This window comes from Butyricimonas synergistica DSM 23225 (assembly GCF_000379665.1).
GTDB lineage: Bacteria > Bacteroidota > Bacteroidia > Bacteroidales > Marinifilaceae > Butyricimonas > Butyricimonas synergistica.
Window position 1 is genome coordinate 1265011 of the sequence record NZ_KB903359.1, and the last position, 461373, is coordinate 1726383.

373 protein-coding genes, 7 tRNA genes, 1 other RNA gene and 4 pseudogenes (2 of these 385 cut by a window edge) are annotated in these 461373 nt (G+C 44.9%); 145 read left to right on the forward strand and 240 right to left on the reverse strand.

All coding sequences use genetic code 11. The features are described 5' to 3' along the window. The 15 genes from A3CY_RS0105580 to A3CY_RS0105655 all read right to left on the reverse strand — a co-directional run. A protein-coding gene (locus A3CY_RS0105580; protein WP_018336920.1) for an alpha/beta hydrolase family protein crosses the window boundary here: on the reverse strand, positions 1-893 show its 5' portion. 814 nt of this gene lie to the left of the window's left edge; only the first 893 of its 1707 coding nucleotides appear in the window; the start codon lies at positions 891-893; its stop codon lies beyond the left edge, outside the window. Positions 894-982: 89 nt separating this feature from the next. Further along, positions 983-1612 (reverse strand): hypothetical protein, encoded by a 630-nt coding sequence (locus A3CY_RS0105585; protein ID WP_155828190.1) that lies wholly within the window; start codon positions 1610-1612, stop codon positions 983-985. A gap of 10 nt (positions 1613-1622) precedes the next feature. Then, entirely contained in the window at positions 1623-2420 is a 798-nt protein-coding gene (locus A3CY_RS0105590) for a metallophosphoesterase family protein (protein ID WP_026207342.1), read from the reverse strand. A 284-nt stretch (positions 2421-2704) separates the two neighbouring features. Further along, a complete protein-coding gene (gene ybaK, locus A3CY_RS0105595; RefSeq protein ID WP_018336923.1) occupies positions 2705-3196 on the reverse strand; it encodes a Cys-tRNA(Pro) deacylase in 492 nt (163 codons plus the stop codon). A 234-nt stretch (positions 3197-3430) separates the two neighbouring features. After that, the gene (locus A3CY_RS0105600; RefSeq protein WP_026207343.1) at positions 3431-5080 is read right to left on the reverse strand and encodes a metallopeptidase TldD-related protein; all 1650 of its coding nucleotides are present in this window, start codon (positions 5078-5080) and stop codon (positions 3431-3433) included. Between the two features lie 191 nt (positions 5081-5271). Beyond that, a complete protein-coding gene (locus A3CY_RS0105605) occupies positions 5272-6972 on the reverse strand; it encodes a TldD/PmbA family protein (protein ID WP_018336925.1) in 1701 nt (566 codons plus the stop codon). A 591-nt stretch (positions 6973-7563) separates the two neighbouring features. Continuing rightward, complete coding sequence (locus A3CY_RS21895; protein ID WP_071595959.1) at positions 7564-8658, reverse strand: thioredoxin family protein; 1095 nt, start codon at positions 8656-8658, stop codon at positions 7564-7566. Continuing rightward, positions 8616-8753, reverse strand: coding sequence for a hypothetical protein (locus tag A3CY_RS22865; RefSeq protein WP_018336928.1), 138 nt, complete (start codon positions 8751-8753; stop codon positions 8616-8618). The genes A3CY_RS21895 and A3CY_RS22865 overlap by 43 nt, the downstream gene beginning before the upstream one ends. Continuing rightward, complete coding sequence (locus tag A3CY_RS0105625; protein ID WP_169503565.1) at positions 8750-10789, reverse strand: S9 family peptidase; 2040 nt, start codon at positions 10787-10789, stop codon at positions 8750-8752. The genes A3CY_RS22865 and A3CY_RS0105625 overlap by 4 nt, the downstream gene beginning before the upstream one ends. A 13-nt stretch (positions 10790-10802) precedes the next feature. After that, positions 10803-12353 carry a PKD-like family lipoprotein gene (locus A3CY_RS0105630; protein WP_040371270.1) on the reverse strand — a complete coding sequence of 517 codons (1551 nt, stop codon included), beginning with the start codon at positions 12351-12353 and terminating at the stop codon, positions 10803-10805. Positions 12354-12369: 16 nt separating this feature from the next. Then, a complete protein-coding gene (locus A3CY_RS0105635; RefSeq protein WP_026207346.1) occupies positions 12370-13140 on the reverse strand; it encodes a DUF4843 domain-containing protein in 771 nt (256 codons plus the stop codon). Between the two features lie 19 nt (positions 13141-13159). After that, positions 13160-14629 (reverse strand): RagB/SusD family nutrient uptake outer membrane protein, encoded by a 1470-nt coding sequence (locus tag A3CY_RS0105640; protein ID WP_026207347.1) that lies wholly within the window; start codon positions 14627-14629, stop codon positions 13160-13162. Positions 14630-14648: 19 nt separating this feature from the next. Further along, on the reverse strand, positions 14649-18008 hold the full coding sequence (locus A3CY_RS0105645; protein ID WP_018336933.1) for a SusC/RagA family TonB-linked outer membrane protein: 3360 nt from the start codon (positions 18006-18008) through the stop codon (positions 14649-14651). An 88-nt stretch (positions 18009-18096) separates the two neighbouring features. After that, the gene (locus tag A3CY_RS0105650; RefSeq protein WP_081619427.1) at positions 18097-19263 is read right to left on the reverse strand and encodes a FecR family protein; all 1167 of its coding nucleotides are present in this window, start codon (positions 19261-19263) and stop codon (positions 18097-18099) included. A 40-nt stretch (positions 19264-19303) separates the two neighbouring features. Beyond that, entirely contained in the window at positions 19304-19840 is a 537-nt protein-coding gene (locus A3CY_RS0105655) for a sigma-70 family RNA polymerase sigma factor (protein ID WP_018336935.1), read from the reverse strand. Positions 19841-20052: 212 nt separating this feature from the next. Between A3CY_RS0105655 and A3CY_RS0105660 the strand changes: the two genes are divergently transcribed. Further along, on the forward strand, positions 20053-20448 hold the full coding sequence (locus A3CY_RS0105660; protein ID WP_018336936.1) for a YybH family protein: 396 nt from the start codon (positions 20053-20055) through the stop codon (positions 20446-20448). Between the two features lie 15 nt (positions 20449-20463). Here A3CY_RS0105660 and A3CY_RS0105665 read toward each other — a convergent pair whose 3' ends face one another. The 13 genes from A3CY_RS0105665 to A3CY_RS0105730 form a co-directional block, all read right to left on the reverse strand. Continuing rightward, positions 20464-22197, reverse strand: coding sequence for a golvesin C-terminal-like domain-containing protein (locus A3CY_RS0105665; RefSeq protein WP_018336937.1), 1734 nt, complete (start codon positions 22195-22197; stop codon positions 20464-20466). Positions 22198-22218: 21 nt separating this feature from the next. After that, positions 22219-23223: a M1 aminopeptidase family protein gene (locus A3CY_RS0105670; RefSeq protein ID WP_169503567.1), complete on the reverse strand. Its 1005-nt coding sequence runs from the start codon at positions 23221-23223 to the stop codon at positions 22219-22221. A gap of 641 nt (positions 23224-23864) precedes the next feature. Next, the gene (locus A3CY_RS0105675) at positions 23865-24329 is read right to left on the reverse strand and encodes a hypothetical protein (protein ID WP_018336939.1); all 465 of its coding nucleotides are present in this window, start codon (positions 24327-24329) and stop codon (positions 23865-23867) included. A 521-nt stretch (positions 24330-24850) separates the two neighbouring features. Then, positions 24851-25528, reverse strand: coding sequence for a polysaccharide deacetylase family protein (locus tag A3CY_RS0105685; protein WP_026207349.1), 678 nt, complete (start codon positions 25526-25528; stop codon positions 24851-24853). Between the two features lies 1 nt (position 25529). Further along, complete coding sequence (locus tag A3CY_RS0105690) at positions 25530-26828, reverse strand: thioredoxin family protein (RefSeq protein ID WP_026207350.1); 1299 nt, start codon at positions 26826-26828, stop codon at positions 25530-25532. A gap of 16 nt (positions 26829-26844) precedes the next feature. Continuing rightward, positions 26845-27264 carry a hypothetical protein gene (locus tag A3CY_RS0105695; protein ID WP_018336942.1) on the reverse strand — a complete coding sequence of 140 codons (420 nt, stop codon included), beginning with the start codon at positions 27262-27264 and terminating at the stop codon, positions 26845-26847. 29 nt (positions 27265-27293) lie between these two features. Continuing rightward, a complete protein-coding gene (locus A3CY_RS0105700) occupies positions 27294-27920 on the reverse strand; it encodes a fasciclin domain-containing protein (protein WP_026207352.1) in 627 nt (208 codons plus the stop codon). Positions 27921-27946: 26 nt separating this feature from the next. Continuing rightward, positions 27947-29482, reverse strand: a complete 1536-nt coding sequence (locus A3CY_RS0105705) for a RagB/SusD family nutrient uptake outer membrane protein (RefSeq protein WP_018336944.1) — start codon at positions 29480-29482, stop codon at positions 27947-27949. 2 nt (positions 29483-29484) lie between these two features. Beyond that, positions 29485-32988: a SusC/RagA family TonB-linked outer membrane protein gene (locus A3CY_RS0105710; RefSeq protein WP_018336945.1), complete on the reverse strand. Its 3504-nt coding sequence runs from the start codon at positions 32986-32988 to the stop codon at positions 29485-29487. A 273-nt stretch (positions 32989-33261) separates the two neighbouring features. Beyond that, positions 33262-34389, reverse strand: a complete 1128-nt coding sequence (locus A3CY_RS0105715; RefSeq protein WP_018336946.1) for a FecR family protein — start codon at positions 34387-34389, stop codon at positions 33262-33264. A 445-nt stretch (positions 34390-34834) separates the two neighbouring features. Then, on the reverse strand, positions 34835-35413 hold the full coding sequence (locus A3CY_RS21900; RefSeq protein ID WP_018336947.1) for an RNA polymerase sigma-70 factor: 579 nt from the start codon (positions 35411-35413) through the stop codon (positions 34835-34837). 56 nt (positions 35414-35469) lie between these two features. Next, entirely contained in the window at positions 35470-37812 is a 2343-nt protein-coding gene (locus A3CY_RS0105725; protein WP_026207353.1) for a Gldg family protein, read from the reverse strand. A 23-nt stretch (positions 37813-37835) separates the two neighbouring features. Continuing rightward, a complete protein-coding gene (locus tag A3CY_RS0105730; RefSeq protein ID WP_018336949.1) occupies positions 37836-38756 on the reverse strand; it encodes an ABC transporter ATP-binding protein in 921 nt (306 codons plus the stop codon). 218 nt (positions 38757-38974) lie between these two features. Between A3CY_RS0105730 and A3CY_RS0105735 the strand changes: the two genes are divergently transcribed. Next, positions 38975-40144, forward strand: a complete 1170-nt coding sequence (locus A3CY_RS0105735) for a metallophosphoesterase (protein WP_018336950.1) — start codon at positions 38975-38977, stop codon at positions 40142-40144. A gap of 25 nt (positions 40145-40169) precedes the next feature. Here A3CY_RS0105735 and A3CY_RS0105740 read toward each other — a convergent pair whose 3' ends face one another. Next, positions 40170-41072, reverse strand: coding sequence for a helix-turn-helix domain-containing protein (locus A3CY_RS0105740; RefSeq protein WP_018336951.1), 903 nt, complete (start codon positions 41070-41072; stop codon positions 40170-40172). A 144-nt stretch (positions 41073-41216) separates the two neighbouring features. On the opposite strand from A3CY_RS0105740, the gene A3CY_RS0105745 reads away from it, so the two are divergent. From A3CY_RS0105745 to A3CY_RS0105760, 4 genes are read left to right on the forward strand one after another with little or no spacing between them, the layout of a single operon-like run. Then, positions 41217-41747, forward strand: a complete 531-nt coding sequence (locus A3CY_RS0105745) for a hypothetical protein (RefSeq protein ID WP_018336952.1) — start codon at positions 41217-41219, stop codon at positions 41745-41747. A 28-nt stretch (positions 41748-41775) separates the two neighbouring features. Then, positions 41776-42858: an alpha/beta hydrolase gene (locus A3CY_RS0105750; protein ID WP_018336953.1), complete on the forward strand. Its 1083-nt coding sequence runs from the start codon at positions 41776-41778 to the stop codon at positions 42856-42858. A gap of 10 nt (positions 42859-42868) precedes the next feature. After that, a complete protein-coding gene (locus A3CY_RS20335; protein ID WP_040371272.1) occupies positions 42869-43933 on the forward strand; it encodes a carboxymuconolactone decarboxylase family protein in 1065 nt (354 codons plus the stop codon). A gap of 12 nt (positions 43934-43945) precedes the next feature. Beyond that, positions 43946-44647 carry a flavodoxin gene (locus A3CY_RS0105760; protein ID WP_018336955.1) on the forward strand — a complete coding sequence of 234 codons (702 nt, stop codon included), beginning with the start codon at positions 43946-43948 and terminating at the stop codon, positions 44645-44647. Between the two features lie 157 nt (positions 44648-44804). On the opposite strand, the gene A3CY_RS0105765 is transcribed toward A3CY_RS0105760, so the two are convergent. Both A3CY_RS0105765 and A3CY_RS0105770 read right to left on the reverse strand, forming a co-directional pair. After that, a complete protein-coding gene (locus A3CY_RS0105765) occupies positions 44805-46988 on the reverse strand; it encodes a RelA/SpoT family protein (RefSeq protein ID WP_018336956.1) in 2184 nt (727 codons plus the stop codon). 151 nt (positions 46989-47139) lie between these two features. Beyond that, a complete protein-coding gene (locus A3CY_RS0105770; protein ID WP_018336957.1) occupies positions 47140-48906 on the reverse strand; it encodes an amino acid ABC transporter substrate-binding protein in 1767 nt (588 codons plus the stop codon). Between the two features lie 104 nt (positions 48907-49010). On the opposite strand from A3CY_RS0105770, the gene A3CY_RS0105775 reads away from it, so the two are divergent. Then, complete coding sequence (locus tag A3CY_RS0105775; RefSeq protein ID WP_018336958.1) at positions 49011-49835, forward strand: PASTA domain-containing protein; 825 nt, start codon at positions 49011-49013, stop codon at positions 49833-49835. Continuing rightward, positions 49832-50905, forward strand: coding sequence for an RluA family pseudouridine synthase (locus A3CY_RS0105780; protein WP_018336959.1), 1074 nt, complete (start codon positions 49832-49834; stop codon positions 50903-50905). Before A3CY_RS0105775 ends, A3CY_RS0105780 begins: the two co-directional genes overlap by 4 nt. Positions 50906-51120: 215 nt before the next feature. Here A3CY_RS0105780 and A3CY_RS0105785 read toward each other — a convergent pair whose 3' ends face one another. From A3CY_RS0105785 to A3CY_RS0105800, 4 genes are all read right to left on the reverse strand, one after another. Continuing rightward, positions 51121-51750 (reverse strand): CatB-related O-acetyltransferase, encoded by a 630-nt coding sequence (locus A3CY_RS0105785; RefSeq protein WP_018336960.1) that lies wholly within the window; start codon positions 51748-51750, stop codon positions 51121-51123. Positions 51751-52098: 348 nt separating this feature from the next. Continuing rightward, complete coding sequence (ychF, locus tag A3CY_RS0105790; RefSeq protein WP_018336961.1) at positions 52099-53199, reverse strand: redox-regulated ATPase YchF; 1101 nt, start codon at positions 53197-53199, stop codon at positions 52099-52101. A gap of 126 nt (positions 53200-53325) precedes the next feature. Continuing rightward, a complete protein-coding gene (locus tag A3CY_RS0105795; RefSeq protein ID WP_018336962.1) occupies positions 53326-53958 on the reverse strand; it encodes a DUF5715 family protein in 633 nt (210 codons plus the stop codon). Between the two features lie 9 nt (positions 53959-53967). After that, positions 53968-54864: a cation diffusion facilitator family transporter gene (locus A3CY_RS0105800; protein ID WP_051082707.1), complete on the reverse strand. Its 897-nt coding sequence runs from the start codon at positions 54862-54864 to the stop codon at positions 53968-53970. A gap of 152 nt (positions 54865-55016) precedes the next feature. Between A3CY_RS0105800 and mscL the strand changes: the two genes are divergently transcribed. Further along, entirely contained in the window at positions 55017-55439 is a 423-nt protein-coding gene (gene mscL / locus A3CY_RS0105805; RefSeq protein WP_018336964.1) for a large-conductance mechanosensitive channel protein MscL, read from the forward strand. 35 nt (positions 55440-55474) lie between these two features. On the opposite strand, the gene pyk is transcribed toward mscL, so the two are convergent. After that, positions 55475-56875: a pyruvate kinase gene (pyk, locus tag A3CY_RS0105810; protein ID WP_018336965.1), complete on the reverse strand. Its 1401-nt coding sequence runs from the start codon at positions 56873-56875 to the stop codon at positions 55475-55477. A 10-nt stretch (positions 56876-56885) separates the two neighbouring features. Then, on the reverse strand, positions 56886-57305 hold the full coding sequence (gene aroQ / locus A3CY_RS0105815) for a type II 3-dehydroquinate dehydratase (protein ID WP_018336966.1): 420 nt from the start codon (positions 57303-57305) through the stop codon (positions 56886-56888). 250 nt (positions 57306-57555) lie between these two features. Between aroQ and xerD the strand changes: the two genes are divergently transcribed. Both xerD and A3CY_RS0105825 read left to right on the forward strand, forming a co-directional pair. After that, positions 57556-58470, forward strand: coding sequence for a site-specific tyrosine recombinase XerD (gene xerD, locus A3CY_RS0105820; RefSeq protein ID WP_018336967.1), 915 nt, complete (start codon positions 57556-57558; stop codon positions 58468-58470). A 59-nt stretch (positions 58471-58529) separates the two neighbouring features. Next, positions 58530-59105: a hypothetical protein gene (locus A3CY_RS0105825; RefSeq protein ID WP_155828192.1), complete on the forward strand. Its 576-nt coding sequence runs from the start codon at positions 58530-58532 to the stop codon at positions 59103-59105. A 73-nt stretch (positions 59106-59178) separates the two neighbouring features. Here A3CY_RS0105825 and A3CY_RS0105830 read toward each other — a convergent pair whose 3' ends face one another. The 4 genes from A3CY_RS0105830 to miaA form a co-directional block, all read right to left on the reverse strand. After that, positions 59179-59871 (reverse strand): hypothetical protein, encoded by a 693-nt coding sequence (locus A3CY_RS0105830; RefSeq protein WP_155828193.1) that lies wholly within the window; start codon positions 59869-59871, stop codon positions 59179-59181. An 11-nt stretch (positions 59872-59882) separates the two neighbouring features. Continuing rightward, positions 59883-60356 (reverse strand): hypothetical protein, encoded by a 474-nt coding sequence (locus tag A3CY_RS0105835; protein ID WP_155828194.1) that lies wholly within the window; start codon positions 60354-60356, stop codon positions 59883-59885. A gap of 21 nt (positions 60357-60377) precedes the next feature. Further along, entirely contained in the window at positions 60378-60527 is a 150-nt protein-coding gene (locus tag A3CY_RS22870) for a hypothetical protein (RefSeq protein ID WP_155828195.1), read from the reverse strand. Between the two features lie 89 nt (positions 60528-60616). Continuing rightward, positions 60617-61534, reverse strand: a complete 918-nt coding sequence (gene miaA / locus A3CY_RS0105845) for a tRNA (adenosine(37)-N6)-dimethylallyltransferase MiaA (RefSeq protein WP_018336972.1) — start codon at positions 61532-61534, stop codon at positions 60617-60619. A gap of 151 nt (positions 61535-61685) precedes the next feature. On the opposite strand from miaA, the gene A3CY_RS0105850 reads away from it, so the two are divergent. The 3 genes from A3CY_RS0105850 (at position 61686) to A3CY_RS0105865 (ending at position 65083) form a co-directional block, all read left to right on the forward strand. Continuing rightward, positions 61686-62207, forward strand: coding sequence for a GNAT family N-acetyltransferase (locus tag A3CY_RS0105850; protein WP_026207358.1), 522 nt, complete (start codon positions 61686-61688; stop codon positions 62205-62207). 62 nt (positions 62208-62269) lie between these two features. Further along, positions 62270-64261 carry a gluzincin family metallopeptidase gene (locus A3CY_RS0105855; RefSeq protein ID WP_040371276.1) on the forward strand — a complete coding sequence of 664 codons (1992 nt, stop codon included), beginning with the start codon at positions 62270-62272 and terminating at the stop codon, positions 64259-64261. A 291-nt stretch (positions 64262-64552) separates the two neighbouring features. After that, entirely contained in the window at positions 64553-65083 is a 531-nt protein-coding gene (locus A3CY_RS0105865; protein WP_040371484.1) for a sigma-70 family RNA polymerase sigma factor, read from the forward strand. A gap of 106 nt (positions 65084-65189) precedes the next feature. On the opposite strand, the gene A3CY_RS0105870 is transcribed toward A3CY_RS0105865, so the two are convergent. From A3CY_RS0105870 to ligA, 10 genes and pseudogenes are all read right to left on the reverse strand, one after another. Beyond that, the gene (locus A3CY_RS0105870) at positions 65190-66470 is read right to left on the reverse strand and encodes a thioredoxin domain-containing protein (protein WP_018336977.1); all 1281 of its coding nucleotides are present in this window, start codon (positions 66468-66470) and stop codon (positions 65190-65192) included. A 58-nt stretch (positions 66471-66528) separates the two neighbouring features. After that, positions 66529-66954 carry a hypothetical protein gene (locus A3CY_RS0105875; RefSeq protein ID WP_040371278.1) on the reverse strand — a complete coding sequence of 142 codons (426 nt, stop codon included), beginning with the start codon at positions 66952-66954 and terminating at the stop codon, positions 66529-66531. A gap of 11 nt (positions 66955-66965) precedes the next feature. Beyond that, positions 66966-67583, reverse strand: coding sequence for a hypothetical protein (locus A3CY_RS0105880; protein WP_018336979.1), 618 nt, complete (start codon positions 67581-67583; stop codon positions 66966-66968). Beyond that, positions 67571-69169 (reverse strand): RagB/SusD family nutrient uptake outer membrane protein, encoded by a 1599-nt coding sequence (locus A3CY_RS0105885; protein ID WP_018336980.1) that lies wholly within the window; start codon positions 69167-69169, stop codon positions 67571-67573. Before A3CY_RS0105885 ends, A3CY_RS0105880 begins: the two co-directional genes overlap by 13 nt. Positions 69170-69180: 11 nt before the next feature. Next, entirely contained in the window at positions 69181-72663 is a 3483-nt protein-coding gene (locus tag A3CY_RS0105890; RefSeq protein ID WP_155828196.1) for a SusC/RagA family TonB-linked outer membrane protein, read from the reverse strand. Between the two features lie 160 nt (positions 72664-72823). Further along, positions 72824-73987, reverse strand: coding sequence for a FecR family protein (locus A3CY_RS20345; RefSeq protein ID WP_018336982.1), 1164 nt, complete (start codon positions 73985-73987; stop codon positions 72824-72826). Positions 73988-74042: 55 nt separating this feature from the next. After that, positions 74043-74600 carry an RNA polymerase sigma-70 factor gene (locus A3CY_RS0105900; protein WP_026207359.1) on the reverse strand — a complete coding sequence of 186 codons (558 nt, stop codon included), beginning with the start codon at positions 74598-74600 and terminating at the stop codon, positions 74043-74045. A 164-nt stretch (positions 74601-74764) separates the two neighbouring features. After that, entirely contained in the window at positions 74765-77263 is a 2499-nt protein-coding gene (locus A3CY_RS0105905) for an ATP-dependent Clp protease ATP-binding subunit (protein WP_026207360.1), read from the reverse strand. Between the two features lie 94 nt (positions 77264-77357). Then, positions 77358-78131 carry a helix-hairpin-helix domain-containing protein gene (locus tag A3CY_RS23525; RefSeq protein WP_231932455.1) on the reverse strand — a complete coding sequence of 258 codons (774 nt, stop codon included), beginning with the start codon at positions 78129-78131 and terminating at the stop codon, positions 77358-77360. Positions 78132-78140: 9 nt separating this feature from the next. After that, positions 78141-79871, reverse strand: a pseudogene (gene ligA / locus A3CY_RS23480) (NAD-dependent DNA ligase LigA); the annotation flags it as partial. A gap of 167 nt (positions 79872-80038) precedes the next feature. Between ligA and A3CY_RS0105915 the strand changes: the two are divergent. From A3CY_RS0105915 to nuoE, 12 genes are all read left to right on the forward strand, one after another. Further along, a complete protein-coding gene (locus A3CY_RS0105915; protein ID WP_018336986.1) occupies positions 80039-83038 on the forward strand; it encodes a hypothetical protein in 3000 nt (999 codons plus the stop codon). Positions 83039-83135: 97 nt separating this feature from the next. Then, complete coding sequence (locus A3CY_RS0105920; protein WP_018336987.1) at positions 83136-83480, forward strand: DRTGG domain-containing protein; 345 nt, start codon at positions 83136-83138, stop codon at positions 83478-83480. Between the two features lie 10 nt (positions 83481-83490). Beyond that, a complete protein-coding gene (locus A3CY_RS0105925) occupies positions 83491-83904 on the forward strand; it encodes an ATP-binding protein (RefSeq protein WP_018336988.1) in 414 nt (137 codons plus the stop codon). 103 nt (positions 83905-84007) lie between these two features. Next, positions 84008-85351, forward strand: coding sequence for a [Fe-Fe] hydrogenase large subunit C-terminal domain-containing protein (locus A3CY_RS20350; protein WP_040371279.1), 1344 nt, complete (start codon positions 84008-84010; stop codon positions 85349-85351). Positions 85352-85388: 37 nt separating this feature from the next. Then, on the forward strand, positions 85389-85724 hold the full coding sequence (locus tag A3CY_RS0105935; RefSeq protein WP_018336990.1) for a DRTGG domain-containing protein: 336 nt from the start codon (positions 85389-85391) through the stop codon (positions 85722-85724). Positions 85725-85735: 11 nt separating this feature from the next. Beyond that, positions 85736-86455: a PHP domain-containing protein gene (locus A3CY_RS0105940; protein WP_018336991.1), complete on the forward strand. Its 720-nt coding sequence runs from the start codon at positions 85736-85738 to the stop codon at positions 86453-86455. Positions 86456-86467: 12 nt separating this feature from the next. Then, positions 86468-87265, forward strand: coding sequence for a hypothetical protein (locus A3CY_RS0105945; RefSeq protein WP_018336992.1), 798 nt, complete (start codon positions 86468-86470; stop codon positions 87263-87265). Positions 87266-87608: 343 nt separating this feature from the next. After that, entirely contained in the window at positions 87609-88157 is a 549-nt protein-coding gene (locus A3CY_RS0105950; RefSeq protein WP_018336993.1) for an ATP-binding protein, read from the forward strand. A 25-nt stretch (positions 88158-88182) separates the two neighbouring features. Next, entirely contained in the window at positions 88183-88581 is a 399-nt protein-coding gene (locus tag A3CY_RS0105955; RefSeq protein ID WP_018336994.1) for a (2Fe-2S) ferredoxin domain-containing protein, read from the forward strand. Positions 88582-88607: 26 nt separating this feature from the next. Beyond that, positions 88608-90398: an NADH-quinone oxidoreductase subunit NuoF gene (locus A3CY_RS0105960; RefSeq protein ID WP_018336995.1), complete on the forward strand. Its 1791-nt coding sequence runs from the start codon at positions 88608-88610 to the stop codon at positions 90396-90398. 59 nt (positions 90399-90457) lie between these two features. Then, entirely contained in the window at positions 90458-92230 is a 1773-nt protein-coding gene (locus A3CY_RS0105965; RefSeq protein ID WP_018336996.1) for an NADH-dependent [FeFe] hydrogenase, group A6, read from the forward strand. A 17-nt stretch (positions 92231-92247) separates the two neighbouring features. Continuing rightward, a complete protein-coding gene (gene nuoE, locus A3CY_RS0105970; RefSeq protein WP_018336997.1) occupies positions 92248-92724 on the forward strand; it encodes an NADH-quinone oxidoreductase subunit NuoE in 477 nt (158 codons plus the stop codon). Positions 92725-92828: 104 nt separating this feature from the next. On the opposite strand, the gene A3CY_RS0105975 is transcribed toward nuoE, so the two are convergent. Further along, on the reverse strand, positions 92829-93974 hold the full coding sequence (locus A3CY_RS0105975) for a hybrid sensor histidine kinase/response regulator (RefSeq protein ID WP_026207361.1): 1146 nt from the start codon (positions 93972-93974) through the stop codon (positions 92829-92831). 123 nt (positions 93975-94097) lie between these two features. Between A3CY_RS0105975 and A3CY_RS0105980 the strand changes: the two genes are divergently transcribed. Next, positions 94098-94463 carry a response regulator gene (locus tag A3CY_RS0105980; protein WP_026207362.1) on the forward strand — a complete coding sequence of 122 codons (366 nt, stop codon included), beginning with the start codon at positions 94098-94100 and terminating at the stop codon, positions 94461-94463. A gap of 93 nt (positions 94464-94556) precedes the next feature. Here the strand turns inward: A3CY_RS0105980 and A3CY_RS0105985 are convergent, their stop codons facing one another. The 21 genes from A3CY_RS0105985 to A3CY_RS0106085 all read right to left on the reverse strand — a co-directional run bounded on the left by A3CY_RS0105985 (position 94557) and on the right by A3CY_RS0106085 (position 120692). Continuing rightward, on the reverse strand, positions 94557-96167 hold the full coding sequence (locus A3CY_RS0105985; protein ID WP_018337000.1) for an ABC-F family ATP-binding cassette domain-containing protein: 1611 nt from the start codon (positions 96165-96167) through the stop codon (positions 94557-94559). Between the two features lie 38 nt (positions 96168-96205). Next, the gene (gene rfbD / locus A3CY_RS0105990) at positions 96206-97060 is read right to left on the reverse strand and encodes a dTDP-4-dehydrorhamnose reductase (protein ID WP_018337001.1); all 855 of its coding nucleotides are present in this window, start codon (positions 97058-97060) and stop codon (positions 96206-96208) included. A 20-nt stretch (positions 97061-97080) separates the two neighbouring features. Then, the gene (locus A3CY_RS0105995) at positions 97081-99018 is read right to left on the reverse strand and encodes a polysaccharide biosynthesis protein (protein ID WP_018337002.1); all 1938 of its coding nucleotides are present in this window, start codon (positions 99016-99018) and stop codon (positions 97081-97083) included. 11 nt (positions 99019-99029) lie between these two features. Next, positions 99030-99575: a dTDP-4-dehydrorhamnose 3,5-epimerase gene (gene rfbC, locus A3CY_RS0106000; protein WP_018337003.1), complete on the reverse strand. Its 546-nt coding sequence runs from the start codon at positions 99573-99575 to the stop codon at positions 99030-99032. Between the two features lie 12 nt (positions 99576-99587). Further along, complete coding sequence (rfbB, locus tag A3CY_RS0106005; RefSeq protein ID WP_018337004.1) at positions 99588-100640, reverse strand: dTDP-glucose 4,6-dehydratase; 1053 nt, start codon at positions 100638-100640, stop codon at positions 99588-99590. A gap of 57 nt (positions 100641-100697) precedes the next feature. After that, positions 100698-101570: a glucose-1-phosphate thymidylyltransferase RfbA gene (rfbA, locus tag A3CY_RS0106010; protein ID WP_018337005.1), complete on the reverse strand. Its 873-nt coding sequence runs from the start codon at positions 101568-101570 to the stop codon at positions 100698-100700. Positions 101571-101604: 34 nt separating this feature from the next. After that, positions 101605-102894 carry a nucleotide sugar dehydrogenase gene (locus A3CY_RS0106015; RefSeq protein WP_018337006.1) on the reverse strand — a complete coding sequence of 430 codons (1290 nt, stop codon included), beginning with the start codon at positions 102892-102894 and terminating at the stop codon, positions 101605-101607. Positions 102895-102928: 34 nt separating this feature from the next. Further along, positions 102929-103324, reverse strand: coding sequence for a WbuC family cupin fold metalloprotein (locus tag A3CY_RS0106020; RefSeq protein ID WP_026207363.1), 396 nt, complete (start codon positions 103322-103324; stop codon positions 102929-102931). 46 nt (positions 103325-103370) lie between these two features. Beyond that, positions 103371-104342, reverse strand: a complete 972-nt coding sequence (locus tag A3CY_RS0106025) for a Gfo/Idh/MocA family oxidoreductase (protein WP_018337008.1) — start codon at positions 104340-104342, stop codon at positions 103371-103373. A 217-nt stretch (positions 104343-104559) separates the two neighbouring features. After that, the gene (locus A3CY_RS20355; RefSeq protein WP_018337009.1) at positions 104560-107211 is read right to left on the reverse strand and encodes an alpha/beta hydrolase family protein; all 2652 of its coding nucleotides are present in this window, start codon (positions 107209-107211) and stop codon (positions 104560-104562) included. 5 nt (positions 107212-107216) lie between these two features. Continuing rightward, positions 107217-107621 carry a lipocalin family protein gene (locus A3CY_RS0106035; RefSeq protein ID WP_018337010.1) on the reverse strand — a complete coding sequence of 135 codons (405 nt, stop codon included), beginning with the start codon at positions 107619-107621 and terminating at the stop codon, positions 107217-107219. 203 nt (positions 107622-107824) lie between these two features. After that, a complete protein-coding gene (locus tag A3CY_RS0106040; protein ID WP_018337011.1) occupies positions 107825-108961 on the reverse strand; it encodes a Wzz/FepE/Etk N-terminal domain-containing protein in 1137 nt (378 codons plus the stop codon). A 2-nt stretch (positions 108962-108963) separates the two neighbouring features. After that, a complete protein-coding gene (locus tag A3CY_RS0106045; protein ID WP_018337012.1) occupies positions 108964-111330 on the reverse strand; it encodes an SLBB domain-containing protein in 2367 nt (788 codons plus the stop codon). A gap of 127 nt (positions 111331-111457) precedes the next feature. Further along, positions 111458-112429 (reverse strand): MraY family glycosyltransferase, encoded by a 972-nt coding sequence (locus A3CY_RS0106050; RefSeq protein ID WP_018337013.1) that lies wholly within the window; start codon positions 112427-112429, stop codon positions 111458-111460. After that, the gene (locus tag A3CY_RS0106055; RefSeq protein ID WP_026207364.1) at positions 112426-113328 is read right to left on the reverse strand and encodes an NAD-dependent epimerase/dehydratase family protein; all 903 of its coding nucleotides are present in this window, start codon (positions 113326-113328) and stop codon (positions 112426-112428) included. The genes A3CY_RS0106050 and A3CY_RS0106055 overlap by 4 nt, the downstream gene beginning before the upstream one ends. Before the next feature lie 479 nt (positions 113329-113807). Beyond that, positions 113808-114620, reverse strand: coding sequence for a glycosyltransferase (locus A3CY_RS0106060; RefSeq protein WP_018337015.1), 813 nt, complete (start codon positions 114618-114620; stop codon positions 113808-113810). 52 nt (positions 114621-114672) lie between these two features. Beyond that, the gene (locus A3CY_RS0106065) at positions 114673-115722 is read right to left on the reverse strand and encodes a glycosyltransferase family 4 protein (protein ID WP_018337016.1); all 1050 of its coding nucleotides are present in this window, start codon (positions 115720-115722) and stop codon (positions 114673-114675) included. Beyond that, positions 115719-116816, reverse strand: coding sequence for an EpsG family protein (locus tag A3CY_RS0106070; RefSeq protein WP_071595960.1), 1098 nt, complete (start codon positions 116814-116816; stop codon positions 115719-115721). Before A3CY_RS0106070 ends, A3CY_RS0106065 begins: the two co-directional genes overlap by 4 nt. Positions 116817-116819: 3 nt before the next feature. Continuing rightward, positions 116820-117821, reverse strand: coding sequence for a glycosyltransferase family 4 protein (locus tag A3CY_RS0106075; RefSeq protein ID WP_018337018.1), 1002 nt, complete (start codon positions 117819-117821; stop codon positions 116820-116822). 121 nt (positions 117822-117942) lie between these two features. Continuing rightward, positions 117943-118974: a GumC domain-containing protein gene (locus A3CY_RS0106080; protein ID WP_018337019.1), complete on the reverse strand. Its 1032-nt coding sequence runs from the start codon at positions 118972-118974 to the stop codon at positions 117943-117945. 176 nt (positions 118975-119150) lie between these two features. Continuing rightward, complete coding sequence (locus A3CY_RS0106085; protein ID WP_018337020.1) at positions 119151-120692, reverse strand: lipopolysaccharide biosynthesis protein; 1542 nt, start codon at positions 120690-120692, stop codon at positions 119151-119153. A 132-nt stretch (positions 120693-120824) separates the two neighbouring features. Between A3CY_RS0106085 and A3CY_RS0106090 the strand changes: the two genes are divergently transcribed. Beyond that, complete coding sequence (locus A3CY_RS0106090; RefSeq protein WP_018337021.1) at positions 120825-121715, forward strand: beta-1,6-N-acetylglucosaminyltransferase; 891 nt, start codon at positions 120825-120827, stop codon at positions 121713-121715. A 249-nt stretch (positions 121716-121964) separates the two neighbouring features. Next, positions 121965-123680, forward strand: a complete 1716-nt coding sequence (locus tag A3CY_RS0106095; RefSeq protein ID WP_018337022.1) for an LTA synthase family protein — start codon at positions 121965-121967, stop codon at positions 123678-123680. 18 nt (positions 123681-123698) lie between these two features. Here A3CY_RS0106095 and A3CY_RS0106100 read toward each other — a convergent pair whose 3' ends face one another. The 7 genes from A3CY_RS0106100 to tgt all read right to left on the reverse strand — a co-directional run bounded on the left by A3CY_RS0106100 (position 123699) and on the right by tgt (position 132408). Next, positions 123699-124271 (reverse strand): GNAT family N-acetyltransferase, encoded by a 573-nt coding sequence (locus A3CY_RS0106100; RefSeq protein WP_155828238.1) that lies wholly within the window; start codon positions 124269-124271, stop codon positions 123699-123701. Positions 124272-124377: 106 nt separating this feature from the next. Beyond that, entirely contained in the window at positions 124378-125703 is a 1326-nt protein-coding gene (locus A3CY_RS0106105; RefSeq protein ID WP_018337024.1) for an ATP-binding protein, read from the reverse strand. Between the two features lie 307 nt (positions 125704-126010). Beyond that, positions 126011-126505 (reverse strand): UpxY family transcription antiterminator, encoded by a 495-nt coding sequence (locus A3CY_RS20360; protein ID WP_018337025.1) that lies wholly within the window; start codon positions 126503-126505, stop codon positions 126011-126013. Next, positions 126505-128460 (reverse strand): polysaccharide biosynthesis protein, encoded by a 1956-nt coding sequence (locus A3CY_RS0106115; RefSeq protein ID WP_071595975.1) that lies wholly within the window; start codon positions 128458-128460, stop codon positions 126505-126507. The genes A3CY_RS20360 and A3CY_RS0106115 overlap by 1 nt, the downstream gene beginning before the upstream one ends. A gap of 131 nt (positions 128461-128591) precedes the next feature. Continuing rightward, entirely contained in the window at positions 128592-130088 is a 1497-nt protein-coding gene (locus A3CY_RS0106120) for a pseudouridine synthase (protein ID WP_018337027.1), read from the reverse strand. 84 nt (positions 130089-130172) lie between these two features. Beyond that, entirely contained in the window at positions 130173-131255 is a 1083-nt protein-coding gene (locus tag A3CY_RS0106125; RefSeq protein ID WP_018337028.1) for an LptF/LptG family permease, read from the reverse strand. A 22-nt stretch (positions 131256-131277) separates the two neighbouring features. Further along, positions 131278-132408, reverse strand: a complete 1131-nt coding sequence (gene tgt / locus A3CY_RS0106130; RefSeq protein WP_018337029.1) for a tRNA guanosine(34) transglycosylase Tgt — start codon at positions 132406-132408, stop codon at positions 131278-131280. A 434-nt stretch (positions 132409-132842) separates the two neighbouring features. Between tgt and A3CY_RS0106135 the strand changes: the two genes are divergently transcribed. The 3 genes from A3CY_RS0106135 to A3CY_RS0106145 all read left to right on the forward strand — a co-directional run bounded on the left by A3CY_RS0106135 (position 132843) and on the right by A3CY_RS0106145 (position 138708). Next, entirely contained in the window at positions 132843-135053 is a 2211-nt protein-coding gene (locus A3CY_RS0106135; protein WP_148375433.1) for a S9 family peptidase, read from the forward strand. Between the two features lie 183 nt (positions 135054-135236). Then, positions 135237-136700, forward strand: coding sequence for an aminoacyl-histidine dipeptidase (locus A3CY_RS0106140; RefSeq protein ID WP_018337031.1), 1464 nt, complete (start codon positions 135237-135239; stop codon positions 136698-136700). Between the two features lie 331 nt (positions 136701-137031). Continuing rightward, the gene (locus tag A3CY_RS0106145) at positions 137032-138708 is read left to right on the forward strand and encodes an AMP-binding protein (protein ID WP_018337032.1); all 1677 of its coding nucleotides are present in this window, start codon (positions 137032-137034) and stop codon (positions 138706-138708) included. Positions 138709-138738: 30 nt separating this feature from the next. Here the strand turns inward: A3CY_RS0106145 and A3CY_RS0106150 are convergent, their stop codons facing one another. Beyond that, positions 138739-139311, reverse strand: coding sequence for a fumarylacetoacetate hydrolase family protein (locus tag A3CY_RS0106150; protein WP_018337033.1), 573 nt, complete (start codon positions 139309-139311; stop codon positions 138739-138741). 16 nt (positions 139312-139327) lie between these two features. Continuing rightward, positions 139328-139891, reverse strand: a complete 564-nt coding sequence (locus A3CY_RS0106155; RefSeq protein ID WP_018337034.1) for a nitroreductase family protein — start codon at positions 139889-139891, stop codon at positions 139328-139330. Positions 139892-139955: 64 nt separating this feature from the next. On the opposite strand from A3CY_RS0106155, the gene A3CY_RS0106160 reads away from it, so the two are divergent. After that, the gene (locus A3CY_RS0106160) at positions 139956-142787 is read left to right on the forward strand and encodes a PD-(D/E)XK nuclease family protein (RefSeq protein ID WP_018337035.1); all 2832 of its coding nucleotides are present in this window, start codon (positions 139956-139958) and stop codon (positions 142785-142787) included. A gap of 11 nt (positions 142788-142798) precedes the next feature. Here the strand turns inward: A3CY_RS0106160 and A3CY_RS23165 are convergent, their stop codons facing one another. The 6 genes from A3CY_RS23165 to rbr all read right to left on the reverse strand — a co-directional run bounded on the left by A3CY_RS23165 (position 142799) and on the right by rbr (position 150277). Further along, on the reverse strand, positions 142799-143476 hold the full coding sequence (locus A3CY_RS23165; protein ID WP_205619909.1) for a hypothetical protein: 678 nt from the start codon (positions 143474-143476) through the stop codon (positions 142799-142801). Between the two features lie 81 nt (positions 143477-143557). Further along, complete coding sequence (locus tag A3CY_RS0106170; protein ID WP_026207369.1) at positions 143558-144013, reverse strand: shikimate kinase; 456 nt, start codon at positions 144011-144013, stop codon at positions 143558-143560. Between the two features lie 8 nt (positions 144014-144021). Beyond that, a complete protein-coding gene (locus A3CY_RS0106175; RefSeq protein WP_018337038.1) occupies positions 144022-146667 on the reverse strand; it encodes a DNA gyrase/topoisomerase IV subunit A in 2646 nt (881 codons plus the stop codon). Between the two features lie 83 nt (positions 146668-146750). Beyond that, positions 146751-148583, reverse strand: a complete 1833-nt coding sequence (locus A3CY_RS0106180; protein WP_018337039.1) for a DNA topoisomerase IV subunit B — start codon at positions 148581-148583, stop codon at positions 146751-146753. Between the two features lie 117 nt (positions 148584-148700). After that, on the reverse strand, positions 148701-149441 hold the full coding sequence (locus A3CY_RS0106185) for a biotin--[acetyl-CoA-carboxylase] ligase (RefSeq protein ID WP_018337040.1): 741 nt from the start codon (positions 149439-149441) through the stop codon (positions 148701-148703). Between the two features lie 257 nt (positions 149442-149698). Then, on the reverse strand, positions 149699-150277 hold the full coding sequence (rbr, locus tag A3CY_RS0106190) for a rubrerythrin (RefSeq protein WP_026207370.1): 579 nt from the start codon (positions 150275-150277) through the stop codon (positions 149699-149701). A 210-nt stretch (positions 150278-150487) separates the two neighbouring features. Here rbr and A3CY_RS0106195 point away from each other — a divergent pair, with 210 nt between their 5' ends. Genes A3CY_RS0106195 through A3CY_RS0106215 form a run of 5 tightly spaced genes read left to right on the forward strand, consistent with a single transcriptional unit; the run spans position 150488 to position 155478 of the window. Continuing rightward, on the forward strand, positions 150488-151180 hold the full coding sequence (locus A3CY_RS0106195) for a 4Fe-4S dicluster domain-containing protein (protein WP_018337042.1): 693 nt from the start codon (positions 150488-150490) through the stop codon (positions 151178-151180). A 33-nt stretch (positions 151181-151213) separates the two neighbouring features. Next, a complete protein-coding gene (locus tag A3CY_RS0106200) occupies positions 151214-152290 on the forward strand; it encodes a CoB--CoM heterodisulfide reductase iron-sulfur subunit B family protein (protein WP_018337043.1) in 1077 nt (358 codons plus the stop codon). Positions 152291-152324: 34 nt separating this feature from the next. Further along, entirely contained in the window at positions 152325-153353 is a 1029-nt protein-coding gene (locus A3CY_RS0106205; protein WP_018337044.1) for an FAD-dependent oxidoreductase, read from the forward strand. A 9-nt stretch (positions 153354-153362) separates the two neighbouring features. After that, positions 153363-153710 (forward strand): 4Fe-4S dicluster domain-containing protein, encoded by a 348-nt coding sequence (locus tag A3CY_RS0106210; RefSeq protein WP_018337045.1) that lies wholly within the window; start codon positions 153363-153365, stop codon positions 153708-153710. A 4-nt stretch (positions 153711-153714) separates the two neighbouring features. Next, positions 153715-155478, forward strand: coding sequence for a (Fe-S)-binding protein (locus tag A3CY_RS0106215; RefSeq protein WP_018337046.1), 1764 nt, complete (start codon positions 153715-153717; stop codon positions 155476-155478). Between the two features lie 29 nt (positions 155479-155507). Here A3CY_RS0106215 and A3CY_RS0106220 read toward each other — a convergent pair whose 3' ends face one another. The 3 genes from A3CY_RS0106220 to rpsO form a co-directional block, all read right to left on the reverse strand. Then, on the reverse strand, positions 155508-156605 hold the full coding sequence (locus A3CY_RS0106220; RefSeq protein WP_018337047.1) for a PdxA family dehydrogenase: 1098 nt from the start codon (positions 156603-156605) through the stop codon (positions 155508-155510). 134 nt (positions 156606-156739) lie between these two features. Beyond that, complete coding sequence (pnp, locus tag A3CY_RS0106225; RefSeq protein WP_018337048.1) at positions 156740-158956, reverse strand: polyribonucleotide nucleotidyltransferase; 2217 nt, start codon at positions 158954-158956, stop codon at positions 156740-156742. Between the two features lie 119 nt (positions 158957-159075). Then, on the reverse strand, positions 159076-159345 hold the full coding sequence (gene rpsO / locus A3CY_RS0106230) for a 30S ribosomal protein S15 (RefSeq protein WP_027200975.1): 270 nt from the start codon (positions 159343-159345) through the stop codon (positions 159076-159078). A 117-nt stretch (positions 159346-159462) separates the two neighbouring features. Between rpsO and A3CY_RS0106235 the strand changes: the two genes are divergently transcribed. Together A3CY_RS0106235 and A3CY_RS0106240 are read left to right on the forward strand one after the other, a co-directional pair. After that, positions 159463-160167 carry a DUF1573 domain-containing protein gene (locus A3CY_RS0106235; RefSeq protein ID WP_026207372.1) on the forward strand — a complete coding sequence of 235 codons (705 nt, stop codon included), beginning with the start codon at positions 159463-159465 and terminating at the stop codon, positions 160165-160167. A gap of 27 nt (positions 160168-160194) precedes the next feature. Further along, positions 160195-162681, forward strand: coding sequence for an endonuclease MutS2 (locus A3CY_RS0106240; protein ID WP_018337051.1), 2487 nt, complete (start codon positions 160195-160197; stop codon positions 162679-162681). 349 nt (positions 162682-163030) lie between these two features. Here A3CY_RS0106240 and A3CY_RS23170 read toward each other — a convergent pair whose 3' ends face one another. Continuing rightward, a complete protein-coding gene (locus A3CY_RS23170) occupies positions 163031-163387 on the reverse strand; it encodes a helix-turn-helix domain-containing protein (protein WP_071595961.1) in 357 nt (118 codons plus the stop codon). A gap of 187 nt (positions 163388-163574) precedes the next feature. Here A3CY_RS23170 and A3CY_RS0106250 point away from each other — a divergent pair, with 187 nt between their 5' ends. From A3CY_RS0106250 to A3CY_RS0106285, 9 genes and pseudogenes are all read left to right on the forward strand, one after another. Beyond that, positions 163575-165746 (forward strand): coiled-coil domain-containing protein, encoded by a 2172-nt coding sequence (locus A3CY_RS0106250; RefSeq protein WP_155828197.1) that lies wholly within the window; start codon positions 163575-163577, stop codon positions 165744-165746. A gap of 60 nt (positions 165747-165806) precedes the next feature. Next, positions 165807-166559, forward strand: a complete 753-nt coding sequence (locus A3CY_RS0106255) for a BT1926 family outer membrane beta-barrel protein (RefSeq protein ID WP_040371494.1) — start codon at positions 165807-165809, stop codon at positions 166557-166559. A 742-nt stretch (positions 166560-167301) separates the two neighbouring features. Next, positions 167302-168591 (forward strand): arginine deiminase, encoded by a 1290-nt coding sequence (locus A3CY_RS0106260; RefSeq protein ID WP_018337055.1) that lies wholly within the window; start codon positions 167302-167304, stop codon positions 168589-168591. A gap of 130 nt (positions 168592-168721) precedes the next feature. Then, positions 168722-168849, forward strand: a pseudogene (locus tag A3CY_RS22875) (site-specific integrase); the annotation flags it as partial. A gap of 79 nt (positions 168850-168928) precedes the next feature. Continuing rightward, entirely contained in the window at positions 168929-169438 is a 510-nt protein-coding gene (locus A3CY_RS0106265) for a very short patch repair endonuclease (protein WP_018337056.1), read from the forward strand. Positions 169439-169643: 205 nt separating this feature from the next. After that, positions 169644-170651: a DNA cytosine methyltransferase gene (locus A3CY_RS0106270; RefSeq protein ID WP_026207374.1), complete on the forward strand. Its 1008-nt coding sequence runs from the start codon at positions 169644-169646 to the stop codon at positions 170649-170651. After that, a complete protein-coding gene (locus tag A3CY_RS0106275) occupies positions 170644-172047 on the forward strand; it encodes a DNA cytosine methyltransferase (protein WP_018337058.1) in 1404 nt (467 codons plus the stop codon). Before A3CY_RS0106270 ends, A3CY_RS0106275 begins: the two co-directional genes overlap by 8 nt. Positions 172048-172216: 169 nt before the next feature. After that, positions 172217-172417 (forward strand): helix-turn-helix domain-containing protein, encoded by a 201-nt coding sequence (locus tag A3CY_RS0106280; protein WP_026207376.1) that lies wholly within the window; start codon positions 172217-172219, stop codon positions 172415-172417. A 7-nt stretch (positions 172418-172424) separates the two neighbouring features. Continuing rightward, complete coding sequence (locus A3CY_RS0106285) at positions 172425-173321, forward strand: hypothetical protein (RefSeq protein ID WP_026207377.1); 897 nt, start codon at positions 172425-172427, stop codon at positions 173319-173321. Between the two features lie 136 nt (positions 173322-173457). On the opposite strand, the gene ubiE is transcribed toward A3CY_RS0106285, so the two are convergent. The 7 genes from ubiE to A3CY_RS0106325 all read right to left on the reverse strand — a co-directional run bounded on the left by ubiE (position 173458) and on the right by A3CY_RS0106325 (position 182333). Then, positions 173458-174150: a bifunctional demethylmenaquinone methyltransferase/2-methoxy-6-polyprenyl-1,4-benzoquinol methylase UbiE gene (gene ubiE / locus A3CY_RS0106290; protein ID WP_018337061.1), complete on the reverse strand. Its 693-nt coding sequence runs from the start codon at positions 174148-174150 to the stop codon at positions 173458-173460. A gap of 31 nt (positions 174151-174181) precedes the next feature. Continuing rightward, the gene (locus A3CY_RS0106295) at positions 174182-175381 is read right to left on the reverse strand and encodes a hypothetical protein (RefSeq protein ID WP_026207378.1); all 1200 of its coding nucleotides are present in this window, start codon (positions 175379-175381) and stop codon (positions 174182-174184) included. 112 nt (positions 175382-175493) lie between these two features. Next, on the reverse strand, positions 175494-177368 hold the full coding sequence (locus tag A3CY_RS0106305; RefSeq protein WP_018337064.1) for a DUF3857 domain-containing protein: 1875 nt from the start codon (positions 177366-177368) through the stop codon (positions 175494-175496). Next, positions 177365-179308 (reverse strand): DUF3857 domain-containing protein, encoded by a 1944-nt coding sequence (locus tag A3CY_RS0106310; RefSeq protein ID WP_169503571.1) that lies wholly within the window; start codon positions 179306-179308, stop codon positions 177365-177367. Before A3CY_RS0106310 ends, A3CY_RS0106305 begins: the two co-directional genes overlap by 4 nt. A 182-nt stretch (positions 179309-179490) precedes the next feature. Then, positions 179491-180534 (reverse strand): DUF2776 family protein, encoded by a 1044-nt coding sequence (locus A3CY_RS0106315; RefSeq protein WP_018337066.1) that lies wholly within the window; start codon positions 180532-180534, stop codon positions 179491-179493. Positions 180535-180712: 178 nt separating this feature from the next. Continuing rightward, the gene (gene obgE / locus A3CY_RS0106320; protein WP_018337067.1) at positions 180713-181714 is read right to left on the reverse strand and encodes a GTPase ObgE; all 1002 of its coding nucleotides are present in this window, start codon (positions 181712-181714) and stop codon (positions 180713-180715) included. A gap of 79 nt (positions 181715-181793) precedes the next feature. Then, positions 181794-182333: a phosphoribosyltransferase gene (locus tag A3CY_RS0106325; RefSeq protein WP_026207379.1), complete on the reverse strand. Its 540-nt coding sequence runs from the start codon at positions 182331-182333 to the stop codon at positions 181794-181796. Between the two features lie 104 nt (positions 182334-182437). Here A3CY_RS0106325 and purE point away from each other — a divergent pair, with 104 nt between their 5' ends. From purE to A3CY_RS0106340, 3 genes are all read left to right on the forward strand, one after another. Further along, positions 182438-182944: a 5-(carboxyamino)imidazole ribonucleotide mutase gene (gene purE / locus A3CY_RS0106330; RefSeq protein ID WP_018337069.1), complete on the forward strand. Its 507-nt coding sequence runs from the start codon at positions 182438-182440 to the stop codon at positions 182942-182944. Positions 182945-183012: 68 nt separating this feature from the next. Then, a complete protein-coding gene (locus A3CY_RS0106335; protein ID WP_018337070.1) occupies positions 183013-185181 on the forward strand; it encodes a RagB/SusD family nutrient uptake outer membrane protein in 2169 nt (722 codons plus the stop codon). Between the two features lie 314 nt (positions 185182-185495). Next, positions 185496-187550, forward strand: a complete 2055-nt coding sequence (locus A3CY_RS0106340) for a helix-hairpin-helix domain-containing protein (RefSeq protein WP_018337071.1) — start codon at positions 185496-185498, stop codon at positions 187548-187550. Here A3CY_RS0106340 and hisIE read toward each other — a convergent pair. The 9 genes from hisIE to A3CY_RS0106385 all read right to left on the reverse strand — a co-directional run bounded on the left by hisIE (position 187547) and on the right by A3CY_RS0106385 (position 196027). Then, positions 187547-188158 carry a bifunctional phosphoribosyl-AMP cyclohydrolase/phosphoribosyl-ATP diphosphatase HisIE gene (hisIE, locus tag A3CY_RS0106345; RefSeq protein ID WP_018337072.1) on the reverse strand — a complete coding sequence of 204 codons (612 nt, stop codon included), beginning with the start codon at positions 188156-188158 and terminating at the stop codon, positions 187547-187549. The two genes, A3CY_RS0106340 and hisIE, sit on opposite strands and share 4 nt — an antisense overlap. Before the next feature lie 11 nt (positions 188159-188169). Continuing rightward, on the reverse strand, positions 188170-188922 hold the full coding sequence (gene hisF, locus A3CY_RS0106350; RefSeq protein WP_026207380.1) for an imidazole glycerol phosphate synthase subunit HisF: 753 nt from the start codon (positions 188920-188922) through the stop codon (positions 188170-188172). Between the two features lie 9 nt (positions 188923-188931). Then, positions 188932-189630 (reverse strand): 1-(5-phosphoribosyl)-5-[(5-phosphoribosylamino)methylideneamino]imidazole-4-carboxamide isomerase, encoded by a 699-nt coding sequence (gene hisA / locus A3CY_RS0106355; RefSeq protein WP_040371496.1) that lies wholly within the window; start codon positions 189628-189630, stop codon positions 188932-188934. A gap of 5 nt (positions 189631-189635) precedes the next feature. Continuing rightward, positions 189636-190220 carry an imidazole glycerol phosphate synthase subunit HisH gene (gene hisH / locus A3CY_RS0106360; protein ID WP_040371282.1) on the reverse strand — a complete coding sequence of 195 codons (585 nt, stop codon included), beginning with the start codon at positions 190218-190220 and terminating at the stop codon, positions 189636-189638. Between the two features lie 30 nt (positions 190221-190250). Continuing rightward, positions 190251-191351 (reverse strand): bifunctional histidinol-phosphatase/imidazoleglycerol-phosphate dehydratase HisB, encoded by a 1101-nt coding sequence (gene hisB, locus A3CY_RS0106365; RefSeq protein ID WP_018337076.1) that lies wholly within the window; start codon positions 191349-191351, stop codon positions 190251-190253. Between the two features lie 8 nt (positions 191352-191359). Beyond that, the gene (hisC, locus tag A3CY_RS0106370) at positions 191360-192391 is read right to left on the reverse strand and encodes a histidinol-phosphate transaminase (protein ID WP_155828198.1); all 1032 of its coding nucleotides are present in this window, start codon (positions 192389-192391) and stop codon (positions 191360-191362) included. Positions 192392-192403: 12 nt separating this feature from the next. Next, positions 192404-193684 carry a histidinol dehydrogenase gene (gene hisD, locus A3CY_RS0106375; protein WP_026207383.1) on the reverse strand — a complete coding sequence of 427 codons (1281 nt, stop codon included), beginning with the start codon at positions 193682-193684 and terminating at the stop codon, positions 192404-192406. A 49-nt stretch (positions 193685-193733) separates the two neighbouring features. After that, on the reverse strand, positions 193734-194591 hold the full coding sequence (gene hisG / locus A3CY_RS0106380; RefSeq protein ID WP_018337079.1) for an ATP phosphoribosyltransferase: 858 nt from the start codon (positions 194589-194591) through the stop codon (positions 193734-193736). Between the two features lie 227 nt (positions 194592-194818). Beyond that, positions 194819-196027 carry a DUF4925 domain-containing protein gene (locus A3CY_RS0106385; RefSeq protein WP_040371284.1) on the reverse strand — a complete coding sequence of 403 codons (1209 nt, stop codon included), beginning with the start codon at positions 196025-196027 and terminating at the stop codon, positions 194819-194821. A 331-nt stretch (positions 196028-196358) separates the two neighbouring features. Here A3CY_RS0106385 and A3CY_RS0106390 point away from each other — a divergent pair, with 331 nt between their 5' ends. Next, a complete protein-coding gene (locus A3CY_RS0106390; protein ID WP_018337081.1) occupies positions 196359-197909 on the forward strand; it encodes a PCMD domain-containing protein in 1551 nt (516 codons plus the stop codon). Positions 197910-197988: 79 nt separating this feature from the next. On the opposite strand, the gene A3CY_RS21905 is transcribed toward A3CY_RS0106390, so the two are convergent. After that, on the reverse strand, positions 197989-199521 hold the full coding sequence (locus A3CY_RS21905) for a PCMD domain-containing protein (RefSeq protein ID WP_018337082.1): 1533 nt from the start codon (positions 199519-199521) through the stop codon (positions 197989-197991). A 475-nt stretch (positions 199522-199996) separates the two neighbouring features. Here A3CY_RS21905 and A3CY_RS0106400 point away from each other — a divergent pair, with 475 nt between their 5' ends. From A3CY_RS0106400 to A3CY_RS0106410, 3 genes are read left to right on the forward strand one after another with little or no spacing between them, the layout of a single operon-like run. Then, positions 199997-201289, forward strand: coding sequence for a UDP-N-acetylmuramoyl-tripeptide--D-alanyl-D-alanine ligase (locus A3CY_RS0106400; protein ID WP_026207384.1), 1293 nt, complete (start codon positions 199997-199999; stop codon positions 201287-201289). Between the two features lie 11 nt (positions 201290-201300). Then, positions 201301-202029: a polyprenol monophosphomannose synthase gene (locus tag A3CY_RS0106405; RefSeq protein ID WP_018337084.1), complete on the forward strand. Its 729-nt coding sequence runs from the start codon at positions 201301-201303 to the stop codon at positions 202027-202029. Position 202030: 1 nt separating this feature from the next. Next, a complete protein-coding gene (locus A3CY_RS0106410) occupies positions 202031-203371 on the forward strand; it encodes a dihydroorotase (RefSeq protein WP_018337085.1) in 1341 nt (446 codons plus the stop codon). Here the strand turns inward: A3CY_RS0106410 and A3CY_RS0106415 are convergent. Together A3CY_RS0106415 and purD are read right to left on the reverse strand one after the other, a co-directional pair. After that, positions 203366-204301, reverse strand: a complete 936-nt coding sequence (locus A3CY_RS0106415; protein WP_018337086.1) for a hypothetical protein — start codon at positions 204299-204301, stop codon at positions 203366-203368. The genes A3CY_RS0106410 and A3CY_RS0106415 overlap by 6 nt on opposite strands. A 51-nt stretch (positions 204302-204352) precedes the next feature. Beyond that, on the reverse strand, positions 204353-205621 hold the full coding sequence (purD, locus tag A3CY_RS0106420; protein WP_018337087.1) for a phosphoribosylamine--glycine ligase: 1269 nt from the start codon (positions 205619-205621) through the stop codon (positions 204353-204355). 184 nt (positions 205622-205805) lie between these two features. Between purD and A3CY_RS0106425 the strand changes: the two genes are divergently transcribed. Then, entirely contained in the window at positions 205806-206381 is a 576-nt protein-coding gene (locus A3CY_RS0106425) for a Fic/DOC family protein (RefSeq protein ID WP_018337088.1), read from the forward strand. Here the strand turns inward: A3CY_RS0106425 and A3CY_RS22885 are convergent. From A3CY_RS22885 to A3CY_RS21910, 4 genes are all read right to left on the reverse strand, one after another. Then, on the reverse strand, positions 206362-206535 hold the full coding sequence (locus A3CY_RS22885; protein ID WP_018337089.1) for a hypothetical protein: 174 nt from the start codon (positions 206533-206535) through the stop codon (positions 206362-206364). The two genes, A3CY_RS0106425 and A3CY_RS22885, sit on opposite strands and share 20 nt — an antisense overlap. Before the next feature lie 108 nt (positions 206536-206643). Continuing rightward, positions 206644-207306 carry a DUF2461 domain-containing protein gene (locus A3CY_RS0106435; RefSeq protein WP_018337090.1) on the reverse strand — a complete coding sequence of 221 codons (663 nt, stop codon included), beginning with the start codon at positions 207304-207306 and terminating at the stop codon, positions 206644-206646. A gap of 11 nt (positions 207307-207317) precedes the next feature. Next, positions 207318-207869, reverse strand: a complete 552-nt coding sequence (locus tag A3CY_RS0106440; RefSeq protein WP_018337091.1) for a cob(I)yrinic acid a,c-diamide adenosyltransferase — start codon at positions 207867-207869, stop codon at positions 207318-207320. Between the two features lie 12 nt (positions 207870-207881). Beyond that, entirely contained in the window at positions 207882-208502 is a 621-nt protein-coding gene (locus A3CY_RS21910) for a hypothetical protein (RefSeq protein WP_018337092.1), read from the reverse strand. Positions 208503-208632: 130 nt separating this feature from the next. On the opposite strand from A3CY_RS21910, the gene recG reads away from it, so the two are divergent. Further along, complete coding sequence (recG, locus tag A3CY_RS0106450; protein WP_026207387.1) at positions 208633-210735, forward strand: ATP-dependent DNA helicase RecG; 2103 nt, start codon at positions 208633-208635, stop codon at positions 210733-210735. 2 nt (positions 210736-210737) lie between these two features. Here recG and A3CY_RS0106455 read toward each other — a convergent pair whose 3' ends face one another. From A3CY_RS0106455 to A3CY_RS0106505, 11 genes are all read right to left on the reverse strand, one after another. Next, positions 210738-214040, reverse strand: coding sequence for a golvesin C-terminal-like domain-containing protein (locus A3CY_RS0106455; RefSeq protein WP_018337094.1), 3303 nt, complete (start codon positions 214038-214040; stop codon positions 210738-210740). A 149-nt stretch (positions 214041-214189) separates the two neighbouring features. Next, positions 214190-214600 (reverse strand): immunoglobulin domain-containing protein, encoded by a 411-nt coding sequence (locus tag A3CY_RS0106460; RefSeq protein WP_018337095.1) that lies wholly within the window; start codon positions 214598-214600, stop codon positions 214190-214192. A gap of 162 nt (positions 214601-214762) precedes the next feature. Further along, positions 214763-215245, reverse strand: coding sequence for a DUF3332 domain-containing protein (locus tag A3CY_RS21915; RefSeq protein ID WP_018337096.1), 483 nt, complete (start codon positions 215243-215245; stop codon positions 214763-214765). Between the two features lie 63 nt (positions 215246-215308). Further along, the gene (gene aspA, locus A3CY_RS0106470) at positions 215309-216721 is read right to left on the reverse strand and encodes an aspartate ammonia-lyase (RefSeq protein ID WP_018337097.1); all 1413 of its coding nucleotides are present in this window, start codon (positions 216719-216721) and stop codon (positions 215309-215311) included. 319 nt (positions 216722-217040) lie between these two features. Then, positions 217041-218699: a hypothetical protein gene (locus tag A3CY_RS0106475; RefSeq protein WP_018337098.1), complete on the reverse strand. Its 1659-nt coding sequence runs from the start codon at positions 218697-218699 to the stop codon at positions 217041-217043. Between the two features lie 15 nt (positions 218700-218714). Further along, on the reverse strand, positions 218715-220982 hold the full coding sequence (locus tag A3CY_RS0106480; protein ID WP_026207388.1) for a fibrobacter succinogenes major paralogous domain-containing protein: 2268 nt from the start codon (positions 220980-220982) through the stop codon (positions 218715-218717). Positions 220983-221040: 58 nt separating this feature from the next. Continuing rightward, positions 221041-222444 (reverse strand): hypothetical protein, encoded by a 1404-nt coding sequence (locus A3CY_RS0106485; RefSeq protein ID WP_018337100.1) that lies wholly within the window; start codon positions 222442-222444, stop codon positions 221041-221043. A gap of 18 nt (positions 222445-222462) precedes the next feature. Further along, positions 222463-223467 (reverse strand): FimB/Mfa2 family fimbrial subunit, encoded by a 1005-nt coding sequence (locus tag A3CY_RS0106490; RefSeq protein WP_155828200.1) that lies wholly within the window; start codon positions 223465-223467, stop codon positions 222463-222465. A 152-nt stretch (positions 223468-223619) separates the two neighbouring features. Next, positions 223620-225218, reverse strand: a complete 1599-nt coding sequence (locus A3CY_RS0106495; protein WP_018337102.1) for an Mfa1 family fimbria major subunit — start codon at positions 225216-225218, stop codon at positions 223620-223622. 48 nt (positions 225219-225266) lie between these two features. Continuing rightward, positions 225267-226805, reverse strand: coding sequence for an OmpA family protein (locus A3CY_RS0106500; RefSeq protein ID WP_155828201.1), 1539 nt, complete (start codon positions 226803-226805; stop codon positions 225267-225269). Between the two features lie 8 nt (positions 226806-226813). Continuing rightward, complete coding sequence (locus A3CY_RS0106505) at positions 226814-227374, reverse strand: DUF3575 domain-containing protein (protein WP_018337104.1); 561 nt, start codon at positions 227372-227374, stop codon at positions 226814-226816. Positions 227375-227714: 340 nt separating this feature from the next. Between A3CY_RS0106505 and A3CY_RS0106510 the strand changes: the two genes are divergently transcribed. Next, the gene (locus tag A3CY_RS0106510) at positions 227715-228692 is read left to right on the forward strand and encodes a hypothetical protein (protein ID WP_018337106.1); all 978 of its coding nucleotides are present in this window, start codon (positions 227715-227717) and stop codon (positions 228690-228692) included. Positions 228693-228865: 173 nt separating this feature from the next. Here the strand turns inward: A3CY_RS0106510 and A3CY_RS0106515 are convergent, their stop codons facing one another. Together A3CY_RS0106515 and A3CY_RS0106520 are read right to left on the reverse strand one after the other, a co-directional pair. Next, a complete protein-coding gene (locus A3CY_RS0106515) occupies positions 228866-229378 on the reverse strand; it encodes a DUF4494 domain-containing protein (protein WP_018337107.1) in 513 nt (170 codons plus the stop codon). Between the two features lie 338 nt (positions 229379-229716). Next, on the reverse strand, positions 229717-230046 hold the full coding sequence (locus A3CY_RS0106520) for an RNA recognition motif domain-containing protein (protein ID WP_018337108.1): 330 nt from the start codon (positions 230044-230046) through the stop codon (positions 229717-229719). Between the two features lie 510 nt (positions 230047-230556). Between A3CY_RS0106520 and A3CY_RS0106525 the strand changes: the two genes are divergently transcribed. The 3 genes from A3CY_RS0106525 to clpX are packed head-to-tail and all read left to right on the forward strand — an operon-like array spanning position 230557 to position 233809. Next, entirely contained in the window at positions 230557-231855 is a 1299-nt protein-coding gene (locus tag A3CY_RS0106525; RefSeq protein ID WP_026207391.1) for an alpha-L-fucosidase, read from the forward strand. A gap of 59 nt (positions 231856-231914) precedes the next feature. Continuing rightward, the gene (gene clpP / locus A3CY_RS0106530; RefSeq protein WP_018337110.1) at positions 231915-232592 is read left to right on the forward strand and encodes an ATP-dependent Clp endopeptidase proteolytic subunit ClpP; all 678 of its coding nucleotides are present in this window, start codon (positions 231915-231917) and stop codon (positions 232590-232592) included. Beyond that, positions 232592-233809 carry an ATP-dependent Clp protease ATP-binding subunit ClpX gene (clpX, locus tag A3CY_RS0106535; protein WP_018337111.1) on the forward strand — a complete coding sequence of 406 codons (1218 nt, stop codon included), beginning with the start codon at positions 232592-232594 and terminating at the stop codon, positions 233807-233809. Before clpP ends, clpX begins: the two co-directional genes overlap by 1 nt. 2 nt (positions 233810-233811) lie before the next feature. Here clpX and A3CY_RS0106540 read toward each other — a convergent pair whose 3' ends face one another. Next, positions 233812-234519, reverse strand: a complete 708-nt coding sequence (locus tag A3CY_RS0106540; RefSeq protein WP_018337112.1) for a response regulator transcription factor — start codon at positions 234517-234519, stop codon at positions 233812-233814. Continuing rightward, a complete protein-coding gene (locus A3CY_RS0106545; protein ID WP_018337113.1) occupies positions 234462-235868 on the reverse strand; it encodes a sensor histidine kinase in 1407 nt (468 codons plus the stop codon). The genes A3CY_RS0106540 and A3CY_RS0106545 overlap by 58 nt, the downstream gene beginning before the upstream one ends. Before the next feature lie 110 nt (positions 235869-235978). Between A3CY_RS0106545 and A3CY_RS22890 the strand changes: the two genes are divergently transcribed. From A3CY_RS22890 to A3CY_RS0106575, 5 genes are all read left to right on the forward strand, one after another. Continuing rightward, the gene (locus A3CY_RS22890; RefSeq protein WP_155828202.1) at positions 235979-236212 is read left to right on the forward strand and encodes a hypothetical protein; all 234 of its coding nucleotides are present in this window, start codon (positions 235979-235981) and stop codon (positions 236210-236212) included. A gap of 7 nt (positions 236213-236219) precedes the next feature. Then, complete coding sequence (locus A3CY_RS0106555) at positions 236220-237263, forward strand: BF3164 family lipoprotein (protein WP_018337115.1); 1044 nt, start codon at positions 236220-236222, stop codon at positions 237261-237263. A 904-nt stretch (positions 237264-238167) separates the two neighbouring features. Beyond that, entirely contained in the window at positions 238168-238626 is a 459-nt protein-coding gene (locus A3CY_RS0106565; protein WP_018337117.1) for a hypothetical protein, read from the forward strand. Positions 238627-238982: 356 nt separating this feature from the next. After that, on the forward strand, positions 238983-240356 hold the full coding sequence (locus tag A3CY_RS0106570; RefSeq protein ID WP_018337118.1) for an O-antigen ligase family protein: 1374 nt from the start codon (positions 238983-238985) through the stop codon (positions 240354-240356). 20 nt (positions 240357-240376) lie between these two features. Then, positions 240377-242227 carry a hypothetical protein gene (locus tag A3CY_RS0106575; protein WP_155828203.1) on the forward strand — a complete coding sequence of 617 codons (1851 nt, stop codon included), beginning with the start codon at positions 240377-240379 and terminating at the stop codon, positions 242225-242227. Between the two features lie 272 nt (positions 242228-242499). On the opposite strand, the gene A3CY_RS0106580 is transcribed toward A3CY_RS0106575, so the two are convergent. The 3 genes from A3CY_RS0106580 to A3CY_RS0106590 are packed head-to-tail and all read right to left on the reverse strand — an operon-like array spanning position 242500 to position 245192. Next, the gene (locus tag A3CY_RS0106580; RefSeq protein ID WP_018337120.1) at positions 242500-243222 is read right to left on the reverse strand and encodes a tRNA threonylcarbamoyladenosine dehydratase; all 723 of its coding nucleotides are present in this window, start codon (positions 243220-243222) and stop codon (positions 242500-242502) included. Next, a complete protein-coding gene (locus A3CY_RS20390) occupies positions 243219-243896 on the reverse strand; it encodes a TatD family hydrolase (protein WP_018337121.1) in 678 nt (225 codons plus the stop codon). Before A3CY_RS20390 ends, A3CY_RS0106580 begins: the two co-directional genes overlap by 4 nt. A 9-nt stretch (positions 243897-243905) precedes the next feature. After that, a complete protein-coding gene (locus A3CY_RS0106590) occupies positions 243906-245192 on the reverse strand; it encodes an L-cysteine desulfidase family protein (RefSeq protein ID WP_018337122.1) in 1287 nt (428 codons plus the stop codon). A 146-nt stretch (positions 245193-245338) separates the two neighbouring features. Here A3CY_RS0106590 and A3CY_RS21920 point away from each other — a divergent pair, with 146 nt between their 5' ends. After that, positions 245339-245878, forward strand: a complete 540-nt coding sequence (locus tag A3CY_RS21920) for an SPOR domain-containing protein (protein ID WP_169503573.1) — start codon at positions 245339-245341, stop codon at positions 245876-245878. Here A3CY_RS21920 and A3CY_RS0106600 read toward each other — a convergent pair. Further along, positions 245835-246821: a GSCFA domain-containing protein gene (locus tag A3CY_RS0106600; RefSeq protein WP_018337124.1), complete on the reverse strand. Its 987-nt coding sequence runs from the start codon at positions 246819-246821 to the stop codon at positions 245835-245837. The genes A3CY_RS21920 and A3CY_RS0106600 overlap by 44 nt on opposite strands. A 99-nt stretch (positions 246822-246920) precedes the next feature. Here A3CY_RS0106600 and A3CY_RS22445 point away from each other — a divergent pair, with 99 nt between their 5' ends. Next, the gene (locus tag A3CY_RS22445; protein WP_065219749.1) at positions 246921-247475 is read left to right on the forward strand and encodes a manganese efflux pump MntP; all 555 of its coding nucleotides are present in this window, start codon (positions 246921-246923) and stop codon (positions 247473-247475) included. Between the two features lie 46 nt (positions 247476-247521). Then, positions 247522-247923: a transfer-messenger RNA gene (gene ssrA / locus A3CY_RS22450) on the forward strand. Positions 247924-247993: 70 nt separating this feature from the next. Here the strand turns inward: ssrA and cas6 are convergent. After that, positions 247994-248767 carry a CRISPR-associated endoribonuclease Cas6 gene (gene cas6, locus A3CY_RS0106615; protein WP_018337127.1) on the reverse strand — a complete coding sequence of 258 codons (774 nt, stop codon included), beginning with the start codon at positions 248765-248767 and terminating at the stop codon, positions 247994-247996. 94 nt (positions 248768-248861) lie between these two features. Here cas6 and A3CY_RS0106620 point away from each other — a divergent pair, with 94 nt between their 5' ends. Then, the gene (locus tag A3CY_RS0106620; RefSeq protein ID WP_040371502.1) at positions 248862-249263 is read left to right on the forward strand and encodes an MmcQ/YjbR family DNA-binding protein; all 402 of its coding nucleotides are present in this window, start codon (positions 248862-248864) and stop codon (positions 249261-249263) included. Between the two features lie 103 nt (positions 249264-249366). Here A3CY_RS0106620 and A3CY_RS0106625 read toward each other — a convergent pair whose 3' ends face one another. After that, a complete protein-coding gene (locus A3CY_RS0106625) occupies positions 249367-249699 on the reverse strand; it encodes a transcriptional regulator (protein ID WP_018337129.1) in 333 nt (110 codons plus the stop codon). Positions 249700-249942: 243 nt separating this feature from the next. Here A3CY_RS0106625 and A3CY_RS0106630 point away from each other — a divergent pair. From A3CY_RS0106630 to A3CY_RS0106665, 8 genes are all read left to right on the forward strand, one after another. Next, positions 249943-250019 (forward strand) — tRNA-Asn (locus A3CY_RS0106630). Positions 250020-250175: 156 nt separating this feature from the next. Next, positions 250176-251516 carry a TolC family protein gene (locus A3CY_RS0106635; RefSeq protein WP_018337130.1) on the forward strand — a complete coding sequence of 447 codons (1341 nt, stop codon included), beginning with the start codon at positions 250176-250178 and terminating at the stop codon, positions 251514-251516. A 25-nt stretch (positions 251517-251541) separates the two neighbouring features. Continuing rightward, positions 251542-252696 carry an efflux RND transporter periplasmic adaptor subunit gene (locus A3CY_RS0106640; RefSeq protein WP_026207393.1) on the forward strand — a complete coding sequence of 385 codons (1155 nt, stop codon included), beginning with the start codon at positions 251542-251544 and terminating at the stop codon, positions 252694-252696. A gap of 10 nt (positions 252697-252706) precedes the next feature. Beyond that, positions 252707-253450, forward strand: a complete 744-nt coding sequence (locus A3CY_RS0106645; protein WP_018337132.1) for an ABC transporter ATP-binding protein — start codon at positions 252707-252709, stop codon at positions 253448-253450. Between the two features lie 90 nt (positions 253451-253540). Further along, positions 253541-254761: an ABC transporter permease gene (locus tag A3CY_RS0106650; protein ID WP_018337133.1), complete on the forward strand. Its 1221-nt coding sequence runs from the start codon at positions 253541-253543 to the stop codon at positions 254759-254761. A 52-nt stretch (positions 254762-254813) separates the two neighbouring features. After that, positions 254814-255875 carry a sensor histidine kinase gene (locus A3CY_RS0106655; RefSeq protein ID WP_018337134.1) on the forward strand — a complete coding sequence of 354 codons (1062 nt, stop codon included), beginning with the start codon at positions 254814-254816 and terminating at the stop codon, positions 255873-255875. Positions 255876-255887: 12 nt separating this feature from the next. Continuing rightward, complete coding sequence (locus A3CY_RS0106660) at positions 255888-256601, forward strand: LytR/AlgR family response regulator transcription factor (protein ID WP_018337135.1); 714 nt, start codon at positions 255888-255890, stop codon at positions 256599-256601. Between the two features lie 147 nt (positions 256602-256748). After that, entirely contained in the window at positions 256749-257927 is a 1179-nt protein-coding gene (locus tag A3CY_RS0106665) for an AIR synthase related protein (RefSeq protein ID WP_026207395.1), read from the forward strand. A gap of 82 nt (positions 257928-258009) precedes the next feature. Here the strand turns inward: A3CY_RS0106665 and A3CY_RS0106670 are convergent, their stop codons facing one another. The 16 genes from A3CY_RS0106670 to A3CY_RS0106740 all read right to left on the reverse strand — a co-directional run bounded on the left by A3CY_RS0106670 (position 258010) and on the right by A3CY_RS0106740 (position 280284). Continuing rightward, complete coding sequence (locus tag A3CY_RS0106670; RefSeq protein ID WP_018337137.1) at positions 258010-261078, reverse strand: AsmA family protein; 3069 nt, start codon at positions 261076-261078, stop codon at positions 258010-258012. Between the two features lie 22 nt (positions 261079-261100). Continuing rightward, positions 261101-262258 carry an exo-beta-N-acetylmuramidase NamZ family protein gene (locus A3CY_RS0106675; RefSeq protein WP_018337138.1) on the reverse strand — a complete coding sequence of 386 codons (1158 nt, stop codon included), beginning with the start codon at positions 262256-262258 and terminating at the stop codon, positions 261101-261103. A gap of 3 nt (positions 262259-262261) precedes the next feature. Beyond that, a complete protein-coding gene (locus A3CY_RS0106680; protein WP_240388126.1) occupies positions 262262-263194 on the reverse strand; it encodes a DUF4837 family protein in 933 nt (310 codons plus the stop codon). Positions 263195-263342: 148 nt separating this feature from the next. After that, on the reverse strand, positions 263343-264104 hold the full coding sequence (locus A3CY_RS0106685) for a DUF3108 domain-containing protein (protein WP_018337140.1): 762 nt from the start codon (positions 264102-264104) through the stop codon (positions 263343-263345). Next, positions 264101-266017, reverse strand: coding sequence for an Ig-like domain-containing protein (locus tag A3CY_RS0106690; RefSeq protein WP_018337141.1), 1917 nt, complete (start codon positions 266015-266017; stop codon positions 264101-264103). Before A3CY_RS0106690 ends, A3CY_RS0106685 begins: the two co-directional genes overlap by 4 nt. Positions 266018-266098: 81 nt before the next feature. Next, positions 266099-266800, reverse strand: coding sequence for a ComF family protein (locus A3CY_RS0106695; RefSeq protein WP_155828205.1), 702 nt, complete (start codon positions 266798-266800; stop codon positions 266099-266101). A gap of 52 nt (positions 266801-266852) precedes the next feature. After that, positions 266853-267614, reverse strand: coding sequence for a hypothetical protein (locus A3CY_RS0106700; protein WP_018337143.1), 762 nt, complete (start codon positions 267612-267614; stop codon positions 266853-266855). Positions 267615-267622: 8 nt separating this feature from the next. Beyond that, positions 267623-268534: a PD-(D/E)XK nuclease family transposase gene (locus A3CY_RS0106705; protein ID WP_018337144.1), complete on the reverse strand. Its 912-nt coding sequence runs from the start codon at positions 268532-268534 to the stop codon at positions 267623-267625. A gap of 151 nt (positions 268535-268685) precedes the next feature. After that, on the reverse strand, positions 268686-270230 hold the full coding sequence (locus tag A3CY_RS0106710; protein WP_018337145.1) for a DUF4998 domain-containing protein: 1545 nt from the start codon (positions 270228-270230) through the stop codon (positions 268686-268688). Then, positions 270230-271567: a DUF4959 domain-containing protein gene (locus tag A3CY_RS0106715; RefSeq protein WP_018337146.1), complete on the reverse strand. Its 1338-nt coding sequence runs from the start codon at positions 271565-271567 to the stop codon at positions 270230-270232. The genes A3CY_RS0106710 and A3CY_RS0106715 overlap by 1 nt, the downstream gene beginning before the upstream one ends. Before the next feature lie 33 nt (positions 271568-271600). After that, a complete protein-coding gene (locus A3CY_RS0106720) occupies positions 271601-273541 on the reverse strand; it encodes a RagB/SusD family nutrient uptake outer membrane protein (protein WP_018337147.1) in 1941 nt (646 codons plus the stop codon). Between the two features lie 18 nt (positions 273542-273559). Further along, on the reverse strand, positions 273560-276505 hold the full coding sequence (locus tag A3CY_RS20400) for a SusC/RagA family TonB-linked outer membrane protein (RefSeq protein ID WP_018337148.1): 2946 nt from the start codon (positions 276503-276505) through the stop codon (positions 273560-273562). Beyond that, a complete protein-coding gene (locus A3CY_RS23435; protein ID WP_051082686.1) occupies positions 276502-276975 on the reverse strand; it encodes a carboxypeptidase-like regulatory domain-containing protein in 474 nt (157 codons plus the stop codon). The genes A3CY_RS20400 and A3CY_RS23435 overlap by 4 nt, the downstream gene beginning before the upstream one ends. Before the next feature lie 65 nt (positions 276976-277040). Further along, complete coding sequence (locus A3CY_RS21930) at positions 277041-278240, reverse strand: FecR family protein (protein ID WP_018337149.1); 1200 nt, start codon at positions 278238-278240, stop codon at positions 277041-277043. Between the two features lie 94 nt (positions 278241-278334). Further along, positions 278335-278901 carry an RNA polymerase sigma-70 factor gene (locus tag A3CY_RS0106735; RefSeq protein ID WP_018337150.1) on the reverse strand — a complete coding sequence of 189 codons (567 nt, stop codon included), beginning with the start codon at positions 278899-278901 and terminating at the stop codon, positions 278335-278337. 153 nt (positions 278902-279054) lie between these two features. Next, complete coding sequence (locus A3CY_RS0106740; RefSeq protein ID WP_018337151.1) at positions 279055-280284, reverse strand: ABC transporter permease; 1230 nt, start codon at positions 280282-280284, stop codon at positions 279055-279057. A gap of 382 nt (positions 280285-280666) precedes the next feature. Here A3CY_RS0106740 and A3CY_RS0106745 point away from each other — a divergent pair, with 382 nt between their 5' ends. The 5 genes from A3CY_RS0106745 (at position 280667) to A3CY_RS0106765 (ending at position 284953) form a co-directional block, all read left to right on the forward strand. Further along, the gene (locus A3CY_RS0106745; protein WP_018337152.1) at positions 280667-281983 is read left to right on the forward strand and encodes a pyridoxal phosphate-dependent aminotransferase; all 1317 of its coding nucleotides are present in this window, start codon (positions 280667-280669) and stop codon (positions 281981-281983) included. Between the two features lie 216 nt (positions 281984-282199). Then, a complete protein-coding gene (locus A3CY_RS0106750; RefSeq protein WP_018337153.1) occupies positions 282200-282427 on the forward strand; it encodes a 4Fe-4S binding protein in 228 nt (75 codons plus the stop codon). 18 nt (positions 282428-282445) lie between these two features. Then, positions 282446-283531, forward strand: coding sequence for a 3-methyl-2-oxobutanoate dehydrogenase subunit VorB (locus A3CY_RS0106755; protein WP_018337154.1), 1086 nt, complete (start codon positions 282446-282448; stop codon positions 283529-283531). A gap of 3 nt (positions 283532-283534) precedes the next feature. Next, entirely contained in the window at positions 283535-284302 is a 768-nt protein-coding gene (locus A3CY_RS0106760; protein WP_018337155.1) for a thiamine pyrophosphate-dependent enzyme, read from the forward strand. A 99-nt stretch (positions 284303-284401) separates the two neighbouring features. Beyond that, positions 284402-284953: a 2-oxoacid:acceptor oxidoreductase family protein gene (locus A3CY_RS0106765; RefSeq protein ID WP_018337156.1), complete on the forward strand. Its 552-nt coding sequence runs from the start codon at positions 284402-284404 to the stop codon at positions 284951-284953. 64 nt (positions 284954-285017) lie between these two features. On the opposite strand, the gene A3CY_RS0106770 is transcribed toward A3CY_RS0106765, so the two are convergent. Both A3CY_RS0106770 and A3CY_RS0106775 read right to left on the reverse strand, forming a co-directional pair. Continuing rightward, positions 285018-286643: a sodium/sugar symporter gene (locus A3CY_RS0106770; protein WP_018337157.1), complete on the reverse strand. Its 1626-nt coding sequence runs from the start codon at positions 286641-286643 to the stop codon at positions 285018-285020. A 24-nt stretch (positions 286644-286667) separates the two neighbouring features. Beyond that, positions 286668-287822, reverse strand: a complete 1155-nt coding sequence (locus tag A3CY_RS0106775; RefSeq protein WP_018337158.1) for a galactokinase — start codon at positions 287820-287822, stop codon at positions 286668-286670. Positions 287823-287991: 169 nt separating this feature from the next. Here A3CY_RS0106775 and A3CY_RS20410 point away from each other — a divergent pair, with 169 nt between their 5' ends. The 5 genes from A3CY_RS20410 (at position 287992) to A3CY_RS0106800 (ending at position 293357) form a co-directional block, all read left to right on the forward strand. After that, the gene (locus tag A3CY_RS20410) at positions 287992-289005 is read left to right on the forward strand and encodes an aldose epimerase family protein (protein WP_018337159.1); all 1014 of its coding nucleotides are present in this window, start codon (positions 287992-287994) and stop codon (positions 289003-289005) included. A gap of 766 nt (positions 289006-289771) precedes the next feature. After that, on the forward strand, positions 289772-291079 hold the full coding sequence (locus A3CY_RS0106785) for a zinc-dependent metalloproteinase lipoprotein (protein WP_018337160.1): 1308 nt from the start codon (positions 289772-289774) through the stop codon (positions 291077-291079). A gap of 83 nt (positions 291080-291162) precedes the next feature. Then, entirely contained in the window at positions 291163-291567 is a 405-nt protein-coding gene (locus tag A3CY_RS0106790; protein ID WP_018337161.1) for a hypothetical protein, read from the forward strand. Further along, positions 291554-292858 (forward strand): DUF3440 domain-containing protein, encoded by a 1305-nt coding sequence (locus tag A3CY_RS0106795; protein ID WP_018337162.1) that lies wholly within the window; start codon positions 291554-291556, stop codon positions 292856-292858. Before A3CY_RS0106790 ends, A3CY_RS0106795 begins: the two co-directional genes overlap by 14 nt. Next, positions 292845-293357 (forward strand): IbrB-like domain-containing protein, encoded by a 513-nt coding sequence (locus A3CY_RS0106800; RefSeq protein ID WP_018337163.1) that lies wholly within the window; start codon positions 292845-292847, stop codon positions 293355-293357. Before A3CY_RS0106795 ends, A3CY_RS0106800 begins: the two co-directional genes overlap by 14 nt. 118 nt (positions 293358-293475) lie before the next feature. Here A3CY_RS0106800 and A3CY_RS0106805 read toward each other — a convergent pair whose 3' ends face one another. Together A3CY_RS0106805 and A3CY_RS0106810 are read right to left on the reverse strand one after the other, a co-directional pair. After that, entirely contained in the window at positions 293476-294588 is a 1113-nt protein-coding gene (locus tag A3CY_RS0106805) for a pyridoxal phosphate-dependent aminotransferase (RefSeq protein ID WP_018337164.1), read from the reverse strand. Positions 294589-294659: 71 nt separating this feature from the next. Next, positions 294660-295124, reverse strand: a complete 465-nt coding sequence (locus A3CY_RS0106810) for a DUF4268 domain-containing protein (protein ID WP_018337165.1) — start codon at positions 295122-295124, stop codon at positions 294660-294662. Between the two features lie 172 nt (positions 295125-295296). Between A3CY_RS0106810 and A3CY_RS0106815 the strand changes: the two genes are divergently transcribed. Further along, positions 295297-295899: a ribonuclease HII gene (locus A3CY_RS0106815; RefSeq protein ID WP_018337166.1), complete on the forward strand. Its 603-nt coding sequence runs from the start codon at positions 295297-295299 to the stop codon at positions 295897-295899. 21 nt (positions 295900-295920) lie between these two features. Beyond that, entirely contained in the window at positions 295921-297420 is a 1500-nt protein-coding gene (locus A3CY_RS0106820) for a GH3 auxin-responsive promoter family protein (RefSeq protein WP_018337167.1), read from the forward strand. Here the strand turns inward: A3CY_RS0106820 and A3CY_RS0106825 are convergent. Both A3CY_RS0106825 and A3CY_RS0106830 read right to left on the reverse strand, forming a co-directional pair. Then, positions 297410-298069: a hypothetical protein gene (locus A3CY_RS0106825; protein ID WP_018337168.1), complete on the reverse strand. Its 660-nt coding sequence runs from the start codon at positions 298067-298069 to the stop codon at positions 297410-297412. The two genes, A3CY_RS0106820 and A3CY_RS0106825, sit on opposite strands and share 11 nt — an antisense overlap. Before the next feature lie 87 nt (positions 298070-298156). After that, positions 298157-298795, reverse strand: coding sequence for a DUF6266 family protein (locus tag A3CY_RS0106830; RefSeq protein ID WP_018337169.1), 639 nt, complete (start codon positions 298793-298795; stop codon positions 298157-298159). Positions 298796-299515: 720 nt separating this feature from the next. Here A3CY_RS0106830 and A3CY_RS0106835 point away from each other — a divergent pair. The 6 genes from A3CY_RS0106835 (at position 299516) to A3CY_RS21935 (ending at position 303835) form a co-directional block, all read left to right on the forward strand. Continuing rightward, entirely contained in the window at positions 299516-300487 is a 972-nt protein-coding gene (locus A3CY_RS0106835; RefSeq protein WP_018337170.1) for a PDDEXK family nuclease, read from the forward strand. After that, positions 300465-301100 (forward strand): hypothetical protein, encoded by a 636-nt coding sequence (locus A3CY_RS0106840; RefSeq protein WP_018337171.1) that lies wholly within the window; start codon positions 300465-300467, stop codon positions 301098-301100. Before A3CY_RS0106835 ends, A3CY_RS0106840 begins: the two co-directional genes overlap by 23 nt. A 72-nt stretch (positions 301101-301172) precedes the next feature. Next, on the forward strand, positions 301173-301688 hold the full coding sequence (locus tag A3CY_RS0106845) for a hypothetical protein (RefSeq protein WP_018337172.1): 516 nt from the start codon (positions 301173-301175) through the stop codon (positions 301686-301688). Between the two features lie 80 nt (positions 301689-301768). Then, a complete protein-coding gene (locus A3CY_RS0106850) occupies positions 301769-302008 on the forward strand; it encodes a hypothetical protein (RefSeq protein ID WP_018337173.1) in 240 nt (79 codons plus the stop codon). Between the two features lie 379 nt (positions 302009-302387). Further along, positions 302388-302651 (forward strand): HU family DNA-binding protein, encoded by a 264-nt coding sequence (locus A3CY_RS0106855; RefSeq protein WP_018337174.1) that lies wholly within the window; start codon positions 302388-302390, stop codon positions 302649-302651. A 161-nt stretch (positions 302652-302812) separates the two neighbouring features. Beyond that, positions 302813-303835, forward strand: a complete 1023-nt coding sequence (locus A3CY_RS21935; protein ID WP_155828206.1) for an META domain-containing protein — start codon at positions 302813-302815, stop codon at positions 303833-303835. A gap of 40 nt (positions 303836-303875) precedes the next feature. Here A3CY_RS21935 and A3CY_RS0106865 read toward each other — a convergent pair whose 3' ends face one another. Further along, positions 303876-306056: a glutamine synthetase III family protein gene (locus tag A3CY_RS0106865; RefSeq protein ID WP_018337176.1), complete on the reverse strand. Its 2181-nt coding sequence runs from the start codon at positions 306054-306056 to the stop codon at positions 303876-303878. A gap of 224 nt (positions 306057-306280) precedes the next feature. Between A3CY_RS0106865 and A3CY_RS0106870 the strand changes: the two genes are divergently transcribed. The 3 genes from A3CY_RS0106870 to A3CY_RS0106880 are packed head-to-tail and all read left to right on the forward strand — an operon-like array spanning position 306281 to position 308527. Further along, the gene (locus tag A3CY_RS0106870; protein ID WP_018337177.1) at positions 306281-307150 is read left to right on the forward strand and encodes a pyridoxamine kinase; all 870 of its coding nucleotides are present in this window, start codon (positions 306281-306283) and stop codon (positions 307148-307150) included. A 1-nt stretch (position 307151) separates the two neighbouring features. Further along, a complete protein-coding gene (locus A3CY_RS0106875) occupies positions 307152-307976 on the forward strand; it encodes an HAD-IIB family hydrolase (protein WP_018337178.1) in 825 nt (274 codons plus the stop codon). 2 nt (positions 307977-307978) lie between these two features. Next, a complete protein-coding gene (locus tag A3CY_RS0106880) occupies positions 307979-308527 on the forward strand; it encodes an AAA family ATPase (RefSeq protein ID WP_018337179.1) in 549 nt (182 codons plus the stop codon). A gap of 71 nt (positions 308528-308598) precedes the next feature. Here the strand turns inward: A3CY_RS0106880 and pyrF are convergent, their stop codons facing one another. The 3 genes from pyrF to A3CY_RS0106895 form a co-directional block, all read right to left on the reverse strand. Beyond that, the gene (gene pyrF, locus A3CY_RS0106885; RefSeq protein WP_018337180.1) at positions 308599-309426 is read right to left on the reverse strand and encodes an orotidine-5'-phosphate decarboxylase; all 828 of its coding nucleotides are present in this window, start codon (positions 309424-309426) and stop codon (positions 308599-308601) included. A gap of 42 nt (positions 309427-309468) precedes the next feature. Beyond that, entirely contained in the window at positions 309469-310554 is a 1086-nt protein-coding gene (prfA, locus tag A3CY_RS0106890; RefSeq protein WP_018337181.1) for a peptide chain release factor 1, read from the reverse strand. A gap of 139 nt (positions 310555-310693) precedes the next feature. Next, the gene (locus A3CY_RS0106895; RefSeq protein ID WP_018337182.1) at positions 310694-311101 is read right to left on the reverse strand and encodes a pyridoxamine 5'-phosphate oxidase family protein; all 408 of its coding nucleotides are present in this window, start codon (positions 311099-311101) and stop codon (positions 310694-310696) included. Between the two features lie 266 nt (positions 311102-311367). On the opposite strand from A3CY_RS0106895, the gene A3CY_RS0106900 reads away from it, so the two are divergent. From A3CY_RS0106900 to A3CY_RS0106915, 4 genes are all read left to right on the forward strand, one after another. Then, entirely contained in the window at positions 311368-312246 is an 879-nt protein-coding gene (locus A3CY_RS0106900; RefSeq protein ID WP_018337183.1) for a Cbp1 family collagen-binding glycoprotein adhesin, read from the forward strand. 133 nt (positions 312247-312379) lie between these two features. Further along, the gene (locus A3CY_RS0106905; RefSeq protein WP_040371289.1) at positions 312380-313120 is read left to right on the forward strand and encodes a L,D-transpeptidase family protein; all 741 of its coding nucleotides are present in this window, start codon (positions 312380-312382) and stop codon (positions 313118-313120) included. A 58-nt stretch (positions 313121-313178) separates the two neighbouring features. Beyond that, on the forward strand, positions 313179-314018 hold the full coding sequence (map, locus tag A3CY_RS0106910; RefSeq protein WP_018337185.1) for a type I methionyl aminopeptidase: 840 nt from the start codon (positions 313179-313181) through the stop codon (positions 314016-314018). Positions 314019-314028: 10 nt separating this feature from the next. Next, the gene (locus A3CY_RS0106915) at positions 314029-315933 is read left to right on the forward strand and encodes an AAA domain-containing protein (RefSeq protein ID WP_018337186.1); all 1905 of its coding nucleotides are present in this window, start codon (positions 314029-314031) and stop codon (positions 315931-315933) included. A 77-nt stretch (positions 315934-316010) separates the two neighbouring features. Here the strand turns inward: A3CY_RS0106915 and A3CY_RS0106920 are convergent, their stop codons facing one another. Together A3CY_RS0106920 and A3CY_RS0106925 are read right to left on the reverse strand one after the other, a co-directional pair. Then, positions 316011-316511, reverse strand: coding sequence for a flavodoxin (locus tag A3CY_RS0106920; protein WP_018337187.1), 501 nt, complete (start codon positions 316509-316511; stop codon positions 316011-316013). A gap of 129 nt (positions 316512-316640) precedes the next feature. Beyond that, positions 316641-318824, reverse strand: a complete 2184-nt coding sequence (locus tag A3CY_RS0106925) for a B12-binding domain-containing radical SAM protein (protein ID WP_026207400.1) — start codon at positions 318822-318824, stop codon at positions 316641-316643. Between the two features lie 119 nt (positions 318825-318943). On the opposite strand from A3CY_RS0106925, the gene A3CY_RS0106930 reads away from it, so the two are divergent. Beyond that, the gene (locus tag A3CY_RS0106930; protein WP_018337189.1) at positions 318944-319453 is read left to right on the forward strand and encodes a bacterioferritin; all 510 of its coding nucleotides are present in this window, start codon (positions 318944-318946) and stop codon (positions 319451-319453) included. A 17-nt stretch (positions 319454-319470) separates the two neighbouring features. On the opposite strand, the gene A3CY_RS0106935 is transcribed toward A3CY_RS0106930, so the two are convergent. Both A3CY_RS0106935 and A3CY_RS0106940 read right to left on the reverse strand, forming a co-directional pair. Continuing rightward, positions 319471-320769, reverse strand: a complete 1299-nt coding sequence (locus A3CY_RS0106935; protein ID WP_018337190.1) for an NAD(P)/FAD-dependent oxidoreductase — start codon at positions 320767-320769, stop codon at positions 319471-319473. Positions 320770-320888: 119 nt separating this feature from the next. Continuing rightward, positions 320889-322337 (reverse strand): OmpP1/FadL family transporter, encoded by a 1449-nt coding sequence (locus tag A3CY_RS0106940; protein ID WP_026207401.1) that lies wholly within the window; start codon positions 322335-322337, stop codon positions 320889-320891. Positions 322338-322497: 160 nt separating this feature from the next. Here A3CY_RS0106940 and A3CY_RS0106945 point away from each other — a divergent pair, with 160 nt between their 5' ends. Next, on the forward strand, positions 322498-322704 hold the full coding sequence (locus tag A3CY_RS0106945; RefSeq protein ID WP_018337192.1) for an RNA-binding S4 domain-containing protein: 207 nt from the start codon (positions 322498-322500) through the stop codon (positions 322702-322704). 339 nt (positions 322705-323043) lie between these two features. Here A3CY_RS0106945 and A3CY_RS0106955 read toward each other — a convergent pair. Both A3CY_RS0106955 and A3CY_RS0106960 read right to left on the reverse strand, forming a co-directional pair. Continuing rightward, positions 323044-323127, reverse strand: a tRNA-Leu gene (locus A3CY_RS0106955). A 67-nt stretch (positions 323128-323194) separates the two neighbouring features. After that, a tRNA-Gln gene (locus tag A3CY_RS0106960) sits at positions 323195-323265 on the reverse strand. Positions 323266-323450: 185 nt separating this feature from the next. On the opposite strand from A3CY_RS0106960, the gene A3CY_RS0106965 reads away from it, so the two are divergent. The 3 genes from A3CY_RS0106965 to rfaE1 all read left to right on the forward strand — a co-directional run bounded on the left by A3CY_RS0106965 (position 323451) and on the right by rfaE1 (position 328755). After that, complete coding sequence (locus A3CY_RS0106965; protein WP_018337194.1) at positions 323451-326645, forward strand: glycosyltransferase family 117 protein; 3195 nt, start codon at positions 323451-323453, stop codon at positions 326643-326645. A gap of 53 nt (positions 326646-326698) precedes the next feature. After that, positions 326699-327803 (forward strand): peptide chain release factor 2 gene (prfB, locus tag A3CY_RS0106970; protein ID WP_155828207.1). Its coding sequence is split into 2 segments (ribosomal slippage): positions 326699-326761 and positions 326763-327803, totalling 1104 coding nucleotides; the frame shifts between segments, so codons are not numbered across the junction. A 16-nt stretch (positions 327804-327819) separates the two neighbouring features. Continuing rightward, positions 327820-328755, forward strand: coding sequence for a D-glycero-beta-D-manno-heptose-7-phosphate kinase (gene rfaE1 / locus A3CY_RS0106975; protein WP_018337196.1), 936 nt, complete (start codon positions 327820-327822; stop codon positions 328753-328755). Between the two features lie 60 nt (positions 328756-328815). Here rfaE1 and pdxT read toward each other — a convergent pair whose 3' ends face one another. The 3 genes from pdxT to A3CY_RS0106990 all read right to left on the reverse strand — a co-directional run bounded on the left by pdxT (position 328816) and on the right by A3CY_RS0106990 (position 331472). Next, positions 328816-329385, reverse strand: a complete 570-nt coding sequence (pdxT, locus tag A3CY_RS0106980; protein ID WP_040371508.1) for a pyridoxal 5'-phosphate synthase glutaminase subunit PdxT — start codon at positions 329383-329385, stop codon at positions 328816-328818. Positions 329386-329452: 67 nt separating this feature from the next. Next, positions 329453-330322 carry a pyridoxal 5'-phosphate synthase lyase subunit PdxS gene (gene pdxS / locus A3CY_RS0106985; protein ID WP_018337198.1) on the reverse strand — a complete coding sequence of 290 codons (870 nt, stop codon included), beginning with the start codon at positions 330320-330322 and terminating at the stop codon, positions 329453-329455. A 280-nt stretch (positions 330323-330602) separates the two neighbouring features. Continuing rightward, positions 330603-331472 carry a sigma-70 family RNA polymerase sigma factor gene (locus A3CY_RS0106990; protein ID WP_018337199.1) on the reverse strand — a complete coding sequence of 290 codons (870 nt, stop codon included), beginning with the start codon at positions 331470-331472 and terminating at the stop codon, positions 330603-330605. Between the two features lie 228 nt (positions 331473-331700). Between A3CY_RS0106990 and rpmH the strand changes: the two genes are divergently transcribed. Continuing rightward, positions 331701-331859, forward strand: coding sequence for a 50S ribosomal protein L34 (gene rpmH, locus A3CY_RS22455; protein ID WP_071595963.1), 159 nt, complete (start codon positions 331701-331703; stop codon positions 331857-331859). Positions 331860-331895: 36 nt separating this feature from the next. Here the strand turns inward: rpmH and A3CY_RS20420 are convergent, their stop codons facing one another. The 8 genes from A3CY_RS20420 to A3CY_RS0107030 form a co-directional block, all read right to left on the reverse strand. Then, complete coding sequence (locus A3CY_RS20420) at positions 331896-332090, reverse strand: FeoB-associated Cys-rich membrane protein (RefSeq protein ID WP_018337200.1); 195 nt, start codon at positions 332088-332090, stop codon at positions 331896-331898. Positions 332091-332095: 5 nt separating this feature from the next. After that, entirely contained in the window at positions 332096-334573 is a 2478-nt protein-coding gene (gene feoB / locus A3CY_RS0107000; protein ID WP_018337201.1) for a ferrous iron transport protein B, read from the reverse strand. A 151-nt stretch (positions 334574-334724) separates the two neighbouring features. Next, positions 334725-337373 carry a zinc-dependent metalloprotease gene (locus A3CY_RS0107005; RefSeq protein ID WP_018337202.1) on the reverse strand — a complete coding sequence of 883 codons (2649 nt, stop codon included), beginning with the start codon at positions 337371-337373 and terminating at the stop codon, positions 334725-334727. 80 nt (positions 337374-337453) lie between these two features. Next, on the reverse strand, positions 337454-338398 hold the full coding sequence (locus A3CY_RS0107010; RefSeq protein WP_018337203.1) for a hypothetical protein: 945 nt from the start codon (positions 338396-338398) through the stop codon (positions 337454-337456). A 15-nt stretch (positions 338399-338413) separates the two neighbouring features. Further along, complete coding sequence (locus A3CY_RS0107015) at positions 338414-340018, reverse strand: RagB/SusD family nutrient uptake outer membrane protein (RefSeq protein WP_018337204.1); 1605 nt, start codon at positions 340016-340018, stop codon at positions 338414-338416. A gap of 10 nt (positions 340019-340028) precedes the next feature. Continuing rightward, a complete protein-coding gene (locus A3CY_RS0107020; protein ID WP_240388127.1) occupies positions 340029-343655 on the reverse strand; it encodes a SusC/RagA family TonB-linked outer membrane protein in 3627 nt (1208 codons plus the stop codon). Positions 343656-343827: 172 nt separating this feature from the next. Further along, positions 343828-345009, reverse strand: coding sequence for a FecR family protein (locus A3CY_RS0107025; protein ID WP_169503574.1), 1182 nt, complete (start codon positions 345007-345009; stop codon positions 343828-343830). 112 nt (positions 345010-345121) lie between these two features. Next, a complete protein-coding gene (locus A3CY_RS0107030) occupies positions 345122-345661 on the reverse strand; it encodes an RNA polymerase sigma-70 factor (RefSeq protein WP_018337207.1) in 540 nt (179 codons plus the stop codon). Between the two features lie 548 nt (positions 345662-346209). Here A3CY_RS0107030 and A3CY_RS0107035 point away from each other — a divergent pair. Beyond that, on the forward strand, positions 346210-346998 hold the full coding sequence (locus tag A3CY_RS0107035) for a hypothetical protein (protein ID WP_018337208.1): 789 nt from the start codon (positions 346210-346212) through the stop codon (positions 346996-346998). Here A3CY_RS0107035 and A3CY_RS0107040 read toward each other — a convergent pair. The 4 genes and pseudogenes from A3CY_RS0107040 to A3CY_RS20425 all read right to left on the reverse strand — a co-directional run. Further along, a complete protein-coding gene (locus tag A3CY_RS0107040; RefSeq protein WP_026207406.1) occupies positions 346976-348034 on the reverse strand; it encodes a GNAT family N-acetyltransferase in 1059 nt (352 codons plus the stop codon). The genes A3CY_RS0107035 and A3CY_RS0107040 overlap by 23 nt on opposite strands. 7 nt (positions 348035-348041) lie before the next feature. Further along, entirely contained in the window at positions 348042-348938 is an 897-nt protein-coding gene (locus A3CY_RS0107045) for a DUF2156 domain-containing protein (RefSeq protein WP_018337210.1), read from the reverse strand. A gap of 40 nt (positions 348939-348978) precedes the next feature. Further along, complete coding sequence (locus A3CY_RS0107050) at positions 348979-350718, reverse strand: ubiquinone-dependent pyruvate dehydrogenase (protein WP_018337211.1); 1740 nt, start codon at positions 350716-350718, stop codon at positions 348979-348981. Between the two features lie 208 nt (positions 350719-350926). Then, positions 350927-352360 (reverse strand): annotated as a pseudogene (locus A3CY_RS20425) (alpha-L-fucosidase); the annotation flags it as partial. 110 nt (positions 352361-352470) lie between these two features. On the opposite strand from A3CY_RS20425, the gene A3CY_RS0107060 reads away from it, so the two are divergent. From A3CY_RS0107060 to A3CY_RS0107095, 8 genes are all read left to right on the forward strand, one after another. Continuing rightward, positions 352471-353529 (forward strand): class I fructose-bisphosphate aldolase, encoded by a 1059-nt coding sequence (locus A3CY_RS0107060; protein WP_018337213.1) that lies wholly within the window; start codon positions 352471-352473, stop codon positions 353527-353529. A gap of 483 nt (positions 353530-354012) precedes the next feature. Continuing rightward, on the forward strand, positions 354013-354957 hold the full coding sequence (locus A3CY_RS0107065) for a hypothetical protein (RefSeq protein WP_018337214.1): 945 nt from the start codon (positions 354013-354015) through the stop codon (positions 354955-354957). Positions 354958-354988: 31 nt separating this feature from the next. Then, entirely contained in the window at positions 354989-356062 is a 1074-nt protein-coding gene (locus A3CY_RS0107070; RefSeq protein WP_026207407.1) for a FimB/Mfa2 family fimbrial subunit, read from the forward strand. Between the two features lie 72 nt (positions 356063-356134). Further along, positions 356135-357157: a hypothetical protein gene (locus A3CY_RS0107075; RefSeq protein WP_018337216.1), complete on the forward strand. Its 1023-nt coding sequence runs from the start codon at positions 356135-356137 to the stop codon at positions 357155-357157. 7 nt (positions 357158-357164) lie between these two features. Further along, the gene (locus tag A3CY_RS0107080; protein ID WP_040371291.1) at positions 357165-358682 is read left to right on the forward strand and encodes a hypothetical protein; all 1518 of its coding nucleotides are present in this window, start codon (positions 357165-357167) and stop codon (positions 358680-358682) included. Positions 358683-358704: 22 nt separating this feature from the next. Beyond that, entirely contained in the window at positions 358705-359304 is a 600-nt protein-coding gene (locus A3CY_RS20430) for a DUF3575 domain-containing protein (RefSeq protein ID WP_018337218.1), read from the forward strand. Positions 359305-359425: 121 nt separating this feature from the next. Beyond that, positions 359426-360691, forward strand: a complete 1266-nt coding sequence (locus A3CY_RS0107090; protein WP_018337219.1) for a putative DNA modification/repair radical SAM protein — start codon at positions 359426-359428, stop codon at positions 360689-360691. A gap of 17 nt (positions 360692-360708) precedes the next feature. Further along, the gene (locus A3CY_RS0107095) at positions 360709-361476 is read left to right on the forward strand and encodes a TIGR03915 family putative DNA repair protein (protein WP_018337220.1); all 768 of its coding nucleotides are present in this window, start codon (positions 360709-360711) and stop codon (positions 361474-361476) included. A 231-nt stretch (positions 361477-361707) separates the two neighbouring features. Here the strand turns inward: A3CY_RS0107095 and A3CY_RS0107105 are convergent, their stop codons facing one another. The 15 genes from A3CY_RS0107105 to A3CY_RS0107175 form a co-directional block, all read right to left on the reverse strand. Beyond that, positions 361708-362901, reverse strand: a complete 1194-nt coding sequence (locus A3CY_RS0107105; protein ID WP_018337222.1) for a DUF4272 domain-containing protein — start codon at positions 362899-362901, stop codon at positions 361708-361710. A 76-nt stretch (positions 362902-362977) separates the two neighbouring features. After that, positions 362978-365275 (reverse strand): GH92 family glycosyl hydrolase, encoded by a 2298-nt coding sequence (locus tag A3CY_RS0107110; RefSeq protein WP_018337223.1) that lies wholly within the window; start codon positions 365273-365275, stop codon positions 362978-362980. A 53-nt stretch (positions 365276-365328) separates the two neighbouring features. Then, positions 365329-366108: a basic secretory protein-like protein gene (locus A3CY_RS0107115; protein ID WP_026207409.1), complete on the reverse strand. Its 780-nt coding sequence runs from the start codon at positions 366106-366108 to the stop codon at positions 365329-365331. Continuing rightward, complete coding sequence (locus A3CY_RS0107120; RefSeq protein WP_026207410.1) at positions 366105-368432, reverse strand: GH92 family glycosyl hydrolase; 2328 nt, start codon at positions 368430-368432, stop codon at positions 366105-366107. The genes A3CY_RS0107115 and A3CY_RS0107120 overlap by 4 nt, the downstream gene beginning before the upstream one ends. Positions 368433-368560: 128 nt before the next feature. After that, positions 368561-371155 (reverse strand): zinc-dependent metalloprotease, encoded by a 2595-nt coding sequence (locus A3CY_RS20435; RefSeq protein ID WP_081619435.1) that lies wholly within the window; start codon positions 371153-371155, stop codon positions 368561-368563. Positions 371156-371187: 32 nt separating this feature from the next. Further along, a complete protein-coding gene (locus tag A3CY_RS0107130; protein WP_018337227.1) occupies positions 371188-373797 on the reverse strand; it encodes a zinc-dependent metalloprotease in 2610 nt (869 codons plus the stop codon). Positions 373798-373946: 149 nt separating this feature from the next. Further along, complete coding sequence (locus tag A3CY_RS0107135; RefSeq protein ID WP_169503576.1) at positions 373947-375476, reverse strand: PKD-like family lipoprotein; 1530 nt, start codon at positions 375474-375476, stop codon at positions 373947-373949. Between the two features lie 21 nt (positions 375477-375497). Next, positions 375498-376178, reverse strand: a complete 681-nt coding sequence (locus A3CY_RS0107140; RefSeq protein WP_018337229.1) for a DUF4843 domain-containing protein — start codon at positions 376176-376178, stop codon at positions 375498-375500. A 17-nt stretch (positions 376179-376195) separates the two neighbouring features. Next, a complete protein-coding gene (locus A3CY_RS0107145; RefSeq protein ID WP_026207411.1) occupies positions 376196-377665 on the reverse strand; it encodes a RagB/SusD family nutrient uptake outer membrane protein in 1470 nt (489 codons plus the stop codon). Positions 377666-377675: 10 nt separating this feature from the next. Next, a complete protein-coding gene (locus A3CY_RS0107150) occupies positions 377676-381074 on the reverse strand; it encodes a SusC/RagA family TonB-linked outer membrane protein (RefSeq protein ID WP_240388128.1) in 3399 nt (1132 codons plus the stop codon). Between the two features lie 99 nt (positions 381075-381173). Continuing rightward, the gene (locus A3CY_RS21940) at positions 381174-382334 is read right to left on the reverse strand and encodes a FecR domain-containing protein (protein WP_018337232.1); all 1161 of its coding nucleotides are present in this window, start codon (positions 382332-382334) and stop codon (positions 381174-381176) included. Between the two features lie 95 nt (positions 382335-382429). Continuing rightward, the gene (locus A3CY_RS0107160; RefSeq protein WP_018337233.1) at positions 382430-383005 is read right to left on the reverse strand and encodes an RNA polymerase sigma factor; all 576 of its coding nucleotides are present in this window, start codon (positions 383003-383005) and stop codon (positions 382430-382432) included. Between the two features lie 206 nt (positions 383006-383211). Next, positions 383212-383586, reverse strand: coding sequence for a VOC family protein (locus A3CY_RS0107165; protein WP_018337234.1), 375 nt, complete (start codon positions 383584-383586; stop codon positions 383212-383214). Between the two features lie 62 nt (positions 383587-383648). Continuing rightward, positions 383649-384371, reverse strand: coding sequence for an MBL fold metallo-hydrolase (locus A3CY_RS0107170; protein ID WP_018337235.1), 723 nt, complete (start codon positions 384369-384371; stop codon positions 383649-383651). Positions 384372-384400: 29 nt separating this feature from the next. Beyond that, complete coding sequence (locus tag A3CY_RS0107175; RefSeq protein WP_018337236.1) at positions 384401-385681, reverse strand: uracil-xanthine permease family protein; 1281 nt, start codon at positions 385679-385681, stop codon at positions 384401-384403. A 157-nt stretch (positions 385682-385838) separates the two neighbouring features. On the opposite strand from A3CY_RS0107175, the gene A3CY_RS22895 reads away from it, so the two are divergent. The 8 genes from A3CY_RS22895 to A3CY_RS0107215 all read left to right on the forward strand — a co-directional run bounded on the left by A3CY_RS22895 (position 385839) and on the right by A3CY_RS0107215 (position 391223). Beyond that, complete coding sequence (locus A3CY_RS22895) at positions 385839-385985, forward strand: hypothetical protein (protein ID WP_155828210.1); 147 nt, start codon at positions 385839-385841, stop codon at positions 385983-385985. A gap of 11 nt (positions 385986-385996) precedes the next feature. Next, a complete protein-coding gene (locus A3CY_RS20445) occupies positions 385997-386386 on the forward strand; it encodes a hypothetical protein (RefSeq protein WP_071595965.1) in 390 nt (129 codons plus the stop codon). Between the two features lie 23 nt (positions 386387-386409). Then, on the forward strand, positions 386410-386952 hold the full coding sequence (locus tag A3CY_RS0107190) for an RNA polymerase sigma factor (protein WP_040371515.1): 543 nt from the start codon (positions 386410-386412) through the stop codon (positions 386950-386952). Positions 386953-387026: 74 nt separating this feature from the next. Next, on the forward strand, positions 387027-387920 hold the full coding sequence (locus tag A3CY_RS0107195; RefSeq protein ID WP_018337240.1) for a DUF4261 domain-containing protein: 894 nt from the start codon (positions 387027-387029) through the stop codon (positions 387918-387920). A 57-nt stretch (positions 387921-387977) separates the two neighbouring features. After that, a complete protein-coding gene (locus A3CY_RS0107200) occupies positions 387978-388613 on the forward strand; it encodes a flavodoxin family protein (RefSeq protein WP_018337241.1) in 636 nt (211 codons plus the stop codon). A gap of 113 nt (positions 388614-388726) precedes the next feature. After that, positions 388727-389461, forward strand: coding sequence for a class I SAM-dependent methyltransferase (locus A3CY_RS0107205; RefSeq protein ID WP_018337242.1), 735 nt, complete (start codon positions 388727-388729; stop codon positions 389459-389461). Positions 389462-389487: 26 nt separating this feature from the next. Continuing rightward, positions 389488-390222 carry a hypothetical protein gene (locus A3CY_RS0107210; RefSeq protein ID WP_018337243.1) on the forward strand — a complete coding sequence of 245 codons (735 nt, stop codon included), beginning with the start codon at positions 389488-389490 and terminating at the stop codon, positions 390220-390222. Between the two features lie 74 nt (positions 390223-390296). Continuing rightward, complete coding sequence (locus A3CY_RS0107215) at positions 390297-391223, forward strand: DUF1848 domain-containing protein (RefSeq protein ID WP_018337244.1); 927 nt, start codon at positions 390297-390299, stop codon at positions 391221-391223. Between the two features lie 9 nt (positions 391224-391232). On the opposite strand, the gene A3CY_RS0107220 is transcribed toward A3CY_RS0107215, so the two are convergent. Further along, positions 391233-392117 carry a carbohydrate kinase family protein gene (locus A3CY_RS0107220; protein ID WP_018337245.1) on the reverse strand — a complete coding sequence of 295 codons (885 nt, stop codon included), beginning with the start codon at positions 392115-392117 and terminating at the stop codon, positions 391233-391235. A 137-nt stretch (positions 392118-392254) separates the two neighbouring features. Between A3CY_RS0107220 and A3CY_RS0107225 the strand changes: the two genes are divergently transcribed. After that, complete coding sequence (locus tag A3CY_RS0107225) at positions 392255-393148, forward strand: RluA family pseudouridine synthase (RefSeq protein WP_040371293.1); 894 nt, start codon at positions 392255-392257, stop codon at positions 393146-393148. 86 nt (positions 393149-393234) lie between these two features. On the opposite strand, the gene A3CY_RS0107230 is transcribed toward A3CY_RS0107225, so the two are convergent. Then, a complete protein-coding gene (locus A3CY_RS0107230) occupies positions 393235-395244 on the reverse strand; it encodes a urocanate hydratase (protein WP_018337247.1) in 2010 nt (669 codons plus the stop codon). Between the two features lie 246 nt (positions 395245-395490). Between A3CY_RS0107230 and A3CY_RS0107235 the strand changes: the two genes are divergently transcribed. Next, positions 395491-396492 (forward strand): Smr/MutS family protein, encoded by a 1002-nt coding sequence (locus A3CY_RS0107235; protein ID WP_018337248.1) that lies wholly within the window; start codon positions 395491-395493, stop codon positions 396490-396492. A gap of 94 nt (positions 396493-396586) precedes the next feature. Here the strand turns inward: A3CY_RS0107235 and trxB are convergent, their stop codons facing one another. Next, positions 396587-397546: a thioredoxin-disulfide reductase gene (gene trxB, locus A3CY_RS0107240; protein WP_018337249.1), complete on the reverse strand. Its 960-nt coding sequence runs from the start codon at positions 397544-397546 to the stop codon at positions 396587-396589. Between the two features lie 209 nt (positions 397547-397755). Between trxB and A3CY_RS0107250 the strand changes: the two genes are divergently transcribed. Next, positions 397756-397829: transfer RNA gene (locus A3CY_RS0107250), tRNA-Pro, on the forward strand. Positions 397830-398304: 475 nt separating this feature from the next. Here the strand turns inward: A3CY_RS0107250 and A3CY_RS0107255 are convergent. The 3 genes and pseudogenes from A3CY_RS0107255 to A3CY_RS0107275 all read right to left on the reverse strand — a co-directional run bounded on the left by A3CY_RS0107255 (position 398305) and on the right by A3CY_RS0107275 (position 401058). Further along, positions 398305-398976 (reverse strand): hypothetical protein, encoded by a 672-nt coding sequence (locus tag A3CY_RS0107255; protein WP_018337251.1) that lies wholly within the window; start codon positions 398974-398976, stop codon positions 398305-398307. Positions 398977-400011: 1035 nt separating this feature from the next. After that, a pseudogene (locus A3CY_RS20450) lies at positions 400012-400449 on the reverse strand (BRO-N domain-containing protein); the annotation flags it as partial. 390 nt (positions 400450-400839) lie between these two features. Next, on the reverse strand, positions 400840-401058 hold the full coding sequence (locus tag A3CY_RS0107275) for a hypothetical protein (RefSeq protein ID WP_018337256.1): 219 nt from the start codon (positions 401056-401058) through the stop codon (positions 400840-400842). Positions 401059-401472: 414 nt separating this feature from the next. Between A3CY_RS0107275 and A3CY_RS20455 the strand changes: the two genes are divergently transcribed. Continuing rightward, on the forward strand, positions 401473-402048 hold the full coding sequence (locus tag A3CY_RS20455) for an RNA polymerase sigma factor (RefSeq protein WP_018337257.1): 576 nt from the start codon (positions 401473-401475) through the stop codon (positions 402046-402048). Between the two features lie 57 nt (positions 402049-402105). Here the strand turns inward: A3CY_RS20455 and A3CY_RS0107285 are convergent, their stop codons facing one another. From A3CY_RS0107285 to A3CY_RS0107335, 11 genes are all read right to left on the reverse strand, one after another. Beyond that, positions 402106-403674: a PKD-like family lipoprotein gene (locus A3CY_RS0107285; RefSeq protein WP_169503578.1), complete on the reverse strand. Its 1569-nt coding sequence runs from the start codon at positions 403672-403674 to the stop codon at positions 402106-402108. Between the two features lie 25 nt (positions 403675-403699). Next, positions 403700-404368, reverse strand: a complete 669-nt coding sequence (locus tag A3CY_RS0107290) for a DUF4843 domain-containing protein (RefSeq protein WP_018337259.1) — start codon at positions 404366-404368, stop codon at positions 403700-403702. A gap of 20 nt (positions 404369-404388) precedes the next feature. After that, on the reverse strand, positions 404389-405840 hold the full coding sequence (locus tag A3CY_RS0107295) for a RagB/SusD family nutrient uptake outer membrane protein (protein WP_018337260.1): 1452 nt from the start codon (positions 405838-405840) through the stop codon (positions 404389-404391). Positions 405841-405876: 36 nt separating this feature from the next. Further along, positions 405877-409260, reverse strand: coding sequence for a SusC/RagA family TonB-linked outer membrane protein (locus tag A3CY_RS0107300; protein ID WP_240388129.1), 3384 nt, complete (start codon positions 409258-409260; stop codon positions 405877-405879). Positions 409261-409358: 98 nt separating this feature from the next. After that, complete coding sequence (locus A3CY_RS0107305) at positions 409359-411971, reverse strand: zinc-dependent metalloprotease (protein ID WP_018337262.1); 2613 nt, start codon at positions 411969-411971, stop codon at positions 409359-409361. 42 nt (positions 411972-412013) lie between these two features. Further along, complete coding sequence (locus tag A3CY_RS0107310) at positions 412014-414593, reverse strand: zinc-dependent metalloprotease (protein WP_018337263.1); 2580 nt, start codon at positions 414591-414593, stop codon at positions 412014-412016. Between the two features lie 42 nt (positions 414594-414635). Beyond that, a complete protein-coding gene (locus tag A3CY_RS0107315; protein ID WP_240388130.1) occupies positions 414636-417323 on the reverse strand; it encodes a zinc-dependent metalloprotease in 2688 nt (895 codons plus the stop codon). A 111-nt stretch (positions 417324-417434) separates the two neighbouring features. Continuing rightward, on the reverse strand, positions 417435-418634 hold the full coding sequence (locus A3CY_RS0107320; RefSeq protein WP_018337265.1) for a FecR family protein: 1200 nt from the start codon (positions 418632-418634) through the stop codon (positions 417435-417437). 288 nt (positions 418635-418922) lie between these two features. Next, positions 418923-419915: an NAD-dependent epimerase/dehydratase family protein gene (locus A3CY_RS0107325; protein WP_018337266.1), complete on the reverse strand. Its 993-nt coding sequence runs from the start codon at positions 419913-419915 to the stop codon at positions 418923-418925. After that, positions 419915-420322 carry an OsmC family protein gene (locus A3CY_RS0107330; protein WP_018337267.1) on the reverse strand — a complete coding sequence of 136 codons (408 nt, stop codon included), beginning with the start codon at positions 420320-420322 and terminating at the stop codon, positions 419915-419917. Before A3CY_RS0107330 ends, A3CY_RS0107325 begins: the two co-directional genes overlap by 1 nt. A gap of 345 nt (positions 420323-420667) precedes the next feature. Next, the gene (locus A3CY_RS0107335; RefSeq protein ID WP_018337268.1) at positions 420668-421018 is read right to left on the reverse strand and encodes a YraN family protein; all 351 of its coding nucleotides are present in this window, start codon (positions 421016-421018) and stop codon (positions 420668-420670) included. 212 nt (positions 421019-421230) lie between these two features. Here A3CY_RS0107335 and A3CY_RS0107345 point away from each other — a divergent pair, with 212 nt between their 5' ends. Beyond that, positions 421231-422037 (forward strand): glycogen/starch synthase, encoded by an 807-nt coding sequence (locus A3CY_RS0107345; protein WP_018337269.1) that lies wholly within the window; start codon positions 421231-421233, stop codon positions 422035-422037. A gap of 73 nt (positions 422038-422110) precedes the next feature. Beyond that, positions 422111-423949, forward strand: coding sequence for a glutamine--fructose-6-phosphate transaminase (isomerizing) (gene glmS, locus A3CY_RS0107350; RefSeq protein WP_018337270.1), 1839 nt, complete (start codon positions 422111-422113; stop codon positions 423947-423949). Positions 423950-423987: 38 nt separating this feature from the next. Here glmS and galE read toward each other — a convergent pair whose 3' ends face one another. Further along, complete coding sequence (gene galE, locus A3CY_RS0107355; protein WP_018337271.1) at positions 423988-425001, reverse strand: UDP-glucose 4-epimerase GalE; 1014 nt, start codon at positions 424999-425001, stop codon at positions 423988-423990. 128 nt (positions 425002-425129) lie between these two features. Here galE and A3CY_RS20460 point away from each other — a divergent pair, with 128 nt between their 5' ends. Further along, positions 425130-425837, forward strand: a complete 708-nt coding sequence (locus A3CY_RS20460; protein WP_018337272.1) for an HU domain-containing protein — start codon at positions 425130-425132, stop codon at positions 425835-425837. On the opposite strand, the gene pssA is transcribed toward A3CY_RS20460, so the two are convergent. After that, positions 425803-426645 (reverse strand): CDP-diacylglycerol--serine O-phosphatidyltransferase, encoded by an 843-nt coding sequence (gene pssA, locus A3CY_RS0107365; RefSeq protein WP_018337273.1) that lies wholly within the window; start codon positions 426643-426645, stop codon positions 425803-425805. The two genes, A3CY_RS20460 and pssA, sit on opposite strands and share 35 nt — an antisense overlap. Positions 426646-426738: 93 nt before the next feature. Here pssA and A3CY_RS0107370 point away from each other — a divergent pair, with 93 nt between their 5' ends. Further along, positions 426739-427758 carry a glycosyltransferase family 9 protein gene (locus tag A3CY_RS0107370; RefSeq protein WP_018337274.1) on the forward strand — a complete coding sequence of 340 codons (1020 nt, stop codon included), beginning with the start codon at positions 426739-426741 and terminating at the stop codon, positions 427756-427758. Between the two features lie 30 nt (positions 427759-427788). On the opposite strand, the gene A3CY_RS0107375 is transcribed toward A3CY_RS0107370, so the two are convergent. Beyond that, positions 427789-431403: a sensor histidine kinase gene (locus A3CY_RS0107375; protein ID WP_018337275.1), complete on the reverse strand. Its 3615-nt coding sequence runs from the start codon at positions 431401-431403 to the stop codon at positions 427789-427791. Positions 431404-431419: 16 nt separating this feature from the next. Beyond that, positions 431420-431893 (reverse strand): 23S rRNA (pseudouridine(1915)-N(3))-methyltransferase RlmH, encoded by a 474-nt coding sequence (gene rlmH / locus A3CY_RS0107380; RefSeq protein ID WP_026207418.1) that lies wholly within the window; start codon positions 431891-431893, stop codon positions 431420-431422. Positions 431894-432064: 171 nt separating this feature from the next. On the opposite strand from rlmH, the gene A3CY_RS0107385 reads away from it, so the two are divergent. The 5 genes from A3CY_RS0107385 to A3CY_RS23175 all read left to right on the forward strand — a co-directional run bounded on the left by A3CY_RS0107385 (position 432065) and on the right by A3CY_RS23175 (position 437225). Then, positions 432065-432138, forward strand: a tRNA-Ile gene (locus A3CY_RS0107385). Between the two features lie 375 nt (positions 432139-432513). Beyond that, complete coding sequence (locus A3CY_RS0107390) at positions 432514-433362, forward strand: FEKKY domain-containing protein (RefSeq protein ID WP_018337277.1); 849 nt, start codon at positions 432514-432516, stop codon at positions 433360-433362. 239 nt (positions 433363-433601) lie between these two features. After that, entirely contained in the window at positions 433602-434915 is a 1314-nt protein-coding gene (locus A3CY_RS0107400; RefSeq protein ID WP_018337279.1) for a hypothetical protein, read from the forward strand. Between the two features lie 568 nt (positions 434916-435483). After that, a complete protein-coding gene (locus A3CY_RS0107410; protein WP_026207419.1) occupies positions 435484-436152 on the forward strand; it encodes a hypothetical protein in 669 nt (222 codons plus the stop codon). Continuing rightward, on the forward strand, positions 436149-437225 hold the full coding sequence (locus A3CY_RS23175) for a hypothetical protein (protein ID WP_018337282.1): 1077 nt from the start codon (positions 436149-436151) through the stop codon (positions 437223-437225). Before A3CY_RS0107410 ends, A3CY_RS23175 begins: the two co-directional genes overlap by 4 nt. A gap of 460 nt (positions 437226-437685) precedes the next feature. Here A3CY_RS23175 and A3CY_RS0107430 read toward each other — a convergent pair whose 3' ends face one another. From A3CY_RS0107430 to A3CY_RS0107485, 12 genes are all read right to left on the reverse strand, one after another. Continuing rightward, positions 437686-438429 carry a hypothetical protein gene (locus A3CY_RS0107430; RefSeq protein WP_018337285.1) on the reverse strand — a complete coding sequence of 248 codons (744 nt, stop codon included), beginning with the start codon at positions 438427-438429 and terminating at the stop codon, positions 437686-437688. A gap of 2 nt (positions 438430-438431) precedes the next feature. After that, positions 438432-439388 (reverse strand): relaxase/mobilization nuclease domain-containing protein, encoded by a 957-nt coding sequence (locus tag A3CY_RS0107435; protein ID WP_018337286.1) that lies wholly within the window; start codon positions 439386-439388, stop codon positions 438432-438434. Beyond that, a complete protein-coding gene (locus tag A3CY_RS0107440) occupies positions 439369-439755 on the reverse strand; it encodes a plasmid mobilization protein (RefSeq protein WP_018337287.1) in 387 nt (128 codons plus the stop codon). The genes A3CY_RS0107435 and A3CY_RS0107440 overlap by 20 nt, the downstream gene beginning before the upstream one ends. 183 nt (positions 439756-439938) lie before the next feature. Beyond that, positions 439939-440427 carry a DUF3408 domain-containing protein gene (locus A3CY_RS0107445; protein ID WP_018337288.1) on the reverse strand — a complete coding sequence of 163 codons (489 nt, stop codon included), beginning with the start codon at positions 440425-440427 and terminating at the stop codon, positions 439939-439941. After that, a complete protein-coding gene (locus A3CY_RS0107450) occupies positions 440414-441301 on the reverse strand; it encodes a toprim domain-containing protein (RefSeq protein WP_018337289.1) in 888 nt (295 codons plus the stop codon). Before A3CY_RS0107450 ends, A3CY_RS0107445 begins: the two co-directional genes overlap by 14 nt. A gap of 123 nt (positions 441302-441424) precedes the next feature. Beyond that, positions 441425-442468, reverse strand: coding sequence for an AAA family ATPase (locus tag A3CY_RS0107455; RefSeq protein ID WP_018337290.1), 1044 nt, complete (start codon positions 442466-442468; stop codon positions 441425-441427). Continuing rightward, positions 442465-442794, reverse strand: coding sequence for a DUF3853 family protein (locus A3CY_RS0107460; protein WP_018337291.1), 330 nt, complete (start codon positions 442792-442794; stop codon positions 442465-442467). Before A3CY_RS0107460 ends, A3CY_RS0107455 begins: the two co-directional genes overlap by 4 nt. A gap of 235 nt (positions 442795-443029) precedes the next feature. Next, positions 443030-444157, reverse strand: a complete 1128-nt coding sequence (locus A3CY_RS0107465) for a hypothetical protein (protein ID WP_155828211.1) — start codon at positions 444155-444157, stop codon at positions 443030-443032. 203 nt (positions 444158-444360) lie between these two features. Then, positions 444361-444642, reverse strand: coding sequence for an HTH domain-containing protein (locus A3CY_RS23485; RefSeq protein ID WP_018337293.1), 282 nt, complete (start codon positions 444640-444642; stop codon positions 444361-444363). 110 nt (positions 444643-444752) lie between these two features. Next, a complete protein-coding gene (locus A3CY_RS0107475; protein WP_016563367.1) occupies positions 444753-445091 on the reverse strand; it encodes a hypothetical protein in 339 nt (112 codons plus the stop codon). A gap of 73 nt (positions 445092-445164) precedes the next feature. Further along, the gene (locus A3CY_RS0107480) at positions 445165-446433 is read right to left on the reverse strand and encodes an ATP-binding protein (RefSeq protein WP_018337294.1); all 1269 of its coding nucleotides are present in this window, start codon (positions 446431-446433) and stop codon (positions 445165-445167) included. A gap of 151 nt (positions 446434-446584) precedes the next feature. Further along, positions 446585-447934, reverse strand: coding sequence for a phage integrase SAM-like domain-containing protein (locus A3CY_RS0107485; protein ID WP_018337295.1), 1350 nt, complete (start codon positions 447932-447934; stop codon positions 446585-446587). A gap of 392 nt (positions 447935-448326) precedes the next feature. Between A3CY_RS0107485 and A3CY_RS0107490 the strand changes: the two genes are divergently transcribed. After that, positions 448327-448788, forward strand: a complete 462-nt coding sequence (locus tag A3CY_RS0107490) for a phage integrase SAM-like domain-containing protein (protein WP_026207422.1) — start codon at positions 448327-448329, stop codon at positions 448786-448788. Positions 448789-449066: 278 nt separating this feature from the next. Here A3CY_RS0107490 and A3CY_RS22900 read toward each other — a convergent pair whose 3' ends face one another. Then, entirely contained in the window at positions 449067-449525 is a 459-nt protein-coding gene (locus A3CY_RS22900; protein WP_040371303.1) for a hypothetical protein, read from the reverse strand. 55 nt (positions 449526-449580) lie between these two features. Between A3CY_RS22900 and A3CY_RS0107500 the strand changes: the two genes are divergently transcribed. Then, positions 449581-450522 carry a DMT family transporter gene (locus tag A3CY_RS0107500; RefSeq protein ID WP_018337298.1) on the forward strand — a complete coding sequence of 314 codons (942 nt, stop codon included), beginning with the start codon at positions 449581-449583 and terminating at the stop codon, positions 450520-450522. 127 nt (positions 450523-450649) lie between these two features. Here the strand turns inward: A3CY_RS0107500 and A3CY_RS0107505 are convergent. From A3CY_RS0107505 to A3CY_RS0107535, 7 genes are all read right to left on the reverse strand, one after another. Further along, positions 450650-450723 (reverse strand) — tRNA-Pro (locus tag A3CY_RS0107505). A gap of 18 nt (positions 450724-450741) precedes the next feature. Continuing rightward, a tRNA-Ser gene (locus A3CY_RS0107510) sits at positions 450742-450832 on the reverse strand. Between the two features lie 113 nt (positions 450833-450945). Continuing rightward, positions 450946-451404 carry a hypothetical protein gene (locus A3CY_RS0107515; RefSeq protein ID WP_155828212.1) on the reverse strand — a complete coding sequence of 153 codons (459 nt, stop codon included), beginning with the start codon at positions 451402-451404 and terminating at the stop codon, positions 450946-450948. 23 nt (positions 451405-451427) lie between these two features. Further along, complete coding sequence (locus A3CY_RS20480) at positions 451428-451808, reverse strand: hypothetical protein (protein WP_018337300.1); 381 nt, start codon at positions 451806-451808, stop codon at positions 451428-451430. A 26-nt stretch (positions 451809-451834) separates the two neighbouring features. Continuing rightward, positions 451835-452395 (reverse strand): RNA polymerase sigma factor, encoded by a 561-nt coding sequence (locus A3CY_RS0107525; protein WP_240388131.1) that lies wholly within the window; start codon positions 452393-452395, stop codon positions 451835-451837. A 79-nt stretch (positions 452396-452474) separates the two neighbouring features. Then, entirely contained in the window at positions 452475-453479 is a 1005-nt protein-coding gene (locus A3CY_RS0107530; RefSeq protein WP_018337302.1) for a glycosyltransferase family 2 protein, read from the reverse strand. A gap of 86 nt (positions 453480-453565) precedes the next feature. Next, on the reverse strand, positions 453566-454435 hold the full coding sequence (locus tag A3CY_RS0107535) for a lysophospholipid acyltransferase family protein (protein WP_018337303.1): 870 nt from the start codon (positions 454433-454435) through the stop codon (positions 453566-453568). A 145-nt stretch (positions 454436-454580) separates the two neighbouring features. On the opposite strand from A3CY_RS0107535, the gene A3CY_RS0107540 reads away from it, so the two are divergent. The 3 genes from A3CY_RS0107540 to yidC all read left to right on the forward strand — a co-directional run bounded on the left by A3CY_RS0107540 (position 454581) and on the right by yidC (position 460141). Then, positions 454581-456440, forward strand: a complete 1860-nt coding sequence (locus A3CY_RS0107540) for a DUF349 domain-containing protein (protein ID WP_018337304.1) — start codon at positions 454581-454583, stop codon at positions 456438-456440. Positions 456441-456634: 194 nt separating this feature from the next. Continuing rightward, positions 456635-458233 (forward strand): CTP synthase, encoded by a 1599-nt coding sequence (locus A3CY_RS0107545; protein WP_018337305.1) that lies wholly within the window; start codon positions 456635-456637, stop codon positions 458231-458233. A 60-nt stretch (positions 458234-458293) separates the two neighbouring features. After that, complete coding sequence (yidC, locus tag A3CY_RS0107550; protein WP_026207423.1) at positions 458294-460141, forward strand: membrane protein insertase YidC; 1848 nt, start codon at positions 458294-458296, stop codon at positions 460139-460141. A 364-nt stretch (positions 460142-460505) separates the two neighbouring features. Here yidC and A3CY_RS0107555 read toward each other — a convergent pair whose 3' ends face one another. Continuing rightward, positions 460506-461373, reverse strand: the 3' portion of a protein-coding gene (locus tag A3CY_RS0107555) for a redoxin domain-containing protein (protein ID WP_018337307.1). Its footprint extends 224 nt past the window's final position; only the last 868 of its 1092 coding nucleotides appear in the window; the start codon falls outside the window, past its right edge — the gene reads right to left on this strand; the stop codon is at positions 460506-460508.

The window sequence follows — 461373 nt, forward strand, 5'->3', positions numbered from 1 at the left end:
GCCAAATAATCAGCAATAATCCAAAACGGCTTATGCCCCATCATCTCCTCATCCCTGTTCTGCGGACCGCTTCCCGTGATCATCACTGCCACCGGGAAATTATCTTTCCCTTCCGGTAAAGTCAAGGTACCTGCTAACATCACTGAATCGGCTTCATTTTCAAACACGACTTCCTCAATTCTATACGGGAAAGGAGCTTTCGGTTCCTGCGGACGATCTAATTTCACGATTTCATTCTGACGTTCCAGATTCAGCGTGTATTCCACACCGAACTGAGCCAATTTTCCCGTAATCCTTCCTTCACGATCTGCTTCACCCCGGTAAATAAAAGAAATTGCAGGAATTTCCATCACGATCTCATGACCATTCACACGAGTCACTCGTACCGGAGTCCCTTTTGCCCCCTGATCCGGGCTATCCATTGCCGCCGCGTACTCGTTCCCTATCCTGGAAACATGGAATACCACCCGCAATTTTACTCCCTGTATTTCCACCGTCCCCATCCATTGCCCATCGAAATCATATTCACCCGGAACAGGAATATACACGACCCGTTTCAATGCCATCGGGAACTCTTGTCCGCTTTGCCGGAAGATTCCCTCGACGCCACCTTGTTCATTCAGTCGACCTAAATATTCTGCTCTGATCTGAGGCATATGGAATATCAATTCCCCATTTTCATAACAAGTCGTTTCAATTGGAATATTCTTTGCCCCTTGATTCGGACTGTCAAACGTCGCCCAGTACTTTCCCCCGGAATGTATCACGTTAAAAACCAATTTCAAATCCGTTGCCGGGAGTTTTAAAGTCCCCGTCCACTGTCCCGCAATTTCTTGCGCCGAGACATTCGTGGCAATCCAAGAGAAAAGAAGCAAAACAAATATTCTCTTCATTTGTATTTAAATTAGTTACTTCACAAATATAACAATTGTTCACTTCTTCTCCGCTTACCGGCGATAATAAATAGCTAGAAATTTACACGTTAAAAAATATGAAATTTCAGCCCAAACGACAGGCTTAAAATATCCCCCATTTTCACGTATTTATTCGTGAACTTGGAGAGTAAATACAAATCGCACGTGCTCAACTCGTAATACGCCGTGATCCGGCGAAACGGGAAATGTTTTCCTGCATCGAAAGCGATACGTTGTCCCAGAAAAACGTGGAAACGGATGCGGGTGGAAAATTTATAATAACTACTCGGGTATTTTTCCGGTTCCTTTACCCAAAAATCATCTGCCAACACGGTATTCATGAACAATCCGGTTTCAAGCGGTTCCAGTACCCAATTCTTCCCGAGCGAAACCTCCCACGGCACGTAATTCTGTTTCACCGTAAACGTCACTTTCGTTTTATTGGACGAGAACTCCGGGACAAACCCGAACATGATCTCCGATTCCCATTGCCGTTGTTTACCGTAATCCCAACCGATTCCCGCCGAAAGCAGACCTATCGACCCGGCAAATTGCAGATTTTGATATTTCGGTATCAATTTATTCCAATTTGACTGGTAACGTTCCAATTTTCTTTTATGCCGTTCAGCACGACGCTCCTGCTGATCCTCTCTCTCGTCACCCATAACTCCCGTGCCTACAAAAAGCAACAGAGCCACAAATCCCGTTTTAATAATAGACCACTTCATACTCGTAACCCTCCGGTGTTAAGGTGAATAACAGATAGTTTTTATCTTTCATACAACTACAACCTATATAAGGAATTCCATCGTCGAAATGCTCCTCGTGGCGCAAACAGTGGCTATGCGCGTGCAAGCAGAACTCCATGCCGGGAAATGAACATAACATCGTGTGAAATACCCTTCCCACGTTATTATTAAACTCGACATCACCGGGTGGCACGTGCATCACCGGAATCGTTCGGGTAAGCCCGACGGTGTCCTGCAATTCCGAATAAACGAATGAAAAATCGGGCACCGGGTGGGAGTAATCAAACTCCAGAGCGTTTGTGTTCACGCAAAGGAAAAGATTCTTACCTGCACGGAACGAGAAATTCTCATCCCCGAACACGTCCAAGAATACATCCATCCCATTTCCTAATATATCGTGGTTACCCAACAACGTCACGTAAGGTATACGCAATTTACCCATAATATCCCGTACCCACAGGAATTCTTTGGTTAGTCCGAAATCCGAAACATCTCCCCCGTGAATCACGAAATCCACATCATTTCTCTTGTTCATATGCTTCACGAAAACTTCCGTTTCATCGTACCATCGTTGGCTATCTCCCATGAGTACAAACCGGATGGTATCCTTATCCTCACATTTTTCTTCGATCAACGGGATATTTTTCTCGTTAATGTGTAATTCTCCCGACAAACGCACGTCATAAGGGTGATACTCTATCAAATCACAACTAGCAAGAAATGCAATCATCCAAAATAATGCAACCTTTTTTCTCATATCTAACACGTTTTTCCCCGAATAATGCAAAAAGCAGACCAAATAAAACAAAACGGGAATAAAAAGAATTTTCAAAAAAACACTCCTTCAAAAGATACAAATGTCAAAAAAAATTCTATCTTTGCTTAGAAGCTCGTGCAGGCAGTTCTTTTCCATGTGATGTGTATTGCTTTTTCATAACTAGGGTGAATAAAATTCATGATATTTTAAGATAGCGCACGCGAGTCGTCCGCTGAAAGGAAGAACGCTATACGCGAGTAAAGGGGAATGTGTGAACATCCCCCTTATAAATTCTCGTTACTCAACGGACAAACTGTTGCCCCGACATATTTTATCAGATCTCCCGGATTCAAGCGAATCTGCAAGCCCCTCACTCCCGCACTGATAAATATATATTCAAATTGCAGGCACGAATCGTGAATAAACGTCGGAAAGACTTTTTTCATCCCGACAGGCGAACAACCGCCCCGGATATATCCCGTGACAGGAAGCAATTCTTTCATCGGGATCAGATCAGCTTTCTTGTTTCCCGACGCCTTTGCCGCCAACTTCAAATCGACTTCATGATTCCCAGGAATCACGCACACGAAATAACCATTCCGGTCACCGTGTAAGACAAGAGTCTTAAATACTTGCTCGATATTCTCCCCTAACTGCGCAGCCACGTGTGCCGCAGCCAAGTCGTGTTCATCCACCTCGTAAGGAATCAGTTCATAGGTAATTTTAGCCTTATCCAACAATCTTACCGCATTGGTTTTGTTTATTTTCTCTTTCATAATCCCTCGTTTTACCCGAACAAAAATACACAATAAGTTTGTAAATCCACTTTCGGAGAACGATAAACACCACACCATCCTTATCGCGGAAGATACTGAAAGTAATTTTCTTCTTCTCATGAAAAAAGCTAAAAACTAAAAGTTAAGTATATATTATAACTTCTAGTTTTTAGCTTTCAGAATTCAAGCTTACTTACAAGTAAACCTGCAACTTGCAACCCGCCAAAGGCGTTCTTACCTCTGCAACGGGAACTTCAGTACCGGTTCTTTCTCTTTCTTCGGTTCTGACTTGTTGATTTCCACGTCCTCGATTAAGATGGAAGCCGGATAAATCAACGAAGACAACACCTGACGGTTCAGAATATAATTAGAAACATTCTCTTTGCTGGAAATATCCAATACACGCTTGATTTTCGCCAGATTAATCGCAGACACATCCCCGAAACGTACTTGTGTTTCGCTACCGTCCTTCACGTCCACTTTGTATATCTTGGAAGCCGTTCCGGCAATACTACGCACGATATAGGCGTAATCCAACCCCTCGTCTTTGGCAGCCTTAATCAAGGCTTTCTTCATTTTATCCTGTTTCGTACCCTTATCCACTTCAATATGAATCGTTCCCGGAGCCGTAGCGTAAACGATGTCACTTCCGGTCATCACGAAGCGGGAACTTCCGGTGGAGTGAGGAGTTTTCAATGAAGGCACCCGTCCATTTAGCATTTGACGCAGAATACCCTTGTCTACCAGGGTCATTTCTTTCGCGGGAACTACACCCTCGGCATCGATCTCGTAAGCCCCCAACAAAGGTACTCCGTTATATTTATCCAAAGTACTGTAATTCTTTACCGTCAAACGATTGTCCATAATCTTTCTCCCGATACGTCCGTCCAAGGTTCTGGCTCCCGCACCTCTGCCGTTATCAGCCTTCCGGTAAGCAAACAAACCGCCTTGATTCAACAAGTTGTTCACGAAAATACTGGAACTGGCACCATCTTCAAAAAGCACCGGACCGGAATAGAACTCTTCCACCTCGGGAGCATCCTTCAACTTCATCAGATTCTCGGCAAAAGCCGTGACCCCCTTCTTCAAATCTTCCAGGGAAGGCATATCCTGCGGGCGAGCCACCAACACGGAATAAACATCCCCGATCTTCACGCCCTCGGCTGTATTCACGTATCCCTGGGCGTAAAAATTAACGTAAGAAACCGGTTGTTTCATGGTCACGCCCTCGCTGGTCTGCTTGTACACTTCCATATCCAACCCACTGATTCCCACCGATGAATTGTAAATATCCTTGTAATTTTTGAAGATCGCAGAAACCTCACGAATCACGCGCTCCCACTCTTCCATATTAATAGTATAAGGTTTCCCCTCCACAATCTTCGTGATCGGTTCAGCCTTCACCAGATCCGGCAAAGCAGCCTCTTCCGGGGTCTGCGGATTAGCCTTCAACGCGGCTTCCTTAGCAGCAGACTCCTGCAATGCCCACTTATAGGCTGCATCTGTCACCAACCAGAAATTCTGGCGAATCATATCGTAATCCGCCTCGGCAGGCATTCCCACTTTCAAAAATTGACCAACATAACGGGAATCGCTCGTGTGATCGTAATCTCCCAACAATAACTGAGAAGAAGCGATACCCCGCCAGGGTAATTCCAGCGAACTCGTGATAGCACCCAAAACTCCGGATACCTCGAATTGACGATACCTTCCCAAAGAAAAGGATAAATAAAACGGTTTATCCATCCCCGGCAACGCCAAGTTCTCCTTGTTCCTCTGTAACTCATCCTGCATAGCCTTAAAAATTACTTGATCCTGTTCGCTTTGCGCAACAACCGGACCGAGTAGCAGGAAAAACAATAGTAACGATAATATATATTTCATCTTATTGATATTAGATTTAATGATTCTATCTTAAAAAAACTCCCTCCCCCTTCGGGTACTCCCTCTATAAACAGAGGGAGAGTCAAGTTACCCTCTCGTCTTCGAGAAACATTTCCAACTCCTCCTCTGTTTATAGAAGAGGTGGCAGCGCAGCTGACGGAGGAGTTTCATTCACTCTAAACTTTTATCTTTTAATTTTTCTTCCCGTCCAATCCCGGAGCCGACAGAATCGGCAATATATCCTGAGATTTAGCCTTCCGTTGTGTTTCCACCTTATTCACCAGAATTGTCGGAGAGATGGCAGTCACCGGAATAGAACCGGATTCGGCACCACACATACCCGTGAACACGCGGGCATCATTACCGGCAAAGATAATATTCGAGAACATGGAAAGAGGAGTTCCGATCAAATCCACCCCGCGTACCAATTGGTCGGGACGTCCGTCAGCAAACACTTTATATACTTCCAACGGGGTAACGTTGAATGAATTTGTTCCACCTTTTCCGGTAAACGTGAATCCGCTCGTCACTTCTTTGAAGAAATAACCGTATTCCTTACCTTGTTTTTTCACTTCCTCGATCAACAACTGCCGTAATTCTTGAGGAGTCTTCGGGTTAGAGGTTTCGATCACCAAATTGGACTGCCGGGATACGGGATCAAATCCTCCGGTAGCACGCGCGTGACCGTTAGAGCGAGGCTGTCCGTCAATCGGCGTACGAGTCATCAGGAACTCGTTCAACTTACCATTCACAACCACATCCACGCGTTCAGCCTTCACGCCTTGATCGTCGTATTTATAGAAACCGTTCAAATCCTCCCCGGCATACTCGCGAATCGTCGGATCGTCATACACGTGCATATCAGCCGGCAACACGAACTCGCCCACCATCTTCTTGAAAGTCTGACCGTCACTCTCGCTTTTCATACGTTGTCCTTCCACGCGGTGACCAAAAATCTCGTGAAAGAATACGCCGCTGGCAGGACCGGACAACAAAGCCGGACCCGTGTACGGGTCTACCATGGGTGCTACACGTAAAGCCTCCAATGTTTTTACCATCTCTTTCGCATCGGCAATGATCTTGTCGTTAGAAGGCAAATCTTCCGGGTTGTATGCAAAATAGGAAAGATTCAACGGCAATTCCATACCATCGTCAGCCTTGGTTTCCCCGAACACCATAATTCGGGCGTACGGCAGATTCTGAACGACCTCTGTACCCTCGTTATCCACGAAATAACGTCTTTCCACAGTGTAAATAACCATGGCATCTCCCTGCATAATTCCGGGTTGATTCTTGAACACGGCAGAAATTTCTTTCATCCGTGCAGCCCACTTGTCCAAATCTATCTTCGTCTGCTCCACCGGAAGCGGAGCCTCATAATATTTTTCCACGGGAACATCCGAGAAATAAGGAGCCTTATCCTCTTCTTCCACGTTCACGGTAGTTTGCGCTTTTGTCTTCTGATACATATCCACGGCAAACTTGTAACGGTTGTTCGTTTCGTTCCAGATCGCCTGACGAATAGCATCCTCGTTATTATCCTCATCCAGAGGTAATCTGGCTACCGATGGCGTTGCCGCTCCCATTTGGTTGAACTTGAAATTATCCAGTTGTTTATCCCCCAAACGTATTTGCGGAACCAAAGTCCGGGTGCGATACTGTTGGCTATTCATTAATGCCCCAAAAGAAGCGGACACGACCGACGTGGTCACGTCAATCACCCGGTAATTCATGTGATACGGGGGAAATTCTTCCCCTTTAAGTTCCTTCATCTGTTGTGCCAATTCCTCTTTGAGCAATCCCAACAACTTATCCTGCGTTTGTCCGTAGATTTTTGGAACAAACAACAAGGTGAGAAAGCAACTAAAAATAATCAATACTGTTTTTCTCATCTGTGTAATAGTTTTAATCATGTGAATAAAAAAATAAAGTGGCTGAAAACACGCACTATTTTCGTTAACAAATATAACGCTATTCCCTAGTGAAACAAAGTGCAACTGATTTAAATTTTCGTTAAATAGCGAAGAAACCTAAAAAAAGGTGATTTCCCGTCACGGTACTCTCACCTTCATAGACAAATTAGAATTCAAAAAACATTACATTTACATGTAACTATCTCATAAAAAAAACGTTTTTCCAAAAAAGCCTCCGGTTATTAAACTAGAACGTCAACTCGGATTTAATAAAAAAAGTGTATAAACACTTCCGGAGGCTAATTCCTTCTTCTGTGCTATACACTTTTTTATTTTTCTCGAATTGACAAAGCAAAGGTAAAGATTTCTTCATTAAAAACCACATAAAAATAAAATAATTTATACTCTATTCTCCGTACTGAACTTTCCACTACCATCCTTTTTACGATATTCGACGACAACAAGAATATGAGAATACCTCTTTATTCACTTATATGTAAATAGGTTAAACAAAATATACCTTCTCGCCATGTAGCGAGAAGGTATGTGATTTTTCTTTCTAACACGTGATTATTTATTCCGTGCTTCTGCTATATATTTCTCCGCTTCCTTATTAGACATCTCCGCACCGGAAATATCTCCTATTTTGGTTTGCAACAGAGCTTTTGTTCTCATCAGATTCGCTTTGTCCATAGCCTTCGTGGCTTGAAACCAAAAACGATCGATGCGCTGAATACCTTCCTCCATCAAAGCTTTGTCACCACTATAAATCAATTTTCTGATATTATCCCGGAAATATTCTTGCCCGGAATTGTTACGAAATAAATTATAGCTTAACGCCTCATCCATTTTGTCGAGCATTCCGCGAAAATCTTTCTCCCGCACATAAGCAGCCATGTACAAAGCAGCCAAACCGGTAGGAGCTACCATGAAATCAATACTCATTAAATAGTCTGTCAACTCCCGGTTACGTTTCTCATCAAACAGATTTTTCTTTCCCGGTTTCCAATCTGTCAGTTCTTTGACAGCAGAATAAATCGCTTTCTCCAATTTATTATCCACGTCTTTTCTTCCGATAACGGTATAAAATTTTTCCCGTTCAGACATGACCCGTTTTAACAAAGGGCACAACGGATCGCTCACGTAGCGATTAATCAAATACCAATTTTCCGGCGTAGACAAACTATCCACAGGCAAAGAATCCAGATATTCACAAGCGACACGAGCGGCTTCATCCCGCATATAAGCAGAATACAAGGCTGACATATAATTTTTTAAAAGCTCAATATCCCTTTCTCCGGCAGCATATCGTTTCACCATACTGCTGAGATTATTATCCGGTTCCAGGGCAAGCCTAGCACCGGTAATCAACCAATTCGGCGAACCCGCACCAACCATACGGTGAATAGCTTCACCCGAAGAAGGATCAACAAACACTAAGGTCGGGAAAGCTTGTACCCCGAACTGTTTTCCAAGTACCACTCCCTCCGCATCTTTTTCCATATCATATTTGGCATTCACGAAATTCTTGTTGAAAAAGTCTGCCACCTCATCATTCGTGAACACACTTTTCGCCAACATCTTGCAGGGACCGCACCAGGACGTGTAGCAATCCACGAAGATCAACTTTTTCTCTTTTTTGCCTTCTTGACAATTTTCTTCCACTCTTTCGTTTCCTCAAAATTTATACTCCGGTTTTGAGCCATCGCATTCGTCAACACGGCAGCCACCAATAACGTGAATAAAATCAGTCTTTTCATTTCCTTTTCAAATATCTGTTTTTAAAATCTTTCAAATCTTCCAATGTAAATTTCATTTTCTTCATCCACCCGTGACGTTCTCCGGGGAAAAGCATCAACTCGAACTTCCGATTTATCTGTTGTAGAGCATCCACCAATTGCATACTATTCTGCATATGCACGTTGTCGTCCATCATGCCATGCACGATGCGTAGCATAGCCGGTCCGCACGACTGATAACGATCGAGATAGGTAAAAACGGAAGCCGCCTTGTAACCTTCCGGGTTATCTTTGGGTAAATCCATATAACGTTCCGTGTAATGCGAATCGTAAAGCATCCAATCCATCACGCCGAATTTGGCATAGCCATATTGAAAATACTCAGCCCCGTAAGTTAATGCCAATGCCGTCATGTAACCGCCATAACTTCCCCCGCTAATCATGACACGAGTGCTATCCACGTTCGGATAAGTTCGCAATAATTTTACCCAAGCGATATAGTCCTCCATTTCCCACTTGCCCAAATTCCTGTGCATATAATTCATACCAGCCTTCCCGCAATGCCCGGAACCTCGATGATCCATAACCACCCGGATACAATCCTCATCCCACCCGGAATCAGACGAAGACCAATAATCACTCACGGAACCATGGTTAGGACCACCATAAACGTGAATATCCACAGGATAACGCTTCCCTTTTTCCATGTTACGAGGCCAACGCACGATAGCCGGAATTTTAAATCCTTCCGCCGTCGTCAACCACAGCATTTCCTTCTTTTCCATTTTCGTCGAATCAAAATCCGCATCCTTCAAATCTCCCAATACCTTTACCTTCCCGTTTTTCACATTCACCACCCCCAAGCATGTCGGCGTGGACGAATTATCATACTGCGTCAGGAAATAACGGTTGTCCGGTGACAAACGAATATTTCTATGATTGTATTCCCCAAATGTCAATCTCCGCTGTCTTTTTCCGTCAAACCCAACACAGTAGAAATCATTCCGTGTCGAAATCTCTCCCTTCGAGGTAAAATACACTTGCCGATTCTTCTCATCAATACGAACAATTTTCGTGTTCCATTTTCGACCTGATGTCAATTTTTGCCTTAATGAACCATCCGAATTATGCAGGTAAATCTGTTCCCACCCGTCAAAGTCCCGGATCATCATGAACCCATCCTTGACCCAGTGCAAACTTGTTATCCAATTCACCCATGTCGGCTGCTCTTCATTATAAATCTCACTCTTGCCTCCGGTTACCGGGTTCACGTTATACAACTTCAGGTTATTCTGTTCCCGGGGCATCCACTGCACCAACAACCCGCTTCCATCCGAACGCCAAAAAGGAGTCCCGAAATACTGATCTGTTTCCGAATTGAAATCAGCCCATACAACTTCTCCGCCCTCGACAGATACAATTCCGACCCTCACTTCCGGATTAGGATCTCCCGCCCGCGGGTAGCGATTGATCTCCAGTTCCCCATGCTGCCCTTTCACGTTATACAACGGATAAACCGGGACCCGGGAATCATCAGCACGAAAGAAGGCAAGGTAACGGCTGTCCGGCGACCACCAAAAACTACGGTACTCGCTTGATCGTCCTAAAATTTCCTCGTAATAAACCCAGGAAGCATACCCATTCTTAATGACTTCCGAACCGTTTTCCGTGTAACGGACTTCACGCCCGGAAGCAATCTCTATGGCGTACAAATCATTATCACGGGTAAAAGCAACCCATTTCCCGTCTGGCGAAAGCATGGGATTCTTTTCCTCTGCCGGAGTACGGGTCAATTGTTTTTGGCTACCGTCCGGGGCGGTGTAAACCACCTCCCCGTCCGAAACCTTTACCTCTGTCGACGCTTTCTTTTCCGGTGACGTGTAAGGAGTTCTCTCTCCCGTCCTCACGTCCACGGCATACAAAACACTTTTCCTTCCCTCTCTCACCTGCTCCAGATAATGACTCCCGTCTTTCCATCCGGTCACGGAGGGAAGTTTCTGCCCCCAACAGTAACAAACCACCGCAAGCAAAAAAATAATTATTGAAATCTTTTTCATTTCCGACTTTCGATCAAAATGCACGGTCATTATCCATTCTCATCACGTACCCGGCTTCACCTATACCTTTCCCGATCATCGCCTCCTCCGGAGTAACGGTCATATCGAATTCACTACCGCCACCGATAAACTCGAATCCATACAATTTCCATCCATCGGCACTATTCGTCAACACCACCAACCGATCCATCTGTTCGTCCACGTACTTATTCGTAATATAAAGATGCCGGATACAAGCGATCCTTTCCCCTCCCGGAAAGGTATACACTTTCCTTTCCCGTATAGAAAGATCGGTGTTCGAACTGATATTATGTTCCCACAATTCGTTACCGTTTGCGACGAAGAAAAGTTTAGGCGCATTCTGGTGTGTGACCATTATATCGGCAGTAGAAAGAAGATTTCCTTGCGGAAGGGAATATTCTCCCACGATAGGATATGTAGCTTTGTCAAAATACAAATCCACGATAGTATATTTCCCGTTTCCATCCTTCCACAGGGCATAAGCCTTGTACTTACTGACATAATTTATCATCTCACTTGCCCGATACATCAAATGGATCAATTCTTTATCCGTTTTAGAAACCGGACCAAAATTAGTCTCGTTACCACTTGCCTCACTCAAGAATACCATTTGAGAGCCCGTACTGGCATACAAGAAAGAACAGCTCGTCTTATCCCAAAGAAAAGCTCGCTGCGAGGCACTGACGCCATCCGCATGTACGTTATAATTATTTGTTCCATCGGGTCCCACTAACGGATAACCGAACTTTCCTACGTTTCCGGCAGGTAAAATATAATACTGCCCGTCGTTATTCAAATGATCGTCCGTGGTACTGTTCACAAAACGATTCAAGGGATTCACTGGAGTCGGCATCTCGTAGAAACAGTCCTCTCGTTTTTTCAGCAATGCCATATTCTGGGCATCATAAACCCGAATATCTTTTTCCGAGGTCAGGATAAATGCATCTTTTTTCACCACCTCTACCGTTCCGTCGAAATTTTCCACCTCATGCCTGTGATCCATTTTATAAAGTATTTTTCGGGGTGCTCCTTCCATCCGTCCACTGCTGTTGTATGTAGTCAATAAATTTTCGGTAGTCGTGCCTTCCGGCGTTATCATATCCATATCGGTTCCCGTCCCGTCAGTTTCCAGCACGAACCAACCGGTAGAAAGGAATGTACGGACTTTCAACGATACCGATTTCTTGGTAAACAAATCTCTCACGGTATCCCTTACCTCAAACATCAAGTTATAACTTCCCGCTTCACGGGAAATTTGCCAATTCAGTTCCTTCTCGTGACTCAACGTATCCTCTTTGCTCATGGCAACACCTGATGTATAGAGAAACCACGAGTATTTCAAGTTCTCCATATTTTCCGTTCCGGTTATTGTCGGAGTCAAATTTAATTGATCTCCCACCTGGCAGTCCATTGCTTCCAACCCGGAAATCTTTACTGGCCAAATTTCATCTGTCGACCGATAGTCATAATTGCCTCTATCATCAATACACCCGGCAATAATAATCCATGCCAGCATGCACCCTATCCATATATTCTTTTTCATCATCAATCGTTTTTAATTAAGGGAATACTACACAATCTTTACAAACCTCTCCTTCCTCGTGATGTTTGTTCGGGTTATTACAAAGCGGTTCGTCATGCGAAGCGTTGTACTCGTTCAATTTCGAATGAGCCTTCAACTTCAGGTAAGTCTTGTACCCGGTGTCATATGTTTCCTCAAACTCTGTTAATCCCAAGTAATTCACGATAAACCACATTTTCTGGGAACTCCACTCTCCAAAATAGCTTTTCCAACTGCCTTTATCATCCCAGTTACCCGGTTTTTCCGCCAATTCTGTAGTCTGTATCATAAAATTCCGGTCTGCATCAATTCCCGGTTTGAAATACGCATTCTCCTCTATAGTCAATTCCAACCGTTTCTTCCCTGTTTTCAGTGATATATCACGCAACAGAATAATTGGAATTTTAGTAACAGCTTGCCCGGCTCCAATAACAATCTGGTTCACCACTTCCGGATCATCCAATGCCACATAATGTGTACCGGCTACAGCTGCATCTGCCGCATCCTTATTTGTCTGCACGATATTCACCGCACGAGGCTCATCCGCAGGGAAACCCATCAACGCAAGTTCCACCCACACTGTATCCCTGTCCTGCGTGTCCGATACTAAAAAGAAACTATGCAGGATACTGTCTTGTTGCCCGTATCCGTCATCCCCTCTATAAAAACACACTCGGGGATCGCTCTCGTACATCAAAGCGTCATGCCGCGAACAAGCTGTTGCCAGCAAAACTACTACCGGAACTATATATTTTAATATCTTCTTCATATCCAAAATCAATTTTCAATTATTCAAATGCCGTTTGTCCCTGCGGCTTCGGTACCACGAACCCGTTCATCGGGATTGTCACGCTCTGCGGAATACTCCAACTGGTAATATTATGCAACTTATAATAATAAAACATCTGTCCCTCTCCCCAGAATTCCTTCCGGTACTCCTTCTCCACCTGGCTTTTTCTTGTGGTTTCACTATTAATATTTATGCTGACATCCATCCCGCGCGCTTGCCGGTAAGTTTCGAAATACCCCTTAGCTTCATCCAAAGGCAAATCTTCCACTAAAATCAAATACATCTCGGCAAGACGTACCAACGGAACCATATTAATAGGCTCGATAACCCCGCTCTTGTAATATTTCAGATAATAGGCATTCGTCCCGTCCACTTCGAAATAGCGACCGCTCCGGCAACGAATATCCGTTTCCGATTTCTCGTACACGTTCGCTACCCACGAGTTGGTCAAATACAATTTCGGTTTTGCAGTGGAAGAAGACATCATTACCCCGTTGATGATTTTTTGCAGACTTGAACAATTCAATGCGAAAATATGCTCACATTGCATCACCAGATTCTTTCCCGTGCTTATCGTGTAACTGTTAGCTTCCGTCGCCAGTTTAAACTTGTTCGTTCCGTCCGTATTTTCAACCTCTACCACTTTTTTAGCGTAAATTGCAGCCTGCCCACCATCGCCAATCCAATGATAAAAACGGGCACGCAGCGCATCTACTGCATACCGGTTAAAATGTGTCTGACGATAGTAATGCCAATCGTCGTCCGGTGTATACTTTATGCCGTTGCTACCCGGATTATTGAAATCAAACATATTCCCGAGAGCAAACGGATCTTCTTGCAGGTATTTCTCTGCCTGTTCCAGATCCTTCAGAATATTCTCCTTTACCTTCCCGTAACTCACGGATACCAATTTCGACGGTTCACGAGTGATCTCCGTCACGTAAGGAATAGCCACCATGTCATCCGTCGCCCCTGCCGGTACCGGACCGAACAGACGAAGTAACTCCAAGTGGATAAAGGCACGCAGACCGTAAGCCTCACCCAGCAACAACTCCTTGTTCCCGTAAGAGAATTGCACGTCGGTCTTCTCCAGATTCTCCAACAAATCGTTGATATGCGCCACTACGGTATAATATTTACTCCAAATCGTCTGAATCACGCTTTCCACGTTACTTTCGCTATAATTAAAGGAAGCGATATAAGTTTCCGTCGTATTGGAAGTCTTGTACCAATAACCCGCCAGTAAATCCGGAAAATAATAACTTGTATTCTTCCCGTACAATTCTTTGGCAGCCAATTGTATATAAATACCATTCATCACATTTTTGAATCCCTTCTCACTCTGGTACATATCCTCTTCTTTCATCTCCGTGCGGGGATTCACATCCAGCCAATCGCTGCAACTGCAAGCCAACGCGAGCATGGCAACCAACAGCCAGTCAAAATATCTTGTTCTCGTTACTTTCATATTATATTCATTTTAACGGTTAAAATCTGACTGATAGAGAGAATGAAAATTTCCGTGCGAAAGGGTAACTGGTACCGCGTTCCTGTTTGATACTCGATACTCGGAAAATATCTTCGCCATATCCGGTCAATGACAGGTAGGATATGGAAAGGTTTCTCTTCAGCCACTCGGAACTCCATTCGTATCCCAAAGAAATACTACCGCATTCCAGTGTATTCTCGTCTGCCACGAAACGGCTTGTTGCCTGCGTACTTGAAAGATCGGTCACACTTTTGAATTTAGCATGATCTCCTGGATTTTTCCATCGGCTATAAAGCACACGTTTGTCGGCATTGTTAATCGGGTGGATATTTTCCACCTTGTTTGCCAAAGTCGAGTTATACATCTGCCCTCCGCAACGATAACTGAAAACGGCATTCAGCGTCCATCCCCGGAACCGGAACATGGTGTTGAAATTACCCCATACTTTCGGGTCTGTCACACCGCAAGCTACTTTATCTTTCACATCCCATTCATAAGTCTGGGTATGTCCATCCGCTTTCAAGTAAATTTCCTTACCGTTCGCCGGGTCGATGCCTAAAGAACGTACGGCAAAAATTGTATTCATGGATTGCCCTTCCTTGAACAGGAAGCTGGGATTAGCACCGTCGCTTGCCAACAATTCTTCATTCAGGAACTCCAAGGAATTGGAAATCTTTTTGATTTTGTTCTTGTTGTAAAGAATCGTTCCCCCGACAGACCAGAAAAGGTTACTTTCGCTATCGCGAATCAGGTAAGCATTCAACGATACTTCCACACCCCGGTTCTGCACTTTACCAATATTCGCCTTGTAGCTGCCGAAACCGCCCGCCAACGGCAACGTGATGTCTGCCAACATATCGTCCGTCAATTTATTATACCAGTCCACGTTCACTTTCAAACGATTGTCAAACACGCCCAATTCCATACCGATATTCAACTGTCCCGTCTTCTGCCATCCCAAATCCGGATTACCGATACCTAACAGATATGCCCCCGCGTTGCCGTTGTAGTTCTGCTCACTAAAATATTTAAAAGTCCGCATCGCCTGATAGGGAGAGAAATTTTGCGCACCCGACGTACCGTAAGACACGCGCAGACGTGCCGTGTTCAACAGCATATTGTCTTTCAGAAAATGCTCCTGATGAATATTCCAACCAGCACCGACCGACCAGAAAGAAGCGTAACGATTGTCCGCGCCGAATTTAGAAGACCCCTCTAGTTTGCCGGATATATCAATAAAATAACGACGGTCATAAGTATAATTAACGTTCGCTATACCACCCGCTCGCCGGGAAATACCCTCGTCACCATAGGGTGAGCCGTCTTTTTTATAAGAAGCGGCAAGCCCGATAAAGTCTGAATAATCATCCGGAATCCCTTCGCCAAAAAATGAATAATTTTCTGACTTTTCCTCCGCAAAATTATAGCCTAAACCCACGTATACCTGGTGTACACCTTGAAAAGTCTTGTTGTAATTCAGCGTGAAATCCGCTTCATATTTAAAACTCTCGCCAAGACCCATTTCATAAGAACCGCGCCGCCCATAGTCGTCGCCTGTGTATTTCAAGAAATCCGTGTGGCTCGCCGGCTTGTATTTGTCCGAACGTGAACTTTTAGATGTCACGCTGAACTTACCCCGTAGCACCAGTTCCGGCAAAACACTCCATTCTACGGCAAAATTGTTGGTAATCTGCGTGTATTTACTCTCGTCAATACTTGGTAGATAAGCATTGTACAAGGGATTGTACACCGTATTGCTGTAAGAATCCCCGTACGCCTCGTTGGAATAAATTCGCTCATCCAAGATCATCAATAGATTACCCTCATCATCATAAGGCTTCCAGTAGGAATTGAGCTTAGCATACTGCGAAAACGTTCCGTAGGGAGAGTTTTGAGATTTATTCGACGCTACCTGCAAATCGTTCTGGAAGGTCAGATTTTTCAATTTATAGGAAAGAAAAACATTGCCGTTCAAAGTATTTCTCTCCGAACCCTTCATCGCCCCGGCAATATTCTTGTACGACAATCCCACGGCATAACGAATTTCCTCACGTCCCCCTTCCAGACGCAAACTGTGGTTATGTCCCACGCCCGTGCGTACTGGGTATTTCAACCAATAGGTGTTCACCCCCCGCTCGGCAGCAAGCATTCGGGAATTATAAAGTGCTTCCAAGTTATGCTGGTTAGCCCCGGGACCCGAATTATACAGGTAAAGCCCCGCCGCTTTTTCGTATATCAACTTTTCTTTGGCACTCAACAAATTATACGAAGTCAAATCCGGTGCCTCTATTGCCAGACCGCCTTTATACGTCAACTGCAATCTACCGGCTTCCGGTTGCTTTGTCGTGATTACCACGACCCCGTTAGCCCCCCGGGTCCCGTACATGGCAGTCGCACTCGCGTCCTTCAGCAACGTGATACTCTCCACTTGATTATCATCAAGATCCATCATCCGTTCCAGCGTGATCTCGAACCCATCCATGATGAACAACGGCATATTCGCCGATTGTGTGTTTTGTGACTCCGACTGCAAATCTTTGACATTAGACGTCATACTCGAATTACCGCGGATCGTAATATCCGGCAGGCTATTCGGGTCGGAACCCATTGTCGGGTTATCCACGATATTGAAACTCGGGTCAAAATTCCGGATAGAACTCAATATATTCCGGTTTCCCACCCGTTTCAAGTCAGCTGCCGTGATCGTCGTAGCAGCCCCAGTGTAACTTTCTTTGGCTTTCGTGAATACTCCGGTCACCACAACCTCATCCAACGCCGAAACCTCTTCTTCCAGCACGACCCGCAAAGTATCTTTCGCAGTTTCTTCCGTGAAATCCAAAGTCCGTGTCTTATACCCCACGAAAGAAAATTCCAACTTTCCTTTCAAAACGGGTAATTTAATGAGAAACCAACCGTTGACATCCGAAGCCGTTCCCACGGAAGCTCCGACCAACTTAACCGTCACCCCCGGCATCGTTTCTTCCTTCTTGTCCCGGATAAAACCTTTGATAACAATAGAACGTACTTCCGGAGAAGAGGAACGCTTGAAAATAATAATAGTTTGATCCACACGCTGCCAAGACAAATCCGTTTTCTTTAAACATTCGTCCAATATCTCCGGAACGGTTTTTTGCTTCAAGTCGAAACTAATTCCGGTATAAGGCTTTACATCATCGAGCTGATAAGCAAATGTCTGATTACTTATTTCCCTCAACTTTTCAATGACCTGACTCAATCCCGCGTTTTGCATTCTCAAGTCGAATCGTTGTTCTTGCATTTGTGCTATTGTCGTTATGCCGGGCAGAACGAGCAAGCAAAAAAGTAAATGCAAGAACTGAATAAATCGATTTTTTTTCATAATTTTGAATTGTAATAAATTTAAAAACAATTTTTTCTCGTACGGCGAGAAGGATTGCGAACGGAAAGTTTAACGGACTTTCCGTTTTTTATAAATTACTTTTTACCTGTATCATATTATCTTTCCTCGTGAATTTTACTTTTTTCGTACTCTCGAGAATCGTCAACACACTATCAATATCTTCATAACGTTTCGTTTCGATAGAAAAGAGCATATCCCCGGTACTCTTGTTATCAAACAACACACCGACATCATACCATTCCCCCAAAGCCTTCATGATCTCGGATAAAGGAAGTTCTTTAAAATAGAAACGATTGTTAAGCCATGCCGTCACGACATTTATATCCGCTTCCCGAACGGTAATATTTTCCCGGGAAGACGAAATAATCCCTTCCTGTCCGGGAAGAAGAACCACAGCATCAAGAGAATTACTCAAGCGCACGGAACCTTTTACCAACGTGGTATGGCTTGGTTGTTCCTTATAACAAGAGATATTAAACTCCGTTCCCAAAACAGTAACACTATTATCCTCGAAATGAACGATAAAAGGTTTATCTTTATCCGGAGCAACTTCGAAAAAGGCTTCTCCCTCCACCCGAACTTCCCGGGTATCTCCCGTAAAGGGAACCGGGTAATGAAGAGTCGTCCCGGTATTCAAACGCACACGGCTGCCATCCGTAAGCACGAGGGTAAATTCGGCTTGTCGGGGAACCCGTATCGTATGCCATTCCGAAACAACGGAAGAGCCACAATCTGTCAAATAAACCAATTCTTTATCAGTTTGTTGCATAACAACGTGTTTTTGTTGCAAGAGTCGTTTGATACCCCCCGAGTCCAATGCAAAAACCTGATCGTTCACGGAAAGTGTCGGAAGATTACCCGCAGCAGACATTACCACGGCAGGCTCCTCCTGACGGGAGAAATACAAGGACCAGACGACCACTGCCGACACAAGGACACAGGCAACCGCAGCATATCGAAGAATCAAATTACGACGGCGTTGTCTTCGGAAAAGATACTTCTTTTGGAAATCCAACCATTCCTGCCTGCCTGTCGGCTTCCAATCTACAGTATGAAGATTTGCCGCAATATCATGGTAAAGCTCCTTCAAATCCGGATCTTCCTCCAATTGCTGATCAAGTTCATCGTGCACCGCATCCCGTTCTGTCAGACGCTTGGCAAATTGTTTGCCTAAATCCAATCGTTCGTAAATTTTTTGCTTCATCGTGATCTTTTCGTTTAAATCATCTATCATACGAAGAAGTCAAAAAAACGGGTGAACGGCACAACGGAAATTAAATGAAATATTTTAGCAAGATCAAAATTACATACTGATTATTAATAATTTCCCTTAACTTCGAGTACGCATTTTTTTTCAACGTTTTCACGGTATTGATCGAAACTTCCAGTTCATCGGCTATCTCCTGAGTCGAATATCCTTGAAGGGCAAGCAAGGCTATCTGGCGTGAACGTTCCGGCAATTTATTGATCGACTCCCGCACGATCCGATAAGTCTCTCTCCGGGTAACTTCATCTAAAAAGAAGGTGTCAGAATAGATCGTATCTTTCAAATCCTTGATTTTACTTTCCACCACCTTTTGAAGACGCAACTGGTCAAAACATTTATTCCGCCCCGTCGTGTAAAGAAAAGACAAAATCTCCTTTTCCGAATAAGCAGGATCAAAATTATTCCAAAGAGCAAAGAACGCATCCTGAGCAACATCCCGAGCCAACTCTCCATCCTTCAAAAAAGAGTTACAAAAATCATGTATAGCTTGAAAATAATCAAGATACACGGACTCAAATCGCTTTCTTTTCTCTGACTCTGTCATCCAATTTTCACCCTATTTACCGCTAGTAGAACAACACAAAGATAAAATTTAATTTATACAATAAAAACAATCCGACTTTACTTACTCCACAATTTTCCCAATCCGCACGGCATAATGATATAGAGGAAATCTAGTTATTTTGTTTATATTTGTCAAATTTGGAAATGATACGAATATGAAAGTAATCAAATAACATTTTAAACACCTATTTTATGACCGGATACACGAGTTGCGAAGATGTTAAATCTACTACTATAACCCTGGAAGAACAAGCTTTAAAATTATGGAATAACGGGAACCCGGATGGTTTTATAGAACTGTCTTCTGACGATGTTGTATATATTGACCCGGCTTTCGAGAATAAACTGGAAGGGAAAAAAGCCCTCGAAGATTATTATAATACAGTCCGGGGAAAAATCAAAATCGACTCGTATAAAATGATAAATCCAACAGTGCAAGTATCAACAGATGTAGCCGTCCTGACATACAGCTACGAGGCTCATCGAGACGGACAGGTATTCAGAATGAACTGCACGGAGGTTTACAAATTGACCCCGTCCGACCAATGGAAGATTATACACACGCATTGGTCGTTTGCACGCCCTTAATATCTAAAAACTTTATCATTCTTCGGTATATACCCATTTAATCGCATCTGCGGTCACTATTTGCTGCATATACGCCAGATCAATCGCAAAACCTTTTAACAGGGGATGCAGAATGAGATCCCCGGCACGATCATCAAGAGCGACTGTCACTTTTGTATTTTCAGGGAAATTGTATTTCCCTAAAGAGATCCATCCGCCTGTATCCAATTCCCGGTCTAAAATGACCTCTCGACTTTCTTTTTCAGACCGGATGGTATAATACGAAGTCATACTCGGAACATTATTCGAGATATAGCCAACTCTCTTTATAGGTACACAATAAGCAAACAACTCGTACATTCCTTCACGGGGCAAGGTGGCATTCCATTCTGCCCGATAATCTCCGGTACCCGATTCTTTACAAAAGGCACTTTTTATATAGTCTCCATAATAATTCATATCGATAACCTCTTTCCAACGAGGCAAATTTTCGGATAAAATAGCATATTTATTATCTTGCTTTTTAATCAGATTTGCCAATTTCATCTGTTTTTGTCTGGGACCGATAACCTGAAAATTATCATCTGTATTATCCACGATAATTTCACCGGGAGCAACGAAGAAAGATGATGCATCAATATCAAAAATTCCTTGGGTTGTATCCCGCGTACATTCTCCATTCTGTGAGTTTATCGCACTGGCTAAGCTGAAAATAATACTAGATGGAATATTATGTGATAAATTAGTATGAAAAATCTGCTGGGAAGTGTAATTGAAAAGTACTTTTATTTCCTTACAGCCACCCGCTTCAACGATATAATTATGTACTTTAAAGTTCTCTCCCACATAGCTTGCCGCACTGATTATGGTAACGATGCCATCCGTTTTACTTGGATTATATACCTTAAAATGCAATTTGATATATTCTACTTCTGGATCATTCTCTAATTTCATGTGTTTAATATCTTTCAATATCAAAGCCGGCACTCCTTTGTCAAAATAGCTTTTATCAAGCAGTGTATTCAGGTCGAAATCAAATTTTTCCAAATACTTTTGACGGAGAACTTCAAAATCAACGACTTGAAATTTACATTCTTCCGAAAAATCTAACAAAAAACGTTCAAAACGAAACCAGTCTATTGTCGTCGATATCCAAGATCGGAAGTCAATTACTTTATACAGGAACCAACCCTGGAATGCACGTTTATCAAGTGTCGAGTCATAAATCGCATCTTTCAAAGAATGCTGGTCAAAATACCTGGCAGCCCCTTCAAGTCCTTCATTATATCCCTCACTCGTGAGTTTATGTCCGTCTTTCATATCAATAAGCCGCCGGATAACACTATTGATCCCGGGATAGCGATGGGAATGGATGAAACCGGTAAACTCTCTTGTCTGAGAGATAAAATTAACTTTACTATCTTGGCAGTACCAGGCAAAAAACTTTTGAACAATGCTACTCTCCAATTCACCGGGTTCAAGATAATAATCTATACGCCAACTGGATTTTTTCCTAAAAAAAGGCGGAGTATAAATTTGTGTAGCCACCCGTTCCGGGATAAAAGCTAATTCAGGCTGTGTCAACGGGCTATCTTTTTTCCACCACCGGGGATAACCGGCGAATGAAACAGGCGTTTCGATAAAAGTGAGACGTTTAAATGGATATTTTCCTTGCAATATTAACTCTTCCACGAAAGAATACATATGAGAAGCCGTCTCATCCAAAGAATATTGACCCGAGACTAAATTCCAATCCTTGTACTCATCCACTAGGAATTGACTACGAGGATGTTAGTAAAACTCTATCGGCATACTATCCACCAGTATAGATTTCCGAAGATAATCTCCGATACATAAGCTGATGCCGGGTAACGCTTGAGAGGAGCGGAAACTCGTGAAAATATTTCCCTCGTCCTTTTGTCCTTGTGACAAGATTATTTTCCCTTCTATATTCTTCACGGATAAGTTATAGACTGTAAAATCCATTTGGTATTCCAAAGGAGAGCGCAAATTAACCGGAGGAACAGCCACGGGATACCAAAAGCATTCGGGATATAACAAAGTATAATCTTTTGAACAAAAAGAGAATTGCCTGCCATGATATTGAATACCACGATTATTGTTCTTCGTGTTATAAAAAGCTTTCGCCGGTATATCCAGATAACAAATATTTTCGTCAATATCTCCCTCGTAGTGCATCAAAAGAGAGACTTTTTCATTGGGTTGCAAACAATAATCAATAATGACAACCTGATGCTCCCTCTGGAAAGAAAGCTGTTTTTGCTCACATTCTATAGAAGTAATCGTTAACCCGGGATTTAGAAAAAGGATCAATTGATTTATAGGTTCTTTCGTGGAATTCTGGAGGGCGAGCTCGCTGGTTGCCGAAAATCCGACATCGTGCGATTGATAAATAATATCATGCGTGAGCACGGAGGCAAGCGGGCAATCTTGAACATGCAAGAAGCCAGCCCTGTATTCATCTCTTGTTTTCTCGTTCCGGTAAAACAAGTTCAGGTAACTATGTAACAATAATATTCCCAATAACAACACGAATGTTCCGCTACACGTGTAGTGCCATCTTTTTCGAGGATAATTAGGAATTCGCTGCATCCCAAGAACTGCCAAACACAGGAGTCCCACTCCCCACAGCAGGTAAATACACCGCTGCAAAAAATACGGGAATAGATTCACGTGTCCTCCAAAATTAGAAAAACTATTGGGCAAAGTTCTCGCCCACGGATCAAGCGAACCATAAAGAACCTCCGGAAGATACAAGTAAACAAGAATCATCATTGTCACCGATATAGTAATACTCAAAAAGAGATGGCGCACGAAGTATGCAACCAACAGCGATAAACCCAACGTGAAAACACACGTGGGGAAAACTAGTGTAATAAAATAGAAAAGATAAATGAACAGGGAAAAGGGAACCGGATAGGTAAGAAGATGAACCATCACCGTAGCAAAAATCACAAGAATATTCAAGTAAAGAAATGATCTGAGTATTCCCATTGTCCTTCCCAAAAAGACAAAAGAATTACTCGAAGGATAAACATTCATAACTTCTAATGCAGATCTCATTCTCTGCCGTTTTTCCTGATTTGTGGCAATGAAAATAATAAATAGAATTTGTATCAAATTAAAATAATAAGCACTGGCAAAGGGAATTGAAGAATCCAAGGCTATTTTATTCCACAAATAATAATCATTGCGAGGGTATAGAGCATAAATAATATAGGCAACACTCACAAATAAGAAAATCTTCCATAAACTCCCACGAGTTATCATCTGACTTTCATAACGGGCTATCGTGTCTATCTCTTGAATATGCATAACGATTCTTTTTATGGATTATGAAGGGGATGGCTCTAAACAGAGTATCCCCTTCTTCAAGTCAACAAAAAAATATTCCAATTCAATAAAAGCTATTGAATTCATATATCTTCCTTACGTCTAAAAGGAATTCTTATTTGATCATGCTCATTTACAATATCCTGAATAAAATTTAAAGATGTAACACCACGAAATGTTAGATTAATACTTACCGATCTCACATTACTAGGTACATGTGCCGCAGTCGTTTCTTCTATACGCACTGTACCTCTATTAGCTTTTGTTACGACCCTAAATCTTTTATTAGCAGGAACGCTCTCTACATAGCTAAAAGATGCTAATCCAATAACTATCTTTTTTCTATATTCCTTCCACGCTTTCTTTCCTTCTTCGTTTTCTTCTTCTACCTCTATCATAGTAGTACATTGATCAAAGTTACGTCCATCCGTACATATAACATTAATCGTTATGTCTACCTTACTAGGTGTTGTCTGCGAAAAAGCTGTCATTCCCATTCCTACTATAAGAATGAAAATAAAACCGAAAATAGAAATAATTTTTTTCATACGTGAAATTTTAATAATTAATATTTAACTCGTTGGGCAATCACGCTAGAAAACAATATTTCTATATAAAGAATACTCGAAATTACATTTGGTATTACTTTTTTATTATTAATTTTACTATTCAACAAATGGTTTTCTCACCCTATTTCCCTCCCGTACAAATAGTGGATAGGCAATGATAAAGCTTCTCCTATAATACTTGACAACAATAGCAATCCTTCCGCAATCCGCCCATCCGGTGCTATTCCATACCCGTGGAAATGTTGTACTGGAGTTGTTTCCCGTTCTCTTCCTTATTTCAACCCGTTCTCTTCCTATTTTGATCGAGGAACCTTTCTCTCCCCGCCCGGTTGATCATTTTCCCTTCATCCACAATCTCCGACATTAATTTACGCGTACATAAAACTAGGGCTGGAAGCCATTCCTACAAAAGAATTTTTTTCCAGCCCTATTCGGAGTTTCAGGATCCAAATTTTTATATTCTTACCTGAAATTTACTGGTGAAGCACACTACACTACTATTATTTTATCAACAACATATTACTTAACATCGAGCGGTCGACGTTCACTTCCACGTCCTCGCAAGCACCTGCCCCCAACACGTATTTTTCGTACGTGAAACACAAGTTCTTAACCGTGAAGTTAAGTGCCGCACAGGTCGCAACCGTCGGCTCGCCGGTAAAGCAATGATCCGGATTTCTGAATTCTTTTTTCAACAAACCGTTGATTTCACATTCTTGTTTCAGATTCAAAATTTCTCCTTTCGACAGCAAACGCTCGTGATTCAAATCGCAATTAATGGCATAATACTTTGTTTCGCCATTCGCCCCTCCAAGAGAGATATACACCTTCAGACGCGTACTGATATAATTGTTATTCGCCATGAATACACTATCCTCCACGAACATCTCCAACGGACGCATCGGCTCCCCGTCGGGAATCGTGTCAAACGCCTTGTTATACTCCGTTACCTGCATTTTAAAATCACCGACCAAACTATCCACCAAAGCAGAAACCCTATCATTAACTACATCACATTTCTTACTATCGGGAGAGGAAAACACCGATTTAGAAATCAAAATTTCCCACATTTCCGTACGATCGTTCTTTTTCTCTTTCGAAACTTCAATCTTTTCGGATTGACACCCTGCTAAAATAAAATAAACAAGGCTCGTTAACACTAAAAATTTCATATTCATCTTACTCCTGTTGTAATAATTCCAATTCTCCCAGCTTACCCTGAACGGCATTCTGAATCATCATCTGGGTCATTTTCATATCGATCTGGTAGGATTCCACCAAAGCCTGGTTGTAACACTCTTTCGCGCTGCCATACTCCCCGACCATTTTATAGGAATCGCCAAGCATCACGAGATAATTCACTTTATCCATAGGGGCAACATTTTTACCCTTCACCGCCTGTTTCATCCATTCGATAGCCTGGAGATGTACCTCTTTCGGTAATTTACTTCCCATCGCATCGTACATATTCTGCGCGGCAGCACCGTAATCTTCACCCGTAACCTTTTCTCCCAGGATTTCAAAATAACGGTTCATTTGCTCCATGTACCCCTGCACGTCTTTCTTGTAATACAACGTGTAAAGACCATCATAATAACACTTGGATTTCTCGTATGGCGACACCTTCGCATCGACAATAACATCATAAGCAGCTTTCAAATCACCCTGCACGCGTTCCAGGTATTTCTTGTAATCTACCTTTCCCGCTTTGGCAAGATTTTTCATCACGTTATCGTTATGCTCGATCACGAAATACGCCGGGGCATCACCCATTGCCTGCCGGTAAGCGGCAAGATTCTTGTTGATAAACTCGATCAGAGGATCATCTTGCTTCGTGTTATCGTGAAAAGTCAGAATAATGCTATAGTCCGTTTTGTTGATCAAATCCGGTCCCATCTTCTGTTTGATGTACTCGTTGTACATTTTATTGACACGACTTACCCATTTCTCAGCCTCAATACCTTCTTGTGCAGACACAAAAGAAGGAGCTTCTTTTAGAAGTTGCTGAAGAATGTCCAAATCGTTTTTAGAACTCTTGTATTTAGCGTACAAGTCTTCAAATCCCAGTTCATCCCCGGTAGCCACCTTACCTTGTTTGATAAATTCTTCTACCGACGAAGAACCCGTTGCCAACAAAATCACTTTCCCGTCAGCCCGAAGATAAGCTAAAGTAGGATAAGAATTAACTTTAAATTGCTTCACGACAGATTTATTGGCAGGGGCCTCCGCATCTAACTGTATGGCTATAAACTTTTCGTTATAATAATCGCCAACATTTTTATCGGTGAACACGTCCTTCGCCATTAACTTGCACGGACCACACCATTCGGTATAAAAGTCAATAAAAACCAATTTATTAGCAGCGGCAGCTTTCTCCAACGCCTCCTGGTAATTTCCCTTGAAAAAATTGATTCCTTGCCCGAAGCCGTTGAAGGCAAACACCAGACAAACAACCATCATCAAAATACTCCTTTTCATCTCATTTCCTCATTAATCATTCAACAATAAAAGTAAAAGCATCCTTTAACTCCGCGGAATAATCGTCATTATACACGCGCAGGCTTACCTCGTACCGACCTTTGGGAAGCGTCGTGTGTAAAGGCAATTCCATAATACCGCCTCCCCGTACAATCACTTCCCTCTTGAACAACTCCTTGTCGCCCCCCTCGGAAACATTCACGTCAATCAACTCGTATTTCAAGGGATTAGTACCCAATACTCCCTGTACTTTAGGAGACACCCAATTGGTTTCATTCTTTATCCGGAGCGCATCTTCTACCGGGTCCAACTCTTTCCGAACGACAATAGAAGCGGGATCATATTCCGCCTTATCAGCTTTCAAATACCCGACCTTCACGTCATGGCAACTCCACAACGCAAATACCAGAAAAAACAAAGTATATATCGATTTCATCTTTTTCAATTAAATAATTAATACTATTATTATAACTCTCCCAAAGTGAAATTATAGTGTAAGGAATGCACCACCCCATTCGTCGGCTCGATATCGGTTGAGGCAACATCAATCATTGTCCCTCCCGTTTCTAAAGATTTGATATAAAGCACGACAGCACCAACTCCCGCCACGTCATTATAAGATTCCTGAAAAGAATAAATCCAAAAACGGTTCCCCATGGCACCCGTGAAAACAGTACCACCAGTACCTTGGTTTTCATCATATTCATTTGCCGTATTTTTACCGCGGGGAATATCATCACGCATATGCTTTCCCTTTACCACACACCTCATAATCATCTCGTAACAAAACTTCTGATCCATTTCCGCGATACTGGTTATTCCTTCTCTCAACATATATCGCCGAATAGAATGATTGGTCGGACCGAAGAATGTAATTTGCTCAAATCCTTCTCTTTTTCCTTCAAACAAATCGACCAAATCGGCTCTCTCTATCATCAAACGGGTGCTATCCCAATCGTAACTGCTGGATTGCAGGTACTCGTACATATTCCCGGCAAATTTCCCGTTAGCCAAACCTGTATCGATAATATTGTATTTCGTGTTACACGACATCAACAGGAAAAAAATACCCATGAATAATATATATTTCATATTATATCCTTTTTAAAATTCAACAACTAGAAAAGTTTAGCCCAATAACGATTTTGCCGAATAATATCATTTATCGCGAATGCCGATTTGCTGATCGGTAAAAACAAAGCCCCGTCTTTCACGTCCTGATCTGTCAAGCGGGAAAACGCCGGGCTCAGCTCCGTTCTGAAATACTGGTTGCGGACAACATCGTAGTAACGATGCCCCTCGGCGATCAACTCTTTTTCCCTTTCTTTGAAAACAGCATACTGCAAATCTCCGTCTCCGGCAGCCGGGTAGAGTGCCGCACCAGCCCTTTCCCGGATTCTATTCAAATCGTCTTTCGCCCGGCTATCTCCTAATTTCGCGTAACACTCGGCTCTCAACAAATAGATGTCAGCCAATCTCCAATAACTAAAATTTGCATCAAACGTGGCGAAAGCTTCCCCTGTATCTGAATACGCATCAGCCACATACAACCCCTCGCGCCATTTATACAAGTATGCGTATCCGGTATAATATTTCGAAGTGTCTTGTGAAGCTTCTTTAAATTTATAAAAAAACGCATCCCTTCTCTTGTCATTTTCGGCATATATCCCTTTTATCGTCTCGTTATTTAAATAGAAAGTATTATCATATTCAAAATTCCCGAGGCTTGCATATTTATTCACTGGCCAATTCACGTAATAACGAGCCCAAACCTGACTCGTGGGCCAAGAAGACGCATATGTATCAAGCATTAACTCGAAAATACTTTCCGGGTTTACCGTCTTCGTGTCGGACATATACCGACACAATTCCTCCGGTGTACGCGCCAACTCGTATTGCCCCACTTTCTTCGTGATCAACTGAGTAGCCCAATCAATAGACTCCTCGTAACATTTTTTGGAATCACCTTCATAACCATATAAATCAATCATGCTCCCTTTCCAAGCGTATAGATGAGCCAATAACGCGGCAGCAGCCCCCTTGCACCCGTATTGTTTTATGGTGCACACGTTGCCCGAAATATCCTTCATATCCTCGAAAAGAGGAAGAATATCAAAAGCTTTACGAGCGTTCACGATTGCCGTATCGATCACCTCCAAGGTCGGGCTAGTCGCATAAGCACCCGTCGCGGATGTACTTTTCGTGATGATTGCCTTCCCCCAACGACGCGCCAAGTCGAAATACAATAATCCCTTTACAAAATAAGCCTGCCCAACATGAAAATCCACTCGCCCGGCTTCCACATTTTTTATATTTCTGACATTTTCAAGAATAAGATTCGCTAGATAAATAGCATCATAATGATTTTTCCAATTGATATAGGGCGAACTGTTTTCATCCAAAGCAGAAGGACTCAAATTTCTCACCTCCTCGAATCCCTGTGTTCTATCTGAAAGCACCCCCATGTAAGCATGAGCGTTATTATCCAGAAAATAAGATCTTATAATACTATTCATTTCTGCCGTGATAGATTCCAACTCCTTTTCACTCTTGAAAAAATTACCTATCGTGGAGGCATTCTCCGGGACAACATCCAGCAGAGAATCACAAGCCGTCAGCAGAATGCAACATAAAACATATACATATTTTTTCATAACTAGAATTTTACGGTTAAACCTAAGGTTAATTTCCTTGCCAACGGGTAATTCATTCCATTATCTATCCCTGAAGAAGGATTCACCACTTCCGGATCTACACCCGAGTAATTTGTCCACAATAATAGATTTTCTCCCGTGAAGAATACTCGAACCCCGTCAAGATGAATTTTATTGACAATATCTTTAGGAAGATTGTACCCGATAGTCAACTGCTTCACCCGCATATAATTCACCCTTTCGATTTGGGAGTCGACAATTCCGGAATATTGTCCTGTATAACCGATAGATCCTGCCTCCAACGAAGGATAGTCGGTAACATCTCCCGGCTTCTGCCAAAAAGTTTTACCCCGGTAATCCGTGAGTATAGGTTTAAAATTCTTATCAAATGCCAATGAAGGCTCCATGTACGCATTCACAATTTTCCTCCCGAGCGAATAAGTCAACATCAGGTTCAAGTCAAAATTCTTCCATTTAATCTCGTTCGCGAATCCCCCGTAAACAACAGGCAAAGCCGATCCGGCATAATACATATCCTCTGCATCGATTTTTCCATCCATATTCATATCTGTCAATCTTCTCATTCCCGCGCGCACCGGATAGGATTGATCACCGAAATTCAACGGACGCTTATTCCCGATCTGATCCGGATAAACAGGAAGTTCCTTGGCATCTTGAATAATACCTTCATCTTTATATGTATAAATCCCGGCAATAGACCTTCCGACAACAAGACCGTCTATATCCATATTCGTGTATGATTTTTCAAAACGGTTCCAGTTTCGGGAGATATTAAATTTAGCCCTCCATTTCACAGCCGACTCGCGGAAAATATCAATGAACGCTTCCAGCTCGAGCCCTTCATTGGAGATTTCCATCACGTTCTGCCACTGAGTGTCTAACAAATAAACATCCCCGGGAAGTTTCACGTTATACAACAACGATTTAGAGTACTTGTAATAATAATCCATTTTAAATTTCAAACGATAATCAAAAATATCTAGGTCTAAACCGATATCGTATTGATCTGTTTCTTCCCAAGTTAGTTTCGAGTTCAAAAGAGCGCCCGGACGGACGCCGACATTTCCCATAAAATTTCCCCCGATTGACAGGGTTCCCAACGCCAGATAAGCCTGATCGAACTGTTGCCCGGATCTCCCCCAGGATGCCCGGAGTTTTCCATAACTCAACCACCAGATATCCTTCAGGAAATTTTCCTCGGAATAAGCCCAACCAACCGCCACGGAAGGGAACGTTGCCCAACGTACATCTTTCCCAAACACGGAAGAACCATCCTTTCTCAGGGTAAACTCGGTCAGATATTTTTGTTTATAATTATAAGCAATACGCCCGAAACCGCTCACCAGAAGCTTTCTCTCCGAATTGGAGCGGTAGGACTGTAAAGCCCGGGCTGTTCCATAACTCACATCTATCGTGGGGAAACCATCCAGCACGTAATGAATATCGTCGCTGGGGCTTCCTTGACCTTTGCCACTGAACTCATTTTTTACCCACCGGGAATAGGTAAAACCCAATAACAAATCGAAATGATGATTTTTCCTGATATCAAAATTATAATTCAACAGCTCTTCCGTTTGGAACATCATGTTCTGACCGATCTCTCCCGTGGAAATGCTCATATTATCCCAACTCAAGTAACTGGGATCAAAAGCATTTTTTTGCGACTGAACAAAGTCCATTGCCACATTTGCCGATAACTTCAGTCCTTTTATAATTTCATAAGATAAAGCCACGCTTCCGCGGATATTAAACGAAAGATCGCTTTCGACACTACCGCTCAAATTCTTTAACATTTCCTCCTCCACGACACTTCCTCCACCGGGCAATAAAGTAGAATTTCGCATGGGATCGACAGTAAACGCTTCAATCTTGTGTCCCCCGCCAAATCCCGTGTAACCGACACCTTTGCTTCTGTCGGTGTATGCCATATACACGCGGGCATCCAACGTCATATTCTTTCGCAAATTAGCATTCAAATTACTGATAAAATTCACCCGTTTGAAATCACTCCCCAGCATAATTCCTTTCTCATCATACCATCCCAATCCAATCAGATATTTGAAATTCTCTGATCCACCGGATGCCTGTATATTCGCGTTCAATATTTTCCCCGTCCGGAAAGCATATTTCCACCAATTCGTGGAATTATTGTAAAAAGGATTCAAACTATCCTGCAATTGCCGGATAACCTCCCCCTGGCGCATAGGAATTCCACTATTCCAAAAGAAATCATAAGCACCATAGTATTTTCCGAACACATCCTCATAAGAGTTCGGGAAAAAATATTCATAGTTCTCATTTTGATAAGCCGCACGTTCATTTCTAGCCATCATGATATGCCACATCCTCTCGCCATGACCGCTGATCTGAGTCGGCGTTTCCGGTAGGATAGAACTGGAATAAGACACGTTGGCAGAGAATTTAGCCTTACCCATTTTCCCTTTTTTCGTCGTAATTAGAATAACACCGTTACTTGCCCGTGAACCGTAAATCGCAGCAGAAGCGGCATCTTTCAACACTTCAACCGATTCGATCGTCGAGGGGTCTAACTCCGCCAGCGTGTTCGTTCCCGTGATGGGAGAAGTAAAAGAATGCATCGGGATTCCATCAATCACATACAAAGGCGATCCGTCATTTATTCCCTCTTGCAACAAAGAATTATACCCACGAATAGACACTTTCGTACCTCCGCCACCGGGAGAACCCGCCACGTTATTAACCTCGACACCCGCCATGTGCCCTTGCAACAAATTCTCGAAGCTGGCAGAAGGAATCTCCTCCAAATCTTTCGCTTTCACGGACGAAATGGAACTGATCAATTCCCGCTTGTTCCGTTCCCCGTAAGCAATCACGGTTACCTCATCCAAATCGGAAACTTCTTCTTCCAGCGTCACGGTCAACTCTTTCCCCGCCGTGAAAGGAATACTCTTCGTCTTGAATCCCACGAAAGAAAACACGAGAGTTCCTTTCTCTATCGGTAATTCAAGTACAAACTTTCCTTCATTATTCGTCGCGGTACCGAGCGTCATCCCTTCCACTTTCACCGTTACCCCCGGCATCGTTTGTTTTTGTACATCCAAAACCACCCCGGAAAGACGGCATACCTTCACGCTTTTTTTAGCTGCCCTCTTTATTATAACTGTTTTTTCTTCTATCGAGTATTCCAACCCCGTCTTGCGACCGACCAATAGAGAATCGAGCACTTGTTTCAACGTTACGGATTGCATTTTTACCGTGATGCCGGTATACCCGCTCAACTCGTCCGAGTTAAACAAAAAATTGTAACGGGTCTGCATGCGCAGACTCTCGATAATCTTAATCAAAGAAGTGTTTTGAACATCCAAATTCACTTTTACGGCACCCTCTGTTTGTGCCTGAATATTCGTAATGCCCAAGAAACACACGAACAATAAATAAATACCCCATCGGGACATTTTCCCTCCCCTGGGAAAATTCCCAAGAAGCTTTTGTCGAATTTCTCTCATAAAGTTTTATTATTAATGTGACATTTATATACAACGGGTACAGACAACGAGATGGACCAACATCTCGTTTGCCATATCTCCGTTTATCGATCTTTCTAATTTACTTGCTAGAAGTATGTTCTGCTAATTCCGCACGGCTCTCGCCCTAATTTTTCAAGTTTCTCCTTTGATATTTTGTCGATTTTTTTTCATAGCTTTGTAAACATTAATGTGACTGTTGAAATATACAGCGACTTTGTACGCGAGAGATGGACCAACATCTCTCGTCGTTTTTTATCGCTTATGGATAATAACTTTTCTTCCTTCTATCTTATAGGTTATTTCCCCCATTTTTGAGATGACACCCAAAGCCTCTTCCAGAGTTTTAGCCCGATCCATATAAATATGGAATTTCATCCCCCGGAACTCCTCGGAATCGTAAACAATCTCCGCATCGTACCAGCGAGCCAACTCGTCCATGACCTGCTCCAACGATGCATTCTTGAACACGAAATCTCCGTTTTTCCATGCCAAAACGGTCATCAGGTCAGCCTCTCGTACTGAAAGCGACCGGTCATTCGCCGCGATCTCGCATAACTCGCCGGGTTTCAAAACAATCGAATCACGCCCCGATACGACTTCCACCTTACCGGAAACCAAAGTAGCGTATGTATTCTGGCTCATGTACGCTTTCACGTTAAACTGGGTACCCAATACCCGAACCGTCCCCCCTAAAAACTCTACCAAGAAAGGACGGTTTTCATCCCGGGCAACATTGAAATAAGCCTCTCCGCTTAAAAATATCTTTCGTTTCGCTCCCGTGAAAGAGTTCGGGAATCGTACCCGGGTTTCCGAATTCAAGATCACGTTTGTCCCGTCAGCAAGCATTAACGAGTATTCCCCCCCGCAAGGCACGATAATCTCCGTGTATTCCACAACAGCCGTATCGGCAACCTCCTGCTTTTCCTGTACCACGATATTCTCGTCTACTTTAAACCCGGGGATATTCACTATCGAAGTCGTCGCTGCCGTGATCTGGTGCGTACTCCCGTCCGGCAATATCAACTGTACCCCCTTGGAATGAGCCAACCGGGGCAACGCCGCCCGTTCCTCACTTCCATCATTCGTATTTTGCATCAACAAAGCAACACCCGCCACGACTGCCACGCACGCCGCCACAGTCACCCAACGCCGCCAAGCCATCGTCCGCCGTTTCTGCCGGGGCAATCGCATCCGCCGCCACATCCCCTCGATCCGTTCTTGCTCCTCCTCTTCATCGAACATCTTTCCCTCGTAGAACATCTCCGCATCATTCAACAATCGCATCCTCTCCTCCGACTCCTCCGCCCAAGCCTTCACCTCCTGTTGTTCTTCCGCGGAAGCACGTCCTGAAACCACTCGTTTAATCTTATCTATTTCCATGATAATTTTACTGTCTTTTATATAAAGACAACAATACGGGAAAATGGGGGACAAAAATAATTGAAAATTGAAAGTTGAAAATTGAAAATGAAGGAGAAAAAATCATATAATAAGCTGTATAACAAGATATTTAATCTAAATATATAAAAAAACTTGAATCCTATTTTCATTAAATCAAATATGAAATCCCTTAGAAAATCAATGGTAATCCCATGGTAATACTCTCCCTCCACAGAAGCCTCTCCCAACCACCTCCATAGCACAGATATACGGTAATAGGGTTGATATGTCGAGGCAACGAAGAGGCATCGGAGAGGAGAGATTATTACCCGGGTAACAGGGTAGAAATACAAGGGATAATCATGAAATTGAGAATCATTAAATCACAGAATAGATACACGCCTCGTGCAACTGGAATCTACAATCTAAAATTTAAAACCTAAAATCACACGATTCCCTTCACGATCATAAAAGCATAAAGCAAGGGCAAAGATTCCCGGATAAATTTATAGGCTCGTTTCACGTGTGTATGAATGGTAACCTCCGAAACTTTGAGTTCCCGGGCGATCTCCTTATAACTCATATTTTGAAAAATTTTCATTTCCAACACCTTACGTTGTTGATCTGGCAATTTTTGCAAACATTCCTGCACTTTGTCAAATAAAGCACTGTCGTCCTCGTACTCCAAAGTCCCGACATAAATTAACGCCTCAGTCAATTTAGTCCTGTTGGAATCTTCCACTTGAAGATGCTTGTAATAGTTCAGACAGGAATGTTTCACGGAAGAATAAAGATAACTGCTAATATTCGTATCGTCCGGCAGAGAGGATGCCATCGTCCACAAGCGCATAAAAGTATCCTGCACGATATCTTCCGCCGTGTCCGCGTTCATGGTATAGGCTAAAGCGAACCGGAACAAACCGGGACTCATCTCCCGGAAGACCCGTTCAAAAACTTCATTCGAGTTGTTCTTCAAGCCATTGATCCAATCCTCATCTGCTGTATCTTGCCCGTTACACCTCATATTTGGGTAAATAATTTTTTCAAAAGTAGAAAAAATTATTTACCCAAGCAACAAATTTATTTCCCTTTCCTTCGGATCAGTACCAGTATCCCCAGCAAGAGGAGCAATGCCGGCAATATCCACTTCAACACGATTTGCAAGGTTCCCCCGGCATCCATACCCAGGTTCAACGTGTTGTCTATCGGATCGGGACGGGTGGTGTCTACCGGTAATTCCTCGTAAGACAACCAGTCGAACATCGACATAATCAAATCCCCATTCGCCGACGATATCCCCCGGCGGGTAGTGGACAACTCACCCATACTGAAACAGTCGGCATCCCCGAGCACGATAATCCGTTGTTGTTTCCCGGCTTGTTCACGTTCCAACCCGACCATTGTGGTTTTCACCCCTTCACGTTCCCCCGCTTTCGGGTTCAGGCGTGCCGTGTCATTCACGAAATCGATCGTTTCCAATTCATTCCAACTGGCGGAATCCCGTCCCTGGAACAAGGGTATTACACGAAATCCTTTTTCAGCTTTCTGCTCAATAGCCAAAGCACCCGGCATAACCAAAGATGCGGGACGACGCCCCGTGTTCGTGTTCACGTACAAACTTTTCCATAGACGGGATATATCCTGAGCCTCTTTCGTCGCCCGACAAAGGAACAAATGGGCAGGATACTCGTCAATTTGCCTTTGAACCAAGATGCCCGGCTCAAAACTCAATCCTAAATATTCCATCAAAGGCATCAAGTGGGAATAAGTCTTCGGTTTCCCGGCAATCACCAGATTTTTTCCGCTTTCCACGTAACGATACAGTATTTCCAACTCTTCACGCGTGAAAGGTTCCAACGGCTCAGCCACAACAAGTACATCCAAGCTGTCCAATACCCCCGGGTTACGTTTCAAGTTCACGTCGGTCACGTCAAATCCTTGATTTAACAACGACTTCCGATACATTTTCTCGGCAACCATATAAGAATAATCCCGGTTCTTATCCCCGATGATCGAGCGGGCACCATGATCCGACAGGAACCCCACTTGAGGCAACTTCATCGCGATTCGTTTCAACGCCGCGGAAATCTCCGTTTCACTCGGAAGACGGTTCATATCGGCATATACCCGTAGAAAGGTCTTCTGCCCGTTATCCCGCTCTATCAAAGCCACGAAACGGTAACCTTCATCACTCAAATCAATATTTTTATCCACTTCTTCCCGTGCCAGTTCTTCGGGAGAAAGATATTTTCCCAACCGGGTACCTTGCAATTTAGCCGCATCTTTGGCTGCCTCGTACAGGGTCTTTTCCGGGTACCGTTTTTTAAAACCCTCCGTCATCGTGTCCGCATAATAATAAAAGACATAATCGAGTTTCGTTTCCGGCTTGAAACGGATATACCGCTCGTAACGGGCGATGTCATTATTGATTCCTTTCGTCGTTATGCTATGAATACTCCCGAAGAGATTCACGTAAGTTGTAATCTTCAATCCTCCATCCAATTGTGCCACGATATCCTGGCTGGCTCGCGTCAAAGTATTGCTCTTCGTGCGCGTGGAATCATGATACCATTTCATGGTCGGGCGGGAAGTCAGATACCCCAAGAACACCGCCACGAGGAATACCCCAAGATAACGGGCAGCTTTCCCGGTAAAAGAACAGCTTTCCCGACACAATTGCAATTTCAATATCGCAAAACACAAGAACATCACGCTCATGAGCACGAAATACAAAATATCTTCACTACAAATCAACCCTCTTATAAATGCATTTGCCCTACCGCCAAGCGACAACCAATACGTGAGTTCCCGCACGAAAGCGAATTCCTGCCAGATACCGGAAACCAGATTCAACAAGGTCAACAAGGCAAACATTCCTATTGCCGCCACGATCGGGTAAGTGGTCAACGTCGACATAAACAACCCGATGGCAGCGTACAACCCGAACAAAAAATACAATCCCAACAATCCCGTCAACACCGCCGACCAATCGAACGACTCCACGAGGCACCCGGCTATCAACACGTAAACCAACATGAACGCCATCATTAACAAGCCGTACAACATGATTCCCAAGTATTTCCCGAGCACGATGTGCCTGCCCGTGATCGGGGCGGAGAAAAGTAACTTGATCGATCCCCGGTTAAATTCCTGGCTAATCAGTCCCATGGTCAACAAAGGCATCAACAAATATAGAAACTGGCTCACTTTAGCCCACAATCCCCCGAAAGGAGAATAAAATATCACCCTAGATATAGCGAACAAACCCCGGCTTCCAAGCTCTTGCCGCCTTGCCAGCATCTCCATCATATCGGCAAATCCCATGCCTGTCATAAACACGAAAAGAACGAGTAGAAGCCACGCTACCGGCGAGTAAAAAAGATTTGATAACTCCAGACGGGCTATCCTGTATATTGCTCTCATAATTTTTCCTCCATTTTAAATGATTATTTCCCAGACAATTTAGCGAACACGGCTTCCATCGAGCTTTTCTCTACCCTAATTTCCGTCATCTCCCATCCCCGAGCCACGCTTTCACGGATGACTAGCTTAATCGTATCCCGGTCACCATCATACATCAAACGGACACCGTGGCTTCCCTCGCTCTCCGCTCTCCTGATGCCGGGAATCGTCATCAATTCATCCGGCAACGGGGGCAAATCGAAAGTAGCGTAAAGTGTGTTCGGCTCGATATAATTGTCAAATTCCTCCACGCTGCCGGAGAAAACAACCCGTCCGTGTTCAATCATCTTGATCGTGGAACAAGTAGCTTGCACCTCCGACAAAATATGCGTCGAGAGCATCACGGTACGTTCCTCTGCAATGTCCCGGATCAACTGGCGTACTTCCAATATCTGGTTCGGGTCTAACCCGTTCGTCGGCTCGTCCAGCACCACGAACTTCGGATCGTGCAGGATAGCCTGTGCGATACCCACGCGTTGCTGGTAACCTCCTGAAAGATTACGTAACAAACGGTCTTTCATGTGTGTAATCCCGCAACGTTCTTCCGCCTCCCCGATTGCCGTCTTGATCTTTTTCCGATCCATCCAGTGTATCTCCGCGCAAAAATGCAGGTACTCGTCCACCGTCAAATCCGGGTAGAGAGGTGGTTTTTGTGGTAAAAAACCGATATATTTCCGTGCCGCCACCGGATGTTTCAGCGTGTCGATCCCGTTAATAAATACTTTTCCCTGAGTTTGTTTCAACACACCGCAAATAATATTCATCGTCGTCGACTTCCCCGCCCCGTTCGAACCCAACAACCCCACCACTCCGGAGCCGTCGATCTCGAAACTAATGTCCTCGATCGCCCATTGTGTCGTGTAACGATGGTACAAATGTTCAACTTTTACAATTGGATTTTCCATACATACGATTTTAATTCATAACTTTGATCCGGCATCTATTTCACGAGCCTTGTTTTTTTATAACACTTCAACGACAAAAAAGTACCGACCCGTGACGCGGACTCCCCCGACAATGGCGATAAGATTACTAAAAGAAAAGTAAAAAAACCTTACACCGGGAAACGTCGTGAAAAGAAATGATAACTTTGGACGATCACTTATAAAACTCACGAACGGGTATGATTAAAAAACTATCGATTTACTTTATTCTTTTGCTGGTACTGCCGGACATTTATATTTACAAGTTATACATCAAGAAACACGTGGCAAGCGGACGCAGCCGGGAACTCTGGTTCGTGCCCTCGGCGGTGCTGTTGCTCGGGCTGCTGTGGATATTGCTCTTCTCGCGGGGAGGGCATGGCGGGCAAGCGTTTATCGGGGGTTTCGTCATTGCCTATCTGGCGGTAGCACTGCCGAAGGTAGTATTTTCCCTTTGCTCGCTGGTCGACCTGCCCGTGAGGCGGCTGCTGAAGCTGCATTCCCATCCCTTCGCGTGGCTGGGCGTGGTAGCGGGAGCCGCCACGATGCTGGTGATTCTTTATGGCACGTTCCTCGGGCGGAAACAGTTCGAGGTGAAACAGGTCGTGTTCGCCTCCCCGGATCTCCCGGCGGCTTTCGACGGCTACCGGGTGGCACAAATCTCGGACATTCACGCCGGGAGCTGGCGCGGGGACAGAAAGTCGCTGCAAAAAGCGGTCGATCTCGTCAACGCCCAACAAGCCGACCTCATCGTGTTCACCGGCGACCTCGTGAATAATATGGCGACAGAACTCGACCCCGTGCAGGACATCCTTGCGGGCTTCAAGGCTCCCGACGGTGTTTACTCCGTCCTCGGGAACCATGATTACAGTCCTTACCACCATTGGGAAAATGAAAAAGCCCGCTGGGAAAACCTGAAAGAACTGAAGAAACGGCAAGCAGCCATGGGTTGGCACCTGCTGGACAACAGGCACGTGAAACTGCACCGCGGCACGGACAGCATTACCCTCGTCGGCGTCGGCGACGACGGGGGAAGGATGCTTCCCCGGTACAGCGACCTCCGGCTGGCAACACTGGGCACGGAAGCAACCGCCTTCAAGCTATTGCTAAGCCATACCCCCACGCACTGGCACCGGGAAGTACTCGCCTCGGGAATTGACCTCACCCTCTCCGGTCACACCCACGCCATGCAATTCGCCCTCGGTCGACTCTCCCCGTCCGCCCTCCTCTACCCCGAATGGAGCGGGCTGTACACGGAGGGCAAGCAAGGATTGTACGTCAACGTGGGACTGGGCTATATCGGGCTTATGCCCCTCCGCTTCGGGGCATGGCCGGAGGTGACGGTAATCACGCTAAAGAAATCCCCGTGACAATTTTCCGTCGCTTGGATTTTGTCTATTCAGCCATACGGTATTCATTCGGTGTACACCCCACCACTTTCTTGAATGCCCGGCTGAAATACTGGGGATACTGATAACCCAAGGCGTATGCGATTTCGCTAACGCTCTTTTCCAAATTAGCCAGCATATCTTTCGCTGTATCCATGATTTTCTGTTGCACATACTCCTGTGCCGACTTGCCCGTTTCTTTTTTTATCAAGTCACCAAAATAATTGGCAGACAGATGCAGTTGTTCTGCACAATAGGCCACGGATGGCGTTCCGTACGATTGTGGCTTATCTGATGCGAAATATCCATCAAGCAACTCTTCAAAACGAGCCAATATATCCTTGTTAGCTTTCTTGCGGGTGATGAACTGGCGATCATAGAAACGGGTACAATAGTTCAGAAACAATTCTATGGCAGACGCGATGATCATATTACTATGTTTATCCATACCATTATTTATCTCGTCGTCTATTTTCTTCAAACAGTCAATAATAGTTTCGCGTTCTTGCAGCGAGAGGTGAAGAGCCTCACGGACATCGTACGAAAAGAACGTGTAGTCCTTGATATGCCGGCCGAGCTGTGTTCCACGTAACAATTCTGGACTGAAATAGAGGCACCAACCTTTCGCCTGATAAGTGGACCCATCCGCTGGATAACCGAATACCTGCCCCGGTGATACGAACACGAGCGTGTTTTCTTGATAATCGTATTCTTTGCGCCCGTATTTTAGATAGTCTGCACACTTTACATCTTTCAAAAAGATCACATACAGGTCAAAGTTTTTCCGGCAATTCGGTATGGGACGCATAATTTGCGAACCTTCGAATACATTGACCAAAGGATGTCGGTTTTCAACTCCCCAATGTTCATTGTACTCTCCAACAGTTTTTATATTTACGATCTTATCCATAACTATTTATCTTTTGTTGAATACAAAAATAACATATTTCCCCGACTATCTTTCGTTATCAGTAAAAGTTATACTCCAATCAGTAATTTGGATAGCTGTTTCCTTGTAGAACCGGAATAATTTTGCATCATCAATCAAAAGAATATGAATTGGAACAAGATAAATACGAATAATGTCATTACGGTAGACCTGTTCAACAAACTCACGGGACAAGAGACTCTGCACCCGTTGGTCAGTCTTGCCAATCTGTCCGGCAACAAACTAAGCGAGGACTTGCGTATGCCATGCAATTTTTACGCGCTGATTTGCCGACCGGATGAAAGTGGAGTACAAACTTCCCTGCGATTAGTCAACCCGGGAGAGATATTCGAGATACCCGCCGCATTCCATCGCAATGCAAAAGGCTATACGGGTGTAATTTTCCATCCCGACCTGCTTTGCGACACGCCTCTGGAACAACATATCAATGATTATCCCACCCGTTGCTGTTGTCATGGAGCTTTAACTGAACGTGAGCAACAGACCATCGCCGACTGCCTGAAGGAGATCGACAAGGAATTGCACCATTCCATCGACCGACACAGCAGCACCATTATTGTTTCACACATCGAATTACTGTTGAATTACTGCACACGGTTTTGCAGCAGTACAAAACAAGCTATAAGTCGAGTATAAATCCGCCCTACGGCATAATTATAAAACAATGAAGAAAACACTTATTATCGCAATTTGCATGACTGCCACCCTTCGCGGGACAGCCTATGCGCAAAGTCTGGCATTTGTAGAAGCACCTGCTGTAAAGAGCCATAACAACAACCCGTGGGGATTGGTCTATGCCGACGCACTCATGGAAAATGTGGCAGGCAAAGTAAATATCCATCCCATCACTTACACATTGAACGGGTTGAAGATCGCTGCCAACGTCTATACGCCCGCAGGATACGATCCGTCGAAAAGCTATCCCGCCCTCGTGGTAGCGCATCCCAATGGCGGCGTGAAAGAACAAGTGGCCGGACTTTACAGCCAGCGCATGGCAGAACAGGGCTATATTTGTCTGGCATTCGACGCTGCCTACCAGGGTGCCAGCGAGGGAGAGCCTCGCAACACGGACAAACCGGCCAATCGAATCGAGGATATCCGCCGTGCCGCCGACATCCTGCTGCAATATCCGGGCGTCGATTCGCGACGGGTGGGCATACTCGGTATCTGCGGTGGCGGCGGCTACACGCTGAAAGCCGCACAGACCGACAAACGGTTCAAGGCGGTTGCGACCTTGAGCATGTTCAACACGGGACTGGTGCGCCGTAACGGGTTCCTTGACTCGCAGATCAACACGGTGCAGGAGCGGCTTGCCGATGCTTGTGCCGCCCGCCAGAAGGAAGCCGAAGGCGGAGAGATCGAATACGTGGGCGACATGAGCGGCGTGACACCCGAACAAGCGGCTGCATTACCGTTCGACCTCTATCGAGATGGCTACGAGTATTATCTGCAAAGCCACGCCCATCCCAATTCAACGTTCCGCTACACCAAGAGCAGCCTCGTGGACCTCTTCGCCTTCGATGCCGCAGCGGACATGTATCTCATCAACCAGCCATTATTGATGATAGCCGGCAGCATTGCGGACACGTTCTACATGACGGAACTGTGTTACAGCCGTGCCATGGGTACACAGGACAAAGAACTGTTCCTTATTCCTGGCGCCACGCATATCAAGACCTACTACGTGCCGGAGTACGTAGATATGGCGGTTAAAAAGCTGACGGAATTTTTCGATAAGAAACTATAATGACACTAGTATGAGAAAAATACATGTAATTATTTGCATCTGCCTTATGACAGCAATGAATACAATGGCACAACCCGCCTCGTCGGATAACGGACTGACCATGCGTCAGCAACACATCGTGAAAATCACCTCCTGCACGGGCAAAGGCGACTTGGAGAACCTGAAACCCGCCCTTGCCGCAGGATTGGACTACGGGCTAACCGTGAACGAAATCCGCGAACTCCTGATACACGCGTATGCCTATTGCGGTTTCCCTCGCAGTCTCCGTGCCTTGCAAACCTTCATCGCTGTTCTGGACGAACGAAAAGCACAGGGCATTGAAGACACCGTGGGCAGGGACGCCTCTCCCGTCGAAGACAACCGCACCCGTTACGAACGAGGCCGCGACATACTGGCAAAAATCTCCGGCATTCCGGCCGATGCGCCCAAAGCCGGGTATGCCAAGTTCGCCCCTGCCATCGAGCGTTTTCTCAAAGAACATCTTTTCGCCGACCTCTTCGAGCGCGACGTGCTGACCTATTCCGAACGGGAATTAGCCACGGTATCGGTCATCGCCGCATTGGGCGAAAGCGTTGAACCGATGTTGCGTGGACACATAGCCATCTGCCAAAACCTCGGCATGACGGAAGAGCAACTCGACCAGGTACTTGCCATCGCAACAACCGGCATAGCTAATTGTGCTGTCAAAGATATTTTCCCGAAAGGGAACAAACTCCCTGACACCCCGAATTTCACGGGCGAGGCGTGGCTTGAAATGTTCGTCACGAAAGCCGACTCAATGGATTGTACAGTAGGCAACGTGACCTTCGCACCGGGTGTACGCAACAGTTGGCATTCACATCCGGGTGGGCAGATTCTGCCCTGCACATCCGGTGAAGGACGCTATCAGGAAAAAGGCAAGCCTGTACAAGTGCTGCGTCCCGGCGATGTCGTGAAGATCGCCCCGAACGTGATACATTGGCATGGAGCCGCCCCCGATAGCGAGTTTACACACATCGCCATAGGCTCGCAGCAGTCGAAAGGCGGTGCCGTGTGGCTAGAACCCGTAACAGATGAAGAATACGATAACCAATAAAAATGATCGAACATGAAAAAAGAAATTATAACAGCAGGAATACTGGCAATCATCGCTTGTACGATAACAATCTATTGTTGGGCGGCAGGACGTGAAAACATATCGAAAGGAACAAATACGGTGCAGGGCGTATCGGATCAACCTATCCAAACAATCGCGAACAGAACCAAAGGGAAGTCACTGGTCGTTTACTTTTCCGTTCCCGAAACAGACGGTGTGGATGCTTCGTCGGGCGCAAGCCGCATCCTTTCCAATGGAAAGATAATGGGAAACACTCAATATGTTGCTACCATTATCAGTGAAGCCACGGGAAGCGACCTTTTCGAGATAAAGACAGTCCACACCTATCCCGGTTCGCATAAAGCTCTGATTGATACTGCAAAAATGGAAATCGACAATAACGCCCGTCCGAAGCTGGCTACGCATATCGAGAATCTGAAGGATTACGATGTGGTGTTCGTCGGGTTCCCCAACTGGTGGTACGACATGCCGATGCCGCTCTATTCGTTCTTCGACGAGTACGATTTCAGAGGCAAAACCATCATCCCGTTCTGCACGCACGGCGGTAGCCGTTTCTCTGATGCGATTAAAACTATCCGGGAACTGGAAAAAGGCGCTAACGTGCTCGACGGCTACGCCATTGCCCGAGACCACGTAGCAAATTCAAAAGACGGGGTATTGAAATGGTTGGAGAAAATAGGGATGAAAAAGTAAAACGACAGAACAATCATTGCATCATCGTTACCTAACCGCAAAAAACCTGTATGAACGAATCATAAACGTAGCATAAACACAAATTTACGTCTATGCTACGTTTATGATTCATTCATGATTTGTACTTGAGGTAGAGAATCGATAGACCTATGGTTGTTCACTCTTTCACTGAATCCTGACGATACACCCGGATGACGCCCTGTATCCTTTTCAAACGAGAGATCAATTGCGAGAGGTGTTCCGTGTCACTGACCAGCACAGTAATCTGACCGTCAAACAATCCCTCGCAGGAATTGATGGACAAGCCGCGGAGTGTGATCTTCGGGTCTTTCGAGATGACCTCGGTGATCTTCGTCACCATCCCCGCGTCCTCCCGACCGACGATACTCAACACGGTCTGGTAGGACGTAGCCCCGGCATTCGTCCATGCCGCCTGCACGATACGGTAAGGATAGCGGCGTTGCAGGTCGATCACGTTCTTACACTGTGTCCGGTGAATTTTGATGCCTTCGCCGATGGAAACGAAACCGATAATATCGTCACCGAAAACGGGATTGCAGCAACGGGCAAACTTGTAGACCACATTGTCCACGTTCCGGTCAATCAACAACACATCCTCGCTGATCGGGCGGGAAGGCATCACCAGCACTTCCTCCCGAGGGGGAGTGACGGTCCGTTCTTCCTCCTTCGGGCGGGTGATAAACTCCTTAATCTCCGACATATCAAGCTTTTCCTCGGCTATTGCTTGATAGAGGTCGATGGCAAACTTGTATTTATAGTGTTGCTGCAAACGATGGATCACCTCGTCTGTCAACTCCAGTTTCCAATTCTTGAAACGGCGTGCCAGCATCTCTTTTCCCAGCGTCGCCTGCGCGCGGGAATGCTCGGTGAGAAACTGCCGGATCTTGTTGCGTGCCTTGGAAGTGATGGCGATATTGAGCCAATCGGCACTCGGCTGTTGGTTGTTGGAGGTGAGAATAGCCACTTGGTCGCCGTTCTTCAGCACGTAGCGCAACGTTTCGTTGCGCTGGTTGACCTTCCCCCCCACGCAACGGGAACCTACTGCCGTGTGGATAGCGTAAGCGAAATCAAGCAAGGTTGCCCCCGCGGGCAACGTCTTCAAATCCCCCGCCGGGGTAAACACGTGTACCTCTTTGTCCTGCAAATTGATCTTGATGTCGTCGAGCATATCGACTGCACCGACATCGGAACTCTCCAGTATCTCGCGTAACTCGGTCAGCCATTCCTCGATCGCCTTGTCGGCAGTTCCACCCTTATATTTCCAGTGGGCAGCAAAGCCTTTCTCCGCCACCTCATCCATACGCTCCGTGCGAATCTGCACTTCCACCCAACGGTTGTTCAGTCCCAGCACGGTGGTCTGGAGCGACTCGTACCCGTTGGACTTCGGCACGGAAATCCAGTCGCGCAACCGCTGCGGGTTCGGCGTGTATTTGTCCGCCACGATGGAGTACGCCCTCCAACAATCCGCCTTTTCCTCCGCTCCCGAACTCTCCAGTATAAAGCGCACGGCAAAAATATCGTATATTTCCTCGAACTCCACTTGCTTCTTTCGCATCTTGTTGAGGATGGAAGCGATGGTCTTCGTCCGCCATTTCACCTTGAACTTGATTCCCCGGTTGTTGAATTCCTCCACGATCGGGGCGATAAACTCGTTGATATATTTCTCTCGGGCTTCCCGGCTACCTTCCAGTTTCATGGATATTTCCCGGTACACCTCCGGCTCACTATAACGCAATGCCCGGTCTTCCATCTCCGACTTGATATTGTACAACCCCAAGCGATGGGCGAACGGGATGTAGATAAAACTCGTCTCCCGCGCCAGCTCCCGCTGTTGCTCGGGACGCAGGTTGTCGGCATGGCGCAGGTCGTACAACTTCTCCGCGAGGAAGATCAACTGCACACGCACGTCCTCGGCAAAACTTAATAATAATTTTCGGAAATTATCAGAATCGACAACCCGATGGGTAGCATAAATACGGCTGATGTCATGCAAACCGGACAAGATTTGTGCCACCTTGTCACCAAACACCGCCTTCACCCGCTCGATTTTCAACGTGCCGGATTCCACCACCCGCCGCAAAACGAGGCAGATGATCGAGGTACGCCCCAACCCGATCTCGGAGGTGATAATCATCCCGATGTCCATCAAACGGATAAGCTCCTCTTCCGTCACGGGCTTTGCATCTCCGCCACCATTCATCGCCGTGTCGAAAGCCTTGCGCACCAACCGCACATCCTCGGCGGACACCAGATTCTTACATGATTTTAATAACGCTCTGTATTTTTTCTGTATATTCGTGTAGGTAATAGATTCTGACATAACAGGGTCAATTTAGCAATTTCAAACTTCTTTATTCTTATCAAAAAGAATGCCGCTATTAAAATTGAAACAAACAGAATCTCTGAATCCTTCAATCAAAAAATCATAAATCTAAAATCGATCGTATCACGAATCGATAAGATCAACAAGTCTATCTTTTTAGCGGTGTTACGATAATGTTGTATTTGGAATCATAATGAATCAGGTACAATCCCCGGTTTTCCAAGCCGCCGAAGTTTCCCATCGGACGGAAGCGGAAGCGGGTAAACATACCCTCGGCATCAGAGTTGCGCAAGGAGTTCAACGTGTTTGTCCGTTCTTTCTCCACGAGCGGGATAAAATACAATGCCATATCGAAAGCACGGTTAGCAATATTGTTCGGTTCCGAATAGAAGTATTCCCTGTGTTTTGCAGAAAAAGACGTTGCCGTTTTCCCCTGGTAATCCACGTAGCTGTTTGCCATGATTTTCACGTTTAGCTTGTAGAACATTTCCTCGTCAATGGAAGTAAACTTCAACCACTCCGGGAAACCGATCACCGTGATCTTAAAATGATCTGCCAATGCCGAAAGCACGGGCAACGTACGACTTGCCGCCGCTTCGTTAAGCGTCGGGAAAATGATAATATTCTCCACTCCGGGGCGTAACACCTTGCGTACCGAATCGACGTGCATCTGGGGACGCCACCGGTAATCCACCATCGGCTCGGCAATCTCCCCTTGCAAATGGGCACGAATCAATGCCGGCAAACGGCTTTCTTCACCGGAACGAGCGTTGCCGTCCGGGATAATATTTATCAAGTGGGCTTCCCGACTATTAGCCGACACCCAACCTGCCATTTCCTCAACCAACGAAGAGTTACATATATTCATTTGCACGAAATTCGGGAAACGAGCCAACTCTCCCGCTCTCGACGAAAGCGGGTAAATCATGGGAATCACCCTATTTTGCAATTGCTCGGCTACCAGTTTATAGGTATTCGCGTAAACGGGACCGATAATCAGATCGGGCGACAATTGATTTAACTCCCCGATCACGGCTTGTGTTGCCGCCACATCACGTTCCGTGTCATACACGTGAAGGTCGATCGTGTAACCCAGCCGTTTCAAGCTGTCTGCCGCCATCAGCACCCCCCCGTAAAATTGGAGGAACGGCGCGGACTTCTCGCTCAAACGCCATCTCTCGTCACGAATATTTACGCCCAGCGTATCCACCGGAATCTCCTCGGCGGAAAATGGTAATTTATTATCTTTCACGGACAGGGGCAACAAGAGAGCCACTTTCACGTGATGCCGTTCGAACGCCACCTCGGGAATCACGAACGTGGTATCCCCTACCACCTGCTGGATCATCCCGTCGAGGGAATCCCGGGCAGGCGGGTAAAAAGCCACGTGGGTTGCCTCCTCCTTTTCCCGGCGTGCTGCTTCTTGCTCTTGGCGGTCAAGCCAGCGCAATTCAGCCTCCAATACACCCCGGTCTATCTGGCGCAACGGCAAGCGTACCACCGCCCCCTCGGCAATCGGACGGCTCACGTCGTACTCCGGGTTCTCCTTCAATATCCGTTTCAGCTTGATATCAAACTTTCGGGAAAGCGAATAGAGTGTTTCTTTCGGACGCATCCGGTGATAGTAATATTTGTCGTCCACCCGCTTGAAAGGCTCGACGTGAGGAATTTGCAACACCTCGCCCACGGAGAGCGCATTGTCCTGCTTCCCATTCAAAGCCTTCACCTCATCGACCGACACCCCATATGCCTTACAAATAGAAAAAAGCGTCTGCTTGGGTTGCACCGTGTGGAGATAAAAGGATTTTCCACCGATCACGACCAATTCTTTCGACTTCTCTATCTTGACTTCTTGCGCGTTGATATGTCCTGACACGCAAAACAACAGGAGTAAAAATGCAACTCTTACCATCATCTGATTACTTATTTTCAGAGCAAAAATAGTAAAATAGTAGTGATAATTGAAAAATCTCTCTTATTTTTGCAAGATGAAGACAATTTAAAAACTTTATAAACTACATGGGTTTCTTTAAAAAAGGACATATCATCGTGTTACTCGTCAACCTGGTCGTGGCAGTCATCCTGCTATTCGTAATCGGGTATATCGTATTAAGGCAACTGGATAAATACACGAACCACGGCTATTATATCGCCGTGCCGGAATTACGGGGACTTACCCCGGCAGAGGCTGCCCCTTTTGCCAAAGAAAAGAAATTACAAATCGTCGTCGTCGATTCCATTTACGACAACAACGCGAAGCCGGGTACCGTCGTGGAACAATTCCCCGCCCCCAACGCCCGCGTGAAGAACAACCGGGCGATACAATTGACGATCAACGCCAACGCCCCGGAAAAAGTGATATTCCCCAACCTGCGTAACACGGCTTTCCGACAATCGTTGCAACGGTTGCGCAGTCTCGGGCTGAACATCGGGAGGATAGAATATGCCCCGTCAAATTACAAGAATCTCGTATTGGACTTCAAATATAAAGGCAACGTACTGCAACCCGATACCGTCCTCCAGAAAGGGGAAACCGTGGATATCGTGCTGGGTAACGGCAACACGTCCAACGATCAGGTAGCTATCCCCAACCTGCTCGGCAAGACGCTCGCGGAAGCCCGGAACATCACACTGTACGCTTTCCTGAATATAGGCGAAATCATCCCCGACAACACGGTACGAACAGAAGCCGACCGCATGACGGCAGTCATATACCGACAAACACCCGAGGCGGAGGAAAACATGACCATGAAGATGGGAAGCGATATTATACTCCACCTCACGAAAGACGCACAAAAAATAATGGCACTGGATTCCCTGTCCATCGAGGAGCAATTACCATGATAGAAGAAGAATTAGAAGAGCTAGAAGAATTAAACGAGGACGAAACGGAACAGGAGCAGGAAAGCTACGAGCATTTCCGCCTGGAAGTCGACCCCGGACAGAACTTGTTGCGTATAGACCGCTTTCTGGTAGACCGCCTGCCGAACGTGTCGCGCACCAAGATACAAGAGGCGGCAGAAGCCCAATGCATACAAGTGAACGGCAAGCCCGTGAAATCGAACTACCGGGTGAAGCCCAAAGACCTCGTGACCTTGATGTTGCCCCACCCGAAACGGGAAATACGGGTAATCCCGGAGGACATACCTCTCCGCATCGTGTACGAGGACGACTGCCTCATGGTAATCAACAAGGAACCGGGCATGGTGGTGCACCCCTCCTATGGGCATTACACGGGCACGCTGGTGAACGCCCTCGCGTGGCACTTGAAAGGCAACCCGCTGTTCAAAGAGAATGATCCCCGACCGGGACTGGTACACCGGATAGACAAGGATACCTCCGGTTTGCTCGTCATCGCTAAAACGGAAGAAGCGAAAACCAAATTAGCATCGCAATTCTTCCACAAGACATCGAGCCGGAAGTACGTCGCAGTCTGTTGGGGTAACTTGGAAGAAGAAACCGGAACCGTTATCGGCAATATCGGCAGAAGCATCTCCAACCGCAAGATCATGGGAGTATTTCCCGAAGGCAGCGACTACGGCAAACACGCCGTCACCCACTACCGCGTATTGGAACGCCTCGGTTACGTCAACGTCGTGGAATGCGTGCTGGAAACCGGACGCACCCACCAGATACGGGCACATTTCAAGTCAATCAAGCACCCTTTGTTCAACGACCCCGAGTACGGCGGCAACGAGATATTGAAGGGAACGACATTCACGAAATACAAACAGTTCGTGCAAAACTGTTTCGCTATCTGTCCCCGTCAAGCCCTGCACGCCAAAACCCTAGGTTTCGAGCATCCCGCCACGGGCGAATGGATGGACTTCGACTCGGAAGTCCCGCAAGATATGCAACAGTTGATCGAGAAGTGGCGAGGCTACGTTGCGAACAGGGAAATGGAAGAGGCTTAATATGATCCATATTCCGAAATATCCCCGACAGGGAGAAATCAAGCTGAAATAAGGGAGAGAACAAGCCGAAGAAAGGGAACAACTTTGAATCACTCCCGGTACAAAGTCAATACAACATCGCTCGCGAAGGTCTTTGCACCGAAGTTGAAACGACTTTGCACCGAAGTTGATCCCTATTCTCACCCCGTTCTCTCCCCTATCTCACCGAAATCTATTCATTTATTCGCCGGCAATTCATCCAAATTCCCATTCATCAGACAAGGCAAATATTGTCGTATCTTGTCGGCAGACCAATCCCACCATGCCAACGCTTGCAATCGTTCTATCACATCCGCGCTAAACCGTTTTCTTATTTCTTTAGCCGGAGTTCCCCCGACAATAGTATAGGGGGCAACGTCTTTCGTCACGACCGCCCGTGCCGCAATGATAGCCCCGTTTCCAATATGCACGCCCGCCATGATAACCGCTTCATAACCTATCCAAACATCATTTCCGATAATGATGTCCCCTTTGTTATCCCAGGCGAAAGCAACATCGGACTTTTCCAAATTCCAATCCTCGTAAAACAAGGGGAATGTATACGTGGACAGGGATTTCAACGTGTGATTGGCACAGTTGAACAGGAACTTTGTCCCACAAGCAATGGAGCAAAACTTGCCTATTACCAACCGTTCATGGTTTATAGGATAGTGATACAACACATTGTTCCTCTCGAACAGACAGGGATCGGATACAAAGTCATTATAAATCGTATAATCACCGATTTCTATCGACGGGTCTTTCACGACCGCGTTCAGATACACGGTTTGCGTGTCGCCCATGCGTGGATATATTTTCTTCATCATGGTATTTACTTTTAATAATGGCATAATTACAACGGACAAACCTGATAAGTTTGTCTGTTTTGTTTCAATTCGAAGTGCTGTTCGTTTCGCGTAACTATATGCAAGATTGCCATTTCATATTGTTGGACAAATATGTATTTTTTCGTTCGTGCCGTAAAGTTAATAATAACCATGAATAAAAAATACACATTCATGCGAATGTGCCTGAAAAAACAAAGAGATTGTCTGAAAAGAGAAGTTTCGTTCAACTGCCCCCTCTAACTTCCCCTGTGTAAGGGAGAGTTAAAGGGGGCAGTTGAATTTACTTTTTCGGACAACCCCTGTTATATATTCATTAAAACCGATGTATCAAACGTTGAACCGGAAGTTCATCATGTCGCCGTCCTGCACCACGTAATCTTTTCCCTCTACGGACATTTTCCCGGCTTCCTTGCATTTAGCTTCGGAACCGAGAGCAACGAAATCGTCGTATTTAATTACCTCGGCACGGATAAAGCCTTTCTCGAAATCGGTATGGATAATTCCGGCTGTCTGGGGTGCTTTCATGCCGTTCTTGAACGTCCACGCCCGCACTTCTTTCGGACCTGCCGTAAAATAAGTCCTTAGGTTCAACAATTTGTATGCAGTACGAATTAATTTATTCACCCCGGCTTCCTCCAACCCCAAGTCCTCCAGGAAAAGCTGTTTTTCCTCGTAAGTTTCCAGCTCGGCAATATCCGCCTCGATAGCGGCACCGATCACCAGCACCTCCGCACCCTCGTCTTTTACCGCCTCGCGAACCATATCCACGTATTTATTACCCTTCACCACGGAAGCCTCGTCCACGTTGCACACGTAAAGAATCGGCTTGTTGGTCAACAGCATCAACTCTTTCGCGACTTCCTGTTGCAAATCGTTCAACTGCACGGAACGGGCGGATTTTCCCTGTACCAGGGCATCTTTATAAAGATGCAAAACTTCCACCAGGCGTTTGGCTTTAGCGTCCCCCCCGGTTTGAGCTTTCTTTTCCTCTTTAGCCAAGCGATTTTCCACGGTTTCCAAGTCTTTCAACTGTAATTCGGTATCAATCGTTTCTTTATCCCGGATCGGGTCTACTTTACCATCCACGTGCACGATGTTGTCATCGTCAAAACAACGCAACACGTGAATAATCGCGTCCGTTTCCCGGATGTTGGACAAGAACTTGTTACCCAATCCCTCGCCCTTGCTGGCACCCTTCACCAACCCGGCGATGTCCACGATCTCCACCACGGCGGGTACCACATTCTGAGGTTGCACCAGCTCCACCAATTTATTCAATCGCTCGTCCGGCACCGTGATGACTCCCACGTTCGGCTCGATCGTACAGAAAGGGAAATTGGCTGATTGAGCCTTGGCATTACTCAAACAATTAAATAGTGTCGACTTCCCCACATTTGGCAAACCGACTATTCCACACTGTAAACCCATAGTCTATATTTGTATTTTTATTATCAATCTATTATATAACACGTTCTTACTCCCAAAAATTCGGGTTTGCAAAGATAAACAATTTTCGAGCGAATACAGCATGAAACGGATTAGAAATATCCCGCTCTACCGTACCGTAATATGGAAGCACCCTTGCTTGTACTCGTAGCGGACGTAACATTTCTTCTGCAAACGCAAGTCCTGCAACACGTCAGCCAAAACGCTTTTCAGTTTCTCCACGGGAGCATTCTTTCGCCCGTCTTTCTCGAAGCGGGCGTATGCCACGTCAAAAGTGGTTCCATAGACATGGGCGGAATTGGCACTCGCGTTGATATTCTTTTTCCGCAAGTTCTTCACGCTCGACCCAGTACGCAACACGCTGGTAACAATAATACTATGGGAGGGCAGCCCCTTTTGATACAACGAATCCTTGAAATTACGGGCTATCGTTCCCAGCAGATCACAAGCCTCCGGGACTAAATAAGGTTCGGAATGGGTAAGCTTATCCACCTTGAAAAGGCTGCAAGTTTTAATCTCTTTCAACGTCCGGTCGGCTTTCTTCAACTCCACCGACGAGGTCAAGGGTGTTATTCCCAAACGCTTGGCAGAGGACAGATGCCGATCATTCAGATCATTAAACGTCCGCTGGTAATTCTTGAAATACACGAAAGGGCGATTATTTTTAACCTCTTCCTTACAAGCCCCGAACAATACCGCCACGCAACACACCGCGGCACACCACCACACGATTCTTCTCATTCTTATCTCTCAATTTTTCACAGGTTCCACATGCACAGCCACGTGAGTACGTGACCCGTATTTTTTCCTCAAGCGATCCTCGATATCCGTCGCCACCACGTGCGCTTCCCGTACCGTCATATCCGGTTGCACGCGGATATGCACCTCGATCGCAAAATCGTTGCCGATACGGCGAGTACGCAGGTTATGCGGGTCTTTCACTTGCGGATCTTCATTTATAATTGCAATAATCTCTTTCTCTATTTCCTCCGGCAGGGAACGTTCCAACAGGTCGTTCATACAAGGGATCAACAGTTGGATGGATACTTTTACGATGAAAACACTCACGATGACCGCCGCTATCGGGTCGAGAATATGCCAGTCTTTCCCCAGAAAAATCGCCCCGGCAATACCTAAAGCCGTACCGATCGATGAAAAAGCATCCGAGCGGTGATGCCAGGCGTTAGCAACCACGGCTTGACTCTGCACCCGGCATCCCACGAGCGTGGTGTAACGATAAAGGATCTCTTTTACCACGATCGAAACGACCGCCGCTACCAATGCGATCATATCGGGATTCCCGATCGCCTCGCCTCTCGAAACGGCAATAATCTTGTTCAGCCCGTTCCAAAAAATCCCGGTGCCTACCATCAACAACACCAGACCGATGATCGCAGTGGCAAGTGTCTCGTACTTCCCGTGCCCGTAATCATGCCCGGCATCCTTCGGTTTGGCGGACACCCGGACAAATACTAGCACGATAATATCCGTGATAAAATCGGAAAGCGAATGCACGGCATCAGCAATCATGGCACTACTTTTCCCGAGTATCCCCGCCACAAACTTGAAAACCAACAACCCGAAATTCGCTATCGAACCGACGATAGTGACCCTGTATATTTGCCTTTCCCTATTTTTCTCTTCCATTATATCCATTTTTGCCCTCACAAAATTACAATAATAATATAAATTTACCCCTTTATTTTTCCCGGGATAAAAATAATTCATGTAGTTTTACAACATTTCGAGAGTTTAGCCGTTCAAACACATAAATTATATAACAAATAAAACTTCGAAATATGAAACTCTTAGACGAATTTAAAGCATTTGCCCTGAAAGGAAACGTGGTAGATATGGCTGTCGGTATCATTATTGGTGGTGCCTTCGGAAAAATTGTATCTTCCCTTGTTAGCGATATTATCATGCCTCCTATCGGGATGTTGATCGGTGGTATGAATTTTTCAAACCTGCACGTTGTATTGAAACAAGCTCATGCGGATGAAGCTACCGGAAAAATGATCGAGGCTGTTACCATTAACTATGGGAATTTTTTGCAGACCACGATCGACTTTTTAATTATCGCTTTCTCCATCTTTATCGCCATCAAGTTTATGAATAAACTGAGAACCAAGAAAGAAGAAGCCCCAGCGGCACCGCCTGCCCCCTCAAAGGAAGAAGTCCTATTAACTGAAATCAGAGATATATTGAAAGAGAAGAAATAAAAAAGAAAAGCCGGCGTTTAAGCCGGCTTTCTTTTTTATTTTATCTCTCCGATCTTGCAAACCTCGATAAATGAAGCCCCTTTCCCATGTCCGAAGCTACCGCCGACAACCACAACATAATCATCAGCTTTGATACCATTCTTCATTAACATTTCCGGAAGATCATTCATGAACTCGTCACGCGACATTGGCTTCTCCGTGTAATATGGGTATATACCGAATGATAAAGCCAACTCCCGCATCACCCGCTCGTTATAGCAACGGGCATAGACGGGCAAGTTACTCCTGAAAGCTGACAGGTAACGTGCCGTACGACCGGATAAAGTGTCAACCACGATCGCCTTGATCGGCAGCATCAAAGCCGTCTTCACGGCAGAACGAGCCAAAGCGGCAGTTATTTCATTATTAATACGCACCAGGTTTTTTCCCGCATCCGGCGGCACGGTTCCCTCGTTCTCTTCCGCCACTTCCCGCATCACGGTCACCGCTTCCTCGGGATAAGCCCCGTAAGCCGTTTCGCCACTCAACATGATAGCGTCCGTACCCATGTAAATGGCATTGGCTATATCACTAATCTCCGCCCGGGTGGGTCTTGGGTGTTCGATCATCGTATGCAACATTTGCGTGGCAATAATCACGGGCTTCTTGCTCTCAATACATTTTTTCACGATGTAACGCTGAATCTTCGGTATCTTCTCCGCCTCGATCTCGATACCCAAATCCCCGCGGGCAACCATGACCCCGTAGGCATAATCCAATATCTCATCTATATTATCCACACCCTCCTGGTTCTCGATTTTGGCAATGACCTTGATTTTACTGCCCTTAGCGTCCAATATAGCCTGAATTGCCATCACGTCCTCTTTGTTGCGCACGAAAGAATGCGCGATGAAATCCAAATGATTATCCACGGCAAAATCAATAAACGCCCGGTCTTTGTCACTCAAAGATTTCAACTTTAACGAAGCCCCCGGAACATTCACGCTTTTGCGATTTTTAATAACCGCCTCGTTCGTCACCATCATTTCCAAGTAGTGGTCGAACTTCTCAACGACAATCAATTCAACATCGCCGTCATCCACCAACACCTTATCCCCCACCTTAATGTCTTCCGCGAAATACGGATAAGACACATGAATCAACTTACCCTCCATCTTCAACTCGGGATCACCCGTCAAATAGACCGTTTCGCCCTTATCTACGTGCATGGGCTCGTCCATCATCATGGTTCTCACTTCCGGCCCCTTCGTATCGATCAGAATGGCTATTTTATCCGAAACTTTCCGAACATTTTCCACCACCTTCAATGCCTGCTCCATGTCCTGATGGGCTGTGTTCAATCGCACGACATTCATGCCCGCACGATATAAACTCTCCAAAAACTCTACATCACATCTTTTGTCCGATATGGTAGCCACAATCTTTGTCTTCTTCATACCTATAAAATCATTCGTTTATTAAAGCTTGCAACGCCAACTCGTAAGATTTCAACCCGAATCCGGCAATGACTCCCTGGCATACAGCCGTCAGGCAAGACACGTGACGAAAGGGCTCCCGTTTTGCAGTATTCGAGATATGTACCTCTATCACGGGGCTGGAAACCGCGGCAATCGCATCCGCAATGGCAATAGACGTGTGGGTATAAGCCCCTGCGTTCAAGATAATCCCATCATACGTGAACCCGACCTCGTGAATCTTATTAATCAACTCACCCTCCACATTAGACTGGTAATAATCGATTTCAACCATTTTATAAAACTCTCTTAACCCCGCGAGATAGTCTTCAAAAGAAGTTTCTCCGTATATAGTTTTTTCTCTAATTCCCAGCAAGTTAAGATTCGGTCCATTTAAAATCAATACCTTCATAACGTTTGTTTTTATTCTTTTGCAAAATTAACAAAAAAACGACGAACCGGGATTACGGAAGCCGTATTTTGGCAATTAAATTTTTATTACAAAAGCCTTCACGGATTTTTTTTACGTTAAACTTGAGAAAAGTGTTACAAGTCACAAAAAAACTCCTATCTTTAGCTGGCGAAAACTTATATAGCTCTCTTTATATAGGTGAAAGTGGTGAATTAGAATTTGTATTATTTATATTGTAACACGGTTAAACATGACTTGGAACGAAACGATAGATAGTTTTCGGACTTACTTGGTCTTAGAAAAATCGCTATCTCCAAATTCGGTAGAGGCCTATCTAAACGACATTAGGAAGCTGGCTGCTTATTGTGAAAAATTGACTCCTCCATTAGACCCGAAAGAGGTGTCGTATAATGTGTTAAACGAGTATCTCATGGAATTGAAGAACACCGGAGTAACTCCCCGCACGCAAGCACGGGGTATTTCGAGTATCAAATCTTTCTTCAAGTACCTACTATACGACGGAGCCGTCGGGCAAAATCCCGCTTCTTCTCTGGATGCCCCTAAAATCGGACGTTCACTTCCAAGTGTATTAAGCGTTGAGGAAATCGAAACGATGATCGACTCCGTTGATATGAATAAACAAGAGGGACAACGCAACAAAGCGATCCTGGAAACACTTTATTCCTGTGGTCTGCGCGTATCGGAACTCGTGAACCTGAAACTATCACAGATTAATTTCCGCACTGGATATATCAAAATCGAGGGAAAAGGCAACAAGGAACGGATTGTTCCGCTGGGAGCAAGAGCGAAAGACGAGATTCGTTGCTACCTGAAAAAAGACCGGGACAAAATGAAAAAAGCCAGAGGGCACGAGGACATCCTGTTCTTGAATAAAATGGGGAAAGCCCTTTCCCGCGTGATGATCTTCAATATCATCAAGGAAACGGCTCGCCGTGCCGGATTGCAAAAAGTAGTTTCTCCCCACACGTTCCGTCACTCGTTTGCTTCCCACCTAGTGAACGGAGGGGCAGACATTCGCACGGTACAAGATATGCTGGGACATGAATCCATATTAACGACAGAAATCTACACACATCTGGACAACAACTTCACCCGGGATACGATCACAAATTTCCATCCCAGAGCGAAGAAATCCCGTAAATGATCCTTATATTTGTATCCGATACTCGGAAGTATCGGATACACTTTTTATATAAGGACGATATGGAAAACAAACAAGATATACTCAAACAATTGGCAAGTAACGACATGGAAGTCGTGAAAAGTGCCATTGAGCAAATCAAACAAGAAGGCGATATCTCTATCGCGGCGGAATTATTGGATATTTTACAACAAAGCCAGGACACGGCGGTCATCACAAACCTCACGGCGTTACTTTCGGACGTGAAAGATTCCAACTTCAAAACCATTTTGATGGATAAACTTATCAATGCGACAAGCGACACAGGAAAAGCTAACCTTCTGCGTATCTGTTGGGAATCGGCTATCGACTTTTCCGAATACCTCGACGTATTCGTGGATATGTTAATAAACGAAGATTTCATCACCGCGCTTGAAGCCTCTACCGTCATTGAAAACCTGGGCGGCAAAATTCCAGAGGAAAAACTCCTTGCAGCTATCAAACGTTTGGAAACGAACAAAGACGAAGACAAAAGTTTTCTGCTGGAAGATACCATCCTGCACCTTAAAGTATTACTCTGTCCCGAAGAAGAGGAGGAGTACGAAGAAGAGAACGATCACCACCATTGCGGGTGCGACGGACATCATCATGACGCATGAGCGGAGGATAGCAAGGCTAAAGCCCCCCAAAAAGTTTCGAGTCTAACTTTTTGGGGGCTTTTCCTATTTTTCGCTATTTCCTCAACGCTTCTTGCTCTTCCACCCACTTCAGATTTTTTTGACACACATTGTAGTCATCCAATACCATTTCAGCAAATTTTGCTTTTGTGATGTCTCGTCCACCACACACCACGCTGAAATATTGTACCCCGTCAACCTTGTACATCAACCTGACGTGACCTCTGTAATTCAAGAAAAAGACTTGATGGTCATCCACTCTCTCGAGCACCGAGGGAAGTTTCTCGTAATTTCGGGCAAAATCACTTTCACCAGTGATACCCAAGGTACCTTTACTCCAATGGCCTCCTATTTTCTCTATGCTCACGCTCATAACCAATTTCCCATCGCGTCTGCCACCAAACAGCAATTGATCTTCCGAGGGGCGAATACATTCCATCATGTGCTCCTCGCACGGATTTTGCACGAATTTCTCCACATCAAAAACATACAGAGGCAATTGCGTGAAAATCAATCTCTCATATCTTTCTCTCGTCAAGAGTACACCCGAGAACCCCGCAGGAATCGTACCCGAACGACTTGCACCCTCGTATTTCTCGAACTCCCGCTCCATCGCCTCATCCAACGCTTTTTTCGTTTCCTTAGTTAACGGCTTTTCTTGCTTTGCCACGAAATCATTTATCAACTTGCCTTCTTCCCCACAAGCGATAAAGATAAAAATCGAAATCATAAAAAACATCGCTTTCATAACGTTCAAATTTAATTTGCTATTGACCATATATGTATATTTCTAGACGCAAATCCGCCACTATTTAACGTAGTTATCTCCCAATACCCCTTCCCCACAGGATCCCAATAATACACATCCCATTCTTGCCAATAAGGTTTAAATCTCAGATTCACAGAAAAAATAACCACACAATGATCTAAACGGTCAGTAAATACCCCAAAACAAGGAAAAGAAATATCATTCAACCATCCCACTGTAGTAAAATTCATCAGATATTCCAAATACAAAACAGTTCCTCTATTTGAATCTTGATTTAAAACCCAATTCAATTCCGTCAACAATACCCCACAATCACACTCGTATGGCAAGAATTGTATAAATTCTGGATTATCTCCATCAACACAACATGGAGGAGCAAGTGAACCCATTAAATGTTTGACATAACGAGTTGCATATTCACACATAGGATATTCCTGAAATACAGCATTTTCACATGCAAACACGCACCATTTTTTAAACTCTCCTTAACCCGTTAACTGATTATTCAAAGCAGTTGGTTCGATACTCAAGGATTCATTAACATAAGCGCTACAAACAGCCAAAACTGCGACAATTCCAAAACAAATTCCACATTTTTTAATTGTCTTTCTCATTTTACACTTACCTTTTTTCATAGCGATACTCATTTAATTTTACAATTAAGAGGATATAATATCACCGATAAGCAAATATTAAAAAAAAAACGACAATTCAAAATAGGATATCATTTCTCTTGTCGCAACCACATTTCCACTTGTTTCACTTTCTCGTCGAGCGGCATATTACCGTCAAGCCACTTTATATCAAACCCGTCACGTTCCATTTTGCGGAACCACGTCATTTGACGTTTCGCGAATTGATGGATAGCAATATTCAATTGCCCCACCATATCGTTATAACTCAGTTTCCCCGTGAGACAAAGGGTCAGATACTTGTATTCCAATCCATAATATATTAAATTCTCTGGCGGGATACCGCTGTCCAACAATCCTTTCACCTCCTCCAGCATGCCGGATTGCAAACGGGCGTGCAATCGCTCCGTGATGCGCTGGCGGCGACTCTCCCGATCAAATAGCACCCCGACAATAAGCGACCGTATTTCCGGAAACTCGCCCTTCACGGGTTCATGCTCCCGGTAATACTCCGCGATCTCGATGGCACGAATCGCCCGCTTGGCCGTGTCGGTATCCGTCGTATTGTGCAAACTGCGATAGGTTGCCAGTATTTCCGACAACTCCGATAAAGATTTCCCGGACAAACGGGCTCGCAATTCCGGATTCTCGGGAACGGGAGTCATGCGGTACGCTTTCAATATCGACTCCACGTACAATCCGCTTCCCCCGCACAACACGGGAAACACGCCTCGCCCCTTGCAATCATTCCACACCTTCAGGAACTCCTGCTGGTACATGAAAAGATTAAAACGGAACCCCGCATCCACGATATCAATCAAATGATAAGGTACCGGATGCCCCTCGTAAACATACTCACCCAAATCCTTTCCTGTCCCGATATCCATTCCCCGGTATATCTGCCGCGAATCCGCCGATATAACTTCTCCACCCAATTCCGCCGCTAACCGAACAGCCAAGGCTGTTTTTCCTGTTGCGGTCGCTCCCACGATAGTTAATAAATTATACATGAACTACGAACTATTACAATTCTTATTTCTTAACCTGACAAAGGTAATATTTTTTAATTTATTCCTTGATTTAACAACAACCAATGCGGGAAATTGCTATATTTGGAAGCGACAAAATAAACTATACACGATAAATTATAACACAACGACTATGGTAAAGGATGACACAATTCGCTTGAGAGCTCTCGAACCGGAGGACTTGGAATACTTGTACAAATGGGAAAACGATATGGACTTGTGGGAAGTCAGCGACACGCTTACCCCATTCTCCATATTTACTTTAAAAAAATATATTGAGACGTGCCATCTGGATATTTATACCACGAAACAATTGCGCCTGATGATTGAACGCATCGAACCGCAGACCCGCGTGGGGCTGGTCGATCTTTATGATTTTGATCCCTACCACCAGCGTGCCGGTATCGGTATCATGATCCACGACAGTGAAAACCAGAAACAGGGATACGCCACTTCCGCCATCCGCCTGATGATTGACTACTGTTTTGAAACCTTAGGATTGAACCAGATATACAGTAGTGTGCCGAGCGGCAACATCGGAAGCCGAAAGCTATTCGAGAAACTGGGTTTCGTGCAAACCGGGTATCGTAAGAATTGGCTACGCCGGGGGAACGGATGGGAAGATATTGTATATTTCCAACTGCTAAATCAATAAACCAGGCAAGAGGCTGTTCACGACAGCCTCTTGTAGTTTATAAAGTTCATAAACTCAAGATCATGAAACACTCTTTATTATTGGTATGCTTATTTACCGGATTTATCGCGAAAGCCGAAATACCGGAGAAAACTATACAAACCACGATTAACACGATTCAAGCCAAAGGCGGAACAAATAAAACAATGATAGAAGCCGGGGTACGGCAAGTAGCACATCTATGGCAGACACAAGACGGCACGGATGCCGAATTTCAGGAATTTTGTGTAAACAACTTTATCACCACCCCAGCTGAAAAAGAACAAGTGTTCCAAAAAGTAAGCCATTACTTTGAAGCACTCTGGGGACATTTCAACGAGATTTCCCTTCAATTGCAATTGAACCTGCACGAAGACAACGGAGCGCTCCATGATATTGACCCCATGTTCGGCGCATACAGTCCGGGAGCACACCTAATCAATGATTTCTACAATAACAAAATCGGTTTTATCATTGCCCTTAACTTCCCGGAAGTTTCATTACAAGATAAAGAAAAACTAGGTGCAGACCGCTCCGCTTGGGCGTACGCCCGCCTAGGCGACGTGTTCACGCAACGGGTGCCACCAGAATTACTTCAAGCTGGCACAAAAGCGGAAAGCGATGCCGACGTGTATATTTCCAGTTATAATATATACATGGGGCACGTCCTCAATGCCAAAGGGCAAAAACTATTCCCGGAAGACAAAATACTACTTACTCACTGGAACTTACGGGATGAAATCAAAGCAAATTACAATAAAGGCAAAGAAGGACTTGACAGACAGCGCACGGTTTACGAAGTCATGAAACGCATCATTTCCCAGGAAATCCCGACGCAAGTCATTAATTCCGGCGATTATGACTGGAATCCTTACTCGAATACCCTTACTCAAAACGGGATGACAGTCACGGGCACCCCAGAAGCCACGGAACGATACCAACGAATGCTGAATAACTTCCATGCCATGAAGGCTATCGATCCCTATACCGGAAAGAATTTTATCGAACGAAAATTCTCCGGCGAAATGGAGGTATCCGTGGAAGACGTGAAAAAACTGTTCACGCAATTTCTCTCTTCCCCGGAACTAAAGGAAGTCGGTAAAATCATCTCCAAGCGCTTGGGGCGGAAATTGGAAGCCTACGATATATGGTACGACGGTTTTAAACCCCGTAGCAATCTGGATGAAGCCCAATTGGATGCCCAACTCCAGAAACTTTATCCTAACGCCGAAGCATTCAAGACAGGACTCCCCTCTCTATTAATACACTTGGGCTTCACCCCGGAACGGGCAAACGAGATCTGTGACAAAATAGCGGTAGATGCCGCCCGTGGCTCCGGTCACGCGTGGGGAGCCTCCATGAAAGGACAACAATCTCATCTCCGCACACGTATCCCCGCCGAAGGCATAAACTACAAGGGCTACAATATCGCCGTACACGAATTCGGACACAACGTGGAGCAAACGATCTCCATGTATAACGTGGATAATTTCATGATGGCAGGAGTCCCCAACACAGCTTTCACGGAAGCCCTCGCTTTCGTATTCCAAAAACGGGATTTACAATTACTTGGCATCGAGAATAATGACCCCGAGAAGGAGAAAATGGATATTCTCGACAAATTTTGGAGCCTGTACGAAATCATGGGAGTTTCCATGCTCGATATCTCCGTTTGGGAATGGATGTACACCCATCCCGACGCCACGGCAGAACAGCTCAAGGAAGCCACAATAGCCCTTTCAAAAGAAATCTGGAACAAGTATTATGCCCCCGTGTTTGGCAAGCAAGATGAAACCGTACTGGCGGTCTATTCACACATGATCAGCTACCCGCTGTACCTGTCTGCCTACGCCTTCGGACAAATTATCGAGTTCCAACTGGAAGACTATCTTAACGGCAAAAACTTTGCTCAAGAAGTAGACCGTATCTATCGCTTAGGGCGTTTGACCCCGAACGAATGGATGATTCAAGCCACAGGTAGTCCACTAAGCGTGGAACCGTTAGTACACGCTTTACAAAAAGCAATCAAGAAATAAGATCTAAATAATTTATTCCATCACGGTCGGGAAATATTTCCCGACCGTGATTTTATACTCGAATCCCCCCCTGCAAAACAATAAAAATAAACATTCCTCAAATTCAAATCAAAAAACAAAGAATGTTCCGTTTGACAGAACGACTCCCCCAAAAGTTGCAAACTACACCTATCCTGAACTCGCAAATACTCTAAATAAGCCACTCTTCCCCAAAACATTATTTCTAAATTTATTATGCACAAGAATGGTATTTCCATTTTCGGGTGCAATACATTTAGACGCAAACTTGTGATGGAACAACTCGATTCAATTTTGGAAGGGATAAATAACAGGGAAGAGAAAAGTTGGAAGCAACTTTATGCCATCTGTTACAAAAACCTATGTGTTTATGCAGAAAATATCATTAATAATCAAGAAGATGCAAGAGATATTATCCAAGAACTATTCATAAACATATGGTACGCGGAAACACGCTTTCCAACTTCCCTGGAATTATTAGGTTACTTGTATAAATCGACACGAAGAAATTCACTGATTTTCATTAGAAATAAGAGATATCGAGAGAAAATATTACGCCAGATAAGAGACGAAGAAAAAAATTTAAATGATTTTCTTCAAAAAGTAATATGCTCCGATGTATACACTTTATTGTACACTCGTATTACCCAACTTCCCCCCATGCAAAGAAAAATTATTGAATTAAGCATAACCGGACTATCAGGAAAAGAGATCGCCAATACACTCGGAATCAGTGTTAACACGGTAAAAGTACAAAAAAGCCGCGGGATTAAATATTTACGCAAATATTTAAAAAACGAATAAAAGAATGTCGCCCGAATCGAAAGACTCCGAAACCGGGCGACCTCTACTCTCGCTTCTTCTACAGAAAAACGAAATCAACACACTATGCACCACCAAAATACAATCTTCATAATGAATTTAATCTACTTTGAATCATCTTCTGCAATTGTAATCTCATCTGTTCATTATCAATTTCGGCACTCACGATAAACGCTTGATTAAAACATTGCTTTGCTTTTGACTGACTTTTAATTTCTTTATAACAATCACCCAAAATACACAATACCCGGGTTTTCAACTGCGGGGTTATCGAAGAAAAGGTTAACGCCCTTTCCAACCATGGAATTACTTGCGGATAAGCACTTTCAGGTAAGCGCCCTTGATAAAGTGTAAACAAATCTTCGACAGGCATCGTGTAATTATTTACAGTTAAAGCAGTGCCCGCCCCTTCAAAATATCGATTCATTTTCTCGAAAAAGACATCCATATTTTTCCGGTATAAATTATAATACCCGTCTGATAATAAATTAATCGCCTCAAACGCTGATAATTTCCCAAACGGGATATCCCCGTAAACAGCATTCAAATCTCCATTTAACCGTTCTAACTCTTGCTTATACTCCGACCTTCCATCCCGGCAAAGAGAAATAATATAATTATTAAACAACGCTATAATATAATTATCTACCCCACTCTTACCTATCTTTTCTATATATTTCTCGTAATTCGTTACCAAACCGTCAAAAATAAAATCATTTTTCGCTTTCTTCGGATGAAACATCACCAACAAAGAAAAATCTTCCTCGTTTGCCATGTTCTCCAACTTTTTGTTCTTCACGTAGTCATCAAAAAGAGACTCTATACGCACAATCCATTTCTCCCGGTTATATCCTTCTTGGGTGCCAATAAATGCAGGAGCCTGCAAAAGCAACTCCTGGCACAGGTCCAGATTCTTTTTCTCTTTCCTTATTTTCTCGTACAACTTTTCAAAACTCAAAGCCTCACCGCATACCACTTTTGCCTCGTGCAACAAAGCCTCCGAATTTATGGTCCCATTAATCGTGCGGACAACTTCACCTTTCCCATTTATAAACAACAGCGTGGGAAGCACATTTACTTTATACTTCTGCACGATAGTCTTATTTTCTAAAGCCTCCACATTTATCTTCAAACTTAAAAAGTTCTTATTAAAATACTCCCCCACTTCCGGCAAAGTAAAAACCTGACTAGCCATCAATTTACACGGCTGACACCAATCTGCATAAAAATCGACAAAAAGCTCTTTCTTTTCCTTTTTCGCTTTCTCTACCGCCTCCTCAAATGTTCCCTCGAAAAAAGTAATTTGAGCAGAAACCTTCCCAAGCAATCCCAAAAACAGGATCACCAAACTAAATTTTATATATCTCATTGCAATTAAATTTTTAATAGGAGAAAGAAGAACACCTTGCTTTCTCCTATTTTTTTAACTATTCCAACACAAACGTAAATATATCTGTCAGAATTGCCGAATGCCCCTCATTTTCAACTTTCAAAGAAACCGTATAACATCCCTCTGGCGAATCGACCCTTGCATCCACATACATCCGTCCACCACCAATAACCGTCAGGTATTTAGCAAAATCCTCCGCTGCTTCCTGCCCGTTAGGACTTTTTACGCCCACAAGTGAATAACTCAATGGTTCCGTACCTAAAAGCTGTTCAATCTGGGACGTCACCCACGGAATACTCACATCGATATCCGCTTCATCAAGATTAGAGAAACGAGTAATATACAACGTATCTTGCGCATAAGATGCATCATCCGTGAACAAAAAACCGACAGCAACATCACTACATCTAGCAAATATCAATGTCATAAACAACATGACAAAATATAATAGTCCTCTTATCATTTCTATTCATTTTAAATGTACTTAAACTGAAAACTATACCCCAAAGCCTGAACGACGCCATTATTCGTTTGTATGTCTGTCGAATAAATCCTATTAACCGCCGTTCCCCCGCGAGCGAAAAAGTGTAAAGAAATCTCACCCATATCCGGCACTCCCTCGAAAGGCTGTTGATAAGTCCACATGAACAAGCGTCCTCCCAGAGTTCGATACTCCATACCACCGGTCTCTTCTCCCGTATTCTCATCCCTCTTTCCCCTGGGTACATCTGCAAGCATAACACGTTGAGGTATAATCAACTTCGAAAGTGTCTTTTGACAAAATTCCACCGGGATATCGGTCACTCTTTCGTATCCTTTTTCTATCATATACAAACGGATACTGTGATTCGTCACCCCCAAAAAAGTAATTTGCTCGTGCTCGCCTTTTCCTTCAAACAAATCTTTCAATCCTGCATGTTCTATCATGATAATCGTGGAATCCCAATCATACGGTTGCGTGTGTAAATATTCCCACATAGAGCAATCATGAACACCATTTGCCAATTCTCCTTCATGATAATTCCACTTCGTGCATGATCCCAATAACACGATCAATGCAACTCCTTTTAATAAATATATTATTTTTGCCATTGCCAATAAGTATTTTGAGTCATCAACGTATTTTTAGTAAACGCACCCACGCCAACCGGCGCATACAACGCTCCATTTTTCACATCTTGATCTGTAAGAGTCTTGAAATTACCATACAACAACTCTTGCCAATAACCGTTACGAACGATATCAAAATAATATTGTCCTTCACCGAAAAGCTCGCGTCTTCGTTCATCAAAAATTTCACGCCGCAAAGACTCTTTATCCTTCGGACCCGAGTAATCTCCCAATTCCGCACGATATCGAACCGTATTTAAATCATTTACAGCCGTTGCCATCTCCAAATTCACGCGGCACTCCGCTCTCAACAAGATCAAATCAGCCAATCGCCAAATGACCCAATCGCCATCCGTCGCAATAACGACTTCACCAGCCCACGACGTCACCTCTTCACTCGTCTGGATTATCACGTCTCTCCACTTGGCTAAATGCGCATAAGGGGTAACCTCACGTCCCACCTCGATCATATCCCAAGTCTCCTCGTCGTACTCAAACACGGGATAAGTCAATTCACCCAACTGGTACCAGAATTCTCTCCGACGGGCATCCTCTTCTTCCGGATAAATGCTTTTCACCGTCTCCACGGTAATCTTAACGTATTCATCCCAGCTATCATTCACGATATTAGCAATTTCCGCTTCGTCAAGCGTCGTGTAAGGATAACTCATCAACATCTGTCCCGGCAACTCGGCTTTCAATTCGCTCCACCACTTGCGATCAACATCCAAAGGATCGTTATCAATACAAAAAATCGTCTCCACGCTATTCCGATTCATACCGAATACGTTTGAAATCAAACCATCCATGCTCTCCAACTCGTACACGCCGCATTTACCGTTGATCACTTCCGACGCGTGCCGTTCCGCTTCTTCCCAATACTCTCTTTCATGAGTCAAACCTCCTAACCAAGCATAAATATTCGCCAATAACGTGTTTACTGTTCCAAGGCTCGCGTATTGCTTGGAAGTAATCTTACTCCCTTTAGCATTAATCAACTTATCATGAGTAGGAAGCGTTAATGCCAATTTCGCCTCTCTCAACGCTTCGTTTAAAACCTCCAACGCCGGTTTCTTACCCTCCGGTTCAATGGATTCCGAACTTTGGGTAATAGGAACATCTCCCCAAATTTGAGCTAACCGAAAATAAGTAAGAGCTTTGGCAAAATGAGCCTGCCCTAACCAAAACTCCTTCCGCTCTTTTGAAATATTCTCAAAACGGTACTCATTTTCAAGCATCACGTTCGCCAGGTAGATCACGTTATAAAATCCTCCCCACTCTATATCCAACGTCATACTCTCTTCATCCAAATAAGTGAACGGATCCAACTCGCGGTATCCCTCGTAATACCCCCCGAGATTATCCGCATCAATTGAAATATAAAAATAGGGCTGAGTCCCCATGCAAACCGACTTCATGGAAGTTAAGACACCATTATACATCGCTTCGACTTCACTCTCGTTCTTGAAATAATTAACGAAAGTCACCGAATCCTCCGGCTCAACCGTCAACCAGTCATTACATGAAAGTAATGGAACAAACAATAATAATATTAATAATTTCTTCATTGGGCTACATTTTAAAAATTAACTGTCAATCCAACCGTAAATTTCCGGGGTAACGGATAAGAATTCAAATTATCTTTCCCACTCGTGGGATCTATCAGTTCCGGATCCAGCCCCGAATAATTGGTCAACGTGAACAAATTCTCTCCCGTGACAAAAACACGCACCCCGGATATACCGATTTTCTTCGCGATATTCTGGTGCAGATTATAACCTAATGTCAATTGCTTCAAACGTATAAAACTTATATTCTCTATATCACAATCATACAATCCGTTATATTGATTCGGCTCGTAATAGTATTGAGCTTTAGGATAATCCGCTTTTTTAGAATCCGTCCCATTCCAAATATTCACGTCATTCATATCAACAAACAAGGGTCTTCCCGACGAGGAAGGCGCTAACGCCACATCGTCATAAAGTTTCAACACGTGACGCCCCAAGGAATAATTGAAAAATATATTCAAATCGAAGTTTTTCCAGCGTAACTCATTTATCCAACCGCCATGAGCCATAGGTAGAGGACTAGCTGCATAATACATATCTACATCCTGCTCGATCCTTCCGTCTCCATTCAAATCGAGAATCCCTCGGCTACCCGGCGTAAACACAGCATGCATGGCATTCCCGTATAACGGTTGAGCCTCTCTTTGCGCGTTATAATAAACAGGCACTTCATCAAACGAATTATAAAAACCATCCGTTTTATACACTTTCAACTGGTGCAAAGGCTTACCTATCACTTGTTGTTGAAAATCAAAGCCATCCGCACTCTTTTCAAAACGATTCCAATTACGGGAAAGATTATACTTCATTCTCCATTTTACTGCCGTGTTTCTCAAAATATCCGCTTCCAATTCCAACTCTATACCTTGATTCGAAACAGCCATCCCATTTTGCCACTGAAAACCATGGTAATAAATATTACCCGGCAACTCGATCTGGTTCAATTGACCTGTCGTATAACGATAATAATAATCAACCACCAAACGCAAACGATAATCGAAGAAACTCAAATCCAAACCTAAATCATATTGATCTGTTTCTTCCCAGCTCAATCTCTTATTAATAACACCTCCTCTAATATCAGGAACCATACCGGCAGAACCATGGAACGTTCCATTTGCCATCAACAGACCTTGTGACAAATAACGTTGCCCGAACTTTTGCCCGGAAGTACCCCAGCTACCCCGAATCTTTCCAAAACTCAACCAATAAAACGGTTGCATAAAAGCCTCATCCGAAAATACCCAACCGATTGCAAAAGCCGGAAAAGTCGCCCAACGTACATCTTCCCCGAACACGGAAGACCCATCCCGGCGAACAGTCGCCTCGAACATATACTTCTCTCTGAAATTATATGTCAAACGCCCGAAATAACTATTCATACGCTCCTCCGAAAAAGAAGATTCATACTCAAACGCGGACTCGTAGAAAGGATCTCCCTCTCCTGACACATTCGTGTTATTCAACCCGTAATTGCCACCCCATCCGGTTCCCACGTAATGTACTTTATCATTGGGACCGTTTTTCCCGGTTCCCTTATTACTGAAAGACTGATCTTTTTGGAATGACAACCCAAGCATAACATCAAAATTATGCTTATTCAAATAACTAAAGGAATAAGTCAATAAATTCTCGTTCAATAAAGACAAATCTCTCGAAATTGTCCCTTTTGAAGTCGAAAAGTTCGTGTATTGATCCAAAACAGATGGCTTAAAGGTATTCTGATTCTGTTGATTATAGTCGACCCCAGCAGATACCTTCAAATGCAAATTACGAATCAATTCGTAATCAAAAACCATATTATAACGCAAAGAATAACTTTGGTTTTTCTCTGAAACCTCATTCAACTTCTCAGCCATGCTTTCCCCGAAAGCACCGCCTCCAGGCAATAAAGTCGATGTCTTTTTCGGATCAGAACTCACTGATTCAATCTTCGTGGCTCCGCTCCCCGCATTACTACCCCGGCTACGGTCACTGTAAGTAAGTCCCAATTGAGTATCCATACGCAAACGCTTTGTCGGAAATGCAGTCAAATTAGAAATCACGTTAAAACGCGTGAATCCAGTATTTATAACAATACCCTCCTCATCATAATAACCGGCACCCACGATATAACGTACGTTATCATTACCACCGGAAGCCTGAACATTAGCATTAATCACGTTTGCCGTTTGATAATTCAACCGATACCAATGAGTTGAATTGTTATAAAAAGCATTCAAACTATCTTGCAAAACAATGGCATCCTGACGAGTATATGCAGTCCCCCAAAACCAATCGTACATCGGACCATTCGGTTTGCGAAGATTCACCACCTCTTCATAAGAAGTCGGCATCTTCCACACTCCATCGGATGCCTTATAAGCCAACACCGTATTGCGCAAAGCATTCAAATGATACATTCTCTCGTAACTTCCCCCGTACTGCACCGGTGCTTTAGGTAACCAAGATGCGGAATACGATACATTCGCATTAAACTGGGCTCTACCGGCACGTCCCTTCTTCGTGGTAATCAAAATCACTCCGTTACCGGCACGAGAACCGTAAATCGCGGCGGAAGCCGCATCCTTCAACACTTCAATAGACTCAATCATAGAAGGGTCCAAATCAGACAAAGTATTCGCCCCCGTAACTGCCGAAGTAAAAGATTGCATCGGTATACCGTCAACCACATACAAAGGAGTACCGTATCCCCGGTCTGATCCCTCTCCATCCACGAACAACGAATTGTAACCGCGAATAGCAACGATCGAACCGCCACCACCAGGAGAACCGGAAATATTACTTACCTCGACTCCCGCCATGTGACCTTGCAACAAATTCTCCAAACTATGCGTCGGCAATTCCTTCAAATCATCCCCCTTCACGGAAGATATAGCACTAATCACCGTACGTTTCTTTTGGGAACCGTAAGCAACCACCTGCACCTCATCCAATCCGGATATATCCTCCTGCATCTTCACAACCAACAATTTATCAGCCGAATAAGCTACTTTTTGAGTCTTAAAGCCAATAAAAGAAAACACGAGATAACCTTTTTCTTTGGGTAACGGCAATACAAAATACCCTGCTGTATCCGTTGCCGTTCCCACCTGAGTACTATCCAGCATCACGGTAACCCCGGGCATGGGAACATTCTTCTCGTCAACAACCTGCCCCTTGATGATATACGTTTTTCTCTTCTTATCCTCCACTGCTGCCCGGATAATCACCACGTTGTCATCATAAGAAAATGTCAAACCTAACGAAGGCAACCATTCCTTCAACACTTCATCCAAAGACTTATTTTCCACCTTCAAACTCACCTTCCCTTTTTGTTGTATCATCTGATTATTATACAGAAAATCACAACCGGATTGTTGACCGAGTTCAGTAAAAATTGTCTTCAAAGAAACATTCTCCATCTCCAGATTAATCATCAATTGCTGCGAATAAACATTAGCCTGCACCGAGATGAAAAAGACAAATTGAAATAGACAAAACAATTTCATAAAGATTAACATTTTCCGAACAGGAATCTTGTACAAAGCCCTTATTCGAATTCGACTTTTTTGCATACTTTTGTTTTTTAAGATTATACATGTACAACAACTACTTAACACACATTTGTTGTACTTTATCTAAAGTTGGGGATTGGGGAATCCCCAACTTTCATTTTTCCTTTATAATTACATTCTTTCCATTTACTTCAAACTCCACCAGACCAGTCTGTTCAATCTTCTCGAACAAATTCTCCACCTTATCATACCGCCTCAAACGCCCTGTAAACTCCAAGGATTTAACATGCTGGTTCTGGTAAAAAACAACCAGGTCATACCACAAGGATAACGTTTCCATAATTTCCTCCAACGACATCTGGTCAAACTTATAATATCCATCCTTCCATGCGGTATACAACTTTGTATCAACACATTTAATCTCAAACACGCCTTCATCTTTATTATAAATTGCCTGTTTTCCCGGGGTAACCTCCACCAATGCTTTTCCATTCGTCAATTGAATTTTTCCCTCTTCCAAAGTCGTTTCTATTCTTTCTCGTTCCGGATAGGCAGTCACGTTAAAAGAGGTTCCCAAAACTTGAATCCGTACATCACCGGCTTGTACAACAAAAGGACGCCGTTCATCTTTCCGAACTTCAAAATAAGCCTCTCCTTGTAGCTTGACTTCTCGCTTATCTCCAGCGAAAACCACCGGATAACTAATTTCCGAACCAGCATTCAGAAAAACCTTCGTTCCATCAGCCAATACAACATTATATTCCGTCCCCCGGGGGATTACCAATGTATTGTACTCCATCCTCACGGGTGCAACAGAATCCATTGACTTATACATCAAAGTTGAATTCACGTTCTCTATTTGCACGCTATCCTCACGAATAAACTTTCCGTCATACTTATTAAGTTCCAGCACTTCACCCGTGCTTAATCTCAAATGAGCCCTATACCCATTCACGCCTTGTTGCAAATCCCGGGGAATAACTTGATTTTCTTGATTCGACCCCAGCCATTTGTACAACAACACACAACACAACAAAATGGCTACTGTTGCCGCAATCGAATACTTCCATCGAATTGACAATTTCTTCCCGACACGTCTGGATTTCACATTTGCCTCTATCTTTTGCATGACTGCCTCTCCACGAATTCCGGGAGTCTGTTTCACCAACCGTGCACTTTGGAACAATCCCCGGAGTGCGTCAATCTCCTTCTCTCCCTCGTGATCTCGCAACCAAGCTTCCACCTCTTGCCGTTTACCCTCCGGCAAAATTTCACCAGATAAATAAGCTGCTATTATTTCACTGATTTTATCATTCATATTAATTCCTTTTTACAAAAGGAACCTAACTATCAATTTCGGGTGACAACCGATTCTATTTTTTTTCAAGAAAAAATAACAAAGTCAGATATTCATCATCTTTCAACTCTTTGCGCAGAAATTGTAAAGCCCTTCCCATTTGAGTCTTTACAGTATTAATACTAATATTCAATTGATTTGCCACATCTTGATATTTCATACCTTCCATACACACCATATGTAATATACGCCTACGCTCTTCTGGCAAAGCCTCTATCGTACGATACAACTTTTCCACTAATTCCGGATCTATCGCCTGCTCCTCATCATACAACTTCTCCCGAATCCAATCATGTTTATCTTCCCTCCGCCTCGTGTTCCGCAAATAATTCAAACATCCGTGCTTAACAGCAGAATAAAGGTAATGCTCCAAACTTCCGCGCAAACCATTAAAACGCCTATTAGCCCAAAAATCAACAAAACACTCTTGGACAATATCCGCAGCTTCCTCGGCATCTCCCAATAGTTGGGTGCCAAACAAAATTAACGGATCATAAAATGAAGCATACAACAAACGGAAACCTTGCCGTTCATTCTTCATAAATAATAATATGATCTCCTCACTATTTTTCATTTTATGATTAAGCTTATTTGGAGGGCTAAAATAACAAAACTCCTCATTTATTTATCCATCATATAATCTTTTTTTAGATTTAACCATCTATATTAAAATAAATCAAAAAAAAAGGGACTGTAAATACAATCCCTTTTGTCTATTTTGTCATATTCCTTGCAAATCTATTTCTTTTCTTTTATTACAATCTTATCATCGGTTTTATTGTAGTCAACATCAAGCTCCGTGCCTTCCGCCACTCCTTTGATAATAACCTCCGCCAATTCGTCTTCCAGGTATTTCTGAATAGCGCGTTTCAACGGACGAGCCCCGTATTGCGGATCATACCCTTTCTCGATGATAAAGTCTTTCGCCTCTTTCGAGATAGAAATCACCAACCCCAAATCATTCACTCGCCTAAACAATCCCTTCAACTCGATATCGATAATCTTGTAGATATCCTCTTTGGACAAAGAATTGAACATGATAATATCATCGATACGATTCAAGAATTCCGGAGAGAAAGCATTTTTCAAAGCTTTCTGCACGATACCCTTCGCGTAATCGTTATTACCTGTCATATCCTGCGAACCGAAGCCTATTCCACGCCCGAAATCTTTCAATTGCCGGCTTCCGATATTGGAGGTCATGATAACAATCGTGTTCTTGAAATCAATCTTCCTTCCCAAACTATCCGTCAATTGACCGTCATCCAACATCTGCAACAAAATATTGAATACATCCGGGTGAGCCTTCTCGATCTCGTCCAACAATACCACGGAATACGGTTTCCGTCGTACTTTTTCCGTCAACTGACCGCCTTCCTCGTATCCCACGTATCCCGGAGGCGCCCCAACTAACCGGGACACGGCAAATTTCTCCATGTACTCGCTCATGTCTATCCGGATCAACGCATCCTCGGTGTCAAACAAATAACGAGCCAACACTTTTGCCAGCTGGGTTTTACCCACACCCGTGGGTCCCAGGAATATAAAGGAACCAATCGGACGATTCGGGTCTTTCAACCCGGCACGATTCCGGTGTATGGCTTTCACGATTTTCTCGATTGCCTCTTTCTGCCCGACAACGCTCTCGCTCAATTCGTCGTGCATCTGCAACAACTTCATTCCTTCTGTTTTGGCAATACGCTGTACCGGGACTCCCGTCATCATGGCAACCACCTCGGCGATATGTTCTTCGGTCACGGTAACCCGGTTCTCTTCCAGATCACGTTCCCAATTCACTTTCTCCTCCTCGAGCTGCTTCAACAGCTGACGTTCTTTATCCCGAAAAGCAGCCGCAACCTCGAAGTTTTGTTGCTTCACGGCGTCTTTCTTTTTCTCTTTTATCTCTTCTACGTCCTTTTCCAATCTCTCGATGATCGGAGGTACGTTTATATTAGAAATATGTACTCTAGAACCCGCCTCATCCAACGCATCGATCGCCTTATCAGGCAAAGCCCGGTCGGAAATATAACGTAAGGTCAATTTCACGCAAGCCTTAATAGCCTCGTCCGTATACCGCACGTTATGATGATCCTCGTAACGGGATTTGATATTATTCAAGATTTCCACGGTTTCCTCGACAGAAGTCGGTTCCACCAGCACTTTCTGGAAACGACGCTCCAAAGCTCCGTCTTTTTCAATATTCTGGCGATACTCGTCCAAAGTTGTCGCACCGATACACTGAATCTCTCCGCGAGCCAACGCCGGTTTCAACATATTGGCAGCATCCAGGCTACCTCCGGAACCTCCGGCACCCACGATCGTGTGGATCTCGTCGATGAACAAAATGATATTCCGGTTCTTCGCCAACTCGGCGAGAATCGCCTTCATTCTCTCCTCGAATTGTCCACGGTATTTCGTACCTGCCACGATAGAAGCAATATCCAAAGAAATGACACGTTTGTCAAACAACACGCGGGAAACTTTCTTCTGCACGATCCGCAATGCCAATCCCTCGGCAATAGCCGATTTACCGACACCCGGATCACCGATCAACACCGGATTGTTCTTCTTCCGGCGGCTCAATATCTGAGCCAACCGTTCGATCTCCCGGTCACGTCCCACGATAGGATCGAGCGTTCCTTCTTCTGCAGCTTTCGTGATGTCGATACCGAAATTATCCAACACCGGGGTATCGGATTTCGACGACACTGGACTACCTTGACGATAAGGATTGTACATGGAACTGTCATCATCCCCGTCTTCCGGGTCATCCCCCTCGTCATTAAACTCGGATTGCATCCGCATTTTTTCTTTCAAGACTGCCTCTTTAAAAATATCGTAGTCTATATTCATTGTTTTAAATAACTTCGTCACAAACCCGGCTTGATTTCTTAAAATAGCCAGCATCACGTGCTCCGAATCCAACTCGTCATCTCCCAAATCCCACGCTTCCTCGGAAACACGCTTCAATACGCTATTGGCTGCCAACGTGAAATCCAACTCGTTCACCTTGTCTGCCTTATAACGTTTACCATCCAGGCGTTGCTCTATTTTATCCTTTACCTCGTAGAAATCCAACCCTAAAGACATCAATATATCAATCGCCCTTCCACTTCTCAACTTCAGTAAGCCCAGAAACAAATGCTCCGGGTAAATCTTGGAATTACCCAGCCGCTTCGCTTCTTCGCCAGCCGAAGTCATGATCTGTTTTAGTCGTCTTGTATCTTCTTTTCCCATATTCTTATACCGCCTTTCACGGTCCTCACTATTTACATTTTTCCGTATCGTAAAGATACTATTTATCATCCAATCTTCCAAGATAGCTTCATTCTTATGAACCCATCAATGTGTTAAACTCTTTTTCGTTCAAAATAGTTACATTTAACTTCTGTGCTTTTTGCATTTTGCTCCCGGCATTCTCTCCGGCAAGCAGATACGTGGTCTTGCTTGAAACGGAATCGCTGACTTTTCCGCCCGCCTTCAAAATAATTGCCTTGTAATGTTCCCGCGGCAGAGAGAGAGTTCCGGTAATCACGAACGTCATGCCCGCCAATTGATCTGATTCTCCCTCCTCTTCTTGTATCGTCCCGCTTATACCGTATTGCAAAAAGCGTTCCATCATTTCACGGTTCTCGCTTTTCTCGAAATAACGAATCACGCTACCCGCCATTTGATCACCGATATCCTCCACTTCCGTGAGCTGCTCGAAAGTGGCATCCATCAACACCCGTATATCTTTAAAATGGCGGGCTAAATTGCGGGAAGCCGTTTCCCCGATATACCTAATTCCAAGAGCATTAACAAATTCCGGTAGATTCTGCTGTTTTGATTTTTCAATTCCGGCAATCAAATTATCCACCGATTTTTCCTGCAAGCGATACACGCTCAACGTGTTGATTTTACGGATAAATTTATCTTTATCCCGCAAAAAACGATAAACACGTTCAGCATCCTCACGTGACAATTCGTCAGTTTCCGCAACCTCATCCACGGTTGCCGTGTAAAGCCGGTATATATAATCAAACTTAATGGACAGCAATTCAGACTTATGGAAATCTATCCCGGGAATATCCAGTGCATAAATCACGATCTCCAACGGGATCATATCCGTATCCCCCGCTTGCTTCAAGCGATCCAGCGGTTCATTGAAAGGTATTCGGAAATATTCCAACATCTTGTTGATACTCTTTTCCCTGTCGCCCGAAAATTGCAACTCGACCAACGCCAGCAATTCCTCCTTTGTCGCGGAAGCCAATCGCGGAAGCCCCCCGAAATGTTCTGCCAACACCTCAGCGTTCTTTACCGATATATTTTTCATCCCGATCTCGAAAGCGTAAATCACCTTCGCCAGCGGGATACTCGTCATCACGTAACTTTCCGGGTACAGAATCTTTTCCAACCCGATCAATTCTGACCGTTTGGCAGGTAAAGTATAAATATCCGCGATATCCCTAATAAAACCTTTTGTCAACAACAGGTCTATCGTCTCGCTTCCCATCCCCTCGATATCCATGGCTTTCCGGCTCACGAAATGCTCCAATTTCCCGGCTATCTGTGGCGGGCAATGATCCTCGTTCGGGCAATAATGATTTGCCTCCCCTTCGTTTCGAATCAATTCCGTACCACATTCCGGGCAACGGGTGATAAATTCTATCACGGGCGCATCCGGTAATCTTTTTTCCACATCCACCCCGACAATCTTAGGAATAATCTCTCCCCCCTTCTCCACGTACACCGTATCATGCGCGTGCAAATCCAATTCCCGGATAATATCTTCATTATGCAACGAAGCCCTCTTTACCGTAGTTCCGACAATATGCACCGGTTCCAGGTTTGCCACCGGGGTAATAGACCCAGTACGCCCCACCTGGTAATCCACGCTCAACAGACGGGTTTCCACCCGTTCCGCCTTAAACTTGTAAGCCACCGCCCAACGAGGCGATTTCGCCGTGTAGCCCAATTGCATTTGCTGTTTGATACTGTTCACCTTTATCACGATGCCGTCTATCGGCACCGGCAGATTCTTGCGCTCAATATCCCATTTATGTATAAAATCAAGAATCTCGTCCAGATTCCGGCACAATTCCATATAAGGAGGCACGTTGAATCCCCATTCCCGGGCTTTCATAAGATTCCCGTAATGCGTGGGAGTCAAGGTGATCTCACCCGGAACGTAATACAAGTAACAATCGAGCTGTCTTTTTGCCACGATAGACGAATTTTGCAATTTCAACGTTCCGGCTGCCGCATTCCGGGGATTGGCGAACAAAGCCTCACCCGCCTCCAAACGTTCTTCGTTCAGGCGATTGAACACGGCAAAAGGCATCAATATTTCTCCCCGCATCTCGAATTCCGACGGATAATCGTCCCCCTGCATCTTCAGAGGCACCGTCCGGATCGTCCGCACGTTTGCCGTCACGTCATCCCCCTTCACCCCGTCCCCGCGAGTAACGGCAACCTGCAAGTCACCTTCCTCGTAGCGTAAACTGATAGATGTCCCGTCGTATTTCAATTCGCAAACGTATTCTACGTCATCTCCCCCGATTCCTTTGCGCACACGCTCGTCAAAATCCCGTATCTCTTGCTCGCTGTACGTGTTTGCCAACGACATCATCCCGTACTTGTGTGCTACCTGCACGAATTCATTGTTCGTGTCATTCCCTACCCGTTTGGTCGGTGAATTAGGATCAGCCATCTCAGGATGTTTCGCCTCCAAGTCTTCCAACTCATGCATCAACTTGTCAAACTCGAAATCCGATATCACGGGTGCATTCTTCACATAATACAAGTAGTTATAACGCTCCAATTCTCTTCTTAATTCCAGTATTCTCTCTTTTTCCATCACCATTCAAATTTCAAGTTATCAACACATTCCACCTATACTGATCGGATGGTCTGTAACCGGTAGTATAATTCAACAGCAAAGATAATTGTTCTTCGTGGAGTATCATATCAAAAAAAAATATATTTTAGCAGAGAATTTTAGATGCAAATAACTACAAGCACATACTTATGAAATACCACAACACCCTTAAAAGTATCCGAATTTCCCTTATCAGCACCATAACTATATTTCTATTTATCCTCCCGGCAAAAGCCCAATTCGTAGACTTGGGACAAGACCCTTGCAGCACTCGTTGGAGGCAAATAAAAACAGACAATTTTCAAATCATCTACCCCGATTTCTTTGAACAAAACGCTCAATATCTTGCCAATATTTACGCTAAACTTTATGCCCATGCCAATACACTGGGGATTAAAGCGAAAAAAATGTCCATGATCGTTCGGGCAAACGGGGGCATTTCTAACGGGAACGCCGGGTGGGCACCCAAGAAAAGCGAATTATACACGGCTCCGCCACAAGACGTCGATGGCAGTTGGTTGGAACACCTCTGCATTCATGAATTTCGCCACATCGTGCAATATGACAAAGTCAATCAAGGATTCACGAAAGTATTATATTACATCTTTGGGGAACAGATCACGATGGCTGTCATCGGGGTTTACATCCCTATGTGGTTTCTGGAAGGAGATGCCACGGTTTTCGAAACCTCTGTCGGGCAAGGTCAACGGGGACGTTCGCCTGAATTCCTCAACGAGATGAAAGCCCAAATCACGGAGAAAGGTATCTATACCTACTATAAAGCCGTATTGGGATCGTACAAAGATTTCGTGCCGAACCGCTACCCGCTCGGGTACTACATGGTCGGCAACAGCCGAATGCATTACGGTACCGCAATCTGGCAAAATGCCTTGACTCGTGTAGGTAAACGTCCTTACGGGATCACCCCTTTTGCCCGTAGCTTGAAACTCACGCTAAACGAAAAACGGGACTCCTTATGGAATACCCAACATTTCCAATCCTTGTTTATCAACCCGGATAGCGTGAAAAAAGCAAATACCTATTGCGACGCCAAACGCACCCTTTACCGGGATAACTTTAGCGAATTGCAACAAATCTGGAAACAGGAAGCCGATCAAGTAAATCATTTATTCGATACGATTCCCACACGCAATGCCCTATACTCGAATTACCATTACCCCACGCCCACTTCGGCAGGCGAAATCATCGCCTATAAAGAAGGGCTGGCACAAGAAGGCGCATTTGTATTTCTCAAACCGAACGGGGATGAAATCATCACCCGCACGGGCATCATGTACGATTACAAATTTGCATTTAATAGCCATACTCTGGCATGGTCGGAATACAAATCACACCCTCGTTGGCAACAAGGCGGAAAAATGGTGATCGCAACTTACGATCTGCTCCATAAAAAATATCGTCGTTATCCCGCCCACCAGAATCGATATGCACCTTTCACGGTAGAAAACAACTGGGGATTCGTCGAAGTCGATAAAGAAAATCAAGCCTCCCTCGTGATTATGGATTCCCGTTTTGAAAAAGAACTTTTCCGGTTGAAGGGAACAGGTACCGAATTATTCGTGCATCCCTCTTACGACGGGAAAGGCAACATCATCACGGTAGTTGTCAATACCATCGGAAAACACATCGAATCTGTTAATATCCAAACCGGGAAGCGCACTCCCCTGACCGCAAGCACATCCTACGAAATAGATAATCCCGTTGCCTCGGGCAATCAAATTATCTACCGGGGAGCTTTTGACGCGAACAATTCATTTTATCGTCAAGACCGACCGGAGCATTTCGGACACAATGCGTTGAATGCCAAATTCGGGTTACGTTATCCCCAATTATCCCCGGGCAAAGATTCGCTCTTCTTTTCATTCTACACTGCCGACGGGTACAAACCGGCTAAAATCGCTGTCAACCAACTTGAAAACAATCCTATCGACGAGAAGCAATTTACCATTGCCGATAGCGTAACAAAGCAAGAGGACTGGCACTTTGCCCTAAACACGGACACGACTTACGCCAGTCGGAAATATAACAAGACCTTACATCTTTTCAATTTCCACAGCTGGGGACCCATATTCCCGGACGTTGACGACACGGACATTGATTTCGGGCTAGCCGTTAGCTCCCAAAATAAACTCAGCACCCTTTTCCTGACAGCCGGATACGTACGGGGCAAAGGTTACAAACACGGCAATTGGCAAGTGAAAGCCTCCTACAAAGGTTTTTGGCCTATACTGGATTTGGAATTCAAAAGCGGACGTAACGACGACATCTCCCAAACCTTTCTCCGCATCGATCAACAAGCACAACAGAAAGACACGCTACACGTGGTTTACAAATCACAATATACCAAAGGAACCGCTACCCTACAATTTCCATTCAATCTTTCCAGAAAAAATTATAATCGCAGTATCGCGCCTTACGTAAGATACGAATTACAATCTATTCATAATTTCAATCTTAAAGATGCCTATTTATTAGTTAATCGCCGTTGGCAAGCCATTCCCTCCAATCATTCGTATCTCGGTTTGATCGACAAACCGGACAATGTCCTGCTTCAAGTCATGCGCTACGGACTCATTCTCAACAATCAAACCCGAATGAGCGACCGGGATATCAATCCCCGCTGGGGACAACGGCTGGAAATCGGCTACGAACACACGCCTTTTGAAAATCTCGATTACGGGAATTCAACCTGGATTGAAGGACGTCTTTATTTTCCGGGATTCGCCCCCCACCACTCCTTCTCGCTCTATGCTGGGCATCAGGATAAATCGAGAAAAGACAAAAATTATTACGGGAACCAAATTCAATCTCCCCGCGGAATATCCTTACACGGGTATGACCTCTCGACTTTACACACGACATACCGGATGCCGATTTGTTACCCAGATGCCCACGTCGGTCCCATCCTGTACATGAAACGTATCGTGGCAGCAGCATTCTTTGATGTCGGAAAAGAGAAAAACCAATATTACAACAAAACTTTTTACTCGTATGGTATAGAAGCAACCGTCGATACTCATTTCTTCCGCCTCCCGTTCCCGATGAACCTAGGTTTCCGGTTCGGGTACGAAACGAAAAAACAATCCGTGTTCGCGGACATGATATTCTCCGTGAGTTTCACGATCTAAACCGCATATTCCGCAATATTCTAATAATTCGGATGCTCTTGTTTGAGAATCCGAATTATTTTAATTAATTTAGGAGCAACCAAAAAACTACAAATCTATGACTCTAAAAGAAGTTGCTGTGCTACTTAATGCCCGGATAATTCACGAAGACGGTCACCTCGATAAAGTTATCCGTCACGCGTTTGCTGCCGATTTGATGAGTGATGTACTCCGACTAGATACCAGCGAGATGCTACTTATCACGGGACTCGCCAATCTGCAAGTCATCCGGACGGCAGAAATGTCTGACATTTGTTTTGTTCTATTCGTTCGAGGAAAACAAGCCTCCCCCGACATGATAGAATTAGCCAAAGAGTGTAACATCGCCATTCTACAGTGCAAACAAAGCATGTTCAAAGTATGCGGAGAACTGTACAAGGCTGGGCTAGAACCCATTTATTAAAATAACTAACATGGAATTCAGCTACAACATTGAAGGAGGAAACTTTTCCCGAGCCGGCTCCGCTTCAAGCGAAGTAAAAAAAATACTCAAACAACTGAATGTTAACCCATCAGTATTAAAACGTATCGTGGTAGCACTCTACGAGGCAGAAGTCAACGTCGTCGCCCACGCGTACGAGGGGACCATGCAGGTAAACATCGATCCGAGCGTGATCACCGTCGTTATCAACGACCGGGGACCCGGTATCCCGGACATCGAATTAGCCATGCAAGAAGGTTATTCCACGGCTTCCCCGGAAGTCCGGGAAATGGGATTCGGTGCGGGAATGGGACTCCCAAACATTCAAAAGAATTGTGACGAATTAAGCATTGAATCAAAAATAAACGAGGGAACGAAAGTAACTATGACCACTTATTTCAATTGAAAACAAATTTACTTACGATTTATGAATTACGATTTACGATTAGAAAAACGTTAGATCGTGGTGGAAATCATAAATCTTAAATCATTAAATCTAAAATTAATACATGGAACCGTTTTACCACGCCTTAAAAGTAGCACCAACCGCCTGTATTGGATGCACGCATTGCATGAGCTTGTGCCCAACGCAAGCGATACGCATTCAAGACGGCCTGGCGACAATAAACAAGAATGCTTGTGTCGACTGCGGCATGTGCCTCAAGTCCTGCCCCAGGCATGCGATTTACGTGGAGCAAGACGATTTCAACCAAATATTCAATTTCAAGCATCGGATTATTCTCCTCCCTACCGTGTTGTTCGGACAATTTTCCGAAGAGATCACGGAACAGCAAATATTCGCGGAACTTCACTCGATGGGATTCACGCAAGTTATCGAGGTCGCTCAAGCATCAGGCATTCTGACAAAAGCCATGCGAAATTATATGCAGAAAAACTCGCACGACAGACCGTTTATATCAGCATTCTGTCCCGCGGTAGTACGCTTGATACAAGTGCGTTTCCCGTCGCTTATCGACCACATTATTCCACTCAAACAAGCTATGGATTTGGCTGCCATATTTGCCAGAAGGAAATACCTTGACCAAGGCATAGATCCCGAAGAGGTAGGTATCTTCTACGTGACCCCATGTGCTGCAAAAATTGCCGCCGTAAAAAGTCCCGTGGGTGACGATAAATCCAATCTCGACGGGGTAATCAACCTCGATTTCATATACAACAAGATACAGATGGGACTCACGCAACACCGGGATCAACCCGTCACTCCCGTTTCCGAACAAACCTACCTTTCCCCGGAATCCATTGCCTGGGCTCTGACGGAAGGAGAAGCATCCAAATTTGAAGGGCGTTGCCTTGCCATTGACGAGATCCACAACGTGATCGACATCCTGGAAAAATTGGAAAATGACGAATTAACGGACATCGACTTTCTGGAATTACGTGCCTGTGACCACTCTTGCGCGGGAGGTGCTTTAGCTGTCAACAATCGTTTCTTAACGATCGAACGCCTGCGCAAACGCATGGAAACCAGCGAAAAAATAAACTGTACCACTCAGGATGACATTCAACAATACGAATCCTACCTTTTCAAAGAAGGACAACTAACAGGAGAAATTCCCCCTCGTTCCATCGAGCAACTGGACGAAAATATGCTCATTGCCATGGAAAAGATGCAAAAACTAAACCGCATCATGGGAGTACTTCCACAAATAGACTGCGGGGCTTGCGGGGCGCCCTCATGCCATACCCTTGCCCGTGATGTCGTGCAAGGCAAGGCAAAACTGAACCGATGCGTCTTTATGCAAAAAATACTTTGCAGGGAAGACCTCATGACACCCGACGAATCCCTCGAATTGTCGGAAAAGACGTGGGGACTCAAACGATTCAAAGAGTAAAAAACAATAAATCACGAACCCAAACAAACAAAATACCATGACAGTACAAGACATTATTTCAAGCTTAAATCTTACCGTTTGCTCGGGCAAAGAAGGATTGCAAAGAGAAATCAAAGGAGGTTACACGTCCGACCTATTGAGCGACGTGATGGGACATGCCCAAGAAGGCGACGTGTGGATTACCCTTCAGACACATAAAAACGTAATGGCTATCGCTTCGTTGAAAGAGGTTGCCGCCATCATCCTCGTGAAAGGACATCTTCCCGAGGAAGACACCCTAGAGGAAAGCAACAACGAGCAAATCCCGATTCTTTCCACGCCGTTGCAAGCGTTTGAGATCACGGGACAACTTTACAAATTGTTACACCCCTAATCGCGACCGGGATGGAAATACGTGCCGATCTGCATATTCACACCGTACTCTCGCCTTGCGGGGATCTGGAAATGAGCCCCGCGAACATCATTGGTATGGCTTTACGGAAAGGCATTTCCCTCATCGGAATATCCGACCACAATTCTACCCGGCAAGCCCCGGTCATTCAAGAACTGGGAGAACGACAAGGACTCCGGGTACTTTGCGGTACGGAAATCAATTCCATCGAAGAAGTACACGCCCTTGCCTACTTCCCCACGTTGGAAAGGCTTGCCGAATTTCAAACTTATTTAGACCATCACCTACCGAATATAAAAAACACCCCCGACAAATTCGGCTACCAGGTAGTAGTCAATGCCGAGGAACAAATCACTTACGAGGAGGAACGTCTGTTGATCTCCGCTTTAGATGTCGATCTCACTACCATAGAGCGGGTAGTACATTCCATGGAAGGCATCTTCATCCCGGCTCACATAGACAAATCCAGGTTCAGCATCCTCTCCCAACTGGGATTCGTACCCAAGGATCTGCGATTCGAGGCTCTGGAACTCAGCTTCCGTATCACACCGGAAGAATTTCTCCAACAAAATGCTTATTTGTCCGGCAACCCGTTTATTCGTTCTTCCGATGCGCATTACGTGGAAGACATCGGGAAAATATATACCATACTTTCACTACCCAATTTATCATTTGATTCCATTCGGAATGCCATCTTAAACTTAAAACCTTAAAGATCGGAAATTATGTTCATCGAAAACATGACAGCAGAAGAGATCATCAAAGAAACTCGGCGGGACTTGGCAGCTCTTGAAAATTACAAAGAAAAAATATGCCAAATCCACCGACGAGACTTCCTCTTTGCTAAAAAATACCCCGTGACCTTCCAACATGAATGGAGGTCGCCTGCCACACACAACAAATGGCGTGTCACGATCACGTGCCACAGCAAAAAAACTCGAGAAACACCCGAAACCTACTTTTACTCTCCTTATGCGACATCCAGAGGTACAGGGATCATTTTCCCTTTCTACGATCTGGATACCGAAGAATGGGCTTTCAGCCGGTTTACCGGGCATTTTTTCAGCCGCTACCGCAACCGCTATTTGATTCCCAACAATCTATGCACACCGGGCATGGATGTTATCGATTACTTCATTAAAGATAACATATCTTTTTCCCTATCAGAAAAAAAGAAAGAAGACAATAGCTTTACCTGTTGCCTGAAAGACGGTATCGCTCTCGGAATTTTCGATAAAACCCTCACGGTCTTCCGCACGTTCGTGTCGCATGACATGCTCTTTAGAATACAAAAACGGTCTTTACAATCCAGTATCGAAACTCAAAAAACACTGGATGACTTTCTCTTGAACAAACTTCCCAACTCCTACAAACAATATTGCCTGCAAGGACGCATCGGACGAGTTGCCGGACCGGAACCTGTACCCAAATTATCGTTGGACGACGTGAAGGACTTATTAAAAAACAAACCTAAAATTCCACTATTTTCACCACTCACGGGGAAAATAGAATTTGAGGAATAAATTTGTAAATAAAAACCATAGCTCCACCACTCCCTGCCCCCTAGGCTACCACATAAACCAGCCATGAACCAACCATAAACGTAGCATAGACGCCAATCTACGTTTATGCTTCGTTTATGATTGGTTCATGGCTGGTTCTTGAGGTAGAGTATCGGTAACTCAAGGGTTGAGCGGTCCGGAAGATTGGGTAAACAAATCTTTCATTAGAAACAATCTATATTATAGGCAATTTCCCCCTCAAACACTTGTTCATTTCAAGAATTTCATTACATTTGAATCGAGATATTTTTCTTTAATACCTCATGAAAGAGAAAAAAACGAAGTCAAACTTAACAAGCGTGGAATGCAAACGTTATCGGACCATATCTTAGATATAGCCCAAAACTCTATACGAGCCAAAGCCTCTCGTGTTGAAATCGACTTGCAAGAGGATCCGAGCACGGATTCCCTCACCTTCACCATCCGTGACAACGGGTGCGGGATGGATGAAGCCACGCTGGCAAAAGTAACCGACCCGTTTTTCACGAGCAGAACTGTACGGAAAGTGGGACTCGGAATCCCCCTGTTGAAACAGAATGCTGAAGCAACGGGAGGAACATTACAAATAGAATCAAAGCAAGGAGTAGGTACGACACTGGAAGCCAAGTTTTCCCTCACACATTGGGATCGTCCGCCACTGGGCGACATGGCAGGTTCTATCGTAATTCTTGTTTCGGCAAACCCTGATATTGAATTTATTTACCGGCATATCACGGAGAAAGGGTGTTACACGTTTGACACGGAAGAAGTAAAAGAAATCATGGAAGGAGTACCCGTTAACGATCCCGAAATCGTTATGGCATTGCGCCAAATGATACGGGAAAATATAAAAGAAATAACACAAACAACATAAGACAAAATAACCTTAATCATTTAAAATGGAAAAAATCAAATCACTTGCAGACCTTAAACGCATTAAGGAAAACGTACAGACGAAGATCGATCTTCGTGAAAAAAGCGAACAAGTGGAGAGCTTGGTTCAAATTAAAGTAGCCATGGCAACTTGCGGTATCGCCGCGGGAAGTAAAGAAACCATGAATTATTTTATCGAGAACCTGGAGAAAAACGGTATCGTTGCTGTCGTTACCCAAACGGGATGTATGGGGTATTGCTATGCGGAACCAACAGTTGAAATTACCAAACCGGGAAAAGACCCCATCGTTTTCGGGCACGTTACCACCGAAAGAGCGGAAGAAATCATTCAAAAATATTTAAAGAATGACGAACTGGTGGCTGACATCATTCCGGTAAATTTTGATACAATCAAAGACAGATAGAACAACTAATCAAAACCCGAATATCTATGAGTTATAAAATGCATGTCCTCGTTTGTGGTGGAACGGGATGTAGAGCATCTGCCAGCCAACAGATCATTACCCGGCTGGAAGAAAGTTTAAGAGAGAAAAACCTGGAGGACGAAGTTCAAGTCATCGCGACCGGTTGTTTCGGTTTTTGCGAGAAAGGACCGATCGTGAAAATCATGCCAGACAACACCTTCTACGTGCAGGTGAAGCCCGAGGATGCCGAAGAGATCGTGAATGAACACGTTATCAAAGGAAGAAAAGTAGAGAGATTATTATACAAAGACCCGGAGAAAAAAGAAGCCGTGAGCGATTCCAAGCACATGGGATTCTACAAGAAACAACTTCGTATCGCCTTACGCAATTGCGGATTTATCAATCCCGAGAATATCGAGGAATATATCGCTCGTGACGGGTATTCCGCCCTGGCAAAATGTATCACCGAACTGAAACCGGAAGAGGTGATCCAGGAAATCAAATTATCCGGTTTACGCGGTCGTGGAGGCGGCGGTTTCCCTACCGGATTGAAATGGGAATTTGCCAGCAAATACCAAGCTGACCAAAAATACGTGGTTTGTAATGCCGACGAGGGCGACCCAGGGGCATTCATGGACCGTTCTATCATGGAGGGTGACCCTCATTCCGTGATAGAAGCAATGGCAATCTGCGGTTACAGTATCGGGGCTACCAAAGGTTTGGTGTATATCCGTGCAGAATACCCGCTTGCTATCCAACGTTTGAAAATTGCGATCCAACAAGCAAAAGAATATGGCTTGTTAGGACAAAATATTTTCGGTACCGATTTCACTTTTGACATCGAACTACGCTACGGGGCGGGAGCTTTCGTGTGTGGAGAGGAAACCGCATTGATCCATTCCATGGAAGGACACCGCGGGGAACCGACCATGAAACCGCCTTTCCCGGCAGAATCAGGTTACCTGAATCGCCCGACCAACGTGAACAACGTGGAAACATTGGCAAATATCCCGGCTATCATCATGAAGGGAGCCAACTGGTTCAACAAAATCGGAACGGAACGCTCCAAGGGAACAAAAGTATTCGCTCTCGCCGGAAAGATCAACAACGTGGGACTTATCGAAGTACCCATGGGAACGACTTTACGGGAAGTTATTTACGAGATCGGTGGCGGTATCAAGAATGACAAAAAATTCAAAGCAGTACAAACAGGAGGTCCTTCAGGCGGTTGCTTGACAGAGAAACACCTCGATGTGCCTATCGACTTCGATAACTTGTTGGCATCCGGTTCTATGATGGGATCAGGTGGTATGATCGTTATGGACGAGGACGACTGTATGGTATCCGTGGCTAAATTCTACCTGGAATTTACCGTGGAAGAATCTTGCGGTAAATGTACGCCTTGCCGTGTTGGAAACAAACGCTTGCACGAGATTCTGGACAAAATCACTCAAGGAAAAGGAACCATGGAAGACCTCGACACGCTGCGAAACCTCAGCCGCGTAATCAAGGATACAGCGCTTTGCGGATTGGGACAAACTTCCCCGAACCCGGTACTGTCGACTATTGATAACTTCTATGACGAATATCTAGCTCACATTAAGGACAAAAAATGCCCGGCAGGGAAATGTAAGGCATTATTGATGTACCACATCGATCCGGAACTGTGTATCGGCTGTGGCTTGTGCGCACGCAACTGTCCGGTGGACGCTATCGTGGGAGAACGAAAAGAACCACATTTCATCAATACCGCAAAATGTATCAAGTGTGGCGCTTGTATGGAGAAATGTAAGTTCAAAGCGGTTAGCACGAGATAATTGAGAATTGAAAATTGAAAATTGCTTAGGCAACCTGCTAAGCCAAGGAGATTTTAAAGATGGAAAATAATATAACACTAAAAATAGATAACCGAGAAATCAGCGTTCCCAAGGGAACCACGATTCTTGAAGCAGCCCGGGAACTGGGTATCGACATACCCACCCTTTGCTACATGAACCTGAAAGATTTATGCATCAAAAACGCCCCGGCATCCTGCCGTATCTGCGTGGTTGAGGTGGAAGGCAGAAAGAACCTGGCTCCCTCTTGCGCCACCCGGTGCGAGAATAATATGGTGGTACGTACCAATACTATGCGCGTGTTGAACGCACGTCGGGTCGTGTTGGAATTGATGTTATCCGACCACCCATCAGATTGTTTGGTATGTGCCAAATCCGGAAATTGCGAATTACAAGACACCGCAATCAAACTAGGTATCCGGGAAATTCCTTTCGCCGGAGAGAAATCAGAATTCAAAGTAGATTTATCCCCCTCTATCCGCAGGGATGCCTCCAAATGTATTTACTGCCGCCGTTGCGAGATGATGTGTAACGACGTACAAACTGTCGGTGCACTGGGTGCCGTAAATCGCGGATTCTCATCCGTAGTAATGCCCGCTTTCGACGAAGCGTTGATTGACTCCGAATGTACATTCTGCGGACAGTGCGTTGCCGTATGCCCAGTGGGCGCATTGACAGAATTATCACACACGAATCGATTGATTAACGATTTGGCAAACCCAAGCAAGACCGTGATCGTTCAGACAGCACCAGCCGTGCGTGCCGCTTTAGGCGAAGAGTTCGGTTTACCGGCAGGGACATCTGTAACCGGGAAAATGGTTGCCGCTTTACGTCAATTAGGCTTCGCTAAAGTATTCGATACCGATTTCGCTGCCGACTTAACCATCATGGAGGAAGGTACCGAATTACTGGGACGTCTGAATGCATTCCTGAATGGCGACAAGGAGGTGAAATTACCTATTATCACGTCATGCTGCCCGGGTTGGGTGAACTTCTTCGAGAAACAATTCCCCGATTTACTGGACAGACCGTCAAGCGCACGTTCACCGCAACAAATGTTCGGGGCGATTGCCAAAACTTACTGGGCAGAAAAAATGGGTATCAAACGTGAAGATTTGATCGTGGTATCCGTGATGCCTTGTTTAGCTAAGAAATTTGAAAGCGAACGTGACGAATTCAAAACAAACGGCGACCCGGATGTAAATTACTCTATTTCCACCCGCGAATTAGCTGCCTTGATTAAAGAAACGAACATCAACTTCATGCAATTGCCCGATGAGGACTTCGACGCACCATTAGGAGAATCTACGGGCGCCGCAGTAATCTTCGGAGCATCGGGAGGTGTGATGGAAGCAGCTTTGCGTACCGCTTACGAGATTCAGACAGGAAAAACGCTGGAAAACGTAGACTTCGAGGGAGTTCGAGGTATCGAGAATTTGAAAGAAGCGACTATCGACGTGGACGGTTTCGAGTTGAAAGTAGCCGTTGCCCATAGCTTGGGAACCGCCCGCAAACTCATGAATGAACTTCGTGCAGGAACCTGCAAATACCACGCTATCGAGGTTATGGCTTGTCCCGGCGGATGTATCGGTGGCGGCGGTCAACCGTTCCATCACGGAGATTCCGCTCGCATAAAAGCCCGCGCGAAAGCTCTTTACACGGAAGACGCGGAGAAAAGTTTCAGGAAATCGCACGAGAATCCTTACATCGTTTCGTTGTACGAGGAATTCTTGGGTAAACCCATGAGCGAGAGAGCACATCATTTATTGCACACGTGCTATTTCAACAGAGGAAAAGAGATTATTGAACAATAATTATTCGGAATATCATTATGACACAAATATCATTAGCAAAGTGCAAAGTTGACCAGCTGGTAAAACTGTGTGAAGAGTTCGGGAACCAAGAGGGAGAGTTAATCAACGTCCTACACAAAGCACAAGAATTAGTTGGCTACCTTCCGAGAGAAGTACAGGAAGTAATTGCTCGTCAACTAAATATACCCGTTTCAAAAGTGTACGGGGTTGTAACCTTCTATTCTTTCTTCACCATGACCCCAAAAGGGGAACACCCGATTTCCGTGTGCATGGGTACCGCTTGTTATGTACGCGGCGCAGAGAAAGTGCTGGATGAATTCAAACGAGTTTTGAAAATCAACGTTGGAGAAACTACCCCTGACGGGAAATTCTCTCTTACCAGTTTACGTTGCGTGGGTGCTTGCGGGCTCGCTCCGGTTGTACTAATCGGAGAAAAAGTATACGGACGGGTAACACCCGGAGAAGTAGAGAAGATTCTAAAAGAATTTAACTAAAATAGAAACGGGCGATCGATTGATCGCCCGTTTTATTTTTAAAGTATAGTTCAAACAATTTGTCGTTACACAACAACCTGCAAGTGATTTTACCATAGGTAAAATCACTTTATGGGAAGAGAAAAACTGAAATTAGAACCGACTCCATACTGGGAAGTAAACCAAAGTCGACCGTGATTCTTCACCACGAAGTCTTTACACAACAGTAATCCCAAACCTGAACCCTCTTCACTATTCGTTCCGAAAGTCGTGAAATGAGTCGCCTCATTCAACAACTTAGGCTGATCCTCCTCTTTTATACCGCATCCCTTATCGGAAACTGTCACTACCACTTCTTTGTCCACGTTGCCCTCCCCTACCCTGACCTCAACATGAGTCGTGATTATCGTATCTTTATTACTGAATTTTATCGCATTAGAAATCAAATTACGCACGACAGACTTAATCATCTCTATATCCACCACAACCTCAACATTATTCACGCTATGCTCCAATGCCAAATTGATTGACTTACTCTCCGCTATTGGATTAAACACCTCAATCACCCCCTCGACAAGCCCCACGAGATCCACCGGTTGAGGCACATTCGACAATTTGCCCAACTGGCTCTTGGTCCATTTCAACAGGTTATCCAGCAACGAGAATACTTCCTCCGAAGTCTTATTCGCCATTTCCAACATCTCAAAAACATCCGCGGGAACTGATCCCGGCTCAATGCTCATCATAATAGTATTACACAACATCTTGATCGATGCCATAGGCGAACGCAAATCATGAGCGATAACCGAATAAAGTTTATCCCGCCCGGCAATAGTCTTTCGCAGTTCTTCCGTCTGGCGCAAAATAATACGACGAGCATCTACCAAAGAGAGTTGATGTTCCACACGTATCAATAATTCTTCCCGGCGAAAGGGTTTAGAAATAAAATCATTCGCCCCGAGTTGAAATCCCTTCACAACACTGGCAGAATCATTCAAAGCTGTTAAAAATATAATAGGAATCTCCGCTTGTGGCGGCTCCACTTTCAAACGTCCAGCCACTTCAAAACCGTCCATATCAGGCATCATGACATCCAACAGGATCAAATCCGGGGACTCGTCTTTCACCTTTTCCAACGCTTCTGTCCCATTCATGGCGTAAATGATATTAAACCCCTCACGTCCAAGCAATGCTTTTAACAACAAAACATTTGACTGAACATCATCCACTACAAGTATTTTATATTCAGCTGGATTTATCTTCATACACATCGTATTATTTAATAACGCACGTAATTACAGCTACAAATGTACAAACTATAATTCACAAAAAAAAACGCTACATCGTAGCAATATTATATATTTGCAAGCATAAAGAGAAGGAGAGCGTTCGTTATGAATAAAAGTATTTTGATTGTCGATAATAAACCCGAGATCACAAAGGTTGTCATGATACAGTTATCTAAAGATTACGAAGTACATTCGGAAGGCAACCCAATTGAGGCTTTGGCATGGATGTATGCCGGGAATGTTCCGGACTTGATTATATCGGATATTAATATGCCGGAAATGGATGGCAAAACATTTTTGAAACATCTGAAAGCTAGTTCGAGGTTCAACTTTATTCCCGTGATTATTCTATCCTGTTTGGAGAGTAGCACTAACCGAATCGAATTACTGGAAGCTGGAGCTTCTGACTTTTTACTAAAGCCTTTTAATCCACGAGAATTAAAAACCAGAGTACGGAATCTATTGAAATAACAAAGTGCTATATCACAAAATGCAAATAAAATACCCGAAAGCAATACTACACTATATCACTTTCGGGTATTTATAAAAAATTGATTTATAAAATCAATACATTTGATTCAGTTGTTCCTTGATCTTTTCGTTGGTGATATAATCATCAAACTCCATTCGCTTATCTATCATACCCGTGGGTGTCAATTCTATGATTCGGTTACACACCGTTTGTATGATCTCGTGGTCATGAGAGTTCATCAAAACAACCCCTTTGAACGCCACCAAAGTATTGTTAAATGCCTGTATAGATTCCAAATCCAAATGATTCGCGGGAGAGTCCAGAACTAGAACATTAGCGTTTGTCAACATCATTTTAGCTATCATACAACGCATTTTCTCTCCTCCGGATAAAACCTTGACTCTTTTGTATATATCTTCACCCGAGAAAAGCATCTTCCCGAGAAAACCTCTCAAGAAAGTTTCGCTCGTGTCCGCGGAATATTGTCCCAGCCATTCCACTAGTGTCATATCCGTCTGGAAATATGCGGAATTATCCAATGGTAAATAAGCATTCGTGATTGTCACTCCCCACGTGAAACTGCCCGAATCCGGCTTATCATTACCTGTTATGATCTCTAGCAAGGCGGTCATAGCTCTAGGATCTCTAGACAAGAAGGCAATCTTATCTCCCTTCTCCACGGTAAATTCGACATCCTTGAACAAAACCTGTCCCTCCACGGTCTTACTTAAATTCCGCACATCCAAAATTCGGTCACCCACTTCCCGTTCCGGGGTAAAAATAATTCCCGGGTATTTACGTGTTGAAGGTAATATTTCCTCTACATTCAGTTTCTCCAACATTTTCTTACGGCTAGTTGTCTGCTTTGATTTAGCCACATTAGCACTGAAACGGGATATAAATTCCTGCAACTCTTTCCTTTTCTCTTCAGCTTTCTTGTTCTTAGCCTGAGCCTGACGCAATGCTAACTGACTCGACTCATACCAGAAACTATAGTTTCCCGCAAACATCTGAATCTTACCAAAATCGATATCCACGGAATGAGTACAAACAGCATCCAGGAAGTGGCGGTCATGCGATACGACCAACACGGTATTCTCGTAATTTGCCAAATAATTCTCCAACCACATCACCGTCTCCAAGTCCAAGTCGTTCGTGGGCTCGTCTAATAACAAATTATCCGGCTTACCAAACAATGCTTGTGCCAACAACACCCGCACTTTTTGCTTACCGCTTATATCTTTCATTAACGAATAATGCAAATTCTCTTTGATCCCCAACCCACTCAACAAATTGGCAGCATCGCTCTCCGCATTCCAACCATCCATCGCCGCAAATTGTTCTTCCAACTCTGCCGCCCGAATGCCATCCGCATCGGAGAAATCTTCTTTCATGTAAATAGCATTCTTCTCTTGCATCACTTTCCACAAGGCGGAATGCCCTTGCAACACGGTATCCAATACCGTACTCTCGTCATAAGCGAAGTGATCTTGTTTCAACACAGACAATCGTTCTCCGGGTCCGAACATCACGGAACCCCGAGTCGGGTCTAAATCCCCGCTTAAAATCCTCAAAAAAGTAGATTTCCCGGCACCGTTAGCACCTATCACCCCATAACAATTCCCTGGAGTAAACTTCAAATTCACATCCCGGAACAATGTCCTTTTCCCAAATTGAATCTCTAAATCCGAAACTGTAATCATTATTTATCTTTTTCTAAAAACGCCCGCAAAGGTACGCGTTAAAAAGTTGCCATGCAACTTTTTAATGCATCTCTCCAATCCCGGATTTCCAATTCAAAAGTATTTTTAATCTTTGTTTTATCAAGAACAGAGTACGCGGGTCGTTTTGCTTTAACCGGATATTCATCAGTAGTTACCGGATTTACTTTACAATCTGCCCCGGTAATAGCAACAATCTCTTTTGCAAAATCATACCAAGTACATACCCCTTCATTCGTGAAATGGTAGATTCCTTCCCATTCGGGCAAGTCTTCATTCTCCATAATCTTGATAATCGCCTCCGCCAGATCACCTGCATATGTCGGTGTACCCCACTGGTCATTCACCACGTTTATCTCATCCCGTTCATTTGCCAAACGGGCTATTGTTTTCACGAAATTGTGACCATAAGCGGAATATAACCATGCCGTACGAATAATAATATACATACATCCCGATTTTTTTATCGCCTCTTCTCCCTCCAATTTCGTCCGCCCGTACACAGTTTGCGGATTAGTTGCACTCTTCTCTATATAGGGTTGTTCTGCCGTCCCGTCAAACACGTAATCTGTTGAAATATGCAGAAACAAGCAATCATACTTCATCGCGGCATTTGCCAAATTAGCCACGGCATCCCGGTTCACTTTGGCAGCACGTGCTTCATCTTCCTCAGCCTGATCTACCGCAGTATATGCCGCACAGTTAATGATCGTGTCTATTTCATGTGTTTCAATAAATGAGGACACCGCTTTCTCACTCGTGATATCCAACTCCTCCACGTCCGTGTAAAACACGTCATCCAACAACGAAAAACTTCTATTCCTTAATTCAGTTCCCAGTTGCCCGTTCGCTCCTGTTACTAATATATTAGCCATAACCCTTCCTATTTTAGATTTTATTTTTTATCAAACATCTCGAATTCCGAATTTTTACTAATGAACTCCGGTACAATATTCTTCATCATCTTCACCATTTCCGGAATATTCACCAAAGCAGCCAATTCATTCAGTTTATTAAGTTCCTTGACAACTTCCGAATAATTATATTCCCGTACTTTAGCCACTCGAATTTTGTTATGTGCTGTTGGTAAAGTATTTTCCTTGTTACTTAGTAATTCCTCGTACAATTTCTCCCCCGGTCTTAACCCCGTGTAGATAATAGAAATATCCTTATCCGGATCAAAGCCTGACAACTCAATCATTTTTCTCGCCATATCGGCAATCTTGACCGGACGCCCCATCTCGAATATATATATTTCTCCACCTTTCCCCATGATTCCCGCTTCCATCACCAATCGGCAAGCCTCGGGAATTGTCATGAAATAACGAATAATATCCGGATGAGTCACGGTTACAGGTCCCCCGTTACGAATCTGCTCACGAAATCTCGGGATAACCGATCCGTTAGACCCCAACACATTGCCAAATCTTGTCGTGATAAAACGAGTAACCCCCTCATGCACTCCATCACGAATAGCGACGCTCAGGCTTTGCACGTAAATCTCAGCCAAACGCTTGGAAGCCCCCATCACGTTCGTGGGATTCACGGCTTTGTCCGTTGAAACCATAACAAACTGCTCCACACCATAACGAACGGCATGGTCTGCCACGTTCATCGTTCCGTACACGTTGACCCGCACCGCCTCACAAGGATTCAATTCCATCAAAGGCACGTGTTTATATGCCGCCGCATGAAATACAACCTGAGGATGATAATTCCGGAACACGAAATCCACCCGCTCCCGTGACCTCACGTCACCGATCACAGGCACAAAATGCACCTTAGGAAATTTATCCGTGAATTCCAATTGGATATTATGCATCGGTGTTTCTGCCGAATCAAAAAAGACCAACTGCTTTATATTGAAACGTGTCAATTGACGACATAACTCACTTCCGATTGACCCGGCAGCACCTGTTACCATCACAACCTTACCGTCTAATCCTTCACCGATCTCCTTCATGCTGATTTTAATCTCATCACGACCCAATAATTCCTCCAAACGAATCTCTTTCATTTGAGGACGAGGTAATTGACCGTCATTTACTTCTTCCACTGACGGCAAAACCAACATTTCCAACCCCAACTTTTGGCAATAACTAACTAATCGTTTTTGTTCTTCCTGCGCTTTTTGATAATTAGGAAACACAATCCCATCTATTCTCAAACGCTTCACCAAACGAGTAAAAGAATCCTCTCCCATCACGAAATAAACGTATTCTCCCGACAACCGGTAATGCTTGTATCGTTTCCCAATAGTCAGATACCCGGTTACCTTATAAGAAGGCAAAAAACTATTGGATACGGCATTACTCAAAGAGGCACTACAATCATCCATTCCATAAATCAACACCCTCTTTTGTCCCCCGTTTACTCGTACTTTCAAATAATCGTACACGGTTACCAGTAACACGCGGACAGAAACTAATGCCACCGTTGTAGTCATCATATCCAGTATTCCACCAAAAATCAAACGCCAACCGGAAATCTCAGGGTATATCTCATGTACCAAAGGATACAATACAATAACCTTCAACAACATGGCTACTCCCAGACGCCACGTCTCCCGCAAGGTCGTAAAACGCATTACCATACGGTGCGAATGCAATACGGCAAACGACAATGCACTGATTATTGCAGAAAAAACAGCCAGCCAGCCAACAACAGACCAGATTATAGGTTCTTCTCTCACGAAACGTACGAACCAATAGGCAAAAACCGTCACTCCAGTTGACAACATGACATCGCCTCCCATGACAATCCAACGACTAAGATAACGCATATGAACGATCTTTGTCGCTAATCCCTTCGGTCCAAATAAAAAATTCTTCATTCTATCCTCTTTTACAACAATACTGCATCCTTAAATCCCGGATGCTTCTTATCCTTTTCGGATAAAATAATATCCTCTGTTGGAATTTTCCAATCAATACCTAATACCGGATCATCATAGCGTACAGCCGCTTCATGCCCAGGGGCGTAAAACTCGTCACATTTATATTGAAATATCACTTCATCACTCAGCACCACGAAACCGTGTGCAAATCCTTTCGGAATGAAATACATCCGCTTGTTCTCTTCGCTCAACTCCACTGCCACGTGTTTTCCAAGGGTGGGAGAATCTTTTCGCATATCCACAGCCACATCCAAGACTTTACCTTTCACGACCCTTACCAACTTTGCCTGCGTGTAAGGAGGCAATTGATAATGCAATCCTCTCAATACCCCGTATTTGGATTTCGATTCATTATCCTGCACGAAATGAACTTCACTCACGTTCTCGTCAAACCATTTTGCGGAATAACTCTCGAAAAAATACCCGCGTTCATCTCCAAACACTTGCGGTTCAATAATAACCGCCCCCTCTATTTCCGTTTTTATTACCCTCATTGTAATTTTCCTCTACTGGTTATACATTTCCTTGTAATAATTCATATACTCACCACTAGTTACGTTATCCAGCCAATCTTGGTTATCCAGATACCATTTCACAGTTTTTTCAATACCTTCCTCGAACTGCAAAGAGGGTTCCCATCCCAATTCTTTATGCAGTTTTGTGGAGTCTATGGCATAACGCAAATCATGTCCGGCACGATCAGTCACGTAAGTAATCAGTTTCTCGGAAGAGCCTTCCGGACGTCCCAAAAGACGATCCGTTACTTTAATCATTACCTTGATCAAATCAATATTCTTCCATTCGTTGAAACCTCCAATATTATACGTATCTCCGACTTTCCCCTTGTGGAATATCAAATCAATAGCACGAGCATGATCTTCCACGAACAACCAATCCCGCACGTTCTCACCTTTCCCGTACACCGGAAGTGGTTTATTATGACGTATATTATTAATAAATAAAGGTATCAATTTCTCCGGGAATTGATAAGTCCCGTAATTGTTCGAACAATTGGAAATCTTCACGGGCATCCCGTATGTGTCATGAAAAGCCCGCACGAAATGGTCGGAAGATGCTTTCGATGCCGAGTACGGGGAATGGGGATCATATTTCGTCGTCTCCAAGAAGAAACCGCCATCCGATTGCAATGAACCGTATACCTCATCTGTCGATACATGATAAAATAATTTGTCGTCAAAGTTCCCGTCCCATGCTAATTTAGCCGCTTGCAGCAAACTCAAAGTCCCCATCACATTCGTCTGTGCAAAAGAAAATGGATCTCGGATCGAACGATCCACATGGCTCTCTGCCGCCAAATGTATTACTCCGTCAATCTGGTAATCTGAAAAAATCTCACGTATCCGCTCGAAATCACAAATATCTGCTTTTACAAATACATAGTTCGGCTTGTTTTCCACATCTTTCAAATTCGCAAGATTTCCCGCGTAAGTCAACTTATCCAAATTCACGATACGGTATTCCGGATATTTATTCACCATTAGTCTGACCAAATGCGAACCAATAAACCCGGCACCGCCGGTTATTAAAATATTCTTCATTAGCTATAACAATTTATTTTTAATAATACGACACACGCAACCAAAAACTTGTTGAAACTACTGGAGTAGTTTCAACAAATATTGTCCGTATTGATTTTTGATCATAGGTTGGGCTAACTCCTTTAACTGCTCTACTTCAATCCATCCTTTGCGATAAGCGATTTCTTCCAGGCAGGCAATTTTCAATCCTTGGCGTTTCTCGATTACCTCGACAAAAGTAGATGCCTCAGCCAATGAATCGTGAGTACCTGTATCCAACCACGCAAAGCCACGCCCCAATAACTGTACTTTCAAATCCCCTTTTTCCAAAAAAACCTGGTTCACGGAAGTAATTTCCAACTCTCCGCGGGCAGACGGTTTAATATTCTTTGCCACTTGTATCACCTCATTCGGGTAAAAATACAACCCCACCACTGCGTAATTGGACTTCGGCTCTTTCGGCTTTTCCACGATACTCAACACATTCCCGTCTTTATCAAACTCGGCAACCCCGTACCGCTCCGGGTCATTCACCCAGTAACCGAATACGGTAGCTTTATTTTCAACTTCCGCGTGTTTCACGGCATCCAACAACATTCCCGTGAAATGTTGCCCGTAAAAAATATTATCCCCTAACACCAAACACACCGAATCATTCCCGACGAATTCCTCGCCGATGATAAATGCTTGTGCTAACCCATCCGGGCTGGGTTGTTCGGCATAAGTAAAATGCACCCCATAATCGGAGCCATCACCTAATAAACGCTTAAATCCCGATAAATCCTGGGGTGTAGAAATAATTAAAATATCCCTGATTCCTGCCAGCATTAACACTGAAATAGGATAATACACCATTGGCTTGTCATATATCGGCAATAATTGCTTCGATACGCCTTTGGTAATTGGATATAACCTGGTCCCGGATCCACCGGCTAATACAATTCCTTTCATATCTTCTATTTATGACGCGAAGTTATCATTTTATTTATAGGCTCCAGTATTTCAATTGATGAATTTTTCCCCTATAAATACCTTTTACATCTCCAAGCACCGCATGCTCGTATGTCAGTCCCTGAAAATACATCTCGTCCAAGTCGAGATACTCCATGTGGGAAACGGCTACAATAACCGCATCATAATTAGCTCTCGGTTGCTCGATTAACGGGAATCCATATTCCCGAATCACCTCTTCCGGATCCGCATGCGGGTCAGTAACATCCACGTCTACCCCGAAATCTTTCAACTCGTTCACAATATCTACCACCTTCGAATTCCGGATATCCGACACATTTTCCTTAAACGTGATTCCCATTACCAGCACCCTTGCGCCCAAAATATTCTTACCCATGGCAATCATTCGTTTCACAATTTTCTTGGCGATATACCCGCCCATAGAATCGTTCACGAACCGCCCGGCATTAATCATCTGCGGATGATACTTCAATTCTTTCGCTTTATGTACCAAATAATACGGATCGACACCAATACAATGCCCCCCAACCAAACCGGGATAGAACTTCAAAAAATTCCATTTTGTTCCCGCAGCTTCCAACACATCATACGTGTTGATACCAATACGGCTGCAAATAATGGACAATTCGTTCATTAAAGCTATATTCACGTCCCGTTGCGTATTCTCGATAATCTTTCCCGCCTCTGCCACTTTGATGTTGGGGGCACGATGTACACCCGGCTTCACCACCAACTCGTATACCTTTGCCACCGTTTCCAATGTTTCGGCATCACAGCCAGAAACAATCTTCACCGTGTTTGCCAACGTGTGTACCTTATCCCCGGGATTAATTCGCTCCGGAGAATATCCTATCTTGAAATCCACACCCGCCCGTAACCCGGAAACCTCTTCCAACACGGGTACACAATCCTCCTCCGTACATCCGGGATACACGGTAGATTCATATACCACGTAATCTCCTTTTTTCAAAGCTTTTCCCACGGTACGGGAAGCCGCCAATAAAGGAGTCAGATCCGGTTGATTAAAACGATCTATCGGTGTCGGAACCGCCACGATAAAAAACGAAGCCTCCCTCAACACATCCACCGAAGCCGTGAACTCGATATCGCTACCTTCAAAAGCTTCCACTTCCAATTCTCCGCTAGGGTCTATATGATTCCGCATCTTCGCCAAACGCTCCTCACTTATATCAAAACCTATCACGGAAATTTTTTTCGCAAATTCCAAAGCAATCGGCAACCCCACGTATCCCAAACCGATCAGTGCCAACTTCGCCTCTTTGTTTATCAATTTATTGTACATAAATACGCATCTAAAATCATCAATTCAAAATCCGTCAATCTAACCGATCTTTTGGCTCGATTGGCATATAAGGTCCGTCTTTCACTTCAAAAATCACGGTATCTTTCTCCACAACTTCCAACGTGTGCCATTGCCCGGCTGGAATATGAATACCGTAATTTCCTTCCGACGGGTCGAGTTCTACCTCCTCTGTTACCCGCTTGTCGTCATCATAGAAAAACACTCGGATTCTACCCCTCAACACGATATAGGTTTCGGCTGTCATACAATGCCTATGCACGGGCAATTCAGTTCCCGGCTCCAAAGCATTAAGCAAGCGTTGCGCCTTCGCATCCAGTGAATCATGAAAATTGTAATTCATGCGTAAACGCTCACTCTCCCTCGCCTGCCGGGACACTTCATCCAATAATTCATTATCTATTACTTTCATCGTCATTTTTAATCACTAAATCGTCAATCTCTAAATCACTAAATTATCAACGGTTCCACCCGAACGGATGTTTTGCCAAAGGCAATTTCGCCAACGGATGATAATCCCCCTTCAACCCTATTGGCGTAGCGTGCCGGATGTCATGCACGATACCAATACAATTTCGGGCTTCCTCTATACGAAAACCCTCACCCGCCAAAATGTGGCGATAGCTCTCCGTGTGCAATTCCGTGAATCCTTGGCTAAACTCGAATTCTTCACCCTCTATCTGAATTGAACGGAACGTCCGTTTCTCGCCCTCCACGGCATTCTCCGGTAAATTATCGGCATTTATACTCAGAAAATACCGCACACGGGCTTTTTCCAACCCGAGAAAACCCGCTACTCGATCATGACTCATCACATGCACGATATTTTCCTTCACCGGACCGAATATCCATGACAACATATCGTAGAAATGCACCCCGATATTCGTAGCCACCCCTCCACTCTTACGCTCGTCACCTTTCCAACTCGTGTAATACCAATTTCCCCGGGACGTAATATACGTCAAGTCCACGTCGTACACTTTATCTTTAGGTCCCTCGTCAATCTTTTTTTTCAGCGCCTTGATCGAATCATGCAAACGCAACTGCAAAATCGTGTATCCCTTATGCCCAGTCTCCCGTTCCACCTCTTCCAATGCATCAATATTCCACGGGTTCAACACCAGAGGCTTCTCGCAAATCACGTCTGCTCCTAATCGCAAACCGTAACGAATATGCGCATCATGCAAATAATTCGGAGTGCAAATAGCCACCATGTCTACCCGGCTCGTCGTCTTTTTCAACTTGGAACAATGGCGGTCGAACAACTCCATCTCCGTGAAAAACGAGCAATCCGGAAAATAACTATCCATGATTCCCACACTATCAAACTTATCATACGCCGCTACCAAACGATTTTCGGTATCTTTAATCGCACGCAGATGCCTGGGAGCGATATACCCGGCAACTCCGAATATTGCAAAATTCTTCATAATCTACTTTTATATTTATGCTATCCGCCTCATATTAAATTAGGACTTTCAAAGTTATAACTTTAATAAGTTTCTTCAAACTAAACCAAAGAATTTGAAATAAAATAATCTCTTTTTACCCAAAGACCTCTCCAATCACAAGAATCCCGGATCATAATCACAAAAAAATCCATGCCTTATGGCATGGACACCAACGATATTGTCATAAATGTATTCATTAAAAATCATATTTTTGATCGTACCCCCGTTCGTGAATATTAATTCCTTCTTTCATCCACCGGGGCATTGGTTCTTCCTTGAGATAATGGTTAAAGAATTGTTCCAACCGTATCGTCCAATCCTTCTGTGCCGGACGAGCACCCAAAAAATGCCCTTCCCCGACATAATTCAACATCCATGCCGGACGTTGCAAACGCCGCAAGGCAAGAAAAAGATTCCTGCCATCATAATAAGACACCGCTCCGTCCTTATCGCAATGAAAAATTAATGCTGGGGTATGTATCCGGTCGGCAAACAACAATGGAGAATTTTCAATATATCCATCCAAATTCTCCCAAAGAGTCGTCCCCATGCGACACTGCCAATCCTCATACATCAACATACAGGGGATTCCGCTCTCCTCTCGAATTCCTGTATAAACAGACGTCAAATTAATCAAAGCAGCCCCGATATTCACGCAAGTAAACATATTTGTTCTCGTCACTAGGTACGCAGCCTGGAATCCCGACCAACTATGCCCCTGCAACCCAACTCGTTTCGGATCGATAATTCCTCTATCAATCAGAGCTTTCGTCCCGCTCACCACGGCATCATAAGAACTCTTACCCGGGTTACCGATTTCAAAATAAACATCCGGCTGAAACACGATATACCCCTTGCTGACATATGTTGGGATATCAATCATCGCGTGACTCAAGCCGGGCACGGGATGAATGTGCATCTCGGGTGTATGGGTTTCATAAAAAGTTACGATAGTCGGGTAACTCTTATTTTTATCGTAATCATCCGGCAAATAAAGCAACCCTTGATTGGTTTTCCCGGCATAATTCGTCCATTCTACCTGCTGCATGGTCCCCCACTTGTAATCTGCACGTTGCGGATTCACGTTTGTGATCTTCCGCATCTTCCGGAACGAGGCATCAGCAATCCATAAATCTCGATCCTCTTGGTAATTCTGCCTCGTGCATAATAATGTTTTCCCATCCGTGGATTGTTGAGAGATCGTCAGCATAAAAGCCCCCTCAATCTGCGGGGTCAATTTTCCGGACGGAGATAACGTCCAAACACCTGTATTTTTTGTTGTCCAGTCCGTCGACATAACACGACACTCCCCCTTCACATCAACACGTACAATATCCCAATCGATATTGAACAGCCGAAATATCGTATTACGCTTACGCCCTTCTTCCTTTGTCCAGCAATACGTATCCGTGGCACCCGACAAATCCACCACCCAAATATCAAAACGATCATAAACGATCAATTGTTTACCATCCGTACTCCATCCCGCAATACCGTAAGAAGGTGCTGGATTCGGACGATCGTATAATTCATCATACAAAGGATATGGAATCTCATCCGCAAGTACCTTACGGGTAAAAGTTCCCGGTTCCAATATCACCCACGAACGTTTGTTATTATCATAGTAAAGTAAATAATCCCCGTTCGGACTCCAATACACCCGCCGAGTCAAAGCCTCCGCCACCAAACGATGTTCCGCGGTGGCCAAATTTACAAGATAAAGATCAAAACGAGCGTCATGCAACCAGTCCCGCTTATCCAAATAAGGCGTTTCATCCTTCTCGTAAGCATAAGTAGGTTGATCCGTTTCTGCCATATATAACTCCGGGTGTCCCGCTTCACAAAGTTGGAAACATTTGCCATTCGTTGCGTCTGACATAAATTTCTCGGGAGTCAACTTTTGGGGACGGTACCCACTGATCGCTTGTTGCGAAGGAATTACGGGATCATTCCAACTCCAAAGTTCAAGAGTAAAACTCTCATCTTTCTTGCCCTTGGGCTTTGCAGCTTGCGCTTTCTTTCGCTTCTCGAACATAACACGTTTCGAAGTTCCCAATTGACGCACTGACCGCGTATCGATATTCATCTCTCCGATCTTATCGTTATTGAGCAATTCTTCAACAAGCTTCGTCTTCAACGAAAACGTGTAATATCCCTTCTCTCCTTCTTTCCCATCAAAAGAAAATCCCCCATCTAGTCCCCACTCGTTAAAGTAAAAATGATCCAACCGTTTCGTGTTATCCCGATAAATACACTCGTACTTACCCGCCTTATTCCGAGAGCCGAAATAAATCACATGACTATCGGCTTCTCGTTTTAAATAAACAATTTTCCAATCCTTATCATACAAATAATAAGTCCCCACACCCGTCAGCATCAAACTATCCTTCGCTTCAAGACCTTTCACGACCAACGTATCGTTCGTTTGGTAAGCAACAAGAGGAATTTCCGGATTAAGTTCCATACCTTCCCGTAATGGAATCTCTTTACTATTCCGCAAACAACGAGCCACACGAATCACATCGTCACCCGTCGACTTATCGTAAGCAATCCACTCCCCGCCAGCAAAAAACTCGGGAGTATCCGAACACTCCAAAGTACTCGTTCTCCCGGTTTTCACTTCATAGAAATAATAAATATTCCGAGTAACCTCGTTTGCCGCATCATTATCGAAATACATATACCTGTACAAAACCCACTTTCCGTCGGGAGACAATTTATAACTATCCACCCGCCGCCACTTCTGATAAGCTTCCTCATCTAACTCCTTCCTCTGGGAATAACAGGAAAAAGAAACTAAAAACACATGAATAAAACTTAGAATAACGATATATGATAAACGGCACATAATTCTTACTTTTCAGGGGTTACTCGGTCTTTAATTACTTTAGTATTCAAGTACAAGAATGCAATACGGGGAGGACCGGCAGTCACTAGCAAAGACAAACTGTCCGCATTCAATTGATCGATCTTCTCTTTAGTCAGATATTCTTCTCTCGTTCCATCTTCCTCGATACTCTCGCCTTTAATGATCAAATACCCCTCTTGAATCTCCCAAGTTTTCAAATCCAAAGTCGGAATGTTTATACTCTCGCAAACGCCCCCCTTCTTAAAGCGAAAACCCTTCAATTCACCCGTGGACTGATACGTGTAAGGATTGCACCATTCACCAAGGAGTTTCTTTTCCATTTCCTTCTGGGGGTCAGTAGCACACGCCAGACACAACAGCGCCAGACCGATGTAGATTAAATTCTTCATGTTTCTAAATTTTAATTTTACATTTTACTTTTAATACACGTCTTAATTACACCACCGGACCGGAAAAGGATTAAACTCTTGCAAGAAAAAAATCAAAAAATAAATGCCACCACCCGAAACGAACTATTAGTAAACAAAATAAAAGGTGAGTAAAAGCACTTTAGAACTCTTACTCACCCTATTCTATCTTTATTAGGACTTGTCTATTCTTTAATCCACTTCTTCAATTTATCATTTCCAAACGTGTTAGCCAAAAATGGCAATCCCAATACGATACCAATCCCAGCGAAACCACCTAAAAACGTAAAGAGTACACATATCAACCCTCTCTTGGGCTTGGAACGCTCCACGGGTACCACCACGGGCTCGACAACCGTCAATATCGGGGTCGTCTCGTTCACGGCAATTTCAGCTTGTTCCAATTGTTTGGCTAATTCAGAGTAAACATTATAGGCTAGATTATACTCGTTCGTTAACATCTCCTCCCGAGTTTTAGCCACTGCAGAAACAAACCCCTTATTGGAATCCCGGAACTTAGCCAACTCCTCCTGTTTTATCTCATAACGCTCCTTCGCTTTATCATATTGTTTTTGCACGAAATCCAGATTTGACTGAACTTTCTCGATTTTAAAACGCGTAATATACTGTTGCAATAACTTCTGTGCTTGTTGTGCCAACTGAGCTACAGCTAACGGTTCCGGTAAAGAAGCCGTCAATTGCACGTACCCGTCCTTATCGTTCACGTTCAACGAGATAATCTGGTTCAACTTCTCGGAAACCTCTTTTTCATCCTGAGAAAGCAACTGTATTGCTGACTCTTGGTCCAGCACCACGGTAGTCGTGTCTTTCCCCCGAATCGCTCCGATAATCACTCCCGGCAAACCAATCGTGTATTTGGCTATCGTACCGAAAAGGCTGAATTTTTTATACTCGTCTTTCGTGTAATAATCAAACAATGTGATCGGTTGCTCGTATTCCTCAAACTTCAACGACGTTGCCATCAATTCTTTCTTGAACGGGATACTGGACAATATCTTGGGATAAATTGCCGGGGCTAAAACCTCTCCACCTCCCATAGATCCTAAATTAATACCTACCATGGAAGCCAATCCGCTCAATCCCCCGCTAGCTTTCTTATCACCTGTTTGAGGCACCATCGTACATCCGGCTGAATATTCCTTCGGACTGAAGAGAGCAACCAACACGCCGATCACCATAAAAACAACCGTGACCCGAATAATCAATTTCCGGTTTTTCCATAATTTCCGGATCACTTCAACCAAATCAATTTCCTCCTCTTGCGGCATCTGATTCATCTGTTCTTTCATTTCCTGTCCCATAACTACTTCGTGCTATTAAGAATTGATGTAACCATTGCGGCAATGGATGTCGTAGAAGAAGTCAGACTCAATATTTCCGGCAATCCCAACCGGTTCTTTCTCTCCAACTTCATGGGCACAATAATCTCACATCCCGGTTCAATCTTTGGATTTCGTCCTCCCCGACGCACAGCCAATGTTCCATTGGGATAAATCACGTAAACCCTGCGCTTCTTTGCATTCATGCTATACCCCCCGGCATTATCTACATAATCCCTCAACTTCATTTTATTCTTGTAAGTAACCGCATTAGGGTACATCACAGCCCCACTGATTTTCACGGTATTAACAAAATTAGACACATGCAACACGTCTCCTTCTCGAAGAACCAAGTCATCTTCCCCGCCTGGATTAGCAAGAGCTTTCTCTAAATCAATACCAACAAAATAAGTTCGTGCTAAATCCAAACTTTCCATTGATATGGAATCACCCTCCGTAAATTTTGTCAATTTCTCGGCTGACGCCACTCTCATTAATTCATCTTGATTCATCTGCCGTTCCAAACGGGCTCCTTTCATATAAGCTTTGGATGTTATCCCCCCGGCACGCTTCACTAAATCTGAAAGCCGGTCATTTATAGACATTTTGGCATAAGTCCCCGGGTAAAGGATTTCCCCCTCTACCCGCACATTCTGCTGTTCCCGATATCCCGGAGACCGACGCACGTAAATCTCGTCAAAAGGCTCCAGCACGAAGTTCTTGATTCCATCCACGACTAACCCGTCTTTCAACGCGAAAGTAAACAACTCGGCTTCCTCGGGCGCCTCGGTTGTACTCTTTGGTGATTTTATTCTCCTGGACACATCCACCCTCACCTCGGAAGCCGATTCCAGCAACCCACCAGCTTGAATGACAGCATCCTCTAATGTCATGTTTTCTACAAAATCATACTGTTTCGGATTCTTCACCTCTCCCCGAATCTCAATCACGTATCCTTCCCGCAATGCAGTCTTCGAGGGGACATACAACACGTCATTTTTCCGCAAAGGAATATCTTCTGCTCCTCCGCTTACAAATTTACCTAAATCTATCGCCAAAGCCTCCCGTGTCAAATCCTCCTTTTCCCGATACAATATGGCTCGGTTTAAGAAAGCATCCTCCCTCGGTCCCTCGGCTATCGCGAGCAAATCTCCCAAAGTTTTTATCATGGGGTTAATCGCGTAATCTCCAGGACGGAATACAGCACCGCTAATTGTAACCTTATTTTCATATTTATCCAATATCGCATCCACCCGCACGGCATCTCCATTTTCCATGATAAAAGAGGGATACTCGTCACTAAAAACCGTAAACATCCTATATTCTGTATCTCCCTTACGACTGATATTCAAATTCTTTTTATACGCGTTACTTGAAAAACCACCCGCATACTCCAACAACTGCTCCAAACTCTCGTCATTCTTCAACTCATAACGCATCGGACGTTTCACATTTCCCGAGATAGTCACTATTTTTTGGAATGTCCCGATATTGATTAAATCACCGTCTTGCAAAGTAATATCAATGCTGTCGTCCCCTTTCATTACATACTCGTACACGTCAATATGTTTTAACGCTTTTCCATTCCGGTATAATATCACGTCCCGTAATGTTCCTACATTACTCACCCCACCAGCAGAATACAAAGCGTGAAATACAGTCGCCAAAGAAGGCAACGTGTAAGTTCCCGGCATCACCACTTCACCCATGATATTCACGCTGATACTCCGGATCTGCCCTAAAGAGAGCTTCAAAAACGTCTTCGGCTCATCGGAAATCAAATCCGAATAAATCCGACCGAATACATTTTTCAAATAAGATGACGCTTCCCGGATTTGTCTGCCGTTCAAATAAACCGGTCCTATCCCCGACACATTAATATTCCCTTCCGGGGAAATTACTTGGCGAATCGTAGTTTCCGAGTTTCCCCAAATATCAATAATTACCTCATCTCCGGGACCTAGCTTGTAATTATCCGGTGTCGGAATATTCAAATTCGGCTCGAACGTAAGGTTTTTGTTGCTAAACAAATTCCTACCGAATACCCCTGTCTTGTCACCTTCCGTGACCAGTACGACATCCCGGTTACCAACTGAAATGGTTTCTAGCCGCTCCCTACTTCCTTGCGACAAACCAGTTTGGGCAGTTGAACCCTTCTCGTAATTCTCTTTAATTCGCAAAACCTGTTCCTTGGTCACACCTTTTTCAGCCAACATGACCACAATCTCGTCTTGACTTTTTCCTTGGGCTTGCGCCTCCTTTACAGCCTCTATCACTTGGGCATCTGTCATTTGTGCAAAAGTCGCTCCCGACACACCAAGTATTAGTACGATCAATATTAAAAATCTCATATTACTTTTTTTGAATGTTTTTACGCAACCATCCTTTCAGTTCACAACCAAACCGCCCTCCTCACGGGGCAAATCGCAAACCTACTAGCCGGATCCGGCACAAAGATACAAATATATTTTTATAATCCTACTTTCCTGTCCATAGTGCATAATACTTACGACGCAACGGAAGATAGATCGCCACGAGTAAAATGACACTCGCTATAGCATATAAAAGAGTGTACGACGGAAGATAAACCGCCACTAGCAGATACCCGGCACTTACCAATGCCTGTACCGCCATGTAAATAAGCGAAACCGAAAGATGGGGCACCTTTCCCTCGTTAGCCAATAACTGGTACAAGTGCTTGCGATGCGGTTGCCCTATATTCTCTTTCAACATCAAGCGGTGAATAATCGTCAACACCCCATCAATCCCGTACACGCCGAACAGAATTAAAGCAGAAATCTCCCCTGTGCGCACGATAAAAGTTCCCAACAAAAAAAGAAGTATAAAAGCAATCGAAACAGCACCCACGTCCCCTGAAAAACACCGGGCATGAATTCTGAAATTATAAAAATTAAATACCAATAAAGATAATATAATCACTGGAATAAATCCCGCTGGCGCAATCTGTACAACCCACTTATTTATCGCCCACAACGCAAGCAGGACGACCAGGCTGTATCCCCCGGTAATCCCGTTGATACCATCCATGAAATTATATATATTCAGGATCGCCAAACAGACAAATAAAGCAAGAATCACGTATCCCCACGAAACCTCATGCATCCCCAATTGCACCATCAGAAGCAACAAAGCCAAAGCCTGCACCAGCAAACGCAACTTCGCCGACAGCGGATGCATATCATCCAAGAAACTCACTACCGCCACTAACGTCAAGCCACACAAAAACCACGGGGCGAAAAAACCGAATGTCAAACCGTAGACAAGCACACCCAAATAAAAAATCACCCCGCCTCCTCGCAGGGTAATTGCATGATGCGAACTTCTCTCGTTAGGAACATCTATAATCTTATATTTCTCCGCTATCTTAAAATAAATGTTCTCCATCACAAAAAGTAGAAGGAGAACAAACCCGAAAATCCAATCTATCATTTTCTCTGCTTGAACGATTCAACCATCTCACGAATCCCCTCTTCCAGTGTATACCGGGGTTCATAACCGATAGAATTTAAAGCCAATTGACGATCAATCACCACGTCCCCCCACAACTTCTGGTAAAGCTCCGGACGCACCTTCTCAACCATTTTCAAAAACAGTGAAGGCGAAGGCAGATTAATCGTATGTACTCCCAATTGTTTCGAGATCACCTCAATAACATTACGTGTGGAATAAGGTTCTTTATCCGTCGGGTAAAAAACACCTTCAGCTTCTTTCTCTACGGTCAAATGAATAAACTCGATCAAATTCTTCACGTTAATAAAATCACGGCTATTCCGAGCCGATCCGAACGGGAGCGGTATATGACGATTCACCAAACGGATCAACCGCATCATATTTCCGGGAGCCATACCCCCACCATAAGCCATCGGGGGACGAATGATCACCGTCTTGAACTCGTGACTGCTCATTGCCAACAACTCCTTATCAGCTTTCAACTTGGAACTACCGTAATAAGTCTTCGGCATCTCCGGCGTCGTTGACGAAATACGACTAGCGGTACCGAACACGGCTATCGTACTCATTTGAATAAATTGACGAACACCTGCTTGGCGAGCCTTCTGAGCTAACACACAAGCCATTCGATAATTTACCTCATCATAGAGTTCTTGGTTTTTCTCTTCCGGACGGTGTACGATAGCGGCGAAATTAATTACCGCATCAAACCCCACGAACGATTCCACAGGCATATCCCAAAACGCCTTTACCACGATTTCCTTATCGTATCCTGTAGGACGTCGGCTATAACAAGTTATAGAATCTTCCGACTGGTAATTCCGGATAAACTGCCCTGCAATAAAACTACTTCCTCCAATTATCAATATTCTTTTCATTCCTCGATCTATTTAAACGGCATAAAATCTTACTTTGTCCATTTTGTGGACCCTAAACAATCTCCTTCATGCGTCATTCATTTTACCCGAAAAACGCCTCCTCATTTTCCAAAGCTTGTTTACGTCGTGTAGACCTTAAATGTTTGATTTGTATTCATATAATTAATAATAGTGTGTTGTGTGTGTTGCTTTTTACTTTCAAGACGCGAAGATAGGATAAAGGTTGCGTCAACAACGTGAGTTTTTTTATTTTTAACAAATCCTTAACAAATAAATAAACAGCATTTCCTCACCTTTTCCCGTTTCCGAAAACAATTAACACAATAACAAATATCATAACCACAAACCAATTGACAAAAAAAATACACAATATTTTACCTCTTTATGCCTTTTTCCAATATATGTTATGATAGATATTCCGGTACGCAACAAAGGCAAACCGAACAAATTCGCAGACCTTCTTTTTACTTTAAGACATTCTATTTTCTTAAAAACATACGGTATAAAAGTGCTCGTCCCCTTTTACCTATCAATCGCACAACACTCTTAACAGATAAACTAAAAACAAATTCACATAGATTAATTCGCCCTGATTCTCTCATAAAATTCAATAAATGGTATTCAGAAACAACATACCTTCCGCCCCCTCTCCGTTTCAACATTTCGTATCCTCCCCTTGCCCATAATAACGATTCACCTATATTAGCGAACTGAAATCCTCCATTAGCCATTCTGTTCCATAAATAATAATCTTCCAATAAATAAAATGGTTGATATCCTCCCACACATTCGACATCCCTCTTTCGAAACATCACGGTCATATGATTGAATGGATTCCTCCATTTCATGAATTTAAGTAATTTTTCATGTTCTAATGGCAATTGACGAACTGATTCTATTTGGTCTTTACTCTCCGAAAACTCCTCGACCCATGTCCCAACAACCGATATTTCCGGATGAGATTTCATAAAATTTATTTGTACTTCAAATCGATTAGATTTACAAATATCATCAGAATCCATTCGAGCGATAATCTCATTCTTGCAATACCCCATCCCTATATGCAAAGCTTTACCCAATCCGACATTATCAGGTAACGAAACAATTTTCAGATTCTCCTTTTCCTTTTCATAAGAATTAAGTACCTGTTCTAACTCATCTGTTAATGGTCCATCCTTTACAACAATAACTTCATCAGGAGGCATGGTTTGTTCGAAAATACTATACAATGCCTCATTCAAATATGCAGGTTGTTCTTTTATATATACAGACATTAAAACTGAAAAATCCATACTCGTCGATATTAATCATTTATTCAACACAAACTTACTCACAAAAATACTTTTAACGTTCTGTGCATATCTTACGATATAAACTTAGATACCCTATCGTCATTCGCTTTATTGTATAACGTTCCAGATAAGCTTTACGAAAATTATCTCCTATATTCTTCTCATTATGCTCTATCAATATTATTGCCTGCTTCAATGAAGCTATATCATTTAATGTAAAAAAAGCAACTTCTTCAGAAGTAAAAATTTCTTCAAATATAGGGATTCTTGAACATACTGTCGGCACACCATATGCAGAAGCTTCTATTAATGATAAAGGAAATCCCTCGCTTCTACTAACCATCCCATAAACATCATAATACTGTAAAAAACGAAAAGCATTTAACTGATACCCTAAAAACAAACAACGATCTTGAACTTTATTATCTATTGAAAGTTGTTCTAATTCTTTACGACTCTGTCCATCACCAACCACAACTAAAACATAATCCTCAAGTTCAGGCAAGACCCGAATCAATTGATCAACTCCCTTTCGCTCTGTCAATAAAGCATTAACTCCTATTATCTTCCGACCTTTTTTAAAATCTAACAATATTTGTTTTTCATTTTCAGACAAATCCATCAATCGATCAACACTTTTCGCATTATACACGTATGCCAATTTTGACAAAGGTAACCAACGTTCATAATACTCCATAGCATTTCGACTCAACGTTACAATAAGATCATGCTTCCTCAAAAGGAATCTCCACAATCGCGAAAAAATTACGGCAACAACTTTATTATACTGATATGCCAAATCCACATACATATAATTATGCAACGTTGTTACACATTTGCAATGCTTTATTTGAAACCGATGCCAATACAAATATGCGTCAGGACGTATTCCGTGAGAATGTATTATATCATAAGCATCAAAATCTATTTTTTCAAAGAAAGAAATTCGATATGTATCACAATCCATTGAAATTTCTTTTTCTTCATCAAAGTAAAAAACAGTACAGTCAATATTCTCCTGTTTCAAACCGACAACCAAATCCCGGACGACCAAAACCGGACCTAAATTAACCAATCTCGATACGATAAATGCTACTTTCATATTCCAAACCCCCAATATTGATAAGGCAATACATTACCATTATACAAATTCAAAAAAATAGTCATAAAACAATACCCCACGATAACAACCCAAGACAAGATTCTGTGAAACAGATTTTTATACAACAAAGAAATATACATAGGAATAATAATTACTTCAGAAGAAGTAAATAATGTAGCCACCCTTCCTGCAACAATAGAAAAGTCATTAAAAATCAATAACCAACAAGTTCCAAAGATATATATCGCAAACAATAACCGAAAAAAAGTATATTCTTCAGATAAAAAAGAATAGAAGTAAATTCCCACGACAGACACAATTATAGACTTGAGTACCACTGGATTGGAAATAACTCCCAATGTCTGGTTAAATTGTTGGGAATCGACATACAATTTTACCTTGTAAAAAATAGATACATCCGGAAGATACGCCAACATACGCCCAATAGGGAAAAGCCATGCAAAACATAAACAAACAATCAACATCCATGCATAATTATTTCTATTCATTTTAAGCCAATAAAAAGGATACATCAAAAGAAAAACCCATGCAATCGTATGAAACATAGCTGCAATTCCTACTAATAATACAAATATTCTCCAACGTTTCTGAACAATAAAACCAATGCTATATAAACAGATAGCACTCGCTATCCCGAAACGAATCTGTATCATTTCACGCACTAAATAAATATGTCCATAATACAACAATACAGAAAAAAGAAAATAAGGAGAATATTTTTTATACACTTTAAAATTCAAAAACAAAGTGATAAATGCAGCAATAGCGAATATAAAAAAAGATTGATGTGTAAAAAAACTTATCAGTTTATTCAATAATCGATAGCCTGGCTCCATAAAATAAATTTCCTTTCCTGTCAAACTCTGCTTATCCAACACGTTAGCATCAATAGATTCTCGGAAGGCTAATTCATAATTTGCATGATCCTGATCCCCAATATTCATAGTTGCAAAAAAACATAGTATCAAGAAAAAGAGTAGTAGAATACACTTTCTTAGCTCTTGCCCTCCGTCAAAAACATCTAAAATAGCAAAAACAGCTATTATTCCAAAAACAACAAAATATGGAATCATTATCTATATATACAGTTTTAAAAGAGATTTCTTTAACGTTTCTTGCCCATATAATCGCTCATAGGAATGGTTCCCTATTTCCACTTGACTATTTTTTTCTTTCTCCAAAAAATCTCTTATCTCTCTTTCTAAACTCAAAGGATCTGTAACATCAAAAAAAGATAATCCTGTTTCACCCTGAAATTCTCGAAAAAAAGGTACATCCGAAGCAATAATCTTTTTCTTGAAATAAAAACAAAAAGAAAATACACCGGATTGAGTTGCCGAGATATATGGAAAAATAACACATTTAGCTTTCTCAAACAGATCCTTTATTTCATTATCATGTATAAAACGATTTATTAGAACAACATTAGCCAAAGGCTCATAATCAAAATAAACATCTCCTTTACCTGCAATTATCAACTTCTCTTGCTGCAAATCATGAGAATTTTTAAAAACATTATAAAGCAAATCAATACCTTTATATTTTTCAATTCGTCCAAAAAATAAAAAATAATTTTTTTCAGCCATTATTTCCGGAACACACCTATCGCCCTCGACAATATTTTTTGTCAATAAAGAAGGAAATGGATGATAATATATATTCTTCTCCGGATATCTATCGCGAAGTTGCCCATATTGTACTTTACTTGAAGTGACCAAATTATCTATAAGATGCATCAATTTTCTGACTTTCATTCGATGGCTCCATTCAAACCAATATTCATGCAATCTATTTTTATAATGAATTTCGTGCTTCTCCAAATCATGCACGGTATAAAACATTTCAAATCTCTTCATCAATTTCTTTACGATTGCTGCAATGTATGGATCTTCTGTTAAACAATGTATTGTATCAATATGAAAACGTATTGCCGCTTCCTTGATTTGGTTATATAAAGAATGAGGAAAAATCAAATTTTTTGCCCTCTGGAATTTCCCTTGTGGTGTAGGCATGAAAATAACTCTTGACCTATATTTTTCAAGAATATTTTCCTGGTAATCATTATCTGGGGCAGACATCACAATTGCGAAACAATTCACATTCGGACAAGAAAACATAGTGTTCAAAATACAAGTAGAGAAATGCCTCATCCCGGCGCTTGCATTAGTACAGATATACAAAATTCGTCTACCCATTATATCATTTCTTGTAATCGATTTCCCACGCTTGTTTAAAAAGACACCATAATATTGACAAACATCCTAACAGAAACATAAGACCAATAATGATCTTTTTCTTGTGTGGTGATATTGCGATATCTGAAGCAACGGCAGGTTGAAGAATTTCCAAAGCCTTCCCTGGAAGATCGGCATTCACTTTCATGATCTCGTATTGACGTGCAAGCATATTATACAAATTAAAAGCAATATCCAACTTTACAGGAGAGTAACCCTCGACCTTATTTTTTAATACTCTCGTCTCATATCTTTCTAACATCATCTGGTATTCATGTTCTGAATTTTCATACATTTTTTGAGCAAGAAGCAACTCCCGCTCTAATTTTTCATGTCGAATTTCAGTAATACGTTTTTCCAAACTTTGAGTAACGAAATTCGCAATTTCGGCTGCGACAACGGTATTTTGAGCCGTCACCCGTACGTAACCGATTGCTTTATTTTTATCCGTCTCTACCTGGATATTCCCTCTAAGATAATTAATAAAATGTTGCTGTGTTAAAGACAAACTATGATCATTCCATTCAGCATCCGATACAACTACTTTATCAGAATCTGCAAACCATTTCTTTACAGTTGCGGGTAAATTCAATATTTTATTCCACCAAGGTTCTTTCTGGTAATTTATCACATAATCAAACAATGATATTTCTTGCCCCTCTTGTAAACGGACACGACGTGTAGCTAATTTGGAAAGAACATTTGTACTTTTAACAAATTCCGGGTACATATCTTTAGGAATTTCAACAGCACAAATATCTTTTATATTTAACCCCATTAAAGTTGCTACCGACATTCCTTGCTCTCTTTTTGCAATTAAATCATCATTAATCAAAAATTTAACGTCTGCCTGAAATTGTTTTGGAATACTAAATGCAATTAAAATCCCCAAAAACAAACCGACACATATACTTTTAATAATAAAAAAACGCTTTCCCCAAATACCTTGTAAAAAAACAAATAAATCTATCCCCTTCTTTTGATTTTCATTTTCCATACTAAATTTCCTTTATTACTATTTTTCAAAACATATGACGAACAAATCAAAGATCTGTTTCCCAATTAGTTAAACGCAATTGAAAAACAGATCTTTCAAAGGGTAAATATAATAAAAGTATATGCTTTATACAAGTAAATCACATCTTGTTTTGTAGAAAAAAAGTCAGTAATCATTCAATTAACAAACATTCTTTTTATTCTCGATACAAAATCCCGCATTCCTCTATCAAACACATAAAACAACAAGAAACTGAATACACCATAAATTATCACAACTCCCAATGCATATCCGATCCATCTACCGTATGTAGTAATCTGATACCCCCTATAAACACACGCAAGCACCACATAAGAAACCAATACAGCCACCCCGATCAATCCAAAACACTTAAACTGATACAATACATATTCCATTATATTATCCTCGAACCCTCGTTTATAAAGGAAATAAGGCTTCCAACCCACAATCACTATGATTAAACTAACTACTACCCCCCACAAAATTCCGGCTAATCCATAATAATATCCAAACAATATCGAACACCCTAAATTCAAAGCAGCTTCTATCATCGGAGCCCAAATATCCTGAAATAAACCATAAGCAGATAAAAAAGCATCATTAGCCCTTGTCAAACCGATAAACGTAATAACAACCAAGGCAACAAAAGCCGATTGCTCCAGAATATACTCCTCGCCAATCCACAAACGAATAAAAGAATGGGATAACAGATAAAGTCCGAAGCAAACCATTGAAGCAAACCATACCCGACACGATGTCAATTCCCAAAAAACCGCCTTTATACGTTTCTTGTCACCTTCTGCCACTAAATTTCCGACACCCGCTCTCACTCCATTTAGCAAAGCATTAATCAACGAGGTTATCCCCGTCATGATAAGCATATAATTTCCGTATATAGCGACTAAAGTTAAAGAAGTGTAAGCATAAATGACCAAAGGGCTTGTCTGCGATAACACAAAAAAAGATATTTGATGGAAAAACACTTGTTTTGTTTTGATAATAATAACCTGATATTTTTTTCTCACCTTTTTCCCCACAGAAGGCAATGAATGTAACCATGGGTATGCACTTTTTATCAAACGATCCAATACTATTGTTGTCAGAATTGCCGCCAGTAATTCCAATCCTAACCAATAGACATAACCATGACTCAAATAACGGATTGCCAAAATCTGAACAATTACCTTTATCACTTTTAATCCTTGAACGCTCTGTGTAATTTTATATTCTTTTTGATCTGCGGTAAGTACTATTTGCCGGTAATTAAAGAAATAACCCAATAAAGAACTAGTTAACAAAACAGCAAATGAACCATAAGCATACCACAAAGGGACATCCGCTTTTTGGAAAATCATCGGAAAAAAGCACATCAGCACGCAAGCCCCAACAATGACGATACAAGCAATTTTCCGGTACATCCATCCCTGCACTGACACGATTTCATTTATAGCTTGTATATCCTTTTCAAATAAAGGTCGATAAAGAGTATAAGCAATAGCCGAACCGACACCCAATTCCGCCAGATTCAGGAATCCTAACAGATTCTGTGCCGCCGTGTTTAATCCCAACACCTCTGCCCCTAAATAATCCAGAAATATTTTCCGGGAAAAGAATTGAAGAATCAGATTAATGAAATAAAATACTAAAGCTATCTTAGCATTTTTGACACTTTTTTCAGTTCTTGATTCAGAAGTCATTCGATATTAATGATCGTTTATTACATTGCAAATATACATCATTTTTATTTATCACAAATTTTCCCAATACATAATTTATTTTGCATATTTGCCCATTATTAATTACAACAACACTATTTAAAGGAAACTAAAATGAATCACGCTTTTATTATACAAGTTCATACTTTTCCCGAACAATTTGGCAATATTATAAAATTACTCGCTTCTCCTAATCATTTCTTTTTCATTAATGTAGACAAAAAAGTAAAAAACATTATACCTTTTCAAGAAGCAATAAGAGACATTCCGAACGTTTTCTTTTTGCAAAAACGAATAAGCGTTACCCACGGCGGCTTTTCTCAAATAGAATGTACTCTCTCCTTATTGAAAATGGCATATAATGCTTCTGTACATATTGACTATTTTCATTCTTTAAGTGGAATGGATTATCCTTGCTTAAGGAATGATGAATTTGATAAGATATTTGAAAATTCAACTCGTAGCTATATGTTTTTCGATGCCCCCGAGTTAGTATTGCAATGGAGAGATGAAAAATATTCGAAAAGAGTAAACTGTTTTGATTTTAGGGATATTATCCCCTCAAATTTTTTACCAATCAAAGCCGCAAGAATTATCATAGGAGCAATCGTATCAAAACTTATAAAAAGAAGTAAAATCGAAGACATTTATGCCGGTTGGAGCTGGTTCTCTTGGCATAGAAGTGTGGTTGAATACGTATTCAATTATTTCAAATATAATCCTAAATATTACCAAAGATTCCGTTATACATGGAATACTGATGAATTAATTTTTCATACAATTTTGTTCGACCAAGCAGAAACGCTAAATATTGAAAAATACAATGCTCTAAGATTTATTGTATGGAATCCCAAAAGAGAAGCCAAAACATTGCCATTAATTCTTGATGAACGAGAATATACCGAAATACTCGAAAGTAGAGCGATACTATGTCGTAAAATCCATCCAGAACTATCTCGTAGATTAATTGAAAAGTTAAAGCAAAAAATAAACACGTATAATTAATTACATAAATCTCATACCAAAATTTTTTACTTAATTTTTGACACCAAGCATTCTTCCAACATTAGAACATGACCAAACGTTAATGATATTTTAGTTTACTGGAATAACAAATTCATACTAATCACACAATAAATTAATTCCATGTAATATTTTCAAAATATTATATTCTAGAATTTGTGTATATCTAAACAACACCTATATTTGTATTATTAATTACAGTAGTGTTTGTTTTAAGAAATAGCAAAAAAAATGATATTAAAAAATAATTTTCTGCACATCGGAATGCAGATGAAATATCCTGTTATTATTTTCATTCTTGTGTATTGCAAACTTATATATATGCATTATGCTATAATCGCCACTGGAAATGAACTCACCACCTTTTCTCATATTGAAAACGCTATTAGTTCTTTTGTCGATACAACACTTATCCTTCTACTTCCGATTTTACTAATCAACAAGAAAAGGTTTGTTTATATACCACTTTTAATTTGTATCGACCTATTCGTACTTGCTAATATCTTGTACAGTAGAAATTTTAATGCTTATCTACCCCCCTCTCTCTACTTCGAATTCAACAATCTTTCTGGAATAAGCAGCAATATATTAACAAGTATTCGTTTCCAAGATATTATTGTTCCCGTTACAAGTCTTATTGCCTTATTTATCATCTATCGTAAATATCCATTGGTAAGCATTAAAACACGATTAAAAACCAGTCTAATCTTTATCGGATGCACAATATTTCTATCATCATCCTTATTAGGATATTACAAATTAAGATCTGTTACATTTAAAGAAAAAGTCATTCTCCCTTATCTATTCATACCCATGGAGCAAACTTTTAGATTCGGAATTTTCTACTATTTTGCAATGGAAACATGTAATACCAGCACCCAATCATACTCTAATGGTGAACTTAATAAATTAGAACCCTTATTCTGGTCTTCAGAAAACACGAAAACCAACCCACATACACCTAATATCATCTTCATTATTGTAGAATCCTTTTTATCTTTTGCAGATGAACTTAGCTTCAATGGAAAAGAAATTACTCCTAATCTCAACCAACTAAAAAAAGAAAATACATATTACAATTCTAACATAACCTCTCAAGTTGGACTTGGAGTGTCCAGCGATGGACAATTTATTTACATGACAGGACTTCTCCCGATAAAAAATACGATTACAGTTATTAATCATTTGTGTAATAAATATATATCATTACCATCCCTATTAAAGCAACAAAGACGTAGTATAGAAAATCGTATGATCATTCCAACAGGAGACACTTTTTGGCGACAAGATAGAGTATGTCAAAGTTATGGGATAGACTCTCTATTTTCAAGGAAAGATTATCCCCATGAAAATGATACATGGTTAAATGATGAAAGTATTTTTGAACTTGCACAAAGTAAGGATTTAACTTCAAAACAGCCATTTTTCTCTACAATCTTAACCTCATCTATGCATTCTCCTTATGATAAAACAATTGAAAAAGAAGAATTTGATTTCCCGTCAAATTATTCTTGCGAACTAAAAAACTATCTAAAAACCCTCCATTATACAGACAGACAAATTGGGAAATACATTCGCTCCCTAAAGGAAAATCATTTGTACGAAAACTCCATAATTATTATAACCAGTGATCACGAAGCTCACGCCTGTAACTTAAACCTACCTCCCGAATTAGAGCATATTACCCCAAAAATACCTCTCTACATCATCAATTCTCCGGTACAAATCACCAAAAGCAACAATTACCCAATGGCTCAATTTGACCTATTCCCCACTTTACTTGATATCATGGGAATCCAATCCTCTTGGAGAGGAGTAGGCAGAAGTCTATTATTACCGGATTCTTTAGCCAATAGCCCTCGTGAACTATTAAGAAGGGAGAAAGCACAAGAAATATCCGAAATTATTATATACAGTGATTATTTCAAATCTCACGATTACAAATAACAAAATTAACCATGTTTTCTACCTCTTCTCGTATATTAAATGCGGCATTTCTTTACCCCTATACATGCCCACGTGACTACCGTGCAAAGTCATTCCCAACCTTTCAGCAACCCGGATGGAAGCCTTATTTTCCGGTCTGATACTACAATACACGGTATTCAACCCCAAGTGTCCAAACGCGTATTCTAAACAAGCATTAGCTGCCTCTGTCCCATACCCGTTATGCCAATATACATTATCGAAAATATACCCGACCTCCACCACTTTCATCCCGTTCATAATACTTCTCAACAAACCGGCTTGCCCGATCAACAAACCATTTTCTTTCAGAATGACAGCGTAATAACCACACCCCTCCTCACGATAGCGACTAATTTGCCTGCCGATCCATTCACGCACTTCCCCCTTAGTGAAACCATGCTCCCAGGCGTACATCACCTCAAGCTTTCCCATAATAGCAAAAAGGGCATCCACATCCTCAAGAATCATCTCTCGTACAAGCAATCGTTCCGTTTCCATGACAACCAATGCTCCAGAACAACTCGTCATCTCCACATCATTTTCGCATCCTTTCACGAAACCACACTCCATATCATTCACTAAATTCTTTATTATGCCTTCAACCTTCTTTTACAAAGAAGGTGCAACTTCACCAAATACATATCTCGTTGAAATATAATCTTTAATGGATGACTAATTACATATCTTCCATCGAGAAAAGCCTACTCTCGATATCATACTTAAACAAGACTTTTTTCCGTAATTCCTCTACTTTAAATGAAAATAAATCCGGCTTGAAGTTTTTTGATTGCCTTTTCACCTCTGCTACCAAAGCTTTTTTCTCTTCCGCGTATAGCCCGACAATATCTATTTCATCCTGATCTTTATTATTCTTGCCTTGCCACCAGGAACCTATATCTGCAAATTCCTTGCTTTCCATCATCTGTTGACGGAAATACATTTCCAAAGCCAAGCCGGAGAAAGTCGGATAATCCTTTTTAATAATATCAGCCAAGCGTTCAAAATTCTGTATCTCTATATAATTTTGATACTTGATAAAATACCGGAACCAGAAACGCAGAAACATATCCGATACTTCATAACGAACAGTCTGGGTTCCCTCCTTCGAGAGTATAGGTCGTTTCTTCTTTATCAGATCATAGTCTTCTTCCAATCTTTTCAATTGTCCGCCCAAACTCATACCACCCATAACCGTTTCCATTTCGGACAAGGTATTCTTACCGTTGGAGATTGCTGATAAAATAGAAAAATAATTGCCGTATTTTTTCCCGAACTCCTGTACCAGCAAAGCCTGTCCTTCGGTCAGAAAGGAGGAATCGGGTTGCAACATGAAATCAACCATCTCCTCCATACTAGTACATCCATTATCCATAAACTGCTCGATATACTTTGGGACACCGCCGGTAAAAGTATAGAGTGCCAACAAATCATCTTTAGTATAGTTTGCTTTATGATCCGACATGATTTCTTTTAATACGGAAGTTGTAAAAGGAACTAACTTCATTATACTATCAGCACGACCATACAGCGGCTCTCGGGAATCCCTGAAAATTTCATTCATAAGCGTATAAACCGAACCGCTCACGATAAGATTGACATGGCTCTGCTTCCTCAGCCGATCCCAAGTATCCTGCATCAAACTGTAAATTTCTTGATTTATGTAATAAAACTCCTGAAATTCGTCTATAACCAAATTGTACTCCATCCGTGTTCCCAAATCCATTAAGAAACGAAACATTTCTGCAAAGTTGGTAAGTTCCGGAACATAAATATCAAGAGCCTGTCGGATATCAGAAGTAAATCGTAAACAAAGATCTGTTTCATTACTTCTACTGACAAACAGATACACGGTAGGAGTATTCTCGCAACTTTTGAATATAAGACTCGTCTTACCGATACGCCGCCGACCGGTAAGTACAGTCATTTGTGAATGTACAGAAAAAGATACCCGGCGAACTTTTTCCAATGATGCTAACTCTTTTTCTCTATTATAGAATTTCATATCCTTATCTTTATATACTTGATTTTACCGTCGTAAAATTTACGGTGGTAAATTTTAGAACCAATAGCAAAGTTACTAATAATTCCGAGAATATAAAATGCCAAACAAAACCTGAACCTACTGAAGACCCACTGTAATCCCACCGAGGTACCAAGGAAAACATACTCTACTGACAGTGTCGGAACAGTGTTGTTACTATGTTGCTATAATCTTTAATATAGATACATAAAAGCACAAACGGAGCACAAACGACAGTGAGAGATTATTACACTAGTTCTTCGGTAGTTCTTCATCGGGAAAAGAATATTTATAAAGAAACCACACTATCCTTGGATACAGCTGCAATCACGTTACCCACCCGAGGCACCCGTACCAAAATCCGACATATCTCTTGGTCATCCATCAATTCACCTTCAAGTCCTGAAAGTTCACCGTGAACAACACGCACGGGAGAATACTCCGGGATATAATCTTCAATAATTTCGATTTCATTGGCCTGAGCGTTCAGTAGGCGTAAAGACTCCATCTGTTGATCGGAATACGTTATGGGAGTTTCACCCTCTCGCAAAAATGATAAAATGCCAACAAGTGACAATACACGAATAAATTCGGAACGTGTAACCCGAACGAATATACAACCGCTAAAAAGAGGAACTTCCACTTGTTTTTCCCGCCCTCCAAGCACCTGCTTCACGACACGCAAGGGGATGTAATTCATTATTCCGGCTTGGTCAAGTCGTTCCTTCACACGTTTTTCCGCCCGAAAGGCGGTATATATGGCATACCAATTCGTCTGCTCCATTATTCTCTCACTTCTAAATTTTCAGTTACCTGAATCTTCTCCAACACCTCTTGCATATGATGTTCACCCCCCTCTTCTTCCATTTGGAAATCAATGGACTCGTAAGTGGAGTTTTTGGATTTGAATTCAGGAACGATACATTTCATCTGTTTTACCACGGCAAAGTTATCTCTTGTCTGCAAAGCTACATCAAGTGCTTTGATAGAATCGACCACTTCACTATAATTATATTCACGCACTTTAGCAATCTTTATCCGCTCGTGCACGGTGGGTAAAGTTGTTTCCTTCACGTTGAGCACTTCCTCGTACAACTTTTCTCCCGGGCGCAAGCCGGTAAACACGATATGAATATCCTTCCCGATCTCGTAACCGGAAAGCTTAATCATCTTACGAGCCAAATCCACGATCTTGACACTCTTACCCATATCGAACACGAAAATCTCGCCCCCGTTGCCCAATGCTCCGGCTTGCAATACCAATTGGCAAGCTTCCGGGATCGTCATGAAGAATCGGGTAATCTCGGGATGCGTTACCGTGACCGGACCTCCCGCCTCGATTTGCTTCTTGAAACGGGGAATAACGGAACCATTGGAACCTAAAACGTTTCCAAACCGTGTCGTGATGAAACGAGTATTCGCTATTCGATTCAATGATTGTGTATAGATTTCGGCAATACGCTTGCTGGCTCCCATGACGTTGGTCGGGTTTACCGCCTTGTCGGTAGAAACCATCACGAAACGCTGGCAGTCGTACTTGACCGCATAATCGGCTACATTCTTCGTACCCAGGATATTGGTTTTCACTCCTTCTATCGGATGCTTTTCCATCATCGGCACGTGCTTGTAAGCCGCAGCATGGTAAACAATATTAGGTTTGTACGCCCGGAATATTCCTTCTACCCGCCCCTGGTCGCGCACATCGCCAATCTCGATCTTGTAATCCGTGAAACCGCATTCCTCCTTCAGTTCCAACTCTATATCGTAAAGCGCAGACTCAGCCTGATCGAACAACACGATCATCGCGGGATTAAAGTGTGTCAACTGGCGTACAATCTCGCTACCGATAGAACCGGCAGCACCCGTCACTAACACGACTTTATTCAACAATTGTTTGCGCAGGTTCATCTCGTCCATGTGGATCACGTCACGCTCGAGTAAATCCTCGATCTTTATATTTTTAATGTGCCGCATGCTTAATTCCCCGTTAATCCAACTCTCGAAACGAGGAACTTCGAGCACAATAACATTAGCTGTCAAGCAGATTTCAACGATCTCACGCTTTTTATCAGCAGAGATCTGTTTCTTGGCGATCACCACTTTATCTACCCGGTAACGCTTCAATAATCCCGGTAACGCCGACATTTTATAAATCTTGACTCCTTCGAGGACTTTTCCCGCTTTACGGTTGTTCACGTCGATAAAAGCCAATATATTATACGTGGCGTCTTCGACGTTATCCATGGCATGCTTTGCCATAATCCCGTACTCGTCGCTACCACAAATAATAACGTTCTTTTTCGTGCGTTCAGCCCCGATATACTGGGAGAAGACTTTCTTCACGATCATGCGGCTCATGATCATCACGCTCGTCAAACCCACGTACTCGGTAAGAAGTACAGACAAGGGAATATAAGTTTCCCCGAACAACAAAAAATAAATACCGTCTCCCAGGAAAAGAGCTACCTCCCCTGCCGTCAAGACGTAATAGATGCGTAAAGCATCTTCCGTTCCCGTGAAACGCACTATGCCGGAATAAGTACGCCCCAACACGAAACTGATAACACGAACTCCCACGATAACGAGAGCCCCGCTTAAAACGAAATCTAACCTCATCCGGTCAATCTGGAAGTTGACCCAAATCAGGTAAGCGACACTTACAGCCATTACGCAAAACACCACGTCTATCAAGAATACAATCCATCTAGGCGTGTATGAAAATGAATGTAATGTTCTCATTCGGTACAGACCATTGGTGATAAATGCAACCATATCATTATTTAATATAATTAAAAACCTTCGCGGATAACCTCTCCTTAAAGGTGGACACCCGCAAAGGTAATAGTTATATATTAAAAATAAAAATTTTTTCAGTACGCTTTTAATACATTTATCTCGTCCTGGGTTAAAAAACGCCAACGTCCTCTAGGCAGATTTTTCTTTGTAATCCCAGCAAAGAAGACCCGATCCAAGCGAAGAATCTGGTATCCCAAGTGCTCGAATATCCTACGAACGATGCGGTTTCTCCCCGAATGGATCTCGATTCCGACTTGAGTCCGGTCATCCGCTGCAACTTGAACATCGTCAGCCTGCACGAACCCGTCTTCCAGATCGATACCTTTCCGTATCGCCTCCAAATCACCGGATTTTACCACCTTATCCAAGAATACATGATAAATCTTTTTTTGGTTGTACTTCGGGTGCGTCAATTTTTTAGCTAAATCTCCATCATTCGTGAAAAGCAATACACCCGTGGTCTGGCGATCCAAACGTCCGACCGGGTAAACCCGCTCTTTGCAAGCCCCATCTATCAAGGACATCACGGTTTTTCGCTCCAGCGGATCTTCCACCGTGGTCACGTAATCTTTCGGTTTATTCAGCACGATATATACTTTACGTTCCGGCACGATCACCTGCTCGTCCACCTCGACCGTATCCGTTCGTTTTACTTTTACTCCCACTTGTTGCACAACTTCACCATTCACTTTCACCCGTCCGGAAGTGATCAACACGTCGGCATCACGCCTGGAACAGATACCACCCTTGGCAATAAAACGATTCAAACGCAATTCCGTCTCCTGACCTTCATTTTTCTTGCGGAATTCTATTTGCTTTTTCTTACTGTACACGCTTTTCGCTCCCCCGTCACCATCAAATGATCTTCTCGGTCGTTCGGTAAATCTTTCCCGCCGATCGCCTCGATCTTCCCGATTCTCTCTCTCCCGGCGATCATCTCGCCTATACTCGTTACGATTCCTGTCTTGAAAACGATTATCACGGTTACCATCCTGGGGACGTCTTTCCCGACGTTCGCCACGATCAGAATCCCGGTTATTATCCCGGTTATCGCGATATTCCCTGTTATCCCAGTTGTCTCGATTATACCGGTCATGGTTGTAGCGGTTATCCCGATTACCATTGTCCCGATTATACCGGTTATCCTGACTATTCCGGTCTCGGTTGTAGCGGTTATCCTGGTTATCCCGATTGTATCGACTGTCTCGATTATCCCGGTTTTCGCGATTGTCCCGGTCAAACGATCTCCTCGGTCCCCGGCTATTATTATCCCGGTTTCCGAAACGATTGCCTTCACGTGTTCCTCTTTCCCGGTTTCCATCCGTCTCCCGACGATAACGATTCCCGTTGTCCGAATCCCCGGATTGTTCTCTCGCCCTTTCTTGATTCAAATCACGGATAAATCCATATCCTTGCTCCCGGTCAGAGCGATCCGTGTTGAAACGGTTGGGTCTTTTAAATTCTCTTTCTCCACCCTCTCGGTTTCCGAAATTTTGTGTACTGCTCCGACGATTCTCATCACGATTCTCTATCGGTCTAGTAATCCTAGGTCTTTTAGTTTCCCTACTCATGTTTTAATTACCAATTTTAATTTTTGATTTATATCCATCACGCGAGCCGACGCTCATTTGCAATTTTTCATTTTCAATTTTCAACTACTTCGGTGCCGCCCTGTAAACAAAAAACGCCACCACAGAGAACAGAATATTCGGTATCCATACCGCTAATAACGGATTCATGTTTCCATTGGTTGCAAAAACCGTCGAAAATTGCATGAATAAAATGTATGAAAAACTGATTAACAAACCCAATCCCAAGTGGAATCCCATCCCCCCGCGTATTTTCCGGGAGGCAATGCTCACACCAATTAATGTCAGAATAAAAGTGGAAAAAGCCCCCGAGAACATCTTGTACTTCTCGATCTGGTATTCCACCACGTTACTACTCCCCCGCAATTTTTGCCGGGCGATATATTCGTCCAGTTCCGGTAACGTCAAACGTTCTTTGATCTTTTTCGGGTCTTCGGTAAACTCTTCTACCTTAAAATTCAAGACGGTATCTATACTCTCTTTCCCGACAGTATAAGTTTCGTTTATCCCGTCAAATTCACGAGCGACCCACTTATCCAGCGTCCATTTCTTTTTTTCCTCGTTCCACGTGATCGACTCGGCTGACAATTTACTGACAAGCGTGTCATCCTTGAACACCTCGTAGGTAAAATTATCCCCCCGCTTGCGGTAAATATTAAAACCACTCATGTAGATATATTCGCCGGGAGCCACCTGTTGGTGAACATTATTCTCCTTGAAATTATACGCTTTCCATATATATTTTTCAGAAAAATCTATTCGCTTCTTATTCGCGTTCGGAATAATAAACGCGCTCAACAAAAGAGACAAACAAGCAATGACCCCAGCAGCAATCATGTACGGGCGCACCATACGCCGGAAACTGATTCCGGTACTCAGGATTGCAATAATTTCGCTATTATAAGCCATCTTGGAAGTAAAGAAAATCACGGAGATAAACGTGAACAAGGCAGAAAACATATTAGCGAAATACGGCACGAAATTCACGTAATAATCGAAAATAATCGCCTGCACCGGGGCTTGCTTCTCGAGGAATTTCTCCAAGCGTTCCGAAAGGTCGAAAACGATCACAATACTCAGAATCAGTACCATCGAAAAAAAGAAGGTACCCAAGAATTTCCGGATAATATAGAGGTCTATTTTTTTCATTTTTACCAGGTACCTCGCGGCACTATAATCTTCTTGTAACTTTTTTAATTGTCCTTGTTTTCCACTCCGCAAAATCCCCTGCCAATATATGTTGGCGTGCTTCCCGCACTAACCACAAATAAAACGACAAATTATGGATCGAGCAAATTTGCAAGCCTAAAATTTCATCCGCTTTTATTAAATGTCGTAAATAAGCTTTCGAGTAATCGGTATCCGCGAAGCTCAATCCAGCGGGATCGATAGTGCTAAAATCACACTCCCATTTCTTATTCTTTATATTGATTACGCCCTCTGTCGTGAACAACATCCCGTTTCTCCCGTTGCGGGTCGGCATCACGCAATCGAACATATCGACGCCCAAGGAAATCGCTTCCAGTATATTCTCCGGGGTTCCGACCCCCATCAGGTAACGAGGCTTATCTTGTGGTAAAATCCAATTGACCACTTGAATCATCTCGTACATTGTTTCCGCTTCCTCGCCGACAGCCAGTCCCCCGATAGCGTACCCTTCACGATTCAAGGCCACGGCGTGCTCTGCCGCCCGTTCCCGCAAATCTTTATACACGCATCCCTGCACGATGGGAAAAAGCGATTGATGATAACCGTATAGCGGTTCCGTGGCGTCAAATTGCTTCACGCATCTTTCCAACCAACGTTGAGTAAGTTCCAGCGATTTCTTCGCGTACCCGTAATCGCTTTGTCCCGGGGGACATTCATCAAATGCCATCACGATGTCCGCCCCGATTTTCCGTTGTATATCCATCACATTTTCTGGGGTAAACAGATGTTTTGATCCGTCTATGTGAGAACGAAACACTACCCCCTCTTCCGTGATCTTGCGACAATCTCCTAACGAAAAAACCTGGAATCCACCGCTATCCGTAAGAATAGGACGATCCCACGAATTGAACTTATGTAACCCTCCCGCGGCTTCCAAGATACCCGTGCCGGGACGCAAATACAAGTGATAGGTGTTTCCCAAGATGATCTGGGCTTTAATATCTTCCTTCAATTCCCTCGCGTGCACCGCTTTCACGGTTCCCACCGTGCCCACGGGCATAAAAATCGGAGTTTCGATATTCCCATGATCCGTGGTCAACACACCGCACCGTGCATCGCTATTCTTGTCTGTTGCTAAAAGGGTATATTTCATCTAATCATGATTTTGAGCCTGCAAAGATAGCACAACTAAACGAGAGTTGCAACACTAACTTTTCCGGTTCAAACGTATCATCTCATACAATCTCCCAAAACGGGCGCGTGCTTTTGACCATGATCCCGCTTTGTTCATAGAGCACAAACCGACAGTTATCCCATGGTAATCCCAAGGAGAAACTACCTCTCAACAGTTACAAGATAGTTACAAGGCACTTGCAACACCATTGACCAGCGATGCTGCAAGTACGTTGAAACTTACTCACATGTAAGTAGAGGCAGGATTACCTTGGGATTACCCCGAATTGAAGGTAGGTCGACCCGAATCAAACCGCCTGAAAAATAAAGACTGCCGTATTTTCAGGGGGAGATACGTTCTCTATCTTCCCCATTTTTTATATCTTTGTGGGGTTAAAATTAAAAATAATCGCCATGAGGATGTTTTTCAAACTTATCGTATGTATGTTTATCGTGGGGTTCGCCCTCCCCGGAAGTGCACAAAACCAGGGCAAAAAGTTTACTCTAAATGATTTTTGCCTGAACTATACTTTCAGGACAAATGGCATCATGGGACTCCGCTCGCTGAATGACGGGGAACATTATACCGTGTTGGAAGAGCGGGGAAAAAAACTTGTCATGTACAGTTATAAAACGGGAAAAGCCGTCAGTACCATACTGGACTTGAACGACCCGAAGTACAGTAACGTGAAGATGATTCAAAATTACGAGTTCAGCCCGGATGAAAGCCATATTTTGATTTACACGAATATCCGCCCGATTTATCGTCGTTCTTTCACGGCAGATTATTACGTTTTCGATTTCAAGAACAAAGAATTGAAGCCGCTTTCGGAGGGAGGCAGCCAGCGCTTGGCAACCTTCTCGCCCGTGGGGACAAAAATAGCGTTCGTGCGGGATAATAATATTTTCATTTCCGACTTGCGTTTCGGTTCCGAGATTCAAATCACGTTCGACGGGAAGTTCAACGAGATCATCAACGGGGCTCCCGACTGGGTGTACGAAGAGGAATTCGGCTTCAACAAAGCCTTCGAGTGGGCTCCCGATGGTTCGGCTTTGGCATTCATTAAATTCAACGAATCGGACGTGAAAATATACCATATGAATATGTTCCAAGGGCAATATCCCGCGTTAAAAGAAAACGCCACTTACCCCTCCAACTATTCCTACAAGTATCCGAAAGCCGGGGAAAAGAATTCAGTCGTGAGCGTTCACGTGTATGACATCAAAGACCGGGTTACCACACCCATGAATATCGGGGAAGAAACCGATATTTATATTCCCAGAATCAAATGGACACAGGATCCCAAGAGATTGGCAATCATGAAACTGAATCGTTTCCAAAACCGTTTGGAAATTCTGCTTGCCAATGCCCGCGTGGGGAGTACTACCGTCCTTTACCGGGAAGAGAATAAATATTATATAGCCGAAGAAAACCTGGACAACTTGGTTTTCACGGAAGACGGGAAATATTTTATCATGAGTAGCGAGAAAAACGGTTATTCACACCTTTATCTTTACACGATGGGCGGCAAAGAGGTACAACCGATCACTTCTGGCAACTATGATGTAGCCGATTTCTACGGTTATGACCCAGTTAAGAAATTATATTATTACTCCTCTCACGAGGAATCTCCTCTTGAAAAGTACGTTTATTCCATCGACTTGAAAGGCAAGAAAAAGAAATTAACCCCCACCAAAGGATGGAACGAAGCTGAATTCAGCAAATCGTTCAAATATTTCGTGAACACAGTTTCCAACGCGGATATGCCTCCCCTGTATACCCTGTACAACGCAACCGGGAAAGCCGTTCGCACGCTGGAAGATAATGCAGCCTTGAAAGAAATGCTCGGAAAGTATGCTGTGGCAAAAAGAGAATATATTCAAATTCCAGCAGCCGACGGCAAGACCATGTTGAACGCGTGGATCATGAAGCCGGTCAATTTTGACGCCACGAAAGCCTATCCTTTATTAATTACCCAATATAGCGGTCCTAATTCACAACAAGTACAAAATTCATGGAGCATGGATTGGGCTCAATACCTGGCGCAGGAAGGATATATCGTGGCTTGTATCGATCCCCGGGGGACTGCTGCCCGCGGAGAGGAATTCCGCAAGTGCACGTATATGCAACTCGGGAAAATCGAGAGCGACGACATGATCGCGGCCGCCAAATGGCTTGCCGACCAATCATACATCGACTCCCAAAAAGTCGGTATCTGGGGCTGGAGTTTCGGTGGATTCATGTCGTCCCTATGCCTGATGAAAGGAAACGACGTGTTCTCAACCGCCATCGCGGTGGCTCCCGTGACACACTGGGGTTTCTATGATTCAATCTACACGGAACGCTTCATGCGCCGCCCGCAGGACAACCCGTCCGGTTATAACGACAATTCCCCCATCAACTGGGTAAAGAATTTGAAAGGCAACTTGTTGTTATGCCACGGGACTGCCGACGACAACGTGCATGTGCAGAACACTTACGAGCTGGCGGAAGCCCTCGTGCAGGCGAACAAACAATTCGATATGCAGATCTACACGAACCGAAATCACAGCATTTACGGTGGCGCAACCCGACTGCACCTGTACACGAAGTTCGTGGATTATTTGAATCAACACTTGAAATAAGTAATTTCAAGCATCGATTCAAGTTACCTCGAAACAAAAAAATATATAAGTTGCATTTAAAATCGCAACTTATATATTTTTTTTATAACTTGCCCTCGATAGAAATAATTCGGATTTCCAACTTCCGGTCTTCACGAGAGGGGAGTTGAAATCTTAAACCATAAAACTAAAAAACAAAACGTTATGAGTAAATGTATCTGTACGTTAGAGCCCAAGGCCATCTGGGAAAACTTTTATAAACTGACTCAAGTTCCGCGTCCTTCTAACCACGAGGAAAAAGCGAGAGAAGCCGTGATGAATTGGGCAAAAGAGAACGGCATTCACGCTGAAATGGACGAAGCGCACAACATATTATTAAGCAAACCCGCTACTCCAGGCATGGAAAACCGCAAAGGGGTAATCCTTCAAGGTCACTTGGATATGGTACCCCAGAAAAACGAGGACAAACAACACGATTTCACCAAAGATCCGATCGAAGCGTATATTGACGGGGAATGGGTAACCGCGGACGGGACTACCCTGGGCGCGGATAACGGTATCGGTGTTGCTGCCGGAATGGGTATCCTCTTGTCTAAAGACATTCCTCACGGACCAATCGAAGTATTGATCACCGCTACCGAGGAAACCGGAATGGACGGAGCCAACGGCATTCGTGCAAACTGGGTAAAAGGCGATATTCTGCTGAACCTCGATTCTGAAACCGAAGGTGAATTATATGTAGGTTGTGCTGGAGGTATCGACGGAGAAATTGAATTCACGTACACGCCGGAAGCCGTGCCAGCCGGAAGCAAAGCATACCAAATCAACTTGAAAGGATTGAAAGGCGGACACTCCGGGATGGACATCAACTTGGGCAGAGGAAATGCCAACAAATTATTCTTCCGCTTCTTGAAAGCTGTTAGCAAAGAACTAGGACTTCGCCTTGCATCCGTGTCAGGAGGAAACATGAGAAACGCTATCCCGCGTGAGGCTTTCGGTATCGTTACCGTTCCGGCTGCTAACGTGGACAAGTTCTTGGCTAAAGTAAAAGAATACGAGGGAATCTTCAAAGCCGAATTGAGTGCTAAAGAACCGAACCTCACCCTTTTCGCGGAAGAAACTGCTATGCCGAAAAACGTGATGCCGGAGAACGTGCAACACAACGTGATTAACGCCATCAAAGCTTGCCCCAACGGTGCTATGCGTATGATCGACTCTATGCCGGACACGGTAGAAACTTCCAACAATCTCGCTATCGTAAAAGGCGGTGACGGTAAGGTTGAAATATATATGCTTATGCGTTCGTCTGTTGAAACAGCCAAAACAGCCCTTGCACAAGTGGTTGATGCCGTATTTGAATTGGCAGGTGCTTCCAAGATTAACTTCGTGGGCGAATACCCGGGCTGGAAACCCAATCCGGATTCGGCTATCCGCAAAGAGATGGAAGAAGTTTACCAGAAACTCTACGGTAAAAAGCCCGCTATCATGGCTATCCACGCAGGACTGGAATGCGGTATCCTCGGTTCGACTTACCCGAAATGGGACATGGTTTCTTTCGGACCGACCATCAGTTCCCCGCACTCCCCGGACGAGAAAGTAAACATCGAATCTGTCGGCAAATTCTGGGAATTCCTGAAAGCTACGCTTGCAGCGATCCCGACAAAATAAACCGGAAAAGTTAAAAAAAACACGAGTGAGTCAAGAGTATTTTACACTTTTGACTCACTTTTTATCAGGGAAATCTCGTGACCTTCAAAATTTAAACAGTTCGACAAGGTTGTAAAGTTCTATCTCAATTATGAAAATTACATACTCCTACACGTATATATTTTACAGGCTCTCCGGAATATATATCCCCAACTTTAACTTTACGGAATAACCGGTCTTTCGTTACGACTTTAGCCTCATCTTCAAGTCATTTACTCTATTTTGCAATATTTTAACCAGAACGTATCATTTTCTTTATTATCTTTGTAGGGAAAATTCATATTATTAAAACATGACTTTAAAGAAATTGACGTTACCGGAACTACTGAAAACCAGTTGTACCAAGTTTTCTAAAAATTTATCTTTAAATTTTGTTGCAGGCGGAAAAAAAACTTACCAAGATTTATATAACGAAGTCGTATCCATTGCCAATCATTTACTTCATTTAGGCGTAAAGAAAGGGGACAAAGTAGCTATCCTGAGTGCGAATATGCCGAACTGGGGAATCACCCAATTTGCTATCGCGAATATCGGGGCTATTGCCGTACCTATCTTGCCGGGATTCTGTTCCACGGAACTTCAAAACATCCTGGAACATGCCGAAGTAAAGGTAATCTTCGTTTCCCGCTTACTGGCAAAATGTCTTGAAGATGTAAAAACACCTTTCCTAGAACATAAGATCCTGATCAATAACTTCTCCACAATTCCGGAAGGTTGTTACCAACCGGAAGAGTTAGACAAGTTAGTGCAAGACATCAATCTGAAAAACACGACTCCCCTTCCGGAAATTTCCATCGAGGAGGAAGACGTAGCATCGATCATCTACACGTCAGGAACAACCGGATTCTCGAAAGGAGTGGTATTAACGCACAAAAACCTCGTGTGGGACGCACGCCAATGCCGTACGATCCAACACGTGAGTGAAGCCGATCGATTCTTGAGTATATTGCCGATGGCACATACCTACGAGAACACGCTGGGGTTATTGTTACCCTTGATGTTCGGCGCACAGGTGTATTATCTAGACCGGGTACCGACCCCAAAACTGTTGGTTCCGGCGATGCAGAAAATACGTCCTACCGTTGTCCTGTCCGTGCCGTTGATTATCGAGAAGATATACAAAACACAGATATTACCCAAGTTCACGGGTTCCAAATTCATGAGCATGATTTACAAATTCGCCCCGACTCGTAAATTATTGAATCGGTTAGCCGGTAAAAAACTCATGGAAACCTTCGGGGGAAAACTGGTATTCTTCGGTATCGGAGGATCCAAGCTGGACGGAACGGTAGAACAATTCTTACGGGAAGCCAAATTCCCTTACGCTATCGGCTACGGTTTGACAGAAACCGCACCTATGGCGGCAGGATCGAATCCCTCCCAGACATTCTTGCAAGGCGTAGGACCTATCATGGAAGGAGTACAAATCCGTATCGACGAACCGGACAAAACCGGACAAGGGGAAATCTGGATAAAAGGTCCCAACGTGATGCAAGGATACTACAAACGCCCGGAACTCAACGCCGAGGTATTCACAGAGGACGGTTGGTTCAAGACCGGCGATTTGGGTTCTTTCGACAAGAAAGGACGCCTTTCCATCCGGGGAAGAATCAAAACCATGATATTGGGAGCTTCCGGTGAAAACGTTTACCCGGAAGAGATCGAATCAATCATCAATAATTTCCGTTTCGTGAACGAGTCCTTAGTTGTTGAAAACAGCGGCAAGCTCGTTGCGATGGTTCATTTCAACATGGAAGAACTGGAAAAACAATACCAAAAATTGAAGAGCCAAGCAGGAGATTATAAAGAAAAGATCAACGATTATATCGAAGAGCAAAAACAAGAACTTCGTGATTACGTGAACGCCCGGGTGAATAACTTTTCAAAACTACAACTGGTGTTAGTACAACACGAACCATTCGAGAAGACACCCACACACAAGATCAAACGATTCTTGTACAATAAATAAAAATAATAAAGTCGGTAAATACCGACTTTATTATTTTATATAGAAATCCAATAAACATTTTCCATTAAGGCTCATCTGCAAATGATCGCCTATCTTTAGCCCCCGTTGTCGAAAAGTATTCCCGCAATAAATTAAATCCCCGATTTTCAACATATAATATTCTGACATTCCGGCAATCAATTTTTCCGGAGTTAACGAAAGTTCATTCACTTTTCCCCGGAACACCTCCCGACCGTTCAATTGAAGCCAATACTCAATGCCGGCAACCGGCGAATCATATTTCTTTAGCTCAGATATAGCCGCCGCCCCGTCAAAGGCATAAGCCATCGTGGTTGGCAGCCCTTTCGTAGACAACGATTCGACCAAATTATCGGCATAGAAACGGATGCCGATCCCTACTTCCTCGTAATACCGTCTGGCAAAACGTTCCGCGACACACTTTCCGATCCTCCCAACCTTCACCACCAGCTGCGGAACACAACTCACCCCCGAGGCAAAAGCCGGAATATAGAAATCATCGTTATTCCTTAACAGGGCATTATCCCCGATAACATCATAAGCGACCTCTCCCGAGGCATTATATTCTACACCAAGCAATTTCATAATTGGAAAAAAATCATCAAATCACAATATCTTCGATTCCCCTCTTCGGTACATGATGCGTACCATTCGTATCACGCCAATACTTGAAATCCCCATCCTTCATGGATTCCAGTACCACCGTTTCCTTCGGTTTTCCGAGAGCGATGACATACATGATCTTCAAGTGTTCGGGCAACTGCAATATTTGACGTAGCGCATCATTCTTGAACGCTTTGATAATACACCCGCCATATCCTTCTTCCACCGCACCCAACAAAATCGTTTGAGCTTGAATCCCGTCGTCGCACAAGCAATTTTCCACGATAAAAGTATCCAGCAACTGAACCAGATAAGCCGAGGGGCGCTCGCCTTCCTCGGGACCGTCCCAATCTTTCAGGTACCCCGCCCAAGCCAGAGTATGAAACACTTTATCGCACATTGCCGCATCAAACACCGGCTTGTATTTCAACGCTTGTGCATTCCTTCCTGAAGCACAATAACGAGTCAATTCCACCAAATCAAGCAATTCTTCCCGAGAAATCCATACTTCCTGGTAAAACCGACGGTAACTCCTGTTTTTCAATAACAATTCTTTCAACATAAATCCGAACAGATTGTGATTTATAAATTGTAAATTTGTTCCGAAACAAAAATAATAATAAAATATGAATTCGTTTCTCCAATTACTGGCAAAAGATTTAATTCAAAAACACGGCAATAAATTTGATAACCTGACCATTCTGTTCCCGAACAAGCGGGCTGGTCTGTTTCTAGCCGAAGAATTGGCTCATTTAATCTCGAAACCCGTGTGGATGCCCGAAATCCTCACGCTTGGAGAATTTATCGAACGACAGACCGGACTAAAAAAGGCAGAAGAACTAACGCTCATCATCAAGCTTTACAAAACATACCAGGAATATTCCGGAACCACGGAGCGATTTGACGACTTTTACTTCTGGGGCAATATGCTATTAGGGGATTTCGATGACATCGACAAGTATCTCGTGGATGCCAAAGACCTATTCTCCAACATCACAGCTTTGCGGGAAATCGAGAACGCCTTCCCGTACCTCACCCCCGAACAAGTCGAGTTCATCCAAAGCTTCTGGCGCAGTTTCAACGCGGAGAAATACAGCCGGGAACAACAAGAATTTCTCAACGTATGGGATAAACTATACCCCACGTACAAAAATTTCAAGACAAAACTAATGGCAGAAAATCTCTGTTACGAGGGTATGGGGCAACGCCTCTTCTGCGAACGCCTCTCCCATCATCACACGGACAAACAACTCATTTTTGCCGGTTTCAACGCCTTGAACCAATGCGAGAAAAAAACATTTACCTACTTCCGGGACAACGGGCAAGCCTCCTTCTACTGGGATTATGACCTCTACTACTCGGCAAACGAGAATCACGAGGCAGGGCTATACATCCGGGAGAACATGAAACTTTTCCCCAACGCCCTGGGACTCGAACATTTCAACAACCTCCGTTACAACAACAAGGACGTGGAATACATTTCCGTACCCTCCACCATCGGGCAGGCAAAACTGATTCCCACGCTGGTCGGGCAACTCCATCCCCGGCAACAAGCGGCATACACGGACACGGCTATCGTCCTTTGCGACGAAACCCTGCTTACCCCGGTCATCCATTCGATACCGACCTCGATAGACAAGATTAACATCACCATGGGTTACCCGGCGCAAAACACGTCGGCAGCCGCGTTAATCTCCATGCTGGGGGATCTGAAACGATATGCCAAGCAAGTAGACGGCAGCACCCACTACTACTACAAGCCGGTGATCGCCCTCCTCAACCACAAATTGATCAAGAGTACTTGCCCCAACGAGATTCCGGAAATCACGAACTACATCAACGTAAACAACATCGTGTACGTGGCAGAGAAAAGCCTGCAATTCAACGATATTACCCGAGCCATATTCTCATCTGCCGAAGAAAATCTTCCCGAGTATCTCTTGAATATATTAAAAAAACTAATCATCACCCTCCAACCGGAAGCACACGAGGGACTAGCTATCGAAAAAGAATTTCTATTCACGGTATTCACCTCGATACAAGGAATCCAGAACACGTTCCGGGAAGAAAATATCGTCCCGGAGAATAAATTCTATTTACAGATTATCAATAAAATACTGCAAGGCATATCCATTCCCTTCTCCGGCGAACCGCTGGAAGGGATGCAGATCATGGGGCTCATGGAAACCCGTATGCTGGATTTCAAGAATCTGGTTATCCTCTCCGCCAACGAAGGAATCCTCCCGAAAGGCGGACACGCCTCATCCTTTATCCCATATAATCTACGAAAAGGATTCGGGCTCCCCACCCCGGAACACATGGATGCTTTGTTTGCGTACTACTTTTATCGCCTGCTGCAACGGGCAGAACACGTGAAAATCCTTTACACGGATGTCACCAAAGGAATGACCAGCGGGGAGATGAGCCGTTTCCTCTACCAGATGAAATACGAATCGGGCTTACCCATCCGGGAAACCCATTTCCAAAACAATATTTCCGTACAGGACAATCCCTCTATCTCCATCCCGAAAAATGAAGCGATTCAAGAAAAACTAATGCGTTACACCCTCCCGGGAGAACGAGGCATATCGCCCTCGGCACTCAACACCTATATGGAGTGCCACTTGAAATTCTATTTCAAATACATCGCCGGGATTAAAGAAAAGGACGAAATAGCGGAAGAACTCGATCAACGCCTGCTGGGAACAATATTTCACCAAAGCACCCAATCGCTCTACCAAACCTTCCCGGACGGGAAAATCACGGAAGAAGGACTCGATGCCTTGATGCGTGATGACGCCCTGATCGAGGAACATATCCGCCGGGCTTACTTGAAACTATACGACTCCACCGTGTCGCGTATGCTCGAAAGCGGGGCTAACGAACTTGTCCTCTCCGTCGTCAAAAAATACGTGAAGAAAGTGCTCGAATACGACAAAACCTTGTGCCCGTTCTGCGTGATCTCCATGGAACAAACATACCGGATGTCACTTGCCATCAACACGCTCGACCACCCGCTCGTGATTCACGTGGAAGGAGATATTGACCGGGTAGACCAAATCGAACGGGGCACCCGCGTGATCGATTATAAAACGGGAGCCGACAAAACTGACTTCAAAGACCTCCCGTCTATCTTCGACTCCAATAACAAGCAACGAAACAAAGCTGCTTTCCAAACCCTGCTATACTGCATGATGTACGAACACGAGAACCCCGGCACAGATCCCATCTTACCGGGCATATACAGTACCAAACTACTGTTTACCCCCAATTACACCTATTCATTGAAATGCAACAAAGAACCCATCCACCGCTTCAAACCCTATGAACCGGAATTTCAAGCATTACTCACTGACCTACTCGAAAAACTATTCTCCCCCACCGTCCCGTTCACGCAAACGGAACTCCCGGAGAAATGCCGCCATTGCTCGTACAACGAGATATGCAAACGGGAATAACCTTCGATAAACTAAAAAAATACCCCCAACAAAACCACTAGTACCAAACTCGCCATAGCTAAAGGTAATCGTAATTTATAACGAAGAGGTAATTCACTATTTTCCCCACTACCCAACTCACCAACCAATTCTTGGGTAACCGGAACGAAACTAAAACGAAATCCCTCGTATATTGCTATCCCGTAAAACAAAACATCTATCACTGAAAATGTTTCTATCATCATACTTTTCGCAACCTCCCAATCAACCAATTGCAGGACACTAAAAAAACTTTGTTGCAATTGTCCCGCACTAATTCCCACGTAACTGAAAAAGTTACCCAACAAACACCCCAGAAAAGCAAACACTCCTCCTATAATACCAAATTTAAGTTCCAAACCTATTCCAAAATAACGAACCGTGAAGCCGACAAGCAAACCGACACCTATTGCCATGTATCCGATTTGAAAATTTAATGCCACGGATATAATCGCCCACAATGCCGCACTCACCAACATAGCAACACAACCACCCAGTAAAGCATATCCCACACTTTGGTGTAATCTTAACCGTTCTAAAACTTCTTCCGAAACAGAAATTTCTCGAACCATTCTCCCCTCTTCCACAGCTTTTTCTTCCATGGCAACCACTGCTTCATCCAAAATATAATGTCCGCACTCTTTCTCAAAATCCGCTCGTTTATGTGTCAAATTACAAACAATTCCCGCCAATATTCCCCCTTCAAAAACATTTCCACAGAAATCCCAACATAATCCTACCCAAGAAAAACATTACAACTTTTCTTTTGCCATCAAATAAAAAGGAAGCCGGGATTCAAGATGCATTCTCACGAAATTCTCCAATTCTTCATCAGAAAGCCCCACCAACAAAGGGCGCATTCCCCGCTGTTCCCGTAAACGCCCGATTAACTCGGGAAAAGAAGTATCCAAGAATAAAGTATGTCCCGCAGCGTTCATGCAGTCCATATTATCAAAAAAACAAGGGGTTCCTCCCCCCGTCGCCAACACGAAATCGTCTTTCCGGGCACAGAACTCGTGCAATATTTCCCGCTCTAATTCCCGGAAAAAAGATTCTCCCTCCCGGACAAAAATATCGGATATACCACAACCGGCACTCTCCTCCACGAGGGCGTCCAAATCCCAAAAAGGAATGCCCTTCTCCCGGGCTAATTCCCTTCCGAAAGTGGTCTTGCCACTTGCCATATACCCGACAATAAAATATTTCATACCACCAGTTACTCGAAATCCAGCTTCATCTGCGACTCGTCACTCAGCATATCGGGATTGGTTATCTCGAAATCCACATCCGTTCCCCCCTCTTCCGTCTGTTCCTCTTCCCCGGAATCCAACGGTTCGATCTCCCGAATCTCCTTCACCTCGTAGGTTGTCAAACGCTTACCCCGCGCCTTGTAGGACTTCTCGGCGATAAACTCGTCAGCAACAATCACCTCTGCCGGACGATTCTCGTAACGTCCCCCAAACACGATCTCGAACCGCGGGCGTTTCTCCCCACTCAAACAAACAAGATATGATCCCTCGCTCTCCCCGATAAAGGAAGTAACTCTCGCCATATCCTCGAACCGGAAACGCTTCAAGTAATAGAATTGCTGTTCCGCATCAAAGAACACGGCAGACCATACTTTCTCGGAATCGAACTTCTCGAAAACAAGATACCCATCCTCGTAATGGTTACTCAAATCATAGTCGGAAGTATTGTACATTCCGTTCTTATTCGCCACCAGAATCCGGTCTTCCCCTTGGAACTCCCCGACATAACGTCCCCGGCTGTCCGTGTTTAAACGCAATACGTCCTCGTCCAACCATATCTTACGCCCACCCAACGTGGAAACTCCTTTCTGCACCAACGATATCTTATGTATATCATTCTTGCTCAGCAAATTTCCTTGAGAATCACGTCCCTTGATTGCCAACGTGGCGAAATCATACTCGGAAACCAACTTCTTCATACCCGGCTTAGGCTTCAGGCATACTTTAATCACCTCAGCCTCCCCGTTCGGGTTAGCACTGAAATACAATACCCGAGAACCAGCTGTTCCCTTCGTCAAATTGTATTGCTTGTCACGGGTAATACCCGTCACACAAAAACGCTTCACGTACGACGGACCGTATTTCCCGTCACGGTAAGCCACGTTATATATCGTGCGCTTGTCATTCTTCTTGAACACGTTCACGTGCAACACGTCTTTTCCCACGAACAACTTATCCGCCACTTTCGTCACGTAATAAGTACCATCCTTACGGAAAATAATCACGTCGTCAATATCTGAACACTCGCAAATAAACTCGTCCTTTTTCAAAGCGGTACCGATAAAACCTTCTTCCCGGTTGATATACAACTTCTCGTTCGCCACCACCACTTTCGTCGCCTCAATATTCTCGAAATTACGAATCTCCGTGAGCCGTTCCCGTCCCTTGCCGTATTTCGATTTGATCCGCTTGTAATACTCGATGGAATAAGGAATAATATGTTCTATATCAAACTTCACCCGGGTAATCTCCTCTTCCAATCCCTTGATATAATTCTCCGCTTGCTCGGAATTAAACTTCAAGATACGCTTCATCTTGATTTCCAACAACTGCTTGATATCGTCGTCCGTCACGGGGCGAATCAAGTGGGCAATAAATGGTTCCAAACGCTTGCGCACATGTACCACAACCTCCTCTACCGATCCGCTCTCCTCGAATTCCTTATCCTTGTATATTCGTTCCTCGATAAAAATCTTCTCCAGAGAAGAATATTGCCAGTCGGTTTCCAACTCTCCCAGCTTGATCTTCAATTCCAGCAACAACAAAGCGACCGTGTCATCCACCGATTTCCGCAGAATATCGGACACCGGCATAAAGACCGGCTTATCATTCTCGATCACGCAAGAATTCGGTGATACGGAAAGTTCACAATCCGTGCAGGCATACAGGGCATCTATCGTCTTATCCGAAGAAACCCCCGCCGCCAAGTGCACCAAAATCTCCACGTTCGCCGCCGTGTTATCATCGATTTTCTTGATCTTGATCTTTCCCTTCTCGTTCGCCTTCAAGATCGAATCGATCAATGCCGAAGTCGTCCGACCGAACGGGATCTCGGTAATTCGCAATATCTTGTTTCCCGCATCTTTTTCAATCCGGGCACGAATCTTCACGACTCCCCCCCGGATTCCGTCATTATACTTCGATACGTCGACCATACCTCCCGTTGGGAAGTCCGGGTACAACACGAATTCCTCGCCCCGCAAATAAGCCACACAAGCATCCAACAATTCGTTGAAATTATGCGGCAATATCTTGGAAGCCAATCCCACGGCAATACCTTCCACACCCTGCGCCAACAGCAACGGGAACTTGATCGGCAAAGTGACCGGCTCTCTTTTACGACCATCGTACGACAATTTCCAATTCGTGGTCTTCGGGTTGAAAGCCACCTCCAAAGCGAACTTCGACAAACGAGCCTCGATATACCGCCCCGCGGCAGCATCATCCCCCGTAAGGATATTTCCCCAGTTTCCCTGGCAATCCACCAGCAGATTCTTCTGTCCCAGCTGCACCAGCGCATCCTTGATGGAGGCATCCCCGTGCGGGTGATACGACATGGTACTCCCGACGATATTCGCCACCTTATTGTACCGCCCGTCGTCCATCTCACGCATGGCGTGTAATATACGGCGCTGCACGGGCTTCAACCCGTCATTCACGTAAGGCACGGCACGTTCCAGAATCACGTAGGAAGCATAGTCCAAAAACCACCTTTCGAACATTCCCGACAGATGCTTTATCGACCGCACCCGCCCGTTCTCCTCGTGATGTTCTTGTTCCGGCTCCTGAGGCACCACATCCTCTACTTCCTCGTTATTTATCTCCTCGCTCATATAAATTGAAAATTGAAAATTGAAAATTGAAAATGAACCACATCATCCCAATTTTTTAATCTAAAATTTAAAATCTAAAATTATTAGATTTCATCCTTCTCCACGTACAGATTGTCTATAATAAAATCTTGTCGCTCGTTCGTGTTCTTGCCCATGTAATAAGCCAGAATCGTCCCTATCGGATCCTGCTTCGTCATGCGCACCGGTTCCAGTCGAATATCTTTCCCGATAAACCCGCCGAACTCGTCCGGCGAAATCTCTCCCAAACCTTTAAAGCGCGTAATCTCCGGCTTAGGTCCCAACTGCTTGATCGCTTTCTCCCGTTCGGCATCCGAATAACAGTAACGGGTTTCTTTCTTGTTGCGCACCCGGAAAAGCGGGGTTTGCAAAATGTAAAGATGTCCGGAACGCACCACATCCGGAAAGAATTGCAAAAAGAACGTCAACAACAACAACCGGATATGCATACCGTCCACATCGGCATCCGTTGCGATGATGATATTATTATATCTTAATTCCTCTATCCCGTTCTCGATATTCAACGCCGCCTGCAAGAGATTAAACTCTTCATTCTCGTACACGATCTTCTTGGTCAGACCGAAAGAGTTCAACGGCTTACCTCTCAAACTGAACACCGCCTGCGTGTTCACATCCCGCGACTTCGTGATCGACCCGCTCGCCGAATCCCCCTCGGTGATAAATATCGACGATTCGGTCTTCCGCTCGTGATTCGAGTTAAAATGCACCCGGCAATCTCTCAATTTCCGGTTATGCAAGCTGACCTGTTTCGCCCGCTCCCGGGCAATTTTCTGGATGCCAGACATCGCCTTGCGCTCCTTCTCCGTTTCCACGATCTTGCGCAACAACAATTCTGCCGTATCCGGGTTCCGGTGCAGGTAATTATCCAATTCCTTCGTGATAAAATCAAAAATAAAATTCCTCACCGAAGGACCTCCCGGTGCGATATCCTTCGACCCCAATTTGGTCTTCGTCTGGGACTCGAACATCGGCTCTTGCACCTTTATACTAATAGCCGCGATAATCGACGTACGAATATCCGCCAAATCAAAATCTTTCTTGTAAAAATCGCGAATGGTCTTCACCACCGCCTCGCGGAAAGCCACCAGATGCGTACCTCCCTGCGTCGTGTGCTGCCCGTTCACGAAAGAATAATATTCCTCTCCGTATTGCCGCCCGTGCGTCATCGCCATCTCGATATCATTCCCTCTCAAATGAATGATAGGATAAATTCCCTCGCCACTCATATTCTCGGACAACAGATCGTACAACCCTCGCTTCGAGTGGAACTTCTGACCGTTGAAAACAATCGTCAACCCGGAATTCAAGAACACGTAATTCTTGAACATCGCCTCCAGGTAATCCGAAATATAGTGGTAATTCCCGAACAACTCCTTGTCGGCAACGAAAGTCACCAACGTACCGTTCGGCTCGCTGGTCGGCACAATTTTCTGATCCTCCACCACCAACGCTTTGCTATAACGCACCAGCTTTGTTTCCCCGTCACGGAAAGCTTGTATGGTAAAACTCTCGGAAAGCGCATTCACCGCCTTGATACCTACGCCATTCAACCCCACGGACTTCTTGAAAGCCTCGGAATCATACTTCGCCCCCGTGTTCATCTTCGAAGACACATCGATCAGCTTACCCAAGGGTATGCCTCGCCCGAAGTCCCGCACCGACACAGTACGCTCCTCCACCGTGATAATAATCTCGCTCCCCGCTCCCATCGCAAACTCATCGATACTATTATCCACCACCTCTTTAACCAATATGTATATTCCATCATCCATCGCTGCACCATCGCCCAACTTCCCTATATACATACCGGGACGCAAACGTATATGCTCCCGCCAGTCCAGCGTACGAATAGAATCTTCCGAATAATTCTCTACCATATGTCCTCCATGTTTTGCACAAAAATAATCAAAACAAATCAATGAAATAAATTTATTCGTGAAATTTTTCCAATCACGAATCACCTCATCACGGAATCATCCCATCGTAAATCTAAATTATTTATAAGCCACCTCCTTAAACCCGTACACCCGCTCCATTCCCTCGCTATCCTTCAAAATCAGCTGCCCGTATTCATTCACGCCCGCAATGGATGCCCGGAAACTCCCGTGCTCGTCTTCCCAGTCGAATTCCCCGGAACGCCGATACATCACTTGCAGAAAATCCCGATCCAATGCCGCATAATCATACACTTGTTCATATCGTTTCCCAATACACTCCAACAACTCCTCCAACGCCTTTTCCAACGGCAACTCTACCCCGGTAAGCTGAAATAAAGATACCGGATTCGGGGCATCCGACACGAAACACTCTTGATTAACATTCACCCCGATTCCACACAACGAGCCTCCCACGTACGCTCCCATGATAGAATGTTCAATCAATATCCCCGAAATTTTCTTGTCTTCCACGTAAATATCATTCGGCCACTTCACCGAACATTCCTCCGCGTAACAGGATATAAAATCACACGTTCCCAGAGCAATCACCATCGAGATCGCGAACTGTTCTCCCGCCGCCAACGCCTTCGGTCGAAACACCACCGTCATCGAAATATTTTTCCCCGGCTCACTCTCCCAACGATTCCCAATCTGTCCTCTTCCTTGAGTTTGTTTACGAGTCAACACCACCATTTTATCCTCCAACACACCCCACCCCAACTTCTCCGCCTGATTATTCGTCGAGTCCAACTCTTCGTATTCTAAAATCTTAAATCCGCTTGCCTGATATTCACGCATAAAATTCTACTTTTAAAGAAACAAAAATAGAATTTTTCCCCCATTCACACAACTCTATGCCATTCATTCCTCGTGTGAAAATTATATACGCCCCTACCTTCGCAGCCTCATCAAAGCTCCTGCATAGCACAAATATACGGAGATATAGTTGCTATAACCGAGAAACGAAGAGGCTCCGAAGAGGAGAGAGTATAACCCTAGTAACGGGAGGGATATAAACGCCTTTCTCTCGTGAGGAATAACAAGAATACCAGAATTTAGTACAACTCCTGGAATAATTCAAAGAATCCCTGTGGATGCAGGCAAGCGGGACAAACTTTCGGGGCTGCAGGTCCCTCGTGGATATAACCGCATTTACGGCAATACCACCTCACGGTTTGCGGGCGTTCAAATACCAAATTTTCTTGTAAATTGGATAGTAATTTACGATACCTTGTTTCGTGATTTTTCTCCGCCTCGATAATCATTCGGTACATCACGGCAATATCCTTGAAGCCCTCTTCCTCTGCTACTTTAGCAAATTCCGGATACAGGTGATGCCATTCATCATATTCTCCTTCTGCTGCTTCAATCAAGTTAGAAGCCGTATCGGCGATGATACCCGCGGGATAAGCAGCCGTGATCTCCAACATCCCGCCTTCCAGGCGACTAAAGAAACGTTTAGCGTGCATCTCTTCCTGTAATGCCGTTTCGTAGAAGATTCCGGCTATTTGTTCGTAACCTTCTTTTTTGGCTACTTCAGAGAAAAACGTGTAACGATTTTTTGCTTGCGACTCTCCGGCAAACGATTTCAATAGATTGGCTTCCGTCATGGAACCTTTAACATTCTTTACCATAGCTTTTTCCTTTTTCTTACGGAAAGGGAAAGTTACAGGTTGCAAGTTTACAGGTCACAAATGCCAATATAGCCTGTTTCTAAATAAGCTGCTGGTAGTATAAATACCATTCACATTTACGCATTTTCATCCTTTAGTTGTCACGTATTTAGATATAATTTTGTATGCATAGAAATTTATGGAGAATAAATTTTCACATAACAACTAGATATGTCTAAGATTTTAAATAAATTACGTGAAGATATTCACTTCATCGAGGGAATGAACAGTTGCATGAATTGCGGGGTATGTACCGCTATTTGTCCAGCTGCCGAATTTTACAATTACGATCCCCGGGTGATCGTGGAAACCGTGCAACGGGGAAACGAGGAGGAGATCGAGGAATTACTGAAAAGCAACACGATCTGGTACTGTGGAGAATGTATGTCGTGCAAGACCCGTTGTCCGCGTTGTAATACCCCGGGACTGATTATCATGGCTTTGCGCAAGGTATCACAAGAACTAGGGTATTTCGTCTACTCGGAGAAAGGACGCCAGCAATATGCCTTGAAACACGTGATCGGGGAATCCATTCTGAACCGGGGATATTGTGTCACGCCCGATCTGGTAAAACCGGAAATGCACCCGGAACAAGGTCCCGTGTGGGAGTGGATATACGAACACTTGGATGACGTGTACGAACGGATGCACTCGAATTATCGCAAGCCGGGAGCCGGTGCTTTACGGGAAGTTGATAACGAGAGCATGGACGAACTGCGAAAGATTTTTGACGTCACCGGGGGCACTGAATTCCTGAATAACATTGACCAATGTTCTCAACGTGAGGCTGACAATGAAAAGGTAGACTTGGAAGAAGCCTATTTCCTAAAAACATACATGGAGAACACGGGAAAACATCAATAAAGCAATTGAAAATTGAAAATCTAAAATCAGAAGATGAATCTAGAGGGCAAACAACAAATATGGAATGATTACCAGAAAGAGATAGCGGACGATCATTATTTTTACGCGAGAAGTTGCATTCGCCAGACTTTCTTTCCGGGATCGGAATGGGCGTACTTGGACATCATGAAAAACAAGTTGGGCAAGGATGTCGTGGACGACCCAAGGCACACGACTTGCACCGGGATCGGGTATCACTCGGACATTGTACCGGCGGAAACTATCATGACCGTCGTGGCACGCCATTTCGCGCTGATGACTGAAGCCGGATACGAGAACATGACCCCCTCGTGTATCACCTCTTTCGGGATATATACGGAAATTCTTGAAACTTGGGAGCACCACCCGGAGATCGAGGAAAAAATACGGGAATACTTGTGGAAAGCCACGAAACGGGAGTTCAACAAACCGAAGAATCTAGCACATACGTCGGATATCATCTATAAATTCAGAAACGAGATTGCCACTCAATCTAAATATAAACTGGTGAACGTCCACACGGGAAGACCATTGAGAGGCGTAGATCATATCGGCTGCCACTATTCCAAGATGTTCCCGACAAAAGGCATCGGAGGGGCGGAATTTCCCGCCGTATTATCGGGATTGATTTATGCCTGGGGAGGTGACGTCATCGATTACCCGGAAAGAAGGCATTGTTGCGGGTTCGGTTTCCGCCAATACCTTGTGATGGCGAACCGGGGATACTCGGTAGCAAACTCCAAAAAGAAATTCGAATCCATGCAACCGTACCAACCCGATTTTATCGTCGCTAATTGCCCGGGATGCGCCATGTTCATGGACAAATGGCAATACACCATCAGTGAGATGGAAGGCACAACCTATGGGCAAGACGGGTACGGAATTCCCGTGTTGACCTACGAAGAACTTTCCGCATTAGTACTGGGATACGACCCGTGGGAAATCGGCTTGCAAATGCACCAGGTTTCCGTGGAGCCATTGCTGGATAAAATGGGCATCCCGTACGATCCGGAGGCGAAATACAAAAACGTGCGAGGAGAAAATATCGGAGCCCCGAAGTGCCCCACGTACCTAAGAGTTGCAAACTTATAATGTTAAACCACGAAATTAATTTTCAATTAAATACATGGCAAAAGTCATTATCATCGGCGGAGGTCCGGCAGGCTGCGAGGCGGCACACCAATTGGCAAATCAAGGAATCGAAGTAGAGTTGGTTGAAAAAAGTAATGAAACCGGAGGTAACTTGAACAACTGGTACCAACTATTTCCCGATCGCAAGTACGCCAAGGATCTGAATGCTATATTAAAAGGACATCTGGAGCACCCGAATATCCGGTTACACCTCGGGATGGAACCGAAAAAAATAGAGAAAAGCAAAACCGGAAAATTCAACGTACCGTTAACAGACGGGAGTTTGCTGGAAGGCGATTCACTTTTAGTCGCTACCGGATTCAAGATATTCGATGCCCGCCGGAAAGAAGAGTACGGGTACGGGATATACGAGAACGTGATTACCTCCGTGGAACTCGAGAATATGTTCTACAATCACGCCATCACGACGGCTGGGGGCAATACCCCAAAACGGGTCGGCATCATCCATTGCGTGGGTTCTCGTGACGAAAAAGTGTGCAATTACCATTGCTCCAAACTCTGCTGTATCACCGGGGTAAAACAGGCTATCGAAATCCGGGAACTGTTACCCGAGGCGGAAATTTTTTGTTTCTACATGGATATGCGTATGTTCGGACCGGGATACGAGGAAATGTACCGGGAGGCTCAAGAAAAATATAACATCAAGTTCATCCGCGGACGATTGTCCGAAGCGGCAGAAAATATGCAAAAACAATTGCAGATCAAAGTTGAAGATACGCTAGTTGGGAAACCGCTGCGTATGACACTGGACATGATGATCTTACTGGTCGGGATGGAATCCTCGGAAGGGACCCGCCAAACCGCAGGAGAACTGGGATTAAATCTGGCTCCCAACGGATTCATCCAGCCACAAGACCCGCACTACCGGAACAATTTCACCAACGTGGAAGGAGTCTTTGTGGCAGGATGCGGCAGTGCCCCGATGAATCTTACCGACACGCTGGCTGACGCCCGTTCTGCCGCAAGTTGTATAACGGCTTACGTCAAAAATCATAAAATCTAAAATTAGAAGATGATAAATTTCTGGGGATATAGTATATCGGAAACGAGAAGCATCAATTACGACAAGAACGACAAGGCAATGACAGAGTATATTGCCGCTACCGTTCCGAGCAGCAAACTTTGCATCGGTTGCGGGGGATGCACCGCAGGATGTACCGCGGGAAACCTCACGGACTTCAATATCCGCAAAGTACAGATGCTCATGAAGAGAGGCGAAACGAAAGATGCCAAAGAACAATTGCAGAAATGTATGTTATGCGGCAAGTGCATGCTGGTATGTCCGAGAGGGGTAGAAACCCGAAAGATGATATTAGAAATGCTGAATTTCATAAAAACCAACCAAAAACTAGAAGATTGAAGCTATGTATTACGACCATTTCGTCCTACCTTTCACGATCGGGCTTATAACATTACTGATATACTTGTGTTTCAAATACTACAAGTGGATCAAGAGTTTCCCCCGGGAGGAACGCAAGAAAATCCGCAAAGGGTTATTCTCCTTGCAAACGATTCGTTCCGGGTGGGAAATATTCAGGGAAAGCTTGCTACATCATAAAATATTCAAGACCAACCCGATGTTGGGGTATATGCACATGACGTTCGCGTTCGGGTGGTTCCTGCTGATCGTTGTCGGGAAGATAGAATCCATGGTATACCATACCAGTGCTTTCAATCCTCCTTATTTCGCTATCTTTTTCCGGTATTTTCATCCGGCAAACGAAACTTTCCCGTACAGTGAAACATTCGCCTTCCTGATGGATTTAATCCTTCTATTCTTGTTGATCGGCATCACTTTAGCCATCACCAAACGTTTCTATTCCCGCCTTTTCGGCATGAAGAAAACAACCAAGCAGAGAGCGTACGACTTGTTGATATTAACCGTTCTTTGGCTGATTTTCCCGGTACGTTTTCTGGCAGAAAGTTTCACGAGCGGTCTGAACGGGGGAGGTAGTTTCCTCACATACAATGCCGGAAACTTCTTCGGTAGTTTCCTTCCTCTGGAGCATCTCTCCTACCCGGCATGGTGGGTGTATTCCTCTTTACTCGGGTTATTCTTTCTGCTTCTCCCCTTCTCCCGCTATATGCACATCCCGACGGAAATGGTATATATCTTCCTGAAAAACTGGGGAGTAAAACAAGGTAGAGAATATAACGGGTATAGCGAAATACAGGTGAATGCCTGCTCCCGGTGCGGTATTTGCATCAACACGTGCCAACTGAACAGTTCATGCGACATCAATGACATCCAACCGGTTTATTTCCTGCGCCGCATACGTAATCACGAGCCGTTAAGTAAACAAGCAGAAAATTGCCTAATGTGCGGACGCTGCGAGGCATCTTGTCCCGTGGGAATCAACTTGAACGCCATCCGGCAAAGCCAACGCCCGGACACCATTCGGGTGGTAAAAGACACGTATGCCTACGTTCCCGAACCGGAAGTAAAGCGAGCAAAAGTGGCTTATTTTGCCGGATGCATGAGCCATCTTACCCCCGGCATCATCAAATCCATGCAACAGATATTCGAGAAAGCGAAAGTAGATTACTCCTTTATCGACGAGAGAGCCGGAATTTGCTGCGGTCGCCCGTTAGCTCTTTCCGGGAACTGGCAAGCCGCCCAAATCGTCATGGACAAAAATCAAGAAATGATCGAGGCGTCGAATGCCGATATACTCGTGACGTCCTGCCCGATATGTTACAAGACATTTAAAGAGGATTATACCTTGAAAGCCCAAATAATGCATCACACGGAATATATCGAAATGCTGATCCGGGAAGGACAATTGAAAGTAAACAACATGGACGTGAAGACCGTGTTCCATAATCCTTGCGAATTGGGACGAGGCAGCCAGATCGTACATGCCCCGGAGAACGTGTTGAAACAAGTCAGTTACAAAATAACAACCGTGTACGACGGCAAGAAATCACTTTGCTGTGGCGGCAGTCTTGCTAACACGGCTATTGATTCCGGGCAAAAGACAAAAATCAGCGGGGATACGGTAAAAGCTTACACCGCTTATCATCCGGACGTGATTGTAACGGCATGCCCGTTATGCAAGAAAACATTAAGCAAAACATCCACCGAGATTCCTGTCAAGGATATAGCGGAGCTGGTTGCTGAAGCATAAAAAAAGCCGCGATTGCGGCTTCTTATTTCTTAATCATCAATATCTCTTACCCCTTCTATCTGTTCCACGTTCAGATCGCTTTCGTTGCTATTACTAGCAATGTCATAATGCGGAAGAGGGTTCTTTTGCAGTTCTATATTTTGCTCCCGATGCACAAACACATCCATCGCCAGATAGAGAGCGTTACGCAACCCTTGTTCATCACCGAGATCTTGTCCCACGATGTCATAGCGAGCATCCGTCAGAGAGGTCGCACATATCACAGGAAGCCCCGCAACATAACAAGCCGCACTCTCCTCGTCGATAGCTTTAAACGCCGCTATCCCCTGATCGTAATACATGGCAAGTATCGCGTCAAATTTCTCGTACATAGCTTCCGAGAAGAAACGGTCGGCAGGGAAAGGCCCGATAGCCATGATCCCCTCTTGGCGGGCACGCTCGATGGCAGGCACTATAATATTTGCTTCCTCATCTCCGTTCTGCCCGCAATTCACCTGTGGATTCAATCCCAAAACGGCAATCTTAGGCTTTGATATGGTGAAATCCATTCTCAACGTGTCATCCAATAACATCAACTTCTTCATGATATTCTTTTGGGTGATCTGGTGGGGTACATCCCGCAATTTTGAATACTCCGTCACGAATCCCAACTTCATTTTCTCGCTCACGAAAAGCGACATCGCCTCGGGGGTATTGTAACGTTTTGCCAAATATTCAGTCAAAGAGTTTACTTCATCCTTCAAGAAACTTTCCGGTCCTTGCGGAGCCAAAGTCAACACATCAATCTCGTTACGATCCAACTGGTCTAAGGCATATTTCAAGGCGATCATCGCAGCCTGATCCGAATCGGGAGTTTCCTTCCCCAGATCGACTTTCACGTTGTCATCCACACAATTGATAATGTTAGATCTTTTGCTGTTCGCCTCTCTCGGCTCTCTGATCGTATTCAAGCTGAAATTCTCCACGTTTAATACCTTCCGGTAGTAGGCAGCCACTTTAGGCGACCCGTATAGAATAGGAACGCACAACTCACAAATCCGGTTCTCTGCCAACAGCTTTATGATCAACTCATAAGATATACCATTTACATCCCCATGCGTAATACCTACATTCAATCTATTTTCCATATTACAAAATATTTCATTTCGCACAAAGATAATAAAATAGATTTCAAATTTTAGATTTATGATTTTAGATTTACGATTTCCTCTGGCAACAGAGAATTTTGTAAATAGAAAAAGGAGCTTAAAGCTCCTTTTTTCTACTCTTTTCTTTCCGGTCTTGGACCTCTGTTATCCCGACGAGGACCTCTGTCTTGTCTTGGCCCCCGATCCTGACGGTCGCCACGAGGACGATCGCTTTGTTGTTCCATCCCTTCGGGTTTCGGAAGCAACACTTTCCGGGAAAGTTTAAACTTACCGGTTTTCGGATCTATATCAATCAATTTCACGCGAACTTTATCGCCTTCTTTCAACACGTCTTCCACGTTCTCAACGCGTTTGTAGTCGATTTCGGAAACGTGCAACAATCCGTCTTTACCGGGCAGGAATTCAACGAAAGCACCGAACGCAGTAATCGTCTTCACGACACCTTCATAAATCTCTCCTACTTCTGGTTTGCTGGCGATAGCCTTGATACGGGCAACAGCGATTGCAATAGAATCTGCATTGCTTGCTGAAATATCCACAATACCCTGGTTACCCACTTCTTCGATAACGATAACAGTACCGGACTTCTCTTGAATATCCTGGATAATCTTTCCTCCGGGACCAATGATAGCACCGATCTGATCTTTGTCCACGGTAAGGGTCACCATACGAGGTGCGTGCGGTTTCAGATCCGGACGAGGCTCGGGCAACGTTTCCTTGATAATATTCATGATATGCAAACGCCCTTGCTTAGCTTGCTCCAGAGCTTTTTCCAGAATCTCGTAAGGAAGCCCGTCTACCTTAATATCCATTTGGGTAGCGGTGATTCCGTCCACGGTTCCGGTTACCTTGAAGTCCATATCTCCCAGGTGGTCTTCATCACCCAAGATATCCGACAACACGGCATATTTTTCATTATCGGTAATCAATCCCATGGCGATACCCGTTACCGGTTTCTTTATCGGGATACCGGCATCCATCAACGCCAAAGTTCCGGCACATACCGTTGCCATGGAAGAAGAACCGTTAGATTCCAATATATCGGAAACGATACGTACCGTGTAAGGATAAGCATCCGGCAACATCCGTTTCAACGCACGGTGAGCCAGGTTTCCGTGACCTATTTCACGACGCCCGACACCTCGGGTAGGTTTTGCCTCACCCGTTGAGAACGGCGGGAAATTATAGTGTAACAAGAATTTCTCTTTTCCTTGTTCCGTGGCTTCGTCGATAATCTTCTCGTCAAGTTTCGTACCTAAAGTAACGGTTGCCAATGCCTGTGTTTCACCGCGGGTGAAGATAGATGACCCGTGAGGTCCGGGTAGAGGACCAGCCTCACACCAGATCGGACGAATTTGCTCGGTAGTACGACCATCCAGACGCAAACCTTCGTCCAAAATCATTCTCCGTACAGCTTCTTTCTCCACGTCGTGATAGTAACGACCGACAAGCGTCTTCTTGGCTTCTCTTTCTTCTTCCGGCAATGATTCGAGATACTCGTCTTTTACCTGAGTAAACAACCTCTCGCGCAAGTGTTTGTCCGCATTGCATTGACGAGCCATGGCATAAGCCTTGTCGTAGCACTTGTCCCAAATATCTTTGCGAAGTTCCTCGTCATTCACTTCATGACAGTAAACCCGTTTCTCCTTACCCACAGCCTTAGCCAATTCTTCTTGTACCAGGCAATGTTCCTTGATAGCCTCGTGAGCGAAAATGATAGCATCCAACATCTCTTTCTCGGACACCTCGTTCATCTCACCCTCCACCATCATAATGTTCTCGTAAGTAGCGGCAACCATGATATCCAGATCGGCAACAGCCAACTGGCTTCTGGTCGGGTTGATAACCAACTCGCCCTCGATACGGGCTACACGCACTTCCGATATAGGTCCGTGGAACGGAATATCACTCACGGCAATAGCCGCCGAAGCTGCCAACCCTGCCAAGCAATCCGGCATGGTCTCCGCATCACCGGAATACAACGTTACCTGCACGAAAGTTTCGGCATGATAATCATCCGGAAACAACGGGCGCAAGGCACGGTCGATCAAACGGGATACCAGAATCTCGTAGTCGGAAGTTTTTCCTTCTCTGCGGGTAAATCCCCCGGGGAAACGTCCCAAAGAAGCAAATTTTTCTTTGTAATCCACGGACAACGGCATAAAGTCCACGTCCGGACCGGCATCTTGTGCCGAAACAACTGTCGCCAGAAGCATCGTATCGCCCATTTTCAGCATAACAGCCCCATCGGCTTGCTTGGCGAGCTTTCCGGTTTCTAGTGTAATTACCCTGCCATCTTTTAGGGTAATGCTCTTTTCAATAATGTTCATAGAAATAATAATACTGTTAAAATATAAAACATTTTAACGGAATTCTTTAAGATAAAAGGAGGAGGAGGGGAGGATCAAATAACAAGACGACCCGGACAACCGGGTCGCCAGTATGTAAATTACTTACGTAAGTTCAATGCTTTCACGATAGCACGATATCTCTCGATATCTCTCTTCTTCATGTAATCAAGCAACGCTCTACGTTTTCCAACCAATTTAATCAAAGATCTTTGAGTTGCGAAATCTTTGTGGTTTTTCTTCAAATGCTCAGTCAAATGAGCGATACGGTAGGAAAATAAAGCTACTTGTGACTCAACAGAGCCGGTATCTTTATTAGACTTCCCGTACTGTGAAAAAAGTTCTTCTTTCTTTTCTGATGTCAAATACATGATGTACAGTTCTTTAATTTTAAAATTTATTTTAACGCCGCAAAGATATACTTTATTCCGACATGAAACAATCTTTTCCATCCCTTTTTGTATTTTTGTACGCAAAATTACAACGACATGATTAGACTAGGGAAAATACTCGCGTACTCAATATTCTTCCTTCTTCCGGCGCTCGCGGTCGGGCAAAAAGCCAAGATCGATTTCGAGAAAACTGTTCTCGAAGCGGGCTTAGTGCAAGAAACCGGGGGAAAAATCACGTACCATTTCAAATTCGTGAATAAAGGCAAAGCACCATTATTGATAAAATACGTGGAAACCACCTGCGGATGCACCGTGCCGAAATGGAACCGCCGCCCGATCATGCCCCGGGACAGCGGGGTAATTTCCGTGGTTTTTAACCCGAAAGACCGCCCCGGCACGTTCTCCAAGAAAATCGTCGTGTACACCAACGGCACCCCGCCCAATCACGTTTTAAAACTAAACGGGAAGGTCGTGGGCAAACCCGTCAATGTGGAAAAAGAATACCCGTTCCCGGCAGGAGAACTCCGTTTTAACACCGACACCATTTATTTAAGCCGACTAAAAATAAAACAACAAATCGTGAACATGGTCAACACCGGCAAAAAAGCCATATCCATCGTATCGATCGTCAAACCCGATTACATCGAAACGGACTACACCCCCTTCACCTTAGAGAAAGGCATGATCGGCAACCTCATCATTCGCTACATCGGCAACGGAAATACGACATTCTCCCCCGCCGACCGCATTGTAATCCGCACCAACCAAGGCGAAAGCTTCACCTTTCCCCTTACCCGTTAAGTTCATCATTTTCAATTTCCAATTATTATGATTTATCCCGAAAATTTTGAGACAAAAATAAAATTCGATAAAATAAGACAGCTTATCAGTGGCAACAGCCTAAGCGACATGGGACGCGAGCTGGTAAACGATATCGCTTTTTCATTCAACGCAGAATGGATACGCACCGCGTTAGCCGAAACGGCTGAATTCATGCGCATCTGCCAGGAAGAAGACGACTTCCCGGTATCTTACTACCACGACGCCCGCCCTTTTCTGGCACGGATAAGAGTGGAAGGATTATTCCTTGAAGTGAACGAACTGGTTATTCTGAAAAACTCTCTGGAATCGTTGAACGCCATCACCCGTTTCTTCAACAACAAACAGGAACAATACCCCCATCTGGTAGCACGTACCGGAGATATTCGGGTATTTCCTTACATCCTGCAACGCCTGGATGCCATCGTGTCCAAGTTCGGCACGATAAAAGACTCCGCCTCCCCCGCCCTGGGAAATATACGGCACAGCATCGTGAAAAAACAATCCGGCATATCCCGCCGTATGCAATCCTTGCTGCAAAAGGCACAGGAAGAAGGCTGGGCGGACAAGGACACGAACATCTCCATCCGCGACGGCAGAATGGTAATCCCCGTCCCCTCGGCTTTCAAGCGGAAAATAAACGGTATCGTGCACGATGAATCGATGACCGGGAAAACCTCATTCATCGAACCCGCGGAAATTATTGAAACGAACAATGAAATCCGGGAATTGCAACTGGAAGAAAAGCGGGAAATCACCCGTATTCTCCGCCAGTTTGCCGATGACCTGCGCCCTTACATCGACGACTTGATCCCGGCTTACGACTTCATGGCTTTCGTGGACTTCGTGCGTTCCAAAGCCTTATTCGCGCTTCGGGTGAATGCCATTGTTCCCGTTTTTGAAGACCGTCCCGAGATGCTATGGTTCAAGGCAAAACACCCGCTTCTATACCTTAGTTTAAAGGCAAACGGCAAAGAAGTCATACCTCTGGATATGGAAATCAACGAGGATCAACGTATCGTGCTGATCTCCGGACCTAACGCCGGGGGAAAATCCGTTTGCCTGCAAACCGCCGGACTATTACAATATATGTTCCAGTGCGGCATCCCCGTGCCGGTAGAGGAATCGAGTAAATTCGGCATTTTCCGGAAGATACTCATCGACATGGGTGACGAACAATCTCTCGAGAACGACTTGAGTACTTACAGTTCACACCTGCTCAACATGAAAAACTTCGTGCGTTACGCCTCGGACGATACCTTAATCCTAATCGACGAATTCGGCACAGGAACGGAACCCATGTTGGGAGGAGCCATAGCGGAAGCTATCTTGAACGCCTTGAACCAAAATAACGTGAAAGGAGTCATCACGACCCACTACACGAACTTGAAACATTTCGCTTCATCCGCGCCAGGCATAGTGAACGGCGCCATGCTGTACGATTCCCATCAGATGCTCCCCTTGTTCCAGCTGGAAATCGGGAAACCGGGTTCCTCCTTCGCCTTCGAGATCGCCAAGAAAATCGGTCTTCCGAAAGAGATACTGGACGATGCCGCCAGCAAGATCGGGGAAGACCGGGTGAATTTCGACAAACATTTGAAAGAGATACTCCGGGACAAACGTTACTGGGAAGAAAAACGGAAACGCATTCACGACAACGAGAAACGCCTTGAAGAAGTACTTGAACGTTACAAGAAAGAACTGGACGACGCCTCCAAGTTAAGGAAAGAAATCATCAAAGAGGCTCAGGAAAAAGCCAAAGAGATCATCTCCGGCGCCAATAGCTCGATCGAGAGAACAATACGGGAAATCAAAGAAAGCCAGGCGGAAAAAGAACAAACGAAACTTGCCAAAGCCGCTTTCGAAGAAGATAAACGACGCCTGCTGGCAGACGAGCAAGGCAAAGAAGAACGCCTGCAAAAGAAAATAGAGAAACTGAAAAAACGGGAAAAGAAACGGCAGGAACGAGGTCAACGCACGCGTACCGAACTTTCGGAACAAGAGCAGCAATCCCCGAAAACTCCCACCTTCAGCAAAGGAGATCTCGTGCAACTGGACAATAAAGCCATCGGCGAAATCATCGAGCTCAACGAGAAGAGTGCCGTAATCGCCTTGGGCGGGCTAATGACAAACGTGAAGATCGAACGCTTGACGAAAGTTTCCAGCAGCATGGCGAAAAAAGCCATGCAAAACAAACCGCAACGAAGTTCCTCGCCTTACCTGGAAAATATCAGCCAAAAACGTATGAACTTCAAGCCGGAAATCGACGTCCGCGGCTTACGGGGCGACGAAGCTCTCATGAAAGTGGCAGAATTTATTGACACGGCTGTCATGCTTAACATGAAAGACCTACGCATTCTCCACGGCACGGGCACGGGAATCCTCCGCCAGATCATCCGGGATTACTTGAACGCGAACCCCGTGGTCGGTCATTGCGGCGACGAGCACGTGCAGATGGGAGGTGCAGGAATCACGGTTGTCAAACTTGACATCTAAACATTACGCGAGTTCGGGATAAGAAAAAGTTCTATAAAAGTTGGTAATTTCTCTCGGGCAACTCCTCTGCCGATCAACCCTCGGTCTATGGCTTCCCTACCTCATGAACGAATCATAAACGAATCATGAACGTAGCAAAATCGACGGTTGACGTTCATGCTACGTTGGTGCTTCGAGCATATATGGTTCATGCCATAAAGTAACGGTAGCTCACGGGGGAAGCAAAGGTTTAAGGCGATACCCGGAGCAGTCAATACATTTTAATCCGGTCTCTTATTCTGAATTCGCATAAAACGCCCTTGTTTATCCCTGATAATCACTTGAATACAAATAATTTTCATCAAACGAATCAACGATCGAAGCCCTTTTTCTTTTCAAACATTTTTTGCATAATCTGGTCATATTCCACATCATCCAATTCCACCTCCAACATGATTTTCCGTTTGGAAGAAATCATTTGTACGCCATTTACACGATCGGCACCAACAACTTTATTCTCCTCCCCTAAACACTCCGAGAACACACGAAACAGATCAACATTTAACACCATACAAATCTGATACAACAAATGTGTATCAATAGATTGACGTTTAAAAAGATTGTACACGACCGTCCTCTCCTTATTAATCATCCGAGCAAATTGACTGATACTCAATCCACTTTTCTCAAACTCTTGCCTTATTATCTCTCCTATATCTAATTTCATGGAATAAAAATACGAGAATTATACAGACAAAAGAACCTCCCAATGTATTATATATTCACAAAAATGTTGTACAATTCTTGCATAAGTAAATTATATACCATACTTTTGTTGTCAATATAATACATATTATTCATTAATGTAGCAAATAAACAATAGAATTATTCAATGTTTAATAAAAAAAAGTGTTATGAGAAAAATTAGTTTACTAGTTGTTTTAATCACTATGGTTATGTTCTCTTGCGTAGATGACAAGGAATCAGCTGTAGTAGAACAAATTCGTACTGCTAAAACCGCATGGTTGCAAGCACAAGCAGAGATGCTGAAGGCACAAGGAGAAGCAGCTAAGATCGCTGCCGAAACCGAGAAGTTAAAAGCGGAAAATGACGCAAAGAACGAGGCTGCACGCATTGAAATCGAGAAATTGAAAGCCCAAGCAGAAGCCGCCAAGACTGAAGCGGAAGCCGAAATGATCCGTGCTCAAATCGAGAAAATCAACCAAGAGTTGGAACAAGCCCGCCTGGAATTCGAGTATCAACAAAAATTGAACGAATTGGCATACCAAGTAGCTGAAGCTAAAGCTGCTTACAAATTGCAAGAATTCCAAAATAAATTAAACGAGGCTATTATTGCCGGTAAAATGAATCCGGAACTCATCAAATTATACACCGAATACACCAACGCGTTGAAAACTCTACGTGATGCAGAACTCCAAGTTAGCAACAACCAACGCCAGATTGCCTCTTATGAAAAAATGATCAATGGAAATTTCGAGGACTACGTGAAAGGACTCCAAAAACAGATTGCTGATGCACAAGAAGCAATCGAAAAGGCAAAGACTGAATTGGATATATGGATGAACACCAATACATCCGTTACCGAAGATGAAGCTCTCGCGAAAATTGAAGAATTAGAGGGCAAAAAGAATGCTTTGGATGAAAAATATAACGAATTGACCTTAAAAATGATTGAATTGCAGGCAGAACAAAGCAAATTGCTGGCGGCTAAAAATACTGCCTCAATACAACTTTCTGAAGCTGAAGGCGCAAAAAATATAAAAGAAAAAGAATTAGACGAAGCAACTAAAGCATACGAAGAAGCTCAAAAGGGCATAAATTCAGCAAAAGCAGATATCATCAGAGAATTCCCGGAATACGAGTTCGGAGTACTGGATGGAATCAACAAGAAAATCACTGAATTAGAAGAAGAAAGTGCCTCAACCGCGGACGATTTTACCAAAGCAGAAGAGGCTTTGGCAAAAGCAAAAACAGACATCCCCAATTTATACAAGAAAATGGAAGAAACAGCAGAGGCTGTTGAACCTTTTGTAAAAGAAAAAGAAAGATTGGCAAAAGCTTTAACTAAAGCAGAAGAAGATGTGGTAACTTACGAAGGAAAAAGAAGCACTCTGAAAGATAAGATGGACACGGAAAAAGGTGTGTACGATAATCATACCGCTGAGGTTAAAAGGCTAACAGATCTTTTGAAAGACAAGGACTTAACAGCAGAACAAATAGCTCAATACCAAAGGGAGTTGAGAATTGCAGAAGAATTGGCGACAACCGCAAAAACGACTTACGATGCCGCAAAAAAAGCATTCGATGACAACGAAACTGCACTTAAAGATGCCAAAACGACGGTTGCTGGTTTAAATAAAGACATTACAACCAATGACAAAGCTTTAGCTGATGCAGAAAAAGCAAAAGTTGATGCAGAAACAAAATACAAGACGACAATGTCTGACGTAGCAGAAGGTGGGAAATTAGCCAACGCGGTTATTATTGCAGAAAATAACGCCAACCTGGCTAAAGAAGCAGAAGAGAATTTCAAGGCAAGATTCGAGGCTGCCCAAAAATCTCTTGATGAGTTTCTGGCTGACAAAACAAACGCGGAGAAAGCTGTTGCCGACGCAGAGAAAGTCGTTGCCGATGCAGAAGAAGCTCATGAAGCCGCATTGAAAGCCATAGAGGACTCCGAATACACGAAGACAAAAGAAGATAGAGAGAATATCGGTGCGGAAAAAGCTGTTTACGATGAATTAATAGCTAACTACCAGGGAATCTTCGAAGAAGGTTTTGATCCGGAAGCATACAAGAAAACCATCGAAGACGCCAAGAAAAAATGCAACGATGCAATTGAAGCACAAAACAAGAAAATCAAAGAATGTCAAACTTTGATTGAAGAATTCGAAGCTGCCGACGAAATTGAAAAAGACGAGATCGTCACAGGTCATGAATACGTGAGAAATCAAATTGCAGAACTTGAACAAGAGATCTTGGATTTGCAAGAAAGAATCGTAATTTATCAAGCAGAAGTCGACCGCTTACAAGGCGTTATTGACTCTTTGGAAGATGCTGAATAAAAATAGATACAAATATCATCGGGCGTAAAACGCCCGATGAAAACCAAACACAACTTTAATATGTTTAAAAGAGTATTGACATTTGCTATTATCATGACGGGTTCTGCTCTGCTGGCAACCGCGCAAGAGAAGCAGGAGGACTTCACCCCGAAGAAAGGCGACAAGGCAGTTTCCTTGAACTTGGGCGTGGGTTCTTTTGTCGGCATGGAAGCCCCGGCACCTGATTTAAGCAGCTACAATATCTCCGCCCCTCAAACCAGTTGGTTTGACAAACAATTATCCCTGAACTTCGAGTTCAAATGGATGTTCGCGGAGAAATGGGCGTTGAAAGCGATGGGAGGATTCTCGTTCAAGCACAATCCCGAGTACAAAGCAGTTCCCGGTAGCAGTACCGAGGGGAAATTTGAAGAAGGAGATATCCCAGATTACAAATTCGTCACCTCGAAAGATAATATGAAGTATTCCGTGATTCTAGGAGCGGAACGGTACGTGAAAACAAAATACAACAAGTTATTTTTCCGTTACGGGGGAGAATTCGGATTCTCCTACGGGAAACAAGAGGCAAAAGCCGATGACGAATCTTACCTGGGCAAATCCATCGGGGAAGCGTTCGGTTACCGGGTGGCAGGAGTGACCGGTTTCGATTATTTCGTTTCAAAAGCATTTTTCATTTCAATCGAAATACGTCCGCTGGCTTACGACTACTCGGTATACAATATCCGCCCTCAAGTCGGACTGAAATTACTCTCTTCTGACAGGCATGGGATCGACTTTTTGTCCAACCCAATGCTGAAAATAGGATTTAAATTTTAATAAATCATATTTTGCAACCAGAACGTACGGGATTCTATCCCGGGAGAAGTAGAGGATGCTTTGGCATCCTCTCTCTTTTCATAAAAAAACGCCATTAGGAAAATAGCAACAATCGGGCTCTAAACCGGTAACAAAAACTATACTTCACGAATCGAGGAAACTCTTAAGCAAAAATAAATCTCCCATTTATAAAAAACGGTCTATTATTTGTATTTCTAAATTAAATATCATAGTTTTGCACCGTACGAGTGTTTAGCCTAGTCTATGAATCATATTATGTATAGATCCCTTTCTAGAGTGTGATATAGGAAGAGAACTTCATAATTTTAAGATATTGAAAGAAGCAACCAGCTCGGAGAGGCCGGACAACTCTTCGAGATATTGAAAGGAATACCAAGCGTATTCCTTTCTCCTTTTAAGGTCATTTTATACTTTAAGACGTTTGTGCTAGTCTTCAGATGGAAGATTTCCCATGAATTTCCGCTAAAGACACGGTGAAGATAGGGAACAAATTCCTTTCAAACTCCTTTCAAAGACCTTCGGGAAGGTTTTTAAAAAGAGTTTGCAAGGAAAGTAATATGAACGTGTCAACTTACAGGATTATATATTCCATTTGATTTGTATGGTTAAATATTCTAATCGTGCATAATTATTTTCCGCTTTTGCATAATTATAGTGGTGATTTATAAGGTTTATCATTCTTTATGTCGTATTTTTGCAGGGTAATCAAAAAAACCAATTTATGTCTAAGATTATTGAGGTAAATGTTCAATCCGAAATCGGAAAACTGAATGGAGTTATTCTCCATACACCAGGCGAGGAGGTAGAAAACATGACTCCCGAAAACGCTGAGAGGGCACTCTATAGCGACATTTTAAATCTATCTATTGCACGAAAAGAATACAAGCAACTCAGTGAGGTGCTGGGTAAGATCACGAATACCTACCAAGTAAAAGACCTCCTGACGAACATTTTAAAGAACGACGCGACCAAGCTGGAAGTGCTCAATCGCATCGAAAAAATAGAACCTTTTATCGCGGAACAAACTCCCAAAGGATCAATCAAAGATCAACTATTGGATGAAGATGCAGAAGATTTGGCTCGTTTGCTAATTGAAGGGGTAGAAATGAAACGCGACACGTTGACCAAATTCTTGAACAAAGACTGGTATGACTTGCGCCCGTTGCACAATTTCTTCTTCACCCGCGACGCCTCCATGAGTATGTACAACGAGGTACTCATCGGTCGCATGGCAAATGCCGTACGCGATCGTGAAGCCGTGATTATGCAGTCTATCTTCGACTTTACCCCCGGGTTCAAAACCAAAACTCTCAATTTAAACACGACGAACGACCCCACCCGCAAATTAACCGTCGAGGGTGGTGACGTATTGATCGCCCGTGACGATATTCTGGTTATCGGGAACGGGGTTCGTACCTCTACCCGTGGTATTGATGCGTTGATGTACAATTTCATCAAACGGAACGAGGATAAAGTACAACATATCCTAGTACAGGAGTTACCTCATTCACCGGAATCGTTCATCCACCTGGATATGGTGTTCACCTTCCTAGATAAAGACAAATGTATGGTCTACGAGCCCTTAATCATGAGCCCGGGCAATTACCAGACCGTGCATATCAAGATACAACACGGAAGACTCATCAGCATTCGCAGAGAAAAGACGTTGTTGCACGCCTTGAAGAAATTGGGCATGGACTTGGAACCCGTGTATTGTGGTGGCGAGGACGAAACATGGAACATGGAACGGGAACAATGGCACAGCGGTGCAAACTTCTTCTGCGTTGCCCCGGGTAAAGTGATCGGGTACGCCCGCAACAACTATACCGTGGAAGCAATGAATAACGCCGGATTTGAAATCATCCGCGCGTGCGACGTCATCAGCAATAAAGTAGACTTGAAAAATTACGATAAATACATGCTCACCATCGAAGGTTCCGAACTCCCCCGCGGAGGTGGCGGTGCCAGATGCATGACCATGCCCATCAACCGGGATGAAGTTGAATGGTAAAGAGACCAAAAGCTACAAATCAACAATTTGTAGCTTTTTTTTTATTATCAGGAAGTCCAAATTTGTCTACCGCCTAAGTATCTCTATTTAAAGCATTATCGTTAGTTTTGCAACTTAAAAGCGTGAGGTTATGAAGAGTACATTTAAAGTCCTTTTCTACCTCAAGAAAGGTTCTGGATAGAAGAACGGTAAGTTTTGACTATGGCAAGAATTACTATTGACGGCAAGTTATGCCTGTTTAGCACAAAACAAAGCATTCTATCGTATGATTATCGGGAGGTAATAGTGGGAAGTATAAAGGAAATTCGTATTTTTGCAACGGCTAAAACTTTCACGCATGGATATTTGGAACAAGCAGAAGCGTTCCGCCGTTATGGCGAAAATACGAAGCCGGGACACAAAGCCAGAGTGGATTGTGCGCCGTTACCTCTTTTCACGCGGCTACCGTTACCGTAAGAACGTGAAGGGGTTACCGGGCACGCCTGACATCGTGCTGCGCAAATACGGCATCGTGATTTTCATACACGGCTGTTTCTGGCACGGGCATGAAGTGGACGGGCATATCCCACATTCCAACAGCGAGTATTGGCAGAAAAAAATTGGACGCAACAAGCAACGTGACGAACGCGACAAGGCAGAATTGAAGAAGATGGGCTGGCGGGTGATGACCGTGTGGGAGTGCCAACTAAAGCCCGCGGTAAGGCAACAAACCTTGCTGGAGATTGAGTACCACATCAACCACACGTATTTGGAGAAGTTCAAGCCGAAAAAAGCTAAGCAATATGTGATAGAAGAAGTTGTTTCTAGTATTGCAGCCGAAGAAGCGATAGAATATAAAAAGAGATAAATCTTCTATCATAAAAACAATTTTTTGTTTAAGAGCCGTATATTTGTGCAAATAATGAAGAATATGAGAAATATAGTTGATGCAATAATTGAAATTGTAAATGCACCTCAATATAGATTGAAAGAATATGCAGAATCTCATAACAAAGCAAATCAAATGGGGCAGCATTATTACAGAGCGTGAAATTAATAACTTATACTATATAATGAATTTGATTAGTCTTTTTTCTGGTGCTGGGGGTTTGGATTTGGGTTTCCATAAAGCAGGTTTCAGGACTGTTGCCGCAAATGAGTTTGATGCTAAGATTTGCCCGACTTTTCGCGCGAACTTTCCAGAAGTAAATCTAATAGAAGGAGACATCCGCAACATACCTTCTTCTGAGTTTCCTGATAATGTTATTGGTATAATAGGAGGGCCTCCTTGCCAATCATGGAGTGAAGCTGGCTCGTTAAAGGGGATAGAAGATGCTCGTGGGCAATTATTTTATGAATACATTCGTATTCTACGGGATAAACAGCCCTTGTTCTTTGTCGCAGAAAATGTATCAGGAATGCTTGCTAAACGTCATTCGAATGCTGTTAATGGTTTTATGAAATTATTTGACGAGGCAGGGTATGATGTGAATTTGAAGATGCTTAATGCCAATGACTATGATGTACCCGAAGATCGTGACCGTGTATTTTATATCGGATTTCGTAAAGATTTGGATATACATGATTTCAAATACCCAACGCCTTTGAAGCATAAACCTACTTTGCGTGAAAGCATTTGGGATTTGCAAGATTCCGCAATACCTGCACGGGAGAAGAACAAAACCAATGGAAATGCTTGCAAAGTACCTAATAACGAATATTTTACAGGAGCATATTCGCCTATATTCATGTCGCGCAATAGGGTACGTTCATGGGATGAACCTGGCTTTACGGTCCAAGCCAGCGGGCGCCAATGCCAGTTGCATCCACAAGCACCTAAGATGATAAAGGTTGAAAAGAACCTACAAAAGTTTGTAGAAGGGAATGAACATCTATACCGTAGGATGACTGTACGTGAGGTTGCACGTGTGCAAAGTTTCCCAGATGAGTTCAAATTCATATACGAGGATGTAAACTACGCCTATAAAATGATAGGCAATGCCGTTCCCGTTAATTTGGCTTATCATGTGGCTATGCAAATAAAGCAAACACTAATTGAAAAAGGGGCTGTCCATGCTTAAAGATATGAAAGTCGCATCATTCTTTGCGGGATGTGGCGGATTGGACCTAGGCTTTAGGCAAGCAGGTTATGAAGTTATTTGGGCGAATGAATTTGACGAAGCAATACATAAAACTTATCAATTCAACCACCCAAATACTTGTTTGTGCAAGTCGGACATTCGGACATTAAAAGCTGCTGATATCCCCGATTGTGATGGATTCATCGGAGGGCCTCCTTGCCAATCATGGAGCGAAGGCGGTAAACAATTAGGCTTGGAAGACGAGCGGGGGCAATTATTTTTTGATTATATCCGATTAATAAAAGAAAAATGCCCAAAGTTTTTTCTTATAGAGAATGTGCAAGGTATTATTAACGACAAGCACTTTAGTACATTTCTATTATTTCTTTCTACTCTTGAAAATGCTGGTTACGTAGTAAGCTATTCTTTATTGAATGCTGCAGATTACCATATTCCTCAAGACCGTCATCGTGTATTTATTGTTGGTTTCTTGAAAAAACTGAATTGTACATTTGATTTCCCGAAGCCATTGGGAAAACCTTACATCACGCTGAAAAAAGCAATAGGAGATATTGTAGAAAGTCCTCGTTCGTATACAAATGAAAATGTAATACAAGAATATGGGAGATGGCTCAACCATGATATATTTATGGGACCATGGGATGCAAAATTCATGGCACGTAACCGTGTGCGTTCATGGGATGAAACTTCATTTACGATACAAGCGCAAGCAAAGAACTGCCCTTTGCATCCACAAGCTCCTAAAATGAAATACATATCGCAAAACCAACGTGTTTTTCTTCAAGGAGCAGAACATTTATATCGTAGGCTAAGCGTCCGGGAATGTGCAAGAATACAAACCTTTCCGGATAATTTCCGTTTTTTTTATAAAAATGTACAAGATGGCTATAAGATGGTTGGCAATGCAGTACCTCCTCGTTTAGCCAAATTTTTAGCTTTGTCAATAAAAGAAGCCTTGTTTTCTATTCAAGTAAGAAAATCTGAAACAAGCAACGTGTTAGTTGCTTATTATAAAAATGATTATCAGTTGCAACAAACTTTGAGAAATAGACTTTATTATGTGCGTGCTGGATTACGTCGTGGGGCATTACAAATTCCTGTAGGCATGGCTTACCCCATTTATTTGCTATTGCATAACCGTAGTAACAAGTTTCTATTTCGTATCATTCCTGAGTATCCAAAACTAATGTCAGCATCCGGCTTGAAAAAATTAGGTTTTATGCCTTCTGGCAAAGAATACTTCGCATTTCGATTAGAGAGCCCACTAAGCACAAATCTTGCAGGAATGGATTTATCAAAGGTACGGATTAAAGGAAAGAACCGTAATATAGCTATTCCATACATTACTACCATCCAGGAGCTTATCTCAGAATAAATTCTTTATCGTTTAGAAAGACCTTGTCATCTTAAGGCCTTTCCGTCTTTATTTTCATTACCAAATCGGTTTGATCGAGACAATTTTCTTGAAAAGAATAACTTAGAACATATATTGTGGACAATAGTCCGTTGTACTATTGCCTGTGTTCTCATATATTTGTATTATTATGGATATAAATGAAATTTTTGGAAAAAAAGTGATGGAGAAAAGATTATCTCTAAAAATATCACAGGAAACATTAGCTAATATGGCTAATATTGACAGGACTTATTTGCCTGATATCGAAAAAGGCAAAAGAAATGTGTCTCTAAAAATTGCAGACAAAATTGCAAAAGCGTTAAATGTTTCACTTAAAGACTTATTATAATAACATTATGCCAGATTTTATCAATTCAGAGTATTCTGTAGAAAAATTGTTTCCAGCAGGAACGGCCTTTTCTTTTGAAGGGAAAAAATATCATGTTGTACTTTGTGGAAAACCACGTCCTTCGCAAGGTGAATGCAAAACAGATGTTTATATAAAAGGAGTAACTTCAGATAAAAAAGATACCGTAGAATTAAAAATATCTGTCAAACAACAAAATGCGGATTTCTTAGAAAATAAGATGTCTCTTGATAGAGCTTGTGAAATATTTGGCAAAGATGCTTCAGATATTATTAAGCGATGCTTGCTTTCTATACAGGATTGTTTTGTTGCCGATTATTTGGTCTATTTTAAGGGATGTGGCAAAACAGAGGCGCATACAATGAAATTGGGTTGGAAGTTTGAATTACTAAATAAGTTAAGCGGTGAAAAATCTGGTGTTTTAGAACTCACGGAAGAGCAAAAATATGATGTTTTTGCGGGAATTAACTTATCAGAGGATAAGAAAAACAGTCGTGTAAACGGTCAAATCATTAATGATTCGGGTGTGGCTAATTACATTCTGAATATTGATAACGACAACATGACTCAAGATACTTGTTTGAGAAACTTGCAACCAATAGAAGAATACGCAAAATCTCAAACCATCTATTTTGCCTGTAAAGCTTTAAATTATAGATTTGATAAAAGCAAGTGGGATGGTCCAAGACCTTTGTCAGTATATGTAGATTGGTTTATTGATAATGGAAAATTAAATGCGCGTTTGATTTTTGATTATCCTTTGGAACATAATGGGAATGAAGTTGGTGAAAAGCTGAAAAGCATTTTGAAAGAATTGAAAATTAAAAAATTTGATGATTTGAGAGGTGTATTATCTCATAATGTAAGATGCTACTCCAAGGAATAATGACTATCCATAAGATTTCAATCATTTCGAAGAAAGATTTATCTTTGAACCCGAAAGTTAGGCAGACAAACAGCGGTCAAAGTCGGACAGGCTTCACGGTTGCAAGCAGTTAGAGTTACAGGTTCAAAAAACTGTCTTATTTTTCCCCGATATATAAACTGGCAATCCCGAACGTCAGCCGTTGCTGGGAAACCTTCGCGTAACCGGCACGACGCATGATTTCCAAGAATCTCTCGCCTTGGGGAAAAGCAAAAACCGAGGCAGGCAAATACTCGTACGCCTTGCGGTTGCCGGAAATGACACCCCCCACGAAGGGCAGGATATGCTTGAAATAAAAATTGTATAACTGCTTCATCGGGAAACGCTCCGGCGTGGAAAATTCCAGGATAACCACCTTCCCACCCGGCCGCAACACCCGGAACATCTCCGTCAGCCCCCGTTCCAGATGTTCGAAATTACGAACCCCGAAAGCGACGGTCACGGCATCAAACGTGCCATTCCCGAACGTCAGGTTCTCGCTGTCCCCGTACTGGAAATCCAATCGGTCTTCCAATCCTTTATTCTTTGCTTTTTCCCGGGCAACTACCAGCATATTCTCGGAAATATCCGCACCGATAACCCGTTTCACGCCATGCTTCAACGCCTCGATTGAAAAATCACCCGTACCGCAAGCAATATCCAGCACGAGATCTTTACGCCCGGCACCGACAACTTTCATCGCCTTTTTTCGCCAACGTTTGTCAATACCCATAGATAACAGGTGATTCAACAAATCATACTTGGGAGCGATCCCGTTGAACATCTCCTGTACCTTTTCTTTCTTTGCCATGATCTCTACATTTATTTCGAGGCGAAAATAATCATTTTTTAGCTTCGAATGCAATAACCTCCCGATATACCTTGTCTAACATTTGCAAGAAAGCCTTCAACTCCCGGTACTCTTCCGGCAAATACACTTGCTTATCTATTGTCAACGTGAACGATACAATAATCTTTCCCATGTTTTCCATGGCTTGAAAACGCAACAAAGCACCATTCTGATGGATTCGCATCTCTATTGCCTCCGGCAACACGGCAACGTATCCCTTGGGAACTTCCATCTCCACGTGGCTGCTTCTGACGACCTTTACCGGAAATACCACTCGTTTCCCCGAGAAATCCGGCACTGCCACGGGATGCAATATTCCCTCCGTCAACAAAGGTTGTACCTCCACTTTCCGGGAATCGCCCGTTTCCTTCTGCAGGGCAAATTCCTTAGAAACAATATTGGAGGCTGCATCATACTTGAATTTCGTGAAACTCCATCCCGGGAAAAGAGATTTCACTTCCGATTTCTGTCCCAGTTCACCGATTTCGGCTACCCTATCCAAAGTCCGCACCGCCGCATACTCTTTCTCCACGATTCCCACTTTATGTTTTACTTTATTCCCGCTCACTTTAATTAGCGTCGAAACAAGCACTTGGTCTTTCCCGACACTCGTGAGGTCAATCATCTTTCCCCCTTCTTCATTCACGAGCCAGCCCAACCGATTCAGGCAACGCCCCGGCAGCAACCCGACAGGAGTCCTTGCCGTGGCATCGCACAAGAGAAACGATCCCTCCACCTCTACCATACACACCACATAATTGAAATCCCCGAACTTCGGCTCCCGGGCGGGAATTTCCCCCTCTCCCCTCGTGTTCAGAATAACAGGAAAAGCATCAAACCCGCATTGCCGGAACAACGAGCATAGAATCAAATTAATATCCGCCACGCTTCCCTCCTTTTCCTGCAAAGTCTGCCGCAAATCCTTCGTCGGCAGGATACCGTAAGTACCGTCCCATACCAATATTCCTTGAATATGCTGGAATATCGTGATAAACTGTGTCAACACGTTCTGTCCTATCACGATAGAGGTCATGTCCGTGGGAAAATTTCCCCGTTTGATAAACTTCCAGAAATGATCTGTTTCCAGAAGTTCCCGGTTCAATTTCTCGTAATCCTTGTTTTCCGCTTGCTGAGCCTTACTGATCCCGACACCCAACGCGAGGAATAAAACACATACAACAATTCTTTTCATCCCGATTTTTTTTAAATGATCCGATCTTTATATCACCCCGCCGTATTCTCTCAATAACGAAGTAAATATATTAAACTTATCCCGTTTTTCAAATTCTCCTTCCCATAAAAACTCATTCATTTTTAACCAATACCATCCGACTGCGGTCAGCCAATTGCACCTTCGTGATAAAATCCTTGAATTTATCGTAGTCCGTTCTCGGGTAAGTACCCTTTTTCAGACAAAACCGCCTCGTGATGAAAATCTCCTCTCCTTGAACCCTTACCGCCAACCGATAATCTCCAAACGGGGTTTCCAAAGATAGCGGGGCAATACCCCCTTCCTCCCGATACCCCTCGGGGATCGTGACCCGCACGGTATCCTCCTGAATATAAGGGTACCGCACCATGATCGGGGAAAAACGTTCCTTCCCCGTCAATTTGATATACGCGATATTCGAGAACCGGCAGGGAGTCAGGAACAATCTTCCCATCGACATCGTGGCAAATCCCCGAAGTTGCCCCTTTATCTCGTATCCCGTCCGCGGCACCTCATCCCCGGAAAGAGGCATAAAACGGTAATCCTTCAACTCTAAATTCCCGAAACCGGAGTGATCCTGTATCCACTTCCTTTTTTCGTCCTCCGACTTATTTAATAAATGTACAAAACCGTCATTCTCGATCTCCAATCCCGAATAATCACGACAAAAATCCATCTCCGCATCCCCGGAAGCAAACAGACGCACGTCTACCTTCGTCTTCTGCACGTTATCATTTTCCCCGTACCTCCGGGTACGTATCAGATGCCCGCCATCCTCCCCGACCAACAAACCGTAACGGTCGGAAGTAAACGTGCCCATGTACCCCATGGGCGAAAACTGTGAGGTACATTCCAACCAGATTGTATCCCGTTCAAGGGGCACGGTGACGATCACGTGATTGAAACGTGACGTGGGAAAATCTTTCGGTATCTCGTCCATATCGCTACCGGCACGGATTAACGTGTAAAAAGCCGGAATCCCCACCGCCCTCAACAAGGCACACGTGTAAAAGGATAACGCTTTACAATCCCCGAACTTATTCTGATGCACGTGTGACGCAGCGAACGGCTGCCATCCCCCGATACCCAGCTGCACACTCACGTAACGGGTATTTTTCTGAACATAGCGGTACACGGCTCTCACCTTATCCCTGTCCGAGGGCAAGGCATCACATTCCTTCTTAATTTCTGCCACCTGCTCCGGTCGCAGGTCATCTTTTCCTGTGCAAAGCATATAAGCCCACATCCCGTATTTCTCCCAACTCTCCATGCTTCCCTTATACCCGCCAATCTCGAAATTCACGGGAGCCAGGTAGACCACGGGCAACACGTCCTCCTTGTTCCCGTTGAAAGGTTCCATCGTGACAGATTTCACATCCCGCACGTCCCATGTATAACGAAATCCGTTCCCTTCCGCCTCTTTCCGGGGTTCCTCCACGTTCCCGTTCCGGTAACGGAATCCCACGTTCTGCGGGTCGGACACGATGAAAGTAGAACTCTTTATCCCTTGCTTCTCGTCGCCCATCGGGCTCCAGACAGGATAAAACAAAGAACCTTTATCATCGATCCGGTACTCTACATCCAAGATATAAGGATAACGCCCGTGCACCACGTCCAGATACTTTACCCGCGAATCGGAAGAAAAGGAAGCGTAATCAACCACCATATCACGGCAATCCTTTAAACTATAACGCCGGATCACTTTCCCGTCCTGCCCCGTTATCGTCACCTTCAAGGACACCACCTTCGTGAATTTATCGTAATGCAAAGTTATCTTATTCAAATCTTTCGCAAAATCATTCAATATCATAACTTTGTATTTACGCTCCAGGCGGGATTCTTTCGTATTCAATATCGTGAAGTGCATGACGTCGCTTATCACGTACTCGTTCAATCCCTCGTACTCCTTTTGTGCGATAGCAGAAAGGCTTACACACAAAAGCCATAAAACCGATACCGCAAATCTCATCCCTGTTTCTTTTTTAGTACAATCATAGTTTTCGCTAACTTAGCGTATTCATCAAAGAAAGTTTTTAACTCCGGGTATTCCCGGGGAGTGTACATCAATTTTTTCATCACGAACGACACGGTAAGGGTGATACGTCCCAAACCTTCCAAAGCCTGAAAAGTAAATAAAGCCCCCTTGCTACTCAATAAAAAAGCCAATCCCTCCGGTAGCGGCTCGGGTTCGTATCCCTCGGGAACAAGTATCGTCACTGAAATCGTTTCCCTGCTATGGAACGGGAAATCCACGATAGCGGAACGATTATCCCGTTTGAAAAGAGGTTCCGACGCCAAACCATACAAGAAAGGTTGTATATACAACACATCTGCGTCCCCGCAAGGTCTTTCCAATTTAAATCGTTGATTGACTTGATCCCTGTCTGCATCATATTTAAAATCCGAGAAACTCCATTCCGTGTACCGGTCACGCAATTGATCTTCAAACTTTTCTTTCCCTTCCTTCAAATATCTTTCCGATACCGCCAACGCGGCGTACTCCTTGTCTTGCGCCTGTATCTCTACTTCTATCTTTCCGTCTTTCACCTGAAAGGTCGAATACACCGCACAAACATTCCCCCCGTGTCCTTTCAAGGGCATCATATTTCCTCCCGAGGCAGAAACGAGCCAGCCATCCCCATTCAGACACCGCGGTGGCAACAACCCGAAAGGAACACGGGCAGTTGCATCTGCGTAATATAATTCATCCCCAATTCTCACCACGGAAACGACATAATCAAAATCTTCAAAACTCGGGTAAGTGGGGTGCACGGTACCGTTCCCGCGGGTGCTCAATATCAACGGGTCAGCCTCCAACCCGTGCGTACGGAACAATGACGTCAGCGCCAGATTAATATCTGCCACCCCGCCTTCTTTATCCCGCAAGCATTCCCGCCACGTTTTCGATTGCATAAAACCATATTTCCGGTTCCACGCGACGGTCGACTTCATCCATTCAAAAAGATAATCCGCCTTTTCCAAATCGCCCATCCCCGCCACTTTTTCCGACAACTCTTTCGGGAAATTACCCCGGTTTGCCGCTTTCCCGAAATATTCATTTTCCAGTAACTTCTTGTTCAATTGCGCGTATGACCCGGCTATCTGCTGAATCACCCGCCCCGGAATATCGATATTTACCAATTGAAATTCCATCCGCAAAGGCAAATCACAAGGGTTACTCACGAAGGGTTCGTCCTCCACCGGGGGAAGATCTTTCACGATTAACTTCGTGCGGCGGCTCCGGAGTGTTTCGTTCCCAATAAGATCGGAAACCCAACTTTCCTTGCGTTCCACCTCGTGCATATTTCCCAGCATCCGGGTCTGAAAGAAGAAATATTCCGGGATCGTGTAAGTCAATTCATTGTGACAAGTCGGAATATCCGCTTGGAATATCCACGATTCCAAATTCGTGAAATAAGAAGATTCTTTCATGAAACTATACTCAACGACGGAACCTTTCTTCACGTTAGGCAATACAAAACTCATCTCCACCCAATGCTCGTTCAAACGATTACTAAAAATATTCGATTTCTCCAATTTCGTCTTGACTATATTACCATTTTCCAGATTATAAGTAAATCCGCTCAAATAACTTACTTTCTCCCGTGGTCCGGACAGATTATTTTCGGGAGAATATAGCATGATCTTCACGTTAGCCACATCTTTCTTGTCGTCATCCAACACTTTTATCCTCACCCCTTCGCTATAACGATAAAACAGCCTGCTTTTATCCATCTGAAAATCAATTTCTCCCACTTTCGTCAGGATCACGGCTTTCGCTTCCGGATAAAAATCACATTTATCTACATTCAATTCCTTTTTCGTGATAGGTTTAAATTTAATCTTCTCCGCCTCCACCCCGGAGAATACAAAAAGAAAAAACAAGATAATTAGAATCGCCCTTTTCATAATCATTCATTTAAGTTTGCAGCAGACGTAAAAATATTAAATTTATTCTAATTTTCAAACATTCGTCTGAAAAATATCGGCTTACCGCATTTTGCACGCACGCAAAAAAATCGTGAGAACTCTTTGCAGCGAGTCCTCACGATACGAAATATAAACTCAAATCAAAACCTCCGAAAGTATAGTTATTTGCTCGAAGTACCGCTTTCCAGAATACTAACAATAGAGAACAGCGAGAAACAGATCGCTCCCAACCCTATCAGTACCCGGGAAGGTACAAAGAAAGCATTGTCCAGCGAAGCCTCCTCGAACAGGAACGCTCCCAGGAAAAGGGCAAACAAGGCTGTCATCACCGGAATCAATGGAATCCGGTTCGCCAACTTACATTCCTGACGCCACACCTTTGCCAACAAAAGAATCTTACTCGAAATACTGAAACAAACCAGCCCAAGACCAATCAAAATAAAACCGGTAGTATTCACGGGAGCCGCAGTAGCCAACAACTCGACAATCCCCCCTACAATACAGATAGTTCCCATGAAAAACACCAATCTAGGCCAATTTCTTCTATCTTTTTCCCCGTAATCATTCCTGATCTGACGAGAGATACTTGCAACCAAACCGATCAGACTCGTACAGATACAAGCCAAACCAGCCATAACGCTCCCCGCAACCAGATGGTCGCTCTCGGACGCCCCGAACAATAACACGATCGCCCATACCCACGCCACGAGGGCAAACAAAACCGTGATCCCAATCAGCGTGTATTCCGTTGTGGCAGAGAAACCTGCCGGATTAATTTTATCACTCGTTCCATGTGAATTTCCAGGAATCAACGTAAACTTGGTCGATGAAGTTGCCGCCGTCGAAATACAACCGGCAATCAAAGCCACCCCGCATATCACGTGCCCCGGTACAAACATATTCTGCGGTTCCTCGATATTCAACAGGGTTATACCCAAAATCATCGTACCCAAAGCGAACAGATACCCCATGCAGGGCAATAAATACTTCACCACCGGATTGTACGTGTGGATCAATTGACGAATAATCGTGGCAGCTGTGGCATATAGAGCCAAGCAAAGAACTCCTAATGAAAATACTACCGGTCCGGCCACCCAACGAGCTTCATCATTCCCATAGCCAAAAATATACCCCCCGAAAAAGAAGCAAATCAATGCCATCAACAAGGGAATCAAACGAAACAATACACTAATACCGTAATTCATAAGTAATTCATTTTAATACCTATGCATATACGGCGTTTTACATATTCGGTTTACTCGTAACCTTCAAAAAGATATTAAAAGATGACAGCGACTGTCTTAAAAACCTAATGATCCGGTGATTGCCGATTCGATGATTGAAATATCTCAAAAATCATGGAATCGGCAATCACAAAATCTCTTAGTCACGAATTTCTTCATTCAGCACCTTCCACAGCATATCCTTCAACTCCGTGATCCCGCTTCCCGTCACGGAAGAAATGAAAACATAAGGAATATCCGGTAAGTCTTGCTCCATTTCTGCCATCAGTTCCCGGTCGATATAATCACATTTCGTGATTGCCAAGAGTCGCTTTTTATCTAATAACTCGGGATTATACTGTTTCAACTCGTTCAGTAACACACGATATTCCTCGTGAATATCCTTGCTATCCGACGGTACCATAAACAACAACACCGAATTCCGCTCAATGTGGCGCAGGAAACGCAATCCCAACCCTTTACCGAGATGTGCCCCCTCGATGATTCCGGGAATATCCGCCATCACGAAAGAACGGTTGTCCCGATAATTCACGATTCCGAGATTCGGCACCAAAGTCGTGAACGGATAATTGGCAATTTCCGGTTTCGCGGCAGACACCACGGACAACAAAGTAGATTTCCCTGCATTCGGGAAGCCCACCAATCCCACGTCAGCAAGCACTTTCAATTCCAGAATCACCGAGCGTTCCACCCGAGGCTCTCCCGGTTGCGCGTAACGAGGGGTTTGATTAGTTGCCGAACGGAAATTCCAGTTTCCAAGACCACCCCGTCCCCCTTGCACAGCAATCGCGATTTCTCCATCACTCGTGATCTCGCAGATCGTTTCGCCCGTGTCGGCATCCCGTGCCACCGTGCCGAGCGGTACATCCACGATCATATCCTCGCCATCCGCTCCCGTGCATAAATTTCCACTTCCACTCTCTCCATCCCCCGCGAACACGTGGCGTTGGAATTTCAGGTGAATCAATGTCCAGTAATTACGATTCCCCCGCAAAATCACGTGACCTCCGCGTCCTCCGTTTCCCCCGTCGGGTCCACCTTTAGCAGAACGCTTATCCCGATGCAAATGCATTGACCCCGGTCCCCCGGCTCCACTGCGACAGAAAATTTTCACGTAATCGACAAAGTTCGTTGATGCCATCTTATTAATTTTAGATTTTAAATTTTAGATTCCAAATTGAAAGTGACATCATTTCCCTGTCATTTTCAATTTTCAATTTTCAATTTTCAATTGTATACAGGTCCGGCAAATTGCGTCCCAGACCGTCGTAATCCAAGCCTCGCCCGATCACGAAATCTTTCTCCAGGGCGATACACGTGTAATCAAGAGTCAAATCATACCGCAACGCATCCGGTTTGTAGAACATGGCAGCAATCTTTATCAGCTTCGGGTGTTTCTCCTCCAACATTCGCTTCAAATATATCATCGACTCTCCCGTATCGACCATATCTTCCAGTATCACCACCGTGCGCCCGGATATATCTTCTTTCAACCCGATCACACTCTGCACGTTTCCCGTGGAAACGAGCTTATCATACGAGGCGATCTTCACGAAACTGATTTCCGTTCCTTCCACGGTGATCTGTTTCAACAGATCGGACACGAACATAAAAGCCCCGTTCAAGACACCTATAAACAGAGGTGATTCTCCCGCCAACTCCTCGTTCATCTGTCTAGCGACCCGCTCTATTTCCCGATCGATCACCTCTGCCTCTATCAATAAACGGAATTCCCGATCACGTAACCTGACTCTCTTCATATCACAAATATTTCCCCCGACTGACGACTTTTCGTCCCCCGGATTCGTTTTTTTATTTAACTTTGCACAAAAGTACAACTTTGAATTTAAAATCCGGTAAAAATATGGATCCAAAAGTAAGTATTATCATGGGTAGCACCTCTGATCTACCCGTTATGGAAAAAGCTGCAAAAGTATTGAATGACTTCTGCATACCTTTTGAAATCAACGCCCTCTCCGCTCACCGCACGCCGGCTGAAGTGGAAACGTTCGCCAAAGGCGCCCGCAACCGGGGCATTGAAGTTATCATCGCCGGAGCCGGAATGGCTGCACACCTGCCAGGTGTAATCGCCGCCATGACTCCCGTTCCCGTTATTGGTGTGCCTATCAACGCCACCCTCGACGGCATGGACGCACTTCTGGCTATCGCACAAATGCCTCCGGGCATCCCTGTTGCCACCACAGCCATCAATGGAGCCATGAACGCTGGAATCCTCGCAGCCCAAATCCTTGCCGTGGGCGACAACTCGCTAAAAGCAAAAATCGTTGACTTCAAGGAATCCTTGAAAAAGAAAATCGTTGACGCCAACAATGAATTGGCAAAAGTAAAATACGATTACAAGACGAATTGATTATTTTTTCACTTATCTGATACCGAAATTTGTAGAAAATTCCGGTATCAGTTTTTATAAAATGCCCCATGAAATTCTATACCATACTTTTCATTCTACTTTGTTTCTTATGCACATCCTGCACTGATGAAAAAAACGAGTCCCAGAACGAAAATTACGACATAAAAGGTAAAGTCGAGAAAGGACCTTTTGTAAAAGGTTCAAAAATCACACTACAAACTCTAAATTCAAAATTTGTCTTTACCGGTGATTCTTATTCGGCAACAATACTTGACGCTGAAGGAAATTTCAATTTCGGCTCTCTTGAATTAGAATCGCCCTATGCTTTACTTACCGCCGACGGCTACTATTTTAACGAAATACAAGGAGAATTATCACAAGGACAAATTTCATTGAAGGCACTTGTTGACTTATCCGATAACTCTTCTGTCAATCTCAATGTATTAACCCATTTGAAACAAGACCGGGTACGACATCTCATTCAAGAGAATCAAAAAATCTTCAAAGAGGCAAACCGACAAGCTCAAACAGAAATACTCACATGTTTCGCCCTTCAAGAATATGCAAATAAAGATGTTTCCTCATTTTCCATCACGAGCGGCACAGATGAAGCTGGAGCTTTGATCATTGCCTCTTCGATGCTATTGCAAAATAAATCTGATGCTGAATTTACAGAATACATCACAGACTTAAGCCAAGAATTTAAAAACACAGGAACTTTCTCTGCCAACCACAAAAAAGAATTACTCGAAAATAGCTATAATCTTAATCTTTCCCGAATAGCAGATAATATCATAGAACGTTATCAATCATTAAACAAAGAAATTTCAATACCTGATTTATCATATTATATCGATTGGGATAACGATGGGATTGCAGGTAATGAACTAGGTGATAAAAATCAAGAGAAATTACTAGAATTTGAAACAGATACTCTCAAAATCGGTATAAATGGCGGAAAATATAGAGTAAAAATAAACACAACGATACCTTACACGTTCAATTTACCGGGAGGGACAATCCCTGAAGTAATCATCCCCGAAAATCCGATCATAAACCCAACGCCTATCACATTTCAAAAATCCTTATCCGAAGACAACTATTTGATCCTAAATATCGAACCCAGTCCTTCATTTTTCATGCAGGACGCCACCATCACGCTGTATAGCTATGATGGTAATATCTCTACCAGCCTTGTTCTTCAACAAGAAGGGGATAACACGAAAATAGAAGATCCATCGTCAGAAATATACGATATGTTGATACCAGAACTTTCTAAGACGTTTAATTACACGTTCTCCACGGAAGCTCTATTCTCTCGATGCTATCTCCCGAACGAAAATCAAGCATGGCAAGAAATATATAATCACACGTTAAACAGCGAGAACAGTATCGTATATGACATTTGGAAGCAAGCATATGCGACCATCGCAACCACAAATGTTCTCATCGATGCCATCAAAGACCGTTCTGTTTATATCGAATCCATGTTCAAGAATATCAGAGCAATGGTCTATTACCAGATGGTGTGCCTATTTGAAGCAATTCCCTATAAAACAACAAGTGCTATTGAAAGTTCACTTCCTAAAATCCCGGCAAATGAGATATATGAACATTTGAGATTGGAACTTGAAAAATGTATCGAATTATTCCCAGCAGTGAAAAACAATAACCAAATTGCTGTTTCCAAAGCTATACCTCAAACTTTATTAGCTAAGATATACATGGAAACAGGTAATTACACGAATGCTCTCAATTTATTGAAAGATATCATTTCCTGTAAACAATACACACTTAGTAGTTCACGTCATTCAGCCTTGAACAACCGAGATGAAGAACTGATCTTTTCTTTACCTCAAACTCAAGATATGTTATATTCAAAACTTATCGAATCTAATAAATATCTCCCGGTATTACGCTACACGGAAGTCTTTTTATTAGCAGCAGAATGCGAGTATCATCTTGGGAATATACCTGAAGCAATATCTTATCTTTCAAAAATACAGGAACGACCCCAAACTCATAGTATCACATCGGATAATTTCATGGCTGAATTAATTCAAACATGGAAAAACGAGGTTCCCGGAGAATTTTCTTATTTCTTTTTTCTAAAACGAAATAAACTAATCAAGGAAACGCTCGGCATAGACAAACCTCATACTGTACTTCCGATTCCAATGCGGGAATTAGAGATGAATCCCGCACTAACACAACATTATGAATATATTATGTGGTAAAAAAATTAATCCTCTAAAATCTCTTCATTGAATTTTAGAGGATTATTTTTATTCACAAGAATACTAAAGATTTCTATCAATCATACTTGATAAAACTCACTTTTTCTCCTGTTTTATAAGTTATAACTTACAAATTCCTTGTATTTGTATCATTCATCAAGTATAACTTATAAAATGAAGATCATTGAACGTTCTTTATACATACGAAGAATAAAAAAATCATAAAAATACGAACTTATATTACAAATATTATATATCTTTGAAAACATAGCTACACAGCTGCCGTCGTGCATTAATAACGAAAATTTCAAAGGATGTGTAAAACGTTACTTTTCGGTGTGTTACTTGTATTCCCGTTTTTCCTCCACGCGCAGGAAATCACGGACATCGAGAAGTTATTGCAAGACAATGACGTGGAGGCTTCCGAAGGCTATTACGAGGACATCGTGGCAACTTTACTGAATCTGGCTGCCCATCCTATAAACATCAATTCGGCTCCTTTCGATAGCTTGAAAATGCTCTTTTTCCTATCAGACACTCAGATTGATAACCTACTGGAATTTAGGGAAAAGCATGGTGCATTCATGCACCCGAACGAGGTGCTATTAGTTACAGGCATCGGTACAAGGGATTGGGAGAACATCAAACCTTTTATCCGCATCGGGGCATACACTCCCGGAGCAACCCGTTTCCCACGGTTACACCACGAAATACTAGCCCGTGTCAAAACAACTCGTCCCAAACAGGCAGGCTACAAGCGATACAGCCGGGATGCCTTCGTGTATGAAAAAGATTATCTCACGAAAAAGCGAAACCGCTTTCAAGGACCACCCGTGAGCACGCTACTGAAATACAAGACAAATGCCGGCACTCGCTGGCAAGGAGGCATTACTTTGGAAAATGATGCCGGGGAGAATTATTTCACGAAAAACCAGAAAACCGGATTCGACTTTCTCTCCGCCCATCTCTATTTCACACCGGGCAAGGTCGTTCAGAAAATATGTATCGGGGACTATAAAATACAATGGGGACAAGGATTAATCGCCTGGGGCGGATTCTCTTCCGGCAAATCGTCAGCCGCACTCGGCAATGAAAAATCAGGCAACGGCATCATGCCTTACTTCTCCACGGACGAAAATCGTTTTCTCCGAGGAGGTGCTCTCAGCCTACAACCCTCGCGGGACCTAACAACAGAAATCTTTATCTCCTACAAAAAGACCGACGGCAACCTTCTTGCGACGGACACCCTCTCCCCGGAAGCCGTGCAAACAGCCACGCTTCACGAAACAGGGTATCACCGCAACACGCTGGAACTGGAAAAGAAACACACGCTGAAAGAATTCACCACCGGACTATCCACCCGCTTCAATCACCGTTATTTCCGGGCAGGGATACAAATTCTACACTACAACTTCTCCCCGGCACTTGCCATCGGGAAAGCCGCCTACCAGCAATACAACGACCCGGGACGCCATCGCACGCTCGTCAGCATAGACTATAAAACGGGAGTCCGCCACTTCTTCCTGTTCGGGGAAACGGCACGAAGTAACAATGGCTCGTGGGCAACGATCGACGGCTTGCGTTACACGGGGTTCCTCCCGGTAGCACTATGTATCCTTTACCGCCGCTACGACAAGCGTTTCCGCTCTCACTACAACAGCGGGTTTGCCGAATATTCCAATACCTCAAACGAGGAAGGCGTGTACGTGGGTGTTGAAAGCACCCCTTTCCGGAATCTGAAATTAAATGCTTATTACGACTATTTCCGCTTCTTCGCTCCCCGTTATCAAGCAAGCCTCCCCGGAAATGGAAATGAATTTGCCGGAGAACTCACTTACTCCCATTCCCGTTGGGAATGTAACTTTCGCTTCAAACACGAGGGCAAACCCGAAGACTACAAGGCAGAAAAACTCATTTCCGTCACACGGGTCAAACAAGAATACAGGCTTCAATTTATTTATACCTTTCCCCGTCATTTCAAACTGCAAAGCAGAGCCACTCACGCCCGCTACACCAAACAAGAAAAGAAAGAATCCGGATTCCTCGTCTATCAAGACTTCGCGTACACGTCCTTGAAAGAAAACTTCAAAGCACAATTCCGTTTCGCCTATTTCGACACCGACGGTTATAATGCCCGCGTCTACGCCTACGAACACAACGTCCTCTATGGCTATTCCTTCCCCGCCTATCAAGACCGGGGAATCCGTTCCTACGTGAATATCAACTGGAAGCCGAATCGCAATATCACGCTCTACTTGAAAACAGGCATCACGTACTACCCGGACAAGACGCTCATCAGTTCCTCGCTCTCGCGAGTGGACGATAACAAGCTATTCGACCTTACTTTCCAAATAAGAATCAAGATTTAGCCCCTCTCATACTTGTGCCGTTTTTCCAGAACACGTTCCACATCTTCCAACGTGTACCCTTTAGCGATAAGCAATACAATATAGTGATACATCAAATCTGCCGCCTCGTTCAAAAACAATTCTTCATTATCATCTTTTGCCTCGATCACCAACTCAACGGCTTCCTCACCGACCTTCTGCGCAACTTTGTTGATGCCTCGACCTATCAATCGTGCCGTGTACGACACCTCCGGCGAATCATTTTTACGCTTCTGCAAATAGCATTGCAAATAATGCAGGAAATCACTCGCCCGGTTCACTTCCCCCCAGCACGTGTCGCTTCCCGTGTGGCAAGTGGGTCCGGCAGGTTCCACTTTCACCAGCAACGAATCGGCATCACAATCGGCAAGTATCTCTTTCACGTACAAAAAATTCCCGCTTTCCTCGCCTTTCGTCCACAAGCGTTGGCGGGAACGGCTGAAAAAGCAAACCTTCCCCGATCGCAACGTTTCGGCAACCGACTCGGCATTCATGTATCCCTGCATCAACACCACCCGGGTGTTAGCGTCCTGCACGATCGCCGGGATCAACCCGGCAGCATCAAACTTCAATTTCTCTATCTCGATCATCTCTTTTATATTTAACGTACTACAATTCCTTTTTCTTTCAAATAACATTTCAATTCCGGTATCCCGATCTGCCCGAAATGGAATACTCCCGCCGCCAGCACGGCATCCGCCTTTCCCCGGACAAACGCCTCGTAAAAATCTTCCATACACCCCGCCCCCCCGGAAGCAATCACGGGCACTCGCACCAGTTCCCCCAACCGGGCTACGGCATCACAAGCAAATCCCCGGTGTGTACCGTCGTGATCCATCGACGTGAACAGAATCTCCCCGGCACCTCGATCTTCAACCTCCCGAGCCCACGAGAAAAGCTCCCGTTCCGTTTCTACCCGACCACCATGGCTATACACCCGCCAGCCTCCCTCGCTTTGCCGGGCATCTATCGCCACCACCACACATTGCCGTCCGAATGCCGCCGCCAACCGATCAATCAACCCCGGCTCCGCCAACACGCTCGAATTCACGGACACCTTATCCGCTCCCCTCCGCAACAACGCCTCGACATCCCTCTCCGACGCTATTCCCCCTCCCACGGTAAACGGGATATTCACTTCCCGTGCCACCTCCTCCACCCACTCCAACATCGTTCGCCTCCTATCGCTACTCGCCGTTATATCCAAAAATACCAATTCATCCGCCCCCTCTGCCGAATAGCGCCCGGCAAGCTCCACGATATTCCCCGCATCCCGCAAATTCTCGAAATTCACCCCTTTTACCGTTCTCCCGTCCTTCACATCCAGACAAGGTATTATTCTCTTTGCCAACACCATTACATTTTAGATTTTAAATTCATACAAAGCCTTTCCCACGATCACCTCTGCAACCCCGATTTCAGCCAAAGCCTCCACGTCCTCCTTTGAACTCACGCCACCGGAAGCGATCAATGTCAATTCCGGGAAACGAGCCAATAACTCCCGGTACAACGGCAATGCGACTCCTGCCAACATCCCATCCCGCTCGATATCCGTACACATCAAGTATTTTAACATCGGTCTATACCACTCGACCAACTCGAATACCGTCGTTTCCGTTTCCCGTTTCCACCCGTTGATATACACCTTATTATTCCGGATATCCGCCCCGACAATCACTCGTTCACGCCCATAACGTTCCAACCATTCCGTCGTTTTCCGCCGATCCTGCTGTGCCATACTCCCAAGACAGACGAATGAAGCTCCCGCGTCGAATACCCGGCAAATATCATCATCACTCTTTATCCCGCCACTAAAATCCACTCGCAACCGGGTATGTTTACATATCCTTTCCAACACCCCGGCATTCATCACCCGGGAAGCCGCCGCCCCGTCCAAATCCACGAGATGCAATCTCTCCATACCCGCCGACTCGAAACGCAATGCCGCCTCCAACGGGTCGTCATAATATACCTTGCGGCTCTCGTAATCCCCCTGCATCAACCGCACACACTTCCCCTCGATAAGATCTATTGCCGGGATAACCGTTATTTTCTTTTCCATATCATTCACCATTTTAAAAAGTTTTCAAGTATTTGCATTCCAACCCCGGCAGACTTTTCCGGGTGAAACTGACATCCCCAGAAATTATCTTTCCGAATGGCAGCACTAAACTCCCGTTGATAATCACACGTGGCTATCGTGCCCTCGCACACCGGAACATAAAAAGAGTGAACGAAATAAACCCGTTCTCCTCCCTCCACGCCCGCGAACAACGAATCCTTCAACCCGTGTATCTCATTCCATCCCATGTGTGGCACCTTACTCTCCCGTCCGAATTCCCGCACCCGCAACGGAAAGATGCCCAGCCCTTCCGTGTCCCCTTCTTCCGAGGACTCGCACATCATCTGCATACCCAAACATATCCCCAACACCGGGACCTGCAAAGACGGAATCACCGTATCCAATCCCACCGCACTCAACTGCCGCATGGCAGCCGCCGCTTGCCCCACTCCCGGAAAAATCACCCGATCCGCCCCCCGTATGACATCCGCCTCGGCACTGCTCACCGCCTCATACCCCAATCTCCGTAAGGCAGTCTTCACCGAAAACAAATTCCCCGCCCCGTACTCTATTATAACAACCTTTTTCATTTCAAACCTAATCGTAAATCACTAAATCACCTAATCAATTACGTTTTTCGTTGACGGCAACTCGCCTCCTTCTCCTTGCACTACGGCAATCCGCAAGCAGCGCCCGAATGCCTTGAAGATTGCCTCTATCGTGTGATGCGTGTTCTCGCCCTTCGCCGTCACGTGAAGATTGCATTTTGCCCCTTGACAGAAGGATGCAAAAAAATGCTTTGTCATCTCCGTCGGAAAATCACCCACGTACTCCCGGGCAAACTCCGCGTTCCACTCCAACCAACACCGTCCCCCGAAATCAAGCAGCACCTCGGCTTTCGCCTCGTCCATAGGCAAAGCAAAACCATATCGCCCGATACCTTTCTTACTCCCCAGTGCCTCGGCAAAACAATTCCCCAGCACGATGGCAGTATCCTCTATCGTGTGATGCTCGTCAACCTGCAAATCCCCCTTCACGGCAACAACCATATCTATTCCCCCGTGCCTCACGACCTGTTCCAACATATGATCGAAAAAAGCCAAGCCCGTCCGTACATCCCCCTGCCCGGAACCATTCAGATCAAGCGCAATCTTCACCTCCGTTTCCGCGGTCTTTCTCTCCATCGCGGACTGCCGGCATCCTTTTTTCAAATAACGGGCTATCTTTCCCCATGACACGGAAGAAAACGCCACGGTTTTCCCCTCGGGAGCCTTTTCGCCGAAATAAATTCCCCGTATTCCCATATTTTCAGCCAACTGCATATCCGTCCACCGATCACCGATCACGTAAGAATGTTCCCTGTCCAAATCCTTACCGAGATACTTCTCAACCATACCCGTCCCCGGCTTCCTCCGCGGAGATTCATCCTCCGGCATACTCTCGTCAATCAACACCTCATCAAAAACCACTCCTTCCCCCGCCAGCGTCCGTAACATAAACTCGTGAGGCTGTAAAAACGATTCCACGGGAAAACGCTCTGTTCCCAAGCCATCCTGATTGCTCACCATCACCAACCGATAATCCGTATCCCTCGCCAACTCCCGCAATGCCCCGATCACTCCCGGCACGAATGCCAGTTTAGACATACTATCCACTTGACAATCACCGGGCGGTTCTTCTATTATTGTCCCGTCCCTGTCTATAAATAATATCTTCTTCATAAATCATGTCATCTAAAATCCTTTAATCTCCGAATCAGCAAATCATTTTCCGCTCTCGTCCCTATCGTGATTCGCAACCCACCTATCAAGCGAGGGGGAATATGACGTACCCGGACAACAACGCCTCCCGCCAACAAGTACTCGTACAACTCCCGGTAACGTGGAGTACACGCCAAAAGAAAGTTCACCTCCGAATCATACACACGCTCAAAGCAAGGCATTCCTCGCAACGCAACCACGACACGTTCTCTCTCCCGTTTAATTTCCTGTACCTTAGCCCGAAACGCTTCTTCCTCCCGCAAAACCTCCAACGCTTTACGCTGTGTCACCGAACCGATATTATAAGGCGGCTTCACCTTGTTCAAATACTTCACTAACCCCGGGTCCGCCATACATATCCCCACTCGCAACCCGGCAAGTCCCCACGCTTTCGATAGTGTCTGCAACACCACCACGTTCGGACATTCACCCCACAAACTTGTTGCCGAGGGACCTTCCGCGAAATCTATATACGCCTCATCGACCACGACCACCCCGCCAAACCGCAAAGCCACCTCCCGAATCTTCTCCAACGGCAACACGTTCCCTACCGGATTGTTCGGGGTACAAAAAAAGATAATCTTCGTCCGCTCGTCCACCCGTCCCCACAAACCTTCCCATTCCGGCATAAAATCATCATCCAACGCCAAGTCCCGCACCTCCGTATCATTCACCCGGGCACTCACCTCGTACATCGAGTACCCCGGAGAAAACACTACCACGTTATCCCGCCCCGGCACGCAAACCGTCCGTATCAACATATCTATCAACTCGTCGCTCCCGTTCCCCAACACCAAACGTGCCTCATCAATCCCCTTCAACCCGGCAATCCTTTGTTTCAACTCCCGCTGGTACGGATCCGGGTAGCGATTATACTCCGTCACGTACGGGTTCTCGTTCGCGTCCAACAACACAGCATCCCTTCCCTCGAACTCTTCCCGTGCACAAGAATACGCCTGCAACTCCCGTATATTATCCCTTACTAAATTCTCAAACTCCATCTTCATGCCTGTTTATAAAGTTTCAACCCTAATTCGTACAGCATTCCCGTGCGCCGTCAAGTTCTCGTTATCCGCCATGATCTCTATCGTCTTTCCCAAATAAGCCAATCCTTCGGGGCGAATCTCTTGAAAACTGACCTTCTTCATAAACGAATCGACCCCCACCCCGCTATACGCCCGGGCATACCCGTTCGTGGGCAACGTGTGATTCGTACCCGAAGCATAGTCCCCCGCGCTCTCCGTCGAATAATTTCCTAAAAAGACAGACCCTGTGTTCCGGATTTTCGGCACCCATGCCATATAATCCTCCACACACAACATCAAGTGCTCCGGTGCGTAAAGATTTGCCATCTCCACGCATTCCTCCCGATCGCCCAACACCACGTATTTCGAGCACTTCAATGCCGCCTCCGCAATCGCCTTCCGGGGCAATACCTCCAATTGTTTTTGCAATTCCTTTTCAACTTCTTCAACCAATCCCTCCACGCAAGTCACCAGCACCACCTGGCTATCCGGTCCGTGCTCCGCCTGTGACAATAAATCCGCCGCCACGAAACGGGCACAAGCCGTCCCGTCCGCCACGATCATCAATTCGGAAGGACCTGCCGGCATATCAATCGCCACTCCATAGCGTCCCGCCATTTGCTTTGCCGCGGTCACGAACCGATTGCCCGGTCCGAAAATCTTATCCACCCGGGCGATCGTCCCCGTCCCCAGCGTCAGCGCCGCGATCGCTTGTATCCCACCAACCTTATACACCCGCTTCACTCCACAAAACCGAGCCGTCCACAAGATAACCGGATTCACCCGTCCATCCCGTCCCGGAGGCGTACAAACCACCACTTCCCTACATCCCGCGATACGGGCGGGCACCGCTAACATCAACACGGTCGAAAACAACGGGGCACTCCCGCCCGGCACGTACAACCCCACCCGGTCGATAGCCCTTGCCTCCTGCCAGCAGCGAAAACCATTCTCGTTCACGTATTCACTCACTCCCGACACTTGCGCCTCGTGAAACCGCTCTATATTCTCTTTTGCCAAACGGATAGCTTCCTTCAAATCCGCCTGCACTTCCCGTTCCGCCTGTTCGAATTCCTCCTCCGTCACCTCGAACCCCTCCAATTTCACCCGGTCAAAATACCACGTGTATTTCCTCAAAGCCTCATCCCCGTCACGTGCCACCTCGTCGAACACCGCCCGACATACCTTTTCCAAATCTTCTCCCTTATTTACCGGACGTTCCAACACTTTCGCCCAATCTTCTTTCCTCGGATACAATATCTTATTCATCATCTTACATTTTTTTAATCACTTCATCATCAATCTCTAAATCACAGAATTACTCGATCATCTTCTCTATCGGCACCACCAGAATCCCTTCCGCCCCCGCGGCTCGCAAAGCCCCGATCGACTCCCAAAAACGATTCTCGTTCACCACCGAATGGAGCGAGTACCATCCCTTCATCCGCAACGGCATCACGGTCGGGCTCTTCACTCCCGGCAGCACCCGGCAAATCTCTTCCAGCTTCTCCTCCGGTGCATTCAACAAAATATACTTGTTACACTTTGCCGCCAACAACGCCTTAATCCGGAAGATCAACTGTTCCAACAACGCCCGTTTCTCCTCGTCCAAATCAGGATTAGCCACCAACACCGCCGTCGACTTAAACAGCGTGTACACCTCCGTCAACCCATTCTTGAACAGCGTACTCCCCGAACTCACGATGTCACAGATCGCATCCGCCAACCCGATCCCCGGGGCAATCTCAACCGATCCCGTGATCACGTGCGCTTCCGCTTGTATATTATTCTGCTGCAAAAAATCATTCAACGTATTCGGGTACGACGTGGCTATCCTTTTTCCATGTAACCACTCCAAGCCCGTGAACTCCTCCGACTTCGGTATCGCTATCGACACCCGGCACCCCGAGAAACCCAAATCCAACAATTTCGAGACATTCGCCCGTTTCTCGATCACCGTGTTCTCCCCGATAATCGCCAAATCTACCACCCCATCCTCCACGTAATGAGGAATATCCGAATTTCGTAAATAAAGTACCTCCAAAGGAAAATTAGAGGCTTGTGCCATCAACTGGTCTTTCCCGTTATTAATGGAAATCCCACACTCCTTCAACAACTCGAGGGAATCCTCGTTCAAACGTCCTGACTTCTGAATCGCGACTTTCAATTTTATCATCTCTACTCGATTTTATCGTCGCTCTGAATCCGGAAAGGCTACATGAATCGAAAAAAACAAAACGAGCCCGCCTGATCCAGGCGAGCTCGTTTATACTTTCTTTATCTCTAATTACAGCACAACAGCATCATCTCACCTGAATACAGTGATGGCAATGATGATGCATATGATGTAACGTACTATTCATATTTTTGTCTTTTTCGTGCTGCAAATATAAGAACTAAAAATTATTTTACAAAATTAAGTGACAAATCAAATTCAGCTGTATTCTGTTCCCAAATCGTTTTAATATCCGTCAACTTCTCTATCTGCAACATACCTAAAACCATTTTTATCATAAATGAATTTTCATTAGTCGGATCTGCCAATATTTCATCAAGCTTTACTTGTAATACCTCTAAAGCCGGCAAAAGAGCTTTCATAAACGGCTCAACCATTTGTTTGTCTACACTAATTTTCAAATCACTACCATTTTTCGTATACTTCACCGGAATTCCTGTTGTCATCCATCCCATAATTGAAGGAAGAATAGCATTTATATCAATATTATATTCATTCAATTTTTCAAGAATTGCATTCAAACTCTCCGGATCATTAATATCTATCTCTTCATTATCCTCTCCAACTTGTTGAAGAATTGCATTAATATTAGGCACAATATACAACATTTCATTCCTTGCATACCAAAATGCCAAATTCTTTGGAGAAACACTCCAATCCTCATGACTTGCTTTAAGAACACCATTATCATCTGCTCCTGCCATAGTGAACTCTCCATCCCAATATTTTGCTGTAATATTTCCATCCTCGTGGAAAGTAACTTGATTCAATAGATTGTATACAGCCATAGAACCAAATAAATTAATCATATTAGCAGCATTCTCCATATTAGGTTGCTCTTTATCTATTGCAGACCATATCAAAAATAACGGAGATGCACTCACTATGCCATCATTATTTTCTATCTTATTTAACAAATTCCAATCTCCCGTTAACCCAGCCTGAGCTATTTCAGACAACTTCGTGGTAGCAGTAGCAGATACTTTCCCCTCCACGCTTACCTTTCCTTCCACTCTTACAATCATAATAACAGGCTTAGCATCAGAGCGCACCATCATGGCTGGAGGTGTCGTCAATCCTTGTTCCCCGACAAAAATAAAAGAATTGTCAGCTTGCTTTTCTAAATCCACATCAACAGGTACTTCTGCATACCCCGGAATCACATTCTTCAAATTCACCACCGCTTCATTCGCATTCTTTACGGTCATCTGTAAACTACCTTTGACAGCTTGTTCCCCATTCACCTCAAATGCAATATCCTGAATATTGAATTCATCCTGAGGAATTCGCTTCCAATCATCATCATCGTCATCATCATTACATCCGACAAGCAACGCCATCCCTAAAATCAACAACCATAAAAATCGATTTTTCATACTTCATTAAATATTAATTAGACATCTTTTTATAAGAAAGTGTGCAACCAATAAACCTTCGTTTATTAATATTGTGCAAGTATGTTTTATACGATAAATCCAGAAAGAAATGAGAAATGAAGTCGCTGTAAGGAAAAAAATAATTGTAGTTGTAAAAAGCAGATAATTAAATATATGATATTGTTGGAATGTTAAAATTGAATATTCCTTATAACAATTGATTAAAGTTGCACGATTTTTGCTATTGATATAGCTCTGTAGCTTAATAAACGAAGGTTTATTGATAGCACACTTTCTTATAAAAAGATGTCTAATTAATATTTAATGAAGTATGAAAAATCGATTTTTATTGTTACTAGTTCTAAGCATTGCATTTTTTACCGGGTGTAAAGATGATGATGATCCGGTGCCACCCACAATTGATAAAGTTATCGGTCTATATTCCGGTGAAAAATTGAAAGCGATGATTAACGGAGTTGCCGCCACAGAGAATGCCTCTGTAGAAATTGTCCGAAAAGAAGACAACACAATAGCCTTCAAGTTGGTCAACATAGTTTCCGGCTTTCCCGAATTTGAAATTCCCAATATCACCCATGAAGCCCTTAGTCGCAGCTATTACAGCCAATTAACAGGCTCCGTTACAGACAATATTAGCGGTTACGAAGTGACTGCCAAAGCAACCGTGGAGGACAAAATCATGAATATCAACGTTACCCTCTCGGAACTCGCAGCAGAACCAACAAATGCCAAAATTTTCTACAACACCTCGTTCAACGGTGAAATGTCTATCAGCGTGGGAGCAGATCCTCTTGTTATGTCGCAACGCGTGTACGTTACCAAGCCGTCTACCGAAGATACCACGTCTTTCTGTCTACGGATCGAGAATTTCTCTTTCGAAGGAATTAAATTGGGCAACATCGAATTGGACACAATTTTCTTGTTAAAAAGAGGAAACATATATGCTTTCACGGCAAAAGACAGAGATCTTTCCAGCCTGGAGGTTCCCGGTATAACAAAAGTTACCCTATCCGCTCGTGGCGCGATTATCGACAATCACACCCTACAATTGGACCTCACGATCAATGCCGCACCATTAACCGTGAAAGTAACTTTCAAGGGAGAAATCAGCATCTATTATCCAATGACTTCATGGACAGAGATCACAAAGGCTACACCGTATCAAAACCCTACAAACCTGGCAAGTTCAAATCCGGCAGCGATGTGGCTTCCCCTGTCGGCTGGTTTTATCGGTCATCCGGAATTAACAGCAGAACCTTATCCAGTTAGTCCGGACGGAGATGCAGCTAAAATTCTCACGAGAGACACCTACGGTGGTTACGTTTCACTTATGAAAGTAGTCGTGCCTAAAATCACTGCCGGAACTTTATTTAACGGTTCATTTGCATTAAACGCACAACAACCTCTAAAAAGTACCCGCTTCGGAGAACCTTATCAACTCCCGATAGCTCCCGTGGCTTTCAAATTCACGTACAAATATATACCCGGACCTACCTATTATAACACTGTCGTTACAGGAGAAGGCAAGGAAACAATAGTTTCCGGAGAAGAAGTAACCGACAAAACAGACGAATGCTCACTAACCGCTTACGTGTACGAGGTGGATTCCTACGACGAAACGCTTGATGGAAGTAACATAAATACCTCAGAAAAAGTAATCCTGAAAGCGACCTTCAGCAGTGGAGTACAAGACAATTTCGTGGAAAAAACAGTCAATTTTGAACCCATAGGAAATAGTTCATTCGAACCGATCATCAAAAAATATAAATTAGCCATCGTTTGTACTCCTAGTAAAGAAGGAGACGTTTACAGTGGTGCTCCCGAAAGTACGTTATGGGTAAAATCACTGGAAGTGACTTATTAATTAAACATTAATACTGTAGACAAAATAAAGGTGTGCCTTATTGGCACACCTTTAAAACAAATACTAAAATTGAATCAAGTTATTCTCCAAGAACTTCCAAATTCTTCACCCACAAAGTACTTCCCGGGGCTCCGCGATAAGCGTCACCCTCGCTACTTGAAGTACAAACAATGGCTAATTTATATTTCTTGCTAGGGTCATACGTTCCCTTACCCGTTTCTTCAAATTTCAGTTCCTTACTGGTAAAATTCGCCTCTCCCGCGCTAGTCAAGGAAGCCACCATGATAATCTTACTTTCCGGGTCTTTAATCGTGTGACCGTCTAAATAATCATCATACGAATCCACCTCGAACAAATAAGCTGCTATCGAACAGTTATCCACTACATCCGGTAATTCATTAACAGTAACTTTCGCGCCAAAACCACTTCCTGAAATAAGTGTTTCATAAAATTTCGGTCCTGCCTCGTATTTATATGTCACGTTTAGAGTTGTCGGCTTCATCCGGCAAGGAATACCGAAATGCGTACTCTTCAATGTATTCGTTGCGTCCAAAACAAACGAACCGGTAAACATCGTCCCCGCCGTAGCTTTCGGAACCACGGCAATAATCATATTCGTACCCTTCGTATCTTTCGTGTCGATCTTGGCCGCACCTTCATCTTCATCATATGTCACGAAGAAAGAATCGATCATACTCATAAGAAACACGCCAGCTTGATTGGATGTTGCCATAAATAACGGTTCCTGAAAAGTATATTTACCCGAAGTCACGTCCACCCATTGCGTCATATCAAAACCGAAATAATACTCTCCAGTGAAAGCGACTGTTACCTTCATTCCCAAGGCATCAATATCCAGATTCATCGTCAACATGGAACCATTGATAGCACCCTTCACATCCAAGGTCACTTCTCCTACAATATCCAATTCAATCTTGCATCCTTCCGCGCTGAACCCGTACACATCACCACGTTTCACGAGAGCCACTCCGTCCAACTTAATATTTCCCAATTGAAGATCCTCCCCAAGCCCGAAATTATCAATATTCAAACAGAAATTATTCGGGTCTTCCGTCTCGGTCTTCGTGATATACACTTGCTGTTGCACCGTCACGGGTTCCGGTAAATTCCCGGCAGTAATCTTCATTTCACCTTTATACCTGGCACCGATAAATTGCTCCGGGTCTGCGGACTCTCCCGCGATCTCCTTGATCGACACGGTTGCCGTCAAAATCTCGTTATCCACGGTTCCTTGCACGGAAACCTCGTAACCACTCACGTTATCGGCACGCGTACCGCTCACGGTAGCGACATACGAACTACGGCTAGCCGTGTTAAATTGGGCATTGGGGATAATAAACTCTTCGACACCGGGCACAATATTCGTCAACTTCAAAGAAACCGTGTTATCCGCTTCCTTTAGAACATGGATTTTTGCATTTGCATCCGCGTCTTTCCCGTCCACCTTCACGCTCAACTTATCCGATGCATATTCTCCGATAACATCCTCAAGGACTGGCGGAGTATCCGGAGTCTTTTTATCATCACTACATGACATTATAAAACCCAGTACACTCACGAATGTGCATAAAAACAAAAATTTTCTTCTCATAACTGATCATTTGTTTGTTAATAACTCTTGGAATCATTCCTGAATCATTGTTTACAGCAAAGACCACGCCCATGTTTCACACATCAGCCTCTATCTACGCAACAAGAAAAAATTTAACATGTCGATTCCCGCAACAACAAAATCAAGTGCCCTCCCCCACTCAATTTACTCGAGAATATACCAATATAAAAGTATTTTATATCATTTTCGCACTATTACTGCACAACAATAGTATGGCACTATACCTCCTTGGCGTACGCCACAACTGTTAATAACCGTAAAAACGTGGGCTAACTGTAGGCTAACTGTAGGCGATACGTGGGCAATGCCGCCCAAAAGCCGCCTAAAAGTCGCCCAAAAGCTACCCAATGGCAGAGAATATCCCGGACGCCCCCCTTATTTAAAACTAGCTCCACGAATTGACGGATTGATTTATTTTTATAAATTTGTCACTCCTATCGTATATAAAGAAATAATGGAAGAACTAGAACTCGTATATAAAGCTTTCCGGGAAGGCAGCCGGGTCACGACCGACTCGCGGGAAGTCAAGGAAGGGGATATATTCATTGCCTTAAAAGGTGAGAATCACAACGGCAACACGTTCGCGGAAAAAGCCATAGCACAGGGAGCCCGACACGTCGTTATCGACGAGACCGAGTATAACATCTCCCCCCGATGCGTGCTTGTACCCGACACGCTACATTTCTTGCAACAACTTGCCCACCATCATCGCCAGCAATTAAATATCCCGATTCTAGGCATCACCGGGACGAACGGCAAGACCACCACGAAAGAATTGTGCCACGCCGTGCTCTCGAAAAAATACAAAACCGTTGCCACCAAAGGCAACCTGAACAATCATATCGGCGTGCCCCTCACCCTGCTTAGCATGGATGCCGACACGGAATTCGGTATCGTGGAGATGGGAGCCAACCATCCCGGCGAAATCAAAGACCTGTGCGAGATTGCCGAACCGGATTACGGGATTATAACCAACATCGGTTATGCCCATTTGGAGGGCTTCGGAAGTTACGAGAATATTATAGAAACAAAAAGTGCCCTATACAAGTCTGTCATGTCAAAAGAAGGCATTCTTTTCGTGAACAGCCAGGATGAATTGCTCTGCCGTCTATCCGAAGAAAGCAAACGATTTACTTACGGGATGGAAGGTACTTTGGCTAACGGGGAAATTGCACAAACAACCCCTTACCTGGTGTACACGCTGAAAACCCGGCACGGGCATCTTTACATCCGCACCAAGCTGATCGGCGGGTATAATTTCGACAACGCGATGGCGGCTTCTGCCGTGGGAACGTATTTCGAGGTCGACCCGCTGCAAATACAGGCAGCAATGGAAGCCTATACCCCTTCGAACCTTCGCTCTCAACTATTAAAGACAGAACGGAACACGATTATCCTAGATGCTTACAACGCTAATCTCAGCAGTATGCGAGTGGCAATCTCCAATTTCGCGGAAATGAAAGCAGACGACAAACTCGTCATCATCGGCGAGATGCGCGAACTGGGAGCTATATCAAACGACGCGCACCGGGAAATCATGGACTTGATCGCCAGCCACAATTTCTCCAAAGTATTTGTCGTGGGGCACAATTTTGAATCTTTCAGAAATAAATATACATTTACAACTTATTTCCCCGACACGGAAACACTGGTAGAGTTTCTTAAAACACACGAAGTGGCGGATTCGTTTATCCTAGTGAAAGGTTCCCGGGGAAACAAGCTGGAACAGATTATTGATTATTTATAAAATATATCGTTATGAACGACAGAGTTGTCATCATACCTACCTATAACGAAAAAGAGAATATCGAGAATATTCTCCGGTACGTTTTTAAATTAACCCCGGCATTTGACGTGCTCGTTATCGAGGACAACTCTCCTGACGGGACTGCACAAATCGTCAAACGCCTGCAAAGCGAATTCCCGCAACTCCACATGATCGAGCGAAAAGGGAAACTAGGATTAGGCACGGCTTACATCACGGGATTCAAGTGGTCGCTGGAACACGGGTACAATTACATTTTCGAGATGGACGCGGACTTCTCGCATAACCCGGACGATCTGGTGAAACTATACAATGCCTGTGCCACGGGAGAAGGCGATATGGCTATCGGCTCCCGCTACGTGACCGGGGTAAACGTTGTCAACTGGCCTATGGGACGGGTATTGATGTCCTACTTTGCCTCCAAGTACGTTCGTGCGATTACAGGAATGAAGGTACACGATGCCACCGCGGGATTCGTTTGCTACACCCGCAAAGTACTGGAAGCCATCGACCTTGACAAAATTCGTTTCAAAGGATACGCTTTCCAAATCGAGATGAAATTCACGACATGGGTACTCGGGTTCAAGCTAAAAGAAGTTCCGATCATTTTCACCGATCGTACCCTGGGCACCTCTAAAATGAGCGGAGGCATATTCAACGAAGCTTTCTGGGGTGTCATCACCATGAAACTCCGGAGTATCGGGAAACGTAAAAAGAATTAATATGGAAAAAATCAAGATGCTTATTCACGGCGGAACAATTATAAACGAGGGAAAAATATTTAAAGGCGACATTCTGATTCATGGCGACCGGATAGAAAAGATCATCGAGAACGGGCTCGACACGATTCCCGAAGGCGTCAAAGTGATCGACGCGACAGGGAAATTCGTTATGCCCGGCGTGATCGACGACCAGGTGCATTTCCGCGAACCGGGACTGACTCACAAGGGCGACATTGCCGAAGGAAGCCGTGCCGCGGCAGCGGGGGGAGTGACCTCGTTTATGGATATGCCCAACGTGAAACCCGCTACCGTCACGAACGAATTGTTACGGGAGAAGCAACAGATCGCCCGGGAGAACGCCGTCGTGAACTATTCTTTCTATCTCGGGGCTACCGTGGATAATATTGACGAAATCAGAAACGCCGACCCACGCACAACTTGCGGGATAAAAGTATTCATGGGTTCCTCCACGGGGAATATGCTCGTGGATAGCCCGGAAGCACTGGAGCGTATATTTGCCGAATCGCCCACCCTTATCGCCGCGCACTGCGAGGACACACCCACGATCAACCGGAACTTGGCACTTCTTCAAGAGATGCTTGGCGACGACATTCCCACGTACTGCCATCCCATGATACGTAGCCGGGAGGCGTGCTACAAGAGTTCGTCACTAGCGGCATCCCTCGCGCACAAGCACAACAGCCGCCTGCATATCCTGCACCTTAGCACGGCAGAGGAACTGGCACTACTCGATCAAGGGAACAGAAAAGAAAAACATATCACGGGGGAAGTATGCGTTCACCATCTTTGGTTCAACAGCAAAGCGTACCTCACGAAAGGCAGCCTCGTGAAATGGAACCCGGCAATCAAGGCTGAAAGCGACAGAAAAGCCTTGTTGCAAGCGTTGAATGACAATCGCCTGGACGTGATTGCCACAGACCACGCACCTCATCTGCCGGAAGAAAAAGCCGGTATTTACACGAAATCTGCAAGCGGAGGTCCTATGGTGCAACACTCGCTAGTCGTGATGCTCGAACTCATGGAACGGGGAGAGATCACGCTGGAAAACATTGTCGACAAGATGTGTCATGCCCCAGCCGACCTCTTCCGCGTGGAAGGAAGAGGCTATCTGCGGGAAGGCTACAAAGCAGATATTGCCATCTTTGAAAAACATCCCTGGACGGTGGAAAAAAACAACTTACGTTACAAATGCGGTTGGTCGCCCTTGGAAGACATGACATTCACCTATAAAGTGAAAACCACCATCGTGAACGGGCAAATCGTGTACGACAACGAGAAAATCAACGAGAACATTCGCGGAGAATTACTAACATTTCTATAAAATCGTTACAACACACGCGACTAATAACAGCACAAACAGCACGTTTCCCAACCAGCGGGTGCGATGCGAGATAAAATACTGGGAAAATAAATAAGATAACGGGATAGCTAGTATCAACATGATACCATGGCAATTGAAAGGTACAAAAAATAACGTACTTCCCGCGAACAAGAGCATGGAAAGCATGGCGAACATTCCCCTTCGCTGAGAAACGATAGCCGTCGGGTAATTCACGATCACGTTATGCAACGATATGACGATCAATATACCGAACACGACATATGCCGCTAATTTATCAGGCATGAGCTTCCAGAATCCTTCTCCGGTTTGCAATGCCTTCATGAATATGTCTGGAGCTTCGGATAGTTGGTCTGTCCAAAAATAATACGCGGCAGTAAACAATAATGCCGTCAGAAAGCCTATCAGCAAAGCGCTCAAATCCTTGATATTTGCCCTCCCGGAAAATGGCAGCACCACGATAGCCCAAAGCAGTAACATGACCAATTTGGGACAAAGCAACACCGCCAAACACGTAAATAAACCAAAACCAAAAACAGGAGCATTCGATTTCGTGTGCACGATAGCCGATTGCAAACGAGAAACCGCCAATACAGAACAAAACGCGGCAAGAAGATAATTATTCACCCCATAGCGACAGACAAGCCCTGCCGTTAGCAAGGCATAAATCAACGCGGGCAAAGCAGTAATCCGTGACAGGAATTTGTAACGATCCGCGATAAAAAAAATCAAAAAAGCCAAGCACAACAACCCGAACATTCCCATTCCCCTCAACCAAAGAAGATGTTGGTTCTCGTTCAGAAAAGGAAATGAAATGATGCCGTCTTCCCTGCATACAATCCCCTCGTCCATCCCGAAACTAAAATGCAGGAATGCTATTGCTGCCAAAATAAATGGCAGCAAATACAACATATACAAGTTTTTAGACTTTAATATCGAGTCAAATCCCATTTCCTTCCCGTGCTACAAATCAAAACCTATATCACGTCTAAAATTCATCCCGTCGAAATGAATCTTTGCCACGTTCTTGTATGATTGAGCCAAAGCCTCTTTCATGGTATCACCGTACGAGCTGACAGCCAACACGCGTCCACCGTTCGTCAGGACTTTCCCGTCAGCAAACTTTGTTCCCGCGTGGAACACAATACTGCCTTCCACGTTTTCCAGCCCGTCGATCAGCTTGCCTTTCTCGTAATCACCCGGGTATCCTTGCGATACCAGCATAACCGTCGTGCAGAAACGAGCATCCAGATCAAAGGCTGCTTGTTTCAATTCCCCCTTAGCCGTAGCCTCGAATAAAGACAAAATATCGGTTTTCAATCTCGGCAACACGACTTCCGTCTCCGGGTCACCCATACGCACGTTGTACTCGATCACGTAAGGATCGCCCCCCACGTTCATCAACCCGAAAAAGACGAATCCCTTGTAGTCGATACCTTCTTCACGGAATCCCTCGATGGTCGGACGCACAACCCGTTCTTCCACTTTCCTGTTAAACTCCTCGTTGGCAAAAGGTACCGGAGAAACAGCCCCCATGCCTCCCGTGTTTAACCCGGTATCACCTTCCCCTACACGCTTGTAATCTTTGGCAGAACCCAGTATCTTGTAATCTTTCCCATCCGTCAACGCGAACACGGAAAGCTCTATTCCCTTCAAAAATTCTTCAATCACAACTTGGTTGCCCGCCTTGCCGAATTTCCCGTCCAACATGAGTCGAAGTTCGCTTTTCGCTTCTTCCAAATCGTTTAATATCAACACGCCTTTACCGGCAGCCAAACCGTCAGCCTTCAACACGTAAGGGGGCTGCAAAGCCTTGAGAAAATCGATGCCTTCCTCTATATTTTCTTTTGTCACGGTCAAATAACCCGCAGTTGGGATAGCATGGCGATTCATAAATTCCTTGGCGAAATCCTTGCTTCCTTCCAATATCGCACCCGCCTTTCCGGGTCCCACGATCATCAAGTGAGAGAAACGGGCATCCGCTTCGAAATAATCCCGGATACCTTCTACCAGCGGATCTTCCGGTCCAACAACCAACATTTCGATACCGGTATTCTCGATAAACGTAGCCAATGCCCCGAAATCCGAGACTTTAATATTCACGTTTTCCGCTATTTCAGCCGTCCCGGCATTTCCCGGTGCAACATATAATTTCGTCAATCTCTTGCTCTCGCTTATTTTCCACGCTAACGCATGCTCGCGTCCACCGCTACCCAATAATAATACCTTCATCTTATTTATAGTTACAAGTTTACAAGTTACAGGCTACAAGTTACAAATTGAGTTTCCTTACAAATTGTAACTCGGCTTCGCCGAATCGCAAAGATAACGGTTAATCACAAATCATAAATCATAATTCTTAAATAAATTTGGTGATATTGACAGATTTCCATAACTTTGGAGCAAATCGAACGCCATGAACAGATATTCGACCAATGGTGAAGAAGGAGAAATCCTACAGAATTTACTCGGACTAACTGACGAAGAAGCAATTCACAACGCCGAGTTCGAAGGATTCCTGACGGCTGAAATTTTGTTCACTGAAAATTTAACTTCCAAAACAAAGTTCACTGTAAAATACATTTGCGACATTCACCGCACGGCATTAAAAGAGCTCTACTCTTTCGCCGGACATTTCCGTTCCGTGAACATCTCGAAAGGCGGGTTCGTTTTTCCGGCAGGACGTTTTATTCCTGATAATATGCGCATTTTCGAGGAAGAGATATTATCACATCTTCCCGATTACTACACGGATCGTCAAGGATTAATCAAAGATATTGCCAAGGTACACGGGGAATTGCTTTTTATCCATCCCTTCCGGGAAGGAAATGGACGCACCGCACGAATTCTCGCGAATCTAATGGCACGTAAACAAGGTCATACAGGTTTGAATTTCAGGCGGGTAAATTTCGACGAGTATATAATAGCCGTTCAACAAGTCGCCCGCAAGGACTACTCTAGAATGGAGGAAATTATCGCTTACGCATTTTAAGCTTCAACTCCACCCGCTCTAAAATAGTATATGCGGTTTCTTGGGAAATCTTTATCCCTTCCAACTGAAACGAGGTAATCATTCCCTGCAAAATCTCTTCCCGAACCGTGGCGTTTTTTACAAGCTGCGGCATTTTTTCTTTTACTTTTTCCATACTACAAATATACAACTTTTTCCCTTATTATCAAAGTGATTCGATGGGAAAATCATACGAAAAACGTTCCCTTTCTCCTATTCGGAAAAACACGTTCATTTTCAATTTTCAATTATGCCACGTTTCTTCCACCGTGTAATTCAAGAAACGATTGAAAGGCTGCATCAACGCGAAACGTTCCACAAGCTGCTCGATGGCATCATCTCTTTCCAAAAAAGTATCGGGAATATTATTCGTCACCGTGTATGATTTATATTTTAGCATTTCTCCCTCGGGAAAATCCTTCGGGAATGGCTGGGGCACAGTTTTCAATTTTTCCCCGTCTAAAGTATAATATTTCTGAAACTTCTTATCACGGATAATGCCCGTGAATTCATCGATGTTATCGTACACGTCCTTGCGCAACGCCTTCAACAGAGAGGGTTCCGGACACCAAATACCACCTGACAATAAAGAATTTCCCGGTTCTATATGCACGTAATACCCTGCCCGGGGACTCTTTTTCCCTCCTTTGACCATATACGCCCCGATATGTGTTTTGTAGGGTTCCTTGTTGGGAGAAAAACGAACATCCCGATAGATCCCGAAAATACAATCTCTTGCCGTCAACCCGTCAACTTCCGGGTCAACCTTAGCCAAAGCCGGGATCAAACGATTGACAAACGCCTCATGTTCCGCCTTCACTGCCAAATACCAATCTTTATTCGCGTTAAACCACTCCCGGTTATTATTCTGCTTCAATTCTTCTAAAAAACGATATATTTCACGCATAGATTAATTTTTTAATTTCTCGGTATCCACTTCACTTCTTCCAGTCCGCGGTCTTTTGCCAATTTGCGCCCCAACACAAACAAGTAGTCAGAAAGCCGGTTAACATACCGCACGATCACGTCTTCGACCGCGATTTCCTCGCTCATATCAATGATTCGACGCTCTACCCTACGGCAAACCGTGCGAGCGATATGACAAGACGATACGGCAGGATCCCCTCCCGGCAAAACGAAATACTGCAAAGGAGGCAATTCCTCGTCCATCCGATCGATTGCCCGCTCCAAGAAAGCGACATCTTCCTCCGTGCAAGGTAATTTCTGCTGCATATTACTCACTGACGTGTCCGTTGCCAAATTCGCACCCACGACAAACAACACGTTCTGAATCTCTACCAATTCTTTCACACAGACCTCATCAACGGGATACGACCGAATCATCCCCAAATAACTGTTCAGTTCATCCACCCCGCCATACGCTTCCAAACGTACGTTATTTTTCGGCACCCGAGTTCCCCCGATCAATGCAGTCGTTCCCTTATCTCCTGTTTTTGTATATACCTTCATCCTGATTTTCAATTAAATTATCATATTGTACTTTCCCCTCTGCAATCGCTCGTCGAAAAAGACAATCCCGTACCACATCATATCGATCGATACTGTGCCTTCTTGACGAAGGTATCGCCATACCCGGGAATTAAAGCGTCCCTTGTAAATATCTTTTATCACGATACACAAAGGTCCTTTCTTGCGCTCCCGCAAACCTTCTTCCCATGCCTCATTCCAATCCGCCTCAAATGCCCGTCCCAAAAATATCAGATCGACCTTTTGTCCTTTCATTTCTTCCGCTGTCACGCGCCCCGTGTATTCAGATCCGGGACAATCACATCCCCCGTTCAACACGTTCTCCTGTTTGGAAACTGCCCTTAAATAACGGGACACCCATGGACTCTCCACCCCGATACATAACACATCCCGAAATGATAAATACTCCGCCAGACGAAAAAGCAACCGATACAATTTTCTTTCTTTCTCCCGGATATTTCCCAATGCCTCGATACGTGCAAAATCATAATACTCCGCTTTTTCCTTTATCACATTCGTGATTAAATCAAAAACAAAGGGCGAATGTACCCCGTACCCTCGCTTGTGACGAAATCGAATAGCGTGCTTAAACCGTTGTTTTAAATAATTATACATCTCCCGACGAACAATCAATCAATAATATTTATCCTACGAAATTAAAATTTATTCCCGATATGCTCAACTAAAGTCATCGATTTTTTTTACTTTCGTTCGAGAAAACCGATATCACTAAATTTGATCGAGTATTTTGGAACTGGCTGGACTGAATATAAAATTTATCCCGGGCGTAGGGGAAAAGAGGGCATCGTTGCTGGAGCAGGAAATGGGCATCCAGAGCTACGAGGATATGCTCTATTATACCCCGTACAAGTACATCGACCGCACCCGGATATACATGATCGGGGAACTCACGTCCGACCTCCCGTACATACAAGTCAAAGCCAAAATCATGAACTTATCCACCGTGGGCGTCGGTAAACAAACCCGCATGGTAGCCACGGCGTATGACGGCACGGGAGAACTGGAACTCGTTTGGTTCACCGGATACAAATACCTGACCAGCCAAATCCTGCCCGCAAAGGAATACCTGATATTCGGCAAACCGTCCGTGTTCAATCACAAACTGAACATCGTGCACCCCGAGATAGACCTCTACGAGGCAAATACCAAACAACTCGTTGGTTTTCAAGCCATCTACCCGACCACAGAGAAGATGAAGAAAAGCTATCTGACCTCCCGGGTAATCAATAAAATACAGGCGAATATTTTCAAGGCGATCAACGGACGAATACAAGAAACCCTACCGGCATGGTTTATCAAAAAATACAACCTAATTTACCTTCACGAGGCATTATATAACATCCATTTCCCGGAAAACCCGGATATGCTCCGCAACGCCCAATACCGGCTAAAATTTGAAGAGTTATTCTATATCCAACTCAATATTTTAAAACTCAAATTCAACCGGAAAGCGGCATTTCAAGGGCACCCTTTTACCGTGGTAGGCAATTATTTCAATGATTTCTATCACAAGCATCTCCCTTTCCCCCTGACAAACGCGCAGAAACGGGTAATCAAAGAGATTCGTTCCGACTGCGGCTCGGGCAAACAGATGAATCGCTTGCTACAAGGTGACGTCGGGAGTGGAAAAACGCTAGTGGCTGTGATGTGTATGTTGATCGCTTTAGATAACGGTTTCCAGGCAACCATCATGGCTCCAACCGAAATCCTTGCCACACAACATTACGAAACGATCTCCGAACTCTTGAAAAATACCCCGATCAGCGTGGGATTACTGACCGGATCGACGAAAAAGAAAGAACGGGATATTTTACATGAAGCCTTATCCGACGGTCGTTTGCAAATACTGATCGGAACACACGCTTTGCTCGAAGATGTGGTCCGTTTCAAGAATATCGGGTTAGTCGTTATTGACGAGCAACACCGCTTCGGTGTCGCACAAAGAGCCAAACTATGGCAGAAGAATACGATTCCGCCCCATATGCTGGTCATGACGGCAACCCCCATTCCCCGTACCTTGGCAATGACTCTATATGGGGATCTGGACGTATCCGTGATCGACGAACTACCCCCGGGGAGAAAACCGATCACCACGCACCACGCTTTCGAAAACAAACGTTTGCAAGTCTATAAATTCATCCACAAGGAACTGGAACTCGGGCGACAAGCATACATTGTCTACCCGCTTATTTCCGAATCGGAGAAAATGGACTATCGCAACCTGGAAGAAGGATACGAACACGTGATGAGTTATTTTGACCCGCTCGGGTATAAAGTGGGCATCGTGCACGGGAAACTAAAACCTGCCGATAAAGATGAACAGATGAGACAGTTCGTGTCCGGGGAAACCCGGATATTAGTAGCCACGACGGTTATTGAAGTCGGTGTAAACGTCCCCAATGCTTCCATCATGGTGATAGAAAGCGCCGAACGCTTCGGGCTATCCCAACTTCACCAGCTACGGGGACGCGTGGGACGTGGAGCCGACCAGTCTTACTGTATCCTCATGACCTCATATAAACTCTCCAACGAATCCCGCAAACGTATCGAAACCATGACTTCTACCAATGACGGTTTTGAAATTGCCGAAGTAGACTTGAAACTACGCGGTCCGGGTGACATCGAAGGGACTCAGCAAAGCGGGCTTACCTGTAATTTAAGAGTTGCCAATCTCGGGAAAGACGGACGTATCTTGAACGAAGCCTCCCAAGCCGCCACCCTTATTCTACAAGACGACCCCTTCCTGCAAAAAGAGGAAAATCAAACTTTCGCCGCTCAAGTTAAACGCCTCTTCAAGACAAAAATCAACTGGCGATATATCAGCTAATGTTATTCCCTGATTTTCACCCATTTTATCGCATCCGCCGCCATCACTTGCGGTCCGAAATCTTCATTTTCTGGCGTACACTCCCGCCCCCTGTCACTCAAAGTCACTCGTGCAATCCCACGGAAATCAAAAACACCCAAGGATACCCACTCCCAAGTATCCTTATCGAGCGAAAGCACTACTTCATGTTCCTCCTCCCCGTCAAATACGGTGTAATAATATGTCCGTGCTGCAGCCGCATAATACATCCTTCCCGCATCACAAGGCAGATAGCAAAACACCTCATACTTACCTTCCCGGGGTAAATTGGTTTCCCACTGTACTTTCTGGTTGCCCTTGCCCGCCACTTTGAAATACGCTCCTCTCACGGGAGAACCTTGGCAATCCCATCGGAGTATACGTCCCCAGTGATTAGCAGGGGGCACACGGTAACATTTCGCCCGGGTTTCGACCTGACCGAACAGGGAAGCGACACTAAATTTTTTTGTTTCTTGAATAGTAAATCCCGGATCCTCGTTGTCCACGATAATTTCATCCTCATTCGTCGGGAACAACGAGCCATCGAAGGGCAAAAACCACTCTGTGGTATCGGTATCCACGTCTCCTTTCTCTTGCGGCAATTCTATACCCGACGGAAGGTTCAACGACAATATTGTACTTACAAAAAAATTGGTCGCCCCTTTCACTCGCTTCCTTATGCTTCGTCCCTCTCCCGGGGGAATGATCCATCCCGTTTTTTGATCACTCAACATGATAACACCCGGGGCTTCACCCCGATTAAACACCTTGAAATCATATATTTTTTCCGCTCCATATTCTCCAACTGAAATACCGTGCCCGACTACTTGAAAAATGGGCAACCTGTTGCTCCGGTACCACTTCTCGACAATGGTATCCAAACCGACCCCGAAACGGGTAAACAACTCCCGGGAAAAATCTTCCATGTCAGCCTCCTCGAAAAGATGCCGTCCGAGAAAATCGTGGTAAGCCTCCATGAATTTCTTATTACCAATTCGAACATTCAAAAGAGCCAACAATTCATCGCACTTTTTATAAATGATGTTATTCAATAACTCCGGGGAGAGCGAGTCATCTAGCAAAGCATCCTCTAAACTATGATTTTTCAGGTAATCCACGACAAGATACTCGGCCACCCCATCAACTAATATTGCATGAGACAAGGAATTTAAAAACCACTTCAACGCATCGTTTAACAAAGGACACTCATCGGAATAAAGAAAACCCGTGTTACCCACGCAACTCGACCTCAAGTCACAACTTCCTTCCGAGAACAACTTCAATTTTTGACTCAAGCGCATACAAGCTTCTTCCGCTTTGTCGTCAGAAAAATAGAAATACTCGTCTACCGAGTAGCTCTTTTCCGGCAAGAACACCATTCCTCCCTGCACGCACTCACCTCCTTGCAACGACCTTCCCGCAAATACATGAAAATTGCAAGGAGTTTCCACAAGGGTAAGCCAACTGTAAGGGTATTGTAACGTGGGATCGTAAGCTATCTTATTCTCGAGCCGTTTGTAACTATAATTAGAATAAGAACTATAAAAATCCACCTTGTTTTTGACACTTTTAATTACTTCCAAGAAGTCCAATTCAGTAATGGCATCATAAGAGTCAAGTATAAATTCATGCTCGGGCAAATAGAAAAGTTCCACTCTTACCGGATGATCGTCTTCCACGAATTCAATGGTTACTCCCGCAGAGATTCTCATTCCCGTCAAATCATTGGATACCAACACTTCCCGTCTCTTGTAATTACCGATACAAAGGCTGATTCCCGGCATATTATGATCGAAACGGAACTTCGTCTTCCCGGCAGTTTCCCGATCCGCCTTTCCCTGGGATATCGCCACAAGACTTGGATCATGTTCCACCTCCAACGTGTAATGGGTGAACATTTTTTCCCGGAAACCCTGTGAATGGTAAAGAGGCACACTGACCGGATACCAGACACATTCCGGGGGAAGCAATTTGTACTCTTTCTCGCAAAAAGCGGGGGAATAACCGAAGCGGTAAATACCTATCGTATTCACTTCCGGCGAAGCGTATTTCTCTTCCGGGGTATCGAGAAAACAGAAACTATTGTCGATTTTCCCCTCGTATTTCACGACAACTTCACTCGTCTTGCCGGAGGACACCGTTTCGTCCACGAGTATCACCTGTTGCTCTCGTTGGAAAGAAACCGTTTTCCCATCTACGATGATCGAGGAAACGACAAGCCCGGGATTCAAGTAGAGTACCAACGGGAGGACAACACTATCCCTGTTCTCAACCGTCATTCTACTCGTCACGGAGATTCCACCGTTCTCGGTTTCTTTCAACTGGAGATAGTTCGCAGCAATCTTGAGTGGCTTTTCCCGATCGTACTTTGCGTAAGCATCACGAAAGGCTTCCCGCTTTTTGGAAACAGTTTGAATGCCGCAAGTATACACAACTGCTAAACTGCCGGCAAAGAGCAAAGGAAGCAGAGCCACACAGACCAACCGGAAGGGTGCCCGCGAATTATTAGGAATTCTGGGATAATGGATTACCGACAGGATTGCCAACCCAACCCCGGAGAATAGGATAAACACCCGTTGTAGCAAGTAATTCCCGGGATTCACGTGTCCCGTGAAATCGGAAAACATGTTGGGAATGCCCGTAGCCAAAGGATCAAATAACCCGTTTAGCCAAACAGAACCCGGGAGAGTCAACACACCGAGAATAACCGCAAGGAATAGCATACCCAACCCTTGATTGCCCGTCAGCCTCATCACATAGGTAGAAAGACAAATACAGAAGACCGTGGTCGGGAGGTTCTGCGTCAACCAATAAAAGAAGTAATACCCCACGTTGAACACCTCGGGATAGAAAAGAAGGTTCAAAAGGGCACAAAAGGTAAGGAACGACACGTTGACCAGCGTGAAAGCAAGAATTTTACCGATGACGTTCCCCGTTGTAATCTCCGAATTCCCTTGGGCGTGAACGCTCAACGCCACCGTGGAATCCAAACGGAACCGCCTGCTATCGTTGCTCACGAGAACCACCGAGAAAAGCAGTTGCAGTATGTTGAACAAGTAAGCACATTTGAAAGGAATGGACGAGGATAGCGACCGGGAAAACCAATCCATCGCCGGTCCCCGGAACAACTGCTCGAGATTTCTAGCAGAACCTAAACCGGATAGTGGCGTGAACACGTAAAGGGTAATCCCCACGATTCCGAGAAGAACAAATATCCTAAAAATTACATTCCGACGGGAACGCTTGTACCCGTATAAAATTTCGGTAAAAATATGATTACTATTCATCACGCTTGTCCTTTATTATTAACACCAGAACTTAAATATACAGATTTCCCCGCAAGGCAACAACAATCATCAAAGAATCACGCCAAAAAATTCTTGACGTGATTTTTCGGATAACTGCAATAAATAATCAAATTATCTTGTGTCCAATTTTATTTAGTAACGTATAACCTCGCACTAGAACGAACCTCTCCCAAGGCATTAGATATTTTAAGCGTATATACCCCGGCATCTTCTGCATACACGGGATTTATTACTAATGTCGCATATCCATTCTCTAGATAGGTTCTCATACGACTATTATCTGGAAGTGGTTTCCCATTATAAAACCATTCAGCAGTGAGTTTTGGATCTCCAACCGGCTCAAATCTAGCATCAAATACAGCTACTCCCCCTTCTTTAGCCGTAAAATCCCTAAGCTCTACAAGTATAACAGGAGCTACACTTACATCAGAAACACTCTCAAGAATTTCCACCCTACCTTGTTCCACAATTCTTTCCTGTTGATTGAATCCTGTCAACACGAAGAATAATGCACAAATAAGAAACATCATTTTTTTCATAATATTGCGTTTTAAATTAATAATTGCGTGAAGCTAACAAAACAGCCACACTTTTGCAAGAATTTATTCTACTTTTTTTGATTTATTAAAAAACTCACATATGGCAAAAATAAAATAAGGACGTCTTTCGACGTCCTTATTTATCACTTATATCCCGAAAAATTAGTGAAGAGCAACCACAGCTTTCATCATCTTTCTCGTGTTTTTCATCAATTTCTGTTTTTCTTGACCGTCCATCAGGTACCAAGCATCCTCTTCCGGATAATATTGGAATTCAGCGACAGCATCAGATTCCTCGCTAGAGATTGCCATCTTGTTCAAAGTTTTGGTCACAGTATAAGATTTTCCCGCAAACATCACTTGATCTTTCTCGATATCTCCAGCTTTCATGGCAACAGGATTGTTCCCACCCCAGAATTCGATAGAGTTAAAGATCAATGCATCACCCAAGCAGCACAATTCATATGCCGGGAGAATACACAATCCCAAGAACACCAACTCGTTCACGAATTTAGAATCGGATACGCTGCCATTCCAATTATGCAATTTAGAAGTCAATGCGAAAGAACCGAAACATCCGCTAAAAACAACTGACGAAGCAGCAATCAATGCTACCGCTACAAACTGATTAAAACCTTTCTTCATAACTTTATATTTAAAATTAGTCTTGCTAAGATATGACAATATCTACGAAATTAAAAAAAATGGTTACTTTTTCTTGTAGAATTTTTTCGGAGCAATCATTAATTCCGGACGGAGTACGTTATCCAACTCCTCTTTCGTCAACAACTTTTCCTCAAGTACCAAATCGTAAACACTTCTGTTCTCCTGCAAGGCTCTCTTGGCTATACGAGAAGAATTTTCATATCCTAAAGTCGGGTTCAATGCAGTCACGATTCCGATACTGTTCATTACCATTTCTTTGCAACGATCAGCGTTAGCCGTGATTCCATCAACACACAAAACTCTCAAGCGATCCATAACTTTTATCAACATATGCATAGAGTTGAACAAAGCGTACACGATCACCGGCTCCATCACGTTCAATTCCAACTGACCGGCTTCGGCAGCCATCATCACGGTCGTGTCGTTACCGATCACACGGAAGCAAACTTGGTTTACCACTTCAGGAATAACCGGATTTACCTTACCCGGCATAATTGAAGATCCCGGTTGCATTGGCGGCAAGTTGATCTCGTTCAATCCGCATCTCGGACCGCTGGACAACAAACGCAAGTCATTACATACCTTAGACAATTGAACGCAGAAACGTTTCAATTCGGAAGAATAAGAAACGCAAGCACCCGTGTCAGGAGTTGCGGCAATCAGGTTCGGCGCCAAAACGAATTCCTCTCCACTGATAATACGCAATTCACGAGCACAAATCTCGGCATATTCCGGCTCAGAGTTGATACCTGTACCGATAGCCGTGGCTCCCATATTCTCAACCAAGAACAATTTGGCAGCCTCGTTCAATCGCTCGATATTCTCTTCCAAAGTATAAGCATAAGCCTCGAATTCCTGACCTAAGGTCATCGGCACCGCGTCTTGCAATTGGGTACGTCCCATCTTCAACACGTGCTCAAATTCTTTTGCTTTTCTACGGAAAGAATCAACCAACAATTTGATCTCTGCAACCACTTCTTTATTGGTTAAGATGATAGCCAAATGGAAAGAAGTCGGGTAAGCGTCATTTGTTGATTGAGAAAGATTCACGTGATTATTCGGATGGCAATATTGATATTCACCTTTCTGGTGTCCTAACAATTCCAATGCACGGTTAGCAACCACCTCGTTGATATTCATATTCGTGGAAGTTCCGGCACCACCTTGTACCATATCTACCGGGAATTGGTCGATCAATTTACCATCAATGATTTCCTCGCAAGCAGCAGTAATGGCATTCGTGATATCCGTGGGAATCAATCCCAACTCGTGGTTAGCTTTTGCTGCAGCCCATTTTACCATGGCTAGAGCCTTCACGTAATTCGGGTACATTCCAATCGTGAAACCACTAATCCCTGCGAAATTTTCGATTGCTCTTAAAGTCTGAACACCATAATAAGCATCCATTGGCACCTCTTTGTTGCCGAGTAAATCATGTTCAATTCTTGTCTTCATAATTCTTTATAGATTAATTATTTCCAAATACGTTTGAATCTCTTTTCAAGTTTCACCCGATCGTTAAAAACTCACGAAACATCTCTCCTTCAACCAAACGACCCGGAGAAAATTAATCCGGCAAAGGTAAAAAAGTTAATAGTATAAAGCTAATTTTAGACAAGAAATTACACGCCTAGCGACAAACATATATATCACTGTATACCAACAATGTATGTCAAATTTTAACAAAATAAAGTGCAGCACAAGGCTTTTTCACAAACGTTTCCGCTCGATAAAAAGCCTTTTCCCGCATAATCTAAACAACCGCACCACAAACTCAAGGTTGGTTATCAGCCATATTGATAACAATCTTCGCCAACGAGGAACGGAAACTATCACCGGCATAAGGATCATATTTACCCTTAACATCATACATGATAGACGCTTCGCCCGTGAAACCCTTTATCGGGAAAAACATCATTTCCGCCAAATCCGGGTTATACACCCACTTGCCTTGCCCGGGAGCCTCGTATTCAAACACACCCGTCCCGAGGCAATCTTTTTCCTTCTCACTCGTCCATATACGCAGGCTTGCCGGATCGAGATTACCCTTGTCGGCACTGATTACGCCGCCCTCACTTCGATATGCCCAGTCATTATCCAAAGGGCGCACAGTAGCCGGTCCCCGGCGGTGTTCATAAATATCATCTTCTGAATGAGCGGCATAGAGAGGTGTGATTCGCAAATTTTTAATAATATTCGTGTGCACCGTGAGCTGTCCCGTCGATGCCATAAAACCGATAACCAATTTTTGCGGCGTGTTAAGGGATAGATTTGTTGCCGGTGGGTTCTGATACCACGAAGGAGTAGGTTGTTCACCTCCTGATATTCTGATAGGTATTCCGTTTTCCACGTACGTCAGTGAAGAAGGGTAGGTGTATTTTTCGATCACTACGGTTTTCTCCCTTCCATGTTGTATAGTCACCGTTATGATAAAACCACCATCTTGAAGATTAGGCTCAAGAGCAATGATCGCCTTCCGGTATGCCGCCTCGTCAGCATGATTAAACATTGCCCCTCCCGAGATATTGAACGGCTTATCAATCCTCGGGCTAACGTGTTGCTCAAATTTACCGCTTGCCGTATTCAACTGGAATCCGGCTTCATTCCTCAATCCATTGATACTCTCGCTTTCAAGCCCCTTGTCTATACTCCATCCCGTGTGGCGGGTTATAAGTACCGGAAACCCCCAGCTTCCTTCATATAGGGTATGCGTTCTCGTGGAAGTTGTTATTGTTTTAGTATTACGTCCGGCAGCTCCCCGAATCGTAACATTACTTCGGGTATCATATTTTTTAGGTTGTACATTATCTATTTTAGTCGGGTTATCATCATAAGGAATCCCGTTTCTCATCTCGTAATCCTCGAAACGCCAATTTTTAAAATTACCCTGATCCAACGCTACCGCCAAATACCCGCCTTTCATACCGGTAATAGGCAACACGCCTTTGCTAATACTCGTGTGTACTGATGATCTATGGGTATAACCGAATCCTGCCCCTTCCGCCCCGTATTTCAGGTTAGCACCGATATAGTCATTCGAGGTTGCATCCACCAAAAACATACAAATACCATCGGTCACCCCCTTTTCTGTCGAAACGGTATATTTCATAATATACTCGAACTCGATTAAAAGCCCATCCTTCGTGGTAAAGATATACTCGGGTAAATAAAAAGCACCCACCTCTTCCTTTCCGCTCGTGAGCTGCAATCCCACCAAATTCACCAAACCTGCCTGATTTTTCCTTTTATACCTTCCCTCCTTAGTCTTCCCCGAACCTTCAAGTTGATTGGGTGCCGGGAAATCTACTCCCGTCAAATTATTATCCAAAAACGACCTGAAGAAAGGAAATAAATCCGCCGTTTGGGCACACACATCGGCACACACGCCCGACAGCGTCAATACAAGCAAGAAAAAAGATAATTTCTTCATCATATATTTATATTATCATTAATAATCTTTGATACAACGTATCGGGAAAGCATACGAACGGTCGGCATCGTAAAACATGACCTCGCCTTCACCCAAAAAGAGATAATTCACGGTATATCGGCTGTTCACCGTGTAGGGCGTCGCCGACCAATAATACCCGTACGCCCCCGCGTGATACACGTTTCCATAACCATTCGGGTAACGTTGCCCCGCGACAGGTAAGAAAACCGTTCCGGAAGGTGGTGTTTTCATATTGCTTTCCGTTGGCGTAGAAGCCGTCACCTTTACACCCAAGAACTGCCCGCTTTCCGGGTTAAATGTACCGCTCCGGTAACTGCCGGGATTCACGTCAAGAATTTTCATCTTATCGGTAAAAGTCCCGATTTGTGCCGTCTTCACACCCGTTTCGTCATACAATTGCTTCAACTCGGCATAAGTCGGCATACGCCATTTCCCTTCCACCCAGCCTTTTCCGCCCGTCCCGCTTGAAATATAGCGGCATATATCACCGACACCCGTTCCCTCATTGAAACCCGTGTTACCGGAATACTCCTTGAAAGCATCCGTATCGTCCCCCGACGGCGAAGGCGTAGTAAAACTGAAATTCGGGTGGGCATAAGGGATTCGATCCCATCCCGCCAGACTATCTCCCCAATTGGACGGATTCAATCCGGAAGGGTGATACACGACTTGTGTCGTCGGGTCATAAGGATTGCCCGCAGGAGCCATAGCCACGAGCGATCCCCACTTGAAGAACACGCCCTGCGACCACGCGGGAATCGTTCGGTTATCCTCCTCCGTAACGGCAAAAGTCAATACCCCGGACTTCTGCACCACGTTGCTTCGTGCAAACAGATCGGCTATCGGAACTCTCCGGACAGTCAAAGTATCACAGAGTCGCCCGGCAGTAAACACGATCTTACCATTCACGTAATTACCGCCGCCAGGAGCGGAAATCGCCGTTATGACAAGCTCCAATCCCGTTTGGTTTATATCCACCCCATCCATCTCTGACTTATTCCCCGGGAACTGTAACCAGGTCGTTCCACCCGGATTAAGGACCTTTGCTTTCCAATTCCCGTGATAATCGGAACTCACCCGATGGTGCAGTTGCCTGTTCACGCCATACGGCATATCGAGTAACCTACTTTCCGTTCCCATAAAAAACTGCCCATCATAAACGATATTGTTTATTCCCGCCATATCCACGACAAGAATCGTGGTCTTCAAGTTCGACAACACGGTAGATGAATGGAGCGCAGACTCGAAGGTTTCATACCCGATTCCCTCGGCACTCGTGATATTAACCGTATATTTATGATTACGATACAAGGGCATAAACTCCACCGTGGCAGATGACTCCATTTTTTGCGTGAAGTCAACACGATAAAAATAATCCGTTCCCAAATACTTTCCCTTGACAATCAAGCAAGTTCCATTTTTAGAATCATCCTTCGTGGTCTTAATTGCCTCGTAAGTATATATTTCTCCAGCTAACAACGATCCCGCATCCTGCTTGTACTCGTATTCCATCGCGGCGTCCAGCGAGGCATCCTGCTTACCCGAGGGATTCGGGATCATCGGATTCTTATTATCGAAATAGGGATTCGGCACCAATATCCCATTGGAAACATCCCAGGCGGGAGCAACGAATCCCGAAGTATTGTAGCTCACCAGATAAATCTTTTCAAGCTTGAAGATACTCCCCTTCACCTTATTTTCCACGTCAATACGTGCCAGCATCCGAAGCAACTCGGCATTGACCGTTCCTCCCGGTGCGATCCCGTCCACGGACACCTCCCCGTACATGGGTATCGGGGTATAGCCCGGCGTCGACACGTTCCACTTGTAAGAACCATCTTTGCCTGCCGCGGTCGAGAATTTCAACGCTTCTAATACAGCTTGTTTTTCCGAACCGACAGGATGCTTTACTAGAGCGGCATCCACTTCACCCGATGCGTTTGCGACAATCACGACGACCCCCGCTTCATTCTGCGTGAGTGCCAACCTGTATTTCACCTTATATTCGGAACCCGACGTTTCCGGGGTAAAATCCGTTACTTTAATATTCCGGAGCAATTTGGCAGAGGGAGTCGATTTATCAAATATCAGCATATCCAGCGTTCGTACCGCCGCCTCGCCCTTGCTACCTTCAATCGAGCGGGTTACGGGTATCTCGAATCCGGGTACTGTCATCTCTATGATTACCGACTCCCTCGGCACGTCCGGCACATCCAATTTATCCGACACACAACCTGTGATACCTATCAGCAGCACAACGGTCATATAAAATATTTTTGAAAACATTCTGGATCGTCTCATCATATATCACATTTATTATGTACTACGAACGGATTATCTTAATCTTCTTAATCAGATTCCCCGCCTTCACCTCCACCAAAGCATAAGCCCCGGCAGGAATACCCGTCAAACTCCTGCTAGCCGTAGATATCACATTCCGGGATAAATCGCCATTTGCACCCGACATCGAGACATTCAGCCAATCGCTTTCTCCACCGGAAGCCACTCCCCCATTCTTGTCGTAATAATCGATTATTCCCAATTGAATCCCCTTGGGATACCCCCGGTCGCTTCTGTCATAGTTCGTTTCTGCCGTGATCGTTGCGGACTGTGCGTTATCATTGATATAACGTTTGTCATAATTTACCCGCAAATAGTACTGCGGATCGATGATAATACCCTGCCCCGCGTCTTTCCACGGGAGAACTCGATGCTCAAATTCCACCGTTTTCTCTTTCACAACCGCCATGATACGGTAAATATTATTACGTCTGATCTCGGTCAGAACTCGCGAAGCTCCGCCCCCTTCCGGTAAAAAAGACGATAAAACTGCCCGTCCCTCTCTTGCCCCGTCCGGAGAACTTACCCCCTCGATATTTAAAATCAACTTATCGGCATCATTAAAAGAAGAACAAGTACGTTCCGGGGTATAAAATGCGGCAATCAATTGATAGGTATCATCCAATTCCAACGGAGCCGCCCCTCCATAATTCCACCCCACGAACGAGTAATCGTTATCCGGTATCAACATATGTCCGAAATTATCATCGGCATCCGCTCCCGTCTGGAAACGAGTTTTATCAGTTTCCGTACCCACCACCAGATATCCCTCGGCATAAGAATTTTCCAACGATACTTTCGTGGAACTCGTGACCCGTGCAAAAGAAACCGCATCCTCTTTTTTCAACCAAAGTTCCACACGAGCCACCCCTCGCTCGATATTAATTTCTTCCCGTGTAGTGAGTCCCTCGGCAACAACAATATCCCGTTTCACCCCAGTCATGGGGATTCCCGAAGAAGAAGGCGACGAGTGATTCGGGTTGAAGACATCATCCATGCGAAATATCATATCCTCCAATTCTGCTCGGGATATCACGGCATTCAGCGAGGCCGTCATCGCCGCCGGCTCATTCACGACGACCACCAGCATTTTGTCCGAATTAGTGCTCACCTCCAACGTGGTGCTGAACTTTTTAGTCCCCTGCTCTTCCGTACTGAAAGCGACCACCTCATTCACGTCTACTGCAGGAGAAACCGAAGCATTATCAAACACGATGAAACGGGTGGTATGAATATAATCATGTTCATCAGCCCCGTCCGCCAGCACCTCTATCGCCATCAAGCTTCGCGCTCCCGCCAACATACCGGTATCATCTCCCGAACGCTCCGCGATACAAGAAACGAGAAAAATGAAGCTAAAAACTATATTTAAGATGTTATTTTTCATAAATTCTTGATTCTAAAATCAGACACCTATATCATTGAGCCATATTATCCAACCGTTGATCTCTATCGCGATAGCAACAAAACCGCCCTTATCCTTGTACCGGATCTTCAAATCCCATTCACTCTGACGATCGAGAAATTCCTGCATGGATAGCGTGCTACCCGGGTACAAACCGTTTTTGATCTCTTCCAGCAACTCCATCAAGTCATATTCCCACAAGGAATTCCCGCCCGGGACATCACGCACCACGAGCTTATAATCATAGTCATCCCCATACATCAAGCGATTCGTGTTCAACCTCCCTTCCGACAGTTCTCCTGGCTCATCACCCGCCACGAGATCATAAGGCGCGTACGTCACTTTTTCTTTCAGCCTCGGGGAATTATCATGTCCGTACACTGCCCCCTCGGGAGTTTCCACGTCAAAAGTATAAACAGGAGTTCCCGCTCGTCCGCCTGCATTTTGCTCCGTTTCCACGAGCGACACGTTGAAACGGTTCGTGTTCTTCACCAAATTCACCGACCACACCGACAAATCCGCCTTGTAATCCACCTCTATCGTTTTCCCCACCCACAGGGGTGAGAATTCGTGAGACACGACACCCGTCGTCCGTTCCAATGCGATCCGCACCTCATCCAGCATCGTTTGCCCGGGCGAAAGGACGTTCCCGTTATGGTCTGAAACCCTGAAATGATCCGTCAATCCGCCCACCGTCAATATTTTATATTTCCCGAAATGAAGATCCCCTCCCAGAAACATCCGGTTCCCTCGGGTCAATTCCTCCCGCCGGGCGTGTTTTGTAAAAAGATACTTTCCCCCCTCGTCGAACACGAATACATCGACCGTCGAAACGTGCGGGTCAAAAAAGTCTTTATACTCCATGTTATAATCATAGACAAATTCGAGATATATCCCGCAATCATCCATATTGTCCTTGATTCGCTCACACGACAACAGAAAAACCGGAACGATGGCTATCAAAACCAGATCGATCAAATTTCGGTATGTATTCTTCATGTTCATATTCCCGCATTTTAAAGCCCGCCTCCGGCTTCTGATGTTTCTGAATAAAAGGAAAAACAATTTCGGTTCTAGTAATTGCCGATCGAGTGCTTGCAAAGTCAATCCGTGTATGGCAAGAATCACGAAATCAACAATCACGCCCCCGAAATCATTTAAATTCCAATCTCATTCTCCCAAATAATCCACTGCGAAACACTCACCGTAACTCCCAGATAACCTGTCGTTCCGTCTATCGGGTCTGTCGGGTCAGGATCACCTGGACCGGGATTATCAATATCCGGGTACCAGGGAGTGCCCGCTCCGTTGACAGAACCCAGCGTCAATTTATACCAGTTGTTCCGCACGACCCCGTATTTACCGAAATCCATATCCTTCGTCGTTTCATTATCATGCCGGATCTCGTAATAGTAATAAGCCCGCCCGCCTTGATACCAGCGAATCACGGGAGTCTTACCCTCCTTGATAACCTCGCCTCCATTCGGGATTTGTGCCAGATCGGTTTCTTTCAACGTGGCAAAGGTCGTCCCGACAAGAGTGACACCAGAATGTGTGTTCGCGTACGCTTTTATCTTACCGAACATCCTGTCACAAGCATCCTTTAGATTCGGTCCGGCACTAGCATCATTGTAAGCCGTTTGAAGTGCAGTAAGATTAGCATGATTCTTACCCGCAAAACTAAACCAATCCCCTTGTTTACTATGTCCGGGAGGATAATAGGTACCCTTAATCACCAAACGAGTGGCATTCCCAAATTCTTGTTTGACGGCACTCATCGTATTCTCGATACAATAAATCTTGTTCGGTGCCGTCATCCACGTGTAAGGAGCTGTCAGCACGGGTTCGTAAGTCACGCTATTGATCGTGGCTTTGGTAAGTCCTACCCCATCCGTGAAATTCGGGTCTTGGGTATAGAAACTCTTCGTGTAACTTCCCCCGGAGGTATGAGTAACCGATAGTAACGTTTTCTCGGCGAAAGGATAGAACGTACTATTTACAGCGTCAGGCACCCAACCGACAAAAGAGAAGGTCGCCCCAGCAGGCAAGACACTTATATTAGCATCATCATCTCCTTTAATCTTAAATTCAATCTTGGAAGCCAGACGTTCAATCTTAATCGTTACCCGGTTATCATCCAGCTCGGCTGCTTTTTTCGCTGCAGTCTCGTCTACATCTTCCGTCACCTTTTGAATTTTATCACCGATAGGAATCAGCGGGTCGGAAATCTTATCCCCCGCGTTCTTTCCACTTTCGTCACCGCTATTAATCATGGTGAAACCTCTCGTTATGGGAACAACCTCATCCGTGATCTCGCCTTTGGAAACACTCTTGATTGCCACGTTGAGCGTGGGGAAAGTTGTCTGTGCATTAATGTCATCGAAAATTTTCACCAGTTCGCTACCCGGGTTAGCAATCATCAAAAGTTTTGTTGCCGCCCCCGAAATCTTGATCGCGTCCGGCTTGGATGAAGCATTCTGAATTTTGATAAAGTACTCCGTTGTTCCCGGAACCCCGACGACATTACCAGCGTCATTGAAGACAACCACGTAAAGCGTTTTCAAGTCACTTTCATTCGCACCCGCACCCTCGCCCGAAGAACGAGCCGTTGTGCTCTCTGTTTCAATCTTGATGGAAACAAAAGCCATATCGGCATCCCCCGCCCCAAACTGCCCGTCGTGCTCTCCATCTTTTTCACTACAACCGGTCAACGCCGCTATCGCAAACATCGACACAAGAATCATCTTAATTTTCATCTGCGTGTTTTTTAATAAACTATAATCATATTCTTACTATCGAAGGATTTACTCAATCCCATACATTTCCCATTCTTTCATCTTTTCCTGAAACACCCCCTCGTCCACCTTGTAGCGTTCTATCAACCGCAGGAACTTGACAGCCTCAGGATTACCCGCCTGTCCCGCTCGCTTCGCGTATTGCTCTGCCTTATCCAACTCCCCGTTGAGCGCATGAAATGAAGAGAAATAAATCCAGGCATCCGGATCATCCTCCAATCCCTCGAGATACTCCAATGCCGCCGCAACATCATTGGACAGGTAACTGAACACCGCCATCGAGATTCGGCTCACCTTCTCCTCCGGGAACATCCTTGCTGCCGTCGCTATGACATCCATAAATTGCTTGCTTCCCGGCTCATACTCGTTGGCAAGCAGATAGAACTCGTAGAGTGACAACGCGCTAGGACGGGAACGGAACACTTCCTTTATCGTTTCCAGCGAATACTCGGGCACCGTGAAATCTATCCGGTAAGCACTCCGCCGAAGTTCCGGGAAAAGATTAGCAAGCACGTGGCGATACGTCCGTCCGTCATTCAACAATTTCAATTGTCTTTCGCGCTTGTCCAAATCCCCAGTATCTTCAATAATCCGAAGAATACTTTCTTTCTCGGTAGCCGTCATACCCGTGTCCTCCTCGACAAGAGCTTCGAATCCCGTCCAATCCTCCCCGAATCCCCGTGCCGACAATAACATCCCGGGGAATTCGTGATTCCTCCGAAGCCATCCCAGCAGGGAAGCGGCACGACGCTCGGACAAATCAAAATTGTATTTCCATCCCCCCTCCGGCGACGCGTAAGAAGAAATCGTCATCGAATTGATTTTCACCCCTTGCAGCGTTTTCACGTCTTCCAAACTCCGGCGTATCTTATCCAACTCCGCCTGATTATCAGCCAATGCGGGCTTTATCTCAGCGTTTCCCTCCGTGTAGATAATCTGGGCTTCCCCTGATTCCGACCTATATTTAATCTCTTCCCTTGGTGGCACGGGTATCGTCACGGGAAGATCATAGATACCCCGCACCGGCTTCTCGATAAACCGGATGCCCTCGGCTATCATCTCCATCGAAAGATGATGGAACTCGCACCGGCAATTACGGCGTTCCTGCCCGATAGCCACGTTGGCATTCCGCATCCAGTCCTCGATGGGAATCGTCGCGCTATACGCGATTTTCTGGTAAAAAAGTTTATTCCCCTTTGTTGTAAAAGAAGCATATACAGGCTCTACATACCCGGAAAGCCTTTCCGTCCTGTCCGCCACGGCTTGCTGAATCCTGCCATTGATAACCACGGGAAGCATTTTCCTCTCGTTCTTGCCATCACGAATCACCGGGAACAAATACATTTGTTCCCTCGGGGCAACCGATATCCCGATAGCCTCGATTTCCAGTATAGCACGTATACTATCCCGCTCCTGCCGAACATCTCGCACGACCACCCGCACGTCCGACGCCTTCTGTTGCGCCGCCAAGGTACCCGGGGCAACAAAAAATACAATTCCCCCTACCAGGGCAACCATCTTACTCTTTATTTTATCATTCATTCCCATAATCCACATCATTTTAGCAGAAATACCAACGTTAATCCCAATTTCGTCAGTCCGAAATAGTGTGCTTTCTTGTGACCGACAGAAGGCTGGCATTTCCCGCACCGGTACTTGTCATGCGACATATAAGCGTAACCTATCCCTACTGTGGTTTCCAACGACCACCGGGGGGCGATCAACCAATTGTAACCGTAGCTCACCCCGGCACCAATCAACCATCCCTCGTACCTGTTATCCTTTATCGTCTTGAAAGGACCGATACCTCCCACGTTGTAAGAAGCATAATGAGCGTGAATACCCAGAAAATGTCCCGTGAAGGGTTCGCATTTCCACCAGCGGAACTCCGGTTGCACGGCGAAATGCTTAAACTTCTTGCTGTCGCTGAAACTCCACAGGTTCAGGCTCGCGGGAATATCCACCGTGGTTCGCTTCCCGACTTTAAATTCTGCGCCAAAATTAACGGCTGCCATAGCGTCCATGAACAGATTATTCTTCAGTGCTACCTTTTGGGCATTAGCAAACGTGCAAACCCAAACCGCTGTTATTAATAATATAAAACCTTTCCTTTGCATACAGATTTAATTTTCTACAACAAAGGTAAACCATTGCTATCACCTGAAAAAGACAACTTTATCCCCTCTCACTCGCAGGAATTAGACCATACGGAGAAATTTCCGACAACCAGGAATTTTATTCCGCAGAATGGTCGGAAGCAGGCAACCGACTTCCTCCAAAATAGAGGAAACAGCCCCCTGCATTGATCCAAAACAGTGAAAAAAAAATGAAGACACTCGATTATTATACTTGAACGCTTTTTCATGCAATATTTAGCAAATTCGTTTGAAATTATAGTTATTTTTGATAATAGAATTAACATATTCTATCTTTAAATAAGTATTAAACAATACCACTATGAACAAAAAGGATCTCCACGACGAATTCATTGATGAATTGTGCAGGAAAATTCCCAAAAGGACAGATTTGATCAACCTGGTATCGGATATCTTGAGATTAGAGAAAGAATCCATTTACAGGAGATTGGCAAGGAAAGTAAACTTCTCCATCCGGGAAATGGGTATTCTAGCCAAAGAACTGAATATCTCGATCGACAGGCTGTTGTACAAGGAAGAGAGCCACCAGTGGATGCCCGTCGTGCTGGAAGTACCCGCGAAACTCCATTCGATGGATTCGCTTGCCGACATCATCGAGCACAACTTCAACCGTGTCAAGCGCATCAACGAGGATGCGCCCGGCGAGATGGGTAACGTCTACCACACCCTGCCCCTCGAATTTTTCCTCCACTCCCCCCTGATGACAAAGTTCATGTTCTTCAAATGGGGCAATTATTTCGTGCAATCCGAAGAGTTCAACCATTTCACTCAATGGGAACTTCCCTCCCGGTTATCCGCAATCATTGAAAGATATACCGAGATATTCAATTTTAGTGAAGTTTTCTACGTTTGGGATAATTCTCTAATCTGGGCTCTATCCAATGAAATAAATAATTTCCACAAGATGCACATCATCACGACACAAGAAAAAGAAGATATTAAAAATGAACTCCACGACATTTTATCAAAACTTGAAAAGACATTGAACGGGACTTATGTGCCCAATATTCCTCTGCCTTCCGAAACAGCCTTTTATGTTTCATCCATGAACATCGGTTTCACGAGTTGTTACTACGTGTCCGGCAGCAGGCACTTCGCCCTGTTTCAATCCAATTTCAGCTTTTCCATGATAGAAAATTCGCGGGAAGATTTTGGCAAGATAAAAGAGTGGATTCAATCTTTCTGTAACATCTCCACCTTGCTCTCCAAAAGCGGACGCTTTGAACGGCGGCTGTTTTTCAACGCCCAGAATAAAATAATAGATGACATTCTGGAATAAAACAATTGAAAATGCAGAATTGAAAATTAGAAATGAGCTTCACTTGCAAGGACTATTCCAGCTCCCCCTCTGTTTATAGAGGGAGAGCAGAATTACTCTCCGGCTTCGGTTAGCTTTTCAACCCTTCAATTTAAAATCTAAAATCGAGCGGAAGAGTAGTCCTTTTTGAATATTTACTCGAATTCTTCGGTATTCGCCTCCATGCTACCGAGAGGTTTCAAGTTAGAGGGGATCGTTTGTTCCGCATCATCCGAGAAATAAGGGAACACGTCCATGATTGTCGTGTCGGCAAGAGAAGCTATTTCAAAAGGCACCACGTAAGTAGACAAGCTCTTTTGCAAATTAGCCAAAGCACGCTCCAAGTCAGAACCCGCCACCAAGAAATATTGTGCAGACTTTTTCTCTTTCCCGCTGATCTGGTCGGCATCGATGATGTTCACTTTCGCCTTGAACCATTTATCGTCGTTCCCGTCATTCGACTCTACCAACTCGGTAACGTTCGACTTTTTTAATCCGGCAATATAGAAATCCCCCTGTATCATCTCTCTCAAACTCTCTGTGATTCTACTCTCCGCTTCCGTGTAAGACATGGCGTCCAACAAGTACGACTCGGACATTTTTCTCTCTTTTCCGTCCTCTCCCACTTTCACGTATTTCACTTTCGCTTCAAACCAATTTGCTGTCATTTCTTCTGTTTTTAATTTGTTTTATCGGACAGCAAAAATAAAATAATTCTGCCCAAAACGTACCCTCCCCTGAAAAATAAAAATTCAAATTACCGACACGCGGGGGATAACGCCATGTCGTGCATCAATCCCAACAATAAAAAGCCCCGAGAACTTTTATAAAAGCCCTTCGGGGAAAATCTCACAATCACCAACGGAGATTCACTACGATTATTTACGCACGCCCATCAGCTACCGCATCATCGGATTGCATAGCCGATTCTACAAGTAAAACGGATTTATCAAACACAAAAAAAGAGGCTTGGTAACAAGCCTCTTTTCTGTATCATATCGATAGATTAGTATCTTCTGTTTGAATTATAACCTCCGCGATTACCGCCTCTGTTAAACCCACCACCGCGGTTACCACCACCGTTTGATCTTTCTTCTCTCGGTCTGGCAACATTCACGTTGATTACTTTACCATCATATTCAGCGCCGTTCAATTCATCGATCGCTTTTTGTCCCATAGTATCATCAGCCAATTCAACGAAACCGAAGCCTCTTGATCTTCCTGACTCTCTATCCATAATAACTTTAGCAGAAACCACTTCACCGTAATCTGCAAACAAGGTGTTCAAATCAGCGTCATCAACGCTATAACTTAAATTTGAAATGTAAATGTTCATCAAGTACAAATTTTAATTGATTAATAAATAATGATTGAGAATTGCCATTGAAAAAAGTCTACTTAACGATACAAATACATTGATAGGAAAGTGATTTAAATACAAATAATTCAATTCAATCTGCAGACAAAGGTACTACTATATTTTAAACTAGCAAGTATTTATTGAAATTATTTTATTGAAAAAGTATTTTATCCTCCAATAATCCCAAAGTTATCCCACCCTTATATTACCTCTCGACCGTTACAAGCCACTTTCAACCTACTTGCATCCCCGTTCTCCAGCGGCGATACAAGTAGGTTATATCCGATCTGCAAGTAAGCAGAAGTAGTATTACCCAAGGATTACCCCGGGATTACAAGGGATACACGGACAATACGGGCTATCATACTCCCCGGCAAACATTGCCGGATGGAGATTTTTCCTCCTCCGGCAGCATTTTACGACTCAAAATTTCAAGATTAAACATGTATTTACTAATTTCGTGAAAAATTTAATCAGAACTGCATCATGAGAAATCTACTTATCATTACAGTCTTACTAATGGCATGGATATCGCCCTGCCTGGCACAGGAAAAATATACCCCCTCGCGAGAGAACCTGGAAAACCGGGAATGGTTCCGGAACGCTAAATTCGGGATGTTCATCCACTGGGGAATATACAGTATGTTGGGGGACGGCGAATGGGTATTAACCAACCAAAGCCTGAACGAACAAGAATACCAGAAATTGGCGGAAGGTTTCTACCCGTCGAAATTCGATGCAGACGAATGGGTACGGATCGCCAAAGATGCCGGGATGAAATATATCTGCTTCACCTCACGCCATCATGACGGATTTTCCATGTTCGACACGCGCCAATCGGACTACAACGTCGTGAAGGCAACCCCGTTCAAGCGGGATGTCATTAAGGAACTTGCGGAAGCCTGCCAAAAACACGGGCTGAAACTTTTCCTCTATTACTCACATATCGACTGGCACCGTCCCGACTACGCCCCGTGGGGACGTACCGGACGCAACACGGGACGCACGCCGTCCGGGACATGGGAAGATTACCTGAAATTCATGGACGCCCAACTGACCGAATTGCTCACGAACTATGGTTCCATCGGAGGCATCTGGTTCGACGGCTGGTGGGATAAACCGGACGCTGACTGGCAGCTGGAGAGACAATATTCCTTGATCCATCGCCTGCAACCGGGTTGCCTTATCGGGAACAATCACCACAAAGCCCCCTTCGAGGGCGAGGACTTCCAGATGTTCGAGCGTGACCTGCCCGGGCAAAACACGGCAGGATACTCCGCCGACGCGGAAATCAGTTCCCTCCCGCTGGAAAGCTGCGAAACGATGAACAACACGTGGGGATATAATATCAACGACCGGAATTTCAAATCGACCAAACAACTTATCCACAAGCTGGTAGGAGCCTCGGGCAATAACGCCAACCTCCTCCTCAACGTGGGTCCCCGCCCGGGGGGCGACTTTCCCGAAGGCTCGGTGACTCACCTGAAAGAAATCGGGGAATGGATAAAAACCTACGGCGAAACCCTCTACGGCACCCGCGCGGGTATCATCCCACACCAGGAATGGGGTGTTACCACCCAGAAAGGCAATAAACTATACATTCACATCCTTAACCTGGACAAAGCGAAACTTCTACTTCCTATCACGAACAAAAAAATAAAAAGTATCGTACAATACAAGGATAAACAACCGCTGAAATACACGAAAACCAAGGAAGGAATTTTACTCCAATTAGGAGAAGTCCCCACGGACATCGACCACGTGATTGAGATTGTTTGGCGATAATTCGCTTTTTCCCTCCTTTTTTCGTAATTTAGCGCCGTATAATAAAAAAAACAGGACTTATGTTTTCACAAGACGAATTCAAAAAGTATGCAACAAAGCATAAAGGCATCAGCAGCTTGAACCTACATCGTTTCGAGTCGGCTACTGCCAGCTATATATCCCCGACGATCATCGAGGAGCGCCAACTAAACGTGGCTAGCATGGACGTTTTTTCAAGATTAATGATGGACCGTATCATTTTCCTCGGCGTGCCGATCGACGACACCGTGGCAAATATCGTGATGGCTCAATTATTATTCCTGGAATCCGCCGACCCGACCAAGGACGTGCAGATCTATTTCAACACCCCGGGCGGTAGCGTTTATGACGGGCTGGGAATCTACGACACCATGCAATACATAAAATGCGACGTGGCTACCATCTGTACCGGTATGGCAGCATCCATGGGAGCCGTGTTGATGACGGCAGGAACCAAAGGGAAACGTTCTGCGCTGCAACACTCCCGTATCATGATCCACCAACCGATGGGCGGCGCCCAAGGTCAGGCATCCGACATTGAGATCACGGCACGGGAAATCATGAAATTGAAAAAAGAACTTTACCAAATCATAGCCGACCATTCCGGCAACCCGCTGAAAAAAGTGGAGAAAGACTCCGACCGCGACTATTGGATGACAGCCGCGGAAGCGAAAGAATACGGAATGATTGACACGGTTTTAACTCGAGATCACAAGTAATGCAAGATAAATGCTCATTTTGCGGAAGATCACGCGACGAAGTGGATCTTCTGATTGCCGGAATGGACGGTTTCATCTGCGAGATGTGCGCCCAACAGGCGTACGACATCGTGCAGGAAGAACAACGTAGCCACTCCACCCCTTTAGACGTGGATCACCTCGATGTCAAAAAACCGATCGAGATCAAGGAATTCATGGATCAATACGTGATCGGTCAGGACGAGGCGAAAAAACACCTCGCCGTGGCTGTTTACAACCATTATAAACGCTTGACCCAAAAGTCCGCGAACGACGACGTGGAAATCGAGAAGTCGAACATCATCATGGTCGGTCGCACGGGAACGGGGAAAACCTTGTTAGCCCGCACGATTGCCAAGATGCTGCACGTGCCCATGACGATCGTGGACGCCACCGTGCTGACGGAAGCCGGGTACGTGGGCGAGGACATCGAGTCCATACTGACCCGTTTGCTCCAAGCCTCCGACTATGACGTGGACGCCGCCGAGAAAGGTATTGTCTTCATCGACGAGATCGACAAGATCGCCCGCAAAGGCGACAACCCGTCCATAACCCGTGACGTCAGTGGTGAAGGAGTGCAACAAGGGTTACTGAAATTATTGGAAGGTTCCGTCGTGAACGTTCCCCCACAAGGCGGACGTAAACACCCCGACCAGAAAATGATTCCGGTGAACACCAAGAATATCCTTTTCATCTGCGGCGGAGCATTCGACGGTATCGAGAAAAAGATCGCCCAACGCATGAATACTCAAGTGGTAGGATTCACGGCAAGCAGAGAAACCTCTTTCCTCGACCGGGACAATATGTTGCAATATATCGCCCCACAAGACCTGAAGTCTTTCGGGCTGATTCCCGAGATCATCGGGCGTCTTCCCGTGCTGACTTACCTGGAACCCTTGGATCGCCAAGCCTTACGCAACATCCTCACGGAACCTAAAAATGCTATCATCCGCCAGTACATCAAACTCTTCGAGCTCGACAACATCGCATTGAGTTTCAACGAGGATGTCTTCGAATACATTGTCGACAAAGCGGTTGAATTTAAACTGGGCGCCCGCGGATTACGTTCCATATGCGAAGCCATCATGACCGACCTGATGTTCGAAATTCCCTCTCAGAATTGTGAATCCATCACGGTCACTAAAGAATACGCCGAGAGCAAACTCGACCGACTTACAGCTCAGAAGTTACGGGCGTAATTTCACCAGAACCGGGCAAGCCCGCGAGCATATAAACAATATGCCCCTCTCCCGACACTATGAATTTCAATCGTGGTGTCGGGAGATAATATTTTCCTCACGTGCAAAATATACTTTTTCACTTCCGATTCTTTACCGACAGACGCTTTCCCCCACAAACCCTCGAGCAAATAATCCTGTCCCGCGATCTCGTTACACTTGGCACACAATAACGTCAAAAGCATTCCGTCCAAAGGTTTCATTGTCATCGTCTTTCCCGTGATATGCAACTCTCGGGTCACGCTATTATACACGGTACTCGCGGACAATTGATACACGTACGGTTGCCGCGGATTACAACAAATCCGATCGTAAATACTCTTCAAGCGGGCTACCAGCACATCGGGAAGAGTCGTCTTACTAACAAAATCATTCGCACCCTTGTTCAACGCCGCCACCTCGTTCTCGGGTGTCGCGAAACTCGTGTAAAGCACAACCGGCGTATCTTGATCCATCCGCCGCACCATTTCAACCAATTCGATGCCGTTTTTCTTGGGCAGTTCCAAATCAAGCATCAAAATATCAGGTCTACGTTTCTGAAATGCCTCCCACGCCGACTTGCCATCCGGCACGACTTGCACGAGAAACCCCTCATGCTCCAGTACAGCCAAAGTTAACTCCACAGAATCCGGATCATCTTCCGCGTATAATATTTTAATTTCATTCTCCATCCCGTTGCTATTTGATAAGGTAACATAATCATAAAACGGCTTCCCCGCCCTTCTTCGCTTTCCGCCCAAATCTTTCCTCCATGTGCCTCTATCACGGACTTCGCCACGCTCAAGCCGATACCCGTTCCCCGAACTTGAGCCCGGTCACGGGGCAAACGATAACGGGTCTTGAATACCCGTTTCAAGGCGTTAGCCGGTATTCCCCTGCCATTATCCTCCACGCTCACCAAAATTCCTTTCTCCAGACCTTTGCCATGCAACACGACCTCCACGTGCCCGTCCGAATATTTCAAAGCATTTTCTATCAAGTTCTGGAACACGGTTTCCAACAACATCCTATCCCCCTCGATAAAAGCGGGTCCGTCCTCAAAATCCACCCTGATTTGAAAAGTCCTACCCGGAGGTACTTGCCAACGCCCGCTCTCAGCCAATTCTTTCAACAACTCGTGCACGTTCATCATTCCCGGATGAATAGACACCCCATGTTCACTCACCATCGTGGTCAACAACATACCGATTGTACCCTCGATTCGCTCCAACTGGTTAGCCAACAATCCCAAGCGCAGTCTATTCTTTTCCAAATCACCCGCGACCAATCCTTTCTCCAAAAGATAATTACACTTCAAAGCGTTCGCCACCGGCAACTTCAAATCATGCACGAAAGCCTGCACGAACAACTCCCGAAATGCCGTAGTCTTTTTCTCCCGCCAAAAACGACGTACTAGAAAAATGATACAAAAAAGCAACAATAAAAACAAGGTCATCACGAACATCACCCGATCACGCATCTCTTCCCAAAAATCATCCCACGTGAAATCACACGTGACCTCCAAAGTATCTTTTTCCAAAAATCCCAAATTCACAAAAAAACGACAAGACGATATGCCCTTGAACTCTCCGTACCGTAAACGCTTCACCTCATATTCCGAACTATCTCGAACACTTAACTCTAAAATTAAGCTATCTTTTCCCAAACGCTCCGCAACTCGACCCTGTATCCCCTTGTTTACTCTCTCCAATGTCCACAAACTCGTGTCCCGTACATCATACAACGGTCTACTGGACATCCATTGCATCGCAACATCATTTGTGACGTAATGATCTTCTCTCTTTCCATCAAACAAATAGGATATCTTTTTAGCTTCAGCGTCATACCCAACCAAGTATCCGTCTTTATGAGTTAACATGGAAAGTTCAACTACCGCATCCTCAACTACACTCTTATACTTATAAATATAATTCTCCTTTGCCTTTTGGAATAAACTATGTAATTGCCAACATTGGCTAACGATCAAAATTATCCCTACAATGACAACAAATATCCAAACTACTTTCAAATCTTTATACATACATCCTCTTTTCCAACTAAAGCAAAAATAAGAAAATATTTGCCACCTTTTTGCCACCTTTAATCATTTTTTTATACATATTTTCGTACCGACTAAAAACAATATATATAATGAAAAAAATCATACTTACTGCTTGCATTGCTAGTATCACACTAACCGGAATTCTTTGCAACATCAAAAAAACGTTGGCAAAAGAAACAAACACCACAACCACACCCACAACCTTAAAAAATATAGAACAACTTTCTTTTTCAGAATCTCACGATATTTCAATGTGCATAGAGGGACGAGGGTATTGTTATATCAACGGTAAACCACAAACCGGATTAAAACTAAAAGACTAACTCACCCATGAAAAACAATATACTTTTACACCTCATATTCGGTAGCCTATTATGGAGTTGTTCCATGGATAATATTGACCTATCCAAAAATAATAAGATCTCAACTTCACAAATATCCGATCTTTCCGTGCACGATATTTATCATACCCGAGGGCTTGTGAAATTCGGCAACACCCTCATCACTATATCACCGACCAACAATTATAACGCCATCTCTGTCGACATACAAACAACACAAAAGAATCGTTTTTTCCGTCGCAGATTTAGTGGGGGCAACAACATGTTTCAAGTTATGTCACTCAACTCCTATAACGGGCAATCCGTCACGGCATTGGATTTCAGAAGTGGACGCCTTATCGAAACCGCCATTACTCCTACACTCTCCCGGGTAGAGAGTACTCCAACCGAAACTATCATATCCCTGCCTATCGGTCAACAACATCTCGTTGCCGCCAAAACCACCACTTTCGTGATCGCCACAGGCCTATACTCGGCAGGACGCTATCTGTACTACTCGCTAACGGACAATAGCGCACGCTACTTCCTATCTTATCCCGATCATCCGGAATATCCCGAATTACAAGAAACCACGAAAGCCATGTTATACGCCAGCAATGTACTTCGAGTACGCCCGGACGCATCCGCTTTCGTCTGTGCAGATATGTACAGTGGTGTCATTGATTTTTGCAAAATCACCTCTTCAGGTACTATCGAGCGTACAAAAATGCACCGTCTGCATTTGCCCGAAGCCGATATCACGGAAACGCCCTCTACCAACGTGGAATATTATCGAAGCAATCGCTTCGGTTTTCCCGATGTAACTGTGTCACAACACCACGTGTACGCCCTCTATTCCGGTCATTCGTACCGTGATATGGGTAATTCCGCTTTAGATGGATACTCTCTACTCATCTACGACTGGGAAGGAAATCTATTAAAAGAATGTCTTCTGGACACACCATTGGCTAATATCTGTTACGATCCAAACGAAGACGCTCTTTACGGTATCTCCGCCAAACAATACACTTCATTAATCAAAATCAACATATAAAATGTAGATGTTGTCTTGTTTGTAAAGCATATCCATGCAAATGTTGCCGAATCTGTTGGAATTATCCATGCACTTGTCCTATCCCCACGGATCCAAACGTGTGTATGATCTGTCACAAGAATCCATGCGAATGTCAGCGGTGCGAATACTGCGGACGTTTACTTTGTTATGGAACATGTCTAAGTGGTGGAGAAAATCCAGGAAGTAGTACAGATCCACTAAAATATATTGAAAAGCGCACAGATCGATTCGCCATGAGTAATATACCACGGACCATGACACCTCAAGTATTAAACACTTGTGTAACAAGTATTATGGAATACATTATATGAAATATCTATTACTATCAATTATTATTACATTTGTTTTGCGCGATTCCATCGCGCAAAACAAATTAGATACCTTAATCTTATTACAAAAGGGGAAATGGGAATTAATTTTTCCTTCTCCAAAAAAAATTACAACAGGAATACAGTTTACCTCTAGCACTCTAACTCATTTTTTCACCTCAAAAAAGCTCATTCATCACATTTTCACATCACGAAATAAAAATAGTATACAACACCATTTTTATCTTTCACATCCCAAGAACTTCACATTTGATACTCTACAAAACGATAAAATCACAAGTAAAAAACACAAATTAATTGAAGATACCTCCATGCAAATAAAAGTCAACAACTATAATATCAGCTTCGATTCAACTAACGTCGGAAAAGTTCTCAACGGTAGTCATATTATTGCTATTAACTCAAATGGAAATATTTCTATATACCAAATACTTGAATTAAACCAACATTATTTAAAACTTAAAGACTCACAAACTTCTATAATACTGGAATTTACAAAAAAAAAAACGATAAAACATTACCCCTACAATAAAATCCTCTAAAAAAATAGCATCATGAAACAAACATTACTAATTTGCATTCTGTTGAGCATATCAATTACAACATTCGGGGAAAAGAAAAAAAATACCCTTAATCTATTACGCAAAAATACAAGACACGCAATCCATCCCGATCTAGACAATCATCATTCAAGTATCACTTTAAAATTTACTCGGAAACAAGAAATTTATAAACTCAAACTTGACACGGGGCAAAAAAAGCCACAGAAATATAAAATAAAAGAAGCCTACTATCTTTCTGAAACACCTAACACAAATTTCAATCAAACAAAAGTAGGGAAAATCAAAAATGGAAAATATTTAATCGTACGAGCTTACAACAGAGTCGAAACTTTTCGCATTCACCTATTGACTTCCACCTATCTCAAAATTGAATTAATTGGAGGTGCAATTCTTGAATACCAGAAAAAAAGGAAAAAATCAAATAAATCTACTTCCAAACTTTCGCAATGAAATACCTTTCCAAAATCACATCTAACCTACACTCCTTCGTGCTATCCCTAGTTGCAATATTCATGATATGCCTCCCTCTCATTAGCCCAATAGAGCACTTCATGCATGGCAACTAGAGCATGATCTTTTTATTCACACTAAGTTATGCGGGACTAATCATCTGTCTTCACAAAAAAACATTATTCCACTTCACTTCAATTGACCTATTTTTCACACTCTGGATCAGTTGGTGCGGGATAAGATTTTTCACCTCAAATACCCCTACTCCGGACACAGGTATTCTTCTCGAAAGCCTCGGCTTATGCCTATGGTATATATTCTTACGCACAAATTATCAAACCCGCAACATTCTCCTCGTGTTCATTCCCGCGGGAATATGCCAAGCAATAATAGGTATACTACAACACGGAGGATTAATAGCCTTGCGCAACACCTATTTCACGTTTACAGGAAGCTTCGAGAACCCGGGTCCCTACGGCGGTTTCCTCGCGATGGCATTTCTAATCACGATAACATACACGTGGTTACATTGGCATCATTTTCCTCTCAAGCAAAAAATAATTGCACTAACTATTCTTGTTACACAACTCTATCCCCTCATCGGAAGTAACTCCAGGGCAAGTTGGTTAGCCATTATTGTCGGAATTCTATATTTCTTTCACCATTACCTCTATCATTTACGCAAGTTCCAATGCCGCATTACCGAATGCATCATCATACTATTCTCCGGGATTGCGCTATTCTTCTTCCGACCTGATTCCGCCACTGGACGTATTCAGATATGGCAAGCCGCCATCAATATGTACCAAAAAGTTCCAATCATCGGTCACGGCATAGACTCCTTTCCAGCGACATACATGAACGCCCAAGCCGAATTCCTCAACAACAACACAAACACACTCAACGAATACCTCGCGAGTAACAACACGTACGCTTTCAACGAATTTATCCGCATCGCCTGCGAACAAGGATGCATCGGTCTAATTCTATTTTGTACCCTACTTCTTGTTCTATTCTTGCCCCCCACCACAACCACACACGGGAAAATAGCAAAAACTACACTGGGTGGATTCTTCATTTTTGCCTGTTTCAGTTATCCCGCCGAAATACTGTCATTAAAAATAATATTCATTTCACTAATAGCAACACTAGCTAATGATGCCAAACCCATGTATACCTTTCATACACATCGAAACGCCATGTACAAATTCACGGGAATCATCATCGGGATATGCCTCGTTCCCGTGATTCTCGAGTACAAGAGCAGAATCGATATAGATCAAAAATTACACTCGTTATCAATATCTACAAACAAAACACCCGACACTCTTTTGCAAAAACACTATAACAAGTATAAATTCTGCAAAGATTTCATTTTAGCCTATAGCCACATCCTATACCATGCCCAAAAATATAAAGAAGCCCAACCCCTTCTCGAACAAGCAGCTCTCTTGCAGCCCACGACCGATATTTTATGTGACCTAGGCAACTGCCACGCACGACACGGGAACTTCGACAACGCCCAACTTTGCTTCAAACAAGCCATCCGTATGGTACCTTGTTACTTAATGCCTCGCTATCAATTATTCTGCCTGTACAAAGAACATAACAAAACAGAACTTGCAAAATCTATCGCCCAAGAAATATTAGCCTTAAAACCTAAAATCACAAACTCAACCACGCTAAGTATCAAAAAAATCGTTAGAACATGGTGCAAAAACAATTCATAATTTCAAACTTATCTAATATCATGAATTACAACATCTACTACTTGCATTTCATACTCGTTTTTCTATTTATCTCATGCACGACCCAAGATACTCAACTTGAGCAAGCTTTATCCTTGGCTGGAAATAACCGACATGAATTAGAACAAGTCTTAACCCATTACTCCCACTCCGCCAAAGACTCTTTGAAACTCCGGGCCGCCCGATTCCTTATCGAGAACATGCCCGGACACTATACCTTAGAAGGAGATATAATTAATAAATACCGTGAAAAAATATACGCAGACAGCAATGCCAGCTATTTTTCTAAAAGAGCTCTTGAAATATCCATGACTCACATGAAAGAAATCCAACAAGTATCTCGCAAACAAGAAGATGCACGACACATAAAAGCCGCTTTTTTAATTCGCCATATCAACCTTTCATTCAAGAGATTAGAAGAATATTCTTGGTTACAAAACATTCCCTTCGACCTATTCCTTGAATACATACTCCCCTATCGGATGGGTCACGAACGCATAGACCTATGGATAGACTCACTTGAAATATCCCCCATATCTCTGGAAAAATTAAAACACTCGGATGACTTAAAATACACTATTGAAAACATTAACTACAACTTACAATTAAAAAATTTGAACAAACCGATTTCAAACGACCTAATATATCAATTATGCAAAAATTATATTTACAACGATTGTCGTTTTAAAGCCATCTACAACAATTTTTACTCGCGAGCTATCACTATACCCTCCGCAATTGACTGCATTCCCTATTACGCAAATCGTAACGGTTATCATTATTGGAATATCACCATGTCCCCGGAAGCAAGAAACACAACCATTCCGATGGCCCTAGAACGCAAATCATCTAAAATATACAGAAGAACTTACTCCAGACAGTTCACATTAACCCCCAAAGAAGGCGAATATATCCCCGAGTTTTTCCAAGACCCATTCTATAAAGACGTCAGTAACGAATATATGTATACCGCCAATATTCACGTTCACCCGTATCTACCCGTGAAAAAAACACCCAATTACGCCTACCTAAGCGTGTTCTGTAACCTCAAATGGCAACCCATCGCCATCGGTGAACTAACCTCTACTGGTGCAGATTTTAAAAACATGGGGAAAAAACTGGTCTACTTACCCGTTCATTATCCCAAACGACAAATGACACCATTACATTATCCATTCATTTTAAATCTAAATGAAGAAATCAAATATCTTATTCCGGATACCCTAGCGAAACAAAACCTCCGGCTATACAGGAAATACCCCTTATCCAATGCAATATACAATTATAACAAACAACTGGAAACAACAATCATAGAACTATCCGAAACCTCGAATTTCAAATCTCCCGACACACTTAGTATAACATCGAACATTGCCGGTACATACTGTGAATGTATCTTAAATAGCAAGAAATTATATCGCCATAGTCGAATAGAGATTCCCATGGGATGCGCATGTGCTGAAATAATATTCCTTGATTCCAATAACCTCCCGATTCCCGTACAAATAGATTCAACTTTTATTGCGGGATTTGATGGCAACCCGTTAACCAATATCAACAGACGCTACAACACACCTAATATTTTAGCAAATTTTCCTCATCCTGTCCAGCTCTCCAAAATCATCATTCTTCCCCGGAGTGATGGCAACGGAATCTATCCCGGGGAAGAATACGAACTTTTATATCATGATTTAAAAGGATGGCAATCACTGGGACGACAAATTGCAACGGACTATTATCTCGATTATAACAACGTTCCCCGGGGAGCACTCTATTGGTTACACAACAGAACCAAAGGAGTGGAAGAAAGAATTTTCACGGTTGACGAAAAAGGAGAAATTCGTTTCTATTAACTTCATTCAACATGAGTTCGATGATAACATACCATTATACTCCGGGATTCCGCACGTAATCATACCGAGAACCCACTATAATCCCAAAGAAGATTAACCCAAAACATACCCCACTCCCGTTCTCGCTCCGTTTTTGCCGTAGACATTCTATAATCTTTGATACAGAAACACTATAGCGAAAACGGCAGCAACACGACAGTGATAGAGGATTACCCCGGATTTTCCACGGTTCCTCTTTGGGTCTTCTGTTTTATTGCCGAAGATAAATATTCTCAGTCCACTGTTCCCGTCAAATCCCGGATAACCACCGAGGCACAAAAACACCCGAACACGGGGGGCATATAAGAGATGGTGCCCACGTTCGATTTTTTGTTCTCGCTCTCGCTTAACACGACTGCCTCGGGATCGACCTCCTCGGGGGAAAACACCACCTTCACTCCCTTGTAGACGCCCAGCTTGTGCAACCTCTTGCGGAGCATACGGGCAAGGTTGCAATTATACGATTTGGAAATATCCGCGATGCTTACCCGCGTCGGATCCATTTTGCCCCCGGCACCCATGCAGCTCACGATGCGATAGCCCTTTTGCAGGCTATGGTAAATCAAAAAAATTTTGGGTGCCAGCGTATCGATGGCGTCAACCACGTAATCGTACTTCGCCATTTCCAAAATCTCGATCATCCGGTCGTCCTTGATAAAATCGTTTATCACGTGAAGCCGGATGTCCGGGTTGATGTCCCGGAAACGGGCAGCCATGACCTCCGCCTTTGCCTTCCCGATATTGCTGTCCAATGCGGGCAACTGGCGGTTCTTGTTCGTCACGTCCACGATATCCCCGTCAATAATCGTCATCTCTCCCACTCCCGCACGGCACAATTGCTCCGCGGCATACGCCCCAACACCGCCCAATCCTGCCACCAGCACGTGTGCATTCTTCAACATCTCCAATCGCTCTTTTCCCAAAAGCAATTCCGTTCTACTCAACCAATCCATCATTTTATCGCAAATACTTTTTTATAATTTTCCAACATCATTCGCTTCAACTCTTCCACATCAAGCCCCAGCACACCGGAAGCAGCCCGATAAATAACGCTGATCTCAATTTCTTTGTCATCATTTTCCAGAAACAACCTGTCCGCGGGAACTTGCCGTATCAAATGAAAGGCATTCGATCGTGCATTCAAGAGTGCCGCCCCGACAGAAACGTGAAAACCGTGACCCAATAACTGTTGCAATATCTGTTCATTGTTATTAAACCCGTGAATAATCCACGGAACCGTGGACTTCGTTTTTCCCCGGATGGCAATCAATTCCGAATACGCCTTCACGCAATGAATAATCAAAGGTTTCCGGTATCTTTCGGCAAGGGCAACCTGAGCCTCCAGAATCCTTCCCTGTTCCTCTATACTAAACGGAGAGCGACGGTCTAAACCGCACTCCCCGATAGCTATAACTTTATCTAATTGAATTGTATCCTCTATACACGCTAAAGCATCCTCGCCGACTTGTTCCAACTTCATCGGGTGAATACCCACGGAATAAAACACTTCCAGACCTTCTTCCCGCTCCCGCTGATTCTCCTTGTCAATCCATGCATTTCCCTCTCCAACATCCTGGATATTGATTCCCTCACCGGTATGGTGCGTGTGTATATTCACGTACGGATTCAAATCCTCGAATTATTTCGTTTCCTTGTTACACATGATATTCAAGATCGTCTTGTCCGTTTCTTCCATTCCCTTCGTACCGATCAGTCCCACGTTACGGATGGTCCGCTCGATATCCTCCTCCACGATCCCGTCATTGTTGGTTTTGATGCCCCGCATAGACAACAAAGCAGCCTGCACGGCAGCAGACACGCCGGAATACACTTTCAAGGCACATCCTTGTTTCGCCCCGTCACACATCATTCCCGTCAGGTTGGAACACATCGTTTTGATCGCGTTGACCATATTTTCATACATACCGCCCATCAAGTAAGTGATAGCCGATGAAGCCCCCGTTCCGGCAATCAGGATACCGCAGAGAGCCGAAAGATGTCCCATGTAATGATGGATATGCACGGCGATCAAGTTACTCAACGCCAACGCGCGAGCCAATTGCTCGCGGGAAGCCCCGAACGTTTCGGCTGCCACCACCACGGGCAGGTACACCGTGATTCCCTGGTTACCGCTACCGGAATTGGTCATCACCGGTTTCGGGCAACCATCCATACGGGCATCGGAAGCAGCCGTCGCGCGAATCAACGTGCGGTTCAACAAATCGTCCTCCAATAATCCCTTGTCTATATTCTCTTTCAACGTCTTACCAATCTGCAAACCATACTCGGATTGTAACCCCTCGGCTGAAATGGCCTTGTTCATCTCGGCACCTTGCAGCACGAACTCGATATCCTTCACGTCCACCTCGTGAACGAAATCCCAAATACGTTTCACGCTTAATTCCGGCACTTTATCTTCTTCTTTTGCCGTATCCAACTTGAATTCCCTCTTGAAAAGTTCCTCCCCGTTCTTCTCCACAAGAATAATATTCGTGTGCGCGTAGGCGATAATCACCTTCACCTTGTCATTTCCTTTCGTTGCCAACGCCTCGGCATACAACTTATCCGGCGCATCCATTTTCAAGGAAACCGTAACATGACTCAACATATCTTTGGCACGTTGCAGGTTATCGCCCACGTTGACCTCCTTCAACACTTCCAGCCCGTACTCGGACTTCCCGCAAACAGCCCCCAGGGCGGCAGCGATAGGCAAGCCCACCATTCCGGTTCCGGGAATCCCAACACCCATACCATTCTTGTAAATATTGCCACTAACCAGTACGTCCAAATGCTCAGGTACACCCCCTAATACTTCTTTACACTTAGCACAAGCCAGAGCACAAGCTACTGGCTCAGTACACCCCAAGGCGGGAACCGCCTCTTTCTTCAATATTTCAATGATTTGTTGATCTGTTACTTGATTCATCTTTTCCTATTTTATTCATGTAGAATGTTTCATATTCACGGGTACAAAAATAGTGTTATTTATCTATTTTTCTACCACAAAAAGACAATTTATACTATCTTTGTCGATTGAAGTCGAATTAGTTGTATCACGATAGACATATGTTCATGAAATCAATACTTATTGTTATAATCCTATTTATCGCCAATCAAACCTGGGCACAGACAGACACCATCACCCCAGCAAAACCGGCTGTTGACTTTTTGAAACAACTCACTCAAACCGATTCGGTCACGGGCGGGCAAGTCACCCTCCACGGGGACCCGAAGATTGAACAACTATTGAAACTGCAACTTTCGATCAACAAGAAGGAACAAGCCTTCCAAGGTTATCGCATCCAGATATTATCATCGAGTTCCTACAACGTGAACATCGACACGCTGAAAAGTTACACGCGACGGTTCGAGGAAGAATTTCCGGATATCCGCGCTTACCTGCAATACACGGACCCCGATTTCAAAATCCGTGTCGGCAACTTCCGTACCCGTATCGAGGCAATTCCCGCGTTAAAGCGTATCCGCAAGAAATACGCCGGGGCGTATCCCGTGAAGACCACGATCTACTTGCATGAATTGAATCCCGTACAGCAACAGGACACGATACCTACCCTACCACCAATTCATTCAACTTCCTCTCTTCCTCGCTAAAATCAATAGACGGGAAAGAGCGGGATATGGCGGCAATCTCCGTCAGCAAATTCTTCACCAATCGCTGGTAATCACTGGAATGAGGATCAAAAGGACGATGCCCGACCGCCTTGTTTATCCGTCCGATCCGGTTCATCAATCCCAGCACCTCGGGACTGATAAAACTATAAAGAAAACGTTCCCACATGTAATCAATCGTGAGGCTCGACATATGCAGCATATCATCCGCATAGAAACGGTAATCCCGCAACTCGTCCAACACGATCTCGTAAGCCGGGAAATAATACACGCCCCCCAACTTCTCCCGCAGCCGGTCGATCGCCAACAACAAAGTCGCCTTACTCAACTGGTTCCCGTGCGCACCATCCTTCCAATGCCGGATAGGGCTTACCGTGAACAACACCCGGATTCCGGGATTCACTTCTCGCAAGCGCCCGATCAACCCGGTGTACTCGTCCACGATCTCATCCACGCTCAAACGATAACGCTCGAACTCCTGCGAGGGGATTTTATGGCAATTCGACACCACCACGCCTTTCCCCGTGTGCCGGTACACCCACGCCGTTCCCCACGTGATTACCAGCAAATCCAAGGAACGAATTTCCCTCGTGGCACGTTCCAACCTCCGGTTAATCTTATCCAAACACTCCCCCGCGTCCGTCGACGAGAAAGAACCATGGTGATACAGGCTCACCCATTTATCCCCGACCTGTATCAAGTCCTCCTGTTTAAACTCCTTTCCTTCCACGATCAAGCGCAACACGTTAGCCACCGAACGGGGATTATACACGATCCCGCAAGGATTCACATCGACGCCGAACTTGTAATATGAAAACTTACCACCCATATTCTCCGCGAAACATGATCCCAACATCATCAGTTTGGAATTATAATCGATCATGAAATCGGGAGTATCAATATTAACCTTCGTCTGCAAATTCATATCTAATCTTATTATAAATAATCTCTCCTTCTCTACAAAGTTACATTTTTTACGCTGATTTTCTCCATCATTTTTATACTTTTGTCAAAAATTTCACGCATGGGTATTATCTCCGTCTTAATGATCGCCATAGGGTTGGCAATGGATAGCCTCGCGGTAAGCATCAGCGGGGGAATCGTCATGCAACCTTTCCGCATGAACCAGTCTTTGCGCCTGGCACTTACCATGGGAATATTTCAAGGAGGAATGACCCTGCTCGGTTGGTTACTCGGGGTCAGCTTCAGCTCGTACATCACCGCTTTCGACCACTGGATCGCGTTTATCCTGCTCGGCTTTCTCGGGGGCAAAATGATTTACGAGTCCTTCGAGGAGGAAGAAACCACCATCTCGTCCTTTTCCAACAAGACCCTCATCACGCTTGGCATCGCCACCAGCATCGATGCCTTGGCTGTCGGGGTCAGCATGGCATTCCTGAAAACAAGCATTTATTTCCCGGCATTCATGATAGGCTTCGTGACCTTCACGCTCTCCCTGCTCGGGGTGATCTGCGGTTATCGTTTCGGCAAAATCAAAGGCATCAACGTCGAACTCTTTGGCGGCATCATCCTCATTGCCATCGGGATAAAAATACTTGTCGAACATCTCATGGAATAATTTTCAATTTTCAATTATATTCGTATCTTTGCATTTGCATAGCGAAGGGGCAGACCTGGATTTGACAGCATGATGAATAGGTATGTAAGCATGTCGGGCGTAGTGAAGCCGGCCCGTTAATCCCGGACGCAAAATTTTAATTGGCGAAGAAAATTACGCTCTTGCTGCCTAATCGAAGCATAGTAGATTGAGGCTTAATCTTCACTCAAGGTAGTGAAGACAGGACATCCCGCTGGCGGTCCCACCTTGTACCAACCAGCATCCGGGGTGCAGGCAACACAAGGTTAGTCAACGTCCCGCTTCGTGACGTTGGCGAAAATTTAGAAGCTAAGGTATAGTTTGGGTGCTTTTTTCCGGGCTATATTCGAAAACCAATAAAAAGCTATGCATGTAGAAAGCATATTGATTCCGTGTTTGGACCAGGGTTCGATTCCCTGCTGCTCCACCCCTTCAAGAAAAAACGACTGGTTGCCAGTCGTTTTTTTAAACACCTATTTTTCCCTATGCACACCGCATCATCAATAGACCTCGATACACCCGAACCCTTGGCTATTAATACGCCCTAACCCGGCATAATACGCCATCTTCAACAACTCGGGCACACCCGTGAGTTCCAGACGGCACATATATCCCTTCAATTGGGTAAACTGGGGGGTAAAATTCTTGATAGCGATAGTTTTCGCCTTAGGCTCGGACAACAACCTTACCCGCGTGGGTTGCCACTCGGGCGATGGCTCCACCTGGTAGAAGATACGATATTTCTCCAGCAAATTATAATGAATCAATTCCTCGAACACCGGATCGGCAGGCGAAACATGACGGGAAGGGACATTCTCGCCCACCCGTTCATCCAGGAATATCGGCGACAAGGTCTTGAAACGCATCGCGTCCGAGAACTCGATCCCCGGAAGCCGGACAATGGAGTCGACAGAAAAAGCAACTTTCGAACGGCGATCACCCAACGTAAAATGCCGATCCCGGAACAGTCCCATGACAAAAGGCTCGATCGCCTCGATCGGGTAGAAAGAAACTACCAGAGATACCTGCCGGCTTAATATCTCCATCCGGTCGCCGATAATCTGATAACGGGATACCTGCAAATTAGAAAAGGTGAATAACTTGAATTGCTTCTTGTCCCTCGTGTAACCATGATCGTGTAACCAACTCCCGAAATCGGAGTTTCCCTCGTTCAGAACCCGGTAAATCCACGAGGACAATTCATACTGGTAATTCAGCGGAAGCACGGCTCCGCACTCCTCTCTCTGCACGCTCAATATTAATTCAAATCTCATCCGTTCAATTATTTACAATATATAGAAAAATAAATCTTCACTTGTCCAAGATAGTCAAAAATCTTTATCTTTGTTCTCGATCAACATGAAGAATATGAATATTGAAGAATTTAGAGAATTGTGTCTTTCTTTCCCGCACACGACGGAGGAATTCCCGTTTGACGAAACGACATTAGTATTCAAGGTTTTCAACAAAATGTTCGCCTACGGTGACATCATGCCGTTTGAAACGATTGCCTTGAAGTGCGACCCGGACAAGGCTATCGAATTGCGGGAAAAATACCCGGAGATCACCCCGGCTTACCATTCCAACAAGAAACACTGGAACGGGGTTTATATGCATGGCAACCTCTCTGACAAATTTATAGAGGAACTCGTGGAGCACTCGTACAGGGAAGTTATCAAGAAATTATCCCGGAGTTTCGTGCAAAAGAACTTCCCCGAATTTTCTCTGACGGGGTCAAACAGGAAAGATTACACTGAAAATCACGACTAGCGTTGCAGGTTCACGGGAAGAACACGGAAAACGATAATCCCGAGGCAAATCAACTTTTAGACTACCTCGGGACTTTTATCGTAATTTTTCCATTCTCTACACTCTATTCCGTCTTCGGTTTCCGGATGTAATGAGGCATCTCGAAAGGAATCTCCAACGAGAATTCCACCAATCCCATGAACTCCCCGTTCTCGTACCAGGGCGTCTGGTAAATCAATTTCTTCACCCCACCTTTTTCAATCGTGTAGGCATTCGTGGCATGTTGCTCCATCAACTCGACTAATTTCGTGCGGGCTGGTTCGGGATGACAATCGAGCACGTTTTGCCCAACCAGATCACCATTATTTGTCTTCTGTGATTTATCGTTCATCTGAAGTATTTTACCTTCTTTATCACATACCGTGATTGCCACGTTCAATTCTTTCAAGTAATCCATAGCTGTTATTCTTTTAATTGATTCGGCAAATCTACAACTTTTCACCGGTTTCGTCGCCTAAAAACACGGGTATTCTTATCTGGACAACTTTTTCGACCTAAAATATCCCAAAGCTATTCTCCTGACTATAACGGACATCATCCGACACCCCGTATTTTATTTACATTTTGGGCATATTTTTTTGCCAAAATATTTTGCAGATTCCCCGGAAGGCTCTATATTTGCACCACGATTTGAGAAAATTCCTTAGTAGCTCAGTTGGTTAGAGCGGCGGACTGTTAATCCGTAGGTCGTAGGTTCAAGTCCTACCTGAGGAGCCAAGCCTGTAACAGAGTTACAGGCTTTTTTCTTTTCCCGCGATCCCATTCGTCGATAAAATCATCTCTTTTGTCGAGTCGCTTCCCCTAAACATCTAAATGATTTGCGCTCCTTTACCAGATGATTTATGTTTGCATCAAACAAAACGAGTAAAGACTATGAACAGAATAACACATACTTACCTTACAACCATCCTTTTTATAATCATTCCGTCCTTGGTGGGCTTCTCTCAAGAGGGAAAGCCCACCTCTTCTTGGACTCTCAAGGATTGTATCGATTACGCCCGGAAAAACAACATCCAAGTGCAATCGGCACGAGTGAACCAAAAAAGTAGTTCCGTGGATTTACTGGAAGCAAAAGCGCAACTTTTTCCTTCCCTCACGTTCAGTAGTTCACAAGGATGGGGCCACCAGAAAATAGAACAGACCGACGGCAAGTTCAAGTCCAGAAGTGCCTACTCAGGCAGTTATACTTTAAATAGCGGAGTGACGCTTTATAACGGGGGCAAACTGACCCGTTCCGTCCGCAAGCAGGAGATCGCGAGTGAAGCTCAAGGATACCAGATAAAGATGGCAGAAAATGACATCGAGATTGCTGTCACGGAGGCTTATTTACAAATTCTCTACGCGAACGAATCATTAAAGACAAATCGTCAGACTCTTGAAACCTCTGCCGCCCAATTGGCTCGCAGCAAAGAATTACTTGACGCGGGTTCTATCGCCAGCAGTGCTTACGCCCAGATCGACGCTCAATACAGCAACGACCAATACAACGTGACAATGGCTGAGAACACGCTCGCTTTAAACAAATTACAATTGAAACAACTCCTGGAATTAGAACCGACAGACAACTTCGACATATACTTCCCGGAACTGGACAATTCGCAAGTCCTTAGCCTCGTCCCCTCGCCGGGAGAGGTTTACCGGGTTGCCCTTGAAAGCATGCCCGAGATGAAAAACAGCCAGTTGAACGTGGAATCCGCCCAACTGGAAGAGAAAATCGCGGCAAGCGATCGGCTGCCAAGCGTCTCTTTCAACGCATCGGTATCCACGAACCATGACTCGGATTCGGATCATTCTTTCTCAAAACAAATAAATAACCGATTGAACGAGAATGTGGGGATCAATATAAGTGTCCCTATCTCTCGCAACCGGCAAACCAAATCGGCGATAGAAAAGGCAAAACTACAAACCGAAACCGCCCGTCTGGAAGAACTGAATACCCGCAAGGAGCTGTGGAAAACGATAGAAACATTACACCAGAACGTGACCGCCTCCCAAAGCCGCTATCTCGCTGCCACGAATAGCGTAAAATCCGCCACGATGAGTTACAATCTCGTGCAGGAACAGTTTAACGCAGGTATGAAGAACACGGTAGAATTACTCACGGAAAAGAATAATTACCTCTCTGCCCTGCAAGAGCAGATACAAGCAAAGTTTGAAGCCATACTCTCGCTCAAGCTGTTGAATTTTTACCAAAATCATCCCATTGAATTATAATACAGAATATTAACAATAGAATAGAATGAAAAAGATTGTAACTATAATTATCGTCTTGGCTGTCATTGTCGGAAGCCTTTTCTTTTTCCGGTCGGGAGATAAAAAAGCGACAACGTACGAAACCGTAGAATTGAAAAAAGGTTCTATCAACAACACGGTGACCGCCACGGGAACCATTGAACCGATCACCAAAGTGGACGTGGGTACCCAAGTTTCCGGCACGATCTCTCGCATTTACGTGGATTACAACTCGGTCGTGACAAAAGGACAACTACTTGCCGAACTTGATAAAAAACTATTACAGGCGGAATTGAACTCTGAAATGGCAAACCTGCGCTCCACGAAAAGCGAATACGAATACCAGCAAAAAAACTATACCCGTCTACGTCAATTGCATGACAAAAAATTGATCAGCGACACGGAATACGAGGAAGCATTGTATCAGTACGAGAAAGCCGAACAAGCCTACAAAAAAGCCCAAGCGACATTGGTGAAAGCCGAATCAAACCTAGATTACGCCACGATCTACTCGCCAATTGACGGTGTTGTGTTGTCGAGAGAGGTAGAGGAAGGACAAACCGTTGCCGCCAGCTTCGAAACTCCTACCATGTTCACGATTGCCAACGACTTACGCAAAATGCAGGTTATTGCCGACGTGGACGAGGCAGACATCGGGCAGGTACTGGAAGGACAACGCGTGACTTTCACCGTGGATGCTTTCCCGGATGATACTTTCGAGGGCGATGTGACACAAGTCCGCCTGAACCCGACCACCGAATCAAACGTGGTTACTTACGAGGTAGTGATCGACGCCCCGAATCCTGACTTGAAGTTGAAACCGGGACTGACGGCAAACATCACCGTGTACACCATGGAGAAAACTGACATTCTGCTTGCCCCGCTAAAAGCTTTCCGTTTCACCCCGGAAGCCATACCCACACCGGAAGCCGGAAGAGGAGAAAAAGTGGTATGGTTGCAAACAGCCGAGGGACTTGTACCTAAAATCATCAAGACCGGAGTTAGCGACGGTATCTACATGGAAATAAAAGAAGGTTTGCCGGAAGGCTCCCGTTTGGTAGTAGGCGTTCAACGAGCACGAGTTGCCGCAGCTGCCGAGGGAAATGGAGGAGAATCCAACCCGTTCATGCCGCCTCGTCCGGGACAGAAAAAGAACAAGTAAATCGAGAAATATGACAAACGATATTATAAAAATAGAGAACCTGAGGAGGGATTTCACGGTGGGGTCGGAAATCGTTCATGCCTTGCGCGGTGTAATATTTTCCATTCAACCAGGGGAATTCGTGACGATAATGGGTACCAGTGGTTCCGGGAAATCCACGTTACTCAATATTCTGGGATGCCTCGATACCCCCACCTCGGGTGACTATTACCTGGATGGCATTGCCGTTAGGGACATGGGAAAAAATGACCGTGCCACGTTACGCAATCGCAAGATTGGTTTCGTGTTCCAATCATACAACCTGCTCCCGAAAACAACAGCCCTGGAAAACGTGGAATTGCCGTTGCTTTACAATCCGGCTTTTTCCGCCAAAGAACGCAAGGAAAAAGCCACGAAAGCTTTGGCAGAAGTAAGCCTGAGCGACCGAATCAACCATCGTTCCAACCAGATGTCCGGGGGGCAACAACAGCGTGTAGCAATTGCCCGGGCTATCGTGAACGACCCGGTGATTCTGCTTGCCGACGAGGCAACCGGAAACCTGGACACGAGAACCTCTTTCGAGATTCTCACGCTTTTCCAGCGTTTGCACTCGGAAGGACGAACCATCATATTCGTTACCCACAACCCGGAAATCGCTCAATTCAGCAGCCGAAATATCGTGTTGCGGGACGGGCATATCACGGAGGACTCAATCAACCCGAATGTTGCCTCCGCAAAAGAAGCTCTTGCCGCATTGCCAAAAGAAACCGACTAAATAATTCAGAGATTTCCGATTCAACGATTAAGTGATTAATTAAATTAGAATAAATCACTAAATCGGAAATCACTAAATCACAAAATAATTATGAACTACGGAAATTTAATACGAATCGCATTACGAGCCCTTGCTAATAATAAATTCAGGGGATTTCTCACCATGCTGGGAATCATCATCGGCGTGGCATCCGTGATCTCCATGTTGGCTATCGGGCAAGGTTCAAAACGTAGTATTCGTGAACAAATATCGGAAATGGGTTCCAATATGATCATGATACACCCGGGTAACGGGCGCTTCGGGGGGGTACGCCAGAGTGCCAGCAGTATGCAAACCCTAAAAATGGAAGACTACGAGTCTATCGTGCGAGAGGTTGAACTGATTGACAAATGTACCCCCTCCGTGAATTCCAGCGGTCAAGTGATCTATGGAGCCAACAATGCCCCGACCACCGTTTACGGGGTAAACCAAGATTACCTGGATATTCGGAAATTCAGTGTCGGGGAAGGCGAAATGTTCACGGATCACGACATTAAAACCTCAGCTAAGGTTTGTATCGTGGGGCAAACTGTCGTCGACAATCTATTCACGAAAGGCGAAGAACCACTAGGCAAAACTATCCGGTTCAATAAAACCCCTTTCCGCATCATCGGAGTGCTAACCCCCAAGGGCTACAACTCCATGGGGCAAGACCAGGACGACATGATTATCGCCCCGTACACCACCATACAAAAACGTTTGCTGGCTATTACTTACATCCAAGGGATCTATGCATCAGCCATCACGGAAGAGGATTCGGAAGCGGCAATCGAAGAAATCAGTGCCATTCTGCGTCAAAACCATAAACTAGCCGCGGGGGACGAAAATGACTTCAATGTTCGCTCACAAGAAGAACTCAGTTCGATGATGAGTACCACGACCGACTTGATGACCGTGCTGCTCGCTTGTATAGCGGGAATATCCTTGCTGGTCGGGGGTATCGGTATCATGAACATCATGTACGTTTCAGTCACCGAACGCACCAGGGAAATCGGACTCCGTATGTCCATCGGGGCAAAAGGACGCCATATCCTGTTCCAATTCCTCATCGAGGCTGTGATTATCAGTGTCACGGGTGGTATTATCGGTGTCGTACTAGGAATAGGCTCTTCTCTAATTATTAAATACATGATCGGTTGGCCTGTATACATCCAGATGTATTCGGTAGTACTCTCCTTCCTGGTTTGTACCGTTACCGGGGTATTCTTCGGATGGTATCCAGCTCAAAAGGCATCGCGCCTCAACCCGATCGATGCTATAAGGTACGAATAATTCTAAATTCTAAATTAAATTTTTACCTTTGCAAACAACCAACAATAATATAATGTCCAGAACGATCAACAAGAACGTTTTACAGGTTGCCATCCACGTGATCGGATGGGGTATATTTTTTACCCTTCCTTTCTTCATGTATCGCGGGGAACAAGCCATTACCCTAAACCGGTACCTTGGATATTGCTTTATGCCGCTTTCCTGTATGATCATCTTTTACTTTAATTTTAACAAACTGATCGACTGTTTATTATTCCGCAGAAAAATCATACAATTCATATTGACGAATCTGCTGTTTATCCTGTTTCTGGGCTTTTTACTTCATAGCTGGCAAAACTTCCACCGGACACACTTGAGCGAGCCAATGCCGGAAAGTTTGAAAGCCCTCAAAGACGCACTGCCAAAACCGCCCGTGATGCTTTTTATCAGTCGCGACCTTCTACTCATGGGACTTACCGTAGGGCTTAGCGTGGCAATAAAAATGACAGGCGGCTGGTATAAAACGGAAAATGAAAAACAAGAACTCCAAAAAGCCCAAGCCGAAGCAGAATTGCAAAATCTGAAAAGCCAGCTTAACCCCCATTTCCTGTTTAACACGCTGAATAACATCTATTCCTTGATCGCGATCAACCAAGATAAGGCACAATATGCAGTGCAGGATCTGAGCAAGATGCTCCGTCACGTGTTGTACGAGAACAACGACAACCTTGTGCCTATCGACCGGGAATTTGAATTCATGCGAAGTTACATCAAGTTAATGAGCCTACGTCTTTCAAAAAACACACATCTGGAAGTTTCTATCCCCGAAAGCGGCAAGGGAGCCATGATCGCTCCCCTACTTTTCATCCCGTTGATCGAAAACGCTTTCAAACACGGGGTGAGCAACACGCAGGACTCTTTTATACACATTCAATTGGAATTACACGAGGACCATTGGCTGCATTGCCTGGTCGTGAACAGCAATTTCCCCAAAAAAGATAACGACCGCAGCGGCTCCGGCATCGGGATAAAAAACCTCAAACGCCGCTTGGAACTACTCTACCCGGGTAATTTCGTCTTCTCCCCCCGGACGGAAGACGACCGCTTCATCGCGGAACTTAATATTCACCTTTAAATACCAACACTCATGACATTAAATTGCTTGATCGTGGATGACGAGCCTTTAGCTCTCGAGTTATTGGAAAGTTACGTGAGTCGTACACCCTTCCTCCATCTCGTTGCTAAATGCGACAGTGCTATCCAAGCCTTATCCGTCATCGAGAGTGAACCCGTCGACTTGATATTCCTCGACATACAAATGCCGGAACTCAACGGACTGGAACTTTCCCGCTTGGTGGGCAACAAGGTGAAAATCATCTTTACCACCGCTTTCGAGCAATATGCCATCGAAGGTTTCCGGGTGGATGCCCTCGATTACTTGTTGAAGCCGTTCAATTACACCGAATTCCTACGGGCAGCCACCAAGGCTCTGCATTGGATAGAAATGCTGAAATCGGAAGCAAGCACCCGCCCTGTCCCGCAATCTATCTTCGTGAAAAGCGACTACAAACTCATGCAAGTCCAGTTAAAAGAAATTCTTTACATAGAGGGGCTGAAAGACTATATCCGCATTCAGACCGAGGACGGACAAGGTATCCTTACCCTGATGAGCATGAAATCTATCGAGGATTTCCTTCCCGCCGACATCTTTATCCGGGTACATCGTTCGTACATCGTCAACATAAACAAAATCAAGACTATCGAACGCAATCGGATCATATTCGGGAAGGTCTACATTCCCATCTCCGATTCATACAAGGAACGTTTCACGGAATTGCTCGACAAACGAGCAATTAATTGAAAATTGAAAATTGAAAATTGAAAATTATACCTAACTTTGCAAGCGAATGATAAGTCAGTACTAACATCAAGATAATTTGAATCCTTGAAGATGAATATTCACGGGAACAATTCATTTTCAACTTTCAATTTTCAATTTTCAATTGTTATGAGAAAAGACGAAAGGTATAATCAACGGGGTGTATCCGCATCCAAAGAAGACGTTCACAACGCCATCAAAAACATTGATAAAGGAATATTTCCAAAAGCATTCTGTAAAATAATCCCGGATTATTTGGGAGGACAGAAAAGCTATTGTAACATCATGCACGCCGACGGTGCCGGAACCAAGTCATCACTGGCATACATGTACTGGAAAGAAACCGGTGATCTCTCCGTGTGGAAAGGCATAGCCCAAGATGCACTCATCATGAACATCGACGATCTCATCTGCGTGGGTGCGGTAGATAATATCTTGCTTTCCTCTACCATCGGACGGAACAAGCAAGTGATCCCGGGAGAAGTCATTGCGGCTATCATCAACGGCACGGAAGAACTGCTCGAAGAATACCGCAAGTTAGGCGTGAACATTTATTCTACGGGAGGCGAAACGGCTGATGTCGGCGACCTCGTGCGTACGATTATAGTGGACTCCACGGTGACTTGCCGCATGAAACGGGCAGACGTCATTTCAAACGACCGCATACAGGCTGGCGACGTGATTATCGGTCTTGCATCTTACGGACAAGCCACTTACGAAACGGAATACAACGGCGGAATGGGTTCCAACGGGTTGACCTCCGCACGCCATGATGTATTTTCTAAATACCTTGCCCAAAAATACCCGGAAAGCTACGACAACTCTTTACCCGAAAACCTCGTGTACTCCGGGGGATGCAAACTGACCGACGAAATTGCAGGTTTAGGCATCGACGCCGGGAAATTAGTGTTATCGCCCACTCGTACCTATATCCCGGTTATCAAGCAAGTGCTTGGCAAATACCGGAAACAAATCCACGGAATGATACATTGTTCCGGTGGAGCCCAAACTAAAGTGATGAACTTCGTGGAAAACTTGCATATTGTAAAAGACAATATGTTCCCCGTTCCTCCCCTCTTCAAACTAATTCAAGAACAATCCGGAACCCCGTGGGAAGAAATGTACAAAGTGTTTAACATGGGGCACCGCATGGAAATTTACGTGAACGAGGAGATTGCAGAAGACATCATCGCCATATCCAAAAGTTTCAACATTGACGCCCAGATCGTCGGTCGCTGCTATGACAACGACGAGGGACAAGGTAATAAGCTCACGATTATCAGCGAACTCGGGAAGTTCATATACTGACCGTGGGTTTCTTCAATTTCAATTTATATATATTCAAGGGCTGTTGACACAGCCCTTTTTTTGTTTCCACCAGCAAAGTTCATCATTTTCTCGCTGTCTGCAAAACCTCCCGAATCCGTTTACGCACGTTAATCTGTGCGCTATCCACTTTCGCCTTGCGGGAAGGGATAAACAGATCCTTGTACTTCGCCTTCGTGATACGGAACTTCATTTTCTCCAATGAACCGGATATATCCACTCCCGCACGAAAAGGAATCGGGGATTTCAGCAAAGATACATGATAATTGAAAGTCATATCTATATGGTGTTGTCCCCCGACAGCCACCTTATAACGATCCATTTCCACCATAAAAGGGAATATCTCGATCATGCTGTTCTTTATCGTGAAATCCACGGATACGCTATCAATCAGATTACGTTCCTTATTTTTGAACATCAACATTTTCGAAATTTCAGAGAAAGTCTCTCCATCCATCAATACCAGATTCTTTCCGTCGATATAAGCGGCAGCCCGCAATGTCGGCAAATCAATCATCATCGCTGAATCCATCTCGGTTTCTGCCGCCATATGAAAATCTACCAATCCGTCAAATGACCGCAACATCGGCACGATCGAATCCAACGCAGGCATAAAATCAATCAAAGAACCGACGTGTATATCATCCAACTGCAGGTCAAACCCGGCATACGCCCTATCCGGCGATGACGCCCGGTACAACATCGTCGTCTTCACGTCTGCCGCCATGGAACGCATTCTCAAATCGGCAAGCTCTATACACTGATTCTTCATTGCCACCTCGCCATGAATACTATCCAATATCAACTTCCCGTACAGCACCCGGTTTATATCCGTTTCAAACCTGAAATCAATACCCGGGGGAACGACAAACACAGACATCGTGGAGTCCGCCACGTAAGTAGAATCAGCAGCCAGATTGACATCCGACAATTCCTCCTCGCTCAACTCCTCGTCCATGCCCCATTTCATATTCATCCGGTTTGCCTCCCCGACCTCCATTGCCTTCATCAACTGGTTGCAATCGATCATGTTCGACTTCACTCTTAGATTCGCAGACAGTTCCTCTTGCCGTAAGAATGCCCCGGCAAGATTATACACCTCCCCGGTCAGCAACACGTCGGATTTTCCCATCCGCAACTTCGCCCCATTCAGCTTGATATGTCCCGGTGTCAATGTAATTTTCGTTCCGGGCATACGCAACGGGAACATGGGCGTGTACATACGCAAATCCCTGAAACCGAGTATCCCGTTCACTTCCCACGGTCGCACGTCTTTCTTGCCCGGCACCGCGGACAAGTTAAATCCGGCAAAAGCCAGACGCAACCGATTTCCTTTAGCCCGTATTCGCAAACTATCCATGTCGACTCGTGCCGTCACAAGAGGCAATTTCTTGTTCCCCGGCGAGGGAGCCAAAGCAGCACTCACTTTACTATTTCCCATTCGGAATCGCACAGAATCTCCCACGGTAAGGTCTATCCACCCGATCTTGACATCGGCGGACATAGATGCCACGGCAGTAGTATCCCGCAACGGCGAGGTCTTCACCTTCACGTAAGAAGTATCCATATGAAACACCAGCGCCTCTTTCCATTTAATATCCACGCTGTCAAAACCGAATATCCCGTTCAACAAATTCTTTCCCTGCATGATCGTCGAATCCTCCATATTCGTCCCGAAACCCAATCCCACGGATTTCGAGCGTAAGGACAAACTATCTTTCTCGCTCGCCAATAACACGTCGTACAGACGACATCCTCCCCGGATATCCAACTTCCCGTAGTTCTTGTTTTTCACGTCAGCCAACAAAATATGAGTTCTCAGGGCCGCACTCAAACTTCCCTTCATCGTCACCCCTTCCTCCAGCGGGAATATCTTTGGCAGAATAGAAAAATTCACATCTGCTTTTATCTTTGCATCCACCCGTGGATTCGTGATTAACTCATCCACACGTCCCTCTATATCCACGTCCACGTCAGTCCCTTTCACGCACAAACGATTCACCTGCACGAACGAAGCCTTTTCTTTCTGCAAATCGACCAATCCTTCTATATCCACGTCCAGTTTCTCCAAAGCGTATGGCATCCCGGTATATTTAGCCGCCCCGTCACGAACCCGGAAACGGGCTTCCAACACGGGCACCCGGTCTTTCCCGTATATTCCTTTCAAAGTGCCTTTACATGAAACTTCTCCGGCGATTTCCGCCTTGTCATCTCTTTTCAAGATAGTTTCCGGCACCAGATCAAGCAGTGTTTTCAACGACGGAATCTTCATCCCGAAAGTCAAGTCTACTGCCAACTGTCGATTTAACGTATCCCCTCGTAATTGTCCCCCGACACCGAATTTTATACCGTTCACGTTCATGACAGCCCGATCCAACACGTAGAGCGAAGAATCCCGATCCAGATGCATTCCGGTCTGAACACCGAATGCCAAACGCTTAACCAGTAAATTTCCTTCTTGCCACAACAACAAATTTTTCGCCTTCATTCCCAATTGCAAATTTGCCTTACGCCCCGAAAAATCCCCGTCAATCTTTAACCCGAAACCTTCCACACGGGCATAAAGCTGATTCGCTCGGTCATCGAAAACCAAATAACCGTCCTCCACACGAATATTCTTGATATCGATCCCCTCAAACAGGCTTTCCGAGGTCGTATCCGCCTCCACCGTCAACGTGTCCGCTTCCACCGTTCGCATCACATCCCAAGCCGGCATCCCCTCCTGATTAATATAAGCATATATACGAGGTTTTTCTATTCGCAATTCTTTGACTACAATATCTTTTTTGGCTAAATAATCCATGGGATTTATCGTCAGACGACACAACTCGAAACTCATCAGGGAATCCGTCTTCGAGTAGACATTCTCCCCAAGCGTCGTGTCCTGGAACACTTTTGTCACCACGCTTCCGTTTCGGATTTCCAACCCGAAATTCGGAAACGTGGAAAAGAACGTCAATTCTATCGAATCGAAATGCACCTCTGCATTCAACAACTCGTTCGCCGTCTTCTCCACCACGGGAGTCAACTTCTCCGGGGTAAAAATAAAATTCAACACGATTCCGACTGTCGTGCAAACCAGCACGACAACAACTAACACCGTAATCAAAAAATACTTCAAAAAACGCCACATAGCAATTGAAAATTGAAAATGATTAATCGTATATTAAATATTTTTCCCTTACTCCCATAAACTTAGCCACGTCTTCCCGCCAACCCGCACGAATTTCTTCTTCTGTCTTTCCTTCCGTGATCTGTTGCCGCACACGGGTGTTTCCCACGAGTTTATCAAACAAGGCATTAAAAAATGGCTCCTTCCCCTCGTACTTCTCGTAAGCCAGCAATAACCACACCAAATTCAATCGTTTCATTCCTAATATAGTGCCGTATTCACCTTCCAAATCCATTCCGTGGCAAGTCTTTCCGGCACATTTCGGGGTCATACTCATTCCCTTGATCGGTCGGGGAACATAACTATACGGCATATCCTTCAAGTCGGGATGCCCGAATACTTGAAAAGGACACAACGTACCCCGTCCCTCGTTGACTGCCGTACCCTCGAAAAAACAAGTCGACGAGTAAAGCATCACGGAAACCGAATCCGGCAGATTCGGGGAAGGAGCATCAGGCAAAGCCACGGGTTGCTCCCGTTTCCATCCCTCGCAGGGGACAACGGTCAAATCACACTTCACTTGCCCCTTCAACCATCCCTCTCCATTAATCATTTTCGCGTACTCGCCTATCGTCATCCCGTACACCACGGGCACGGGATGCATCCCCACGAAAGACACGCACTCCTTTTCCAGCACGGGACCATCCACGTAGAAAGCATTCGGGTTCGGACGATCCATCACCACCAACGGTATTCCCTGTTCGGCACAAGCCTCCATCACGTAATGTAACGTCGACAAATAAGTATAGAAACGAACACCAACATCCTGTATATCAAAAACCATCACCTCGATATCTTTCAAATCAGCAGGTTGAGGCTTCTTATTCTTCCCGTAAAGTGACACGATAGGCAAACCGGTAGCCGCATCCGTGTGGTTCTTAACCGTCTCTCCGGCATCAGCCGTTCCCCGGAAACCATGTTCAGGCGCAAAAACCCGAAGAACATCCACACCTTGTGCCCGCAAGAAATCAACACCATGTTGTTCTCCCACACGCGACGTATGATTTGCCACTACACCGACTTTCTTGCCTAACAGCAAATTCTGATACGTCTCGTAACACTCAATCCCATTCCGAATATTCACGGAAATAGCATCCGTACATGCGGATGCTATCACTAAAATTAAAATCAAATATTTCATCGACTATTTCTTTGTTTCCTGCTTCTGATCCTTTTCCTGGAAATCGATTACCATCGTGTTCAGTATAGCTTCCACTTGTTTTATCATATCCCGCTTCTTCTCATTCGGGTAATAAACGTATCCCATCATGTAGATCACCCGTTGATGTTCCTCGTCCAACACCACGTTCAACACGAAAGGTCCTGCCATGAAATCATTAACAACAGTCCACAATCCCCGTAGCAGCATGGCATAATGCCCGTTGTACTGATATTGCACGAAAGTATAAGGGATCTCGGTGTCCAGCGCCATATACGATCCATTCCGAGGTCCAGGAATATACTTTTGCAACTCCTCGTTCACTCGATCCACGATAATGACATGATTAAACTGACTCTCGTCCTCGTACTTTTCCGTGAAGAAGATAATACCCTTACTATCCTTCTGCGTTTCGCTCGAAATCCAGACGAAATCCGTGGTATCTTTATTGACGTAATACCCGGTCGGACAATACAACAACATATCGTACTTCTTCTTGAACAAATTAAAAATACGCGTATCCGCCGTTCTCTTGTAAATAGAAACCAATCTATCCCGCTCCGCTTTCGCGTAAATACCCAATATCTTCAATTTGTTTTCCTCGAACAACTGTATCGCCTTTTTGTTATTCGGGGCAACAATCTTGATAAACTTCTGCGTCTTTGCCCACGGGCTATCCACGTACTGCACGTACGAGGAATCGACGGTCGGGGAAATCCTGACTTGCAACACGTTCCGGTGTCCCTTCATATTTTTGTCAAAATATATCTCGGGTAAGTTCAGCACATCCATGATCGGCTCTGCCTGCGGCAAGCCATCCTGCTCCTGCCCGAAGAAAGCCTTTATCGTATCACCGACGGGACCGTCCCACACGTTCTTCTCGGCAATCACCAATACCTGATTAATCTTACCTGACACAGCAGGTATTAAATTCTTCGTGGTATTCTTACAAGAACCCAGCGCAAGAAACAATGCCAATACAATTGAAAATTGAACATTGAAAATTGAAAATGAACGTCTTATCATAAACCAATCACTTAATCGTAAATCACTAAATCACAAATCACTAAAATTTACTGTTTGCCTCGTCCAAAATTCCCTTCACCGAACCCACGAGAATCTTTGCCTCGACCATCACGGGAATCCTGTACTCGTCGTTACTTACCCATACCTTCATATTCTCCCCGCCTTTGAATACATCCCCGGCGACAAGCAGGGGCGAAAACACGTAACACTGCCTGCGCCCGCTATCTGTCTTCACCTTTTCCAACCCGAGATAACGGATATACAAATCGTATATCTTATCGTCCAGCAATATGCGTATCGGGATCATATCCCCCTTCTTGTACTTGTCAAAATCCAGTTCCCGGGCTCTCCATGCCACGGACAGCATATTATACGTGTCCGGTTGCAAAGCGATCGTATCCTTGCGCTGATATTTCCCGATTTTATGGATATCGGCAAGAATCCGGTTACTGTCATAATCCCACACGTAGTCGAACGTCTTGTGATAATTCCCCTCGTGAGCTTTCCGGGAAAACTCGTAAGGCATATACGTCACGCTATCGTGGTGGGAAATCAATGTATCGCGCAACTTGAACACCCAATCCCATGAGGGACTGGAATATCCCACGGCAAACACCTCTTCTGCATCCGGGTACTTGTCGGAAGACTTCACGGACATCTCCACCGTACCGGCATTTATCCAGATAAAGCCCCAATTGTAATATCCCCTGTAAGTCAGTTTCTCTATTACATTGGGCAGCTTCCTCTGCGAAATGGCAGGCAGGCTAACGAATAAGGTCAATATCAGTATAATTATTCTCATCTATTGCTTCTATTTCTCCTGTTATCCTTGTTGTCTACATTCTTCTTTTTACTCGGGTCTTCTCTCTTATACGTTTTGCTCGCGTCAAATTCCTGCTCTACATCGAAATTTTTCTTTAAATTAATTTCCACGGGCAGATATTTTATTTCCTCGGGCTGAATACGCTTCATGTAATTACCCGTATCCCATTTCTTGTTACCGTTCCGGTCAATGATTCCCCGGATCATATATTTTCCCTCGTTCAGGTAATCGAACGTTACCTTTCCGTCCTTGTCTATCCATCTCTCGTCCAAAACTTTCACATCCTTATCTCCCTGGTAAAGCTGGATAATCACCGGAGTTTCGGCGTTCTTCACCTGCACGAAAATCTTCCCGTACTCCTCTTCTGCCTTCGTCTTGAACGTTTTCTCGATCTTGTTGTTATATAGCCCGTAGATACTATATATTCCCATAGAATCGACCGTCAGCATATACTCGGTTTCCGGTTTCCACTTCTTCTCCAACTCGTACCTGCGAATCTTCAAACTATCGTGTTTCATCGTGAAGTCGGTCGGTGTCCATATCGTGTCCACCTTCTCGAACAACTGGATATTCTTCAACCCTTCCTCTCGTATCGGTCGGTCAAACTCGAATCGGATACCCTTGTTCAAATCAACCGTTCCGCCAACCCCGACATTCACTTCCATAAACTTGATCTCCGGGATCGAGTCCTGATCTTTCTTACGTTTACCCTTGGGTTCCGGTTTATCCTTGAAATAGAAACGAGTCGTGTCAACAAAAAGTTCCCGTTTCCCGAGAGAATCCGTACGTAAATAAGTTGCGAAAGCGGTCAACGAGTCAATCTTGTACACTAACGAGTCCTTTATCCACAACTGTATCGTGTCCCGTCCTGCCGAACGTTCTTCGATAAACCAATCGCCTTGATCTTCCTTGTCCAGCAAATGTACCCCGCGCAAACGCACGTTCAACTGGTTATCCGCGGGAATACTGAATATAAAATCCAACCGTTCCCTCTCCTTGCGGTCTTTATCCACCAAATATAATTGAGTTTTCTCCTCGTTGAACATCGGGATAAACAAATTACTTGGTCCGAAAGCCGTGTAATCCCTTCGCACAATCGTGTCTTTCGACAACACCTTCAACTCCATTCCTTTTTTCGTCCGGCGTCCTTCCACGACCATCGTATCCGGATGTATCGTATCATACACGACCATGGGGAATGATACGGTTGTCACCAACGAGTCAATAAAACCGACTTTCTCCTCCTCGGGCAAAAACTTATTATCCCGGTTCGCATCGTCGATAGCCAACACCCGGTAAGTCGTGTTCTTGATATTCGTCACCCGGAACATTCCCGCACTATCCGTCCGAGCCACGTAGTTCGGCAATTCCGATATTGCCGCCGAATCCGCATGATTCTCGTAGAACAACACCATAGCCCCCAACACGGGCAACTGCGATTCCATATCGATCACCTGTCCCGACAATTCCATGGAATCCAATTGTGGTCCCGTGGAAAACACGTAACGATAAAAACCTAACGGGTTCGCCTCGTTATTATCCACGATGGCATCCGCGAAATCCAAAGTGTATGTCGTTTCAGGCTTCAACGAGTCCTGAAAAGTCACCCGCACGTATTTTCCCCGCAAACTGACCCTCGCCTTCTTCTTCGCCGGGGGCGACATCACGAATTTATTGTTAATCTCCTTGAGCTGTACATACTCGTTGAAATATATATCTATATACTTTCCTTTGAAATTCGTTGAGAATGATTCCGGAACCTCCTTGATTACCTTGGGCGGAGTCGTGTCCTTCTCCCCACCTTCCGGGTATCCCCGGTTCGCGCAAGCATAAATAACCAACGCTGTAACAACTGCAACAAAACAGAATCCATTCCAAAAAATCTTATTCATAGCTCTTCCAAATATTAACCTTACAAAACTAGGGAAAAAAAGCTAAAATCCTTTCAATTTTAAATTTAAGATTTCAGTTTTTTAGATTTTACCGGCTTTACCGAGACAAGCGACACTGCACCTTACCCCTTCCACTTTCCGCAACTCGGCTAAACAAGCCCTCGTGGTGGCACCACTCGTGAGCACATCATCCACCAACAACACGTGGCACCCTCGCAACCGCCCGGCATCTTTCAAGGTGAACGCCTTCTTCACGTTATCGGCTCGCTCTTCCCGGTTCAATCCCGTCTGCGAACAAGTATTCACCACCCGTTCCAGCACATCCGGCTCAACCTTTATCCCTAATTCCTCTGCAATCCCCGTGCCAATCGCCAAAGACTGATTGAATCCCCGCTCCTTTTCCCGTGCCGGATGCAACGGTACCGGGACAACACAATCGATCTCGTGTCCCGCGCCAATCCTCGCCCCCAGCATCCGTCCCGCCCAGACTCCCAATTCTCGCCGGGACTTGTATTTTATAGCGTATATTAATCGATGAAAATCACTCTCCCGGTTGTAAGTAAACAACCAAAATATATTCTCCGCCCCCACAATCTCCTTCATTTTCTCGTCCGCTCCTTCATCCGCCCCCTCGTTCAACGGCATCCGACACAAACACCCTGAGCACATGAACCGTTCTCCACGTACCAACACATCACCACACACCACGCAAAGCCTCGGAAACAACAATCCAACCCCCGACCGCAAATAATCCAAAAATATCTCCCAAAACCTCTTGATCACAAATCCAAAATCTTTCAATCGTAAATCATAAATCGTAAATTCCCAATTCCCTTCATTGTTTCACGAAATTATAAGTAATCGTCCCCGCCTGTCTCTCCGGCGCTTTGGCATCCGCGTTAAATTCCGAACGCAACGCCGCTTCCACCGCCACCTCACGCAAATTACTATCCGTGTCGGAATCTTTATCCACCACTTCAGCCTTCACCACCCGTCCCCTTGGGTTGACCACCACGGCAACAACCACCTTCCCCCCGAATTCACACTTGTAAACCGGGATAGGCAAATACGTTTTGTAACGTCCCTTGATATTATACGACACGCTACTCTTCCCCACGTACACCGTGGATTGCAACGAATCCAACATCCGTTGTTGCTGATCTTTTTTAAACCGGACACTATCCTCCTTGAAATGTTTATTCTTCTCCGCCTTGTAACGATCCCCGTAATCTCCCCGCAATTCCTCCTGTATCTCGTTAATATACTCCTCAATCCGCTCGTGGGACTCCGTCGCCTCACTCCTTTTCACCACATCCTCGTTCACCGCCATCGAGCGCAACATCCTGCTCACCTCCTCATCCGCCGCCTGCCGGGCGATTTCTTCTTTCTTCTTCATCTCCTCCTGCTGTTGTTGCACAATCTCCGGCTCCGGCATATCCAACTCGATCTCCATCTCCACGTGATTCTCCAACCGCGAAATCCCCATACTCACCAAGCAAATCGCCAGCACCAAGTGAAAAATCACCGTCCCCATCACCCCGTGGCGGTGTTCATCCAACCACCGCAGGCAAACTCTCTTCGCAACATACTTGATCATATATCACATCATAATTCATTAATCTCATCAATTGGCAGCCCGGTAAGATCTGAAATATCTGCCGCGAACATTCCTTTTGATTTCAATTTCCGGGCAATGTCCAACGCTTTCTTTTTCTCGCCTTTTTCCAGCCCTTCCTCCAATCCTTCCATCCGTCCTTCTAGTCGTCCTTCTAGTCGCCCTTCTAGTCGTCCCTCCTCTCGTTCCGTGTAAATGTTGCTCCGCAGAATTACCACGTTATCCAGGTGACGGTAATAGGCTTCCAACTCCGCTTTGCTGAGTTTGTCGAGTTGCAAGCGTGCCCGTGCTTCTTGAAGTCCCGGGGCTGTTGCGTCGTCTGGAATTTCGCCCGTGTTCAGGAAGTAAATCCATTGCTCCAGGGGTACTTTCGACCACCTGTTGAAATCGTTTACCCGCAGGATATAATATTCCGGGTAAAGTTGGCTAACCTCGTCGACCTCGAATCTTTGGCGTTGAAACGGCGAAAGGCGCAACAACTCGTTGTTATGTAACCCGCGGAATTCCGTTTTACCATGGTACACGAAATCAGTGCCGCATCCCAAGTTGAAATAAACGATGTTGATGCTATAAATTTTACGGATATCGTCGTATCCCCCTCCTCGATTTATATATTCCGTGACCAGTTTCGAGGTTCCGAAAAGCATTCGTTGAAAATAAGCGTATTCCGTGTTATTCTGTATCTCGAATAATAACAAGGTGCCCTTGCTGTCCTCTGCAAGCAAATCCACCCGGTTGTACTTGTCAAACTCGCTTTCTTGGTTACTCTCGCTTTCCAGTAACTTGCAGATCGTGATTTTCTCCCCCATAAGCGTGGTCATAAGTCCTTCCAGTACCGAGAAGTTTGCCTTGTCGCGGAGCAGGCGCTTCATCGCCCAATCAAAACGAATATAATTTGCCATACCTGTCGTGTTTTACTACAAGCAAAGATACAATTTTTTTCCTATTCCGTTATCACCGCAAGGAGAAACATGTTTAAACAAGGCACTCGAAAACAATAGAAGCTGTGCCAACATTGTGACACAGCCTCCAAGCACACTACAACTAATTTTTTCAATTATACGGAATCACATCCGCGATAGCGATAGAGCTATACCCGTTTGACGCACGCACCTGGTCATTCACGATCACCTTCACATAGCGAATCTCCCGGGGCTCTGCCATGGGAATTAACGTCGTTTCCCCGACACCTTTCCCCAAGACCCACTCGTTCAAGTAAAGCGCATTCTTCCAAACGATCCCGTCTTCGGAAACCTGAATCTTGATCAACTCCGGCAGCATATACTGATTGGTCTCTGTCTTGCGAGCTTGCACCACTTTGAAACCGCTCACCCTCTTCGCTTCCTTGTAAGTAATCGTGATCTCGTAATTCCGAATACCGGTGGTTGCCACACTACCCTCGATTGGCATCCACTCCGTGGTCGGGTCGTCATCCACCAATCCGTTCAAATTAGAATCCCAATCCGCACTTTCTTCTATCGAACACTTCACGCTCTCCACCTCTAAACCGGCAGGATTCAAAGCAGGCATCTCGGTTTCTCCCATCTCGACCAACACCCCCGGATTCAACAATCCGGCATCCGTGAAATAATGGTTGTTATAACGCTCCACCTTCAAACCCGTCAAACGATTTGCCTCATTCAACACCAACACACTCCGGTCCACATCTTCCAAAACACTGGCATCATAGTCGGAAGGATATGCGGTATTCAAGAAACGATTTTTCCCCAACACGATTTTCTCCAAACTGGGACACAAGAGGACATCCTCCAACGTGTTCATGTCGTAATCAAATTCCAGCGTCCGTACGGTATCGATAAAATGCTCGAACGCTGCCTTTTCCGCCTCGGTCTGATCCGAAACCCCGTACCGCCTCTCCAACGCCGTCTTGAAGTCCGTCGCGAAATTACGTTGATCACCCAACTCGATCGGAGCGAAATGAATCACATCGGGACATCCCTCGATCCGTCCCACGCGCGAGATCGTGATGGGCAAATGGCAATCCACGTCCTCCAACGTGATGTGTTTCCGCTCGAATTCCGCCTTCGTCAGCGTGTAACTCACCGCTTCACCCCGGGTATTCGTGTAGTGCATCCGGACATCCAAAATATCGTCATTCCAGTTGTCCATGAAAAACAGTAACGCATTCTTGGCTTTCACCTTATAGAACTTCGTCACCACGTTCGTGAAGGTACGTACCACTTCGTGCGCCTCCGTGTAAGGACGGCCGTACACGGTTTCCACCAACGATTGGCTTTTGTCTTTTCCTATCGTGCACACCTCAATAGCGTATGACCCGTCTTTCAAATGCAAGAGGTCTACAGCAGAAGCTGCGGCATCCAGCAACGTATCATATTTCATATCTGCCACCGCCCAAGTCACCTTGATACTGTCCACTAAAACATCTTGGCTGTTATTCCATTCCAAACGCAAGCGCTCCCACCCGGGGATCACCTGGATGTCGGTACAATTGTTCAGATAACGTATGGCGCCGTCGCCTGCCATATCGCTATACGTGTCCTCCAGACTTTCGCCGCAACCTGCCAACAGCACTCCCGCCGCCAGCAAGCCCATGATATATTTTTTCATCTTCATCATTACAACTCTTTTTTCACGTAAATTTCCAACTCGTGCATGGTCACGTATTCATCCCGATTATCTCCTTCATCCCAATTATACCATGTCCTATTAAATACATCTTCCACCACGATCTTCAGGTAACGGAATCTTTTTTCCGAAGCGGGAATCACGACCTCCAAATAAGCCGGATCTGCCTCTTCCAGTTCTTCCAACGTTCCATAAACAAGCTCGTAATTATGGTCACAACGTTCACACCAACGATCTTCGACCTCCGCATCAGGATCTTGCTCGAATTTGCCCAACTTCACCCACGACGAAGCATCCGGGTCACCCTCATCGCTCCCGTACACGCTCACAACGCAAGGTAACTTGTTCATACACGCCGTTTTCCAGATTCCGCCTAACTCGCCCCAGTCCCAGTCATCATTCGAGAAGTATTCACCAGTATATAAAATTCCGTATATACGCACCTTTGCCGGGATTTTTCCCTCCTTCATATCCACGATAAAAGGCGCCCCCACGGCGCGAGGACCGGCAACGAACGTGAAGTTTTCAAAATCTTTTTTCGAGATCATCCGGCGTGTCCCTTTCGTGTCCCCGTCGAACAGGTATTCCACCCCGGTAGCCTCCGTCTTATTGGTAATCGAAAGATGGCGCACATCCTGGAATTCAAAATCTTTCGGATCCATCTTGTCGGCAACATACGACACGACATGTTCCCATACTTTCTGTTTCACCCAATAACCGCGGTAATCTTGCGTGCGCACGATCACCGTGTTCGCCGCCGCCTCCTGTTTCAACTCGAAAGAAAGCGTGTCCCCGCCTTTCAGGATCGGGGAACTCTTCAACAAAAGCGTATCCGTCTGCTTGGTCGTGGGATTCATCCCCAGATAATAGATATGCACCATACCGTTCACTTTTCCCGGAGCCTCGTAAATCATCTGGAAACCGCCCCAGGAAGGAACAATCTCCGCCTTTTCAAAGAATGCGTACGGGGCGGAATCCTCCGTGTCGAAAGTAATCTCCATCGAATTGGATTCCATGCCTTTCGGATCGGTAAACGTCACCCGTGCCTTCACCCCTTTGCGAGCCTCGTTGAAGCCGTCCAGCACCAGCGAATCGCTGCCGAAACCACTGGTTTTCAACACCTCCTGCTCGTGTGCATCCTGATAGCGCACGTTCATGGCATATACCCGGTTGTCCTCCGGCAAGCGATAGCGGATCACCGCCCCTCCCGGCAAAGGCGTAATGGAGCGGATTAATTCTTTCGACGGGGTAACGTCGAAATACGAGTCGTCATCTTGACAAGCGAAAAGAGCGACTAATATGATCGTCAAAAATAAAGTATATTTCATGGTTCAAACTTTTTACATTATCACACGTTCATTTTACCATCCCGGATTTTGAATCACCCCGGAAATCAACACTTCCTCCGCCTTGATCGGGAACAGGTAATCCCGCGGAACGGTGAATTTTCCCCGGCTCCAGACCACCACGGGACCATTAAAATTATTGTAGAACGACCGGGCATCTTCTCCCAGTATATTCCACCCGTATTGTTTCTCGTTCAATGCCTCGTGGGCAATTTTCCAACGGCGCAAATTCCAAAAACGTTGTCCCTCGAAAGCCAGTTCGATATTCGTCTCCTGCCGGATAATACCGCGCATGCCCTCCTTCGAATCCACGCGTCCCGGATCCTTCGAGTAGGATTTCCAAGCCGTCACCACATCCGGGATACCGGCACGTTCACGGACGACATCGAGGGCATCGTACACCTTCTGGCTCGGTCCCTCGTATTCATTCCATGCCTCTGCCTGCATCAAGTACAATTCCGCCATCCGAATCAAAGGAATTGTTTTATTGCTACCCGCCGAATAATACTTTGTTTCCTGCTCCGGGTAAAGATTCTTTTTCAACCAGTAGCCGGTGATATTCTGGTACTCCCGGCTGGAAACGACATCCAACGTCGTGCCGAACCGTTCCCCCTTGTACGCCTCCACGAGCAAATCATTCTGCGTGTAAGCCCCCCGGGGTCCGCGTTGCCAAATCGTCCGGTCGGCGGCGATACTCGCGTAGAAACGGGGCTCACGACGTAAATGCAACTGCAACACATCCGTCTTCAGGGGCACCACGTTATTGTATCGGGGATTGGACTCTTGTGCCATCCGGTAACGCCCGCTGTAATTCCACGTGTTGTCGGCGTCTATCGGCAAACCGTTTTCCGTGTAATACATCTCGACCATCTTGATCGTGGGACATACTCCCCCTTTAGCTCTTTGGTTATAATGACTATCGGAAGAAGACAAATAAGGCAATACCAAACAATAATAGTTGTTTATAACATCCTTCCACTCCAAAATCACCTCGGGATTGTCGAACTGGGAAAGCACGCTATACGACAAATCATACATCGTGTTCAAAAGCACGGAGCCCTCGCTCGCCGTTCCATCGTACAATTTATGTTGTCCTGCTTTACACACCTCCACCGCCCGATCGGCTGCCTCTGCCGCCAGACGCCATTTCTCGGGATCGTACTCGCTGCTGAACAACGGCTCCCCGTTTTTCCCCTTAAAATGGGCATAATACTCGTTTCCGTTGAACAGGGGGGATGCCGCGTAAAGCAACACCTTTGCCTTGAGCGCCAACGCCGCTTCCTTGGTAAAGTACGCGTACCGCATGGAAGATTTCTCGCTTTTTAACAACAGGTTCGGTTCCGCCTCATCCAACAGGCGCACGATTTCCTTGAAACAGGTATCCACGTGCACCCGATCGACTGCCATGTCCGGCACACTCGTCTCTACCGGTATATTCTCCGGAACCAACGCGATAGGTCCGTAATGACGCACCAGATCAAAATAGAGGAACGCTTTCAACGCCAACATCTCGGCTTTCCATTCCCGTTTCTCCCGATCCTCCATATTATACACGCCATCGATATGCTCCAAGAACACGTTTGCGCTACGGATGGATTCGTAATGCGAGCATACGTTAACGGAATTTCTATCATTCAAATTATCATCCCACAAGTTCCCGTAAGGTTCCTGCGACATCTGCAATCCCTCCGCGATAAAGATCCCGTTATACCCACTTCCACGGAAAACATCACACATGATCGTTTCGTCTGCCCCGAAAAACGCCGGATTACGATCGATATTCGTAACCTGCCCCATCACTCCCGCGTATACGCCCTCCAACCATTGATCTGCATTCGCACGTAATTCAAAAATAGACTCTATCGTCTCGATATCCCTTTCCGGCACCACGTCCAAGTAATTGGAACAACCGAACAACCACGTGACAGAGCACAAAATAATCAATATATTTTTCATCGTTCAATCGTTTAAAAATTAAAAACTGACATTCACCCCGAATGAGAACGTACGTTGTATCGGATAATTAAACCCGCTCTCGCCCAACTCGGGATCCCATGTCTTGAAATCGGTAATGATAAAAGGATTATTCACCCGTGCGAACAGCTTGAACGTTCCCATCTTTTCCCGCCAATGCGCGGGCAAATTATAAGCCAATTCGATTGCCGTGCAACGCAAGAATTTACACTCGCGCATAAAATAGGTACTTTTCCGCACCTCCGCTCCCGAATACCAATCCTCTTGCGGATTGTGCTCGTTAATTGCCGACGTGGAAAGCCGCGGCCAGAAAGGACGCCTTGCCATGTTGCTCTCGCTCCAGTGATCCTCGTAAATCTCTTTCAACATCGCCCGGTCATCCACGAAAGGATTGATTTGCATCGGATTCATAAAGAATCCCCGTTTCCCCGAACCCTGGAAAGCGATATTGAACTCCATGTTTTTATAGGAAACAAATGCGCTCAACCCGTAAATCGTGCGCGGCGTTTCCGGGAAGCCGATATACGTGGCGTCGTTCACGTCGATCACCCCGTCGTTGTTCAAATCACGGTAACGGATATCCCCCGGCATCACGTTTCCTCCCTGCCGCGGAGAGTGGTCGATCTCCGCTTGGTCCCGGAACAGCCCTTCCGCGATATACCCGATCGCTTGCGAAATCTCGTGCCCTTTCCTCAACTGCCATGTCGGTTTATTAGGCGCTTCGTCAATCTCCTGGTAAATCGCCTTGTTGTAGGTAAAAGTACCGTTCAATATCAACCAGAAATCAGGGCTGAAAGCGTGTTGGATTTTTCCCGAAAGATCGACCCCGCGGGAACGGACCCGTCCCATGTTCGCCAACTGGAATTGCTCAAACCCCATGGTTGCCGGTACCGTGGTCCGGTAATCAAGGATATTCTTGCGGATCTCCTGATAAATATCGGCATTCACCTCGAAGATTCCCCCGAGCAACTTCAACTCAATGCCCAAGTTCACCTGGTCGGCTATTTCCCAGGAGATTTTGCTATTCGCGTAAGATTTTACCAAATAACGCTTCGCCAAATCAACATCAGGTATAGGCGACTTAGGCGTCCTATAGTCAATGTCAGGAAGATAAGCGTAACGCGGGGAAGAAATCACGCCGTCATTCCCCACCTGTCCCCAGGAGAGTCGGAATTTCAAGAAAGAAATCCATTTGGAAATGCCCTGCATAAACGGTTCCTTCGAGGCAATCCACGCACCACCGACTGCCGGAAAAAATCCCCACTGGTGGTTCTTGTCAAACCGCTCGGAACCGTTATACCCGAAACTGGCTTCCACGAAATAACGGTCCTTGAACCCATACGTCCCGCGCATGGAGAAACTCACGTTCCGATGCGGCAAAGATGTCAATACATTCTGTGCCCCGGAAGAGGTGTTCTCCTGTAAAGAGAGTACGGCCGTCAAGCTCGTCTGGTGCTCGTCCCAAGCCGCCGTGTGCAACCCGCGCAACTCATAATTCATCTGCGTCGTTTGCACACTGACTCCTGGTCCCGAGTATTGCGGTATCTGCAACGTACGCCGCGCATTATCCGGGTTCAATGCCTGCAATTTATGTTCCCCGGTCTCGAAATCATAATCCGTCAACGAATAACGGAAAGGTTCCGTTTCCAAAGGATTCTCGTAATAACCGGTCTTCTGCATCGCCACGATCCCGCGCAACTCCAATCCCTTCAACAAGGTGGAAAGATTGTGGATGTATTCGGCACGGATCGTTGCCGAGTAACGGCTGCGCTCGTTGTATCCTTTTTGGATTTCCAAATAGGGATTAATGGTTTGCTGTGTAAGACTTCCGAAACGGATATGCGGCCAGGAAGAAGCCTTATCCCCCGGATACGTCGGGGCAAAATCCACCGGCGATGCCTGAAACACCATCCAGTATGCCTGGCTTACATCGCTTATCGGACCGTGGTATTTATCGAGCGACGCCGAAGAATTGATCAACAATTTGATTCCGGCATTCAAGTCGATATTCAAATTGGTTCGGAACGTGAAAGCATTGTTTTTGATATTGCAGTCAAACTGGTTCAACCGATCGGTTTTCAACATCCCCTCATCGTAGTTGTAATTGATGGAAGTATAATATTGTATTACCCGCGAGCCACCCCGGATGTTCAATCCCGCGCGATGGTTGACGGAATAGTCGTTGAACAATATCTTGTACCAATCATTCGCCGGGTACACCCAAGAGGGATAATTCTTCGACCCCGTCCGCTCGATGCGTTCCAAACTATACTGCGGCATGGCATCCGGGTTCCGGGCAAGCAACGCCTCGTTGTACATCTTCATATAGGTAACGGGATCCACCACATCAATCTTCTTGGTCGCGCTGGAAGCCACCACCTCGTAGCGCAGGGAGGTATAAACGGAACCCTCTTCCCCCTTTTTGGTGGTGATCAAAATCACCCCGTTTGCACCACGGGCACCGTACATGGCGGTCGCCGAGGCATCCTTCATCACGTTGAAACTCTCGATGTCCTCTACCGGGATTCGGGATAAATCCAACTTGGAAGATTCCACCCCGTCAATCAGGATCAAGGGGTCGATATTCGCGTTGCTTTGGAAAGAAGTGATACCCCGGATGTAAAACTTGGTATTCATCTCCTCCTCCGTCAAAGCGGCGGGAAGCCCCCCCGTCTGCCAAGCGATCATTCCCGGAATCTTACCGGCAAACTGAGTCGTCAAGTCGCTACTGGAAGATTTCAAGGTCCGGGTATCCACGCTCGTGATGGCCGACACCACGCTCTCCTTTTTCTGTTCCCCGAAGGCAACCACCGTCACCTCCTCGATATTCTCGGCAGTAGGATTCAACGAAACGTTCAATTTCTTTTTGCCCTTCACCTCCACGACACGCGGCTCGTAACCGATAAATGAAAACCGCAAAACATCCGTCGGCAACACGTTAATCACGTAACGCCCTTCCGCGTCGGAAGCGACACCCCGCGTAGTCCCTGGATCAACACCGTGGCTCCGGCAATCGGGTTTCCTTTCTCGTCGGTCACGCGACCGCTCACCTCGATCAACTTCGATACCTGCTTGGCACCGATCAGGATCCTCCCGTTCGCCTGTTCCGAACATTGCAAGCCCGTGCCTTCCAAACAAGCTTTGACCACCTCGATCACCGCAACGTTCTCCCGTTTCAACGTGATCTTCTTGGTTTCCTTCATCACGACTTCTTCTTGGAAACTCAAAAGATCCCCACTCAACCGGTTAATCTCGTGCAACGCGCGCAACACGCTCACGTCTTTAAAATCAACCGATATCACTTTCGCCTCCTTCTGCTGGGCAAAAAGCGATGTCGAACTAAAAAGTGACACGCCTAAAAAAAGAAACGCGCACGAAAGTTCTAAAAAAACTTTTGTCTTCAGTCTTTTTTTCATAGATTTGTGATTAAATTGATACTATAACCTTGTGTTCCAGACAAGGTTTCTGAAATGGAGCCACCTCAAGGTTGCTCCATTTTATTTTTGATATACACGACGTTTCCGTCGATCTTAAACTCCAACCCTACAGTGAAAGTAAAGATATCCAATATGGATTGCAACGATTCGTCTTTATTAAAATAACCGTTTAACGTGTACCGTTCGCGATGCTCCAACTGGTAAACAAATTTCACGCCGTACCAACGTTCAATTTGCCGCATCACCATCTCTATATTCTCTTTATGAAACACGAACAAACCGTCTTTCCACGCCCTCGCGTGCTCGAGATTCGCCTTCGTGACAGAGAATTGCCGTCCCTGGGTATCCCAGTCAGCCTGTTGCCCGGGAAGAAGCACGACCTCCCGGGTCGTGTCTGCCGACGAAACGACATGTACCTTTCCCGTGAAAAGCGTCGTTCTGACACAAGGCTCATCCGCGTATGATTTGATATTAAAGGAAGTCCCCAGCACCCTCGTGCGCATCCCGTCCGTTTCCACGATAAAAGGGCGTGAAGCATCCTTCGACACCTCGAAAAAAGCCTCTCCCGCCAACCGGACAACCCGTTCCCCCTGCCCGAAAAGAACCGGAAATTCCAATTCACTCTCCGAGTTCAACCACACCCGGGAACCATCGGAAAGAACCAACGAGTAAAACCCTCCGGTAGCGGTAATCACCTTATTCATCTCCAACCGCGTGAACTCGGCGGTATCCGCTCCTACTCCCGCGGAATCGTACACCAGCCGTCCCTCCTGCCCCATCACCGTCGCGGTTCCCAAACGCACACTATCCCGTGCTATATGGGTCATCCCGACTTTCTTCCCGTCGGACAAAACCAAAATCACTTTATCCTCCACCTTCGCCCGGGGCGGCGTATCCGCACTCACCACCACACGTGGTTCCGCTTGCTTATCCTCGTGGAACCACATCCACATTACCCCCGCCAACAAAGGAATGGTAAGAATCGCCGCATAGCGCCAAACCGTATTTATCCAAGACCCGCGCGTCTTGTTCCGGAATTTCTTGTAAGCCTCCAACGCATTCAACTCCCGGAACACCTTCCGGCGATCCGGCAAACTCTCTCCCCGGCACACGCGTTGGAAAAACGCCTCACGCTCCTCGCTTCCCTCACGCCACACGCGCAACTCTTCCCGCTCCTCCGCGGAAAGGTCATCCAGCAAGAAACGCCATACCAAATCAATAATCCTATAATTCTTCTTGTCCATTTTTAATGTAATTTCAATATGAAGACAAGAAGAGCGCCAAAAAGGAGTAAAAAAATGGAATCTTTTTTTATATTTTTTTACATCAAACTGAAAATCAAGGGATAAAAACGATCGCTATTTCATACAATTTTCCCAATTTCTTTTTTAAAATTTGCGTCCCGATATTTCGCTGTTTTTTCACGGTCAAGGCGGATATTTTCAGGTTCTCCGCGATCTCTTCATTCTTTTTCCCTAACAGCACCTGCTCGAAAACCTCCCGGCAACGCGGCGGCAACTCGCCTATCGCGTGCAACAACAAACGATAAATCTCCTCTTCCATGACACGCAAATCCTCCGCCTCCCCCGTCTCCGTTTCCCGCTCCCGGACATACTGCATATACTTCTCCTCCACCTCTTTATGTTTCAACAAATTGATGCAGGCATTCCGCACGGAAGTGTACAGAAACGTCTTGAAACTCGTGTAAGAAACATACTTCGTCTTGCTTTCCCAAATCTGCATAAACAACTCCTGCACGATATCCTCTGCCTGCTCCTTCTCCTTCACGTATCCCATCGCGAAATAAACCAAAGCATTATAAAAATTCATGAACAACTCGCGAAAAGCACCGGGATGCTTTTCGTGCAATTGCTTCATAAATGTACGTTCCTCTTCCGGGTTCATACTCAAATTATTTATACATAAAAATATAGTCACCAGACACTCCCCACGTAGATTCTACCAGCAAGTGCAAACTTAAACAATAAATTTGAAGAACTCGTATACGGGAAAAACAAAAATGAAGTATCGAGAAATTCTTGGGCCCTTTTAGATGAATCACTCGAACTTGATCGCCTTCACCGGGCTGATCCGGGAAACCAGCATCGTGGGAATAACCAGCATCAGCACCGTCACGGCTATCACCCCCGCGTTCAGCAGAATCACGTACCCGATACTGAAATGAATAGGTACCGTATCCATATAATAGGTAACCGGGTCGAGGTGTATCACGTGAAACGCTGCCTGCACTCCTGCCAAAGCGAACGCCAGCACATTTCCCCACAACATTCCTCTCACGATCAACCCGGCTGAAATATAAAGGAACAACTTACGCAAGGACACGTTCTTGTATCCCAACGCTTTCATGATGCCTATAAAAGTCGTTTTATCCAAGATCAAGATCAACAAACCGGATACCATATTAAATCCTGCCACGGTCACAATCAGAATCAAAATCACCCACACGTTCATATTCAACAATGCCAACCAGTCGAAAATCTGCGGAGCCTCGTCCGTCAGCGTTCGCACTTCGCAATAAACGCCTAATTCATCGATCTTATCCTCCACCTTCCCGGCAATCTCGTTCACCCGCTCCACGTCATCCAGCTCTATGGCAATCTTCGACACCTCTCCCGCCTTCCAACCGTTCAAACGGGCAAGATGGCGGGCGTCCGCCACGACCATCACGTCGTCGTATTCCTTGAATCCCGTGTCATATATCCCCGCCACCGTGAACACCCGTGCACGAGGTGGTTCCTGCACGAAATGAGAGGTTATCCGGTCACCGATACCCACGCCCAACATGGAGGCAACCGACCGGGAAACCAATATATCATTCGAGGTCGCCTCAGCCGAGAAATCGGGGAACTCTCCTTCCACTATATTCCGTTGAAAAAAAGTAGCGTCGTACCCAGCGCCAACACCCTTCAGCACCACTCCATGAATCTCCTCCTTGCTCTTGAATATCGCGGGCTTCTCGATGTACCCGTACACGTCCTTCACGCCCTCGATCTCCTTCAATTCCGCAACCAACGTGTCCACTCCCCGAATGACGCCCTCCCCGCCCATCGAACCTGGCATAAAAGGCTGCACGTTCAAGTGCGCCGTGAATCCCGACAATTTCTCGGTGATCTCCCGCTTGAACCCCGTGATAATAAATAATGACAGCAACATCACGCTCAAACCCAACGCAATGCCCACGATAGCGATCTTCACGATCGGAACAGACACAGACCTCGTTGCATCTCCTTTCAATAACCTACGCGCAATGTACCATTCCAGATTCATACGAACTCACCTCAATATTTCAATTAATTTACGCGAAACTACGAAAACAATACAATATTTCCATAGGATAACCACAAATTTACCCTTTATCTACCCCAAGTCTACCGTTACGCTAGCCCATGAACCAATCACGAACCAATCATGAACGTAGCATAAACGTAGACAAGCGTCCATGCTTCGAAATTAATTGGTTCATAAAAAGTCTTTAAGGTAGGGATAGGAGCAGGAAACCATACGCCATACAAGGCTTTCCTTTACAGAATCAAACTAAATTACTCCGGAGGCTTCAAATTTAAAACGATTCCGACCTATTAAATGACAATTTTTTATTAAACTCGCGTACACGCTAAAAGAATGAGAATAAATCATATAAAATATAATCATGCAAAATAATCTAATTGACAAACAAATCGTTGACCAGAAACTGCAAACATGCGGAATCAGTGACATGGAAGATGCCACGATACGCGATATCGTGAAAGTTGTGAACATGGTCGAGGCTGAATGCGGTGAGAAATTCATCCGCATGGAAATGGGTGTACCGGGATTAGCTCCCTCGAAAGTAGGTATCGATGCCGAGATCGAGGCATTGCGTGCCGGATGTGCCCAATTCTACCCGATGCTCGAGGGACACAAGGAATTCAAGGAGGAAGGTTCCAAGTTCGTGAAGAACTTCATGGACATCAACATCAAGCCGGAAGGCATCGTTCCCACCGTGGGCTCCATGCAAGCCTGTTTTGCCGCCTTCATGGCTGTGACGGAATGTAAAAAAGAGAAAGACACCGTGCTCTTTATCGATCCCGGTTTCCCCGTGCAAAAGACTCAGATGCAAGTGATCGGCAAACCGATCGAGTCGTTCGACGTGTACAATTACCGCGGGGAGAAACTACGGGAGAAACTGGAAGAACTTCTTTCCAAGGGAAATATCGCCGCTATCCTGTACAGCAACCCGAACAACCCGGCGTGGATTTGCTTCACGGACGAGGAATTGAAAATCATCGGGGAACTTGCCACCAAGTATGACGTAATCGTGCTGGAAGACCTCGCTTATTTCGCCATGGACTTCCGCCGTGACCTTTCCGTACCGGGCAAAGCTCCATTCCAACCCACAGTGGGAAAATACACGGACAATTATATCGTGATGATTTCCGGCTCCAAACTGTTCAGCTACGCAGGACAACGCTTGGGTATCATGTGTATCTCCGACGCTCTTTATAACCGGAAGTACGACAACCTACACGACCGTTTCGGGGGAATGGGCACACTCGGGTACACCATTGTAAACCGCATCATCTATACCTTATCCTCCGGGACCACCCACTCGTGCCAGTATGCCATGGCAGCAATCCTAAAAGCAGCTAACGAGGGACGTATCAACATTCTGGACGGGGTACGGGAATACGCCAAACGGGCTAACGCCATGAAAACACTCTTCACCAAGTACGGTTTCGAGATCGTGTACGACCGGGATTTGGCGGAACCGATTGCCGACGGGTTCTATTTCACGTTGATCTACCCGGGTTTCACGGGTGGCGAATTGGCAAAAGCAATCCTGTATTACGGCATATCCGCCATCCCATTGCGGGACACCGGGTCGAAGAAACAAGGTTTGCGTGCTTGTGTTTCCCAAACAGGGCTCGAGCGTATGAATGACCTGGAAGACCGATTGAAACGTTTCGCAGCAGATCACAAGAGATAATTGAAAATGAAAAACGAAAAATTGAAAATGAAAATAGATTTACTGGATCGGGAAAACCTTTAAAAAAACAATCGCGGGAGAAAAGCAAAACAATGTTAAAATACCAGCAAACTATTTCAAGATTCAATTTTAGTTTGTAATTTTATCCCGTAAATGCGTTACAGAATAAAAGAGAAACGAAGAATTTATTTATAAATCATAACCTATTATTCAATTATGGCAAAATTTAGAGGCGCTGTCGTCGTTGACAAAGAAAAATGTAAAGGATGCAACCTTTGCGTGGTCGCGTGTCCTACCAAAACCCTCGATCTGGCGAAAGAGGTGAATGGAAAAGGATACCACTATTCCGAGATGGTAAATCCGGAAGCATGTATTGGATGTGCCAGCTGTGCGTTGGTATGCCCTGACTCGGTAATCACCGTTTACAAAATGAATGTAGAATAAGAATAAAAACTACCTAAAATGGCAGAAGTAAAATTAATGAAAGGGAATGAGGTAATAGCCGAGGCCGCTATCCGTTGTGGATGTGATGTTTACTATGGTTATCCTATTACCCCGCAATCTGAAGTCATGGAGACTCTCATGGCACGCAAACCGTGGGAGGAAACAGGAATGGTCGTGTTGCAAGCCGAGAGTGAAATATCCTCAATCAACATGGTATACGGTGCCGCCGCTTGCGGTAAAAAAGCGATGACATCATCATCCAGCCCCGGTATCTCGTTGATGCAGGAAGGTCTAACCTATCTGGCAGGTGCAGAACTTCCCTGCTTGGTTGTTGACGTTGTTCGCGGAGGTCCAGGATTGGGAACCATCCAACCGGCACAAAGTGACTATTTCCAAGCCACGAAAGGCGGAGGTCACGGTGACTATCACTTGATCGTGCTCGCTCCCGCTTCCGTTCAAGAAATGAACGATTTCGTAGGCCTCGGTTTCGACTTGGCATTCAAATATCGTAACCCCGCCATGATTCTTGCCGACGGTGTTATCGGACAGATGATGGAAAAAGTTCAATTGAGCGAATACAAACCTCGTTGGACAGAAGAAGAAATCGAGAAAATGTCTGATAGCTGGGCGTTGACCGGAAAGAAAGCACACCGCTCTCACAACACGATCACCTCTCTTGAGTTGGATTCTTATAAACAAGAAACATTCAACCACAAGTTGCAGGCAAAATATCACGCAATGGAAGAAAATGAAGTCCGTTTCGAAGAAATCCAATGCGAAGACGCCGAATACCTGTTCGCTGCATACGGATCCGCTTCACGTATTTGCCAGAAAGCAGTGCAACTTTGCCGTGAACAAGGCATCAAAGTAGGTATCCTACGCCCGATCACGCTGTATCCTTTCCCGACCAAGGAAATCGAAAGACTTTCCAAACAAGTGAAAGGAATCCTGACCGTGGAAATGAGCGCCGGACAAATGGTAGAAGACGTTCGTCTCGCTGCCAAATTCAAAATCCCGGTAGAACACTACGGACGTTTCGGGGGAGTTATTCCCACGCCGGAAGAGATCGTTGAAGCACTTAAAAAACAAATTATAGGAGCATAAGCTATGTCAGTAGAATTAAAAGATATAATAAAAGAGGAGAATATTGTTTACAAGAAAACTCCCGTGCTTACCGACAACGTGATGCACTACTGCCCGGGATGTTCCCACGGGGTAGTTCACAAAATTATTGCGGAAGTAATCGAAGAAATGGGTATTCAGGACAAAACTATCGGTGTATCCCCGGTAGGATGTTCCGTGCTCGCTTACAACTATTTGGATATTGACTGGGCTGAAGCGGCTCACGGTCGTGCACCTGCCGTTGCTACCGGAATCAGTCGCATTCACCGCGATCGTTACGTGTTCACTTACCAAGGTGACGGTGACTTGGCATCTATCGGATGCGGGGAAATCATGCACGCTTGCAGCCGTGGTGAAAATATCGTGGTTATCTTTATCAACAATGCTATCTACGGTATGACCGGAGGACAAATGGCCCCGACCACCCTTTTGGGACAGGTTACCGCTACCACTCCCTACGGGCGTGATGCCAAATTAAACGGATTCCCGATGAAATTAACCGAATTACTTGCCCAACTGGACGGAACTTGCTACGTAACCCGTCAGTCGGTACACACCCCGGCTAACGTGCGCAAAGCCAAAGCCGCTATCCGCAAGGCATTCGAGAACACACGGAAAGACAAAGGAACCTCTTTCGTGGAAATCGTCGGTACTTGTAACTCCGGTTGGAAAATGAGTCCGGTTGATGCCAACAAGTGGATGGTGGAAAACATGTTCCCGAAATACCAATTAGGTGACATCAAAGATATTTAATCAGTTCATAAAGTTCATAAAGTCCATAAGGCTCATAAAGTCATTTTTATTCTAACCTTATAAACTTTATAACTTTATAACCTTATAAACTCAATAATTATGACAGAAGAAATCATTATAGCAGGATTCGGTGGGCAAGGAGTTCTTTCCATGGGAAAGATTCTCGCTTACTCTGGAATTATGCAAGATCAAGAAGTGGCATGGATGCCGTCTTACGGTCCTGAAATGCGTGGTGGTACAGCCAACGTGACCGTCATCCTGAGTGACGAGCGCATCAGCTCCCCGATCTTAACCAAATACGATACCGCAATCGTTCTGAACCAACAGTCCATGGACAAGTTCGAAAGCATGGTGAAACCCGGTGGCGTCTTGATTTACGACCCGAACGGTATCACCCACGAACCCACGAGAAAAGATATCAACATCTACAAGATCGAGGGAACAGCCATTGCCGTAGAACAAGGTAACCCGAAAGTTTTCAACATGATCGTTCTCGGTGGATTCTTGAAAATAAAACCGATCGTGAAGCTTGAAAACGTGGAAAAAGGATTACAGAAATCCTTACCCGCACGTCACCACAAGATGATCCCGATGAATATCGAGGCTATTCAAACTGGCATGAACAGCGTTGAGGTTGTAAACCAACTATAATTTCCTTCACAGGAATAAGAAAGCCCCGTTTCTTGCGGGGCTTTTTTCATTTACCATTCATTTCTTACCAGCACAAAGTATAGATCGCAGCCAAAAGGATGCAGATCACGTACGCACAGATATTAAATACTTTATCCGTCTTGAACATCTCGGAAGTCAATGCCAATGCCTTCAGATCGTCATCTGTTTTGCAAGTGGCAAGACTTACCATCCCGATGGTTACCATTGTTATCAGGAAGGTGTACATCATCTGATCGAGGAACGGCATCCCTATCGGCAAGAATTTTAACAATAAAGCTACCGGAATGGAAACCAGCACGCCGATAATTGCTCCCCGGTTGGTCGTTTTCTTCCAGAAAAGCCCCATCAAAAATACAGCCAAGATACCGGGACTTACCAATCCCGTGTATTCCTGAATATAAACAAACATTTGGTCGAAATTCGCCATCAACGGGGCAATAAACCCGGCGATGACCAATGCCACGGCTGCCGTAATTCGCCCTACCCTGACTAACGTTTTATGCGAAGCATCGCTATTGATATAAGGTTTATAAATATCCATCGTGAAGATGGTGGAAGTAGAATTCAACATGGACGCCAACGAAGAAACGATAGCTGCTGCCAGAGCCGCAAGCACTAATCCTTTCAGCCCGGTAGGCACAAATGTCCCGATTAGCCAAGGATAAGCCTTATCATTCCCTCCTGTCATCTCGAACATAGCGGTCACCGTGGGATCTTTGGTTTCCGTGTACATCACAAAAGCCACGATTCCGGGGATTACCACGATCAAGGGAACGATCAGTTTCAAGAAAGCGGCGAAAGCTATACCCCGCTGGGCTTCCTTCAAGGACTTTGCCGCCAAGGTACGCTGGATGATATATTGATTGAATCCCCAGTAATACAAGTTCGCAACCCACAATCCCCCGATCAAAACGGCTATACCGGGTAAGTTCTTAAACTCCGGATTGTCTTTCGAAATAATCATGTGAAACTTATCCTCTGCCGTATCCACCACGTGCCGCAAACCCTCGATAACGCCACCGCCGGGCAACACGTTATCCAAAGCGATCAAGGTAGTAATTATCCCGCCAATAATCAACAAAGCCACTTGAATCACGTCCGTCCAGGCGACAGCAGACAATCCCCCGTATATGGAATAAGCGGCTGCCACGAAAGCAAGACAAACAATGGAAGGGATAAACAGATCGCCGTTCCCCGTCCCGATAATCGTGTCAATCGCCTTTGCGCCAAGGAAAAGCACGGAAGTCAGGTTCACCAGTACAAACAAGGCAATCCAGAAAACGGCTAGAATTGTTTTCAGATTCTTGGAAAAACGTTTCTCCACGAACTCCGGGATGGTGTACAATCCCTGTTTGATAAAGATAGGCAAGAAGAATTTACCCACGATAATCAACGTGAGCGCCGCCATAAACTCGTAGGAAGCGATAGCCAGCCCCACGGCAAAGCCCGAACCGGACATTCCGATAAATTGCTCGGCAGAGATATTAGCGGCAATCAAAGAAGCCCCGATAGCCCACCACGGCAGGGATTTGCTGGCAAGAAAATAATCCTCCGTTGTCTTTTGCACGCCTTTCTTTCCCCGCGATACCCACAAACCCACGGCAATAATCATAAGGGCATACATCCCGAAAATGAGATAATCCCAGAATTCAAAATTCGTGTTCAACATCTTTCCAATTATTAGGTTTGTATTCTAGTAAATTTTACGCACTCCGTCGCCAATGCCTGCCACGTAAAACTCGGCACTCAAGCCGATCTTATTGTGATAGATTGCGGCAAGTTTCTCGATGAATTGTTGCACCTTATCTTCCTGCACAAGGCTCACGGTGCAACCTCCAAAGCCTCCGCCCGTGATACGGGAACCCAACACGCCGGGCAATTTTTGTCCTTCCTCCGCCAGAGTATCCATTTCCGTGCCGGTGACCTCGTAATCTTCTTTCAAGGAGCGATGCGAATCGTTCATCAATTGCCCGAAACGATTCAAATTACCTTTCTGCAACACCTCGATTGCCTCGTTCACCCGCTCATTTTCCGTTACAGCATGACGGGCTCTCCTGTACACCGTATCGTTCGGCATCAAGGATGCTAATTTTTCAAATTCTTCTAAGCCGAGGTCACAGAGATTATTCACCTTCACTTTTTGATTTATCGAGGCTAAAGCTTGTTCACATTCACTTCTGCGCTCGTTATATTTAGAGGTTACCAGATCATGGTTCTTGTTCGAATTCGTGATTATTAGTTTGTAGCCATTGATGTTCAATGGAATCAGATCGTAATCCAACGTGGCACAATCCAACGCGATAGCGTGTTCCTTTTTTCCCATCCCCACGGCAAATTGATCCATGATACCACAATTCATTCCCACGAAATCGTTCTCGGCGTGTTGCGACATTTTAACCAATTCAATCGTATCGAGGTTCGTTTCCAACTGATCGTTCAGCATATATGCCGTCACCACTTCCATAGAGGCTGAGGAGGAAAGTCCCGCTCCACTGGGAATATCGCCAAAATACAAAATATCGAAGCCAAACGGGTCAATTCCCCGGTCGACAAACTCTTTCATCACTCCCAAGGGATATTTCACCCATTCGTTCAGCTTGCCCGTGAAAGCGGCATTATCCAACACGCCTTGAAACGGCAGATTCATGCTGACGAATCCGGTTCGGGCATCGTCACGACGGGCAACCAACAAATAAGTCCCGAAACTCAACGCGCAAGGAAATACCCGTCCTCCGTTGTAATCTATATGTTCCCCGATTAAATTCACCCGCCCGGGGGCAAAATAAAGATGTTCCGCTTTTCTCCCGTATATCTCTTGAAATCTCTGCTCTAGCACACTTGTATCCATGGTGTAGAATTTAGGATTTAAAATTTAGAATGCAAATAACAAGGCTTCAACAGCTTTTGTACTAGCATTGTTTACAAAGTTAAACTATTTTCTTCAAAATTATAACACTGAATAACCGAAAATCGTCTTCTATTACTTACTTTTATGACTCGAAAAAAAATCATAAATCATGGAACTAAAGGAATATATTCTTAAAAACGAATGTCTTGAAATCCACGTCTGTAACTTGGGCGGGATCATAAAAAATCTATTTGTCCGTGATTACAAATGGAAGCAGACGGACGTGGTGCTGGGATTTGACAACGTGGAGCAATATGCAGCCCCCACGTATTTGAACAATTACCCGTATTTCGGGGCTCTGATCGGACGCTATGGCAACCGGATAAAAGATGCCTCATTTGAAATAGACGGGCAAACTTTCTCGTTAGCCAAGAACGATAACGGGAATTGCCTGCATAGCGGGGCAGCTGGTTTTGACAAACGCGTTTGGAATGTGGAACAACCGGACGACGAACACTTGATTCTCCGCCTTTCCGACCAAGACGGGACTGGCGGCTTCCCCGGCAAACTGGACATTACCGTGAGGTACTCGATAGAACAAAACGTGTTCCGGGTTATTTACGAGGCGACCAGCGACAAAGCCACCCACGTGAACCTCACGCAACATCCTTATTTTAACCTCAATCCGGACGACGAGAATATCGGGAAGCACGAGTTGCGCTTGTATTCCAAACGTTACCTTGAAACCACACCCGATTTGATCCCCACGGGAAACATTCTTCCGGCAGAAGGTAAGTATGCCTTCAATTTCAATAAACCGCTTTTCCTTGCCCTGCAGGAAGACGGGCTCGACGATTGTTATGTGTACGAAGATCTTGGGGAACCTCAACTCATGGCTGAATTATCGTACCCGAAGAACGGAATCACGATAACCATTTTATCCGACTACCCGGGTCTGCAAGTATATACCGGCAAGCATATCGATGTGGCAAACGGCAAAGGCGGCAAGCATTACGGAGCGTACTCCGGCATTGCCCTCGAAGCCCAGATGTTCCCCGACAGTCCTCATCATCCCTCTTTCCCCTCCACCTTACTCCAAGCGGGAGAGGTGTATCGCCACAAAACGGTGTACTCGTTCAACTGTTTTAGCGTAGAGAAAGAAGATTGGTTTGGCGAGGACTAGACTTTGACACTAAACAACAAAAATTATCAAGGAATGATTAGGTTATATGAATTCCCACTCAACCGTCACCCCCCTTTATAGCCTTTCAAAAAAAATTGGCGTCCGATACTCTAATATTGGATCACAAATCATATACCCCAAATCACTCGTGAAACAGATCACCGCCAGGAATCTATACCTCAACACAACACACTGATAATTGTAATATTAAACCATCTGTATTCATCATTACAAACTATGCAAATAATCTTTACTACAAGATATTTTTTATATATTGACAATTATTATATGCTTTTTGTTGCGAATTTCAAAAATATTTTATTTCTTTGTTATCCAACATTGGCGTTTTTTTTCGCCAATATACGTTCTTTGTTTATGACCATTTTTACACGAAGTCTCGCCGACCTCCTTGTTGCTTTCAAGATGTGTCACGGTTTTGACTCCATATAAAAAGCATAAATAAATGAATATCCACACATCAGACAAACTAGAATTTTCAAAAATCGGCGTTGGTGCTTGAATGGTGTAAAGCAAAACAGAGAGCGCGGTGGAAGATCGGTAGCGTCTTCCACCCTTTTCACTTGGATACTTTAACTTAAACTACACATTTGACCGGAAAGTTTATTGCAAAAGTAAAACTTTCCGGTCTATTTTATTATCTTTGTGAATCAACATGATACAGCCTGTACTCTGTTGAAATTACCGGCAAAGAGGGTCCATTCGGTGAGGTTTTCGGCATTATTTTTCATGTTAAAAGAAACAAACAATGACAAACAAGACTTTGTTATCTTTGATTTATGCCGGAATATTCATATTAGCCGGATGTAGTGATGACCCGTGGGAAGGCATTCACCTGCAATCCGATTCCGCAATTGAGGCAGGAAAAGAAGCCCAAGTAATACGCATACCCTTGACCAGCAGCTCGGAATGGGATATCACCGCACTTCCCGTCCGCTGGTGTCAAGTGGAACAAGTGAAAGGCGAACGTGTCGACACGCTTGTCATCACCGTTTCCGACAACATTGCCAAAGAAAAGCGACAAGTAAATATAGAACTCTCAAACGAAACTCACGGAACCATCCTAAACGTCCAACAAGCTGCCGCCAGGGAAGACCATCTTTTCCTGCTTCCCATCATTTTCCACGTCCTCTACACCGACGCAAGCGATACGACACAAAATATTACCCACTCTTACCTTATGCGGCATCTCGTAAACGTCAACGCCCTTTACCGCAACGAATCGGGTAATTCCGTCGACATGATGGTTGAGTTCATCCCCGCCTCGCATGACCCGAGGGGACAGGAACTTCCCGAACCCGGAGTCAATCGCATCTTTCATCCCGACCTCCCTATCAATCCCAACAAATTTCAGGACAATGAATACGGGGATGTCGCCGGGCTGTGGAATCCCCGCGAATACATCAATGTCTTTATCTTCCCGTTCAAGGAATCATTTGCAGCTGGGATATCTACCTTCCCTTATATGCCGTGGGGATACCCGCTGTCGGGTCTGGTGGAGGGCGACCGTTATTTCTCAGAACTTCCGGACGACTACGTTGCTTGCATCGTGTGGAACACCGATTATATCTTCTATTCCTACCGGATGACTCCCGATAGTCCCCCTTTCGAATTCGGGGGAACATTCACTTTGGCTCACGAACTGGGACACTATCTCGGGTTATTTCATGTTTTCACGGCGCCTTCAAGCCCAGACGATTACTGTGACGATACCCCGGCTTACATACACGAGGACCACTCGCTATACCTCGACGAACTCGATGAACTTTACGAAGCGGGAATAATCGATATATTTGAATTATACAAGGCAGGCATGAAAAGAGTAGACATCCACGGTAACGAATTTATCTCCACCAATATCATGGATTATGAATATGGCTCTTTAGACCGTTTCACCCCCGACCAACGCCGACGAGCGCGTGCCGTGCTAGAATACAGTCCGCTTATACCGGGTCCCAAGATAGAGGTGCCGATAAACCCGACGAGAAATTCTGTTCAACACCGTACAGGACGTTCCGATTCGTCAACACCACCACATCGCCCAATCGGCTACTGAAATTTATTTTCGCCGAAAGGTTTATTTACCGTTCTTTTGAATTCTTGCCAATCTTTATTAGATTTGCAAGAAAGAGATCGGATATGAACATAGAAAAATTACATGGAACGTCAACCCGGTTGTATCAACTTGTGGCTCCTTTGGTCATGAGCCCGGCTATACTCCGCCAAAACAACAATTACCCTTTCAAAACTACAGACCATCACGTGTGGTTCGTGGCAACCGAGGGGGACAAAGTATGCGGCTTCATGCCCATCGAGATCAAAAGTACGTGCATATGCATTGACAACTACTACGTGTCCGGTAACAATACCGCACTATTATCCTCGTTCGCCCAAAAGGCGATCGAGGAATTTACAGGCGACAAACCTATTTACGTGATTTCCCACGCTTCCCATGCGGATACATTCCGCGCGCGTGGTTTCACGGTCAAGAAGGAATGGAAATTGTATATCAAAATGATGCATGAAATCCATGAGAAAAGCTAGAAGCGTGTACGACGCGGTACAATCGCGTTTGGAACGGATATTCTCCGACTTCGATTACGTTTACGTTTCCTTCTCCGGAGGGAAGGACAGCGGGGTTCTACTCAATCTTTGCATCGACTACATCCGCAAACACAAGCTAAAACGCAAACTCGGGGTATTTCACATGGATTACGAGGTGCAATACCAGGAAACCATTCGTTACGTGGACCGGGCTTTAGCCGCCAATTCCGACTTGTTGGAAGTCTATCGGGTATGCATCCCATTCAAGGTATCCACCTGCACTTCCATGTACCAGCGTTTCTGGCGCCCGTGGGACGATAACCTGCGAGAACTGTGGGTACGGGAAATGCCCCAGGGATGTTACCGGAAAGAAGACTTCGATTTCTACACGGAAGAGATGTGGGACTATGAGTATCAAAATAAATTTGCCGAATGGATTTACCGTAAGAAAGGCGCCGAACGTGTCTGCTGCCTGATCGGCATCCGCACGCAGGAAAGCTACCACCGCTGGCAGGCGATACACGGTGCAAGAAACTACCGTAGTTACAAGCACTTGAAATGGACCCACCGGATCAACAAAGGTATCTATAACGCTTATCCTATTTTCGACTGGCAGACGACAGATATCTGGACGGCAAACGGGAAACAAGGCTGGGATTACAACCACCTCTACGATTTGTATTACCAAGCCGGGGTACCGCTTGAACGACAGCGCGTAGCGAGTCCTTTCATTTCGCAAGCACTGCCGAGCCTCAAACTCTACCGGACGATCGACCCGGACACGTGGGGAAAGATGATTAGCCGCGTGAACGGGGTAAACTTCACCGGAATATACGGGGGCACCACAGCCATGGGATGGCAATCTATTTCCCTTCCCGAGGGGCTGACGTGGGCGGAATACATGAAATTCCTGCTCTGCACCCTACCGGAAGAAACCCGTCAGAATTACCTGAACAAACTCTCCACTAGCATGGAATTTTGGCGAAAGAAAGGAGGTTGCCTAGCGGAAGAAACCATCGCCAAACTGATCCGGATGGGCATCCCGATCACTGTCGGCGAAACCACCAACTACAAGACCGACAAGAAACCCGTGCGCATGGAATACCAAGACGACGTGAACATCCCCGAGTTTAAGGAACTTCCCACCTTCAAGCGGATGTGCATCTGTATTCTCAAGAACGACCACGCGTGCAAATACATGGGCTTTGCCCTGAACAAAAGTGAAAATGATCGCAGAAAACGTGTTATGGAAAAATATAAAGCATTAATGGATAGCTATGGAAAAATATAATAGCCCTGTCTACAAGGTGATCCCTGTACCTATCGACAAAGTGGTCGCCAACTCGTACAACCCCAATGTGGTAGCCCCGCCGGAAATGAATCTGCTGGAACTTTCCATCTGGGAAGACGGTTACACCATGCCTTGCGTATGCTACTATATTCCGGAGAAAGACATTTACGAACTGGTGGATGGTTACCATCGCTACAAGGTGATGAAAACCTCAAAACGCATCTTCGAACGCGAACATGGATTACTCCCCGTCGTTGTGATCGACAAGGACATATCCAACCGGATGGCGTCAACCATCCGCCACAACCGGGCACGCGGCTCCCACAGTATTGAACTAATGACCGAAATCGTGGCAGAACTCACGAAAGCCGGAATGTCCGATAGCTGGATCATCCGCAACATCGGTATGGACAAAGACGAACTCCTTCGCCTGAAACAAATCTCCGGGCTCGCGGAACTTTTTGCAGACAAGGAATTCACGCTGACGAAGGAAGACTGAAAGGATTAAGTGATTGACGATTCAGTGATTACGTGATTTCGCCGCTCGTCCCAACACTACGGTTTGAAGTTGTCGGACAGTTTGTGCGGCAGGAATCACTGAATCGCAAATCACTGAATCACCTAATTATCAAATCATCAAAGTATTGCACCAGCTTCTCGTGTGGCACGGATACACAAACCCGGGCAAAGCGCTTGGCGTATCCTTGATTAGTCTTCGTGAAAAAATCGAGCCCCACGGCACCGATGTAATGGTCGAGTAATTCTTGTTCGCTACGGTTCACGATAACGAAAATTCCCCGGGGGCTTGTCCCGTGATAGAACTCCTCGGCAAGGAATCCCCGTTCCCGCAAATAATCGATATTCAAGGCAATATCCCGTGTAGTGCGTTCCTTGAAAGCAGTCACAGCGGCACGTCCTTCCGGCGTAGTCAACAAACGTAAAACCAATTCCTGCGCAAAACCGTTAATCCCGTTCGTGTTGTACATGACACGTACTTCTAGTTCGTCATGCAATTCCTTGTTACTCGTGTGGATAAACCCGAGGCGTTGCCCGCTCAATCCCACCGATTTGCTGAAACTCTCCGTGATAATCACGTTTTCCATATCCATCAAACGCGTGTAATAATCATCGGAAGCATCCATGTAAAGGCGACGATAAGGGCAATCATAAAAGACCACCACCCCAGCATCATTCAACGCACTGATAATTGCCAACTGTTCGTCGTCGTCGTGCTTATCCCCGAGTGGATTACTCGGGTCACTGATTAACACGGCATTTCCCCGCAATTCGTCGATCATCTCCATCAAGTCGGATTGTCGATCATACCCCACGCTCTCGATATGACGTATTTTCAGCATCTTGAAATAACATCCCCAGTAATAAGTCGGCAGGTACAACCGTCCGATATTCACGGTTTGAGCCACCAGATCGAGGGCGTGCATCCCTCCCGCTGTCACCAAAATACGATCCGGGGAAGACTTTCCCATGAAAAACTCATCGTTGATTGCCGCCCGCAACTCCGGTCGTCCGGCACCATGCGGATACACCTGTATTTCCGGCGAATTAAAATTAATACCTTTCACGACTTCCGTCAAGTCGATATTCACCACTTGATTGACACCTCTGTTCAGCGGCAGATACTCTTTCCCATTCACCCGGGAAAGTTCTTTCAATGTTTCCCCCGATTGCACGATACGGGAAAGCACAGCCCCACTCTTGTTAATTTTCATTGCTATACTATTTCTTAAATCCTTCAATCTAAAATTAATCAGTCCTTCAATTTAAAATCATAAATCGTAAATCAAAACCTCCCCTCCTTCAGCCTCTCGTTAATCAGATCACGATACTCGTAATAAAGGTCTTCCAGCAACGGCATTTTCTCCGTGAAGAAAGCGTATATCCGCTCGTGATCCTCCGTGCGGTAAAGACTCACCCCCGGCAACTCGAAATAGATGGCACTCACCACCTGTCCCTCAATCCCCGTGTACTCCTCGTCCCACATCAAATCGTCGCCACACTCGGCACGGAACAATGTCTGGTACGACAGAATACACTCGTACACCTCGAAACGTCGCAATTCACTTTTATGGTCGATTTGGAACAACACCAGTGCCTTCTTCTCGTCGACATAAAATTTCAACTGCACCGACGGAATCTTAACCCCCGTCAGCACCCATTTCCGGTACACGTGCTTCTGCCGGCAATAACGCTTAAAGCCATCCCAAAACCTCATCCTTATCTCTTTCGCTTCTTCTCTCGTGAACATCTTTTCAAATTTTGGCTGATTTACACGCGAATATAGCAAAATAGTCCGTAAAGTCTATCGACTTCATGGACTCTATCAACTTTATAAACCTTACAAACCTTATGAACTTTATAAACTTTATTTACTATATTTGCCCAAACGCTACTTGTAGCCTTTAACTTTTAGTAAACATATGCTGACATTAAAATACTATCAGGATAAGACAGAGGCGGGTTGTGACGAAGCAGGAAGAGGATGTTTGGCGGGCCCCGTCTTCGCGGCAGCAGTCATTTTGCCCGAGAATTTCCGCAACGAAATGCTTAACGACTCGAAGCAACTCTCCGAGAAAAAGCGGGATGAATTAAGAACGATCATTGAACGGGAAGCCCTCGCGTGGGCGGTAGCAGCCGTGGATAATGAAGAAATCGACAAGATTAACATACTCAACGCCTCCATTGAAGGGATGCACCGGGCTTTAGCTCAATTAAGCATCACCCCGCAACATATCCTGGTAGATGGCAATCGATTCAAACCTTACGGGAACATCGAGCACCACTGCATCGTGAAAGGCGACTCCAAGTACATGGCTATCGCTGCCGCCTCCATCCTCGCCAAGACTCACCGTGACGAGTATATGCTGCAACTCCACGAGCGTTACCCCATGTACGACTGGGCAAGCAACAAAGGCTACCCGACCAAAAAGCACCGGGCTGGGATCGCCGAACACGGCATCACTCCCTACCACCGGCGTAGTTTCACCCTACTAGACCCGCAACTAACCCTCGAGTTCAATTGAAATAACATCAAGGAATCACCTATGGCTATCATCAATTCCATCATATCCATGTTCTCGTCAAAGCGATTAGCGCAGATCGAATTTTTCAAGACGAATCCCATACAGGTACAACGTGACACGCTGGACGAACTACTCCGCGTAGCAGCCAACACCGAGTACGGGCAGAAATACGACTTTGCCTCCATCCTCACCGCGGAACAATACCGGGAACGGTTGCCGATTATCCATTACGAAGAACTGGCTCCCTATTCCGAGCGCCTGATGAACGGCGAGCAGAACTTGCTGTGGCCGGAAGCCATCACGTGGTTTGCCAAATCGTCCGGCACGACTGCCGCTAAAAGCAAATTCATCCCCGTGAGCAAAACCGCCCTCGAAGAATGCCATTTCCGGGGAGGCAAGGATGCCATAGCCATCTTCAATAACCTCTACCCCGACTCCCAGGCTTTCAACGGCAAGACACTGGCTCTCGGCGGCAGCAGCGAGGTGTCCCGAACGAACAACAATTGCCGCTACGGAGACCTTTCCGCCATCCTGATCTCGAACACCCCATTTTGGGCAAACATGATGAAAACCCCCGACCAGTCCATCATGCTCATGAGCCAGTGGGAAGAAAAAATAGAGAAGATATGCGAAACCACCATCAAGGAGGACGTGCGCTGCCTGGCGGGAGTTCCCTCGTGGTTCCTGACGCTTATCAACCGGATCCTCGAGCGCACGGGCAAAGCCAACCTCCACGAGGTGTGGCCCAACCTCGAACTTTTCATCCACGGGGGTATCAACTTCACCCCCTACCGCGAACAGTACAAGCGGCTATTGCCCGACCCAAAAATGAAATATCTCGAAACGTACAACGCCTCCGAGGGATTCTTCGGCTTGCAGGACGACCCCGTCGACACGTCGATGCTGCTCATGCTTGACTATGGCGTGTACTACGAGTTCGTGCCCACGAGCGAACTCGGCAAACCCCGCCCGAAAGCGCTGTTGCTGGAAGAAGTCGAAACCGGGGTAAACTACGCTATCGTTATCTCCACCAACGGCGGGCTGTGGCGCTACATGATCGGCGACACCGTACAATTCACCTCCACCCGCCCCTACAAGTTCAAGATCACCGGGCGCACGAAACTATTCATCAACGCCTTCGGCGAGGAACTCATCATCGACAACGCCATCGAGGCGCTTCACCGGGCGTGCGAACAGACGGGAGCCACCGTGCTTCATTTCACCGCCGCCCCCGTCTTCATGCAGGAAAACAAAAAAGGTGCCCACGAGTGGATTATCGAGTTTGGCACACCACCCTCCGACCCGGAAAGTTTTGCCGACCTACTCGACCAAGAACTACAACACGTGAATTCCGACTATGAGGCCAAACGCCTCTTGTCGCTCCAACGCCTCATCCTCCACGTTGCCCGCCCGAACCTTTTCACCGACTGGCTGAAAGAAAAAGGCAAACTCGGCGGGCAAAACAAAGTGCCGCAACTGTGGAACGACCGCACGCACATCGACGAATTGCTTAAAATGTGATAGGAATCACGCGGGCATACTGGCTAGGCGAGAACGCCCCGTGATCCACCCGCTCGAAAAAGATGTACACGTGGGCGCTCCGCCCTATCGACCCGTCCAACGTGAACTCACCCCGCAAATCACCGCGGCACCCCGTGACGTCGAGTGCCAAGCGGGGCGAACGCACCCGGTCGTCGTACAGCAACCCCACCCGCATCACGTCCATCCGGGCTGCCGAACTCCAGTCCCGCTCCTCGCTCCACGTCACCACACAACGGTTCCCTTCCCACTCCACCTTTATCTCCCGGGGCAAATCCAACACCCCCTCCGAGAAACGCAACTTCTCGAAATCCACCATCTCTCCCTGCCCGTTGAAACAAGCACAATTCAACGAATGGAACAAATTCACCGCCGACATCTCCCTCGCCACTCCCGCCAACTTCCACGCGTCCGCCGACACCTGTTTCGCGTACTCCCTGTAAAACCGCTGCACCGCCGCAAAGCGAGCCATCGCCTCCCGCTGCTTCGGCGTGGGACCCTCCGTGTCCCGCTTCCGCTTCTTGCCGGGAATGGCGTACCGCCGCACGCACAACTCCCCGTTCCGCTCGTAGTAAATCACGTTGCCGTGCCTTCCCACGACAATACCCTTGAAAAAATCCTTCACTTTCATGACAATACATTTTATATGAAACAAAATCTTATCTTCTATAAAAAAGGAAGGAGTATTCCCCGTGGGGACACTCCCTCCCGCCGGTCATCAATTACCGGCTTCCACTTCCATGTACAACGACTTGGAAGCCTCTTTCCCATCATCGCTCACCGCGAAAACGTAAACGACCACCTCGTCGCGGTTCCACCTTTTCGGCAGAACCGCCGAGGTCGATCCGCTCTCGCCCCTCGCCCGAAGCTTCACCAGGCGGCTCACCTCCAGGCTCCGCTCCAGCAACACGGCGTACACCTGGTCGCTGGCGTTACAGCCCTCATCCTCCCCCTCGCTCTCCTGCTCGAACAGGAACTTTCCCGTGGCGGCATTATACGTCACCGTAACCTCCGGCACCATCAAGCCCCCGTTCGCACACATCACCCGCTCGTAATCCACCACGATCACCTTCTCCTCCACCGAGCAGGCATCCTTGTTCAATTGATGAAACGCGTTCCTCGGCGACAGCCTCCTCTTGCGTTGAGGGAAGCCAATCCCGACCGCGGGACGCAACATCCGCGACAAATGAGCCACCGCACCAAACTTCGCCCTTTGCTCCACCGCTGCCGGTGAATCGGACACTTTCCTCTCCTCACCTTTCCGGCGAGCGATGTTATCACTGTATCGCATGTAATACGATACCTTACCTACGGAGCCAATCAAGGCTCCCATCATGTCTGGAAAAATTTTTCCCATAACAATACAAGTTTTTTTTGGTTAATATTAATTTTGTGGTAGGTTATTTTATCGGGAGTTTTCCTACCGATCTTTTCTCTACCTAAACGTATATATGTCGACAATATGGGTTAATGTATATGCTTTTTATAAAAACAACACACTTCAATGAGACAACCCGATTAATATTTGTATTTTTTAATATAATTAAGAATTATTGAACACCAATAACCGAAAAATTTAACATGACAACCAAAAATATTTAACTTCTAATTAGTAAATTTAAATCATCAAATCAAGCAATTTAAGTTAAATATAGTTATTATTTTAAATAATATATATAATAACAGGGATCAAAAAAACACGTGAAATCAACACCATTTTCCCACGAAAAAACTATATTTTTACAATCAGCAACAATCCCACATGGGGTAAACGTTTATTTCTAAAAAAAGCGTATATTTGCGATGCCAACCTTATGGTTTAGCAGACATATACGTTTAAACGGAAGCGTTTAAACTTGTTCTCATTGATAAATCTGACAAATTTTTCCGAAGAGAGAACAAGTGAATGCTCTTGCGTATGTATGCACATATCGTGTCATATACGGCGTGGGATTGTTGCTTGTTTTACTCTTCAAGGCTTTGTCAGAGCCCATCAATGGAAATAAGCTTACAATATCCACGCCTTCCTTTTGAAACAAAAATTCCTTTGGGATATTGAGGAAACCGAGTCGAAAATATGGCAAACATAAACATGTACAGGCAAGCCGTGGCAAACAACATCTTGCTGGAAACCTATCCCTTTCCCTCGGAGCTGGGCATGGAAGCCTACCTGATGGACAATCCCCGCATCCTCAGTTTCTCGGAAAACAAGAACACGGATTTTCCCAAAATCATCGACTGCGAGATAACCCTGAAAGAATGCAAAGAATCCGGCAACGGGCGCATCGACATCCTCGTGCAATACGACAAGCACACGTTCGGCATCGTGGAACTGAAGAAACACGCAATTGACTACAAAGCGCTACGCCAATTATGCGACTACCTTTGCGAGAAAGAACAAATCATCAAAGGATTAAGAAACCTCGACATCATAACGGACGACATCGAGGATTCCCAGGTCAAATTCATCGGCGGGCTCGCCGGTTCCCGTCTTGATGCCGGGCTCGAGAACGAACTCCCCCTGACAAAAGGCATCAAAGAGGACCAATTCTCTCGCTTCCCGGGAGAGGAATACCCACCGGAGAAATGCGAAAAACTGAAAAACATCCCCATACACGCCATCACGATGAACAGGTTCCGCAATAGCGCAACAAACGAAATCTTCGTCCTTGCGGACACCTACATCAAGGAAAAAGCCGAAGGCAAAGACTACACGAAATACCGCTTCGACGGGAACATCTACAATAAATCGAAACTGGTGCATTCCGTCGTGAAAAAATACGTCACGCTACAACCCTCGCTACCGACTATCAGTGAACTGGAAAACGTTTTCCCCTATTCACTGCAAGGCACACCCTCGTTCGGGGTATTCAAACCCATCGACATCGCCTTGAAAAAAGGGAACGTGTACTATTATATCAAAGACGACCAGCAAATCCCCCTTGCCGACGGCATCATCGCGACATGCAAACAATGGAGAGTCGACAACATCATCCGCTTCATCGAACAAGCCGAAAAACTCGGTTATGAAATTTCTGAAGTCGAATAATCAAAAAATAAACATCATGGGATTCAGCAAATCATTCTTCAACCAACTGGGACGCGACACCGGCAGAGCCGTATCCAACGCCCTATACAAAGATAGACACGCTATCGTTTACCGGAGAGTCGGGGATAAAAGCAAACAGGAAGCGGCAAAAACCGAACTAAAATTAACTGAACAAAAATTAGAACTAGAACGGGAACTACGCCAACAAGAACGTCAAGAAGCACGCCTGAACAGGCTTAGCGGGAAAATAGAACAGAAAATAGAACAAATCCACTCGCTCGAAATCCCGGAAGACAAACCGGCACTACTCCACACCTTGAACGAGCTGATTTACTTGCTAAAAGCCAATTCATGGGATTCGACACGGGACAGCGAAGCAGAAGACGCACTCGTCAACCGTTACGCCGACACCATCTTGGCAAAATACGAGCATGCCCTAATCACACTCGGAACCTATTTCCCGGAAGACCCTAGTTTAACTTACTACAGTCAACAACTAAAAACCTTTAGAAAAAACAGATTCTGGGGAAAATACAAAATGTTCGTTATAGGAATTCTAGTAATCTTAGGCTCCCCACTATTCTTTTATATTATCCATCTATTGGACAAATAAATAATTTTTAGTAGAGAGCCGAAAAAGTCAGTTATGAAATTTCTGAAATTGAACAATTAAATACACGATACCATGAAAAGAATGAAAAAAGCCGAATTACAAGCCGAAAATTTAAAACTGGAAGACGAATTACGAAAAATGCGAAAAATTGAACAACAAAAAACAGAACTACAAAGCGAAAATTTAAAACTGGAAGAAGAACTACAGAAAATACAAAAATTAGAACAACCAATAGAGCAAATCCGCCAACTCGAAATCCCGGAAAACGTCCCTGCATTATGCCATACCTTGGATGATCTGATTTATCTGCTAAAAGCCAATTCATGGCATGCAGTCTACGAAGCGAAAGAAGCAGACACCCTTGCCAACCGCTACGCAGACGCCATTCTGGCAAAATACGAGCAAGCACTTTTCATACTCGAAACCCGTTTCCCGACAGCCCCCGCTCTACCACGCTATCGCCAACAATTAAAAACATTCCGGAAAAACAAATTTTTCGGGAAATACAAGAAGCATATCCTGACAGCATTAGCCTTCATCGGCTTAGCAGCAGTCGCACTCATCGCCAGTTTTTTAGAAAAAAAATAAATAACTTTTAAATTCAGCCAAAACAATTACGGACCAAACAACATTATATAATAACGGTCTTTAAAAAAATAACATAAGATATGAGCAAAGAATTTTACAAGAAAAAACTAGTTGATTTGAGAGCAAAACTCGCAAAAGAAAAAGAAGACAAGAAGAAAGATAACGCACGCATAGCAGAGTACATCAAAAAAGCTTCACCAGCCTCCAAGGATAGCTACAAAAAACGCAAGATTGATGCCGCTGCATCGCATGATCGCAAAATTGAATCTCTAAAAAAAGAAATCGAACGAACAACAGAAGCCCTCAAACGCGCAAAATAACACGTAGCCCGAGATCTCCGGATCTCCACTCTGACTCCTCCCGCACTATCACGGCGGGGAAAAACTGATCACGAACTAACCACTAACTGATCATGAACTATCACGATAGTACATGATCAGTTAGAGATTCGCTTTTCATCAGTTCACGGGTGCCATAATACCGCGAGAAGACCGCCTCATACCTCAGTCGACATGCTCCCATTTCCGATTCGAAAATTCCACTCTACACGCGATTTATCTACAATAATAGAATCAAAATTCATAAATTTTACTACATTTGCACAGAGTGAATGGATTGGATAAATTTATGTACACAACATAGCAGGAGAACACTCGCTAGAGTACTAGAACTGTTATATAACTAAAATCAAATAGTAAAATGAACAAGTTAGAATTAATTAAAACTGCCTCCGAAAAAAGTGGAGTATCACGGGCTGAAACAGCTAAAGTTTTAGCAGCTATTTTGGATACGATCAAAGAATCACTAAAAAATGACGAACCTGTACGTTTACAAGAATTAGGAACCTTCAACGTGAAAAATCAAAAAGCACGGAACGGTTACAACCCATCGTCCAAAAAAATGATGGTCATTCCCGCCAAGAAAGTCATTCGCTTTAACCCGAGCAAAAATATCGGAATTTAATTCAATTCTGAATTTAAAGTAAACGCCCCCTCTAATTCTCCCTGGCTCAGGGGAAATTAGAGGGGGCGTTCAATTGCTAAATCCAAAATCTAAAATTTATACCCTCCATCTTTAAACTTTCCCTGCCCATCTTCGTATATTCGCGTAAAAATAACACACACATGAAAAGAACAACTATCCTAATGATGATCGCCACCGTCCTCGCTTTCGCGGGATGCAAAAGTAACAGTGGCAACCAAGCGGCATTGACCGCCAACGAGTGGCAACTGAAAGAGATGACAACGAGCGAAGGGAAAGTAGCCCTTTCCGAGAGAGTTCCAACTATCCTCCTTACCGACACCAACACGATGTACGGTTTCGCCGGGTGTAACCGTTTCTTCGGGAAATACACCACCGAGGGCAACACGATCAAGCTGGAACCGGGAGGAATGACCATGATGGCATGTCCTGATCTGAAGTTTGAAGACCTGTTCGTGAAAGCTCTTGCCGCCATGACCTCTTACTCTATCGAGAACAGGGAACTGACATTCACCGACAAGGACAAGAAAATGACTCTTGTATTCAAGGTAAAAGAAGCCGATCAGAAAGTAGGCGTGGCAAATGACGCCCACGGGTGTAACGCCGCAGCGGGCTTCACGTGGTCGGAGGTGAAGAAAGACTGCATACGCCTGTTTGAATCGGGTGTGCGTATGAACCCGGCAAACGATCCGGAAGCAACGACTTCCGCTTTTATCGTATTCTCGGCGGACTCCACGCAAGTGGAAGTATTCCTCCCGAACGTGGAAAATCACCCGATCCTCGGCAGACGCAGCCTCCCGAAAGGCGGATACGCGTGGAACGTGGAAGATGACGACACCTACAACGTGCGCCAGGAGAAAGGCCTGTGGATCATCGAGCAACGGGCAAAGACCCTCTACACGGAAACCCCGAACAGCGTGATTAACGCCGTGTTCCAAGGCGGTGACGGCAAGACCAAAATGCTCTACCAGGTAAACGTTACTTTCTACCCGAACGAGGAACTCGCCGTGGTTGCCCTTGACGACCAGACTTACGAGCTGCCGCAACAAGTGATGGCTTCCGGTTATCTTTACAAGAACGACCAAGTCAGCCTCATGGGCAAAGGCACCGAGGCAGAACTCACGCTCCCCGACGGGAAAGTGCTGAAGTTGCAAGAAAAGAAATAAAAATAAAAGCCCCCGCGGGGGCTTTTATTTTTACCGCTCCTTAACGAGAGAACAATAACTCCCGATACTTCGGCAAAGGCCAAATCTCATCATCCACGAGCAATTCCAGTTTATCCACGTGGTAACGAATCTTATCCAAGTAAGGACGCACGTTTGCCGTGTATTCCTCGGCACGTTTCACCTCGTCGGTTATCGTGTTGGCACACTTGCGGGCCTCGGTCATACCCGACACCATCTTCTGAATCTCGCGGATATGGTGGGAAATAGTGCGAATCTCGTCGATCTGCACATCCGCCACTTCCTCGTAATCCGGAAGGATTGCTTTCAGGGAAGTCACGTTCGCCAATAGCGTGTTCTGGTAAGAAATAGCCGTCGGGATGACGTGGTTCAACACCAAATCGCCCAACACGCGTGATTCGATCTGCAATTTCTTCAAGTAGATTTCATTCTTAATCTCGAACCGTGCCTGCAACTCCCGCTCGCTCAGGATTCCGGAATCCACCAGCAAACGCTTTGCTTTCTCCGAACAATAAGCCTTCAACGCCGGAACACAGTCAACTTCCGTGGAGAGCCCGCGGCGTTCCGCCTCCTCCTTCCACTCCTTGCTGTACCCGTTGCCCTCGAAACGAACGGGCTTCGACTCGATAATATACTTACGCAACACCTGGAAGATTGCCTCGTCCTTCTTCACGCCTTTGTCAATCAAAGCATCCGTCTCCCGCTTGAAAGCGATCAGCTGTTCCGCCACCGCCGCATTCAACGCAATCATCGGTCCCCCGCAGTTGGCGGAAGAACCCACCGCCCGAAACTCGAAACGATTGCCTGTAAAAGCGAAAGGCGACGTGCGGTTGCGGTCGGTGTTATCGAGCATGATCTCCGGAATCTTCCCCACGTTCAACTTCAACTCCGTCTTCTCGTCCGGGCTCATCTTCCGGTCGCTCACCTTCTCGACCAGTTCGTCCAGCATCCCGGAAAGATAGTTCCCGAGGAAAACGGACATAATCACGGGAGGCGCCTCGTCCCCTCCCAAACGGGCTTCATTCCCCTGCGACACGATGGACGCCTTCAGCAATTCGCCGTGCTCGTGTACCGCCTTGATAGTCGAAACGAGGAAAATCAAGAACTGCATATTCGACTTCGGGTTGCGTCCCGGCGAGAGGAGATTGACTCCCGTGTCGGTCATCAACGACCAGTTGTTGTGTTTCCCCGAACCGTTCACCCCCTTGTACGGTTTCTCGTGCAGCAACACGCGGAAGTTATGGCGCCGGGCGACCCGCTTCATCGTGGACATGAGCAACTGGTTGTGGTCTACCGCCAGATTCGCCTCCTCGAAGATCGGGGCGCACTCGAATTGATTCGGGGCAACCTCGTTGTGCCGCGTCTTGATCGGGATACCCAGACAATGGCACTCGTACTCCAACTCGTCCATGAAAGCCGTCACCCGCGCCGGGATGGAACCGAAATACTGGTCCTCCAGCTGCTGGTCCTTGGCCGAGGAATGCCCCATAAGCGTTCGCCCGCACAACTTCAAGTCGGGACGGGCGTTATACAGGGCCTCGTCCACCAGAAAATATTCCTGCTCCCAGCCTAATGTTGCCATTACCCGCTTCACGTCCTTGTCGAAGTACTGGCAAATATCCACCGCCGCCCGGTCGATCAACGCCAACGCTTTCAAGAGCGGAGTCTTGAAATCAAGCGCCTCACCCGTGTACGCCACGAACACCGTGGGAATACACAAGGTACGGTTGTTTATAAATGCCGGGGAAGCCGGGTCCCACGCCGTGTAACCGCGTGCCTCGAACGTGTTGCGGATACCACCGTTCGGGAAACTGGACGCATCGGGTTCCTGCTGCACAAGCAACCGCCCGTCGAAACACTCGATCACGTCGCCGTCCGGCAACAAATCAATAAACGAATCGTGCTTCTCCGCCGTCGCCCCATTCAAGGGATGGAACCAGTGCGTGTAGTGGGTTACCCCTTTCTCCACCGCCCATGCTTTCATTGCCGAGGCAACCTGGTCTGCCAGTCCCCGGTCGATGACGCTTCCCTCGATCATCGCCCGCTCCAATTTCTTGTAAGCCTCGATAGAGAGATAATGCCTCATCTTATCCATTGAAAACACGTTTTCACCAAAAACGGCTGAAGACCTGGGACGCTCCCCACATTCGACGGGTTTGCGACGGGTGATCTCTTGTAAAGCTAAGAATCTAAATTTTGCCATAAATATTTACATTTTTGGAATGAACCCTATTTTTATCGGGGCAAATATACAAAATATAGCTTATTTTTCACGAATACCCCTATATTTTTCATACAATATCAATAAAAATAATCCATTTTTCAGTAGATACCCCTAATAAAATCCAGAATCAAGGATTAAAAACATATCGATTGCGGCAAAGAGTGAATTTTATTACCTTTGGAAAATCAAGATAAACGAATGACATGAAAAAAATTGCCGCAATACACGACCTATCCGGTTACGGAAGGGCTTCCCTGACCGTAGCGATACCCATTCTCTCGCACATGGGATACCAGGTATGCCCGTTACCTACCGCCATCCTGTCCGCCCATAGCGAGTACAAGGATTTCCGCTCCCTGGATCTGACCGATTACATGGAAACATTCATCGAACATTGGAAAGAACTCGATCTTCATTTCGACGCGATCTACACGGGATACCTTGCTTCCGTGAAACAAATGGGGATCGTCAGCCACTTTTTCGATTATTTCAAAGACGATCATAATTTCATATTGGTTGACCCCGTGCTGGGCGACCACGGCTCGCTATACTCCGGCATGACACCTGACATGATCGAAGGCATGAGAGACCTCTGCTCGAAAGCGAAGGTAATCACGCCCAATCTCACGGAAGCCGCATTCCTGCTGGGGAACAATCCCTTGAAGGAAGTTTCCTTGCAAGAGGCCATCAACTGGTGTAAACAACTGAGTGAACTCGGTCCCGAGCACGTGATTATCACTTCCGCGCCCGGCAACGACACCCGGAACGTTGCCACCCTGGCATACAACAAACAAGACGGGCGCACGTGGAGCGTGCAATGCGACTATGTTCCCGCCTCCTACCCCGGGACGGGCGACGCTTTCGCCAGCGTTATCACGGGTTGCATGCTCAACGGCGACAGCCTCCCGGAGGCTCTGGACCGCGCCGTCCACTTTATCAACATGGGCATCAAGTCGACCTTTGGCTACAACCACAATCCCCTGGACGGCATGAATCAAGAGAAAGTGTTGCATTACCTCAACGAACCGTTGCCTTATTACAAGTATGAACTTGTAACAATTGAAAATATATAATATGATCAAGGCTATCATCATCGACCTCGACGGGACCACGCTGCCCCGCGGCTGGAACTCAATCAGCAAAGAGAATCAAGAAGCGCTGGAAGAAGCCGGACGCCAAGGCATCACCCGTGTATTGGCGACGGGACGTTCCGTCTTCTCTTTTCAAAACGCGTTACCCGAGGGACTTCCCATCGACTACATGGTATTTTCCTCCGGTGCCGGCATCATGCGTTGGAATGACAAACGCCTGATCGGCACCCGGGAACTATCCGCGGAAGCAACAATAGAGATCGCTTCCATGCTGTGGGAATACAATATCAATTTCACGATCCAACAGCCTATCCCCGACAATCACCATTTCTATTACCGGAACACCTCACCCTTGCACGAGGACTTCCGCCGCCGCGTAGAGAACTACCCGGGATTGGGCACCCCTATCCAAAGCATACAAGACATCCGGGGAGAAGCCACGCAATTCCTCGTGATACTGGATGCCAGCCAGATTCAACTTCACGGGGAGATTCAAGAGAAATTATCCGGGTATTCCGTGATTCGCTCGACCTCCCCGATTGACAACCAGGCAATCTGGACGGAGATATTCGCCCCAAACGTGAACAAAGGCACTTCCTGCCAGATCCTGCTCGACCAACTCGGCATCCGCTACGCCGAATGTGCCGGGTTAGGGAACGACTACAATGACATCGACTTCCTCGAACGTTGCGGGTATCCCTACATCGTCGCCAATGCCCCCGAACCTTTGCGGGTAAAATTCAACAACGTCACCAACGACACGGACAACGGGCTGGCAGAATTTATCCACACGGCATTAAGGTTATAACCATGATTTACAAACCGAATTTCTTCGTTATCACCGGGGGACCCGGCGTCGGCAAGACTACCCTGCTCGAACAGCTGCAACAACGAGGTTACCGTTGCGTCCCCGAGGTAGCCCGGGAGATCATCCGGGAACAAATAACCCGAAACGGGGATGCCCTTCCCTGGGGTAATATCCCGGCATATACCCGCCTTATGCTCACCCGCTCCGTCGACAGCTACCGGGAAAACATACCGGAAGAGGGAATCCTATTCTTCGACCGGGGCATTCCCGACACCCTCGCCTACACTCACCTTACCCGCCAAACGATTTTCCCCGAACTTCAACAAGCCTCCGCCCGTTACCTCTATAACTCCCAAGTATTCATTCTCCCGCCCTGGGCTGAAATATACCACACCGACACCGAACGCAAACAAACTTACCAGGAAGCCGTCGACACCTATAACATCATGTACTCCACTTACGAATCCCTCGGCTACACCCTCACCATCGTTCCTAAAGCAACTCCGGAAGAACGAGCGGACTTCGTCCTGCAACAAATACAATTAAAATAAGGAAATTATATCCCATTAAAAAAGGGGTACATCCGCATGCACCCCTAATCATATTTCAAGAATAATTTCTTCTAAATTACGCCTTTTGCTGACAGCAATTCTGCCATCTGTTGTTGCAACTTCACGGCTTCCTCCCGTGCACGAACGGCAAAGTTCTCCGTCTTATCCGCGAAGATAATCCCGCGGGAAGAATTCACGATCAAACCACAATGACCGTTCATCCCGTATTTTGCCACATCCTCGAGACTACCGCCTTGCGCACCAACTCCCGGCACCAGCAAGAAATGATTCGGCACGATCTCCCGGATACCTGCCAACATTTCAGCTTTCGTGGCACCCACCACGTACATCATATTCCGGTCGTTACCCCATTCCTGAGACTTACACAACACTCTCTCGTACAATTTCTCTCCGTTCTCTTCCAAAAACTGGAAGTCAAAAGCCCCCTTGTTCGATGTCAACGCCAACAGGATTACCCATTTCCCCTCGTATTTCAAGAAAGGAGTCACGGAATCCTCACCCACGTACGGGGCTACCGTGATAGAATCGAAATCCAAGGTTTCCAGAAATGCACGAGCATACATCTCGGAGGTATTGCCGATATCTCCCCGCTTGGCATCGGCTATCATGAAGATCTCCGGGTACTTGGACTTAATATACTTCACGGTCTTTTCCAACGTGATCCATCCTTCAACACCCCGGCTCTCGTAGAAAGCAATATTCGGCTTGTAAGCGATAGCCACATCCGCCGTGGCATCCACGATCGCTTTGTTGAACTCGAATACCGGATCTTCGGCATCCATCAAATGTTGCGGGATTTTCTTTATGTCAGAATCCAAACCGACACACAAGAATGATTTCTTTTTCTTTACCTGCTCAAACAGTTCGTTATAGGTCATATTTATTTCACTCTAAATTTTAAACTCTAAACTTTAAACTTTTTAGAATCCGCTCTCCTTCAACTTCTCCGTGTTCTCCTCGATCTGCAACTTCTCGATGATCTCGCCGATATCGCCGTCCATCACGGCAGCCAGATTGTAAAGCGTCAAGTTAATCCGGTGATCGGTTACACGCCCTTGCGGGTAATTGTAAGTACGAATCTTTGCAGAACGGTCACCCGTGGACACCATCGTTTTCCGCTGGGAAGCAATCTGGTCTAAATATTTCTGGTGCTCGATAGCGTAAATACGCGAGCGCAACTCGGTCATTGCCTTCGCCAGATTCTTCAATTGCGATTTCTCGTCCTGGCAGGTCACCACGATACCCGTGGGAATATGCGTCAACCGAATAGCCGAATAGGTCGTGTTCACGGACTGCCCGCCGGGACCGGAAGAACAATACGTGTCTTTGCGTATATCCGCTGGATTCAACACCACGTCCACCTCTTCCGCTTCCGGCAACACTGCCACGGTAGCAGCCGAGGTGTGCACGCGTCCCTGTGTTTCCGTTGCCGGCACCCGTTGCACGCGGTGAACTCCCGACTCGTATTTCATAATCCCGTACACCCCGTCACCGGAGATATTTGCCACGATCTCCTTGTAGCCGCCGGAAGTACCCTCGCTATAATTCGTTATCTCCATCTTCCAACGCTTCGATTCGCAGAACTTCGTGTACATACGGAATAAATCTCCGGCAAAAAGACTGGCTTCATCCCCCCCGGTTCCCGCCCGGATTTCAAGAATCACATTCTTAGAATCCTCGGGATCGGCCGGCACCAACAACATTTTTACTTTTGACTCTATTTCCGGAATTTTAGCATCCAGTTCCTCGATTTCCATCTCGGCCATCTCTCTCAACTCCTTGTCCGTTTCCGACGCCAATATCTCTTGTGCCTCGTCATAGGATTTTACCGCGCTCCTCAACTCGTCACCCGCCTCCACGATCTGTTCCAGATCACGATATTCCTTGTTCAACTTCACAAAACGATTCATGTCCTGTATCACTTCCGGGTCGGTAATCAACTGCCCGATCTCCCGAAAACGAATATAAAATGCCTCTAATTTCTCTAATAGGGAATTGTCGCTCATATATATATAATTATAACCGACGCGAATTTAATAAATTATCAGGACAAAAAAAGATCATTTCCAAGGCAAGTGATAGAATCATGAGCTTTTCGGGAAAAGTTATTTGCCAATACAGGGTGATCTCCAGAATGGTGCACACCTACAAATCGGCGTGCTCAAACTTAAAGTCAAGCCAATAAGTAGCCCGCTTTGCCGTGAATTTCAACACGCAATAAGTCGGATCATCTTTTCCCCCGGGAAAATACTCGATAAACCAATCCTGCCACAAAGCATCCTTTTCCGCTCTGTCGGTCACCATTTCAATCTCTCCCGTCAGCACGACACTATTGATTTCCTTCTGGAAGCATACTCCCGCTTTCGGGTTTGCAAGGAAATGCTTTGTCTTCTCCGAATAAGTTCCCGTCGAGAACCAAATTGTAGAAATACCCTCGTTTTTCACCTTAGACATGGGCACAGGACGCGGGCAACCGTTCTCGTCCACGGATGCAAGGATCACGCTGTCACACTGTTCCAATAATAATTCAGCCTTACGTTTCAATTCTTCCATTTTCAATACATTTAAAAATTACATTGATCGATCTTTATATCGGTTTCTCCAAAAACAAATCTACACAAAAATTCCGGTATTGCCAGATCGTTCCACACAAATACTGGGGAGAAATTCCACACGTGAGGTCATAAATTCCCCATATCCCCCAACAAGATACAAAAACTTAATTTCTGATTATTAATATATTAACAAACAATACATACCCATGGCACATCCATTGCTTTATCTTAGGCATAGAATAAAACATCAAAAATATAAAAACTATGAGAACGTTTATCTTTTTAACGGTTAGTCTGTTTTCTGTTGCATTTCTAGGCAGTTGCGTGGAAAGCTCACAAAAATATAAATCCGCATTAGCGAAAATAGATTCGTTACAGGCTATCAGCAATACCCAAGGTGATGAAATGGAAAAATTGCTAGCTGACTTGAATGACATTTCTGCCGGAATGCAATCCATCCGTGAAGCAGAGCATATCCTTGCCGTTGAAGCACAAACCGACAGCAAGAGCAACAAGAGCAAAGCTCAAATCACATCTTTAAGAAATGACGTGCAAGCTTTATCCGACGCCATCGAAGGTTACAAAGCACAAATCGCTAAACTGGAAAAGTCTAACAAGACCCAATCGGCACAGTTCAAGAAACTGATCGCCGGGTTAAACGAAGAATTGGCAGTTCGTGACCAAAAGATCAACGAGATCAACCAAGTTCTCGCCGCAAGAGAAAAAGAATTGGGCATCAAGACGAAACAAATTGCAGAATTGAACCAGAACGTGGAAAACCTGCAACAAGAGTCAACCTCACAAAAAGAAACGATCTCACAACAAGATCAAACGATGAACACGGTTCACTACTTGCTGGGTTCCCGGAAAAACTTGAGAGACGCTAACGTGATTACGCGACAAGGCATCTTCTGCCCGCCAATCGTATCCACGCAAGCACAGAATGCGGCATTCGTGGATGGTGATATGCGCGAGTTGACCACGATAGCATTGAATTCCAAGAAAGCAAAAATCCTTTCCGTACACCCGAGTGATTCATACGCCTTGGAAGCCGGAAACGACGGAATGCAAACTTTGAAGATCACTAACCCGAGTGCATTTTGGAAACAGACCAAATACTTAGTAGTGATGATTAACGAGTAACTTCAAATTCACACACTCATATACACACAACACACACAGGCAAGGTGTCCAGGGTTCTCCGGGACACCTTTTTCTATTTGCATCTTTGCGCATTTTTTACTTAATTTGCATGAACCACGAAAAGAAACGCCTTATGAAAATGCCCCTCCTTCTCCTACTGTGCTTGTTCATGGAAAACAACCCGGATTTCGTGAAACAACAAAAGAATTATCCACGGGTGAGAAACGCTTACCAGGCAAAGGAAACTCTCTTGAGGCAACAACTTGAAAAAGCCGGGCTTTCATTCGACAACATCCACATCCTGATTACAGCATACAAACAAGAAGGAGTGCTCAACATTTATGCGAAAGCACCGGAAGATGCCCAATACAAACAGGTTACCACCTACCGCATCTGTGCCCGTTCCGGTCACCTGGGCCCCAAACGCCGGCAAGGCGATTGCCAAGTTCCGGAAGGCTTCTACCACATCAATCATTTTAACCCAACAAGTAATTATCACCTTTCCCTGATGATCAACTACCCCAACTCGTCGGACAGGCTAAAAAGCAAAGCCTCCAATCTGGGCGGCAGTATATGTATACATGGCAATTGTGTCACCGTCGGATGCCTCCCGATGACCGATGACAAAATCAAAGAGATATACCTTTACGCTGTGCAAGCCCGCCAATGTGGACAAAAAAACATTCCCGTCTACATTTTCCCCTTCAAATTCACGGATCAAAAAGTGAAACAATTCAAAGACACGTACAAGGCATACCCCTTTATACTTGATTTTTGGGATAACTTACGCGAGGGACACGACCTATTTATCAAGGAATTAAAAGAATTGAACGTTTCCGTTGACCGCCTCGGTAATTATCTATTCACGAAATAGGATAACCTATCTCGAAAATCATTACCTTAGCGTACTATTATAAAAAGAGAAAAGCATTATGCTATTTAACAAAAACGATCAAAAAATTTCCCCGGAGATCGAGGAAAAATTGAAATCCTATCGTCGTCAGGGACACATCGTTCCTCCCCGAAAGATCATCAAAAACGCAGAACAGATAGAAGGCATCCGGGAGAGTGCCAAAATTAACACCGCCGTGCTCGACCACGTGGCGGCAAACATTCGCATGGGAATGTCCACGGACGACATCAACACGCTGGTGTACGATTTCACCGTGGCGCACGGGGCTATCCCTGCCCCGTTGAATTATGAGGGATTCCCAAAAAGCGTGTGCACGTCGATCAACGAAGAAGTTTGTCACGGCATCCCGAGCAAAGACATTATCCTGCAAGACGGGGACATTATCAACGTGGACGTGTCCACTATCTATAACGGATACTTTTCCGACGCTTCCCGTATGTTCATGATTGGCAACGTTTCGGAAGCTAAACAAAGACTCGTGCAAGTCACGAAAGAATGCCTCGAGAAAGGAATAGAGGTTGCCAGACCGTGGGGATTCCTCGGTGACATCGGTGCCGTTATTCAAGCCCATGCGGAAAAGAACGGCTATACCGTGGTTCGGGAATTCTGCGGACACGGAGTCGGACTGAAATTCCACGAGATTCCCGAAGTGGAACACGTGGGACGGAAAGGCACGGGGATGCTTCTCGTGCCGGGTATGATTTTTACCATCGAGCCCATGATTAACATGGGAAAAGCGGATATATTCATCGACGAGGAAAATGACTGGACCGTTATTACCGAGGATGAACAACCTTCCGCCCAATGGGAAAACACCATCCTGATTACCGAAACGGGAGTAGAAATACTAACCTGGTAAGCACACGCGCATGGCTACCGAACAGATAGACTCTCCGCTCGTCGACTTGCTCCGGCAATACAAGCTATTGCAACAGGAATACGAGTTCGAGAAGGAGACTTTTTATCAACAGACTCAACGAGCCGGAATACCGAAACGTATCCGGCAGGGAGTTTGTTGGTATCCGGTAACAGCCAAACGCAGTTATTACAATTCATTGAACCAGCTGGTTGTCGAGATCAAGCGGGAGGAGAACGACGAGACGGGACACAATTTCGAATACGGTCGTCCAGTCTGCTTTTTCAAGTTTGATGATGCGGGACAACTCCGTTATTTCAATTTCGCTGCAACCATCAGTTACGTGCACGAGAATACTATGCTGGTCGTGCTGCCGAACCCCGACGCCTTGTTGGACGTACAGAACGCCCGTGAACTAGGCGTTCAATTATACTTTGACGGCACTTCATACAAAACCATGTTCGCCGCCCTGACCGAAGTCATGGAGGCAAAAAACAACCGCTTATCACATTTGCGAGAAGTACTTCTGGGTAGCATTGCCCCGGAACAAAGAGATATCCAGGCAATACGCCTCATGTGGCTGAACACTTCTCAAGAGAAAGCCGTCAACCGGGTACTTCGAGCCAAAGAAGTCGCCGTCGTACACGGTCCGCCGGGAACTGGAAAAACGACCACGCTCGTGGAAGCCGTGTACGAAACGCTGCGACGGGAAAACCAGGTACTCGTGTGCGCGCAAAGCAACACCGCGGTCGATTGGATCGCTGAAAAACTTTTAGACAGAGGTGTTAACGTCATGCGAGTGGGCAACCCTACCCGTGTAAACGATAAGATGCTCTCGTTTACTTACGAGCGCAGATTTGAATCGCACCCATCCTACCCGACCTTACGCACCACTCGTAACGCTATCCGGGAAGCGACAACTCGCATGAAACGCCTGAAAGGAGGAAAACGGGAATCGGAACGGTCTCGTTTGCAACGCCTGCGGGACCAAGCCATTGATCTGGAGATCAAGATAGACGCCCAACTTTTCGGGGAAGCCCGTGTAATAGCTTGTACTTTGGTCGGTTCGGCAAACAAAATTCTGAACGGGAAAACATTTTCCACCCTCTTTATCGACGAAGCAGCCCAAGCACTCGAGGCTGCCTGCTGGATTGCAATCACTAAAGCCAACCGGGTCGTGTTCGCCGGGGATCATTGCCAACTTCCTCCCACGATCAAATGCATCGAGGCGGCACGAGGCGGACTGGATCATACCCTGATGCAAAAGATTTCCCGTCGAAGACCGGAAACCGTTTCTATGCTAGAGATTCAATACCGGATGCACGACGACATCATGCGCTTCCCCTCGAATTGGTTCTATCGGGGACGACTGCAAGCCTCCCCCGAGGTAAGCCACCGAAATATTCTCGAATTTGATACTCCCATTGAATGGTTTGACACGGCACATTGCGAACTCACGGAAGACTGTGTAAACGAAACTTTCGGGCGGATCAACAAGCCCGAGGCAGAATTATTGGTACAACAATTACAAAATTACATCGAGAAAATTGGCATGGAACGAGTCCTGGAAGAAAGCATTGACTTCGGGCTGATCTCCCCTTACCGGGTGCAAGTGCAGTATATCCGCCAACTCATTAAACGCAACCACTTCTTTCATCCCCTGAAACGCCTCATCACCATCCACACCGTCGACGGTTTTCAAGGACAGGAACGGGATGTCATTCTCATCAGCCTCGTCCGTGCCAACGAAGAAGGCAATATCGGTTTCCTGAACGATTTGCGCCGCATGAATGTCGCCATCACCCGAGCCCGCATGAAACTCATCATTCTCGGCGATGCTCCCACTCTTACTCATCATCCCTTTTATAAAGCCTTGTACGAATATATCGGGGAAAGAGGGAAGATTATTGATTTATAACAATCGACACAAAACGGTCTAATTAACAAAAAGAGGGCTGATTCCACAGCCCTCAAATTCAAAAACAACAACTAGACTCAACAAATCACTTGTTTTAAATCACGAACCCAAGTATCTATTCTTTTATCTGTCAATTCCGGCTCGTTGGCTTCATCCAAAGGCAATCCCACGAAGCGACCATCCTTGCAAGCCACAGAGTCATCATAACTATATCCGTCAGCACCCACGCTACCAATAAATTTACATCCAGTTCCCTGAAGTTCATCGTGAATAATCCCAATGGCATCACAGAACGAACCCCCGAATGACATTCCGTCGCCACATCCAAATATCGCAACGGTCTTGCCGGATAGATTCTTTGTTTTCAACTTATCCAGGAAAACACCCCAGTCATCTTGTAACTCACCGATTCCCCAGGTAGAACTCCCCAATATCAAAACATCATATTTATCTACTTCATCCACGCTCGTGTTACCCACGTTATACACGTTCGTCGTTCCCAGTAGGGAAGCAATCTTTTCTGCCACGCCTTCTGTCGTTCCGGTCGTGGAACCATAAAATATACCTATCGTTTTCATCTTTGTCTATCTTTTTGTTCATGACAAAGATACACCCTTCCACCACGTCATGAAATCCCTATAAGTAGCTAAATTTTAACGAGCTTATCCCCACATGGAGGTACTGCACGGAGCTTCCCCCTTTTCTTTTTAAAGTAACAACAGACCATATTCACGAATCATTTGCATCTCTTTGCTATACCAGAAAGGTAAGAAATCCTCGTGGATTACAGCTTCATAATCCCGGCACAAGTCTTTCAACAGGTAAGGTTCCCGGTGATCTATTCCTACCCGGTTAAGAATGTCATGTATAAAATAAGCGCTTTCTTTTTGCATCTTTAAACTGACATCCTGCACGGAATCATGCAAGACCACCACATTCTTTCCTTTCTTCACAATCTCCGCACCTAGCTCGACTTCTCCCCCAATCCAGTAAAGACGGCGGATCAGCGAATCCTCCACGGTTTCCCTTTCCTCCATTTGCTGTTCCACGAAATGGGAAGGCACGCTCGGGGAGGGAATCTTAAAATCAAACCACTTCTGTAAAGGTAAATCGAATCCCACGCCCCGCATATAATTATAGAGAGAACTACTCAATCCATTCCCTAACCGCTCGTGATCGCCCCCCTTCAAATCTTCGAATGCCACGTCATTTCGGGCAAATCCACGGAAAGGAGGCTCCGTCACTCGGGTATCATACCGCTCCGGGGCTTGTCCCACCGGACTATGCGCCGTCATGGCAAAACGATGCCAAAAACCGGATTGAATCAGTCCCTGCTCGAACATTTGCCGCACGACTTCCTGCGAATCGATGGTTTCTCTCGTGGTCTCGGTCGGAAAACCATACATCAGATAGGTATGCACCATGATTCCGGCACAAGTAAAATGATGGGTCGTCCGTATCAACTGGGGTAAAGTCACCCCTTTATTAATCAACGCCAATACCCGCTCGGACGCCACTTCCACCCCTCCGGACACGGCAATACAGCCCGACGCTTTCAACAACCTGCACAAGTCAGACGTGAAAGTCCGTTCGAAACGAATATTTCCCCACCAAACCACGGTCAGGCGTCGCCTCAATATTTCCAAAGCCATCTCCCGCAACAACACGGGAGGTGCCGCTTCATCCACGAAATGGAAGCCCCCTTCCCCCGTCTGCGCCATCACTTGCTCCACGCGGTCGACAATAGTCGCCACCTCGTTCGGCTCGTACCGCCGGATATAATCCAAAGTGCCGTCACAGAAACTGCACTTTCCCCAGTAACACCCGTGAGCCAGGGTCAACTTGTTCCACCTGCCGTCACTCCACAACTTGTGCATGGGATTGACCATCTCGATCACGGAAATATACCGATCGAGCAGCAAGCCGGAGTAATCGGGAACTCCGACGTCACCCTGGGGAATCATTCCCCCGGTCGTATTATCTTGATAAACCACTTTCCCGTCCCGAACCATAAAAGTACGCACCAATCCGCTCTCGTCTACCTCTCCCCGCAGATGCTGGATCAAACGCAAAAGCGGTAACTCCCCGTCATCCAGCAACAAATAATCGGTAAACTCGAAAAAACGAATATCCGTCAATGAACGCAGTTCCGTGTTGGCAAAGCCACCCCCCATGGCAACCTTCACGCCGGGATAATGCTTCTTGACCCATTCCCCGCACCGCAACGCACTATACAAATTACCGGGAAAAGGGATGGTCACCGCCACAATATCCGGACGATAAGCCTCGATCTTTTCCGACAATAACTTCACGAGATATTTATCCGTGAAACTCAACGGCTTTTCCAATTCGGTAGCCAACCCGTCAAACGAGGATGCCGAGCGCCCTAAATGCTCTGCATAACGGCTGAACCCAAAGTTCTCATCCACGGTTTCTTTCAAGAAATCCGACAAGTCTTCCAAATACAATGTCGCCAGATAACGGGCTTTATCGTCCATTCCCAACACCCCGAATGCCCATTCCGTATCTTCCACCTGTTCGAACCTTCCTGCCCTTGGCAAAAAACCTTCCTCGCATATCGAATAAGCCGATGTCCGATTACGCCCTTGCAAAAAGGCGATCACCCCGTCTATCGTGCGAATATACTCTTTCCTCAAAGCGTAAACCCGTTTCCCGTTCTTTGACAAAGGATGTTCCCCGGCGGTATTAAAAAGCTCCGTCAATCCCCGGGAAGAAAATATCGCCAAGATAACCTCCAAGCTCAAATCGACCTGCACGGCAGGAATCTCTCTCGTGTTCAAGAAACCTTTCAAGTACATCATCGAGGGATAAGGTGTATTCAATTGCGTGAACGGGGGTGTCACCAGCAACACCGGAGAAGAATTATTCATAATCATCATTTTATACACGAACAAAAGTACGCTTTTTTTATTCTAAGCCAAAATTTAGGATGTATCACATTTTTTTTATAATTTGGCAATCATAAAAATGACTAACAATTGAAACTATTATGGCAAAAAAAGAAAAAAGTATCGAACTGTTAAACAGAGCAGTGGGCGACGAGTTATTAGCAGTACACCAGTACATGTATTTTCATTTCCGTTGTGACGATATGGGTTATGACCTTTTATCCGGTCTTTTCAAACGTACCGCCATCCAAGAAATGATGCACGTGGAGCAATTGGCAGAACGTATCTTGTTCCTGAAAGGGGAGGTTGAAATGGTTGTTTCCGGCGAAGTGAAGAAAATCCATGAACCCAAAGAGATGTTGGAACTCGCTACTGCCATGGAAGTAGGCAGCGTGAACGATTATAACGCTTGGGCAAAAGAATGTGCCGAGAACGCCGACGCCGTATCCAAGAAATTATTCGAGGCATTGGTTGCCGAAGAAGAAGTTCACCAGGATCAATATGAAACCGAATTGGATAACCTGGAGAAATTCGGGGCAAACTATCTGGCATTACAATCCGTTGAGCGCAGTAAAAGCGTGGCAACAGGAGCCGCTCCCGCGGGAGAATAACTGACAGAAAAAGCGACTCAGAACGGGTCGCTTTTCTTTATTTCCGGTTTTATCAGAATCCGTAAAGACTGGTCGTAAGTAACATAACTCCACATCCAGTTGATCAGGATAAAAAGGCGGTTCTTCACCCCGACAATACTCATGAGGTGAACTAGCAACCACAGCGACCACGCAAAGAATCCCCGGAAACGTACTTTGGATAATTCCGCCACGGCATCATTCCTCCCGATCGTCGCCATAGAACCTTTATTCCTGTATTTAAAAGGACGCAAAGGCTTCCCCTTGAGCATACTCCGCAAATTATTTGCCAGCAAGTGAGCTTGCTGTATAGAAGGTTGCACCACCTGAGGATGCCCGTTAGGATAATCCGGCGTCACCATCAACGCCGTATCGCCCAAGGCAAATATATCCGCCATCCCCTTTACCCGGTTGAATTCATCCACTAGCAAACGGTTGCCCCGTCCGTAAACCTCTTGCGGCAAACCGGGTAAACTATTCGCTTTCACCCCGGCAACCCAAAAGACATTGTTCGTCACAATCTGTTGCCCGTCAACAAAGGTCAGCTTCTCCCCGTCATATTCCTTTACCAATTTTTTCAACAATATTTCTACTTGCAAACGGGTCAAACTACGGACAACCTCCAAGGAAGATTTCTCCGAAAAGGCACCTAGCAGACGATCGCCCCCGTCAACCAAAATGATACGCATCTCGTCCCAGTTCAACTCCGGGTAATCCTTCGGAAGCATAAACTTCTTCATCTCTGCCAATGCCCCGGCAAGTTCGATACCCGTGGCTCCTCCTCCCACGATAACAAAGGTCAGCCATCGCCTCCGGATTTCATCGTCCGTGCAGTTCAACGCTCTCTCGAAACTCTCGATCACCCGGTTGCGATTGAATAAAGCATCCGACGTCGTCTTCAACTGCATAGTACGCTGTACCAATGAAGAATCACCGAAGAAATTCGTACCGGCACCCGTGGCAATAACCAAATAGTCATAAGAAATCTCACCAATCGAAGTTTCCAGACAATTCTTTTCCGGCACGACCTTTTCCACCGTGCACATCCGAATATGAAAATCATGACGATATTTGAAGATTTTCCGGAAAGGAAAAGAAATCGCACTGGGCTCTATACCAGAAGTGGCAACCTGATATAACAACGGCTGAAAAAGATGGTAATTGTTCTTATCCAACAACACCACTTGAAAATCATTATCATTTAATTTACGAGCTAACTTCAACCCTCCGAAACCACCACCCACGATTACAACCCGTTTCTTTTTCCCTTGTCCCGGGATATTACTTATTGCATCCATAATAAACAACCTATTTTCAGGATTGTACGAATAGATGCAAAGAAACGTTGCATTATTGACTGAATGAAAAATCCATCCGTTTAAAACGAATGGATTTTCCTATATTTTCAGGCTATATCCTAAAACCGATAAGCTAAACCAATAGAAGGTGAGAATGCCGTAGATTTATATTTTCCACCAAACGACTCATCCTGCCCCGTCACCACGTTCTTGTATGGATATTTCCCGTCCCTGTCAAATCCTTGAATATACAAGAAGGCTACATCAATCTGTAAATTCTTGTAAGGCTCGAATGTCAACCCGGCAGAAATACCCAACTTATTCATACCCGGAGTTTCCGGATTATACAAGTTTTTCCGAATCGGGGATTGGTCAAAATAAACTCCCGCACGAACATCCAAACGCTTCGTGGCTTTATAGCTGGCACCCAAACGATAAGTCATCGCATTCTTGTAATTCTTCTCCGCCTTGATCGGGGCTATTCCCAATTCTGCCTCGTTGAAATACACGTTCAATGAATCATAAGCACTCCAACCCACGTATTGCAAATCCAACGCCAATTCCCAACGGTCTGTCGGACGGTAACTTACCCCCAATGTTGTGTTGGAAGGTAACGGAAGCTCTGCATGGAATGAGCCTTGGTCGTATTTTGGAATAGAGATATTCGGTATATTTATACCAGCTCCAGCTAACGCTTCTCCATACTTTGCCATCAATAACTCCATCTGACCAAACATATTCTCGATATTTCGATTAGAATAACTCAATTCTGCATCACCCTCTTTTACCCGCATTTTGATTTTTGAACGATAAGATAATCCGATAGTCACCTTATCACAAACATCATACATGACTCCCACGTTAAACCCTGCTCTCATATGAGCATTCCCCTCCAACCGAGCATAAGCTGGAGGAACGGTTGTATTTTTCATCAACAGCACCATATCCTGTAATCCTTGCTTCTCGGTGTCAGTTAAAGGAAGACGATCTAAATAAGGCAACAAACCTTCCAAAGTACCACCTAATCCTTGAAAATCCTTTGCCCCCATCAATCCACGGGAAAGATTCACGTTACCCCAAGCCAATTGCAATCCGACACCGATACTCAACTTATCGGTAATCTTGTAAGAAAGCGTAGGTTGTATCACGTAAGATTTCAAGCTAATATCTTGAATCAAATCAGCACCAGCCCAATGTTTCGGCCATTTTAATGAACTCCCGTAAGGAGTCGTCAAGCTAATACCCGCTGCCAAATTATCGTAAATCTTGAACCCGGCATAAGCGTATAACGGCGTACTCACCGGATTATCTGTTTTAACAGAATATCCCGCATTACTATATTTTGCTTTCGCCATTACTGCCGAAATCCCAAGTGAAAAATCCATATTTGTTTTCAAGAACACCAATCCCGCCGGATTGAAATGCATACTCTCCGCACCTAACTTCATACCGACACCCACGTGTCCCATTCCGGTCTGTTTCGTGCTCAACAAATTTACCTGATATCCCTCGGCAAAAGCCGACAGGCTCAAAATAGAAGTCATTACTAATACGACTAATTTCTTCATACTATCTTCTTTACATTATTACTAAACTATCCCTTGATGAAATACAAGATAGTCATTTTTAAATTTTAAGGCACAAAAATAACATTCGCCCCCTCAAGTTGTTTCTACTTTACGGTATGCAACAAAAATTGGTTACCTTTGTGCCCAAAATAGACACACCATGATAACCTTTGAAATAGACACCGAATACATCGAGTTGATAAAACTCCTCAAAGCCACCCGTATCGCCGAAAGCGGTGCCATGGCTAAAATCCTCGTCGAAACCGGCGAAGTCACCCGCAACGGTGAACCCGAATTCCGCAAACGAGCAAAAATCACGAAAGGTGAAATCATCACCGCCCTCGGGCAAAGCGTGCAAGTGATATAATAAATAAGCCGGCTGTTCATTATAGTAGCCGGCTTATTTGTTATACTTCTATCTTTTATGCTTATTCCATTCCTTATTCTCATTCCCGAATGAAGAAACCCATCCCGAGAATTGCGAACAAACTTGATCTATTCTCCTATCTTTCTCACGTTCCAACGGGAAATCAAACAATTCTCCAATAATTTATGTATCGCAAAGGGGAAATTATTACCCGAAATGAAATAAGTACCCTTTTTCAATTGAGTCCACATCATTTCTTACATGACGCCATTCTATCAAACATTTATTTCACTAAAAAAGAAAAACGTTTGATAGTTATCGACTATCAAACGTTTCATGTACCCAAGACAGGACTCGAACCTGCACAGCCTTAAGGCCACTAGTCCCTGAAACTAGCGTGTCTACCAATTCCACCACTTGGGCATAGTATCGAAGAACTTTGGAAAAAAAACCTTGCAACTACCTGCTGCAAGGTCTCCCACTTTCATTGTTGTCCCACAAGGATTCGAACCTTGACTGACAGAACCAAAATCTGCTGTGCTACCATTACACAATGGGACAATCATCATGTCAATTCAACAACCATTTGTTATTTTGACGCTGCAAATGTAGAGCATTTTTTTATTTCACCAAAACAAAATGCAGAAAAATTAAAAGAAAATTGCTATTTTCGTGCGGTTGAAAAGGAACAAATTTAGGATATCCTTGATTACTAACAAGAAATATAAATTCAAAGAAGGAGAAGCATGTGCAACATTAAAAATCACCCCTCGTTAAGTTACAGGTTCATCAATAATGTCACCGGATGGGTGGCGTTCATGATCGCCAGTATCACTTACATTCTTACGGCAGAACCGACAGCCAGCTTATGGGACTGCGGCGAGTTTATCACGACATCAGTCGGACTACAGGTAGGGCACCCTCCCGGGGCTCCCTTGTTCATGATTATTTCACGGCTGTTCGCTATTTTTGCCCCATCCCCGGAAACACAGGCTTATATGATCAACATCATGTCGGCATTATGCTCGGGCTTCACGATATTGTTCCTATTTTGGACAATCACGCATCTAGCCAAGAAAGTGGTGGTAAAAAAAGACGAGGATTACACCCCGGGACAATTGTATGCCATCATGGGTGCAGGATTGATCGGTGCGTTATGCTACACGTTTAGCGACACGTTCTGGTTCTCCGCCGTGGAAGGCGAAGTTTACGCCATGTCGTCGTTGTTCACTGCCGTTGTGTTCTGGGCTATCCTGAAATGGGAAAACGTGGCTTTTCAACCTTACGCCAACCGCTGGTTGGTATTTATCGCATACATGATCGGGTTATCTATCGGGGTTCACTTGTTGAACTTGCTGGTTATTCCCGCAATCGTGTTTATTTATTATTTCAAGAAATACGAAACAACTAAATGGGGTGTCATTAAGGCTGCTGCTATATCCTGCGTGATCCTCGGGGCTGTCCTGTGGGGCGTAATCCCGTACGTGATCATCATTGCCGGGTGGTTCGAGTTACTATTTGTCAATAGCCTTGGCTTGCCGTTCAACTCGGGTGTTGCTGTTTACGCTGTTCTCCTCATTGGAGGACTGGCTTATGGAATCTATTACACGTTGAAACACAATCACACGGTAGTCAACACGATTCTGACCTGCTTCGTGGTTATGCTGATCGGCTATTCTTCTTACGCTATGGTTGTTATCCGTTCCGTGAGCAATCCCCCGATTGACGAAAATAGCCCGGACAACGTATTTGCGCTCCTGTCTTATATAAGCCGTGACCAGTACGGGCAAGAGCCGCTAGTATACGGACCTTATTATAACGCTCCTGTCATTGACATCGAGGAAGGCGGTCCGATCTATTACCAAAACGAGAAAACAGGGAAGTATGATGTTGTGGGATACAAGACCGAATTGAAGTACGATCCTCGTTTCTGCACCGTATTGCCGCGTATGTACAGTACGGCACGCGACCCGCAAGCCTATATCGAATGGGTGGGACAACCTGCCGGTCCGATGTACTCCGTGGACGGGCAAACCCGCCAAAAACCGACTTTCGGGCAAAATCTGAAATTCATGTTCCGTTACCAGCTCGGGCACATGTATCTAAGGTATTTCATGTGGAACTTCTCGGGGCGACAGAATGATATTCAAGGACACGGAGACCCACGCTACGGGAACTGGATCACGGGTATTCCCTTTGTCGACAATATACTCGTGGGCAACCAAAGCGTGATGCCTGACACGTTGAAAAACGACAAGGCAAACAACAAATATTTTATGCTGCCCTTCATTCTCGGGTTACTGGGTATGTTCTACCAGTACCAGCGAGGGCAGCAAGGGAAGAAAGACTTTTGGGTGGTCATGCTGCTCTTTTTCCTCACGGGTATCGCCATCGTGCTCTACCTGAACCAGTATCCTTACCAGCCGCGGGAACGGGATTACGCTTATGCGGGATCGTTCTACGCTTTTGCCATCTGGGTTGGATTCGGGGTACTCTACCTTTGGGAGATTCTCCGCAAGAAGATGGAACCCCGCAATGCCGCTATCGCAGTGACGGCTGTCTGCCTGCTTGCCGTACCGGTGAACATGGCTGCACAAAACTGGGACGACCACGATCGTAGCGGGCGCTATGCCGTGATCGCGCATGCGAAGAACTACCTGAGCACGTGCGCCCCGAACGCCATCCTGTTCACATATGGGGATAATGACACCTTCCCGTTGTGGTACGCCCAAGAGGTGGAAGGTTTCCGCCGGGACGTGCGCATCGTGAACCTGAGTTTGCTCGCCGGTGACTGGTATATCGACCAAATGAAACGGAAAGCATATGAATCCCCCGGTGTACCGATCTCTTTCACGAAAGACGAATACCATGCGGGAGTACGCGATTTCGTGGCTATCGAGGAGAGAACCGAAAAACCGTTCAGTATCGCTGAAGTGATGGATTTCGTTGCTCAAGACGGCGCAGAATACAAAACACGCCGCTACCAGGGCGAACCTTTGAATTATATCCCGACAAGAAACCTCTATCTCCCTGTGGATAAAGAGAAAGTACTTGCCAACGGCACCGTGCAACCGGAGGACGCCGATGAAATCGTGGACAAGGTAGAAATTAAACTGACTGGAAACTCCCTGAACAAATCGCAACTCATGGTGCTAGACATCCTGGCGACCAACAACTGGGAACGCCCCGTGTACTTCGGTATTGGAATGGGACAAGACAGCTACATGGGCTTCGATAAATATTTCCAGCTGGAAGGAGCGGGCTACCGGGTTGTTCCGATCAAAACGGACGAAAAGAACGCTTACTACGAGTTCGGTCGCATCAACTCAAACGTGTTGTACGACAACCTGATGAATAAATTTATCTGGGGAAATATCAAAGACCCGCAAGTAAACATTGACCATTTTCACGACAACACGATCGCAGTGATGAAATACCGGAATACCTTCTTGCGCCTAGCCCAAAAGCTAGTAGAAGAAGCCGTGAAAGAAACCGTGATGCTCAAGGACTCCGTGGTGAATGAAATCATCGATTCATCGAAAATGCAAGAAGCCGTGAAGGTTCTTGATAAATCGCTGGAAGAAATTCCTTTATATCAAGTTCCTGCTGATAACTTCTTGTTGTATTATATCCCGATCTATTACACGGCGGGAGAAAACGAAAAAGCAAACGACCTGGCATGGGCTCTTGCCATGGATAACGCCCAAACGTTGAGATACATCCAGGCGCAGTCAACTAACCGCAGAAAAATGCTGGAAAGAGACGAACAAAATAGTATGTATATCCTGCGTATGTTGATGGATTGGGCAAGAAGCAGTGGTGAAGACGCTTTCGCACAAGAAATACAAAGCATGGTGGAGAACACGTTGACCGGAAAGCCCGTAACGAGTAACCGGATAAACAAGAACTTCCCGATGAATAGTAAAATGAATAAAAGATAAAAAGGGGGATCCCCCTTTTTACAATCTATAAAGTCCATAAACTTAAAAACACAATGATCACAATCGACCACATAAAAGAACTGGCAGAAAGAGGTGAAGCATTGAGGAGGTATCTTTGACATCGACGGGAAGAAGATACAACTCGCTGAAGAAGAATTAAGAACGCAAAACCCTTCCTTGTGGGACAACCCGAAGGAAGCAGAAACCCTGATGAAAAAGGTTCGGGAACTGAAATCCTGGATCGAGGGATACGAGCAAGTGACCGCCGCAGTGGGAGATCTGCAAGTACTGTTCGACTTCGCCAAGGAAGGCGAAGCTACCGAGGAAGAGGTGGATGCGCAATACAAGGAAACCGTACGGATTCTGGAAGACATTGAAATGAAAAATATGTTGCGCCGGGAAGAAGACCACTTTGGTGCTATCATGAAGATCAATTCCGGAGCCGGGGGAACCGAGAGCATGGACTGGGCAAGTATGCTCTACCGAATGTACGTGCGCTGGGGAGAATTAAACGGCTACAAGGTGAAACACGTGGATTACCAGGAAGGCGAAGAAGCGGGTATCAAATCGGCAACCATTGAATTCGAGGGGGATTACGCTTACGGTTACCTGAAATCGGAGAACGGAGTGCATCGCCTCGTGCGGTTGTCGCCTTACAACGCCTCGAACAAACGGATGACATCTTTTGCCTCCGTGTTTGTCTATCCCGCCGTGGACGACACGATCGAGATCACGATCAATCCCGCGGATATCAGCTGGGACACATTCCGAAGCGGAGGTGCCGGAGGACAGAACGTGAACAAGGTGGAGACCGGAGTACGATTGCGCCACGCCCCCACGGGCATCATGATCGAGAACACGGAATCCCGTTCTCAGTTGCAAAACAGGGAGAATGCCATGCGGTTGTTGAAAGCTCAATTGTACGAACTGGAACTCAGGAAACGGCAGGAGGAACTGGACAAGATCGAAGGCACGAAAAAGAAGATTGAATGGGGTTCTCAAATCCGTAGTTACGTGTTTGACGACCGCCGGGTGAAAGACCACCGCACCAACTACCAGACATCCGACGTGCAAGGCGTGATGGACGGAGAAATCAACGAATTCATCAAGGCTTACCTGATGATGTTCGGCGGTGAAGAGAAATCACAGAATCCATAAACTTTAAATTTCCATCATGGACTTCAGTAACTGTAAAATATTGATCGTCGGGGATGTGATGCTCGACAAATACTATTTCGGAAAGGTAGAACGGATTTCGCCGGAAGCCCCCGTACCAATCGTGAATATCGTGCGGGAAGAATCACGACTAGGCGGAGCCTCCAACGTGGCGAACAATATCAGCAGTCTTGGCGGACAAGCGATCTTATGCGGAGCCGTGGGGTACGATTTTTTCGGAAAGGAAATCGAACGGATGGCGCACCGCAAGGGAATCCGAACGGAATTTATCAAAACGGAACAACCCACGATCACGAAAGCCCGGATCATCGGGGGACGCCAACAAATCGTACGTCTGGATTACGAACAACACCTGGAAATTCCCGAGAAGACAAAAGAGGAATTTAAAGTACAATTGGAAAAACTAATCCATGAAATTCCTACCCTCGTGATCTCCGACTACGGGAAAGGCATGGTTTCCGAGGAATTTTGCACGTTCCTAATCACAGTGGCAAAACAACACGAGGTTAAAGTTATCGTGGATCCTAAGGGACAAAACTGGGCAAAATACACTGGGGCTGACCTTATCACGCCGAACGTGAAGGAACTCGGGGACATCATCGGGCATCCCGTCGACAATGACGATCATGCGGTAGAAACTTCTGCGAAAGAAATCATCCGGCAATACGGGCTGGAAGCCATACTTGTCACCCGGAGCGAAAAAGGTATGAGTTTAGTCAACAAACAAGAAACCATACATATTCCGACACACTCGCAGGAAGTGTTCGACGTGAGCGGAGCCGGGGACACGGTAGTTGCCGCCTTGGCATTAGCCCTGACTGCAGGCAATGGCATAAAAGAATCTATCCGTATAGCTAACATTGCGGCAGGCATCGTGGTACAAAAGATAGGAACTGCGACCCTGACAGCTGAAGAACTGGAAAAAGCGATGTAAAAAGAGTTTATAAAGTTCATAAAGCCATTCCATAGAATGATACTTTATAAACTTTATAAATTACTTTATTTTGGAAATGAAGTACTTCAAAAACGTAAGGTCTTCGGTAAGTTCCGGGTGAAATGAAGTTACCAGCATATTTCCTTCTTCTGCCGCAACCACGTGCCCGTCCACTTCACACAATACTTTTACCCCATTCTCGACTTTCGTGATATAAGGAGCACGAATAAATACCAACTCTATCTCTTTTGAAGAGACAGCCGGAATCACTTGTTTCGTGGAAAAACTATCAATCTGGCTACCGTAAGCATTACGCCGCACGGCTATATTCATAACACCCAAGTGGGTCACCGAATCATTCACCAGTTCTTTCGCCAACAAGATCATGCCCGCGCAAGTACCCCAAACCGGCAGTCCCCCGATGATCTTTTCACGCAAAGGAGCCATCAGTCCCGTGCGATTCAGAAGTTTACCCATGGTCGTACTCTCCCCTCCCGGCAAGATTATCGCATCGATGACATCCAATTGCTCCGGGTATCTCACGATCACTGGTTCATGCCCTAACGCTTCAATCTGACGCTCATGCTCGATGATTGCACCTTGAAATCCTAAAATACCTATCTTTTTCATTGCCATAAAAATTACAAAATTCATTCGGCAGGCAAAATGCCTGCCGAATGAATTTTTTAACCTATTATTACCAGCCTCTCTCGGCGTATTTGTTCTCCAATTTGGAAATCTCTAACCCGGACATCGGTTCGCCCAAGTTCTCGGATAATTCAGCCAATTTAACCGGGTCGTTGTAGTAAGTCGTGGCTAAAACGATAGCTCTTGCTCTCTTGGCAGGATCACCGGATTTGAAAATACCGGAACCCACGAAGACTCCCTCGCAACCCAATTGCATCATCAAAGCAGCATCGGCAGGAGTGGCAATACCACCGGCTGCAAAGTTCACCACGGGCAATTTCCCGTTCTCATGTACGAATTTCACGAGATCGTAGGGAGCTCCCATTTCTTTGGCAAGCGTCATCAATGCCTCTGCCGGAGCAGCTTGTACCTGATGGATATCATTGTTCAACTGACGCATATGTCTTACAGCTTCAACCACGTTTCCTGTTCCGGCTTCACCCTTAGTACGAATCATGGAAGCACCTTCACCGATACGTCTCAAGGCTTCGCCCAAGTTACGGCATCCGCAAACAAAAGGCACCTGGAATTGAGTTTTGTCCACGTGATACAAATCATCAGCAGGCGTTAATACCTCACTCTCGTCAATATAATCGATGCCAATGGCTTCCAATATCTGGGCTTCTACGAAATGACCGATTCTCACTTTAGCCATTACAGGAATAGACACGGCGTTCTTGATCGCCTTAATCATTTGCGGATCTGACATTCTGGCGACACCGCCATCTTTACGAATATCCGACGGCACTCTTTCCAGTGCCATAACAGCACATGCCCCGGCAGCCTCGGCAATCTTTGCCTGTTCAACATTGGTTACATCCATGATAACCCCACCTTTGAGCATTTGCGCCAAATTCTTGTTTAATTCATATTTTCCCATAAGGTTCTTCTTTAGAAGGTTAAAACTTATAATAAACAATTGAAAACTAACTTCTTAATTGGGAGATTGATTTAAATGCAAACGTTTTTCCCCGCTTTAAGTAGTTTTCTCAAACGGGGAACAAATATACAATATTTGATGAAAAGAAAAGTATTTCAAGAGACTTTTTCGGACAAATACATCTTTCTGATTGTTACAAATTATAATCTAATCAGTTACAATTTACAACAACCGTCCATCCATAAGTTACGACCTGTAACATTCTGCCTGTTAACCAGGCTTATAGATAGGTTTTCAATCGTTTACAACGATATGTGCTCTTTAATTTTCTAATAGACTTCGATTTAATTTGACGTACTCTCTCGCTGGTGAGCCCCACCCGATCGCCGATCTCTTCCAGGGACATGGCAGTGTAACCGCCCAACCCGTAGTACATACGCAAGATCGTGGCATCCCGCTCATCCAGTGTGGATAGATAACGGTCTATCTCCGTTCGCAACGAATCGGCATTCAATTCCCTCTCCGCCTCCGGCACGGAGTTGTCGTTGGTAATCATCACGTCGTACAAGCTGGACGAATCCTCATCATTTGTCAAAGGAGCATCCATCGACAAGGGACGACTCGCTATCCGCATACTGTCCTTCACTTCTTTTTCCGGTATATCCATCTCCTGGGCGATTTCCTCGGCTGTCGGCTCCCGTTGAAACTCTTGTTCCAGCCGGAAGAAGAACTTGTTCACCTTGTTGATATTACTGATCTTATTCAAAGGTAAACGTACCAAACGCGAGTTTTCGGCTATCGCCTGCAAGATGGACTGGCGAATCCACCACACGGCATAAGAAATGAATTTGAAACCTTTCGTCTCATCAAAGCATTCTGCCGCTTTGATCAAACCAAGATTCCCCTCGTTAATCAAATCACCCAGGCTCATGCCGTTGTTTTGATATTGCTTCGCCACAGAAACCACGAAACGAAGATTGCTCTTCACCAGAAGCTCGCGTGCGGCTTTGTCCCCGGCTCGTATTTTCTTAGCTAGCGCAACCTCCTCGTCCGGCGACAACACGTCGATCTTTCCAATCTCCTGCAAATACTTTTCGATCGAGAAAGAATCCCTGCCAGTGATTTGTTTGCTGATTTTTAACTGTCTCATAGGTCTCTTTGTAAATTGGCTTAAAGTTAATAATCTAATTCAATAAAACAAATATTAGAGTATGTTTTTTCATATCTTCCTTGAAAAAGTATACGACAAAATACTAACTTTGTTGTGATAAACTTCAAATTAACCGAAGATAATTTCCCGATTTTCTTTGGCACAATAAAAAAAATACCTAATTTTGCAGTCCGAAGTGAGAAAATAATAACATAAGATGATATCATAATGAAACGTACATTTCAACCATCCAACAGAAAGAGAAGAAACAAACATGGTTTCAGAGAAAGAATGTCTACCGCTAATGGTAGAGCAGTTCTAGCTAGAAGAAGAGCTAAAGGAAGAAAAAAACTGACTGTTTCTGACGAGCGCAGACACAAACACTAATATAAAAAAGCTGCTTTGAAAGCAGCTTTTTTTATGTCATTTCCCTTCCTGTTCCTTTGCCGATTTCCCGGCGTTGAATACAAACGTTTTTTTCCTACCCGCCGTAGTTCCACAACTACAACAATCGCCGCATCCGCCTTTCTTGCGAGCCGAACGAAATAACCGATAGACACTTCTCCCTGCGAAGACCAACGCCACGGCAATAATAATATATGTCAATATAATTTGCATCACCTTTACATCAACAAGTCCAATATTTGTTTTAGCACGAAACAAACGACCCACGCCAGCACGGTCGTGTATCCCATGACGAAGAATGCCCATTTCGCCCCGATTTCCTTCCCGGTTGCGATCAACGCCGCAAAACAGGGAGAATAGAGTAACACGAAAATAATAAACACGATAGCCACGACAGGTATAAACCCATGCTCCCGCATACGCATCGCCAGTGTTGAGTTCGAGGCTTCATCGTCCTCCATCACTTCTTCCCCTTGATAAAGCACTGCCATCGTGCTTACCACGATTTCCTTGGCAGCGACCCCGGTCAGCAAACTCACACCAGCCTTCCAATCAAAGCCCAGAGGTGCCCAGATGGGTTCCATAGCCCGTCCGATACGGCTGATATATGAATTTTCCTGACGCTTGGTCACTTCCTGCCGATGCAGGCTTTCCAGCTTGTCTTCCCGTTCATTTTTCAATCGCGCAACATCACCGGTACCCGAAGCAATCTCGACCTCGTAGGCTGCAACGACCTCCGCTTTTTGCCGATCGTATTCCGTTTCCAACTCCTTATCCACCGGGAAATATCCCAAAGCCCAAATCAATATGGAAGCAAACATGATGATTCCTCCCATCTTTTTCAGGTATTGCTCCCCTTTACTCCACATATGGCGAACCGTGGTACGCAAAGTCGGCATACGATAAGGCGGAAGTTCCATCACGAAAGGCACTTCCTGTTTATGGAAAAGCAACCGCTTAAACAATTTCGCCATCACGATTGCCGCAATAATACCCACCAGATAAATCCCGAACAATACCAATGCCGCATACTCCTTGAAGAAAGCCCCGACCAGTAAAATATACACCGGAAGGCGGGCGCTACAAGACATAAAGGGATTAATCAATATCGTTAATATCCGATCGCTACGATTCTCCAGCATACGCGTAGACATGATTGCCGGCACGTTACACCCGAAGCCCATAATCATCGGAATAAAACTCTTCCCGTGAAGACCGATCTTGTGCATGATCTTATCCATGATAAACGCCGCACGCGCCATATATCCCGTATCTTCCATAAAAGAAATGAACAGGAACAGAATTAATATATTCGGCAAGAACACGATCACGCTGCCGACTCCGCCGATAATTCCGTCTACCAGCAAGTCCTTCAGCGGTCCCGCACTCATGTGAGTATCCACAAATTCCCCCAAGGCTCCCACTCCCGCCTCGATCCACTCCATGGGATAACTCCCAAGGCTGAAGGTGGCAAAGAATGTTGTAAACAAAAACAACAGGAATATCGGGAACCCGAATAATTTATGCGTCACGATAGCATCTATATATTCCGTTTTACGCCGCCGATTGACGGGACTTTCCCGGTAAGTTTCTTTCAAAGCACCGGAGATAAAGCCGTATTTCGTGTCGGTAACCACCGCCTCCACGCTCTCGCCGAACGTGGACTCTATACGGCAGACATTCTCTTGTACTGTATCCATCAATTTTTCCCGGAATTTATCCTGTTGCACGAAACGCATGATTTCTTTATCGCCCTCGAGTAACATCAACGACATGAAACGGGGTGACATATGGCAAGTCAGTTCTTTTTCCTTCTCCAATTCGGCTCGAATAGCAACAATTCCATCCTCAATCTCTTTCCCGTAATTAATATGGATATGCCGCACGATCTCGCTTCTTCCCTCGTACACCTCGATAACTTCTTCCAGTAATTCCTTCACGCCTTTTCCTTTCGAACCGATGGTCGGCATCATCGGCATCCCGATCATCTTCCCCATCTCCCGGTAATTGAAAGTCGCACCCGAACGTTCCAGCTCGTCGTACATATTCAAGGCGATTACACCCTTTACGTCCATATCGATCAACTGGGTAGACAAGTAAAGATTACGTTCCAGATTAGAAGCATCGACCACGTTGATCACCACGTCGGGAGCATGGTTCATAATATATTCCCGCACGTATTTTTCCTCGTTTGAATATGCAGATATAGAATAAGTACCCGGCAAGTCCACCACGTTGAACTCGTAGCCGTTAAAACGGAAACTCGCTTTCTTGGCATCCACGGTCACTCCCCCGTAATTCCCGACGTGTTCTTGCGAACCGCTCATGTAATTGAATAAGGTAGTCTTTCCCGCATTCGGGTTTCCCACGAAAGCCACGTGAATATGTTTGTCCCGTCCTTCCCAGTGTTTTGCAAAAGCTTCTTCCGCATCCCTTGCCGTAGCCTCAATACCTACAATATCACTGGCTTCTGCCAAAGAAACGATCTCGATAAAAGCCGCTTCCTGCCGCCTCAAAGAGATCTCGTAACCCATGATCGCGTACTCGATAGGATCGTTCAAAGGGGCGTTCTTTACAGCCTTTACCACTTTCCCCCGCACAAATCCCATTTCATTCAGACGTTTACGGAATGCCCCGTATCCTTTCACTTTCGTTATCACGGCGCTCTCGCCGGTCTTCAATTCTGACAATAACATATCTGCATCTTTCTGGTTTCGCGAAACAAAGGTAGGATATTATTTTTATTTTTTCTAAATAAACACAGAAAAATATCGATACACGAAAAAGGAGCCACGAATATTCATGGCTCCCTTTTCAACATCTATTTATAATAATCGTATGAAAATACTATTTTTTCAAAGTTTCTAAAGCAACCAATAAAGCTTGGTAATGCGGACGATCATCTTTATGGGCAGTAAGAACCTTAGATTTCACTAAATTAAGTATTTTAACATACATCGTCGTATAATGAGCCAAAGACTCGTCATACAATTGTGCGTTCACTTCCTTTTGGAATCCATAACCATAAGTGTCACCGAATTGATGCAATTTCAATTGCTCCATAACAACTCCATTGCCATACTCTTGCTCGATGGCCGATAATTGCTCTTTAAAACAAGCCAAGAATCCACTTTCGTCCAAACCATACGCGAACACCTCTTCAATAGAAGGCGTGTAGGCTGCCACGTTCGTCAATTTTTTGCTAGTTCCTTTCAACGTCTGCACCTGTTTTGCAAATTCAGCCAATACTCCGCGTTGCATAGTCTTTTCCAGGTCCGTCAACTTCTTACCCTTAATCGTGTTGGCAAATACGGCAGAATACAAGTCATTATAATAATCAGCTTGCGTGTAATCACCTCCGGCTACATGCGAAGAAACAAGTACTTTCGCATCTGCCTTCAGTATATTCTGCATCACCAATCCGTATACTTTATCGTTTACTTGAGTAGCGGATAAACCGAATTTAGAAACCACATCTTTATTTTTCAACCATTCGCTATCACACAATTGTTTCACTACCCATTTCAAAGAAGCACTTTGGCATTTTGCATCCACGGCTTGATAACGAGCTCCCGGAGTTCCGTCTTTCACTTCCGTCAGATAAATACCTCCCACGTTATACAACACGTTCATCAAATAACGATAATATTGCGTAACAATACCTTCATACAAGAACTGACGATGAGCGGTAGAAGCGTCATCCGCAATCCACTCATTCAAATGAGCCATAATATATTTCAGATTCTTGATACCATATTCGCTGGCTTTCATCGGGTCGTCTCCCAAATCTTCCTCCACGGCACTCGGATCATAACGAGCATAAACTTGCTGTCTTCCATAACGATAACGAGGATCTCCGGCTTTTTCATCTACCCATGATTCCAAGATTTTAGCCTCTTCTCTTACATCCAAATTACCGGCAATGGGAGAGTACAACCATTTTATAGCGTATTCGTCATAGCAACCAAGTACAGGAGGTGTTAACTTCAGACCTTTATCCCCGGGCTGTGCCACATAGTTAAAGCGGGCATAATCCATAATTGAAGGAGTCGTTCCATATTTCTGTGTAAACGATGCACTCCGCAAAGAATCCACTGGGTAAGCATGGGAAGCTGACATATTATGCATCAATCCCAACGTGTGTCCGATCTCGTGAGCTACCACGTATTCCAAAGACTCGTCCAACACTTCTTTAGGCAGTTTTTTAGCACGCACGCGAGGGTCTATTTGCGCCGTCTGCGTGAAACGCCACATGTTATTCAATTTCACCACGTCGTTATAAACCAACACGGAAGCGTTTATAATTTCTCCCGTTTTCGGATCTACCCAAGACGGTCCCATGGCATTCATCGTTTTCACTGGGGAATAACGGATACAAGAATATTTCAAGTTATCCGGATCAAAATTAGGGTCTTCTTCTGCCGTCGGGAAGTCTCGCACTTGAAGGGCATTTTTAAAACCGATCTTCTCGAATGCTTGGTTCCATCTCAAAACAGCTTTGCGAATCGGTTCTTTCCACCCTTCCGGGAAAGTATTGTCAACATACCAAACAATAGGTTTCACCGGTTCCACTAACTCTCCTCGTTCCCATGCACGCATATCCTTAGGCTCCAAACGCCAACGATTGGCAAACGTATAGGATTGAATTCCATCCTCCTCGGTTGAAATACGTTGCTTTCCTGTCAAGAAAATACCGATACGGGAATCCGAGATTCTCGGTTTCATCCGATCCTTGTCTTCCGGCAACAACAACACGGTACGAGTCACCTTGTTAGAAACATCTCCTAAGTTAATTGTAAAAATAAACAAAGAAGCACTCACGGAATGGGTCGTGTTGGTCGCGATGGATACATTATCCTCGAATGCTTTCATTTCTCCTAAAGAAAACAACTCCGACTTAGGGGTAGCACTGATAGAAATCATCCCGGAAGACATTTTCGAAATAGGAGCCAACTCGGGTACATTATCCACGAACAAGGACGACACGTTGAAAACAACGGCAGAACTGTCCGCATTATAAGCCTCAAGGGTAAACTTCTTCATGTAAGGATCGATATAATTTTCCTCTACAGCTTCTTTCAAATTAGCTTCTTTTTCGTTGTATTCCACGAGAGAATTTACACTCCTCAGGAAAATAGTACTATCCTGCAAATCGAACCTCACGTGTAACGGAGCAGAAGGCTTATACCCTACCGTGCACAAGGTCGGGCTACTCGTTTCAGAAATGGTAGAAGCAATCAACAATTCCCGTCCCATATATTTTACCGGATATTCGAAATACACCTTATTCCCGACACGGTGCAACGTGATAAAATCCCCCTTTACAGTTTTCACCCCCGGCTTTTTCAACAACTTGTCATACTTGCTTTCTTTCTTTGCCGGGGCTGCTTCCTCTGTTTTCCCTTTTTCTTTCTTCTTTTTCGAAGCTGCATACAGCGTGCCCCCAAGTGGCATCAAAAATAACGCCACCAACAACAATACAATACTTTTTTTCATAATTCTATTTTTTGTGATTTACTTTGTGTATAAGCATGATTGTGTTCATCATGCTTATACTGTTTTTATTGTATAAATAATTAATTCTTTAACAAATACCCCAACTCGACCAATTTGTTCCTCATCATCCGGAACTTTACCATCACCGGTTCAAACTCCCCGTACTCCTCTTCAAACTTCACTTCCGTATAAGTCAACACTTTATCAATATAAGAAGAGAGATCTATACTTTCCGTGGGTATCGATTCCACGCCACTTTTGCTATTGCAAGAAACGACAAAACCCAATTCCTCCTTACGTGTGAATTTCGTCCCTTGCAAAGCCTCTACTAAAGAGACAGCCGCATAAGACTCCATGCTAGAAGAATACTCTAACCCCTGCTTCAAACTTTTCGTTACGTTCAAAAATGCACTCTTCCAACCAGATTGGGCAGAGGATGACAACAAACCGGTAAAATAAGTCGTCAACGTTTTACTCGTGAACTTTTCTACTCCCAAAAACGGCAACGAATCCAAATTCACCGCGAAGGTGTTATATCCATAATAAGACTCAACTCTATTATATTCTCCCCACAAATTAACAGTTCCTATCGAATCCGCGAAGAAAAAAGCAGGCAAACGAGTTCCTTTTTCAAAACGAGCGAATATCTTATCCCTAAAACTCTCCAACACCGGAATCAATACCGACTCACGCACATCCTCGTCGACAAAATCGAGGATAGCACCGGAATAATTCGACGAAGTAGCCCCTCCCGGATAATAGAAGATTTTCAAACGTTCATAATACGTGTACGTGTTTCCCAACATATCCACTCGCTCCTCACTCCCGATCGTGTCGTTATAATACGTGGGTACCCCATAGTCCCGGAATATCTCGTAACGCAATTTATCCAGCGGATCATCCGAATCTTCAATAATCATCCATTCTTTCTCGTGACCGGAGGGCGTCAAATCATCTTCTTTGTCGCATCCCCAGATCAAGAGAAACATAAAAAACAATCCTATATAATACAACTTTTTCATCATATCAACACTTTAAAATTAATAACGTACCATTTCCCGTTCCGGACGAGCCTCGTTTTGCTCCAATTCTCCCTTGTTAAAAATAATCTCTTTCTGAGGCAACGGGAAGGCAAACACCACCTGATCTTTCTGCGTATCGATTTCGTAATATCCCACGGTGGTATAAAATCCCGCAACCGATGCGGCACCTTGCCACTCTCTCACGTCATGACGGATAACCTTCGTGAAAGGATGTTTTGCATTTACCGCGTAACGGCGCAAATCAAACCACCGGTGTCCCTCGTAACAAAGCTCCCGACGCCGCTCGCTCCGGACGAAAGCCACCAAATTCTCCCCGCTGGCAGCCATCTCGCTCTCGATCGCCGGCATATTCTCCGCAAGGAAACGTTTCTCCCGCAACACATTTAATGTCTGCTTCGCTCCGGATTCATCTCCCAAGATAGCTTGGGCTTCAGCTTTATTCAAGTAAGCCTCGGGCAAACGGAACAACATGTAATCTCCAATTCGTCCCGATGTTTCACGATTCTTCCAGCACAGGAATGCCGTTTTATCCCAATGGGCTGCCGTGAAGAAAATCTGCCGGCGTAAATCGTTCGCGTGATAGCAATTCAACAAATCTGCGGACGATTTGTAAGCGGAAGCCACAGAATATTTATAACCGAAACGACCGGCACTATCCGGTTGGTGTATCTGGTTCATGATATACCCGCCCATCGTGAAGACCGTTTCCGGGGAACTCTCGTATGTAAAACTATCTCCCGCTTTCAATCCATTAATGTCCAGAATCGAATGACGTCCCCGGGCAATGGCAGAATCTGCGTAAGCAATAGCATCCTCGTACTCCTCCATGTAAAGGCTTACCCGGCTCATCAATATACAAGCTGCCGTGTAATTTGCTTTATTCGGACGGGCAGGTGTCTGGGCATCCCGGAACGCCTCGACACTACGGCGCAAATCAGTGCGTATCTGGTCATACACCTCTTTCACCGAATTCCGGGAGAAGTATTTATCTTCAACCACTTCCGAGATCTTCAGCGGAACTCCCAACTCCCTTGCGGCACGCTCCTTGTTATAAGGTTGGGCGTAAATATTCACTAACCAATAGTAGTAATAAGCCCGCAGAAATCGGGCTTCTCCTTCCACCCGGTTCGCCAAAGTATCCTGAGCTCCCTCTCTCACGTCATCCAGCTCGTAAATAATCGAGTTCAACACGGCGATGCGTTTATACGCCTTGTTCCAATCATCTGCCGCATACTCTACAGCATCTTTATTTACAAAAGGATTGGGTTGCCACGTGTAAGCTGAAGCGGCATTTGCCCGTATCCAAGAATCTTTCTGACCATGATATCCCTCCGCGAATTCCGTTACATCATCATCCAACACGTGAATCCACGGGAAATAGCGACTCGTCTGAGACATGACCCGATTGGTGCTTCCCCCGTAATACATACTTTGAGAGAAACCCTCTTCATTAATATACGCTTCTCCTTTCAGCAATTCATCCAGATCCACTACACTCGACACGTAAGCTTGATTTTGAGAGGTCTCCTCGAAAAAATCTTCACAAGCCGTCAATGCACATCCGACAATCAACGCGAAAACAAATATTTTTAATGTATTCATAATTTCCAAATTAGAAAGTTACATTCAAAGACAAAGAATAGGTCGGGCGGACAGACAAGTTAATCACGGATGAACTTCCCGATTGCGACGTCACATCCATGCCCTTCGCTTTTTTACTTTGCCAGGTAAAGAGGTTCGTTCCGGACAAATTAATGTAAGCGGACTTCAACCCCAACTTTTTACAAATCTTATCCTCCACGTTATAGCGCAACGACAAGGATTGCAATTTCAAATAATCCCCCTTCACGACGCGAATATTCGAATAATCGTACATCGCATATACATTATTACCTGCAAATTCATAAGTAGCATCCCATTGATTCTTCCACCACGGGGAATTGAAACTATTGCTAGCGACCAGCCCCGGGATATTGGTTTTTTCTTCGTCACCCGGACGGCGCCAACGGTTCACGAACTCTTTACGCATATTTTTCTGCGGGTAAGGACGGATATTAAAATCTTCACACAATTTCAACATGCGGATTTTGTTTCCCAAGCTATAAGTAAAATTAAACGACAGCCCGAATTGACGATACCCGAAATAATTGGAAAACCCTCCCTGCAACACCGGAATCCGGGTGCCACTCGGTTCCATCACCGCCAAAATCACATCCTCGTTATTCATACTATTATATTTGGCATGCAACTCATCCGCGTTCTCCTCTTCCATCCCGTAATAAATAGGACTTCCATCCACGGAACTCAATTTTTTGAAACGATACGAGAAGAACGTTTCCAAGGGTTCTCCCGCCACTTCCACGTTACCATTAAGAAAGTCTTCGTAAGTCACATCGTCCCGCAAAATATTATTCTGATTATTGATCGCCTTGTTCACCAGGTTATTCACAACCTGTCCGATCTGCGGGTCGAAACGCCACACGAAACCGCGTTTCCCGCTTGCGGTCAACTGCTGGTTGAATGGCATAAAACTCAACGTCACCTCCACGCCTTGGTTTTCCAAGCTTCCCTCGTTCACCGTGTAACTACTGCGACCATTAATCATGGAAATCGTTTTTGTCAGGAAAGCATCAGTCGTTTTCTTGTAAAAGTATCCCACGGATCCCGAGATCTTGTTCTCCAATAGCGAGAACACCAATTCCGCATTATAGGAAGCCGTGGTTTCCCATTTCAAATCAGGATTCGGGAATGCATTCACCGTCGACTGGAATCCACCCAAGTAGGAATGAGTCGATCCTTTATTGATAATCATCTTGGAAGTCTGACCGTCAATCATGTTTCCCTGATGCCCGTAAGACAATTTCAAAGCCAACTCGTTCACATTGCTATTCCCAGCCCAGAACTGCCTGCCAATATCCCAACGCCCGGACACAGACCAAATCGGCAACAACTTCTCCCGGCTGCGTGAACCGAACTGGTTGGAAATATCCATACGGGTATTGAAATTAATGGTGTACAAATTATTGTAAGTATAACTTGCCGAAAAATACAACGACCCTAAATTCGTTTTACTTTGCGATATCGTGGGTACATTTTTCACCAACCACTTCCGGTAAGCAGAATATTGGCTCCAATAACTACTGGCAATCAAATCCTCGTCCTCCAACGTCCCGAAACTCAACCCCCGGTCAGGATAATATCCCCGCTGCACCATCGACACGTTGTTATATTTTTTAGAAGAAAGCTCACCACCCAAAGAAGCTGTCAGAAAATGCTTATCCTCCAAATACTGCGAATAATTCAATTGCAAACGAGCCAGCCACGAGTTCTGACGCGTGATTTTATTATTCCACTCCCCTCCCACGGGACATTCATTTTTAGGAGCCTCCCCGCCATTTCTCAACTTCTCGACATAATACGATCCCTCTTCATAAATCTCATCCTGGTTGGTCACGCTGGATGAATAAGATGCCGTTCCTTCCACACTCAGCACGTTCCAGAACGTGTATTTCACGAGCCCGGTCAAATTAACCGCGTTACCCTCTATCTCCTGGTAGGTCTTATCCATCTCGTTCTCCATATTAAATAGTATATCACTATACAGATCGACCTCACTAAACTGGTAAAAAGCACGGGACCCGTCGGGATTATAAGCCGGCAACGCACGGTTCGTCTGGTAAGCATATTGCGTCACGCTCACCCCGTCCACGCTCGGCGTGTAATGTTTCTTGGAATTATTGAAATTCATGTTGAACTGGAACTGCAATTTATCGTACGTCCCGTTCAACTTCATATTGGCAGTGAACTGGTCATTCTTTTCCTTCCGGATCACACCTCTTTGATCATTATACCCCACGGACGCATAATAACGAATATTTTCACTTCCCCCGCTCAAACTCAACGTGTGCTTGTGAGAGAACGAATTTTGCAACAACACGTCAAACCAATCCGTGTTCAACGTTTCGTAATAATCCGTCAAACGGTTGAACTCTGTGAAGTCTATCAAACCAGCCTGATAATCCAAATAAGCTTTTTCGTATCCCACGAAATTCGTTACATTATTATAACCGATCTGACGTTCGAACAACTCCCGGGAAGCCTCCACCCGCTCCTTGGAATTCATCAAATTCACCGTCTTGTCCGAATAATAAGGACGACGGGAGAAAGTTCCCGTAAAGGCGTACGAAACGGTCGGTTTTCCAACTTTTCCTTTTTTTGTCGTGATCACGATCACCCCATTGGCTGCCCTTGTTCCATATATAGCCGTGGCTGCCGCATCTTTCAACACGTCAATCCGTTCGATATCCTCCGGGTTCAATCCGGAAATAGCATTCCCCAGCAAATTCACGAAATCCAAGTCGTTCAACTGAGCCGGATCCACGTTTACCGGATCGCTCTGCACGATACCATCCACAACCCACAACGGCTCCTGGTTACCGATCACCGTGGAATTTCCACGGATCCGCACCCGCGGTGCCGCACCAACTTGCCCTGAATTTTGCATAAAAATCATACCCGGAATACGCCCTTCCAACATCTGGTCCACGGAACTAAAACCGGGTACCATAATATCGTCCATATTCAAAGAAGTTACCGCACTGGTTAACCGACGGCGGTCCACGTCACCATATCCCGTGCTCACCACGGTAACTTCATCCATAGCCACCATATCATCCTCCATCGTAATGGTCCACACGCCCTTTTTAGGACGGTCCATATATTTCATTGTTACAGACTTCATCCCCACGAAAGTAAAAAGCAACTCGGCTTTCGTGGTATCTGAAATCACGAGAGAGAACTCCCCATTCACATTCGTGACACTCCCGATCGTCGTTCCCTTCAACATCACGGTCACGCCGGGAAGAGGCAACTTATCCTTATCCACGACAAGCCCTTTCGCCACAACCGGCTTCTTGTCATCCTTCTTCTTCTCATCTATGAACAACTTCGGAGAAATCAACACTAGTTTATCCTCAATCCGGAACCCCAACTTCGTACCCGCTAAACACATCCGTACTACATCCTCCAATTCCTCATCTTTCACGTTCACGCTTATTTTTCCGGCTCTTTCACATTCATTATTGCTATAAACGAATTTGTAGTCCGTCAACCGCATAATTTCATCAAATACTTCTTTCAAGGCAACCTCTTTCATCTCCAAACTCAAGCGAACCTGTGCCGATGAATTAGCAAAGACCGAAGACAAAGACAAGCACAACAAAAGACTAAAAATTTTCATAACCCTAATCATTTTTTTTATGACATAAGATTCTCTCCCGATGTCATAATCTCGTTTTTTTTTCATAGATTTGCAATAAATATTATAGTTACTAAATAATGTCATACTAGCAATATGACGTTACTTGACACCACGGGGAAATGCTAGCAACATTTCCCTGTTGTTTTTTATATCACTCTTTCTTCACACTCAAAACATTTTCATTTAACTCGAATTTCACGTCGGTTGTCATTTCCAACAAATCCAATATCTTTTTGATATGTTCGTATCTTGGCAAATCCGCCGTGAAACGAACCTCCTTCAACGAAGGATTCTCAATGCAAATTTCAACATCATACCAACGTTGCAATATTTTCAACACCCCCTCTAACGGCTCATTATCAAACACCAACCGCTGCTTTGTCCATGCCGTGTAAGAAGCCGTATTCACCTCCCTCACCCGGAAATCATTTCCCTCCCATACAGCTTGTTCTCCCGGCATAAGTCGCACCTTTCGCTGTTCGTTCGCCACTTCTACAGCACCTTCAACCAACGTGGTCTGCTGCGCCTCTCCCCGGTATGACTTCACATTAAAGGATGTTCCCAACACCCGGACTTCCGCCCCCCTCGATCTCACGACAAACGGATGCCCGCTATCTTTAGCCACCTCAAAATAAGCCTCTCCCTCGAGTTCCACCCAACGCTCCCTGCCAGTAAACCGGTCCGGATATTGTATTTTCGAATTAGCATTTAACGTAATCTTCGTTCCGTCAGACAAACACAGCGTGTATTCTCCTCCCCGCGGAATTTGCAACGTGTGAATCTTAGCCTTTTTTTCCTCCACACCGGAATAGATCAACCGCTCCCCGTCATTCACGAAACTCTCTCCCGTCACGCCTCGTGTCAATGAATCCCGTTCCCGTCCCAGAAAAATCGTCTCTCCTGATTCCAACACCAGTATAGCCCGTGAACTCCCCGGGGCGATATCCTCCTGCAACACGGTATGCACCACCGAAGTTTTTTCCCCACGTTCCGAAAACACATTCCAAGCGATGATTCCCACCCCGAACAAAATAATTACAGATGCCGCATAACTCCACCTCACAAGTAATCTCCGGCGCCGGACACGGATCCTACCTTCCACTTTTTGCCATCCTTCCCGGGAATCATATCGCCGAAATTCTTCCACCCCCTCCTGAACATAGCTCTCGTCATTCAATTGCTCGAATAAAACCCTGTTCTTTTCATCCTCACCCAACCAATTCTCCAGTATCTCCCGTTGGCTTGGATCTCCTTCCCCGGTAAAATATTCTAACAACGAACGCACAATCTTGCTCCGATTCCGTTCTGCCAATTTATTCTTCATCATTCTCATCGTTTCCTTCATTTTACAAATCAATCAACCGTAATGAAAATACACGATTTTAATCTCTTCATGTACTAAAACAGATAAACTTGAAAAAGGATGACAAGAATTAGAAAAAAAATTAGAAAAAAATAAGTGACGACAGTAAATAAAGGTGTTGCAAGCGCTCTTTCAGGTATTTCTTTGCCCGTTGTCGTTGGGTTTTCACGGTCGACTCCGCCACCCCCAGCCGCTCGCAAATCGTCTTTATGTCCAAAAATTCAATATAACTCATTTTAAAAATACGCCTGCATTCCTCGGGCAACTCCTCTATAGCGACAAAAATTTCCTCAAATACATCCGCCTCCACCTCGAAACGAAATACATCTTCCGCCTCCTCAACCGACAATCCCAATTGCTTCCCGACGTTTTCCCTCACACGCAATTTATCCAAATAATTCAACGCCCCGTTTTGAACGCAACTATACAAAAAAGATTTTAACGCCACCCGATTCTCGAAACGCCCTTTAGATTCCCAAAAACGGACAAACACTTCTTGCACGATATCCTTAGCCATATCCTCATCTTGCACGAACTTGTTCGCGAAATAACATAACGATGCATAATATTCATGAAATATTTTCTCAAATACCTCCGGTCGTTTTACATCTAGCATTTCCATCGTCTATTCTATAGATTATCAGACAAAGCACATACAAGTTTCCGTGTCAAATATAGCATTTTTTCTAAAAAATACCCTTTTGATATCGGCAAAAAACAAATTCAAAAACTTTAAGACCTATTTAAAAGAGCCAAGTCCCCGTGCAGATAGCACGTGCCCCCGTTCGTTTTTAAAGTACCGTTAGCGAGTAAAACCGCAAATAATGATGAATTCCTATCCATAACCTATATAACTTTAGAATGAATTCCGTATGAATTCCGCTATAATAGCGTTTAAAGTATTTTAATTATGCAATGATAACCCTTTATGAACGCTATTATATATAGGGTTCGTATAGCGTTCCTATAGGGTTCATATAGCGTTCATAACGGGAATGATGTGGAATTAATACGGAATTGAAAGCGGATTTATATATGTAATTATCTAGTATTGGCATGGTTTAGAGGCTTATTTAAAACGTATAACCGCATCTAACAAGGTATACATATTGCCGATAAAAACTTTTCTTTTTTAATCCGTATAATCAATAAATACCTTATTTTTGTCATATGAAAGCAGAAGATAAAGAAAACCAAGACGAGCAGAAATGGAGTAACGTGAACGAGTTTTTAGCAAAAAACGCTTCACAGCTCAACATTATGGAAGAAGAAATTGACGTGGAAGTACAACACCACTTCATGGCGCTTCTTGAATTTTTGATGAAAGACAAGATAAAATTCAAAATATTGACAGAGGAGGCTCCTCTATTGGCAGATCAATTATATGAAGATTCCACCAGCGAGGACAAAAAAAGGAAACTACTGGCAGTATTAGCCACAATTAACGATATTGCCATATATCGTAAAATAGAGGCATTCCAGAAAGAAGATACCCCGTTGAAAAAGTGGGCTACCGTGGCATTGCAACAATCGCGCATGCTAATACAATCCTCTTTGCTGGACGAGTCCACGGTATTTGTGTCTACCGGTTTAGGAGGTCATGGTACTTTGTTACGTTACTTTTGCGTTTACATTTCCAATGACGGAATAGTCATGCAACCATTCCAATGGGATATCGTCAAAAAGGAAACAGAATTGGAAATCACGAAAGCCAAAGGAGAAGTAGAGAGTTGTGAGCATTTCGAGAAATACATCACGTTTACACTCTTGTTGCCCATTGATGCCGAATTGAAAGATATATTCGAGACGATTATCAATGAATGTAATACCTATGGTAATTTCTTAAAAGAAAATATGATCATCACGAATGTGAAGAAACTCAACATCGAAGAGATTGAAGACATCGTGAATTCAAAATCCTCCAAGAACCGGAAAATCAATCCAACATCAGACTTATAAAAGGATGGAAGGACTTGAAATAAGAAGCTAACCCGGGGAAACGTTGCGGATAATAACCGAACACCAACTGGGTTAACTCTTGCACGGTAAGTTCCACGGCAAATTCTTCCGAGTTTCTCCGGGTACAACCGCCTTCCCCGACAATGTATATCCCCGTGTTTTCCGGGATCTGTTCATCCGTCACTTTCAGTACAAAATGCTGCTCGGGATAACGAACAGCATACAACTGCAACACTTGCTCCACGTCCAATATTCTCGCCATTCCCCGATGCTCGTCGTTCTTACCCGTCGGCAAGGATCGACATTGTATTTCCGCCGCATCCAAGTGCATCATCACTCCTGATAACAATGCCTGTTTCACGTCCTCGGTATCGAACAACCAATCCTTTACCAACACGTGATTGCCTCTAGGTTCGGCAAATGCCATACCTATAATATGATCCTCCCCGGCATACACCACGATCAAGACACCCCCGCTAATCCGCAAATCTTCCATGATCGTATCAAAATCTTCTCGGTCATGCTGAACACAGTAGGGACGCCGAAGCATAGCACGCTCGAAATACCGGAACAAATCGTCCGTCAGCAAAGCCTCGTCCCGTACCGCCTCCACCCGGAAATGTCCCGGAACAGGACGATCCAAAACAGTATATTGTTCCGGCGAGAAATCAAAAACTGTGGCGTATCCCATCTTCCAGTAATAACCGTACAACCGATCGTTCGCCGGGATCAACGTGCTCAACGGAATGCCTCGTTTCCTCATCACGCCGAAAGCCTCCTGCAACAATTTCGTCATGACCCCTTGCGCCCGAGCTAACGGATGAGTACAGGCTCCCGAAATATATCCCGCCTGCACCAAAGTTCCGGCAAAGGTAATCGGATAGAGCGGCATTTGTAACGCCGCAATGACATCGCCCTGCTTATCCCAGTAGACCAAAGTATTCTCCTCCTTGTACTTCTTGCTAAAGTAAAAGCGAATAAACTCCTCCGTATCCTCAAAACAGAGCCGCCACAAATCCATTACCTCCTGTTTCATATCATTTTCAATTTTCAATTAACTGGGCATAACCTTTCTCCAACAAAATCACGGGACGATAGGATAGCTTTGCCTTACGCAACCCCACCAGCCCCAAGTCTTCCTCCCGGTTCAGATAAATATATTGCTCCGGCACATGCAAGGCAAATTCCTGATTCAATATATTATAGGCTCCATCGATATGATTATCCGCCTTTTCAATATGAACGGCAAACGTATCGCGATTCACGGGAGCACCATAAGTAAAACCGACAATCTCGTCATCCACCCAAAGCGCACCTCCCGTCAACTCCAACTCTTCAAAGTGATGTAATGCCGAATTCAAGGCTTTACGCTCGTTGATCAGGCTCTCCTCCTCGTCACAGCCGTGCTGTTCACACCACTTCTCCTCCAATTCCAGACAATGCGGAATCATATCCACAGTCAGCGGGGTGTAACGATAATCATATGTCCGCTTGAACTTGTTGACATGATTCCGCTTGGCTTGGAAATTTTTCCCCTTCAATGCCGCTAATTCTTCCCGCAAATAAATATAGTCAAAATAATCCCGATCCAGACGGTAGTCAAAACGCCCGGGAAATTCCCGGTTGAACCATTCCTCCATCTCCGGGAACACACCATGAATCCGTAGGACGTGTCCTTCCTCCCGAGCCTGTTCTTTTAACAAATGGATAATACCTTTCACGTCCCCCGTCCCAACGGGCATCGTGTACACGACACTCTCCTCGTCCAACGTGAAACGCACGATCAAGCAGTTATCCACCACGGCGTAACAACTGTTCGTCAGGAACTGCCACGTGTATAAATTCACGAACGATAGGTTGCAATCCCGGTTGCCACAAGCTAAAAAATACGATGTTATTAATTCTTTGTCTTCAATTCTGATCGGTTTAAAATCTATCATATATTATATTATTTATAATACAAAGATACTATCTTTCGTCTTACAGCACTTCTTTCATGTGCCTGAAATTAGAAGCAATCGTATCCAATATTTCTTTCGTCCGCCCGTTGATCATCAACTTGTACATAGACTGCGCGAATCCCAGCATCTGGCTCCATTCCACCTTGGGCGGCATGGCAAGGGCATTCGGATCGGTCATCACGTTCACCAGCACCGGACCGTCAATCTTCATCGCCGTTTCCAACGCAGACTCCACCTTATCGGGATCGGTCACCGTGATTCCTTCCATTCCCATAGCTTTTGCCACAAGAGCGAAATCAGGATTCTCCATATCCGTCTGCCAATCCGGCAAACCGGCTACTTCCATTTCCAATTTCACCATTCCCAAAGAACGGTTATTGAATACCACGATCTTCACGGGTAATTTATATTGCACGATCGTGGAAAGATCTCCCAGCAACATAGACAAACCTCCATCCCCGCATAACGACCATACCTGTCTGTCCGGAAATGCCAACGAGGCGCCAATTGCCTGCGGAATGGCATTTGCCATAGAACCGTGGTTAAAGGAACCTAACATTTTCCGTTGTCCCGTACCATGCAAATAGCGGGCTCCCCACACGCAAGTCATTCCGGTATCCACCGTGAAAATAGCATCCTTCGATGCCAACTTATCCACAACAGACATGACGTACTCCGGATGAATCTTATTCTCCTCACCCCGAGCCTCCACGTAAGCATTCAGATTTTCTTTTACCCGCTCGTACCCTTTCAATTGTTTTTCCAGGAAGTCCTTCTCTTCTTTTTGTCTGATCCGAGGGAGCAATGCCTGCAAGGTAGCCTTCACGTCGCCACAAAGTCCCATATCGACTTTTGCCCGCCGTCCCAAACGTTCCGGCTTTATATCAATCTGTACAATCGTATTATTCTCCGGCATAAAAGGAGCATAAGGAAAATCCGTTCCCAGCATCACCAGCACTTCTGCCTCATGCATACTGTCGTAACCGGAAGGCATTCCCAACAATCCGGTCATCCCCACTTCGTTCGGATTATCGTATTGTATCTCCATTTTGCTCTTGAAAGAATAAGCCACGGGGGCGTTCAATCGTCGCGATAACTCTACCACCTCGGCATGGGCGTCTTTCGCTCCTATACCGCAAAACAAGGTGATTTTCGTCTTGCCATTCAACAAAGCTGCCAGCTTTTCCAATTCTTCATCGGAAGGACGAATGGACGGGGTGGTCACAAAAGCTTGCCTGGAAGTATAAATCTCCGCCGCATCTTTTGCCGTTACATCTCCCGGCACTCCAATGACTCCAACACCATGTCGGCACAAAGCCGCCTGCATAGCCGCCTGTAACATACGAGGCAATTGGGCTGGCGTAGCCGCTACTTGATTATAATAACTGCAATCATCGAACAGCTTCATCGTGTCGGTCTCCTGAAAATAACGGGTCCCGAATTCCCCCGTCGCCATGGTAGACGCAAGAGCCAACACGGAAGCCCCGGAACGGTGGGCATCGTACAAACCGTTAATCAAATGCACGTGTCCCGGACCACTACTTCCCGCACAACAAGCCAATTGCCCGTTAAGTTGAGCTTCCGCTCCCGCCGCATATGCCCCGACTTCCTCGTGACGAACGTGTATCCATTGAATTTTACCATTGCGCCGAACGGCATCATTAATCTCGTTCAAACTATCGCCTGTCACGGCGTAGATTCGTTTTATACCGGCTTCCACCAGCATATCTACTAATTGTTCTGCTACTTTTTTCGCCATACCCTGTAGTTTTAATTATGTGCTAATTTCTACAGGTAAACGTAAAATGAGTTCATAAAGTTTACTTATTTTAAATTTTAGATTTCAAATAAAAAGCTCAATAGAGCTACTCAAAATAAAAAGAGAAAGCAAAGGCAAGTCGAGTCCGTTTATCAGACTCAATCTTAAATCATGAAATCTAAAATTGATAAAATTATTTTATCCGCGGAGCCAGAAACGCCCCAACCCGGGATATATTCGCGGCACTCCGGCATTCATCAATCGTTACCCGAATAGCATCGGCTTCCACATCCGGGAAACGCAGCAAACGTTTATACCCGATTGTAGTACCTTTCGCGATGACTTTCCACTCCCCATTCACGTGAGCCTCTACGGTGAATGCCTCCACCCGCTGCCCGCGGCTGATGTCCTCCTGCAACATCACCGTATTCACCACGGCTTCTTTACTCAACGTGTATTCTTTCTTCTCTCCCGTTTTTGCCGTCCACGGGCGAGCCCAGCGAGAAGTATAGTCTTTCGAGAAAGTCTTTTCGATATACTCTCCGAACTCTTTCAGTCGAGCCACGTCGTTCTCGTGCAATAATCCTCGCTTATCCGGCGGCACATTCAATAACAAGGAAGAATTGCAACCCACGGATTGGAAATAAATATCTACTAGCTCAGCCAACGACTTCACCTTATGATCTTCCCGCTCATGATAGAACCACCCGGGACGAATAGACACATCCACCTCGGAAGGGTACCAGAAAAGTTCCGCCACTCGTTCCAACACGTGCCGGCTCCCCAAATCCCGGGTATAAGGACTCAAACGTAATTGCTCATTTTTTCCCCGGGCATTCGGGTAATTCTCCGGCACTAACGCCGTGGCACTCCATTCCGTTTCTCTTCCTTTCCCCCGCTCGTTGCCGACCCAACGGACATCATCCCCGCAAATTGCAGTAACGGCATTGGGTTGCAACTTGTTTATTGTTTTTATAATTGTCTCCCAATCATACTCTTGCTTTTTCCCGTTCGCACCTTCCCCGTTTGCCCCATCTAACCACACCTCATCCACTTTCCCGTAATCGGATAATAATTCCGTCAATTGCCGGATAAAAAACTCGTTATATTTCACGGAATCACCATAACAAGAAGCATTCCGATCCCACGGGGAAACGTACACCCCGAACTTCATCCCATTGCGGTCACAAGCTTTTTTGACTTCCCTCACCACATCACCTTTCCCGTTTTTCCAAGGGGAAGAAGCCACCGAATGCCGGGTGGTCTTCGTGGGCCACAAACAAAATCCGTCATGATGTTTTGCCGTAATAATCACTAGCTTAAACCCACCTGCCTTCAAAGCCCGCACCCACTGCTCCGCATCGAGAGCCACGGGATTGAACATCACGGGAAATTCCTTACCATTTCCCCATTCCTGTCCTGTAAAAGTATTCATCCCGAAATGGATAAAAGCCGTCAATTCCAACTGCTGCCACGCCAATTGCTTTTTCGAGGGAATTAGCCTCGACGCCATATCCACTTTTTCCTCTAACGTCGCTTTCTCCGGAAAATGAACTTGTTTCTCGTAATACTTCCCTTTTTGCCCTTCCGCCGACAACACACAAACACACAACAATAGCCCTAATATATAGATTGATTTCACCATGATTACCAATGTTATTTAACGAATGTAAAAATAAACTTTTTTTCTCATTTAGACAACATATTCTTCCACTTTTACGTTTCACAGAGAATAACGTAAAACTTTATCATATGAACACAAACAAAACAATAGAGATTCTTGGAGATCAAAGTGACTTCCTTTTGAACCACACGTGCAAAACCATAGACAAATCTTTACTCCACGCCCCATCGCCTTCCACGATTGACAATATATGGGTCGCTTCCGACCGAAACATCCGCACGCTAAACAGTTTACAAGCGATCTTAGGGCACGGACGTTTGGCAAACACGGGATACGTGTCTATCCTACCCGTGGATCAAGGCATAGAACATTCGGCAGGAGCCTCATTTGCCCCGAACCCGCTCTATTTCGACCCGGAAAACATTATAAAACTCGCTATCGAAGGCGGTTGCAACGCGGTAGCTTCCACGTATGGCGTACTCGGCTCCGTGGCTCGCAAATACGCACACAAGATACCTTTTATCGTGAAAATCAATCACAACGAGTTGTTAACTTACCCGACCCAATACGATCAAACCCTGTACGGTACGGTAGAAGAAGCCTGGAACATGGGAGCCGCCGCCGTGGGAGCAACCATATATTTCGGTTCACCGGAAAGCAGACGGCAAATACTCGAAATCTCCGAAGCCTTTGCCCACGCCCACGAATTGGGAATGGCAACCATTCTCTGGTGCTACCTTCGGAACGAAAATTTCAAAAAAGACGGCACGGATTATCACTCCGCGGCAGACCTTACCGGGCAAGCCAACCACCTGGGAGCCACAATTCAAGCCGATATCGTGAAGCAAAAACTTCCCACGGTCAACGGAGGCTTCAAGGCATTGAAATTCGGCAAGACAGACGAAAGAGTATATTCCCAACTCTCCTCATCCCACCCCATAGACCTGTGCCGTTACCAAGTTGCTAACAGTTACATGGGACGGATCGGATTAATCAACTCCGGCGGAGAATCCAAAGGTGCATCCGACCTGCAGGAAGCCGTAATAACAGCCGTCATCAACAAGCGAGCCGGAGGTATGGGACTTATCAGCGGCAGGAAAGCATTCCAAAAGCCCATGAAGGAAGGCGTGGAATTATTGAACGCTATTCAAGACGTTTATCTGGATCAAACGATCACGCTGGCATAGTTCGTCAATAAATAACTACTAACTCCAAGAGGCTGTTTCCAAAAGTTCTAATCATTATTCAAAACAAAGTGAATATTCCTTCTCAAGCCGTTACCAGCAAAAAGAACGATCGCTTTATACAGATGAATAAAGAAAGAAATATAACTTTGGCTACAGCCTCAACTCATTTAGCTATCAAGTTATCTCGTCCTTACTCGCGTTAGAAGCCCTCATTCCGAACAAATAATCCGGTATCTGATATTATCCCAACGCAATTTTTATACTTAAAAGGCATCGCACAAACGACACATCTATAAGAAACAAAATAAAATATCATGCCAAATATCACAATCATCCAAGAAATAGCCATGTAGCTAAAACATTAATCATCATTACTCACCAATAATTTATTTCATTTAACATAGTGTTTTCCATTTTTATACAACAAAATTTGAAACTTCCCCAAACAGATCTTCGTTTTGGTACATACAAATAATCAACAGAATGAAAACACACGAGAAAGGCATTTCGGACTTAAACTCTATTTCCAAAATAGACAGAGAATACAGATCTACAACATATATTCTTTTATTCTCATTTGTCTTGTTATTCTGTACTTCTTGCTTGAAAGAAGAAAAATGTCCACAGACATACACTGTCACTCTCGGTGTAAAAGATAAAAATTACTCGAATATCCATGACATTCCGGAATTAGCCGTCACCAATGAACAGTTACCATTCAAATCTTACATAAGCAACCTTTCTTATCATTTGATTGATTTGGAAACACAAACAAGTATTCAAGTTGTACCCCAATACTCGATCACAAATAACGACACGCTTCAAACACTTGATTTTTCTGAAATCAAATCAGGACGTTATATACTGAGCGTATTTGGAAACATTACCCAACCAATCATAAGAAACAACGCTTTACTAACATACAATTTACACCAACGGGAAGAAGAAAACCAAGACACTTATTTAATTGCCGATACTCTCACGTTATTACCCGAATCTCCAAATCACAATTTGGAAATGAAACGCACGAAAGGACTTTTATACATTATAATGGAAAATCTTCCGGACTCAATCACCAGAATAGATGAACAGATTTTTGCAATATCCCAGGATATAGACCAGAATTTCACGTACTCACATGAAACTACGGTAAAAAAATCCTCAACAGAAAATTTACAACCGACCACTCCCCTTTCGGTTTTATTATCTCCAACTCTTCCCGGAAAACAATCCACGATACGTCTTTCTTTATTCAGCCGGGGAGCATCTACGCCATTCATGTACATTCCTGATTTTACAACCATAATTAAACGGAACGAGGTGACCATTTTCAAAATAAACTTCAAGCCGGAAGGTGGTTTGGAAATTCTGATGGCAGCCGAAGGAAACTGGATAAAAATTCATGATATAGATATTATGATACAGTGATTATTAAATTAAACTAAACTAGATTGAGATTATGAAAAAAACTATTTTAATGGCACTAGCGAGCACTCTGATGTGCGCGTGCTCAAATGAAAAAAACGACATCGATACGTTCATTCCCGAGGAAGGTCAAGTATTCGAATTGTCAACAATAAATGAGGCGGCAAACGGACTAGAGAGCCGAACCCGTCCGTTATACAGCCAAGAAGCCGTACAAGAGGTTGAAAGGGTGAATATCCATGTATTCCAAAGTTCCGGTTCCGATTATCTTTACAAAAAGACTTACAACGTGCCGAATTGGTCGAAAGGCAGTACGTTCATGCGCTATACTGTGCCGGATAACAACAAATTGACAGCTGGTAATTATAAGTTTCTCGTTGTCGGGCAAGAAGCATCGGATAGCTATACCATCACGACTCCTACCATTGACGGAACAAAAATTGAAGACATGATAGCTAAAGTTTCGACTCCCGGAATGGAATCTGAAATATTCGCGGGCACCCAATCCGTAACCGTTTCTTCCGAGGGAGTACGAGTAAATCTGCAAATGACTCGCAAAGTAGCCGGTGTTCTCGGTTATTTCAAAAATGTCCCGGCACAAATAAATGGTACGAACGTGAAATACCTGCGCTTAACCGTATCGAATGCCGATACTTCCGTTCTATTGATTAATGGTATCGGTGCAACTCCCACGGGAAAAACCTACAAAATATTTGATGCAGACCTTTCCAATCAGACGGTTACCGCCGAAGGTGTATACGCGGGAAACGATCTGTCCGCACAAGGAGTTATTAAATTAGACAACTCGCAACTTTACGGCAAATTCTTATTGCCCGTGGGTACAGTCACCATGACACTCGGACTCTATGACGCAGACGGTAACACACTAAAGACATGGGCTGTTTTGGACGGGGGAAGTCCCACGCTAAACATTATAGCAAACCATTTCTATTCTTTAGGTAAAAAAGTCAGTAAAACTGACACGACCGGTGGCGGGACGTCAGATCCCGGGGATGACGACTCGGCTATTGATCTACTGAAAGATCAATCGATTACGATCACGATTGATCCCGCATGGAACACATTACACAACTTAACCATACAGTAAACAGACACGCGAATGTCCGAAGTCTATAAGGCTTAAAAACCTTATAGACTTTACAAACCAAATCTATCAGACATGAAACCCGGGATACAATATATTTCATCATTGGGGATTGTACTAATAATTTTGCTGTCTTGTACCCATGACAAAGAATCAGAATTACAGGAATACGATCTAGCCCGCATAGATCTATCGATAGGTAACGAAATACAACTCTCCCCTGAAAGTCGAGCCCAGAATTATTCGGTAAACAGGATACTCGTGTTACCTTTCCCAAAATTAAACGCGGCTTTACCCGATAGCAGAGCGGACAATTTCATCACGGCTTGGAATTTTGCCCGCCAATGGGATATTAATAGTTTTCCGACACAATCCTTAACATTAGGATTGCCAAAATCATTTACATACAAAGTACTAATCATCGGATACAAACAAAGTGATTACAACTATTACAACCGGAATGCCGTTTCCAATCTGATAGAATTAACCTCACAACCGACTCCGACGAGCCTGGCAAACTTCCTGCTCGCCCCGAAATCCCCGACAATCGTTCCGGAATTTTATACTTGCCTATGTACCGCCACGAAAGACGGGACAGCCATTGGCACGGTTTTCACCCCCGACAACACTTCAAACATCAGTTTGAGCGGACAATTAAAACGATTCGTCAGCGGATTGACCGTTTCCATTACAAATATTCCGGGATACGTGAAATCAATAGCTTTAGTCGCGGGGAACCTGGTAAAAGCCGTGCAAGTAAACGACACGATAGCGACTGCCGTGCAAGTTCCCGGAGATAACCAAAGTCGGAAACTTCAAGAACAAACTCCTTCCGCCCAAACCGTCAATTTCAACGTATTTTTACTTCCTACACGAAGTACAAACAAGACAACGTTTTCATTGATCGTGAAATACGATTCCGTAACCGAAACTTACCTGATAAAAGTTCCGGACTCCCCGGTATCTCAAAACAACAATATCATATTACGTCCCAACGAAATAGTCAATATCAGCGGAGATTATTCAAAGATCAATATCGGTTTTGCAATCGGTAGGACAATTGATCTAGACGACGACAAATGGGACGGTTTTAACTAACATCAACATGAAAAGAATAAAATACTATTCCTATATATGCGGCATCATCATTATGTTTCTCGCGAACGGATGCCATAAGGTGTTAGAAGAAGAGGCACCGATCACTCCAGATATCATTGGCAACCAACAACATGACAGCATACCCGAAGGTTATTTCGTCGTTTCATTTTCCGGCTCCATACCGGAAAGTCGAAGTGCCGTAAGCGGTCCGGACACACGGGTACAACACGTCAGGTACCTAGTATATAAGTCGACCGGAGAATTTGTCAAAACAAAGGAAGTCTTACTCCCCGGTACAACGGCGAACTGGCCATTAGGTGTCGTCAGGGACACCCTGCCCCGCGGTTCGTATAAAGCCGTTTTTCTCGGTAACGTAGAAAAAACATTATTTCCTTACGCGTTAGCGGGAGCTCCTGTTAATTATAGCGAGGTATTACAAAACTACGACGTAAATTACAATAGCGCACGTATCATACTCCCCAACTCTCCTTTTCAAAATAACTCGGAATATTATTTGGCAAAAGCCGATTTTTCAGACACGAATCCCACCCCGACAATATTACTGCAACGTATCATCGGACTTGTCAACGTACACCGCAATTTAGTGGATGCACAAACAGCTCTGAACAAACTGGTACAAAACATTGTTACCCAAGTCGGATACAAGAATATCATACAAACACAAGCCCGTGGTTTATTAAAAACGGCGCTAGACTCCACGATTCTTCGTAATGTTGCTTCTATCACGATAAGTTTACTAGGTGGAATTGATGCTATCGTGAATCCACTCGTAGACAAACTTGTTGCCCCGGTAACAGACACATTATATAACCGTTTTCTGAAACAATTGACAAATCAAATCGGGAATGCATTAGCCGCCAACGAAAACCAAGGCGGATTACTCGGAGTTTTGGGCGCATTGCTCAACCCTTGGGAAGCCGTGGATGCCCATACCGCTATTGTCAGCATAAAAGATTTTCCCAAATCCGTAGATTACAACCTAGTAGTACAGGAAAAATTCAACGGGATCAATAAATTTCGATATGAATTTACCACGAGGGATTTTATGGCTCAAAAAAGTATCGCCATCAAAAACTTCTCGGGATTATTCAACATCCAAAAGATTCACGTCATAAAAGAAGGGTTAATCAGCGGACTCCTTTGGAATGGCATTATCGACAATTCATTGCTACTGGAAGGGACATTCGTGGACATTACCGATTCTTTGAAATATACCCCCTTGACCAATCGCAGATACGCTTCGAATTATTCTTTCGTCGACCTCGGTTTGAAAAGTTACACGCAACAAACAGACGGCAATCACTCCCTATCCGTTAGTGTCAAACTACTGGAAATCGGAAACATCGATGGATTACTGGGAAGTATTCCCATTTTAGGAACGATACTCAATTTAATAATCAGTCCTATCAAACAAATCACAATCAGAGTCCCATTGAATTTACCCTTACTCGGGGTCGAGAACCTATCGCTAAGTGGCGGATGGAGTACTCCCACTGCTTACTAAAACGTTATTCATTAAAAAGATCATGATGAAAAGCATTTTAATATCCATACTCTTGCTCGTGACGACAACAACTTTCGCACAAGAGTTCGCGCTAAAAACAAATGTAGCCTATTGGGCAACAACAACCTTAAACCTGGGAGCAGAAATTGCTATCGGGCATAAAATGACCATCGACCTGACCGGACAATACAACCCTTTCAAATTCGGTAACAACAAAAAGATTACGCACTGGGCTATACAACCCGGATGGCGTTATTGGACTTACCAGCAATTTGCCGGACATTTCTTCGGGATACACACCCATTACGGCAAATACAACGGTGGTCTCAAAAAATATCGTTATGACGGGTGGTTCGCGGGAGCCGGTATTTCTTACGGTTATCAATGGATTATCGGGAAACGTTGGAACCTGGAAACAGAACTAGGGATAGGATACGCTTATTTGGACTTCGACAAATACCTGCGTAATAAATGTGGAAAATTCATCAGTTCCGGACATAAAAATTATTTCGGACCGACGAAACTGAGTATCAGTTTTATGTATTTTTTTCAAATCAATCGTTCCCGCCTCATAACTCGGATTCATAATCATGCCGAGAACATACATCCGCTGATGAATTGATTCCTATCGAATATTTCAATATCAAACTATTTCATATTTTATAACCTATAATCCATAAAAAATGGTCTTCTGTTTTCCGGTTTTATCCCTATCTTTGTAAAGAAGACATAACCCGTTCGACATGGATGAAAGCGTACTTAATAAATTAAAAATCCTCGCTGAATCAGCGAAATACGATGTATCATGTGCATCTAGCGGGACTTCCCGTTCTCACAAAAAAGGACAGATCGGAAGTGCCGAGGGATGGGGTATATGCCATAGTTTCGCAGAAGACGGACGCTGCATCTCACTGCTGAAAATCATGCTCACGAACAACTGTATCTACGATTGTGCCTACTGCATAAACCGCAGGAGTAATGACCTACCTCGGGCTACCTTCTCGGTGACGGAACTGGTCAATCTGACTATCGAGTTCTATCGCCGCAATTACATCGAGGGGTTATTCCTCAGTTCCGGTGTCGTCCGTAACCCGGACTACACGATGGAACGATTGGTGCGGGTAGTGAAAGACCTCCGCCAAGTGTACAAATTCAACGGGTACATCCACATGAAAAGCATCCCCGGTGCCAGCCAGGAATTGGTGAATGAAGCCGGATTATATGCCGACCGGATGAGCGTAAATATCGAAATCCCAAATGAACAAAGCCTGCAACTTCTTGCCCCGGAAAAGGATTTTCAAAGTGTATTCACCCCCATGCGTTTTATACAGCAAGGAATGTTACAAAGTGCAGAAGACAGGAAGAAATACCGGCACGCCCCCCGCTTTGTTCCAGCAGGACAGAGCACGCAGATGATCGTGGGAGCCACTCCCGACAAGGACAAAGACATCCTGCACCTTACTTCTGCCCTATACAAGCGCCCCAGCATGAAGCGGGTATATTACTCGGGATTCGTCCCCGTCAACGCTTACGATCATCGCCTACCCGCCTTGAAGCAGCCTCCCCTTATCCGGGAAAACCGATTGTATCAAGCTGACTGGTTGCTTCGTTTTTACAATTTCAAAGTGGACGAAATCGTGGATGACTCCTACCCGGACCTCGATTTGGAGATAGACCCCAAACTCGCGTGGGCACTGCGTCACCCCGAAGCCTTCCCCATCGATGTCAACCGGGCAGATTACGAGATGCTGCTCCGGGTTCCCGGTTTGGGTGTAAAATCAGCCAAAATGATTGTCACGGCACGCCGTTACTCCCGTTTAGGGACAGCACAACTCAAGCAAATAGGCGTCGTGTTGAAAAAAGCACAATATTTCATCACCTGCCACGAATTGCCGACGAAAACCGTCAACGAACTAAAACCCGAGAACGTGAGGCGCATCCTGACACAAAGAACAAACCGAAAAATAGATGACGGGCAACTAATCATCCCTTTCGACTTCATCAATTGAAAATTTAAAATCGCTCCATGGTTATTTTCATCTACGACAAGACATTCGACGGGTTGCTAACCGCAGTTTTTGACGCGTACAGCTACAAGAAATTCCCGGACATCCTGCTCGGGGAAGGCGAAACCTTGCCTTTGTTCTACGATGAATCGTTCACGGTAACCACAGACTCGGAAAGAAGTGAACGGGTATGGAAAGGACTCCAAAAAAAGCTATCAGTACCTGCCCTCTCCCAACTCACGACGTGCTGGTTATCGGAATTACCGGAAATAGACCTCTTGCTATTCCGCTATATCCGCAAGACAATCGACGCACCCCGTTCCATTGAACTCAATTTCGGGGATCCCGACGTGCTCGAATTATCCAAAGTATTCAAACAAGTAAAAAACGAACGCCTTCGGGTCATTCAGTTCCTCCGTTTCCAAAAAGCCGCAGACGGCACATACTTCGCCGCCTTGAAACCCCTGTACAATGTTCTCTCTTTAGTTATCCCTTACCTGCAAGATCGTTTTGCAGACCAAAAATGGTTGCTTTATGACTTGAAACGGGAGTATGGTTACTATTATGATTTAACCACTGTCACGGAAGTACATTTCGAGCAAAAGGAAGGACATCTCTTGACCGGATTCCTCGACGAAAGTATCATGGATCAAGACGAAAAACTATTTCAACAACTCTGGCAAACCTATTTCAAGACGATTGCCATCAAAGAACGCCTCAACCCAAAATTACACCGCCAAAATCTCCCCGCCCGTTTCTGGAAATACCTGACAGAAAAAAGAGGATGATAAATAGAAATTATTCTATAGACGAACCGGGGAGATTCCGGTGTGAACCCGTGGAAATAAGGGGAAAATCCCGGGTTAATTTCGGTACAACTTCGGATCAACTTCGGTGCAAAGACCTTCGGGAGCGTTTTTAATACGAATATGAAACACGAGTAAAAAGAGAGAAACATTTTATTTCCCCCTTTCATCTACGTGCAAACAACGCTTTCTCCCCGGATGAAGTTTAATCTCTTAGGTTGTCGGTTGAATATCATCCCAATCCGCTCCCTCGCTCGCCCCGATCAGCCAATTGAAAGCATAATGTCGTTCCATGACAACACCCCCGTCCAACGAAGCGGGAGCCTCCTGTCCCTTGACACGGGCATCCACGCACGCCCAATCATAACGCAAAGTCAGATCCGCCTCATCCAATATTTCCTCCTTACCTCGAATCTCGCCTAGCCCTAAAACAGTTCCTTTCTCCTGGTTATCAAAGAAAAGCCGGACTATAAACGGGACATCACAAATCTCCGAAGGATAAGGCAACTCCGTTATACCAAGTGCCCACAGCAACACGGCACAACACTCGTACCGCCACAGGAACTGAATACAGTCATGCTGCTCCGGCGAAGGATTATCCAAGTATGCCCTCTCCGCAGGCGTCAGTTCGTCCATGATATGAAAACCAGCATCCACCCACTGCACGAACCCCAATCCTTCTTCCCGATCGGGATTCTCGGACAACATAACTTCCGAATACAATGCCACGGCAAACAGAGCCGCCGCACGACAGGCTATTTCTTCCGGATCACGGATAACCGCTTCACTATCCAACACCTCGCAAGGCAAATGTTCGATATAAGGCACTCCAGCCTCCTTCAAGCGGGCAAGAGAACGCTCCCGGCGAAATAGATCCACCTCTCCGGGTTCAGGACGCCCGACTTCCAACAAATCAGAATTTGCCACCGGACGGAAAGCCTCATACTCGCTCTCGCCCTGCACGGAAAAAAGCAACTTCCCCTTACCATCATACAGACTCATGCTCGGGTAAAGCACGAATCCGTTTATATCTGCCGCCACGTCAAAAATAGTATTCACGATATAATTTGTCCGATCCCGGTTATCATCCGTCTCGAACTCGATACCCACGATACAATTAAAACAAGTAATCTGACGGACTACTTCTTCTTTAATTTCAGACAATTCTGTTTCCACTCGTGCGAAATAATTCGCCATCCCGTTCGTGTGTTCCGCCACCTGTTCCGGCTCGTTCTTAGCTTGCATCATCGAACAGCGAATAACCGAATCATCCTGCAATACCAGCATCCAGCGGTCGTCCCCGGGCGTGAACATTTTTGCCACTTCACTAAACCGCTTTTCCATAGATTGCGCCACCCGGTCGAAATCCCCGATCACCGTGTAAAGAGTCAGATTTGCTTTTTCCATAAAATCATTTTATAATTCTCACAAATATAGAAACTCCTTCTGACAAAGCAACCGATTAACCTCTTCAAAACCCGCTCTAAAAAGCAATATTTTCTATTTTTTCCAAAGAAAAAGAGTAAGGTGCGTCGGTATCAGCAGTTCCCCTCGACCTATTCGGTCGTTCACTCATCTGAAACTTGATCCGTCCTCCATCTTGCAAATCTTTATGAGTAATGTAATTCTTCGTGTAAATTCGTTTATTCAGCTTCATCCGGTCGATATAGCGGTGAGCATCGTCTGTTCCCGGGGCTAGGATTTCTAGCTTTTTCCCGTTTTCGAAATGAATCGTTGCTTTCGGGAAAAGCGGCGTACCCAGCACATACTGATCTGTGCCCGGGCACACGGGATAAAAACCCAGTGCCGAGAACACGTACCATGCCGATGTCTGCCCGTTATCCTCATCCCCACAATAGCCGTCCGGACCGGGCGTGTACATCCGATTCATCACTTCCCGCAACCAATACTGCGCTTTCCATGGTTGTCCGGCATAATTATACAAGTAAATCATATGCTGTATGGGTTGATTCCCGTGAGCGTAATTTCCCATATTCATGACGGTCATTTCCCGGATTTCATGGATTACTCCCCCGTAATAACTCTCGTCAAACAAGGGCGGCACGGCAAAAACCGAGTCCAGCATCTGCACGAAAGTTTCCTTTCCTCCCATCAAGCCGATCAGCCCGTGTGGATCGTGGAATACCGACCACGTGTAGTGCCAGCTATTTCCCTCCGTGAAAGCATCCCCCCATTTCAATGGTGAGAACGGCTCCATAAAAGTCCCGTCCCGATTTTTGCCCCGCATCAATTTGGTTTCGGGATCGAACAAATGTTTATAGTTCATTGCCCGACGGGCAAACCGCTCTATTTCCCCCGTCGGACGTCCTAACTTCTTTGCCAATTGAAAAATGCACCAATCATCATAAGCATACTCCAGAGTACGCGCTGCACTCTCGTTTATCCCCACGTTGTAAGGCACATATCCCAATGTATTATAATACTCGTGCCCCAAGCGTCCCGTGGAAGATGCTTTCGGGTGCACGTGTTCCGTGCCGTGTATCAACCCCTCGTACAGGGTTTCAACATCAGCGACCTGCACGCCTTTCAAATAGGCATCCGCAAGCACGGATGCCGAATTATTTCCAACCATACATCCCCGGTGTCCAGGACTCGCCCATTCCGGGAAAAAACCGCTTTCCTTGTAAGTATTGATCAACCCCTCCTGCATTTCCTTGTTCCGAGAGGGATAAACCAAGTTCAACAGGGGAAACAAGCAACGGAATGTATCCCAAAATCCTGTATCCGTGTATAAATATCCCGGTAAAACCTCTCCATTATAAGGGCTGTAATGCAGTATATTTCCTGCCGCATCTATTTCATAGAATTTACGGGGAAAAAGTACCGAACGATAGAGGCAAGAATAAAATACCCGGTATTGATCCAACGAACCACCTTCCACTTGAATAGCCCCCAACACTTCATTCCATGCCGCCTTACCCCGTCCGACCAAAGTATCGAAATCGTCGTTCCCCAATTCCTTCAAATTCAATTCCGCCTGTTCCGGGCTTATAAATGAAGACGCCACGCGGGCGTGTACTTTTTCCCCCTTTTTTGTCCGAAAACCGATCACACTTCCCACGTGCCGGGCTTGTTGTGACAAATCGTCACTCAATTCCCCGTCGGCAAACGTGTGTTTATACACAAAAGGCTTATCAAATTCTATCACGAAATAATTCTTAAAATTCTCGGGTACACCTCCGCTATTCCGGGTCGTGTATCCCACGATCTTATTATCTCCCTCGATACGAACAAATGAACCCCGGTCAAAAGCATCAACGACAATATACGAATGTTCATTTTCCGGGAAAGTAAAACGGAAAAAAGCCGCCCGTTCCGTCGTCGTAAATTCAGTCACCACGTCGTGTTCGGCGAGGTAAACCTTATAATAATAAGGCTTTGCCACCTCTCCTTTATGCGAGAACCAACTGGCACGCCGGTCTTGGTCGAACTCCGGTTTCCCAACCACTGGCATCAACGAAAATTGACCGTAATCATTTATCCACGGACTCGGCTGATGCGTCTGTTTGAATCCCCGAATCTTATTTGCCGTGTAAACGTAAGCCCAACCGTCACCCATTCTTCCCGTCTGGGGCATCCAAAAATTCATTCCCCACGGGCGGGCGATCGCCGGATAAGTATTCCCCGTCGACAATTCAAACGTGGATTGCGTACCCATAAGCGGATTCACGTACTCCACGGGATCAAAAACAGTTTGAGCTTGCGCGGGGATACCCACGCCGAGCCACAAACAAACTAAAACACAAACATAATATCTCATAAACACAACACATTTTGTTACACTTCTCAAGTTTCCCGAACACCTGCCCGCATTTACTTGTCACCCATCGCAACCATGTATTCTTCCCAAAGTCGATCTATATCATATTCCTCTCCTAGAGAATATTGAATCGCACCTTGAAAAGACCAAGGAATGACATCTAAAGTACTGCGGTTAAATTTACGCAAAAAATCCGGATCTTTCGTCTGCTTCAACCAAGCCAGGAAGAAGCCTGTCGTGCGATACCCATCCGTGTAATGCCCTCCCTTGGGGCGGTCGTCCAAAGTAAAACCGCCGTTCACGTAACGCACTGCATCCGCCATACCCTCGATGAAAGCCCAAAATGTCTTATTTGTCCCATAAGTTCCTATCCCTTGCGGTTCCAACTGAAACCCGTGTGTCAATTCATGCCAAAGTACACCCCGGTTTTCTCGCACTAACGCATCCATGTTTCCCTTGTAACTTTTCTCCACCCAATCCGTGCTGTAAGTAATCGTGATTGAAGGCGGATTACCGCTTTTCGCCGATACTCCATCATAAGACTTTAATATATATGTAATTAATTTGACAGCTGGGATACTATCCTCGGGTGAAAAATAAAGCGTTTCCAATACTTGCCGGGCACATTCCTGTATAAACTGTTCAGGACGGGGAACAATCCGAGCGTATAATTTTGCCCCATCCGTTTCCGGTGACAAATTTTGGAATTCAACTCTTCCCACGTCATAGGTTGACCAGTCCGTAACTTTCCCCGTTTTCGAGCTATTCTTTTTGCATCCACAGGAACTCACTATTCCCAAGATACATATGTATAATATTATTTTTATATTCATCGTGTTAGTGAGTAAGGTTTATTATCATTCGTGTATATTCTATTCCGGTTGGGACGGTTACTCATCTCGAATTCCAACACTCCTCCCGCCATAATATCCCGTTGCGTTATATAAGCCTTGTCATAGAGCTTTCCGTTCAACCGAACTGCTTTCACGTATCTGTTTTTGTCATTCACTTTCGGCGCACGTACCTCAAACGTGTTGCCGTTCTCCAAACGTATTTTCATGTAAGGCAGATAAGGAGCACCCAACACGTATTGATCCGTTCCGGGACAGACTGGATAAAATCCCAAAGCTGAGAAAATATACCAGGCAGACATCTGACCGCAGTCGTCATTACCGCATAACCCGTCTATTTTATTCCTGTACATACGGTTCATCACTTCCCGCACCCGGAATTGAGTCTTCCAAGGTTGAGAAGTCCAAGCGTACAGGTACAACACGTGATGGCTAGGCTCATTCCCGTGCACGTAATTTCCCATTAGCCCCTCTTCCGTGATGTCCTCCGTATCGGCATAATATTTTTCAGGAAGGTGCATCGTGAACAAACTATCCAACCGTTCGGTAAAACGCTTCTCCCCTCCCGCCAAACGGATCAACCCGTTTACATCGTGCGGAACGTGCAACGAGTAATTCCACGAATTTCCCTCGATAAATCCTTCGCCGTGCGTGCCCAGCGGATCAAATGGCTCTTTCCAGCTCCCGTCGGACAAACGGGGACGGGCAAAACCCAAACGTTCGTCGAACAAATTCCGATAGTTCAAAGCCCGGCTCTCGTACTCATGGACCATGTTCTCGTCCCCCGATACTTTTGCAGTTTGGTATATCGCCCAATCGTCATACGCGTTCTCCAGTGTGATCGAAGCACCATTCCCGTCTTTATCCACGGGCACGTACCCCTTTTCCACGTAATCACGGGTATGCTGGTAATACGGAACATTCGAACTATTCCTCATGGCTTCCAACACCAACGCCGTATCCAGCTGGATACCCTTCGCCACGGCGTCCGCCACGACAGCAACCCCGTGATAAGCGATCATACACCAGTTCTCGTTTCCCATGTGCGACCACACGGGCAAAGCTTTGTGTACACTCTGCCGGTAATGTTCCAGCATAGACATAACCATATCCCGGTTCCGTTCCCGATTGATAACATTAAACAACGGATGCAAAGCCCGGTAGGTATCCCACAAGGAGAACACGGTATAATTGGTAAAACCCTCCGCCCGATGAATCATGTGGTCTACACCCCGGTATTGCCCGTCTACATCCATGTAAACAGACGGATTTATCATCGTGTGATACAACGAGGTATATAACATACTCAACTCATCATGACTTCCTTGTGCCTCGATCACCGAAAGTTCTCTGTTCCATTTCTCCCCGGCACGTGCAGCCAACGTTTCAAAATCAACGCCTGCCGCTTCCATCTGCAAGTTCCTCAACGCCCCTTCCGTACTCACGCATGAAAGAGCCACTTTCACTTCTAGTTCCGGCATATCGCATAAGTCAAAATCAAAATATGCCACGATACCCCTACCGCCCATCTCCGGGAAATTTCTTTTCTCATCAAATCTACGCCAAAAACCTTTGTAATTCACCTCCTCGAAGTTCTCGTGTCCATAATCTTGTATCGGTTTAGAGAATGTTATCGCGAAATACGTGTAATTCGTCCGTGCCCACCCCCTCGTAATCCGGTATCCCGTCAACAAAGTATCATTTTCCACCCGAAGATTCGCCCACAACACTTTCCCGTCATAATTGTATATCCCATGCAATAAATCCACGATCACATGACCTTTTTCCACTCCCACCGGATAGGTATATTTGTGTATTCCCACCCGTTCCGTTGCCGTCAACTGTACTTTCACACCGTAATCCTGCAACATCACCTCGTAATAACCGGGCGAGGCTTTTTCCCGCTCGTGCGAGAATCGGGAACGATACCCCTCTTCCGGTCGTTCCGCCGTCCCGGGCACCAGTTTCAAATCCCCGACTGTCGGCATCAAAAGGACATCCCCCAAATCCGAATGCCCCGTTCCGCTCAAATGCGTATGGCTGAACCCGACAATTGTCGGATCATCATACTGGTATCCGGCACAATACCGATAAGTATTTTTTTGGTAAACACCGTCAATATTATGCGGCACGTTCTCCGTATCGGGACTCAACTGCACCGCTCCATACGGGACACAAGCCCCCGGGAAGGTATGTCCCATACTTTTAGTCCCGATAAAGGGATTCACGTAATCCACCGGATTCTTTTTTTCTTCTTCATTTGTCAGCATAGCACCCAAACACAATAAAAGTACGCTCAATTTCATCTTGTCAGCATTAATTAAAATTTTCTGTTATCCGATTACTCTAAAAAGGCACTTGAAGCCCCTCAAAGGGTGAAAAAAAGTTGTAATATTTTTGACATATTACAACTTCCTTCATGAAACAAACTTCTTTAATGAATACCCTTCACGTCCAGGGCTTGTCTGATTTTATAATGTAAATACTCGTAATAATCCTTCATTTCCCCCGTACTCGTTTTCATGGCATTATTCACCATGGCATCGATTTTCAACAACATTTGATAAAAAACATGAGAACGTGATAATGTATTTACCGCAATCCCTCCCTGTGCATAAAAACCACTGATATTCTCTACCTGCATCCGTTCCAGTTTCTCACAAGCAATAGGATCATACTTTTGACAAACTTGTCCGGTAGCACTTATCCCCTGCACCAAAGCCCGCGTGTGCGCATCCAATTGTGTGGCATCTTCCGTTACGGTCGAAGAAGCAATCACGGCAGCTAAAAAAGCCATCTGAAAATCCCTCTCCAACGGATCCAATTGTTTGCGCTTTATAGTACCGTCCCAAACCATCCGATACAATTCATCCATGTACTCGTCCGCGGTATATCCTCCGCTTGCCTTGCGAGAACTCATGATAACCATATACCAACGAGAAAATAACAAGTCAAAAATTTCTATCCGTTTTTGTTGTACGGCGGAAGAATGTACCAGCAAGTCATGCCTTAATTCCTGATTATCCAACCAATCCAAATCTTTAGCCTGTTCCAGCAAGAAATTAACAGCTTCCTGTTGCTTGGCTTTAGGTACGACCGTGTAATGCGGTATCTTCTCATCACTATTACCGTCATTTATATACATACCACCAATGTAAGACGCAACCCGGCTCAACCCGTCCATGTACCGCCCTTGTATAAAACCATACAATTTATTCTGAAGTTCCAATGTTTTATCCTCTTCGGCAAACCATTCACGACAATGAGCCATTGACTTTTTCAGGTTCCGTATCAGATATTCCCCCGCCTTAACATGATCATTCCCCAAATCCTCGCTCAATACACGCGGGTCATAAACACTGGAAGTAAAAGGCGTATGCCCGTATGTTTTATAAATATCCCGACGGGATTCTTTAATCCAACGATCCAACGTATCACGTTCCTCCTCCGCACTCTTCACTCCACGAATCGGTTTATACAACCATTCAATGGCATAATAATCGTATTCACCCAACTTGTCTTGCACTAGCAACACTCCGTTTTTGACATCTTCTTCCTGTGCTATATAATTACATGGCACCATATCCATTATCGAGGGTGACAACCCGTGTTCCCTCGTGAAAGTTACAGAACGCAATGAATCAACCGGATAAACAGAAGATGCCTGCAAATTGGCTCTCAACCCCAAACACGAACCGATCTCCCGTATCATTTGCCTCTTTATCATTTGCCCCATCACCTCTTCGGACAAAGCAGCCTTACGCGCTTCCGGGTCTGCCGCCATCGTGTAAAGAAGCCTGTCACGATGCAGTATAAACAAGAAATGATGATGCAAATACAAAGAGGCATTAAGAATCTCCCCACTCCGGTAATCCACCAGCATAGATTGTTGAGGACGATACATATTCGGAGAAGTCGGAGAATAACGAATCACAGAATATTGAATGTTTCCGGCATCAAAATCCGATGTTTCGGGAAAAGGCATAACCCGAAGCACATTTTTAAATCCGATACGTTCAAAAGCCTTGTTCCACTCCTCTACCCCCTCACGAATATATTTCGTCCAACTCTCGGGCATCAACGTATCCAAATAAAAAACAATCGGTTTCTTTGGCTCCACGACCTGTCCTGCCCAATACGCCCCCTCATCACTCGGTTCCACTCGCCAACGTTTAGTCAGGAATCCCCTTGTCAATGCCGTCTTCCCTTTTCCAATCTCGGGAATCGTTACGAAACTTACCCCGATCCTCGGGTCGGCATAACGAGGAGTCATTTTATCTTCAGGCAGAAGCACCAACATTTTATTAAATGTAACTGAAACTTTCACATTCTGCTTGGACAAAGCACCCATCACGATATGATCCACATCATACCCCGATTCACAAACTACGGTAACACTCCGTCCATCCGCCTTGACATCTTGAAACAAATTCCGGTTCGCTTTATACTTGTGATTCCGCTTCACGAATCCCCATACGGAATTGACAGCCTGAACGGAAAACGGATTCGTGAACGCCGTATGCTCCAAGAAAAAAGAAGTCATATTCAATACCACGGCACTATTATCCGGCGTGTAAGCCTCTATTTTAAAAGTAGAGTACACTCCCGGCATAAAAGATTTCTCCAAGGCTCCCTCTACATTTTCATCCCCACTACCGTTAATAATAGGAACGCCTTGCCTCAAACGAGCCTGTACATACTCCCCCTCTCTCGTGAACACGAATACCTGAGGTGTTCCGGCAAATTGCCCTACAACACCTTCCCCGTTATCACTCGTGTTCTCTATCGACGAAGCGAACAACATATCCTTACCCAACAAATCCAAGGGAAACTCCACGTACACATTCCCCCCCGTGTAATGAATCGTCATTACTCCTTTTGCCGTTTTTACATTTTTACCGTTAAAGAGCTTCTGGTAAGCCGAATTTTTATTTTTCCCCGTATCCTTCTTCTCCTGTACCATCCCGTTTCCTACAAACGGACATAGAATTATCGAAAGAAGAAATACTACATATATAATACTTTTCATGACAACTAGTTTACTATTAATAATCACTCGTCTCAGTTATTCTTAAAAACCTTCTCCAATTTATAAACCAACAACTGATAATGCAATCGAGTATCTTCCGTTGCCGTATTCATCCGGCTTTTCAACAAAGCCAAAGTCCTTTTTAACATCAAGAAACAATCGGTTCCGATAGAAACATTCGGTCTGCTCAAGTTCGTCGTTCTTCCGAAACCGCTAATCTCCTCCGGAGCAAAACAACACCCCCTGTTCGCAAACATACCCAAATACTCGTCAGGCAACTCGCCATAAATATTCCGGCTATTCTCTTTCACGTAATCCATAACCTCAATCATCCCGCCCCGAGAAAAAGCAAAAGGAGAACCGCCCATACCCTTCACTTCCACTCCGGAAGCAGAAACCAAAAATGACAAATATTTAATTTGCAATCGTTTTTCGACCTCAGACAGCGAATTTCTCTTTTGGGTCGGAGCCATGATGAATTCATACAAATCATTCATGTACTCCCGCGTGGAATATGCATCCTCTTTCGACTGTTCCATCCCCACAGCCAACGCATTAAGCCGAGATAACAATCCCCGGAAAATAGCATTTTCCATATCTCCCGAAATATCGCTCATCAACGGCAAACCATCCTTAAAATCCTTCGCATCAATCCAAGACATCTCTTTCAACTGATCCAACAGAAACGCCAATGCCTCCTTTTGCCGGGCTTTGGGAACCAAAGCATAAGCAGGAATCGGATCTCCTGCATATTTTTCATTCAGGTAAATACCGCCAATATTAAAAATAACATTATTCAAATACCTGAAATACTGCATGATGATCTCGTTATAAATCTGTTGACGGAAGGCGTAATCTTTATCTTCCTCTCCCACCCAGTCATTCAGGTTCGCCAAAATATATTTCAAGTTCTTTATCCCATATGCGGATGATTTTATCGGATCATCTCCCAAATCCTCCTCGAAAGAACTCGGATCCCAACGAGAGTTCATCTGTTGCCTACCATAGCGATATACCGGATCTCCCGCTTTCTCGCTAATCCAACGATCCAAAACGGGAACTTCCTCATCCGTGGTCTTTTCTCCTAACAAAGGCGTGTACAACCATTTTATTGTAAAATAATCATACAACCCCAAATGAGGTGGTGTCAATTTCACACCTCTCTCCTTATCTCCCGGCTGTGCCACGTAATTATTCCGGGCATAATCCATAATCGAATGCGTAGTCCCGTACTTTTGGGTATAAGAAGGCGAACGCAAAGAATCCGTAGGAATAGCGGCAGAAGCACTCATATTATGCATAAAACCCAAACAATGCCCCACCTCGTGGGCAATAGCGTAACGAATACTCTCCCCTAACAGATCTTCCGGCAACTGCATTCTCCGCACATCGGCATCTGTCTGCGCAGTCTGCACGAATCGCCAATTCTGAATCAATTGAGCTATATTGTGATAAAAATACACCGAGGCATTAATAATCTCTCCCGTCCGGGGATCAGTCCACGAAGGTCCCATTGCGTTAGCCGTCCACGAGGGAGAATAGCGTACACAGGAATACTTCAGATTTTCCGGATCAAATTCCGGATCATCCTTGGGAAAACCCCGGGCAATAATCGCATTCTTCAACCCAATCTTCTCAAAAGCTTTCTGCCATTCCTCGACTCCTTGCTTGATATATTTCTTCCAACCTTCCGGGAAAGCATTATCCACGTAAAACACGATAGGTTTCTTCACATCCACCAGTTGTCCGGCACGATAAGCCGCTTCGTCCGCGGGTTCAAGACGCCAACGATTTGCGTAATAACGAAAATCGACCCCATTCTTTTTAGAATTGAATTCATATTTCGCCTGATAGAATATAGCAATACGGGGATCCGCCATACGGGGACGCATCGGTTCTTCCGGCAACAAAATAAAACTACGTGTCATCACCGTCGTAAAAGGCACTTTCTGAAACAATACCCGTTCTTGATTCCGCACGGTAACCAAATAATTCAAAGAAGAACGTATACTGAAATTATCCTCGAAAGCCTTAATCTCACCGATAAACGAATTCTTTTTCACGAACTCCTTTTCCAGCCGACGCCTGCCACCCGTGATAGGAGCGTACGGGGAAAAAGGAGATAACCCCTCGTTATCACTCAACAAGAAATCGGTCAAATCCAGCACAACCGCCGTACTGTCTTCCGAATACACCTTCACCGGAAGATTCAAAATAATAGCCGGCTTAAAACTCTCTTCCAAACGTTTTCTTATCCCCTCCTCCGTGGTATAATACACCGCACTCACCTCCCGCAGGCTGACTAACGAGTCCTGACGGGTAAACACCACATGCATCGGCTCCTTGGGCTTTTCCCCCACACTCCCGAAATCATTATTCGTGGTTTCACTGATCGTTGAACCGAGTAACATCTCTTTCCCCAACAAATTCAACGGCAACTCAAAATAGATCTTCCCATCCATCTTGTGCAACGTGATTAAACCTTTCACCGTTTCACACGACTTCCCCTTAAAAAAGCGCTGGTAAGCACTTTCCGTTTTCACCTCCTTGGTTGCCGTTTTTTTCTTCCGCCCTTTACCTTCCGCCGACACAACACTCAAGGAAAAAAACATAAATACAAATACAATTGATTTCAATATCATAACTTCAAAATTTAAACATCCCAATTTTCACATAACAATCCCTGCTGAAATAGAAATACCATTCAGAGTAAAAATATAAATACCTGTGTTTCAATACCGGAATAGTTTTCTAAAATCGAATAAATCGATTTTAGAAAACTACACTGCGATCACAAATCCCGTCCCGAAAATTTATATTTGAAAATCACATCAACTATCCGACCGAAACCACCCTGTTCATACAACACGACAGGCTCACCCGCCTTCAGCACCGCATCCTCCACGTTGAACAGCACAAACGTCCCGTCTTCCAATCCTACCCCCAACTCTTTATTTCCATCAGCAGGATGTATCGCCACGATAGCACGCCCACCCAACGAAGCATAATGATGCGACTTCCCGGTACTTAAATCGAAATAATACAACTCGTCATTATTCACACCCCCGGAGAAGAAAATATAAGTACGGCTTCTCAATATCCTGAAAACACTCTTATTCGTCACATATCCCTCTGTTTTTCCCGAAAACGTCTGACACTTATCCATTGCATCTAAAGTAATCACTCCTAAGGCACCGCTAGCAATCTCAAACGTTTCCACTTTCCAATCATCCCCATTCCGCAAAATAAGAGCATACTTTGTGCCGCCCTGTACCGCACCCCCGTAAGCAGCGCCATAAACCAATTTATAATCACCGAAATTATTCACCGGAATAAAACCGGCTGGATAATTCCCCGTGTATTGCAATTCCCGGTACTCCTCTGCCGTCGTGTAATAAGCACTCCTCACGTGGATCAACCGACCGTTTAACTCGTCATACAAAAGAAAATGTTTCAAATACTGATGTTCCGTTTCAATAATCTTTCCAATTTTATATCCTTTATTTATATATACCGGAACATTGTTGTAAGCAGCCGAATGATACCCCATGCTCTTCGGGTCATTGAAAAAACGGGTATAAATTTTCCCGTCCTCGCTCAACACAATATTCATGTAGAACGGGTAGAATGCCGATACCAATTTAAAATTCTCCGGGGGATTTCCTCCCACGAACTCCTCTCGGGTCAATACTTCCTTCTCGTTCGTGTCACCATTCAGCTCCACGGGTCCCTGCCCGCCATGCTGAATGACCAACAATTCAGACCATTTACAATAGTTAGTTGCATTCCAAAAGAAATGCTGCACCAGTTTCACCGGTTCCGCCCCCATGTCTTCCCCATTTGCCGCCCGGTACAAATCATAATAAGCATGGTATTCTCCATCTTGAGAAGCAGTCGGTAAATTAACATGTCCCAGTTTCGACACCCCGCCTTCCTCGTACAAAATAGAGAATCCCGATTGATATACCGTCGCCGCAATAACAGACATCGTGTTGCTATACACTTTCCCGTTACGATTATCTTTCAGTGCCAAGCGGCAAGCATACGTTTTTGCCTGTTCAGGAGTAAATTCCAACACCCTCTCCGTGGAAACGACGTCATAATCAATACGCCACTCGTACGAGAAATCAGTAGTATCACTCCCGCCAAACTGAATCTTAGGCTCTACTTTCACTTTATCATGTACAAAACAATTCACAACATAAGTTTCAAATGAAACCCTCGCATCCCGAATCGCTTCATATTTATAATTCCCCTCATCTTTGATACAGGAAAACAATCCCGCCATCATCAACAAAGACAGATATATTATATTTTTCATCTTCATACTGCTATTGATTTATTATCCAATTACTGTTACCGTCATGGCCACACCATCATCCAACACCGGCTCTCCCCGATCTTCCATTTCACGCAAATAGTACTTTAACTGTAACGCGTAAGCTCTCCTCGTCGATGCATCCAGATTCGTCCAATCCCCTTCCCCGGTCACCTCAATTAACAACTGATATTTCGCAGCCGAATAAGTACCGAGAAAAGATTTATCAACATCCTCATCCCACCATTCCGGTATCGTCACCGTATTACTCAAGTTAATAATCTTATACTGATAATTAGGTTCCCCCGGCAAAATATCACTCCCGTTTCCCGGGATAGCTAACACGATCCGCACACGCTCATCCCCGGGATTATTCAACACCAACGAGATCGTATCCCTCACGTATCCCTTGTGGAAAACATAATACTCCGGAAGTTCTATATGTTTCTCCGTTGCCGTGGACAAATTTTTATCCAATACGACTGTAAACGGCTGGTCTTCCAAAAATAGATTTCCCAACATCTCCACGTGTATCGGCACCTCGATCTGTTCCGCATTTCCGTAAAAGAAAAACGAAATCTCCATCGAATCCTTGTAAGCATTCGTGAATTGAATGTAATTCACGGTATTATACATCGGGATATCCTCTTTCGAGCACGCCCCCAACAAGAACACACTTAAAATAAATACATATATCTTTTTCATAACTCGTCTTTTTTTTACTAAAATACCTTTTCATCATCCGGCAAAGGAAGCACAAACGAATTACCCAACACGTGAGATTCACTTCCACTCAACACGGGATGATTCAAACGTTTAAACATGAAAAAAGTCTGCCCTTCCGTGAGATACTCTTTCATTCCTTCCCAAATCAACTCTTCCTTAAAAGAAATTGCTGACACGGTTTCCGAAATATTACGTTTACATCCGCGACCTCCCCGCACTTCTTCAAGATACGCCACAGCTTCCGCATTACCCGCGGCAGAACCATACGCCGTTTCCGCCAAGATATAACATATCTCACTAAATCTCAACGCTGGAATAAGCGCATACTGTACCTTTAAGAAACTCTCCGAGGCACCCAGATCCAACCATTTCTGCGACCGATTCGCACCAAGCGTCCAATCAATAAGATATTGACGATAATCATCTCCATCTCCCCGATCACCAAACATCGTGCTGCCATTCTTCAACAACATCTTGGGCATTCCCGCCTCTTCCGTAAAATCCTCCACGTCTTCCGTCAATTTCTTATTATAAAATGCGAACAAAATATCATCATACGCCTTCACATATTTATTGCTCCCGGAAGTATTCAGATTCGACGAATGTGTAAAATAAATATTCCATAAATCGGTCTTGGCTTCCACCAAATCATACACGTGCGATGCGTACCGGTTAGCTTCTTCATTCTCTCCGGCATACAGGCACAAACGAGCCAACGTACCGCAAATTGCCAAGTAATTCATACGAGTTCCCCGGAAACTGAAAAAACGATTTCCCGAATCATCTGCAAAAAAACGGTTAGCATACGCAAAATTATCATACAACGTATCATTCTGCGCAACAAGATCCTTTGCCCGCAACAAATCTTCCTTGGCAAGCCGAAGTACCTCCGTCGTGGGCTGTGCAGACTCGTAATGCGTCGGGTAAACTGTCACGTAAGGAATATACGCCCCGTCATTCCCCGTGGTCGGAGCCGGTGCAAACATCCTTGCTAAATCAAGATGCAAATATCCCCTCAAAGCCAAAGCCTCACCATAGATCAAATTCCGCTCGCGCTCACCCAAAGGAAAAAACGAAGCATCTTTACTTTCTATCTCGGCAATCAATTTATTACAATTAGCGATAGCATTATAGGCACCTTTCCAAATCTCAGAAATCAGTTTTTTGACGTCACTTGCATTATAGTCATAAACTACCGCCGCTTTGTAAGCCTTATTTTGACTGACATCTGCGGCATCATACGTCTGAGCCAAAACACTCAAAAACCCCCATGAAAGTTCCCGTCCGTACATCTCCGGCTCTGACAATTTATAATACACCCCATTCAAGGCACTCCGGAATCCGGTGTAATCCTTAAACATTTTCTCGTCACTCGCCTGATTATCCGACTCGACATCCAACCAAGCATTACATGCTGCCAGCCCGAACAGCATCATAAACAACAACAGATATTTATATCGTATCATAACCATCTCTTTAAAAACTTGCATTTAAAGTGAAATTAAAAGTTCTCGCGAAAGGATAATTCAATCCCCGTTCCTGCTTCACGCTGGAAATCGTGAATATATCTTTCATATTAAACGATAACCGCAACATACTCATCTTCCATTTCTTCAACAAATCTTGATTGAAATCATACCCCACCGTCAAAGAATTAAAATTCAACATATTATAATCCTGCACGAAACGAGAAGTTGGCAATGTCACACTATTCCGGTCTTTAATCGACTTCAAGCGAGTCACTTCCCCCGGCTTTGCCCAACGCTCCGTGAGCACCCGCTTGTCTGCATTCATATCATACAACTTCACGTTCTCCACTTTATCCACCAAAGTCTGATTATACACTTGTCCCCCGAACTCATACATGAACGTGGCGAACAACGTGAAACGCTTCCACTGGAAATTTACCCCGAAAGATCCCGTTGCATCCGGTTCAGTATCACCCAAAATAGCCTGCTGACTAGCCGTCCATTCCTGAATCACCTGTCCGCTTCGATCCAAGAACAATTCTTTTCCGTTACTCGGGTTGATTCCTAAAGAACGCATCCCGTAAATAGATGTCAAAGAACCACCCTCCTCGTATTTCAACAAAGGTTTGCTATACTTCAAATCCTGTTTGTTGAAAATGTTTTCGAAATACTCATCAAACTTCTCGTTCACCCGTTCATTATACGCCTTCAAAGATTCCGAAATTTTCAATATCTGGTTCCGGTTATGCGCCAAATTACCGAACACGGCAAGCATCCAGTCTTTTCTTTGGATAATATTAAAGCGAACATCCAACTCGATCCCTTTATTCTCCACCTCACCCATATTATCCTTATAAGAAGTAAAACCGGTATGAGTCGGAATCGTCACATCCGTAATCAAATCTTTGGTTGTCTTGTTATACCACGTGAACTTCGTGTAAATCGCATCATCCAACAATCCTAACTCCAATTTCAAATCCCGGGAGAAAGTCCGTTCCCACTTCAAATCCTCATTCCCCATGTAATGCAAGAAAACACCACCACCCGTGGAATAATATGAATTAGTCACATCATAAGTATGTTTGGCAGCGTAAGCAGGGAAATTAGTTTTACCCAACACCCCAAAAGTCCCCGTGACTTTCAACAAACTCACCACATTCTGACCTTGCATAAACTGGTAATTATGCACGTTCAGTCCTACACCTCCAGAATAAAAAGGAGCGTATTTCTTGGCAGCCCCGAACTCGGACGAACCATCCAAACGCCATGAGGCATCAAACAAGTAAATATCATTATACGTGTAATTTAATGAAACAAATGACCCGAACAACCGTTTCTTATTATCCGAATACGTCGGAACATCATCCACGTTCTCGGCAAAAGCCGGAGTATTCAATTCTCCCGAGGGAAATCCCAAATATTTCTCTACCGAACTATTCGTACTCTCCGTGTTCGTGTTCAATCCCAACGAAAAATTCATATTATGTTTCTTTATCGTCTGCACGTAATTCAACACGAAATTGGTATTCCATTTCACCAGTTTCTTCTTGCTCAAATCCAACGAACCTTTCTTGTCATCATCCACATTGTAAAATGAAGAAGAAAGCGGATCTTTGAAAACTTTTGTTTCGGTATCAGTCAAAGTCACCGCTACTTGTCCTTTAAAATAAAGGCTCTTCGTGATATACCAATTCAAACTCAGATTATTCGTCAAATCCTGTATTTTACTTTTATCGAAACTTTCCAGCATCTTCGCCTCATACAACGGATTCTTCGTACCACTCATACCATTATGCCAAAGTTTTGTCTGCTCAACATAATTTCCGTCTGCATCTTTCAACTCGTCATACGGCAACTTCTTCGTGTAATCACTAAAAGCACCATAAGGAGAATTTTCCGATTTCGTGACCGTGTAAGCGATCTGATTCTTCAACTGCATCCCACCGATACGATAATCCAAATAAAATCCGGCACCCAAACGCTCACGGAAAGATCCTTTCATCACTCCATTCTGGTTATCGTAATTCAAGTCCACGTTAAAACGCATATTCTCGGAACCTCCCTGAATAGCAAGACTATGTTTATGATTGAATTCATTCTGTAAAGGCTGTGACAACCAATCCGTGTTCACTCCCCGAATAATGTTCGACAACTTCGCCTCGTACTCACTCAAAAGAGTATAAGACTTGTTAATCTCTAAAGTCGGATCATAATATCCCGCCAAACGTTCAGCCTCAAGCAATTCCCTAGCATTCATTAGATTATAATCCGATAAATCCGGAGCCGTAAGCGCTCCCGTAAAATTATACATCACGTTCAACTCTCCCGGTTTCGGAGCCACCGTTTCGATCACCACGACCCCGTTAGCCGCACGGGAACCGTAAATTGCCGTAGCTGCGGCATCCTTCAAAATCGTGATACTCTCTATACGGTTCGGGTCGAAATCATATACCTTCTGTACAGTCACCTCGAAACCATCCATAATAAAAATAGGAGAATTAGGATTATTACTCAAGGCTGATTCCGAAAGATTCTCCTTATCCAAATCCATTACCCCGATACCGGAACGTCCCCGGATATAAAACTCCGGTAATGTATTGGGGTCTGCCCCCATTTGATTATTCTTCATGATACGCAAGGAAGGATCGAATACCTGCAACACGTCAATCACATTGGTCGGCGACACCTTGAACAACTCCTCTTTTTCTACCTTCACCGAATTTCCTGTAAAACTGGACTTTTTCACGTTAGCGTATCCCGTCACCACAACCTCTTCCATCTGCTTCACGTCTGGTTTCATCTTCACGGTCAACTCTTTCGTGCTATCCGTTACCACCACTTCCTGAGTTTGGAAACCGATAAACGAAAACACCAAAGTCACGGGCAACTTTATCGTCAACACACTTTTGAACTTCCCGTCCGTGTCACTGACAAAACCAGTACTTGTTCCCTTAATCATAATCGTTACTCCCGGTAACGGTTCATTCAGATCATCATACACCACGCCACGCACCTCCGGCACTTTCGTGTCCTTCTTCAATTCCCGAATTTCCAAAATCAACACGAAATCCTCCTTCTCCTCAAACCGAACCTGCTTTCCCGCGAACACCTGTTTCAGCGCTTCACCGATAGTGGTATTCACCAGTTTCACACTCACCTTTTCATTCATATCCACTTGCACATTGCTATAAAAGAAATCCTTTCCGAACTCTTTTCCCAGCATACGCAACACCTGATTGATAGGAGTATCCTTCACTTCCAAGGAAACCCTACGTTCTTGCCCATGTGCTACTTGCACGCTAAACGCAAGACACAACAAACAAAAAAAACTAGCCAAACGCATCATCGATAACATTTTTTTCTGTCCTAACCGCATAAACCGGTTAGGCTCTCGATTTTTTTCCATATATTTGCATTTAAGGTTATACATAGCTTTGTTCTCTCTCAAATAGTGACAAAGCAATTACCACTCAAAATTGAGGAAGTCTAGCCACTTCCTCGATTTTTATTTTCTAGATATTATAATATTTTCTCCTTTCACACTAAACCGCACAAAACTTGTAGCCTCGATCATCTCGATCAAATCACTCAACGGACGGAATTTCAACATTGCCCCGGAAAAACGAATCTCTTTTAAGTCATCATCCTCAAAAGATATTTTCACGTCATACCAGCGGGAAACCTGCCGGGCAATATTTTCCAGACGGGAATTATCAAAACTGAATTTCCCGTTCACCCAAGACGTAACATACGACACATCGACATCCTGCACCTCAATTCCCCCCCCTGTGGTCAACGCCTGTTGTCCCGGTTCCAATACTACCGACTCACCTCCACGGGCATCCACTCGCACCGATCCGTTCACGAGCGTTGTTGCGACACCACGATCTTCCTCGTAAGCCGAAACATTGAACTCCGTACCCAACACACGCACATCAACACGTTCCGTTGCCACGTAAAAGGGTCTTGACGAATCTTTTTTCACCTTAAAATAAGCCTCTCCGACCAATCGCACCCTTCTCTCTCCCGCGGCAAAACGTTCCGGTATTTCCAGCGTAGAAGCGGAATTCAACCAAACAATCGACCCATCTTCCAACACCATTCGATACTCCCCTCCATTCGGGATCACCAATTTATGTACCCGTTGCTCCTGTCCTTCACTAACATCCCGTCCCTCGTAACGCAACACCCGGTTGGAATCCACCCGTACCATCGCCCCCCCGTCCCCGGTCAGCAAAGTATCTTTCATCGTTTCATCGATTGCCACCTGTACCCCGTTCGCCCACACGATATATGCCTGTTCCTTCCCGGGCACTGCCACTTTCGCGAAAACACGATGTCCCTCCTCTTCCTTTTTCCCATCATTCCACAACAAGTACCCGCCCACGCTCACGAGTAAAATACCGACGGCAACATAACGCATCCACTCCACGACAAACCGAACCCGCCGTTTTTTATGCTTTTTAACCGACTGCAAACGTCCTTTCACGTCCGGGTGAAACTCTTCCCGCAACACGGTCAATCGCTGCCGCACCGCTTCAAATTCCCGCAGGACTCGCCCGTGAGCCTCCGACTCTGCCAACCACCCGGCTAATTCCTTCTCCTCCGCGTCAGAAAGCTCCCCGTCAATTTTTTTGACCAATAATTCTTCTATTCTCTCGTTCATAAAATGACTCGTTAAGTTCCATTTTTCGAGAGAGGACGCAAAAGAATAAAAAAAGGGTGAAAAGAAAACAGAATATTTTTCAAAAAAATAGGCAACTACCCGTTAAAAACCTCTCCCACATAAAAATAATAGAATAAAACAGAAATCTCTCCCGACGTAAATTTCTTTCTCAACTCCCGATAAGCGATCTTCATTTGCGTTTTGACCGTGTTGACAGAGATTCCCAGTTTCTCTGCCGCCTCTGCGTACTTCATATCTTCCAGTACTACCAATTTCAAAACAACACGGCACTGCTCCGGCAAACTTTCCACGGCATCCCACACATACTTCCAATCCTCCGTCAAAATTTCTTCCGTTTCCATCCCCGACAACGTCTCCAATCCCACGTGAGGTCTTTGCTGGCGTGCATAACTGACACAACCGTTTCGCACCGCCACGTAGAGATAACTATCCAATGAAATATTGCTGTTAATCTTCAAGTTATTCTCCCATATCCTGACAAAAACATCCTGTACAATATCCTCCGCCACATCATATGATCCCACGAAAGCCCGTGCAAAACGGCACAAGTCCTCGTAACGGGTTGTAAACAGGTAATCAAAAGCCGGTTCATACCCCTTTTTCAAATCCTGTACTAACTGATTTATATCATATTCAACTCTCTCCGTCATACTAGCAATCTAAATTCCACATCACAAATTTAAAGAAATATATCAATCATCTGCCATTCTCACATATTTAATATTTTCTACCCCGCTTTCTTTTCGGGAAATCACATACACGATTTTCCCCTAAAAAAAACAGATACTTTAAAATGATCCGAAAACAATAAAATCCACCATATGACGGGAGAAATGCCCCTCGTGTACCAAACGGATTATTTCGGCAATATCTCAATCCAATAACCGTCGGGATCATTTATAAAATAAAGTCCCATATCGGTATTCTCGTAGCACACGCAGTCCATTTGCTTGTGGTAAGCCCGCACCTCGTCATAATCACCTTCCACGCGCATACACAGGTGGAACTCGCCTTCTCCCAAATCATAAGGCTCTTTCCTATCTCTCAACCAAGTTAATTCCAGCAGGAATCCGGTATGCCCGTCCCCCATGTACACGAGGATAAAAGAACCGTCTTTGGCTTCCTTCCGGCGAACTTCCTTCAGTCCCAAAGCCTGCTCGTAAAAGCGAATACTCCTATCGAGATCAAGAACATTAAAATTGAAATGATCAAAATGACTTTTAATTTCCATACATATCTATAATTTAAAATTTCACGCAATCACAAAATTGGCAATCATAAATCACCCAATCCTTAAATCATAAAGCCTTCTCCTTTATAATTCAATTCCACGAAACGGACACCCCGGCTTTCAGCGTATTCCCGGAAAGCATTTGCCTTATCGTACGCATCGTCAAAATGCATCGGGACAAACCTGTCCACGCGGAATTTATCAACAAACTGCTTTGCTCCCAACATATAATCCTCCCCCAAACGGGGATCGACAGGGAGCATTACCAAATCCATACGATCCGTTCTCCGGGCTAATGCATCCAACTCATCAAAATAAGCCCGCTCCGCCTCTCGCACTTCCTCCTCGGTCGATTCCTCCTTCCAATGCCAATTATTCAAATCACCGGCATGAAAAATAGTCTTTCCGTCCCACCGCAACAAAAATGATACTCCCGCATCCGTGGAACCAAAAGCTTCGACTTCCAACACGCCGTCCGTCCACACGTTCCCCTTATCCAAGTAACAAGCATCCAACAACCCGGCTTTCCCGTTCTCAAGAATATCTTTCGAAAACAAATATTGAATATCGGAACGCATCTCCTTCCACGTCAGCACTTCCGGGTTAAAGTGATCCGCATGGACATGGGATGCCAAAACGTACAACTTCCCAGGGCGACTCAACAACTCCCCATGCACGACACCCGTCAACGGGCGGTCTGCCGAATCCTTATAATAATCGATAATCACGGTACCCCCCTCGTCCAAAAGAGCAAAACCGCTATGATAGATATAAATTCCTTTCATACACTTTCCTTTCTTTTCCGGTGTATACGCTATCCTTGTTGTCCGGGTTTTCTTTTTCTAAAAATCAAGTGTTCCAAAATCAACACCGTAACCACCCCCATCACGAAACCGTTTCCCACGATCGGGCGGAACAAAGAAGGTATCGAATCCAGCACCCCGGAAGGAGCGAAAGACAACAACAACGCTACCATCAAGGGCAACCCGACCACGACGCCGCTGTCAAAATCAGTGATCGCCTTCTCCCGAACCAGCATCTGCATCCCCGCCGCCAACTGCGTAGCCATCAAATAAAGCAATATCGCCCCCATCACCACACCCGGCAACGTGACCAACACGCCCACGACGGCTGGGAAAAAGGCACATAAAATCAAACCCAACCCCGCCGGAATTAAAGTATAGCGAGAAGCACATCCCGTGGCGGCAATCACACCCGGGCTCATGGAATAATCCACGGGACCGATGACACCGAACCACCCGGATAATACATTCGTGATCCCCACGACTCCCACGCCTCGGGTCGTACGGCTATCCAAATGATCGGCTTGCAACATATATCCCACGGCTTGAATCGAACCCAACTCGTTCACAATCAACGCCACGTAACAAAACAAGAAAGCGAGAATCGTACCGGGTTCAAAATCCAACGAGAAATTGAACAAAGCCCCCTTGACGACTTCATCCCCACCCGCGGACGCCAACACGGGAAAACCATACACCAGGTAGTACACCAACGCACCACCCGCAATCCCCCACAGAACCGTGGTCGATTTCCATATCCCCCTCAGAAACTTATTCCCAATCACCAGAGCCAACACCATCAACAGCGTGAAAAACAAATTAAACAACGCGTGATCCGTGTTCCCCAGCACCAGATTGAGAATCACCGGGGTCAGTGTGAAAGCAATCAGTATCAGAATCACCGTAACGATACGGGGTGTAAAAATAAACTGCAACTTCCCCAGCCAACCGCTGTACGCCAACACGACCAGCACCAATCCCCCGACCATAATACCCGTGTATATCGCGGGAATCCCAGCCGAAACGGTAGAAAGAATCCCGATCAACAACACAGATGCCGGACCGATCACCAAAGGCAACCGATGCCCCAGCAAAACCTGCACCACCATTGCTACCCCCATCACCCCGAACAACTTCTGCAAATAAAACGTCTGCTCCGCCACTTCCGTGTAATGCAGCTTCGACACGATAATTCCCATAATCACCACGCAAGGCAGGGAAACCACCCACCACTGCAACCCGTACATCAACATCGGCAACAGTCCCGGTTTATCATTCAATCCGTATTTCATCTCGTTCAATATTTACAACTGTAAAAATAGTACATTACAAGGTGATTTACGACATTTATAAAAAAAAGATGACCCTATTTTAAAATATTCTTCCCTCTCATTCGTCTACAACAATAGAAAGGATTGCAATCCGACAATAACTATAAAAACAAGTAATATGAAATACAACTCTAAAATAATAATCCGGGAAGCCAGGGCGTTGGCACCCTTCGTCGTTACTATCGGCGTCATCGCCCTACTTTATTTATCCATCCACGTCTTACAAGACTTCACGAAAATATATTACATTTATACAACTTATTAAGATTAAATACCATGAAAAATAAAAGACACAGACGAGGCTTACACGTGCTATTCATGCTTTTTGCCCTTGCCGCCATTTCGGCGATTATCATGCTGTTATGGAATTGGCTGATTCCCTCCATCATCGGCTGGTCGGCTATCAATTACTGGCAAGCCCTCGGACTCTTCATCCTGGGCAGACTATTCTTCGGGGGATTCGGTCACCGCGGTTTCGGTCATCACGGCTTCGGCTTCCCGCACGGGGGGCATGAACACCCGCACCTTTTCCGGGAAAAATTCAAGAATATGTCACCGGAAGAACGCAAGGATTTCATCCGTCAACGTTTCGAGGAACACCAGGAATTATTCAATGACCGCTTTTTCGGCAAAAAAGAACAAACCGACGGGCAAGAACAAGTTTGAACAGATATATACCCTTTTCCGAAATGGACGTATCGACAATCTTCAAGAAATACCAGTCGCAACTAAAAGGTTTCATAGCCAAACGGGTCGCCGGCAAAGAAGACCGGGAAGACATCTTGCAGGACGTGTTCTACAAACTCCTTCAAGCTGACCCCGTGGCTCACCCAATCGAGCAGGTTTCGTCGTGGCTATACTCCGTCACCCGCAACCTGATCATCGACAGGAGCCGCAAACACAAGGAACAAAAGCTGACTACCCCGTCCGGGGAATACGAAGAACACTTACTATTAAAAGAGGTATCCGAATATCTGTTCAATTCGGATACCTCTCCCGAGAAAGAATACACCCGCACCCTCGTGTGGGAGGAACTGGACAAGGCTTTGGCGGAACTCCCCGAGGAACAACGCACCGTATTCGAACTAACCGAATTACAAGGCTTCTCTTTTAAAGAAATCTCCGAAGCGACCGGAATCCCGGTCAACACCCTCATATCCAGAAAAAGATACGCCGTACTCTACCTGCGGGACAACCTGTACGAACTATACAAAGAGTTGTTGAACGACTAAAGCGGCAAAAGCTATGAATCTTCAGTAAAAAAATGTATGTTTGTCAAACAAGTATTGACAAACATTCACGATATATGAGTACGGCAGAAAACAAGAACGAGGTGTTCAAACAAGATTTAGATACAAAAGGAGAATTTCAGCGCATATTCCAAATCCATCTGTTATTCAAGGAAAGAGGAACCCGTCCGCAAGGCAAAGTAATACAAGAAACTTTAAATGCCCGCTTCGGGAAAACAGACATCGTGGCAGACGTGAAAGATTCATTGTCGACTTTTGCCGTGTGGAAATTTCTTGTAGAATACAAGGACGACCAGAAAGTACCCGCGCAAGTACTCATGTCCGACTTCGAAAATTTTGACGCAAACGCTATCGACCAGATGCAACGCAGCCAATTATGGGATTGCCCGAACAACGAAGAAATACTGGCAACCTGCAAATACAAACTCATGCTTTCCGACTTCCTCGCCTCGGGGCTGGAATATAAAGAACGCTGCGAACTATTGACAGGCTGGCTGGAAACAACACTGGAACTATTCCCGGATTGTATCGCCGTGTGGGTTCCTTCAAGCGGCAAACTACTCACCCGGGAACAAGTACTGGATAACCCGTGGAACGAAGAGTGCCGGTTTCTCCATTTCGGAATAAATGTCCGGTTCTTCAACATTCAGGGAACAAACGATATGCTGGTCGACTCGCTCGGCTTGTATGCCATCGGTCTTCCCGACGTTCAATACCACTTCCATGAACTTGACCCCAATGCCGTGGTTGACCACGCCTATAACGTAGCCGCTTACATCTTTACCCAAGACGACCCGATCCAAGACGACGAAACGATAGCCGGACTCAACGGGCAAAAAATGGATGCAGAAATCCGATGGAAATGTCAACACGAATCGGCATTAATCCAACCCGAACGGGAAGTCATGGATATATGCCCGGGCGAATATGCCTCGGGAGGCAGGGAATAACCCAACATTTACCGGGAACACACGTAAAAAGACACACGAACAACAAAACTCGAACAAATGAAAGTAATCGCGATTAACGGGAGTCCGCACCCGCAAGGCAACACGTTTCAAGCCCTGAAAGTCATCGGGGAGGAACTAAAGAAAGAAAATATCGAATTTGAAATACTTCAAGTCGGAAGTCAAAAAATACACGGTTGCATGGGATGCAATATGTGCTTCAAGAATCACAACGAACGGTGCGTCATCACCGCGGATACCCTCAACGATCTGTTACAAAAAATAAAAGATGTCGACGGGCTCATTCTCGGTTCTCCCGTTCATTATTCGGGTATCGCCGGAACCATGAAATGCTTCCTCGACCGGGCTTTCTATGTTTCCGGGGCAAATGGTAACTGGTTTCGCCACAAAGTAGGGGCGGCTGTGGTGGCAGTCCGTCGTTCGGGCGGTTCCGCCACCCTCGACGGCTTGAACCATTACCTCACGTACTCCGAAATGCTCATGCCCACCTCCAACTACTGGAACATCATCCACGGGCTGAAAGCCGGAGAGGTCATTCAGGACAACGAGGGACTCCAAATCATGCGAACTCTCGGCAAAAACATGGCTTGGTTGCTGAAAATGAGAGAACAGACCAAAGATACCCTCACCCCACCCGAGGGCGAGAGCAAAATCATGACGAACTTCATCCGGTAAAAATATCTCCCTCGAACCTCCCCTTACACAAGAAAGAGAAACCGCCTGGTAATCACCTCTCCCCCCCGTGTAAGAGCGAGCCGGAGGGGATTGTTCAGATATAAACCACTCCCATGAAAGAAAACAAATACGACGACGAGAAATTCTTCAACCAATACAGCCAAATGTCCCGTTCCGAGGACGGACTTAAAGGCGCAGGCGAATGGCACGTTCTGCAAAAAATGCTTCCCGACTTCAAAGGCAAACGGGTACTCGACCTCGGGTGCGGCTTCGGATGGCATTGCCAATACGCCATCGAGCAGGGTGCAGCATACGCCCTGGGAATCGACATCTCCAAAAAAATGCTGGAAGAAGCCAGGAAACGCAACAACTCGCCGCAAATCGAATATCGATGCATGGCTATCGAAGATTTTGACTACACTCCCGAAAGCTACGACGTGGTAATCAGTTCCCTTACCTTCCATTACCTGGAATCTTTTCCGGATATTTGCGCGAAAGTAAAACGTTGCCTCACCCCCGGCGGCACATTCGTGTTCTCGGTAGAACACCCCGTCTTCACGGCTTACGGCAGCCAGGACTGGTATCACGACAAACAAGGCAACATCCTCCACTGGCCAGTAGACCGGTATTTCACGGAAGGGAAACGGGAAGCCATCTTCCTCGGCGAAAAAATAACGAAATACCACAAAACCCTTACCACCTACGTGAACGGGCTCATCCAAAACGGCTTCGAGATCACGGGACTTATCGAACCCGAACCCGACATGGCACTCCTCGACACCATTCCGGGGATGCGTGACGAACTACGCCGCCCCATGATGCTGCTCGTGTCCGCCGTCAAAAAATAATAACACAACCCCATTACCATACAATTATGAAAAAAAACAAAATCACAATTTGCCTGCTCGCAGTCATATTATTCTATTCTTGCAGTATTCAAAAAGATATACTAGAACTTGCGCAAAAAAAGTCATTGAAATTTCAATCCTTCCCGGAAGACTATTGTAGCTTATTCCCGAGTTCAGATATACACCTGTGGGATCAAGACTACAACAAATTCAGGAAGTACCTGACTCCGAAAATCATGAAAACCCAATTAGGCTTAAACTTAACTGATGAAAACGGGTACAAAAGTTGGTCTTGCCGTCCTTCTGCCAGTCCTCATGTACAACTAGATACAGCCACATTCATTTATGACAACCAAAAATTACAAGGAAACTGGAGAATCATCACCAATCGTCAAATCCAATTCATTGACTCCGCTGTATATGCAGATCAAAAAATTTACAGAACAACAACAACCCTTGACAATAACACCCAAGATGACGTTATAGCCTCGATAGATGAACAGAAATTCAAATTATACTTCAAACCAGCTAATAAGCCGAACTACAAAGCCGCGGTCAATAAAAACTACTCGATCGAGAGTAAAAGATATCTTTTGATTCACGGTCTGTCAAAAACCACCGCGGGAGTATCCCTCGTCGGCATGGATTCCTCGGGTAACCTAATCATCAATAACTACGGTGTACACGAGCGACAAATACGAGGTATATACATTGTTTATGAAACAGTCATGAATCAAATGATATTCAAAAAAATGGAATAACACAATATAAAAACATTTTCACACAATCCGAACAAAATCATTGCCAATCCACCAGAATAGTATAACTCTACAACATGATCATCAGTGCCAGCAGAAGAACGGATATTCCCTCTTTTTACTCGGAATGGTTTGTCAACCGGGTAAAGGAAGGGTACGTACTCGTCCCCAATCCGTTCAACCCGAAACAACTCGGTAAAGTGCGGCTGACCCCGGACGTGGTCGATTGCATCGTCTTCTGGACGAAAAATCCAGCCCCGATGCTCCACAAGCTGGAAGCCTTAAAAGATTTCAAATATTACTTCCAATTCACGTTAAACCCTTACGGGAAAGAAATTGAAGGCAACCTCCCGTCACTCGAACAACGGATAGACACCTTCAAACGCCTCGCCGACAAGATCGGGAAAGAAAAAGTAATCTGGCGGTACGATCCCATATTAACGAATTCCCAATATGACACGGCATTCCACAAGGAAGCCTTCGCCTCCATTGCCACCCGTCTGAAAGACCACACGGAAAAATGCATGATCGGCTTCATCGACCATTACACGCACGTCCGTAATGCTATCGGACAACAAGGCATAAACCCTTTATCCTCGAAAGAAATCCGGGAAATGGCGACCTCTTTCATACAAACCGTTCCCCGTTCCATACATCTCGACACGTGCACGGTAAAAGTCGACCTCCGGGACATGGGTATCCCAGCCGGAATGTGTATTGACAAGGGACTCATCGAAAGAATCATAGGTAGCCCCATCACCACAAGGAAAGACAAAAACCAACGGGACATCTGCCGCTGTATCGAGAGCATCGATATCGGCACCTACGACACCTGTCGGAACGGTTGCATCTACTGCTACGCCAACACGGGCAAGACAAAACTATCCCGCAACACGCTACTGCATGACAGCAACTCGCCCAAACTCATCGGGTTCGTGCAGGACGACGAGGTGATAAAAGAGCGGGAAATGAAAAGCCTACGGAGCAACCCGACCCTATTCTAGATGCAAAACTTACAAACGCCCTTTCAACTCGGGCGATAATTCCGGCATTGCCCCCTGACACGTGCAAACATAAGCGGACACCTCCACCGCCAGACGGTGAGCCTCCCCGAGCGAGCGTCCTTTCAGCAGGGAAGCACAAAAAGCAGCCGTGAAGGAATCACCCGCCCCGACCGTATCCACCACCTCCACCCGCGGGGTCGGCACAAAGGACTCGAATTCTCCCGAAAACACGTAACTTCCGCAAGCACCTGCGGTCAGAATCAATATTTTCAAATCATAATCATCCAGCAACTTCCGACACCTTTCCTTCAAATCCAGACCGGAACACCCGAACATCTGCCCGATCACCACCAACTCTTCATCATTCAATTTCAACACATTACTCCGGGAAAGAGATCGACGCAACACATTCCCAGTGTAAAAATTCTGCCGAAGATTGACATCAAACACCCGATATGTCCCCTCACCCTCCGGCATCGCATCCAAAAAACGGTCTATCGTGGCTCGGGACACTTCTCTCCGTTGTGCCAAAGAACCGAAACACACGCAACGGGTGCGACATGCCAAAGCCTTCAATCCCGGGGTAAACGGTATGTTATCCCACGCCACATCATTCATAAACTCGTAACAAGGTACACCCCGCTCATCCAACGACACTTGTACCCTTCCCGTCGGGTAGGGCACCCGTGCGATATTGTAACGCAGATGTTTACTGTCAAAATTAGACAATATCTCATTCCCCCATTCATCATTCCCTATCGCACTGACCACTCGGCTATCAAAACCGAATTGCGACACGTGATACGCGAAATTAGCGGGAGCCCCCCCGATCTTTTTCCTTTCCGGGAAAACATCCCAAAGAACTTCACCCAATCCGACAATAACATCATCCATACCGTTTATTTTAATCATCGAACATACTCTTTATTCAACACATAAATATACGGCAAAATTAAACACACCGACACAAAAAAATACCATTCCTTTCACTACCTTTGCAACTTTAACAGACTGCAAAAAAACAATTAATCATGAAATCCCATACCTCGACTCCACGAAGCAGAAGCTTCGAGATCAAAGAAGATTGCACACTGATGCCTTTTCTATTACAAGCCATGCAGGACAAAAGCAGGAACTCAGTGAAATCCCTGTTGGCACATAAACTGGTGCAAGTAAACAATCGACTGACCACACAATTCGATACCCCGCTGAAACCAGGGGATACTGTCACCGTCGGCATGAACAAAAGCGCAGCTCCTTTTCACCATTCCATGCTAAACATCGTGTACGAGGACAACGATCTGATCGTCGTCGAAAAAGCAAGCGGTCTGCTTTCCATGGGAACAGAACGGGATAAAACGAAAACAGCCTACCATATTCTGAACGACTACGTGAAAAGCAAAAACCCTCGAAACCACGTGCTCATCCTGCATCGCCTGGACAAAGAAACATCGGGCATCATGATGTTTGCCAAAAACTTGAAAACACAGGAAATACTACAAAAGAACTGGAACGAGATGATCCTGGAACGAAAATACGTGGCAATCCTCGAGGGATGCCCGCGAGAAGAACGGGGACAAGTAAAATCGTATATCACCGAAAATAAGGCTTTCGTCGTTCATTCCGCCCGTGATGGAAAATTAGCCATCACGAACTACACAGTACTAAAATCCAACCGCCAATACTCGCTTGTCGAGCTGAACCTGGAAACCGGGCGCAAGAACCAAATCAGGGTGCATATGCAGGAATTAGGCAATCCGGTTGCCGGGGATAAGAAATACGGGGCGACGAAAGACCCAATACGCCGTTTAGCCCTGCACGCATTCAAACTTCATTTCACCCATCCCATCACCGGAAAAGAGATGAAATTTGAAACGCCCATCCCTTCCAAATTCACATCTTTATTCAAACAACCGAAAAAATAACATCCGTCGCAGAACTTTGCCATGACAGAGAATCAAAAAAGAAAGGGGTTGCACGAACAACCCCTTATCCATAAATATCATTTCATTTAAAATAAAGTATCGATCAGCTTGTCATCTGCCAAGTTTGGAAGCGTCACCTTCAAATTAGGGTTTACCTCCATGGCACGCTTGATAGCGAAAATAGCACCTTCATTACGAGCCCAGCTACGACGGGAAATTCCGTTATTCACGTCCCAGAACAGCATACTCTTCAAACGTCTGTCGCTATCGGCAGAGCCATCCAGCATCATCCCGAAACCTCCGTTAATCACTTCGCCCCAGCCTACACCACCACCATTGTGGATGGATACCCAGGTCGCCCCGCGGAACGAATCGCCGATCACGTTTTGGATAGCCATATCGGCTGTAAATCGGGATCCGTCATATATATTGGAAGTTTCACGGTAAGGAGAATCCGTACCGGACACATCGTGATGGTCACGTCCCAAGATCACGGGAGCAGAAATCTCTCCGGCAGCAATAGCCTTGTTGAAAGCCTCGGCAATCTTGATACGTCCCTCGGCATCAGCGTACAGGATACGCGCTTGAGAACCGACAACCAGATGATTTTCCATAGCCGCCTTGATCCAACGGATGTTATCGTCCATTTGCTGTTGTATCTCTTTCGGGGAGTGAGTCTTGATCTCTTCCAACACCCGGGCGGCAATCTCGTCGGTCTTTGCCAAATCTTTCGGGTCACCGCTGGAACATACCCAACGGAACGGTCCGAACCCGTAGTCGAAACACATCGGACCCATGATGTCCTGCACGTAAGACGGATATTTGAAGCCCCCCTCCGGTTTCATGATATCTGCCCCGGCACGGGAAGACTCTAACAAGAAAGCATTCCCGTAATCGAAGAAATAGGTATCGAAACGAGCCACGCACTTGTTGATAGCAGCCACGTGGCGACGCAAAGACTCTTGTACTTTTTGTTTGAACAATTCCGGTTCTTCCGCCATCATGCGGTTAGCTTCCTCGAAGCTGACGCCCACGGGATAATATCCACCAGCCCACGGGTTGTGCAATGAAGTCTGGTCAGACCCCAACTCGACGGGGATATCCCCTTCCGCAAAACGTTCCCAAACATCTACAATATTCCCCTGGAAAGCGATAGAAACCACTTCTTTCTTCTCCCGAGCCACTTTCACACGCTCTACCAATTTATCTAGATCGTCGATCACCTCGTCCACCCAACCTTGAGAATGACGGGTATGTGTCGCTTTCGGGTTAACCTCGGCCGTGATACTGACACACCCGGCAATATTCGCAGCTTTCGGTTGTGCCCCGGACATACCGCCCAACCCGGCAGTGATAAACAATTTACCCGCTAACCCTTCGCCATGCTTGGAAATCTTACGACCGGCATTCAACACCGTGATCGTCGTCCCATGCACGATACCTTGCGGTCCGATATACATGAACGACCCGGCTGTCATCTGCCCGTACTGGGAAACACCCAACGCGTTGAAACGCTCCCAATCATCCGGCTTGGAATAATTCGGGATCACCATACCGTTCGTCACCACCACCCGGGGAGCATCCTTGTGCGAGGGGAACAATCCCATCGGGTGACCGGAATACAAGACCAGCGTCTGCTCGTCCGTCATCTCCGACAAGTACTTCATCGCCAAGCGATACTGCGCCCAGTTCTGGAACACGGCACCGTTTCCCCCGTAAGTAATCAACTCGTGGGGATGTTGCGCCACGGCATAATCCAGGTTATTATTCATCATCAACATGATCCCCGCAGCTTGCAAACTCTTGTGCGGGTAATCATTAATATTGTGAGCAAACATCTTGTAATCGGGACGGAAACGATACATATAAATACGCCCGTATTTTTCCAACTCTTCGGCAAACTCCGGAGCCAACACGGCATGATGCTTCGGGTCAAAATACCGCAGTGCATTACGAATTGCTAACTTTTTCTCCTCTTTCGTGAGAATATCTTTCCGCTTGGGAGCATGGTTTATCTCCGGCTCGTACGGTTTGGGAGCCGGTAACTCCGCCGGGATACCTTCCCGGATGGATTGTTGAAATTCTTGTAATGTCATTATAATATATTTTACTATCTATTATTATTTCAATCATCGCACGGCAAATCGATTTCGCTCGATCACCTTTCGGTTTGCACCTCTCATCTTTTAACTTGCCTATCAGCTCGCTAAATTAATACATTCCAACGATTCTTTTCACCTATTGGGGCATTTTTTTACGATATAACTTGAAATCATTCATCCCGATACCTCGTAATACAGAGATAAAACACTACTTTTGTACAGTAAAAACAAAGGAGTATTATGAACGTAAGAATAGGAGATATCGTCCGGTTTATATCCGAGAAACTGGAAGGAAAAGTAACAGGAATCATAGACGATAAAACGGTAAACGTGTATTGCGACGAATACGGTTTCGAGATTCCGGCTTCAGTAAACGACCTCGTGGTAATCCACTCGGATTCCGCCCCGGCGAAGACTGTCAAAGAATCGCCCGCGGCACAACAGAAAAACGTAGAGATGCAATCAGCCGACACGCTTTACATCGCATTCGTGCCTGAGAAATTCAATGACCTCACGGATAGCCGTTTCGACCTTTACCTCGTGAACGATACCACGCAGACAAGCCTGTACGCTATCTCTTTTTATGACGGGGAGAAATATACCGGAATCACAGCCGGCAATAGCAACCCGGACACCACGTACCTGATCGGCAATTACTCGCTAAAAGAGTTAGATGGCATCAAAGCCATACACGTGCAATCCGTCTTCTACCAGAAAGGTGTTCACCCGTTGAGAAATGCCGTCGACACGCAAATCAAGATCGTACCTGCCAACCTGTGCAAAACCGGTGCTTACAAGCACACTCGTTGGTTCAACGCTATCACGCTACTTCGCCCGCTCGACAAGGAGAACATCGTCAAAGAAGAAAGCCTGGAAATCATCCCGGAACAATTCTTGCAACAGGCATCTCCCAAAGCGGATGATAAACAACACGAACGCCCCCAGAAGCAAATGGTTGGCAACATCCTGGAAGTAGACCTCCATATCAGCCAATTACTGGAGACAACAACCGGAATGGATAACAAAGATATGCTGGAGTACCAAATGGACGTTTTCCGCAAAACCCTGGAAGAATACAAACTACGCCGGGGCATGAAAATCGTGTTCATACACGGTAAAGGCGACGGCGTGTTAAGACAGCGCCTGCTTTGGGAACTGCAAACAAAATACAAGAGATACAACCATCAAGACGCTTCATTCAAGCAATACGGCTACGGAGCCACGATGGTCACTATAAAATAACTAGATATATAAAAAAAGCTGTTTAAAGATCACTTCAAACAGCTTTCCTATTTTATTTCAAGACTATACTTTTAAAAGCCTTGTTGAAACATATTCACGAGTTCAACTCACCCAGGTAACGCTCCACATCAATAGCAGCACGGCAACCGGTTCCGGCAGCAGCAATACCTTGACGATACGTCGGGTCCATCACGTCCCCCGCGGCAAACACCCCTGGAACATTTGTCTTACAAGACTTACCCTCGGTAATTATATATCCTTGCTCGTCCAACTCAATATATTTCTTGAACACGTCCGTGTTCGGGGTATGACCGATAGCCAAGAAGAAGCCGTCAATCTTGATTTCTTTGGTAACCTCTTCCGGAGTACCTTTCTTGTACACGAGGCGAGCACCTTCCACACCCATGTCAGAGCCTAATAATTCCAACGTGTTGTGCTCGAATAACACCTCGATGTTCTTCGTGTTAAACACGCGTTCCTGCATAGCCTTGGAAGCTCTCAAGTAATTTTTACGCACGATCAGGTAAACTTTACGGCACAATCCGGCAAGATAAGTAGCCTCCTCGCAAGCGGTATCACCACCACCAACCACGGCAACATCTTTTCCGCGATAGAAAAATCCGTCGCAAGTAGCACAAGCACTTACCCCTGCCCCACGGAACGCCTCTTCTGACGGCAATCCCAAATATTTGGCTGTAGCACCAGTAGCAATAATAACAGCATCGGCCTCGATTACTTTCTCCCCATCAACGGTTACTTTATGAGGATGCCCAGAGAAATCCACCTCCGAAACAATACCGAAACGAATATCCGTACCGAAACGTTCAGCTTGTTTTCTCATATCTTCCATCATCACCGGACCGGTAACTCCTTCCGGATACCCCGGGAAGTTCTCTACCTCTGTCGTGGTTGTCAACTGCCCTCCCATTTGTATCCCCGTGTAAAGTACCGGGTTCAAATTAGCTCTTGAAGCATATATCGCGGCAGTGTATCCAGCAGGTCCTGAACCTATAATCAAACACTTCACTCTTTCTATTGCATTTTCTGTAGACATAAACTATTCCTTTTTTTAATTTACAATTATCTATTCCACGTAATGAATCGCAAAGTTACCAAAAATAAATTACACCTCCAATCTTTTCCCCTTCCACTCTTTTTACTCTTCTCAAATCCCTGAAAACCTATGCCATAAGCGATATTTACATTTTTTTTAGCACCAATTGGTATCATTACAAAAATTCTTACTATATTTGCATCCGAATTCGGGATGTAGCTCAGCCCGGTAGAGTCCACGTCTGGGGGGCGTGTTGTCGCAGGTTCAAATCCTGTCATCCCGACTACTGAGTATCAGTTAATTAGAGAGGTTTAAACAACCTCTCTTTTTTATTGCGATTAAGGTTTTATTAAGGTTTTCGGGTAACTTAATACGAACGAATACCAACCACCACGCAAAATCTTTTTGGTATTTATTAGGATCATCACCCGGCTTTATTCAATTTATGGGTTACCGATGACAATTTTTATTGTACCCGTGCCATACACTATCCACGTTTTATTACCCCGCCATATTTTCTTTCTACCACGACACGCACAACCAACCTTCCACTCACCCGTTTTTACTCTCTAATAACCTCGCATTGCCAATAACAATTGTAGCTGGCTATTATTCCAGCTACAATATTATTTTGTCTATTAGACCCGTAAAACAGGCTTTGTCGTTATAAGGCAAATTTATAAAATAGGAAAACGTTATCCGTATTAGTACTTTATTGTTTTTCTTCCCTTAAGATAAGTTTCAATTATAAATAACAATCATATTTTATCTTTGGGATTCAAAGACTGTTTGTCTCTACCAAAATAGGCATATCCCCGTCCAACCCACAAAGCATCCCAGCGTACCGGATAAATATTAACCAAGTCTTTCTCCAAACCATACCCTTTAATATTCAAGTATTCACTCATACATTGGGTTTGTTCTGTTCTAATTTTTGTATCAATATTATGACGGAAAATACAAACAACCATATCTGATTTAAAAGCCCGACGCCAATTGGAATATGCATTTAGCCTATACCACATATTTTCTAGTTTGTCTATTTTTAGCATTACTATTCTTAATCCATATAATATAGAAGTATAGCTTTTTGATGTAGCTTTACTGCTATCCTTAAACACATTTGTTCTACCCTTATCATAGCGATAAGGCACTGTAACCGAATCCCAAAGTGTATCAACTTTAACACTTATCCAAATATTTCCACGGTTGGTCGCAAGAACAACTAAAGAATCCCCCAAAAAACCGATCTCTTCTATGTTGACAGGTTCAAACATGGGAAAGTTTGGACACGATATCATTGCAGACAGTTCAGACATCGCTATTCCATTTTTAGCTGTTGATTCATTAACAACCAAACTACCATCTGATTGTGCATACAATCCTATAGACATCATAATAAATAATACAGATAACAATTTCTTTTTCATGATAAAACATTTTATATCCTAGCCCCAACAGGATTTTATACAAAAAGAAAGCGTGGGACTGTTAGGATTATCTGTTTTAGAGGTTCTGGACAAACCCATCACACGAGATAAAACGACACCCCACGCGAACCATGTATATAATGAATATATATACGGCAAGCATGAACGTTTGTATCGCCAATCCCCGTGTGATTCGAAATTGTCCAGATTTCTAAAAACGGGATAAAGCTAAACGCTTCCTAATAACCAATATGTCACCGACAAATTACTTTATCAGCACGACAAATATAGTTAATTTTCAACGTTTCACAAACGTTTTTAGGGGTGTCGTGGAACAAATTTATATAAAACTTGACACTCAACAAGATTTTAGGCAAAATACTCCGATGAGGTCTTCAAATTATTTACTTCCTCTTTTGCCAGCCACACCGTTATCACCATACCCCCTGTAACAAAACCGCTCACAACAAACTATATACCACACACTTGAAACACTTCCATTCCTTTATTACACTAGCAATATGACGCACATTACCCGCCTCATCACCCACATTGTACCATTCATAGACTTGTACCCCCACCATTCTTTCTTTTTAGACACCTACTACAAAAGTATCCATCTCCTTTATTTCCTTGTTATTATAATTCCTCTTTTAGACTTTATTAGACAAGCATTTTATTCGGGAATGACAACACCATGATAATACCTGTTAATCCCTGTATCGCTCTATTTCACACCTTGATTACCCATAGCGTTAATGTCATCAAAGCTTAACACAACATTATTAGAAATATTTATGTAAAGATCATACAAATAGAATTAGCCGATAATTTATACAAATAGTCCCTTATGAATGATAGCACCCCCAAATAAATCACACGTTTTTAATCACGATCATTCATTATAAACACACGCCAAACTATCCCACGGAACCCACTTTCAAGCATAAAAATAGGAAGCCGCCCAAACTCCCTTTTTACACTTGTATTTCCTTTATTACCATTATCCATTTATCCCATCATCTTTTACATTTTCCAATTGTCAGAGTATCCTAGGCGTTTGTAGTCTATCATTGCCTGTTCGATCGACAATTCCGGGTCTTGCATCTGATCTAACCGCTCCTTAGCCACCTGTGCCATCCACAATTTAAACGGTTCTGCTTTAGGAGAGGGGATTGATTGTATCAACCGGAACAATTGCCCGGTATCAGCGACATCCGTCAGGCGCATCTTACCGTCCGGTGCAGGCATTTTCAAAGCGTTACAATTTGTAACGGTTTCATTTCCCTCGTCTAACAACCTCTTTTTTAACACTCGCCAATAAGTTGTTGGATTTTTACTGTCTGTCAACACAGCCACCACGTCCACGATAGAGAAATACCATTCTTCCTTGTCACGGTCCCACACTGTACGGACTTTCTTTTCCTCGAAAACCTTTATTGTGTTTTGTTTACCATAACCCGTCTTTTTTATCTACCACAAATATATCTATTAGGAATGACTTATCCTAAACTTCCAGGCTCTCGTTTTAGACGATCTTAGCCACCCAATCACGCTACCGAATCTTTACTCGCTTTCAATATTATACTAGCCGTACCGCTCTATTTGACGACTGTTTTTATATAATTCAACCTAACAATAACTGAAAGGGGTAAAACGAACGTGCCAGCGTTTCACTTTTACATTTTTCAATCATTGCCAGGTTGAGTCCTCAAACAAGTCGTTGTAGGGATTCATTCTGCACTTCAATACGACAAACAATAAACAATTGATATTAATATTTTTAACAAAAATATTCAATTATCTCCCTGCAATATACTTATGTATTATTTTAATTCATTGATATTATTTACACTTTCAATATCACTGGATGTCACACTTCCCCTCGTTATAGTTTTCATACACACAACTAACCAAGTAAAACCATGAACGTCCTTTTTTCCAAAAACTCGTGAGCCAAACAGCTTTTTCAACACGTTCACGCACCCTATTCTCCTCCAATTCTAACCAGGCATTGTCTGAATATCCTATTCGTTTATAGCCTATCATTGCCTGTTCATTCGACAATTCTGAGCCTTGCATTTGATCTAACCTCTCTTTGGTGTTATAGGGTCAATAAAGTCCGTATTTCTACCCAAATCACATGTAAATTCAGTATCAATAGTGTATGACTCCAGTATGACTTCCGTATATAAAACTTTAAATAGACTATATAAATCCTATACGAACGCTATTATAAATAGCGTTCGTATAGGGTTCATATAGGGTTCCTATAGCGTTCATGACGGAATTCGTACGGAATTCATACGGAATTTACCCATGATTTATACTTGACTCGAGTATATCTTCTCACTGAATGCCACGTGATAATTTCCCCCCGCACGTGAATCAGGCAACTCCAACTCTACAACACTTTTTAGCTCAAAGATATACGAAATTCAAGTTAGATATTTTATATTTGCAATCTATTATTCTTTGGATTAGAAAATTGTACACATGGATGAGAAGGAACTTTTGAAAATGCTTTCATCAAACCGAAATGAAGCATACGAGTATTTGTATAATAATTATTATACTCCTCTCGTATTGTTCGCAGATCATTATGTTTCTAATCAAGAGGTTGCCCACGATCTGGTTCAGGAAACTTTTATCGCCCTGCTAGATGTAAAAACAAAATTTGAAAACCTGTTGCACCTGAAGTCCTACCTGTACAATTCCCTCCGGAACAAATGCCTGAACCACCTGCGCCACGAGAAGATAAGACAGGAGTTTCTACAAGAAGCACTCTATCAGAGTGACGAGTTTTTCGAACAAAAAGCAATAGAAGAGGATGTGTATTCCATTCTCGTTTCGGCGATAGAAAGGCTTTCGCCACAAAGCAAGGAAGTGATGTTATTAGCCCTTGACGGACTAAGCAACGGGGATATTGCCGAACATTTAAATCTATCTATCGAAACCGTGAAATCATACAAGAAAAGTAGCAAAAAGAAAATAGCTGATTACCTCGCAACAAGAGAATATCCCACGTTCTTACTTTTCATGACGTTACTGGAATTATATCAAAATATTTGAATGAATAAAGAGGAGCCGTCACTGACTCCCCTCGCATTCGTAAAACAAAAAACTAATCTATCTCGGCCAGGCATTACCAGACTTGATCCTAAAACGGACATCCACGACCTTACCCACATTCACCTCCGACTCGTACATCACACGTTCATCCTCTGCCGGCATATTACTATTGTTTTCCGTTGGTATATTCAGCACATAGAACTTTCCATTCTCAAGTCCAACTCCCAAACGAGAACTTGTGTATGTTTCCGCATCCAAAGCTGTAATATTGGCATCGAAATGCTTATACAGGGTCACGAATGATGACATATTCGCATTACCGATATTCGCTCGGTCAATCATATACAGGTCCGCCCCGTGAGCAATCAGCATATAGCTGTTTTCCTTATAAGGAGCCACATAAAACAAAGTATTTTCATCCAAGATATTCCCGATATCGAATTTCACTTGTTTTTCGGGAGTCGCAATCACGGTACTCGTACCTGTCATTTTTGCAATCGTGAATTCATGATAATAGTATTCTCCTGCGGGATTTCTTAGCACGGAATGATACCTATTTGTCCCGCTACTATTACTTGAAACACGACTATATCCCGTGTACACCACTTCCATATCTCCCAAATCATCTAAAGAAGAAAAACCTGCCGGGTATGTCCCACTAACCGTCAAGGGTAATACCTTCCCAGCATTACTTTTATCTTTGTCTACCAATGCCAAGTAACGCTGATGTCCTTTCTCACCTTCCACCATCAACGTATAGCCGGGTCCCATGAATGGCGCTATCACGAAATCCGTCACGTACAAATCTTCACCCTCATACTGCAAGGGGCTATCCAAGAAGGATCCCGTGAAGAACGACTTGTCCGAAAGCTTGATACGCGTGTACACTTTATGATCGCTTTTATTGACCACAGCAGACACCCATCTCATTTCCGCCATCGCAAGCGGGGCAAAGTTAGCGGGCAAATGTTCATCCAAGAAACTTTCTTTCAAGGTTATATCACGTTTGAACGAGGTAGCACCCAAATCCACCGACTCGGCTCCATCCACTAATACCCAAATATTAGAAGCGTTTGAACCATAATAGAAATGTTCCAATAACCCTACCGGTTTTCCCCCAAGTTTGGCATTATTTTCCGACTGATAAACATCGGGATACTCCTCGTAAGTGTAATTACCCGGTACAGTAGCATCATAAACCTCTTTCATATAAGTCAGACACGACTCTCCGTCTTTTTCCGCCAAAATTAACCACCCCTGGTTATTGAATTTTTCCGTCAACTCAAAATTGGTATATGCCATATAAGTAATACCGCTTTTCGTGTCCAACACACGGAAATAGCAATTTTCCTTCAAGATGGTATCCACGTAATAAGACAAGTTGCGCTCGTTGGAGAGCAATTTGTTGCCCAACTTCCACTCGAATTCCAACCCGGTTTCATTGCTATCCCGCGCAAAAGTCAGCACCGGTTCAATATTTATCGTTTGTCCTGCTACTGCCGAATACTGCGTATTGCGCAGATCTATCGTGATTTCATTTGTTTCGGAATAATCATAATTCCCTTTATCATCGTAACACGCGAAACACGCGAACAACAAAGCGAATAGCCATATTATATTTTTCATTTTCATACTCTTTTTAGCTTTCAAATTAATTCACTGGAATGATAATCTCTGCCCCGTTGTCTGTAATCCCGTTATCCTTGATATATTTCTTCAACTGAATAGCGTATTTTCGCAACACCGGTTCCTCAACGCCCGAGAAATCATTGATTCCGGTACACGCTATCAAAGCATCCAATTTTACAGGGGACCAAGGTCCGAAATAAATCCTAAAGGTGGCATCCCACCAGAGAGGCGCAGCATCTTTATCCCCGAAACGTATCGTGATGTAGCGTTTACCGACAAATCCCGGGGCAAAGTTTTCGTTCGCCGCCACGGCGATGACGAGCGTCTCTTCCGTATCCTTCAATGCCGCATTCTTTTTCAACGTTACCGATATCGTGTCCTTGTTCTGGTTCGCCCCAAAATAAGGAGCCGCATCAAAATCATATTGTTCCGGGGAAGCCGTTGTCAAGGAATCGACCACTTCCAGTTTAAAAGCCAACGGGGAAGTCAAAAGCTGCCCCATCAGATTCACTTCAAACGACAACTCATGAGCGTCCTTGCCGGGATAATTGGCAAACGAAAGGACTGTATCCTGTTCCTCGGTCATGGTGAAATAGACGTAACGCTCCAAGTCATAACGCCCGATCTGGTCCTTTTCGCACGAAGCCAAAAGAAGCGTCAAAAATATGCTGATTATAATCCACTTATTCATCTTTCTAAAATTTTATAATATTAAAGACCGATTTCATTTTGCGGTAACGGCAGCACGAAGTTCGTTTTCGAATTCGGCTTCACGTTGTACTTCTTGTAAAAATGGAAAAGCTGCCCTTCTCCCCAAAATTCTTTTTTAGCATCATTCAATATTAATTCATGCCATTCATCCATATCGGATGCACTGATACGTCCCACGGTACATCCCCGGGCGCCTCTCACGTTCTCCAATTCCTGCACAGCTTTACCGAAGTCTCCGAGGCTCGCGTAATATTCACCCCGGATGTAATACATCTCGCTCAAACGGATCACGGGAATCATACGCTTGTTTCCTTCTTTTATATCCGCACTATTATAATATTTCCGACTAAAGACGAGCTCGTACTCTTCCACGATACGCACCAGTCCTCCATCCTTGGACAAACGCCTATCCCCGGCATCCTCTTCAATCCAATCAAGCCAATCCCAATAATCTACTGCCAATTGCCCTTCACTGTCTATCGATTCGTCGTATTTCTCGACATTTTCCGTTAACTTACGCTGGGAAAGAGCAAAAATTAATTCATCGTATAACTTCGTTTTCACCGCGTATTCACTTCTCGGGGTAAACGTGAATATTTTAGCACCGGTATCATCCACGAAATCAATCACCTCGGTCGCCATTTTAGCGGCATCCTCCAAACGATCGGCATAAAAATACAAACGAGCCAATGCTGCCGTAACCGCCGTGTAATTCATCCGAAAGCCCCGGTAATTAAAAAATATATCCGTGGGACCGCCAGTACCTTCATAACGACATGAAGTAGGCAACAAATAAAGCATACCTTCCAATGTATCGGTGGTCGCCAATATGTCACGAGCATCCAATAAATCACGCTCTATCTTCTTAATCATATCCGGAACCGAAAGATATGACTCCATCAACGAAGGGAATTTATCGAAATAAGGCATATACAAATCATTACCCGCTTCTTTCAGGGACGGGGCAAAATAGCGTAATAGTTCGAAGTGCATGAATCCCCGGCAAGCAATGGCTTCCCCGTGTATCATATCTCGCTCGATTCGTTTTTCCTCGAATTTTACCGTGTCCTCCTTGCTGATATTGGCTATCAGGTTGTTGCAATTGGCTATCACGTTATATCCCGTAGACCAAATATTCTGGATCAGCGGCTCCAGGTTCATGTCATCATACAGATATTGCACCGCCCGATTATAAGGTTTGTTGGAAGCACCCAAGTTACTCCTGCTATAATATTGAGCCACGACATCGGCAAATCCCCACGTCAATTCCTGACCCCACAAGGAGGTGGAAGACATATCTTTATAAATGCCATTCAAGGCAGTCCTGTAACCGCTCCCGGAATTAAAGAGATCGCCTTCTTCCACTTCATTACTCGGTTGCACATCCAGCCAATTGCTACAAGCCCCCAGTAATAAAGGCAAAATAACGTACAATATTTTAATCTTTCTCATATTTCTAATCTTTAAACTTTTATCTCTGAGCATGATTTAAAAAGTCGCTTTCAATGAAAAATTCATCGTTCTCGCGTAAGGATAACTCAATCCTCGTTCTTGTTTCACGGTACAGAAGCGAGCCAAGTCATTCGCGGCAACTTCAAAACGCAACATACTCAAACCCACTTTCTTCAATAACCTTTGCGAAAAATCATATCCCAAGGTCAAAGAATTTAACGACAAGAGGTTGTAATCTTCCACGAAACGAGTGGATGCACGAGTCATCACGATTGCATTCTTTCCGCTTTCCAGTTTTTTAAATTTAGCCTTATCTCCCGGTTGTTTCCATCTTTGCGATAGTACACGCTTATCCACGTTATTATCATAGATGTCGGCATTTTCCACTTTATTCACCAAGGTCTGATTATAACGTTGCCCCCCGTATTCGTACATGAAGGTTGCATACAAAGACAGTTGTTTATACCTGAAATTAAAACCGAAAGAACCTTGAATATCCGGCTCGGTATCTCCATAATTGATCTGGTCGGCAGAATCCCACTTCGTGGTCAACGTTCCATCTCGTTTCTCCAATATCTCCACTCCTGTTGCCGGATCGATTCCATGGGATTTCACGACGGAAATCGCCGTGGTAGAAGTTCCTTCCTCGTATTTCTTGTACGGCTTGGCTGATTCGGGATTCGTCGCTTTCAACTCCTGGTACATTGCATCAACGCGAGCATTGTAATCCCTCAATGAACTGGAGATTTTCGTCAGTTTATTCTCGTTGTGAGCCAAATTGGCGAAAATGGAAAAGTTCATATCCCGCTTTTTGATAATATTACTGCGTACACTCACTTCAAAACCGCGATTCTGCATCTCTCCCACGTTATCTTTATACGTGGTAAAACCGGTTGAACTCGGGATGGTTACATCATTTACCAAATCTACTGTTTTTTTGTTATACCAGGAAGCCGTCACGTAGAACAACCTGTCAAGGAAACCGAAATCTATACCCAGGTCGGTTGAATAGGTAGTTTCCCAACCGAGTTTCTTATTTCCCATGGCAGTCATCGAGGCTCCCATTCCGGTCTCGTACCACTCCTCTCCATCCACCGTATACACGGTTTTTGCCGCAAAAGGTTCAAAATTCACTTTACCCGTGGCCCCGTAAGTCCCGCGCAATTTCAGTTCATCAATAAAACCGATATTCTTTATAAACTCATAATTGTGCAGGGCAAGACCGGCTCCCAACGACCAAAATAACCCGGTTTTATTGTCCGTCCCGAATTTAGACGACCCATCTACACGCAAAGAAGCATCGAAGAGATACACGTTGTTGTAGCTATAGTTCACCATTCCCAGGAATCCGAACAAACGACTCTTATCATCACTATTGGAAGGTTTTTCGTAAACATCCTGTGCGTAACCGGGAGCACTGAAATCCCCGGAAGGAAAACCCCGGTATATCGTCGACACGCTTTCTCCCGAAGTTGCCGTGGCATTAATACCGAGGGAGAAGTTCACGTTATGTTTCTCTATCGAACGATTGTATGCCAGAATCACATTCATATCCCAGCCTAAACTCTCGGAGGTTGACTCCGTCAATTGTCCCGATACGGAATTAGATATATCCAATTCTTCTTCATTCTTTTTAGACTTCGGGTCAATAAAATTCCGAGTTTTGCTTGATGACTTCGTTACAGTAAATTGCCCTTTTACCTGCAAGTAATTATTAATATACCAGTTAGCACTCAAGTTATTAATCAACTCGTGGCTTTCCGTCCGATTGAAACTTTTCAGATTAGCTTCATACAAAGGATTCCTCAAATCCGAGTCATCCATTCTCGTGTGCCATTGCTCCAATGACCTCATGTAAGTTCCATCACCATTTTTGTACTCGTCATACGGCAACTTGGTCGTGTAATCGGAGAATGTCCCATAAGGCGAATCGGCACTACGAGTTACCCCGTAAGACACGTAATTCTTCAATTGAAAAGATTTGATACGATAATCCAGATACAATCCCATACTGATTCGGTCGCGATAGGATTCTTTCATCACTCCGTCTTCATTATTATATCCCAGATCCACGCCGAAACGAATATCGTCCGTTCCCCCATCTATATACAAACTATGTTTGTGATTGAACGCCGTACGCAAAGGTTTCGATAACCAATAAGTATCTACTCCGCGTATCACATTGTCCAATTTCTTGTTATATTCACGATCCAAAAGAAATTGTTCAGACGCTTTGTCATCTTTGTAAATTCCGGCAGCCACCTCTGTTTCCAATTTCTCTCGTGCGTTCATCAGGTTATAATCCGTTAAATCTGGCATCGTCACCGTACCCGTCATACTATAGGACACGGAAAGTTTACCGGGAGTCGGAGCCACAGTAGTGATTACCACCACGCCGTTTGCCGCACGGGAACCATACATGGCAGTCGCAGCCGCATCCTTCAACAGGGTGATATTCTCGATCCGGTTCATATCCATATCGTATAGTTTAGTCACTGAAATCTCGAAACCGTCCATGATGAAAAGCGGCAAGTTCGGGTTGTCCTTCAAGTTGGATTTTGACAAGGCATCCACATCCAATTCCTTCACCCCAATACCAGAACGACCGCGAATATATAGTTCGGGCACGGCATTCGGGTCGGACCCCCATTCTGTGTTTTCCTGAATGCGAAAAGAAGGGTCAAATGTCTGTAAAGCAGCTAAAACATTGTTTTTAGATACCTTTAGCAACTCATCCCGATCCACTTTAATTGCATTTCCCGTGAAACTTTTCTTATTGATGTTGGCATATCCCGTGATAACCACTTCTTCCATCTCCTTTTTTTCTTCCTCCAAAGTAATAGCCAACGGTTTCTCGTCACTCTTGAGATCATTGCTTACTTTCACTTCTTTCGTTACCATACCCACGAACGACACTACCAAAACGGTAGAATCCATCGGTACGAAAGTAAGTTTAAATTCCCCATTAATATCAGAGGCAACACCCACGGTAGTACCTTTGATCATAATCGTGGCACCGGGAAGCGGTTCACCTTTTGCATCGGACACCTTTCCTTTGATCGTGCGCTCCTTGATTTCCTTTTTCTCTTTCTCATCCGGGGCTTTCAATTTTATCACGATAATATTATTCACGATACTATAAGTGTATCTCGTGTTCTTCAGGCAATAGTCCAGGATCTCTTCGACAGTCGCATCTTTAAATTCTTTCGTCACTGCCGGAATTCTGGCTATTTCCTCGTAGTTATACAAGACATCGTAAGACGTCCGGCTCTTTAGTACATCCAGCACCTGCTCCATCGTTGAATTCGTAAATTTCAACGATAATTGTTGAGACATCGCAGGCGCCACTTTCATCACACACACGAAACAGATTAAAAATACCCATTTCATCAAACGAGTGTGCAAAAAACATTCACGCATCTTTTTTCTAAATTTAAAATTCATATCCACAGGATTTTGTTAGCATATAATTTTCTGTTTTTTAGTAGTCCGGGAATCCCGGACTACTATTCCTATTATTAGATTTTAGGAACATCCTTCCACGAACGAGCCATCAGGAACAATAGATAGTCATAATGAGCACGTGTAGCCGCATCTCCCGTCAATCGCTGTTTCTTTATCAATTCTTTTATCTTATCATACACGGAATACCACAAATGTTTCTGGTTGTCAGCCGCAATATTTTCCACCACCCAGCGGTGCCCGAAAATGCGGTTCTCCAATGCCGCGGCAGCTTCTTCCTCGTCCTCCGGATTTTCATCCAGCCCGGCATTCACGTCCCGGTCTTGCAGGTAATATTGCCCGTACCATCTTGTCCGACCGTTAATATCCACATCATTACGCACGTTAGAAATAAATTCAGCCTGCATCACTCGTTCCGCATCGGTCAAAGCTCTACCTTCCATCGTGGGTTTAAACACCAGTTCATATAAATCCTCGATATATTCCTTCGGGCTATAAGATTGCGGATCACGATGATAAGTCAATGAAATACGTTTTGTCTGGTACAAATCCGTAATCACGTTTTTCTCTTTTACCACGTATGATCTCAAAATCTTCATTGCCTGGGAACCGTTAAAACTAAGATTCTTAATAACTTCTTCCTTATCCAGCCAGTCCAAATCTTTCAGTTGGGCAATCACGAACTTCAACGAAGCCCGCTGTATATCTTTAGGAACAACCGTGAGCACAGGATTCGGATCTCCCACGAATGCCTCGTTCAAATAGAATGAACCAATATTCCGGTACACGTTGAACAAATAGCCTTTCAGTTGCGCCACGATAAAACGATACATATCGTTCCGGTAAGAAAAGTCAACGTCTTCCCCATCCATCCACTCATCCATGTGCTCCATGATATATTGCAGATTTTTGATCCCGTAACCGCTCGCTTTTATCGCATCGTCACCCAAATCATAAGCCAAACCGGAAGGGTCGAAAGTCGTCAATAAATATTGTTCCGGGGCAAAACGATACATCGGGTCACCCGCTTTTTCAGAAATCCAACCGGAAACGACCTTGTATTCTTCTTCCGGGGTAGCAGCTTCAAACACCGGTTGGTAAGCCACCTTTATCGCATAATAATCATAAGTACCTAACTTCGGATCCAAAGCGACGCCTTTATCTTCGGGTTGAGCCACGTAATTAAATCCCACGTTATCCATCACGGAAGCCGTAATGCCATATTCCCGCGTAAATGAAGCAGAACGCAACGAATCTGTCGGGATGGCTGCCGACCCTGCCATATTATTGGTTAACCCCAAAGCGTGCCCAATCTCGTGACGTACTGCCGCCCGAATGGATTCGCCTTGCAACTCGTCGGACAATTTCAAATGACGGGCTCCTTCATCCACTTGCGAAGTCTGCACGAAACGTTGAATATTATTCCATTTCAATAAATCGTGGAACAAGAACAGAGAGGCGTTCTTTATTTCTCCGGAACGAGGATCCACCCAAGAAGCATCTCTCATCATGGTAACCACCCCCGAGGGTACATAACGAATCGTATTGTACTTCATATTATCCGGGTCAAATTCGGCATCATCCGTCGGGTATTCCTTCACCTGTATGGCATTCTTGAACCCGATCGCTTCAAAAGCCTTATTCCAATCACATACACCTTCCGCAATATAAGTCCTCCATGCCCGTGGGAAATTCGGGTCTAAATAGAACACGATAGGCTGTGTCGGTTCCGTCAATTTACCTTGTTTGTAAGCCTCCACATCCGAAGGTTGCAAATTCCAACGCTCCATGTAATGAGTTTCCACGGAACGGTCAACTTTTGTCGTTATATTCTCCCGAACAGAAGTAGCAATCCCGATTCTCGGGTCTGCCAAACGGGGACGCATAGCCGGTTCTTCCGGTAACAGCATGAACGTACGGTTTACTTTTGCCGTCAAAGGTTCATCTTTAGAGATAACATATTGACCCCCGAGCACGAGGTCAAACCAGTATCCCAGGCAGGAAACGATAGAAACATTGTCATCAAACGCCTTGGTACTTACCAGATAGGACAACTCCTTCTTGAAATTCACGTATTGTCCGGCACGCCCGTACTCCTGGGCACGTTTTCCGTAGCAGAACGGGGTCATATCTTCATCATGTCCCACCAGGAAATCGGTCATATCGAACACGACAGCCGTACTGTCCGCATTATAAGCCATCACGGGGAACGACTTGATAATCGGGTGAATACTATTGATGCGAATAGCCTCCTGCACTCCATCTTCCTTTGAATCGGAATACAATGGTACTTGTCCGTTGCGGCTCACTTCCCGCATCATCAGCATACTGTCCTGCAACATGAACGTGAAATGCTTGGGAGCCGATCCCATCAATCCTACGATACCGCTCCCCATATCCGAGGTTTCCACGATCTTAGACCCCAACAGAAATTCCCTTCCCAACAATGCCACCGGCATCTCGAAATAGATCTTACCGTCCACCATATGCAGCGTCAAAAAGCCTTTCTTCGTGTCAACTTTTTTATTTTTAAAAAGCTTATCATATTTGCTCAGCTTTTCCGTTTTTTCCGCCTGCACCTTCTTTTTATCCTTTTTTCCGGCAGCAGAAACATCCATGAAAGCCGCCAGTCCAAGGACTATCATGAATAAAATAAAACCTCTCTTCATCTGTTTATATTTTAATTTTCTGTTTTTACAATAAATCTTTACTTACTTCCAATTACGCACGTCTTCAATCTTTTCCAACAAAAAGCCATAGTGATTCCGGGTTTCGAACGAACTTCCATTCATTTTCGACTCCATCAGTTTCTGCACACGCACGAGTAAGGCGTGCCACAAATGAGCCTGATTATCGTTTGACACGTTCGTCACGTAATATTGGAACCCGAAACCTTGCACAGGAGCCAACGGGGATACCTCCTTTGCCAATGTCTCCACTTGCCTCGGCTTTTTTCCACGCCCGCCACCTTCCAGATGATTGGGAATCTTGATTTTCCTCATGATCTCGCACACGACCTCGTATTGCAACATTCGCTCGGCTTTTGTCAGATTCCTTCCTTTCAGCGTGGAAGCCCACACGTGCGCATATATATCATCCAAGTATTCCTTCGGGGAATAGCTGTTGTTATCCCGGTAATACCCTAAAGACACCCGTTTCGTGTTTACCAAAGCCTTGGCAAACATTTTCACGATCTTTTCCGACTTGGGCGTTCCCACAGTCAGATTCTTCGTCACTTCCGGGGCATCAATCCAATCTAACGTTCGCAATTGATCCATCACAAAAGCGGCTGAACGTTTCTGCATATTTTTCGGAACCACGCTAAATGTAGTTCTCCCGTCCCCCACGAAGCTCTCGTTCAGGTAATACCCCCCGATATTCCGGTAAGCATTTTTCAAGTAGCCGACAAATTGGTCAACAATATTCTTGTAAATCTCGATACGATAATCGTAATTGTGATCCACTCCATCTAGCCAACCATTCATATGTTTCAATATATATTGCAAATTCTTGATCCCGTAAGTCCCGGCTTTCACCGCATCATCCCCCAAATCTTCCATCAGGGCGCTCGGGTCGTACTCATCGTACGGTTGTTGTTTCCCGTACCGGTACATCGGGTCATTTGACTTCTCCGCTATCCAACCTTGAACGACCTTCAATTCTTCTTCAGCTGTTTTGGCTTCCGGAACAGGTTTATATCCCACGGCAATAGCGTAATAATCATACACACCCAAATCCGGAGGAGTCAATTTCACTCCTTTATCACCTGGCTGAGCCACATAATTATAGCGGGCATAATCCATGATCGAAGGTGTTGTCCCATACTTTTGCGTGAAAGCCGCATTTCGCAACGAATCGACCGGATAAGCTGCCGAGGCTGCCATATTATGCATTAATCCCAGGCAATGCCCCACTTCATGAGATATAATATAACGCAGACTCTCGTACATCACATCCTCCGGTAGTTTATTCGTACGCACCCGCTCGTCCAACTGGGAAGTCTGCACGAAACGCATATCGTTCACTAATTTGATAATATCATGATATACAAACACCGAAGCATTCATAATCTCTCCCGTGCGAGGGTCTATCCAAGAGGGCCCCATGGCATTCTCGATACCGATCGGGGCATAACGCACGCAAGAATACTTCAGGTTCTCCGGGTCAAATTCCGGATCGTCCGTCGGGAAATCCCGTACTTGCACGGCATCTTTAAAACCGATCTTCTCGAAAGCCTGATTCCATACCAGAATACCTTCGCGAATGGCTCCTTTCCAAGATTCCGGGAACAAATTATCCACGTAAAAAACAATCGGCTTTACCGGAGCCACGAGTTCTCCCCGTTGATATTTTTCCATGTCTGAAGGTTGCAAATTCCACTTGTGGATAAAATAAGTCCGGTTACTCCGGTCTATCTCCATCCCGAAATGCTGAAACGAGGAAACAAAATACCCTACCCGGGGGTCGGCAAGACGCCAACGCATCTTGTCTTTCTCCTCCGGCAACATGATGATCGAACGGGTAACTTTCATCGTCACCTGTTCCTCGTGCCGGTAAGCAGAATTTTTACGGGTCAACACTTCATGATAAGTCAACACGGAAGTGATAGAAACATTATCCTCGAAAGCCTTAAAAGAATCCAAGTAAGACAATGCCTTGTTCAGCGTTGCCTTCCGCTCCAGATTCCCGAACCCAGCAGTCAACCCATAAGGATCGAAAGGATCCAGCCTTTTATAATCCCCCAGAAAGATATTAGTCACCTCAAACACCACGGTCGTCGTATCCCGGTTATAAGCCGCTATTTTAAAGGATTGCATGATCGGGGTCAACGTGCTTTTTTCCACGGCTTCTTTCATTCCGGCTTCATCCGCATACACGTTCGGGCGACTTGCGTTCGTCACCTCCTGCATGTACAATGTACTGTCAATAATATTAAATTTCACGTGCAAAGGATCAGATGCTTTCTGTCCCACCAGCACATTACCGTTATTACTGATCTCAGCAACAGCCGTCCCGATCAGAAATTCCCGGTTCAGCAAGTTCATCGGCAATTCAAAGTACAACTTCTTCCCGATCTTGTGAATCGTGACCAGTCCTTTTTTCGTTTCCACCTTCTTGCCCCGGAAAAGACGATCGTATTTCACGGAACGTTTCCGAACCACGGGAGCCTCCGTCTTTCCCTTCTCTTCTTTCTTTTTTTCCCTAGCGGCAACCGTATCGGTTCCCACCCCGGCTGTCAGAAAAAAGAGCCCGATCGACCAGACTAAAACCCTGTATATATTTATCTTCATCTTCAAATTCTTAAAGAATTAATCATTCAAAAACAACACGCATTACTTCGACTTCATGAAATCATTCACAATAGAAAGCAGATAAGCGTAGTGGGCACGAGTTTCATACGAACCGCTATTCTTCCTTTTTTCCATTACGTCCTTCACCTTTGTCAACAACTGGTAATACAAATGATGATTATTATTCGTCGACGTATTAAATACATAGAAAATATAGTCAAACCCGGCACGCTCATTCAATTCTTTATTCCAACCTAACGTGTTGAAGTAATTCAACATATCTTTAGGGTAATTGCCAGACACGGCAGGGGTATTACCCAGCCAGTTGAACATATTCCATTGCTCGTATTTCGGCATTGGCAATGAGGCACAACAAGAACAAGTAGTCAACGAATGCATACTATGATCCATCTCGGCAGCCAACACCTCATCCATTTCACTTCTCGGGGTCAACGGATCGGCACCTTTTATCACGTTCTTCAAAATCTCCGTTTGCAGAATCCGCTCGCTCTCGGTCGGGTTAGTTCCCTTGATAGCCGAAGACCACACGCTCTCGTACAAATCCGTCAGGTATTCTTCCGGGGAATAAGCATTTTTATCCCGGTACACGGCTAACGACAATCGTTTCGTGTTCAACAGGGAAGCGGCTTGATTTTTCAAAATCAAACGAGCCATTGATCCATCCAGCGGAAGATTCTTCACGACCTCGATATTATCCAACCAATCCATATCTTTCAATTGCTCGAACACGAACTTGGCAGAACGTTTTTGAATTTCTCTCGGGACAACTGCCGAAGTGGAATAAGGGTCACCCACCATGTGCTCATTAATATAGAAACCACCGATATTAATCTTAGCATTATAAATATAGCGGGCATATTGTGATGCTATCGCCTTGTAAATATTATACCGATAAGTATAGTCCGTATCCTGTCCGTCCAACCACTCGTTCAAGTGATTCATAATGTATTTCAAATTCTTGATTCCGTACTCCCCGGCTTTTACCGCATCGTCACTCAAGTCTTCCGTCAAAGAAGTCGGGTCGAATATACCGTAATACAATTGTTGTTTCCCGTAGCGATACATGGGATCACCCATCTTATCGGCAATAATTTTATTCAAATAAGGGACTTCATCTTCCGATGTTTTTGCATCCGGGAAGAAACGATACCCCCAATCGATAGCATAGAAATCGTACACGCCTAAACGAGGAGGAGTCAACGCTATACCTTCATCTTCCGGTTGCGCAATATAATTGTAACGCGCGTAATCCATGATGGACGGGGTCGTCCCGTACTTCGCCATAAACTCTTTATCCCGGTATTTTTCCGTAGGAATCGAAGCCGAAGAAGCCATATTGTGCATCAGTCCCAGGCAGTGCCCCACTTCATGAGCCACGATATAACGCATACTCTCTTCCAACACGTCTTCCGGCATCTTCATCGTGCGCACCCGAGGATCCACTTGGGAAGTCTGTACAAAACGCATATCATTCACCAACTGAATCACATCATGATACACAAATACAGATGCTTGAATAATCTCGGCATTACGTGGATCGACCCAAGAGGGTCCCATGGCATTCGCAATCCCGATAGGAGCGTAATAAATACAATTGTATTTCAGGTTAGCAGGATCAAATTCCGGATCATCCGTCGGAAAATCCTTAGCAGCCATCACATTTTTAAACCCAATTTTCTCGAAAGCCTTATTCCACTCCAAAACAGCTTCACGAATCGGTTGCTTCCAAGCCTCCGGGAATTTATTATCCACGTAGAAAACAATCTGTTTCACGGGTTCAACCAATTCACCCCGTTTATACGCTTCCACATCTTTCGGGCGCACATCCCATTTATTGGCAAAAGTAATTGTCTTCACTTCGTCCGCATCTTTCGTCAACTTCTCTTGCGAAGAAGTAAAATACCCGATACGAGGGTCAGCAACACGGGCGTGCATGACAGGTTTTTCCGGTAATAAAACAAACGACCGATTCACTTTTATCGTCACGGGTTCCTGGTAAGCCACCACCACGATTCCCATGTACAACAAATCCTGCACGTAACTCAAACTAGAAGTAATAGACATATTATCTTCAAACGATTTAAGCTGATCGACATAGGATAAATCTTTTTTGAAAGCAGCCCGCCGGGCACAAGCCCCATACATCGCTTTCTTACCGTTCGGGTCAAACGGATCGAGCCGCTTGTTATCACTTACCAAGAAATCGGTCATATCGAACACAACCGCCGAACTATCGGCATTATACGCCATCACCTTATAGCCCTCCATCACGGGACATCCCACTCCCTGAGCCAAAGCGTTCAGCACCCCTTCTTCCGTGTAATCCGTGTATATCTGGCGGCGAGCCCTGTTGGTCACTTCCCGCATCTCCACTGTACTATCCCGCAACGTGAACTTTATATGCAAGGGTTGTTTTACCTTCTGTCCAACTAAAGCATTACCATTATCACTAATCTCCGAAACCGTAGAACCCAACAACATATCCCTTCCCATCAATTTCATGGGAAACTCGAAGTAGACCTTTCCGTCCACCTTGTGAAGGGTTACCATACCGCATACAGTTTCCACCTTCTTCCCTTGAAATAGCTTCTCGTAAGGGGTTACTTTCTTCTCTTCTACCTTCTTCTTCTTTCTCGTTCCGGCATTCAGCGGCTCTGCCAATGCAAGAACAACAAAACAGGTAATAATAAAACCAAAAGTTTGTCTCATAACTTTCATCATTAATTTTATATTAAAACATACAATACTCCCACACAACGAGTTTTCACACTCGAGGCAATTACTTAATCATATAGAAACTATAATTTCACTCCACTAGCATCATTTGCTTTCCCTCGTACCATCCTTCATCACAACTACCGTATTTCCTTTTATTTGAAATTTAATATCCGTTGTCTGCTCCAGCAAACCTAAAACATCACTCAAATTCGTGTATTTTGGAAGAGTTCCCTTGAAATGATAATTTTTCACACTCTCGTTCATGTAAAAAATATGCACATCATACCAACGGGCGATCTTTCTTAAGATAACATCTATATTCTCTTTATCAAACTTGAATACATTTCCCATCCAAGCCGTGTAAACATCGATATCCACTTTCTTCACTCTCGTTTGATAATTCCTATAAAACGCCTGTTCCCCTGGCACTAACAAGACTTTCTGTCTATCAGACGTTACTTCTACCTTTCCGGTCTTTAACGTGGCATGAGAAAAATCATCATCCGCATAATTCATCACATTGAACGACGTCCCCAGCGCCCGCACAGAAAAATCCTTTGTTTTCACAATAAACGGTTTGCCAGGATTCTTCGCCACGTCAAAGAATGCCTCTCCTTCCAGATAAACTTCTCTCGTCTTTCCCTTGAAATTTACAGGGTATTTCAGGCGGGAACGAGCCCCGATCCATACCTTTGTCCCGTCGGAAAGTTGCATATAAAACTCTCCTTTCGTGGGAACATACAATGTATTATAAATTAATTCCTTTGTATTATCATCAATGCCATTTTGATAAATCAACCCGCTATCCTTGCTTGAAATCAGCATCCCGTTCCGCTCATTCAGCATCACGTTCGATTTATCCAGGTCAACCGTACTCCCGTCAGACAAATGCAACACAGCTTTCCGCTCGCCATGCGAAATCACGGTTGCTATATCCAGCTCCTTCTTCTCCTCGAAAAGCAACTGATTCAAGAGATACACGCCCCCGACCAGCAAAGGCAATATTAAAATAGCGGCATATTTCAACACTCGTCCGAAACGAAGACGCCGATGTCGTTCCTCTAGCATTGCCTTTTCCTTCAAAAATTCGTTGAATGCAGCCTGTTTGTCAATCGTTTGGTAAATTCTCACCTTACGAGCCAATAATCCTTCTTCCTGCAAACGTCCAAACAATCGCTTGTTCTCCTCCGAAGCATTCAGCCACCCGTCCACCGCCTCACGTTCCGTGTCGGACGCTTCCCCTGAAAGCACACGAGAAATTGCCAAGGATATTTTGAATACTTTTCTATTTGACTGCTCCATAATTTTATTATTTATATCCATTATACACTTAATATCCCCAAAAGGGGGTATTAATTCTCAAGTTTTTTTTATCTCTCGAAGTTTTTTTTGTTTTTCCCTTCTCAGAATCAGCGAAAATGGCAAAAAAACTTATCTATTGCGATTCTACGCAACGCAAGTCACGCAATAAATAAAATATCCACGAACACGCAAAAACATTTGCAAGTATCGCAGTCAGTAAGCTTGGCTTCCACTCCCCAAAAGACAATTAAAGAGAATTAACAAGAGATATAGACCCAGGAAAATATTTTACAGATCCCGAAAGAATCGGGCTGTCTCTTCCAAAGTATGAAAACGAAAATCAGGTAATGCCTTCAATAATTTGGCACTCGAGTAACGGGATTTATTCTGGGAAGAACGGGCAGTTTCCCGGGTAAAGGCAGGCTTCTTTCGGGTAAACCAAGAAACGAAAGCCAACAAACGCCAGGCAAGCGAAGTCATCCAAGGCGCCATACGAATATAAGGCACTCGCTTTCCCGCAGCACAGGCGATCACCGTGAACAACTCCTTGTAAGAATAATTCCCCCCGCAAAGCACGAACCGCTCTCCCCGGATGGAAGAAGTTTCCGTCAAGCGGATCATTGCCTCGCAAACATCCCTCACGTCCACGTACCCGTTCACGCCATCGGTATAAAACGGCATCCCTTTCCGGACTTGTTCAAACAATTTGGCACTACTGCGTCCCCGAAGCCCCGTACCTAATATAATAGCCGGATTCACGATAACGGCATTCAATCCTCTCCCCACGTATTCCCATACGATCTTCTCGGAAGCCCCCTTGCTACCCGAATAGAGCGAATGCACGGAACCCGGAATCTCGGGCGTATTCTCGTCAATGGCCACACTCTCGTCAGGAGCATCCCCTAGAGCAGCAATAGAACTCACGAAACACAAACGCACGCCCCATTGCAGGCAAAGGGCACATATATTCTCCGTTCCCCGAATATTTGTCTGCATCAAAGTATGCCGGTCACTACCATTAAAAGAAACCATTGCGGCACAATGGTACACGGTGTCGACCTTCTCCACGCACGAAAGTAAAGATCCCTCATCCAGCACATCACCGACAACCCACGTCACCCGTGATGCAGCCTCTTCCGGCGAAGAAAAATAACGAGAGAAGAGAGCCATAGTCTCCTCGATACGGCTCTCTTCCCTTTTTAATGCTATAATCGCCTCGCCCGGACGAGCCAGGTGGCATAACAAATGGCTACCCACTAACCCGGTAGCCCCGGTAACCATTACTGCCAATTAAATACGAAGTTTTGTTTCACATCAGGATGCAAGCTCAAATGCACAGGACAAGTATCTGCCACACGCTCGAGAATCTTTTTCTCTTTTGCCGTGTATTCTTTGGCGGGGAAATTAAAAATCACATCAATTTCAGCAATACGGCGAGGTTCTGCCGCCATCTTCTTGGTAATCTCGATTTCAGTACCCGTCAGGTCAATCCCGTTATTCTTGGCATAAATTCCCATGATTGTCATGGCGCAAGCTGCCAATGAAGTTGAACACAAATCAGTCGGGGAAAAAGCCTCTCCCTTGCCATTATTATCTGTCGGCGCATCCGTGATAATAGTTGTTCCACTCTGTAAATGCGTGCATTCCAAACGCAAATCTCCTAAATATTTTGCTTTTACTGTTGCCATAATCTGCTTTTTTATAATTAATCTCCCAAAGGTAATAAATTCCCGACAGCTTTACAACGGGGAAGTCTTTTTATCTTCATCAAATCGGCAATTACAGAATCACGGAACAAGGGCTACCTTGCCGGGTTAAAATTCAATATTTAAAATTATAAATCCACACCTGATCTTTTCTCGATTGGATAATTTTTGAATTAATTCCCTAAATTATCAAGATTTACTCTACAATTCTCGATTTCTAGCACAATTTTTGATATAAGGTTAATATCCCTATTGACACTTTTCTTATGCCGGGTGGCGTTCATATTCCTACCACACCACACACACGACAGAAGCCACCCGGTTCTTTCAAAACAAATCGATCACCTCCCGAACATACTCGATATGCATCTCGGCTCCCGTGACAAGCACCAAATCGAAACGTATTTCCCGTTGAATATTCTTTCTCGTGAGATAGGCAGCCCCGGCGGCTTGCAAACTTTTCTTCTTTTTATAATCCAATAACTCGAAAATATCCACTTTCTCGCTTCCTCTCGTCTTTACCTCGACCACGACAAGCACCTCCCCGTCCAGGCACACGAAATCCAATTCCCGGTGACCGATTCGCCAGTTACGTTCCAATACGGTATATCCCAAATCCAATAAATAAAAATATACCTTATCTTCTCCGAACTTACCAAATTCATTATGCCAAGCCATAGTGCAGTTTTTTCCCAATTTACAGGCTAAAAAGAGTTTTGCAATGTTATACAAATCTTTGAAAAATGCAAAATTTTTGACACGGAAAACCTTAAAAGATCGTTATTTTAGCATTTCAAGTGGTTTATTGTGAGCAAGATTTATCGAGTGTAAGTTTTGAATTCTAATCGGAAATGCCTACCTTTGTAAGGTTTTTGGGAAAAGTAGTAGTTATGGCTAAAAAAAGAGTTTTATTTATATCTCAAGAGATTGTACCTTATCTTCCTGATTCCGAAATGGCTAATATCGGAAGATATTTACCTCAAGGGATTCAAGAAAAAGGTAAAGAAATCAGAACGTTCATGCCACGTTACGGCTGCATTAATGAAAGGCGCAACCAATTGCACGAGGTCATCCGGCTTTCCGGAATGAACCTAATCATTAATGATTCGGACCACCCTTTAATTATCAAGGTTGCATCCATTCAATCTGCCAGAATGCAGGTTTACTTCATTGACAATGATGATTATTTCCAACGCAAACACACGATCGTTGACGAGGATGGAACATTTTTCCCCGACAATGACGAACGTTCCATATTTTTTGCCCGGGGAGTATTCGAAACAGTACGCAAGCTGAGATGGGCCCCGGACTTGATCTATTGCCAAGGATGGTTTACCGCACTAGTTCCACTTTACCTCAAGAAAGAATACCATGACGATCCGGTGTTCTCCAAGACGAAAGTGGTATACTCCACCTACAACGATAAATTCGAGGGGAAACTGGATTCCAAATTCGATGAAAAAGCAATCACCGAGGGTGTTTCCCGCAAGGACGTGGCTCTTCTGAAAGACCCGACGCACACCAATATCAATAAATTGGCATTCCAATACGCGGACGGAATCATTTTCAATCACAAGGACGTAGACGACGAACTTCGTAGCTTCGCCAATGATTTGAAAAAACCGACCCTGGAATACCCGGGAGAACAATGCTACATAGAGGCTTACTCCGACTTTTTCGACAAAATCATAGAATAAAATTAAAACAAGCGGCAATGGTTGTTATGCCGCTTATTTTTTATTAATAATCATATAAAACACGACAAACATTATGTGTGGTATTGTGGGATACATCGGACCAAAGGAAGCTTGTCCGATCTTAATTAATGGTCTGAAACGCCTGGAATACCGGGGATACGATTCTGCCGGGATCGCGTTGATTCACAACAACGACATCAAAGTTTACAAATGCAAAGGACGAGTGCTCGACCTGGAGCACCACATGGAACTCGAAGACACGAGTGCCACGATCGGGATGGGACACACGCGTTGGGCTACCCACGGGGAGCCGAATGACTCGAACGCCCACCCGCATACATCCATGAACGGTCTTTTCTCCATCGTGCACAACGGTATTATCGAGAATCACGCCCTCCTGAAAGAAAAATTGCAGGCAAGGGGCTACTTGTTCAAGAGCGAAACCGACACGGAAGTACTGGCAAACCTCATCGAGTACATTTACCTGAAAGGGCAGATTAATGCGGAAAACGCAGTCCGACTCGCTTTGACCAAGGTGATCGGCGCCTACGGGTTAGTGGTCTTGTGCAAAGAAGAACCGGATCAACTCGTGGTGGCACGTAAAGGCAGTCCTCTGGTAATCGGGGTAGGGCAAGGCGAATACTTCGTGGCATCGGATGCCACACCTATCGTGGAATTCACGAAAAACGTGATTTACCTGAACGATGATGACGTCGCCATACTGAAAAGAGATGAGATGATCTTGAAAACAATCAAGAATACCCCGGTCTCCTTGAGTATACAACACGTGGACATTGACATCGAGAAAATCGAGAAAGGCGGATTCCCGCATTTCATGTTGAAAGAGATTTTCGAACAGGTAAACTCCATTTATGATACCATCCGGGGACGCGTAAACGTGGATGCCTCGGAAATATACCTGGGCGGCATCTCGGAAATCATCCCAAAAATGGTAAATACCCACCGGATCATCATCATCGGTTGCGGCACCTCATGGCACGCCGGACTGGTCGGTGAATATATGCTGGAAGAATTTACCCGCATCCCGGTGGAAGTGGAGTACGCTTCCGAATTCCGTTACCGCAACCCGGTTGTGAATGAAAACGACATCGTAATCGCTATCTCCCAAAGTGGTGAAACTGCCGACACCTTGGCAGCTATCAAGTATGCCAAAGCACACGGGGCAACCGTGATCGGCATATGCAACGTGGTCGGGTCAAGCATCGCCCGCGAAACAGACGCCGGAGTTTACACGCACGCCGGACCGGAGATCGGGGTAGCATCCACTAAGGCATTCACGGCACAAATCTCCGTGCTCGCCATGATGGCTCTGCAAATCGGTCACCGCAAGGGTACACTTGCCGACGAGATATACAAAAAATATATCCACGAACTGTACAACTTGCCGGACAAAATAAAAGCTATCCTGGAAAAAGATAATATTATCAAGGAAATCTCCGCCATATACAAAGACTCCACGAACGCCATTTACCTGGGAAGAGGTTGTCAATTCCCCGTGGCACTGGAAGGAGCGCTGAAATTGAAAGAAATTTCCTACATCCATGCGGAAGGCTATCCGGCAGCAGAGATGAAACATGGTCCTATTGCCTTGATAGACGAGAATATGCCGGTATTTGCCATCGCCACGAAGGACAATTATTACGACAAAATCGTTTCCAATATTAAAGAGGTACAATCCCGCAAGGGTCACGTCATCGCTCTAGTAAACGAGAAAGATACACAAGTAACCAAATTGGCGGAACACGTGATAGAAATTCCCGAAACCTTGGAATTCCTGTCCGCACTGCTAAACGTGATTCCGTTACAATTAATTTCCTACCATATCGCCGTAATGCGAGGTTGCAACGTGGATATGCCGCGCAACCTGGCAAAATCGGTTACCGTGGAATAATACACCAAGGGGCTGTGTAAAAACACAACCCCTTGTTTCTATCTTAAAGATTGTTGCCACTTCCAGACATTCTTCATGGTTTCCTCAATCGGGGTAGCAGCCTTCCATCCCAACTCTGTGTTTGCCAGCGTAGTATCAGCCCACACCTTTTCTATATCACCGGCACGGCGTCCCACGATTTTGTAGTTCACTTTTACTCCAGTAGCGTTCTCGAAAGCGTGAATAATTTCCAACACGGAAAGCCCCTTTCCCGTGCCGATATTAAAGAACTCGTAATTCGCTTTATTTTTCCCTTCCAACAACCGACGGATCGCTACCACGTGAGCCTTCGCCAGATCTACCACGTCGATATAATCCCGCAAGGGAGAACCATCCGGTGTATTGTAATCGTCCCCGAACACGCTCAATTGCTCCCGGATTCCGATAGCCGTCTGCGTCAGGTAAGGGATCAGGTTATTCGGCACCCCGTTGGGCAATTCCCCAATATAAGCACTCGGGTGCGCCCCAATCGGGTTGAAATAACGCAAAGCCAACGCATTCATCTTCGATTCCACCTTCATCAAATCCCGAATAATATCCTCGCTCATCACTTTGGTATTCCCATAAGGAGACTCTGCTTCGTGACGAGGGGTCTTTTCCGTCACGGGAAGGACATCTGCCTGCCCGTAAACCGTACAAGAAGACGAGAACACCAGGTTCGGCACCTGGAACTCACGCATCGAGTCAAGCACGTTCATCAATGAATTCAGATTATTGAAGTAATACTCCAACGGCTTATGCACGGATTCCCCCACTGCCTTCAACGCCGCGAAATGAATCACAGCCTTGATATCCGAATGGCGAACAAAAAAATCCCTCGTCGCCGCCCGGTCGGTGAGATCGATTTCTTCGAATTCGGGACGAATACCCGTGATCTTCTCGATCCCGTCCAGCACGTCAATGCTTGAATTCACCAGGTTATCGGCGATAATCACGTCATAACCACTCTGCTGGAGTTCCACCACCGTGTGGGACCCGATATACCCAGTACCTCCTGTCACAAAAATTTTCATACACCAATAATTTTTTCTCAATTTATAACAATCTGTGTGTCTGTCATAGACAGAACAAAGTAAATAATAATAATCCGAAATGCCTAAAATGAGTTTGACAACCTTGCGTTTTTTCTTACCTTTGCTGCATGAACAAATACGTTGAACACATAGAAGAACTGCTCTATCTGCATGATTGCGTGATAGTTCCCGGACTAGGAGGATTTATATGCGACTATTCCGGTGCAACCATCAATGAGAAGACGGGAATGATTACTCCTCCCGCCAAAAGAGTCGTGTTCAACAAACACCTAAAACAGAATGACGGGTTGCTGATCGATTGGATTGCCCGTAAGGAACAGATTGATTACGAGAAAGCACAACGCCGGCTGGCTTTGTTCTGCGAAGAAGTGAAAGTACGGTTGAACCAGAAACAAAAAGTCGACTTCGGGAAGATCGGGAGTTTCAGCGTAGACCGCCGTTTCAATATCCTTTTCGAGTCCAGCAACCATAATTTCCTACCCGATGTTATCGGTATGGAAGCTATGCCCGTGGTAACGGCAAACGGTAAAAAGGCAAAAAATACCGACGGAGAATATATCAACACCGAATCCGGCAACCTCGTGACCCGCTTGTTTAAATTCGGACTCTCGGCAGCCATGATCGCGGGAATCGTGGTGCTCTCGCAACAAGACATTTTCCAAGGCGACAGCACTGCCAACCTCAGTAATATGCAACCCGCATCCATGAAAAGCAAATGGATCCAAACGGAAGAAACGGCAAAGATTTCTCCCTCCTGCGACTTCGTGGATTATGACCCCGTTATTGACTTGCCCGACCAGTCAATCTCACGATAATAACGATCAGACAGGCAGGCACGACCATATATAACGCCTCGATTCCCTGCAACCCGATCAGCACAAGTTGAATAATCCCAAACACCCAATTTATCTTTTTCCCAAAATTATAGCAGGAAATCAGGATATACACGGGTATCATACAAGTCAAGGCTTTCACACCCCACACGGCAAAGCCGATCACGACCATTCCCAGGAAACAATACAAAAGGCGATTCTCCTTCCACGAGAAATCAGTCAGTTTCAAAGAAAACATCGGCACCTCGCTAATCAAAAGAATTGCCAACACCAGGGAGTAAACCGCCAAAAGCCATGGATTACCCCACATCATCCTAAAAAACTCCGGCTGATAATACAAACAGAAGACGAGCATTACCCAAAACAAGGCATTCGAGGGAGTCGGCAACCCGATAAACGAATGCGTCTGCCGCACGTCGAGATTAAACTTCGCCAGGCGGTAAGCCGAAAAGGCAGGCACCAACAAGGGTACTCCCGACAGGATACGCTCCACCCAATAATGCGTTTCCCCGGCATAGAACATACCAAACGATTCACATATCAGGAAATACGCCATCACTCCGGGCATCACGCCAAAACTCACCATATCCGCCAACGAGTCAAGTTCCTTTCCCACATCGGACTTCACGTGCAAAAGGCGGGCAGCAAAACCGTCAAAAAAGTCAAACACCATGGCGAGAATCACCAGCCATGCCGCCAAAAGCAAGTTACCGTTAAACGCCATATAGATAGCCAACGCCCCCGAAGTAACATTCAGGCACGTGATCAGATTAGGAATATGTTTTTTCATGGGTCATATTTTTACGATTCAAACACGAAAATACTTCTTTTTACAATAGGTAAACTACATTTTTATTACTTTTGTTGCAAAATAGTTTTCGACATGGCTAAATTTCTCATCATCAGATTCAGTTCCATCGGAGATATCATCCAATGCATGAACGTGGTGAACGGAATCAAGAATCATTTCTCTGACGCGGAGATTCACTGGATTGCCCGCAAAGACATGGGCTCTTTCCTCAACATGGACAAGCGGATCGACCGGGTATGGGGATTTGACAAAAAAGCGGGCTTTCGAGGATTGCTGCATATGGCAAAGGAACTAAAAGCCGAGAAATTCGATTATATCTACGACGCACATAGCAATATCCGCTCCAACATTTTGAAAGCCGTGTTGCTACCTTCTTTTTACTCGTTATTCCCCAGGGGACCGCACTACACGCTGCGGAGCAAAGACCGCTGGAAACGTTTCTTACTTTTCAAACTCGGGATTAACAAATTCGACAACCCCTTCCGGGGAATCATCTCCTACCGGAAACCTTTGGCAAAATGGGGTATCATGAATTTTGAATCGGACTACTCCGACTGGTATTTCCCGGAGGAATTCAAAGAACGCTTTGCCCGCATCTTTACCCCGAAGACAATCACACTCGTGCCTTCCGCCAACTGGGAGATGAAACGCTGGCCTGTCAGCCATTGGCAACAAGTCATCCAACTCATGCCGGAATACCGTTTCATTATACTCGCCGGACCAACCGACACGTTCTGCGAAACAATCAAAGCCATCGCACCGGAGCGAGTGAACAACCTCGCCGGAAAGACTTCCTTGTTGGAATCCTGCTATCTCGTGAAGCAATCTAACCTCGTCATCAGCGGGGACACGGGTTTCCTGCACGCCGCAGACTTATTCCACACCCGGTCTATCGCCTTGATGGGACCCACTGCTTTCGGATTTCCCTCCGGGAAAGAAGCTGAAATCATGGAAGTTAACTTACCTTGTCGTCCCTGCACCAAAGACGGCAGAGGCAAGTGCAAACAACCTGTCTGGCAAAAATGCATGATCGACATCACCCCTCAAGCAGTTGTCCAAAAAGCCAGAGCCATTTTAGATTTTAAATTTTAGAGGGGGTAGTTCGGAAATGAAAACTCATTTTCAATTATTCTCGTCTTTATCGTGCCTCAACGTCACGTAGAAAGTCGTCCCCTCGTTCTCCTCGCTCTCGAAAGAAACTGTTCCTCCCATACTCTCGATGATTTTATAAGACATCGCCAATCCCAGACCGGTACCTCCCGATTTAGTCGTGAAATTCGGTTCGGAAATCCTATCTTTTATACTTTCCGGGATCCCGCAACCATTATCCCGCACGAGTAAAATAATCTTTCCCAAAGCCGTCTTCAACTGTACGAAAACGTGCCCCTCCCGATCCTCCGGGATACTCTGCTCCGCATTCTTCAACAGATTCACGATCACCCGGTTCACCTGCTCCCGATCACCATACACGAAAACACCCGGTTCTATATCACACGTCATATTCGTCACATTCTCGTTAAACAACTTGGCACACCCGCCCACGAGTTCACTCAAATCAAACCATTCGTTATTCGCTACTTGCAATTTAGCGAAATCGGAAAATGCCGAAGCGATGGACGCCATATGATCGATCTGCTCGATCAATACAGAAGATATATCCTTAAAACGTTGTCGTACTTCCTCGATATCCCCCTTCTGCAAAGTACGCTGCATAAATTGCAAATTCAACTTCATCGGGGTCAACGGGTTCTTGATCTCGTGGGCAATCTGGCGAGCCATTTCCCTCCAGGCACTCTCCCGCTCGGACTTCGCCAATTGCTTGACATTCGCGTCCAGCTTATCCACCATCTCGTTATACTCCTTCACGAGTAACCCAATCTCATCTCTCTGGTTATAAATAATTTTCTCGTTCCTTCCCCCCACACGCATCCGCCTCAACTTCTCGTTCACTATTTGCAGCGGCTTCGTGATTCGCTCCGCCACCACGCTCGACAGGATAAATGCCAATACCATCACGATCATCGCAATATTCACAGCAACAATCACGATCAGGAAAATATCTTTATTCAACTCCTCCCCTTTCGTGAAATAAGGAATACTCAACACGTACTTCTCCCCCGTCTCCAACACCAACGGCATATAAACCGCCATGTAGACCATCTCGGCAATTCGCTCGTCTTGCACGAAACTCATCTGTTCCTTCCGGACGATCTCCTTGAACGCCTCGGGATTCAACAACGTCCCGTCGAACCCTTTCTCGAAAATCATCGGTCGGGAAGTTGCTACCAGCTCCCCGTTCCAACCATAAATGTTGATATCCACCCAAAGCACATCAGCCATTCTCTTTAAAGCAGTTTCAATCTCGGGGCACTTGTCCGCATCCACGCAATTATAGCGTTCCAACTCGCTCGTGATATATTTCGACACCTGAATCACCGCCTCGCTATGCCGTCGCTCAAAACTCTTGGCGTTCCCCACGATAATCATAAGAGTCATGAGTATAAACAACCCCGCTACCAACGAGATAATATTACTCTTGATTCTGGACTTCAAGCTTGTTTGCCGGAAATTGCCCCACCCGCCGTCAAAGCGGAAAAACATCCCGTAGGAAGTCAGAATAGCACTGACAAAAATAGCGTACAGCAAATTCATGTAATACAACGAGAACACGTCATCCGCCAAGCTAACAATACATACTCCCTCATCCCCCACGGGCACGATCATGTGGGAATACCCGTCGATATTAACAGTACGAGCGTGCGCACGTGACCCGAAACGGTCTACCGTACGCGGGTAATTAAAACTTCCCTTGGCTTCGACCAACACTCCTTTCCGGTATTTGGCATAAGAATACGGGTAAACGAACTCGTTCTCGAGAGCCGTCTCGCGCGACAAAACCTGCACGTACCCTATCCCCTCGTGTCCTTTTTTAGAAGCGAAACGGATATACAGGCAAATTCCTTCATACGGCAGCATAAAACGTCCCAGGTAAACATTCTGCCCGTCAAACTGGTCAATACTATAGAAAGAGGTACTTCCCACCTGATTTCCTAACGTATCGATCATCCCGTCGTAATAATCGTAACAACCGAACTTCACGTACGGCGGCGTTACCAGTATCGTATCCCGCCCGTTACATATAATTGCCTCGCAATCATAGTAGAACCCGGTCATATCCAACAATTCCTCCGAAATGTAAGTAGCCAACACCTTCTCATTCCCCACCTTTACCAACGAATCGACCACCGTGCTCTTCTTGATCTCGTCGTTTATCTCTATCAACTTCTCCTCGAATACCGGATCGACCTCCTTCACAATCTCCACTACGTAACTGGAACGGATCTTCTGTTCCCGTTGCATCTCGCTACTCTTCGCCAAAAATATGATATAAACACAAACCACGAGAAGTGCCATCATGAATATACTCTTCTGGGTATCCATCTTCATCAAGTAAATTCCCAGGATAAACAACAAGAAAAGCGACAAGGTAAACAAACACTCGAGGGGCGTCAACGAGAAATTGAAGAAATAGCAAAGTGCCGCACAAAAAGCAATCACGACCATTACCCCCAGCAATGCCTGTTTCATCGTGAAAAGATTCCGGAAATACCGGACAGAACTATTAATCAGCACGATAAAACCCATCCCGGCAATAATCAGGGTGACAAACGCCACCACGGACGAAAAGTCGACATTAATCAACCGGGCAATATTCAAACTGACCGATGTACTCTCTATCAACATATTAATAGAGAAATGCAACATATTCGTGTAAAAAAATGCCGCCAACACGAAACCGACCAGGAAAACAAACCGATAACGCATCAGGCGGGGTTCATTGTATTTTATCCGCAACTTGTTGAACGTGATGAAAAGATAATGCGCCAGACAGAACATCGACACGAACAAGTCGCCCACGGACACGATGACTGAGCCACTCCCCCCGACCTTGCTATTCGCAAAAATCGACAAATGGTACAACGTGTACGGCACCTGATAGCGCACCATAACATATCGCAAAAGGATCAGTAGGACAGAGAATCCCAACACGTACCACAATTGTTCCCTGAAACATGACGCCCGATCCAACGAAATCTCGTAAGCGTAAAACAAGAGATAAAGGAACACGAAGTAAAGTACCAACAGGAAATAATTCGGCAAAGTATCACCGTACCCCACGTTGCTCTCGATCTTGAACAAAGCCTTTCCGTCTCGGTTATAGATAGTATATCCCCCTTCTTCCCATACATTTTTAATTGTCACCTTGGTGGCATCATCCAGGTTTCCCCCGAACCGCGGGTTGAAATGATTCTTCACGTAAGTACTGGAATACGGGTAATCCTCCTTGATAAACAGGAGGGCATAATACTCCATATCCCCGATAAAACGTTTACGGACATCAAAATACAAATTATTCACCTTCACCAGCTCGCCCCCATCCCTCAACCGCTCGTACAAATTAGGAGATCCCGCCCGTTCGTCGCTCCAAAACACCAACTTCCCGTCCCTGAACCCCAGCAGGATAGAATTTCTCATTCGCCAATGCGTCTTGGGAATTTGATTATTCTCATCCAATTTCTGCAATTGCTCATCCAGGTATTTCTCCTCTGCGTGCAAACGCTCCTGAAAGAAACCGATCTGGGAATCCACAGACCAATCACTCAAAGAATATTCCCACAGCGACGCCACCAGGAGGCACCCCATGGCTAAGGCTAACACGAGCCAGAACTTTCTCATTCTCCTAATCCTCGTTTTACTCATGATGATAAGGTTCTCCTTTCAATATGGTCATTGCCCTGTACAACTGCTCCGTGAAAATCATTCGCACCATCTGGTGGGAGAATGTCATCTTGGATAATGATATTTTCATATTCGCACGTTTATAAACTTCTTCGGAAAACCCATAGGGTCCCCCGATCACGAAAACCATTCGTTTAATACTTGTCAGCATCTTCTGTGCCAAAAACTCCGCGAACGCCTTAGAAGTGTACTCGTTTCCCCGTTCATCCAGCAAAACCACGAAATCCGACGCCTCCAATTGCGCCAATATCAACTCCCCCTCCCGCTCTTTCTGCTGCACCTCGTTCATGTTCTTCGTGTTCCGCACATCCGGGATCACCTTCATCTCGTATGGAATATAATATTTCAACCGCTTCTCGTACTCGGCAATCCCCGCCCGTACAAACTCGGCATCTGTCTTTCCTATCACTAGCAAACAAACTTTCACACCACAATTTTTTTCTATTACACTAAAATGTTCATCTACACGCAAATGTAGATAAAAATACCATATCTACCGCGTATCGTTAAAAAAAAGCACACCAATATTTGCCCGAATTTCAAGAAAACACTATATTTGCACCCGTTAAAGCTAACCACTTTAGCACACGCAAGTGTAGGTCCTATAGCTCAGCTGGTTAGAGCACCTGACTCATAATCAGGGAGTCCTTGGTTCAAGCCCAAGTGGGACCACTCCTTAAAAATAAAGCAGTTACGAATCCAATCGTAGCTGCTTTTTCTTTTGCTTTGAACACAAATCTGAACACAACTCCGCGCCAACTCATTTCGGGTTCCTATGGCATACACCTGTGTTCATGCTCTTGTGATCAAATTTTGTAACTGAGGATTTGGAAATCGACGAGTTTCTTCTAAAACAAACGATGACGAGTCAAAAGAAAATAACAGGAGAGAATGCTTTTTCTTTTGCCCAGCCATATATAATAGGTTTAGGTTTAGTCGGGCATATATAAAGCCCGAACCAAACCAAACTGCTTAACCGCCGGGGCGTGGTCAGGGGGGCAAAGGTCATGATGACTGGGGAAAAGAAACTGCATTATCCGCATTTTTATGGTGGCAGCCGTGGAGATGCGGATTTTTCTTGCCCTATTATCACCGAGTTACGAAAAATTTGTTGTAACTTTGCGTATGGCTACTCTCTCTAAAATATTGGTTTTTTGTGTTGGCTTTGCTCTTTCCTGTAACCTATGGGCGCAAAGTCAGTTAACTGATTGCAAAAAACAATCTGAACTTGACTCTATAATTTCTGAAACGGAGCGTCATTTTGGATGGAACGATGGCGCTTATTCTGCCAAGATTGCGAAGGATAAATGGCAATCCGGTGAAACGAAGCTATTATTGCTGGGTGGTATTGCTCCGGTTGTGTATGTTGGGCAAGAGCAATTCAACAGAAAATTTGGAGTTGATTACGAAGACTTCGGGTGCATGGCATATTGTTCCGATAGACAAATGTCCGAATACAACACCGTCATTATGGATTATCTCACTGTAAATTATGGCAGTGAATGGAGGAAGTACATCAGAAAAGACGTGCCGGGAGTTGATAAATATGGCACCGAAGCCTTCAAGGGAATGAAGTATGGCGAAAACGGAGTAGCTACTATAACGCTACCGGTTATATATATAGCATTAGGCAAAGCTGTTGAACAGAGCGACAAAGACGAAATAGTTATAAAGGAACTGATTGGCTGCACCTCATCGACATCACTTGAATTCCTGTATCGTGGAAACAAATATTACATTCCGTTATCATGTAATAACGATATTGAGGTAACTCCGGCAGAAAATGAACTGATTGAGGTAACAATCCGGGTATTTAACCCGAAAGTGTTTCACTACTCTAAAAAGACAATACCTTATCCGTATTGCATTGTCGAATCCATTAATCTACTCAGATGAGTTATGAAAAAGTGGCATAAAATAATAGGCGTAGTCGCTTTCTGTTTAATTGGCGTGTTATTGGCATATTCAATATTTGAAATTGAACTTGCCTACATGTGGTATGACATCATATGCGATGCAAATCGGGGATTTTGGGATGCTCATCCCTTCTTTATCACATTGGAATGCGCAGCTGTCAGTCTGTATTTCATTGTTCTTGCTCTGTTCATTTGCCTTTGGCGGAAAGGAGGCAGGCAATGAAGCAGATTTGGTACATAATAGGTGTGGCGTGCGTCATGATTTCGTCAATCGTGAGAATGGCTGATTCCCTTACGGATGTGCTGATTGCTGTCGGTGCAATTGCTGTTGTCGCATTGGTTATATGGCTGTTTGAGACAGGTAAAATCAGACTTAACGAACGCTTTGGCAAGATATTAAAGAAGATTGGTGTCGGCATTTTCGTAGTTGTTGGCATAGCCTACCTCGTGGCTATGGCAGGATTTGTCACATATAAAGTCGCAACGGAAGGTGACCGGCAGGGAATCATGCTGCTGGGTATTGCCTCCATAGCATTCGGTATTTCTTGGTATATCAGCAGATGGCGCAGACGGTGGGTGAAAATCCTTAAAACTTTTATGCCCAAAGACAAGATACGTCATGGTGACTGGAAGATACGAGAAAAGTATTTCCAGACATTTGACTATGCCACCAATGCCCTGTATGGACTGCGAACCGCTGACGGCATTTTTGACGGACAGGCGAGAGTGTGGCTCGACCCGTCGGACGTCGATAAAGATGCTTCTGCACGATTGGATGCGTTTGAGGCGATATTAGCAAGGCGTGGCATTAAAGCCAACTGCGCTCTGACACACATCCCCGGATGTATCTACGCCGATATAGTTGCTGAAACCAATTACAAGTCAATGAACGGCAGCGGTATGGCTGCGTTCCGCGACGCGTTCCACGAACTTGACGGCATGAACTATCAGGGTATATATTATGCCGAGTATCATGGAGAGTTGGGCACAATCTTTTTTGAAAGCAATGCCGGAAATGTTATAATCCGTGCGATAAGGACTGAGCCGAGAGAAGAATGTTATATTGACAACGACTGCGGGTTCCAATCGGAAGAAGCCCATTATTTCATTGAGCGCGGTGTCGATTGGACCGAGGGTACATACTCTTTGATTTCAGCCAAGGAGTTTTTCACGCTTTGGCGTGAGCGACTTGAATATAACGATAAAGACGACGCATATTCTTTCTTTGAGCAAGCATCGCTGATGTATTTTGCTGCGGTAGCCAATGGCGACAAGAAAGAACAGACCAATAGCAGATGGGACATTGAAAACTCCGCCAAATATCTCATAATTCATGACGCAATAGACGAAATGATTGAACTCATGACAATTTATGAACAGTCGATGTATTGGGCTTCACGACTGTTTGTAGATGTCATTCCGGAATATGCCCATGATACAGCCAATCGGTTGGTTGAATACAGCGACAATCCTGTGATTGTCTCGCGCACCAAAAGACTAATAGCACAATGGAAGAAAGGAGGCAAGCAATGAAACTGACTGATAAACGATATAGCAATCAGATTTTTAAGGGCACCTCATTTTGTAATGGAGGTGTTGCCGTGTGGTGGACTAAAAAGAGATTTGAGCGATGTCGATTTCTTGGATGTGATTTTTCCGATGTCCTTGCAAGAGGGTGTCGATTTATAGAATGTGTTTTCAAAGGAGGTAAGTTACAGCATTTCTCTATGGGTGGACGGACTTCAGTCTTGTTGAGGAAAACTGTCTATATAGGTTGCACGTTTGAAAATGTCAAATTAAGAAGTCTCGGAATTGCAGATTTCATTGGTTGTACGTTTATTAACTGCGACTTCAATACCACATTCATTACCGCGGCATTTTCAAAGTGCAAATTTGTCGGAAAGATTTATGGATGCGTGTTTTGCGGGCCGAAGTTCGACAGCTATTATTATGGGAATAAATTATCATTTTTAGTGTCTAATAAAGGACGATTGGAGGATGTTGACTTTTCCGAAGCCAGTCTTACTGACGTAGATTTTCGCGGAGGTATTGATTTATCAAAGGTTCTGATGCCTCATACTACCATAAACAGGATGTGATTATGAAGATACAGGACGTTAAAAAACAAATTTTCTCCACCTTGGAGCCCTTCGCTTCCGCTAATGGTTTTAAGATTCTCAAAGGTCGATTTGCATTGAGTCGAAAAGTCGGCAGTCGTACTGATGAAATATTCTTAACTTATTGTTCATGGGGTTTTGAGATAAACATATTTCCGTATGTCAGTGTGGACTATGGAGAGATAACCACAATATGCAATGAATGTGGCTTCACTCTGAACCATTCTGCATTTATCAATCTTTTATTGCTTCAAAGAATAAAACTGCAAGGATTTAATCCGGATTTAAGATGGAAAATGCAGGTAGCCAAAACAGACCGCTTTATTCTTTCAGACAATGAGTATGACGACTACAATCGGCTTGATATGGGGCTGTCTCCATTACTTCCTATTGCATTGGATTTTCTCTCTCAATATGACAGTATTGATTCAATAGACCGGCTATTCAATACTATGCCAATAGAACAATATAGTCCATATTGTTCCGGTCTTGATACTCATTGTATGGTTGGACTAATTTCTGCCAGACACTCCAATAACGCTGATTACGAAAACGTTAAACGAATGTACCAACGAATCGTGAAAAAAGAAGATTTCACAAGCGAGATGAAGTCCTCTTTTTCACGAGTTGTTGCTTATCTTGAACAAATATGAAGCTGACTGATACAAAATATGTGATTATCTGTGGGTTGATGCTGTTGGTGTGCATAAGTATTTATGCTCGTAATGTCAGTGTCTGCGGACGTGTGGTTGACAAATATAATGGCGAGCCGCTGATAGGGGCTTGCGTATATGCCGCTTATACCGATAAAAAAGACAGTCTAATGGCAGTAGCGGATACTGTGGGATCGTTCACGGTGTCAGTTCCGGAGAATCAGCTATTACGATTTCAATATATGGGTTACAAGGATACATTTGCTCTCGCAAAGTCAAACCTACTAATTGAACTGGCAGATGGTGGAGAGTGGAAAAATCCATTGTGGATTATTGACAGCGTAATCGCTGACGTGAACTACCCGGATATATGGTATCAATCGCCATTTGGTGATATCACATTGGAATCATTAGTCTGTGAAGCGATGCCTGTGTTGCGGGAGGATGATATAGAAAAAGTACATTTGATAGATTCGACTATATGCTTCGGAAACATTCTATACACCGGATTATGTCGGGTAGATACAAAACCGACCACCGTGCAGGTAATTGTTGACGGTGAAAATTGTGGCATAATAACGGAACGAGCTGGGCGATTGGCAGGAGAAACCGGGGCTATAAAATATGCCTCGAATATCCTGAGGATAGACAGTGTAGTAGATGCCGTAGCCATTGACACCAAGAAACTTTTACTTATACCCACTGAGTATTATAAAAAGGCTGAGAAAATGTTGGTCGTGACTACGGATCACCATTACCCCTCTGTGGCTGAATCTGGTTTTCTGCCATATCAATATGACAATGGCGATGATTATGTCTCTGATGGACGGTATCGAATTGTGGATAGTGATGGAAGAATAGGATATGCCACAGCAAACAATGCGGTGATAATACCTCCTCGTTTTGCATTTGGTTTTCCTTTTCATAATGGCCTTGCAAGGGTTACGAACAGCGGTCATCTTGAAACTGTAATCGGAAGTGATGGAGAATACCACTATTGGGTAAGCAATAGCTGGTATTGGATTGATAAAATGGGCAACCGACTTGGAATGGAAGATGAAACCGAACGATAAAAATTCCGAGATAAGAATCTACCAAGGCGTATGGAAAAATACGTTTTACGACAAATCTAATCACTTGCACATTGAATAATGAAACTGACTGATAAACGATTTTGGATATGGTGGCTTGTGCTTCTCATCTTGGCGATTGTGTGTTGTATGGCAGGAGGTTGGAACGAGGATACAGCGTTGCTCGGTGCAGCTTATGCGCTGTCGCTGCTATCGACATGGCTATGTCACAGAGTCAGACCGAGAGCTGCGTTTGGCAACCTGATTGTGATGATATCCTATAATGCCATATTGAGTTACAATCTTGTCTTCAATAGCCACTATGGAGCCGGATTGACATGGTGGCTTTTCATACTGCTGCTGAACACCATCCATTCAATCTGTTTGCTGATTTTTATCCTCATATCCTCTAAAAAAACGGAAAACTGCCGAGAGTGAATGTTGACTCTCGGCAGTTTGGAAATTATTTTTCAGTCGGGTTGAAATAGAGGAAGGTTTCTTCTATGTGTCGGGATTTTTCGAGCTGGCGGGTGCGGTTCTTTATTGAATCCTGTTCCTGCGGTGTGCCGACTGCAAATGTTTTTTCTCGGCGGAGCATATCTTCCTGTTCCTTGCCTTCCCACCAGAGCCTTTCGTAACGGTAGAGCCATTCGACATCTTTTAGCTTTGAGTTTTCTTTGAGCATGTAGAAGAATCCGTAGCCGAATCCTCCGGCGGCGAGGACTGCGATTACGAAGATGATGTATGACCACTTGGGGATTGCCGCCCAGACTGCACCGTTGACAAGATTGTAGATGCGGTGCATCGCGGTGTCTGCGGTTGCATCTAATTTCTCGTAACGCTTGTTGACTGCTTTGTCGGCTGCTTTCTGTGCAATTTTTTCTATCTGTTCATCCGATATTTCCGAGGCAGGATTAGGTGATTTTTGAGGTGGATTTTCTGTATATAGTTTTGTCACAACCTCTGCCACATAGTCAGTCATAAGATGTAGAGCCTTGTTTACCACTCCGACGATATTCTCCTTTGTTGCGATATTGTCCGGAAGCACAACCTTGAACTCTGACGGCATCGCCTGTGCTTGTGGCGGCGGCGTTGCCTTCGCCTTGGTTTCGAGGGTCTCAATGCGCGTGCCGTGGTTGGTAACTGTCTTTTGCAGGTCGTCAATCTGCTCACCTTGTTTCTTGACGTCATCATATAGCTTTGACATATTCAGATTCTTCTTGATTTGCGTTTACGTTTGGCTTCTTCTTTCTTGATGGTGTTTTGAAACGCCTGTTCCTCCGGGTCGAAGCCGGGGCCGAGAGTGAACAGATTTCCGATTGCCCCGACGGTGGCTTCAATCACATCTTCCACAAGTGAGGACTTCTGCGTCGGTGTATATTCGACTGTTACTTTGGGGCGCGTCGTAGTGTAATCAGACTGTTGTTGCCCATGTCTGCGGTTAAACTCAAAGAGGTTGTTCAGGCGGCGATATGTGAACGCACGGTCTATTTTAGACCCGTTGACCGTTATATCACCGTCTGTAAATTTCACGCCGATGTGTTTGCCTGTGTTGTGATCGTCATGAAATTTTACCTCAATTCCGGCACAGGCGAGGCGTCGCAAGAACTCATCCCACGACTTACAGCCATAAATCGCCTGACTGATCCGCTCCTTAAATACCGGAATTATGTCCTCGTATTTCTGTTTCAGCGGCGAGTATGTGAGTCCGTATTTGTCCTTGATAGCCTTTACAACACGGTCGCTGCGCCTGAAATTGTTGCGTTCGTTGACTGCCTTGCCTGACATATCCACACGGTTATAGACGATATGAAAATGCGGATGTTCGGTTTCCAGATGGCGCACGACAAGATACTGGGTGTTCTTTATTTCCATGCCTTCCATATACTCTTTTGCGAGCTGAGCCATGAATTCATCGGTCAGTCTTGACGCATCGGCGGTGTCAAAACTGATGGAAATATGTCCTGCCGGATTCTCCTTGTCGGGCATAAATCCATGTATCGCTTCAAATGACTGCACCATTTTCGCATAGCCGGAGGTGAAAATATTTTCGCTTCCGATGATGCGCCATGTGTCGGGGGTATATTCTTTGGGGTCGTGGAACTGGCGCGTCACATACCCCACGACATCGTGAAACGTGCCGCTTTTAAGTATTCTTGCAAACATAGTCAGTCTCTTTATTAGGTCTCAATTTTTTGAGAATGTCAAACATCTTATCGATGACGGCGGCTAATTTATTGGCCGCATTGCGAAGTTTGAGCTGATGAAAACAGGTCATTGCCTGATTGAAATCGGAACTGAGATTTAGTATTCCTTTGGCAATTTCCTTTTCAATCTCGCTTAGGCGACTGACGATAGTGAGACGGAAAGCACCGTGTCTGACATACTCCGCCATCTTTACTCCGGCGGCTTTTGACCGCTCCAGAAGGTCGGAGTATTCTGCATCGTTCAGTTTAATTGTCACCACATGGGTGCGCTTCTCATCGGTCGGTTTTGAGGGACGACCGCCCTTTCTGACAGTTGGTTTACTCATAGTAGACATTGTTGTGGTTTATGTGAATTGGGAGGTAAAGAGCGGCTTATGCTGCGCAGTTTCGGGAAGCATTTTCGGAGAAAAAGAAATCCCGAAACATATCCTTGCCTTCCCAATTCACTACGTTCATCGGGAAGCTGCCCCACGATGTACCCGGTGCAGTGGTATCCCGACATTATCATCTCAGAGTTTACGCCATATTTCGATGTCGTCGGCATAGAGATTGAGATGCTCCAAGAGGACGGCGTTGATGTAGCTGCCGACTGTGGTATCACGGTCGCCGAGGATGCGGGCGATGCGTTCAAGCTTCTCCCATACGCTGTCCTCTATGTTGACCGGATGACGCTTCTCCAGCTTTGCCGGCGTGAGATAGGTAGCCTTGAAATCGGCGTAATCCGATTTGCGCTGCTGCTTTCCGATACGCTGTTGCTTCGGTAGCTCGGTAGTGTGGATTACGGCTGTTGCCTCCGTTGCCGTCTGTTCGTTGCCAAACAGATTGTCTGTGTTGGCAGGAGAAGTGCTGTTGACAGCGTTGTCGCTGTTGACTGCAGGAGTGGAGTTGGTAGAGTTATCGGGTTGCATAATAATTTGGGGGTTAGAGGTTGATACTTGGTTTTCGGGTGCATCGGTCAACTTGGTTGACTTGGATGCGGTGGATTTATTTGTTTTCATTGGAAATTTTGTGTTTGTTGAAACTTTGGTTGACGATATAATCATTCAAGTCGTTGAACTCGGAGTAGAGAGTTGAGCGGTCAATCAGGATTGAGCCATACATGGCTGTCAACTCGGATAATGCTGTTTGTCCGGCAGTGTCGTTGTCAAGATAGCAGTTGATTGTTTTGTAACCTCTGAGATAAGGCATAACCTTGTTGACATTGACAACCGAGTTGAGTATGATTGCATCGGTTCCGCTGACTATGCCGAGCGTGAGCGCAGAGAGATAATCAATAAATCCCTCGAACATGGCACACTCTGTTGACGGGCCATCTCTCGCCCACGGCAGATATGAGATGTCCTTGCGTCTCCGGCAACCTTTGAAATATCGGTTGCGCAGTTCCCAGCCCCCACAGACATTCTCAAATGCCACGGCAAAATATGGTTTGCCGTTGACACTGTAATGAGCCTCCTTGCAGTTCGCCGTGGCGATGTGTGCCGGAATACTACGCTCTTGGAGGTATGCGACAAGTGCGCGGTGTTCCAGTGGCACGACTTCAAACTGTTCCACACTCGGTGCAGAGTGTCGCTGGGGGAAAGAGGAAGCGACTGTCGGCACCGATGGCACCGGGTAGCTGTCAGCGATGCAGCGCAGTATATGGCGCAGGTCGGTTGGCTGATACAACTCTGCGGCAAGGTCGATGATGTTGCCGCCTCTGCCAAGTCCGAAATCATACCAGCAGTTTAGCGCGGTTTCGACCTTGAATGACGGTGTATGTTCCTGTCGCAACGGCGACTTATACCAAAGCCTCGTTCCTTTTCTCACCGCCGGTTCATGTCCGAGTCGGGACAAGAAGGCGGCTAAAGGGATTGATTTAATCTCTTTTATCATGGGTGCTAAAATGTTTGGGTGAGATGGTTCTTGGTTTGGGCCCTATTATATATGCCCTTTTCTAAACCAGACCAGAATTGTGGTTTTCTTTCTCCGCTTTGCTACGAAAGCGCTTCGCGGTTATCAATAGTAGAAATCCGGATTGTAGATATACTCTCGGTTCTCGTAGCGTATCATGCCCTTGTTGTCAAGAAAGGTCTTTAAGCCCTTGATCTTGTTGTTAGAATACGAGTGTCCACAGGCGGCATATCCGGCCTTCAATGCCGCCTCGAAATTGCGACACCCTTTAATCGGCCCGTTGGCGAATACCACGCCCAGTGCCTCGCGGTGCTGTTCCTCGGTCAGTTCCTTATAGGGATAAGGGTCTTTGGCTTTCTTGCCCGGCTCTGAGAAAACATATCCGATGGCTATCTCCGGCAGCCCATAGTCATTGACACGGAAGGCAAACGGGTCGAACTCGGCGGCGCGTATCATAGCGGCACATACCTCCGAAACAGCGTCATCGGTTTTGCTTCGACTTATCTGGAGCACAGTCTCCGCCTTGTTGTTCAATTCGGTGCCAACATGACCACGGGCGTTATCGTCGCTCTTGTTGAGATGCAGAACCGTGTGTATGTGTATCTGATACTTGTCAGTCCACTCCATCAGCTTGCCGATAAGGTCGGTTGACTCCTTGGCGCAGTTGATGTCATACATCAGGTCACGCACACCATCGATTACGACAAGACCAACGCCGGGTGTATTTATTATCGCCTGTTCGATGACTTCAAGGCGCAAGGAGGGTGTAAGCTGGCGCAGTGCCGCGAATTTCAGATGCTCCGGGTGGGTGTCGGTCGGCAACTTTGCCAGTCGCAACGCTCGCTCCATAACCTTCTGACAATGATACGGGCTTTGTTCGGTGTCGAAATAAAGGATTGTGCGTTTGTCATCGGGGAACTCTGCGGTGTAGCCCAGTACTTTGCCGTTGACGAGCGATGCTCCGACAATGGCGGCGACATTGAATGTCTTTTTGCTCTTTGCCTTACCCGTCGAAGCAGAGAAATTGCCGAGTGTTCCGATAACGTTGCCGTTGGCATACAGCACCTCCGGCGCAGTCTGAATCTCATCGGTGATTCTCAACTGCTTTTCCTCCCAAAGTCGGAGGATGTCTTGCTTCACTTCGCTCACGCCTCACCTCCTTCCTTTGAGGCGTGAATAAGGTCGAGTGCTTTCTGGGCGTCGATGACGATTTTTCTGCCATTTTGAGTAATGGCATCTTTGATTACGCCACTGTTCTTGATACGGTGTGCGGTCGCTTTGCTGCACTGGAGAAGGTCGCATAGTCCTTTGATTCCGTAAACGAGCCAACGCTTTGCTGTGGTGGCAACATTTTCGTCAGAGGTTACGCTTGCGGGTGCGGGTGGGGTCTTGACAAAATGAGAGTCAAGTAATTCTAAAAATTGTTCTCCGGTGTACTGCCAGAGAGGAAGTTTGAGTAACTGGTCTTTTGTCATACGCAGTGTGGGGTTGAGTTATACTTCCGCCCTCAGAGAGCGTATCCGAGTATCTCCCGGACACTGCAAAATTACAACCGGTTATGAGTGGTATGTATGTGGTGTCATATCGTTTGCAAACGAATACTACCCGCCAGAGTATCAAGCTCTAACAGGTAGTCTAATAAGGTCTCAAAAGTGGAATTTCAAGTGGCGAAAGTGGTGTGTGAGTGGTATCACAGAGTCACACAGAGTGTCATGCTCGTTTTTTATGATTTTTGAAGATTTCATCCACCTCGTCAGCGTAAGCCCGACTCGATGCGCTGGCATCGCTTCCACGGGGGTGACAATACTTCTTTTCGTAGTAACTCCATTCGATACCGAGGTGGTTGAGAATGTCCTCGCGCCATGCGGTTTTGTGTTTAGCGGGAACAATCTCATATAGCTTCGATACGAGATAACAAGCCTTGATGGTCTGTTTGGGTCGTATCTTTATAGGCTCATGCTTGCCGTGGAGATTGAGCGATGAATGAAACTGGGTTTCTGTCGGATTGTCGAATACGTCGTTGCACACCTCATATAACTCGGAAATGAGTATCATCGGGAATAATTCGCCTTCCCAGCATTTGTTATCCTGTTTGTCAAGATTTGTCTGTTCATTTTTTTCTTGCAGAGGCGTCAAAAAACTTCCACTACGGAGCATCATGTTTTTCTCGAATGTTTGTCCTAATTTATTATGGAGCTTTATTTCGCATGGTGGGAAGTAACGCTCGACCTTATTGAATAATTTTATGCATACATCACGGAGACGACTGTAGAGTGGCGGCATCTCCTCATTGAGAAACTCGTCAAACTCGATGCTTTTCTGAAGACTTTCAAGGAATTTCCGTTTACGCTTGAGCCAACGCTCCCTGTGTTCATCAAGATGGTATGCGAAAAGCTCGCGGTTGACATCGTTCATTGTGCAATCGGGAGGCATTGGCATCTTTCCTCTTGCAATCAATGAACCTTGATATAGTTGTGCATCAATTTTCAGAAGTTCAAATTCATTGAAAAGACGCTTGATTTCATACTCATCAAAATCGTCTCTTTTCGACCGGTCCTTTTTATCAAGTTCCCGGAATGTATCATAGAATGTATGAATTCTACACGCTATCTCTGCACAAAGATTTCTGACGGTATCGGCAAGTATTCTGCCAACTTCGCCAAGTGCATGGGTCTCTATAACGACCGATTCAAGGTCAATGGAATACAACTTCTTGTAAATCTCCGCTATCTCCTTTCGACAGAGCAAATCTGATTTTGCAATCTGAGGAAATTTGATTTCCTGTCTCAGTTTTTCCAAGACCGGTACAACATCGCGGAATGTCATTGGAGGTGGCATAGGGTGGTGTTGAGTTTTGAGCGTTAATAAATCGTGAGAGCCAATCAATCTTAACAATACATGTTGAAATGTTATGAAATTTTAGCACTCAGTAACTCAAACAACCGTCAGCCGCCAAGTGTTCACTACCTTGCTTTAATATGCATTAGACTCTCTAAGAATAAAAAGCCTTGACATCATTACCTATCTTGAGCTTGTCTCCTTCATTTATTAATAACCCAATATCCCTCTTTACGACCGCCCTCACGAGATACAATTCCAATCTTTTGAAGATAATCTATATCTCTACGAACTGAGCGATATGTAATGGTCAAAGATTCAGCTATCTGTGGCATCGTAGCAGAGGGAGTTTCCTCCAAGAGATGGATTATATCCAGTTGGCGTGAAGTCACTTCTTTCTGCTCTTTCTGCCCCTCTTTCTGCCATCCTTGTAAGACAGTTGAATTATTGGATTTAACTATCTTCAATTCGAGCTTTACCTGCATCAGCTCAGGTTGCTCAATGAGCTGCGGCTCTAACCAGTGCTTTTCCTGCCAGGCATTGAGAATGAGCGGGAACCCGGAACCGAGGTTCTCGCCGTAGCCAATGTTGAGACTCAGAATCCACTTCTGTTCATTATCTCTCTTATATTGTCAAGGGCTTTCTTTTGCACCTCATCTTGTAAGACTTTATCCGTCAGTTGCACTATGCGATTATTACATTCGGATAGGGCGGACGAAATGCCTTCAAGATAGCGGGTGTGATTGTTATTTGGAGAGTATAATTGGGCAAAGGCGGCTAACCTATATTCCGATTCAAGACGATCCTTGACAAAAAGGAGCGAGGTGAGCTTTTCAATGCTATTTCCTTTTGATACAAAATCGGCGAACTCTCTCAAAGGATTTCCTTTTGGAAAAAGAAGCTGTATTGCTTTTATGAAGTCTGATTCTGTCATATTTTACGTTCTAAAGATTGTTATTCTATGCTGTTTAAAGCAGGATTGGAGGAGTTAAAAACGAGCGATGTGGTTATATCAGAAGCCATTTGTAAGCAGCACAGACATCAATGACTTGTCCCTGAACATCCAATACACGCTCCTCAAAGGCGGTGACCAAAGTCAATTTGTCACATTTTAGTGATGTCCCGGCTTTCACCAAAGCAGAAGTTTCGCGATTGAGAGTTTTTTCCGAGGATATGTCATAGGAGACCTGTACAAGTTCAACAACCGTTGCTCGATGGCAGACTACGAAATCAACTTCGTAAGACTCCGTTTTGTGATAATAGACATCGTATCCGACTCCATATTTTCTGCATAACGCCAAATAAACCAGAGATTCAAGCCTCCATCCAAAATTATCTTTTGCAAAAGCATCCTTTCTGGCGTTCATAAGCGATACATCTATGGGGTAGCATTTCGCATTACGAATCCGCTCGCTGCTTTTGGTAGAATATTTGCGTAACTGTTTCAGGAGATAAGCCTGATAAAGGTATCCGACATAATTCTCAACGGTTTTGTCATTTTTGAAATTAAAAGTCTTCTGCAAAGCTGTATATATAACTTCGCATGGAGCATTATTCATAAGATGATGAGACAGTGACTTAAAGGCATCTTTGTATCTTACCTTAAAACGCTGCACGATGTCTCTTTCCAGAATATTTGAAACCAGTGTATCTATATATTCCTCGGCAGTTTCTTCTCCACTGATTATCTCCGGAAAACCACCTGTCTCCATGTACTTGTCAAATGCTCTGCGAAGTAAGGCGTCAGTTTTTGTAGAAAGATTCGTTGTTTCCACTTTCTTCATTTCGCAAAATTCACGGAACGAGAAAGGAAATAATTCGATTTCATTGTAGCGTCCGGTGAGATATGTGGAAAGCTCGCTACTAAGTAGTTTCGCGTTGCTGCCGGTTATAATCAACTTCATCCCGTGCCGGAGCAGTCTGTTGACAAAGAGATGCCAGCCCTCTATATTCTGTGCTTCGTCAAGAAATAGGTGGGTGAAGTCACCATAAATCTGGTATAGGCATTTTAATACATCGTTCAGATCATCAGCAGACAAACGAACTAAACGCTCATCGTCAAAATTCACATAAGCAAATTTTGCCTGAGCCTTATTCAATACATTGAAACACAATGTTGATTTTCCACTACGGCGCACTCCTATTACTACCTGAGCCTTTTTACTCTCAAGTTTAACCATATCTTCTTCCTTTCGTTTGCAAAAGCAATGGGAACGAAGTGAGTCAAGCTCTTCTCGTTGGTCACGTAATATTTCAAGCAGTACTGAAGTCTCCATTAAAGTCTTGTATTTATGGTGCAAAGATAATAAAACTTCGGTAAATCGTCAAATTCTTACATTACAAACTACGATAATTAGATGTATTTGGAATATGCGAACTACGATAAACCGACATTTCTGTTGTAAAAGTTGGTCTATATCAACTTCATCATATCGGAGGCACGATGAAGATTTTTTCATTAAATGCCTGCATCATCGCCGGAGTCACATTGGAAATGTAACCGGCGAGAAGCGCCGATACTTCCGATGTGGCGTGTCCGACGGCATAGTCTATGTACGCTGTCATGACTCCATGATGCGCCAATGCCGAAATAAAAGAGTTGCGGGCATACTGCGGCGTAACGGGCTGGATGCCGAGAGATTCGCAAACATCTTTTATGTTTTTTGAGATCCGGCGATTGAAGTCGTGGACGCGGATAGACTTCTGTTCATCAGTGACAGCATTGAGGAAGATGTCAGGGAAAACAAGTTCACCGGGGTTATATGGCGAGGCATACGCATCGAGCAACAGCCGTAACTGTGGAATAATCGGCACAAAGGTTTCATCAAGCTGCTTGCCCACCGGTTTGTTCGCCCGGTCAATCTTGGAACGGATGAAAACAAATTGCGGAAATCTCTGCGAGACTGCCGCTTTTTCAGTCCAAACAAGTTTTGCCATATCTATGGTGTTCATACCGTTGAGACAATAAAGGAGCAGCCAGCGTCCTACGGCACGGGCATATTTTGACTGTTTATCAGGAGCAGCAAGCCAATATTCCCATAACTTCAATATTTCTTCCACAGTCAAGGCGTTCAAGCGGCGACGGTTGCCGGCATGGATAAGACCTTTGAAATTGGGTACCATAGTGGTGTGTCCGTCTTTATAAGCCTGATTGAATACTGCACGAGTGGCGCGGAGAATTACCATTCGCGTGTCCAAAGAGAGGGGCTGATCCGTGCCGTTTCGTGCTTTCTGTTCATCAAGCCATTTGGCGAAGCGTGTAATTATGGCGGTATCGACAGCACCGAGAGGAATGGGTTTATCCTTACGGAATAGCTTGAACCAGTCAAGGGCAGAAGAATACATCGCGCGAGTCTTTACTTTTTCTTTAGATGCGCCGAGTGCCGCCCAATAAGAAAATGTATCGTCCGCCCTCATCGTTTTTTCGGTCACTTTCCCCTCAGACTTTTCAACATGGCTTTTGAGGTCGGCAACCGAGAAGCGGTTGAGTAAAATAAGTTCGTCTGTTTTGGCACATATCTGGTCAAACACCTTCCGGAGTTCCTTTCTGGTTTCAATGGCGGCATTTGATTTTGAGAACAACGCCTCATACTCTTTCGTTGACGATACCTTAAATCCGGTTGTGAAATATCGCCGTAACCGCTGATGAGTGACGCAGACTGTCAACGGCACAGATTTGCCTGTGTCGAATTTATATCTGTTGTCCGGGGCGAGAACGATATATATCGTTGCTCCTGCGAACCGTCGTGATTCATCGCTAAAAAGTGCCTTGTTCATATAGCTGTGTTCAAAGTTGTGTTCAAGTTTTTATCAGACCTGCCAGACCCTATAAAACAATCAGGGAGCGTGTTCAGCAAATGGGATTTGAACACATTTTGAACACAACCCACGAGTTTCAAGAGGTCTCATACAAAATTACAAACTTCTTTTAATACCCGCAAATATCTGATAATCAAATTACATCTTATTAATGAAATTTCATATGGTTTCGTTCAACATCATGCCGTCCACCTACTCATAATCAGGGGGTCCTTGGTTCAAGCCCAAGTGGGACCACTTCAAAATGAAGCAGTTACAAAATCAAAAATGTAACTGCTTTTTTGTTTTTAGAGTGAAATGAGGGTGTTTCGGGTAGGATGTTTAAACCATGTTTAAACCAGATTTTAGACATGAATACTTCTGTTTCAGTAGTTTACTACACATCAAAAACATTAAAGAATGGAAATCATCCGTTAATGCTAAGAGTTACTCAAAATCGGAAACCTAAATATGTGAGTTTAGGCATTAATATTCATCCGAATTTTTGGGATATAAAAAAGAATAAGCCTAAAACTAATTGCCCCAATTACATGGCAATTCAAAGACTTATTACAGACAAAATCAAAGAATATACTGATAATATTGTCAATTTACAAATTGAAAAGAAGGACTTTACAGCTAAAACACTAATAGAGAAAGTAAATAAGCCTGTAAAGAGAATGAATGTAAATGATCTCTTCTTACAGGAAATAGCCCAACTAAAAAAGGAAGAAAGAATCAGGTATGCAGAATGTCATGATTACGTGTACAAATCTTTGCTCAAATTTAATAAGCATCTGGATATATACTTTTCAGATATTGATGTACCTTGACTAAAGAAGTATGAAGCATGGAGTCAGTTCTTCCACCTTCCAAGGGTGATTGAACAAATATAAATCCCAGGTAATGTCGGAAGAAAGTTATAAACGCTTATCTTTACTGATACATATCCAAAAACTTTATATCGATGACAGACAAAGAACGTCAAAAACTGTAACGCTCATGCAAGGAAGTTGAGAAACAAAAAGTACTTGTAGAAGCTCACGAGTTAATGCTGGAGCTAGCTAAAGACCGTCTTCATGTTGATGTAAAAAACTACGAGGAGATGCTACTAGCGGGATATCATGACGTGACGGTCGGGTACTTGGAAACGAGGGACGCCATGTATCAACCGGATTCGATGATCATTAAAGCGGAACTTGACCCCGGTTAGGACGCAAGGCAAATAGAGTTTCAAATACCGTAGCAAAGCACCTCCATCAAGGGGGTACAAGGAACTGCGCCAATCCGGTATTCCATAAGAAGCATCGAGAGCAATCATCCCGAGGCAGCCGATCAATTCACGATGCAAGGGAAAGGCATCGTGAACGAGGGCTACACGGTTGATCTGGATTCCATGTACACCGTGATCGTAAAATAAAATCCCATCGCACCCCTTCAACGGGTAAGCGATCCAGCATATCGAGAGCAATCGGAAAATGTTTCCTTTCTGAAAAGTACAGCAAACACATTTTCGATTGCTCTTTTCCAGTGTAATATAGTTATCCGGACATTGAAAAATAAATAACATCCAATAAATATCAAAGCGGACAGAAAACACTAATTTTGCCGTAAATATCAGTGTTATGAATGTAAAAGCTAAAGGATACGCGTTGGGCGCAATTGCCGCCGCAACTTATGGCATGAACCCCTTGTTCGCTCTCCCCTTGTACGAGGCGGGAATGAATCCGGATTCGGTACTATTTTTCAGATACCTGTTCGCAATCCCGGTGCTGGGGATCATGCTCAAGGCGAGAGGGAGAAGTTTCAAGTTACAACGGAAAGAAATATTACCGCTCATCATCATGGGATTGCTGGTTGCACTATCCTCCCTTACCTTGTTTCAAAGCTACAATTACATGGAGGCGGGCATCGCCTCGACATTGTTATTCGTCTACCCGATCATGGTAGCATTAATTATGGCTTTTGTCTTCAAGGAAAAATTAACCATACAGACCATCCTGTGCATCGCACTGGCTTTAGGCGGGATCAGTATGCTCTATAAAGCCAGCGACGGAAGCACCCTCAACCTAACAGGTATCATCCTGGTTATGGTTTCGGCTCTCTCCTACGCAATTTATATTGTGAGCGTGAACCGACCGAGATTGAAAGACATCGCAACCCTTAAACTAACCTTCTATGTATTACTTTTCGGGTTATCGCTCTTTTTCGTTCGTATAAATTTCGGACAAAGCCTGCATATCGTCCACTCGTGGTACTTATGGGGAAACCTGATAGCACTAGCCGTTTTCCCGACCGCCATATCTTTCCTCTGCACCACCCAAGCGATCCAATACATCGGTTCCACCCCGACGGCTATCCTAGGAGCCCTAGAACCCTTGACCGCTGTCTTCTTCGGGGTTACGGTTTTCGGGGAATCCCTGACATTAAGGTTAAGCTGCGGCATATTAATGATCGTCCTGGCTGTAACCCTAATTATAGCGGGAAGCAATGTCACCACTTACCTGGTTCGTTTCAGGAAACTCTTCCCTAGGCTTCCGATCAGAAAAAAAACAAGATCAGTTTAAGTTTTGGTTGACGTATTGGTTGACGAATTTCAGATTAGTTTAACTCTCGGTTTAAACATTTGCTCAAATCCACCCAAAAATCACGACAATAAAAAAACAGCTACTTTCGTAACTGTCTCATTTTCTGTCGGGGTGACAGGATTCGAACCTGCGACCCTCTGCTCCCAAAGCAGATGCGCTACCGGACTGCGCTACGCCCCGAAACATCTGCAAAATTCGTGGCGGAGAGAGGGGGATTCGAACCCCCGGTACAGTAATCCCGTACGACAGTTTAGCAAACTGTTGGTTTCAGCCACTCACCCATCTCTCCAATTGCGCTGACAAAAGTAGTGCTTTTTATTGTTCTTGCAAGCTTTTTGGGCGTTTTTTTTTCTTTTTTTCAAGTAAAGTTGCTAACAAGCTATATCAGATACCCCGAACAGGCTATTTTTGTCCCGGTGCCGGCTTATTCTCCATCTTCTTCCATAGCTGGTGACGGAATTTTTGTTCAGCCTCGAACATCAACCAAACTTTCTTGGCGGGCAAAACTTTCAGCAATTTATCCGTGTATTCCTTTTTAATCGTCCACACGGTTTGCTCTGCATCCAGAACGGTTTTAAGATTCTTCTTCGCTTGTTCTTCCGTTACAACCGGGGTATCTTTCGCCTTTTTGCAAGTCAAATTACGAATCTTATCATTCTCAACCCGTAGTTTTTGTTGCATCTCGTTGTATAAAGGCCAGAACACAGCCGCTTCCTCGGGAGTCAATTCCATCTCTTGCGTGAAGAATGCTATTTTTTGGGCTTCAAACTCTTTACGTTTTTCTTCGCTCAATTTACCCGATTGTGCAAACAAGGAAAACGAAAGTCCTATCATCAATATAACTAAACCAACTTTTTTCATATATACTCTCTATACATTATATTCTACCTACGTTCCGCGTACAAAAAATCAGTCACGTCAGACTCCTGCGACAGGTACTCGATGATCTCCTCACGGGAAGGATCGAAATCCGTATCGAAAATACTCTCTTCCTCTTCTTGTACTGCCGGAGCCTTTTGCACCTTCTTCGCCAGCATTCTATTTTCATCTATCAAACGAGGCAATAAAAGTTGCACGATGACCATTGCGAACACGAATACCCCCGCTAACCCGAGATAAGGCTTTAATATCTGCAAAGTACTCGTACGTTTGGGCTTCCCGGCTTCCTTAACCCGTTCTATCACCCGATCCCCAAGTGACTCAAAATAACCGTCCGGTACGGTGAACGGGTTCTTTGATCTATATTTTTCGTCTAAATTATCCATATCATCCCTCTTTACATTCATTAAAATCAATCCAACGTAGACAAGGTATCCGAAATCTTCAAACTCTCCTCGATCTTCTTCACGGCATTGTGATACGTTGCCTTGAGAGTACCGACAGCCACATTCAACACCTCAGCTATATCATCATATTTCATATCGTCAAAGTACTTCATGTTAAAAACCAAACGTTGACGCTCCGGTAATTTCAGCACGGCTTTCTGCAATTCACGCTGAATAGAATCCCCGCAAAAAAAACTATCGCTCTCCAACTGGTTTTCCAGTACAGGAGTTATTTCCTGTGAATTCCCGTAGGTCTTCCGACGCTTCTCGTTCAAAAAGTTAATTGCCTCATTGGTCGCCACGCGGTACATCCACGTGAATAATTTCGCCTCATAACGAAATTCCTTCAAGCCCCGCCAAATCTTGACGAACGTATTCTGCAATACGTCATCACTATCATCATGGTCGATAACGATTTTCCGGATGTGCCAATAAAGCCGCTCGCTGTATTTATCTACCAGCGAACGAAAGGCTCTATCCTCCCCGTTATCTGAATGAAACAATTTCACTATGTCTTCATCGCTCATTTCCTTCATTCTAACTCCTGTTTTTTAAGGCTTTCTACATTAAGACAAGATTTTATGTCAAAGGTTTATTCGTGTTTTACTAAAATTTCAAATCCGAGAACTTCTTTTTTCCCCGCAGGAAGTAATCCAAGATAATACTACGCGGGTATATTCCCGCACGCGACCCAGCTTCTGACGGGACAGGGTATCCTTTCTTCATTTTCCGGAATGCCTTGTAAGCTTGTATGATGGATCGGGTATTGGAAAACTCGCCTTTCAGCAAGAAAAGCATTCCAGCCATACAATCGAACAACGAGCGGATGAAAAATACTTTCTCACGGGAAGCACCACCCAAATTCTTATGCAGCATCAGCAGATTATTGCGGTAATTCAAAAACAACTTCCGGGGATGGTTCATGGGCAGAGAGCCCCCTCCCAAGTGATACACTACTGACGAGGGAACTACTTTTAATATGTACCCGCTATTTTTCAAACGCCAACACAGGTCGATTTCTTCCATGTGTGCGAAAAAGACTTCGTCCAAACCGCCGGAAGCCATATATTGCTCCCGCCGGATACACAATGCCGCCCCGGTTGCCCAAAAAACTTCTTTTTCGTCGTCGTATTGCCCGGTGTCAAATTCCGTGGAATCCAGCACCCGACCGCGACAAAAAGGGAAGCCGAGATAATCAATAAATCCGCCGCTTGCCCCAGCATACTCGAATTTGCCTTTCTCCCGGTACGCCAATATTTTCGGCTGTACCGCCACCACTTGCCGATCCCGATCCAACGCATCGACTAACGGCTCCAACCACCCCGGGGCAACTTCCACGTCACTATTCAACAATACCACGTATTCCGCCTCGATCATCCCGATTGCCCGGTTGTATCCACCCGCGAAACCGAAGTTATCTTCAAACAGCACCCGTTCGACTCCCGCAAATTCCCGCTCCAAACATTCCCACGAGTTATCCGAGGAGTGATTGTCCACCACGATCACCCGTCCCAATTCCGGATTCGTGTTCCGGATCACCGAAGGCAGGAACTCCCGCAACAACTTCTCCCCGTTCCAATTCAATATAACAACCGCGACACGCTTATTCATTTCAGACTTAATGATTTTAATTTCCACGATTCCGGATCACGGAATCCTTTCACTCTAAATTCTAAATTTAAAACTCTAAATTTTTTTCAGTTTTCCCTCCTATGCTTCCATCTCTTGTGCGACCACAGCCAGTATTGCGGCTCTTCCCGGATAAAAGATTCCAGCAACCGGGTATGCTTCTCCGTCAGCACTCCCGGCTCCAACTCAGCCGGATGGGGGCACACGTCCACGAATTCCACCTCGTAATAACCGCGCTTCACTTTACGCATACGCACGGAAACAACCGGGATGTCATATTTCCTCGCTATCCTTTCCGTTCCGAGTAAAACAGGCGTATCCTGATTTAAAAAACGGGTCCAGAAATTAAGATTATGGACATTCGGGGTTTGATCCCCGATAAATCCGGCAAGAAACAAGCGTCCTTCCGAACGATAGCGGGCAATCACTCGCAACGTATCATCTTTAGCTACCAGCACGGCTCCGAACCGTGAACGTATTTCTTTCATCATCCGGTCGGTCATCTTATCCCGGATAGGTTTATACAGGGCTAAAAAGTCAGCATCATTCTCCCAAAGGCTATATGAAGACATCCATTCCCAGTTCCCGTAATGTCCCAGCACCCCGATCACGCTCCTCCCCTCGTCAAAATATTTCTGAGGCAATTCCGTATTCCGGAAAACGCAACGTTTCCGTATAGAAGCCTCGGACATATGCCACAACTTGTACAACTCGACAGTTAAATCAGCCATATGCTTATAATACTTCCGCTCGATGCCTACAATTTCCTTCAAACTTTTCTCCGGAAAAGAATTACAAAGATTCACCCGTACCACTCTCCGCCGGTAACGGAACACGTAATACAGCAAGACATAATTCATATCTGCCACAACATACAGCATCCTAAACGGCAAGAAACTGATTAACCAAATAAAAACATACAGTATATACGAAAACATAACCATTAATAATAAATGTCAAAGATACGTGCTTTACGACAGAAAACCAAAAAGAAGCCTTTCCCGTTTTTTTAGTTAAGATAAATTGGCAGTGTCAGAATAAATCACTATTTTCGTGAGTTGAATGCGTAAAACAGGTATAGCTATGGAGCAAGAAAACTTACAACAAGCCGAGGAGTTGCAAAATAACGAGCCACTTACCTCGGACACTTTAAATGATGAAACACAAAACGAAGTTTCAGTTCAGGGTCAACCTACACCTATCGAGAAAACCCCCGAAAAGGAAATTCCGGTATGGGATTTCTCTAGTTTTAACACGGATGAGATCATCTCTCACATGAAAGCTCTGCTCGATGACTTTCCTGTGCAACGCCTGAAGGTGCTGGATAACCTACCACAAGTTTTCGAAGCTCAACACCAGAAGGAATATGACAAAGCCCTAGCCGAATACACGAAAGACGGTAGTCCGGCAGAAACATTCGATTACCAGGACAATTCCAAAGAACGCTTTTATAGCGTGTACAGAATATACCGTGAAAAGAAAACGGAATTCTACAAGAAACTGGAAGGAGAGAAAGAACAAAACCTGAAGGACAAACTTCAAATCATAGAAGAACTCAAGGATTTGATCCAACACGAGGAATCTTTGAATAAAACGTACCAGGACTTCAAAAACCTGCAAGAAAGATGGCGAAATATAGGCATGGTTCCACAAGCACAAGCAAGCAACCTGCTGGAAACATATCACCATCACGTGGAAAACTTCTTCAACTACGTCAAGATCAATAAAGAATTGCGCGACCTTGACTTGAAGAAGAACTTGGACGCGAAAAACGCATTGATCGAACAGGCAACTGCTTTACTCGAGGACAACAATGTCGGCAATGCTTTCCGGCAATTGCAATCGCTCCATGCACAATGGAAAGAGATCGGTCCCGTTGCCAAAGAACATCAGGAAGAAGCATGGAACCGTTTCAAAGAAGTAACCGACAAAATCAACGAAGCCTATCACAAGTTCTTTGACACGCTTCGGGAAGAACAGGAAAACAACCTGAAATTAAAAGAAGAAATTTGCCGGAAGCTGGAAGAATATGCCGTTCTCAACATCGAGAAAGCCACTGATTGGAATACCGCTTCGGATGGCGTACTTGCACTTCAGGAAGAATGGAAACACGCCGGGACAATTCCGATCAAAGAAAGAAATCGCCTTTACAAACGCTATCGGGCAGCCTGTGACGCTTTCTTCAACAAAAAACGCCAGTTCTTCCAGGAAATCCAATCGATGCAAAGCCAGAACCTGGCAAAGAAAATAGCACTTTGCGAGAAGGTAGAAGCAATCAAAGAGAGTACCGAATGGCGTACAACCACATCCAAAATTATCGAATACCAACGGGAATGGAAGACAATCGGTCCCATCCCTAAAAAGATATCTAACAAAATATGGAATCGCTTCCGTTCGGCTTGCGACTATTTCTTTGACAGGAAATCCGAACTCATGAAGAACGTGAACTCCGACCAAGAAAAGAACCTTGAACTCAAGAGAGCTTTGATCGAAGAAACACGCAACTTCCAACTGACGGGGAACACGGACGAGGATATTGAAACCTTGAAAGCATTCCAAGCCCGCTGGGCAGAGATCGGATTTGTTCCTATCAAAGAGAAAGATGCAATCCAGACAGAGTTCAGGAAATTGATCAATACACATTTCGATCAGCTTGATATTGATGAGTTTGATAAAAACATCGAGAGATTCAAATCCAAGATCAACACGTTTGACAACAGCGACGACAAGGCTAGCAGGATCATTCAGGAAAGAGAGAAATTGGTAAACAAGATCAAACAACTGGAAGCAGACTTGCACGCTTGGGAGAACAACATCGGATTCTTCTCCAAATCAAACAAATCGGAGGGCTTGATTAAAGAATTTACCGTCAAGATCGAGAATGCCCGCCACAAACTATCTTTGATGCAGGAAAAACTGAAACTCATCGACAGCATGATTTGAGAAAAATAAACAATCATAAAAGAGGCGCTTCAAAAGTGCCTCTTTTTATGTTTGTATTATATTTTTTCTTACTTTTGTCGATAAGTTTCGACATACTTGGTCATTTTGCTTGTTATTCAATGAATATCAAACAGTTCAAGTATTTTCAAGCCTTTAGATGTAGAATGTAGAAACAATTATAAAATATTTATATCGTGTCAACAAAATATGTATTCGTTACGGGTGGGGTTGCCTCTTCTTTAGGAAAAGGAATCATAGCCTCCTCGTTAGCAAAACTCCTTCAATCACGAGGATATAGAGTTGCTAACCAGAAATTAGACCCGTATATTAATGTAGATCCCGGAACCTTGAATCCCTACGAACACGGGGAATGCTACGTGACCAATGACGGTGCGGAAACCGACCTTGACTTGGGGCATTACGAGAGATTCACGAACATCCCAACCTCTCAAGCCAACAATATCACGACCGGACGTATATACCAAAACGTAATCACAAGAGAACGGCGAGGTGATTATTTAGGCAAAACCGTACAGATCATCCCGCACATCACGGATGAGATCAAAAGAAATATAAAACTTCTCGGGAACACGGGAGATTATGACGTGGTAATCACCGAAATCGGGGGTACCGTGGGTGACATCGAATCATTACCGTTTATCGAAGCTGTTCGCCAATTACGCTGGGAACTGGGAGAAAAATCTGTTTTCATTCACCTGACCCTTGTACCTTACCTGACAGCCTCGGGAGAACTGAAGACAAAACCCACGCAGCACTCCGTGAAAGCCCTTTTGGAAAACGGGGTACAACCGGACATTATCGTGTTGCGCACGGAACACGAACTGGGATCTGATTTACGCAGAAAAGTTGCCTTGTTCTGTAATGTAGACCCGAAAGCAGTCATTCAATCCATTGACGTGGACACCATCTACAAAGTACCCATCAAAATGCGGGAAGAAAAGTTGGATGAAATCGTGCTTTCCCAATTAGGTCTGCCCTTGAAGCACGAACCGGATCTCGAATCTTGGGAACGTTTCTTGTACAAGTTCAAAAACTACAATCGCAAGGTAACCATTGCGCTCGTGGGAAAATACGTTGAATTGCATGATGCTTACAAATCCATCGTGGAATCATTCATCCATGCCGGGGCAGCTAACGACTGCAAGGTGAATATCAAGTGGGTACACAGCGCACATGATATTCATGTGGACAACATATGCGAATTATTCAAAGATGTCGACGGTATTCTAGTCGCACCCGGATTCGGACAACGCGGTATAGAAGGCAAACTTCTGGCTATCGAATATGCCCGTACCAACAATATCCCGTTCCTCGGGATTTGCCTGGGAATGCAAATGGCAGTTATCGAATACGCCCGCAACGTGATGCACCTGGAAGGAGCCGACTCCACGGAAATGACCCCGAAAACCAAATATCCCGTGATAGACTTGATGGAATCGCAAAAAGAAATAACCGACAAGGGAGGCACCATGCGTCTGGGTGCTTACAAGTGCGTGTTGAAAGAGGGGTCCAAAGCGATGGAGGCATACGGCACGCAAGAAATCGAAGAAAGACACCGCCATCGTTACGAATTCAACGGAAAATACACCGATCAATTCGAGATAGCCGGTATGGTCACGACAGGAGTAAACCCGGAAACAGGCTTAACTGAAATCGTGGAAATCCCGAAACACAAGTGGTTCGTGGGGACGCAATTCCACCCGGAATACAAGAGTACGGTAACCAACCCGCACCCCTTGTTCGTGGCATTCGTGAAAGCGTGCTTATCGTAACAGCTAAAAACATTGCAAACGCAATTTAAAATTTAAAATCATAACATTTAAAATCAGTATATGGATAAAAATACAATAACCGGTTTAGTTGTTATCGCGCTAATGATAATCGGCTATTCTTATTTCATGAGCCCATCGAAGGAGGAAATTCGGGAAATACACCGTCGTGACTCCATTGCACGGGTGGAAGCTCAAAGAGCTGCTGCACTGGAAAAAGAAAGACAAGCTGATTTTGCTTCCCAACAGCAAGAGGCAACGACCCAAGCCACGGCGAGTATCTTCAAACAGGACTCTCTGGCTGTCGTGGAAGAATATACCCTGGAAAACGATAAAATCAAATTACATATCAACACGAAAGGTGGTCGTATTGACTACGTGGATTTGAAAGGATACCGGACTCACGATTCCCTCCCGCTTGTATTATGGAAAGAGAACAAAAGTGCCATGGGAATGAACTTCTACGCCAAGAACAGGCAAATCAACACGGAAGACCTAGTCTTCATGCCCAATACAAACCAGAAAAACCTGATTGCCTCGAATTCCGAACAAGTGCTCACCATGCGTGCTTACGTGGATGAAGACAAATACCTTGAATTCGAGTATAGGCTGGCACCTGATTCCTATATGGTTGATTTTAATATCAACACGTATAACCTGAATGATATCATTGCTTCTAACACGAATTTCCTGACCTTATATTGGAAAGTGGATATGCCGCAGTTGGAAAAGAGCCGTGATTTCGAGAGCCGTTACACGGGAGTTTACTACAACTTCTCGAATAACGACGTGGAACATTTGTCCCTTACCGGAGATGAGAAAGCAGACTTGGCTACAAGCGTGAAATGGATTGCCTTCAAGCAGCAATTCTTCTCTTCCATACTTATTGCTGGCGAATCGTTCCCCAATGTACAAGTTTCCAATACCACAAACAATACCCCGGGATTCTTGAAAAACGCTGAAGCTGAAATATCACTCGCCTACACGGGTAAAGCCATCGAGAAATACGATATGCGTTTCTTCTTCGGTCCGAACTCCTACCCGGTATTAAGAGAATACGGGAAAGACATCGAACTTCCACAATTGATCAATCTGGGATGGAAATGGATTGCATGGTTCAACCGCTACGTGGTAATCCCGATCTTCAACTTCCTGGAAACACACGTGACCTTGAACTACGGGTTAATCATCTTCTTGTTGACCTTAATCATCAAGCTGGTACTCTTCCCGTTGACCTATAAATCCTATATGTCGCAGGCGAAGATGCGGGTGCTCAAACCACAGATTGACGAGATCAACAAAAAGATACCCGCCGACAAAGCCATGGAACGCCAACAAGCAGTCATGAAACTGTACAAAAAAGCGGGAGTCAACCCCATGGGAGGCTGTTTGCCGATGTTATTGCAAATGCCGATCCTGATCGCCCTCTTCTACTTCTTCCCCGGTGCCATCGAATTGCGCCAGAAGAGTTTCTTGTGGGCTACCGACCTTGCGTCGTATGACTCGATCGCCACGTTGCCATTCACTATCCCGTTCTACGGCAACCACGTCAGCTTATTCTGTTTGTTGATGACAATCACCAACATCCTGTACATGTGGTACAATAGTAAGAACCAACCGCAAAATGACCAGATGAAAGGTATGCAAGTCATGATGTACATCATGCCTGTCATGTTCCTGTTCATCTTCAACAGCTACTCATCCGGTTTAAGTTACTACTATTTCATCGCAACCTTGATTACCATCGTTCAAACTTGGGCTATCCGGAAATTCGTCAATGACGAGAAACTATTGAAACAAATAGAACTCGCTAAAACGAAACCCGTGAAGAAATCCAAATTCCAACAAAGACTGGAAGAGATGCAACGAATGCAAGAACAACGCATGAAACAGATGCCGAAAAAGAAATAAATAAAAAAAGTCGCTTAAAAGCGACTTTTTTTTATTTACCATTATGCCAAAGTTTATATGCTCGTGGCGTGAATGAATAAATTTTGTCGGGGAAAAGCCCCGGAAAAGAAAAGAACAGGTCTCGCGGATTAAATACCTTTTCACCAACATTCGAACAACAACAATACCCACGGTTGCTATTCAAATGTTGTGTAAATGTTGCACTGGAGTTGTAGCCTGTTCTCGACTCATCTTCTCCAAATTCTCAGCTAATTTTTTTCAATAAAGGAAAGAGAAATCATGAAATATCCACCAACGGGCATAAACACCGAAAAAAAGGAGGTGTGTCAACACACACACCTCCCATACACGCACCTAAACACTACTATTTTCTCTTACTCTCCTTGACAAGAGTGGAAATAGCATTCCGAAGATCTTTCCCGAGAAGTCCCTTGGCAACAATCTTATGTTCGCTATCAACGAGAACCGTGTAAGGCAAAGTAGTGCTCACCATGTACGCCTTGGCTACAGAAGAATTCCGCCCTTGCAGATCACTCACGTTAGACCAAATCAAGCCGTCTTGCTCAATCGCCCTGTCCCAGGCGAAGCGGTTCGTGTCAAGTGAAAAACTGATAATCTCGAAGCCTTTCGGGCGGAATTGCTGGTAAAGGCGGATAAAGTCAGGGTTTGCCTGCCGGCAAGCAACGTTTTCCGATTCCCAGAAAACCAGCAATTTTATCTTGGCGGGAACATTATACAACGAGATCGACTCCCCGTTCGGACGATTCGCCGTGAAATTCGGGGCAACATGACCGATGGTCAACGAGGCAAAACGTTCCAAGATGGAAGCAATTTGTTTCCCCGGCACGGAATTCTTGGCGTTGTCACCCAAGAGATTGTACTTGGCACGCAATCCCTCCTCGGTTTCATTGAATGCACCCAGGGCAATAACGTACGCCGTGGCATAAGCATCGGGGTTCGCCTTGATTAATCCCTCGGTCTTGTTCACGGAAGCCCGATAAGCGTTGTCTACGCGCTTTTGGAGGGCATCCATGTCCGCTCCCGGGCGCATGGATTCCTCCTGGATAGCAACCTGCTCGGCGGCATACTCTTGGGCAATCCGGTTGTAAGCGGCAAACAACTCCTGCTGTTTCCCCCCTTGAATCAACGCCCCGGACGGCGTTATATTAACCATAACATTGGTCGATTCCACGATAAGGGGCAGCATGAACGCCCCCTTTGCCGTGGTCAAA

What these genes read in the sequence shown, in the direction of transcription:
- A3CY_RS0105605 (WP_018336925.1), bottom strand. Translation starts at nt 6,972, where the DNA reads ATGAGAAAAACAGTATTGATTATTTTTAGTTGCTTTCTCACCTTGTTG.
- A3CY_RS0107115 (WP_026207409.1), bottom strand. Translation starts at nt 366,108, where the DNA reads ATGAATATAAAAATAATATTATACATATGTATCTTGGGAATAGTGAGT.
- A3CY_RS0106925 (WP_026207400.1), bottom strand. Translation starts at nt 318,824, where the DNA reads ATGAATAATTCTTCTCCGGTGTTGCTGGTGACACCCCCGTTCACGCAA.
- A3CY_RS0105675 (WP_018336939.1), bottom strand. Translation starts at nt 24,329, where the DNA reads ATGAAAAAAATTATTTCTATTTTCGGTTTTATTTTCATTCTTATAGTA.
- A3CY_RS0106150 (WP_018337033.1), bottom strand. Translation starts at nt 139,311, where the DNA reads ATGAAATTGCTTGGTGTAGAATATAATGCCTCGGGAGAGGTCGCTTAT.
- A3CY_RS0105825 (WP_155828192.1), top strand. Translation starts at nt 58,530, where the DNA reads ATGGAAAACAAACAAGATATACTCAAACAATTGGCAAGTAACGACATG.
- A3CY_RS0106825 (WP_018337168.1), bottom strand. Translation starts at nt 298,069, where the DNA reads ATGAAAGTGAAGGATTTTTTCAAGGGTATTGTCGTGGGAAGGCACGGC.
- A3CY_RS0107370 (WP_018337274.1), top strand. Translation starts at nt 426,739, where the DNA reads ATGGCTAAATTTCTCATCATCAGATTCAGTTCCATCGGAGATATCATC.
- A3CY_RS20335 (WP_040371272.1), top strand. Translation starts at nt 42,869, where the DNA reads ATGAGAAAAATACATGTAATTATTTGCATCTGCCTTATGACAGCAATG.
- aspA (WP_018337097.1), bottom strand. Translation starts at nt 216,721, where the DNA reads ATGAAGACAAGAATTGAACATGATTTACTCGGCAACAAAGAGGTGCCA.
- A3CY_RS23485 (WP_018337293.1), bottom strand. Translation starts at nt 444,642, where the DNA reads ATGCAGGTAAAGCTCGAATTGAAGATAGTTAAATCCAATAATTCAACT.
- A3CY_RS0105940 (WP_018336991.1), top strand. Translation starts at nt 85,736, where the DNA reads ATGGAAATACGTGCCGATCTGCATATTCACACCGTACTCTCGCCTTGC.
- hisD (WP_026207383.1), bottom strand. Translation starts at nt 193,684, where the DNA reads ATGAATAAGATATTGTATCCGAGGAAAGAAGATTGGGCGAAAGTGTTG.
- A3CY_RS0106520 (WP_018337108.1), bottom strand. Translation starts at nt 230,046, where the DNA reads ATGAACATTTACATTTCAAATTTAAGTTATAGCGTTGATGACGCTGAT.
- A3CY_RS0105760 (WP_018336955.1), top strand. Translation starts at nt 43,946, where the DNA reads ATGAAAAAAGAAATTATAACAGCAGGAATACTGGCAATCATCGCTTGT.
- A3CY_RS0107035 (WP_018337208.1), top strand. Translation starts at nt 346,210, where the DNA reads ATGAAAGCAGAAGATAAAGAAAACCAAGACGAGCAGAAATGGAGTAAC.
- A3CY_RS21910 (WP_018337092.1), bottom strand. Translation starts at nt 208,502, where the DNA reads ATGTATAATTATTTAAAACAACGGTTTAAGCACGCTATTCGATTTCGT.
- A3CY_RS0106195 (WP_018337042.1), top strand. Translation starts at nt 150,488, where the DNA reads ATGTCTAAGATTTTAAATAAATTACGTGAAGATATTCACTTCATCGAG.
- A3CY_RS0107200 (WP_018337241.1), top strand. Translation starts at nt 387,978, where the DNA reads ATGAAAGTAATCGCGATTAACGGGAGTCCGCACCCGCAAGGCAACACG.
- A3CY_RS0106315 (WP_018337066.1), bottom strand. Translation starts at nt 180,534, where the DNA reads ATGAATTACGGTATTAGTGTATTGTTTCGTTTGATTCCCTTGTTGATG.
- A3CY_RS0106620 (WP_040371502.1), top strand. Translation starts at nt 248,862, where the DNA reads ATGAATATTGAAGAATTTAGAGAATTGTGTCTTTCTTTCCCGCACACG.
- A3CY_RS0106915 (WP_018337186.1), top strand. Translation starts at nt 314,029, where the DNA reads ATGGCTACCGAACAGATAGACTCTCCGCTCGTCGACTTGCTCCGGCAA.
- A3CY_RS0107080 (WP_040371291.1), top strand. Translation starts at nt 357,165, where the DNA reads ATGAAAAGAATAAAATACTATTCCTATATATGCGGCATCATCATTATG.
- A3CY_RS0107390 (WP_018337277.1), top strand. Translation starts at nt 432,514, where the DNA reads ATGGTGGCAGCCGTGGAGATGCGGATTTTTCTTGCCCTATTATCACCG.
- A3CY_RS0106510 (WP_018337106.1), top strand. Translation starts at nt 227,715, where the DNA reads ATGAACAAAAAGGATCTCCACGACGAATTCATTGATGAATTGTGCAGG.
- A3CY_RS0107345 (WP_018337269.1), top strand. Translation starts at nt 421,231, where the DNA reads ATGGCTAAAAAAAGAGTTTTATTTATATCTCAAGAGATTGTACCTTAT.
- A3CY_RS0107335 (WP_018337268.1), bottom strand. Translation starts at nt 421,018, where the DNA reads ATGGCTTGGCATAATGAATTTGGTAAGTTCGGAGAAGATAAGGTATAT.
- A3CY_RS0106515 (WP_018337107.1), bottom strand. Translation starts at nt 229,378, where the DNA reads ATGACAGCAAATTGGTTTGAAGCGAAAGTGAAATACGTGAAAGTGGGA.
- A3CY_RS0105985 (WP_018337000.1), bottom strand. Translation starts at nt 96,167, where the DNA reads ATGATTACAGTTTCGGATTTAGAGATTCAATTTGGGAAAAGGACATTG.
- A3CY_RS23525 (WP_231932455.1), bottom strand. Translation starts at nt 78,131, where the DNA reads ATGATCCCGTTGGAGATCGTGATTTATGCACTGGATATTCCCGGGATA.
- A3CY_RS0106850 (WP_018337173.1), top strand. Translation starts at nt 301,769, where the DNA reads ATGAGCAAAGAATTTTACAAGAAAAAACTAGTTGATTTGAGAGCAAAA.
- A3CY_RS0106340 (WP_018337071.1), top strand. Translation starts at nt 185,496, where the DNA reads ATGTGTAAAACGTTACTTTTCGGTGTGTTACTTGTATTCCCGTTTTTC.
- prfA (WP_018337181.1), bottom strand. Translation starts at nt 310,554, where the DNA reads ATGAGCGACAATTCCCTATTAGAGAAATTAGAGGCATTTTATATTCGT.
- A3CY_RS0106805 (WP_018337164.1), bottom strand. Translation starts at nt 294,588, where the DNA reads ATGAAAATTAACAAGAGTGGGGCTGTGCTTTCCCGTATCGTGCAATCG.
- A3CY_RS0105885 (WP_018336980.1), bottom strand. Translation starts at nt 69,169, where the DNA reads ATGAAGAAATTATTAATATTATTATTGTTTGTTCCATTACTTTCATGT.
- hisB (WP_018337076.1), bottom strand. Translation starts at nt 191,351, where the DNA reads ATGAAGAAGATATTATTTATAGACAGGGACGGGACAATAATAGAAGAA.
- A3CY_RS0106120 (WP_018337027.1), bottom strand. Translation starts at nt 130,088, where the DNA reads ATGAGTAGGGAAACTAAAAGACCTAGGATTACTAGACCGATAGAGAAT.
- A3CY_RS0106265 (WP_018337056.1), top strand. Translation starts at nt 168,929, where the DNA reads ATGGATATTTGGAACAAGCAGAAGCGTTCCGCCGTTATGGCGAAAATA.
- A3CY_RS0107010 (WP_018337203.1), bottom strand. Translation starts at nt 338,398, where the DNA reads ATGATGAAAAAGTTGTATTATATAGGATTGTTTTTTATGTTTCTCTTG.
- A3CY_RS0105875 (WP_040371278.1), bottom strand. Translation starts at nt 66,954, where the DNA reads ATGATAAGAGGACTATTATATTTTGTCATGTTGTTTATGACATTGATA.
- A3CY_RS0106990 (WP_018337199.1), bottom strand. Translation starts at nt 331,472, where the DNA reads ATGAGACAGTTAAAAATCAGCAAACAAATCACTGGCAGGGATTCTTTC.
- aroQ (WP_018336966.1), bottom strand. Translation starts at nt 57,305, where the DNA reads ATGAAGGTATTGATTTTAAATGGACCGAATCTTAACTTGCTGGGAATT.
- A3CY_RS0105625 (WP_169503565.1), bottom strand. Translation starts at nt 10,789, where the DNA reads ATGAAAAAGATTTCAATAATTATTTTTTTGCTTGCGGTGGTTTGTTAC.
- A3CY_RS0106495 (WP_018337102.1), bottom strand. Translation starts at nt 225,218, where the DNA reads ATGAAAATTAAGATGATTCTTGTGTCGATGTTTGCGATAGCGGCGTTG.
- A3CY_RS0107400 (WP_018337279.1), top strand. Translation starts at nt 433,602, where the DNA reads ATGAAGCAGATTTGGTACATAATAGGTGTGGCGTGCGTCATGATTTCG.
- A3CY_RS0107220 (WP_018337245.1), bottom strand. Translation starts at nt 392,117, where the DNA reads ATGGATGATGTTATTGTCGGATTGGGTGAAGTTCTTTGGGATGTTTTC.
- A3CY_RS0106390 (WP_018337081.1), top strand. Translation starts at nt 196,359, where the DNA reads ATGAAAAATCGATTTTTATTGTTACTAGTTCTAAGCATTGCATTTTTT.
- A3CY_RS0106100 (WP_155828238.1), bottom strand. Translation starts at nt 124,271, where the DNA reads ATGGAGTGTGGTTTCGTGAAAGGATGCGAAAATGATGTGGAGATGACG.
- A3CY_RS0106625 (WP_018337129.1), bottom strand. Translation starts at nt 249,699, where the DNA reads ATGGATTACTTGAAAGAATTGAACGTGGCAATCACGGTATGTGATAAA.
- A3CY_RS0107540 (WP_018337304.1), top strand. Translation starts at nt 454,581, where the DNA reads ATGGAGCAAGAAAACTTACAACAAGCCGAGGAGTTGCAAAATAACGAG.
- A3CY_RS0105685 (WP_026207349.1), bottom strand. Translation starts at nt 25,528, where the DNA reads ATGAATATGAAATTTTTAGTGTTAACGAGCCTTGTTTATTTTATTTTA.
- A3CY_RS0106325 (WP_026207379.1), bottom strand. Translation starts at nt 182,333, where the DNA reads ATGAAGAGAGTCAGGTTACGTGATCGGGAATTCCGTTTATTGATAGAG.
- A3CY_RS0106750 (WP_018337153.1), top strand. Translation starts at nt 282,200, where the DNA reads ATGGCAAAATTTAGAGGCGCTGTCGTCGTTGACAAAGAAAAATGTAAA.
- A3CY_RS0107165 (WP_018337234.1), bottom strand. Translation starts at nt 383,586, where the DNA reads ATGGAAATTAAAAGTCATTTTGATCATTTCAATTTTAATGTTCTTGAT.
- A3CY_RS0107075 (WP_018337216.1), top strand. Translation starts at nt 356,135, where the DNA reads ATGAAACCCGGGATACAATATATTTCATCATTGGGGATTGTACTAATA.
- A3CY_RS0106275 (WP_018337058.1), top strand. Translation starts at nt 170,644, where the DNA reads ATGCTTAAAGATATGAAAGTCGCATCATTCTTTGCGGGATGTGGCGGA.
- A3CY_RS0106685 (WP_018337140.1), bottom strand. Translation starts at nt 264,104, where the DNA reads ATGAGAATAATTATACTGATATTGACCTTATTCGTTAGCCTGCCTGCC.
- A3CY_RS0106250 (WP_155828197.1), top strand. Translation starts at nt 163,575, where the DNA reads ATGAGAAAAATTAGTTTACTAGTTGTTTTAATCACTATGGTTATGTTC.
- A3CY_RS0105980 (WP_026207362.1), top strand. Translation starts at nt 94,098, where the DNA reads ATGAATAAAAGTATTTTGATTGTCGATAATAAACCCGAGATCACAAAG.
- A3CY_RS0106640 (WP_026207393.1), top strand. Translation starts at nt 251,542, where the DNA reads ATGAAAAAGATTGTAACTATAATTATCGTCTTGGCTGTCATTGTCGGA.
- A3CY_RS0106145 (WP_018337032.1), top strand. Translation starts at nt 137,032, where the DNA reads ATGACTTTAAAGAAATTGACGTTACCGGAACTACTGAAAACCAGTTGT.
- A3CY_RS0106090 (WP_018337021.1), top strand. Translation starts at nt 120,825, where the DNA reads ATGAATCACGCTTTTATTATACAAGTTCATACTTTTCCCGAACAATTT.
- A3CY_RS0105735 (WP_018336950.1), top strand. Translation starts at nt 38,975, where the DNA reads ATGATTAAAAAACTATCGATTTACTTTATTCTTTTGCTGGTACTGCCG.
- A3CY_RS0107375 (WP_018337275.1), bottom strand. Translation starts at nt 431,403, where the DNA reads ATGAGAAAGTTCTGGCTCGTGTTAGCCTTAGCCATGGGGTGCCTCCTG.
- A3CY_RS20410 (WP_018337159.1), top strand. Translation starts at nt 287,992, where the DNA reads ATGGAACTAAAGGAATATATTCTTAAAAACGAATGTCTTGAAATCCAC.
- A3CY_RS0106140 (WP_018337031.1), top strand. Translation starts at nt 135,237, where the DNA reads ATGAGTAAATGTATCTGTACGTTAGAGCCCAAGGCCATCTGGGAAAAC.
- obgE (WP_018337067.1), bottom strand. Translation starts at nt 181,714, where the DNA reads ATGGCATCAACGAACTTTGTCGATTACGTGAAAATTTTCTGTCGCAGT.
- A3CY_RS0106655 (WP_018337134.1), top strand. Translation starts at nt 254,814, where the DNA reads ATGTCCAGAACGATCAACAAGAACGTTTTACAGGTTGCCATCCACGTG.
- A3CY_RS0105880 (WP_018336979.1), bottom strand. Translation starts at nt 67,583, where the DNA reads ATGGCAAAAATAATATATTTATTAAAAGGAGTTGCATTGATCGTGTTA.
- A3CY_RS0106280 (WP_026207376.1), top strand. Translation starts at nt 172,217, where the DNA reads ATGGATATAAATGAAATTTTTGGAAAAAAAGTGATGGAGAAAAGATTA.
- A3CY_RS0105630 (WP_040371270.1), bottom strand. Translation starts at nt 12,353, where the DNA reads ATGAAAAAGAATATATGGATAGGGTGCATGCTGGCATGGATTATTATT.
- clpP (WP_018337110.1), top strand. Translation starts at nt 231,915, where the DNA reads ATGTTTTCACAAGACGAATTCAAAAAGTATGCAACAAAGCATAAAGGC.
- A3CY_RS0106065 (WP_018337016.1), bottom strand. Translation starts at nt 115,722, where the DNA reads ATGAAAGTAGCATTTATCGTATCGAGATTGGTTAATTTAGGTCCGGTT.
- hisIE (WP_018337072.1), bottom strand. Translation starts at nt 188,158, where the DNA reads ATGATCGAGATAGAGAAATTGAAGTTTGATGCTGCCGGGTTGATCCCG.
- A3CY_RS0106635 (WP_018337130.1), top strand. Translation starts at nt 250,176, where the DNA reads ATGAACAGAATAACACATACTTACCTTACAACCATCCTTTTTATAATC.
- A3CY_RS0107205 (WP_018337242.1), top strand. Translation starts at nt 388,727, where the DNA reads ATGAAAGAAAACAAATACGACGACGAGAAATTCTTCAACCAATACAGC.
- A3CY_RS0107235 (WP_018337248.1), top strand. Translation starts at nt 395,491, where the DNA reads ATGAACGTAAGAATAGGAGATATCGTCCGGTTTATATCCGAGAAACTG.
- A3CY_RS0106715 (WP_018337146.1), bottom strand. Translation starts at nt 271,567, where the DNA reads ATGAAATATACTTTATTTTTGACGATCATATTAGTCGCTCTTTTCGCT.
- A3CY_RS0107020 (WP_240388127.1), bottom strand. Translation starts at nt 343,655, where the DNA reads ATGAAAATTTTTAGTCTTTTGTTGTGCTTGTCTTTGTCTTCGGTCTTT.
- A3CY_RS0107210 (WP_018337243.1), top strand. Translation starts at nt 389,488, where the DNA reads ATGAAAAAAAACAAAATCACAATTTGCCTGCTCGCAGTCATATTATTC.
- A3CY_RS0105865 (WP_040371484.1), top strand. Translation starts at nt 64,553, where the DNA reads ATGGAACAACTCGATTCAATTTTGGAAGGGATAAATAACAGGGAAGAG.
- A3CY_RS0107130 (WP_018337227.1), bottom strand. Translation starts at nt 373,797, where the DNA reads ATGATATTGAAATCAATTGTATTTGTATTTATGTTTTTTTCCTTGAGT.
- A3CY_RS22890 (WP_155828202.1), top strand. Translation starts at nt 235,979, where the DNA reads ATGAAAAAAATCATACTTACTGCTTGCATTGCTAGTATCACACTAACC.
- A3CY_RS0105770 (WP_018336957.1), bottom strand. Translation starts at nt 48,906, where the DNA reads ATGATGGTAAGAGTTGCATTTTTACTCCTGTTGTTTTGCGTGTCAGGA.
- A3CY_RS0106135 (WP_148375433.1), top strand. Translation starts at nt 132,843, where the DNA reads ATGAGGATGTTTTTCAAACTTATCGTATGTATGTTTATCGTGGGGTTC.
- A3CY_RS0107120 (WP_026207410.1), bottom strand. Translation starts at nt 368,432, where the DNA reads ATGAAATTGAGCGTACTTTTATTGTGTTTGGGTGCTATGCTGACAAAT.
- A3CY_RS0107215 (WP_018337244.1), top strand. Translation starts at nt 390,297, where the DNA reads ATGATCATCAGTGCCAGCAGAAGAACGGATATTCCCTCTTTTTACTCG.
- ychF (WP_018336961.1), bottom strand. Translation starts at nt 53,199, where the DNA reads ATGGGTTTACAGTGTGGAATAGTCGGTTTGCCAAATGTGGGGAAGTCG.
- A3CY_RS0107025 (WP_169503574.1), bottom strand. Translation starts at nt 345,009, where the DNA reads ATGAGAATGATGAAGAATAAATTGGCAGAACGGAATCGGAGCAAGATT.
- A3CY_RS0106590 (WP_018337122.1), bottom strand. Translation starts at nt 245,192, where the DNA reads ATGAATCAAGTAACAGATCAACAAATCATTGAAATATTGAAGAAAGAG.
- A3CY_RS0106425 (WP_018337088.1), top strand. Translation starts at nt 205,806, where the DNA reads ATGAACAGATATTCGACCAATGGTGAAGAAGGAGAAATCCTACAGAAT.
- A3CY_RS0107410 (WP_026207419.1), top strand. Translation starts at nt 435,484, where the DNA reads ATGAAGATACAGGACGTTAAAAAACAAATTTTCTCCACCTTGGAGCCC.
- A3CY_RS0107045 (WP_018337210.1), bottom strand. Translation starts at nt 348,938, where the DNA reads ATGATAGATTTTAAACCGATCAGAATTGAAGACAAAGAATTAATAACA.
- A3CY_RS0106720 (WP_018337147.1), bottom strand. Translation starts at nt 273,541, where the DNA reads ATGAAAAATATATTGATTATTTTGTGCTCTGTCACGTGGTTGTTCGGT.
- A3CY_RS20430 (WP_018337218.1), top strand. Translation starts at nt 358,705, where the DNA reads ATGATGAAAAGCATTTTAATATCCATACTCTTGCTCGTGACGACAACA.
- A3CY_RS0106745 (WP_018337152.1), top strand. Translation starts at nt 280,667, where the DNA reads ATGCAAAATAATCTAATTGACAAACAAATCGTTGACCAGAAACTGCAA.
- A3CY_RS0106115 (WP_071595975.1), bottom strand. Translation starts at nt 128,460, where the DNA reads ATGAGAACATTACATTCATTTTCATACACGCCTAGATGGATTGTATTC.
- A3CY_RS0106035 (WP_018337010.1), bottom strand. Translation starts at nt 107,621, where the DNA reads ATGAAGAATTTAATCTACATCGGTCTGGCGCTGTTGTGTCTGGCGTGT.
- A3CY_RS0106490 (WP_155828200.1), bottom strand. Translation starts at nt 223,467, where the DNA reads ATGAACATGAAGAATACATACCGAAATTTGATCGATCTGGTTTTGATA.
- A3CY_RS0106675 (WP_018337138.1), bottom strand. Translation starts at nt 262,258, where the DNA reads ATGAAATATTTGATTTTAATTTTAGTGATAGCATCCGCATGTACGGAT.
- A3CY_RS0106400 (WP_026207384.1), top strand. Translation starts at nt 199,997, where the DNA reads ATGGAAGAACTAGAACTCGTATATAAAGCTTTCCGGGAAGGCAGCCGG.
- A3CY_RS20455 (WP_018337257.1), top strand. Translation starts at nt 401,473, where the DNA reads ATGGATGAGAAGGAACTTTTGAAAATGCTTTCATCAAACCGAAATGAA.
- A3CY_RS22900 (WP_040371303.1), bottom strand. Translation starts at nt 449,525, where the DNA reads ATGTTATTTATTTTTCAATGTCCGGATAACTATATTACACTGGAAAAG.
- A3CY_RS0106945 (WP_018337192.1), top strand. Translation starts at nt 322,498, where the DNA reads ATGATAACCTTTGAAATAGACACCGAATACATCGAGTTGATAAAACTC.
- A3CY_RS0107070 (WP_026207407.1), top strand. Translation starts at nt 354,989, where the DNA reads ATGAAAAAAACTATTTTAATGGCACTAGCGAGCACTCTGATGTGCGCG.
- A3CY_RS0106455 (WP_018337094.1), bottom strand. Translation starts at nt 214,040, where the DNA reads ATGAATAGTAATCATATTTTTACCGAAATTTTATACGGGTACAAGCGT.
- A3CY_RS0105915 (WP_018336986.1), top strand. Translation starts at nt 80,039, where the DNA reads ATGAAATACCACAACACCCTTAAAAGTATCCGAATTTCCCTTATCAGC.
- A3CY_RS0107015 (WP_018337204.1), bottom strand. Translation starts at nt 340,018, where the DNA reads ATGAATACATTAAAAATATTTGTTTTCGCGTTGATTGTCGGATGTGCA.
- A3CY_RS0105590 (WP_026207342.1), bottom strand. Translation starts at nt 2,420, where the DNA reads ATGAGAAAAAAGGTTGCATTATTTTGGATGATTGCATTTCTTGCTAGT.
- A3CY_RS0106670 (WP_018337137.1), bottom strand. Translation starts at nt 261,078, where the DNA reads ATGTGGCGTTTTTTGAAGTATTTTTTGATTACGGTGTTAGTTGTTGTC.
- A3CY_RS0106810 (WP_018337165.1), bottom strand. Translation starts at nt 295,124, where the DNA reads ATGTTCACGAGAGAAGAAGCGAAAGAGATAAGGATGAGGTTTTGGGAT.
- A3CY_RS0106855 (WP_018337174.1), top strand. Translation starts at nt 302,388, where the DNA reads ATGAACAAGTTAGAATTAATTAAAACTGCCTCCGAAAAAAGTGGAGTA.
- pyk (WP_018336965.1), bottom strand. Translation starts at nt 56,875, where the DNA reads ATGAAGAAGACAAAGATTGTGGCTACCATATCGGACAAAAGATGTGAT.
- clpX (WP_018337111.1), top strand. Translation starts at nt 232,592, where the DNA reads ATGCAAGATAAATGCTCATTTTGCGGAAGATCACGCGACGAAGTGGAT.
- A3CY_RS0106045 (WP_018337012.1), bottom strand. Translation starts at nt 111,330, where the DNA reads ATGAGATTTTTAATATTGATCGTACTAATACTTGGTGTGTCGGGAGCG.
- A3CY_RS0106505 (WP_018337104.1), bottom strand. Translation starts at nt 227,374, where the DNA reads ATGCAAAGGAAAGGTTTTATATTATTAATAACAGCGGTTTGGGTTTGC.
- A3CY_RS0106180 (WP_018337039.1), bottom strand. Translation starts at nt 148,583, where the DNA reads ATGGTAGAGAATTATTCGGAAGATTCTATTCGTACGCTGGACTGGCGG.
- A3CY_RS0106540 (WP_018337112.1), bottom strand. Translation starts at nt 234,519, where the DNA reads ATGGAGAATGAAATTAAAATATTATACGCGGAAGATGATCCGGATTCT.
- A3CY_RS21905 (WP_018337082.1), bottom strand. Translation starts at nt 199,521, where the DNA reads ATGAGAAGAAAATTTTTGTTTTTATGCACATTCGTGAGTGTACTGGGT.
- A3CY_RS0107475 (WP_016563367.1), bottom strand. Translation starts at nt 445,091, where the DNA reads ATGACAGAATCAGACTTCATAAAAGCAATACAGCTTCTTTTTCCAAAA.
- A3CY_RS0106765 (WP_018337156.1), top strand. Translation starts at nt 284,402, where the DNA reads ATGACAGAAGAAATCATTATAGCAGGATTCGGTGGGCAAGGAGTTCTT.
- A3CY_RS20350 (WP_040371279.1), top strand. Translation starts at nt 84,008, where the DNA reads ATGGAACCGTTTTACCACGCCTTAAAAGTAGCACCAACCGCCTGTATT.
- mscL (WP_018336964.1), top strand. Translation starts at nt 55,017, where the DNA reads ATGAAACTCTTAGACGAATTTAAAGCATTTGCCCTGAAAGGAAACGTG.
- A3CY_RS0105975 (WP_026207361.1), bottom strand. Translation starts at nt 93,974, where the DNA reads ATGTGTATGAAGATAAATCCAGCTGAATATAAAATACTTGTAGTGGAT.
- A3CY_RS0106085 (WP_018337020.1), bottom strand. Translation starts at nt 120,692, where the DNA reads ATGACTTCTGAATCAAGAACTGAAAAAAGTGTCAAAAATGCTAAGATA.
- A3CY_RS0106600 (WP_018337124.1), bottom strand. Translation starts at nt 246,821, where the DNA reads ATGAATTTGCAGACGAAGGTTAATATTGATACTCCCGATTTCATGATC.
- A3CY_RS0107255 (WP_018337251.1), bottom strand. Translation starts at nt 398,976, where the DNA reads ATGAAAAAGAAATTGTTATCTGTATTATTTATTATGATGTCTATAGGA.
- A3CY_RS0107095 (WP_018337220.1), top strand. Translation starts at nt 360,709, where the DNA reads ATGGTTATTTTCATCTACGACAAGACATTCGACGGGTTGCTAACCGCA.
- A3CY_RS0106580 (WP_018337120.1), bottom strand. Translation starts at nt 243,222, where the DNA reads ATGATGGATTGGTTGAGTAGAACGGAATTGCTTTTGGGAAAAGAGCGA.
- rbr (WP_026207370.1), bottom strand. Translation starts at nt 150,277, where the DNA reads ATGGTAAAGAATGTTAAAGGTTCCATGACGGAAGCCAATCTATTGAAA.
- A3CY_RS0106905 (WP_040371289.1), top strand. Translation starts at nt 312,380, where the DNA reads ATGAAAATGCCCCTCCTTCTCCTACTGTGCTTGTTCATGGAAAACAAC.
- purD (WP_018337087.1), bottom strand. Translation starts at nt 205,621, where the DNA reads ATGAAGGTATTATTATTGGGTAGCGGTGGACGCGAGCATGCGTTAGCG.
- A3CY_RS0106020 (WP_026207363.1), bottom strand. Translation starts at nt 103,324, where the DNA reads ATGAAAGTAATAGATAATGAATTATTGGATGAAGTGTCCCGGCAGGCG.
- A3CY_RS0106485 (WP_018337100.1), bottom strand. Translation starts at nt 222,444, where the DNA reads ATGAAAAATAACATCTTAAATATAGTTTTTAGCTTCATTTTTCTCGTT.
- pdxS (WP_018337198.1), bottom strand. Translation starts at nt 330,322, where the DNA reads ATGGGAAAATATGAATTAAACAAGAATTTGGCGCAAATGCTCAAAGGT.
- A3CY_RS20360 (WP_018337025.1), bottom strand. Translation starts at nt 126,505, where the DNA reads ATGGAGCAGACGAATTGGTATGCCATATATACCGCCTTTCGGGCGGAA.
- A3CY_RS0105905 (WP_026207360.1), bottom strand. Translation starts at nt 77,263, where the DNA reads ATGGGAAAAGAAGATACAAGACGACTAAAACAGATCATGACTTCGGCT.
- A3CY_RS20435 (WP_081619435.1), bottom strand. Translation starts at nt 371,155, where the DNA reads ATGAAAAGTATTATATATGTAGTATTTCTTCTTTCGATAATTCTATGT.
- A3CY_RS0107040 (WP_026207406.1), bottom strand. Translation starts at nt 348,034, where the DNA reads ATGAAACAGGAGGTAATGGATTTGTGGCGGCTCTGTTTTGAGGATACG.
- A3CY_RS0106435 (WP_018337090.1), bottom strand. Translation starts at nt 207,306, where the DNA reads ATGCGTGAAATATATCGTTTTTTAGAAGAATTGAAGCAGAATAATAAC.
- A3CY_RS0106285 (WP_026207377.1), top strand. Translation starts at nt 172,425, where the DNA reads ATGCCAGATTTTATCAATTCAGAGTATTCTGTAGAAAAATTGTTTCCA.
- A3CY_RS0106240 (WP_018337051.1), top strand. Translation starts at nt 160,195, where the DNA reads ATGATTTATCCCGAAAATTTTGAGACAAAAATAAAATTCGATAAAATA.
- A3CY_RS0105920 (WP_018336987.1), top strand. Translation starts at nt 83,136, where the DNA reads ATGACTCTAAAAGAAGTTGCTGTGCTACTTAATGCCCGGATAATTCAC.
- nuoE (WP_018336997.1), top strand. Translation starts at nt 92,248, where the DNA reads ATGACACAAATATCATTAGCAAAGTGCAAAGTTGACCAGCTGGTAAAA.
- A3CY_RS0106555 (WP_018337115.1), top strand. Translation starts at nt 236,220, where the DNA reads ATGAAAAACAATATACTTTTACACCTCATATTCGGTAGCCTATTATGG.
- pnp (WP_018337048.1), bottom strand. Translation starts at nt 158,956, where the DNA reads ATGAACATTATTGAAAAGAGCATTACCCTAAAAGATGGCAGGGTAATT.
- A3CY_RS0105635 (WP_026207346.1), bottom strand. Translation starts at nt 13,140, where the DNA reads ATGAAGAAGATATTAAAATATATAGTTCCGGTAGTAGTTTTGCTGGCA.
- rpsO (WP_027200975.1), bottom strand. Translation starts at nt 159,345, where the DNA reads ATGTATTTGACATCAGAAAAGAAAGAAGAACTTTTTTCACAGTACGGG.
- A3CY_RS0107230 (WP_018337247.1), bottom strand. Translation starts at nt 395,244, where the DNA reads ATGACATTACAAGAATTTCAACAATCCATCCGGGAAGGTATCCCGGCG.
- A3CY_RS0106755 (WP_018337154.1), top strand. Translation starts at nt 282,446, where the DNA reads ATGGCAGAAGTAAAATTAATGAAAGGGAATGAGGTAATAGCCGAGGCC.
- A3CY_RS0107290 (WP_018337259.1), bottom strand. Translation starts at nt 404,368, where the DNA reads ATGAATAAGTGGATTATAATCAGCATATTTTTGACGCTTCTTTTGGCT.
- rfbA (WP_018337005.1), bottom strand. Translation starts at nt 101,570, where the DNA reads ATGAAAGGAATTGTATTAGCCGGTGGATCCGGGACCAGGTTATATCCA.
- A3CY_RS0107110 (WP_018337223.1), bottom strand. Translation starts at nt 365,275, where the DNA reads ATGAGATATTATGTTTGTGTTTTAGTTTGTTTGTGGCTCGGCGTGGGT.
- A3CY_RS20420 (WP_018337200.1), bottom strand. Translation starts at nt 332,090, where the DNA reads ATGCAAATTATATTGACATATATTATTATTGCCGTGGCGTTGGTCTTC.
- A3CY_RS0106690 (WP_018337141.1), bottom strand. Translation starts at nt 266,017, where the DNA reads ATGAATAAGATTTTTTGGAATGGATTCTGTTTTGTTGCAGTTGTTACA.
- A3CY_RS21930 (WP_018337149.1), bottom strand. Translation starts at nt 278,240, where the DNA reads ATGGACAAGAAGAATTATAGGATTATTGATTTGGTATGGCGTTTCTTG.
- rfaE1 (WP_018337196.1), top strand. Translation starts at nt 327,820, where the DNA reads ATGGACTTCAGTAACTGTAAAATATTGATCGTCGGGGATGTGATGCTC.
- A3CY_RS23435 (WP_051082686.1), bottom strand. Translation starts at nt 276,975, where the DNA reads ATGAAAAAAAGACTGAAGACAAAAGTTTTTTTAGAACTTTCGTGCGCG.
- A3CY_RS0105900 (WP_026207359.1), bottom strand. Translation starts at nt 74,600, where the DNA reads ATGAAAAATAGTGAGGAGATCATATTATTATTTATGAAGAATGAACGG.
- A3CY_RS0106460 (WP_018337095.1), bottom strand. Translation starts at nt 214,600, where the DNA reads ATGAAAAAAATGATGTTTCTTATTTGTGCATTATTCTTCGTGTTGACA.
- A3CY_RS0106200 (WP_018337043.1), top strand. Translation starts at nt 151,214, where the DNA reads ATGAATCTAGAGGGCAAACAACAAATATGGAATGATTACCAGAAAGAG.
- A3CY_RS0106870 (WP_018337177.1), top strand. Translation starts at nt 306,281, where the DNA reads ATGAAAAAAATTGCCGCAATACACGACCTATCCGGTTACGGAAGGGCT.
- A3CY_RS0106500 (WP_155828201.1), bottom strand. Translation starts at nt 226,805, where the DNA reads ATGGGAATGAATGATAAAATAAAGAGTAAGATGGTTGCCCTGGTAGGG.
- A3CY_RS0107315 (WP_240388130.1), bottom strand. Translation starts at nt 417,323, where the DNA reads ATGAGACAAACTTTTGGTTTTATTATTACCTGTTTTGTTGTTCTTGCA.
- A3CY_RS0106795 (WP_018337162.1), top strand. Translation starts at nt 291,554, where the DNA reads ATGAGAAAAGCTAGAAGCGTGTACGACGCGGTACAATCGCGTTTGGAA.
- A3CY_RS0106475 (WP_018337098.1), bottom strand. Translation starts at nt 218,699, where the DNA reads ATGATGAAGAAATTATCTTTTTTCTTGCTTGTATTGACGCTGTCGGGC.
- A3CY_RS0107050 (WP_018337211.1), bottom strand. Translation starts at nt 350,718, where the DNA reads ATGGCGAAAAAAGTAGCAGAACAATTAGTAGATATGCTGGTGGAAGCC.
- A3CY_RS0105640 (WP_026207347.1), bottom strand. Translation starts at nt 14,629, where the DNA reads ATGAAAGTAACGAGAACAAGATATTTTGACTGGCTGTTGGTTGCCATG.
- A3CY_RS0107090 (WP_018337219.1), top strand. Translation starts at nt 359,426, where the DNA reads ATGGATGAAAGCGTACTTAATAAATTAAAAATCCTCGCTGAATCAGCG.
- A3CY_RS0106865 (WP_018337176.1), bottom strand. Translation starts at nt 306,056, where the DNA reads ATGGCAAAATTTAGATTCTTAGCTTTACAAGAGATCACCCGTCGCAAA.
- rpmH (WP_071595963.1), top strand. Translation starts at nt 331,701, where the DNA reads ATGAAACGTACATTTCAACCATCCAACAGAAAGAGAAGAAACAAACAT.
- A3CY_RS0106900 (WP_018337183.1), top strand. Translation starts at nt 311,368, where the DNA reads ATGAGAACGTTTATCTTTTTAACGGTTAGTCTGTTTTCTGTTGCATTT.
- A3CY_RS0106920 (WP_018337187.1), bottom strand. Translation starts at nt 316,511, where the DNA reads ATGAAAACGATAGGTATATTTTATGGTTCCACGACCGGAACGACAGAA.
- A3CY_RS0105600 (WP_026207343.1), bottom strand. Translation starts at nt 5,080, where the DNA reads ATGAAATATATATTATCGTTACTATTGTTTTTCCTGCTACTCGGTCCG.
- A3CY_RS0105995 (WP_018337002.1), bottom strand. Translation starts at nt 99,018, where the DNA reads ATGAAGAATTTTTTATTTGGACCGAAGGGATTAGCGACAAAGATCGTT.
- A3CY_RS0105925 (WP_018336988.1), top strand. Translation starts at nt 83,491, where the DNA reads ATGGAATTCAGCTACAACATTGAAGGAGGAAACTTTTCCCGAGCCGGC.
- A3CY_RS0107490 (WP_026207422.1), top strand. Translation starts at nt 448,327, where the DNA reads ATGAATACTTCTGTTTCAGTAGTTTACTACACATCAAAAACATTAAAG.
- A3CY_RS0107485 (WP_018337295.1), bottom strand. Translation starts at nt 447,934, where the DNA reads ATGAACAAGGCACTTTTTAGCGATGAATCACGACGGTTCGCAGGAGCA.
- A3CY_RS20460 (WP_018337272.1), top strand. Translation starts at nt 425,130, where the DNA reads ATGAACAAATACGTTGAACACATAGAAGAACTGCTCTATCTGCATGAT.
- A3CY_RS0105660 (WP_018336936.1), top strand. Translation starts at nt 20,053, where the DNA reads ATGACCGGATACACGAGTTGCGAAGATGTTAAATCTACTACTATAACC.
- A3CY_RS0106790 (WP_018337161.1), top strand. Translation starts at nt 291,163, where the DNA reads ATGAACATAGAAAAATTACATGGAACGTCAACCCGGTTGTATCAACTT.
- A3CY_RS0105690 (WP_026207350.1), bottom strand. Translation starts at nt 26,828, where the DNA reads ATGAAAAGGAGTATTTTGATGATGGTTGTTTGTCTGGTGTTTGCCTTC.
- galE (WP_018337271.1), bottom strand. Translation starts at nt 425,001, where the DNA reads ATGAAAATTTTTGTGACAGGAGGTACTGGGTATATCGGGTCCCACACG.
- A3CY_RS20480 (WP_018337300.1), bottom strand. Translation starts at nt 451,808, where the DNA reads ATGGATAATTTAGACGAAAAATATAGATCAAAGAACCCGTTCACCGTA.
- A3CY_RS0105935 (WP_018336990.1), top strand. Translation starts at nt 85,389, where the DNA reads ATGACAGTACAAGACATTATTTCAAGCTTAAATCTTACCGTTTGCTCG.
- A3CY_RS0106875 (WP_018337178.1), top strand. Translation starts at nt 307,152, where the DNA reads ATGATCAAGGCTATCATCATCGACCTCGACGGGACCACGCTGCCCCGC.
- A3CY_RS21935 (WP_155828206.1), top strand. Translation starts at nt 302,813, where the DNA reads ATGAAAAGAACAACTATCCTAATGATGATCGCCACCGTCCTCGCTTTC.
- A3CY_RS0107135 (WP_169503576.1), bottom strand. Translation starts at nt 375,476, where the DNA reads ATGAAAAATATAATATATCTGTCTTTGTTGATGATGGCGGGATTGTTT.
- A3CY_RS0105830 (WP_155828193.1), bottom strand. Translation starts at nt 59,871, where the DNA reads ATGAAAGCGATGTTTTTTATGATTTCGATTTTTATCTTTATCGCTTGT.
- hisA (WP_040371496.1), bottom strand. Translation starts at nt 189,630, where the DNA reads ATGGAAAAGAAAATAACGGTTATCCCGGCAATAGATCTTATCGAGGGG.
- A3CY_RS0106565 (WP_018337117.1), top strand. Translation starts at nt 238,168, where the DNA reads ATGAAACAAACATTACTAATTTGCATTCTGTTGAGCATATCAATTACA.
- A3CY_RS0107325 (WP_018337266.1), bottom strand. Translation starts at nt 419,915, where the DNA reads ATGGTTACCGGGGCTACCGGGTTAGTGGGTAGCCATTTGTTATGCCAC.
- map (WP_018337185.1), top strand. Translation starts at nt 313,179, where the DNA reads ATGCTATTTAACAAAAACGATCAAAAAATTTCCCCGGAGATCGAGGAA.
- A3CY_RS0106040 (WP_018337011.1), bottom strand. Translation starts at nt 108,961, where the DNA reads ATGGGACAGGAAATGAAAGAACAGATGAATCAGATGCCGCAAGAGGAG.
- A3CY_RS0107525 (WP_240388131.1), bottom strand. Translation starts at nt 452,395, where the DNA reads ATGAGCGATGAAGACATAGTGAAATTGTTTCATTCAGATAACGGGGAG.
- A3CY_RS0107300 (WP_240388129.1), bottom strand. Translation starts at nt 409,260, where the DNA reads ATGCGTGAATGTTTTTTGCACACTCGTTTGATGAAATGGGTATTTTTA.
- A3CY_RS0105670 (WP_169503567.1), bottom strand. Translation starts at nt 23,223, where the DNA reads ATGATGATTCTTGTTTACTTGTATCTTCCGGAGGTTCTTTATGGTTCG.
- A3CY_RS0107060 (WP_018337213.1), top strand. Translation starts at nt 352,471, where the DNA reads ATGAACACAAACAAAACAATAGAGATTCTTGGAGATCAAAGTGACTTC.
- A3CY_RS0105740 (WP_018336951.1), bottom strand. Translation starts at nt 41,072, where the DNA reads ATGGATAAGATCGTAAATATAAAAACTGTTGGAGAGTACAATGAACAT.
- A3CY_RS0106705 (WP_018337144.1), bottom strand. Translation starts at nt 268,534, where the DNA reads ATGGCAAATTATATTCGTTTTGATTGGGCGATGAAGCGCCTGCTCCGC.
- A3CY_RS0106080 (WP_018337019.1), bottom strand. Translation starts at nt 118,974, where the DNA reads ATGGAAAATGAAAATCAAAAGAAGGGGATAGATTTATTTGTTTTTTTA.
- A3CY_RS0105715 (WP_018336946.1), bottom strand. Translation starts at nt 34,389, where the DNA reads ATGGAAATAGATAAGATTAAACGAGTGGTTTCAGGACGTGCTTCCGCG.
- ubiE (WP_018337061.1), bottom strand. Translation starts at nt 174,150, where the DNA reads ATGGCAAAGAAAGAAAAGGTACAGGAGATGTTCAACGGGATCGCTCCC.
- A3CY_RS0106735 (WP_018337150.1), bottom strand. Translation starts at nt 278,901, where the DNA reads ATGAACCCGGAAGAGGAACGTACATTTATGAAGCAATTGCACGAAAAG.
- A3CY_RS0106305 (WP_018337064.1), bottom strand. Translation starts at nt 177,368, where the DNA reads ATGAGATTTGCGGTATCGGTTTTATGGCTTTTGTGTGTAAGCCTTTCT.
- A3CY_RS0106215 (WP_018337046.1), top strand. Translation starts at nt 153,715, where the DNA reads ATGTATTACGACCATTTCGTCCTACCTTTCACGATCGGGCTTATAACA.
- A3CY_RS0106310 (WP_169503571.1), bottom strand. Translation starts at nt 179,308, where the DNA reads ATGAAAAGGGCGATTCTAATTATCTTGTTTTTTCTTTTTGTATTCTCC.
- A3CY_RS20355 (WP_018337009.1), bottom strand. Translation starts at nt 107,211, where the DNA reads ATGTGCCGTTTATCATATATCGTTATTCTAAGTTTTATTCATGTGTTT.
- A3CY_RS0107480 (WP_018337294.1), bottom strand. Translation starts at nt 446,433, where the DNA reads ATGGAGACTTCAGTACTGCTTGAAATATTACGTGACCAACGAGAAGAG.
- A3CY_RS20345 (WP_018336982.1), bottom strand. Translation starts at nt 73,987, where the DNA reads ATGAATGATAAAATCAGTGAAATAATAGCAGCTTATTTATCTGGTGAA.
- pssA (WP_018337273.1), bottom strand. Translation starts at nt 426,645, where the DNA reads ATGAAAAAACATATTCCTAATCTGATCACGTGCCTGAATGTTACTTCG.
- A3CY_RS0106740 (WP_018337151.1), bottom strand. Translation starts at nt 280,284, where the DNA reads ATGAATCTGGAATGGTACATTGCGCGTAGGTTATTGAAAGGAGATGCA.
- A3CY_RS0106105 (WP_018337024.1), bottom strand. Translation starts at nt 125,703, where the DNA reads ATGAAATTCTATAATAGAGAAAAAGAGTTAGCATCATTGGAAAAAGTT.
- A3CY_RS0106335 (WP_018337070.1), top strand. Translation starts at nt 183,013, where the DNA reads ATGAAATTCTATACCATACTTTTCATTCTACTTTGTTTCTTATGCACA.
- A3CY_RS0106845 (WP_018337172.1), top strand. Translation starts at nt 301,173, where the DNA reads ATGAAAAGAATGAAAAAAGCCGAATTACAAGCCGAAAATTTAAAACTG.
- A3CY_RS0107435 (WP_018337286.1), bottom strand. Translation starts at nt 439,388, where the DNA reads ATGTTTGCAAGAATACTTAAAAGCGGCACGTTTCACGATGTCGTGGGG.
- A3CY_RS0107440 (WP_018337287.1), bottom strand. Translation starts at nt 439,755, where the DNA reads ATGAGTAAACCAACTGTCAGAAAGGGCGGTCGTCCCTCAAAACCGACC.
- A3CY_RS0105650 (WP_081619427.1), bottom strand. Translation starts at nt 19,263, where the DNA reads ATGATAGATGATTTAAACGAAAAGATCACGATGAAGCAAAAAATTTAC.
- A3CY_RS0107530 (WP_018337302.1), bottom strand. Translation starts at nt 453,479, where the DNA reads ATGAATAAGCGTGTCGCGGTTGTTATATTGAATTGGAACGGGGAGAAG.
- ybaK (WP_018336923.1), bottom strand. Translation starts at nt 3,196, where the DNA reads ATGAAAGAGAAAATAAACAAAACCAATGCGGTAAGATTGTTGGATAAG.
- A3CY_RS0107310 (WP_018337263.1), bottom strand. Translation starts at nt 414,593, where the DNA reads ATGAAGATAAATATATACAGGGTTTTAGTCTGGTCGATCGGGCTCTTT.
- A3CY_RS0105655 (WP_018336935.1), bottom strand. Translation starts at nt 19,840, where the DNA reads ATGACAGAGTCAGAGAAAAGAAAGCGATTTGAGTCCGTGTATCTTGAT.
- trxB (WP_018337249.1), bottom strand. Translation starts at nt 397,546, where the DNA reads ATGTCTACAGAAAATGCAATAGAAAGAGTGAAGTGTTTGATTATAGGT.
- A3CY_RS0105800 (WP_051082707.1), bottom strand. Translation starts at nt 54,864, where the DNA reads ATGGAAGAGAAAAATAGGGAAAGGCAAATATACAGGGTCACTATCGTC.
- pdxT (WP_040371508.1), bottom strand. Translation starts at nt 329,385, where the DNA reads ATGAAAAAGATAGGTATTTTAGGATTTCAAGGTGCAATCATCGAGCAT.
- A3CY_RS0106070 (WP_071595960.1), bottom strand. Translation starts at nt 116,816, where the DNA reads ATGATTCCATATTTTGTTGTTTTTGGAATAATAGCTGTTTTTGCTATT.
- A3CY_RS0106880 (WP_018337179.1), top strand. Translation starts at nt 307,979, where the DNA reads ATGATTTACAAACCGAATTTCTTCGTTATCACCGGGGGACCCGGCGTC.
- A3CY_RS0107445 (WP_018337288.1), bottom strand. Translation starts at nt 440,427, where the DNA reads ATGAAAACAAATAAATCCACCGCATCCAAGTCAACCAAGTTGACCGAT.
- A3CY_RS0106055 (WP_026207364.1), bottom strand. Translation starts at nt 113,328, where the DNA reads ATGAAAAGAATATTGATAATTGGAGGAAGTAGTTTTATTGCAGGGCAG.
- A3CY_RS0106170 (WP_026207369.1), bottom strand. Translation starts at nt 144,013, where the DNA reads ATGAAATATTTTATTGTCGGGTATATGGCAAGTGGCAAGACCACTTTC.
- A3CY_RS0107295 (WP_018337260.1), bottom strand. Translation starts at nt 405,840, where the DNA reads ATGAGAAAGATTAAAATATTGTACGTTATTTTGCCTTTATTACTGGGG.
- hisC (WP_155828198.1), bottom strand. Translation starts at nt 192,391, where the DNA reads ATGGAGTTTGAGAATTTAGTAAGGGATAATATACGGGAGTTGCAGGCG.
- A3CY_RS0106775 (WP_018337158.1), bottom strand. Translation starts at nt 287,822, where the DNA reads ATGGATACAAGTGTGCTAGAGCAGAGATTTCAAGAGATATACGGGAGA.
- feoB (WP_018337201.1), bottom strand. Translation starts at nt 334,573, where the DNA reads ATGTTATTGTCAGAATTGAAGACCGGCGAGAGCGCCGTGATAACGAAA.
- A3CY_RS0106015 (WP_018337006.1), bottom strand. Translation starts at nt 102,894, where the DNA reads ATGTACAATAAATTGATAAACAAAGAGGCGAAGTTGGCACTGATCGGT.
- A3CY_RS0107515 (WP_155828212.1), bottom strand. Translation starts at nt 451,404, where the DNA reads ATGAAAAAAGTTGGTTTAGTTATATTGATGATAGGACTTTCGTTTTCC.
- A3CY_RS0106785 (WP_018337160.1), top strand. Translation starts at nt 289,772, where the DNA reads ATGACAAACAAGACTTTGTTATCTTTGATTTATGCCGGAATATTCATA.
- A3CY_RS0107535 (WP_018337303.1), bottom strand. Translation starts at nt 454,435, where the DNA reads ATGTTTTCGTATATACTGTATGTTTTTATTTGGTTAATCAGTTTCTTG.
- A3CY_RS0105960 (WP_018336995.1), top strand. Translation starts at nt 88,608, where the DNA reads ATGAGTTATAAAATGCATGTCCTCGTTTGTGGTGGAACGGGATGTAGA.
- A3CY_RS0106410 (WP_018337085.1), top strand. Translation starts at nt 202,031, where the DNA reads ATGGAAAAAATCAAGATGCTTATTCACGGCGGAACAATTATAAACGAG.
- A3CY_RS0107305 (WP_018337262.1), bottom strand. Translation starts at nt 411,971, where the DNA reads ATGAAGAGAGGTTTTATTTTATTCATGATAGTCCTTGGACTGGCGGCT.
- A3CY_RS0105700 (WP_026207352.1), bottom strand. Translation starts at nt 27,920, where the DNA reads ATGAAATATATATTATTCATGGGTATTTTTTTCCTGTTGATGTCGTGT.
- A3CY_RS0106525 (WP_026207391.1), top strand. Translation starts at nt 230,557, where the DNA reads ATGAGAAATCTACTTATCATTACAGTCTTACTAATGGCATGGATATCG.
- rfbC (WP_018337003.1), bottom strand. Translation starts at nt 99,575, where the DNA reads ATGAGGGTAATAAAAACGGAAATAGAGGGGGCGGTTATTATTGAACCG.
- A3CY_RS0105775 (WP_018336958.1), top strand. Translation starts at nt 49,011, where the DNA reads ATGGGTTTCTTTAAAAAAGGACATATCATCGTGTTACTCGTCAACCTG.
- A3CY_RS0105950 (WP_018336993.1), top strand. Translation starts at nt 87,609, where the DNA reads ATGCAAACGTTATCGGACCATATCTTAGATATAGCCCAAAACTCTATA.
- A3CY_RS0107320 (WP_018337265.1), bottom strand. Translation starts at nt 418,634, where the DNA reads ATGGAGCAGTCAAATAGAAAAGTATTCAAAATATCCTTGGCAATTTCT.
- A3CY_RS0106255 (WP_040371494.1), top strand. Translation starts at nt 165,807, where the DNA reads ATGTTTAAAAGAGTATTGACATTTGCTATTATCATGACGGGTTCTGCT.
- A3CY_RS0106220 (WP_018337047.1), bottom strand. Translation starts at nt 156,605, where the DNA reads ATGGAAAATAGATTGAATGTAGGTATTACGCATGGGGATGTAAATGGT.
- A3CY_RS0105890 (WP_155828196.1), bottom strand. Translation starts at nt 72,663, where the DNA reads ATGAAATTGTTTTGTCTATTTCAATTTGTCTTTTTCATCTCGGTGCAG.
- A3CY_RS0105705 (WP_018336944.1), bottom strand. Translation starts at nt 29,482, where the DNA reads ATGAAAAAATATGTATATGTTTTATGTTGCATTCTGCTGACGGCTTGT.
- A3CY_RS23175 (WP_018337282.1), top strand. Translation starts at nt 436,149, where the DNA reads ATGAAGCTGACTGATACAAAATATGTGATTATCTGTGGGTTGATGCTG.
- tgt (WP_018337029.1), bottom strand. Translation starts at nt 132,408, where the DNA reads ATGAAATATACCCTTTTAGCAACAGACAAGAATAGCGATGCACGGTGC.
- A3CY_RS0106060 (WP_018337015.1), bottom strand. Translation starts at nt 114,620, where the DNA reads ATGGATTTTTCAGTTTTAATGTCTGTATATATAAAAGAACAACCTGCA.
- A3CY_RS0106760 (WP_018337155.1), top strand. Translation starts at nt 283,535, where the DNA reads ATGTCAGTAGAATTAAAAGATATAATAAAAGAGGAGAATATTGTTTAC.
- A3CY_RS0105785 (WP_018336960.1), bottom strand. Translation starts at nt 51,750, where the DNA reads ATGATGAAGAAAATATATCCACGCATGGGCGACACGCAAACCGTGTAT.
- A3CY_RS0106575 (WP_155828203.1), top strand. Translation starts at nt 240,377, where the DNA reads ATGAATTACAACATCTACTACTTGCATTTCATACTCGTTTTTCTATTT.
- A3CY_RS0106095 (WP_018337022.1), top strand. Translation starts at nt 121,965, where the DNA reads ATGATATTAAAAAATAATTTTCTGCACATCGGAATGCAGATGAAATAT.
- A3CY_RS0107145 (WP_026207411.1), bottom strand. Translation starts at nt 377,665, where the DNA reads ATGATACGATATAAATATCTGTTGTTGTTTATGATGCTGTTCGGGCTG.
- A3CY_RS21915 (WP_018337096.1), bottom strand. Translation starts at nt 215,245, where the DNA reads ATGAAGAAAGGTTTTAATCAGTTTGTAGCGGTAGCATTGATTGCTGCT.
- A3CY_RS0106235 (WP_026207372.1), top strand. Translation starts at nt 159,463, where the DNA reads ATGATTAGACTAGGGAAAATACTCGCGTACTCAATATTCTTCCTTCTT.
- A3CY_RS0106260 (WP_018337055.1), top strand. Translation starts at nt 167,302, where the DNA reads ATGTCTAAGATTATTGAGGTAAATGTTCAATCCGAAATCGGAAAACTG.
- A3CY_RS0107175 (WP_018337236.1), bottom strand. Translation starts at nt 385,681, where the DNA reads ATGAAATACGGATTGAATGATAAACCGGGACTGTTGCCGATGTTGATG.
- yidC (WP_026207423.1), top strand. Translation starts at nt 458,294, where the DNA reads ATGGATAAAAATACAATAACCGGTTTAGTTGTTATCGCGCTAATGATA.
- A3CY_RS0106175 (WP_018337038.1), bottom strand. Translation starts at nt 146,667, where the DNA reads ATGAGCGAGGAGATAAATAACGAGGAAGTAGAGGATGTGGTGCCTCAG.
- A3CY_RS0107430 (WP_018337285.1), bottom strand. Translation starts at nt 438,429, where the DNA reads ATGTCAAAGCTATATGATGACGTCAAGAAACAAGGTGAGCAGATTGAC.
- A3CY_RS0106545 (WP_018337113.1), bottom strand. Translation starts at nt 235,868, where the DNA reads ATGTATAAAGATTTGAAAGTAGTTTGGATATTTGTTGTCATTGTAGGG.
- xerD (WP_018336967.1), top strand. Translation starts at nt 57,556, where the DNA reads ATGACTTGGAACGAAACGATAGATAGTTTTCGGACTTACTTGGTCTTA.
- A3CY_RS0107005 (WP_018337202.1), bottom strand. Translation starts at nt 337,373, where the DNA reads ATGAAAAAAAGTATTGTATTGTTGTTGGTGGCGTTATTTTTGATGCCA.
- A3CY_RS0106270 (WP_026207374.1), top strand. Translation starts at nt 169,644, where the DNA reads ATGAATTTGATTAGTCTTTTTTCTGGTGCTGGGGGTTTGGATTTGGGT.
- A3CY_RS0106660 (WP_018337135.1), top strand. Translation starts at nt 255,888, where the DNA reads ATGACATTAAATTGCTTGATCGTGGATGACGAGCCTTTAGCTCTCGAG.
- A3CY_RS22870 (WP_155828195.1), bottom strand. Translation starts at nt 60,527, where the DNA reads ATGAAAAAAGGTAAGTGTAAAATGAGAAAGACAATTAAAAAATGTGGA.
- A3CY_RS0106815 (WP_018337166.1), top strand. Translation starts at nt 295,297, where the DNA reads ATGCTGACATTAAAATACTATCAGGATAAGACAGAGGCGGGTTGTGAC.
- A3CY_RS0106840 (WP_018337171.1), top strand. Translation starts at nt 300,465, where the DNA reads ATGAAATTTCTGAAGTCGAATAATCAAAAAATAAACATCATGGGATTC.
- rfbB (WP_018337004.1), bottom strand. Translation starts at nt 100,640, where the DNA reads ATGAAGAATATTTTAATAACCGGCGGTGCCGGGTTTATTGGTTCGCAT.
- A3CY_RS0105645 (WP_018336933.1), bottom strand. Translation starts at nt 18,008, where the DNA reads ATGAAAAAAAATCGATTTATTCAGTTCTTGCATTTACTTTTTTGCTTG.
- A3CY_RS0106480 (WP_026207388.1), bottom strand. Translation starts at nt 220,982, where the DNA reads ATGACCGTTGTGCTGCTGATAGGTATCACAGGTTGTGTGTCGGATAAA.
- pyrF (WP_018337180.1), bottom strand. Translation starts at nt 309,426, where the DNA reads ATGACCTATAACGAACTGTTTGAGCAGGTAAAGAAAAAGAAATCATTC.
- A3CY_RS0105750 (WP_018336953.1), top strand. Translation starts at nt 41,776, where the DNA reads ATGAAGAAAACACTTATTATCGCAATTTGCATGACTGCCACCCTTCGC.
- A3CY_RS0106895 (WP_018337182.1), bottom strand. Translation starts at nt 311,101, where the DNA reads ATGGAAGAATTGAAACGTAAGGCTGAATTATTATTGGAACAGTGTGAC.
- A3CY_RS0105780 (WP_018336959.1), top strand. Translation starts at nt 49,832, where the DNA reads ATGATAGAAGAAGAATTAGAAGAGCTAGAAGAATTAAACGAGGACGAA.
- A3CY_RS0106160 (WP_018337035.1), top strand. Translation starts at nt 139,956, where the DNA reads ATGAATTCGTTTCTCCAATTACTGGCAAAAGATTTAATTCAAAAACAC.
- A3CY_RS0106770 (WP_018337157.1), bottom strand. Translation starts at nt 286,643, where the DNA reads ATGTTGAACACGAATTTTGAATTCTGGGATTATCTCATTTTCGGGATG.
- A3CY_RS0107065 (WP_018337214.1), top strand. Translation starts at nt 354,013, where the DNA reads ATGAAAACACACGAGAAAGGCATTTCGGACTTAAACTCTATTTCCAAA.
- A3CY_RS0106385 (WP_040371284.1), bottom strand. Translation starts at nt 196,027, where the DNA reads ATGAAAAATCGATTTTTATGGTTGTTGATTTTAGGGATGGCGTTGCTT.
- A3CY_RS0106295 (WP_026207378.1), bottom strand. Translation starts at nt 175,381, where the DNA reads ATGAAAAGAATTGTTGTATGTGTTTTATTCCTCGCGTTGGGTGTCGGG.
- hisH (WP_040371282.1), bottom strand. Translation starts at nt 190,220, where the DNA reads ATGAAAAAGGTTGTTATAATAGAGTACGGGGCGGGGAATTTGTTTTCG.
- A3CY_RS0105965 (WP_018336996.1), top strand. Translation starts at nt 90,458, where the DNA reads ATGGAAAATAATATAACACTAAAAATAGATAACCGAGAAATCAGCGTT.
- miaA (WP_018336972.1), bottom strand. Translation starts at nt 61,534, where the DNA reads ATGTATAATTTATTAACTATCGTGGGAGCGACCGCAACAGGAAAAACA.
- A3CY_RS0106830 (WP_018337169.1), bottom strand. Translation starts at nt 298,795, where the DNA reads ATGGGAAAAATTTTTCCAGACATGATGGGAGCCTTGATTGGCTCCGTA.
- A3CY_RS0106935 (WP_018337190.1), bottom strand. Translation starts at nt 320,769, where the DNA reads ATGGATGCAATAAGTAATATCCCGGGACAAGGGAAAAAGAAACGGGTT.
- A3CY_RS21900 (WP_018336947.1), bottom strand. Translation starts at nt 35,413, where the DNA reads ATGAGGTGTAACGGGCAAGATACAGCAGATGAGGATTGGATCAATGGC.
- A3CY_RS21940 (WP_018337232.1), bottom strand. Translation starts at nt 382,334, where the DNA reads ATGAACGAGAGAATAGAAGAATTATTGGTCAAAAAAATTGACGGGGAG.
- A3CY_RS0106155 (WP_018337034.1), bottom strand. Translation starts at nt 139,891, where the DNA reads ATGTTGAAAGAATTGTTATTGAAAAACAGGAGTTACCGTCGGTTTTAC.
- A3CY_RS21920 (WP_169503573.1), top strand. Translation starts at nt 245,339, where the DNA reads ATGAAATCAATACTTATTGTTATAATCCTATTTATCGCCAATCAAACC.
- glmS (WP_018337270.1), top strand. Translation starts at nt 422,111, where the DNA reads ATGTGTGGTATTGTGGGATACATCGGACCAAAGGAAGCTTGTCCGATC.
- A3CY_RS0105850 (WP_026207358.1), top strand. Translation starts at nt 61,686, where the DNA reads ATGGTAAAGGATGACACAATTCGCTTGAGAGCTCTCGAACCGGAGGAC.
- A3CY_RS0105855 (WP_040371276.1), top strand. Translation starts at nt 62,270, where the DNA reads ATGAAACACTCTTTATTATTGGTATGCTTATTTACCGGATTTATCGCG.
- A3CY_RS0105795 (WP_018336962.1), bottom strand. Translation starts at nt 53,958, where the DNA reads ATGAGAAGAATCGTGTGGTGGTGTGCCGCGGTGTGTTGCGTGGCGGTA.
- A3CY_RS0107285 (WP_169503578.1), bottom strand. Translation starts at nt 403,674, where the DNA reads ATGAAAAATATAATATGGCTATTCGCTTTGTTGTTCGCGTGTTTCGCG.
- A3CY_RS0107465 (WP_155828211.1), bottom strand. Translation starts at nt 444,157, where the DNA reads ATGCCACCTCCAATGACATTCCGCGATGTTGTACCGGTCTTGGAAAAA.
- A3CY_RS0106205 (WP_018337044.1), top strand. Translation starts at nt 152,325, where the DNA reads ATGGCAAAAGTCATTATCATCGGCGGAGGTCCGGCAGGCTGCGAGGCG.
- A3CY_RS0106440 (WP_018337091.1), bottom strand. Translation starts at nt 207,869, where the DNA reads ATGAAGGTATATACAAAAACAGGAGATAAGGGAACGACTGCATTGATC.
- A3CY_RS0107150 (WP_240388128.1), bottom strand. Translation starts at nt 381,074, where the DNA reads ATGGAAAAAAATCGAGAGCCTAACCGGTTTATGCGGTTAGGACAGAAA.
- rfbD (WP_018337001.1), bottom strand. Translation starts at nt 97,060, where the DNA reads ATGGCTAATATATTAGTAACAGGAGCGAACGGGCAACTGGGAACTGAA.
- A3CY_RS22885 (WP_018337089.1), bottom strand. Translation starts at nt 206,535, where the DNA reads ATGGAAAAAGTAAAAGAAAAAATGCCGCAGCTTGTAAAAAACGCCACG.
- A3CY_RS0107460 (WP_018337291.1), bottom strand. Translation starts at nt 442,794, where the DNA reads ATGACAAAAGACCAGTTACTCAAACTTCCTCTCTGGCAGTACACCGGA.
- A3CY_RS0105945 (WP_018336992.1), top strand. Translation starts at nt 86,468, where the DNA reads ATGTTCATCGAAAACATGACAGCAGAAGAGATCATCAAAGAAACTCGG.
- A3CY_RS0107275 (WP_018337256.1), bottom strand. Translation starts at nt 401,058, where the DNA reads ATGCAAGGCTCAGAATTGTCGAATGAACAGGCAATGATAGGCTATAAA.
- A3CY_RS0106835 (WP_018337170.1), top strand. Translation starts at nt 299,516, where the DNA reads ATGGCAAACATAAACATGTACAGGCAAGCCGTGGCAAACAACATCTTG.
- A3CY_RS0107330 (WP_018337267.1), bottom strand. Translation starts at nt 420,322, where the DNA reads ATGGCAACAGTAAAAGCAAAATATTTAGGAGATTTGCGTTTGGAATGC.
- A3CY_RS20445 (WP_071595965.1), top strand. Translation starts at nt 385,997, where the DNA reads ATGAAAAATAAAAGACACAGACGAGGCTTACACGTGCTATTCATGCTT.
- A3CY_RS0107225 (WP_040371293.1), top strand. Translation starts at nt 392,255, where the DNA reads ATGAAATCCCATACCTCGACTCCACGAAGCAGAAGCTTCGAGATCAAA.
- A3CY_RS0106650 (WP_018337133.1), top strand. Translation starts at nt 253,541, where the DNA reads ATGAACTACGGAAATTTAATACGAATCGCATTACGAGCCCTTGCTAAT.
- A3CY_RS0106665 (WP_026207395.1), top strand. Translation starts at nt 256,749, where the DNA reads ATGAGAAAAGACGAAAGGTATAATCAACGGGGTGTATCCGCATCCAAA.
- A3CY_RS0106125 (WP_018337028.1), bottom strand. Translation starts at nt 131,255, where the DNA reads ATGAAAAAAATAGACCTCTATATTATCCGGAAATTCTTGGGTACCTTC.
- A3CY_RS0107170 (WP_018337235.1), bottom strand. Translation starts at nt 384,371, where the DNA reads ATGAAAGGAATTTATATCTATCATAGCGGTTTTGCTCTTTTGGACGAG.
- A3CY_RS0106075 (WP_018337018.1), bottom strand. Translation starts at nt 117,821, where the DNA reads ATGTCTGCCCCAGATAATGATTACCAGGAAAATATTCTTGAAAAATAT.
- purE (WP_018337069.1), top strand. Translation starts at nt 182,438, where the DNA reads ATGGATCCAAAAGTAAGTATTATCATGGGTAGCACCTCTGATCTACCC.
- A3CY_RS0107500 (WP_018337298.1), top strand. Translation starts at nt 449,581, where the DNA reads ATGAATGTAAAAGCTAAAGGATACGCGTTGGGCGCAATTGCCGCCGCA.
- A3CY_RS0106185 (WP_018337040.1), bottom strand. Translation starts at nt 149,441, where the DNA reads ATGCGTGAATATCAGGCAAGCGGATTTAAGATTTTAGAATACGAAGAG.
- A3CY_RS0105725 (WP_026207353.1), bottom strand. Translation starts at nt 37,812, where the DNA reads ATGAGAGCAATATACAGGATAGCCCGTCTGGAGTTATCAAATCTTTTT.
- A3CY_RS0107140 (WP_018337229.1), bottom strand. Translation starts at nt 376,178, where the DNA reads ATGAAAAAGATATATGTATTTATTTTAAGTGTGTTCTTGTTGGGGGCG.
- A3CY_RS0106820 (WP_018337167.1), top strand. Translation starts at nt 295,921, where the DNA reads ATGGCTATCATCAATTCCATCATATCCATGTTCTCGTCAAAGCGATTA.
- A3CY_RS0106405 (WP_018337084.1), top strand. Translation starts at nt 201,301, where the DNA reads ATGAACGACAGAGTTGTCATCATACCTACCTATAACGAAAAAGAGAAT.
- A3CY_RS0106415 (WP_018337086.1), bottom strand. Translation starts at nt 204,301, where the DNA reads ATGTTGTATTTGCTGCCATTTATTTTGGCAGCAATAGCATTCCTGCAT.
- A3CY_RS0106930 (WP_018337189.1), top strand. Translation starts at nt 318,944, where the DNA reads ATGGCAAAAAAAGAAAAAAGTATCGAACTGTTAAACAGAGCAGTGGGC.
- A3CY_RS0107030 (WP_018337207.1), bottom strand. Translation starts at nt 345,661, where the DNA reads ATGGAAATGCTAGATGTAAAACGACCGGAGGTATTTGAGAAAATATTT.
- A3CY_RS0106965 (WP_018337194.1), top strand. Translation starts at nt 323,451, where the DNA reads ATGTGCAACATTAAAAATCACCCCTCGTTAAGTTACAGGTTCATCAAT.
- A3CY_RS23170 (WP_071595961.1), bottom strand. Translation starts at nt 163,387, where the DNA reads ATGAAATTAGATATAGGAGAGATAATAAGGCAAGAGTTTGAGAAAAGT.
- A3CY_RS0106700 (WP_018337143.1), bottom strand. Translation starts at nt 267,614, where the DNA reads ATGATCAAGTATGTTGCGAAGAGAGTTTGCCTGCGGTGGTTGGATGAA.
- A3CY_RS0105745 (WP_018336952.1), top strand. Translation starts at nt 41,217, where the DNA reads ATGAATTGGAACAAGATAAATACGAATAATGTCATTACGGTAGACCTG.
- A3CY_RS0107190 (WP_040371515.1), top strand. Translation starts at nt 386,410, where the DNA reads ATGGACGTATCGACAATCTTCAAGAAATACCAGTCGCAACTAAAAGGT.
- A3CY_RS0107195 (WP_018337240.1), top strand. Translation starts at nt 387,027, where the DNA reads ATGAGTACGGCAGAAAACAAGAACGAGGTGTTCAAACAAGATTTAGAT.
- A3CY_RS22865 (WP_018336928.1), bottom strand. Translation starts at nt 8,753, where the DNA reads ATGAAAAGACTGATTTTATTCACGTTATTGGTGGCTGCCGTGTTGACG.
- cas6 (WP_018337127.1), bottom strand. Translation starts at nt 248,767, where the DNA reads ATGAGATTTGAATTAATATTGAGCGTGCAGAGAGAGGAGTGCGGAGCC.
- A3CY_RS22445 (WP_065219749.1), top strand. Translation starts at nt 246,921, where the DNA reads ATGGGTATTATCTCCGTCTTAATGATCGCCATAGGGTTGGCAATGGAT.
- A3CY_RS0107160 (WP_018337233.1), bottom strand. Translation starts at nt 383,005, where the DNA reads ATGACGGAGAGAGTTGAATATGATATAAATCAGTTAGTACAGGATTTG.
- A3CY_RS0105695 (WP_018336942.1), bottom strand. Translation starts at nt 27,264, where the DNA reads ATGAAATCGATATATACTTTGTTTTTTCTGGTATTTGCGTTGTGGAGT.
- A3CY_RS0106210 (WP_018337045.1), top strand. Translation starts at nt 153,363, where the DNA reads ATGATAAATTTCTGGGGATATAGTATATCGGAAACGAGAAGCATCAAT.
- A3CY_RS0105955 (WP_018336994.1), top strand. Translation starts at nt 88,183, where the DNA reads ATGGAAAAAATCAAATCACTTGCAGACCTTAAACGCATTAAGGAAAAC.
- A3CY_RS0106710 (WP_018337145.1), bottom strand. Translation starts at nt 270,230, where the DNA reads ATGATGAAGATGAAAAAATATATCATGGGCTTGCTGGCGGCGGGAGTG.
- A3CY_RS0105765 (WP_018336956.1), bottom strand. Translation starts at nt 46,988, where the DNA reads ATGTCAGAATCTATTACCTACACGAATATACAGAAAAAATACAGAGCG.
- A3CY_RS0106050 (WP_018337013.1), bottom strand. Translation starts at nt 112,429, where the DNA reads ATGATAGATTGGATTTTCGGGTTTGTTCTCCTTCTACTTTTTGTGATG.
- A3CY_RS0105710 (WP_018336945.1), bottom strand. Translation starts at nt 32,988, where the DNA reads ATGAGAGAAATTCGACAAAAGCTTCTTGGGAATTTTCCCAGGGGAGGG.
- A3CY_RS22895 (WP_155828210.1), top strand. Translation starts at nt 385,839, where the DNA reads ATGAAATACAACTCTAAAATAATAATCCGGGAAGCCAGGGCGTTGGCA.
- A3CY_RS0107450 (WP_018337289.1), bottom strand. Translation starts at nt 441,301, where the DNA reads ATGATAAAAGAGATTAAATCAATCCCTTTAGCCGCCTTCTTGTCCCGA.
- A3CY_RS0106800 (WP_018337163.1), top strand. Translation starts at nt 292,845, where the DNA reads ATGGAAAAATATAATAGCCCTGTCTACAAGGTGATCCCTGTACCTATC.
- A3CY_RS0107105 (WP_018337222.1), bottom strand. Translation starts at nt 362,901, where the DNA reads ATGGAAAAAGCAAATCTGACTCTTTACACGGTGATCGGGGATTTCGAC.
- A3CY_RS0106645 (WP_018337132.1), top strand. Translation starts at nt 252,707, where the DNA reads ATGACAAACGATATTATAAAAATAGAGAACCTGAGGAGGGATTTCACG.
- A3CY_RS0105870 (WP_018336977.1), bottom strand. Translation starts at nt 66,470, where the DNA reads ATGAGATATATAAAATTTAGTTTGGTGATCCTGTTTTTGGGATTGCTT.
- A3CY_RS0106940 (WP_026207401.1), bottom strand. Translation starts at nt 322,337, where the DNA reads ATGAAGAAATTAGTCGTATTAGTAATGACTTCTATTTTGAGCCTGTCG.
- A3CY_RS0105730 (WP_018336949.1), bottom strand. Translation starts at nt 38,756, where the DNA reads ATGGAAAATCCAATTGTAAAAGTTGAACATTTGTACCATCGTTACACG.
- hisG (WP_018337079.1), bottom strand. Translation starts at nt 194,591, where the DNA reads ATGATAAAATTGAAAGTCGCGATTCAGAAGTCAGGACGTTTGAACGAG.
- A3CY_RS0106025 (WP_018337008.1), bottom strand. Translation starts at nt 104,342, where the DNA reads ATGAAGAATTTTGCAATATTCGGAGTTGCCGGGTATATCGCTCCCAGG.